The 461373-nt window shown below is 72.2% G+C and carries 412 protein-coding genes, 5 pseudogenes and 1 riboswitch (2 of these 418 cut by a window edge); of the genes and pseudogenes, 236 read left to right on the plus strand and 181 right to left on the minus strand.

The annotated features are described in order from the left end of the window. From OG948_RS30495 to OG948_RS30505, 3 genes are all read left to right on the plus strand, one after another. Positions 1-5, plus strand: partial view of a BadF/BadG/BcrA/BcrD ATPase family protein gene (locus OG948_RS30495; RefSeq protein ID WP_406299523.1) — the 3' portion only. It extends 919 nt beyond the left edge of the window; 5 of the gene's 924 nt are visible here — the last part of the coding sequence; the start codon falls outside the window, past its left edge; its stop codon occupies positions 3-5. A 158-nt stretch (positions 6-163) separates the two neighbouring features. Then, positions 164-1219, plus strand: coding sequence for a sugar phosphate isomerase/epimerase family protein (locus tag OG948_RS30500; RefSeq protein ID WP_406299524.1), 1056 nt, complete (start codon positions 164-166; stop codon positions 1217-1219). Further along, the gene (locus OG948_RS30505) at positions 1216-2391 is read left to right on the plus strand and encodes a sugar phosphate nucleotidyltransferase (RefSeq protein ID WP_406299525.1); all 1176 of its coding nucleotides are present in this window, start codon (positions 1216-1218) and stop codon (positions 2389-2391) included. Before OG948_RS30500 ends, OG948_RS30505 begins: the two co-directional genes overlap by 4 nt. On the opposite strand, the gene OG948_RS30510 is transcribed toward OG948_RS30505, so the two are convergent. The 3 genes from OG948_RS30510 to OG948_RS30520 all read right to left on the minus strand — a co-directional run bounded on the left by OG948_RS30510 (position 2357) and on the right by OG948_RS30520 (position 4989). Next, positions 2357-3250, minus strand: coding sequence for a carbohydrate kinase family protein (locus tag OG948_RS30510; protein ID WP_395865845.1), 894 nt, complete (start codon positions 3248-3250; stop codon positions 2357-2359). The genes OG948_RS30505 and OG948_RS30510 overlap by 35 nt on opposite strands. Then, positions 3243-4433 carry a 3-dehydroquinate synthase gene (aroB, locus tag OG948_RS30515; RefSeq protein WP_406299526.1) on the minus strand — a complete coding sequence of 397 codons (1191 nt, stop codon included), beginning with the start codon at positions 4431-4433 and terminating at the stop codon, positions 3243-3245. The genes OG948_RS30510 and aroB overlap by 8 nt, the downstream gene beginning before the upstream one ends. Before the next feature lie 187 nt (positions 4434-4620). Next, complete coding sequence (locus OG948_RS30520) at positions 4621-4989, minus strand: winged helix-turn-helix transcriptional regulator (protein WP_406299527.1); 369 nt, start codon at positions 4987-4989, stop codon at positions 4621-4623. Between the two features lie 152 nt (positions 4990-5141). On the opposite strand from OG948_RS30520, the gene OG948_RS30525 reads away from it, so the two are divergent. Both OG948_RS30525 and OG948_RS30530 read left to right on the plus strand, forming a co-directional pair. Continuing rightward, positions 5142-5564 carry a YjbQ family protein gene (locus OG948_RS30525; protein ID WP_406299528.1) on the plus strand — a complete coding sequence of 141 codons (423 nt, stop codon included), beginning with the start codon at positions 5142-5144 and terminating at the stop codon, positions 5562-5564. 375 nt (positions 5565-5939) lie between these two features. After that, complete coding sequence (locus OG948_RS30530; protein ID WP_406299529.1) at positions 5940-7343, plus strand: VWA domain-containing protein; 1404 nt, start codon at positions 5940-5942, stop codon at positions 7341-7343. 79 nt (positions 7344-7422) lie between these two features. Here the strand turns inward: OG948_RS30530 and OG948_RS30535 are convergent, their stop codons facing one another. The 4 genes from OG948_RS30535 to OG948_RS30550 form a co-directional block, all read right to left on the minus strand. Beyond that, positions 7423-9174 (minus strand): caspase family protein, encoded by a 1752-nt coding sequence (locus tag OG948_RS30535; protein WP_406299530.1) that lies wholly within the window; start codon positions 9172-9174, stop codon positions 7423-7425. Continuing rightward, entirely contained in the window at positions 9171-9533 is a 363-nt protein-coding gene (locus OG948_RS30540) for a hypothetical protein (RefSeq protein ID WP_406299531.1), read from the minus strand. The genes OG948_RS30535 and OG948_RS30540 overlap by 4 nt, the downstream gene beginning before the upstream one ends. Before the next feature lie 327 nt (positions 9534-9860). Further along, positions 9861-10739, minus strand: a complete 879-nt coding sequence (locus OG948_RS30545; protein WP_406299532.1) for an NAD(P)-dependent oxidoreductase — start codon at positions 10737-10739, stop codon at positions 9861-9863. Beyond that, a complete protein-coding gene (locus OG948_RS30550; RefSeq protein WP_406299533.1) occupies positions 10736-11161 on the minus strand; it encodes a RidA family protein in 426 nt (141 codons plus the stop codon). The genes OG948_RS30545 and OG948_RS30550 overlap by 4 nt, the downstream gene beginning before the upstream one ends. A 108-nt stretch (positions 11162-11269) precedes the next feature. Here OG948_RS30550 and OG948_RS30555 point away from each other — a divergent pair, with 108 nt between their 5' ends. After that, positions 11270-12169, plus strand: a complete 900-nt coding sequence (locus OG948_RS30555) for a LysR family transcriptional regulator (protein ID WP_406299534.1) — start codon at positions 11270-11272, stop codon at positions 12167-12169. Between the two features lie 104 nt (positions 12170-12273). Beyond that, complete coding sequence (locus OG948_RS30560; RefSeq protein ID WP_406299535.1) at positions 12274-14610, plus strand: germacradienol/geosmin synthase; 2337 nt, start codon at positions 12274-12276, stop codon at positions 14608-14610. A 168-nt stretch (positions 14611-14778) separates the two neighbouring features. On the opposite strand, the gene OG948_RS30565 is transcribed toward OG948_RS30560, so the two are convergent. The 4 genes from OG948_RS30565 to OG948_RS30580 are packed head-to-tail and all read right to left on the minus strand — an operon-like array spanning position 14779 to position 18815. Then, on the minus strand, positions 14779-15375 hold the full coding sequence (locus tag OG948_RS30565; RefSeq protein WP_406299536.1) for a GTP-binding protein: 597 nt from the start codon (positions 15373-15375) through the stop codon (positions 14779-14781). Then, a complete protein-coding gene (locus OG948_RS30570; protein WP_406299537.1) occupies positions 15356-15790 on the minus strand; it encodes a DUF742 domain-containing protein in 435 nt (144 codons plus the stop codon). Before OG948_RS30570 ends, OG948_RS30565 begins: the two co-directional genes overlap by 20 nt. Further along, the gene (locus OG948_RS30575) at positions 15787-16242 is read right to left on the minus strand and encodes a roadblock/LC7 domain-containing protein (protein ID WP_406299538.1); all 456 of its coding nucleotides are present in this window, start codon (positions 16240-16242) and stop codon (positions 15787-15789) included. Before OG948_RS30575 ends, OG948_RS30570 begins: the two co-directional genes overlap by 4 nt. After that, a complete protein-coding gene (locus OG948_RS30580; protein ID WP_406299539.1) occupies positions 16239-18815 on the minus strand; it encodes a nitrate- and nitrite sensing domain-containing protein in 2577 nt (858 codons plus the stop codon). The genes OG948_RS30575 and OG948_RS30580 overlap by 4 nt, the downstream gene beginning before the upstream one ends. 209 nt (positions 18816-19024) lie before the next feature. Here OG948_RS30580 and OG948_RS30585 point away from each other — a divergent pair, with 209 nt between their 5' ends. The 5 genes from OG948_RS30585 to OG948_RS30605 all read left to right on the plus strand — a co-directional run bounded on the left by OG948_RS30585 (position 19025) and on the right by OG948_RS30605 (position 23071). Next, entirely contained in the window at positions 19025-20227 is a 1203-nt protein-coding gene (locus OG948_RS30585) for a helix-turn-helix domain-containing protein (protein ID WP_406299540.1), read from the plus strand. Positions 20228-20307: 80 nt separating this feature from the next. Next, positions 20308-20499 carry a hypothetical protein gene (locus OG948_RS30590; protein ID WP_406299541.1) on the plus strand — a complete coding sequence of 64 codons (192 nt, stop codon included), beginning with the start codon at positions 20308-20310 and terminating at the stop codon, positions 20497-20499. Between the two features lie 134 nt (positions 20500-20633). Then, on the plus strand, positions 20634-20996 hold the full coding sequence (locus tag OG948_RS30595) for a DUF2203 domain-containing protein (protein ID WP_395865809.1): 363 nt from the start codon (positions 20634-20636) through the stop codon (positions 20994-20996). A 124-nt stretch (positions 20997-21120) separates the two neighbouring features. Then, on the plus strand, positions 21121-22206 hold the full coding sequence (locus OG948_RS30600) for a WD40/YVTN/BNR-like repeat-containing protein (RefSeq protein ID WP_406299542.1): 1086 nt from the start codon (positions 21121-21123) through the stop codon (positions 22204-22206). 199 nt (positions 22207-22405) lie between these two features. Beyond that, the gene (locus OG948_RS30605) at positions 22406-23071 is read left to right on the plus strand and encodes an HAD family hydrolase (protein WP_406299543.1); all 666 of its coding nucleotides are present in this window, start codon (positions 22406-22408) and stop codon (positions 23069-23071) included. A 64-nt stretch (positions 23072-23135) separates the two neighbouring features. On the opposite strand, the gene OG948_RS30610 is transcribed toward OG948_RS30605, so the two are convergent. The 3 genes from OG948_RS30610 to OG948_RS30620 all read right to left on the minus strand — a co-directional run bounded on the left by OG948_RS30610 (position 23136) and on the right by OG948_RS30620 (position 24733). Next, entirely contained in the window at positions 23136-24128 is a 993-nt protein-coding gene (locus tag OG948_RS30610; RefSeq protein ID WP_406299544.1) for an aldo/keto reductase, read from the minus strand. Positions 24129-24218: 90 nt separating this feature from the next. After that, positions 24219-24461: a hypothetical protein gene (locus OG948_RS30615; protein ID WP_406299545.1), complete on the minus strand. Its 243-nt coding sequence runs from the start codon at positions 24459-24461 to the stop codon at positions 24219-24221. Next, positions 24458-24733, minus strand: coding sequence for a hypothetical protein (locus tag OG948_RS30620; RefSeq protein WP_406299546.1), 276 nt, complete (start codon positions 24731-24733; stop codon positions 24458-24460). The genes OG948_RS30615 and OG948_RS30620 overlap by 4 nt, the downstream gene beginning before the upstream one ends. Before the next feature lie 318 nt (positions 24734-25051). On the opposite strand from OG948_RS30620, the gene OG948_RS30625 reads away from it, so the two are divergent. The 7 genes from OG948_RS30625 (at position 25052) to OG948_RS30655 (ending at position 33799) form a co-directional block, all read left to right on the plus strand. Next, positions 25052-26533 carry an MFS transporter gene (locus tag OG948_RS30625; protein ID WP_406299547.1) on the plus strand — a complete coding sequence of 494 codons (1482 nt, stop codon included), beginning with the start codon at positions 25052-25054 and terminating at the stop codon, positions 26531-26533. Positions 26534-26601: 68 nt separating this feature from the next. Beyond that, positions 26602-28134, plus strand: a complete 1533-nt coding sequence (locus OG948_RS30630) for an FGGY family carbohydrate kinase (RefSeq protein ID WP_406299548.1) — start codon at positions 26602-26604, stop codon at positions 28132-28134. A gap of 234 nt (positions 28135-28368) precedes the next feature. Continuing rightward, positions 28369-30099 carry an FAD-dependent oxidoreductase gene (locus OG948_RS30635; RefSeq protein WP_406299549.1) on the plus strand — a complete coding sequence of 577 codons (1731 nt, stop codon included), beginning with the start codon at positions 28369-28371 and terminating at the stop codon, positions 30097-30099. Next, positions 30096-31637, plus strand: a complete 1542-nt coding sequence (locus OG948_RS30640) for an FAD-binding oxidoreductase (RefSeq protein ID WP_406299550.1) — start codon at positions 30096-30098, stop codon at positions 31635-31637. Before OG948_RS30635 ends, OG948_RS30640 begins: the two co-directional genes overlap by 4 nt. A 28-nt stretch (positions 31638-31665) precedes the next feature. Next, positions 31666-32355 carry a glycerol-3-phosphate responsive antiterminator gene (locus tag OG948_RS30645; RefSeq protein WP_406299551.1) on the plus strand — a complete coding sequence of 230 codons (690 nt, stop codon included), beginning with the start codon at positions 31666-31668 and terminating at the stop codon, positions 32353-32355. Continuing rightward, positions 32352-32672: a putative quinol monooxygenase gene (locus OG948_RS30650; RefSeq protein WP_406299552.1), complete on the plus strand. Its 321-nt coding sequence runs from the start codon at positions 32352-32354 to the stop codon at positions 32670-32672. The genes OG948_RS30645 and OG948_RS30650 overlap by 4 nt, the downstream gene beginning before the upstream one ends. After that, complete coding sequence (locus tag OG948_RS30655; RefSeq protein WP_406299553.1) at positions 32669-33799, plus strand: zinc-binding dehydrogenase; 1131 nt, start codon at positions 32669-32671, stop codon at positions 33797-33799. Before OG948_RS30650 ends, OG948_RS30655 begins: the two co-directional genes overlap by 4 nt. A gap of 564 nt (positions 33800-34363) precedes the next feature. On the opposite strand, the pseudogene OG948_RS30660 reads toward OG948_RS30655, so the two are convergent. Then, a pseudogene (locus OG948_RS30660) lies at positions 34364-34495 on the minus strand (DivIVA domain-containing protein); the annotation flags it as partial. A 454-nt stretch (positions 34496-34949) separates the two neighbouring features. Between OG948_RS30660 and OG948_RS30665 the strand changes: the two are divergent. Both OG948_RS30665 and OG948_RS30670 read left to right on the plus strand, forming a co-directional pair. Beyond that, positions 34950-36125, plus strand: a complete 1176-nt coding sequence (locus tag OG948_RS30665) for a Dyp-type peroxidase (protein WP_406299554.1) — start codon at positions 34950-34952, stop codon at positions 36123-36125. Between the two features lie 165 nt (positions 36126-36290). After that, complete coding sequence (locus OG948_RS30670) at positions 36291-37091, plus strand: family 1 encapsulin nanocompartment shell protein (RefSeq protein WP_406299555.1); 801 nt, start codon at positions 36291-36293, stop codon at positions 37089-37091. Between the two features lie 127 nt (positions 37092-37218). Here OG948_RS30670 and OG948_RS30675 read toward each other — a convergent pair whose 3' ends face one another. Further along, positions 37219-38010, minus strand: coding sequence for a GNAT family N-acetyltransferase (locus tag OG948_RS30675; RefSeq protein WP_406299556.1), 792 nt, complete (start codon positions 38008-38010; stop codon positions 37219-37221). A gap of 238 nt (positions 38011-38248) precedes the next feature. Between OG948_RS30675 and OG948_RS30680 the strand changes: the two genes are divergently transcribed. From OG948_RS30680 to OG948_RS30695, 4 genes are all read left to right on the plus strand, one after another. After that, positions 38249-39043, plus strand: coding sequence for a hypothetical protein (locus OG948_RS30680; protein ID WP_395865778.1), 795 nt, complete (start codon positions 38249-38251; stop codon positions 39041-39043). Then, positions 39040-39681, plus strand: coding sequence for a hypothetical protein (locus OG948_RS30685; protein ID WP_406299557.1), 642 nt, complete (start codon positions 39040-39042; stop codon positions 39679-39681). Before OG948_RS30680 ends, OG948_RS30685 begins: the two co-directional genes overlap by 4 nt. A gap of 498 nt (positions 39682-40179) precedes the next feature. Beyond that, entirely contained in the window at positions 40180-40533 is a 354-nt protein-coding gene (locus OG948_RS30690) for an ATP-binding protein (protein WP_406299558.1), read from the plus strand. A 277-nt stretch (positions 40534-40810) separates the two neighbouring features. Next, a complete protein-coding gene (locus OG948_RS30695; RefSeq protein ID WP_406299559.1) occupies positions 40811-41533 on the plus strand; it encodes a hypothetical protein in 723 nt (240 codons plus the stop codon). Positions 41534-41797: 264 nt separating this feature from the next. Here OG948_RS30695 and OG948_RS30700 read toward each other — a convergent pair whose 3' ends face one another. Next, the gene (locus tag OG948_RS30700; protein ID WP_406300370.1) at positions 41798-42634 is read right to left on the minus strand and encodes an undecaprenyl-diphosphate phosphatase; all 837 of its coding nucleotides are present in this window, start codon (positions 42632-42634) and stop codon (positions 41798-41800) included. 288 nt (positions 42635-42922) lie between these two features. On the opposite strand from OG948_RS30700, the gene OG948_RS30705 reads away from it, so the two are divergent. The 4 genes from OG948_RS30705 (at position 42923) to OG948_RS30720 (ending at position 46329) form a co-directional block, all read left to right on the plus strand. Next, positions 42923-43705, plus strand: coding sequence for an alpha/beta fold hydrolase (locus tag OG948_RS30705; protein WP_406299560.1), 783 nt, complete (start codon positions 42923-42925; stop codon positions 43703-43705). Positions 43706-43881: 176 nt separating this feature from the next. Beyond that, entirely contained in the window at positions 43882-45006 is a 1125-nt protein-coding gene (locus OG948_RS30710; protein ID WP_406299561.1) for a phosphotransferase, read from the plus strand. Between the two features lie 64 nt (positions 45007-45070). Next, positions 45071-45412 carry an STAS domain-containing protein gene (locus tag OG948_RS30715; protein ID WP_395865766.1) on the plus strand — a complete coding sequence of 114 codons (342 nt, stop codon included), beginning with the start codon at positions 45071-45073 and terminating at the stop codon, positions 45410-45412. Next, positions 45409-46329 (plus strand): anti-sigma factor RsbA family regulatory protein, encoded by a 921-nt coding sequence (locus OG948_RS30720; RefSeq protein ID WP_406299562.1) that lies wholly within the window; start codon positions 45409-45411, stop codon positions 46327-46329. The genes OG948_RS30715 and OG948_RS30720 overlap by 4 nt, the downstream gene beginning before the upstream one ends. A gap of 962 nt (positions 46330-47291) precedes the next feature. On the opposite strand, the gene OG948_RS30725 is transcribed toward OG948_RS30720, so the two are convergent. Beyond that, entirely contained in the window at positions 47292-47657 is a 366-nt protein-coding gene (locus OG948_RS30725) for a YrdB family protein (protein WP_406299563.1), read from the minus strand. 1832 nt (positions 47658-49489) lie between these two features. Between OG948_RS30725 and OG948_RS30730 the strand changes: the two genes are divergently transcribed. Together OG948_RS30730 and OG948_RS30735 are read left to right on the plus strand one after the other, a co-directional pair. Continuing rightward, a complete protein-coding gene (locus OG948_RS30730; RefSeq protein WP_406299564.1) occupies positions 49490-50221 on the plus strand; it encodes an alpha/beta hydrolase in 732 nt (243 codons plus the stop codon). Positions 50222-50579: 358 nt separating this feature from the next. Beyond that, on the plus strand, positions 50580-51086 hold the full coding sequence (locus tag OG948_RS30735; RefSeq protein ID WP_406299565.1) for a DinB family protein: 507 nt from the start codon (positions 50580-50582) through the stop codon (positions 51084-51086). A 12-nt stretch (positions 51087-51098) separates the two neighbouring features. On the opposite strand, the pseudogene OG948_RS30740 reads toward OG948_RS30735, so the two are convergent. Further along, positions 51099-51947, minus strand: a pseudogene (locus OG948_RS30740) (IS5 family transposase). Between the two features lie 123 nt (positions 51948-52070). Between OG948_RS30740 and OG948_RS30745 the strand changes: the two are divergent. Then, complete coding sequence (locus OG948_RS30745) at positions 52071-53651, plus strand: IS1182 family transposase (RefSeq protein WP_406300154.1); 1581 nt, start codon at positions 52071-52073, stop codon at positions 53649-53651. 120 nt (positions 53652-53771) lie between these two features. Here the strand turns inward: OG948_RS30745 and OG948_RS30750 are convergent. The 3 genes and pseudogenes from OG948_RS30750 to OG948_RS30760 all read right to left on the minus strand — a co-directional run bounded on the left by OG948_RS30750 (position 53772) and on the right by OG948_RS30760 (position 56280). Further along, positions 53772-54367, minus strand: a pseudogene (locus OG948_RS30750) (hypothetical protein). Between the two features lie 239 nt (positions 54368-54606). Then, entirely contained in the window at positions 54607-55062 is a 456-nt protein-coding gene (locus OG948_RS30755; protein ID WP_406299566.1) for a hypothetical protein, read from the minus strand. Positions 55063-55740: 678 nt separating this feature from the next. Then, positions 55741-56280, minus strand: a complete 540-nt coding sequence (locus tag OG948_RS30760; protein WP_406299567.1) for a hypothetical protein — start codon at positions 56278-56280, stop codon at positions 55741-55743. A 260-nt stretch (positions 56281-56540) separates the two neighbouring features. Here OG948_RS30760 and OG948_RS30765 point away from each other — a divergent pair, with 260 nt between their 5' ends. The 4 genes from OG948_RS30765 (at position 56541) to OG948_RS30780 (ending at position 60323) form a co-directional block, all read left to right on the plus strand. Continuing rightward, positions 56541-57557: a pyridoxal-phosphate dependent enzyme gene (locus tag OG948_RS30765; protein WP_406299568.1), complete on the plus strand. Its 1017-nt coding sequence runs from the start codon at positions 56541-56543 to the stop codon at positions 57555-57557. Between the two features lie 1147 nt (positions 57558-58704). Beyond that, complete coding sequence (locus OG948_RS30770) at positions 58705-59136, plus strand: DUF3995 domain-containing protein (protein WP_406299569.1); 432 nt, start codon at positions 58705-58707, stop codon at positions 59134-59136. Continuing rightward, complete coding sequence (locus OG948_RS30775) at positions 59133-59537, plus strand: VOC family protein (RefSeq protein WP_395865750.1); 405 nt, start codon at positions 59133-59135, stop codon at positions 59535-59537. Before OG948_RS30770 ends, OG948_RS30775 begins: the two co-directional genes overlap by 4 nt. Positions 59538-60182: 645 nt before the next feature. Continuing rightward, positions 60183-60323 (plus strand): hypothetical protein, encoded by a 141-nt coding sequence (locus OG948_RS30780; protein WP_406299570.1) that lies wholly within the window; start codon positions 60183-60185, stop codon positions 60321-60323. A gap of 306 nt (positions 60324-60629) precedes the next feature. On the opposite strand, the gene OG948_RS30785 is transcribed toward OG948_RS30780, so the two are convergent. Then, positions 60630-61397 carry a ZIP family metal transporter gene (locus tag OG948_RS30785; protein ID WP_406300371.1) on the minus strand — a complete coding sequence of 256 codons (768 nt, stop codon included), beginning with the start codon at positions 61395-61397 and terminating at the stop codon, positions 60630-60632. Between the two features lie 633 nt (positions 61398-62030). On the opposite strand from OG948_RS30785, the gene OG948_RS30790 reads away from it, so the two are divergent. The 4 genes from OG948_RS30790 to OG948_RS30805 all read left to right on the plus strand — a co-directional run bounded on the left by OG948_RS30790 (position 62031) and on the right by OG948_RS30805 (position 65875). Further along, complete coding sequence (locus OG948_RS30790; protein ID WP_406299571.1) at positions 62031-62234, plus strand: hypothetical protein; 204 nt, start codon at positions 62031-62033, stop codon at positions 62232-62234. Between the two features lie 328 nt (positions 62235-62562). After that, a complete protein-coding gene (locus OG948_RS30795; RefSeq protein WP_406300372.1) occupies positions 62563-64506 on the plus strand; it encodes a hypothetical protein in 1944 nt (647 codons plus the stop codon). A 72-nt stretch (positions 64507-64578) separates the two neighbouring features. Beyond that, positions 64579-65256, plus strand: coding sequence for a cupin domain-containing protein (locus OG948_RS30800; protein ID WP_406299572.1), 678 nt, complete (start codon positions 64579-64581; stop codon positions 65254-65256). 112 nt (positions 65257-65368) lie between these two features. Next, positions 65369-65875 (plus strand): MarR family winged helix-turn-helix transcriptional regulator, encoded by a 507-nt coding sequence (locus OG948_RS30805; protein WP_406299573.1) that lies wholly within the window; start codon positions 65369-65371, stop codon positions 65873-65875. A 743-nt stretch (positions 65876-66618) separates the two neighbouring features. Here OG948_RS30805 and OG948_RS30810 read toward each other — a convergent pair. The 4 genes from OG948_RS30810 to OG948_RS30825 all read right to left on the minus strand — a co-directional run bounded on the left by OG948_RS30810 (position 66619) and on the right by OG948_RS30825 (position 70514). Beyond that, positions 66619-67398 carry an alpha/beta hydrolase family protein gene (locus OG948_RS30810; RefSeq protein ID WP_406299574.1) on the minus strand — a complete coding sequence of 260 codons (780 nt, stop codon included), beginning with the start codon at positions 67396-67398 and terminating at the stop codon, positions 66619-66621. A gap of 190 nt (positions 67399-67588) precedes the next feature. Next, positions 67589-68557 (minus strand): prolyl aminopeptidase, encoded by a 969-nt coding sequence (gene pip, locus OG948_RS30815; protein WP_406299575.1) that lies wholly within the window; start codon positions 68555-68557, stop codon positions 67589-67591. A gap of 149 nt (positions 68558-68706) precedes the next feature. Further along, positions 68707-70110 (minus strand): WS/DGAT/MGAT family O-acyltransferase, encoded by a 1404-nt coding sequence (locus tag OG948_RS30820; protein WP_406299576.1) that lies wholly within the window; start codon positions 70108-70110, stop codon positions 68707-68709. A gap of 104 nt (positions 70111-70214) precedes the next feature. Beyond that, positions 70215-70514, minus strand: a complete 300-nt coding sequence (locus OG948_RS30825) for a hypothetical protein (protein ID WP_406299577.1) — start codon at positions 70512-70514, stop codon at positions 70215-70217. A 16-nt stretch (positions 70515-70530) separates the two neighbouring features. Between OG948_RS30825 and OG948_RS30830 the strand changes: the two genes are divergently transcribed. The 3 genes from OG948_RS30830 (at position 70531) to OG948_RS30840 (ending at position 75524) form a co-directional block, all read left to right on the plus strand. Continuing rightward, entirely contained in the window at positions 70531-70854 is a 324-nt protein-coding gene (locus OG948_RS30830; RefSeq protein WP_406299578.1) for an excalibur calcium-binding domain-containing protein, read from the plus strand. A 204-nt stretch (positions 70855-71058) separates the two neighbouring features. Continuing rightward, complete coding sequence (locus tag OG948_RS30835; protein WP_406299579.1) at positions 71059-73140, plus strand: restriction endonuclease; 2082 nt, start codon at positions 71059-71061, stop codon at positions 73138-73140. Positions 73141-73295: 155 nt separating this feature from the next. Next, on the plus strand, positions 73296-75524 hold the full coding sequence (locus OG948_RS30840; RefSeq protein WP_406299580.1) for a primosomal protein N': 2229 nt from the start codon (positions 73296-73298) through the stop codon (positions 75522-75524). A 938-nt stretch (positions 75525-76462) separates the two neighbouring features. On the opposite strand, the gene OG948_RS30845 is transcribed toward OG948_RS30840, so the two are convergent. Together OG948_RS30845 and OG948_RS30850 are read right to left on the minus strand one after the other, a co-directional pair. Then, entirely contained in the window at positions 76463-77623 is a 1161-nt protein-coding gene (locus OG948_RS30845) for a hypothetical protein (protein WP_406299581.1), read from the minus strand. Continuing rightward, positions 77620-78228 carry an RNA polymerase sigma factor gene (locus OG948_RS30850; protein WP_406299582.1) on the minus strand — a complete coding sequence of 203 codons (609 nt, stop codon included), beginning with the start codon at positions 78226-78228 and terminating at the stop codon, positions 77620-77622. Before OG948_RS30850 ends, OG948_RS30845 begins: the two co-directional genes overlap by 4 nt. A gap of 339 nt (positions 78229-78567) precedes the next feature. On the opposite strand from OG948_RS30850, the gene def reads away from it, so the two are divergent. The 5 genes from def to OG948_RS30875 all read left to right on the plus strand — a co-directional run bounded on the left by def (position 78568) and on the right by OG948_RS30875 (position 83319). Next, positions 78568-79113, plus strand: a complete 546-nt coding sequence (gene def, locus OG948_RS30855; protein ID WP_395865728.1) for a peptide deformylase — start codon at positions 78568-78570, stop codon at positions 79111-79113. Positions 79114-79119: 6 nt separating this feature from the next. Then, positions 79120-80052, plus strand: coding sequence for a methionyl-tRNA formyltransferase (gene fmt / locus OG948_RS30860; protein ID WP_406299583.1), 933 nt, complete (start codon positions 79120-79122; stop codon positions 80050-80052). Continuing rightward, a complete protein-coding gene (locus OG948_RS30865; protein ID WP_406300373.1) occupies positions 80049-81452 on the plus strand; it encodes an RsmB/NOP family class I SAM-dependent RNA methyltransferase in 1404 nt (467 codons plus the stop codon). The genes fmt and OG948_RS30865 overlap by 4 nt, the downstream gene beginning before the upstream one ends. 290 nt (positions 81453-81742) lie before the next feature. Then, on the plus strand, positions 81743-82444 hold the full coding sequence (locus OG948_RS30870; RefSeq protein WP_406299584.1) for a hypothetical protein: 702 nt from the start codon (positions 81743-81745) through the stop codon (positions 82442-82444). Between the two features lie 101 nt (positions 82445-82545). Next, positions 82546-83319 carry a class I SAM-dependent methyltransferase gene (locus OG948_RS30875; protein WP_406299585.1) on the plus strand — a complete coding sequence of 258 codons (774 nt, stop codon included), beginning with the start codon at positions 82546-82548 and terminating at the stop codon, positions 83317-83319. Positions 83320-83471: 152 nt separating this feature from the next. Here the strand turns inward: OG948_RS30875 and rpe are convergent, their stop codons facing one another. Continuing rightward, positions 83472-84146: a ribulose-phosphate 3-epimerase gene (gene rpe / locus OG948_RS30880; protein WP_406299586.1), complete on the minus strand. Its 675-nt coding sequence runs from the start codon at positions 84144-84146 to the stop codon at positions 83472-83474. A gap of 188 nt (positions 84147-84334) precedes the next feature. Beyond that, positions 84335-84480: riboswitch (FMN riboswitch) on the plus strand. 162 nt (positions 84481-84642) lie between these two features. Between rpe and ribD the strand changes: the two genes are divergently transcribed. The 8 genes from ribD to OG948_RS30920 all read left to right on the plus strand — a co-directional run bounded on the left by ribD (position 84643) and on the right by OG948_RS30920 (position 90843). Beyond that, positions 84643-85719 carry a bifunctional diaminohydroxyphosphoribosylaminopyrimidine deaminase/5-amino-6-(5-phosphoribosylamino)uracil reductase RibD gene (ribD, locus tag OG948_RS30885; RefSeq protein ID WP_406300374.1) on the plus strand — a complete coding sequence of 359 codons (1077 nt, stop codon included), beginning with the start codon at positions 84643-84645 and terminating at the stop codon, positions 85717-85719. 3 nt (positions 85720-85722) lie between these two features. After that, positions 85723-86334: a riboflavin synthase gene (locus OG948_RS30890; RefSeq protein WP_406299587.1), complete on the plus strand. Its 612-nt coding sequence runs from the start codon at positions 85723-85725 to the stop codon at positions 86332-86334. Beyond that, a complete protein-coding gene (locus OG948_RS30895) occupies positions 86331-86993 on the plus strand; it encodes a nicotinamide riboside transporter PnuC (RefSeq protein ID WP_406299588.1) in 663 nt (220 codons plus the stop codon). The genes OG948_RS30890 and OG948_RS30895 overlap by 4 nt, the downstream gene beginning before the upstream one ends. A 29-nt stretch (positions 86994-87022) precedes the next feature. Next, positions 87023-88357, plus strand: a complete 1335-nt coding sequence (locus OG948_RS30900) for a bifunctional 3,4-dihydroxy-2-butanone-4-phosphate synthase/GTP cyclohydrolase II (RefSeq protein ID WP_406300375.1) — start codon at positions 87023-87025, stop codon at positions 88355-88357. Positions 88358-88549: 192 nt separating this feature from the next. After that, complete coding sequence (gene ribH / locus OG948_RS30905; protein ID WP_406299589.1) at positions 88550-89041, plus strand: 6,7-dimethyl-8-ribityllumazine synthase; 492 nt, start codon at positions 88550-88552, stop codon at positions 89039-89041. 56 nt (positions 89042-89097) lie between these two features. Continuing rightward, positions 89098-89361, plus strand: coding sequence for a phosphoribosyl-ATP diphosphatase (locus tag OG948_RS30910; RefSeq protein ID WP_395865716.1), 264 nt, complete (start codon positions 89098-89100; stop codon positions 89359-89361). 83 nt (positions 89362-89444) lie between these two features. Then, positions 89445-90308 carry an ATP phosphoribosyltransferase gene (gene hisG / locus OG948_RS30915; RefSeq protein WP_406299590.1) on the plus strand — a complete coding sequence of 288 codons (864 nt, stop codon included), beginning with the start codon at positions 89445-89447 and terminating at the stop codon, positions 90306-90308. A gap of 70 nt (positions 90309-90378) precedes the next feature. Then, the gene (locus OG948_RS30920) at positions 90379-90843 is read left to right on the plus strand and encodes a PH domain-containing protein (RefSeq protein WP_406299591.1); all 465 of its coding nucleotides are present in this window, start codon (positions 90379-90381) and stop codon (positions 90841-90843) included. 53 nt (positions 90844-90896) lie between these two features. Here the strand turns inward: OG948_RS30920 and OG948_RS30925 are convergent, their stop codons facing one another. Next, a complete protein-coding gene (locus OG948_RS30925) occupies positions 90897-92639 on the minus strand; it encodes a pyruvate dehydrogenase (protein ID WP_406299592.1) in 1743 nt (580 codons plus the stop codon). Between the two features lie 105 nt (positions 92640-92744). After that, a complete protein-coding gene (locus OG948_RS30930) occupies positions 92745-94544 on the minus strand; it encodes an AAA family ATPase (protein ID WP_406300376.1) in 1800 nt (599 codons plus the stop codon). A 682-nt stretch (positions 94545-95226) separates the two neighbouring features. On the opposite strand from OG948_RS30930, the gene OG948_RS30935 reads away from it, so the two are divergent. The 6 genes from OG948_RS30935 (at position 95227) to OG948_RS30960 (ending at position 101915) form a co-directional block, all read left to right on the plus strand. Then, on the plus strand, positions 95227-96402 hold the full coding sequence (locus tag OG948_RS30935) for a PucR family transcriptional regulator (RefSeq protein ID WP_406299593.1): 1176 nt from the start codon (positions 95227-95229) through the stop codon (positions 96400-96402). A 137-nt stretch (positions 96403-96539) separates the two neighbouring features. Further along, positions 96540-97649 (plus strand): CaiB/BaiF CoA transferase family protein, encoded by a 1110-nt coding sequence (locus tag OG948_RS30940; RefSeq protein ID WP_406299594.1) that lies wholly within the window; start codon positions 96540-96542, stop codon positions 97647-97649. A gap of 197 nt (positions 97650-97846) precedes the next feature. Continuing rightward, complete coding sequence (locus OG948_RS30945) at positions 97847-98707, plus strand: DUF3050 domain-containing protein (protein ID WP_406299595.1); 861 nt, start codon at positions 97847-97849, stop codon at positions 98705-98707. Positions 98708-98757: 50 nt separating this feature from the next. Then, the gene (locus OG948_RS30950; RefSeq protein ID WP_406299596.1) at positions 98758-99873 is read left to right on the plus strand and encodes a M24 family metallopeptidase; all 1116 of its coding nucleotides are present in this window, start codon (positions 98758-98760) and stop codon (positions 99871-99873) included. Between the two features lie 215 nt (positions 99874-100088). Then, positions 100089-101237 (plus strand): acyl-CoA dehydrogenase family protein, encoded by a 1149-nt coding sequence (locus OG948_RS30955; protein ID WP_406299597.1) that lies wholly within the window; start codon positions 100089-100091, stop codon positions 101235-101237. 186 nt (positions 101238-101423) lie between these two features. After that, positions 101424-101915: a MarR family winged helix-turn-helix transcriptional regulator gene (locus OG948_RS30960; RefSeq protein ID WP_406299598.1), complete on the plus strand. Its 492-nt coding sequence runs from the start codon at positions 101424-101426 to the stop codon at positions 101913-101915. A 142-nt stretch (positions 101916-102057) separates the two neighbouring features. On the opposite strand, the gene OG948_RS30965 is transcribed toward OG948_RS30960, so the two are convergent. Together OG948_RS30965 and OG948_RS30970 are read right to left on the minus strand one after the other, a co-directional pair. Continuing rightward, the gene (locus OG948_RS30965) at positions 102058-102429 is read right to left on the minus strand and encodes a hypothetical protein (RefSeq protein WP_406299599.1); all 372 of its coding nucleotides are present in this window, start codon (positions 102427-102429) and stop codon (positions 102058-102060) included. A gap of 187 nt (positions 102430-102616) precedes the next feature. Further along, positions 102617-103582, minus strand: coding sequence for a tyrosine-type recombinase/integrase (locus OG948_RS30970; RefSeq protein ID WP_406299600.1), 966 nt, complete (start codon positions 103580-103582; stop codon positions 102617-102619). 151 nt (positions 103583-103733) lie between these two features. Here OG948_RS30970 and OG948_RS30975 point away from each other — a divergent pair, with 151 nt between their 5' ends. Together OG948_RS30975 and OG948_RS30980 are read left to right on the plus strand one after the other, a co-directional pair. Continuing rightward, the gene (locus tag OG948_RS30975) at positions 103734-104174 is read left to right on the plus strand and encodes an Lrp/AsnC family transcriptional regulator (RefSeq protein ID WP_406299601.1); all 441 of its coding nucleotides are present in this window, start codon (positions 103734-103736) and stop codon (positions 104172-104174) included. 199 nt (positions 104175-104373) lie between these two features. After that, positions 104374-105996 (plus strand): amidohydrolase, encoded by a 1623-nt coding sequence (locus OG948_RS30980; protein ID WP_406299602.1) that lies wholly within the window; start codon positions 104374-104376, stop codon positions 105994-105996. Between the two features lie 56 nt (positions 105997-106052). Here OG948_RS30980 and OG948_RS30985 read toward each other — a convergent pair whose 3' ends face one another. Then, on the minus strand, positions 106053-106661 hold the full coding sequence (locus OG948_RS30985) for a YitT family protein (protein ID WP_406300377.1): 609 nt from the start codon (positions 106659-106661) through the stop codon (positions 106053-106055). A gap of 168 nt (positions 106662-106829) precedes the next feature. On the opposite strand from OG948_RS30985, the gene OG948_RS30990 reads away from it, so the two are divergent. The 4 genes and pseudogenes from OG948_RS30990 to OG948_RS31005 all read left to right on the plus strand — a co-directional run bounded on the left by OG948_RS30990 (position 106830) and on the right by OG948_RS31005 (position 112476). Continuing rightward, entirely contained in the window at positions 106830-108317 is a 1488-nt protein-coding gene (locus OG948_RS30990) for a PLP-dependent aminotransferase family protein (protein WP_402232252.1), read from the plus strand. A gap of 835 nt (positions 108318-109152) precedes the next feature. Continuing rightward, positions 109153-110916, plus strand: a complete 1764-nt coding sequence (gene lnt, locus OG948_RS30995) for an apolipoprotein N-acyltransferase (protein WP_406299603.1) — start codon at positions 109153-109155, stop codon at positions 110914-110916. After that, positions 110913-111668, plus strand: a pseudogene (locus tag OG948_RS31000) (polyprenol monophosphomannose synthase); the annotation flags it as partial. The gene lnt and the pseudogene OG948_RS31000, both read left to right, overlap by 4 nt. Positions 111669-111915: 247 nt before the next feature. Continuing rightward, entirely contained in the window at positions 111916-112476 is a 561-nt protein-coding gene (locus tag OG948_RS31005; RefSeq protein WP_406299604.1) for an FxsA family protein, read from the plus strand. 154 nt (positions 112477-112630) lie between these two features. Here the strand turns inward: OG948_RS31005 and OG948_RS31010 are convergent, their stop codons facing one another. The 5 genes from OG948_RS31010 to OG948_RS31030 all read right to left on the minus strand — a co-directional run bounded on the left by OG948_RS31010 (position 112631) and on the right by OG948_RS31030 (position 118323). Next, positions 112631-113005 carry an RNA polymerase-binding protein RbpA gene (locus tag OG948_RS31010; RefSeq protein ID WP_360318572.1) on the minus strand — a complete coding sequence of 125 codons (375 nt, stop codon included), beginning with the start codon at positions 113003-113005 and terminating at the stop codon, positions 112631-112633. 351 nt (positions 113006-113356) lie between these two features. Beyond that, on the minus strand, positions 113357-115876 hold the full coding sequence (locus tag OG948_RS31015) for a SpoIIE family protein phosphatase (protein ID WP_406299605.1): 2520 nt from the start codon (positions 115874-115876) through the stop codon (positions 113357-113359). Positions 115877-116076: 200 nt separating this feature from the next. Further along, positions 116077-117657, minus strand: coding sequence for a hypothetical protein (locus OG948_RS31020; RefSeq protein WP_406299607.1), 1581 nt, complete (start codon positions 117655-117657; stop codon positions 116077-116079). 97 nt (positions 117658-117754) lie between these two features. Next, positions 117755-117949, minus strand: a complete 195-nt coding sequence (locus tag OG948_RS31025; RefSeq protein WP_395865676.1) for a DUF2304 domain-containing protein — start codon at positions 117947-117949, stop codon at positions 117755-117757. A gap of 23 nt (positions 117950-117972) precedes the next feature. Beyond that, the gene (locus tag OG948_RS31030) at positions 117973-118323 is read right to left on the minus strand and encodes a hypothetical protein (protein ID WP_406299608.1); all 351 of its coding nucleotides are present in this window, start codon (positions 118321-118323) and stop codon (positions 117973-117975) included. Between the two features lie 322 nt (positions 118324-118645). Between OG948_RS31030 and OG948_RS31035 the strand changes: the two genes are divergently transcribed. Beyond that, complete coding sequence (locus OG948_RS31035; protein WP_395865673.1) at positions 118646-119104, plus strand: flavodoxin family protein; 459 nt, start codon at positions 118646-118648, stop codon at positions 119102-119104. A gap of 121 nt (positions 119105-119225) precedes the next feature. Here OG948_RS31035 and OG948_RS31040 read toward each other — a convergent pair whose 3' ends face one another. After that, a complete protein-coding gene (locus OG948_RS31040; protein ID WP_406299609.1) occupies positions 119226-120548 on the minus strand; it encodes a hypothetical protein in 1323 nt (440 codons plus the stop codon). A 341-nt stretch (positions 120549-120889) separates the two neighbouring features. Between OG948_RS31040 and OG948_RS31045 the strand changes: the two genes are divergently transcribed. Continuing rightward, on the plus strand, positions 120890-121561 hold the full coding sequence (locus tag OG948_RS31045) for an SDR family oxidoreductase (RefSeq protein ID WP_406299610.1): 672 nt from the start codon (positions 120890-120892) through the stop codon (positions 121559-121561). Here OG948_RS31045 and OG948_RS31050 read toward each other — a convergent pair. After that, a complete protein-coding gene (locus OG948_RS31050; protein WP_406299611.1) occupies positions 121530-122060 on the minus strand; it encodes a GNAT family N-acetyltransferase in 531 nt (176 codons plus the stop codon). The genes OG948_RS31045 and OG948_RS31050 overlap by 32 nt on opposite strands. A 114-nt stretch (positions 122061-122174) precedes the next feature. Between OG948_RS31050 and OG948_RS31055 the strand changes: the two genes are divergently transcribed. Continuing rightward, entirely contained in the window at positions 122175-122579 is a 405-nt protein-coding gene (locus OG948_RS31055) for a PPOX class F420-dependent oxidoreductase (RefSeq protein ID WP_406299612.1), read from the plus strand. A 94-nt stretch (positions 122580-122673) separates the two neighbouring features. On the opposite strand, the gene OG948_RS31060 is transcribed toward OG948_RS31055, so the two are convergent. After that, entirely contained in the window at positions 122674-123150 is a 477-nt protein-coding gene (locus OG948_RS31060) for a GNAT family N-acetyltransferase (protein WP_406299613.1), read from the minus strand. A gap of 206 nt (positions 123151-123356) precedes the next feature. On the opposite strand from OG948_RS31060, the gene OG948_RS31065 reads away from it, so the two are divergent. Further along, entirely contained in the window at positions 123357-124091 is a 735-nt protein-coding gene (locus tag OG948_RS31065; RefSeq protein WP_406299614.1) for a DedA family protein, read from the plus strand. Positions 124092-124109: 18 nt separating this feature from the next. Here the strand turns inward: OG948_RS31065 and OG948_RS31070 are convergent, their stop codons facing one another. Continuing rightward, positions 124110-124343, minus strand: a complete 234-nt coding sequence (locus OG948_RS31070) for a hypothetical protein (protein ID WP_406299615.1) — start codon at positions 124341-124343, stop codon at positions 124110-124112. 263 nt (positions 124344-124606) lie between these two features. Here OG948_RS31070 and OG948_RS31075 point away from each other — a divergent pair, with 263 nt between their 5' ends. Next, positions 124607-125584, plus strand: coding sequence for a helix-turn-helix transcriptional regulator (locus OG948_RS31075; protein WP_406299616.1), 978 nt, complete (start codon positions 124607-124609; stop codon positions 125582-125584). Positions 125585-125620: 36 nt separating this feature from the next. Here the strand turns inward: OG948_RS31075 and OG948_RS31080 are convergent, their stop codons facing one another. Together OG948_RS31080 and OG948_RS31085 are read right to left on the minus strand one after the other, a co-directional pair. Beyond that, entirely contained in the window at positions 125621-126463 is an 843-nt protein-coding gene (locus OG948_RS31080) for an ABC transporter permease (protein ID WP_406299617.1), read from the minus strand. Positions 126464-126479: 16 nt separating this feature from the next. After that, a complete protein-coding gene (locus OG948_RS31085; protein ID WP_406299618.1) occupies positions 126480-127265 on the minus strand; it encodes an ABC transporter ATP-binding protein in 786 nt (261 codons plus the stop codon). 79 nt (positions 127266-127344) lie between these two features. Between OG948_RS31085 and OG948_RS31090 the strand changes: the two genes are divergently transcribed. After that, positions 127345-128091 (plus strand): TetR/AcrR family transcriptional regulator, encoded by a 747-nt coding sequence (locus OG948_RS31090; protein ID WP_406299620.1) that lies wholly within the window; start codon positions 127345-127347, stop codon positions 128089-128091. Between the two features lie 73 nt (positions 128092-128164). After that, entirely contained in the window at positions 128165-129214 is a 1050-nt protein-coding gene (locus tag OG948_RS31095; protein ID WP_406299621.1) for a lactonase family protein, read from the plus strand. Between the two features lie 67 nt (positions 129215-129281). On the opposite strand, the gene OG948_RS31100 is transcribed toward OG948_RS31095, so the two are convergent. After that, positions 129282-129728, minus strand: coding sequence for a MarR family winged helix-turn-helix transcriptional regulator (locus OG948_RS31100; protein ID WP_406299622.1), 447 nt, complete (start codon positions 129726-129728; stop codon positions 129282-129284). Positions 129729-129886: 158 nt separating this feature from the next. Between OG948_RS31100 and OG948_RS31105 the strand changes: the two genes are divergently transcribed. Then, a complete protein-coding gene (locus OG948_RS31105) occupies positions 129887-131158 on the plus strand; it encodes an MFS transporter (RefSeq protein ID WP_406299623.1) in 1272 nt (423 codons plus the stop codon). 77 nt (positions 131159-131235) lie between these two features. Beyond that, positions 131236-132069, plus strand: a complete 834-nt coding sequence (locus OG948_RS31110) for an aldo/keto reductase (RefSeq protein WP_406299624.1) — start codon at positions 131236-131238, stop codon at positions 132067-132069. Positions 132070-132077: 8 nt separating this feature from the next. On the opposite strand, the gene OG948_RS31115 is transcribed toward OG948_RS31110, so the two are convergent. The 4 genes from OG948_RS31115 to OG948_RS31130 all read right to left on the minus strand — a co-directional run bounded on the left by OG948_RS31115 (position 132078) and on the right by OG948_RS31130 (position 134763). Next, positions 132078-132719 carry a uridine kinase gene (locus tag OG948_RS31115; protein ID WP_406299625.1) on the minus strand — a complete coding sequence of 214 codons (642 nt, stop codon included), beginning with the start codon at positions 132717-132719 and terminating at the stop codon, positions 132078-132080. 68 nt (positions 132720-132787) lie between these two features. Beyond that, on the minus strand, positions 132788-133243 hold the full coding sequence (locus OG948_RS31120; protein ID WP_395865639.1) for a nuclear transport factor 2 family protein: 456 nt from the start codon (positions 133241-133243) through the stop codon (positions 132788-132790). 68 nt (positions 133244-133311) lie between these two features. Beyond that, positions 133312-133587 carry a hypothetical protein gene (locus OG948_RS31125; protein ID WP_406299626.1) on the minus strand — a complete coding sequence of 92 codons (276 nt, stop codon included), beginning with the start codon at positions 133585-133587 and terminating at the stop codon, positions 133312-133314. A gap of 123 nt (positions 133588-133710) precedes the next feature. Continuing rightward, positions 133711-134763 (minus strand): hypothetical protein, encoded by a 1053-nt coding sequence (locus OG948_RS31130; protein WP_406299627.1) that lies wholly within the window; start codon positions 134761-134763, stop codon positions 133711-133713. Between the two features lie 136 nt (positions 134764-134899). Between OG948_RS31130 and OG948_RS31135 the strand changes: the two genes are divergently transcribed. The 3 genes from OG948_RS31135 (at position 134900) to OG948_RS31145 (ending at position 137538) form a co-directional block, all read left to right on the plus strand. Then, entirely contained in the window at positions 134900-135508 is a 609-nt protein-coding gene (locus tag OG948_RS31135; RefSeq protein ID WP_020549884.1) for a superoxide dismutase, read from the plus strand. A 134-nt stretch (positions 135509-135642) separates the two neighbouring features. Further along, positions 135643-136290 (plus strand): helix-turn-helix transcriptional regulator, encoded by a 648-nt coding sequence (locus tag OG948_RS31140; RefSeq protein ID WP_395865633.1) that lies wholly within the window; start codon positions 135643-135645, stop codon positions 136288-136290. Positions 136291-136569: 279 nt separating this feature from the next. Further along, entirely contained in the window at positions 136570-137538 is a 969-nt protein-coding gene (locus OG948_RS31145) for an NADP-dependent oxidoreductase (protein ID WP_406299628.1), read from the plus strand. An 18-nt stretch (positions 137539-137556) separates the two neighbouring features. On the opposite strand, the gene OG948_RS31150 is transcribed toward OG948_RS31145, so the two are convergent. Continuing rightward, entirely contained in the window at positions 137557-139095 is a 1539-nt protein-coding gene (locus OG948_RS31150) for a class I adenylate-forming enzyme family protein (protein WP_406299629.1), read from the minus strand. 181 nt (positions 139096-139276) lie between these two features. Here OG948_RS31150 and OG948_RS31155 point away from each other — a divergent pair, with 181 nt between their 5' ends. The 5 genes from OG948_RS31155 to OG948_RS31175 all read left to right on the plus strand — a co-directional run bounded on the left by OG948_RS31155 (position 139277) and on the right by OG948_RS31175 (position 143992). Next, positions 139277-140104 (plus strand): isocitrate lyase/phosphoenolpyruvate mutase family protein, encoded by an 828-nt coding sequence (locus tag OG948_RS31155; RefSeq protein WP_406299630.1) that lies wholly within the window; start codon positions 139277-139279, stop codon positions 140102-140104. A gap of 132 nt (positions 140105-140236) precedes the next feature. Continuing rightward, positions 140237-140638: a pyridoxamine 5'-phosphate oxidase family protein gene (locus OG948_RS31160; RefSeq protein WP_406300378.1), complete on the plus strand. Its 402-nt coding sequence runs from the start codon at positions 140237-140239 to the stop codon at positions 140636-140638. Between the two features lie 101 nt (positions 140639-140739). Continuing rightward, the gene (locus OG948_RS31165; protein ID WP_395865624.1) at positions 140740-141354 is read left to right on the plus strand and encodes a DJ-1/PfpI family protein; all 615 of its coding nucleotides are present in this window, start codon (positions 140740-140742) and stop codon (positions 141352-141354) included. Positions 141355-141542: 188 nt separating this feature from the next. Then, positions 141543-142604: a biotin synthase BioB gene (bioB, locus tag OG948_RS31170; protein ID WP_406299631.1), complete on the plus strand. Its 1062-nt coding sequence runs from the start codon at positions 141543-141545 to the stop codon at positions 142602-142604. A 167-nt stretch (positions 142605-142771) separates the two neighbouring features. Beyond that, complete coding sequence (locus tag OG948_RS31175) at positions 142772-143992, plus strand: adenosylmethionine--8-amino-7-oxononanoate transaminase (RefSeq protein ID WP_406300379.1); 1221 nt, start codon at positions 142772-142774, stop codon at positions 143990-143992. A 122-nt stretch (positions 143993-144114) separates the two neighbouring features. On the opposite strand, the gene OG948_RS31180 is transcribed toward OG948_RS31175, so the two are convergent. Then, positions 144115-145353, minus strand: a complete 1239-nt coding sequence (locus OG948_RS31180; protein WP_406299632.1) for a pyridoxal-phosphate dependent enzyme — start codon at positions 145351-145353, stop codon at positions 144115-144117. A 57-nt stretch (positions 145354-145410) separates the two neighbouring features. Continuing rightward, positions 145411-146118: a FadR/GntR family transcriptional regulator gene (locus tag OG948_RS31185; RefSeq protein WP_406299633.1), complete on the minus strand. Its 708-nt coding sequence runs from the start codon at positions 146116-146118 to the stop codon at positions 145411-145413. A 143-nt stretch (positions 146119-146261) separates the two neighbouring features. On the opposite strand from OG948_RS31185, the gene OG948_RS31190 reads away from it, so the two are divergent. Next, positions 146262-147530, plus strand: a complete 1269-nt coding sequence (locus tag OG948_RS31190) for an MFS transporter (RefSeq protein ID WP_406299634.1) — start codon at positions 146262-146264, stop codon at positions 147528-147530. 78 nt (positions 147531-147608) lie between these two features. On the opposite strand, the gene OG948_RS31195 is transcribed toward OG948_RS31190, so the two are convergent. From OG948_RS31195 to OG948_RS31220, 6 genes are all read right to left on the minus strand, one after another. Next, positions 147609-149504 (minus strand): ABC transporter ATP-binding protein, encoded by a 1896-nt coding sequence (locus OG948_RS31195; protein WP_406299635.1) that lies wholly within the window; start codon positions 149502-149504, stop codon positions 147609-147611. Further along, on the minus strand, positions 149501-151234 hold the full coding sequence (locus OG948_RS31200) for an ABC transporter ATP-binding protein (RefSeq protein WP_406299636.1): 1734 nt from the start codon (positions 151232-151234) through the stop codon (positions 149501-149503). Before OG948_RS31200 ends, OG948_RS31195 begins: the two co-directional genes overlap by 4 nt. A 456-nt stretch (positions 151235-151690) precedes the next feature. Beyond that, entirely contained in the window at positions 151691-151906 is a 216-nt protein-coding gene (locus OG948_RS31205) for a hypothetical protein (RefSeq protein ID WP_406299637.1), read from the minus strand. Between the two features lie 120 nt (positions 151907-152026). Further along, on the minus strand, positions 152027-152947 hold the full coding sequence (locus OG948_RS31210) for a branched-chain amino acid transaminase (protein WP_406299638.1): 921 nt from the start codon (positions 152945-152947) through the stop codon (positions 152027-152029). Positions 152948-153220: 273 nt separating this feature from the next. Beyond that, positions 153221-154603 carry a PLP-dependent aminotransferase family protein gene (locus OG948_RS31215; protein WP_406299639.1) on the minus strand — a complete coding sequence of 461 codons (1383 nt, stop codon included), beginning with the start codon at positions 154601-154603 and terminating at the stop codon, positions 153221-153223. Between the two features lie 81 nt (positions 154604-154684). Next, positions 154685-155425: an SDR family oxidoreductase gene (locus OG948_RS31220; RefSeq protein ID WP_406299640.1), complete on the minus strand. Its 741-nt coding sequence runs from the start codon at positions 155423-155425 to the stop codon at positions 154685-154687. 97 nt (positions 155426-155522) lie between these two features. Here OG948_RS31220 and OG948_RS31225 point away from each other — a divergent pair, with 97 nt between their 5' ends. Continuing rightward, complete coding sequence (locus tag OG948_RS31225; RefSeq protein WP_406299641.1) at positions 155523-156395, plus strand: LysR family transcriptional regulator; 873 nt, start codon at positions 155523-155525, stop codon at positions 156393-156395. 286 nt (positions 156396-156681) lie between these two features. Here the strand turns inward: OG948_RS31225 and OG948_RS31230 are convergent, their stop codons facing one another. Further along, the gene (locus OG948_RS31230; RefSeq protein ID WP_406299642.1) at positions 156682-157554 is read right to left on the minus strand and encodes a PaaX family transcriptional regulator C-terminal domain-containing protein; all 873 of its coding nucleotides are present in this window, start codon (positions 157552-157554) and stop codon (positions 156682-156684) included. A gap of 38 nt (positions 157555-157592) precedes the next feature. Beyond that, entirely contained in the window at positions 157593-158255 is a 663-nt protein-coding gene (locus tag OG948_RS31235; RefSeq protein ID WP_406299643.1) for a GNAT family N-acetyltransferase, read from the minus strand. A gap of 161 nt (positions 158256-158416) precedes the next feature. Here OG948_RS31235 and OG948_RS31240 point away from each other — a divergent pair, with 161 nt between their 5' ends. Then, positions 158417-159457 (plus strand): alpha/beta hydrolase family protein, encoded by a 1041-nt coding sequence (locus OG948_RS31240; protein WP_406299644.1) that lies wholly within the window; start codon positions 158417-158419, stop codon positions 159455-159457. Positions 159458-159470: 13 nt separating this feature from the next. On the opposite strand, the gene OG948_RS31245 is transcribed toward OG948_RS31240, so the two are convergent. Continuing rightward, positions 159471-159893 (minus strand): MarR family winged helix-turn-helix transcriptional regulator, encoded by a 423-nt coding sequence (locus OG948_RS31245; RefSeq protein WP_406299645.1) that lies wholly within the window; start codon positions 159891-159893, stop codon positions 159471-159473. Between the two features lie 255 nt (positions 159894-160148). Here OG948_RS31245 and OG948_RS31250 point away from each other — a divergent pair, with 255 nt between their 5' ends. Continuing rightward, complete coding sequence (locus OG948_RS31250) at positions 160149-161249, plus strand: alkene reductase (RefSeq protein ID WP_406299646.1); 1101 nt, start codon at positions 160149-160151, stop codon at positions 161247-161249. Between the two features lie 11 nt (positions 161250-161260). Here the strand turns inward: OG948_RS31250 and OG948_RS31255 are convergent, their stop codons facing one another. The 3 genes from OG948_RS31255 to OG948_RS31265 form a co-directional block, all read right to left on the minus strand. Next, a complete protein-coding gene (locus tag OG948_RS31255; RefSeq protein ID WP_406299647.1) occupies positions 161261-161698 on the minus strand; it encodes a CBS domain-containing protein in 438 nt (145 codons plus the stop codon). 616 nt (positions 161699-162314) lie between these two features. Beyond that, positions 162315-164096 (minus strand): LCP family protein, encoded by a 1782-nt coding sequence (locus tag OG948_RS31260; RefSeq protein ID WP_406299648.1) that lies wholly within the window; start codon positions 164094-164096, stop codon positions 162315-162317. A gap of 454 nt (positions 164097-164550) precedes the next feature. Beyond that, positions 164551-165243 (minus strand): TetR/AcrR family transcriptional regulator C-terminal domain-containing protein, encoded by a 693-nt coding sequence (locus OG948_RS31265; protein ID WP_406299649.1) that lies wholly within the window; start codon positions 165241-165243, stop codon positions 164551-164553. Between the two features lie 147 nt (positions 165244-165390). Between OG948_RS31265 and OG948_RS31270 the strand changes: the two genes are divergently transcribed. The 3 genes from OG948_RS31270 (at position 165391) to OG948_RS31280 (ending at position 168372) form a co-directional block, all read left to right on the plus strand. After that, positions 165391-165807, plus strand: a complete 417-nt coding sequence (locus OG948_RS31270; RefSeq protein ID WP_406299650.1) for a cupin domain-containing protein — start codon at positions 165391-165393, stop codon at positions 165805-165807. Then, the gene (locus OG948_RS31275) at positions 165804-167252 is read left to right on the plus strand and encodes an MFS transporter (protein ID WP_406299651.1); all 1449 of its coding nucleotides are present in this window, start codon (positions 165804-165806) and stop codon (positions 167250-167252) included. Before OG948_RS31270 ends, OG948_RS31275 begins: the two co-directional genes overlap by 4 nt. Before the next feature lie 436 nt (positions 167253-167688). Continuing rightward, positions 167689-168372, plus strand: coding sequence for a L,D-transpeptidase (locus OG948_RS31280; RefSeq protein ID WP_406299652.1), 684 nt, complete (start codon positions 167689-167691; stop codon positions 168370-168372). A gap of 71 nt (positions 168373-168443) precedes the next feature. Here the strand turns inward: OG948_RS31280 and OG948_RS31285 are convergent, their stop codons facing one another. Together OG948_RS31285 and OG948_RS31290 are read right to left on the minus strand one after the other, a co-directional pair. Beyond that, entirely contained in the window at positions 168444-169292 is an 849-nt protein-coding gene (locus OG948_RS31285) for a helix-turn-helix domain-containing protein (protein WP_406299653.1), read from the minus strand. 167 nt (positions 169293-169459) lie between these two features. Beyond that, positions 169460-170095, minus strand: a complete 636-nt coding sequence (locus tag OG948_RS31290) for a TetR/AcrR family transcriptional regulator (protein ID WP_406299654.1) — start codon at positions 170093-170095, stop codon at positions 169460-169462. Positions 170096-170228: 133 nt separating this feature from the next. Between OG948_RS31290 and murJ the strand changes: the two genes are divergently transcribed. From murJ to OG948_RS31305, 3 genes are all read left to right on the plus strand, one after another. After that, entirely contained in the window at positions 170229-172007 is a 1779-nt protein-coding gene (gene murJ / locus OG948_RS31295) for a murein biosynthesis integral membrane protein MurJ (protein ID WP_406299655.1), read from the plus strand. Between the two features lie 151 nt (positions 172008-172158). After that, on the plus strand, positions 172159-173112 hold the full coding sequence (locus OG948_RS31300) for a helix-turn-helix transcriptional regulator (RefSeq protein WP_406299656.1): 954 nt from the start codon (positions 172159-172161) through the stop codon (positions 173110-173112). A gap of 232 nt (positions 173113-173344) precedes the next feature. Further along, a complete protein-coding gene (locus OG948_RS31305) occupies positions 173345-174895 on the plus strand; it encodes a PucR family transcriptional regulator (RefSeq protein ID WP_406299657.1) in 1551 nt (516 codons plus the stop codon). Positions 174896-175485: 590 nt separating this feature from the next. Here OG948_RS31305 and OG948_RS31310 read toward each other — a convergent pair. Then, positions 175486-175710, minus strand: coding sequence for a hypothetical protein (locus OG948_RS31310; RefSeq protein WP_078974137.1), 225 nt, complete (start codon positions 175708-175710; stop codon positions 175486-175488). 465 nt (positions 175711-176175) lie between these two features. Beyond that, positions 176176-177303, minus strand: a complete 1128-nt coding sequence (locus tag OG948_RS31315) for a uroporphyrinogen-III synthase (protein ID WP_406299658.1) — start codon at positions 177301-177303, stop codon at positions 176176-176178. Between the two features lie 271 nt (positions 177304-177574). Here OG948_RS31315 and nirB point away from each other — a divergent pair, with 271 nt between their 5' ends. Beyond that, positions 177575-180130, plus strand: a complete 2556-nt coding sequence (nirB, locus tag OG948_RS31320; RefSeq protein ID WP_406299659.1) for a nitrite reductase large subunit NirB — start codon at positions 177575-177577, stop codon at positions 180128-180130. Further along, positions 180127-180534: a nitrite reductase small subunit NirD gene (nirD, locus tag OG948_RS31325; RefSeq protein ID WP_406299660.1), complete on the plus strand. Its 408-nt coding sequence runs from the start codon at positions 180127-180129 to the stop codon at positions 180532-180534. The genes nirB and nirD overlap by 4 nt, the downstream gene beginning before the upstream one ends. A gap of 58 nt (positions 180535-180592) precedes the next feature. On the opposite strand, the gene OG948_RS31330 is transcribed toward nirD, so the two are convergent. Beyond that, a complete protein-coding gene (locus OG948_RS31330; RefSeq protein ID WP_406299661.1) occupies positions 180593-182032 on the minus strand; it encodes an FAD-binding oxidoreductase in 1440 nt (479 codons plus the stop codon). A 293-nt stretch (positions 182033-182325) separates the two neighbouring features. Between OG948_RS31330 and OG948_RS31335 the strand changes: the two genes are divergently transcribed. The 3 genes from OG948_RS31335 (at position 182326) to OG948_RS31345 (ending at position 186051) form a co-directional block, all read left to right on the plus strand. Next, positions 182326-183648 (plus strand): nitrate/nitrite transporter, encoded by a 1323-nt coding sequence (locus OG948_RS31335; protein WP_406299662.1) that lies wholly within the window; start codon positions 182326-182328, stop codon positions 183646-183648. Positions 183649-184131: 483 nt separating this feature from the next. Further along, positions 184132-185019 carry a TIGR03854 family LLM class F420-dependent oxidoreductase gene (locus OG948_RS31340; protein ID WP_406299663.1) on the plus strand — a complete coding sequence of 296 codons (888 nt, stop codon included), beginning with the start codon at positions 184132-184134 and terminating at the stop codon, positions 185017-185019. 375 nt (positions 185020-185394) lie between these two features. After that, the gene (locus tag OG948_RS31345) at positions 185395-186051 is read left to right on the plus strand and encodes an ester cyclase (RefSeq protein ID WP_406299664.1); all 657 of its coding nucleotides are present in this window, start codon (positions 185395-185397) and stop codon (positions 186049-186051) included. Positions 186052-186233: 182 nt separating this feature from the next. Here the strand turns inward: OG948_RS31345 and OG948_RS31350 are convergent, their stop codons facing one another. The 3 genes from OG948_RS31350 to OG948_RS31360 all read right to left on the minus strand — a co-directional run bounded on the left by OG948_RS31350 (position 186234) and on the right by OG948_RS31360 (position 188814). Then, on the minus strand, positions 186234-186656 hold the full coding sequence (locus OG948_RS31350) for a hypothetical protein (RefSeq protein ID WP_406299665.1): 423 nt from the start codon (positions 186654-186656) through the stop codon (positions 186234-186236). A gap of 263 nt (positions 186657-186919) precedes the next feature. Beyond that, complete coding sequence (locus OG948_RS31355; RefSeq protein ID WP_406299666.1) at positions 186920-187591, minus strand: response regulator; 672 nt, start codon at positions 187589-187591, stop codon at positions 186920-186922. Then, positions 187591-188814, minus strand: coding sequence for a sensor histidine kinase (locus OG948_RS31360; protein WP_406299667.1), 1224 nt, complete (start codon positions 188812-188814; stop codon positions 187591-187593). The genes OG948_RS31355 and OG948_RS31360 overlap by 1 nt, the downstream gene beginning before the upstream one ends. A 412-nt stretch (positions 188815-189226) precedes the next feature. Here OG948_RS31360 and OG948_RS31365 point away from each other — a divergent pair, with 412 nt between their 5' ends. Next, a complete protein-coding gene (locus OG948_RS31365) occupies positions 189227-189544 on the plus strand; it encodes a type II toxin-antitoxin system PemK/MazF family toxin (RefSeq protein WP_406299668.1) in 318 nt (105 codons plus the stop codon). Positions 189545-189613: 69 nt separating this feature from the next. On the opposite strand, the gene OG948_RS31370 is transcribed toward OG948_RS31365, so the two are convergent. The 4 genes from OG948_RS31370 to OG948_RS31385 form a co-directional block, all read right to left on the minus strand. Then, complete coding sequence (locus tag OG948_RS31370) at positions 189614-191035, minus strand: ATP-binding protein (protein WP_406299669.1); 1422 nt, start codon at positions 191033-191035, stop codon at positions 189614-189616. Next, positions 191032-192741: an FAD-dependent oxidoreductase gene (locus OG948_RS31375; RefSeq protein WP_406299670.1), complete on the minus strand. Its 1710-nt coding sequence runs from the start codon at positions 192739-192741 to the stop codon at positions 191032-191034. The genes OG948_RS31370 and OG948_RS31375 overlap by 4 nt, the downstream gene beginning before the upstream one ends. Positions 192742-192938: 197 nt before the next feature. Further along, positions 192939-193616, minus strand: a complete 678-nt coding sequence (locus tag OG948_RS31380; protein WP_406299671.1) for a response regulator — start codon at positions 193614-193616, stop codon at positions 192939-192941. Positions 193617-193722: 106 nt separating this feature from the next. Then, the gene (locus tag OG948_RS31385) at positions 193723-195228 is read right to left on the minus strand and encodes a sensor histidine kinase (RefSeq protein WP_406299672.1); all 1506 of its coding nucleotides are present in this window, start codon (positions 195226-195228) and stop codon (positions 193723-193725) included. A 96-nt stretch (positions 195229-195324) separates the two neighbouring features. Here OG948_RS31385 and OG948_RS31390 point away from each other — a divergent pair, with 96 nt between their 5' ends. The 3 genes from OG948_RS31390 to OG948_RS31400 all read left to right on the plus strand — a co-directional run bounded on the left by OG948_RS31390 (position 195325) and on the right by OG948_RS31400 (position 197652). Further along, entirely contained in the window at positions 195325-195594 is a 270-nt protein-coding gene (locus tag OG948_RS31390) for a hypothetical protein (RefSeq protein ID WP_406299673.1), read from the plus strand. Positions 195595-195775: 181 nt separating this feature from the next. Further along, positions 195776-196348 (plus strand): ArsR/SmtB family transcription factor, encoded by a 573-nt coding sequence (locus OG948_RS31395; protein WP_406299674.1) that lies wholly within the window; start codon positions 195776-195778, stop codon positions 196346-196348. Continuing rightward, positions 196345-197652, plus strand: coding sequence for an MFS transporter (locus OG948_RS31400; protein WP_406299675.1), 1308 nt, complete (start codon positions 196345-196347; stop codon positions 197650-197652). Before OG948_RS31395 ends, OG948_RS31400 begins: the two co-directional genes overlap by 4 nt. Before the next feature lie 107 nt (positions 197653-197759). On the opposite strand, the gene OG948_RS31405 is transcribed toward OG948_RS31400, so the two are convergent. From OG948_RS31405 to OG948_RS31415, 3 genes are all read right to left on the minus strand, one after another. Further along, positions 197760-198143 (minus strand): hypothetical protein, encoded by a 384-nt coding sequence (locus tag OG948_RS31405; RefSeq protein ID WP_406299676.1) that lies wholly within the window; start codon positions 198141-198143, stop codon positions 197760-197762. A 90-nt stretch (positions 198144-198233) separates the two neighbouring features. Then, positions 198234-199016 (minus strand): phosphotransferase family protein, encoded by a 783-nt coding sequence (locus OG948_RS31410; RefSeq protein WP_406299677.1) that lies wholly within the window; start codon positions 199014-199016, stop codon positions 198234-198236. Positions 199017-199258: 242 nt separating this feature from the next. After that, positions 199259-199549 (minus strand): hypothetical protein, encoded by a 291-nt coding sequence (locus OG948_RS31415; RefSeq protein ID WP_406299678.1) that lies wholly within the window; start codon positions 199547-199549, stop codon positions 199259-199261. 395 nt (positions 199550-199944) lie between these two features. Between OG948_RS31415 and OG948_RS31420 the strand changes: the two genes are divergently transcribed. The 3 genes from OG948_RS31420 (at position 199945) to OG948_RS31430 (ending at position 201556) form a co-directional block, all read left to right on the plus strand. Further along, complete coding sequence (locus tag OG948_RS31420; RefSeq protein ID WP_406299679.1) at positions 199945-200832, plus strand: helix-turn-helix domain-containing protein; 888 nt, start codon at positions 199945-199947, stop codon at positions 200830-200832. A gap of 49 nt (positions 200833-200881) precedes the next feature. Continuing rightward, positions 200882-201037, plus strand: coding sequence for a DUF397 domain-containing protein (locus OG948_RS31425; protein WP_406299680.1), 156 nt, complete (start codon positions 200882-200884; stop codon positions 201035-201037). 192 nt (positions 201038-201229) lie between these two features. Then, entirely contained in the window at positions 201230-201556 is a 327-nt protein-coding gene (locus OG948_RS31430) for a DUF397 domain-containing protein (RefSeq protein ID WP_406299681.1), read from the plus strand. Positions 201557-201627: 71 nt separating this feature from the next. Here OG948_RS31430 and OG948_RS31435 read toward each other — a convergent pair whose 3' ends face one another. Both OG948_RS31435 and OG948_RS31440 read right to left on the minus strand, forming a co-directional pair. Next, complete coding sequence (locus tag OG948_RS31435; protein ID WP_406299682.1) at positions 201628-202122, minus strand: GNAT family N-acetyltransferase; 495 nt, start codon at positions 202120-202122, stop codon at positions 201628-201630. Positions 202123-202140: 18 nt separating this feature from the next. Next, the gene (locus OG948_RS31440) at positions 202141-203037 is read right to left on the minus strand and encodes a helix-turn-helix domain-containing protein (RefSeq protein ID WP_406299683.1); all 897 of its coding nucleotides are present in this window, start codon (positions 203035-203037) and stop codon (positions 202141-202143) included. A gap of 135 nt (positions 203038-203172) precedes the next feature. Here OG948_RS31440 and OG948_RS31445 point away from each other — a divergent pair, with 135 nt between their 5' ends. Beyond that, positions 203173-204390 (plus strand): cytochrome P450, encoded by a 1218-nt coding sequence (locus OG948_RS31445; RefSeq protein WP_406299684.1) that lies wholly within the window; start codon positions 203173-203175, stop codon positions 204388-204390. 84 nt (positions 204391-204474) lie between these two features. On the opposite strand, the gene OG948_RS31450 is transcribed toward OG948_RS31445, so the two are convergent. After that, positions 204475-206433: a hypothetical protein gene (locus OG948_RS31450; RefSeq protein ID WP_406299685.1), complete on the minus strand. Its 1959-nt coding sequence runs from the start codon at positions 206431-206433 to the stop codon at positions 204475-204477. Positions 206434-206513: 80 nt separating this feature from the next. Continuing rightward, positions 206514-207098: a hypothetical protein gene (locus OG948_RS31455; RefSeq protein ID WP_406299686.1), complete on the minus strand. Its 585-nt coding sequence runs from the start codon at positions 207096-207098 to the stop codon at positions 206514-206516. A gap of 225 nt (positions 207099-207323) precedes the next feature. Here OG948_RS31455 and OG948_RS31460 point away from each other — a divergent pair, with 225 nt between their 5' ends. Both OG948_RS31460 and OG948_RS31465 read left to right on the plus strand, forming a co-directional pair. Then, positions 207324-207857: a DUF6817 domain-containing protein gene (locus OG948_RS31460; RefSeq protein ID WP_406299687.1), complete on the plus strand. Its 534-nt coding sequence runs from the start codon at positions 207324-207326 to the stop codon at positions 207855-207857. Positions 207858-207945: 88 nt separating this feature from the next. Beyond that, the gene (locus tag OG948_RS31465) at positions 207946-208353 is read left to right on the plus strand and encodes a VOC family protein (protein WP_406299688.1); all 408 of its coding nucleotides are present in this window, start codon (positions 207946-207948) and stop codon (positions 208351-208353) included. Positions 208354-208410: 57 nt separating this feature from the next. On the opposite strand, the gene OG948_RS31470 is transcribed toward OG948_RS31465, so the two are convergent. Next, positions 208411-208971: a VOC family protein gene (locus tag OG948_RS31470; protein ID WP_406299689.1), complete on the minus strand. Its 561-nt coding sequence runs from the start codon at positions 208969-208971 to the stop codon at positions 208411-208413. A gap of 139 nt (positions 208972-209110) precedes the next feature. Between OG948_RS31470 and OG948_RS31475 the strand changes: the two genes are divergently transcribed. Next, positions 209111-210100, plus strand: coding sequence for a helix-turn-helix domain-containing protein (locus OG948_RS31475; RefSeq protein ID WP_406299690.1), 990 nt, complete (start codon positions 209111-209113; stop codon positions 210098-210100). A 61-nt stretch (positions 210101-210161) separates the two neighbouring features. Here OG948_RS31475 and OG948_RS31480 read toward each other — a convergent pair whose 3' ends face one another. Further along, positions 210162-210788, minus strand: a complete 627-nt coding sequence (locus OG948_RS31480) for a MarR family winged helix-turn-helix transcriptional regulator (RefSeq protein WP_406299691.1) — start codon at positions 210786-210788, stop codon at positions 210162-210164. Between the two features lie 68 nt (positions 210789-210856). Here OG948_RS31480 and OG948_RS31485 point away from each other — a divergent pair, with 68 nt between their 5' ends. From OG948_RS31485 to OG948_RS31495, 3 genes are all read left to right on the plus strand, one after another. Next, complete coding sequence (locus OG948_RS31485; RefSeq protein ID WP_406299692.1) at positions 210857-211576, plus strand: SDR family NAD(P)-dependent oxidoreductase; 720 nt, start codon at positions 210857-210859, stop codon at positions 211574-211576. A 136-nt stretch (positions 211577-211712) separates the two neighbouring features. Further along, complete coding sequence (locus tag OG948_RS31490; RefSeq protein ID WP_406299693.1) at positions 211713-212261, plus strand: TetR/AcrR family transcriptional regulator; 549 nt, start codon at positions 211713-211715, stop codon at positions 212259-212261. Between the two features lie 47 nt (positions 212262-212308). Continuing rightward, positions 212309-212665: a hypothetical protein gene (locus OG948_RS31495; RefSeq protein WP_406299694.1), complete on the plus strand. Its 357-nt coding sequence runs from the start codon at positions 212309-212311 to the stop codon at positions 212663-212665. A gap of 243 nt (positions 212666-212908) precedes the next feature. On the opposite strand, the gene OG948_RS31500 is transcribed toward OG948_RS31495, so the two are convergent. Further along, complete coding sequence (locus OG948_RS31500; RefSeq protein ID WP_406299695.1) at positions 212909-213070, minus strand: hypothetical protein; 162 nt, start codon at positions 213068-213070, stop codon at positions 212909-212911. A gap of 163 nt (positions 213071-213233) precedes the next feature. Beyond that, a complete protein-coding gene (locus tag OG948_RS31505) occupies positions 213234-213395 on the minus strand; it encodes a hypothetical protein (protein WP_406299696.1) in 162 nt (53 codons plus the stop codon). Between the two features lie 341 nt (positions 213396-213736). Between OG948_RS31505 and lxmK the strand changes: the two genes are divergently transcribed. From lxmK to OG948_RS31550, 9 genes are all read left to right on the plus strand, one after another. After that, a complete protein-coding gene (gene lxmK, locus OG948_RS31510; protein ID WP_406299697.1) occupies positions 213737-214867 on the plus strand; it encodes a class V lanthionine synthetase subunit LxmK in 1131 nt (376 codons plus the stop codon). Beyond that, the gene (locus tag OG948_RS31515) at positions 214867-215853 is read left to right on the plus strand and encodes a T3SS effector HopA1 family protein (protein WP_406299698.1); all 987 of its coding nucleotides are present in this window, start codon (positions 214867-214869) and stop codon (positions 215851-215853) included. Before lxmK ends, OG948_RS31515 begins: the two co-directional genes overlap by 1 nt. Next, the gene (locus OG948_RS31520; RefSeq protein ID WP_406299699.1) at positions 215853-216899 is read left to right on the plus strand and encodes an LLM class flavin-dependent oxidoreductase; all 1047 of its coding nucleotides are present in this window, start codon (positions 215853-215855) and stop codon (positions 216897-216899) included. Before OG948_RS31515 ends, OG948_RS31520 begins: the two co-directional genes overlap by 1 nt. Next, entirely contained in the window at positions 216847-218616 is a 1770-nt protein-coding gene (locus OG948_RS31525; protein WP_406299700.1) for an ABC transporter ATP-binding protein, read from the plus strand. The genes OG948_RS31520 and OG948_RS31525 overlap by 53 nt, the downstream gene beginning before the upstream one ends. A gap of 12 nt (positions 218617-218628) precedes the next feature. Continuing rightward, complete coding sequence (locus tag OG948_RS31530) at positions 218629-218838, plus strand: PLDc N-terminal domain-containing protein (RefSeq protein ID WP_406299701.1); 210 nt, start codon at positions 218629-218631, stop codon at positions 218836-218838. Further along, the gene (locus OG948_RS31535) at positions 218831-219799 is read left to right on the plus strand and encodes an ABC transporter ATP-binding protein (RefSeq protein ID WP_406299702.1); all 969 of its coding nucleotides are present in this window, start codon (positions 218831-218833) and stop codon (positions 219797-219799) included. Before OG948_RS31530 ends, OG948_RS31535 begins: the two co-directional genes overlap by 8 nt. Beyond that, positions 219796-220560: a hypothetical protein gene (locus OG948_RS31540; protein ID WP_406299703.1), complete on the plus strand. Its 765-nt coding sequence runs from the start codon at positions 219796-219798 to the stop codon at positions 220558-220560. The genes OG948_RS31535 and OG948_RS31540 overlap by 4 nt, the downstream gene beginning before the upstream one ends. A gap of 59 nt (positions 220561-220619) precedes the next feature. Next, positions 220620-221840: a M16 family metallopeptidase gene (locus tag OG948_RS31545; protein ID WP_406299704.1), complete on the plus strand. Its 1221-nt coding sequence runs from the start codon at positions 220620-220622 to the stop codon at positions 221838-221840. A gap of 116 nt (positions 221841-221956) precedes the next feature. Beyond that, positions 221957-223183 (plus strand): M16 family metallopeptidase, encoded by a 1227-nt coding sequence (locus OG948_RS31550; RefSeq protein WP_406299705.1) that lies wholly within the window; start codon positions 221957-221959, stop codon positions 223181-223183. Here OG948_RS31550 and OG948_RS31555 read toward each other — a convergent pair. Beyond that, complete coding sequence (locus tag OG948_RS31555; protein ID WP_406299706.1) at positions 223135-225543, minus strand: LuxR C-terminal-related transcriptional regulator; 2409 nt, start codon at positions 225541-225543, stop codon at positions 223135-223137. The genes OG948_RS31550 and OG948_RS31555 overlap by 49 nt on opposite strands. An 846-nt stretch (positions 225544-226389) precedes the next feature. On the opposite strand from OG948_RS31555, the gene OG948_RS31560 reads away from it, so the two are divergent. After that, positions 226390-227214 carry an alpha/beta fold hydrolase gene (locus OG948_RS31560; RefSeq protein WP_406299707.1) on the plus strand — a complete coding sequence of 275 codons (825 nt, stop codon included), beginning with the start codon at positions 226390-226392 and terminating at the stop codon, positions 227212-227214. An 87-nt stretch (positions 227215-227301) separates the two neighbouring features. Here OG948_RS31560 and OG948_RS31565 read toward each other — a convergent pair whose 3' ends face one another. The 4 genes from OG948_RS31565 to OG948_RS31580 all read right to left on the minus strand — a co-directional run bounded on the left by OG948_RS31565 (position 227302) and on the right by OG948_RS31580 (position 230956). Then, entirely contained in the window at positions 227302-227436 is a 135-nt protein-coding gene (locus OG948_RS31565; RefSeq protein WP_406299708.1) for a hypothetical protein, read from the minus strand. A gap of 396 nt (positions 227437-227832) precedes the next feature. Then, positions 227833-228594 (minus strand): SDR family NAD(P)-dependent oxidoreductase, encoded by a 762-nt coding sequence (locus OG948_RS31570; protein ID WP_406299709.1) that lies wholly within the window; start codon positions 228592-228594, stop codon positions 227833-227835. Positions 228595-228671: 77 nt separating this feature from the next. Further along, entirely contained in the window at positions 228672-230270 is a 1599-nt protein-coding gene (locus OG948_RS31575) for an MFS transporter (protein ID WP_406299710.1), read from the minus strand. A 101-nt stretch (positions 230271-230371) separates the two neighbouring features. Next, positions 230372-230956, minus strand: coding sequence for a TetR/AcrR family transcriptional regulator (locus OG948_RS31580; protein WP_406299712.1), 585 nt, complete (start codon positions 230954-230956; stop codon positions 230372-230374). 228 nt (positions 230957-231184) lie between these two features. Between OG948_RS31580 and OG948_RS31585 the strand changes: the two genes are divergently transcribed. Beyond that, positions 231185-231544 carry an MmcQ/YjbR family DNA-binding protein gene (locus OG948_RS31585; RefSeq protein WP_406299713.1) on the plus strand — a complete coding sequence of 120 codons (360 nt, stop codon included), beginning with the start codon at positions 231185-231187 and terminating at the stop codon, positions 231542-231544. Between the two features lie 113 nt (positions 231545-231657). On the opposite strand, the gene OG948_RS31590 is transcribed toward OG948_RS31585, so the two are convergent. Next, positions 231658-232686 carry a helix-turn-helix transcriptional regulator gene (locus OG948_RS31590; RefSeq protein ID WP_406299714.1) on the minus strand — a complete coding sequence of 343 codons (1029 nt, stop codon included), beginning with the start codon at positions 232684-232686 and terminating at the stop codon, positions 231658-231660. Between the two features lie 61 nt (positions 232687-232747). On the opposite strand from OG948_RS31590, the gene OG948_RS31595 reads away from it, so the two are divergent. Next, positions 232748-233893, plus strand: coding sequence for a winged helix DNA-binding domain-containing protein (locus OG948_RS31595; RefSeq protein ID WP_406299715.1), 1146 nt, complete (start codon positions 232748-232750; stop codon positions 233891-233893). Here OG948_RS31595 and OG948_RS31600 read toward each other — a convergent pair. Continuing rightward, positions 233856-234935, minus strand: a complete 1080-nt coding sequence (locus tag OG948_RS31600; RefSeq protein WP_406299716.1) for a hypothetical protein — start codon at positions 234933-234935, stop codon at positions 233856-233858. The genes OG948_RS31595 and OG948_RS31600 overlap by 38 nt on opposite strands. 140 nt (positions 234936-235075) lie before the next feature. Between OG948_RS31600 and OG948_RS31605 the strand changes: the two genes are divergently transcribed. Both OG948_RS31605 and OG948_RS31610 read left to right on the plus strand, forming a co-directional pair. Next, entirely contained in the window at positions 235076-235747 is a 672-nt protein-coding gene (locus tag OG948_RS31605) for a helix-turn-helix domain-containing protein (protein WP_406299717.1), read from the plus strand. 5 nt (positions 235748-235752) lie between these two features. Next, positions 235753-236409, plus strand: coding sequence for an enoyl-CoA hydratase-related protein (locus tag OG948_RS31610; RefSeq protein ID WP_402232162.1), 657 nt, complete (start codon positions 235753-235755; stop codon positions 236407-236409). A 42-nt stretch (positions 236410-236451) separates the two neighbouring features. Here OG948_RS31610 and OG948_RS31615 read toward each other — a convergent pair whose 3' ends face one another. Continuing rightward, complete coding sequence (locus tag OG948_RS31615; RefSeq protein ID WP_406299718.1) at positions 236452-237111, minus strand: MBL fold metallo-hydrolase; 660 nt, start codon at positions 237109-237111, stop codon at positions 236452-236454. Positions 237112-237269: 158 nt separating this feature from the next. Between OG948_RS31615 and OG948_RS31620 the strand changes: the two genes are divergently transcribed. Further along, on the plus strand, positions 237270-238157 hold the full coding sequence (locus OG948_RS31620; RefSeq protein ID WP_406299719.1) for a spermidine synthase: 888 nt from the start codon (positions 237270-237272) through the stop codon (positions 238155-238157). A gap of 212 nt (positions 238158-238369) precedes the next feature. Here OG948_RS31620 and OG948_RS31625 read toward each other — a convergent pair whose 3' ends face one another. Together OG948_RS31625 and OG948_RS31630 are read right to left on the minus strand one after the other, a co-directional pair. Next, positions 238370-238765, minus strand: coding sequence for a nuclear transport factor 2 family protein (locus OG948_RS31625; protein WP_406299721.1), 396 nt, complete (start codon positions 238763-238765; stop codon positions 238370-238372). A 115-nt stretch (positions 238766-238880) separates the two neighbouring features. Then, the gene (locus OG948_RS31630; protein WP_406299722.1) at positions 238881-240116 is read right to left on the minus strand and encodes a GlxA family transcriptional regulator; all 1236 of its coding nucleotides are present in this window, start codon (positions 240114-240116) and stop codon (positions 238881-238883) included. A 155-nt stretch (positions 240117-240271) separates the two neighbouring features. On the opposite strand from OG948_RS31630, the gene OG948_RS31635 reads away from it, so the two are divergent. Both OG948_RS31635 and OG948_RS31640 read left to right on the plus strand, forming a co-directional pair. Continuing rightward, the gene (locus tag OG948_RS31635; RefSeq protein ID WP_406299723.1) at positions 240272-241171 is read left to right on the plus strand and encodes an NAD(P)-dependent oxidoreductase; all 900 of its coding nucleotides are present in this window, start codon (positions 240272-240274) and stop codon (positions 241169-241171) included. A 32-nt stretch (positions 241172-241203) separates the two neighbouring features. Then, complete coding sequence (locus tag OG948_RS31640; protein ID WP_406299724.1) at positions 241204-241977, plus strand: hypothetical protein; 774 nt, start codon at positions 241204-241206, stop codon at positions 241975-241977. A gap of 170 nt (positions 241978-242147) precedes the next feature. Here the strand turns inward: OG948_RS31640 and OG948_RS31645 are convergent, their stop codons facing one another. Further along, entirely contained in the window at positions 242148-242858 is a 711-nt protein-coding gene (locus OG948_RS31645; RefSeq protein ID WP_395865476.1) for a lysophospholipid acyltransferase family protein, read from the minus strand. 124 nt (positions 242859-242982) lie between these two features. Next, entirely contained in the window at positions 242983-243654 is a 672-nt protein-coding gene (locus tag OG948_RS31650; RefSeq protein ID WP_406299725.1) for a TetR/AcrR family transcriptional regulator, read from the minus strand. A 316-nt stretch (positions 243655-243970) separates the two neighbouring features. Between OG948_RS31650 and OG948_RS31655 the strand changes: the two genes are divergently transcribed. Both OG948_RS31655 and OG948_RS31660 read left to right on the plus strand, forming a co-directional pair. Further along, on the plus strand, positions 243971-245512 hold the full coding sequence (locus OG948_RS31655) for an APC family permease (RefSeq protein ID WP_406299726.1): 1542 nt from the start codon (positions 243971-243973) through the stop codon (positions 245510-245512). Further along, positions 245509-247266, plus strand: a complete 1758-nt coding sequence (locus tag OG948_RS31660; protein WP_406299727.1) for an amidohydrolase — start codon at positions 245509-245511, stop codon at positions 247264-247266. The genes OG948_RS31655 and OG948_RS31660 overlap by 4 nt, the downstream gene beginning before the upstream one ends. 182 nt (positions 247267-247448) lie before the next feature. On the opposite strand, the gene OG948_RS31665 is transcribed toward OG948_RS31660, so the two are convergent. Beyond that, positions 247449-248360, minus strand: coding sequence for a helix-turn-helix transcriptional regulator (locus OG948_RS31665; RefSeq protein ID WP_406299728.1), 912 nt, complete (start codon positions 248358-248360; stop codon positions 247449-247451). A 229-nt stretch (positions 248361-248589) separates the two neighbouring features. Between OG948_RS31665 and OG948_RS31670 the strand changes: the two genes are divergently transcribed. Then, on the plus strand, positions 248590-249348 hold the full coding sequence (locus tag OG948_RS31670) for a dienelactone hydrolase family protein (protein ID WP_406299729.1): 759 nt from the start codon (positions 248590-248592) through the stop codon (positions 249346-249348). A 162-nt stretch (positions 249349-249510) separates the two neighbouring features. Here the strand turns inward: OG948_RS31670 and OG948_RS31675 are convergent, their stop codons facing one another. After that, entirely contained in the window at positions 249511-250473 is a 963-nt protein-coding gene (locus OG948_RS31675) for a nuclear transport factor 2 family protein (RefSeq protein ID WP_406299730.1), read from the minus strand. Between the two features lie 62 nt (positions 250474-250535). On the opposite strand from OG948_RS31675, the gene OG948_RS31680 reads away from it, so the two are divergent. Then, positions 250536-251558, plus strand: coding sequence for a helix-turn-helix transcriptional regulator (locus OG948_RS31680; RefSeq protein ID WP_406299731.1), 1023 nt, complete (start codon positions 250536-250538; stop codon positions 251556-251558). Positions 251559-252094: 536 nt separating this feature from the next. Here the strand turns inward: OG948_RS31680 and OG948_RS31685 are convergent. The 4 genes from OG948_RS31685 to OG948_RS31700 form a co-directional block, all read right to left on the minus strand. Beyond that, on the minus strand, positions 252095-252607 hold the full coding sequence (locus OG948_RS31685; RefSeq protein ID WP_406299732.1) for a GNAT family N-acetyltransferase: 513 nt from the start codon (positions 252605-252607) through the stop codon (positions 252095-252097). After that, positions 252604-252975: a VOC family protein gene (locus OG948_RS31690; protein WP_406299733.1), complete on the minus strand. Its 372-nt coding sequence runs from the start codon at positions 252973-252975 to the stop codon at positions 252604-252606. The genes OG948_RS31685 and OG948_RS31690 overlap by 4 nt, the downstream gene beginning before the upstream one ends. An 81-nt stretch (positions 252976-253056) precedes the next feature. After that, on the minus strand, positions 253057-253524 hold the full coding sequence (locus OG948_RS31695; protein ID WP_406299734.1) for a MarR family winged helix-turn-helix transcriptional regulator: 468 nt from the start codon (positions 253522-253524) through the stop codon (positions 253057-253059). A 99-nt stretch (positions 253525-253623) separates the two neighbouring features. Continuing rightward, positions 253624-254103 (minus strand): hypothetical protein, encoded by a 480-nt coding sequence (locus OG948_RS31700; RefSeq protein ID WP_406299735.1) that lies wholly within the window; start codon positions 254101-254103, stop codon positions 253624-253626. A 161-nt stretch (positions 254104-254264) separates the two neighbouring features. Between OG948_RS31700 and OG948_RS31705 the strand changes: the two genes are divergently transcribed. The 3 genes and pseudogenes from OG948_RS31705 to OG948_RS31715 all read left to right on the plus strand — a co-directional run bounded on the left by OG948_RS31705 (position 254265) and on the right by OG948_RS31715 (position 256838). Beyond that, on the plus strand, positions 254265-254912 hold the full coding sequence (locus tag OG948_RS31705; RefSeq protein ID WP_406299736.1) for a nitroreductase family protein: 648 nt from the start codon (positions 254265-254267) through the stop codon (positions 254910-254912). 559 nt (positions 254913-255471) lie between these two features. Continuing rightward, positions 255472-256040 (plus strand): annotated as a pseudogene (locus OG948_RS31710) (serine/threonine-protein kinase); the annotation flags it as partial. 117 nt (positions 256041-256157) lie between these two features. Beyond that, complete coding sequence (locus tag OG948_RS31715; RefSeq protein WP_406300407.1) at positions 256158-256838, plus strand: hypothetical protein; 681 nt, start codon at positions 256158-256160, stop codon at positions 256836-256838. Positions 256839-256986: 148 nt separating this feature from the next. Here the strand turns inward: OG948_RS31715 and OG948_RS31720 are convergent, their stop codons facing one another. Further along, the gene (locus OG948_RS31720) at positions 256987-257586 is read right to left on the minus strand and encodes a TetR/AcrR family transcriptional regulator (protein ID WP_406299737.1); all 600 of its coding nucleotides are present in this window, start codon (positions 257584-257586) and stop codon (positions 256987-256989) included. A gap of 198 nt (positions 257587-257784) precedes the next feature. Here OG948_RS31720 and OG948_RS31725 point away from each other — a divergent pair, with 198 nt between their 5' ends. The 6 genes from OG948_RS31725 (at position 257785) to OG948_RS31750 (ending at position 266072) form a co-directional block, all read left to right on the plus strand. Further along, positions 257785-258711, plus strand: a complete 927-nt coding sequence (locus tag OG948_RS31725; protein ID WP_406299738.1) for a zinc-binding dehydrogenase — start codon at positions 257785-257787, stop codon at positions 258709-258711. A 546-nt stretch (positions 258712-259257) separates the two neighbouring features. Next, positions 259258-260019 carry a group II truncated hemoglobin gene (locus tag OG948_RS31730; protein WP_406299739.1) on the plus strand — a complete coding sequence of 254 codons (762 nt, stop codon included), beginning with the start codon at positions 259258-259260 and terminating at the stop codon, positions 260017-260019. A gap of 1133 nt (positions 260020-261152) precedes the next feature. Beyond that, positions 261153-262547 carry an alpha/beta hydrolase gene (locus tag OG948_RS31735; RefSeq protein ID WP_406300380.1) on the plus strand — a complete coding sequence of 465 codons (1395 nt, stop codon included), beginning with the start codon at positions 261153-261155 and terminating at the stop codon, positions 262545-262547. A gap of 144 nt (positions 262548-262691) precedes the next feature. Further along, a complete protein-coding gene (locus tag OG948_RS31740; RefSeq protein ID WP_331773102.1) occupies positions 262692-264362 on the plus strand; it encodes an IS1182 family transposase in 1671 nt (556 codons plus the stop codon). Between the two features lie 208 nt (positions 264363-264570). Continuing rightward, a complete protein-coding gene (locus tag OG948_RS31745; RefSeq protein WP_406299740.1) occupies positions 264571-265398 on the plus strand; it encodes an ATP-binding cassette domain-containing protein in 828 nt (275 codons plus the stop codon). Further along, a complete protein-coding gene (locus tag OG948_RS31750; RefSeq protein WP_406299741.1) occupies positions 265395-266072 on the plus strand; it encodes an ABC transporter in 678 nt (225 codons plus the stop codon). Before OG948_RS31745 ends, OG948_RS31750 begins: the two co-directional genes overlap by 4 nt. A 66-nt stretch (positions 266073-266138) precedes the next feature. On the opposite strand, the gene OG948_RS31755 is transcribed toward OG948_RS31750, so the two are convergent. After that, positions 266139-266795, minus strand: a complete 657-nt coding sequence (locus tag OG948_RS31755) for a pyridoxamine 5'-phosphate oxidase family protein (RefSeq protein WP_406299742.1) — start codon at positions 266793-266795, stop codon at positions 266139-266141. A 258-nt stretch (positions 266796-267053) separates the two neighbouring features. Between OG948_RS31755 and OG948_RS31760 the strand changes: the two genes are divergently transcribed. The 3 genes from OG948_RS31760 (at position 267054) to OG948_RS31770 (ending at position 270875) form a co-directional block, all read left to right on the plus strand. Beyond that, on the plus strand, positions 267054-268361 hold the full coding sequence (locus OG948_RS31760) for an aminotransferase class I/II-fold pyridoxal phosphate-dependent enzyme (RefSeq protein WP_406299743.1): 1308 nt from the start codon (positions 267054-267056) through the stop codon (positions 268359-268361). Positions 268362-268748: 387 nt separating this feature from the next. Next, positions 268749-270041: a sensor histidine kinase gene (locus OG948_RS31765; RefSeq protein WP_406299744.1), complete on the plus strand. Its 1293-nt coding sequence runs from the start codon at positions 268749-268751 to the stop codon at positions 270039-270041. A 189-nt stretch (positions 270042-270230) separates the two neighbouring features. Then, positions 270231-270875 (plus strand): response regulator, encoded by a 645-nt coding sequence (locus OG948_RS31770; protein WP_395865441.1) that lies wholly within the window; start codon positions 270231-270233, stop codon positions 270873-270875. 362 nt (positions 270876-271237) lie between these two features. On the opposite strand, the gene OG948_RS31775 is transcribed toward OG948_RS31770, so the two are convergent. From OG948_RS31775 to OG948_RS31800, 6 genes are all read right to left on the minus strand, one after another. Next, positions 271238-271486, minus strand: coding sequence for a hypothetical protein (locus OG948_RS31775; protein WP_406299745.1), 249 nt, complete (start codon positions 271484-271486; stop codon positions 271238-271240). A 449-nt stretch (positions 271487-271935) separates the two neighbouring features. Beyond that, positions 271936-273492, minus strand: coding sequence for a sensor histidine kinase (locus OG948_RS31780; protein WP_406299746.1), 1557 nt, complete (start codon positions 273490-273492; stop codon positions 271936-271938). Beyond that, complete coding sequence (locus OG948_RS31785) at positions 273489-274238, minus strand: response regulator transcription factor (protein ID WP_406299747.1); 750 nt, start codon at positions 274236-274238, stop codon at positions 273489-273491. The genes OG948_RS31780 and OG948_RS31785 overlap by 4 nt, the downstream gene beginning before the upstream one ends. 216 nt (positions 274239-274454) lie before the next feature. After that, positions 274455-275321, minus strand: a complete 867-nt coding sequence (locus tag OG948_RS31790; protein WP_406299748.1) for a hypothetical protein — start codon at positions 275319-275321, stop codon at positions 274455-274457. A 1309-nt stretch (positions 275322-276630) separates the two neighbouring features. Continuing rightward, positions 276631-280248 carry an AAA family ATPase gene (locus OG948_RS31795; protein ID WP_406299749.1) on the minus strand — a complete coding sequence of 1206 codons (3618 nt, stop codon included), beginning with the start codon at positions 280246-280248 and terminating at the stop codon, positions 276631-276633. 312 nt (positions 280249-280560) lie between these two features. After that, positions 280561-281364, minus strand: a complete 804-nt coding sequence (locus OG948_RS31800) for an enoyl-CoA hydratase (protein WP_406299750.1) — start codon at positions 281362-281364, stop codon at positions 280561-280563. Between the two features lie 264 nt (positions 281365-281628). On the opposite strand from OG948_RS31800, the gene OG948_RS31805 reads away from it, so the two are divergent. Together OG948_RS31805 and lipB are read left to right on the plus strand one after the other, a co-directional pair. Next, positions 281629-282333: a methyltransferase domain-containing protein gene (locus tag OG948_RS31805; protein WP_406299751.1), complete on the plus strand. Its 705-nt coding sequence runs from the start codon at positions 281629-281631 to the stop codon at positions 282331-282333. 13 nt (positions 282334-282346) lie between these two features. Continuing rightward, positions 282347-283018, plus strand: a complete 672-nt coding sequence (gene lipB / locus OG948_RS31810) for a lipoyl(octanoyl) transferase LipB (RefSeq protein WP_406299752.1) — start codon at positions 282347-282349, stop codon at positions 283016-283018. A gap of 457 nt (positions 283019-283475) precedes the next feature. Here the strand turns inward: lipB and OG948_RS31815 are convergent, their stop codons facing one another. The 3 genes from OG948_RS31815 to OG948_RS31825 form a co-directional block, all read right to left on the minus strand. Then, positions 283476-284009 (minus strand): DinB family protein, encoded by a 534-nt coding sequence (locus OG948_RS31815; RefSeq protein ID WP_406299753.1) that lies wholly within the window; start codon positions 284007-284009, stop codon positions 283476-283478. A 179-nt stretch (positions 284010-284188) separates the two neighbouring features. Next, positions 284189-284668 carry a MarR family winged helix-turn-helix transcriptional regulator gene (locus OG948_RS31820; RefSeq protein WP_406299755.1) on the minus strand — a complete coding sequence of 160 codons (480 nt, stop codon included), beginning with the start codon at positions 284666-284668 and terminating at the stop codon, positions 284189-284191. Positions 284669-285022: 354 nt separating this feature from the next. Then, entirely contained in the window at positions 285023-285289 is a 267-nt protein-coding gene (locus OG948_RS31825; protein ID WP_406299757.1) for a hypothetical protein, read from the minus strand. A 340-nt stretch (positions 285290-285629) separates the two neighbouring features. Between OG948_RS31825 and OG948_RS31830 the strand changes: the two genes are divergently transcribed. The 4 genes from OG948_RS31830 (at position 285630) to OG948_RS31845 (ending at position 290673) form a co-directional block, all read left to right on the plus strand. After that, positions 285630-285923 (plus strand): YciI family protein, encoded by a 294-nt coding sequence (locus OG948_RS31830; RefSeq protein WP_395865416.1) that lies wholly within the window; start codon positions 285630-285632, stop codon positions 285921-285923. A 276-nt stretch (positions 285924-286199) separates the two neighbouring features. After that, positions 286200-287894, plus strand: coding sequence for a prenyltransferase/squalene oxidase repeat-containing protein (locus tag OG948_RS31835; protein ID WP_406299758.1), 1695 nt, complete (start codon positions 286200-286202; stop codon positions 287892-287894). Beyond that, entirely contained in the window at positions 287891-288940 is a 1050-nt protein-coding gene (locus OG948_RS31840) for a hypothetical protein (RefSeq protein ID WP_406299759.1), read from the plus strand. Before OG948_RS31835 ends, OG948_RS31840 begins: the two co-directional genes overlap by 4 nt. Positions 288941-289323: 383 nt before the next feature. Next, positions 289324-290673, plus strand: coding sequence for an acyltransferase (locus OG948_RS31845; RefSeq protein ID WP_406299760.1), 1350 nt, complete (start codon positions 289324-289326; stop codon positions 290671-290673). Here the strand turns inward: OG948_RS31845 and OG948_RS31850 are convergent. After that, positions 290610-291152 carry a hypothetical protein gene (locus tag OG948_RS31850; RefSeq protein ID WP_406299761.1) on the minus strand — a complete coding sequence of 181 codons (543 nt, stop codon included), beginning with the start codon at positions 291150-291152 and terminating at the stop codon, positions 290610-290612. The two genes, OG948_RS31845 and OG948_RS31850, sit on opposite strands and share 64 nt — an antisense overlap. A gap of 151 nt (positions 291153-291303) precedes the next feature. Between OG948_RS31850 and OG948_RS31855 the strand changes: the two genes are divergently transcribed. Next, positions 291304-292473, plus strand: a complete 1170-nt coding sequence (locus tag OG948_RS31855) for a winged helix DNA-binding domain-containing protein (RefSeq protein ID WP_406299762.1) — start codon at positions 291304-291306, stop codon at positions 292471-292473. Between the two features lie 44 nt (positions 292474-292517). Here OG948_RS31855 and OG948_RS31860 read toward each other — a convergent pair whose 3' ends face one another. Next, a complete protein-coding gene (locus tag OG948_RS31860) occupies positions 292518-293348 on the minus strand; it encodes a helix-turn-helix transcriptional regulator (protein WP_406299763.1) in 831 nt (276 codons plus the stop codon). A 186-nt stretch (positions 293349-293534) separates the two neighbouring features. Here OG948_RS31860 and OG948_RS31865 point away from each other — a divergent pair, with 186 nt between their 5' ends. The 3 genes from OG948_RS31865 to OG948_RS31875 all read left to right on the plus strand — a co-directional run bounded on the left by OG948_RS31865 (position 293535) and on the right by OG948_RS31875 (position 295561). Further along, positions 293535-294302, plus strand: a complete 768-nt coding sequence (locus OG948_RS31865) for an SDR family oxidoreductase (protein WP_406299764.1) — start codon at positions 293535-293537, stop codon at positions 294300-294302. Positions 294303-294456: 154 nt separating this feature from the next. Continuing rightward, positions 294457-295155: a hypothetical protein gene (locus OG948_RS31870; RefSeq protein ID WP_406299765.1), complete on the plus strand. Its 699-nt coding sequence runs from the start codon at positions 294457-294459 to the stop codon at positions 295153-295155. A gap of 49 nt (positions 295156-295204) precedes the next feature. Next, positions 295205-295561, plus strand: coding sequence for a VOC family protein (locus tag OG948_RS31875; RefSeq protein WP_406299766.1), 357 nt, complete (start codon positions 295205-295207; stop codon positions 295559-295561). A gap of 83 nt (positions 295562-295644) precedes the next feature. Here OG948_RS31875 and OG948_RS31880 read toward each other — a convergent pair whose 3' ends face one another. The 3 genes from OG948_RS31880 to OG948_RS31890 form a co-directional block, all read right to left on the minus strand. Beyond that, positions 295645-296781 carry a methyltransferase domain-containing protein gene (locus OG948_RS31880; protein ID WP_406299767.1) on the minus strand — a complete coding sequence of 379 codons (1137 nt, stop codon included), beginning with the start codon at positions 296779-296781 and terminating at the stop codon, positions 295645-295647. Between the two features lie 180 nt (positions 296782-296961). Then, positions 296962-298317 (minus strand): NAD(P)/FAD-dependent oxidoreductase, encoded by a 1356-nt coding sequence (locus tag OG948_RS31885; protein WP_406299768.1) that lies wholly within the window; start codon positions 298315-298317, stop codon positions 296962-296964. 178 nt (positions 298318-298495) lie between these two features. Then, complete coding sequence (locus tag OG948_RS31890; protein ID WP_406299769.1) at positions 298496-299776, minus strand: MFS transporter; 1281 nt, start codon at positions 299774-299776, stop codon at positions 298496-298498. 469 nt (positions 299777-300245) lie between these two features. Between OG948_RS31890 and OG948_RS31895 the strand changes: the two genes are divergently transcribed. Next, positions 300246-300740 carry a hypothetical protein gene (locus OG948_RS31895; RefSeq protein ID WP_406299770.1) on the plus strand — a complete coding sequence of 165 codons (495 nt, stop codon included), beginning with the start codon at positions 300246-300248 and terminating at the stop codon, positions 300738-300740. Between the two features lie 33 nt (positions 300741-300773). Here the strand turns inward: OG948_RS31895 and OG948_RS31900 are convergent, their stop codons facing one another. Next, positions 300774-301547, minus strand: a complete 774-nt coding sequence (locus OG948_RS31900; protein WP_406299771.1) for an aminotransferase class IV family protein — start codon at positions 301545-301547, stop codon at positions 300774-300776. A gap of 138 nt (positions 301548-301685) precedes the next feature. On the opposite strand from OG948_RS31900, the gene OG948_RS31905 reads away from it, so the two are divergent. Both OG948_RS31905 and OG948_RS31910 read left to right on the plus strand, forming a co-directional pair. Then, on the plus strand, positions 301686-302732 hold the full coding sequence (locus OG948_RS31905) for a phosphotransferase family protein (RefSeq protein ID WP_406299772.1): 1047 nt from the start codon (positions 301686-301688) through the stop codon (positions 302730-302732). A gap of 172 nt (positions 302733-302904) precedes the next feature. Then, a complete protein-coding gene (locus OG948_RS31910; protein WP_406299773.1) occupies positions 302905-303483 on the plus strand; it encodes a dihydrofolate reductase family protein in 579 nt (192 codons plus the stop codon). Between the two features lie 237 nt (positions 303484-303720). Here OG948_RS31910 and OG948_RS31915 read toward each other — a convergent pair whose 3' ends face one another. From OG948_RS31915 to OG948_RS31925, 3 genes are all read right to left on the minus strand, one after another. Further along, positions 303721-304548: a hypothetical protein gene (locus OG948_RS31915; RefSeq protein WP_406299774.1), complete on the minus strand. Its 828-nt coding sequence runs from the start codon at positions 304546-304548 to the stop codon at positions 303721-303723. Between the two features lie 143 nt (positions 304549-304691). Then, positions 304692-305072, minus strand: coding sequence for a hypothetical protein (locus OG948_RS31920; RefSeq protein ID WP_406299775.1), 381 nt, complete (start codon positions 305070-305072; stop codon positions 304692-304694). Positions 305073-305244: 172 nt separating this feature from the next. Continuing rightward, positions 305245-306114, minus strand: coding sequence for a RimK family alpha-L-glutamate ligase (locus OG948_RS31925; RefSeq protein WP_406299776.1), 870 nt, complete (start codon positions 306112-306114; stop codon positions 305245-305247). 215 nt (positions 306115-306329) lie between these two features. Between OG948_RS31925 and OG948_RS31930 the strand changes: the two genes are divergently transcribed. Beyond that, on the plus strand, positions 306330-307127 hold the full coding sequence (locus OG948_RS31930) for a histidine phosphatase family protein (RefSeq protein WP_406299777.1): 798 nt from the start codon (positions 306330-306332) through the stop codon (positions 307125-307127). 311 nt (positions 307128-307438) lie between these two features. On the opposite strand, the gene OG948_RS31935 is transcribed toward OG948_RS31930, so the two are convergent. The 3 genes from OG948_RS31935 to OG948_RS31945 all read right to left on the minus strand — a co-directional run bounded on the left by OG948_RS31935 (position 307439) and on the right by OG948_RS31945 (position 310609). Continuing rightward, on the minus strand, positions 307439-308038 hold the full coding sequence (locus OG948_RS31935) for a hypothetical protein (RefSeq protein WP_406299778.1): 600 nt from the start codon (positions 308036-308038) through the stop codon (positions 307439-307441). 520 nt (positions 308039-308558) lie between these two features. Beyond that, positions 308559-309401, minus strand: a complete 843-nt coding sequence (locus OG948_RS31940; protein WP_406299779.1) for an SDR family NAD(P)-dependent oxidoreductase — start codon at positions 309399-309401, stop codon at positions 308559-308561. Beyond that, positions 309398-310609 (minus strand): LLM class flavin-dependent oxidoreductase, encoded by a 1212-nt coding sequence (locus tag OG948_RS31945; RefSeq protein ID WP_406299780.1) that lies wholly within the window; start codon positions 310607-310609, stop codon positions 309398-309400. Before OG948_RS31945 ends, OG948_RS31940 begins: the two co-directional genes overlap by 4 nt. Before the next feature lie 334 nt (positions 310610-310943). Here OG948_RS31945 and OG948_RS31950 point away from each other — a divergent pair, with 334 nt between their 5' ends. After that, positions 310944-312629 carry an ABC-F family ATP-binding cassette domain-containing protein gene (locus tag OG948_RS31950; RefSeq protein ID WP_406299781.1) on the plus strand — a complete coding sequence of 562 codons (1686 nt, stop codon included), beginning with the start codon at positions 310944-310946 and terminating at the stop codon, positions 312627-312629. 139 nt (positions 312630-312768) lie between these two features. Beyond that, a complete protein-coding gene (locus OG948_RS31955) occupies positions 312769-313281 on the plus strand; it encodes a DUF6228 family protein (RefSeq protein WP_406299782.1) in 513 nt (170 codons plus the stop codon). Between the two features lie 182 nt (positions 313282-313463). Here OG948_RS31955 and OG948_RS31960 read toward each other — a convergent pair whose 3' ends face one another. Both OG948_RS31960 and OG948_RS31965 read right to left on the minus strand, forming a co-directional pair. Then, entirely contained in the window at positions 313464-314456 is a 993-nt protein-coding gene (locus OG948_RS31960) for an asparaginase (RefSeq protein ID WP_406299783.1), read from the minus strand. A 325-nt stretch (positions 314457-314781) separates the two neighbouring features. Then, positions 314782-314991, minus strand: coding sequence for a hypothetical protein (locus OG948_RS31965; protein ID WP_406299784.1), 210 nt, complete (start codon positions 314989-314991; stop codon positions 314782-314784). Between the two features lie 412 nt (positions 314992-315403). On the opposite strand from OG948_RS31965, the gene OG948_RS31970 reads away from it, so the two are divergent. Beyond that, on the plus strand, positions 315404-315919 hold the full coding sequence (locus OG948_RS31970; RefSeq protein ID WP_406299785.1) for an NUDIX hydrolase: 516 nt from the start codon (positions 315404-315406) through the stop codon (positions 315917-315919). Positions 315920-316115: 196 nt separating this feature from the next. Continuing rightward, positions 316116-316913: an exodeoxyribonuclease III gene (locus tag OG948_RS31975; RefSeq protein WP_406299786.1), complete on the plus strand. Its 798-nt coding sequence runs from the start codon at positions 316116-316118 to the stop codon at positions 316911-316913. Here the strand turns inward: OG948_RS31975 and OG948_RS31980 are convergent. Continuing rightward, positions 316901-317863, minus strand: a complete 963-nt coding sequence (locus tag OG948_RS31980; RefSeq protein WP_406299787.1) for a helix-turn-helix transcriptional regulator — start codon at positions 317861-317863, stop codon at positions 316901-316903. The genes OG948_RS31975 and OG948_RS31980 overlap by 13 nt on opposite strands. A gap of 101 nt (positions 317864-317964) precedes the next feature. Here OG948_RS31980 and OG948_RS31985 point away from each other — a divergent pair, with 101 nt between their 5' ends. Next, on the plus strand, positions 317965-319341 hold the full coding sequence (locus tag OG948_RS31985) for an MFS transporter (protein ID WP_406299788.1): 1377 nt from the start codon (positions 317965-317967) through the stop codon (positions 319339-319341). Positions 319342-319348: 7 nt separating this feature from the next. Here the strand turns inward: OG948_RS31985 and OG948_RS31990 are convergent, their stop codons facing one another. Continuing rightward, positions 319349-319717, minus strand: coding sequence for a winged helix-turn-helix transcriptional regulator (locus OG948_RS31990; RefSeq protein WP_406299789.1), 369 nt, complete (start codon positions 319715-319717; stop codon positions 319349-319351). Positions 319718-319812: 95 nt separating this feature from the next. On the opposite strand from OG948_RS31990, the gene OG948_RS31995 reads away from it, so the two are divergent. Continuing rightward, the gene (locus tag OG948_RS31995; RefSeq protein WP_406299790.1) at positions 319813-320448 is read left to right on the plus strand and encodes an NADPH-dependent F420 reductase; all 636 of its coding nucleotides are present in this window, start codon (positions 319813-319815) and stop codon (positions 320446-320448) included. An 83-nt stretch (positions 320449-320531) separates the two neighbouring features. Here OG948_RS31995 and OG948_RS32000 read toward each other — a convergent pair whose 3' ends face one another. Both OG948_RS32000 and OG948_RS32005 read right to left on the minus strand, forming a co-directional pair. Continuing rightward, positions 320532-320930, minus strand: coding sequence for a DUF488 domain-containing protein (locus OG948_RS32000; RefSeq protein ID WP_406299791.1), 399 nt, complete (start codon positions 320928-320930; stop codon positions 320532-320534). 202 nt (positions 320931-321132) lie between these two features. Continuing rightward, the gene (locus OG948_RS32005) at positions 321133-321768 is read right to left on the minus strand and encodes an NAD(P)-dependent oxidoreductase (protein ID WP_406299792.1); all 636 of its coding nucleotides are present in this window, start codon (positions 321766-321768) and stop codon (positions 321133-321135) included. Between the two features lie 158 nt (positions 321769-321926). On the opposite strand from OG948_RS32005, the gene OG948_RS32010 reads away from it, so the two are divergent. Both OG948_RS32010 and OG948_RS32015 read left to right on the plus strand, forming a co-directional pair. Continuing rightward, positions 321927-322616 (plus strand): TetR/AcrR family transcriptional regulator, encoded by a 690-nt coding sequence (locus tag OG948_RS32010; protein WP_406299793.1) that lies wholly within the window; start codon positions 321927-321929, stop codon positions 322614-322616. A 224-nt stretch (positions 322617-322840) separates the two neighbouring features. Further along, complete coding sequence (locus tag OG948_RS32015) at positions 322841-323176, plus strand: VOC family protein (RefSeq protein ID WP_406299794.1); 336 nt, start codon at positions 322841-322843, stop codon at positions 323174-323176. A gap of 91 nt (positions 323177-323267) precedes the next feature. On the opposite strand, the gene OG948_RS32020 is transcribed toward OG948_RS32015, so the two are convergent. Next, complete coding sequence (locus tag OG948_RS32020; protein WP_406299795.1) at positions 323268-323822, minus strand: GNAT family N-acetyltransferase; 555 nt, start codon at positions 323820-323822, stop codon at positions 323268-323270. Between the two features lie 395 nt (positions 323823-324217). Here OG948_RS32020 and OG948_RS32025 point away from each other — a divergent pair, with 395 nt between their 5' ends. From OG948_RS32025 to OG948_RS32035, 3 genes are read left to right on the plus strand one after another with little or no spacing between them, the layout of a single operon-like run. Continuing rightward, positions 324218-324724 (plus strand): methylated-DNA--[protein]-cysteine S-methyltransferase, encoded by a 507-nt coding sequence (locus tag OG948_RS32025; RefSeq protein WP_406299796.1) that lies wholly within the window; start codon positions 324218-324220, stop codon positions 324722-324724. Beyond that, positions 324721-325437: a 2OG-Fe(II) oxygenase gene (locus OG948_RS32030; protein ID WP_406299797.1), complete on the plus strand. Its 717-nt coding sequence runs from the start codon at positions 324721-324723 to the stop codon at positions 325435-325437. The genes OG948_RS32025 and OG948_RS32030 overlap by 4 nt, the downstream gene beginning before the upstream one ends. 4 nt (positions 325438-325441) lie before the next feature. Continuing rightward, entirely contained in the window at positions 325442-326077 is a 636-nt protein-coding gene (locus OG948_RS32035) for a hypothetical protein (protein ID WP_406299798.1), read from the plus strand. Positions 326078-326119: 42 nt separating this feature from the next. Here the strand turns inward: OG948_RS32035 and OG948_RS32040 are convergent, their stop codons facing one another. Together OG948_RS32040 and OG948_RS32045 are read right to left on the minus strand one after the other, a co-directional pair. Then, a complete protein-coding gene (locus OG948_RS32040; RefSeq protein ID WP_406299799.1) occupies positions 326120-326590 on the minus strand; it encodes an N-acetyltransferase in 471 nt (156 codons plus the stop codon). A gap of 322 nt (positions 326591-326912) precedes the next feature. After that, positions 326913-327821, minus strand: a complete 909-nt coding sequence (locus tag OG948_RS32045; protein WP_406299800.1) for a TIGR03620 family F420-dependent LLM class oxidoreductase — start codon at positions 327819-327821, stop codon at positions 326913-326915. Positions 327822-328117: 296 nt separating this feature from the next. Between OG948_RS32045 and OG948_RS32050 the strand changes: the two genes are divergently transcribed. Next, positions 328118-328684 (plus strand): TetR/AcrR family transcriptional regulator, encoded by a 567-nt coding sequence (locus tag OG948_RS32050; protein WP_406299801.1) that lies wholly within the window; start codon positions 328118-328120, stop codon positions 328682-328684. A gap of 118 nt (positions 328685-328802) precedes the next feature. Further along, positions 328803-329396, plus strand: a complete 594-nt coding sequence (locus tag OG948_RS32055; RefSeq protein WP_406299802.1) for an NUDIX domain-containing protein — start codon at positions 328803-328805, stop codon at positions 329394-329396. An 88-nt stretch (positions 329397-329484) separates the two neighbouring features. Here OG948_RS32055 and OG948_RS32060 read toward each other — a convergent pair whose 3' ends face one another. Beyond that, the gene (locus tag OG948_RS32060; protein WP_406299803.1) at positions 329485-330081 is read right to left on the minus strand and encodes a hypothetical protein; all 597 of its coding nucleotides are present in this window, start codon (positions 330079-330081) and stop codon (positions 329485-329487) included. Positions 330082-330323: 242 nt separating this feature from the next. Between OG948_RS32060 and OG948_RS32065 the strand changes: the two genes are divergently transcribed. The 4 genes from OG948_RS32065 (at position 330324) to OG948_RS32080 (ending at position 333562) form a co-directional block, all read left to right on the plus strand. Then, complete coding sequence (locus OG948_RS32065) at positions 330324-330902, plus strand: TetR/AcrR family transcriptional regulator (protein WP_406299804.1); 579 nt, start codon at positions 330324-330326, stop codon at positions 330900-330902. 161 nt (positions 330903-331063) lie between these two features. After that, on the plus strand, positions 331064-332302 hold the full coding sequence (locus OG948_RS32070; RefSeq protein ID WP_395865319.1) for a cytochrome P450: 1239 nt from the start codon (positions 331064-331066) through the stop codon (positions 332300-332302). A gap of 207 nt (positions 332303-332509) precedes the next feature. Continuing rightward, positions 332510-332941: a DUF732 domain-containing protein gene (locus OG948_RS32075; protein ID WP_406299805.1), complete on the plus strand. Its 432-nt coding sequence runs from the start codon at positions 332510-332512 to the stop codon at positions 332939-332941. 171 nt (positions 332942-333112) lie between these two features. Next, positions 333113-333562 (plus strand): RICIN domain-containing protein, encoded by a 450-nt coding sequence (locus OG948_RS32080; RefSeq protein WP_402232084.1) that lies wholly within the window; start codon positions 333113-333115, stop codon positions 333560-333562. A 241-nt stretch (positions 333563-333803) separates the two neighbouring features. Here the strand turns inward: OG948_RS32080 and OG948_RS32085 are convergent, their stop codons facing one another. From OG948_RS32085 to OG948_RS32100, 4 genes are all read right to left on the minus strand, one after another. After that, complete coding sequence (locus OG948_RS32085; protein ID WP_406299806.1) at positions 333804-334301, minus strand: hypothetical protein; 498 nt, start codon at positions 334299-334301, stop codon at positions 333804-333806. A gap of 347 nt (positions 334302-334648) precedes the next feature. Continuing rightward, entirely contained in the window at positions 334649-335872 is a 1224-nt protein-coding gene (locus tag OG948_RS32090) for a beta-ketoacyl-[acyl-carrier-protein] synthase family protein (RefSeq protein WP_406299807.1), read from the minus strand. A gap of 180 nt (positions 335873-336052) precedes the next feature. Beyond that, complete coding sequence (locus OG948_RS32095) at positions 336053-336685, minus strand: response regulator (RefSeq protein ID WP_406300382.1); 633 nt, start codon at positions 336683-336685, stop codon at positions 336053-336055. After that, positions 336682-337869 carry a histidine kinase gene (locus OG948_RS32100; RefSeq protein ID WP_406299808.1) on the minus strand — a complete coding sequence of 396 codons (1188 nt, stop codon included), beginning with the start codon at positions 337867-337869 and terminating at the stop codon, positions 336682-336684. The genes OG948_RS32095 and OG948_RS32100 overlap by 4 nt, the downstream gene beginning before the upstream one ends. A 250-nt stretch (positions 337870-338119) precedes the next feature. On the opposite strand from OG948_RS32100, the gene OG948_RS32105 reads away from it, so the two are divergent. The 3 genes from OG948_RS32105 (at position 338120) to OG948_RS32115 (ending at position 342293) form a co-directional block, all read left to right on the plus strand. Continuing rightward, positions 338120-338845: an ABC transporter ATP-binding protein gene (locus OG948_RS32105; protein ID WP_406300383.1), complete on the plus strand. Its 726-nt coding sequence runs from the start codon at positions 338120-338122 to the stop codon at positions 338843-338845. Next, a complete protein-coding gene (locus OG948_RS32110; protein WP_406299809.1) occupies positions 338842-341280 on the plus strand; it encodes an FtsX-like permease family protein in 2439 nt (812 codons plus the stop codon). The genes OG948_RS32105 and OG948_RS32110 overlap by 4 nt, the downstream gene beginning before the upstream one ends. 173 nt (positions 341281-341453) lie before the next feature. Beyond that, a complete protein-coding gene (locus tag OG948_RS32115) occupies positions 341454-342293 on the plus strand; it encodes an N-acetylmuramoyl-L-alanine amidase (protein WP_406299810.1) in 840 nt (279 codons plus the stop codon). A gap of 59 nt (positions 342294-342352) precedes the next feature. On the opposite strand, the gene OG948_RS32120 is transcribed toward OG948_RS32115, so the two are convergent. The 4 genes from OG948_RS32120 to OG948_RS32135 form a co-directional block, all read right to left on the minus strand. Then, the gene (locus OG948_RS32120; RefSeq protein WP_406299811.1) at positions 342353-342526 is read right to left on the minus strand and encodes a hypothetical protein; all 174 of its coding nucleotides are present in this window, start codon (positions 342524-342526) and stop codon (positions 342353-342355) included. A 136-nt stretch (positions 342527-342662) separates the two neighbouring features. Then, the gene (locus OG948_RS32125; RefSeq protein WP_395865301.1) at positions 342663-343055 is read right to left on the minus strand and encodes a DUF3037 domain-containing protein; all 393 of its coding nucleotides are present in this window, start codon (positions 343053-343055) and stop codon (positions 342663-342665) included. Beyond that, the gene (locus OG948_RS32130; RefSeq protein ID WP_406299812.1) at positions 343055-343888 is read right to left on the minus strand and encodes a HipA family kinase; all 834 of its coding nucleotides are present in this window, start codon (positions 343886-343888) and stop codon (positions 343055-343057) included. The genes OG948_RS32125 and OG948_RS32130 overlap by 1 nt, the downstream gene beginning before the upstream one ends. A 42-nt stretch (positions 343889-343930) precedes the next feature. After that, a complete protein-coding gene (locus OG948_RS32135; RefSeq protein WP_406299813.1) occupies positions 343931-344362 on the minus strand; it encodes a helix-turn-helix domain-containing protein in 432 nt (143 codons plus the stop codon). An 881-nt stretch (positions 344363-345243) separates the two neighbouring features. On the opposite strand from OG948_RS32135, the gene OG948_RS32140 reads away from it, so the two are divergent. From OG948_RS32140 to OG948_RS32150, 3 genes are all read left to right on the plus strand, one after another. Continuing rightward, positions 345244-346047 carry an ATP-grasp domain-containing protein gene (locus OG948_RS32140; RefSeq protein WP_406299814.1) on the plus strand — a complete coding sequence of 268 codons (804 nt, stop codon included), beginning with the start codon at positions 345244-345246 and terminating at the stop codon, positions 346045-346047. A gap of 58 nt (positions 346048-346105) precedes the next feature. Further along, entirely contained in the window at positions 346106-346585 is a 480-nt protein-coding gene (locus OG948_RS32145; RefSeq protein ID WP_406299815.1) for a MarR family winged helix-turn-helix transcriptional regulator, read from the plus strand. A 99-nt stretch (positions 346586-346684) separates the two neighbouring features. Further along, positions 346685-347668, plus strand: coding sequence for an NAD-dependent epimerase/dehydratase family protein (locus OG948_RS32150; RefSeq protein ID WP_406299817.1), 984 nt, complete (start codon positions 346685-346687; stop codon positions 347666-347668). Between the two features lie 37 nt (positions 347669-347705). On the opposite strand, the gene OG948_RS32155 is transcribed toward OG948_RS32150, so the two are convergent. After that, complete coding sequence (locus OG948_RS32155) at positions 347706-348272, minus strand: TetR/AcrR family transcriptional regulator (RefSeq protein ID WP_406299818.1); 567 nt, start codon at positions 348270-348272, stop codon at positions 347706-347708. Between the two features lie 51 nt (positions 348273-348323). Between OG948_RS32155 and OG948_RS32160 the strand changes: the two genes are divergently transcribed. After that, positions 348324-348839: a GNAT family N-acetyltransferase gene (locus OG948_RS32160; protein WP_406299819.1), complete on the plus strand. Its 516-nt coding sequence runs from the start codon at positions 348324-348326 to the stop codon at positions 348837-348839. A 45-nt stretch (positions 348840-348884) separates the two neighbouring features. Here the strand turns inward: OG948_RS32160 and OG948_RS32165 are convergent, their stop codons facing one another. From OG948_RS32165 to OG948_RS32175, 3 genes are all read right to left on the minus strand, one after another. Next, positions 348885-349313, minus strand: coding sequence for an ATP-binding protein (locus OG948_RS32165; RefSeq protein WP_406299821.1), 429 nt, complete (start codon positions 349311-349313; stop codon positions 348885-348887). Between the two features lie 506 nt (positions 349314-349819). Further along, complete coding sequence (locus OG948_RS32170) at positions 349820-350884, minus strand: zinc-binding dehydrogenase (protein WP_406299822.1); 1065 nt, start codon at positions 350882-350884, stop codon at positions 349820-349822. Between the two features lie 46 nt (positions 350885-350930). Beyond that, positions 350931-352100, minus strand: a complete 1170-nt coding sequence (locus OG948_RS32175) for an LLM class flavin-dependent oxidoreductase (protein ID WP_406299823.1) — start codon at positions 352098-352100, stop codon at positions 350931-350933. Between the two features lie 52 nt (positions 352101-352152). On the opposite strand from OG948_RS32175, the gene OG948_RS32180 reads away from it, so the two are divergent. The 3 genes from OG948_RS32180 to OG948_RS32190 all read left to right on the plus strand — a co-directional run bounded on the left by OG948_RS32180 (position 352153) and on the right by OG948_RS32190 (position 354691). Continuing rightward, positions 352153-353037: a PaaX family transcriptional regulator C-terminal domain-containing protein gene (locus OG948_RS32180; RefSeq protein ID WP_406299824.1), complete on the plus strand. Its 885-nt coding sequence runs from the start codon at positions 352153-352155 to the stop codon at positions 353035-353037. A 206-nt stretch (positions 353038-353243) separates the two neighbouring features. Continuing rightward, entirely contained in the window at positions 353244-353630 is a 387-nt protein-coding gene (locus tag OG948_RS32185; RefSeq protein WP_395867061.1) for an ArsR/SmtB family transcription factor, read from the plus strand. Then, on the plus strand, positions 353627-354691 hold the full coding sequence (locus tag OG948_RS32190) for a cation diffusion facilitator family transporter (RefSeq protein ID WP_406299825.1): 1065 nt from the start codon (positions 353627-353629) through the stop codon (positions 354689-354691). The genes OG948_RS32185 and OG948_RS32190 overlap by 4 nt, the downstream gene beginning before the upstream one ends. 92 nt (positions 354692-354783) lie before the next feature. Here the strand turns inward: OG948_RS32190 and OG948_RS32195 are convergent, their stop codons facing one another. The 6 genes from OG948_RS32195 to OG948_RS32220 form a co-directional block, all read right to left on the minus strand. Continuing rightward, on the minus strand, positions 354784-355518 hold the full coding sequence (locus OG948_RS32195) for a type 1 glutamine amidotransferase (protein ID WP_395867445.1): 735 nt from the start codon (positions 355516-355518) through the stop codon (positions 354784-354786). Beyond that, on the minus strand, positions 355518-356807 hold the full coding sequence (locus OG948_RS32200) for a MurT ligase domain-containing protein (RefSeq protein WP_406299826.1): 1290 nt from the start codon (positions 356805-356807) through the stop codon (positions 355518-355520). The genes OG948_RS32195 and OG948_RS32200 overlap by 1 nt, the downstream gene beginning before the upstream one ends. Positions 356808-357038: 231 nt before the next feature. Next, positions 357039-357719, minus strand: a complete 681-nt coding sequence (locus tag OG948_RS32205) for a uracil-DNA glycosylase (RefSeq protein ID WP_395867068.1) — start codon at positions 357717-357719, stop codon at positions 357039-357041. Positions 357720-357930: 211 nt separating this feature from the next. Further along, positions 357931-358272 (minus strand): hypothetical protein, encoded by a 342-nt coding sequence (locus OG948_RS32210; protein WP_406299827.1) that lies wholly within the window; start codon positions 358270-358272, stop codon positions 357931-357933. 348 nt (positions 358273-358620) lie between these two features. Then, positions 358621-360108, minus strand: coding sequence for a phosphatase PAP2 family protein (locus OG948_RS32215; protein WP_406299828.1), 1488 nt, complete (start codon positions 360106-360108; stop codon positions 358621-358623). 61 nt (positions 360109-360169) lie between these two features. Further along, positions 360170-361189: an ADP-ribosylglycohydrolase family protein gene (locus OG948_RS32220; RefSeq protein ID WP_406299829.1), complete on the minus strand. Its 1020-nt coding sequence runs from the start codon at positions 361187-361189 to the stop codon at positions 360170-360172. Positions 361190-361470: 281 nt separating this feature from the next. Here OG948_RS32220 and OG948_RS32225 point away from each other — a divergent pair, with 281 nt between their 5' ends. Beyond that, positions 361471-361866 carry a VOC family protein gene (locus tag OG948_RS32225; protein ID WP_406299830.1) on the plus strand — a complete coding sequence of 132 codons (396 nt, stop codon included), beginning with the start codon at positions 361471-361473 and terminating at the stop codon, positions 361864-361866. 166 nt (positions 361867-362032) lie between these two features. Further along, a complete protein-coding gene (locus OG948_RS32230; RefSeq protein ID WP_406299831.1) occupies positions 362033-363247 on the plus strand; it encodes an acyl-CoA dehydrogenase family protein in 1215 nt (404 codons plus the stop codon). An 88-nt stretch (positions 363248-363335) separates the two neighbouring features. Here OG948_RS32230 and OG948_RS32235 read toward each other — a convergent pair whose 3' ends face one another. From OG948_RS32235 to OG948_RS32245, 3 genes are all read right to left on the minus strand, one after another. Continuing rightward, positions 363336-363584, minus strand: coding sequence for a hypothetical protein (locus OG948_RS32235; RefSeq protein ID WP_406299832.1), 249 nt, complete (start codon positions 363582-363584; stop codon positions 363336-363338). Continuing rightward, entirely contained in the window at positions 363581-363907 is a 327-nt protein-coding gene (locus tag OG948_RS32240) for a DUF6247 family protein (RefSeq protein WP_406299834.1), read from the minus strand. The genes OG948_RS32235 and OG948_RS32240 overlap by 4 nt, the downstream gene beginning before the upstream one ends. Before the next feature lie 129 nt (positions 363908-364036). Continuing rightward, positions 364037-364195 carry a hypothetical protein gene (locus tag OG948_RS32245; RefSeq protein ID WP_406299835.1) on the minus strand — a complete coding sequence of 53 codons (159 nt, stop codon included), beginning with the start codon at positions 364193-364195 and terminating at the stop codon, positions 364037-364039. Positions 364196-364488: 293 nt separating this feature from the next. On the opposite strand from OG948_RS32245, the gene OG948_RS32250 reads away from it, so the two are divergent. The 16 genes from OG948_RS32250 (at position 364489) to OG948_RS32325 (ending at position 383023) form a co-directional block, all read left to right on the plus strand. Next, positions 364489-364710 (plus strand): hypothetical protein, encoded by a 222-nt coding sequence (locus tag OG948_RS32250; RefSeq protein WP_020555717.1) that lies wholly within the window; start codon positions 364489-364491, stop codon positions 364708-364710. Positions 364711-364795: 85 nt separating this feature from the next. Further along, the gene (locus tag OG948_RS32255; RefSeq protein ID WP_406299836.1) at positions 364796-366001 is read left to right on the plus strand and encodes a cation:proton antiporter; all 1206 of its coding nucleotides are present in this window, start codon (positions 364796-364798) and stop codon (positions 365999-366001) included. Positions 366002-366275: 274 nt separating this feature from the next. Next, positions 366276-367619: a salicylate synthase gene (locus OG948_RS32260; protein WP_406299837.1), complete on the plus strand. Its 1344-nt coding sequence runs from the start codon at positions 366276-366278 to the stop codon at positions 367617-367619. Next, positions 367619-368665, plus strand: coding sequence for a ketoacyl-ACP synthase III family protein (locus OG948_RS32265; RefSeq protein WP_406299838.1), 1047 nt, complete (start codon positions 367619-367621; stop codon positions 368663-368665). Before OG948_RS32260 ends, OG948_RS32265 begins: the two co-directional genes overlap by 1 nt. 3 nt (positions 368666-368668) lie before the next feature. Beyond that, entirely contained in the window at positions 368669-370336 is a 1668-nt protein-coding gene (locus tag OG948_RS32270) for a (2,3-dihydroxybenzoyl)adenylate synthase (protein WP_406299839.1), read from the plus strand. 7 nt (positions 370337-370343) lie between these two features. Next, a complete protein-coding gene (locus OG948_RS32275) occupies positions 370344-370691 on the plus strand; it encodes a phosphopantetheine-binding protein (protein ID WP_406299840.1) in 348 nt (115 codons plus the stop codon). Further along, the gene (locus OG948_RS32280; RefSeq protein WP_406299842.1) at positions 370688-372181 is read left to right on the plus strand and encodes an amidohydrolase family protein; all 1494 of its coding nucleotides are present in this window, start codon (positions 370688-370690) and stop codon (positions 372179-372181) included. The genes OG948_RS32275 and OG948_RS32280 overlap by 4 nt, the downstream gene beginning before the upstream one ends. Before the next feature lie 10 nt (positions 372182-372191). Further along, positions 372192-372962 (plus strand): 2,3-dihydro-2,3-dihydroxybenzoate dehydrogenase, encoded by a 771-nt coding sequence (locus tag OG948_RS32285; RefSeq protein ID WP_406299843.1) that lies wholly within the window; start codon positions 372192-372194, stop codon positions 372960-372962. A 47-nt stretch (positions 372963-373009) separates the two neighbouring features. Further along, on the plus strand, positions 373010-373669 hold the full coding sequence (locus OG948_RS32290) for an isochorismatase family protein (protein ID WP_406299844.1): 660 nt from the start codon (positions 373010-373012) through the stop codon (positions 373667-373669). After that, a complete protein-coding gene (locus OG948_RS32295) occupies positions 373666-375591 on the plus strand; it encodes an anthranilate synthase family protein (RefSeq protein ID WP_406299845.1) in 1926 nt (641 codons plus the stop codon). The genes OG948_RS32290 and OG948_RS32295 overlap by 4 nt, the downstream gene beginning before the upstream one ends. Continuing rightward, on the plus strand, positions 375588-375986 hold the full coding sequence (locus tag OG948_RS32300) for a YdeI family protein (protein WP_406299846.1): 399 nt from the start codon (positions 375588-375590) through the stop codon (positions 375984-375986). The genes OG948_RS32295 and OG948_RS32300 overlap by 4 nt, the downstream gene beginning before the upstream one ends. Positions 375987-376338: 352 nt before the next feature. After that, the gene (locus tag OG948_RS32305; RefSeq protein ID WP_406299847.1) at positions 376339-377928 is read left to right on the plus strand and encodes an aldehyde dehydrogenase family protein; all 1590 of its coding nucleotides are present in this window, start codon (positions 376339-376341) and stop codon (positions 377926-377928) included. Then, the gene (locus tag OG948_RS32310) at positions 377925-378431 is read left to right on the plus strand and encodes an SRPBCC family protein (RefSeq protein ID WP_406299848.1); all 507 of its coding nucleotides are present in this window, start codon (positions 377925-377927) and stop codon (positions 378429-378431) included. The genes OG948_RS32305 and OG948_RS32310 overlap by 4 nt, the downstream gene beginning before the upstream one ends. After that, positions 378418-379440 (plus strand): ketoacyl-ACP synthase III family protein, encoded by a 1023-nt coding sequence (locus OG948_RS32315; protein WP_406299849.1) that lies wholly within the window; start codon positions 378418-378420, stop codon positions 379438-379440. Before OG948_RS32310 ends, OG948_RS32315 begins: the two co-directional genes overlap by 14 nt. Before the next feature lie 30 nt (positions 379441-379470). Then, positions 379471-380559: a 3-deoxy-7-phosphoheptulonate synthase gene (locus OG948_RS32320; RefSeq protein WP_406299850.1), complete on the plus strand. Its 1089-nt coding sequence runs from the start codon at positions 379471-379473 to the stop codon at positions 380557-380559. Between the two features lie 121 nt (positions 380560-380680). Beyond that, entirely contained in the window at positions 380681-383023 is a 2343-nt protein-coding gene (locus OG948_RS32325; protein WP_406299851.1) for an amino acid adenylation domain-containing protein, read from the plus strand. 67 nt (positions 383024-383090) lie between these two features. Here the strand turns inward: OG948_RS32325 and OG948_RS32330 are convergent, their stop codons facing one another. After that, positions 383091-383489: a VOC family protein gene (locus OG948_RS32330; protein ID WP_406299852.1), complete on the minus strand. Its 399-nt coding sequence runs from the start codon at positions 383487-383489 to the stop codon at positions 383091-383093. Between the two features lie 77 nt (positions 383490-383566). Next, positions 383567-384625, minus strand: coding sequence for an NADPH:quinone reductase (locus tag OG948_RS32335; protein WP_406299853.1), 1059 nt, complete (start codon positions 384623-384625; stop codon positions 383567-383569). Positions 384626-384815: 190 nt separating this feature from the next. Between OG948_RS32335 and OG948_RS32340 the strand changes: the two genes are divergently transcribed. The 6 genes from OG948_RS32340 to OG948_RS32365 all read left to right on the plus strand — a co-directional run bounded on the left by OG948_RS32340 (position 384816) and on the right by OG948_RS32365 (position 392392). Continuing rightward, the gene (locus OG948_RS32340) at positions 384816-385394 is read left to right on the plus strand and encodes an SRPBCC family protein (protein ID WP_406299854.1); all 579 of its coding nucleotides are present in this window, start codon (positions 384816-384818) and stop codon (positions 385392-385394) included. A 110-nt stretch (positions 385395-385504) separates the two neighbouring features. Beyond that, complete coding sequence (locus tag OG948_RS32345) at positions 385505-387076, plus strand: class I adenylate-forming enzyme family protein (protein WP_406299855.1); 1572 nt, start codon at positions 385505-385507, stop codon at positions 387074-387076. Beyond that, a complete protein-coding gene (locus tag OG948_RS32350) occupies positions 387076-388278 on the plus strand; it encodes an FAD-dependent monooxygenase (protein WP_406299856.1) in 1203 nt (400 codons plus the stop codon). Before OG948_RS32345 ends, OG948_RS32350 begins: the two co-directional genes overlap by 1 nt. Next, positions 388275-390272 carry an FAD/NAD(P)-binding protein gene (locus OG948_RS32355; RefSeq protein WP_406299857.1) on the plus strand — a complete coding sequence of 666 codons (1998 nt, stop codon included), beginning with the start codon at positions 388275-388277 and terminating at the stop codon, positions 390270-390272. Before OG948_RS32350 ends, OG948_RS32355 begins: the two co-directional genes overlap by 4 nt. After that, entirely contained in the window at positions 390269-391756 is a 1488-nt protein-coding gene (locus tag OG948_RS32360) for an adenylosuccinate lyase family protein (protein WP_406299858.1), read from the plus strand. Before OG948_RS32355 ends, OG948_RS32360 begins: the two co-directional genes overlap by 4 nt. A 27-nt stretch (positions 391757-391783) precedes the next feature. Beyond that, on the plus strand, positions 391784-392392 hold the full coding sequence (locus OG948_RS32365; protein WP_406299859.1) for a CGNR zinc finger domain-containing protein: 609 nt from the start codon (positions 391784-391786) through the stop codon (positions 392390-392392). A gap of 103 nt (positions 392393-392495) precedes the next feature. Here the strand turns inward: OG948_RS32365 and OG948_RS32370 are convergent, their stop codons facing one another. Genes OG948_RS32370 through OG948_RS32400 form a run of 7 tightly spaced genes read right to left on the minus strand, consistent with a single transcriptional unit; the run spans position 392496 to position 399359 of the window. Continuing rightward, positions 392496-393641, minus strand: coding sequence for an acyl-CoA dehydrogenase family protein (locus OG948_RS32370; RefSeq protein ID WP_406299860.1), 1146 nt, complete (start codon positions 393639-393641; stop codon positions 392496-392498). A 9-nt stretch (positions 393642-393650) separates the two neighbouring features. After that, positions 393651-395270 (minus strand): AMP-binding protein, encoded by a 1620-nt coding sequence (locus tag OG948_RS32375; RefSeq protein WP_406299861.1) that lies wholly within the window; start codon positions 395268-395270, stop codon positions 393651-393653. Further along, complete coding sequence (locus OG948_RS32380; protein WP_406299862.1) at positions 395270-396262, minus strand: transketolase family protein; 993 nt, start codon at positions 396260-396262, stop codon at positions 395270-395272. Before OG948_RS32380 ends, OG948_RS32375 begins: the two co-directional genes overlap by 1 nt. Then, entirely contained in the window at positions 396259-397164 is a 906-nt protein-coding gene (locus OG948_RS32385; RefSeq protein ID WP_406299863.1) for a transketolase, read from the minus strand. Before OG948_RS32385 ends, OG948_RS32380 begins: the two co-directional genes overlap by 4 nt. 57 nt (positions 397165-397221) lie before the next feature. After that, positions 397222-398247, minus strand: coding sequence for an N-acetyl-gamma-glutamyl-phosphate reductase (argC, locus tag OG948_RS32390; protein ID WP_406299864.1), 1026 nt, complete (start codon positions 398245-398247; stop codon positions 397222-397224). Next, positions 398244-399149, minus strand: a complete 906-nt coding sequence (locus tag OG948_RS32395) for a RimK family alpha-L-glutamate ligase (protein WP_406299866.1) — start codon at positions 399147-399149, stop codon at positions 398244-398246. Before OG948_RS32395 ends, argC begins: the two co-directional genes overlap by 4 nt. Positions 399150-399176: 27 nt before the next feature. Further along, the gene (locus OG948_RS32400; protein WP_395867143.1) at positions 399177-399359 is read right to left on the minus strand and encodes a lysine biosynthesis protein LysW; all 183 of its coding nucleotides are present in this window, start codon (positions 399357-399359) and stop codon (positions 399177-399179) included. A gap of 285 nt (positions 399360-399644) precedes the next feature. On the opposite strand from OG948_RS32400, the gene OG948_RS32405 reads away from it, so the two are divergent. Then, entirely contained in the window at positions 399645-400427 is a 783-nt protein-coding gene (locus tag OG948_RS32405) for an SDR family oxidoreductase (protein WP_406299867.1), read from the plus strand. Between the two features lie 74 nt (positions 400428-400501). On the opposite strand, the gene OG948_RS32410 is transcribed toward OG948_RS32405, so the two are convergent. After that, the gene (locus OG948_RS32410) at positions 400502-401443 is read right to left on the minus strand and encodes a LysR substrate-binding domain-containing protein (protein WP_406299868.1); all 942 of its coding nucleotides are present in this window, start codon (positions 401441-401443) and stop codon (positions 400502-400504) included. A 64-nt stretch (positions 401444-401507) separates the two neighbouring features. On the opposite strand from OG948_RS32410, the gene OG948_RS32415 reads away from it, so the two are divergent. Genes OG948_RS32415 through OG948_RS32455 form a run of 9 tightly spaced genes read left to right on the plus strand, consistent with a single transcriptional unit; the run spans position 401508 to position 410432 of the window. Then, on the plus strand, positions 401508-401927 hold the full coding sequence (locus OG948_RS32415; RefSeq protein ID WP_406299869.1) for a hypothetical protein: 420 nt from the start codon (positions 401508-401510) through the stop codon (positions 401925-401927). A 51-nt stretch (positions 401928-401978) separates the two neighbouring features. Further along, positions 401979-402872: a family 3 encapsulin nanocompartment shell protein gene (locus OG948_RS32420; RefSeq protein ID WP_406299870.1), complete on the plus strand. Its 894-nt coding sequence runs from the start codon at positions 401979-401981 to the stop codon at positions 402870-402872. Positions 402873-402890: 18 nt separating this feature from the next. Then, positions 402891-403883 (plus strand): sulfotransferase, encoded by a 993-nt coding sequence (locus OG948_RS32425; RefSeq protein ID WP_406299871.1) that lies wholly within the window; start codon positions 402891-402893, stop codon positions 403881-403883. 9 nt (positions 403884-403892) lie between these two features. Then, positions 403893-404663, plus strand: coding sequence for an SDR family NAD(P)-dependent oxidoreductase (locus OG948_RS32430; RefSeq protein ID WP_406299872.1), 771 nt, complete (start codon positions 403893-403895; stop codon positions 404661-404663). After that, positions 404663-405859: an MFS transporter gene (locus OG948_RS32435; protein WP_406299873.1), complete on the plus strand. Its 1197-nt coding sequence runs from the start codon at positions 404663-404665 to the stop codon at positions 405857-405859. Before OG948_RS32430 ends, OG948_RS32435 begins: the two co-directional genes overlap by 1 nt. A 58-nt stretch (positions 405860-405917) precedes the next feature. Continuing rightward, positions 405918-407777 (plus strand): M20/M25/M40 family metallo-hydrolase, encoded by a 1860-nt coding sequence (locus tag OG948_RS32440; protein ID WP_406299874.1) that lies wholly within the window; start codon positions 405918-405920, stop codon positions 407775-407777. Further along, positions 407774-408235 carry an adenylyl-sulfate kinase gene (locus OG948_RS32445; RefSeq protein ID WP_406299876.1) on the plus strand — a complete coding sequence of 154 codons (462 nt, stop codon included), beginning with the start codon at positions 407774-407776 and terminating at the stop codon, positions 408233-408235. Before OG948_RS32440 ends, OG948_RS32445 begins: the two co-directional genes overlap by 4 nt. Further along, positions 408232-409176 (plus strand): sulfate adenylyltransferase subunit CysD, encoded by a 945-nt coding sequence (gene cysD / locus OG948_RS32450; RefSeq protein WP_406299877.1) that lies wholly within the window; start codon positions 408232-408234, stop codon positions 409174-409176. Before OG948_RS32445 ends, cysD begins: the two co-directional genes overlap by 4 nt. Further along, entirely contained in the window at positions 409176-410432 is a 1257-nt protein-coding gene (locus OG948_RS32455; protein ID WP_406299878.1) for a sulfate adenylyltransferase subunit 1, read from the plus strand. Before cysD ends, OG948_RS32455 begins: the two co-directional genes overlap by 1 nt. Before the next feature lie 95 nt (positions 410433-410527). Here OG948_RS32455 and OG948_RS32460 read toward each other — a convergent pair whose 3' ends face one another. Then, entirely contained in the window at positions 410528-412081 is a 1554-nt protein-coding gene (locus OG948_RS32460) for an MFS transporter (RefSeq protein WP_406299879.1), read from the minus strand. 359 nt (positions 412082-412440) lie between these two features. Here OG948_RS32460 and OG948_RS32465 point away from each other — a divergent pair, with 359 nt between their 5' ends. From OG948_RS32465 to OG948_RS32475, 3 genes are read left to right on the plus strand one after another with little or no spacing between them, the layout of a single operon-like run. Further along, positions 412441-412608, plus strand: a complete 168-nt coding sequence (locus OG948_RS32465) for a hypothetical protein (protein WP_406299880.1) — start codon at positions 412441-412443, stop codon at positions 412606-412608. Positions 412609-412660: 52 nt separating this feature from the next. Further along, entirely contained in the window at positions 412661-414946 is a 2286-nt protein-coding gene (locus OG948_RS32470) for a TOMM precursor leader peptide-binding protein (RefSeq protein ID WP_406299881.1), read from the plus strand. A 52-nt stretch (positions 414947-414998) separates the two neighbouring features. Further along, complete coding sequence (locus OG948_RS32475; protein WP_406299882.1) at positions 414999-416234, plus strand: sensor histidine kinase; 1236 nt, start codon at positions 414999-415001, stop codon at positions 416232-416234. 25 nt (positions 416235-416259) lie between these two features. Here the strand turns inward: OG948_RS32475 and OG948_RS32480 are convergent, their stop codons facing one another. Together OG948_RS32480 and OG948_RS32485 are read right to left on the minus strand one after the other, a co-directional pair. Continuing rightward, positions 416260-416865 (minus strand): DNA-binding response regulator, encoded by a 606-nt coding sequence (locus OG948_RS32480; RefSeq protein ID WP_395867174.1) that lies wholly within the window; start codon positions 416863-416865, stop codon positions 416260-416262. Between the two features lie 157 nt (positions 416866-417022). Then, positions 417023-418468 carry a hypothetical protein gene (locus tag OG948_RS32485; protein WP_406299883.1) on the minus strand — a complete coding sequence of 482 codons (1446 nt, stop codon included), beginning with the start codon at positions 418466-418468 and terminating at the stop codon, positions 417023-417025. 217 nt (positions 418469-418685) lie between these two features. Here OG948_RS32485 and OG948_RS32490 point away from each other — a divergent pair, with 217 nt between their 5' ends. Continuing rightward, complete coding sequence (locus OG948_RS32490; protein ID WP_406299884.1) at positions 418686-421100, plus strand: ABC transporter; 2415 nt, start codon at positions 418686-418688, stop codon at positions 421098-421100. 118 nt (positions 421101-421218) lie between these two features. On the opposite strand, the gene OG948_RS32495 is transcribed toward OG948_RS32490, so the two are convergent. Beyond that, positions 421219-421659 (minus strand): MarR family winged helix-turn-helix transcriptional regulator, encoded by a 441-nt coding sequence (locus tag OG948_RS32495; protein WP_406299885.1) that lies wholly within the window; start codon positions 421657-421659, stop codon positions 421219-421221. Positions 421660-421709: 50 nt separating this feature from the next. Between OG948_RS32495 and OG948_RS32500 the strand changes: the two genes are divergently transcribed. From OG948_RS32500 to OG948_RS32520, 5 genes are all read left to right on the plus strand, one after another. Continuing rightward, a complete protein-coding gene (locus OG948_RS32500) occupies positions 421710-422849 on the plus strand; it encodes a substrate-binding domain-containing protein (protein ID WP_406299886.1) in 1140 nt (379 codons plus the stop codon). A 54-nt stretch (positions 422850-422903) separates the two neighbouring features. Then, positions 422904-424376, plus strand: a complete 1473-nt coding sequence (locus OG948_RS32505) for an APC family permease (protein ID WP_406299887.1) — start codon at positions 422904-422906, stop codon at positions 424374-424376. Then, on the plus strand, positions 424373-425392 hold the full coding sequence (locus OG948_RS32510; RefSeq protein WP_406299888.1) for an acetamidase/formamidase family protein: 1020 nt from the start codon (positions 424373-424375) through the stop codon (positions 425390-425392). Before OG948_RS32505 ends, OG948_RS32510 begins: the two co-directional genes overlap by 4 nt. Before the next feature lie 351 nt (positions 425393-425743). Next, positions 425744-426778, plus strand: a complete 1035-nt coding sequence (locus OG948_RS32515; RefSeq protein ID WP_406299889.1) for an MsnO8 family LLM class oxidoreductase — start codon at positions 425744-425746, stop codon at positions 426776-426778. A gap of 93 nt (positions 426779-426871) precedes the next feature. After that, positions 426872-427864 (plus strand): hypothetical protein, encoded by a 993-nt coding sequence (locus OG948_RS32520; protein WP_406299890.1) that lies wholly within the window; start codon positions 426872-426874, stop codon positions 427862-427864. A gap of 129 nt (positions 427865-427993) precedes the next feature. Here the strand turns inward: OG948_RS32520 and OG948_RS32525 are convergent, their stop codons facing one another. Together OG948_RS32525 and OG948_RS32530 are read right to left on the minus strand one after the other, a co-directional pair. Next, a complete protein-coding gene (locus OG948_RS32525; RefSeq protein WP_406299891.1) occupies positions 427994-429916 on the minus strand; it encodes a PQQ-binding-like beta-propeller repeat protein in 1923 nt (640 codons plus the stop codon). After that, positions 429913-430227, minus strand: a complete 315-nt coding sequence (locus OG948_RS32530; protein WP_406299892.1) for a hypothetical protein — start codon at positions 430225-430227, stop codon at positions 429913-429915. Before OG948_RS32530 ends, OG948_RS32525 begins: the two co-directional genes overlap by 4 nt. 585 nt (positions 430228-430812) lie before the next feature. Between OG948_RS32530 and OG948_RS32535 the strand changes: the two genes are divergently transcribed. Together OG948_RS32535 and OG948_RS32540 are read left to right on the plus strand one after the other, a co-directional pair. Continuing rightward, complete coding sequence (locus OG948_RS32535) at positions 430813-431550, plus strand: hypothetical protein (protein ID WP_406299893.1); 738 nt, start codon at positions 430813-430815, stop codon at positions 431548-431550. A 950-nt stretch (positions 431551-432500) separates the two neighbouring features. Then, positions 432501-435281, plus strand: coding sequence for an AAA family ATPase (locus OG948_RS32540; RefSeq protein ID WP_406299894.1), 2781 nt, complete (start codon positions 432501-432503; stop codon positions 435279-435281). Positions 435282-435380: 99 nt separating this feature from the next. On the opposite strand, the gene OG948_RS32545 is transcribed toward OG948_RS32540, so the two are convergent. From OG948_RS32545 to OG948_RS32560, 4 genes are all read right to left on the minus strand, one after another. Beyond that, positions 435381-437021, minus strand: a complete 1641-nt coding sequence (locus tag OG948_RS32545) for an ATP-binding protein (protein WP_406299895.1) — start codon at positions 437019-437021, stop codon at positions 435381-435383. Beyond that, complete coding sequence (locus tag OG948_RS32550; protein WP_395867200.1) at positions 437018-437749, minus strand: response regulator transcription factor; 732 nt, start codon at positions 437747-437749, stop codon at positions 437018-437020. Before OG948_RS32550 ends, OG948_RS32545 begins: the two co-directional genes overlap by 4 nt. 75 nt (positions 437750-437824) lie before the next feature. Further along, entirely contained in the window at positions 437825-438670 is an 846-nt protein-coding gene (locus OG948_RS32555) for an ABC transporter permease (RefSeq protein WP_406299896.1), read from the minus strand. Next, positions 438667-439584: an ABC transporter ATP-binding protein gene (locus tag OG948_RS32560; protein ID WP_395867204.1), complete on the minus strand. Its 918-nt coding sequence runs from the start codon at positions 439582-439584 to the stop codon at positions 438667-438669. The genes OG948_RS32555 and OG948_RS32560 overlap by 4 nt, the downstream gene beginning before the upstream one ends. A gap of 501 nt (positions 439585-440085) precedes the next feature. On the opposite strand from OG948_RS32560, the gene OG948_RS32565 reads away from it, so the two are divergent. The 3 genes from OG948_RS32565 to OG948_RS32575 all read left to right on the plus strand — a co-directional run. Then, positions 440086-440901, plus strand: a complete 816-nt coding sequence (locus tag OG948_RS32565) for a hypothetical protein (RefSeq protein ID WP_406299897.1) — start codon at positions 440086-440088, stop codon at positions 440899-440901. A gap of 242 nt (positions 440902-441143) precedes the next feature. Then, complete coding sequence (locus OG948_RS32570; protein WP_406299898.1) at positions 441144-444425, plus strand: non-ribosomal peptide synthetase; 3282 nt, start codon at positions 441144-441146, stop codon at positions 444423-444425. A 210-nt stretch (positions 444426-444635) separates the two neighbouring features. After that, positions 444636-461373: the 5' portion of a type I polyketide synthase gene (locus OG948_RS32575; RefSeq protein WP_406299899.1), read on the plus strand. It continues 2030 nt past the right edge of the window; only the first 16738 of its 18768 coding nucleotides appear in the window; the start codon lies at positions 444636-444638; its stop codon lies off the right edge, out of view.

Raw genomic sequence — 461373 nt, forward strand, 5'->3', positions numbered from 1 at the left:
TCTGATCTGCCGAAGCGCAGCCGAGCGAGGGGGACCGCCGATGCCAGGGACGCCGAACGAGCGGGCACCACGAACCGTGACGGGAACCGCCCGGGGGATCGACCCCGGAACCGCCGCCGGAGTCGCGCCCCAGCGCCGGGGCCGGCCCGCGACGGAGCCCTCCGTGGGGGCGGCGACCGTGCGCGGGAGTGTCGCGGCGGCGGGCGAGAGCGGGTCGCTCGCCGGCCGGCGGGCGTCGGTCGCGGCGGCCCCTTCGGCCGGCGGGGCGCCGATCCGGCTCGGGTTGTGTCTGGCCGCGTTGGCGCCGGTGGGCTTGGCCGGGGCGCTGCGGGTGGCGCGGGAGGCGGGGGTGGCCGTGGTGGATCTGCCCGCCGACAGCGGCTTCGCGCTGGTGGATCCCGGGCGGTGGGCCGATCCCGCACTGCATCGTGAGGTGCGCGCGCGGTGTGCGGAGGTCGGGGTCGAGGTGGGTTGTGTGAGCAACAGCCGGGACACCCAGTTGTTGTTGGGGCCGCACGGGCCGCACACCGACCCGGTGTTCGTCGGGACGGCCGAGGCCAAGCGGGACTACGGGCTGCGCGCCGCGCTGGACACGGTGCGGCTCGCGGCCGGGGTGGGTGCGTCGCAGGTGCGGCTGATGCTGGGGGTGCCCGACCTGGCCCGCTGGTTGTCCTGGTCCGGCAGCGACGTGAGTTGGCAGGACAACGTCGACGCGTGGGCGCTCGCCGCGCGGCCGATCCTGGACCTGGCGGGTGAACTGGGTGTGCGGGTCGTGGTGGAGCCGCACCCCAAGCAGGTCGCGTACGACCCGGCGAGTGCGAGAGCACTGCTCTCGGCGGTGAGCGGTGTTCACCTGTGCCTCGATCCGGCCAACGTGGCCGCGACCGGTCATGATCCGGTGGCCGCCGTACGCGGCTGGGGCGACCGGCTCGCGGCCGTGCACGCGAAGGACCTGCAACGCTGGTCCGGCGCCGAAGCACCGCGCGGCGCCGGTTGGTCGCGCTACGGCCCGGGACCGGCGATCCGCTTCCGCGCGCTCGGCGCCGGCGACCTGCCCTGGCCGGCCATCGTGGCCGCCCTGCTCGACGACGACTACCGGGGAGTGATCTACGTGGAACACGAGGACGCCCTACTGCCCACGGAGCAGGGCATCACGACCTCGCTCGCGCGACTGCGCACCCTGGTACCCACGGGTGTCGCCCCGGGGCGGACCTGGTGACGCTCGAGGGAGTACGCGGCGCGCTGCTCGCGGGCGGCCTGGGCGAGCGGATGGGCCCGCTCACCGCCGACCTGTGCAAACCACTGGTGCCGTACGCCGCGTCCGGCCGGCTGGTCGACTTCAGCGTGGCCAACGCGGTCCGATCCGGCCTGCCCGAACTGGTCCTGCTCTCCCAGCACCGGGAATCCGACCTGGTCCGGCATCTGGTCGCACACTGGGACGAACACCCGGGCACCCGGATGCACTTCGGCCCACACGACGCGTTGGCGCGGAGCGGACCGGGCGCCGTACTGCCCGAGCGTCCGGCCGAGCGCGGCACCGCCGACGCGCTGCTCGCCAACGCGGAGTATCTCTTCGCCCCGGGCGCGACCGATCTTCTGATCCAACACGCGGACCACGTCTACGTGTTCGACTACGCGCCGATGGTCGCCGCACACCGGGCCTCGGGCGCCGACTGCACGATCGGCGTACAGCGGATCGAACGCCGCTATGTGCACCTGTTCGGCATGGTCGAGGCGGATCCCGAGCTCCGTGTGCGAGCGCTGGTCGAGAAGCCCGAACGGCCCACCTCGGACCTGGTGTTCACCGCGTTCTGCGTGTTCCGCATCGACGCGTTGCGCGCGGTGCTGGCGGACCTGGCCGCGCTCGGCGAGGACGGCTGGCAACACGACATCAGTCGCGACGTACTGCCCGCGATGATCGCCGGCGGCCGGCGGGTGACGGCGTACCAGGTGCCGGACTACTGGGCCGACATCGGCACGGTCGACCGGTACCGCACCGAGCAGTTGCGACTGCTCGACCACCCGCACCCGATCGCCTCCCACGCGCTCCCGCGCACGTTGGCCGGTCTGCCGGACGGGTTTCCCAGGTACGTCGACGGGAGTCTGCTGGGAGCCGAGATCCCACCGGGAGCGCGCGTCGAGCGCAGCGTCGTGCACGCCGGCTGCCGGATCGAGCCGGGCGCGACGGTACTGCGCTCGGTGCTGTTGCCGGGCGCCGTGGTCACCGCCGGGAGTACGGTCCGGGAAACGATCGTCACCCCGACCGGGATCGTGACGCCGAACGGTGCCGCCCGTGCGACCGACGCCGGCCCTACCCGGGTGGGCCCACCCCACCCCGACTCGCCTCCCGATCCGGTCAGGAGAGCGCACGATCCAACGCCTCCGCCGTGATGAACGACGTGTGGGTCCCGGCGGTCCGGACCGCGTGCGCACCGGCGTGGGTGCCGGCGGCGGCGCAGCCGGCCCAGTCGCGGCCGGCGAGGTAGGCGTACAGGAACCCGGAGACGTAGCTGTCCCCGGCCCCATTGGTGTCCACCACCTCGTCGGCCCGCATCGCCAGCGCCGGTACGTGCCGCAGCGGCAGGTCGGGCAGGGCCAGGTAGCTGCCGCGACCACCCGCCATCGCGACCACGACCTTGGCCCGCCCCCGGGAGAGCACGTCCCGCGCGGCCTCCTCGACCCGGTCGCCGAGCCGGTGCGTGGAGGTGAACACCAGGTCGGCGCCGTACGCGAAGTCGGCCCGGGAGGGGTCCTTCCCGTCCCAGCCGTGCAGGTCGGTCGAGGTGGACACGCCCGCCTCGATCGCCTCGGCCAGCGCGGGGCGGGACCAGCCGCCGATCGACACGTGCGCGTGCCGGGTGCGGGCGATCGCCGGGCGATACAGGTCGGGGTCGACGACCAGGTCCGCCGGCAGCCGGCCGTCGTGCAGGGACAGCCGTTCGCCGTCCGGGCCGACCAGGTTGACGCTGCGCGGGGTGCCGTGGGCGTCGGTGACGTGTGCGAAGGACAGGCCCTGCTTCGCGTAGTGGTCCAGGACGAAGTCCGCCTCCGGGTCGGCGCCGAGTACGGCCGCGAAGTGTGTGCGCAGGCCCAGCGCCCGACAGCCCAGGGCCACCCCGTTGCCCGTGTGCGCGACGTACTGCCGGATCGGTGGAACCTTGAAGTCGTGTATCGGCAAGGGAAGTTCGGGAACACGGACGATGATGTCCACGCCCACGCCGCCGACCACGAACACATCCAGTTCAGCCATCGCCGCCTCCGCGGGTGTGCGCGTAGCTGACCTCGGCGGCGGGCGAGACCACGAGCGCGGCGTGGATCTCCTTGTCGCTCACGTCGTCGGTGATCACCGTTTCGCCGAGCGCGGTGGGCAACACGAACCGCAGCCGGCCGTCCCGGATCTTGCGGATCTGACCGAGCGCCTCGACGGTGCCGGCGGGATCCAGCCGGGCGGGCAACGCGGCCAGTGTGGTGGGCAGTCGGACCCGATCGAGCAGGCCGGTCACCCGCGCGCACAGGGCCGGGTCGAGCAGCCCGCGCCGTTCGGCGATCCGGGCCGCGCAGGCCATGCCGAACGCGACCGCCTCGCCGTGCAGCACCGGCCCGTAACCGGTCACGGTCTCCACCGCGTGTCCGATGGTGTGCCCGAAGTTCAGTGGCCGACGCAGGTCCCGCTCGTACGGATCGCGGGCGATCAACCGGCACTTGAGCACACTGGAGGCGTGCACGAGGGCGGCGGTGGGCACCGGTTCGGTGGCCAGGATGGCCTCGTGGCGGCGCTCGATCAGCTCGAACAGCTCAGGGGAGGCGATGATCCCGGTCTTGATCGCCTCGGCGAGTCCGGCACGCAGCCCGCGACCGTCCTGGGTGCTCAGGTAGCCGACGTTCGAGACCACCGCCCTGGGCTGGTAGAAGGCCCCGATCAGGTTCTTCGCGGAGGGATGGTCGATGGCGACCTTGCCGCCGAGCGCGGCGTCCACGTGCGCGAGCAGCGTCGTGGGCACGTTGATGTACGGCAGGCCGCGCATGTACGCGCTGGCCACCCATCCGACCGTGTCCATCACCACACCGCCGCCGACCGCGAGCAGGATGTCGCGGCGCGCGAGCGAGGTGCCGGCCAACCAGTCCAGCAGCGTGCTCGCGGTGCGCAGGTTCTTGCTGCTCTCGCCGGCCGGGAACGACGTGCCGACCACGTCCAGTCCGGCGGCGCCCAGGAGTTCGGCCAGCCGGCGCGCGTGCAGCGCGAACACGGTGTCGTCGGTGATCAGTGCGACCCGCCGGCCGTCGATCTCGGCGCACAGCCGGGCGAGCGCGGTGTCCTCGTCGAGGCAGACATGCACCGGATACGTGTCGAGCCGCCGGGCGGACGCCATGATCGGGTCGACCGGGCCGCGTGGCAGCGCGAGCTGTTCGGACACTCGGACGTATTCGGTCATATATTCACACCCCGGTGGCTCAACGAAGACGTCGCAGACAATCCGGATATTCGCTGCCGAAATAATTACGGCGAGTGCTACGAAAAGTCAACAACGCCTCACCCAGAGTGCGTCCGCGCGGTATAGCAGACCACTCCGCGCTATTCCCGGGCATTCGCCAATTCGGGAAACTTCGCCCGGAAACGGCCTACGCGGCGGGCCGGGCGGGGTCCCGGGTTCCGGTCGTCTCGGGCGCGGTCGCCGCGATCTGCTCGACGTTGACCTCTCCCCACACACCCAGCGGCAACAGCGCCTCGTTGAGCGACCGGCCCAGTGGGGTCAGGGAATACACCACCTTCGGCGGGACCTCGCGAAACACCTCGCGATGCACGATGCCGCGGGCCTCCATCTCGCGCAGTTGCTGGATCAGCATCTTCTCGCTGATCCCGGGGACCGCCCGGCGCAGCTCACCGAACCGCCGCTCCTCGACATGCAGCGCCCACAGGATCAACGCCTTCCACTTGCCGCCGATGACATCCATCGCGGCATCGAGCCCGCACTGGTAGCGCCGAGCCATGCGCGTCTCCTCCCGACCGGGCCTCATCGATCCTTACCGACAGGTAGGTACCCCTCCATATTGTCGGTACGCATTCGGCCGAAAGCAAAGCAATCCCCGATCGCCCGTGTCGAGAACACGGAACCGGACGGCGCTTGGGCGAGCATGGCGGGATGAGCGAGGTGACCGTGTCGCGGGTTTTCGAGGTCAGTACCGGGCGGCGGGAGCGGGTGTACGACCTGAGCGCGGTGTGTGCGGGATTTTTGCGGGAGGTGGCCGGTGGGCGGGACGGGTTGTTGAACGTGTTCGTGCCGCACGCGACGGCCGGGGTGGCGGTGTTGGAGACCGGGGCGGGCAGTGACGACGACCTGCTCGCGTTGTTGGCGGACCTGTTGCCGGCCGACGATCGGTGGCGGCATCGGCACGGCAGCCCCGGGCACGGGCGCGATCACGTGTTGCCCGCGCTGATTCCGCCGCACGCGACACTGCCGGTGATCGGCGGCGAACTCGCGTTGGGGACGTGGCAGTCGGTCACGATGGTCGACACCAACCGGGACAACCCGGACCGAACGGTGCGGCTGACCTTCATGGGCTGAGCCGGCGTGGGCGGCTTGCCGAGAGAGCAACTGGCGGAAACCACGCGGCCCGTGCCGCGCGTGTGCGCCACGTGCTGTTCGGCCACGCTCCGTTGGGGCGCAAAGTAGTCGGTTCGGCGTGCCGGTTCGGGGCCGCCGCGCTTGTCCGGTGACGACGTGTCGGCCGCGTGTGCTGCGATGGACCCGCGTTCGTGCTGCTCACGGCGGTGGGAAGGGGCGACGGCGGTTGCGCGGGCCGACGTTCCTTCGGCTGTTCGGGGGGCCGTCGGGTGTCGTACGCGCGGGTCGCCCACAGGTCGGCCGAGCCCATGACTAGCCTTACGTAACCGTCCTGAGCATCGGGACGGCGTCCCTCACACAGGTAAGGATTCGCCGATGGGTTTGAGGAGTCTGCTGCGCAACGTCTTTCGTTCGCGGGCGTCCCGCGAGGCGGCGGAGACACCCGAGACGACGGACGTGACCGCGGCGCCGACCGACCTCCACGACACGCCGACCGAGTCCCCGGTCGACGTGCCGGAGCCGGTCGCGGAATCGGCGCCGAAGGCGCGCCCCGAGCCGGCCGTGAGACCGGAGCCGGCGATCGTCCCCGAACCGCCGGCCGTCCGCGACTCCGCGGTGTCGCCGGAGCCGGAGGCCGTCTCGGAACCGGTGGCCGTTCCGGAGCCGGAGGCCATCCCGGAACCGGTGGTCATCGCGGAATCGGTGGTGGTCTCGGAACCGGTGGTCATTGCGGAACCGGTGGTCGTCTCGGAACCGGTGGTCATTCCGGAGTCCCGGGCGGAGTTCGACACATCCGGGTCCGCGCAGGCGTCGATCGCCGTGCCGGCGCAGTCGATCGCGACGCCCGTCGAGACCGAACCGAGCAAGCCGGAAGCCGAGATCGAGAAGGAGACCGAGCAGGAGCCCGTCGTCACGCCGGCCGTCGAGGCCGAGGTCGAGATCGAGGCGGCCGTGCCGGCGTCGGCCGAGGACCCGGCCGATGTCGAGGTCGCGGCCGAGCCGTTCGTGGTCGCCGAGGCCGCGGCGGTACCGACCACCATCGCCGTGGTGCCGCCCGCCCGCGCCGAGGAGGCCGCTCCCGGCCTCGGCGGTCGTGCGGAGGCCGCCGCGGCGGCCGTGGGCAAGTGCGGTCTCACCGGCCGCAATGTCGCGGTGTACCTCGTTCTGGACCGCTCGGGCTCGATGCGCTCCTACTACAAGGACGGCACCGTGCAGCACCTCGCCGACCAGACGCTCGCGCTGTCCGCGCAGCTCGGCGAGGCCGTTGTGCCGTTGGTGTTCTTCTCCACCGACATCGACGGCGTCGCCGACCTCGATCCCACCAACCACGTGGGACGGATCGAGGAACTGCACGGCTCCTACGGGCACATGGGCCGGACCAACTACCACTGGGCGATCGCCAAGGTGGTCGAGCACTACCGCGCGTCCGGCAGCACCGACCCGGCGCTGGTGATCTTCCAGACCGACGGTGCGCCGACCAGCCGTCCCGCGGCGGCGAAGGCGCTGTGCGATGCGGCCGGACTGCCGATCTTCTGGCAGTTCATCGGCTTCGGCGACCCCGAGGCCAAGGGCTTCGATTTCCTCCGCAAGCTGGACGAACTCTCGGTGCCGGAGCAGCGCGTGGTGGACAACGCGGGCTTCTTCCACGCCGGACAGGACCCGAGGCTGCTCGCGGACGCCGAGCTGTACGACCAACTCCTGCTGGAGTTCCCGGAATGGCTGAACGAGGCGGTCGCGGCGGGCGTCCTGACGGCCGACCCGGTGGACGCGTTGGTGTAGGCGCCGGTGCAGGCGCACTCGCGGGGTCACGCCCGACGGTCGGCCATGGGGTCGACCGTCGGGCGTTTCCGCTGCCGGGTCAGCTCCCGGAGGGGAGTGGGAGCAGCAGGCTGATCACGGCGCGCGTGGCCTGTGCCAGGGCCGCGTCCATGACGTGTACGGGGTCGAACAGTTGCCCTTCGGGATCGCTCGACGTGTAGGTCTCGTGCAGGATGTCGTACGAGAGTCCGAGCAGCGCGTGTTCGGTGAGTTCGGGCAGGCTCGGGGCGCCCGACACGAACCTGGCCAGGTGCAGGGCCGGTGCGGTCGAGGTCCGGGACAGCACCGAATGGGCCGGGCTCCCCTCCTCCGCAAGGTGGTTGCCCATCCGCAGATAGCCGGCCCCGGCCCCGGGCACGATGCCGTGTTCGAACGCGGAGTGCACGATCGCGACACTCTTGCGCAGCAGTTCGATCTGTCGCGACGCGGCCTCCTCGTTCGCCGCGCCGACCCGGATCTGTGCCGTGCTTCCCTCCGAGACCACCTGCCAGGACCGGCCCGGACCGGTCGTCACGGTCACCGTGCCCCCGCGGCCGACCCGATCGATGGCCTCGGCGACGGCGCTCGCGGCCCGGCGCCCGGTGGCGGCGGTCACCAGGCCCTGGATCTGCCGGTCCTCGATCGGCACCGCCGAGGAACGCAACCACGCGCGCGCCACGTCCGTCTGCCGCACCAGGTCCCGGATCAGGGTGAGCGGGTCGACCGTGTCGTGTGCGATCAACTCGCGACAGCGCGTCGCCATGGCGTCGGCCAGGAGTATCGCGGTGACGGTCCCATCGTGGGCGTCCTCGGCGACGCGCTCCAGCAACCGGATGGCCATCCGGGCGCCCGGGTGCAGTCGAGTGTCCAGCCGGGCCAGGATCGACTCGGCGGCTCGCCCCGCCGACCCACGCAGCCAGTCGTCGTTCGCAGCGTTCTTGCCCAAGGGGCCGTAACGACGTGCGAGGACCCGGGCGACGTGGGAGAACCCGGTCGCGAGTTCGTCGACGTCCGCCCGCTGTGATCCGGTGGTCGTCGGGCCGGTGACCTGCGCCGACGGCATCGGCCATGCCGCGTTGCGCAACACGCAGATCCGCGCGGCGGTGTTGCGGTTGCTCTGTTGGGGGAGTTCGCGTCCTCGGGCGGCCAGTCGGCGGTGCAGCGCGAGATACAGCGACTCCATGTCGATCAACTCGGCCGCGTCCTCGACGCCCTCGTTGACGATGTTGATCAACTCACCGGTGAACGCGGTGAATTCCTCGTCCGGTGGGGCCGCCGCCCGGCGGGTCTCGGCGGTCGCGGTGAGCACGCTGGTGCCGGCCACGGCCACCTGCCCGGCCCGATCCTGCCCGCTCATCGCGCCGACCATCGCCCGACCGCTCCAACAGCAGTCCATGATCAGCACCTTGCGCGGCGCGCGGGTGCTCGGATCACGCAACACCCGGCGCACGTCGTCGAAGCGCAACGCGGTGTACATGCGATCCGGGCGGGTGTTCGGCAACGCCAGGTGGAACGAGTCGTCGAGATGGTCCACCAGGCCGTGCCCGGCGAAGTAGACGAGCAGCGTGTCCCGGGCCTCGGCCGCCGCGTGGGAGAGCGCGTCCAGGACCTCGCTCGCCGAAGCCGGTTGGTCGACCACCGTGCAATGGCCCGCGGGCAGGCCCCAGTGTCGCGGGTCGCACAACAGTCGGCTCAGCTCTTGGAGATTGCGAAGCACCGCGGGCAAGTGCTCCAGATGCGCGTACGCGTGCGTCCCGATCAATACCGCGCGCGAGGCCGCCGGATCGGCCAGTTCCGCCACCGGCACCGTCACGCAGGATCCCCGGGCTCCTCCAACGCGCGTACGGCCCGGCCGATGTCCGCCTCGGTGGCGCCGGTCAGCACCACTTCGACCTCGCCGCGCCGGATCACGATGTCGGGACCGCCCGGGCCCGCCATCGGCGCGCGCGAGCGGCGCCAGCCGGCGATCGCCGTCATCAGGCCGCCGAGCGCGATGCCGTTGCTCAGCACGATGTTGACGACGTCGAGGGTGGTGCCCATGGCGCCCGTCGTGTCGTCCTCGGCGTAACTGGTCACGGTGCCGCCGCGGACGTCGGGATCCATCGCCAACCACCGCTGTAATGCGGCGACTTCCGCACCTTCGTCGCCGACTACGCGTACCTGGACGAGCACGTGCCGCCACCCTTCGGGGACCGTCGGGGGCCCGCGGGCGGCGGGCCGACCTGATGCGGGGCCATGATGCCATGTGGCCTTGCGGGCGACGGGGGGAGGAGTTCGTTGCCGTGGGGTGGCCTCATGCGGCGGCGGGGCTGGTTCGCCTCAAGCGCCGGCGGGGCTGAGTGGCCTCAAGCGCCGGCCGGGCTGAGTTGAGTTCGGCTGACCTTGGGCGTTGGTTCGGCTCGGGTGGCCTCAAGCGCCGGCCGGGCTGAGTTGAGTTCGGCTGACCTTGAGCGTTGGCTTGGCTGGGGTGGCCTCAAGCGCCGGCCGGGCTGAGTGGCCTCAAGGGCCGGTCGGGCTGGTGGGTGGGATTGGGAGTTGGGTGGGTTGGGTGCGGCCCAGGGACGCGATGTCGGTGGTTGGGTCGGTGGTGAGGGTTGCCGTGGTGGTGAGTTCTGCTGCTGCGCGGGCTACCGGGAGGGGTGTGGTGGTTGCCTCGGTGGCCAGGAGGAGGTCCTTGGCCAGTGCGGCGAGGGTGAAGTCGGCGTTCGTGTAGGCCGCTTGATCCAGGCGGTCGCGTTTGCGGGCGACCAGGCCGCCGATCGCGCTGTGCGTGAGCACGTCCAGCACGTCCGTGCGGGACAGGCCCAGGTCGGCGCCGAGTCGGATCGCGTCGTGCAGTCCGGCCGCCGCGATGCCCAGGCCGAGGTTGGCGACCAGTTTGAGGGCGGTCGCGGCGCCGACCGGTCCGGCGTGCCGCCGCTCGCCCGAGTGGGACCACGCGTGCAACACCGGCTCGGCCGCCGCGACGTCCTCGGGCCCGCCGCCGGTCAGCACGATCAAGGTGCCCGCGCGGACCGCCGGCACCGAGCCCAGGACGGGCGCCTCCACGTACCGCAATCCGGCCCCGCGAGCCGCCACCGCGAGCCGACGCGACTCGTTCGGGGCCAGCGTCGTCGCGTTGATCACCAGCGTGCCGGGCGCGGCACCGGTGACGATGCCGGCCGGACCGAGCAGCACCGCCTCGGCGGCCGGCCCGTCGAAGACGAACAACACGACGGCGGCCGCGCCCCGCACCGCTTCGGCCGCGCTCGCGGCGGTCTCCGCGCCCGGTACCGTGCGCGGCGTGCGGTTCCACACCGTCACCTCGTGTCCGGCCGCCACCAGCGCCTGTGCGCCCGCCGCGCCCATCCGTCCCAGACCACACGCGGCGATCCTCATGCGGCGGCCTCGTCCGTGTCCGGGACCAGCGCGAACGCCTCGACCTCCAGGAGCAGCTCCGGCAGGAACAGCGCGCCGACCTGGACCGCCGAACTGGCCGGCGGACGGGCCATGTCGATGAACTCGTCGCGGGCCGCGCGAACCGCCGGCAGATGCCCGATGTCGGTGACGAAGTAGGTCAGCTTGATCACGTCGTCGAAGGTCGCGCCCGCCGCCGCCAGGCAGCGGCGCAGGTTCTCGAACACCTGCCGGGCCTGCGCGCCCGGGTCGTCCTTGCCGACGAGATTGCCGTCCTCGTCGAAGGCGACCTGCCCGGAGACCGCGATCAGCCGGCCGGTGCCGGTGACCACGTTGGTGTAGCCGTTGCCCGGCCGCACGCCCTCGGGCGCCGGAATGTGGGTGAGTCGATCCGCAGTCGTCATGCGCTCATCCTCACCCGTGCGCCATCCATCCCGCCAGCGCATCTTTCGCAGGACAGTCATGCGTGCCACGCATGACTCGGGGACGTCGCGGCAGTAGAGTCACCGCGCATGGACCTGCTCGCCCTGCGTTCGTTTCTGGAAGTGTGCCGCCACGGCTCGATCAGCGCCGCCGCGCACACGCTCGGGTACACCCAGTCCGCGCTGTCCCGTCAGGTGGCGGGCCTGGAGGCGCGCCTGGGCACCGTGCTGTTGGAGCGGCACGCCCGCGGGGTGCGCAGTACGCCCGCGGGCGATGTGCTGCGCGAGCACGCGGCGGCGATCCTGGCCCGGGTCGAGCGGGCCGAGGAGGAGGTGCGGGCCACCCGGGACCGGGTCGGCACCCGGGTCCGGGTGGGCGCGGTGCCCACCGCCGCGGTGTCCCTGCTGCCCGACGCGCTTACCGCGTTCACGGCCGAACTGCCGGGCGTACGGGTCACCTTCGCCGAGGACTTCTCCCCCGGACTGATCCCGCGGCTGCTGGACGGCGAGTTCGACGTGGCCGTGGTCACCGACTATCCGCCGGGCCTGCCCGCGCACGCGGGGCTCCGGCTCACCCACGTGCTCGACGACGAACTGCGCGCCGTACTGCCCGCCGGCCACCGCCTGGCCGGGCGTGAGGTGATCGACCTGGCCGAACTCGCGGACGAGACCTGGGTGGAGGACTACGAGGGTGCCGCGGCGGTGCTCACCGGGGCGTGCGCCCGGGCCGGGTTCACGCCGCGGATCGACATCGAGTGCGGTGGGTGGCTGGGCAAACAGGCGTTCGTGGTGGCCGGGTTCGGGGTGATGCTCGCGCCCGGGCTGCTGACTCGGGCGATCCACCCCGAGTTGACCCTGCACCGGCTCGCCGATCCGCCCCGACGCAGCGTGTACGCGGCCCGCCCGCAGCGTCCCGACCCGGCGAGCGCGGACGCGGTGGACCGCTTCGTCGCCGCGCTCGTCCGCGTGGCTGCCAACCAAGATCGTTAAGCCTGTCGGGGCAGGTTTCACCAGATCGAGCGAGAACCGATTCGTCGCCCGTTCCGGGGCGTTCGGGCGACCTAGCGTGTGCCGTGGCGAAAGGGGCGCACCGCATGCCACAACCCTTCGAACTCCCGCAGTTCTACGTGCCGTACCCGGCGCGGCTCAACCCGCACCTGGCGGGCGCGCGTGAGCATTCCAAGGCCTGGGCCCGACGGATGCGGATGATCGAGGGCTCGGACATCTGGGACGAGCACGACTTCGACTCGCACGACTACGCGTTGCTGTGCGCGTACACCCATCCCGACTGCACGGGACCGCAACTCGACCTGGTCACCGACTGGTACGTGTGGGTCTTCTTTTTCGACGACCACTTCCTGGACATCTTCAAACGCACCCACGACACGGCCGGCGCCAAGGCGTACCTCGAACGCCTGCGCGCGTTCATGCCGGTCGATCCCACCACCCCGATCCCGGCCCCGACCAATCAGGTCGAGGAGGGGCTGGCCGACCTGTGGGCGCGCACCGTGCCGAGCATGTCGCAGGACTGGCGGGAGCGGTTCGCCGAGAGCACCCAGGCGCTCCTGGAGGAGTCGCTGTGGGAACTGGCGAACATCAACGAGGGCCGGGTCGCCAACCCCGTCGAGTACATCGAGATGCGGCGCAAGGTCGGCGGCGCGCCGTGGTCGGCCAACCTGGTGGAGTACGCGGCGGGCGCCGAGGTGCCCGCGGTGATCGCCGCCTCGCGCCCGATGCGGGTGCTCAAGGACACCTTCGCCGACGGTGTGCACCTGCGCAACGACCTGTTCTCGTACCAACGCGAGGTGGAGAACGAGGGCGAGAACGCCAACGCCATCCTGGTCTTCGAGAAGTTCCTCGGCTGCACCACGCAGGAGGCCGCCGACGCCGTCAACGAACTGCTCACCTCGCGGCTGCACCAGTTCGAGCACACCACCTTCACCGAACTCCCGCCGCTGTTCGTCGAACACGGCCTGGACCCGCAGTCCTGCATCGACGTGATGGCCTACGTCAAGGGCCTCCAGGACTGGCAGTCGGGCGGGCACGAGTGGCACATGCGCTCCAGCCGATACATGAACGGCGCCGGGGCGACCGGGGATTCGGCCGGTGGTCTCGGAACACCCACGGTGACCGGGGTGTTGGCCGGACCGCAGGGGATGGGCACCTCGGCCGCGCGGATCCTGCCGGGACTGGTCGCCGGACTGAACAGCGGGCTGCGCGGATTCACGCATGTGCCCTTCCAGCCGGTCGAGCCGTACGACATCCCGGACTTCTACCTGCCGTTCGCGCCGCGACTGAACCGGCACCTGGACACCTCCCGGGAGAACGTGGTCGAGTGGGCCGCGCGGATGGGCATCACGGGGGAGGGCATCTGGGACGAGCGGGCCCTGCGCGGATTCGACCTGCCGCTGTGCGCGGCGGGCATCGCGCCGGACGTGTCGCTCGAGCAACTCGACGTGGCCTCGGGGTGGTTGACGTGGGGCACCTACGGGGACGACTACTACCCGATCGTGTTCGGCCGCTCGCTCGACCAGGTCGGCGCGAAGGCCTACACCGAGCGGCTCAAGACGCTGATGCCGGTGGACGGCGAGGCGGCGCCGGTGCCGACGGACGCGCTCGAACGCGCGCTGGCCGACCTGTGGGCGCGCACCGCCGGGCCGATGCCGCCCGCGTCACGGCTCAGGTTCCGGCGCACCATCGAGGAAATGATGGACAGTTGGCTGTGGGAGCTGGCCAACATGGCGCTGAACCGGATCCCGGATCCGGTCGACTACATCGAGATGCGCCGCCGCACGTTCGGCTCCGATCTGACCAAGAGCCTGTCCCGGCTCTCGCACGGCGAGGTGGTGCCGGACCAGGCGTACAGCTCGCGCGCGGTGCAGGCGATGGAGAACTCGGCGGCCGACTTCGGCTGGATGATCAACGACGTGTTCTCCTACCGCAAGGAGATCGAGGTCGAGGGGGAGTTGCACAACCTGCTCCTGGTGGTGCGCGACTTCTTCGGCTGCGACTTCGACCAGGCGCTGGTGATCGTGAACGACCTGATGACCTCCCGGATGCGTGAGTTCGAACGGGTCGTGGCCGTGGAACTCCCGGCGATGTACGAGGACCTGGACCTGGCCCCGGCGGCCCGGGAGGCACTGGACGGGTACGCGGTGGCGCTCGGCGACTGGAACGCGGCGATCCTGAAATGGCATCAGGACTGCCGGCGCTACGCGGATCCCGAGCCGCTGGTGCCGTTTCCGTGGCAGGTGGCCCGGGGCCCGGCAGGTTCGGCGGGCCGCGCAGGTCCGGCAGGTCCGGTGGGCTCGGCGGCGGTCCGCGTGCCGGCCGAGGCGTCGACGCTTCCCCGGGTGCGGTACGGGCCGCGTGGGCTGGGCACCTCGGCCGCCCGCGTGGCCGGCCTGCGGGCGGGCGTCGCGGTGCGGTGACGGGCACGCGAGTGCGGGCGGTCCGCGGGACGCCCGCACTCGCCTGCCGGACGGGCCGCCTTCGGCCCGTCCGGCACACGGAGGTTTCCGACCCCGGCCGGGCCGTTCGCGCGATGCGACGACGCGACGCGACGAGGCACGACGCGAAGCGCGCGGCCGGGCGTACGGCTAGGCGTGTGGCGCGACCAGCGCGAGTGACGAGCCCAGCAGATGGTCGACCAGCGCCAACAACACGTCCCGGCCCGAGGACCGCACCCGCACGTCGCACGGCAGGATCGGGACGTCCGGACCGAGGTCGAGCGCGTCGCGGACCTCCGCGACCGTGTACTCCACGGCCGCGTCGAAGCGGTTGATCGCGACCACGAACGGGATGCCGCGACGCTCGAAGAAGTCGATGCTGCCGAAGCCGGCGTCCAGACGCCGGGTGTCGACCAGCACGATCGCGCCCAGCGTGCCGATCGCCAGGTCGTCCCAGAGCGACCAGAACCGCTCCTGGCCGGGCGCGCCGAACAGGTACAGGACCAGGTCCTCGGACAGCGTGATGCGACCGAAGTCGAGCGCGACCGTGGTGCGCGACTTGGCCTCGACGCCCGCGAGATCGTCCACGCCCACACCGACCTCGGTCATCACCTCCTCGGTGTGCAGCGGCGGCACCTCGCTGACCGTGCCGACCAGGGTGGTCTTGCCGACCCCGAACCCGCCCGCGATCAGGATCTTGACCGCAGCCGCGTCCTCGGGCAGCCGGTCAGAGCCGAAGGAGACCATCACGTACCTTCTTCAACAAAGCGGGATCGGGAGTGCGGGCCAGGGCCAGCGGGGCGCGTACGGTCACCAGGCCGTCGCGCAGCAGGTCGTCGACGAGCACCTTGGTGATGCTCACCGGGAGGTCGATCAGCGCGGCCACCTCGGCGACCGCCTGCGGCTCCCGGCACAGTTCCAGGATGTGCTGATGCTCGGGCTGCCGGCCGCGACCGTCGCGAACCTTGCGACGCCCGCCCGAGGACTGCTCCTCGGCGGACGCGGCCCGGCCTGCCGGCTCGTCCGGCGCGACCGTGGTGACCAGCGTGATCAGAGTCAGGTCCGCGTCGCGCACGGCCTTGGTCCGGCCGCGGGTGAGCGTGTACGGGCGCACCAGCGGACCGGCGTCCTCGTCCCAGGGCTGCTCCCAGCGGGACGTCACGCCCGGCCACCCGCCGGATCGTGGGCCTCGGCGCGTGGCCGGGTGCCGAGGTACTCGCCGACCTTCTTCACCAACATGTTCATCTCGAACGCCACCACCCCTACATCCGCGCTCTGTTCGGACAGTACGGCCAGATGCGCGCCCTTCCCCGCGGCCGTGAGGAAGAGGAACGCGTCGTCCATCTCGACCAGCGTCTGGCGCACCGAACCGCCCGCGAAACCCCGGCCGATGCTGCGTGCCAGGCTCTGCAGTCCGGCTGCGGCGGCGGCCAACTGCTCGGCGTCGTCGCGCGGGATGCTCTCGGACCGGCTCATCAGCAGTCCGTCCTCGGACAGCACGATCGCGTGCCGGGTCTGATGCACGCGCTTGACCAGATCGGTCAACAACCAGTCCAGGCGACTGTCGGTTGCGGTGGTGGCCGTGCCGCCGGCGAGATCGTGCGTGTTCGTCATGACGGTTCCCCAGGGTGCGTGGTGCTTCCGGCGACGGGGTGCGGGCCCGGTGCGGGCTCGGTCCCGGTTCCGGGTTCGGTCTCGATCGCGGACTCGTCGCCGGCCGCGTTCGGTTCGGACGCCTCGCGCGCTCGTTGGCTCGCGAATCGGAACGAGGACAAGGTAGCCGCAGCTTCGCGAGGTGAGGAGGGCTTCGACCCGGTTCGCGGGTCCGGCTCGCTCGCGATGCCCGATTCGCCACGCAACGGCATCGGCAGATTGCGCTGCCGAACCCGGCGCGGCAGCGCGCGGCGGCCGTCGGCGGTGGTCTCCTCGGCGGCCGGGCCGGCCGTCGCAGATGCGGGAGTCGGCTCGGCCTCGGCCGCGGGAGCCGCCGGTACACGCTCCAGTGAGCGGACGACCGGATCGGGGTGCTGCCGAGCGGGCGGGCGCGTCCGGGAGACGTCCTCGTCCTCGGGCTCGTGCACCGATTCGGACGACTCGTCCGATTCTGCCTCGGCCGCCGGCTCGCCCGTGGGCTCGGAGTCCGGCGTCGCCGCGAGCGCGTGCTCGAACGGTCCGGCAGCTCCCGGCTGATCGCCGGGCGTACCCGACTCCCGGGAGATCAATTCCTCGGGCAGGAACACGATCGCCAGCGTGCCGCCGTACGGCGAGGGCCGCAGCGTCACGTCGACCCCGAGCCGGTCGGCGAGTTGCGCGACCACGAACAGGCCCATCCGCACGTCCTCGGCGAGGGCGATCACGTCGAAGCTGACCGGCACCGCCAACTGCCGGTTGGCCGCCGCGTACTCGTCCGCGGACATGCCCAGCCCGCGGTCCTCGATCTCGATCGCCAGACCCTTGGCGACCGACACCGCCCGCACGTGCACGGGCGTGTCCGGCGGCGAGAACATCGCGGCGTTCTCGACGAGTTCGGCCAGCAGGTGGATCACCCCGCCCACGGCCGGACCGGACAGTTGCAGATCGCGGTCGGAGTAGACCTCGACCCGGTGATAGTCCTCCACCTCGCCCACCGCGCCGCGCACCACGTCGACGATCCGCACCGGGCGACTCCAGCGTCGGCCCGGCCGGTTGCCGGTGAGCACCACGAGGTTCTCTTCGTACCGGCGCAGGCGGGTGGCCAGATGGTCGATCGTGAACAACTCGCGCAGCAGTTCCGGATCCTGGTGGCGGCGCTCCATCGCGTCCAGCTCACCGATCTGACGGTTCACCAGGGACTGGGTGCGCAGCGCGGTGTTGACGAACACCTTGGCGAAGCCCTCGCGCTGTCGGGCCAGTTGCACCGCGCCGTCCAACGCGGCCCGCTGCGCGGCGTTGAACGCCGAGGCCACCTGGCCGATCTCGTCCCCGCTCGCCGGCACGTCCGGCGCCTCGACCGCGAGGTCGACCCGCTCGCCGCGCTGCAACCGCTCGATGACCACCGGCAACCGATGCGAGCCCAGTTCGACCGTCGCGTCGCGCAGCCGGGACAACCGCCGGCGCACCGCGCGGGTCACCCGCCAACACAACAGGGCGCCGATCAGCACGAAGCCGAGGCCGATCGCGCTGAGCAGGTACACCTGGTTCCAGGTGTCCTCGGTGGCCTCGTCGCCCGCCTCGAACACCAGGTCCACCCGGGCGAAGTCGAAGGCCGAGTTCGGCAGCGCGAGTTGATCGAACGTCTCGCGCCACTTCGTCAGCTCGGCGGGCAGCGCGATGCCGGACGCGGTGCCGCGCTGGTCCCTGGGGGCGTCCACCGCGGCGATGATCGCGTTCTCCATCGCGGCCAGTTCGCGCCAGGCCGGGCTCTCGGTGAGCGCCATATACAGCGGACGCAGCCGGTCGGGCAGGAACGGCTCGATCTCGTCCTCGAGGGTATGCCGCCGTACCCCCACGTTCTGTACGAAACCGGCGAAGTCCGGCTGGGTCAACCTGCCGCCGGGCTGCGCGAACGAGACCGTCATGTCCTCCTGCGCCATCGCCTCGCCGGCGCGGAACTGGATCACCAGGAACTGGCCCTCGAAGGTGACACCGACATCCGACGTCTCGGCCAACGCCTGCACGATGGAGATCTGGTTGGCCACCTGCTTCGTGTAGTAGCCCAACCAGCGATCCCGGCCGGTCGCGCCGGTCGCGTCCACCTGACGTCGGACGTCGGGGAGTTCGGCCAACTCCGGGGCCACTCGACCGGCCCGGTACATCACATTGCCCGGCGTTTCCGCGCTGTCGCTGTTCGCGAACGCGACGAACGTCCGTACCGCCTCGTCGGTCTTGGCCCGCTGCGCGCGCAGCGCCTCGGTCGTCGCCGGCGACGGCTTGGCCATCCACGCCGCGGTCAGCCGCCGTTCGAGTTGCAGGCCGACCATCGTGTTGTAGGCGGGCGTACCGGCCCGTTCGGCCACCGAGACCTGGTGGTCCAGGCCGCTCGCGTGGTCGGCCAGTCGGTAGGTGGCGATGCCCCACAGGGCGACCATCGCGACCGAGGGCACCACGGTCAGCATGACCAGCAGGGTCCGGATCGACGGCGTACGACGCGACCGCGAGCGACCCGCTCGGGTCCGGCCGGTCCCGGGGACGCGCATCAGTTTTCTCATCGACTCTCCCGCAAGGGCAACCCGGCCCGAAATGCGGTTGCCGCGACCCGGCCGAAGGTACCGGCGGGGCACCCGACAGAATCCACGCAGTCCGCGTGGGGAACTTCCCGCCCGTGCGGCACATACCGCGCACAAAGACGATCACGCGCCGCGCCGAGGCGACACGTGGTCGGGCGCACACTCGGCGATACCCCAAGGAGCGGCCCGGCATGCACACCGTGACCGGCATCGGCCGGCGGATCGCGTACTGGCGGGTACGTCGAGGCCTGACCCAGGCCGAATTCGCGCGTCTGATGGGCCGATCCGTGCGTTGGGTCGAGGACGTCGAGGCGGGCCACCGGCAGGCGGATCCGCGGCTGTCGGTGCTCACCAGGGCCGCGCGGGTGCTGCACATCGGGATCGACCGACTGCTGCCCGAGGAACCGAACCCGGAACAGCACGTCCACGATCCACTGGGCGCGGTGCGGGCCGCGCTGCGCCGGGCGGACATCGCGCCGGCCGCCGGCCCGGAGCCCGTCCGGCGGATCGATCTCGCGATGCCGCGCCGAGAGTTGAGCTACGGGTGGACCGCGTACACGGCCGCGGACTACGGGTGCCTGGATCGGGTGGTGCCGCCGGTCCTGGCGGCGACGGTGCCGATCGCCGGGGCGGTCGGGCCCGACGCGTGCGCGCGGGCCGCCGTCCGGTCCGCCGCGCTCGGCCTGGCCTCCGCAGCCGCCCAGGTGTTCGGCGACGCCGACCTGGCCTGGCGGGCGGCCGATCGGGCGATCACCTCGGCCGGGCACAGCGGCGACGCGGTGGTCCTGGCGCGTGCGGCCCATCGACTGACCGGTGCCATGGCCTGGCACGAAGGCGCGGGCGCCGCCGTCGAGTTCGCGCTCGGGGCGGAGACGGACCTGGCTTCGGCACTGGACCTGCGCGGCCGGGCGGGCCGAGCGGCGCTGCGTACCCTGCGGTTGGGCGCGGCACTGGCCACGGCCCGACTCGGCGATCGCCCGGCCACCCGCGATCTGCTGGAGGGGGCCGAGCGGGCCGATCCCGGCGCGATCCAGGTGCCGCTGTACCGGGTGACCGCACACGTACTGCTGGGCGAGTACGCGCGGGCCGTTGCCGGTCGGTTCACCCCGGACGCGCTGGCCGTCCTGCCGCGCGGTCGTCAGGCCCGGCACCTGATCGACCTCGCCCGCGCGCTCGCCGCGCTAGGCCGGCGCGGTGAGGCGGTCGGCGCGCTCCTGGAGGCGGAGGCCGCCGCGGCCCAGGAGATCCGCTGTCGGCCGCCGAATCGCCGCTTCGTCCAGGAGATCCTGCGGCTGGACTCGCCGGCCGACGGCGACGAGTCCCGGCTGCGGGCGCTGGCCGCCCGATGCGCGGGATATGGGTCGTGGGGCCCGGAACGGGCATGGATCATGTAGAACCCGGTGACACCGTCGGGTCATGTGGGACCCGGCAGCACCGTCGGGTCATGCACGCCGCACATTCCCAGGGAGCCGCCGTGATCACGATTCTCTTCTTCGTCGTCGGGTTGTTCGTGGTCGTGGCCCTGATCGCGGTCGCGGCCGGCAGGCGCGGGCCCACCATGAGTCACGACGGTCTGGACATCGAGCGGGACCTGACCGGTCGGGCCGAATCCTCCGGTGGCGTCCTCGGAGTGCACACCAATCACGGGACCTTTCCCGAGGTGTAGGGGAACGCCGGGTACTTCGGGTGACCCCTCGGCCGGTCGACGTGCGGGCCGGTGCGATGGTGCCAGGGGTGCGTCGGGTGCTGCGTAGTGCGGCCGGGCGGTGGCACGTTCGCCCGACGTGGGAGGCTGTGCTCATGGGTCTGTTCACGGTCGACGAGGCACACGCGGAGTTGGCCCGGCTGATGCCGGTGCTCGACGAGTTGATCACCGTACGGGCGGACGCGGCGGAGCTGACCGCGGCGCTGGAGCGCGGCGGGGCCCGGTCCGAATTGGGCGGACTGCCCGAGCTCAAGGGCATGCAGGCCCGGCTCGACGAACTGATGACACAGATCCAGCAGACCGGCGCGGAGCTCAAGGGCTTCGCGCCGCTCCTCGTGGACTTCCCGGCCGACCTGGACGGCGTACCGGTGTTGCTGTGCTGGCTGGAGGGCGATCGTCGGCTCGGCTGGTACCACCGCGCCGACCTGGGTTTCGCGGGGCGGCGTCCGTTGCCGTAGGGCCGACATTCATTCGGATCCCGCCGGATCCCGCCGGATCCCGCCGGATCGCGTCGAATCGGGTGAATGTCACCTCGGCCGCGTAGCGTTTCCCGTGGAACGGAACGCTGCCTGGAGGTCACCCATGACGAAGTCCGTCCTGCTCGCCATCGGCACCCGCAAGGGCCTGTGGATCGGTCGCTCGCGCGACGACGGGTCCTGGGCGTACACCGGGCCGCACCACCCGATGACCGGCGTCTACTCGGTCGCGATCGACACCCGAGGGGACGCGCCCCGGGTGATGGCGGGCGTCGTCCACGAGCACTTCGGCCCGGTCGTGGTCACCAGCGACGACCTCGGCGCGACCTGGCGCGAACCGGACCTGGGTCGGGTCGGCTTCCCGGCGGACGCGGGCGCCTCGGTCGAGCGGATCTGGCAACTGGTGCCGGGCGCCCGCTCCGAACCCGACGTGCTCTACGCCGGCGTCGAGCCGTCCGCGCTGTTCCGCTCCGAGGACGGCGGGCGTTCCTTCGCACTCGTCCGCGCGCTGTGGGACCACCCGCACCGGCCGCACTGGGAGGCCGGCTTCGGCGGCCAGGCGATCCACACGGTGTTGCCGCACCCCACCGACCCGCGCCGGATCACCGTCGCGATGTCCACCGGCGGGGTGTACGTCACCGAGGACGGCGGCGCGAGTTGGAACCCGTCCAACACCGGCATCCATGTGACGTTCCTGCCCGACGAGTACCCCGAGTACGGGCAGTGTGTACACAAGGTGGCCCGGCACCCGGACCGCCCCGACCGGCTGTTCCTGCAAAACCACCACGGCGTCTACCGCAGCGACGACGCGGGAGCCACGTGGGAGTCGATCGCCGACGGCCTGCCCGCCGACTTCGGCTTCACCATCGTGGTCCACCCGCACCACCCGGACACCGTCTACGTGGTCCCGCTCACCGCCGACGCGATGCGCTTCCCGGTCGACGGCCTGTGCCGCGTCTACCGCAGCGACGACGCGGGCAAGTCCTGGACGGCCCTGGCCGACGGCCTCCCGGACGACTTCTGGACGGCCGTGATGCGCGACGCGATGTGCACCGACGACGCCGAGGACGCGAGCCTGTACTTCGGCTCCCGCAGCGGCGAGATCTACCGGGGCCGGCACGGCGGCGACCGCTGGGAACGCATCGGCCAACACCTCCCCGACGTCCTGTCCCTGCGGGCGGCGGTGATCTGAGGCGGGAGGGCACGGGCGGACCACGGGGGCTCGCACGCCCGGCGCCACGGGCTCGGGACGGGCCGCCGGCGACGGGCGGCGGTCCGTGGCGGCGGGGTCCACACACGTTCACGCGACCGCAACCCGGTGGTGGCACTGTGCTCACGTCGGGCTGAGAGGGTCGTGACGTCCTCGCCTCACGCCATCGAAACGAGTCAGCGTGTCTGTCGATCTGCCTGCCGCCGTGTTGTTCGACATGGACGGGACCCTCGTCGACACCGAGCAGTTGTGGTGGGACGCGGTCGCGGACGTGGCCGGGCGGGTCGGCTACGCGCTGGGGGAGACGGACGCGGCGGACGTGGTCGGGCACGCGATCGGGCACACCGCGACGTACCTGCACACGGTGGTGGCCGAGGCACCGTGTGTGCACGAGCTGACGGACGCGCTGGACGCGGCGTTCACGACCAGGGTCGCGGATCGCATCGAGCCGCTGCCGGGAGTCGTCGCGCTGCTCGACGCCCTGGCCGCCGCCGAGGTGCCGCTGGCGATCGTGTCGGCGTCGCCGCGCCGGGTCGTGGACCTGGTGCGGGACGCGTTGGGGTCGGCCCGGTTCGCGGTGACCGTCGCGGCCGAGGACGTGGCGCTGACCAAGCCCGACCCCGCCCCTTATCTGGCCGCGGCGACCGCGCTCGGGGTCGAGCCGAGCGCGTGCGTCGCGGTCGAGGACACCATGGTCGGCGTCACCTCGGCGGAAGCCGCCGGGTGCGCCGTCCTCGCGGTGTCCTCGACCACTCCGATCACGCCCGCACCGGGTCGCCGAGTGGTCGCGTCCCTGGCCTCGATCGAGGCCGGGGACCTGCACGCGTCCCTGGTGGCGCGGGCGTAGGGCCGCTTCCCGGTCGCGGCCTTCCGAGCGCGGCCTTCCCGATCGCGCTGGCGCCCGACTCGGGTCAGAGTTCGGCGCAGAGCCGGTCGATCTCGGCGATCTCGGCGGCGGTCAGGTCCGGTTGCCCGACGGCGGACAGGTTCTGCTCCAACTGCCGTACGCTGCTTGCCCCGACGATCACCGACACGACCCGCTCGTCGCGCAGGATCCAGGTCAGCGCGAGCTGGGCGAGGGTCTGACCCCGGCCCTGGGCAAGCGTGTTCAGCGCGCGGAGCAGGGTCAGCCGCTCCTCGGTGAGCGCGTCCTTCTTGAGGAAGTGGCCCACCGCCATCCGCGAATCCTCGGGCACACCGTCGAGGTAGCGATCGGTCAACAGGCCCTGGGCCAGCGGTGAATAGGCGATCAGCGCGGTACCGGTCTCGCCGACCGCGTCCAGCACGCCGCGCTCCGGCTCGCGGTCCAGGATCGAGTACGCCGACTGGTTGAGCAGCACGGGCGTGCCGAGGTCGCGCAGGATGTCCACCGCTTGGCGGTGCTCCTGTGGGCCGTAGTTGGAGATGCCGGCGTACAGCGCGCGCCCGGACCGAACGGCCGTGTCCAGCGCGCCCATCGTCTCCTCGAGCGGGGTCTTGGGGTCGTAGCGGTGCGAGTAGAAGACGTCGACATAGTCGAGGCTCATCCGGGCGAGCGACTGGTCCAGACTCGCCAGCAGGTACTTGCGCGACCCACCGTCGCCGTACGGCCCCGGCCACATGTCCCAGCCGGCCTTGGAGGCGATGAACATCTCGTCGCGATAGGGCCGGAAGTCGGCCCGGTAGTGCACCCCGAAGTTCGCCTCGGCCGATCCGTACGGCGGCCCGTAGTTGTTCGCCAGGTCGAAGTGCGTCACGCCGAGGTCGAAGGCCCGGCGCAGTACCGCGCGCTGCACCTCCATGGGCTGGGTGTCCCCGAAGTTGTGCCACAACCCGAGCGACACCGCGGGCAACTCGACCCCACTACGCCCGGCCCGGCGATAACGCATCGATTCGTAACGGTCATCAGCAGCAGAGTGGATCATGCCGACCATCTTCGCCTGCCCGAGCCCCGTTCGGTGCGCGATTTTCACGCCGACATCCGTGGGCACGGTGCGCGTCGGGCGGGTGCCCGCTCACAGGCCACGCACGTGAAGCATGGTGACGACCAGGACGCCGGAGCTGACCTCGTACTCGGTGATCACCCCGGCCAGTACCGCGGTGCGCCGGTCGGGGTTGCCGCGGATCGCGTCACCGTACGTACGAGGCGAGTACGACATGGAGTCGACCGCGCGGTCGAATTCCCGACGCGTCGAGGAGGACAGGGCGTTGTACCCGGCGAGCGCGTTGTCCGTGTACTGGACTCGGTATTTGCTCACATCTCGACCGGTGTGCCGTCGGGGTTGTAGAGGCCGCTGTGGTCGCCGGTCGCCACCCGGGTCGCGATGGCGTCGTCGTGGGCGCGCATCTCGGGGGTCTTGGCCCAGGCGGAGGCGACGGCCGGAAGGTTGTCGATGGCGGCGTGGTCGATGTCGTGGTCGAACGCGGCACGCTCGCTCTCGGGGAGGGCGGCGCGGATGTCCGCGAGGGTGCCGGGCAGCTCGACCACGCGGCCGTTGTGGTGGGCGCGGATGACGGGTCGGTCACTCATGCGTACCAGCGTGGCACGTGGCCGCCCGTGACCGACAGCCGGCGCACACCGGCGGCGTACCCGCCTGGCGATGCGCCCGGCGCACACCGGGCGGCACATGCGATCGGGTTTGTGCCGTACGGCATCAGGAGCGCTCGACGGGTCAGGGATCGGGTTCGTTCGCTTACGGACCCTTGACACCCCCAAATCTCGCTCATAAGGTCCACATCATTCTTTGGCAGGAACAGACGAAGACCACCTGTCGGTGGCTTCGCTGTGCCCTCCTACGCGTTAGCACTCGCGTGTCGCCGACTGGTCCTTTTTTCCGAGGACGGGTTTATGGCACAGCAGCAGAGCGTCAGAGGCGTCAAGGACGTCGTCGCGCTCATCGACCGACTGGGAAGAATCTCCGGTCGGGCCAAGGTCATCTGGTTCCTCGTGTTCGGGGGCCTCTTCCTCGACGCGTACTCCAACGCCGCGCTCGGCGCCGGGCTCGCCCCGATGACGAAGCAGATGGAGCTGAGCAGCACTCAGGTCTCCATCCTCACCGCCACCGCGCCGGCTCTCGCCATCTTGTTCAATCCGATCGGCGGGTGGTTGGCCACCCGGATCGGGCGGGTGCCCCCACTGCTGATGGCCAAGCTGTTCGCGCTGGCCGGCGCGGTGATCGCGGCCAGCGCCGACGACTTCACCGTGGTGTGGATCGGCCGGGTCCTGGTCGGCGTCGCCTACGGGGTCGACTTCGCGGTGGCGATGGCGCTGCTCGCCGAGTACACGCCCAAGTCGCTGCGCGGCCGGCTCAACCTGTGGCAGGGCATCTGGTACATCGCCACCACCGGCAACCTGCTGCTCACCCTGATCTGCTTCAAGTTCGACGTCGGCGCGGACATCTGGCGCTGGTCGGTCGGCTCGGCCGGGGTGATCGCGCTGTCCCTGTTCCTCCTCCAGTGGGCCTTCCTCGTGGAGAGCCCCACCTGGCTGGCCACCAAGGGTCGCCTGGAGGACGCGGTGCGCAACCTGCGCCGGATCTACGGGATCGAGGCCGTCGCCGCGAAGCCGGCCGCCGCGGGAGCCGTGCACGACGACGCGGACGCGGACGAGGTGCCGCCGAACGTGGGCATGAAGCAGGCCGGGATCCTGTTCCGCGGCAAGTACCTGCCGCGCACGCTGCTCTCCTCGGCCATCTCGCTCGGCCAGTCCATGCAGTACTTCGCGGTCGGCTGGTACCTGCCGGTGATCAGCCTGGCGATCTTCGGCAACAGCTTCGAGAAGGCCACGATCGGCTCGATGGTGTTCAACGCCTTCGGCATCGTCGGCGGCATCCTGTCCGCGTGGTTCGCCCGCAAGCTCGGCCTGCGGGTCAGCTCGGCGATCGGCTTCGGCGGCGTGTTCGTGATGCTGGTCGGGATGGGCCTGACCTTCGACCGGGTGCCGACCTGGATCGCGTTCATCCTCCCGGCGATGTTCATCTTCTGTCACTCGGCCGGCCCCGGCGCCAACGGCAAGTCGATCGCCGCGCTGTCCTACCGCAGTGAGGTGCGCACGCTGGGCACCGGCGTCACCGGGATGATCGGCAGCTTCGGCAGCGTGGCGGGGCTGTACCTGTTCCCGCAGATCAAGGACGGCATCGGGCTGGACAAGACGTTCCTGGTCCTGGCGATCGTGCCGCTGCTGGGCCTGCTCACGTGCGTGGCGATCAAGTGGGACCCGACCCGGGCGATCTCGCCCGACGAGGACCCGGACGTGCCGACCCTGACCGGGCAGCCCGGGCATCCGGCGGACCCCGCGAATCCCGCGAATCCCGCGTTGGTCACCCGCTGACGGAGACCTCCCGCGAAAGACTCGCACGCGGAGATCGCAATCGGATATTTCGGACCGAAAGGGCTGTGATGACGAAGACGTTGCACGCTCCCGGACGGCGCCTCGGCATCCTGTCCGTGGACGAGGGCACCACGGGGACCCGGGCCGGAGTCGTGCTGGACTCCGGGACGGTGGGCCACGTGGCGTACCGGCAGATCGCGGTGCGGCATCCCGACGAACACTCGGTCGAACAGGACCCGGTGGAGATCTGGACCGCCACTTTGACCGCCTGCCGCGAGGCGTTGGCCTGGGGGCGGGCGAACGATGTCGAGATCGTCGCACTCGCCCTGTCCACTCAGCGGGCCACCGCGATGTTGTGGGATTCGCGCACCGGCCGGCCGCTGGTGCCGGCCTGTGTGTGGCAGGACCGGCGCTACGCCCGGGACCTGCTCGCCTACGAGGCCGAATGGGACGAGCCGCTGACCGCACGGCTCGGCCGGCCGGTGGGCAGCAGGGCGCCGTTCCTGTGGGCCGCCCGGCAGATCGCCGAAGTTCCCGACGTGGCCGCCGCGTACGCGGCCGGGACGCTGTTGTTCGGCACCGTGGACACCTGGCTGGCCTGGAAGTTCACCGCCGGCGCGGTGCACGCCGTCTCGGCGAGCAACGCCGGTTCGGCCGGCGCCTACCTGCTCCGCGAACATGCCTGGGACCGCGAGTGGATCGAGCAACTGGGCTACCCGCTCGACCTGTTGCCCGACCTATTCGCCGACGACGACCACGGCTACGGTCGCACCGACCCCGAACTCCTGGGCGTCGAGCTGCCGTTGGCCGCCGTCATGGGTGACCAGCACGCCGCGCTGATCGCGCTCGGCGGACTGGCGGCCGGGCAGGGCATGTGCGTGTACGGCACCGGCACGTTCGTGGACGCGGCCACCGGGGACACCCCCGCGCTGCCGATCCCCGGCGTGACCGGAGTGCTGGCCCAACCCGGGTGGCGTCAGGGCGAGAAGACGCACTTCAGCCTGGAGGCGTACTGCTCGACCACCGGGTCCGCGCTGCGCTGGTTGTGCGACGACCTCGGCTTCTTCGCCTCGCCCGCGGAGATCGGCGAACTCGCCGCCCAGGCACGGGAACAGGGTGGATCGAGTCGGCGCGAGTGGTTCGTGCCCGCGCTCGCCGGCATCCGCACCCCGGCGTGGCGGCCCGAGGCGCGGGCCGCGCTCAGCGGCCTGACCCTGGCCACCACCCGGTCCGACGTGGCCCGCGCCGTCCTGGACGGGATCGCGCATTCGGTGTGCGATCTGATCGACGGCGTCGCCGAGACCATGCGCGCGCCGTTCGGGCGACTGCGCGTGGGCGGCGGCGTGGCCGGCAGCGACACGCTGATGCGGATCCAGGCGGACCTCGTCGGCCTGCCGCTGGAGCGCGCCGCGGACTCGGCGACCGCGAGCCTGCGCGGCACCGCCTATCTGGCCGGCGTCCGCGAGGGCCTGTGGTCCTCGCTCGAAGAGGTGGTCGAGGCGCAGCCGCGCGGCCGAATCTTCGAACCCACCACCACCCCCGAGCAACGCGAGGAGCAACGGGCCGCGTGGCGGACCGTGCTCGCGCCGCACCTCGACTGAGGCGCGGGCCCGCGCCACCCACCCGGCCGGCCGTGCGACCACCCGCAGCGCGGTTCGGCCCGAGGCCACCCGCCCGAGGCCACCCGACACCCGGGCGGCCCGACCCCAGGCCGGCCACCCCCCGGCCATCCACCCCAAGCCATCCACCCCCGGCCGGCCGCGAGGCCACCCGCACCACGTACCACCCGGCGGTCCGGTCATCGAACCGTCGGACAGATCCCAGGAGTTGATGTTGTGATCACCTTGCCCGCCCGCAAGCCTCGGCGTGCGCCGGCGGCGGCCACGAGAGGGAAGCCGCTGCTTCTCGACCGCAGCCGGGCCAAGCGTCGACTGGCGGACCACGTGTTCGACGTGCTCGTGATCGGCGGCGGCGTCACCGGCGCCTACGCCGCCCTCGACGCGGCCTCGCGCGGTCTGGACGTGGCCCTGGTGGAGAAGGACGACTTCGCCTCGGGTACCTCCTCCAAGTCGTCCAAGATGGTGCACGGCGGCCTGCGCTACATCGAGCAGGGCAACGTCAACCTGGTCCGGCACTCGCTCCTGGAACGGCACCGCTTTCGCAAGAACGCGCCGCACCTGGTGCACCGGCTGCCGTTCCTGTTCCCGATCCTGGAGAAGGAGGGCGTCTTCGACGCCCGACTGGCCAAGGGCTTCGAGGGTCTGCTGTGGACCTACGACCTGGTCGGCGGCTGGCGGATCGGCAAGCTGCACCAGCGGCTGACCGTCGACGAGGTGCTCGCACACGCCCCCACGCTGCGCGCGGACCACCTCAAGGGTGGCCTGATGTACTTCGACGGGCGCGCCGACGACGCGCGACTGGTGCTCACCATCGTGCGTACCGCCGCCGCGCTCGGCGCCACCGTGCTCAACGGCGCCAAGGTGGACCGGGTGCTGGACGAGCGCGGTCGCGCGGCGGGCGCCCGGATCGAGGTGGACGGCGATCGGTTCGACGTGCGCGCCGCCGCGGTGGTCAACGCGACCGGCGTGTGGAGCGACGCGGTCGACGCGATGGCCGACCCCGGACACGACCCGCGGGTACGGCCCGCCAAGGGCGTACACATCGTGGTGCCGTGGAGCAAGGTCCGGATCGACTGCACGGTCACCGTGCCGATCCCGGGCCGGGCCCGGCGCGCCACCTGCACCCGGTGGGGCGACTCGGTCGTGCTGGGCACCACCGACGAGGACTACCAGGGTTCCGTCGACGACGTGCACTGCACCCGCCCGGAGATGGAGTTCCTGCTCGAGGGCGCGAACACCGCGTTCGAGGGCAAGCTCACCCCGGACGACGTGGTCGGCAGCATCGGCGGCCTGCGTCCGCTGGTGGGCAAGAAGGAGGGCGCCACCCTCGACATGAGCCGCGACCACCACATCGACGTCGGACGCGGCGGCATGGTCACCGTCACCGGCGGCAAGCTCACCACCAGCCGGCACATGGGCGAACTGGTGATCGACAAGGTGATGGAGGTGCTCGGCCGCAAGGGCCGCAGCCGCACCGCCAACCTGCCGCTGATCGGCGGCGCCGGCTACGACGCCGAGGCGGTCGCCGCCTCCGGCGGCCTGGCCGCGCACCTGGGCGAGCGTTACGGCACCGAGGCGCGCTTCGTCTCCGACCTGCTCGCCGAGGACGCCACGCTGGCCGAGCCGGTGGTCGCGGGCATGCCGTACATCCGGGCCGAGGTGGTCTACGCGGCCCGCTCGGAGATGGCCCGTTCGGTGGACGACGTGCTCTCCCGCCGTACCCGCTCGCGCCTGTTCGCGCGCGACGCCTCGGCCGCCGCCGCACCCGAGGTCGGCCGCCTGCTCGGCGCCGAACTGGGCCTGTCCGCCGCGCGGATCGAGCGGCAGGTCGCCGACTACCTCGCGGCCGTCCGGCACGAGAAGGCGGTCCTGCTCGGCGAATCCGAGGGGCCGGCGGCACCCGCAACACCCGCAGCGCTCGACGCACCCCAAGGAGCAGTGAAGTGATCAGCAGGCAGACCATCACCAACCCGTTCAACCGCGGCGACTACATCGTCGGCGCGCCCACGCCGCCCAAATGGGCCCGCAACACCCCGGTCGGCGACGGCGACGCCTCGCTCCAGGGCGCCGTCGTCGAGGTCCCCGAGTCGGTGATCGAGGACCTGCGCGGCGTCGCCAAGGCCGTGTACACCGACCGCGCCGACGTGGTCGCCCGCACCCGCGACTGGTGGGCGGGCACCATGATCGGCGAGACCGACGGCCGCCCGGCCACCCCGGACGCGGTCGTGGTCGAGGTGATCGACGCCGACCAGGTCGCCGCCGTCCTGCGGATCTGCAACGCGGCCGGCATCCCGGTCACCGCCTCCGCCGGCCGCAGCAACGTCACCGGCGCGGCCCTGCCCGTGCACGGCGGCGTCGTGCTCGACCTGTGCGCGCTGAACCGGATCGTGTCGTTCGACGCCGAGTCGCTCGTCGTCGACGTGGAAGCCGGCATGTTCGGCGACCTGTTCGAAAAGGAACTCCAGGAGACCTATGGCGCCACCACCGGCCACTGGCCGTCCGCGTTCGCCGTCTCCACCGTCGGCGGCTGGATCGCCTGCCGCGGCGCCGGCCAACTCTCCACGCGCTACGGCAAGATCGAGGACATGGTCGTCGGCATCGACGTCGTGCACGCCGACGGCACCCGGGCCACCTACGGCGACTACCCGCGCGCCGCCACCGGCCCCGACCTGCGGCAGATCTTCATCGGCTCGGAGGGCACGCTCGGCGTGATCACCTCCGCCCGGATCCGGGTGCACCCGCTGCCCACCTACGCCAAGGCGCTCGCGTTCGGCTTCGAGACCTTCGCCGAGGGCCTGGACGCGTGCCGCAAGATCATGCAGCGCGGCGCCACCCCGGCCGTGCTGCGCCTGTACGACAAGCTGGAGAGCGGGGTGCACTTCGACCACCCCGAGACCAACCTGCTGCTGATCGCGGACGAGGGCGACCCGATCCTGGTCGACGCGATGCTGAAGGTCAGCGAGGAGGTCTGCCTCGCCTACGGCCCCGAACTGGACAGCGACGCGGTGTTCGAGCGCTGGCTCAAGGACCGGATGCTGGTCGGCAAGTCCTCCGACGGCTTCACCCCCGGCCCCGGCTTCGTCGCCGACACGCTGGAGATCGCCGGGTCGTGGACCGCGCTGGCCGAGGTGTACGACGAGGTGGTCGCGGCGATCCAGTCGGTGCCGGGCACGCTGGCCGCGTCCGCGCACCAGTCGCACGCGTACACCGACGGCGCGTGCGTGTACTTCTCGCTGCGCGGCGACGTGGACCGGCCCAGGCGGCGCGAGTGGTACCGCGCGGTGTGGGACGCGGCCAACGAGGTGCTGATCCGCCAGGGCGCGGCGCTGAGCCACCACCACGGCTGCGGCCTGCTGCGCGGCCCCTACCTCCCGGCCGCGCTCGGCGCCGGCTTCGACACGTTCGCCAAGGTCAAGGACACCCTGGACCCGGTCGGAATACTCAATCCTGGCAAACTGGGCCTTCCCGACCGCTTCGACGCGTGAGGCGGACCAGACCCGACGCAGGTAGGTCATGAACGCCAGTCATCGCCCCGCGAGCGGGCCCCGAATGTCCTCCGTGCTGTCCTCCGCCTTCGCCGAGGTCCCGATCATCGCGTCGATCATCGGACCCCAGCGATTGCAGAACTTCCTCGGCGCGCCGGCGAAGGTGTGCATCCTCGCGTCCATCCCGGTCGGGCAATTGCCGAACATCGTGCAACTGCTCGGCAAGGCGGGCAAGACGGTGTTCGTCAACGTGGACAGTTGCCCGGGTCTGGCCCAGGACAAGGGCGCCCTGGAGTTCCTCAAGGCGATGGGCGCGCACGGCATGGTCAGCACCCGGCTCTCGCTGATGGAGAAGGGCCGCCCGCTCGGGCTGCTGACCATGCAGAAGGTGTTCGTCACCGACCGCTCCAACATGCGCCGCAGCACCGACGCGATCGCCCGCGGCGGACCCGACCTGGTCGAGATCATGCCGTCGGTGATCGTGGCCCGGATGACCGCCGAGGCCAAGCGCGCGATGTCGCCGTTCGTCGCCGCCGGCTTCGTGGAGACCGCCGAGGACGCGGCCGCCGCGCTCGCGCTCGGCGCGGTCGCGGTGGCCACGTCCGACCCCCGGTTGTGGGACCTGCGCCGCGACACGCTCGCGGCGCTCGGGTCCGCAGCCCGCTCCAGTGCATCCCAGGCAAGTGCAATCCAGGCAAGTAGGAGAAACACATCGTGAGTTACGTCGTCGTCGCCCGCTACCGCACGAACCCCGACACGTACGAGCGGGTCCTGACGCTGCTCGACGAGATGACCCGGCGCTCGCTGGCCGAGCCGGGTTGCCGCGGCTACCGCGTGCACCAGGGCGTCGAGGACGCGCGGACGATCGTGTTGTACGAGGAGTACGACGCCGAGGCCGACTTCACCGCGCACTGCGCCTCCGAGCACTTCCGCGACATCGTGCTCGGGCAGGTGGTGCCGCTGTTGGAGAGCCGGGACGTGGTCCGGCTCAGCCCCCGGGCCGCCGCGGTGAGCGCCGACGAGGCCGCCCGATGAGGACCAAGGCAGCCGTCCTGCGCGGGATATCGCGGGAGCGCCCGTATCAGGCGAGCCGGCCCGTCGTGATCGAGGAACTCGAACTCGGCGACCCGCGCGAGGGCGAGGTGCTGGTCCGGATCGCCGCCGCGAGCCTGTGCCACTCCGACCTGTCCGTGGTCAACGGCGACCGGGTCCGGCCGCTGCCGATGGCGCTCGGGCACGAGGCGGTCGGCGTGGTCGAGGCGGTCGGGCCCGGCGTGGACCGGGTCGCGACGGGCGAGCACGTCGCACTCGTGTTCGTGCCGAGCTGCGGTCACTGCAAGCGCTGTGACGAGGGCCGGCCGGCGCTGTGCTCGGCCGCCGCGTCGGCGAACGGCTCGGGCGGGTTGCTGCACGGACCCGCGCTGCTGCGGGATGCCGCGGGCGAGGTGGTGCACCACCAGCTCGGGGTGTCCGCGTTCGCCGAATTCGCGGTGGTGGCCCAGGAATCGGTGGTACCGATACCGCGCGACGTGCCGTTCGAGGTGGCCTCGATGTTCGGCTGTGCGGTGCTCACCGGCGCGGGCGCGGTGATCAACACGGCGCAGGTACGTCCCGGCCAGTCGGTCGCGGTGTTCGGCCTCGGCGGGGTCGGGCTGTCCGCGGTGCTCGGCGCGCGGGCGGCCGGCGCGTACCCGATCGTCGCGGTCGACCCGGTGCCGGCCAAGCGCGAACTCGCGCTGCGCCTGGGCGCCTCGCACGCGTACGACCCGGCCGACGCGGTCACCGCGATCCGCGACCTCACCGACGGCGGCCTGGACGTCGCGATCGAGGCGGTCGGCAGCGCGACCGTGGTCGCGGACTGCCTGGCCGCGGTGGACCGCGGCGGCAAGGTGGTCTCGGTCGGCCTGCCCGCGCCCGGCCGCAGGCTGGACGCGGTACCGGCCCTGGCCTTCGCGGGCGAGGGCAAATCGCTGATCGGCTCGTACATGGGCGACGCGGTGCCGCGCCGCGACATCCCGCGCTACCTGGCCCTGTGGCGGGCCGGCCTGATGCCGGTCGAGCACCTGCACACCGGGACGGTGGCGCTGACCGACCTCAACGAGGCGATGGAGGCGCTGGCGAGCGGCGAGGCGATCCGGCAGGTGATCCGGACGGGGGCGTAAGGGTGAGCCGAGCGCCGGTGTCCCCGCCGGGTCCGGTGTCCGGTTGCCGGTGTCGGGTGTCCTCGCTTGGTCCGGTGTCACTGCTCGGTCCGGTGTCACCACCCGATCGGTGTCACCTTCGGTGCGGTGTGCTCAGTCCGGTGTCGCGTCGTCGAGGCGGCGGCGGATCAGCAGGTCGGCGGCTCGATCGCGCCAGGCATCCACCTGGGCGCGGTCGTAGCCGCGCCGGACGATCTCGAAACGGTCGGCGAGGACCTCCTCGGCGGCCAGACGAACGCGGTTCCGGAGCGTCTCGCCGACGCGGTCCACCAGCGCGTCGACCTCGTCCCGGCCGTAGCCGCGCCGGACCAGGTCGAAGCGCTCCCCGGCCGGGCGCAGCGTCACCGCCTTTACGTCGGCCTCGGCCCGCGCCTCGGCGAAGCGGTCGACCGGGCCCGGCGTCCCGACCGCGTCCGCCATCCCGGCCGAGTCGGCCGGCCGGTCCGGGTTCGCCGTGCCGTTCGAACGCCACGGCCCGTCCGGTCCGAGCCCGCCGTCGAAGCCCCAGGCTCCCGCCCGCGCCGCCAACCTGGCCTCGATCTCGTCGAGCGCCGCGTCCACCTCGTCCTCGTCGTAGCCCTCGCGCAGCCGCACCGTGGTGAACTGCTGCTCGCGCACCTGAGTCGGCGTCAGCGGGACCGCGGCCGTGCCGTCCAGGCTGCTGCGCACCAGTGCCAGGAACGCGTCCACGTCGGCGATCGAGTACCCCTCACGCAGCCGTGTCCGAGTGAAGCTCCACTCCATCCGTGCCCCCAAGCACTCGCTGCCCCACTCGCTCGACCTCGTTCGCGAAGGCTACAACCGTGCCGCCGCCGCCACGCGGACGACGAGGGACAAGATCGAATCGGCCGCATCGCCGGCCCAGGGGCAGGTTTGCCGGCCGGGCGATCCGTCGATGGTGCAGTGGGTGGCGGCGAGTGACGGCGAGGCCGGATCCGGCGCGCTCGGCGCGGGTCCGCGGCTGCCGATCCCGGTGGTGTTCGTCGAGCGTGCCGGGTCCCGCCGTGCCGTCGTCGCGCCGCCGTCGTCGTCAGCGCCGACACCACCTGTACCACCTGCATCACCCGCACCACTGTTACCAGCGTCACCATCGGGCGAGGAGCCACGCACCATGACCCAGCCTCGGGAGACCGCGCCGTCGGACCTGCCCCAGCCGCAACCGATCCTGGGCCTGCCGGCCAAGTCGGCGATGTTCATGGTTCTGACCGTCGACGCCGGCGCCGAGGCGGAGGACACCGTCCGCGACTTCCTGGCCGACCTGGCCGGACTACGCCGATCGGTCGGTTTCCGGATTCCGGACGGCGACCTCCAGTGTGTGGTCGGGATCGGCTCGCACGCGTGGGACCGGCTGTTCGAGGGGCCGCGCCCGTCGGAGTTGCACCCGTTCCGGGAGTTGGTGGGCGCCAAGCACCGGGCCGTGTCCACGCCGGGCGACCTGCTCCTGCACCTGCGCGCGCGGACGATGGACCTGTGCTTCGAACTGGCCACCGTGATCATGGACCGGCTGGCCGGCGCGGCGACGGTCGTCGACGAGGTGCACGGGTTCAAGTACTTCGACCAGCGGGACCTGATGGGCTTCGTGGACGGTACGGAAAACCCGGAGGGGCGGGACGCGTTCGCGGCGATCACGATCACCGCCGAGGACGACCCGGACTTCGCCGGCGCCAGTTATGTGATCGTGCAGAAGTACCTGCACGACATGCGCGCGTGGAACGCGCTGCCCGTGGAGGCGCAGGAGAAGGTGATCGGACGGACCAAGCTGTCCGACATCGAACTGCCCGACGCGATCAAGCCGATCGACTCGCACGTCGCGCTGAACACGATCACCGACCCGGACGGCACCGAGCGCGACATCCTGCGCGACAACATGCCCTTCGGGACGGTGGGCAGCGGCGAGTTCGGCACCTACTTCATCGGCTACTCCAGCACGCCGAGCGTCACCGAGCAGATGTTGCGGAACATGTTCATCGGCAAGCCGGTGGGCACCTACGACCGGATCCTGGACTTCTCGACGGCGATCACGGGCGGGCTGTTCTTCGTGCCCACCGCGGATTTCCTGGCGGATCCGCCCGGGCCGCCGGCGCCGGCCGAACCGCGCGCGGCGTCCGCCGGGGCGGAGCAGGTGGATCCGGTGGTGTTGCCCGCGCCGACGCCGGATCCGTCCGCGGAGGTTCCCGCGTCGGTCGGCGCCGCCGACGGTTCACTCGGGATCGGTGGCCTGGGTCTGGGTCTGGGCCTGGGCGTGGACGCGGGCGCGGAGGCCGGGGCCGGGGTGGGTCCCGGCTAGTCGTTTCGTGCGTCCGTTTCATTCATCCCGTCCGTTCCGCTCATTCCGTCTGTTTCGCTCATTCCGTCCGTTTCGCCGCACGTCGTCGCGCGAGCACCGTCGCACCACATCGCATTTCGCCGCACCGAAGTCGCCGCACCGATCCGGAAGCAGGAGCCACACCTCATGAACAATCTCCACCGGGAGCTCGCCCCCATCTCCGACGCCGCGTGGGCGGACCTCGAGGACGAGGCCAGGCGTACGTTCAAGCGGCACGTCGCGGGTCGCCGGGTCGTGGATGTACAGGGGCCGGACGGCAGCGAGGCGGCCGGTGTGGGTACCGGGCACCTGACCGACCTCGCACCGCCGGCCGACGGGGTCCGGGCGCGCAGTCGGGACTTCCGCCCGCTGATCGAACTGCGGGTGCCGTTCACGGTGACGCGCGGTGCGGTGGACGCGGTCGAGCGCGGCGCCAAGGACGCGGACTGGCAGCCGGTCAAGGACGCCGCGCGCAAGATGGCGTTCACCGAGGACCGGCTGATCTTCGAGGGCTACCCGGCCGCGTCGATCGAGGGCATCCGGGCGGCGGCCACCAACGAACCGGTGACGCTGCCGACGGATGTGCGCGAATACCCCGACGCCGTCAGCCGCGCGCTCACCGAACTGCGGCTGGCGGGTGTCAACGGCCGGTATCAACTCGTGTTGGGTTCCGAGGCGTACACGGCGGTCAACGAGGCGGCCGACCACGGCTACCCGATCCGCCAGCACCTGACCCGGATCCTGGGCGGCGAGCCGATCTGGGCGCCCGCGATCGACGGGGCGTTCGTACTGTCCACCCGAGGCGGCGACTACGAGCTGCGATTGGGCCAGGATCTGTCGATCGGCTACCTCTCGCACGACGATGACGACATCCGGCTGTACTTCCAGGAGACGCTGACCTTCCTGATGTACGCGGGTGAGGCGGCGATCGCGTTCGCTCGGCCGTAGGCGAGGGCCTCCGGCCGCCGTCGGCAGGCGAGTCGGCTGATTCGGCTTCGCCGGCGGGGGAGTGGTGTGCGAGGGCGGGGATGCAATCGTCCGGCCGGACCGGTGGTGCGGACCGTTCCCTGTCGGGTCAGGCCGGGACGAGGTCGAGTTGGATCTGGGCTTCCGTGTCGGAGAAGCCGAGCGCGCGGTAGAGGTCGATGGCCAGGTAGGTGGGGTCGGCGACGATGACCAGGTGGTCGGCGGACCAGTGGGTCCGAGCGTGCCGGGCCGCGGTGTGGATCAAGGTGGTGGCCAGGCCCTGGTTGCGGTGGTCCGGGTGGGTGGTGACGGTTTGGTAGCGGGCCAGGCCCCCGCCGTCGGTGAACAGGCCCAGGCCGGCGCGGAGCCGGCCGTCCTCGAAGGCGCCGAACCAGGCCCCGTGGCCGCGGGCCTGGAGATCGCGGAAGCCGGCCAGGCGGCGGGCGGCGAACTCGCGGTACTCGCCGGCGGCGTAGCCGGTATTGCCGGCCTCGCTGAGCGCCAGGGCCTGGGCCCAGTCGTCGTCGGAGTCGGCCATGCGGAACGTCGCGGTGGTGTTGGGGCGCGCGGGCGGGCGGAGCGAGGTCGCGGTCAGGACCGTGCTGCGCTCGACGGACAGGTGCGCGGCGGCCAACTCGGTCGGGTCGCCGGCGGCACCCGCCGTGCCGTCGACGCCGAGTGCGACGTGGGCGGCGTCGGGGAATTCGCGGCGGAAGACGTCGATCCACCCGGCCGCCGTGCCCGGGGCCGGTGGCGCGGCCAGGAGGAGGTAATTGCCCCAGTGGAAGGTGGGATTGGCCGGGGTTCGGACGACCAGGTGGTTGTCCCGTTCCTCGACGCGGCTGCCCTGGAGGGTGAGCAGCATCAGATCGGTGCGGTAGGCGAGGGAGGTCACGTTCATCGGGCCACCACACCACACCGGGCCGCCCGCGGGACGGGGAATTTCCTCCCCGACGCGTTCACCGAGACGCGGTGGGTGACCGTATGTGGGGAGAACGCACGGCATCCGTTCCCAGCGGACGGACGGGCGGGCGCCACGAGCCGAGGCCGGCCGTTCGTGTGCCTTGCGCCAAGGGTGGGGTTCGGTGCCGGATGTGGCAGGCTCGTGGGTCTACGCTCCGCGAATCGAAAGCAGGACCATGTCCGGCACCAACCACATCGCCCAGGCCGATCAAGCAGTGCGCGAGGGGCGGATGGACGCCGCCGTCAAGCTGTACCTGGAAGCCGCCGACGCCGGTGTACCCGAAGCCCGTCGCAAGGCCGGCGAGCTGATGTTCGCGGGCGGCGACGAAACCGCCGAGGCGATTCTGCGCGAGGCGCTGGCGGAGGGCGACGCCGAGGCGGTGGACGCGCTCAGCGAGTTGTTGGAGGTCACCGGCCGACCGGACGCCGCCGTCGACCTGCTGACCGAGCGGCACCGGCTGGGCGAGTCGCGGTGGGCACTGCCGATCGCCAACCTGCTGGCCGACGCGCTGGACGAGCCGGAGGCGGCCGAGCGCTGGTACGTCAGCGCGCTCGAAGCCGGCGACCCCGACGCTCCCAACGACTTCGCCGCCTTCCTCCAGGACTTCGACCGCGCCGCCGAGGCGGAGGCGCTGCTGCGCCCGGCGGCGGAGGGCGGCGACGAGTTCGCGATGGCCAACCTCGGCCGGCTGCTGCTCAACGGCGACGCGGTCGACGACGGCATCGCGTGGCTGACCCGCGCGGTCGAGGCCGGCCAGGAGGACGCGCTGGTCGACCTCGGCGACGCCGAGCTGGACGCGGGCCGGATCGAGGCCGCGCGCGAGCACATCCGGCGCGCGCTCGACGCGGGCATCGAGGGTTCGCGCCTGCTGTACGCGCACCTGCTCGACCGCGAGGGCGCGGACACCGGCGAGGTCGAGGCGGCCTACCGTGCCGCGGTCGAGGCGGGCGACGTGGAGGTCGAGGAATGAGGCGCGCGGCGCTCGCGGTGACGGTGGCCGCGTTGATCGGGGTCGGCGCGTGCGGCCCCGGCGACGACAAGGACGCCAAGGCCGAGCCGTCCGCGACGCCGTCGACCACACACCCGGCCCGACCCGGCGAGATCCGCGACCAGAAGGCACACGTCTCGTACGTGTTGCCACAGGGCTGGTACGCCAAGCCGCCGGACACGGTGGTCGGCCTGTACTCCTCCGTCGCCTCCACGGTCGACCCCAAGACCGTGAACCCCACGGCCAAGCCGACGGCCGACCCGAACAACCCGCTCGGGACGTTCATGGTCGGCGTGGTGGACACCAAGGTGTTCGTGGCCAAGTCGCGCTCGATGCCGGAGATGGCCGAGACCGTGGGCCGGGCCCAGCTCGAACTGATCTACCCGGGCAAGGCCCAGGACACGGTCCGCTCCAGCGAGGCGGCCCGACTCGACGGCCGCAACGCGTGGCTGATGGACATTGAGTGCACTCCCGAGGACAAGAACGTGGCACCGTTCCGGCTGCGGGTCACCGTGATCGACACCGGCACGGTACCGATCTACATGCTGTCCTCGGCACCGAGCAGCGCCGGCGAACGCTTCCGCGAGATCGAGTCGATCGAGCGCTCGGTGCGGTTCTGACGGAGGGCGGAGGGCGGGCGACGGGCGATGGGCGACGGGGCGCGAAAACGCGCGCCCCTGCGCGCCGTTCGGATCGCGTATCGCGCGCCGTTCCGCGCCCGTTCACTCCCCTCGGCGCGCCCGACACGCCGCGGGAATTCGCCGCCGTACGCTCGCCCCCGCTCCCGTCGCGCCGCCGATAGGATGGGTGTGACCTGCGGATTCGGTGAACTGCCGGGCTCGGATGGCTGGTTGGCGTCATACGCGCGGGTTGTCCGGCGCGACTCGCGGGTTTCTTTGCCAAGCGATCCGCCCGGAAGGCGCTCGGATTCGGTAACTTCCAAGTGGTCCACCGATCTTGCCGCGGTTTCTACCAGATCGCGGGCGATCGGCGACCGATAATCGCAGTTCGGGCCCGTTTCCAGGGTGTATTCGATCACGGTGCTCTCAGGAGCCCGACCGACTGGAGGGGGAGACGTGGCCACCACCGTGTCCAGAACGCGCTCGACTGTACGGCTCGTGTCGAAACCACAAACCGTCTCCGCCGCCCGCGCGCATGTGCGGCGCTTCTGCGAGCGGGTCGGGTTCGAGTCCGACGACCCGGTCCGCGTCACCTCCGAACTGGCCTCGAACGCTGTCGAGCACGCCGGGGACTACGGCGACTACGAGGTGTCCGCGTCGTTGCACGGCCGAGTCCTGTGGGTGGAGGTACTCGACTGTCTGCCGTGTTCGCTGCCGTCCCCCGTCGAGGTACTGGAGGACGCCGAGGCCGGCCGCGGCCTGCTCGTGGTCGCCGCGCTCACCCACCGCTTCAAGGTGGAGCTGCGCACGAGCGGACGCAAGGCGGTGTGTGCCGGGTTCGAGGGCGACTGAGCCCGCCCGATACGGTCGGACCCGTACCGGCGCGCAGGCGTACGGCGGTCGGGCGGTCATGCGGTCGGGGGACAGCGCGCGTACGACGCCCTCCGCACACGCGCCCGTGGACCGACGTGTCGTGACGGAGGAGGAGCGGGCTCGGATGGTGTTCGGCAGGCGCAGGGCGCGCACCGAGACGGAACCGGAGACGGGGCCGACGGAAAATGCGCCGGCGACCTCGCCGGCGTCGGAATCGGCGGAGATTCCGGAGTCGGGGCCGGGACCGGGACACGGGTTGCAGTCGGGGCCGGGGCCGGAGTCGAGGCCGGAATCCGCCGAGTCCGGGTCGAACGCGTCGGTCACGCCGGCGGACGAGGCGGACGCCGCCTCGACCTCCGAGGACCCGACCGACTGGCAGCGCGTCACCGCGTTCAGGTACGGCCCGCTCGGCTCGGCGAAGTCCCCTTCCGCCACCCGCACAGCCGGTTCGACCGTCGGCATCCGGATCCTCCGGGGCGGCGGTTCGGACGCCTTCTACACCCCCTGCGCGTTCGCCGGTGACGACCGCCGCTCGCTGTACCTGTCGGACGGCAGCCTGCTCTGCACGGTGGACGCCGCCGAGACGATCGACGACGTACGCCACGATCGGGTCCGGGCCGCCGACGGGGAACTCGTCGGCACCATCCGCCGGATCCCGCCCGCTCGTCGCCTGCTCAAGCACACGTGGCGGATCGACCAACCCGGCCGACCCGAGATCGTCGGCCGCAACCTCTTCGCCACGACCGATCCGCGCAGGCTGGCGGCGCACACGGCGGACACCGCGCTCAGCCTCACCTTCGACACCCTGCTCTCCGGCCCCGACGGCTCCATCGGCCCGGTCCGCCCACGCGTCCTCGCCTGGAAGGCCGCGGGCGACCTGGTCATGACAACGGACGGCCGGCACCAGCCGGTCCGCGTCCTGGCCCCTTGGATCGACCGCCGACTGGCCTTCACCTTCGCCATGCTCGGCGACGAGTGAGCAACGGGCCGGCCGGGCGTGCGGTGAACGCGTGCGGGTGAGTGGCGAGTGGGTGAGTGGGTCACCGGGGCGAGTGGTGAGGCACCGGGACGAGTGGGCGATCGCGCGACGTGCGCTCCTCGTGCGGGAGACGGGATGACGCGAGACGCCCGGGCCCGTCGTGCGTAGTGGTACGCGCGACGGGCCCGGGCGAGTGGGCCGGAGCGGCCGGGCCGGAGCGGGTGGAAGGCAGATGAGGCCGAGCCGGGCAGGGGTGGCGTGGGGCTACTTCGTGGATCCTGCCGTCGGCTCCAACGCGCCGAAGACGACCAGGCCCAGGACGACCAGGCCCAGCAGCACGCGGTAGGCGACGAAGACCGTGAAGCTGTGCGTGCTGATGTACTTCAGGAACCACGCGATCGCCGCGTAGCCGACCACGAAGGCGACCACCGTGGCCAGGATCGTCGGCCCCCACGCCGGCGCCGGCCCCTCGCCGATCTTGAACAACTCCAGCCCACCGGAGGCCAGCACCGCCGGGATGGCCAGCAGGAACGAGTACCGCGCCGCGACCTCGCGCCGGTATCCCATCAGCAGACCCGCCGTGACCGTACCGCCCGAGCGCGAGACGCCGGGAATCAGCGCGAGCGACTGTGCGAAGCCGTAGATCAACGACTCCTTGCCGTTGAGCTTGTCCATCCCTCGGTTGTTCAACGCCATCCGGTCCGCGAACAGCAGGATCAGACCGAACACGATCAGCGTCGTGCCGATCAGCCGCAGGTCGCGGAACGTGGTCTCGATGGTGTCCTGGAACACCAGGCCCAGAACCCCGATCGGCAACGTGCCGACGATGATGTACCAGCCCATGCGCGCGTCGAGTTCGCCGCGCAGGGACGGGGTGTACAGCGATTTCACCCAGGTCCCGACGATGTTGCCGATGTCCTTGCGGAAGTAGATCAGGACGGCGGTCTCCGTCCCGATCTGGGTCACGGCGGTGAACGCCGAGCCCGGGTCCTCCCAGCCGGCGAACGCCGACACGATGCGCAGGTGCGCACTGGAGGAGATCGGCAGGAACTCGGTGAGCCCCTGGACCAAGCCGAGTACAACGGCCTCGAACCAACCGATCACCGGACGACTCCGAGGGACGTAAGAGGGATGCGGATCATGCCGGCAACGGTAGCGGCGGCCCACGGTGCGTCAGGTGGACACCACATGGCCGAAATTGGACGGAACGGTAACGGCCGCGCCGCCGGTACGCATCGGCGGGCGAATCGACCGAGGTGGCGTGGGGTGCGGGTGGTGGGCGATCGGAGCGTCGGGGTCGATTGAGGGTGGTCGCGGGTGGTCGCGGTCGGTCGGTGGCGCGGTCGGGGGCGAATCGGGGGCGTCGTCCCGGATGGCTTCGGTCGGTGTGTGGGGCGTTTGAGAGGGTGGGTCGATGCAGCATCTCGATTTCGGCGGCCGGGCCCCACGCTCGTCGCCCTGCACGGCTCGTTCGGCCGTGGCGCGATCTTCACCCGCATCGCCGCCGAACTCGCGGGCGCGGCCCGAGTCGTCGCACCGGACCAGCGTGGCCACGGCCGACACCCGCACCTCGGTCCGTTCCGGCACGAGGACTTCATCGCGGACGCGGCCGACTTCATCCGTGACCTCGGCGCCGGCCCGGTCGTCCTGTTCGGCCACTCGCTCGGCGGCATCACCGCGTACCGGCTCGCCGCCCGTCACCCGGACCTGGTCCGCGCGCTGATCGTCGAGGACGTCGGCCCCGTGATGCGCCGGCCCGAGATCGAGCAGCCGATCCTGGACGTCCGAGGTTGGCCGCGCGCGGCGCCGACGCGCGCCGAGCTGTCCGAGGCGATCAGGGCCCGGGGCGTACCGGACGCGGGCTACTTCATGCAGAGCGCGGAGCGGGACGGCGACGGGTACCGGCTGCTGTTCGACTGGGAGCAGATGATGGCCGTACAGGAGGGCGCCATCGGCGACTGGTGGTCCGACTGGCTGGGCTCGTCCGTCCCGGCCCTGGTGCTGCGCGGCGGCCACAGCACGCTGCTCCCGGCCGGCCTCGCGCGCGACATGGTCGCCCGGCGGCCGGGCGCGCGACTGGTCGAGTTCCCCGACTCGGGGCACTGGATCCACGACGACGAGCCGGTGGCGGTGGCTCGGGCGGTGGCGGCGTTCCTGGCGGAGCAGGGGTAGGGGGCGTCGGGCCCCGCCTGGCGGGGGCCCGCCAGGCGGGGGAGAGAGGACACGCCGCTTGGCGGGGGAGTGAAGGCCCGCCCCTGGGCCCGCCCGGTGTGTGGGTGGGTGTTGTTGCGGCGGTGCGGGTGGATATGTGGTTGCCCGGGTCGAGTGGGGTCGAAATCCTGATGGGCATGAGCGACGAGAGCGTGGGCGAGTCGGTCGGTACGACGGCGGCGGCCGAGGGGGCGGGGGGAGTGGGCCGGGTGGGCCGGGCCGGCGTTGCGGGTCGGGCCGGTGGTGGGAGCGGGGCCGGCGGTGGGCGTGGGGCAGGCCGGGAGGCCGGGTTGCCGGACGCGGACCGGGTGGGCGCGGCGATCCCGAGCGTTCCTCTCCCTCCCGTCGCCGCCGGCGTCCGCATGTCGTGGGAGGCCGCGCCGGCCGCGCTGCGTGCCGCCGTCGAGGCCCGGCTCGGCGCACCGGTCACCCGCGCCGTCACCCAGCTCGGCGGATTCTCGCCGGGCGTCGCCGCCCGCATCGAACTCGCGGACGGGCGGCGGGCGTTCGTCAAGGCCGTCGGCATCGAGGCGAACCCGGACTCGCCCGATCTGCACCGCATCGAGGCCCGCGTCACCGCCGCGCTCCCGGCCGCCGCCCCCGTACCGAACCTGCTCGCCCTGATCGACCTCGACGACTGGGTCGCGCTGGTGTTCGAGGACATCGACGGCCACACGCCGGTCCAGCCGTGGCGCATCGAGGACCTCGCACGGGTCCTGACCGCCTACTCCGAGTTCACCGCCGGCATGGACCCGTCCCCGATCGAGGTGCCCACGATCGCGGAGGCGTTCGCCACGACGTTCGGCGCCTGGCGGCGGGGTTTCGATCCGGAACCGTTCGGGCCGTGGACCCACGCCAACGTCGACCGGCTCGCCACCCGAGCGGCCGACTGGAAGAGCGCCGCCGAGGGCACCGCGCTTGTACACTGCGACCTGCGCGCGGACAACATCCTGCTCACCCCGGACCGGGTCGTGTTCGTCGACTGGCCGTGGGCCGTGATCGGCGCCGCGTGGTTCGACGTGGTCGTGATGGCACCGAGTGTGATCATGCACAACGGCGATCCGGCCATCGATCTGATCGAGGCGCACCTGGCGGCGCGGCGGGTGGATCCGGACCGCATCACCACCGTGCCGGCCGCCGCCGCGGGATTCTTCGCCGAGAGCAGTCTGCGCCCGGCTCCGCCCGGATTGCCGACGTTGCGGCCGTTCCAGCGGGCGCAGGCGCACGGCGCACTGACGTGGCTGCGGCGACGTATGGGGTGAGCGGTGTCGGATGGCTGATGTTGGGTAGTCGTCGAGGACGGTCGGTCGGACGGGAGGGGCGTGCATGAGCGTCGACTACGCGGATGGGGTGCTCCGAGTGGAGCGAACCTCACCACCGCTCGGCGTGCGCCTGTTCGGCGAGGTCGACCTCGACAACTGCGCGCACGTACGCTCGGCTCTGGTCACGCAGAGCGCGGGCGGTACCGGCGACCTCTACGTGGACGTGTCGTCGCTACGCTTCATCGACGTCGCCGGCATCCGTACGTTGGTCGAGACCGCCCTGCGGATTCAGCCGGGGAGGCGCCTGGTCCTGCATCGCGCCTCCGAGGAACTGTGCGTGCTCGTCCGGCTCGCCGGATGGGACCGGGTCCCCGGCCTGGTATTGGAGAAGGTGACGACCCGATGACGACGGCCACGATGTTCCGGCACGACGCCTTGCTCTACGCGGGCATCGACGAGTTCGTCGAGCGTACCGCCGGCTTCGTCCGGGCCGGCCTGGCCGACGACGAGGCGGTCGGCGTCGCGGTGATCGAACCGCGGGCCGGCGCGCTGCGCGACGAACTCGGCGCCGACGCCGACCGGGTGGCCTGGATCGACATGGAGCGGGTGGGCCGCAACCCGGCCCGGATCATCCCGGTCTGGCAGGACTGGGCCGAACACCACGGCGCACGCGTGTTCCGCGGCATCGGCGAGCCGATCTGGGCGGGCCGCAGCGCCCAGGAGATCGTCGAGTGCCGACACCACGAGGCCCTGCTCAACCTCGCGTTCGACGGCGTGGCATGGCAACTGCTGTGTCCGTACGACGTGTCCGCGCTGGACGCGGAAGTGATCGACGGGGTGGGGCACTCGCACCCGCGCGTGTTGACCGCCGCGGCCGAGCGCGACGGGATGAGCCTCGCCACTGAGGACTACGCCGCGACCCTGCTCGGCCCCGCCCTGCCGGACGCACCCGCGCACGCCGACCGACTGGCGTTCCGCTCCGGCGAACTGGCCGGCGTCCGAGCCCTGGTCCGCCGCACCCTGGCCGACGCGCCGCGCGCACACGTGAACCACGCGATCCTGGCCGTGAGCGAGATCGCGGGCAACAGCATCGTGCACGGCGGCGGCCACGGCACGCTCGCCGTCTGGCTCGAGGACGCCTCCTTCGTCTGCGAGATCCACGACACCGGCCACATCACCGACCCCCTCGCCGGCCGCCACCGCCCCACCCCCGACCAAGACGGCGGCCGAGGCCTGTGGATGGCCAACCAGATCTGCGACTTGGTACAAATCCGCTCGACGGAAAGCGCGGGGACGACGGTGCGGGTGCGCCTGGCACGGTAGGGGGCGGGGTGGGGCGGCCCTGGCCGGGGTGGGGCAGGCGGGGCGAGTGGGCTGGGTGGGGTGGGCGGGGCGAGTGGGGTGGGGCGGCTGCGAGGTCGGGGCCGGCTTCGTGTCGACTTTTCGCCGGCTGACATTGCCTGGCATCTGATCAGTTCTGCGACTTGGTGTCATCCGCTCGACGGAGAGGGCGGGCGACGACGGTGCGGTTGCGACTGGCACGGTAGGGGCGCGGCGGTTCGGGGTGGTGGGGCGAGGGGCCGGCCCCCTGTCGATCTTTTGCCGGCCGCCATTGCCCGAGGCCCGACCAGATCTGTGACCTGGTCGGCACATCCCCTCGGCGAGGATGACAGGGGGGTGGGGCCGGCTCTGGCGATCCCGAACTTCCTGTGCCGGGCGGCGTTCGTTGCTCGGGATCACGTCGACGTGGCGTCAGTGCCGCAGCCGGCCGCCGGGCTCGTTCGGACCGCTCCTCTTGGCGGGTGTACCCCTTGGAATGTGTGAGCAGTTCCTCCGTGACGAGTACCGCCGGAACGTCGCCGGCAGCCCGGACAACAGGACCGCCTCCCCGCGCCGCCCTCCAGACCGCCAGGTCGTACCTCGATGCCACGCCGGCGGTCGATCACCCGGGTCAAACGTGATCCCGGGCCGGGCCGGGCCGACGCCGTCGGGACCACCATCCCGGCTTCGTCGCACGAGAAGGGAACCCGGCGGCCGGCATCGACCCCAGAGCGCCCCGCGCGCCCGGTGGCCCGTCGTCACCAAGTCGGCACCGATCGCCGCCGGGCCGTTGGCCTTCGGTGGTGTGGTGGTTGTGCCATGGCGAAGCTGCGGGCAACCGGCAACGTCCCCCTTGCCGGACAGCCGAAGCGCCGTCGTGAGGCGGGCCGCCGGTGCGTGACGTGACGGTGTGGGGTCCCGGGGGCGGGGCGGGGCGGGGGCAGGGCAAGGACGTGGGTCGAGAGTCAGGCGGAGATTCCCGCACCGCGCTGTGTATGGGCCTTGCTGCGTTGGGCGGCCAGGCCGGTGAGGCGGGCGACGGCGACGCCGATCGCGCCCGGGAGAAGCCCGGCGGCGATGAACGCCACGATCCCGGTCCCCCACCACGCGATCTCGAACAGGATGCGCGGAAGGCCCGTCAACGCGTCCGCATTGTTGGCGGCCGCGAACCGCCCCCACAGAAGCATCATCACTGAGGGAGCCGCCAACCCGACCAGAACCCGGACCGGCCAGCCGGCACCAAGGGTGAATCCCCAGAAGGCAGTGGCCCCCACGACAGCCAGTTCGGCCAAGAACAGCGCCACCATGGCGGTCCAGTAGAGCACGATCACGCGAGCCTCCCCGTCGAAAACGAGAGCACCGCTCTCGTCTGAGAGCATCATTCTGCGTTCACTGCTCCAAGTCAAGAGCACTGCTCTCGTTTGCGTTCACTGCTCTCGCCCGGTGCCCGCCTGAATGAATCGCCCATCACAACGCGCCGAGCCCCCGCGGCGCCGAGATCAGTTGGCGCGAGATCCCCACCCGTCCGATCCACCCCCGGCTGCCCCGGCTGCATCGGCCGCACTGGTCTGACTCCACCTCACCCGTCGGGCCCACCGCGCAGGCCGCACCCGCCCGATTCGCCTCACCCGTCGGCCGGCCTTGCCCGTTTGACCCGCCTCACCTGTCCGACCCGTCCGACCCATGCGATCAGTCGTATCCATCCGACCCGTCCGATCTACCGCACGGCCGTACGCGTCCGGCCTGCTTCGCCGGTCCGACCGGTCGGGTCCAGCCCGCCGGCCGGACCCGCTTGAACCGCCCGATGCGCTTCACGGGTCGTACGCGTCCGGCCTGCTTCGCCGGTCCGACCGGTCAGGTCCAGCCCGCCGGCGCGCCCACCGGACCGTCCGATGCGCCTCGCCGGCCGTTACACGTCCGACTCGCCTTATCGTCCGATCCGCCCGGCGCGCGCTTAACCCTTTGCTCGGCCAAACCTCACCGGGTTGGGGTGCGTCTCATCCCCGTCGGGTCGCCACACCGCACCTGGCACCCCGCGCCGTCCCATATCCGGCTCGCGCCAAGTGGGTGGGGCGGTGGGTTGTGTGCGGTGGGTGCGAGGTGCCCGGGGTGTGGCGTGTGCCGTCTGCGCTCCATTGCCGGTTGCGTTCGGTCTGGATGTGCCGTGGCGTGGTTGCGGTGTCCAATTTCGAGAGCAGTGCTCTTGTTTGGGGCGGTGCTCACGGATGAGAGCAGTGAGCACTTGAGCGTGACTGGCCGCCGCCGCTCGCCTGGGTCCGTACCTCTCCTTCCCCCTGAATCCCTGGCGTCGCATCGAAGCTGCCCCGGCCCCGCCCGATCTGCTCCGCGTGCCCGGCTTGGTTCTGTCTCGCTCGTCTTGGCCTCCCTGGCGCCTGGGCTCGCCCACTTCCAAGCGCGGCTCGGGCAATGGGGCCGAGGCGGTGCGGCTCGCCTCGGCCTGCCCGTTCGGCTTGTCGAGTCGGCCTTTGGCAATGCCGGCCCGATGGCCAACTCTGCTGCCCAAGGCGGAGGTGTGCGATGGAGAGTGGCCGGTTCGCGGGGTGAGCGGTTGGCTTGTCGGTGCAGCTTTGGGTCCGGAGGGGCGCTCCGAAGCGAGATCGGTGCTCTCGTATGCGGCCGGTGCTCTCATTGGTGATCGGTTTTTCGCTCGCCGGCCGGGCGAAGTCGGGCTGGGCTTGCTGCTGAGCGTGCGTGCGTGCGGATCTTGCTTGGGTGGATTTGGGGTGCGGCTGGTGGTGCCGATTCGGTCGCGTGCTCCGAAAGGAGATCGGTGCTCTTGATTGTGAGCGGTGATCGCGATGGTGGGCGGTGTTCGGGAGGCTTGGGGAGGGTGCCGGCCGGTTCGAGGGATGGGGGTTCTGGGGTGGGTGGGTGGGTGGTTGCCGGCTTGAGGTGAGAGAGCGGTGCTCTCGTTTGTGGGCGGTGGTCTTGATGTGGAGCGGTGGTCTTGGAGGGCCGCGAGGCGTGGGTGGTCGTGGGGGCGTTTGGTCGGAGGGTGTGGTGGCTTGGGCGGGCCTCGGAAGGCTTGTGCCGATGGCGGAATCCGCCAGTGGCGGAATCCGATCTTGAGGGGCCGATCGGTGTGCTGATCTTGAGGGAAGCCGTATGAGCGGCGGATTGGGGCCGACGGGGAGGTTCTCAGGTGAAGGTGGTCTACGTACACGGCGCATGCGTCGTGGATGGTGAGTGGTGGTGGCATCGCATGGTGGAGCCGCTTGCGGCGCATTGGCTGGATACGCAGGCGGTCGAACTGACCAGTGCCGGCAGGGATGTGGCCGGGTTGGGAGATCTGCACGACGACGTCGCGGCGACGCGGGCTGTGCTCGAGGGGAGCGATGAGCCGACCATTGTGGTTGCCCACTCGTACGGCGGCATGGTCGTGACCGAGGCTGCGGCCGGTCTGGGCTCGGTGCGGCACCTTGTGTACGTGACCTCGGTGATGCCCGAACCGGGCGAGACCCTGGCGCGCTTCGCCGGGTCGGAGCCGGCGCCTTGGATGGAGGTCGGGAGCGACGGCACGATCTCCGCGCGGCCCGAGACCGCCGCCGAAGTCTTCCTTCAGGGCTGCGACGACGAGGTGATCGTTGCCGAGGCGCTGCGTCGGCTCGTGCCGCAGTCGTTGGCCGCATTCGGCCAGAGTCCGAGCGTGGCCGCGTGGAAGGACGTGCCCTCCACGTACGTGGTCTGTACGGAGGATCGTGGTTCGTCGGCTGCCTGGCAGCGGGAGCGGGCTGCCCGGGCCGACCAGGTGATCGAGATCCCAACGGACCATCACCCGTTCTTGAGCCGCCCCACGTTGTTCGCGGACTTGCTGGCCAGACTGGTTCCCGCCGCCCGCCGCCCGCCGCCCGCCGCGCACGGGGCTCGGCCATGATCGCCTCGAATAACAGGCCTTGGCGACATTCGTCAGAGGCTTGACACTCGACCCGTGGGTCGCCGGCTCCGGGCTGCCGAAAGCCGTAGCGGGCGAGGACGGGCTTTGGGGTGAACTGGCCGCGTTGGTGGTGGGATTGCGGTGTTGGCCGGCCGGCGCCTGTCCTTTGCCATCCGACTTGGTCGTAGACGCGTCACCTGACCTGGGCCGGACCAGGGCCTGTCCGGCGGATCATGCCGGGCGGTTCACCAGCACTGAATCGTTGTAGCGATCCGCCGGACATGGGGCCGGCCGGCGCAGGTTGGGCCCGCCGTTAATACCTCGACATCGGTCGCGGTGATCGGGGACGCTTCGGGCGATGACCAGAATCGACGACACGCCGCCCGCGTGGGACGAGCGCACGCAGCTCACCACATTTCTCGACTACACACGTGCCACCGCCCGCGCCAAGTGCGATGGGGTCTCCGCGGAGAACGCTCGCAAGGCGCTCCTGCCGGGCTCACCGCTGATGACCGTGAGCGGATTGATCAACCACCTCCGCTGGGTCGAGTACCACTGGTTCCGGGTGGTCTTCCTCGGCGAGGAGGACCGGGGCCCCTGGACCGATGAGGACCCCGACCGCGAGATGCGTATCGCCGTCGACTTCCCGCTCGCGCAGTTGCTCGACGAATACGCCGAACAGAGCGCCCGCCACCGCGAACTGGTCGCCGGGAACAGCCTGGACACGCAGGCCAGGGGAGCCGTCCGCGACGGTCTCCATGTCGACCTGCGCTGGATCCTCCTCCACCTCACCGAGGAGACGGCCCGCCACAACGGCCACCTGGACATCCTGCGCGAGATGCTCGACGGCACGACCGGCGACTAGATACGGCGGAGATCATGGGCGGAGCCGGAGCCGGAGCCGGAGCCGGATCGAGGCGACGGTGACGGTGCCGTGGAAGACGTAGCCGCGCTTGTCGAACCTCGTGGCCACGGCCCGGGGGTTCTTCAACGCGTTGATGGTTCGCTCGACTTCGTTCCTTCGTTTGTGGATCGCCTTGTCGAAGCCGGTGGGTCGGCTGCCCCTGGTGCCTCTTCGTCGGCGGTCGGCCCGCTGGTTCTCCGGTTCGGGGATGGTGTGTTTGATCGGGCGTCGTCGCAGGTAGCGGCGGTTGCGGCGGGAGGGGTACGACGCTTGTCCGCGTGGGATGTCTTGTCGCCGCCGAGGTGGTCGGGCCGGGTGCGTGGGTGTCCGCCGCTGAGGCGGGCGATACGGATGCGTTCCATGACCGGGACGAGCTGCGGAGAGTCGCCTCACCGGCCCGGAGTGACAAGCAGGGCCAGGGGGCGGCGTCCGCCCTCACCGGCGAGGTGGATCTTGCAGGTGAGGCCGCCCCGGGAGCGTCCGAGTCCCTCGTCGGGGCGGTGCTGCCGGGGCGTGCGTCCTTATCCCGGCACTCGTGGCGGTTTCCTACGAGCGCCGGCGGCGTGCTGATGGGTTCGGCAGGAGGTCGAGTCGACGCTCACCATCGACCAGTCGATCCGGCCTTCCGCGTCGGCGTCGGCCGGGACGGCCGCGAAGATCCTGTCCCGGGTGCCATCCGCCGGCCAGCGTCCGTGCCGTTCGTACACAGATTCCGTTGACGACCCTGCGGTGGCCGGCCCACCGGCTGCCGCACTGCCCCGACTTCGGCAGATGCGGCTTCAGCCGGGCCCACTCCTCATGCGTCGAGTCTCCCCGCCCCATGCTCATACCGACGACCCGAAGCCACGACGGTCACATGATCCGCCGGACAGGCCCTAGAAGACTCATGAAGATGTTGCGTTCTGGCCCCGCCGCGTCAGCGGCGGGACCAGACTCGTTTTCATGGTGCAGGGGGAATGGTCGGGTGAGTTGATCGGGCCGGACGTGTGGGCGACGTGTCGGGAGCTGATCCCGGCGGGGAGTGTGTTCGCGTTCCTGGCCGAGCATCGCGAGGCGTTGTTTCCGGCGGTGATGTTCGCGGACATGTATCCGTCGGCGAACGGGCGTCCGTCGATGCCGCCGCAGGTCCTGGCGGCGGCGATCACGTTGCAGGCCCTGAACGGGCTCTCGGACTTCGACACCGTGCAGGAACTGCGGTGCGACCTGCGGTGGAAGGCCGCCTGCGGGCTCGGCCTGCACGACATCGCGTTCGACCCGTCGCTGTTGGCGTACTTCCGTCGCCGCCTGGCCCGGTCGGCGCGTCCGGACCGGGTCTTCGACGCGGTCCGCGAGGTCGTGCGGGCCACCGGCGTGTTGAAGGGCAGGCAGCGTCGGGCGGTCGACTCCACCGTCCTGGACGACGCGGTCGCCACCCAGGACACCGTCACCCAACTCGTCTCCGGAGTGCGCGCGGTGATCCGTGAGGTCCCCGACGCCGCGGCCGTCGCGACCGAACACTGCCGCGCCCACGACTACACCGACCCGGGGAAACCCAGGATCGCCTGGAACGACCCGGCCGCCCGAGCCGATCTGGTGGACGCCCTGGTCCGCGACGCGTTCCTGCTGCTGGGGAACCTGCCCGACCGCGAGCACGGCGAACGCGCGGCGAACGCGATCGGCCTGCTCGCGCTCGTGGCGGGGCAGGACGTGGAGCCCGCCGACGGCTCCGACGGCCGCGACGGCAGGTGGCGGATCACCCGGGGCACCGCCCCCGACCGCGTCGTCTCGGTCGTCGACCCGCAGTCCCGACACATCCACAAGACCCGCAGCCGCCACCAGGACGGTTACAAGGCCCACCTGGTCGTGGAACCCGAGACGCTCCTGTTCACCGCGGTGGCACTCACCCCGGGTTCGGGCGCCGAACACCACGAGGCGAACGTCGTCCTCGACCTTCTCGCCGACGAGCCGGACCCGGTCGACCTCCTGGGCGACACCGCCTACTCCACCGGCGACGCCCGCGCGGTCCTGGAGGCCGCCGGGCACCGGTTGTTCCTCAAACCCGCCCCGTTGCGCAGCGCGGTGCCCGGCGGGTTCACCCTCGACGACTTCGCCGTCGACACCACCGCCCACACCGCGACCTGCCCGGCCGGCCACACCGCCGCCCTGGCAGCCCCCGCCGGACAACACCGCCAACGCAAGGCGTTCTTCGGCGACCACTGCACCGACTGCCCGCTCCGAGGCCGGTGCACCAAGGCCGAAGCCGGGCGGACCCTCACCATCCGTCCGCACCACGACCACCTCGCCGCCGCGCGTCGACAGGCCGCCACCGACCTCCATTGGCAGGCCGAGTACCGGCGTTGGCGCCCACCGGTGGAACGCGCGGTCGCCTGGATCGTCGCCCGCGGCAACCGCAGACTCCGCCACCGCGGCACCGCCCCCAACGATCGTTGGCTCCACGTCCGCGCCGCCGCGATCAACCTGCGGACCCTCATCCGCCTCGGCCTCACCCACGACGGCACCACCTGGCGCCTGCCCACCACCGCCTGAGCGGGGCACAGCACCCGAAACGCGACCCGTTCCGCCACTGACGCGACGGAACCGGTCCCAAGATTTTCATCGACCTTCTAGGCGGGACGGCAAGGTGTCCGAACGCGCTCCCGTGGCCGTTCAGTCCTCGCTGTGGAACCGAGGGCGGGTCCTGAGGGTGAGGTCGCTGCTGGTCGCGATTGCCAGGGTGAGACCGGCCGGGGAGAAACCGGCAGCGCGCAGTTCTGAGTACTCGGAGTGGAAGACATGCCACCAGGTGCCGCCCGCCGCTCCGTTGTTCGCTCCGCCGTCGGCGGAGAGGATGATGCGGTCGTGGGGCCAGTCGGGGCTGACGACATCCACCGTCCAACCGTCCTGGGTGGTGCTGTGTAGACCGCCGCCGAAGAGGCCGGCGATGCGGATCTCGGTGCCTGCGACGGGACCGAGTCCCGGGCAGGCGAGGTCCGGGTGTGCGTCGGGGTGTTGGTGGCGGGGTCGGGATCCCGGTCGCGTGCGATCTTTTCGCCGGTGACTGCGTCGAAGAGTCCGTGTCCGTCTTGGGATACGACCATGACGAGGTCGTGTCCGGTGTCCGGATGGACCGCGAAGCCGATGCCGAGCAGGCCGCGGATGGGGGTCCTGCGGTCCAGGACTGGCTGCCAGGGCACCGGCGGCGACATGACGGGGGCAGCAAGGTGGCGATCGCGTAGGTGCTGCTGCTGGTACTTCGTGATCAACCTGTCTCCTCGGCGCGGTTCACGTCGAGGATCTCTCGCACAGCGTGCCGAGTCGACTCGAATTCAGAGGCTGATCTCGGCCGACCTGCGTGTACTGGGTTCGCTGCCAAACGCCTCGATTGGCCGGCACAGCGACTGGCTTCACCGTTGAAGGACAGCGCCGATTCGTTGGTGTTGTGGGGTGGGGTGGCCTTCGGATGTGCTTCTTGGCATTGGTCCTGTGGCTTGGTGTGGTGGGGTCAGTCCAGTTCGGCCATACCTTCGGCTACTCGTCGGATGGTTGCGGCGTCGTCGGGGCGGCCGTTCTCCTCGTAGCGGTCCGCGAGCGCCTTCGCGGCTTCGATGAGGGTGTCGGGGTCGGCGAAGCCCAGTTTCGAGCCGGTTGTCAGGGCCTGGACGGTGACCTCGAGGAGGTCCACGAGTTCCGACGCGGGCAGGCCACCGGCCACGCCCGATGTGTAGGCCGCGTAGCCGAGCATGCCGAATCGGGCCTGCGCGAGACCGTTTTCGGGCTCGTCATCGCGTACTCGGCCCACCTCCGCCATGGCGCCGACCACGCAGCGGAAGGCCATGCCGTGGTTGCCGAAGGTGGTGAATGCCGAGGCGCAGTCGACGAAGGCGTCCGCGGTGGCGAACGGATCGGGCGTCGGAAAGTCTTCGGTGAGCAGGTCGTATGCGGTGTGGGCGCTGACCATCGCGGGACGCTCTTTGCCCGCGTCGGCTCGTTCCCGGGCCCGCCGGGCGATTGCCCGGCCACCGTTCCTGGGGCCGAGTTCGCTCGATCGTCGACGGAAGAGGGGCACGGAGGTTCTCCGGTCTTGTGCGGCGTTGTTTCGGGACGGGTCGGATCGGGGTGAGTCCGGGGCGGGGCGGTTGGGTCGGCTCCCAGCGGAGCCCACGCTCTTGGGACGCATCTACACCGCATCGCGTTCCGGAATCGGGGCCGAATCCGGCTGCCCGCAAGGCATGCCCATGGAGTTGACCCCGACCCCGTTCTCGGGCCCGGCTCGGCCCCGACTCTGGCCCCAACCCGGCTTCGACCCCAGCTCGGGCTCTGGCTCTCGGCCCCGACTGCGGCTCTGGCCCCCGGCCAAGACTCCGGCCCCGGCTCCGGCCCGGCCCCGGCCCCGGCCCCGGGCCCCGAGCCCGGCCACGACCCCGGTTCCGACCCGACCCCGGCTCGGGCTCCGATCTCGGCCTCCACTTCGGGCCCGACCCTGGCTCCGACTACGACTCCGGCCCGGCTCGGGCCTCGACCCCGCCCCTCGGCCCCAGCCTTCGGCCCGGCCCCAGCCCCCGGCTCTGGCGCCGATTTTGGTTCGGTGCGCGCTTTGGGTGGCTGGGGTGGGGCGGGGTGGCGGGGCGTGGGTGGGTTAGGGGGTGGGGGTGGGGGTGGGGGTGTCGGGGCCTTGGGCGCGGACGCGTTCGACGTTTTCGAGGGAGTCGCGGAGGTTGGTGAGCCAGGTGTCGGTGTTGCCTTGGACGAGGCGTACGCACCAGGCCAGGGCGTCGCTGCGGCTGCGGGCGACGCCGGCGGCGACGAGGGTGTCGAGGACTTGGCGTTCGGGTTGGCGGAGGCGGGTCATGACCGGTACGGAGACTGTGGTGTAGAGGGCACGGGTGCCGCCGCATTCGACGCCCCAGGAGACCTTGCGGCCGAAGCGGCGTTCGGCTTCGCGGGCTACGGCGATGCGGTCGTCGCGGGTGCGTTCGCGGAATTCGGCGATTCGGCCGTCGAGGGCGGCGTCGCGTTCGTCGGCGGAGACGTCGTCGGCGAGTTCCGGTTCGGGGATGCGGCCGATGACGGTGATTTCCTCGCGGTCGACGGTCACGTCGACGAGGGCGGTGAAGAGTCCTTCGGGGAGGCGGCCGGTGAACCAGCCTCGTACGGCTTCTTGCTTCGTTGTAATCATGTAATTCAAGTTACGCCGATGTTGGCTGATGGCAAGGAGGTCCGCCCACAGCGGAATTCGGCAGCGGGAGGAGGATGCGGACGACGGGGTGGGGATGGGGAGTTCGGAGCGGGGAGGGACGGTTGGCAGCGTGCCGGGGTTGCCGAGGGATGTTGCCGTGGCACGATCGATGGCTATGGCTATGGCTATGGCTATGGCGCTATGGCTATGACTGCGGCTTGGCTGTGGTGACGTCGTGGTGTGGGTGAGGGGTGATGGTGATGGGTTCGGAGGGTCGGATGGCTCGGCGGGTGTTGCTCGGGACTTGGCCGACGCCGCTCGAACCCGCGCCGAGGTTGGCGAAGGCGCTTGGGCTCGGTGCGGATGATTTGTGGGTCAAGCGGGATGACCTCACCGGTCTGGGTGGTGGTGGCAACAAGGTGCGGAAGCTCGAGTGGACGTGTGGTGCGGCGGTTGCCGCCGGGGCCACGACGTTGGTGACCACGGGGGCGCCGCAGAGCAATCACGCGCGGTTGACGGCGGCGGCGGGTGCTCGGTTGGGGCTTGATGTCGTGCTCGTGTTGGCGGGAACGGGTGGGGCCTCGGCGTCCGGGAACATCGCGCTCGACGGGTTGTTCGGCGCAACGGTCGTGTGGGCGGGCGACGTCGGGCGGGCGGCGCTCGATGCCGTCGCCGGGGAGGTGGCCGCGCGGTTGCGCGAGCGTGGGGGCGATCCGATGGTGCTTCCGTTTGGTGGGTCGAGTGTGCTCGGTGCGCGAGGGTACGCGGAGTGTGGGCGGGAACTCATCGGCCAGGCGCCCGAATTGGATGTCGTCGTGGTGGCGTTGGGTTCCGGCGGCACGATGGCGGGGCTGGTCGACGAGTTGGGTCCCGAACGTGTGCTCGGTGTGCACTGCGGTGCCGTCGACGATCCGGCCGGGACCGTACACGGGTTGCTCGCCGCCCGGGACGAAGCACGTTGTGCGCGGGCTTCGTTGCGGGTGCGGCTGGATCAAGTCGGGGACGGGTACGCGACTTTGACTGAGGCTTCCATGACGGCGCTGACTCTGGCGGCGCGTACGGAGGGCATCGTGCTCGACCCGATCTACACCGGGCGGGCGATGGCCGGGCTGATCGCGGCGGTCAGGGATGGCGAGGTCCGACCCGGCCGGCGCACGATCTTCGTGCATACGGGTGGCCTGCCCGGGTTCTTCGGTCACCCGACGACGCTCGGGAGGGCGATGTCCGGCCTGAAGGCGGGCGATGGTCGGGCGGGGTCGGCCGGATCGGCGGGCTGAGTGGGGCCGGGCCTAGCCGAGTTGGGTCGAGCCGAGCCGAGTCGAGCCGAGCCGAGTCGAGTCGAGCCGAGTCGAGCCGGGTCGGGTCGGGTCGGGTCGAGCCGAGTTGGGTTGGACTTGGCGGGGGTTGGACTGAGCCAGGGGCTTTGGGGATCCGTGGGCTGACGCTTGGTCGGTGCGACCGGCATTCGGGCGATGGGGGAATCGGCGACGCAGGGTGGGATATGTCGACTCCGAAGGCCGTCCCGAGAGGCTGTGCCCCTTGCGTGGGGTCCTGTCGGGTTGATGCGGGTGCGGGAACGGACCTCGCTCCGTTCGGATGGGCCGGAGCGTCGAGGTGGGTGTTGCCCTGACCGGCCGGCTGATGGGCGGCTGACCGTGTGGACCGCCGACACGCCTGCTCCGCAGGGGCCGACGCAAAGTGGGCTACGTCCGGTTCAGGGGGCATGCCGACTGCGCGAGTCCGGCCGCGTCGATGCGGGTGCGGCTGCGGCTGCGGGTTCGATCCAGTTGGGTGGGCCGCAAGTGCGGAGGTGGACGTGTCGACGCCGGTTTCGGAGCGGGGCTTCGCCGGTGCCCGTATCCGCGCTCGCACGGGACGACGGATGGGGGAATTGGCCATGCGGGGCGGGCTGCACCGGCTCCGGATGCCGTCCAAGGGGGCGCGCCGATTGCGCGGGGCTTGCCGGGTTGGTGCGGGTGCGGGTTCGATCCATTCGGGTGGGCCGAAGCGCTGAGGTGGGCGTTGTCCCGATGCGTCGGCCGGCCGCCCAACCGGCCGCCGACCGGGTGGACTGTCGACGTCGGCTCCGGGCGGGCCATACCGGCTCCGAAGGCTGTCCGAGGGGCGCCGAGGTGGGCGCCGCGCCGGCCGGCCGGCGGGTTCGGGTGGATGTGGTGACGTCGGTTTCGGAGTGGGGCTTCGCCGACATTCGTGGTCGGACCCGTGCGTGTGTGCACGTCCGGATTCGTGGTCGTGGGTGGTCCTCGGTGCGCGGCTCGACGCCGGCTCGGCCCGATTCGGGCGTTCGTGTGTCGGTGCGCCGCGTTGGTGCATGGCGGACCGGTCTTGTCGCAGGGATGGTGTCGGGTTCGTTGGCGACCCGGGGCGGGGGACGTGAGGGTGGGGGCAGGTAGCTTGGGGCGCATGACCATCGAGGGCATTGCCGTGCGGATGTCGGTCGGGACTTTGACCGCGATCGCGGGGTTGCATGTTGCGTGGGGGCTGGGGTCGTCGTGGCCGCTGCCCGATCGGGCGTCGCTGGCGGATGCGGTGGTCGGGCAGCCGGGCGTGCCCGGACCGGCGGCTTGCTTCGCGGTCGCGGGTGCGCTGGGTACGGCGGCGCTGTTGGTGGCCGGTCGGCCGAGGAGGAAGCCGGCGGTGGCTCGGCTCGGGGGGTTCGGTGTGGCCGGCGTACTGGGGTTGCGCGGTGTGGTCGGCCTGGTCGGACGGACCGACCTGCTGTCGCCGGGATCGTCGTCGGATCGCTTTCGTCGCCTCGATCGCATGGCGTACTCGCCGCTGTGCCTCGCGCTTGCGGCGGGCTCGGCGGTCTCGGCCGGCGGGGGTGGCCGATGAATCGGCTCGGGCTGGTCGCGGTGGTGGTGCGGGATTACGACGAGGCCATCGCGTTCTATACGCGTGCGCTCGGGTTCGACCTGCGCGAGGACAGTCCGATGGAGGACGGCAAGCGATGGGTCGTGGTCGCGCCGCCCGGTACGGGGCCGAACGAGGCCGCGGTGCTGTTGGCGCGTGCGGTGGACGACGAGCAGCGGTCGCGGGTGGGGGATCAGACCGGCGGGCGGGTCGGGCTGTTCCTGTACACCGACGACTTCACCCGGGAACATGCTCGGATGCTTGCCGCCGGCGTGGTCTTCGAGGAACCGCCGCGACGGGAGAAGTACGGCGTCGTCGCGGTCTTCCGGGACCTGTACGGCAACCGCTGGGACTTGATCGAGCGCACCGGTCCGACACGGTGAACGACGCGCCCCGTGCGGTGCGGTGCGCTGATCGGACGGATGGGCGGACGGACGGATGGATGGGGCACAGGGGCCCGGCTCCGCGTGCGTGGTTGGTGGCCAGTACGGTCGCGTCGTCGGCGCGGCCCGCGTCCAGGCGGAAGCCGACCACACCGAGCACGCGAGGACGGGCTTGGGGGTAACGGTCGCCGACTCTGCCAGAGGTGTCGAAGTGGTGGGCAGCCCCAGAACCGCTCGACCTCACCCTGACCCCGGGTCTGGGCTGGACCCAGCCCGTTTCTCACCGATCATCCGACCGTTGGTCGATTCGAGCCGTTGTTGCCGGACTGGCGTCCCCGGCGCGGAACGAGCGCCAGGATGATCACCGGCAAGTGATCGACGGGTTCGCGGACCGGACCGGAGCCGTAGGCAGAACTCCCAGGCGCGTCGGGTCGTGGAGTGGAGCCCAACGCAGGCCGCGGATGTGGGCGATCGACGACACCCGGGAACGCGCCTCCGCCGCCCTGCTCGCTCAAGCCGACGCCGAAGAGGCTCCGAGTCGACCGCGAAGATTCGTTTCGCGGTCGATGGCCGATTCAGGTCCTGGGCCTGGGTTTCGTCCTCGTGCTCGGCCGGGTCGGCGACGCAGCGGCCTTCCCACACGCGATGGCCGTGCCGTCGGTGGCCCGGCCGGCGATCGTGCTGCTCGACAGATCGTGCTCGTCCCGCGTCCGGTTCGCGCACCGGCGCAGACGCAGGATTCGCGCCGAGATCCCACTGCCCGCCGACCGGATCGCCAACCGCTGATGCCCGGGTGGGAAGGATGACCGGCCATTGGCCTCCGACGAGACCACGGCCATCCACCGAGTGGCCCTCCACCTCGCCGCCGGACCTATTGGTCGCGGGCCGTCGAACGTTACCGCCGAGCCGCCTACGTGACGACGCCAACGGCAGCAGCAACAGCAGCAACAGTAGTAGTAGTAGTAGTAGCAACAACAGCAGCGACAGCAACGACAGCAACGGCGGGCCTGGCGAGCCCGGCTCGCCCCAAGCGGTGCCGGCCAAGCGGGGCAAGGGCAGACCAACGCATTGCGGACCGGCGCATTCAGGTCATCAGTGCTGCGCCAGCGCGATGACCAGCCACAGGAAGGCCACCCCCGCGATTGTGCAGAGCAGGGTCGAGCCCGATGGGTGGGGGCTGTGGGCCTCGGGGAGGATGTCGGCCGTGGCGAGGTAGAGGAGGAAGCCGGCGAAGAAGCCCAGGTAGAGGCCGAGAAGGTGTTCGGGGATCGTGAAGGCGAGGGTGATCGCCGCGCCGGCGACCGGGGCGACGGCGTCCGCGCCGAGCAGGGTCAGGGCTCGGCGGCGGTCGTTGCCGTACATGCGGGTGACGGTGTACGTGTTGAAGCCGTCCGCGAAGTCGTGGGCCACGACCGCGATGGCCACCGTGGTGCCGACGGTCGTACCGGCCTGGAAGGCCGCCCCGATCGCGAAGCCGTCCATCACGCTGTGCCCCACCAACGCGGCGGCGGCGGTCAGGCCGATGCCCTTGGCGGGCCCGTCCGGGTTCGCGGGCGGGCCGTGGTGGTGGGCGTGCGGGGCGTACTCGCCCTCGTGGGCCCGGTGGATGGCCACCGAGCGCTCGATCACGTGCAGGACGAGGAAGCCGAGTACGAACATCAGCAACGCCTGCGGTACGCCGCCGATCCGATCGCCCGCCGCCGAAAGCGCCTCCGGCAGCAGGTCGAACGCGACCACGCCGAGCATCAGCCCGGCGGCCAGGCCCAGTACGAGGTGCCGTCGGTCGCCGATGCGTTGCGCCACCCAGCCGCCGAGCAGGGTCATCAGGAAGGCGCCGGCGGCGATCAGTACGGCGGTCATGGCCGCGCCCGCCCAGGCGCCCAACCTGGATTCGGAGGCTCCACCCGCGTCGGCGTCATCGGTCAATCGTCGTTGAGCGGACGCCCGTACGCGTCCGTGATTGCGCCGTCCGAGTGAGCACGCGTACGTCGTCCGCGCCGCGCGCAGGTCTGCCGCAGGCAGGTAAGTCGGGCTGCATCGAACCGAGTTGACGAGCCGGATCGTTGCCCCGCCCTCTCTTCCATCCGGCCGCCGACCCGGCTGCCTGTCCACCCGGCCGCCCACCCGGTCGCCTGCCGTCCACCCGTCCGTCCGCCCCACCCGCGCGTCCGGACGGCGGCGGATTCACCTCTGGTGCGAAGAACCGCCACCCGAGTACGCACCGTGTTCCCGCAGTCCACGCGCGGCGACAAACGGGCACCGGCAGTGGAATAGAGGGGACCGCCGCCCCGAAATACACGCGCCAATGTGCGGACGACCCCCGTATTCTGGTCACGGCCGCCCGAACGACCCCGCCCGGCAAGCAAGCCGATGGCCCGGTCCCAGGCGAGCCGTACTCCGTGCCACCCCGCCGCCGCGCGACTTCGGCGACCCCAAAGAGCCGCGAGGCGTGTGGGCGACCCATGCCATGTACGCAACGGGGAGAACGGAACGATGAATGTGAATGTAGGCGACAAGGTTCAGGCCAAGTTGGACATCGGCGGCTTCACCAAGCAGACCGTCCCGGCAGGCGCAACGGGAGTGGTCGTGCGTACCACGATGGGCCGTGCGGACGTGTGCTTCACGCTGCGCGGTCTGGCCGGCGGCTTCCGTACGGTCGAGGTATCGGTCGAGCCGGGCAAGCTCGTCAAGGTCTGACCGACCGGCGCTCCATAAAACGCTGAATCCGAACCGAATCCGCGTTCCCCGCCGCGACCCTCGCGGCGGGGAACGCGCATGCCCGACCCGCGCCCATGGACACACCCACCCGCCACGGCTCATCCCCACCCCGCTCCCGCTCCCAGTCCACCGCCATTCCCACGAGCCACCCCCGTTCCCCGTTCCCCTCGTGCCGCCCACGCTGCAAGATGTCGGTGGATATTCCTGCACAGCCCTCGCCGTAGGAGTTGGAGGAATAGTGAGCCGAACCGCGCACCGTCCTCGACGCCGGCTGCCGGCCGCGGCCGTCGTCGTGGCTGCCCTGCTGATGTCGTTCCTGGTGTCACCCGTTGCGCAAGCACACCCGAACCCTCCCGCCGGTGAGCCCGGTTGCGATCCGATCGATCCGGCCGCGTGTCTGCTGCCGTTCCCGAACAACTGGTTCACCCAGGCCGATCGGCGTGCCGACACCGGGCGTCGGGTCGCGTTCAAGGCGGAGATGATGCCGAAGGGCGCGACGCCCGACGCCTGGAACCGCAACGACGGATTCTCGCCCGGCTCGACGCTGATCACCCGGATTCCCGGTGTCGACCTCGCCAGGAGCGGCGCGGCCCCGGTCACCGACGTCGGCGCGTCGCTCGCGCGCAACGCGCCGATCGTCATCCTCGACACCGAGACTGGTGAACGGTGGCCCTACTGGGCGGAACTCGACGCCAACGCCACCGATCCGGCTCGCCAGGCCCTCCTGGTACACCCGGCCAAGAACTTCGTCCCCGGCCATCGCTACGTCGTCGGCCTGCGCAATCTGCGCGGCGCCGACAACCGGGTGATCCCCGCGCCCGACGCGTTCGCCAGGATCGCCGGCCGTACTCTGCCGCGCCGCGATCCGCTGGCGGCGCGCCAGGCGCAGTTGCGTCCCGTGCTGGATCGCCTCGACCGAGCGGATGTGGATCGTCGCGGACTGTACCTGGCCTGGGACTTCACCGTCGCGAGCGAACGCAACCTGACCGCCGGCATGCTTCGGATGCGGGACGACGCGTTCGGACGACTCGGCGATCGGGCACCGGAGTTCGCGGTGACCGGGGTGAAGAACCTGACCGCGGAACAGGATTCGCGGATCGCTCGCGAGGTGACCGGGACGGTCACGGTACCCAGCTATCTGAACCGCCCCGGCGGCCCCACCGGTTCCACGCTCAACCTCGGTCGGGACGGCCTGCCGCGCCAGTTGCCGGGCAACACCCAGCAGGCGCAGTTCCGTTGCGAGATCCCGCGCGGCGCGTTCGACGCGCCGTCGCAGGCATCCCTGTACGGGCACGGTCTGCTCGGCAGCAACAACGAGGTGGGCGGCGGGAATGTCAAGGCGATGGCCGCCGAGCACGGCATCACGTTCTGCGCGACCAAGTGGATCGGCATGGCGGACGAGGATCTGCCCACGGTGGCCCGCGCCCTCGCCGACCTCGGCAGCTTCGGGGCGGTGCCCGACCGTACCCAACAGGGCTTTCTGAACGCGCTGTTCCTGGGCCGCGACATGATCCACGAGCGTGGCTTCACGGCGAACCCGGCCTTTCGTACCGACGACGGCCGGCCGCTGATCGACATCGCGAAGGGTCTGGTCTACGACGGCAACAGCCAGGGCGGCATCCTCGGCGGATCGCTAGTCGCGGTGTCCCAGGACGCCAAGCGCGGGGTGCTGGGGGTGACCGGGATGAACTACAGCGTCCTGCTCAACCGCAGTTCGGACTTCGGGCCGTACGGGCAGATCCTGGACGCCACGCATCCGGACAAGCTGGACCAGCAGGTGGTGCTGTCGCTGTTCCAGATGTTGTGGGACCGAGGCGAGACGAACGGCTACGCGAGCGGCCTGGACCACAGTCCGCTGCCGCGTACGCCGCGCCATCAGGTGCTCATGCAGATCGCCTTCGGTGATCATCAGGTCTCCACGGTGACCGCCGAGATCGAGGCGCGGACGATCGGTGCGCGCATTCACGAGCCGGCCATCGCGCCGGGTCGCAACCCGGACCGGGACCCCTATTGGGGGATCCGGCCGCTGCCGCGCGAGCAGTACCGAGGGTCCGCGCTGGTGGTGTGGGACAGCGGGTCGCCCGCGCCGCCGGTGACCAACACGCCGCCGATCGGGCCGGAGTACGGGCGCGACCCGCACTCGGATCCGCGCAACTCGCCGGTGGCCCGGCGACAGAAGGCGGAGTTCCTGGCCACGGGGCGGGTCGTGGACGTGTGCGGCGGCGCGCCGTGCACGGCGCCTGCGGGATAGCACTCACTCGTGTGAGGGTGTGGGTTCCGGCCGTGTCCGGCGCCGGAACCCACGCCAGCCGAGGGAGTACACATGTCCGTCGCGTCCGAATGGGACCCCGAATCGGGTCCCGAATCCGACGACGCATCCGAATCGGTAGCCGACTCGGTTTCGAGGGCCGAAGCCGAAACCAGGGCTGAAGCCGAGGCCGAGGCCGAGGCCGAAGCCGAAGTCAGGGCCGGAACGGAAGCCGCCGAGACCGCCAACAAGGGCACCGAGCCCGCCAAGGGCACCGAGCCCGACCCCACCCCCCACCGAACCCCCGCCTCCCGTGCGCAACTCGATCCACCGGATCTGGCCCGGGTCATGGAGCTCACGCCGCATCCCGAGGGTGGTTGGTTCCGGGAAACGTGGCGCAGTGGCGTGAGTCTGATCCCGCCCGGCTACTCGGGGCCGCGCGAAACGGCGAGCGGCATCTACTTTCTGCTCTGCCCGGGCGAGGAGTCGGCGTGGCATGTGGTCAGGTCGGCGGAGTTGTGGTTCTGGCATCGCGGCGGGCCGCTCGAACTGCGCCTGGGCGGGGACGGTGAGACGCCGGACGTCGAGCCGACCCGGATCCTGCTGGGCCCGGACGTGGCGGCGGGCGAGCAACCGCAGGTACTGATCCCGCCCGGGGTGTGGCAGGCGGCCAGGCCGGCGGCGGAGCGCGAGGTGCTGGTGTCGTGCGTGGTCTCGCCCGCGTTCTCGTTCGAGGACTTCCGGATGTTGTGAGCGGGGACTTCCGGATGCCGTGACCCGAGAGCGGGTCGCCGATACTACGGTGGCCGCCGGGACCCGGTTCCGTCCCCCGGGCGGGGCCCGGCACGCTGCCAGGGAGTACGACGTGAGTGATGCACAGGCCGACTACGCCGATTCCGTGGTGGCGGCGTGGTCGGCGGTACTGCCGGATGTCGAGGCGTCCTCGGTCGGGTTCGTGGTGCGCCTGCATCAGGCGATGATCGCGATGGAGGAGTTCGACCGGCGCAGCATCGGCACGCTGGATCTGACCGCGCCGGAGTACATGGTGCTGGCGGTATTGGCGACCCGGCCGGATCAGCCGGGGTTGACCCTGCGTGAGCTACAACCGTTGGTGATGTACTCGTCGGGCGGGATGACGCATTGCGTGAACCGGCTCGCGCGCAAGGAACTGGTCGAACGCCGGCCCAATCCCAACGACGGCCGCTCGGTCCTGGTCTGTCTTACCGAGCGCGGGCGCGAATGCGCTCGGGCGGCGATGCGGGCGCGGATCGACGCGCTCGACGGGCTGCTGAAGCCGATCGCGGGTGCGGACCGGGACGTGGTCGACAAGGCGCTGCGGATCCTCGCCTCGACGCTGGGCGCGCAGGGCTAGGCCCTGTCCGGCGGATCCTGGTGGATCAGGCCGCGTCGTCTGGCACCGTGCCTCGGCGTGCCGGGGAAGCACGGTGCCAGGCCGCGCGGACCACCAAGATCCGCCGCGCAGGGCCTGGACAGGTACGGACGGGTGCCCGGGTGCCCGGGTGCCCGAGCGCTCGGCCGTTTGACGTCCGGTGCCCGGGTCCGAGGCGCGAGGCCCGGGGGCGGCCGGCCCGGCGTCGGCTGGTCGTCGCGGTGCCTGGCGTGGAACGTGGCGGACTTGGCGCGGTTGTCACAGTCGCGCATGTCGCGCCGGCGGCGGCTGCCGTGCCGAAACGCGTTTATGTGGAGCCGGAGCCGGAGCCGGAGCCGGAGCCGGGTACAGGTCGGTGCCTCGCCCTCCCAGACCCGGGTGGCATCCGAGCCGCCGAGCAGGCTGACCGCGGAGCGCCCGCGTTCGTGGCCAGGACGGCGGCGAGGTCGCCGGTACGGCGTACCCGGCCGTCGGCGGGCAGGCAGTGCGACCGCCACCGGTGCGCCGGCCGCGAAGCGGTTCGGTGTCGCGCGATTCGGGGTGCTGTCGGCGAATCGCCGATAGCGCGGCGTGGCAGGCACGGTACGGCCGCGCGCCGGACGCGGCACCCACCGCCCCGATACCCGTCCCGGCCCACGCCCCCGGTCTCGCCCCGGGCCCCGCTCCCGCCCCGGCCCACGCCCGAGCACCCGCACCGCCTGCCCCGATCGGCCCGACCGGGCCTGTCAGACGGCGAGTTCCCCGACCGCCCGGGTGACCTCGGGCCAGATCGCCGAGAGCGGGTCGACCGGTTCGAAGTGGCCGATGCCGGGCAACTCGCGCAAGGGCAGGCCCGATGCCGCCGCGAAGGTGTGGCCCAGCGCGATCGGTACCTGTTCGTCGGCGTCGCCGTGCAGCAGGATCAGCCGACGGTCGCCCAGGCCGCCCGCGGCCAACCGCACCGGGTCCACCTGCGCGAGCGTCGCCTCGGAGCGGTCCGCGCCGAGGAACTCCGCCGCCGCGCCGTCGTCCAGATCGAGGGCCAGGGCCGCGTCCAGGTCGAGGACGCCCGCCAGCGAGACCGCGCCCGCGATCGGGGGAGCCGCGGGCAACCATCCGACGCCGCCCGCCGGTACCCGGTCGCGCAGCGCGGCCCAGACCGCCAGGTGCCCGCCCGCCGAGTGTCCCAGCAGGACCACGGGCTGCTCGGACTTCGTACACAGCAGGTCGAGTGCGGCCGCGACGTCCTCGAACGTCCCGGGCCGTCCGCCGCCCGGCTGCCCGGCGCGGCGGTATTCCAGGCTCGCGACCGCGTAGCCCTCGGCCGCCAGCGCGACGCACATCGGGTACGTGTACTTGCGGTCGTACTCGGCCCGCCAATATCCACCGTGCACCACCACCACGAGCGCGTGCGGCTCGGCCGCGGGTTGCCACAGGTCGACGACGTGGTCCGCCGCCGGGCCGTACCGCAGCGTGCGGTCGGGCCCGGCGGCCGGGCGCGTGAGGATGTCACGAGAAGCGCTCATCCGCACATTCTCCCGGGCCCCACGCACGCGTCACGACCCGGCCGGAGCGCGAGCCGGCCGGGCCCTACCTCGCCCTGACCCGAACCCGGCCCCACCCCGCACCCGACCTCCCCCTGATCTCGCCCGCGCCTCGGCTCACGTCACAGCCCATACGTCGGCGCCCACCCCCGCGCGCACCTCGGTGCGCACCTCAGCCCCCATCCCGACTCGCGAAGCGGTCCGTGGCCTCGATCAAGTGGTGCGCGATGCCCGGTTCGAAGGAGGCGTGGCCCGCGTCCGGGACGATCACCAGTTCGGCCTCGGGCCAGGCGCGATGCAGGTCGTACGCGGTGACCGGAGGCGTGCACATGTCGTAGCGGCCCTGCACGATCACGCCCGGGATGTGCCGCAGCCGGTCGGCGTCGCGGATCAGTCGACCCTCCTCCAGGAAGCCGGCGTTGGCGATGTAGTGGCTCTCGATCCGGGCGAAGGCGAGCGCGAACTCCCTTTGCCGGTGCGCGTCGACCAGATCCGGCCGGGGCAGCAGCGCGACCAACGAGCCCTCCCACGCGCTCCACGCGAGGGCCGCCTCCTCGCGGACCTTGGGGTCCGGGTCGTTCAGCCGTCGGTGGAACGCGCCTACCAGGTCGCCGCGTTCGTCCTCCGGGATCGGCGCGAGGAACTCCTGCCAGGCCTCGGGGAACAACATCCCCGCGCTGCCCTGGTAGAACCACGCCAACTCCGCACGCCGCATCGTGAAGATGCCGCGCAGGACGAGCTCGGTGACCCGTTCCGGGTGGGTCTGCGCGTAGGCCAGCGCCAGCGTGCTGCCCCATGAGCCGCCGAACACCAACCATCGCTCCACGCCCATGAGTTCGCGTAGCTTCTCGATGTCGGCGACCAGGTGCCAGGTGGTGTTCGTGCTCAGGTCCGTGTCGAACCGGCTCACATGCGGTGTGCTTAGGCCGCAACCGCGCTGATCGAAGAGCAGGACGTCGTAGCGCGTCGGATCGAACGACCGCACGTGGTCGGGCAGACAGCCGCCGCCGGGCCCGCCGTGCAGGAAGACGGCCGGCTTGGCGCCGGGTGTCCCGTGCCGGCGCCAAGAAATCGACTGGCCGTCACCGACGTCCAACATGCCCTGGTCGTAGGGTTCGACGGCCGGATACATCGTGCGCATGGGGATCCCCCTGGCTCGGTGGTGTGGTCTTCGGGTGGACCACACGAACGGATATCGACGTGACCCAGCACATCACGAGGGTCGCCCGGCCGTCCCGGATCGGCGATCGTCGCCCCGGGACCGAGACCGCCCACACCCTCGTGGCGCGCTCAGCCCGTCCCGTCCGCCGCCGCCACCAACTCCTCGAAACCCGCCCGGATTCCGTCCGCGAGCACCTGGACGTCGGGGACCGCGTCGAAGTCCGCGTTGATGCCGAAGGTCACCTTGTCCAGGTAGGAGAAGATCCCGACGCTGATCCGCATCGTGCTGGCGATCGGCACGTACGGGTACATCTCCGCGAGCGGTCGGCCCAGCATGTACAGCGGTACCCGCGGGCCGGGCACGTTCGTGGTGAGCGTCTGCAGGAAGCGCTGTGGGAAGCGCAGCGCGGTGCGCGAGCCCAGGGCGAGCAGGGTCGGTGCGGCGAAGTTGCCCAGGCCGGTCAGCACGTCCGCGCCGGCCGCCTGTCGACTGCGCTTGAGGTCGTCCATCTGCGCCCGCACGGACGCCAGTCGGGCCACCGGATCGTCCTCGCCGACCGGCAGGTTCACCAGGATCGCGCTGAGTCGATTGTTCAACGTGTTGCGCTCGCGCGGTGAGCGCACCGACACCGGGACCAGCGAACGGACCACCTGATCCGTCGTCAACTCCCCTCGTGCCGCCAGTAGGTCGCGGAATCCTCGGGTGATCGCGGTGAGGATCACGTCGTTGACGGTGCCGCCGAACTCCTTGCGCACCCGCTTGATCTCGGCGATGTCGGAGGCGGCCCAGACCCACCGCCGATGCGGGCCGATCGAGCCGTTGAGCGAGCCCGCCGACGTCTCCAGGAGCCGATGGGCGGTACCGGGCAGGCTGCCGGCCAGAGCCCGCACGATGTCCGCCAACTCCGATCCGCTGCGCATCTCCCGGGCCAGTGCCGGCACCGCGGCGAGGTGTTTGACCGGGGCCGCGACGGCGTCCCGCAGACCGTCCGCGATCAGGTCGAACGTGCTGGGCGCGGGCTCGGGAAGCCACGGGTCCGGGTCGGCCGGCTCGACCGGTTCGGGGTGTTCGCGCCAGTCGAGCAGGATCTGGAGCAGGTCGGTGCCGGCCACGCCGTCGATCAGGCAGTGGTGCACCTTGGAGATGATCGCCCAGCGACCCTCGGCCAGGCCCTCCACGAGCCAGACCTCCCACAGCGGCTTGCTCAGGTCCAGCCGCTGCGCGAACAGCCGACCGGCGAGGTTGCGCACCTGATCCGCGCCGCCCGGCGCGGGAACCGCGGTGTGCCGCACGTGGTAGAGGATCTGGAAGTGGTCGTCGTCCACCCACACCGGTCGCCCGAGGTGCAGGGGCAGCGTGCGCACCCGCTGGCGGTAGCGCGGTACGTCCGGCAGCTTCGAGACGAACAGGCGGATCACGTCGCCGTAGGCCGGAGCCGGCCCCTCGAAGACCAGGACGCATCCCACGTGCATGGGCACGTTCTCGTCCTCGACGAAGTAGAACCCGGCATCCATCGCGCTCAATCGGTCCATCCAGGCACGGTAGGTCGCACCCCGAGGCGAGGTCCAGATTTCTGCCGAAACGTCACGGGCCGTGCGCGATTCGGGGATCGCCGGAGCGGCCGGCCCGCAGGGGACTAGAGTCCGGACGGCACGTATCGAGGGGGGAACTCGCACATGCGCAGATCGGGCGGCCGCCTGCCGAAAAAAACCGCTTCCGTCCTGCTTCCGGGGACCGTCGCGTTGACCTTGACCCTGGCGTTGACCCTGACCGGATGCGACGGGGACGGCGGCGGGAAGTCCGATCGGCCGAAGTCGTCGCCGAGCGGCACCGCGCCGGCGAGCACGCCGCCGGCCACGTCCGCGCCGCCGAGTTCGGCGCCGCCGACCAGCAAGGCGCCCGGTACGACGTCGCCGAAGGCCACGGGACCGCTCACCACGGCTCCGGCGCCGGTGCCCGGCGGCTCGAACGCGACCGCCTCGGGCGGCGGAGCGAGCGGAAGCGGTTCCAACGGGGGTTCCGCGTCGGGCGGTTCCACGGTCGGCGGCTCCTCCGGCACGGGTTCCTCCGGCACCGGCTCGACCGGCACCGGCTCGACCGGCGGCTCCGGTGCGAACGGCAGCACGAGCGACGGCAGCAGCACCGGCGGCGGCGGAGCGGTCTACTACAAGAACTGCACGGTGGTCCGGGCCGCGGGTGCCGCGCCGATCCACCGCGGCGATCCCGGCTACGGCCCGCACCTGGACCGCGACGGGGACGGAGTCGCCTGCGAATGACCCGGCCGCCCGGGCCCGAGCGGCGTGCGGGCCGGCCTGCCGCCCCCGCGTTCCGACAGCCGTTCCGACGGCTCTCCCGACCGGCCCGAACCCACCGACCGTCTTCGCGTCGGTCGGTCCGACACGGCAGGATGTCTTCGAGCGCGGGGGGCGGACGGGTGAGGGTGGAAGGGCGATAGCGTGGCGAGTCGGCGGAGCACCGGCGTGCTGGGGACATGGGCCGAGCTGCAGCGGCAACAACAGCGGCAACGCGAGGCCGAGTTGCGGGCACAACAGCAACAACTGCGGGCCGACGAACGCAATCGGCGCGAGGCGCAGAAGGCCGCCGCACGGGCCGACCGCGAGGCGCAGCGCGCGTATCAGCAGTCGCGCGAGGCCGAAGTGGCCCGACGGACCGCCGAGATCGAGGACCGGGTGGCCGAACTACAGGGCGTGCTCCGGGCTCGTCTGAGCCAACCCGGCTTCCGCATCGACCGGCTGCGGGCCGCCGTGGAGATCCCGCCGTTCCAACCCGGTGAGCTCGCCCGATCGATCCCGATGCCCGACCCGGCGCGTTACCAGCCGGCCGCGCCGTCCGGCCTGGGCAGTTTCGCGCCGGGCGCGCAGTCGCGCTACGAGCAGGACCGCGCGCAGGCGCAGGCGCGGTACGAGTACGACCTGCGCGCGGCGCAGGCGGCCGAGTACCAGCGACAGCAGCGATACAACGACTATCACCGGCAGTTCCAGGAGTGGGCGAACGGGCAGCGTGCGCTCGCCGCGCAGCGCAACGAGCAGGTCGACGACCTGGTGCGGCGGCTCGCGGCGCGTGATCCCGAGGCGATCGAGGACTACTTCGAGGGCGTGTTGCTGGCGTCGCCGGACTGGCCCGAGGGCTTCTCCGACCATGCGACGGTGGCCTTCGACGCCGCCGCGCGCCAACTGGTGGTCGACCACGAACTGCCCACCACCGATGTGGTGCCGGGCATCGCGCGGGTGCGCTATGTGAAGACCGACGACCAGGAGAAGGAGGTCGCGCGCACCGCGACCGACCGGCGCGCGATCCACCGCGACGTGCTCGCGCAGAGCGCGATCCGGATACTGGCCGAGCTGTTCTTCGCCGACCACGAGGGCATCCTCGACTCGGTGGTGCTCAACGGCTTCGTCCAGGCGGTCAATCCGGCCACCGGTCGACACGGGCGCACATACCTGCTCACCGTGACCGCGCAGGCCCGGGAGTTCCGGGAGGTGAGCCTGGATCGGGTGGACGCGCTCGCGTGCCTGGAGGCGATGCGCGGCACGTTGTCCGCGCGCCCGGACCGGCCCACCCCGGTACAGCCGAGCCGGCTCGCGGACAGCGTCGCGTCGGCGCCGACGCCGGCGCCCGCCCCCATCCCCGCGCGGTCCGGCTCCGACGACGAGCCGGACCTGTTCGTGATGGACCCGATCGAGTTCGAGAACCTGATCGCCGAGTTGTTCCAGCGCATGGGCATGCAGGTCGAGACCACCGCGCGCAGCGGCGACCAGGGGGTCGACGTGGTCGCGGTGGACCCGGACCCGATCCGCGGCGGCAAGATCGTGGTGCAGGTCAAGCGCTACCGCAACACCGTCCCGCCGACCGCCGTGCGCGACCTGGCCGGCACCGTGCAACACCACGGCGCGAACAAGGGCCTGCTGGTCACCACGTCCGGATTCGGGCCCGGCAGCCACGAGTTCATCCGGAACAAGCCGCTGGGACTGGTCACCGGACCGGAACTGGTGGGCCTGCTCGCGCAACACGGCCTGCGGGGCCGCCTGGGTCCCGGCGCGGGCGGCGGTCCGACCGCCGCGCCAGGCAGCCGGATCCTGGTCCAGCTCGCGTGGCAGCCGGGCAACACGCCACCGCTGGACCCGTGCGCCTTCGTGTGTCAGCGCGGGCGGGTGCTCAGCGACGAGCACTTCGTCTTCTTCAACAACCCGGCCAGCCCCGACGGCGCGGTCCGGATCGGCGACGGGGTGGCCTTCCTGGTGGACCTGGCCCTGCTGCCCGCCCGGGCCGACCGGCTGGTGCTGGCCGCCGCCGTCGACGAGGAACAGGCCCCCGGCGGCGACCTGGCCGGCCTGCGCGAGGCCAGGCTGACCCGGCTGGACCAAGCCGACGGCCACCGCATCGGCGAGACCTCCGTACCCACCCGCCGCCCGGGGGAGACCGCCATGGTGCTGGGCGCCTTCGTGCGCACCGACGACACCTGGACCTTCTCCCCGACCACCAACGGCTTTCGCAACGGCCTGCTGGGCGTGGCCGAGTCCCACGGCGTCGAGGTGGAGTAGGACCGGAGGCCCCGAGCCGACGACGGGGCAGGCGCCCGGCGCTCGCGGCCCGCGGTACGGGGCGCGGCAGCGGCCCCCCGGCGGTTCGCACACCTGCTCGGAGCCGGCCCGGTACCTGCGCGGGTTCGTCGTACCCGTCTGTCAAGATTCCTGGTGTGGCGACGAACGATCCGGAGGCGGGCGGCAGCGAGGAGGACGAGCAGCTCACGCTCGGGGTCGAGCAGGCGCGGCGCGCGGTCCGGGCCGTGCGGGCGCGCAAGCCCAAGCCCAAGGCGTCCGCCGAGCGCCTGCCGGTGGCGCGGGTCCTGGTGGACAAGGGCCTCGTGCACCTGGACCGCCTGTTCGACTACTCGGTGCCGGCCAGGCTGGCCGAGGTGGCCCAGCCCGGGGTGCGGGTGCGGGTTCGGTTCGGGGCCAAGGTCGTGGACGGGCGGCGGCAGGGCGGTGGGCTGATCGACGGCGTGATCGTCGAGCGGGTCGAGCGCAGCACGTACGGCGGGCCGCTGGCGCCGCTGGCCGGTGTCACCTCGCCCGAGATCGTGCTCGCGCCGCCGATGATCGAGCTGGCCCGCGCGGTCGCGGACCGGTACGCGGGCACCCTCGCCGACGTGGTCCAGATCGCGCTGCCCGCCCGGCACGCGCGCGCCGAGGCGGAGCCGTCGGGGGAGCCCCTGGTCCGCCCCGCCCCGCCGCCCCCCGGGCCGTGGACGCGCTACCCCTCGGGCCCCGCGCACCTGGCCGAGCTCGCGGCGGGCGCCTCGCCGCGCACGGTGTGGACCGCGCTGCCCGGCCCGTACTGGCCCGACGAGATCGCCCGCGCGATGGCGGCGACCCTGGCCGGCGGCCGAGGCGCGCTCGCGGTGGTCCCGGACGCCAAGTCGGTGGACCGGGTGGACGCGGCGCTGACCGCGCTGCTGGGACCGGGCCGGCACGTCGCGCTCACCGCGGGCCTGGGGCCGCAGGAGCGCTACCGGCGCTGGCTGGCGGTCAACCGCGGGACGGTGCGCGCGGTGGTCGGCACCCGGGCGGCGATGTTCGCGCCGGTGGTGGAACTGGGCCTGGCCCTGGTCTGGAACGACGGCGACGACTCGCACGCCGACCTCAACGCGCCCTACCCGCACGTGCGCGAGGTGCTGGCGATGCGCGCCGCGCGCGAGCACGCCGCGTTCACCGTCGGCGGGCACGCCACCACGGTCGAGGCCGCGCAACTGGTGCGCTCCGGCTGGGCCCGGCCGTTGGACGCGGACCGGGCGGCGGTGCGCGCCGCGGCCCCGCTCGTACGCACCGTCGGCAGCGATTGGGACCTGGCCCGGGACGAGGCCGCGCGGGCCGCGCGGCTGCCGAGTCTGGCGTGGGAGGTGGCGCGCAACGCGTTGCGGACCGGGCCGGTCCTGGTCCAGGTCCCGCGCCGGGGCTACCTGGTCCGCACCTCGTGCCAACGGTGCCGCGAACCCGCGCGGTGCGCACACTGCTCGGGGCCGCTCGAACTGCCTTCCGGGGACGGCGTGTTGACCTGCGGCTGGTGTACCCGTCCGGCGCCGGCCTGGCGCTGCCGGGTGTGCGGCGGCGATCGTATCCGGGCCGGGGTGATCGGCGCGCGCCGGACCGCGGAGGAGTTGGGCCGCGCGTTTCCCGCCGTGCCGGTGCGTACCTCGGGCCGGGACGCGATCCTGACCACCGTGCCGGACCTGCCCGCGCTGATCATCGCCACGCCCGGCGCCGAACCGGTCGCGCCGAGCGGCTACGCGGCGGCGTTGCTCCTGGACGGCTGGGCCCTGCTCACCCGGCCCGACCTGCGTGCCGGCGAGGAGGCGCTACGCCGCTGGCTGGACGCGGCGAGCCTGGTCCGGCCGGCGGGGGAGGGCGGCACGCTGGTGGTGGTCGCCGAGTCCACGCTGCGCCCGGTGCAGGCGCTGGTGCGCTGGGACCCGCAGGGGTACGCGCTGGCCGAACTGGTCGAGCGCGCCGAGTTGAACCTGCCGCCGGTGTCGCGGATGGCGTCGGTCACCGGGCCGCCGGCCGGCATCGCCGACTTCCTGGCGGTGCTTCGGCTGCCGGACGCGGTGGACGTCCTGGGCCCGGTCCCGGTCGCCCCGACGGCGCCGCGCACCCCGCCGCCGACGGCGCCCGCCAAGCCCGACCCGCGCGCCGCGCAAACCCGCGCCGAACTCACCCGCGCCCTGTTCGGCGACACCTCGCCGCCCGACCGCCGCCCGGCCGCGCCTCCCGCCGCGCCGCCCCGACACGAACGGGTACTGCTGCGCATCGAACCGGGCCGAGGCTCGGAGTTGGCCCACGCCCTCAAGGCGGCCCAAACGCTGCGCCTGGCCCGAGCCGCCCCCGACCCGGTACACATCAGAATCGACCCACCCGACATCGGCTGAGGGCCACCGCGGTGCCGAGCGGTACGCGGCAGGCGGCAAGCGCCGCGTCATGCCACGCCGGCCCGGCGGCGCGACCGTCGGGCACGCGTCCGGCAACCATCCGTTCCGGAAGCCTTACGCCCGTCGGACGGGTGACGTGCTCGTCGGGGCAGGCGTGTGGGGCGGGTCGTGCCCGCCGGGCGCCCGCAGGCCCGCAGGGTCGGGACTCGACCGGCGTGACGGCGTGACGCGTGCGGCGGGATGCTCTGTGCCGAGCCGGGCGGTATGCGGCGGGCCGCGTGCGCCGGGTCATGCCACGCCGGTCCGGCGGCGCGACCGTCGGGCACGCGTGTGGCAAACCGTTCGTTCCGGAAGCCCTTACGCCCGCCGGGCGCCCGCACGCCTGCGGAGCGGGACTCGACCGGCGTGATTGCGTGACGCGTGCGGCGGGCGATGCGCCGTGCCGAGCCGGGCGGTATGCGGCGGGCCGCATGCGCCGGGTCATATACGCCGGCCCGGCGGCGCGACCGTCGGGCACGCGTGTGGGAGACCATTCGTCCGGAGGCCCTTACGCCTGCCGGGCGGGTGACGTGCTCGTTGGGGCAGGCGTGTGGGGCGGGTCGTGCCCGCCGGGCGCCCGCACGCCCGCAGGGGCGGGACTCGACCGGCGTGACGGCGTGACGCGTGCGGTGGGCGCTGCGCAGCGGGGCCGTACGCGTGCCGGGCCGGGTGAACCCACCGTTGCGATACGCGCGTGCGGCAGGCGATGGGCGTCGGACGCCGCACAGGCGGGGAATCGCGCCCCGCGTCAGGTGCGCTGGGCCCGTCGTGCCAGGACACCGCCCCGCCTGGCCTCGGCCGCCTGGCCTCGGCCGCGTGGCCCCACCCGCTCGGCCGCGAACCGCGCGGTCGACCGGCCGGGTCGACCGGTCGGACCGCCGTCCTTTCTCCGTCGACCCTCACCCCCAGCGGCTTCGGCTCCCGCAGGACTTCGTCATCGGGGCCTGTGCGCAGCGCAGGGATTCCGCGTCGGCCACGCGCTCGTGGAGCAGCGCGCCGGCCGCGTCGTAGGCCCGGATCCGAGCCGGCGCGGCGTCGTTGCCCGGCACGGTCGCGAGCCACACGCCGTTGCGGACCACCGCGCCCACCGCCTTCCCGTCGGGCAGCTCGACCACGACCCGCGCCACCGCGCCGGTCGTACGGCCCCACCACGTCGTCGGGGACAACGCGACCATCGGGAGCGGCTCGGCCGGGCCCAGGGGGAGAGGTCGGGCCGCGGGCGGCACCATGACCTGGGTCCGGCGCACCTCGAACGCCCCCGCGAGGACGCCGTCGGCGGCCGTCGGCGCCGGCAGTTCCGGCGGGGACTTCTCGCCGTGGCACACCACCAGGTCCGGCTTGTCGGCCTTGCCCAGCACGAACGGGCGCAGCCCGCCGGCCGCGTCGTGCTCCCACGCGGTGAAGTACGGCCGGAACGCCGCGTCCGGCTCGCGCACCTTCCACACCTGCCGGTCGGGCGCGGTGGCGATCCCGGTCGGGCGCGGAGTCGATGTGGGCGGTGCGTTCCACCCGGTCGGGGTCCACGACACGGCCGTGGGGGACGACTGCGACGGCGGACCGTATGGGCCCGCCGCGTTTCCCGGCGTGTGCGTGGGCAGATCATCGGCGTCCAAGGGAGTGCCGGGCGGCAAGGTGTGGCCGATGCTCGGCGGGGCGGACCCGGGCGCGCTCGCTCCCGGCGGTGGCAGCGTCGGACCTCCCGGGTCGAATCCGATCGGCGGCGGAGGCGGAACGGCGGCTCGACGGCCGAGCTCCAGACACGAGGTCAGCGTGCGGGTCGCCACGTCCCACGGCACCGGATCGCCGGGCTTCGCCGCGTCCTCGGGCACCCCCCGGGTCGGGTCCTGTCCGGTGACCGGGCCGGCCGGTGCCAGATCCCGCGGGCCCTGCCACGGCTGCGCGGCCAGGATCCCGGCCGCGCACACCGCGAGCACCGCGCCCGCGGCGATGCCCGGCATCAGGGCCCGGGCCCGGGACGTTTCCCCGGTGTCGAGAATCGCGAGCAGTTCGCGCCTGCGTCGCTCGTGCCCCGGCAGTCGGTCCTGGCTGTACGGGCTCATCGTGCCTCCTCGATGCCTCGGTACGTGCCCGCGTGCACGCCCTCTTCGGCCAACAGGCCGCCCAATCGTTTCCGCGCCCGGTGCATCCGCGCCTTGACCGTGCCCAGCGCGACGCCGAGCGCGGTCGCGGCCGCCTGTTGGTCCAAGCCGCCCCAGACGCACAACTCCACGACGTCGCGCTCGTGCCGGGGCAGCCGCGCCACCGAGCGCCGCAACGCCTGCGCCGCGCGTTCCTCGTCGATCCGCCGGGCCACCTCGTCCGCGTGGTCGGGGACATCCGGCGGCAGCGGTACGCGCGCCGCCAGGGTCCGATAGCGCTTGAGCGCGCGCCGCCGGTTCGCGAGCGTGCGATTGGCCGTACCCAGCAGCCACGGCAGCGCGCTGTCCCGGTCGAAGGTCACTTCCGTGCGGCGGCGCCAGGCGGTCAGGAATACCGCCGACGTCAGGTCCTCGGCCTCGCCGCCGTCCCCGATCCGCCGCAGCACATGCCCATACACCGCCCCCGCGTGCCGGTCGAACACCACCGCGAACGCATCGCGATCCCCCGTCCGGACCCGAGACCACAACACGTGGTCCCCGTCCTCCTGCACCTGATCCGTCGTCACACCCCGAGAGTGTCCGCCCCGCACACCGAGGTTGCCTCGGCTCCGAATCCCGCCCCGAAATCCCGCCCTGAATCCCACTCCGGATCCGCGCCGAATCCCGCCCCGCATCCGCTGCCGCACCCCGCCCACCCCCTCCCGACCCGCGCCCGCGAGGCCCCACCCCCGCGCCCCCGCCCCGTGCCGCGGTGTGTGCGCCGGCCGCGGGCCGGGCGCTCAGTAGACTTGCCGCTCTCCGGTTTCGATCGACCGGCGCCACCGCGCGGCCGCACCGCGCCGGAACGCCGCCGCGCGCCGGCGACGTTCGTCACCACGACCGACCACCGATGGGGGAGCACACCCGTGGCAGTCCAGCCGATTCGTCTGTTCGGCGACCCCGTCCTGCGGAGCAAGGCCGACCCGGTCACCGTGTTCGACAAGGAACTGCGACGACTGGTCGCCGACCTCACCGACACGATGCGCGACGCGCCCGGCACCGGCCTGGCCGCACCCCAGATCGGCGTCGCCCTGCGGGTGTTCACCTACCAGGTGGACGGCGAGGTGGGTCACCTGATCAACCCGGACCTGGACCTGTCCGACGACGAACAGGACGGCCCCGAGGGCTGCCTGTCGCTGCCGGGCCTGCGCTACGACACCAAGCGCGCCTACGGCGTGGTTGCCAAGGGCTTCAACATGCACGGCGACCCCGTCACCATCGAAGGCACCCAACTGCTGTCGCGGTGCATCCAGCACGAGACCGACCACCTCGACGGCATCCTGTTCATCGACCGGCTCGACCGCGAGCAGCGCAAGGCCGCACTGCGCGCGCTGCGCGAGGCCCAGTGGGCCGGGCAGGCGCCGCCGCAGGTCAAGTTCTCCCCCCACGGCACCTTCGGGAAGGCCCTCTAAACCCCCATGCGCCTAGTCTTCGCCGGCACCCCCGAGGTCGCCGTACCCGCACTCGAAGCCCTGCTGGAATCCCGGCACGAGGTGGTCGCCGTCGTCACCCGACCCGACGCCCCCGCCGGCCGGGGCCGCAAGCTCGTCGCCAGTCCGGTGGCCGAGCGCGCCGCCCGGGCCGGGATCGAGATCCTGCGCCCGACCAAGCCGCGCGACCCGGAGTTCCTGGCCCGGCTCGCCGAGATCGCCCCCGACTGCTGCCCCGTGGTCGCCTACGGCGCGCTGCTGCCCAAGGCCGCGCTGGAGATCCCCGCGCGGGGCTGGGTCAACCTGCACTTCTCGCTGCTGCCCGCGTGGCGTGGCGCGGCGCCCGTGCAGCACGCGGTGCTCGCGGGCGACGACATCACCGGCGCGTGCACCTTCGAGATCGAACAGGGCCTGGACTCGGGCCCCGTCTACGGCACCGTCACCGACGAGATCCGTCCCACCGACACCAGCGGCGACCTGCTGGAGCGGCTGTCCCGCTCCGGCGCGCGGCTGCTGGTGGCGACCATGGACGGCATCGCCGACGGCAGCCTGGAGGCGCGCCCCCAGCCGCCGCACGGCGTCACCCTCGCGCCCAAGCTGACCGTCGAGGACGCGCGCGTCGACTTCACCGCGCCCGCCCTGCGGGTGGACCGCGTGGTGCGCGGCTGTACGCCCGCCCCCGGCGCCTGGACCATTTTCCGCGGCGAGCGCCTCAAGCTCGCCCCGGTGCGTCTGCGCGGCGGCGACAACGCGCTGGCGCCCGGCGAGATCGCGGTGGAGAAGAAGGTGGTCCGGGTGGGTACCGGCAGCCACGCGATCGAACTCACCCAGGTCCAGCCCCAGGGCAAACGCATGATGGCCGCCACCGACTGGGCCCGGGGCGCACACCCCGAGCCCGGTGAAACCCTCGGCACGAACTGAGCACCGTGACCAACGCCCCCGCCGCACGCCCCTACCGCCGCCCGCGTCCCGACGCCGCGCGCCTGGCCGCCTACGACGTCCTGCACGCGGTCGGCGAACGCGACGCGTACGCCAACCTGGTGCTGCCCGCGCTGCTGCGCGAACGCAGGATCATCCCGCGCGACGCCGCCTTCGCGACCGAACTCGTGCACGGCACGCTGCGCCGCCAGGGCACGTACGACCAGATCGTGGCAGCCTGCACGGACCGGCCGATCAAGGAGATCGACCCGCCGGTGCTGGACGTGCTCGCGCTCGGCGTGCACCAACTGCTGAGCATGCGCACCCCCGTGCACGCCGCCGTCTCGGCGACCGTGGAACTGGCCCGCGCGGTCCTGGGCGACGGCCGCGCCAAGTTCGTCAACGCGATCCTGCGCCGGGTGTCCAAGCAGGACCTGGAGACCTGGCTGCGGCAGATCGCGCCGCCCTACGACGAGGACCCCGAGGGCCACCTCGCGGTCCTGCACTCGCACCCGCGCTGGATCGTGCAGGCGCTGTGGGACGCGCTGGGCGCGCGCGGCAACCCGCACGACCGCGCCGCGATGGAGGCGCTGCTCGCCGCCGACAACATCGCCCCGGTGATCTCGCTGGTCGCCCGCCCGGGCCGGGTCGAACTCGCCGAGCTCTACGAGGCCGGCGCCACCCCCGGCCGCTGGTCCCCGTACGCGGCCACCCTCCCCGAGGGCGACCCGGCCGGGATCAAGGCGATCCGGGACGGCCGGGCCGCGGTGCAGGACGAGGGCAGCCAACTGGTCGCCGTCGCGCTGGCCAACGCCGAGGTCGAGGGTGCCGAGAGCCGCTGGCTGGACCTGTGCGCGGGCCCCGGCGGCAAGGCCGGCCTGCTCGCGGCGATCGCCACCGGGCGCGAGGTGTCGCTGCTGGCGGTCGAGCGCCGACACCACCGCGCCCGGCTGGTGCGCAACGCGATCGGCCACCTGACCCACCATCAGGTGATCACCGCCGACGGCACCCGGCCGGCCTGGCAGCCCGGCGGCTTCGACCGGGTGATCGCCGACGTGCCGTGCAGCGGCCTGGGCGCGCTGCGCCGCCGGCCCGAGTCGCGCTGGCGCCGCAAGCCCGAGGACATCCCCGAACTGGGCGAGCTCCAGCGCGCGTTGCTGCGCAGCGCGGTGGCCGCGGCGCGACCCGGCGGGGCGATCGCGTACGTCACCTGCTCACCGCATCCGGCGGAGACGCGCGTGGTGGTGGACGACATCCTGCGCGCGGGCGAGGCCGAGCTGGTCGACGCCCGGCCGCTGTTCCCGGGTGTGCCGCACCTGGGCACCGGCCCGGACGTACAACTGTGGCCGCACCTGCACGGCACGGACGCGATGTACCTGGCCCTGCTGCGCCGCACGGGCTGAGCACCCGAGGGTCGGCCGGCGCTTCGCATCCGAGGGCCCGGGCCGGCCGGCGCTTCGCCGCGCGGCTCGGGCCGGCCCGAGGCCCGCGCCGCCACCCACGCGGGTGGCTGTTCACCCACACGCGTCGCGCGATCACCCGCACGGACGGGTGACCCGTGGCTGAATTCGGTACAAGCGGGGCATAACGGCGAGGGCGGTCATCACTTTCGGCTCGGCCGCACCGGTCGTCCCTCGGGTCCCAGGAAATCCGAGGGCGGCCGGCAGCCGCCACCGCAGGAGCCGCCGTACCCATGTCCACGCTCGTCCCCAGCACCCCGCGCCCCGGCCTGCTCGCCCGTACCGGGGGAGCGGTCCGCGGCGAGTGGGGCAGGCTCACCGCGGTTCCGGCACGCGAGTTGCGCGCGCACGGCGTGTGGGCGATCCCGCTCACCTGCTGCACGGTGCTGCTGACCCTCGGCTTCTGGCTCGCCTGGCGTACCGCGTGGGGCGGCGACGTGGTGCGCGTCCTCGGCGGCGTGAGCGCGGGCATCCCGCTGCCGCTCGCGCTGCTGCGCACCCCCGTGTCACTGTTCGTCCCGGCGCCGGACCTGCCGGTGTGGGGCGCCTTGGTCCAGGTGCTGATCCTGTTCGGAGTGGCCGAACTCGACCTGGGCGCACGGCGAACCCTGGTGATCGCGTATCTGGCCACCCTGTGCGGCACGCTGACCGCGCGGGTGATGATCGCGCTCGGCCCGGACCATCTGCTGGGCATCGACGCCCGACACGGCGACGTCCTGGACACCGGCCCCTCGGCCGCGGTGGTGGGCCTGGTGGTGTGCATCGCGATGGTGCGCCGCGCGCCGATCCTGCTCGCCGGCGTGTGGATCCTGATGATCGCCGAGGTCGTGGCCAAGCCGAACCTGGCCGGCCGCGAGCACATCGCCGCGATGGCCGGCGTCACCGTGTGCGCCTGCGCCTACCTGGCCTGGCGCCGCCGCCGCGCACCCGCCTGACGCCGGCACGCGGCGCGGGAGACCCTTGAGCGACCCTCCCGTCCCGAAGTATCTTGACATCAAGATACTTGTTTCTTCTTCGCACCATCGGGAGCGCGACCATGCCCATCGACTTCCACAGCGACGCCAACCGCCTCACCTACGCCCGACGCACCCCCGGCACGGAGTGGGCGGACCTGGTACGCGAACTGGTCCGCCCGGCCGGCGCGCGGGTGGTGGACGTGGGCTGCGGCGGCGGGGTGTACACGAGCGCGTGGCTGGACCTGGGCGCGGCGAGCGCGGTCGGGGTGGACTTCTCCGCCGCGATGTTGTCCGGCGCGCGGGAGCGGGCGGGCGAGCGCGTGGGATCGTCCTTCCGGCAGGGCGACGCGTACGCCACCGGACTGCCCGACAACGGCGCCGACATCGTCTTCGCGCGGGCCCTGGTCCATCACCTCGACGACCTCGCCCGCTGCTTTCGCGAGGCCCGTCGACTGCTCGCCCCCGGCGGCACGCTGATCGTGCAGGACCGCACCCTGTCCGACGTCACCCGCCCCGGGACGCCGAACCACCCGCGCGGCTGGTTCTTCGAGCGGTTCCCCGCCCTGCTCGCCGTCGAGGCGGCCCGCCGCCCCACCGCCGAGGCGGTCGAGCGCGCGCTGCGCGAGGCCGGCTTCGACGCGGTGCGCACCAGCGCGCTGACCGAGACCCGCCGCGAGTACGCCGACGCCCGCGAGGTCGCCGCCGACCTGCGCGCCCGCACCGGCCGCTCGATCCTGCACGAGCTCACCGACCCCGAACTCGACGACCTGGCCGCCTACATCCAGGCCCGGCTCCCCGCCTCCACCGCGATCCACGAGAGCGACCACTGGACCCTCTGGTCGACGAAACGCTGAAAGGGCCTCCCGTCTCGGCGAGGACGACGAGAGGCCCAACCTTCACTCTTTGTGACGAAGCCCGCGAGGCCCCGGGTGCCCCATCCCGAGCCCGAATCCCGCGGCCTGTTCACGCAGCGCAACGGGCCGGCGGACGGGCACAGCACATCCGCCTAGTGCGCGCAGCGCCCCGCAGCCCCCGTGGCCAGCGCCCGCAGCCGGTCCACCGCCGCCCCCGGATCGCGCCCGTCGAACACCGCCGACCCCGCCACGAACACGTCCGCGCCGGCCTCCGCGCACATCTCGATCGTCTTCGCGGACACCCCGCCGTCCACCTGCAGCCACATCTGCAGTCCGTGCTTGGCGATCAACTGCCGGGTCCGGCGGATCTTAGGCAGCATGATGTCCAGGAAGCTCTGCCCGCCGAAACCCGGCTCGACCGTCATCACCAGGAGCATGTCCAACTCCGGCAGCAGGTCCTCGTACGGCTCGATCGGCGTGGCCGGGCGCAGCGCCATCGACGCCCGCGCGCCCTTGGCCCGCAGATCCCGGGCGAGCTTGACCGGGGCGGTCGCGGCCTCGACGTGGAAGGTCACGCTGCCCGCGCCGGCCTCCGCGTAGGCGGGCGCCCAGCGGTCCGGGTCCTCGATCATCAGGTGCATGTCGATGGGCGTGTCGGTGGCCTTGATCAGGCTCTCGACCACGGGCAGGCCGATGGTCAGGTTCGGGACGAAGTGGTTGTCCATGACATCCACGTGGAGCCAGTCGGCGTTGCGCACCTGCGCGACCTCGTCGGCGAGGCGGGCGAAGTCGGCGGACAGGATGCTCGGATTGATCTGCACGGTCATGCGCACAGAATCTCATCGCCGCCACAGTGCTTCGGCACCGCCTTCGGCCACCGAGCTGACGACACGTCAGATCATCCACGCCGCAGTCGTGTTCCGGTATACGAACGCACCGTGACGGACGGCACAGGTTGCTCAAGGTCAACGTTGTCGGCCGTCGTGGCACACTTCGAGGTGTACGAAAGTCACGTACGCGCGCTCCGGGGTCGGTGAAAATCCGAACCGGCGGTTACAGTCCGCGACCCGGTCGACGCCCCACACCAGTGGAGCGACGGCCGGCTGAACCGGTGGAATTCCGGTACCGACGGTCAAAGTCCGGATGGGAGGCAGCGCGCGGCGAGCGACTGCGGCGTGTTCGCGTACCCTCGGTGCGCCCTCATCGCCGCACGTCACTGCGTCGTGCCGTCCTGCCCGAAAACACCCCGGTGCCCCGCGTCGAATCGCGAGGAGGCACGAGGTGCAGGGCAACACCACCCCGCCGGTCGACGAGACCGCCGCGATGCGCCGCGCCATCTCGCTGGCGAGCCGCGCCCTGGGACACACCAGCCCCAATCCCGTGGTCGGCTGCGTCGTGCTCGGCGCGGACGGCACCGTGGTCGGCGAGGGCTTCCACACCCGCGCCGGCGCCCCGCACGCCGAGGTCGAGGCACTGCGCGCGGCGGGATCCGCGGCCCGCGGCGGCACCGCCCTGGTCACCCTCGAACCCTGCTCGCACACCGGCCGCACCGGCCCGTGCACCCAGGCCCTGATCGACGCCGGCATCCGCCGGGTGCGCTACGCGGTCGCCGACCCCAACCCGGCCGCGGCCGGCGGCGGCGCGGTGCTGCGCGCGGCGGGCGTCGACGCCGAGGGCGGCCTGCTGGTCGCCGAGGCCGAGGCGGGCAACCGGGCCTGGCTGACCGCGACCCGACTGGGCCGCCCGCACGTCACCTGGAAGTACGCCGCCACCCTGGACGGCCGCAGCGCCGCCGCCGACGGCAGCAGCCGCTGGATCACCGGCGCCGCCGCCCGCGCGGACGTGCACACCCTGCGCGCGAGCGTGGACGCGGTGCTGGCCGGCTCCGGCACCCTGCTCGCCGACGACCCGCACCTGGCCGTCCGCGAGGTCCCCGACGTCCGGCAGCCGCTGCGGGTGATCGTGGACACGCACGCCCGCACCCCGGCGAACGCCCGGGTCCTGGACGACGCGGCGCCCACCCTGATCGCGGTCGGACCCGACGCGGACGCCGCCCACCTGCCCGAGGCCGCCGTACTGCGCGTGCCGCGCGCCGACGCCGGCCTGGACCTGCCCGCGTTGTTGAAGGAGCTGTACGCGCGCGACGTACGCGCCGTGCTGCTCGAAGGCGGTCCGACCCTGGCCGGCGCGTTCGCCGCGGCCGGCCTGATCGACACCGTCGTGGGCTACCTCGCCCCCGCCCTGCTCGGCGCCGGGCCCGCCGCCCTGGGACCGGCCGGAATCGGCACCATCTCCGAGGTGTTGCGACTGGACGTCGACGACGTCGCGCGCCTTGGCACCGACATCCGCATCACCGCCCGCCCCCGGCCGGAATCCGCCGGCCGAACGAAGGAGTCCTGACGCATGTTCACCGGAATCGTTGAGGAACTCGGCGAGATCGTGGCCATCGAGCGGCTGACCGACTCGGCCCGGATCACCATCCGCGGCCCCGTCGTCACCACCGGCGCCCGGCACGGCGACTCGATCGCCGTCAACGGGGTGTGTCTGACCGTCGTGGACGACAAGGTCGACCCGGTCGAGGCCACCTTCACCGCGGACGTGATGCAGGAGACGCTGGACAAGTCGAGCCTGGGCGCGCTCACCACCGGCGCGCGGGTCAACCTGGAGCGCCCGATGGTGCTCGGTGGACGGCTCGGCGGCCACCTCGTGCAGGGCCACGTCGACGGCACCGGCGAGATCCTCGCCCGCACGCCCGGCGAGGAGTGGGAGGTCGTGGAGATCGCGCTGCCCGCGCACCTGGCCCGCTACGTGGTGGACAAGGGCTCGATCACCGTGGACGGCATCAGCCTCACCGTCGTGCGCGCGCACGACGCGAGCTTCACCGTCAGCCTGATCCCGACCACGCTCGCGCTGACCACGCTGGGCGTCAAGACCGTCGGCGACCCGGTCAACCTCGAGGTCGACATCATCGCCAAGTACGTCGAACGGCTGGGCACACACGGGGGGACATCGTGATCGGCTGGCTCAACGACGCCGCGTTCACCGTCGCCGACAAGCCGGTGCCGTGGTCCGACCTGCTCGGTCAGATCGCGTCGCTGGCCACCGTGGGGCTCGCGCTGCGCCGCAACCTGTGGGCGTGGCCGGTGCAGATCCTCGGCGCGGCACTGCTGATCGCCGCCAACACCTCGGTGCACCTGGGCGGCAGCGCGATGCGCAACGTCGTCATCATCATCGCGGCCGGCTACGGCTGGTGGCGCTGGGCCCGCGGCCGGCGCGACACCGGCGAGGTGCAGATCCGCTTCGGCACCGCCCACGAGCGCATCGCGCTCGTCGCGGTGATGGCGGCCGGCACCGTCGGCTTCGCGCTGCTGCTCGAGCGCACGGGCATCTCGTGGGCGCCGTGGCCGGACGCGTACATCTTCGTCGGCTCGGTGGTGGCGATGCTCGCCCAGGCTCGCGGCCTGTTCGAGTTCTGGCTGGTGTGGATCGCCGTGGACATGGTGGGCGTGCCGCTCGCCGTGCAGCACGGCCTGGTGTTCAGCGGACTGGTCTACGGCGTCTTCTTCGTGATGTGCGTCGCCGGACTCGTCGACTGGTGGAACCGCTCCCGGCGGTACCGGGACAACGGGGCGGCCCGTGTGGCAGATCGGCACCTGGAAGGGGCAACGGCGTGAAGACCAGCAGCGAAACCACCGACATCGAGGTGCCGGCGCAGAAGGCGGCGCCGGAAGCCGCAGCGGAGGAACTGGTGCTCGACTCGATCGAGGACGCGATCAAGGCGATGGCCGCCGGCGAGGCGATCGTGGTGGTGGACGACGAGGACCGCGAGAACGAGGGCGACCTGATCTTCGCCGGCGAACTGGCCACGCAGGCGCTGATGGCGTTCATGATCCGCTACTCCTCGGGCGTGGTCTGCGTGCCGATGCGCGGCGCCGACCTGGACCGGCTCAAGCTGCCGCCGATGACCGCCGTCAACGAGGACCGCAAGGGCACCGCGTACTCGGTCTCGGTGGACGCCAAGGACGGCGTGGACACCGGCATCTCGGCGGCCGACCGCACGCACACCGTGCGCCTGTTGGCCGACTCGGACACGGTGGCCGGCGAACTGACCCGGCCCGGCCACATCTTCCCGCTGCGCGCGGTCGAGGGCGGCGTGCTGGTGCGCCCCGGGCACACCGAGGCGGCCGTGGACCTGGCCGAACTGGCCGGCCTGGCGCCCGTGGGCGTGATCTGCGAGGTGGTCAACGACGACGGCACGATGGCCCGGCTGCCGCAGTTGGTCCCGTTCGCCCGCGAGCACGGCCTCAAGATCGTCACCATCGCCGACCTGATCGCCTACCGGCGGCGCACCGAGCGCACCATCGAGCGGGCCGCGGAGACCCGGCTGCCCACCGCGCACGGCACCTTCCAGGCGATCGGCTACCGCAGCACCGCCGACGGCGTCGAGCACATCGCGCTGGTGGCCGGCGACATCGGCGACGGCGAGGACGTGCTGGTGCGGGTGCACTCCGAGTGCCTGACCGGCGACGTGTTCGGCTCGCTGCGCTGCGACTGCGGCCCGCAATTGGAGGCCGCGCTGGAGCGGGTCACCACCGAGGGCCGGGGCGTGGTGTTGTACATGCGCGGCCACGAGGGTCGCGGCATCGGGCTGATCCACAAGCTCCAGGCCTACCAACTCCAGGACGCCGGCCACGACACCGTGGACGCCAACCTGGAACTGGGCCTGCCCGCCGACGCCCGCGACTACGGCACCGGCGCGCAGATCCTGGTCGACCTGGGCGTGCGCTCGATGCGCCTGCTCACCAACAACCCGGCCAAGCGCGCGGGCCTGGAGGGCTACGGCCTGGAGATCACCGGCCGGGTCGCGCTGCCCGTGCACGCCACCGCGGACAACCTGCGCTACCTGCTCACCAAGCGCGACCGGATGGGGCACGACCTGCCCTGGCTGGACCCCTCCGACGAGGCCGCGACCGCGCCCTCGGTCGGCGAGGTCGCCGAGGTCGTCGACGCGAAGGGCCACGCGGTCAGCACCGCCTGACCGACCGCGGCCTCACCCGTATCGGTGACACGCGCGCGGCACCGTCCCCGCCGCGCCGATAGGTTCGACCCGCGCGAACCCGTTCGATCCGCTCCACCGGCGAACCCGTCGCCCCACACCGGGGCGCGACTCGCCGTACTCCACCACCGCAATCAGGCTTCCAGCCGTTCCAGCCGAAGGACACCGACAGACATGAGTGGCGCAGGAGCCCCGAAACTGACCGTCGAGGGCTGCCGTAACCTGCGCGTGGGCGTGGTCGCCGCGCAGTGGCACACCGCCGTGATGGACGGACTCGTGGACGGGGCCCTCAAGGCCCTGAGCGAGCTGGGCATCACCGAACCCACGCTGATCCGCGCCCCCGGCGCGTTCGAGCTGCCCGTGCTCGCCAAGGCGCTGGCCGGACGCGGCCACGACGCGGTGGTCGCGCTGGGCGTGGTGATCCGCGGCGGGACCCCGCATTTCGAGTACGTGTGCTCGGCCGCCACCGACGGCCTGACCCGGGTCGCGCTGGACACCGGCGTTCCCGTCGGCTTCGGGCTGCTCACCTGCGACACCGAGGAGCAGGCCCTGGACCGGGCCGGCGTGCCCGGCTCGCGCGAGGACAAGGGCCGCGAAGCGGTGGAGGCGGCCGTCGCGACCGCGATGGCGTTGCGTACGCTCTCGGAACCGTGGCATTCGGCCTGACCCACGCACCGACGAGTCGTTCGCGCCACGCCACCCACAACCACGCGATGGGCACCATGAAGACGTTTGAACAGCTTTTCGACGAGCTGCGGGCCAAGGCGGCCTCCGGTCAGGAGGGCTCGCGCACGGTCGAGCTCGTCACCGCCGGTGTGCATACGATCGGCAAGAAGGTCGTCGAGGAGGCCGCCGAAGTGTGGATGGCCGCCGAGCACGAGGGCGCCGACCGCACCGCCGAGGAGATCTCCCAGCTCCTGTACCACCTGCAGGTGATGATGGTCGCTCGCGGCATCTCGCTGCAGGACGTATACGCTCACCTGTGACATCCGCCGTCCCCGGCCCGTCGTCCGGGCCGGGGGCGCCGCCGTACCGCAACCTCGTTCGGCACCTCCCGAAGGGTCATTCCATGCTGCGCATCGCCGTCCCCAACAAGGGTTCCCTCTCCGAGCCTGCGTCGGCGATGCTGCATGAGGCGGGCTACCGCCAGCGCAAGCACTCCAAGGAATTGGTGCTGACCGACCCCGACAACAACGTCGAGTTCTTCTTCCTGCGCCCGCGCGACATCGCCATCTACGTCGGCTCCGGCCGGCTCGACGCCGGCATCACCGGGCGCGACCTGCTGATGGACTCGGGCGCCGAGGCCGAGGAGATCCTGCAGCTGGGGCTGGCCCCGGCCACCTTCCGCTACGCCGCGCCCGCCACGCTGGCCCGAGAGCTGGACGGGCAGGGCAAGAAGGGCCTGGCCGGGCTGCGGGTGGCGTCCTCCTACATCGGGATCGTCGAGCGCGACTTCGCCGACAACGGCATCGAGGCCGCCGCGCTGGTCAAGCTGGACGGCGCGGTGGAGACCGCGATCCAACTGGGCGTCGCGGACGTGATCGCCGACGTCGTGGAGACCGGCACCACGCTCGCGCAGGCGGGCCTGGAGGTGTTCGGCGAGCCGATCCTGCGCTCGGAGGCGGTGCTGATCCGCCGGGCCGGCGCGGAGACCTCGGCCGCGCTGGAGCAACTGGTGCGCCGGCTCCAGGGCGTCCTGGTCGCGCGCAGCTACGTGATGATGGACTACGACATCCGGGTCGAGCGGGTGGAGGCGGCGGTCACGCTGACCCCGGGCCTGGAGTCGCCCACGGTCAGCCCGCTGCACAACGAGGGCTGGGTCGCGGTGCGCGCGATGGTCCCGCGCAAGAACGCCCAGCAGATCATGGACGACCTGTGGGAGATCGGCGCCCGCGCGATCCTGGTCACCGGCATCCACGCCTGCCGTCTTTGACACCCGGTCGGTCCGCCCCCGCCGCGCGGGCGGACCGACCACCCTCACCCCACCGGAGAGCCGTTCCGCCATGAGCGCCAGCACCCCCGCCGCCGACCTTCCGCGTACCTGGTACGCGAAGCGCAGTCGTCTCATCACCGCCGTGCTCGGCGTGGTCATCCTGGTCGGGTTGTGCGTGCTGGCGCTGATGTTGCCGGAGAAGGGCGGCTGGGGGTTCGGCTCGCGGATGGGCGTCGCGCTCACCGGCGTGCTCGGCCTGGCCGCGATGCTGATGCTGGGCCGGCCGAAGGTGGTCGCGGCATCGAGCGGGGTGACCGTGGTCAACCTGCTGCGCACCACGCACCTGGAGTGGGCCCAGATCGTCCGGGTCTACCTGCGCCAGGGCGACCCGTGGGCGCAGATCGACATGTCCAACGGCGACACGCTGGCGGTGATGGGCATCCAGACCTCCAACGGCAAGGCCGACGCGATCACCGCGACGCGCGAGCTCCGGGACCTGGTGGACAAGTACGGGACGGCCGCCGAGGCGCGCTAGCCCGACCCGCCGGGCGCGCCCCGCCGCCCTCCGACGCCGGCCCGCCCGCCCGCTCACGGCCTCGGTACGTTGCGCAGGTTCGACCTGGCCATCTGGACCATCCGGCCGACGCCGCCGGCCAGCACCGTGCGCCCGGCGCTCAGGGCGAAGCCCTGGATCTGCTCGGCGGTGATCTTGGGCGGGATGGACAGCGCGTTGGGGTCGGTGACGATGTCCACCAGCGCCGGGCCCTTGTGCGCGAACGCGTCGCGCAGCGCGTCACGGACCTGCCTGGGCTTTTCCACCCGCACCCCGAACGCGCCCGCCGCGCGCGCGATCGCGGCGAAGTCCGGGTTCTTGTTGGTGGTCCCGAACGGCTCGAGCCCGGCGACCATCATCTCCAACTCGACCATCCCCAGCGACGAATTGTTGAACAGCACGATCTTCACCGGCAACGCGGACTGCACCAGGGTCAACAGGTCGCCCATCAGCATCGAGAAGCCGCCGTCCCCGGACATCGACACCACCTGCCGGTCCATGTCCAGGAACTGCGCGCCGATCGCCTGGGGCAGCGCGTTGGCCATCGAGCCGTGCGAGAACGAACCGATGACCCGGCGCCGCCCGTTCGGCGTCAGGTAGCGCGCCGCCCACACGTTGCACATGCCGGTGTCGACGGTGAAGATCGCGTCGTCGGCGGCCTCCTCGTCCAGGATCGAGGCGACGTACTCGGGGTGGATGGGCACGTGCTTCTCCACCTTGCGGGTGTACGCCTTCACCACGCCCTCGAGCGCGTCCGCGTGCTTGCGCAACATCCGGTCCAGGAACCTGCGGTCGGTCCTGGCCCGCACCATCGGGGTCAGCGCGCGCAGCGTCTCGCGTACGTCGCCCCACACCGCCAGGTCCAGCTTCGTGCGCCGGCCCAGGTGCGCGGGGCGTACGTCCACCTGCACGGTGGCCACGTCCTGCGGCAGGAAGGCGTGGTACGGGAAGTCGGTGCCCAGCAGGATCAGCAGGTCCGCCTCGTGCATCGCCTCGTACGCGGCGCCGTAGCCCAGCAGTCCGGACATGCCCACATCGAACGGATTGTCGTACTGGATGTGCTCCTTGCCGCGCAGCGCGTGTCCCACCGGCGCCTTGATCCGGTCGGCGAAGGCCATCACCTCCTCGTGCGCGCCCGCCGTGCCCGCGCCGCAGAACAGGGTGACCCGCCCGGCCTCGTCGATCATCCGGGTCAGTGTGGCCAGGTCCGCGTCCGCCGGGCGCACCGTCGGGAGCGACGTGGGCAGCGCCGGCTGGTAGCCCTTGTCCGGCGCGGGCTTGTCCGCGACATCGCCCGGGAGGGTGACCACCGACACCCCGCCCAGGCCCACCGCGTGCCGGATCGCCGACTGCAGCACCCGCGGCATCTGCTCGGGGGTGCCGATCATCTCGCTGTAGTGGCTGCACTCGACGAACAGTCGTTCGGGATGCGTCTCCTGGAAGAACGCGGTGCCGATCTCGCCGCTGGGGATGTGCGACGCGAGCGCCAGCACCGGGGCGTGCGAGCGATGGGCGTCGAACAGGCCGTTGATCAGGTGCAGGTTGCCCGGTCCGCAACTGCCCGCGCACGCGGCCAGCGTGCCGGTCAGTTGCGCCTCCGCGCCGGCCGCGAACGCGGCCACCTCCTCGTGCCGTACGTGCACCCAGTCGATCGCGGCGTTGCGCCGCACCGCGTCCACGATCGGATTGAGGCTGTCGCCCACCACGCCGTACAACCGGCGCACCCCCGCCTGGGCGAGGATGTCCACGAACTGCTCGGCGACGCTCTGCTTGGCCACGGGAGACCCTTCCGTCCTGCTCGTCCGGCGGCCCGGCGCATGCCGTAGCATCCGCCCGACGGTCGAAAAGCGATGATCGGATAGCCCTACCCGTGCCTCGCCCGGCTATCCCCGGCCGTCGGCCAGATCCCCGTATGCCTGGAAGAGGTCGGACAGGCGCAGCGTGGTCAGCTCGGCCAGGTCCGGACCCTCCGCCAGCTCCACCAGCCGCACGTCCCGGTACATGCAGCACTTCTCGTACAGGGTGCGGACGAAGCGGGCGTTGCCCAGCTCGTCGATCCAGCCCTGTTCGCGTACGTGGCCGGTGATGCTGCGCAGTTCGGCCGCCGCGTCCTCGTCCCACGTGTCGCCGCCGCCGGCCGCCATCACCTCGGCGATCCGGGCCAGATCCTCGGCGCCGTAGGAGGGGAACTCGACCCGGGTGGTGAACCGCGACATCAGGCCCGGGTTCGAGGTGAGCAGCCGGTCCATGCCCTCCGGATAGCCGGCCAGGATGATCACCAGCCGGTCCCGGTCGTCCTCGGCCCGCTTGAGCAGCACCTGGAGCGCCTCGTCGCCGTACGCGTCGCCCTTGGAGTAGCCCACGTTGGTCAGGCCGTACGCCTCGTCCACGAACAGCACGCCGCCCAGCGCCGAGTCGATCAACTCGCCGGTCTTGACCGCGGTCTGGCCCAGGTACTCGCCGACCAGGTCGGAGCGCTGGGCCTCGACCAGGCGGTCGCTCTCCAGCAGGCCCAGCGCGGCGAAGACCCGACCGAGGAGCCGGGCGACGGTGGTCTTGCCGGTGCCGGAGGGGCCGGAGAAGACGAAGTGCCGCTTGGGGGCCTGCGCGGGCAGGCCCTGCGCCTCGCGCAGCCGGGCCATCCGCATCTGCGCGGACAACGCGCGCACCTGGCGTTTGACCGGCTCCAGGCCGACCATCGACTCCAATTCGGCGAGCACCAGCGCGAGTTCCTCGGGGGCGGCGGCCGGTCGCATCGGCGCGGATCGGCCGGCCGCCCGAACGTCCGCGTCCGGCTGCGATTCGGCGTCGGCGCCGTCCGGGATCGGGTCCGGCTCGCGCTCGACCTCGGCGGCGGGCGGCGGCCCGGCCGGCGGGGGAGCGGTCGCGGGTATCGGCGGCAACACGTCCGGGAGCGGGCCCCGGCCGACCACGGGACCGGCCAGGCGCGCGGTCATCCCGCCGTACTCGTCCAGCGGTTCGCCGGCCGCCAGCGAGGACAGCCGCGCGGCGGTGTCCATGAACGAGGGGTCCGCCTGGTGCACGGCGCGGTACAGCGGCAGCGCGGCCGGGGTGCGGCCGGTCTCCTCGTACGCGCGCGCGAGCCAGTAGCGCAGCTCCTTGCGCTGCGGGTGCTCCGAGCGGCAGCGCACCAGGGCGGTGGCGAGCACCTGTTCGGCCTTGGCGTACAGCCCCAGGCGCACCCGGGCCATGCCCGCGAACAGGCCCGCCTCGACGCCGAGCAGCGCGTCGTCGTCCAGGCCGGCGGTGTGTCGCAGCAGTTGTTGCCAGTCCTTGCCCAGATAGGCCCGGCAGGCGAGGAGGAAGCGGGTGGCCGCGTCCTGTTCGGCGGGCGGGCACAGGGCCAACGCCGCGTCCAGTTCGGGCAGATGGCGCCCGTCCAACCAGTGCGAGGCGTGCGCGAGGGCCAGGTCGCGCGGGGTCTCCAGGACCAGTTGCACCCACCAGCCCAGCCAGTACCAGGAGTTGAGCGGGCGGCCGTATTTCGCGCGTTGCTCGCCGAAGCGTTCCCGATGGGTGTGCATGGCCACCACCGCGGCGGCCACCTCCACCTTGAGCGCGTGCAGGCCCAGCCACGCGTCGGCCATGCCCGGGTCGGCCTCGACCGCGGCTCGGAACTGCACCTCCGCCTGGCCGTATTCGCCGGCGACGTAGGCGTCCATGCCGCGCAACCAGGCCAGTTCGGCCGGACTTCCGGTGCGTGCGCCACGATCGGTCTGTCCCACGGTGGACCCCCCTTCCCCCGGCCGGTCCTCTCCGCGTGCCCGTGTCCCCCAGGGGACTTCGAGAGGATGTCGGCCCGCTGCCGATGAATCCCGGTGCGTCCATTCCGCCCGATCGGCGACGCCCCTTAGAGCCTCTCCCGTTCCGCTGCCCGTCACGCCGTCTCGTGCGAGGCGGTCACGGATGGTGTCCGGCTCGCCACGCGTTCGTCCCCGCGCATCGTACCGAGCGAGGCCCGGCAATCCGAGGGGCGAACGGTATTTGGGGTGGTGGGTGCCGTCGTCGGAGGTGTGCCGGTGGTGAGGCGGGAGCCCGCGGATCGGCGGGGTGGGTGCCGATCGACCCGGCGCGGTACGAGGAAGCCTCCGGCCGCGGGGGAACGACCGGAGGCTTCGTCTCGACGCGGGGCCGGCGGGGGTTCCGGCGCTGCCGCTGGACCGCAAGCTATGGCGATCCGGACACAACGGTCAAGGACGCCACGCCGGGAAATCTCCGGACGGAACGTGATCTTCGTGAAACGACCCGATCGGGGATCGCGCGCCCCGCGCACTCCGGGTGTGCACTGCCCGCGCGCTCTCCATGGTGCTGACGGGCTCGTGTTCGTAACGCTACGGTCGGTATATGGGCAACCTCGGGGACGCGGGCGGAACGGCAGCCGGGGGCGAGCCATCGCTTCGTCCCGGTGACAAGAGCGGTGGCGGCAGCGGTCGTGCGGCGGTGGTGGGGGCCGCGCCGCGACGGCTGCCGCCGCGGCGCCGCAAGGCGGTCGGCGGCGGGGCCAGTGCGCCGGAGTCGGGACTGATGCCGAGGGCTCGGGTCGCGGGGGCGTCGACGGCGTGGGACGCGGACGGCGACCGGCGGCCGGTGCCCGCGCAGGCAGGATCCGCCGCGTCCGCCCCCGCCCCCGCCGCGGCTTCCGCCGGGGCCGCCACTCCCGCGAAGGTCGGGCGTCAGGCCGGGCGTCCGCTCGTGGAGACCGCGATCGGCCTGGCGGGCCGGCTGGCGCAGGCCGCCTCGGACGTCAAGTACCGCAGCGACCTGATGCGCGATCTGCTGACCGGGCGCAGCACCGACCTCACCGGCTGGACGGCGCTGCCCAGCGGCCGTCTCCTGGTCGTGGTCGCCGAGCCCGATCCGCCCGCCGCGAGCGGCGACGCGCGGGCGATCCGGGCCGGTCAGGAGGCGCTCGCCCTGGCGTGGTCCACGGTCCTGGGCGCCCGTGCCCCCGAGGCGGCCGTCGCGGCGTACCCGCGCGAGGTGGTGGCCCTGCTCGGCGCGCCCGACGACGGCCAGTCCGCGCGCGTGGTCGCCGAACTCGCCGCCGTGGTGCACGCCGACTGCGGTTCGGTGGTCCGTTCGTTCACCACCGGCATCAGCCGCCCGGCGGAATCGCTGGACGCGCTGCCGGCCGCGTACGAGCAGGCGCGGCGCGCGGTGACGGCGGGACGGCGCATCCACGGACCGGGCGCGGTGGCGGACTTCGATCAACTCGGCGTCTTCCGGCTGCTGAGCCTGATTCCGGACCCGAGCGAGTTGGACCGCTTCGCGCGCGAGGCGTTGCGCTCGCTCGCGCATCCACGCGATCCCGAGGCGGCGGACCTGCGCAACACGTTGCAGGCGCTGCTGGACACGAACCTGAACGTGGCCGAGACCGCCCGCAGGCTCTACGTGCACTACAACACGCTGCGCTATCGGATCACCAAACTCGAGCGCCTGCTCGGGCCGTTCACCCAGGACCCGCACCTGCGGCTGAATCTGATGATCGCGCTCCAGATCGTGCGCATGCAGGGCCGCTGACCCGGCGGGCGGGCGGGTGTGCCCGGCGCGCCGACCCCGGCGCGGGCCCGGCGCAACGGGCCGGCCCGAGCGCGCGACACGGCGCGGGCGGTCTGCTTGACTGTGCCAGGCAATTGGGCGTGGCGTGGGGAGTGGGCATGGGTGCGCTGGATGGCGTCAAGGTGGTCGAGCTGGCCGGGATCGGGCCCGGGCCGTTCGTCGGCATGATGTTGGCGGATGCCGGGGCCGGCGTCATCCGGGTGGATCGGCCCGGTGGCGCGACGATGCCCTCGATGGTGGTCGGGCGCGGCCGGTTGGGCACGCTGGAGGTCGATCTCAAGGATGTCGCCGCGCGGGACTCGGTGTTGCGGCTCGTCGAGGGAGCCGACGTGCTGATCGAGGGCTTTCGCCCCGGCGTCACCGAGCGGCTGGGGCTGGGCCCGGACACCTGCCTGGAGCGCAACCCCGCGCTGGTCTACGCCCGGATGACCGGCTGGGGCCAGCACGGGCCGCTCGCGCCGCGGGCCGGGCACGACATCAACTACATCTCGATCTCCGGGGTGTTGCACTCCTTCGCCCGCGCCGGCGAGCGCCCGGTGCCGCCGCTGAACCTGGTCGGCGACTACGGCGGCGGCGCGATGTTCTGCGCCTTCGGCATCCTGGCCGCGCTGCTGGCGGCGCGTACGACCGGGCAGGGGCAGGTCGTCGACGCGGCCATGACGGACGGCTCGGCGACGCTGAGCGCGTTCATCCACGGGATGCGCGGACTCGGCGGCTGGGCGGGCGAGCCCGGCGGCAACCTGCTCGACACCGGCGCTCCGTTCTACGACGTGTACACCACCGCCGACGGTCGCCACCTCGCCGTCGGCGCGATCGAACCGCAGTTCTACGCCCTGCTGTTGGCCGGTCTCGGGCTCGCCGACGAGGACCTGCCCGAGCAGAACGACCGGGCCGGCTGGCCGCTCCTGCGCGAACGCTTCGCCGCCGTGATCGCCGGCCGTACCCGGGACGAGTGGACCGCGATCTTCGAGCCGACGGACGCGTGCGTGACCCCGGTGCTCACCTGGGACGAGGCCGCCGAGCACCCGCACAACCGGGCCCGGGACACCTTCGTGCGCCCCGACGGCACCCTCCAGCCCGCGCCGGCTCCCCGGTTCTCGGGCACGCCCTCGCTCGTCGGCGACGCCTCCGGCCGCCTGGACGGGGCCCTGCTTCAGACCTGGGGTCTGACCCCGGACGAGGCCGCGAAGCTCGCTCCCGAGGGCTGACCGGAGCAGGACCCGGAGCCACTCGAAGTCCTCCCGAACTCCGCCCGAAGCCGCGGTCGTTCGGCGGACCTCGCGCGCGCGGCGCGCATCATGGCACGCCCGTGCCCCGCGCGCCGGGTATTGCGCGACAAATGTTTCGACGCGTAGCGCTCTCTCTACGATCGGTAGCCGCAGCCGCCGACCACACGCGAGGAACCATGGACCCCACCACGCTCACCGGCAACATCGGCACGATCGACACCACCGTCCCGCACGCGCGCGCGACGAACGCCGACCCCATCGCGAGGCTGCTCGGCGAGACCGCCCCGGTGCGGCAACGCGTGCTCCGGCACACCGTCTACCGCGACCTCACCGACCTCACCGCCATCCGGGTGTTCATGGCGCACCACGTGTTCGCCGTCTGGGACTTCATGTCCCTGCTCAAGAGCCTGCAACGGCACCTGACCTGCGTGGAGATCCCGTGGGTGCCGCGCGGCGACGCGGAGATCCGGCGGATGGTCAACGAGATCGTGCTCGGCGAGGAGAGCGACACCACGTCGCTGGGCCCGCTCAGCCACTTCGAGCTCTACCTCGCCGCGATGGACGGGGCCGGCGCCGACACCCGACCGGCCCGCCGCTTCCTGGGCCTGCTCGCGGACGGGGTCCCGGTGCCCGAGGCGGTCGCCGCGTGCGGCGCGCCCGCCGGGGCCGCCGCGTTCGTCACGCGCACCTGGCAGGTGGTCGAGCACGCGCCGCTGCACTGCGTCGCCGCGTCCTTCGCGCTCGGTCGCGAGGAACTCATCCCGCGCATGTTCGACCACCTCACCGCGCTCGACGACCTGCACGAGGGCCGGCTCGCGGTGTTCGGCGAATACCTGGCCCGGCACATCGAGGTGGACGGCGACGACCACGGCCCGATGGCGCTGCGCCTGCTCGGCCGGTTGTGCGCCGCCACCTCGGACCCGGCCCGCGCGTGGCGCGAGAGCGCGGGCACCGTCACCGTCTCGCTGCGCGCCCGCGCCGACCTGTGGGACGCGGTGCGCGCCGCGATCGACGCGGCCCGTACCGGAACCGGCTGAAACGCCCTCGGCCTTGCCCGGGGCCGTGTGACGTGTCATATGTTGGGCACGTGACCCACGACGCAGCCCCGCACCCCACAGACCGCCTCGGCCGCGCCCAAAAGGCCGCCGCCGACGCGGGACTGGACGCCCTGCTCATCTCGCCCGGCGCCGACCTGCGCTATCTCACCGGCTACGAGGCGCTCCCGCTGGAGCGCCTGACCTGCCTGGTGGTGCCCGTCGGCGCCGAACCCTTCCTCGTCGTACCCGGCCTGGAGAAGCCCGCCGCCCTCGCGTCGCCCGCGGGAGAGCTGGGCATCGACGTGGCCGGCTGGGGCGAGACCGAGGACCCGTACGCGCTGATCGCGGGCCGACTGCCGCGCGGCGTGGCCCGGGTCGGCCTGGACAACCACATGTGGGCGGAGAAGGTGCTCGCCTTCCGCGCCGCTCTGCCCACCGCCGAACAGTCGCTCGCCGGCGACGTGTTGCGCGAACTGCGGATGCGCAAGTCGGCCGCCGAGGTGGCCGCGCTGCGCCGGGCCGGCGCGGCGATCGACCGGGTGCACGCGCGCGTGGGCGACTGGCTCCGGGCGGGCCGCACCGAGCGCGAGGTCGGCGCGGACATCGCCGACGCGATCATCGCCGAGGGCCACGTGCGAGTGGACTTCGTGATCGTCGGCTCCGGCCCCAACGCCGCGAGCCCGCACCACGAACTCTCCGACCGGGTGATCGAGACCGGCGACGTGGTCGTCGTCGACATCGGCGGCACCACCGCCGACGGCTACTGCTCGGACGAGACGCGTACCTACAGCGTCGGCGAACCGCCCGCCGAGTTCCGCCGCTACTACGACGTGCTCGAGCGCGCCCAGGCCGCCCAACTCGCGGCGGTCCGGCCCGGGTTGACCTGCGAGCAGCTCGACGCGGTCGGTCGCGACATCATCACCGAGGCGGGCTACGGCGAGTACTTCATCCACCGCACCGGTCACGGCATCGGCATGGAGAGCCACGAGGACCCGTACATCGTCCAGGGCAACACGTTGCCCCTGGAGCCGGGCATGGCGTTCTCGATCGAGCCCGGCATCTACCTGCCCGGCGCGCACGGCGCGCGCATCGAGGACATCGTGGTCTGCGGCGAGAGCGGCGCCGACCCGATGAACGTGCGTCCGCACGGGTTGGCCGTGCTGTAGGGCCGTTCGTGGTGGCACCGGCCGCGGCCCGCCGCCTTCGAACCCGGATCCGGCCGCGGCCGGCCGGCGTTCGGGGCGCGGGCCGCGTCGGTGTCGGACGCGGGTGGGGGCGGCGCCGTACGATCGTGCGCAACGGCCGGGGGGCGAACCCCACCCGGTCCGCCGCCGGCCACCGCCGGATCCGGCCACCTCCGGACCGCACGGAAGGACGTCCCATGGCCCTCACGCGCACTCTGCCCACCGACGAGTCCCGTGCCCTGCTCGACCTCACCCGGGAGATCACCGCCCGCGAGATCGCCCCTCGGGCCGCCGCCGACGAGGCCGCCGGACGCTTCCCGCGCGAGGTGTTCGCGACCCTGGGCGCCGCCGGGTTGTTGTCACTGCCGTACGCCGAGGAATACGGCGGCGGCGACCAGCCGTACGAGGTCTACCTCCAAGTGCTCGAGGAACTCGCCGCCGGCTGGCTGGCGGTCGGCCTCGGGGTGTCGGTGCACACGCTGGCGTGTCACCCGCTCGCGACCTTCGGCACGCCGGAGCAACGGGCCGCGCACCTGCCCGCGATGTTGTCCGGCGACCTGCTCGGCGCGTACTGCCTGTCCGAGCCGCACTCGGGCTCGGACGCCGCGGCGCTGAACACCAAGGCACTGGCCGCGACCGACGGGTACGTGCTCACCGGGACCAAGGCGTGGATCACGCACGGCGGGGTGGCCGACTTCTACACCGTGCTCGCCCGTACCTCGCCCGACGGCTCGCGCGGGATCAGCGCGTTCCTGGTCGACGCCGACACGCCGGGCCTGTCCGCCGCCGCGCCCGAGCACAAGATGGGGATGCGGTCCTCGCCCACCGCGCAGATCCACCTCGACGGCGCCCGGATCGCGGCCGAACGGCGGATCGGCGCCGAGGGCCAGGGTTTCCCGATCGCGCTGGCCGCGCTCGACTGCGGCCGATTGGGCATCGCCGCGTGTGCCACCGGCGTTGCCCAGGCCGCGTTGGACCTGGCGAGCGACTACGCCAAGAACCGCTCGCAGTTCGGCGGCCCGATCGCCGACAAGCAGGGCATCCGCTTCATGCTCGCCGACATGGCCACCGCGATCGAGGCGGGCCGCGCGCTGTACCTGTCCGCCGCGCGACTGCGCGACGCGGGCCTGCCGTTCGGCCGCCAGGCGGCGATGGCCAAACTCTTCTGCACGGACGCCGCGATGCGGGTGACGGTCGACGCCGTGCAGGTCCTGGGCGGCTACGGGTACACCACCGACTTCCCGGCGGAGCGCTACCTGCGCGAGGCCAAGTGCCTGCAGATCGTCGAGGGCACGAATCAGATCCAACGCATGGTCATCGCCCGGGACTTGCTGCTGAACGGATGATCCGGAGGCGCCGGCCGGCGTGCGGCCCGGGGCCGGGGCGGGTCGGCGCCGGGGAGCGGGCGGGTCGGCACGGGGCGGATTGTGGCCTTTCGGATCGGGCGGCGGGGGTCGGGTACGGTTGCGTGATCCGGGGGATCGCGCTTCGCATCCGAAGCCGCGCGGGTCGAGCACGAGGAGGCGGCGGGCGTGACGACGGAGCGTACCCCGGGGGCCTCGGCCGAGGACGGCCTGAGCACGGACGAGGCGATTCGGGCCATGTTGTTGTTGATGCCGAGGGTGGCGGCCCGGCTCAAGCGCACCCGGATCCCCGAGCGGTTGCAGTCGATGAACCTGGCCCCGCGACATCTGTCGCTGCTGGCCTACCTGCTCTTCGACGGCCCGATGTCGGTCAACCACCTGGCCGCGCGGCTCGAGGTGGCCCCGACCACGGTCAGCCTGATGGTCAGCGACCTCGGCCGACAGGGCGTCCTGGAGCGACACACCGACCCGAGCGACCGGCGCCGGTCGATCGTGGCGATCACCGAGGACCCACAGACCCGGACGGCGATCGAGGGCTGGCTGGCGAACGGCGCCGACGCCTGGCGTCGCGCGTTCGACCCGCTCTCGCCCGAGGACCGGGCGATGTTCGTGCGCACGATGGGCGCGTACGAGGGCGGGGCCGTCGGCGACGGGGAGTGAGCGGCGCGGTCGGCCGGCTTCCCACGCGGTGCGGTCGGCCGGGTCCGCACGCGGTGCGGGAGGCAGGCGGCCCACGTGCGCATGCGGTCGGCTTCGAAGGCCGGTCGAATCGACGCCCGGGCCCGGAGCGGGACCCGGTGGCTCACAACGTGTGCGAGAACGGCTGGGCGCGCCAGTCCAGGCCCGCCGGCAACACCGTGACCGCGGGCCGTGGCAGCGGCTCGGGCGTCGCGGAGCCGGCCCGATCGAGCGAGTCCCCGAACACCGCGCCCGAGCCCGGGCAGGAACGTATCCCGAACGGATCCCGCGCGCTGGGGCACACCGCGTGATCCGGCACCGTCGCCCCGTCGGCGGCCACGTCCACGACCAGCACGACCGCACACTCCGGGCACGCCCGACGCGCGGTCGCGGCGGCGGACGGGTCCCCGTCCGGCTCGAACTCGAACGCGTCGTCGAAGTCCGCGATCGGACCGCGTGCCCCGGTACCCGCGGGCACGTCTACGGCGATACTCATGGGGCTCCCCCTGTCGCCACAGCGCCGCGGTGACGGCGCGCTCCGCCGACGATAGTGCGCCCGACCGGAACGTTGCAGTACTCATCCGAGCCCAATTCGCGCGACGCGCGAAACGGATGGCATCGCCACCGGCCGGGTCGGCGCGCCGTACCGCGCCCGCGCCCCGGTCGGGTCATGCCGAACACGCTCACGCCCGGGCGCCGTCCGCGGCCTCCGGCCCCGGCACGGGCTCGAACTCGACCGCCCGCCGCAACTGCTCCAGCCGATAGGGAATCGGCTCCCATCCCGGCCGCCCGGCCATGTCCACGTTCAACTGCACCACCGTGCGCGTATAGGCGCGGGCGAGCCCGCGCGGCATCAGCGGCATCCCGACCGGCCGGCGTCGGGAGTTCCCGTCCCGATCCGGCACCCCGGCGTGGTTGCCCCGGACCGACACCCACACCGCGGCCACCGACCCCTGTACGTGCCGCACCAGTTCCTCGCGTACGTCCAACCAGCGTGCCAACGCCGCGCGGGTGGGGCCGGAGAGCGGCAACACCTCGGTCACCGCCGGGTTGATCGAGCGCGCCTGCGGGCGCCGCACGATGCGCACCGTGCGCTCGTCGGGCGCCAGGTCGGTCAGCCGCAGCGCGCACAACTCGCCCGCCCGGGCGCCGGTGTCCAGGACGACGCCGATCAGCGCGAACAGCCGGACCCGGCCCGGGTCGGCGCCGGAGCGATCGGCGTGCGCGGTCAGCCAGTCCAGCAGCAACGAGCGCTGCCGGGCGCCCACCGGCGGCTTGAGTTCGGGCATCGCGGGGCGTTCGGGCAAGGCGATCGGCACCGATCCGGCCCGGGCCAGGATCTCCAGACAGTCCATCCGCACCCGAATGCTCGCCGTCGTCGAGACGCCGTCGCCGGCCACCGCGCGGGTGCGCAACCGGCCGCTGCCCGCCAACTCCAGATAACGCCGCATCGGATCGGCGGACAGCAGCGCCGCGAGCGAGGCGCGCGCCTCGGGCGGGAAACCCTCCTGGACCAGCGCTCGGCGCAACTCGCCCACCACCCACCGCAGTTGCCGAGCCCGGGCGGCGGAGGTGTCGGCCCGCGCGGTGACCCGAAGCAGGGCACGGTCGAGCTGATCGAGCGCGGGAGCACGGTCCTGATCGGCCATGGGGGCACTGTAACCACGGCCACCGACGATCAACCCCGATCGCCAACCGACCCGGTGCCCGCGGCGCGCCCCGAGGCCCGCCGGGCCCGCCGAAGGCCTCCGAACCGCCCGCACGGCGCCACGCGAGGTCGCCATGCCATAGGTTCATCGTGTGGAGGACCTCGACCGACAGATCGTCAAACTGCTCCTGCTCGACGGGCGGATGAGCTACACCGACCTGGGCAAGGCCACCGGCCTGTCCACCTCGGCCGCACACCAGCGTGTGCGCCGACTCGAACAACGCGGGGTCATCCGCGGCTACGCCGCCGTGGTCGACACCGAGGCCATCGGGCTGCCGTTGACCGCGTTCATCTCGGTCAAGCCGATCGACCCCAGCGCCCCGGACGACGCTCCCGAGCGCCTGGCGGACCTCGAGGAGTTGGAGGCGTGCCACAGCGTGGCGGGCGACGAGAGCTACATCCTCAAGGTCCGCGTCGCCGCCCCCGGCGACCTGGAGACGCTGCTGGCCCGGATCCGGCTCCAGGCGGGCGTGTCCACCCGTACGACGGTGGTGTTGTCGACGCCCTACGAGGCCCGCGCGCCCCGATTCTGAACGGATTCGCCCGCGCCGAACCCGAATGAACCGCCCGAGTGATCCCAGGCGGACCGCCCGCGCCGATCCGGGAGGACCGCGCGGGGGCGGCCGTCGACGAAGCAGCCCGGACCCGAGTGGGTGTGCGCGGCGCGGGTCACACCTCCGAAGGGGTGACCTCCGGCTCGGGGTTCGATCCGGGCGGGCCACACTGGTGCCCATGACCACGCTCCTCCTGCGCAACGGCGCCGTGCACAGTCCGGCCGATCCCTTCGCGACCGCCATGGTCGTCGAGAACGACACCATCGCCTGGATCGGCGCCGAGGGGGCCGCCGCGGCCCATGTCGACGCCGTCGACGCCGTGCTCGACCTCGCGGGCGCCCTGGTCACCCCCGCGTTCGTGGACGCGCACGTGCACGCCACCGCGACCGGCCTCGCGCTGACCGGCCTGGACCTGACCGGCGCGCCCTCGTTGACGTACGCGCTCTCCGCGCTGGAGGACCACGCCAAGCGGCGCGGCCTGTTCGGAGCCGGCCACGTGCTGCTCGGGCACGGCTGGGACGACAGCGCGTGGCCCGAGGGACGGCCGCCCACTCCGGCCGAGTTGGACCGGGCCACCGGCGGCGCCACCGTCTACCTCTCCCGGATCGACGTGCACTCCGCCGCGTGCTCGCCCGCGTTGCTCGCGCTGGTCCCGGGCGAGCACGGCGACGCGCCCCTGGCGGGCACCGTGCACCACGTCGCGCGGGCCGCCGCCAACGCCGCGCTGACCGCGGCCGATCGGGTCGCCGCGCAGCGGGTCGCGCGGGCCCGGGCGGCGGCGCTGGGCATCGGCACGCTGCACGAGTGCGGCGGGCCGGAGATCGCCGGCGAGGCCGACTTCCGGGCGCTGCTGGCCCTGGCCCGGGACGAGGCCGGCCCGGACGTGGTCGGCTACTGGGGCGCGCTCGCCGCCGACGCCGAGCACGCCCGCACGCTGCGCGCCGACCTGGGCGCGCACGGACTGGGCGGCGACCTGTTCATCGACGGCTCGCTCGGCTCGCACACCGCGTGCCTGCACGCGCCCTACTCCGACGACCCCGGTGCCGGCACCGGCCTGACCCACCTGGCCCCCGAGCAGGTCGCCGAGCACCTCGCCGCGTGCACCGGGGCCGGCATCCAGGCCGGTTTCCACGCGATCGGCGACGCCGCGATCGGCGCGGTCACCGCCGCCGCCCGCGCGCTGATCCAGGGCCCGCACGGCGCGGCCTTCCGCGCGCTGCGGCACCGGGTCGAACACGCCGAACTGCTCGACGCCGAAGCCGTCGCGGCCTTCGCCGAACTGGGCCTGACCGCCTCCGTACAGCCCGCCTTCGACGCCGCGTGGGGCGGCCCGGACGGCATGTACGTTCGCCGCCTGGGCGCCGAACGCGCCGCGCTGATGAACCCGTTGGCCGCGCTGAGCGCCGCCGGCGTGCCGCTCGCGTTCGGGTCGGACGCGCCGGTGACCCCGCTCGACCCGTGGGGCACGGTGCGCGCCGCCGCCTTCCACCGCACCCCGGAGCAACGCATCAGCGTGCGCGCCGCGTTCGCCGCGCACACCCGAGGCGGCCACCGCGCGGTCGGCCGGGACGACGCCGGCGTCCTGGTGCCCGGCGCACCCGCCACCTACGCGGTGTGGGACACCACCGAACTGGTCGTGCAGGCACCGGACAGCCGGCTCTCCGGCTGGTCCACCGACCCGCGCTCGGGCACCCCGGGGCTGCCCGACCTGGCCCCCGACCTGCCGCTGCCGCGCTGCCTGCGGACCGCGGTTCGGGGCACCGCGGTGTACACGGCCGAGGGAGCTCTCGACCAGGCGTGAGCACGATCGCGGACGCCGACCCCGGAGCGGCCCCGGGGTCCGTCCCGGGACCCGCCCTAGGCGGCCGGGGCCGGCTCCGGCGTCCCGTGGTGGGCCGATCCCGCCTCGCCCGCCGCGCCGGGCCCGACCTCGGCCGCGCGCGGTCGCTCCGGGACGGTCAGCAGGGGCAGGAAGACCTGCACCAACGGCCCGATCGCCAGCGCGTACACCACGGTGCCCAGGCCGATCGACCCGCCCAGCACGAAGCCCACCGCCAGCACGGTGACCTCGATGCCGGTCCGGACCAGCCGCACCGAGCGCCCGGTCCGCCGCACCAGCCCGGTCATCAGGCCGTCCCGGGGTCCCGGGCCCAACCGCGCGCCGATGTAGGCGCCGCCGGCCACCGCGTTCAGGACCACCCCGAAGACCACGAAGGCCGCTCGCCAACCCAACGCTTCCGGCGCGGGCAGCCACCGCAGCGACGCGTCCACCGCGATGCCGATCACGAACACGTTGCTCACCGTGCCCAGACCCGGGCGCTGCCGCATCGGCCACCACAGCAGCAGTACCGCGGCGCCGACCACGATCGTCACCACGCCGAAACTCCATCCGGTGCGCTCCGCGAGGCCCTGATGGAACACGTCCCACGGATCCAGGCCCAACTCGGCCCGGATCATCAACGCCATGCTGAACCCGTAGAGCGTGAGCCCCGCATACAACTGGACCAAGCGCCGGACCCACGACCAAGCCACCGTGCACCTCGTTCTTTACCGGACTGCCAAAAAAGAGCCAACGGTGAAAGAATCGTCGACACCGGATCACGGATCCATAGCCAATTCGACAGGAGTGGACTGATGAGCGCGCCTCACCTGACCGTCAGCAGCACCCGCCTCGCCGACCTCCTGCACCCCTGGACCACCACGACCCAGTCCGCGGCGCGCACCGGCCCGGCGTACCGCACGCTGGCCGATCGCATCCGCGCGCTGCTCCTGGACGGTCGGATCCCGCTGACCGCGCGCCTGCCCGCCGAGCGCGGCCTGGCCGACCGACTCGGCATCAGCCGCACCACGGTCGCCGCCGCGTACGAACTCCTGCGCACCGACGGTTACCTGACCAGCCGGCGCGGCTCCGGCAGTTGGACCACCCTGCCCGGCACGCACACCGAGATCCCCACCAAGGGATTGAGCCCGAGCACCACCACCGGCGTGATCGACCTCGGCGTCGCGGCCCTGCCCGGCCCCGGCCGGGCCCTGCACCAGGCGGTCGCCGACGCCACCGACTCGCTGCCCACCTACACCACCGGCCACGGCTACCTGCCCGGCGGCCTGCCGGTCCTGCGCGACACGCTGGCCCAGCGCTACACCCGGCGCGGCGTACCCACCACGCCCGACCAGATCCTGGTCACCCCCGGCGCGCTCGCCGCGGTCACCCTGGTCCTGCGCACGCTGGCCGGCCCCGGCGACCGGGTCGCGGTGGAATCGCCCACGTACGCCAACGTGCTGGACGCCATCCGGCAGGCCGGGAACCGGCTGGTCCCGGTGCCGATGACGGACACCGGGTGGGACCCGGAGACCTGGCGCGACACGCTGCGCACCGCAGCGCCCCGACTGGCCTACCTGATCCCGGACTACCAGAACCCGACCGGCCACCTCGCCGACGCGGGCATCCGACGCACCCTGGTGGACCTGGCGCGCAACACCGGGACCACGCTGATCGTCGACGAGACGTGCTTCGACCTGGCCCTGGACATCGACCCGAGCGACCGGCCGCTGCCGATGGCCGCGTTCGACCGGACCAACAACGTGGTCACCATCGGCTCGACGTCGAAGACCTTCTGGGGCGGGCTGCGGATAGGCTGGATCCGGGCCACCCCGGACCTGGTCCGGCGGATCGCGGCCACCCGCGCGTCCTTCGACGTCGGCGCGCCGGTGCTGGACCAACTGGTCACCCACCACCTGATCACCGACCACGAGGACACCATCCTGGAGAGCCGGCTGCCCGCGCTGCGCACCGCCCGAGGCGCCCTCGCCGACGCGCTCACCGACCGCCTGCCGAACTGGACCTTCGCGATGCCGGTGGGCGGGCTGTCGTTGTGGGTGCGCACCGACGGGACGTCCAGCCTGTCCCTGACCGAGGCGGCGGCGCGCCACGGCGTGCGGATCGCGGCGGGCACCCACTTCGGCACCGACGGCACCTTCGAGCACCACGTGCGACTGCCGTACGCGCACGATCCGGCGACGCTGACCGAGGCCATCCGCCGGCTGGCCACGGCGGTGGGGGAGACCGAGCGCAGCCGACCCGGCGCCTACGCGGGCTTCTCCGGGGCGCCCTGCGTGGCCTGAACCGAGGCGCCGGTGGTGGCCGGATTCACCGATGTGGGTGAACGTACGCCGGGGTCTCGCTCGCGCGTCGGGCCCCGACCCGTGTACAACAACCCGGGAAGCCCGCAACGCGCGACACGCCGACGGCCCCGCCGCCCCGACACCGGCCGGGAACGGGCCGGCACCGGATCGCGATCGGGCCGGCACCGGATCGCGATCGGGGTCGCCACGCACGTGCGCAAGGGGTGCGGAAGCCGCGACGAGACCCATTAGGGGAACGATTGCGCCACCTGGTGGGCGCACACCACCCACACCAGTGGCGCACCACCCCGGGCCCTGACCTGCACCGATACCGCATCCGTGCAGGTCAGTGCGATGTTGACACCGCGCCTGCATCGCCCAGTACGTTCGACCCGGTCCACCGCAGGACGACCGGCAGGAGAACACCCTCCCCGAGCACGCGCACGCCTCCGGGCCACAGGTGGCACAGCCACCGGGCGCCAGGTCCGGAACCGACGTGACACGCGCCCGGGAGGCCGCCCCACGCGGCCACGAACGGCAGAGCGGCACCCGTGCAGCCGCCCCGCCGGACGCGAGCACACCCCGCGCCGGAAGGTGAGACCGCGGCAGAGCCCGGTCGCCCAGTAGACAACGACCACCGCGACCGACAGCCAGCCGGTCCGGGGCCGGCCCGAAGGGCGACCGAGCTCCCGCTGCCCCCACCGCACTGTCGAGAACGATCCGAAACCGCTCACCCACCTCGAACGTTGTAACGTCACTGCATCACCCGACCGGCGCAACTCCGTGCCGAAGGTGGCAGCAGCGATCAGCGACGACCCAGCGAGGGGGCCCCACGGTGCCGCAGCTCGACAGCGCCACAGTGCCCGAGGGCGCCCCGCCCCCGGACTCGGCGCCCGCCCGCAGGCGGCGTTTCCGACGCACCCGGGCCACCGCCGTGAGCATCTACCGCAAGCCCGCCCGGCCGGCCTACGCGCTGATCAGCGGCCTGCTGCTGGCGCTCGCGTTCCCGCCGTACGACATCTGGCCGCTGAGCGTGCTCGCGGTCGCCGTGCTCACCGTCGCGGTGCACGGGCAGCGCACCCGCACCGGCTTCGGCTACGGCCTGCTGTTCGGCCTGCCGTTCATGTTGTGGCTGCTCAAGTGGCTGCGCGTGGTCGGGCCGGACGCGTGGATCGTGCTGTCGGTGGTGCAGGCGCTGTACATCGCCGCGCTGGCCGCCGCGCTCACCCTGATCGGCCGACTGCGGCTGTGGCCGCTGTGGACCGCGTGCCTGTGGGTCGCGGAGGAACTGGTGCGCGACCGCGTCCCGTTCGGCGGCTTCCCCTGGGGTCGACTGGCCTTCGCCAACACCGCGACGCCGTTCACCCCGATCGCCGCGCTCGCCGGCGCACCCGGGGTGACCTTCGCGGTCGCGCTCACCGGCGCCCTGCTCGGCTGGGCCGCGCTGCGCCTGTACGCCCGATACACCGCACCCGCGGACGAGAGTGCCGAGTCGGGCCCCGAGGTCGCGCGAACGCCGCGTGCCGCCGTGCCGCTCGCCCTGGGCGCCATCGGCCTGGCGATCGCCATCCCCGCGAGCGCCTACGCGGTCCCCATCCCCACCAAGGGCGACGCCGCGGGCCCGGACAGCGCGACCATCGCGGTGATCCAGGGCAACGTCCCGCGCACCGGCCTGGACTTCCTCGGCCAGCGGCGCGCGGTCCTGGACAACCACGTCCGCGAGACCCACAGGCTCGCCGCCGACGTGCGCGCGGGCAGGGTCAGGAAGCCCGAACTGGTGATCTGGCCGGAGAACTCCTCGGACCTGAACCCGTTCGAGGAACGCGACGCGTACGCGGCGATCGACGGCGCGGTCAAGGACATCGGCGTCCCGGTGCTCACCGGCGTCCTGGTCGCCGGCCCCGACGCCACACACATCCAGAACCAGGGCATCGTGTGGGACCCGGTCACCGGACCCGGCGCCTCCTACACCAAGCGCCACCCGGTGCCGTTCGGCGAATACATCCCGATGCGCGAACTGCTCACCAAGTTCATCAGCCGGCTCGAACGCGTCCCGCGCGACTTCTACCCCGGCAAGACCGTCGGCGTCATGCAACTGGGCCCGGCCCGGATCGGCGACGTGATCTGCTTCGAGATCGCCTACGACAACGTCACCCGCGAGGCGGTCACGCACGGTGGCCGGGTGCTGGTCGTGCAGACCAACAACGCCACCTACGGCCGCAGCGGCCAGCCCGAGCAGCAACTCGCGATGTCCAGGCTGCGCGCGATCGAGCACGGCCGCGCGGTGCTGATCGCGGCCACCTCCGGGATCAGCGCGATCGTCATGCCGGATGGAAAAGTGGTCGAACGCACCCGCGAATTCACCGCCGACACGCTGGTCATGGACGTGCCGCTGCGCGACGACCGCACGTTGGCCACCCGACTCGGTTCGGCTCCCGAGTGGATCCTGGCTATCGTCGGTCTTCTCGCCTGCGCGTACGGCATCCTCCGCCGTCGGCGCCAGGCCCGGACAGTCAACACCCCCGGCATCCAGCCGACCACAGCCGACGCCGGCGTCGACACCCTCGCCGACGCCAACGCCATCAAGGAGATGATGTGACCGACAGCGAGCAGACCAGCTTCGCCGACCTCGGCAAGGTGCTCGTCATCATCCCCACCTACAACGAATCGGAGAACATCGAGCCGATCGTCTCCCGCCTGCGGGCCGCCGTGCCCGACGTCGACGTGCTGATCGCCGACGACAACAGCCCCGACGGCACCGGCGACATCGCGGACACCCTCGCCGAGCACGACCCGCACGTCCAGGTCATGCACCGGGCCGGCAAGGAGGGTCTGGGCGCCGCCTACATCGCGGGCTTCCGCTGGGGCATCGACCGCGGTTACGACATCCTGGTGGAGATGGACGCCGACGGTTCGCACCAGCCCGAACAACTCCCGCGCCTGCTCGAAGCGGTACGGGACGCGGACCTGGTGCTCGGTTCGCGCTGGGTCCCCGGCGGCGGCGCGGTCAACTGGCCCGGACACCGCAAGCTCATCTCCAGGGGCGGCAGCACCTACTCGCGCCTGATGCTCGGCGTCGACATCCACGACGTCACCGGCGGCTTCCGGGCGTTCCGCAAGGACACCCTGCTCGGCATCGGTCTGGACGAGGTCGCCTCCCAGGGCTACTGCTTCCAGGTGGACCTGGCCTGGCGGGCGATCCGCAAGGGCTACCGCGTCCTGGAGGTGCCGATCACGTTCATCGAACGCGAGCGCGGCAACAGCAAGATGAGCAACTCGATCGTCGCCGAGGCGCTGTGGCGGGTCACCGCGTGGGGCGTCGGCCGACGGGTCGGCAAGTACCCCAACGAGGCCACCCCGGAGGCGGCGGCCGGCATCGAGGGCGGCGCCGAGGGCGCGAGCAAGGTCGACAGCGCGCGCGAGGGCCAGGACGCGCCGGGCGCCGGAGCCACCGACACCGCGGGAGCCAACGAAGCGGTCGATACCGCCGAATCCACGGGATCCGGCGAATCCACCGGATCCGCCGACACCGCCGAGGCCGCCGACACTTCGAGCACTACCGGCACCACCGGTACCACCTCGCCGAGGAAGTGATCGCGTGAGCACCCCGCTGCGCCGAGCGGCCACGCTCCTGCCGTTCGTCGCCCTGCCACTGGCCGAGATCTACGTGATCGGTCTGGTCGGCAGCGAGATCGGCGCGGGCCGGACGTTCCTGCTGATCCTGGCCGGCGTCGCGCTGGGCTCGCTGGTGATCCGCTACGAGGGCCGCCGGGTGCTGACCCGGCTGCGCGAGCTCGGTGAACAGGCTCAGCGCGAGAGCCAGAGCGACCCGACCGTGCTCGCGGCCCAGGGCAAGGAGGCGACCAAGGCCGCCGCCGACGCGGGCGTGGTCATCCTCGGTGGCATCCTGCTGATCATCCCCGGGTTCATCACCGACGCGCTGGGCCTGCTGTGCGTGCTGCCGTTCACCCGGCCGCTGATCCGGCGGCTGATCGGCACGGTGGTGGCCGCGAAGGTGGCCAACAGTCCGAGGTTCTCCGGCGCGGTGCGGGACGCCCGGATCCACCGCCCGGACGGCAAGATCGTGCGCGGCGAGGTGATCGATCCGGACGAGCGCCGCGACGACGACCCGCCGGCGCCGCCGCGCGAACTGCCCTGAGGCCCGGAGCTTCCGCGACATCGAGGGCGGGCGGCGTTCGGAGACAGCACGACGCCCGGGGCGCCACGATCGTGAGATCGTCGGCGCCCCGGGCGTCGGTGCCACCTGTCGACGGGATCCGCACGCGCCCGGAGCGGGCTCGCGCGGTGCTCGCTCAGGCGCTCTTGCGGTTGTTGCGCGGATCGTGGTGGAGATTGATCCCACCCGACCGCAGTACGGCGAGGCGCTCGGCGAGGACCTCTTCCAGCTCTTCCCGGGTACGCCGCTCCATGAGCATGTCCCAGTGCGTACGTGTGGCCTTGTTCTTCTTCTCCTCCGGCGGCGCGCCGTCCACCAACTGCGCGACGGCACCGCAACTGCGGCACTCCCACGTCGAGGGGATCTCCGCCTCGACGGAGAACGGCATCTCGAAGCGGTGCCCCCGGGGGCAGTCGTATTCCACGGTGCGACGCGGCGCCAGATCGATACCGCGATCGGTTTCGTAGCTGGTGGCGCCAAGGCGTGTGCCGCGGAGAGCTCGCTCACTCATGAATCGTGCCTCCTGGCTTGTCAACCCACATCGACAGGTCTTGCTGTCTCGTCCGATTGCAGAACGCGTGACGGGCCCCGAAGATTCCCGACCGAGGGGCCGGAGGGGACGACCGGGGGCCGTGACGGTGAGTAGCTACCCGAAAACGGATGATTCACCACATCAACGGGAGAAAGTGACATAAAACTCGCCTGAACGGCCCGGGATCGTCGAGGGTACGTCTGCCCGGAACGCGCGCCGCCACGCACAGCGAATGCGCGCCGACCCGAGCGGCCGGCGTCGGCCGACCGCGCCCGGTGCGGGTGGTAGGGGTGTGGCGGGTGGTCACGACGGCCGGGGCCGCGGCGGGCGTCAACGATCGCGGATCTCGGCCCAGACGATCTTCCCGGTGTCGGTGGGACGCACGCCCCAGTCGGTGGTCAGGCCGGCCACGATGCACAACCCCCGGTGCCGCTCGTCGTGGCCGGGCGAGGCGATCTCCTTGGGCAGTCGGCCGTCGTGGTCGACCACCTCGACGATCAGCCGGCCCGGGTGGTGTCGGAGCCTGAGCTCCATCGGGGTGCGGGCGTGCTCGGCGGCGTTGGAGACGAGTTCGGTGACCACCGAGCAGGTGGTGTCGCTGTGCTCGGCCAGCTCCCAGCGGCCCAGCGTGGCGCGGACGAAGTCGCGGGCCTCGCGCGCGGAGCGCGGCGTGGGCGGCAGGTCGAGGCCGGCGGTGCGCTCGACGCTGTGCCGGGCACGGACCAGCAGCAGCGCGACGTCGTCGGGTTCCTGGCCGGTGAGCATGGTCTTGGCGAGCAGGTCGGCGACATCGGCGACGTTGTAGGCGCCGCCGGTGGTGCTGTCGATGTGCTTGGTGAGTTCCTGTAGGCGGTCGGTGAGCGAGGCGTCGTGCGATTCGACCAGGCCGTCGGTGTACAGGAGCAGTTGGTCGCCGGTGTCGAAGCCGACCACCGCGTCCTCGAACGCGGTGCCGTCCAGGCCGAGCGGTACGCCCAGGTCGTCCTCCAGGAGTTCCACCTTGCCGTCGGCGCCGATCAGGGCCGGCGGCAGGTGGCCGGCGTTGGACCAGTGGATGGTGGCGTCGCCGGGGTCGTAGACGGCGTACACGCACGTGATGATCTGGTCCTCGCCGCCGAGCCCGGTCACCAGCCGGTTGAGATGCCGCATGACCTGCGCGGGTGGCAGGTCCATCACCGCGTACGCCCGTACCGCGGCCCGGAGTTGGCCCATCACGGCGGCGGCCTGCAGACCTCGGCCCATCACGTCGCCGACCACCAGGGCGATCCGGCCCGCGGACAGCGGGATCACGTCGAACCAGTCGCCGCCCACCTGTTGGCCCTTGGCGCCGGGCAGGTAGCGGAAGGCGATGTTGAGTTCGTCCAGGTCGGGCGGGACCTGCGGGAGCAGGCTGCGCTGGAGTTCGACGGCGGTGTCGCGCACGCTGCGGAACAGCCGGGCGTTCTCGATCGCGGTGGCCGCCTGCGCGGCGATGCCCAGGGCGAGTTGCTCGTCGCGTTCGGTGAACACGTCGGCCCGGGTGTGGCAGAAGGAGAACGCGCCCAGGTCCTCGCCGGTCGCGGTGGTGACCGGGATGGTCAGCAGGCTGCGCACGGGGGGCTGTCCGTCGGCGCTCACCCGGTAGGGCAACAGGTGTGTGGCGGCGGGGTCTTCGGTGAGGTCGCCGCGGCGCACGGTGGCCGGCGAGGCGGTGGTGGTCTGCGGTCGGCTGCGCGCGGCCAGGGAGGGTCGCGGTCGGGGCAGGCGGTCGATCAGCGTGGGGTCGGGGCTGGTGACGGCGTATCGGGTGTCCGCGACGCCGCCGGTGTCGTAGTCGATGTAGCGGAAGATGCCGTGCTCGGCGGCGATCACCGAGGTGGCGGCGTCGGTGGCGGCTTGCACGAGGCGTTCGAGGTTGAGCTCGCGGGTGAGTTTCTGGCCGACGCTGTAGAGCGTCTCGACGATCCGGGTCTCCTGGTCGAGTCGGCGCTGTTTGTGGGCGAGTTGCTCCTGCTGCGAGCGGACCCGGTCGCGGGCGTCCTCGGCGACCAGGGCCTGTTGCGCGGTGGTGCCCTCGTGGGCGGCCAGGAGTTGTTCCAGGGCGTCCAGGCGGGCGGCGGCGACGTGCGTGGTGGGGGTGGGCCGGCCGGGGCCGCCGGCGAACAGGGGCGCGGTGTTGAGCGGGAGCAGGGCCAGGCGGGTGGACACCGCGACGGTGCGGAAGAGTTCGGCGATCCGGGCCGGAACGTGGACGCGGGTGAACATCAGCACGGTGAACAGTTCGCCGTCGGGGAGCTTGCCGGCGTAGCCGACCACGGATTTTATCCCGCTCGCCCGGATGAACTCCTTGTCCGGGACGGCGCTGCTGGTGAGCGCGTCCGGGATGTGGTGGATGTCGTGCCGGTCCCATTCGTTGTCGGTGGGCAGCGGCCCGGCCACGATCTCCTCGGCGGTGACCCCGAGTTGCTCGAGCATGGCGCTGATCATCGGCGCCCGGCGGACCGCCTCGGTGCTGGGGAAGGCGACCACCTGGTGGTGCCGCGAGCGGGTGCGGTCACGCCAGTCCGGGTGGTCGCCGGTGGTGGCCAGCAGGGTCAGGCAGCGCAGGTCGGGGTGCGGCGTGAGGCCGGGCTGCCGGCGCAGCGCGCACTGTTCCAGGTCGGGGGTGAGGTTGCGCCAGGGCATGGTCTGGAACAGGCGGGCGAGGACGAGTTGGGGTTGCCCGGTGAGCGGGTCGCGGAAGGTGGTGCGCAGGTGTCGCACGATCGCGCGGGCGGCGTCCTCGGTGGTGGCCGAATCGGCGGTGACCTGGCGCAGTTCGGAGCTGCACACGACCATGTCGCTGACGGTGAAGTTGGCGAGGTCGAACACTGGGCGTCCACGTCCTCCGTGGGGGTGCGGGCCCCCATCATGGCGCGAGGGTGCGGGCGGAGTGGTGCGTTTTGGGTATTTGGTGGTGACGTGACCACGCGTCGAGGCCCCCCGAGCGCGGCTGCTCGGGGGGCCTTCGCGAGGGTGGACGCGGGGTCGGCACATGGTCGGCGCGGGCCGGCGCGGTGCCGCGCCCGGGTTCAGCCGGTGGGCTCGGGCTCGCGTTCGGGGGCCTTGGCGAGCGAGATCGCGTGCGCGTCGACGGGCAGGGTGTCGGTGTGCCGGGGGAGCAGGGCGAGCAGGCGCTCGCGCTCGGCCTCGGGGGTGTCCTCCTCCAGCGGGTCGGGGGTGTGCGGGATCTGGATGCGTACCACGGGGCCGTTGCCGATCCGGATGTAGCCGCGGCCGGGGGGCATGCTCTCGCCGCCGGAGATGCCGGGGGCGGCGCCCAGGACGGTGTACGTGGTCTCCGGGTCCAGCGGGCCCAGCACGACGCGGGTGTGCGTGTCGGCGATCAGCGCGGGGCGCAGTCGGTCCAGGTGGGTGGGCCGGGCGCTGGTGATCACCCCGACGTGTGCGGCGCGGCCCAGGCGCAGCGGGAGGTCGAGCAGTTCCTGCGGGTCGGTGCTGCCCTGTCCGGCGGCGAGATCGCTGAGTTCGGTGATCTCGTCGAGGATCAGCCACAGCGGTCGGCGCGCGTTGTCCGGTACCGCGGTGCCGTATTGCTTGGCGTGGGTGACGGCGGCGATCCGACGTTCGGTCTCGTGCCGCAGCCAGGTCAGCATCTCCAACGCGCCGTGGTAGCCGGTCTCGATCCGCAGGATGTTGCGCCGACCGGCCAGGCAGGCGTAGTCGCCGGAGCCGCTGCCGTCGATGATCACGATGTCGCCGTCGCGGGCGGCCTGGAGGGCGATGGTGCGCAGCAGGTTGGACTTGCCCGCGCCGGGGGCGGCGACGGCGAGCAGGTGCGGGTCGGTGCTGCGGTGGCCGGTGCGCCAGATGACCGGCGGGAGTTGCCGGATGGTGTCGTCCACGCGGATCGGGACGCGGCGGTTGGTGCTGCCGGCGTCGGTGACGCCGAGCAGGATCTCGCTCGGCGCGGTGATGAAGTGTTGCGCGGGCACGGCCGAGGGCAGCGGGGGCAGTGCGGCGACGGTGAGGTGGTTGTTCTCGGTGTCCCAGTCGTAGAGGTACTCGCGGCCGCGGCCGGTCTTGGCCTGGAGCACACGTTCGATCCGGGCCCGGGCGGTGGGGTCGTCGTCGGTGAAGTAGGGGCTGTAGGTCAGTTCGAGACGGGTGATCCGGTCACCGTCGAGTTCCCAGTGCCGGAAGGCGTTCTGGTACGGGCCGCCGGGGTGGAAGAGGCGGGCCGGGTCGTGGTCGTCGGCGAGGTAGGGCACGAGGCCGTTGTAGACGGCCTGGAGTTTGACGTCGGTGGGGTCGGGGGCGGGCTCGGCGGGCGGTTTGTCCGCGCGGCCGAGCCAGGCGGCGCCGGCCAGGATCAGCAGCAGTGCGATCAGCGGGGCGTAGGGCAGGAAGTAGAGAGCGAGCAGGACACCGGCGACACCGGCGACACCGGCCTTGCGCTTGTCCGCCGACGCGCCTTTCCACCACGTGCGCGCCCAGGCGAGTTGTCGGTTCAGCCCCCGGCTGAGGGTGAACACGGGCGAGAACGTGTCGCGGGTGTGGTGGTGGATGCGCTGGGCGCGCGTGCGGGTGTTGCCGATGCCCTCCTTGGCGCGCTGGGCGATGGTGACGAGGGACTTGGGGCCGGGGGACATGCGGTCTCCGTGAGGGGTTGGTGCGGGTAGGCGGGAGGCCCCGGTTCGGGGGACGAGCCGGGGCCTGGGGCCTTGCTGTGGTGGGGACGGGCGCGGGTCAGAAATTGAGGCCGCTGAGCAGGTTGGCGATGCTGTTGCCGCTCGCGGTGATGTGTGGGGCGATCGAACTGCCGGCCAGATAGAAGCCGAACAGGGCGCAGACGAGGGCATGCGGGATTCTCAGCCCGTCCTTGCGGAAGAAGACGTAGGCGATGACGCCGAGCAACAGGACGCCGGAGATGGACAGAACCATGGGTGCTCCTTCGGGCGGTGCACTCAGTGTGTGAGGTGCGGGGTGAGGATCCCGGTGCGGCCGAGGCCGTACAGGACCAGGACGGTGGCGCCGAGGCGCCCGGGGGTGGACAACGCCCAGAGGGCGGCATGGAGCGCGATCACCAGGGGGAGGGTGGCGATCGCGTACACGGTGTGGAAGGTGCGCGATTGCGGGGTGCCGGCGCGGGTGGCGGGGGCCAGGGTGCGGCGGACGACCGAGACGAGGGTGGGCGACGCGGGGGCGGCCGGGGCGGGGGCTTGGTCGGGGACGGGGGTGGGGCCGGCTTCGGGATTCGGGTCGGTGGGGGACGTGCTGCGGGGGTAGGGCAGCAGTCGTTTGTGGATGAGGCGCATGTGGGTGCTTCTCCCCGAGGTGCCGGCCGGTTGGCCTATCAAGGCAGTACTCAAAGTGCTCTTATCGTTACAAATGGTGCACATCTGTCAAAGCATCAAACGGGTGGAATCGCCACGATTTTCCCGAGGGTCCACTCGCATGGGTGAGGCGATGAACCTGTTTGCCCAGGTGGGATCGCGGGTCGCGGCCCGCGGGCGGCCGATGAGGACGGCGTCGCGGCACGATCGACTTGATATCGATTTCCCGACAAACTCACCCATTGGAGTGGTGGTCGGTGATCGCGTCGTTTCGGCTCCGGCCCGGTTCTGGCAGCGTGAGGCCATGGCCATCCTGCTCGTGGTGCACCACACGCCCTCGCCGACGCTCGCCGAGATGCTGGAGGCGACCCTCGCCGGCGCCCGCGATCCGGAGATCGAGGGCGTCGAGGTCCGGGTCCGGGCCGCGCTGACCTGCTCGCCGGTCGAGGTGCTGGAGGCGGACGGCTACCTGCTCGGCACCCCCGCGAACCTGGGCTACATGTCCGGCGCGTTGAAGCACTTCTTCGACGGCGCCTATTACCCGTGCCTGCACGAGACGGTGCGCCGGCCGTACGGGCTGTACGTGCACGGCGGCAGCGACACCACCGGCGCGGTGCGCTCGGTCGAGTCGGCGGCCGGCGGGTTGCAGTGGAAGCGGGTCCGCCCGCCGGTGGAACTGGCCGGGCCGGTCACCCGCGACGCGCTGGCCGCGTGCACCGAGCTGGGCGCGGTGGTCGCGGCGGAACTGATGGACGCGAACTGACGCGGGTGCGGGTGGGCTCGTGGTGGTCCGGGGGCTCGCGCCGGCCGGCGGGCGAGGCGTGTACGGCCCACGGCCCCGCCCCGGAGCGACGGCCGCTCGGGTCCCCGCACGCCGGGTGGTGTCAGTGCGGGCGGGCCCAGTGCGGCGGGTGGGTCCGGGCGGTCTCCAGGGCGGAGGGGGTGGGGCGCTCGACCGTGTCGGGGACGGCCTCCAGCGGGATGGACAGGGCCCGGGCCCAGGTGCGCCGCCAGCCGAGGCGGCGCTGGGTGCGGGCGGCCTCCCGGCGGGCGCGCGCGGTGGCGCGGCGGGCGATCTCGGCGCGGGCCAGGCCCTGGCTGCGCAGCCACAGCGGGCGCGTGTGCAGAAGCTCCTCGACGTAGGCGGTGGTCCACTTGTTGCTGCGCGGACGCAGGTCCAGGACCAACTCCACGGGCAGCCCGAAGAGTTCGGCGACGGCGTCGTCGGTGAGGTGGTCGATCACCGCCTCGGCGGCGCGACACACCGCCTCGGCGCGCCGCTGCTGGGCGTGCCACTCGCGATCCAGCCAGCGGGTGACCGCGGCGCAGGCGTGTTCGAGTTCGCGGTCCGCGTGCAGTTCCAGCAGCCAGTGCGGCGGGTCGGTGGCCAGTTCGTGCAGCAGGTCGGCGCTGACGTGGTGGTCGATGGAGGGGACGCGGTGCGCGATGTCCTCGGCCGGCACGCCCAGCGTCGCCCACACCCGATGCGGCCGGGCGAGCGAACGCAGCGCGGTGATCGCGCGCGGGGTGGCGGCGGCGAGCAGGTCGGCGATCTCGCCCGGCTTGTAACGGCACTGGGCGCCGATCTCGGCGATGTCGCGCACGCGCGGGTCGCCCATGAACCTGCGCAGCCGCGCGGGCGCGGTGCCGTGCAGCCGGGCCAGCGCGCACGCGAAGGCGATCACGTCGGCCGGGTCGGTCTGCCGGTCGGGGGCCAGGGACGCGAGGTACCGGCGCGCGTTGTGGGCGCGCTCGCGGTTGTGCGCCCGGGTGGCGGCGGCCTTGCTCGCGGCCAGCGAGCGGGCCACCCGCCGGGCCGCCTCGCGCAGTTCGCGGTCGGCGGCGATGTGCGGGTGCAGGGTGTCCACGTCGGCGGTGCGGTAGTAGCGCACCTCCGACTCGCGGCCGTAGCGCAGGACCCGCACCCGGTCGACGACGGGCAGCCCGGCGGCCGGCGCGATCCGGCGGAAGCACTCCCGGCTGATGCCGAGGCGCTGCGCGGCCTCGGTGACGGTCAGCGGCTCTTCGCGGCGCAGCGCGGTGAGGAAGGGGACGGGGTCGGCCGCGGCGCGGGCGACCGCGTCGGCGTCGAAGGTGCCGTCCTGGTGTTGGGCGAGCAGTCCTGTACGGGCGGCGAGGCGGACCTGACGGGGGACGAGCCCCAGCGCCTTGCCGACGCGTGCCGCACCGATGCCTCCTCGGGTCACGACCGGCCCCTTCCGTACGGGTGACACCGAACGGGGCGACGATAGAACGGCTGCGGGTCGCGAGGGAGGGCAAAGGGCGAAATCCGCCCGATCGTGCGGGGAAGCGATAGGACAGGTTACGGCAAATGGGGGACGGTGGGGAGTTCGTCGGGAGTGCGCCGGCGGAGTGTCCCGGGTCGGGCGCCTCGGGCCGACGGTGGCCGGCGCGAGCGTCGGTGCCGGGCGCCTTCGATCGTGTCGGCCGCCGTCGGATCGGTGGTGCGCAGCCGAACAGTGGAACCTGATCGTGTCGCGTGGCCAGGCCGGCGCATGTCCTGGTTCGTGACCCTACGGTCGGATACATGCGTATTGTCATCGCGGGTGGACACGGAAAGATCGCACTTCGGCTGGAGCGGCTGCTCGCCGATCGCGGACACACGGTGGTTGGGTTCATTCGCAACCCCGACCACGCGAACGATCTGGTCGCGGCCGGGGCCGAGCCGGTGGTGTGCGACCTGGAACGGGCGCCGGTCGAGGAGGTGGTCGAGCACCTGGTCGGCGCGGACGCGGTGGTGTTCGCGGCGGGCGCCGGGGCGGCCGGCACCCGCGAGCGCACGATGACGGTCGACTACGGTGGCGCGGTGCTGATGGCCGACGCGGCCGAGGACGCGGGGGTGCGGCGCTACGTGATGGTGTCCTCGATGGGTGCCTCGACCCGCCCGCCCGCCGACACCGACCCGGACTTCGCCCTCTACCTCAAGGCCAAGGGCGAGGCCGACGAGGACCTGCGCTCGCGCGGCGCGCTCGATCTGACCGTGCTGCGCCCGGGGCGGCTCACCGACGACCCCGGCACCGGGCTGATCGCGCTGTCCGAACGCGAGGGGCGGGGCGCGATCCGCCGCGACGACGTGGCGGCCATCGTGGCCGAACTGCTCGACGAGCCCGGCACGATCGGCAAGACCCTGGAGGTGGTCGGCGGCGACGTGCCGGTCGCCGAGGCGGTCAAGTACGCGGCGGCGAAGCCTCGCCCGTGAGGTCCAGCGCCATCAGCACGTCGTCGACATAGCGTCCGCCGAGCAGGAACTCGCCCTCCAGTACGCCCTCGATCCGGTAGCCGCAGGCCAGGTAGAGCGCCCGCGCGGAGGCGTTGCCGCCGAGCACCCGCAGGGTGATCCGCCGGGCCCCGCGCCGGCGCGCCCGGGCCTCGGCGGCGGCGAGCAGCAGTCGGCCGACCCGGCGGCCCTGATGGTCGGGATGCACCGCGAGCCCGTTGACGATCTGCACGTGGCCGGAGGCCGGGCACAGCGTGGAGTGCTCCAGCAGCAGGTAGCCCACGACGAGGTCGCCCTCGTGCGCGACCAGGGTGTCGCGCACGTGCTCGGCGCTGCGGAAGAAGACCTTGTCCGCCGCCCAACGCGGCGCGGGGGTGACGTCGGGGGACCACGTGAGGTGGTCGATCTCGGCAAGACTCGTACCGTCGGCCTCGGTCGCGGGGCGGACCTGGACGCGGGTTTCCTCCGATGTGCGCGACATCCGATCATCGTCCCACCCGGGGCCGGGCGCCGGGCAGATCGGGTCGCGGACGATCTTGACGACCGCTTCGCGTGCGCCGCGTTCGCGCGGCGTGCGCGCCCTAGACTCGTGCGCATGACTTCGCCCCGGGTGCCCGAGGACCTCGATCGTCTCGCGGCCGGCAAGTACGTCCTGTTGACCACGTTCCGCCGGGACGGGCGTGCGGTGGGCACGCCGGTGTGGGTGGTCCGCGACGGCGCCGCGCTCGGGGTGTGGACGGCGCGGGACTCCGGCAAGGTCAAGCGCATCCGCAACGACGGGAAGGTCACCGTCGCGGCGTGCGACGCGCGCGGGAACCCGCGGGGCGGGGCCGTGCCGGGACACGCCTCGCTGCTGGACGCCGCCGGGACCGAGCGGTATCGGGGACTGATTCGGCAAAGGTTCGGGGTGATCGGGCGGTTGACCCTGTTCGGCAGCCGACTGCGGCGCGGGACGGCCGGGACGATCGGCGTCCGGATCGAGTTGGGCGAGCGGGAGTAGGACCGGTGTCCCGCCCCCGGGAGCACCGACCGGGCCGTCGCCGGGCAGTGCCCGCCGGGGTGCTGCTGGTCGACGGTTGCGCGGTTGCGCGGTTCTACGGTCGAAGGGTGAGCTTGAAGCCCACGTGCGAGTCGGTGAAGCCGAGGTTGCGGTAGAAGCGGTGGGCGTTCTCGCGGGTGCCGTTGGAGGTGAGCTGGACCAGCGTCGCGCCGCGTTCGCGGGCACGGTCGATGGTCCAGCGCATCAGGATCGTGCCCAGGCCGCCGCCGCGCTCGCTGCCGGCGATGCGTACCGCCTCCACCAGGGCCCGGGTGGTCCCGCGCTGGGACAGGCCCGGAATGATGGTCAACTGGAGCGTGCCGATCACCGTCCGCGCACCCGTCGCCGGGTCCGGTCGGGTCATCACGACCAGTTCCTGGTTCGGATCGGCCGTCACCCGCTCGAAGGCCGCCAGGTACGGCGTCAGATCCTCCTGCGAGTCCCGCCCCGAGCCGAGGGTGTCGTCGACGAGCAGCCCCACGATGGCCGCGATGTCGTCCCGGCCCGCCGGCCGGATTTCGATGTCGTTCATGACGCCCAACGTAGAGGGAGCCCTCCGCCGGCCATCCGTTCGGTCCCGGGCGCGGCGTCGGGGGCGGTCGGTGACGGATGACTGAGGTCACCCGCGTACGGCCAGGGGAGTAGGCGGGAATTCGGCCGCGCGCAGGATCCGTTGACACCATTGAGGGCGGATGCTTGTCAGGCCACATGGCAAGCGGCCTAACGGGGAGGTTCCACGTGGATGCCGTGCACGAGTGGGTGGAGCGGTTGGGTGATCTACCACCCTCGTACGCCTATGTCGTGATCGCGCTGGTCGCCGTCGTCGAGACCGGTCTGCTGCTGGGCGTCTTCGCGCCCGCCGAACCGGTGCTGCTGCTGGGTGGGCTGCTCACCTCCACCGGCCACTTGGCGCTGGTCCCGGTGTTGATCATCGCGACCGCCGCCGCGCTCGTCGGGGACACCCTCGGTTACCTCTCCGGCAGACATCGCAGCGAACGCATAAGGACCGGACGGCTGGGTCGCCGGGTGGGCGAGCACCGCTGGGAACGGGCCGAGGAGATGTTCACCCGCGGTCGCGGCGCCGGCGGCGTGACCGTGATGCTCGGTCGCTGGGTCGCGTTCGCCCGGACCCTGCTGCCGCGACTCGCCGGCGCGGCGGGCATGCCCTATCGGCGGTTCGCGCCGTGGAACGCGGTCGGGATCCTGGTGTGGGTGCCGGGCTCGATCATGCTGGGCCGGCTCGCGGGCAGCGCGTACCCGTCGGCGGCGAGCGTTCCCGGTTGGATAGGGGCCGCGATCGTCGCGATCGGTATCGTCGCCGGCATCGTCACCTACGTGCGCCGGCGTCGGCGTCGCAAGGCCGAGGAGAACCGTTCCTCGGCGTTCGGGGACCCCGCGGCGGAAGGGCCCGCGGGTTCACGGCGTGATTTCGCCGGCGCGACGGCGGCGGTCCGCGAGGACAGCGCCGCCTGATCCGGGCGCTGCCGGCGGTCAGCCGCGCAGTGCCGCGTCGCCGTGCTTGGACACGTGCTCGTCCAGCGCGGCGAGAGCCCGGGTGACCTCCTCGTGCGAGCCGCCGGCGCGCTGCTCCTTCCAGTACGCGGAGCCGAGCTGCTTGAGCAGCGCGGACGCGTCCCGGCCCACCTGGACCTCCTCGACCTTGTGCTTGCCGGTGTTCATCGTGTCTTCGGCCATCTTCCTGGCCTTGTCGAGGAAGCCGCTCATCGCGCCGTTCTCCGTTCCCGTTCGGGACGGACATCGCTGCCGCCCCGAGGTCGCTGCCGTACCGGGATCACCGTCCGCAACGCGGCACCGTCCCGCCGAGATCATTCGATGATCGATCAACGAATGGTACGGATGCGAAGATCCCGAACGGAAGTACACCGATTCGGCCGGGCATTTCACCCGTTCGGCACTGACGGTGGTCCCCTCCCGTCGCCCCGCGCATACCTGTCGATTCCCGTCAGGTATGCGCGACACTGGCGATCATGCGCGCGAGCCGACTGCTGACCATCCTGTTGACCCTGCAGACCCGGGGCCTGGTCACCGCGACCGAGTTGGCCGAGCAGTTGGAGGTGTCGGTCCGCACCGTCTACCGCGACGTCGAGGCGCTGGGCGCGGCGGGCGTTCCGGTCTACGCCGAACGCGGTCCGGCCGGTGGCTACCGCCTCCTGGAGGGTTTCCGGACCCGGATCAACGGGCTCACCCAGGACGAGGCCGACGCGCTGTTCCTGGCCGGACTGCCCGGGCCCGCGGCCGAGCTGGGGCTGGGCGCGGTGGTCGCGTCCGCGCAGCTCAAGGTGCAGGCGGGACTGCCGGCCGAGCTGCGCGATCGGGTCGGACGCGCGCAACTGCGCTTCCACCTGGACGCGCCCGGCTGGCATCGCGAGGCGGACCGCTCGCCGGAGCTGGCCCGGATCGCGGGCGCGGTGTGGACCGATCGGCGGATCCGGGTGCGCTACCGGCGCTGGGCGGGCGAGGTCACCCGCGACCTGGAGCCGTACGGCCTCGTGCTCAAGGCGGGCGCGTGGTACCTGGTGGCGCGCACCGCAGGCGAGGGCGAGCACCGCGACCGCACCTACCGCGTGGTGCGGATCGAGGAGCTGGACGTGCTCGACGAGGCGTTCGAGCGAGATCCGAGCTTCGACCTGGCGGCCTACTGGCAGACCTGGTCGCAGGACTTCGTCGAACAGTTGCGCCCGATCCTCGCGGACGTGCTGGTGACCGAGGACGCGCGGGCGATGGTGCGGCACCTGTTCGGCGCGCATGTCGCGGACACCGTGGAGGCGAGCGCGGGCGAGCCGCTGCCGGACGGCCGCATCCGGGCCGACTTCCCGATCGAGACGATCGAGGTGGCCGTGCCCGAGCTGCTGCGCCTGGGGCCGGGGATCGAGATCCTGGGCCCTCCGGAGCTGCGCGCGAGAGTGGCCGCCGAAGCACGCGCGACGGCGGCGCGGTACGCGTGAGCGCCCGCGCCGCCGTCGGTGCGGTGGATCGGGGGGCTACGCCCCGTCCCGGCGGAACAGACGTACGCCCAGGGTGACCGAGACGGCGGCCAGCGCGAGTGCGGTCAGCACGCCCGTTCCGACCGTGCCGCCGTAGTCGCCCACGAACGCGGACCGGACCGCCTGCACCTGGTAGCGCAGCGGGTTGGCCCGGGACAGCCCGTCCAGCCAGCCCGGGGCCAGCGACATCGGCAGCAGGATGCCGGACAGCAACATCACCGGCAGGTTCACCGAGTTCACCACCGGCGCGAACTCCTGCGGACTGTCCACCCGCATCGCCAGGGCGTAGGACAGGGACGCGATCGAGGCGGTCATCAGCGCGACGAACCCGAACCCGATCAGCACGCCGACCAGCGGCGCGCGCAGCCCGAACGCCACGCCGACCAGGACCAGCAGCACGGATTGGGCGAGCAACTGCACGATGTCCTTGAGCACGCGCCCGAGCAGCAGCGCGAGTCGGCTCACCGGGGTCACCCGCATGCGCTCCACCACGCCGTGCTGCTTCTCGATCAGGATCCCGAAGCCCGCGAACGCGGCGCTGAACAGCCCGAGCTGCACCAGCAGGCCCGGGACCAGGGTCTGCCACGAGTCGCCGTCGCCGCCGAGCGGGACGTCGCGCAGCAGCGGGCCGAACAGGATCAGGAACAGCAGCGGTTGCACGAGCCCGAAGATCAGGCCGATCCTGCTCGCGACGGTCTGCCGCAGGTAGCGGCCGAAGATCAGGAGCGTGTCGGCCGCGAGGGCGGACCCGGCGGACGGCGCGGGCGGCGCGGCCCGGCCGGTCGGCGTGGTCGGGCCGGCGGGCGCGGAGGAGGTCGACGGTACGGACGGTGTGGTCATGGCTACCTCGGCCGGGTCAGACGGCGATCGGAGTCTCGCTCGGCGCGGGGGTGCGCCGACCGGTGATGGCGATGAACGCGTCCTGGAGCGAGGCGTCCGGGGAACCCGCGTACTCGGTCTTGAGCGCGTGCGCGGTGCCCTGGGCGACGATCCGGCCCCGGTCGACCACCACGAGCCGGTCCGCGAGCGCGTCGGCCTCGTCGAGGTAGTGCGTGGTCAGGAAGATCGTGGTGCCCCACTCGTCGCGGATGCGCCGGACCAGGTTCCACAGGTCGACCCGGCTGCCCGGGTCCAGGCCGGTGGTCGGCTCGTCCAGGAAGAGCACGTCGGGGCGGTGCAGCAGGCCCATCGCCAGGTCGAGCCGGCGCCGCTGGCCGCCGGAGAGCGCCGCGCACGGGCGGTCGAGCAGGTCGAGCAGGTCCAGGTCGGCGGCCAGTTCGGCGGCGCGGGCCCGGGCGTCCGCCTTGTCCAGGCGGTAGAGCCGGGCCTGGGTGGTCAGTTCCTCGCGCACCGACACGGCCGGGTCGACGCCGCCGGACTGGGCGACGTAGCCGATCCGTCGGCGTACGCCCGCCGGGTCGCGCAGGAGGTCGTGGCCGGCCACGACGGCATTGCCGCCGGTGGGCGCGAGCAGCGTGGTCAGCATCCGCAGGGTGGTGGTCTTGCCGGCGCCGTTGGGGCCGAGGAAGCCGAGGATCTCGCCCGCCGGGACGGTCAGGTCGATGCCGCGCACCGCCTCGACGGTGCCGCGCTTGGTGCCGAAGGTCCGGGTGAGCCCGGTGGTGTGGATGACCGGTGTCATGGCACTACCGAAACACAGTCGATCCAATTTTGCAATGACCCCAAAGTTTGAGTGTCCCCATGAAGGCTAGGATGGCGGTATGACGGAGTCGGAACCCGCCGAGGGCCTGCGTGAACGCAAGAAGCGCCGGACCCGCACGCACATCTCGGACGTCGCGACGGGCCTGTTCCTGGAGCGCGGGTTCGACGCGGTGACCATCGCGCAGATCGCCGAACTGGCCGAGGTGTCGGTGAACACCGTCTACAACTACTTCCCGGCCAAGGAGGACCTGTTCTTCGACCGCGAGGCCGAGGTGGTGGACCGACTGGCCCGCATCGTGCGCGAGCGCGCGGCGGGCGAATCGGCCACGCGCGCGGTGCTCGGCGCGCTGCGCCGCGACATCGAGGCGCGCTCGCCGTACGCGGGCCTGGTCGAGGGCTACGAGCGGTTCACCCGGGTCATGCACGAGTCGCCGGCGCTGATGGCCCGGCTGTGGCGGATGCAGCAACTGGGCGCGGACGCGCTCGCGCTGACCCTCGCCGAGGAGGCGGGCGCCGCGTCGGACGACCCGGTGCCGGCGCTGATCGCGGGCCAACTGGCCGGGATCCAGCAGGCGGTCTTCCGCGACATCGGTCGACGGATCGCCGACGGGGGCGGCCCGGAGGCGGCGGTGGAGTACGCGCTGGCGCAACTGGACGCGGTCGAATCGCTGCTCGGCGCCCAGGTGTTGGGCTACGCGGTCCGTGCGGGAGATCCGGCCGGGCCGGGCCCGGCGACGGGGTGTGCCGGCGGCGACGTCGGGGAGGAGCATGACATCGGCGGCGACGGGGCGATCGATCCGCGATGATCTGCGTGGTCGGCGCCGCCGGGCTCGGCCGACGGATGCTCGGCCGTCACAGGCCAGACAACAGGAGAACCGTGTGACCTCACCAATTGCTTCCGACCGACGCGGACCGCTCGTGTACGTGGGTGCGTACACCCCCGACATGGAGGGTCGCGGCACCGGCATCACGGTGTGCCGACAGGACCCGGGGACCGGGCTGCTCGGCACGCCGTCCGCGGTGATCCCCGCGATCTCGCCGTCGTATCTGGCCCGGCATCCCTCGGGTCGCTTCCTGTACGCGGTGAGCGAGCGCGGCGGCGAGGGCGCGGTCGGCGCGTACTCGGTGCAGGACGAACGGCTGGTGCCGTTGGGCGAGGTGTCCACGCTCGGCGCGGGGCCGTGTCACCTCGCGGCCGATCCCACCGGGCGGTTCGTGGTGGTGGCCAACTACGGCGGCGGCAGTGTCACCGTGCACCCGATCGCCGACGACGGCACGCTGGGCGAGGCGGCGACGCACGTACGGCTGACCGGATCCGGGCCGGTGCGCGACCGGCAGGCGTCCTCGCACGCGCACCAGGTGACCTTCGCGGCCGGCGGCGAGTGGCTCGTGGTCTGCGACCTGGGCTCGGACACCGTGTACCACCTGCGCTTCGACGCCGAGGCGGGCACCATCGCCGAGGGCCCGAAGGTGACCCTGCCGCCCGGCACCGGGCCCCGGAACATCGCCTACGGGCCCAACGATCTCGCGTGGCTGGCGGGGGAGTTGAACGCGACGGTCACGCCGCTGCGCAGCGACCCGCGCACGGGCGCGCTCACCGTCGCGGGCAAGCCGTTCGAGCTCTCCGCGGGCGAGGGCGCGCCGTCCGGGATCGTCGCGGCGGCGGACGGGCGCTTCGTGTACGTGGCGAACCGGGGGCCGGACACCGTGTCGGTGCTCGCCGTGGACGGCGCGGAGTCGACCCTGGTCGAGGAGGTGCCCACCGGCGGCGCCTGGCCGCGGGACCTGGCCCTGGTGGGCGACGTGCTCTACGTGGCGAACCAGCGCGGCGACACGGTCACCGGGTTCCGCTGCGACCCGGAGTCGGGACGGCTCACGGCGCTGGGTGTCGCGCTCGAGACCGGGAGCCCGACGAGCGTGCTGGCCTAGCCGCTCACGAAACAATCCCGCGCGCCGGACGGATCGAACTCTCGGCCCGTCCGGCGCGTAGGCCCGGCTACAGGCCCAGGGACTTGACCGCCGCGACCAGGGGGGCCAGGTCGGAGCGCTGTTCGGCGTCCGCGAGGGATTCGCGCAGAGCCTTGTCGTGGGTGGGGCGCGCGGCGCCGAGCAGATCGCAGCCGGTCGTGGTGACCTCGGTGTAGATACCCCGACGGTCGGTGTCGCACAGGTAGCGCGAGAGCAGGCCGCGCTCCTCCAGGCGGGTGACCAGGCGCGTGGTGGCGCTCTGGCTCAGCACCACCGCGTCCGAGAGTTCGTTCATCCGCAGGTGGTAGCCGTCCTGCCGGCTCAACACGTCCAGGACCGAGAACTCGCGCACGCTCAGGTCGTGTTCGGCCTGGAGCGCGCGCTCGATGTGCGCCTCGATCCGATTGTGCAGCGCCGCGAGCGCGCACCAGCCCTGCGCGAGCGGCGGTTCGACGGCCTGCCTTTGTTGTCCCATGCGCTCAGGATACCTCCGAAGCGAAATAGCCCGCGTTTGCATTGATCGGCGTCTGCAAATATTGTCGACGCTTGTAGTCATCGGGACGCGGCGTTCGCGCCCGCCGTCCGCGCCGGCTCGTCCCCACCACTCGCACCACTCCTCGAAAGGGGTACTCCGTGCCTCTCGCACTGCTGGCCCTCGCCATCGGGGCCTTCGGCATCGGGACCACCGAATTCGTCATCCTCGGCCTGTTGCCCGAGGTCGCGGGCACCTTCGACGTCTCGATCACCACCGCCGGGCTCCTGGTCAGCGGCTACGCGGTCGGTGTGCTCGTGGGTGCCCCGCTGATGACCGTCCTGGGCACCCGGGTCTCGCGCAAGCGCATGCTGATCCTGCTGATGGCGCTGTTCGTGCTGGGCAACGCGCTGACCGCGCTGGCCCCCGCGTTCGGCGTGATCATGCTCGGGCGCGTGGTCGCCTCCTTCACCCACGGCGCGTTCTTCGGGATCGGCTCGGTGGTGGCCGCCGACCTGGTCGCACCGGAGAAGAAGGCCGCGGCGATCTCCACCATGTTCGCCGGCCTGACCCTGGCCAACGTGCTCGGCGTGCCGCTGGGCACGCTGATCGGCCAGTCGGTGAGCTGGCGGCTGACCTTCCTGCTGGTCGCCGCGCTCGGCGTACTGGGCGCGGTGGGCATCGCCCGGCTGGTCCCCGAACAGCCCAAGCCCGAGGGCGTGCACCTGCGGCACGAACTCGCGGTGTTCCGCAACGCGCAGGTGCTGCTCGCGATGGGCATGACGGTGCTCGGCTTCGGCGGCGTGTTCGCCGCGCTGACCTACGTCAAGCCGATGATGACCGACGTCGCGGGCTTCTCCGAGGGCGCGGTCACCTGGCTGCTCGCCGTGGTCGGCCTGGGCATGCTGGTCGGCAACTGGGTCGGCGGCCGGCTGGCCGACCGACACCTGATGCCGCTGCTGTACGGCTCGCTGCTCGCGCTCGCGGGCGTGCTGGCGCTGTTCACCGTGACCGCGCACGACCGGACCGCGTCGGTGATCACGCTGTTCCTGATCGGCGCGCTCGGCTTCGCCACCGTGCCGCCGCTGCAGAAGCGGGTGATGGACAACGCCGCCGGCGCGCCGACGCTGGCCGCCGCGGTCAACATCGGCGCGTTCAACCTCGGCAACGCGATCGCCGCGTGGCTGGGCGGCCTGGTGATCGACGCGGGCCACGGCTACGAGTCGGCGAACTGGGTCGGCGCCGGTCTGGCGCTGGGCGCGCTGGCCCTGGCGGTAGTGGCACACGGCCTGGAACGGCGTGCGCCGGCCCGCTCGCGGGTGCCGGCCGCGCACGTCCCCGGTGTGCGGACCGCGCTCAGCGGGCAGAGCGGGCAGGGTGACTCCGTCGTCGCGGATCGAGCGGCCGAGCGGCCCGCTCGACTCCCCGGCTGACGCCGCACCGCGCACGCCTGTCCCCGCAGCCGCCCCCACCCCCGCACCCCGCCCCCTGACGAAGGACGATTCGAACCATGAGCGCCACCCCCGTGCCCGACATCACCCTGAACAACGGCGTCACCATCCCGCAGCTCGGCTTCGGGGTCTTCCAGATCGAGAACGACGAGGCCGGCGCGGCCGTGGCGACCGCCCTGGAGGTGGGCTACCGGAGCATCGACACCGCCGCGGTCTACGGCAACGAGGCGGGTGTCGGGCGGGCCCTGGCCGCCTCCTCGGTGCCGCGCGAGGAGGTGTTCGTGACGACGAAGTTGTGGAACACCGCCCAGGGATACGACTCGGCCCTGGTCGCGTTCGACGAGAGCGTGGGCAAGCTCGGCCTGGACTACGTGGACCTGTACCTGATCCACTGGCCGACCCCGAACCGGGACCGCTACCTGGACACGTGGCGGGCGTTCGAGAAGCTGCTCTCCGACGGCCGGGTGCGCGCGATCGGCGTGTCCAACTTCCAGCCCGACCACCTGACCCGACTGCTCGAACACACCGCCCTGTTGCCCGCGGTCAACCAGGTCGAGCTGCACCCCTACCTCCAGCAGGGCAAGGTGCGCGGCTACGACCGGGCGCACGGGATCGCGACCGAGGCGTGGAGCCCGCTGGGCCAGGGCGGCGACCTGCTCAAGGACCCGGTGATCGCCGAGGTCGCCGGCGCGCACGGCAAGTCGGCCGCCCAGGTGGTGCTGCGCTGGCACCTGCAACTGGGCAACATCGTGATCCCCAAGTCGGTCACGCCCTCGCGGATCCGGGAGAACCTCGAGGTGTTCGACTTCGAGCTGACCGCGGACCAGCTGACCGCGATCAACGCCCTGGACCGGGGCGGGCGGATGGGACCGGACCCGGACACCCTCAACTGAGCCGCGGCTCAGCGGCGTTCCGGCTCCACCAGCGCCGGGTGCGCGGGATGGTCGTAACGCACCAGCAGGTCGGCCTCGGTCGCGGGCGCGATCTCCTCGGCGTAGCGGGCCAGCGCCGGCAGTGTCCACGCCTGCTCGTCGGGAGTGCGCCGGCGCAGCGCGCCCGGGGACAACCACAGGTGCACGCTCAGGTCCAGCGGCAGCCCCTTGCCCAGCAGCAGCGGCCCGTCCAGGAGCAACACCCCGCCCTCGGGCAGCGTGGTGTACGCGGCCCGGGTGGCCCGGTCCCGGGCCGCGTCCCACAGGCTCGGCAGGACCCGACCGGTTCCGCCCGCACCCAGCGGGTCCAGCACCTCCCGGCGCAACCCGGCGTCGTCCAGCCAGCCCCACAGGTAGGACTCCGCGTCGGTGTGCCCGTACTCCAGGCGCACCGACGCGGGGCGCAGGAAGTCGCGCGCCCGCACCCGCAACACCGGCCGGCCGAGCAGCCGCAGCGGGTCGACCAGCGCGTCGGCGAGGACGCCGGGTTCGGCCGCGTCCGCGCCGTCGACGGCCACCCGCGTCCACGGGTGGGCGCCCGCGCGGCGGGTGATCGCGTCGACGAGTTCGTCCACCAGGCCGGCCGGAGTGACCGGTCGCGCGCTCACCATCGGCGGGCCCGCCGCGGCCCGTTCGGTTCGATCATGGTCACATTCTGGGCCGACCCGGGTGCGCGCCCTCAGTCGCCCCGCGGCTCGCGTTCGAGCGTCGCGTCGACGGTGATCCAGTCCGGCGGCATGTACGGGGGCGTCTTCCAGAAGATGTCCAGTCGGACGATCAGGCCCTCGTCGTTCAGTTCGAGGTAGTTCGCGAACCGCATCACCAGCAGGTCGTCCTCGGGGGCCGGGCGGATCGACTCGACCGCCTCGTTGAACGCGTACCGGCCGTCCTCGCTGAGGAAGGTGAACCGGGAGCGCAGTTCGTGCTGCGCCATGCGGCCGGTGACGGTGGAGACGAAGCGCAGGTAGGCCTCCTTGCCCTCACAGGTGTCCTCGGCGTTGTCGCGCATCCCCACGCGCACGAAGTCGTCGGCGAGCGTGGACGCCACCAGGTCCCAGTCGTGCGTGTCCACGCCCTGCCAGAAGTTCTCGACGGTGCGCCTGCGGGCTTCCAGGTCGTGCTGTTTCTCGGTCATGGGCGGACGGTAGTGCGGGTCGTGATCGAGATCCAGAGATATCTGACGGTCCGTCAGTACGAAATGGGCTACCCGACGGGCAGCGCCGGCATCCGCGGCGCCGGTACGTCGGGCATCCGCACGTTCGGCGGCGGGACCTCGATGAAGCCGCCGGAGATGCCCTGGTGCACGCCGGCCACGGCGGGTCGAAGTTCGCCCAGGACGTCGTCCTCGTCGACCTGCCCGAACCGGCTGGTGTCGCTGGTCAGGGTGTCCGCGCGGCCGTCCGCGAGCGCGGGTGCGGCAAACCCGAGCGCGAGCAGGCCGGCGGTCGCGGCGGTGGCGAGGAGTGTGGTCACGCGCATGGGATCTCCGTTGGTCGGTGCCCGTACGCGGTGTGCGTACGGGCACCAGCGAACGGAACCCGGTGCTCCGAGTGGGGGAACCTCACTCGAACGAGGGCGTGTCGCTGGCCGTGGCCCGCCCGGTCACCCGCGCAGCGGCGTCACCAGGCCGGCCGCGAGCACGCCGGCGGACAACGCGCGCGAGTCGCCGGAGCGCGCGTACACGTCCACCGCGGTGTCCACGAGCTTGATCACGTGTTCGTCGCCGTGCGCGTGCGCGAGGTCCATCGCGGCGGCCGGATCGCCGGCCGGCGCGGGCGTCCCGGGCGCGTCCTCGCGGGCCATGTACACCGCGAAGACCGCGCCGGCGGTGGCCCACGCGGCCTGGTACGAGGGGATCCACAACTCGGGCGGCAGCGCGGGCAACACGCGCAGCACCGCACTGGGCGCGGTCACGCCGTGCACGTTCATCACCGCGTCGCCGTGTCCTCGACGCAGGTAGCGCAGGGTGGCCGCGTGCACCGTGTCGGCGAGCAGCGCCCGGGCCTCCTCCGGGGTGCCGGCCGGGCGCACCGACAGGGTCGCGGTCAGCCACTCGTCCCAGCCGGCCAGGAAGGTCAGCCGCCGGCTGATGTGGTCCTTCTCGCCCACCGGCAGCGGCGGTACCGCGTCCAGCGCCTCGAACGGCGTGCGGCCCCCCGCGAGCCGCGGCAGTTCGGGCAGCGCCAGGTTGCTCGACGCGAAGTACGCCATCGCATGCGCGAACTCGGCGAGCCGGACCGGGCTCTCGCCCGCGTCCAGCAGCGCGCGGACCGCGTGTCCGACCCGGATCACACCGTGCGTGGCGCCGCCGGGCAGTCCCGGGAGCAGTCGCGGCCACCACAGCGCGAGCACCTCGCGCCACGGCCGTTCGGCGATCTCGTCGACGAACAGCGCGATCCAGTCCCCGTCGCGGGCGTGGTCGCCCAGCGCCTCGCGCCACGCGTCCTTGGCGATCCGCTCGGTCGGGCGGGTCGGCGGTTCCAGCCGACGGGTGTAAACGTCCAGCCAAGCGGGCACGGCTTCCCACTGGCCCGAGTGCACGAGCGCCTCGACGGCCATCGGTCCGTGATTGGACAACTTGTCGTCGAACTCGGAACCGGTGCGATGCAGACGTTCGAACGCTTCGTCCAAGGTTTCGGCGGCCTGCTGATGCATCGTCGACTCCTTCGGTGTGTTTCGAGTGAATCGGGGCTCCGGTTAGGACAGTTGAGTCTTGCCTAACTTGCCCTGCCTCCGACGAGAAGCATAGGGTCGAGTACGTCACCGCAACCACTGCGCAGGAGGAACTCCCGTGGCCGACACGGTCTACACGCTCCCCGACCTCACCTACGACTACGCCGCCCTGGAGCCGCACATCAGCGGCGCCATCATGGAGCTGCACCACGACAAGCACCACGCCGCGTACGTGACCGGCGCCAACACCGCCCTCGAGCAGATCGCGGAGGCGCGTGACAAGGAGGCCTACGGCACCATCTCCAAGCTGGAGAAGGACCTGGCCTTCCACGTCTCGGGTCACGTGCTGCACAGCCTGTTCTGGACCAACCTCGGCCCGACCGGCAACGGCGAGCCCACCGGTGACCTCGCCGAGCAGATCGGTGTCGACTTCGGCGGCTTCGAGCAGTTCCGCGCGCACATGACGCAGACCGCGATGACCGTGCAGGGCTCGGGCTGGTCCGTCGCCGCGTGGGAGCCGCTCTCGCAGCGCATCGTGGTCACCCAGGTCTACGACCACCAGGGCAACATCCCGCAGGGCACCGTGCCGCTGCTGGCGATCGACGCGTGGGAGCACGCCTTCTACCTCCAGTACAAGAACGTGAAGGCGGACTTCTTCAAGGCCGTGTGGAACGTCTTCAACTGGGACGACGTCGCGACCCGCCTCGCCGCCGCCAAGGGCGCCTGAGGAACGGCGTTCGGTCCAGGGTCGCGCGGGTGTTCCCCGTGCGGCCCTGTCCGACGTCGGCGAGCGTGTCGGCACCGCCGGCACGTGGTGGGAGTACGCACTCGGGGACTCGGGGTGGACGAGAGGGGCGAGCGGTGACCGAGCAGGACGCGTTCGCACTGTTGCCCGAGACCCGGCGCGAGATATTGCGGCGCCTCAAGGGCGCGGGCGAACTGCGCGCGGAGGAATTGGCCGACGCGGTCGGGATGACCGCGAGCGGCATGCGCCAGCAACTGGCCGGACTGGTCGCCGAGGGCTACGTGACGCACCGGCAGGTCCGACTCGGACCGGGCCGGCCCAAGCACGTGTACCGGCTGACCGCGGCCGGTGAGAATCTGTTCCCCCGGCGCTACGGCGACCTGGTGGGAGACCTCCTGGAGACCGCGCAGGCCGAGGAGCCCGGTTTCGTGGACCGGCTGTTCGACCGCCGACGCGAGCGGCGCCTGGACCGGGCCCGGGCCCGGACGACCGCGCCGGAGCTGGCCGACCGGGTGGCCGCGATAGCCGCGATCCTGGACGAGGACGGCTACCTGGCCGCCGCGGAGCCGTTGCCGGACGGCGGCGGATGGCTGATCGTCGAGCAGAACTGCGCGATCTTCGACGTGGCGGTGCGGTGTGGCACCGCGTGCTCCTCGGAACTGGCCTTCCTGCGGGAGGCGTTGCCGGACACCGAGGTGCGGCGGGTCAGCCACATGGTGGCGGGCGCGCCGCATTGCGCGTACGAGATCCGTCCGGTCGAGTAGCGGGCGAGCGCTCGTCGATCGGGGCCGGTGGCCTCTCGATCGGCCTTCGGGTGCGCCTTTCGTTCGGCCCTCGGTCGGACTTCGGTCGCGCTTCTCGGTGGTCCCTCGGTCCGGCCTTCGGGCGCATCTCCTGGTTGTCCCTCGGTTGGCCCGATCCTTGCGGTGATTGGCTGTCCGGCCGGTAGGTGGGCGGTCGTCGGATCGGCACGCTGGGAGCGCGTCGCCGATCGCCGGCGGCCGAGGCGGGCCCGACCCGTCGAGAGGGTGAGGAGCACGGCCATGACCGAGACCACCGACGCGCCGCGGATGCGGGCGATCAGCCAGGACGTCGCCGGTGGGCCGGAGGTGTTGCGGCTGGTCGAGGTGGCTCGGCCGGAGCCGGGGGCGACCGAGGTGCTCGTGCGGGTACAGGCCACGAGCGTGAATCCGGCCGACTGGAAGACCCGCGAGCGGGGTGTGTTCCGGGACGGCACCGAGCCGCCGTTCACCCTCGGCTTCGACGTCGCCGGGGTGGTCGAGGCGGTCGGTGCGGGGGTGACCGTACTCGCCCCGGGCGACGAGGTGTTCGGCATGCCGCGCTTCCCGCACCCGGCCGGCGCGTACGCCGAGTACGTCACCGCGCCCGCCCGGCACTTCGCGCTCCGTCCGGCCGGTCTGGACCCGGTACGGGCCGCCGCGCTGCCGCTCGCGGCGCTGACCGCGTGGCAGGCGCTGGTGGACACCGCGAACCTGCGGTCCGGGCAGCGGGTGCTGATCCACGCGGCGGCCGGCGGCGTCGGGCACCTGGCCGCACAGATCGCCAAGGCGCGCGGCGCGTACGTGCTGGGCACCGCGAGCGCGGCCAAGCACGAGTTCCTGCGCGGGCTGGGCGTGGACGAGCCGATCGACTACACCCGGGTGGACTTCGCCGAGACGGTGCGGGACGTGGACGTGGTGCTGGATCCGATCGGCGGCGCGTACGCGGCGCGTTCGTTGGCGACCCTGCGCACGGGCGGCACGCTGGTCTCGATCGTGCCGCCGGACGACACGTTCCCGGTCGCGCGGGCCCGGGAGGCAGGTGTGCGGGCGGTGTTCATGCTGGTCGAACCGGACCTCGCGGGGCTGCGCGAGATCGCCGCGTTGGTGGCCGCGGGTCGGCTGCGGGTCGAGGTCGCCGCCACGTTGCCGCTGGCCGACGCGGCGAAGGCGCACGAACTCGGCGAGCGAGGGCGCACGGTCGGGAAGATCGTGCTGACGGTCGCCGACTGATCCGCGCGCCGAAGTCGGTCAGCGGCCCGCCGGGGTGTCCTCGGCGAGTCGTGCGCGCAGGGTGGGCTTGCTGACCTTGCCGGTGCCGGTGACCGGGAGGGCGTCGGTGAACACGACGCGACGCGGGATCTTGAAGCCCGCCAGGTGTGCGCGGCACAGGTCGACGAGGGTGTCGGGGTCGATCGAGCGTCCCGACACCGGGACCACGACCGCGACCACGCGCTCGCCCCACCGGGTGTCCGGTTCGCCGACCACCGCGACGTCGCGGACGTCCGGGTGCGCGCGCAGCACCGCCTCCACCTCGCGTGCGCTGACGTTCTCGCCGCCGGTGATGATCACGTCCTTCTTGCGGTCCAGGACGTACAGGTAGCCCTGGGCGTCGAGCCGGCCCAGGTCGCCGGTGCGGAACCAGCCGGCCGCGAACTCGCCGGTGTCCACCTGCCAGTAACCGTCCGCGACCTGCTCGGACCGGACCGAGATCTCGCCGGTGGCGCCGGTCGGCAGCGGCCGACCGGCGTCGTCGACGATCCGGATCTCGACGCCCGGGCCGGGTCGGCCGGCGGCGGCGAACAGCTCGGGTCGGTGGTCGGCGGCGCTCAGGAACACCGCGTTGCCGGAGAGTTCGGTCATGCCGTACCCCTGGCCCAGGGCGCAGCCGAGCAGCCGGTCCATCCGGCGGATCAGCTCGGGGGTGATCGGCGAGGCGCCGTAGCTGATCGCGCGGATCCGCTCGCGCAGCCCGTCGCCGGCGCGGACGTGGTCCAGCAGGGCGTCGATCATGGTCGGCGCCAGCGACAGGTTGGTGACGTCGAACTCGCGGACCACCGATGCCAGTTCGGCCGGGTCCCAGCGGTGCAGGACGACCACCGGGCGGCGCGCGATGTGGTGGGCGGGTACCTGGTAGCCGGCCACGTGGGCGAGCGGGAAGGGGGTCAGCACGACGGTGTCGGACTCGACCGGTCGGCAGGCGAGCGAGCCGCGCATCGCCGCGATCAGGCTGCGGTGGGTGAGCCGCACACCCTTGGGTCGGCCGGTGGTGCCCGAAGTGAACAGCAGCCACGTCAGCGCGGTCTCGTCGCCGGCGGCGGTGAACTCGGCCCCGTGCGTGGCGGTGTCCGCGACGGCTTCGCCCAGTTCCAGGGTCGAGCCCTCGGGCCGGTCCAGCCGGGCGGTCAGGTCGGCGTCGCCGAGCAGCAGTTCCGCGCCCGAACGGGCCAACTGGTCGGCCCACTCACGCGGGTGCAGCCGAGGATTGAGCGGGACCAACACCCGGCCGGCCCATGGGACGCCGTAGTAGGCGGCCACGTACTCGGCCCGATTGTGCGCGAGGATCCCGACCCGGGCACCGGGGGAGGTCCGCCGCGCGACGCGGGCGGCGAGCGCGCGGGAGCGGTCGGCCAACTCGGCGAAGGTCCACACGGTGTGCGCGCCGGCGGGCGCGTGGGTGGTGGGCCCGCCGGATGCGCCGGGCGTGCGGGGGGTGTGCGCGGGGACGATCAGGGCGGTGTGGTCGGGCACCTCCCGAGCCGCGTCGACCAGGATCTCGTGCAGCAGCATCGGGCCTCCCTCGTTCTCGCGGGGACGCTATCGCAGGCGCGGGGCCGGAGCTCGAACGGGTGACCGGGCGATGGGCGCTCCGATCGTGGATGTCGCCCGCCCGGACGTCGGGAATGCGGCAGGATCGGTGGGGTTCGGCCGCGTTCGGCGCGGTCGCCGTCGATTCGGAGGGGCACGCTCGATGAGCACTACGCACCAGGCCGCCAACGCCGATCGCTTCGCGGAATTCCGGGCCCTGCACCAGGCCGAGGCACCGTTGTTGTTGCCCAACGCGTGGGACCACGCCACCGCGGCCGCGCTGGTCGAGCGCGGGTTCGCGGCGATCGGGACGACGAGCCTGGGGGTGGCGATCGCGGCCGGCAAGCCGGACGGGGTCGGCGGGACGCGGGAGGAGACGGTACGGCTCGGGGTGGGCATCGCGCGGCTTCCGGTGCCGGTCAGCGTCGACATCGAGGGCGGCTTCGCCGAGCGCCCGGAGCAGGTCGCGGCGTTGGGCGTCGAGCTGGTGCGGGCCGGGGTGGCCGGCGTCAACATCGAGGACGGGCGGGCCGACGGCTCGCTGACCGATGCGGACCACCAGGTCGCGGTGATCGCCGCACTCAAGGAGGCCGCACCGACGCTGTTCGTCAACGCGCGTACCGACACGTACTGGGCGGGCGGTCCGGGCGCCTCGCTCGACGAGACGACGCGGCGGATCCGGGCGTACCGGGCGGCGGGCGCGGACGGCGTGTTCGTACCCGGGCTCCAGGACGAGGCCGCGATCGAGACCCTGGTGGGCGCCACCGACGCGCCGCTGAACATCCTGTACAGCCCGACCGGTCTGTCCCGGGCCCGGCTCGCGAAGCTGGGGGTTCGGCGGATCAGCACGGGTTCGCTGTTGTTCCGGGTCGCGGTGCAAAGCGCGGTGGATCTGGCCTGGGCGGTCGCGCACGACGAGGAGGCGGCACCCACCGGTGCGCCGACGTACGCGCAGGCGCAGGCGATGTCGGAGGTCTATCGGGCCGACTGAGCGCTCGGCCGGAGCGGGCCTGCCGGTCGCGGGGTGCGTGGGTCGCGGGCGGTGGACGTCATACTGCTGGTCGGCGGGCCGGGAGCGGCCCGGCTCGACCCGGCAGGCCCGATCGTGAAAGACCTGATCTCGATGACGCTGCACGTTCCGCCGTCCACCACCCCGGATTTCCAGGCCTTCTGGCAGGAACGACACCTGTGTCTGCTGGTCACCCACCGTCCCGACGGCACGCCGCACCTGGTTCCGGTCGGCGCCACCTACGACCACGTGTCCGGGATCGCGCGGGTCATCTCGGACGGCGCGAGCAGGAAGGTCCGCAACGTGCTGGCTGCGGGTCCGGGTGCCAGGGTCGCGATCTCCCAGGTGGACGGGAGGCGCTGGTCCACGCTCGAGGGCGGCGCGAGGATCGCCGGTGACGCGGAGGCCGTCGCCGAGGCGGTCCGGCGGTACACCGAGCGCTATCGCGAGCCGCGGGTGAACCCGAATCGTGTGGTGATCGAGATCGCGGTGACGAAGCGGATGGGGACGGTGTAGCGCGCACCGGCTCGGGCGCCGGGCCGTCGGGGCGTAGCCTGCCGGGGAGTGTGGACGTGCCGATGGAGTGTGGACGTACCGATCCGAACGGGGATGCATCGATGATTCAGGTTGCCGTGGTCACCTTCGACGGCTTCAACGAACTGGACAGCTTCGTGGCGGCGGCCATCGTCAACCGCTGCCGCAAGGACGGCCTGACGGCGTACATCACCACGCCCGCCCCGACCGTCACCTCGATGAACGGCGTCGAGATCACCGGGCAACGCCCGCTCGACTTCATCCCGGAAGCCGACGTCGTGCTGATCGGCAGTGGCATCAGGACGCGTGACGTCGTCGCGGACGACGCGCTCCTCGCGGCGCTGCCCCTGGACCCGACGCGTCAGCTCATCGGCTCCCAGTGCTCGGGCGCCCTGGTCCTGGCCCGCCTCGGCCTGCTGACCGACCTGCCCGCCTGTACGGACGCGACCTCCCGCCCGTGGGTCGAGGCGGCCGGAGTCGAGGTCCTGGACGCCCCGTTCCACGCGTCCGGCAACATCGCCACGGCCGGCGGCTGCCTGGCCTCCCAATACCTGGGCGCCTGGGCCATCACCCGCACCCTGGGCGAGTCCCACGCCCGCGCCGCCATCGACTACGTGGCCCCCGTCGGCGAAAAGCAGACCACGGTCGACCACATCTTCACCGTCCTCACCGCAGCCGAACCCCTGACAACCACCTGACGGCCCCCGCGCCCCGAGCGCGGCCAGCCACGCTCCCACCCCCGTGCCTCGCGCGTGGTCGCCCGCGTCCTTCGGGCATACCAGGTATCGGGGGGTGGGGTTTGGGGGAGTCGGGACAAATGCTTGGGGGTGATCTTGTGGGGTCGGGGGATTGGGGTGGGTGCCGGGGGCGGGTGAGGGTGGTGCGTATGGACTTGGATCTCGATGAGTTGACGGCGAAGGCATTGCGGCGGGAAGTACCGTCCCGGGACGAGGCGTTGGCCGTTCTGGGCGGTGCGCACGAGGTACTGGACGTGGTGGCCGCCGGGGCACGCGTGCGGCGGCGCTTCTTCGGCCGGCGGGTGAAGCTGAACACGATCATCAACATGAAGAGCGGGCTGTGCCCGGAGGATTGCTCGTACTGCTCACAACGCCTCGGGTCGGCGGCGGAGATCCTCAAGTACTCGTGGATCACCCCGGAGGAGGCCGCCAAGACGGCCGATCAGGCGGTGCGAGCGGGGGCGAAGCGGGTGTGCCTGGTGGCGAGCGGGCGTGGGCCCGGCAACCGGGACATCACCCGGATCGAGGACACCATCGCCGCGGTGAAGGAGGGCAGCCCGGACGTGGAGATCTGCGTCTGCCTGGGTCTGCTCGCCGACGGCCAGGCCGAACGCCTCGCGGCGGCCGGGGCGCACGCGTACAGCCACAACCTCAACACGAGTGAGGCGCGGTACTCCGACATCTGCTCCACGCACACCTTCACCGATCGCACGGACACCCTCCGACGCGCCGGTACGGCGGGTCTGTCGCCGTGTTCCGGGGCCATCTTCGGGATGGGCGAGTCGGATTCCGACATCGTCGATCTGGCCTTCGCGCTGCGCGAGTCGGATCCGGATTCGGTTCCGGTGAACTTCCTCATCCCGTTCAAGGGCACGCCGCTGGCGGAGAACTGGGAGCTGACCCCCGAGCGTTGCCTGCGCATCCTGGCGTTGTTCCGCTTCTTCTTCCCCGATGTCGAGGTGCGGTTGGCGGGTGGACGCGAGATCCACCTGCGGAGCATGCAACCGCTCGCGCTGCATCTGGCCAACTCGATGTTCCTGGGCGACTACCTGACCAGCGAGGGCCAACCGGGCGCGGACGACCGGCAGATGATCGCCGACGCGGGCTTCGTGATCGAAGGGGCCGACGAGCAGACCCTGCCGGACGCCCGGCACGACCTGGTGGCGATCCGCCGCCGGGGCGCGGGCAGCGACCTTCCGCCGAACGCATGAGGGCCGACAGCGGGGGCGGCCTCGATGCGATGGCGGTCGTCGGCGGGCAGGCCGGGTCGCGGACCGAGCACCCGGACCCGACGCCGAACCGAGTCGGACGGGCGGACCTGACCCCCGGCCAACTGCTCGACCTCGACCGTGAACACGTGTGGCATCCGTACGCCCCGATGCCCGGCACCGGACGCCCGCTGCTCGTCGAGTCGGCCGCGGGAGTTCGCCTGCGGTTGGCCGAACCGGTGGGCGGTGTCAGCGAGTTGGTGGACGGCATGTCGTCGTGGTGGGCGGCCGTGCACGGCTACGCGCACCCGGTGATCGACGCGGCGATCCGCGAGCAGATGGGGCGCATGAGTCACGTCATGTTCGGCGGACTCACCCACGAGCCCGCGATTCGACTGGCGCGCACCCTGGTGGAGATCACCCCGGCGCCGCTGCGGCACGTCTTCCTGGCCGACTCCGGATCCATCTCGGTGGAGGTCGCGATGAAGATGTGCCTCCAGTACTGGCGGGCCCGAGGTCGCGCCGACAAGCGGCGCCTGCTCACGTGGCGCGGCGGGTACCACGGCGACACGTGGCATCCGATGTCGGTGTGCGACCCGGAGGGCGGGATGCACCGGTTGTGGCAGGGGAGGTTGGCCGAGCAGGTGTTCGCCGACGCGCCGCCGAGCGGGTTCGACCCGGCCTACGTCGAGCACCTGGACGCGGTGCTGACTCGTCATCGGGACGAGGTCGCGGCGGTGATCGTCGAGCCGATCGTGCAGAACGCGGGTGGCATGCGCTTCCATCCCCCGGAGTACCTGCGCGCGCTGCGCGACCTGTGCACCGCCCACGACGTGCTGCTGATCTTCGACGAGATCGCCACCGGATTCGGCCGCACCGGCGAGTTGTTCGCCGCCGACCACGCCGGCGTCAGCCCCGATGTGATGTGCCTCGGCAAGGCGTTGACCGGCGGCTACCTGAGCATGGCCGCGACGTTGTGTACGGAGGAGGTGGCGGCCGGCATCGCCGCCGGCGAGTCCCCGGTCCTGGCCCACGGGCCCACCTTCATGGGCAACCCGCTGGCCGCCGCGGCCGCGAACGCCGCGCTGGGCCTGTTGCTCGACCAGGACTGGCGGGCGAACGTCGGCCGCATCGAAGCCGGCCTCGTCGAGGGCCTGGCTCCGGCCCGCGCGCTCCCGAGGGTCGCGGACGTGCGGGTCCTGGGTGCCATCGGCGTCGTCCAACTCGACCATGAGGTCGACATGGCGACGGCCACCCGGGTGGCCGTCGAACACGGCGTCTGGCTCCGGCCGTTCCGCGATCTCGTCTACACGATGCCGCCGTACATCACCTCGGACGCCGACCTGCGACGGATCACCGCCGCCGCCACCGCCGTTGCCGCGGTGGCCTGACCCGATCCCGATCCCGATCCCGAGCGCGTGCGGGGCGCCCACGTCCCAGGCCCCACCGGGTCGCCCCGCACGCGCGACCCACCCCGCGCGGATCGGCCGGTGCCGAGCGCACCTCCGGTCGCCTAGGAGAGCAACCCCGCCGCCCGCAGCCGGCGTTCGACGGCGGGCCAGGTCGGCTCGACCGGATTCGAGCGGTGGGTGCCGGTGTCCAGGTCCTTGAAGCCGCTCGACGTCGCGACGCAGACCACCGGGCCGTCGATCGGGCCGTGCCCGCGCAGGCCCGCGAGGCCGGCCGCGGCGGAGGCCTCCACCCACAGGCCCTGGCGGCTCAACTCCGAACGGGCCGAGGCCAGTTCGGCATCGGTGACGAGCAACGCCCGACCGCCGCTGTCGCGGAGCGCGAGCACGCCCCGGTAGCCGCCGACGGAGCAGTCGATCGCGTAGGCGGTGGTGTGGCCCACCGGGACGTGTGCGGCCGGGGCCCCGACGCGCATCGCCTCGGCCAGCGGCCCGCCCGCCGCCGGCTCGCACGCGAACATCCGCGGGGTGCGGTCGGTCAGGCCCAGACGGCGCAGTTCGGTGAAGCCCTTCCACACGCCGAACAGCAACTCGCCGTAGCCGGTCGGGACGAACACCGCCGCCGGTACCCCGAGTTCGGCGTGGATCTCGTACGCGATGCTCTTGTAACCCTCGGGGCCGAAGGCATGGCCGGTGTGCGTGCCGGTGAGGTTGCTCAGCGGGTGGAAGCCGAGGCGGTCGACGATCTCGCGCATCAGGCCCCACCGCGCCTCGGCCGGCACCGACAACACCGTCGCGCCGTACGCGTTCAGGAACGAATCGACCGCCGCGGGCGCGCCGGTGGACGCCAACACCACGGCCGGCAGTCCGGCCCGGGCCGCGAACGCGGCCGCCGACGCGCCGTGGTTGCCCGAGGAGGACACCACGACGCCGGGCGCGCCGACCGCGACGGCGGCGGAGACCGTACAGCGGTTGATCCGGTCCTTGTGGCTCCAGGTCGGGTTGCGCGACTCGTCCTTGACGTACACCCCGTCGCCGAAATCGATCAGCGGCGTGTCGCCCTCGCCCAGGCCGGGCGCGAGCAGCGGCGGCAACAGCGGCGCCCAGCGCTCCAGTCCGCGCCGGCGGCCCGCCGCCCGCTCGAACAGCTCGGGCTCGACCCGCTCGTACGCGTAGTCGACCTCGACCGGATACGCGATCTCGTCCGTGCTCGTCGCCGGACAACCGGCGATCAGCGGCGGCCACAGCGGGTACGTGATCGCCGGATCCCCCAGCGAGCGCTGCACCGTGGCCAGGGAACCCGCCGCGGCGGGAGGGGTCGACGAGTCTTCGAAGGCGATCATCACCATCGAGCCTACGACCCGGTTCCCGTCGGGCCCACGACCCGGTTCCCGTCGAGCCTACGAGCCGGTTCCCCTCGGCGACCGCACCGCGTGCCAGTCGTGGGTGTCGGTCAGGTTGGCGTCCGCCTGCCGGGCGGCCTCGACCGGGTCGCGCTCGCGCAGCGCCAGCAGCAGGTCCTCGTGGCCGCCCGGATTCGCGCCCTGGTAGTCGGGGTCGGTCCAGGAACCGGCCACCGACTCGCGCACCGGCCCGGACAGGTTCCGGTACAGCTCGGCCAGCAGGGGATTGTGCGCCGCGTCGGCGACACCGAGATGGAACTCCCAGTCGGCGGCCAGCCACGCGTCGAAGTCGCGCTCGTCCCACGCGGCCCGGCGCCGGCGCAGCGCGCCCTCGAGCACGGTCAGGTCGGCTTCCTCGGCACGGATCGCGGCGAGTCGGGCGGCCTGGAGGTCGAGCGCCTGGCGCACCTCCAGGACCAGCCCGATGTCGCTGCCGCCGTACAGCCGCTCGACGGCGCCGGAAAGCTCGCTGACCGCGCGCACGTAGGTGCCGTCGCCCTGGCGCACGTCGAGCAGGCCCGCGTGCGCGAGCGCGCGGACCGCCTCGCGGACCGTGCCCCGGGCCACCTGGAGTCGGGTCATCAACTCCGGCTCGGGCGGGATGCGGCTGCCCACCGGCCAGTCACCGGAGGTGATGCGCTCCCGCAGCCGGGCGATCACCTCGGCGGACAGCGCCGGTCGGCGCACCGATTCGAGGCTGCTCATCGGAGGGGCTCCTGACCTGGGACGTCGAGGCGACCTGCGACGTCGAACCGAACAGGATCAGGATACATCCGATGATCGGACGTCACTCGATGTCGACGCTCCGTCACCTGGACAGGATTCATCAGACGTCTTACCTTTGACCCATGACTTCCACAGCCTCCGTAGCCGCCGGCGCGCCCTTGGCTCCGACCACTGATCCGGCCGGTCGTACGCGTGCCGCGTGGCTGGCCGGCGTGGGCATCGTGCTGATCGCGTTCAACCTGCGGTTGGGCATCAGCAGCGCCGCCGCGCTCCTGGAGGCGCTGCGCGACACGCTCGGCTTCGGCTCGGTGACCGCGTCGCTGCTGCCGACCCTGCCGACGCTGTGCTTCGCCGCCGCCGGGCTGACCGCGGCGCCGCTGGCCCGCCGGTTCGGCACCGAACGAGCCGTCCTGGTGGCGCTGTTCGCGCTGGCCGCCGGGCTGGGCATCCGGGTCGTGCCGAGCACCTGGGCGCTGCTGACCGGAACCGTGCTGGGCATGTCCGGCCTGGCCGTGGGTAACGTGCTGCTGCCCGCGTTGCTGCGCGCGCACTACCCGCACCGCGTGTCGGTGCTGACCGGGGTGTACACCACGGTGATGGCGCTGGGCGCGACGCTGGCCGCCGCGATCGCGGTGCCGGTGGCGGACGGCCTGGACTCGCCGTCGCTGGGGCTCGCGGTGTGGGCGCTGCCGGCTGTGGCCGCGCTTCTGGTGTGGTCGCTGGTCCGGGCGCCGCACGCGCTCACCGCCAAGGCCGGCCCCGCCGCGTACGTGTCGCCGTGGACGATGGCGCGCACCCGGCTGGGCCGACTGGTCACGGCCTACTTCGCGCTCCAGGCGCTGAACTGCTACGCGCTGGTCGGCTGGTTGCCGACGCTGCTCTCCGACGAGGGGATGAGCAGCGGCAAGGCGGGCGCGATGCTCGCGATCACCCAGGGGGCGGGTATCCCGGCGACCTTCACGCTGCTCGCGTTCGTGCGGGCCACCGGGCGGCTGCGGCCGGCGTTCGTGGTGGTGTCGGTGAGCATGCTGATCGGCTTCGTCGGCCTGCTCGTGGCCCCCGTCGCGCTGCCCGTGCTCTGGGCGGCGGCGGTCGGCCTGGGCTTTTGCTCGTTCCCGCTGGTGCTTTCCGTGATCGGCGGCAGCGGCACCGGCGCCGCCGAGACGACCGCGCTGTCCACGCTGGCCCAGTCCCTGGGCTACGCGGTCGCCGCGACAGGCCCGTTCGCGCTGGGCCTGATGCACGGCGCCACCGGCGGCTGGAGGGTGCCGATGGCCGCACTCGTGGTCACCGCCGTCGGCCAACTCCTGGTCGGCCTGGTCCTGTCCGGCAACCGCGGCGCGCACACCGCACCCGAGCCGGCGCAACGTTCCGCCCGATCCGCCGGCTGACCGCGAAACCGCGCACGACGCGCGCGCGGGTGCCCGAGGTACGCGACCTCGGGCACCCGCGCGGTGGGTGCGGCCGATCTAGAGGATCTCCGCCGCCGGCTGGGCGAACTGCGAGGCGTACAGCCGCGCGTACGCCCCCTCGGCCGCCAACAGCGTGTCGTGTGTGCCCTGTTCGACGATCGAGCCGGACTCCATCACCAGGATCACGTCGGCGTCCCGGATCGTGGACAACCGGTGGGCGATCACGAAGCTGGTCCGGCCCCGGCGCAGCGAGTTCATCGCCTTCTGGATCAGCACCTCGGTGCGGGTGTCCACCGAACTGGTCGCCTCGTCCAGCACCAGGATCTGCGGTTCGGTCAGGAACGCCCGTGCGATGGTGAGCAGTTGCTTCTCGCCCGCGCTGAGATTGCCCGCCTCGTCGTCGAGCACGGTGTCGTACCCGTCCGGCAGGGTGCGCACGAAGCGGTCGGCGTGGGTGGCCCGGGCCGCCGCGACCACCTGCTCGCGTGAGACGTCGCCGACGCCGTACGCGATGTTGTCCGCGATCGTGCCGCCGATCAGCCAGGTGTCCTGGAGCACCATGCCGATCGGCGCGCGCAGGTCCTCGCGGGCCATCGTGGCGATGTCCACGCCGTCCACGGTGATTCGACCGCCGGTCACCTCGTAGAACCGCATCAGCAGGTTGACCAGGGTGGTCTTGCCCGCGCCGGTGGGACCGACGATGGCCACCGTCTGGCCCGGGTGCACCTCCAGGTCCAGGTCCTCGATCAGCGGCTTGGCCGGGTCGTACCGGAACGAGACGCCCTCGAAGGCGACGTGCCCGGTCACCTTCTCGATCCGGGCGGGCGGCTCCGGGTCGGGGGACTGCTCCTTGGCGTCGAGCAGCGCGAACACCCGCTCGGCCGAGGCGACGCCGGACTGGAGCAGGTTGGCCATCGAGGCCACCTGCGTGACCGGCCCGTTGAACTCGTACGAGTACTGGATGAACGCCTGGATGTCGCCGAGCGTCATCGCGCCGGAGGACACCCGCAGGCCGCCGATCACCGCGATCAGCACGTAGTTGAGGTTGCCGACGAAGGCCATCGCGGGCTGGATCAGACCGGAGATGAACTGCGCCTTGAAACCGGCCGCGTACAGCGCCTCGTTGTGCTTGTCGAAGACCTCGGCGGATTCCTTCTGCCGACCGAACACCTTCACCAGCGCGTGTCCGGTGTACATCTCCTCGATGTGCGCGTTGAGCTTGCCGGTACTGGACCACTGCTTGACGAACTGCGGTTGTGCGCGCTTGCCGATCAGCATCGTGACCAGGATCGAGGTGGGCACGCTGATCAGCGCGACGAGCGCGAGCAGCGGCGAGATCCAGAACATCATCACCAGCACACCGACGATGGTCAGCACCGAGCGCACGATCTGGCCCATCGCCTGCTGGAGGGTCTGCGCGATGTTGTCGATGTCGTTGGTGGTGCGCGAGAGCACCTCGCCGCGCGGCTGCTTGTCGAAGTAGTTCAGCGGCAACCGGGACAGTTTGGTCTCGGCTTCCTCGCGCAGCCGGTAGGTGGTGCGCTGGACGATCGTCGCGGTCAGCCGGCCCTGCGCGAAGGCGAACAGCACCGAGCCGACCACGACCGCGAAGGTGGCCAGCAGGATGGTCCGCACGTGCCCGAAGTCGATGCCGTCGCCGGCGACGCCGGTGAAGATCGCGTCGGTGGCCTTGCCGAGCAGTCGCGGGGTGAGCACGGAGAGGCCGACGCCCGCTATGCCGCACACGAGCAGGGCGTACAGCCGGGTGCGCTCGGGGGCCATCATGCCCAGCAGGCGGCGACCGGACGCCTTGAAGTGCATCGACTTCTCGGTCGGCGCGCCGCCCATCATCCGTGCGCCCGGTCCGCCGCCGGGCGGCGGACCGGGGCGGCGTTGCGGGACGGCGGCCTCGGTCGAGTCGCCGGATTCGGTGGTCTCCTCGGTGGTGGTCACGCCGCCTCCTCCTCGGTGAGCTGGGACAGCACGATCTCGCGGTAGGTGTCGTTGCCGGCCATCAACTCGCGGTGCGTGCCGGTGCCGACCACGCGGCCCTCGTCGAGCACCACGATCCGGTGCGCGTGTCGGATGGTGGCCACGCGCTGCGCGACGATCACCACGGTGGCCTCGGCGGTCTCCTCGACCAACGCCGCGCGCAACGCCGCGTCGGTGGAGTAGTCCAGTGCGGAGAACGAGTCGTCGAACAGGTAGATCTCCGGCTTGACCACCAACAGCCGGGCGATGGCCAGGCGTTGTCGCTGGCCGCCGGAGACGTTGCCGCCGCCCTGGGCGATCGGCGCGTCCAGCCGCTCGGGCAGCGCCTCGACGAACGCGCGGGCCTGTGCGATCTCCAGGGCCCGCCACAGGTCCTCGTCGGTGGCGTCCGGGTTCCCGTAGCGCAGGTTGGAGGCGATGGTGCCGGAGAACAGGTACGGCTTCTGCGGCACCAGTCCCACCGTGCGGGACAACAGCGCGGGGTCCAACTCGCGGGTGTCCACGCCGCCGACCAGGACCGCGCCGCCGGTCACGTCGAGCAGGCGCGGGATCAGGCTCAGCAGCGTGGTCTTGCCGGCGCCCGTGCTGCCGATCACCGCGGTGGTCTCACCGGGACGGGCGATCAGGTCGATGCCACGCAGTACCGGCTCCTCGGCGCCGGGGTAGCAAAAGCTCACGTCGCGCAGTTCGAGCCGGCCGTGCGCGTGCAGCGCGGTCACCGGCGCCTCGGCCACGGTCAGGCTGGTCTCGGTGTCCAGCACCTCGGTGATCCGGTCCGCGCAGACCGACGCGCGCGGGATCATCATGGTCATGAAGGTGGCCATCATCACCGACATCAGGATCTGCGCGAGGTAGCTGAGGAAGGCGACCAGCGCGCCGATGTCCATCGAGTCGGCGCCGATCCGGTGGCCGCCGATCCACACGATCACGATCGCCGAGGTCTCCCACACCAGCAGGACCGACGGGTACATGAAGGCCATCAGCCGGCCGAGCGAGAGCGAAACGTCGCGGATCTCGGCGTTGGCGTCCGCGTACCTGGCCTGTTCGTGGCCGTCCCGGCCGAACGCGCGGATCACCCGGATCCCGGTGATCTGTTCGCGCATGATCCGGTTCACGTTGTCGATCCGGCCCTGCAGGACGCGGAACAGCGGTGGCATCGCACGCACGATCCAGCCCACGGCCAGGACCAGCGCGGGCACGATGATCAGGAACAACAAGGACATCGGGACGTCCTGGTTGACCGCCATCAGGATGCCGCCGAAGCACATGATCGGCGCGGACACCATCAGGGTCAGCGCGAGCAGGGCCAGCATCTGGACCTGCTGCACGTCGTTGGTGGTGCGGGTGATCAACGACGGCGCGCCGAACTCGCCGACCTCGCGCGCGGAGAAGGTCTGCACCCGGTTGAACACCGCCGCGCGGATGTCGCGGCCCACGCCCATCGCGATCCGCGCGCCGAAGTACACCGCGATCGCCGCGCAGACGATCTGGACCAGGGTCACCCCGATCATCGCGGCGCCGACCCGCAGGATGTAGCCGGTGTCGCCCTTGACCACGCCGTTGTTGATGACGTCGGCGTTGAGGGTGGGCAGATACAGGGTGGCGAGTGTCTGCACGAGTTGCAGCAGCACCACCAGAGCGATCGGTTTGGCGTACGGGCGCAGATGCGCGCGCAGCAGGCGGATCAGCACGAGGTCCTCTTCGGGTCGGAGGAGTACAGCCGACCTGGGGCACGAGCCGTACACGGGCGCGGGGTGGGCCCCGTGCGGGGCGCCGGACCCGGGTGCGGGTCGAGGGCGCGGCGCCGAGGCGGGTTCTGTCCTCGACCGTAGTGCCCATCGAGGGGGTGGTCGATCGGATTGTGCCGACCGTTCGGTCGAGGCCGCGCCGAGTCCGCGGCGGCGGTCGAAGAGGTGTGCATGGTGGTTCTCCCCGAGTGCGATCCAAGGTGGCGAACACGGCCCGTCGGCGGTGGCTCGGGCGGCATGTGAACACCCTAGAACTTCAAGTTGACTTGAGGTCAAGGTCGGCGATCCGGACGTGTCGACGCCCTCGGATCGTCGACGACCCGTTCGGAACCGTACACACCGAAACGGCCCGTCCACCCCGAGGGGTGGACGGGCCGTTTCGGTGCGAGTCGCGAGACGTCAGTGGATCGCGACGAACGAGTCCGTGGAGTGCCACACGGCGAAGTCGCCGCCGTGGTGGCCGCAGCCGTCCGAGAACTTCACGCCGGAGCTGGTGTGGTGACCGACCACGAGGCCGTCGTCGTGGCCGCCCGCCTGAGCGGTGCCGGCACCGGCGAAGGCGAAGAGCGCGGCGCCGGCAACGGCGATCAGCGAGGTACGGAGGCGCATTGTCATCTCCCATGAAGTGTGGGTAAGCGGAACATAAATCCTGATATCCACAAAATCACAGCAATATGGGTAAGTTCGCCCATTAGGGGCGTGTCGTGCGCTCGTTACGACCCGTTCGGCCCGTCGTCACTGGTGCACGAGGGTGAGCCAGTGCGCGTACCGCTCGTCCCTACCGGTGATCGCCGCGGTGTAGGCGTCCTGGATCTTCCGGGTGATCGGCCCGGTGGCCACCTCGCGGTCGTCCAGCGAGGCCACCGCGACCACGCCCGCGGCCGTGCCGCAGACCATGATCTCCTCGGCGGTGTACAGGTCCGAGCGGAGCAGGTTCTCGGTACGGACCGCCAGACCCAGATCCGCGGCCAGGGTGAGCACGGTGTCCTGGGTGATCCCGCGCAACGCGCCGGCGCTCGGCGGCGGGGTGAACAGCACGCCGTCGCGCACCGCGAAGACGTTGGCCGCGCTGCACTCGCTGACGTAGCCGTCCGCGTTGAGCAGCAGCGCCTCGTCGTAGCCCGCCCGCAGCGCCGCGGTCTTGGCCAGCGCCGCGTTGAGGTAGCCGGCGGTGGCCTTGGCCGCGGGCGGCAGCGCGTTGGGGTCGTTGCGCCGCCACGAACTGGTGGCCAGGCGGATGCCGCGCTCGGCCGGCGCGTCGCCGAGGTAGGCGTGCCACTCCCACCCGGCGATGCTCACCTCGACCGCCATCTCGGGCCGGAGGGCCGGACCCATCTCGCCGTAGCCGATGTGCGCGAGATGGCGCAGGTAGCAATCGGAGTGTCCGTTGGCCGCGATCAGTTCCAGCGTCGCGGCGCGCAGCGTGGGCAGGTCGTAGGGCAGTTCGAAGCCCACGATGTGGGCGCTCTCGCGGAACCGCCGCAGGTGGTCGTCGAGCCGGAACACCGCGGGGCCGCGCGGGGTGAGGTGGGCCCGGGTGCCCTCCAGCACGCCGGTGCCGTAGTGCAGTCCGTGACTGAGGACGTGCACCTTCGCGTCCGCCCACGGCACGAGCGTGCCGCCCATCCAGATCCGGTCCGCTTCGGTCAGTGCCATCGCTGCTCCCGCCCTCGTGCGCTCGTGCGTGGTCGCCTTCGGCCGCGGGCGCCGTGCGGCGCCGCCGTCGGGCGTGCTCGACAAGTGGATCACCGAGAGACGCTTCGATGGGCCACTTGATGAGTGGCACATTAGCCCGATCGCTATTGGTCCACTAGTGCCGATCCGCCATCCGGACACGCCCGGGCCGCCCCTCGGCGCGGGCCGGGGGCGCGAGCGGTCGACTTACCGGGCAAGGGAGTTCAACACCGCCCGGAACGGCTTCGGCCCGCTCTAACGGACCCGACGGGCCTCGCGCCAGGCCGTGGTCAGGAGCTCGACGGCCTGGGACAGCACCGGCTCGGGCCACGCGAAGCTCAGGCGGATGTGCTCGGCGGCGGTGTCCGGGTCCGGCGCGAAGACGGCGCCGGGGGAGACCGCGACGCCGTGGCGAAGGGCGCCGGCGACGAATTCCTCGCCGTCCACGCCGGGCAGCCGGGCCCACAGGGACAGGCCGCCGCGTGGCATGGTCCACTCCCACTCGGGCAGGTGCCGGGTGAGTTCGGCGGCGAAGTGGTCCCGACGGGCGGCGAGCGTGTCGGCCCACGCGCGGACCCGCCTCGGCCGGTCGGGGTCGCGCAGCAGGTGGATCGCGAGTTGCTGGTCCAGCGTGGAACAGGCCAGGTCGGTACGCTGCTTGGCCTCGATCAGCAGGGCCCGCACGGAGGTCGGCGCGGCCACCCAGCCCAGCCGCAGACCGCCCCACGTGGTCTTGGACAGCGAGCCCAGGCACACCGTGCGCTCGGGCAGGTGTTCGGCCGCCGAGGCGACCGGTCCGTCGGCGAGATCGGCGAGGGTGCGGTCCTCCACCAGCAGCGTGCCCTCCTCGGCGGCCACCCGGGCGACCGCCTTCGCCCGCCGGGCCGAGACCATTGCCCCGGTCGGGTTGTGCACGGGCAACGAGAACGCGTACGCGGGTCGATGCCGGCGGATCGCCGCCCGCAACTCGTCCGGGTCGAAGCCGTGTCGATCGCCCGGCACCGGGATCGCCTCGGCGCCGAAACGGTACGCCGCGGCGAGCATCCCGGGGTAGGTGGTCGGCTCGACCAGGATTCGGTCGCCGGGCCCGAGCAGCGCGTCGGCGACCAGGTGGATCGCCTGCTGCGCGCCCGAGGTCACCACGATGTCGTCCGCGCCGAACCCGGCGGGCAACGCGTGCGCCGCGACCAGCGCGCGCAGTCGCGGGTCGCCGGCCGGCGCGTACCCGTCCTGCGGTCGGGCGTCGAGCAGGTCCTCCACGCGCAGCGCGGTGTCCGGCAACAGCGCGGCGTCGGGTACGACCGCCTTGGCCAGGTCGACCACGATGGCGCCCTCGCGCAGCCAGCGGGAGAAGGTCGGCCGACCGCCGGGACGCACGTACGAGCCGCTGCCGTGGCGCCGCTCGACCAGGCCGATCCGGTTCAGCGAGAGGTAGGCCGAGGCGACCGTGCCGCGACTGAGACCGAGCGCCTCGGCGAGCGCGCGCTCGGACGGCAGCCGGGTCTCGGCGAGCAGGTCGCCGCCCTCCACCAACTCGCGCAGCGCGTCGAACAGCCGCTCGCCGCGCGAGCGGCGCTCGTTGCGCCGGGGGCGCCCCATGCGCTCGGCGACCACGACCGCGAACTGCTCGACCTCCACGACCACTCCCTCGACCCACGTTCCGTCGGATCCGACGATGGCTCGACGATATGGGGTCGCGCCGGCTCGGCACGCCGCCCGCTACCACGGCAACGGGTGGGTGTCCCGGAAGAAGCCGCCGGTGGGTCCGTTGTCGGGAAGGGTCGCCGCCCAGACGATGCCGGCCGCGCCCGCCGCGACCGGGCGACCGCCCGGGCCGCCCATCTCGGTGGCCACCCAGCCCGGGCAGATCGCGTTGACCAGGACGCGATCCGGGCGCAGTTCGGCCGCGAGCATCCGGGTGAGCGCGTTGAGACCGACCTTGGAGATCGTGTACGCGGGTGTTCCGCCGCCCATGTTGGTCAGCGACGCGGCCTCGCTGCTCACGTTGACCACCCGGGGATGGGCCGAGCGGCGCAGCAGCGGCAGGAACGCCTGCACCGTGCGCCAGGGCCCGTACAGGTTGGTCTCGCCGGCCTCGGCCACCACGTCCAGGTCGGCGTCGGTCGCGCGCTGCCAGGTGTCGTAGGTGATCGCGGCGTTGTTGACCAGCGTGTCCAGGCCGCCGAAGCGCCGCTCGACCTCGGCGGCGGCGCGTCGTACACCGGCCGGATCGCGCACGTCCAGGAGCACCGGATGGGCGTCCAGGCCCGCCGCGCGCAGCTCGCGCGCGGCGGACTCGGCGGCGTCGGCCGACCGGGCGCCGAGCAGCACGGTGTGCCCGAGCACGCCCAACCGACGCGCCACCTCGTGGCCGATGCCACGATTGGCGCCGGTCACCAGCGAGATCGAGCCGACCCGCCGACCCGGGCCGGCGGCGGGTGCATCGGTGGTGCGGGCCATCGGGTTCTCTTCCTTGTCTCTCCGGTGCTTCGGGGTGCGGCCATCGTCGGATGTGCGGCGGCGCCGGGTCCAAGACCGGCTGTGATAACCAATGGCTATGGACACGCACCTGCGAGACCTTCGGTACTTCGTGGCGACCGCCGAGGAGCTCAACTTCACGCGCGCCGCGGAGCGATTGTTCGTGTCGCAGCCCGCGTTGAGCAAACAGATACGCCAGTTGGAGGACGGGCTGCGCACCCGTCTGTTCGACCGGGACCGGCGGGCCGTCACGCTCACCGCGGCCGGTGCGGCGTTGTTGCCCGCGGCGCGCGAGGTGATCCGCTGCTGGGACGAGGCGCAGCGGGTGGTGGGCGACGCGGTCGCGGCCGAGGCGGCGCTGTTGCGGGTGGGGCTGTCCACGAGTGTCGGGCGCGGGTTGTTGCGGCGGGCGCGTGCGGGGTACGCCGTGCGGCGGCCGAATGGGCGGCTGCGGATTCGGCAGATCGACTGGGACGACGCGACGGCGGGGCTGGCCGAGGGGGAGGTGGACGTCGCGCTGGTGTGGTTGCCGCTCCCGAACCCGGACGCGTTCGCGACGCGCGTGGTGGCGACCGAGCCGAGGTGCGTGATGGTGCGCGAGGACCACCCCCTCGCGGGGCGCCCGAGTGTGGAGTTCGCGGAGTTGCTGGACGAGCCGTTCCTGGCCCTGCCTTCTTCGGCGGGGCCGCTGCGGGATTACTGGTTGGCGATCGACCATCGCGGTGGGCGGCCGGTGCGGGTCGGCGCGGAGGTGTGCAACGCGGACGAGACCTTCGCGGCGGTCGAGGAGGGGAGCGGGATCGTGCTGCTTGCCGCCGGGAACGCGGCGATCTATCAGCGGGCGGGGACGGTGGCCATTCCGGTGAATGGGCTTTCGCCGAGTGAACTGGCGGTTGCCTGGCGGGTGGATGATCACCGGGCGACGGTTCGGGACTTCGTCGAGGCGCTTTAGCTTCGCGGCGCGTGGGTTCTTTTTGTCCTCAACGCCGGACGGGCTGGATTTTAGGTGGGCTTGGTAGGTTTGCTGGGGTTTTGGGGTGTCCTCAAGCGCCGGACGGGCTGGAGGGGTTGGGTGGGCCTAATGGATGCGCTGCGGTTTTCGGGTGTCCTCAAACGCCGGACGGGCTGAGTTTGGGTCGGTGTGGTGGGTGTGCTGGGGTTTTGGGGTGGCTTCGAGCGCCGGGCCGGTTGGGTTTTGGGTGGGCGGGTGGGTGGGATGGGCTGCGGTTTTGGGGTGGTTAGAGGAGATGGGGGTTGGGTTCGTATAGGCGGTATAGGCGGCGGGTTGTGTGGGTGTGGTCTCGGGCCGTTACTGCGTTCCAGGCTTGGGAGAGGAGGGTGCGGGCCTGGTGGCCGGGCCAGGGGGTGGGGAGGAGTTCCGGGGGGAGCAGGGGGTCGGGTTCCATTGCTCGGCTGAATTCGACGGTCAACTCGACGCCGATGGTGAGTAGTTCGACGTCGTCGATGTCGGCGCTCGATTCCAGGCGGGCCAGTCTGGGGCGGGTGGTCTCGATCAGGCGCTCGTAGCGCTCGGCCAATTCGGTGAGCGGCCACAGGTGGGCGGCCAGTTCCGTCGGGCGATCGAGCGGGCCGATGCGCAGGTCCCGGCTGGTGAGCAGGGTTACCGCGTCCGATACGCCCAGGCGATGCGCCTCGGCCGAGACCAGGTCGGTCCACTCGTTCGCGGACACGTACAGGCCGCCGTGCAGCGCCGCGCCGCCCAGTCGCAGGATCGCGTCGCGCAGCGCGTCGCGTGCGGATCGGGCGGACTCCGGGATCGCGAACGCGACCAGTCGCCACGTGCCGTCCCACGGTTCCAGGCCGCGATCCTGGCGGAACGCGTAGCGGACGAACTCGACGTTGGGTTCGATGATGCGCAGGGTGTCCTCGGACGCGCTCAGCACCGCCTTGCGGCCACGACCGTGATGGGTGAACCGCCCCTCGGCGACCAGGCGTTTGACGCACAGCCGCACCTGCTGGTCGGTCATCCCGAGCACGCCCGCGACGGTGTACAACTCGCCCGCGTCCACGCTGCCGTCCGGCCGCACCAGCGCGTACACGAGGGTGCGGGTCGGGATCTCGACCGGGTCGACTCCTGGCGTTCCTGGCATGTCCCGAGCATACGAGCGCGCGGGGCGACCCATCGCGCTCACCCGCGCGCGGGCGTCGGGGCGGGCCCGATCTTGCGGATCATGGTGGTCACGGCCCCGAAGCCCAGCAATCCGCGCAGGTAGGGCGTGTGCTCGGTCCTGGTCGCGACGAAGCCGTGTCGTTCGTAGAGCGCGCGGGCCCGCGGGTTCACGTCGATCACGTCGAGCCGGATCCGTCGGCAGCCGAGTTCGCGGGCGAGCACGGCCACCTCGTCCAGCAGCAGGCTGCCGATGCCCGTGCCGCGCTGCGACGGGTCGACGGCGATCCCGTCCATCACCAACTCCGACGACCCGGGCCTGCGTTCGAGCAGGGCCAGGATGGCGACGCGGTGCAGGCCGCCGAGTCGGCCGTACGCGCGCAGCACGTCGCGCGCCGTGCCGCCGGTGAGGCCATGGCCGCCGTGCGTGTAGCCGGCCAGGCCGACCAGTACGCCGTCCCGGGTCGCGGCGATCGCGCGGTCCGCGTGCAGGTGCTCGGCGATGAACGCCGTCCCGGCCCCGGCCGGGCCCAGCGCGGTGCCCAGCTTGCGCCCGAACGCCTCCCAGTACAGCTCGGCCGCCCGCCGGCGCGCGTCGGGCGGCAGGCCGCGGCGGACCAGCAGCGCGCCCGGGTGCCGGTGATCCGAACCGCGTCGATCGTTCGGCTCGCTCGCCTGGTCCATCGCTGCCTCCGGGTGGTGGGTCGTCCTCGGCGTCGTGGTCGATCATGCCGGGCATCCGGGGACAGCATACTTGAAACGTTCGTTTGACAGACGAGCGTTTGTAAATCGATAGTTATTGCGGATGAGGGTGCGATGGGCAGCCGGATGAAGGAGACGAAGACATGAAGCTCGGATCGGTTGTTCGACGCCATCGCGGGCTCGCGATCGGCGCCGCGATCGTCGCGCTGCTCCTGTTGGTCGGCCTGGGTGCGGCGGTGTACGCCGACCGTGCGAACACCTACGACCTCGACGAGGAGCGGATCTCCTTCCGGGACGGCGCGCAACGACTGGACGGTGTGCTGGCCAAGCCCACGCGCGGGCGCGGTCCGTACGGGCTGGTCGTGTTGGTGCACGGCGACGGCCCGAAGAACGCGACCAACGACGGGTTCTACCGGCCGCAGATGGAGGCGTACGCGCGGGCGGGCTACGCGACGTTGTCCTGGACCAAGCCCGGAGTGGACGGCGCGCCGGGCAACTGGCTCGACCAGAGCATGGAGGACCGTGCCCGGGAGACCGAGGCGGCGATCGCGTGGAGTCGCTCCCGGTCGGACGTCGACCACGCGCGGGTGGGTCTGTGGGGTGCCAGTCAGGCGGGCTGGGTGTTGCCGAAGGTGGCCGCGCGCACGCCGGACGTACGGTTCCTGATCGCCGTCTCGCCCGCGATCAACTGGCTGCGTCAGGGCCGCTACAACCTGCTGGCCGAACTGCGCGCCGAGCACGCCTCGGCGGCGCGGATCGAGACCGAGGTGCGGCGCAGCGACGAGACCCGACGGCTGCTCGAGGAGGGGGCGAGCCACGAGCGGTACCGCGCGGCCCTGGGCGACGCCGCGGACATGCCGGCCGACCGGTGGGCGTTCGCGCGCAGGAATTTCGCCGCCGACGCGAGCGCGGACCTGGCCGGGGTGCGGGTGCCGGTGTTGTTGATGCTCGCCGGGCACGACGTGAACGTGGACGTCGCGGAGACCGAGGCGGAGTATCGCCGACTGCTGGGCGGGCGGGCCGAGTTGACGGTCCGGCACTACCCGGGCGCGGCGCACTCCATGGTGGAGAAGGACATCGAGGGCTCGCGGGTCGACACCTGGTTCACGGCGGTCTTCGCGCCGCGCGACCTGTTCGCCGCCGGTTACCTCGGCGACCAGCGACGCTTCCTGGCCGGGCGCTGAGCACCGCTCCGGGTCACCGGGCGACCGGGATCGCGCCCAGGGCCGCCGTCACCTCCGCCAGGTGCGGATCGGCGGCGGCCTTGGCCAGTGCGGCGGTCAGCGCCTCCGCGTAGGTGGCGTCGGCCTGGGCCAGCCGGGTGCGCCCGTCGTCGGTGATCACCGTGTACACGCCTCGGCGGTCCTTGGGACACAGGTCGCGTCGGGTGAGCCCGTCGGTTTCCAGGCGGACCGCGAGGCGGCTGACCGAACTCTGGTTCAGACCGATCGAATCGGCGAGTTCCTGCATGCGCAGCTCGCCGTCGGGCGCGACCGCGAGTCGGGAGAGCGCGCGGTACTCGGACAGGCCGATCCCGTGCCGCCGTTGCAGCGTCCTGCCGAGGTCGTGCTCGACGCGCGCGTGCAGTACGACGACCTGTTCCCAGAGCTTCGCGTCCATGGCCGTCCCCTTTCGCCATTCGGGCGAGTCGCCCGTGCGGGCGGGTCGCCGGTTCGGTGGAGTCCCGGCGGCCGGTCCGGCGGAGCGTACGACCGCTGTTGACAGCAGGTTACATGCAGTGCCAGATTATGCATGCACAAGCAAATAATGTATGAGCATACACATTCCTTGCAGGTCGAGGTCACCGCGCTCGACCGCCGACCCCCGATCCCCGATCCCACCGAAACCGATCGACCCGATGAAACGGATGACGCGTTGACCTCTCCCACCACCACCGCGAACCCGCTGCTGACCCCGCACCGTCGTGGCCTCCTGGACCTGCCCAACCGGATCGCGATGGCACCGATGACCCGGGGTCGCGCCGACGACACCACCGGTGTGCCGAGCGAGCACGCCGCCGCGTACTACACCCAGCGCGCCGGCGCCGGGCTGCTGATCACCGAGGGCATCTCGATCCACCCGCTCGGCAAGTCCGGCCCCGGCATCCCGGGACTGCGCACCGACGAACAGGTCGCACGCCGGCGCGAGATCACCACCGCCGTGCACGACGCGGGCGGCCGGATCTTCGCCCAGTTGTGGCACGTGGGCCGGATGACGCACCCGGTGACCCTGGACGGCACGACGCCGACCGCGCCCTCGGCGGTGCCGATCACCGAGGCGCCGATCTTCACGCGGGACGGCCTGCTGCCGCACGTGACCCCGCGCGCGCTGACCCTCGCCGAGATCGAGGAGGTGGTCGCGGCGTTCGCGCGTGGTGCGCGGCGGGCGATCGAGGCCGGGTTCGACGGGATCGAGATCCACGGCGCCAACGGCTACCTGTTCCAGCAGTTCCTGGCCGAGAACACCAACCTGCGCACCGACCGCTACGGCGGGTCGCGGGAGAACCGGCTGCGCATCGTGCTGGAGGTGGTGGCCGCGGTCACCGCCGAGATCGGCGCGGACCGGGTGGGCCTGCGCGTCTCGCCGGACAACCCGGAGAACCAGATCCGCGAGGCGGACGCGCGCGGGACCTACCGGGCCCTGGTCGACGCGCTCGAACCGCTCGGCCTGGCCTACCTGCACGTGCTGGAGCGTGGCGACTACGCCGCGCTCGCGGATCTGCGCCCGCGCTGGAGCGGCACGCTGATCGCGAACCACAACGGCCCGACGCCGGTCGACCCGGCGACGGCCGAGCGGTTGCCGGCCGCCGAACTGGCCGACGTGGTGGCCTTCGGCCGGCTGTTCATCAGCAATCCGGACCTGCCCGCGCGGATCGCCGAGGGACTGCCGTTGGCCCCGCCGCCGGTGGCGGACGTGTACGGCGGGGGCGCGCGCGGATACGTGGACTACCCGGCGGCCTCGGGCGCGGCCGGTTAGCCGTCCGAGCTTCAGGCAGCTGCGTCCAGCGGGCCGCGCTCGCCGGTGAGCACGGTGCGCAGCGCGTCCGGGGTGAGCAGACCGACGGCGCGACCGGCCGCGTCGGTCACCGCCCACACCCGCATGCCCCGGGCACGCATGGTGGCCAGCGCCTCGCCGGCGGGCATCTCCGGCCGGGCGAACGGGCCGCCGTCGTGCGTGATGTTCCCGATCGGCGTGCGCGCGGTGTACCACGAGCGGTTTTGGTACGGCGCCAGCTGCGCCCGGCGTACGACGCCGAGGCAGCGGCCGTCCTCGGCGTGCAGGATCACGTGGTCGGCGTCGGCCACGCGGATGATGTCGACGGCCTTGTCGACCATGGTGTTCACGTCGATCCCCAGCTCGGCCGGCCGCATGGCCTGCGCGACGGTGAGCGGACCGACGGGGCGATGGTGGGGTATGGCGGTCATCGAGGGCACCTGGTTTCCAGTCGTCCGGATCCGGGGTTCGCACCCGGGTCGCCGGTGGTTCGGGTCATGAGGGACCGCGGCCGGTGGGAACCGGTCGCGGGTCGGACCGTGCGCGCACCGTCTTCGGACGACACGCCCCGGCGGGGCGGCGGAAGTTCGGCGCTGAAGCCACCCGGGACGCGGCCGGCGCGCGACGTCGAACCCGCCGGGAACGGGCCGGGAGGTACCGGCGTGCCGGGGTTCGACGCGGGCGTGACCGCCTGCGGTGGATGGCGACGCGAGAGTCGCGATGGCGCTGTGCGCTCGGTCGGCGGGCGAACCGCGGTCACCGGAAGCCCGGTTCACCAGTCCTGCGGATCCGGCCGCAATGGCCGATGTCCTAGCCCACCGAGGACGGCGTCGGCGCGGAGGCCGACGTACGACGTGTCTTCGGTAGGGCCACCTTACCGTCTTTTTGACGTCTTTCCGACGGGCGGCCGATCCGGCGTCGGGACGATTGTGGGTGAACCGGCTTTATTTACCGCACAGTTCGGGTGCGGTCGCGCCGCCGAGTCGGGTACCGGCACCGGCCGAGGCACCGAAACGCTCGGCCTGGACCGGTGCTCCCCGGCGGTTGCTACCAGGTGTAGATCGGTTTGCCGTTGCGGTCCTTGGCCTCGGTGTAGACCTTCATGCACGCGCCCTCTTCGGAGGCGTTCAGGGCGGAGGAGCCCTTGGGGAGTTCACCGACCGGCGGGGGCGGCGGGGCGGACGGCGGTGCCGAGGGGGTGCTGCTCTTGCCCGTGCCCTTGAAGGTGGCGCCGGAGCCCCAGTCCGCGCCGATCTGCACCGTCACGCGGGTCGCGTTCGGCTGGGGGGACAACGCCGTGGCGGGCAGGCCGAGCGCGTCGGCGACGGCCTGCGCCTGGACCTGGTCCTTGGCCGGGAAGATCACCGCGCTGGTCTGTCGCTTGATCGGGTTCGGGTCCTTCGTGGTGTTCGCGAAGCCCTGTGCGATCAGGCCCTCCGTGACGGCGGTGGGCAGGCTCGTCCTGGTCGTGCCGTTGACCACGGTGATCCGGATCGCGGCCTTGTCCACCGCGGGCGGCGGGGGCGGTTGCGGTGCCGCGGGCGGCGGGGTGGTCTCGGTGCCCGGCGGCGGGCCGTTCTTGTCGAACGCGACGTCCGAGCGGACCATCTTGAACAACGTCTCGGCGGACGCGGCCGGGACCAGGTGCTGATCGGGGGCCTGCGGATCCGCGTCGTGCGGCATCGTGGTCATGGTGATCCGGTTGGTGTTCACCTTGTTCAGCGTGGTCGCCAACGAGGTGAGCTTCTGGATCCCGTTGAGGCCGTCGTCGACGGTCAGCGACCTGGTCGCGGCGTCGGCGACCTTGAACAGCTTGATCGGGTTGGAGATGGTGCTGTTCGACTTGAGCGTGCGCACCATCGAGTTGAGGTACATGTGCTGCGCGTGGGTGCGCCCGACGTCGCTGCCGTCCTCGAAGGCGTGCCGCGTACGCAGCCACTTGAGCGCGTCCTCGCCCTGGATCTTGTGCGTGCCGGCGGTCAGTCGCAGGTGCGAACCGATTACGTGCCGTTCGCCGTTGACGTACTCGACCGCCTCGTCCTGGATGTTCGACTGCACGCACACGTCGACCCCGCCGACCGCGTCGGCCATCGAGACCACGCCGGAGAAGGTGACCATCATGAAGTGATCGATGTGGATCTTGGTGAGCAACTGCCACGTGCCGACCACACAGCCGGGTCCGCCGCGACCGAGGCTCTCGTTGATCGTGGCGTTGATCGGCGCGAACTTCTGCTTGGTCTTCGGGTCGGTGCAGGCCGGAATCGCCACGCGGGTGTCGCGCGGGATGCTGATCACCGACGCGTTGCTGCGGTCCGCCGAGACGTGCAGCAACATCTGCACGTCCGCCCTCGGCGCGCCGCCGTCGCAGGCGCCGCCGAGCTTGCAGTCGATCGGGTCGTTCCGGCCGTCCGAGCCGATCATCAGGATGTTCATCGGGGTGCGGCCGAACTCGTCGGGCGCCTCCTTGGGCACGTCCACGTCGCTGGTGTTGAGCTTGCTGTGCTTGATGTTGGCGTTGAGCTTTTGATAGATCACGTAGCCGGTGATCCCGAGCGCGACCAGCACCAGCGACATCACCAGCGCGGTGATCTTGAGCTTGCGGAAGCGGCGCGGCTTGCCGTGCCCGGTGCGCTTGACCCGGCGGGCGGCCCGACCGGCCGACGTGTCCTCGCCTCGGCGGGCGCGCGGTACGGCGGGCGCGTCGTCGGTGGGCTCGGCGCCGAGTTCCTCGCCGTCCGCCGCGGGAGCGGTCGAGACCGCGTCGGAGGAGGATGGTCGCGACGCGTTCGCGCGCCGACGGCGACCACCGGACTCCGGTGCGGAACTCAAAACGACCCCCGAGAAAGTTGTCGTCGAACCGATGCCGCGTTGCCGCGGACTGGCTCGACACCGTACCGGGCGGCCGGAACGGACCGAACAGGTGCCGGCCGCACGTCGTCGTGACGGCGGCCTCCTCGGAAACGGACGGCTTCGCGCACAGGTTGGTTGCGGCGCGGACGATCGGTCCGGGTATGGCATGGATCACGGCGTGGCGCGCATGCCGCGCGGGGCGGGAAGCGGCCGGGCACGACAAGGACGACGCCGCCCTCGGGGGGAGGGGGCGGCGCCGTCGTTCAGGCGTCGGTGAGCGGGATCACCTCTCGGCGGGGGGCACGCCGCGACTCCAGCCGAACGGTAATTCACGGCGGCAAAGGTTGGGCCCGGGGACACCCGTTCACCGACTGTCCCGTACAACGAGCGAACACCGGCGACCATTCCCGGACATAGCTGGTTGATCTTCCGATCACGTCCCGTTCGGCCCGGAAGGCGGGTTCGGGCGCGGGCCGGCCGGGTGCGCGTCCAGGCCGGCGATCAGCAGGTCGAGACCGGCGTGGAACTCGGTCTCGGGCGTGCTCTCGGCGGCGGCCCCGGCGATCTCGATCAGGTACGGGAAACGATCGGTGGGCAGCGCGCGGGCCCGGTCGGTGATCGCCCGGACGTCCTCGTCCGGCGCGATCGAGAGCGGGCCGGCCAGTTCGGCCTGGGCGAAGCCGGTGACGAAGCCGGTCACGGCGCGGAACGCGTACAGCAGGTCGGCCCCGCGCCGGCCGCTGCGGGCGAGCGCCCGCAGCAACGCCTCGCCGTGCGCCAGTGTGGACCCGTCGGTGATCCGGCGGGTGAGGATGAGCGGGATGACGTCCGGATGGGCGCGTACGGCACGCCAGTTCGCCTCGGCGAGCCGGCGGGTGTCGACCCGCCAGTCGTCGTCCTCGGCGCGCTGCTCGTCGAGAGCCGGTAGCGCGTCCGCCATCACCGCCTCGACGAGCAGCCCCTCCAGGCCCTCGCGGCCGTCCACGTAGTTGTAGATCGTCATCGCCCCGGTGCCCAGCGCCGCGGCCAGGCTGCGCATGGTCAGCGCACCCAGGCCGTGTGCGTCCACCAGGGTCAGGGCCGCCGTGCGCAGTTGTTCGCGGCTGAACTTTCGGGGCGCGGGCACGATGCTCCTCCTTGACTTACGTACAGCGTACGTGTTCGATGGGCGTTGTTCACGTACAGAGTACGTCAACACGGCTCCGGCGGCTCTCGCCGAGCCGGACGGGCGCGCCCGGATGCGCCCGATTCCCTTTTGTGGCAAGGAGCTTCGATGACTCGCATCGATGTGTTCGAGGATGCCCTCCGGTTGGCCGAAGGCGGCCGGATCAGCGCCGGGGAACGCCGGATGAGCGGCGTCGACCGCGCCGACGGCGTCGACCAGGGGTGGCAGTTGGCCGCCTTCCATGTCGAGACCGACGCCGACCTGCACGCCGACCACTGGGAGATGCATCCAGAGTCCGACGAGGTGGTGTGCGTGTGGACGGGCGCGCTGCGGATCGTGCTGCGCGCCGAGGAGGGCGCCGGTGAGGAGCCGCCGGTCACCCTGCGGGCCGGCGGCGCGTTCGTGGTGCCGCGCGGGCGTTGGCATCGACTCGAGATCGAGGAGCCCGCCGATCTGATGTCGATCGCCCGGCGCTCCGGCACCCGCCTGGAGCGGCGGGCCGGGTGGGCGGGGGAGCGGGCATGACCGGGACGATCGAATCGGCGGCCGTTCCGGTCCGGATGCCGCGCGCGACCCGGATGATGCTGGTCGTGGTGCTGACCGTGCAGTTCACCGTCGCGCTGGACATGTCCGTGGTCAACGTGGCCCTGCCGGACATCCGCGACGACCTGGGCTTCGGCGCGGACGGGCTGCCGTGGGTGGTGAACGCGTACGCGCTGAGCTTCGGCGGGCTGCTGATGCTCGGCGGCCGGATCGGTGACCTGGTCGGGCGCCGTCGCACACTCGTCGCGGGCCTGGCCGTGTTCGGCCTGGCCGGCCTGGGCGGCGGCCTGGCCACCACGCCCGGCGCGCTGATCGCCGCCCGCGCGGTGCAGGGGATCGGTGCCGCCGCGCTCGCGCCGGTGGCGTTCGCGCTGATCACGGTGACCTTCCCGGCCGGGCCCGCGCGGTCCAGGGCGCTGGGGTTGTGGGGCGCGACGGCCGCGGCGGGCGGTGCGTTCGGAGTGCTGATCGGCGGGCTGCTCACCGAGTCGGTGGGCTGGCAGGCGGTCATGTTCATCAACGTGCCGATCGTCGCGTTCGCCATGTTCGCCGCACGCGGGCTGCCGGCGGATCGACCCGTGCCCGGCGCCGCGCCCAGGCTCGACCCGGTCGGCGCGCTGCTGGTCACCGCCGGTGCGACCACATTGGTGCTGGGCGTGGTGCGGGCCGAGCGGCAGGGCTGGGGATCGGCCGTGACGATCGGTACGCTCGCCGTCGCCGCGGCCCTGCTGGCGGCCTTCGTCCTGGTCGAACTGCGGGTCGCCGAGCCGCTGTTGCGGATGGGGCTGTTGACCCATCGGCCGGTGCTGGGGGCGAACCTGTTCATGATGCTGCTGTTTTCCGGCCAGTTCGCGGCGTTCTACTTCACGTCGCTGTATCTCCAGCAGGTGCTCGACTACGGACCGGCCGCCGCCGGCGCGGCCTTCGTGCCCTTCTCCGGCGGGATCGTGATCGGCTCGGTGCTCGCCACCCGGACGATGGCCCGGATCGGCCCGGGGCGGCTGCTCGCACTGGGCGCTGTGCTCGCGGCGGTGGGCTTCGGCTGGTTCGGGCTCGCGTTCGACGTCGACGGCAGCTTCCTGCGCTCGATCCTGGGTCCCTCGCTGGTCGCGAGCATCGGTGCGGGGCTGTGCTTCGTGCCGCTGGGCACCGCCGCGACCGCGGGAGTCGCCGCGCACGAGGCCGGGATGGCCGGTGGACTGATCAACAGCTCGCGACAGATCGGCGGTTCGATCGGCCTGGCCGGACTGGTCACGCTGGCCGCGTCGGTGATCGGACCGCACGGCGGCGGGTCCGAGCGCGAACTCGCGCACGGGTACGCGGTCGCGCTGGAGACGGCGGGCGGACTGCTCGTGTTGGCCGCACTGGTCGCGCTGGTCCTGGTGCCGGCGAAACTCGGGGGTGCGCCCGCCGACGAGCGGGGATAGTCGCCGGGGCGGGAACGGAGCCGGGTGCCGGTGGTGTGTCGGTGTCGGCTTCGCTCGGCTCCCGGCCGGGGCCACGAGTGCCCTCGGCGGTCGGCCCCCGTCCCGAGGCCTCTCAAATGGGCGGCGAGCAGCGCTCGTTGCGTCGGTCACGAGCGAACCAGTCGGCGGGATAACGTCCTTGGGGCGAGGTCGGCCGCGCCGCGCGATGCTCGTCGGCGCAGGTCGGCCGCGAACTCGACTGCTCTCCCACGTATATCGCTGCTTTCCACCGGGTAGCGTCGGGTCGTCGTGACCAACCGGTACGGCGACAGGCGTGCGTCGTTGTCGACTCCGCGCCGGACCGACCGAGCGTGGAAGTCTGCATACCCGCCGGCGACCGGCGTACGGGCGTGCCGCACCAGGCCGCGGGCGAGCGTACGACGCGAAGGGAGAGCCGATGAGTGTGTTCACACGTACGTGCCGGCGAGCGGGGGCGGTCGCGGCGGCGACCGCCGTGGCGGTTCCGCTGACCGTCGTCCTGGCCGCGCCCGCGAGCGCCGCCCCCTCCGCGTGTACCGCGCGGACCGGGCCGTATCAAAGCCAGGTGGAGAAGGCGTTGGGGCTCAAGGTGGACGGCCGGCAGTCCACCGCCGACTGCCGCGCCATCCGTACCTATCAGACGCAGAACGGCATCCGCCCGGCGGCCGGCTACGCCGGGCCCGTCACCTACGGCGTGATCAAGCGCAAGGCCGGCGGCGGGGAGGGCGGTTGCCCGACCGACGTCGGTCGGATCGCGTGTGTGGACCTCGGCCGGCAGGTCAGTTGGATCCAGGACGGCGCCAAGCAGGTCTACGGGCCGGTCGCCATCCGCTCCGGGCGGGACGGCTTCGAGACCCGCACCGGTTTGCACAAGGTCTACTACCGCGCGATGAACCATTGGTCGACGCTCTACGACGTGGCGATGCCGTACAGCCAGTTCTTCGACGGCGGCATCGCGTTCCACGCGATCGACGGCTCGGTCACGTCGCCGCCCGGCTCGCACGGCTGCCTCAACATGCGGCCGGCGGACGCGCAGGCGTACTGGGGACTGCTGCACACCGGCGACGAGGTGTACGTGTACGGGAACAAACCCGGTACCTGACGAGCCGGTTCGGGTCGTCGGCCCCGGTCGCCGGTCGGCCGGGCGGGTGTGCCCGGTCCCGGCGGACGCGGTCACACCGCGCGCAACGCGCCCGGGTGCCGGCCGGTGAGGTGGTCCAGGGCCGCGGAGGTGGGCTCGTCGAACGGGAGGTAGACGACCAGGGTCTGGTCGACGTCGGCCAGGTCGAGGATCTCGCGTTCCAGGCGTAGTTCGCCCGCCTCGGGGTGGGCCAGGTGTTCCACGCCCACCCGGCGCGGCAACGTGGCGGGCGCGGCCAACCGCTCGGTGAACGCGGTGCCCGCGGTGACGGCCATGCCGTCGAGGAAGTCCTGCACGTAGGGATCGCCGAACGAGGACGCCAACCGCAGGATCGCGGCGTGCTCGTCGGCTATCCGCTCCCAGTTCGGGTAGGCCGCGCGCGCTCGCGGATCGGTGAACACGTAGCGCGCGAGGTTGGGTTCCTCCTCGTCCAGGATGCCCAACGGACGGGCGAGTCGCTCGTACCCGTTGGTGAAGGCCAGCACGTCGCCGAGCCGATTGACCAGCAGCGCGGGGGCCGGTTCGAGCCGGTCCAGGAGCGCGCGCACCGTGGATCGCACGGTCCGGGCGGGCGGTTCGCCGCCCGTGCACGGGAACATCTCGCCGGTGGCGGCCTTGGCCAACAGGCGCACGTGCACACGCTCGTCCGCGGTCAGCCGCAGCGCGTCGGCCAGCGCCGCCAGCACCTGGCCGGACGGGCGGCGGTCGCGACCCTGCTCCAGCCGCGCGAGGTACTCGGCGCTGACTCCGGCGAGGGTCGCCAACTCCGACCGGCGCAGGCCCGGGGTGCGCCGCCGGGCACCGTCGGGAAGCCCGACGTCGGCGGGCTTGACCGCCTCGCGGCGGTCGCGGAGGTAGGTACCAAGTTCGTTCTCGCTCACGGCCCGCAGTCTATGGCGCGCGCAAGCCCCGATCGTGGCCCCGGTGGTGCCCGTCTCGGAACGGGATTCCTCGGAACGGGCCTCCTCGGTCCGGCCGACCGAACACGGTGGGCCGGGCGCCGGCCGCGTCCCGGTCGGACGATCGGCGGACGCGCGCGGGCCGGTGGTCAGTTCGGGTCCGCCGCCGGCGTGGCCGAGCCGATCAGGGCCGCGGTGGTCGCCGAGGTCAGTCGGTCCAGGTGGTCGTCGGTGAGCGGGGTGCGGGTGATCGCCAGGCGCCAGTAGAGCGGCCCGACGATCAGGTCCAGCGCCAGGTCGACGTCGACGCCCGGCGGGAGTTCGCCGCGTGCGCCCGCGGCCCGCAGTACGGCGGTGCCGATCCGGCGCTGGGTGCCGTGCAGCACGGTGTCCAGCTTGCGGGTGATCTCCGGGTTGCGGGCCGCCTCGGCGAGCAGGTCGGGGATGATCTGCGAGGCCAACGGGTGGCACAACGCGCGGGCGGCCTCGGTGAGCAGCACCCGCAGGTCGCCGCGCAACGATCCGGTGTCCGGCGCGGGCAGGTCCTGTACGGCGACGGCCAGGACCAGGTCGACCACCATGTCCAACTTGGCCGGCCAGCGGCGGTAGACGGCGGTCTTGCCGACGCCCGCACGGCGGGCGACCGCCTCGATCGACATCCGGCCGTAGCCGACCGAGGCGAGTTCCTCGAAGACCGCGCCGCGGATCGCCGAGGTGACGTCCTCGCGCAGGACGGCGGCCCCGGCCGGGGGTCGGCGGGGCGAGGGTTTCGGGTCGGCGGGCATGGGCCGATGGTACTGCGACACGACGATACGGTTGCGTTCTATCGTGCGAATGGCTACCGTCCCGGTAGAGGACCAACGATGTCGTCGGGCGACCACGCCCGGGCGCATTCGGGACACGGGCGGGTGGGGCGCGATGGCGGAGGAGTACCGGGGCGCCGACGCCGAGACACGGCCGCTCGGCGTGATCGCCGACGCGCCTCCCGTCGTGCCTCCCACCCACGGGCCCGCGTCTCCCGCGCTCGCCGGTCGGCACCGCCGGACGCCATCGGCCGCCGCCGGCACGGGCTCCGGCGCCGGCCTGCTCCGGGCCGGACTGGTGATGGCCGCGGGCACCGTACTCTCCCGCGTCACCGGCATGCTCCGCACCGTCCTGATCGTCGCCGCGCTGGGCACCGCGGGAGCCGCCGACGCCTACAACGTGGCCAACACGATCCCGAACATGCTGTTCACGCTGCTCGCCGGCGGCGCGCTGAACGCGGTGTTCGTGCCCCGGATGATCCGCGCGATGCGCGACGAGCGCGAGGGCGAGGCGTACGCGAATCGGCTGCTCACACTGACCGTGCTGGTCCTGGGCGTGGTCACCGTGCTCGCGTGGCTCGCCGCACCGCAGCTCATCCGGCTGACCGGCGGACACCTCGACGGCGCGGACGCCGGGCGTGGCTACGCGTCGGCGGTGACCTTCGCGCGCTACTGCCTGCCGCAGATCTTCTTCTACGGCGTGTTCACCGTGGTCGGCCAGATCCTCAACGCGCGGGGTCGGTTCGGCTCGATGATGTGGACGCCGGTGCTGAACAACGTGGTGGTGATCGCCACCTTCGCGCTGTTCATCTCCTGCACCCACGACGCCGGTCCGCACGGGTTGTCCGCCGCGCAGACCCGGCTGCTCGGGATCGGGACCACGCTGGGCATCGTGGTCCAGGCGGCCTGCCTGTTCCCGTACCTGCGCGCGAGCGGTCTGCGGATCAGGCCCCGGTTCGACTGGCGCGGCAGCGGGCTGCGCCAGGATGCCCGACTGGCCCGCTGGACGCTGCTGTTCGCGCTGGTCAACCAGGTCGGCTACACCGTCGTGGTGAACCTGACGGTGGCCGCCGGCGCCGCCGCGGAGCGGGCCGGGGCGGCGGGCGGCGCCGGGTACACGCCGTACGGCAACGCGCAGACGTTGTGGATCCTGCCGCAGTCGGTGATCACCGTGTCGCTGATGACCGCGCTGTTCCCGCGGATGTGCCGGGCCGTGGCCGAGCACCGTCCCCAGGACCTGCGCGAACAACTCTCGCGCAGCCTGCGGTTGTCCGGCGTGGCGATCGTGCCGGCCGCCTTCGCGCTGTTGTGCTTCGGTCCGCAACTGACCGAACTGATGTTCCGGCACGGCGAGACCGGCAGCGCCGACGTGAGCGTGATGGCCCGGGTGCTGGCCGGCTTCTCGCTCGGCCTGATCCCGTTCTCCGCGCAGTACGTGCTGCTGCGCGGCTTCTACGCGATGGAGGACACCCGTACGCCGTTCCTGGCCGCCGTGTGGATCGCCGCGGTGAACGCGGGCCTGTCCGGCGCGGCCTACCTGCTGCTGCCGGCCCGGTGGGCGGTGGTGGGCATGGCGCTCGCCTACACCCTGGCCTACACGGTCGGCCTCGCGGTGACCGCGCTGCGGCTGCGCCGACGGCTGAGCGGGGCCACCGGGCGGATCACGGCGCGTACGTACGGTCGGCTGATCGCGGCCGGTGCGGTGGCCGGCGGCGCGGGACTCGCGGTCACCAGGCCGCTGGCCGCGGTGGGCGAGGGCGCGGGCCTCGCCGCGCTGCAACTGGCCCTGGGCGGCGCGGTGATGGTCGCCGCGTTCGTCGGGCTGGGCCGGTTGTTGCGGATCCACGAGGTCACGGCGGCGGTGGGCACGCTGCGGACCCGCTTCGGGGGGTGAACGGGCCGCGCCTCGGGGGCTGTGCGGCTCGTGCCTCGCGGGGTGAGCGGCCCGCGCCTCGGGGGAACGGCCTGTGCCTCGCGGGGTGGGCGGCTCGTGCCTCGGGGTGTGCCGGCCGCGGTCGAGCGGGGGAGGGAGCATCCTGGGTGGTGTGAAATCCGATCGGCTGCTCTCCATCCTGTTGCTTTTGCAGACTCGTGGCCGGGTACCGGCGGCCGAGTTGGCCGAGCGGTTGGAGGTGTCGACGCGGACCATCTACCGCGACGTCGAGGCGCTGTCCACGGCCGGTGTGCCGGTCTACGCCGAGCGCGGTCGGCACGGCGGGATCTCGTTGTTGCCCGGGTTCCGGACCGACGTCACCGGGCTGACCTCGGACGAGGCGCGCGCCCTGTTCGTGCTCGCCGAGCAGGGCACGCACGCGGCGCTGGGCCTGGACGGCGCGCTCGGCTCGGCGCTGCGCAAGGTGATGGTCGCGCTGCCCGCGCCCCATCGGCCCGCCGCCGAGGAGATGACCCGCCGGGTGCTGATCGATCCGCAGCGGTGGATGTCCGGGCCGCGTCCGGCGGTGGACGTGGCCGCGTTGCAGGACGCGGTGTTCGCGGACCGGCGGCTGCGGATCCGCTATCGGCGCAGCGGCTCGACCATGCCGCGCACATACACCGTCGACCCCTACGGGCTGGTCGCCAAGGCGGGTACGTGGTATCTGGTCGCGGATCGCGATGGGACGCCCCGGCTGTTCCACACCGATCGGCTCACCGGGTTGACCGTCACCGAGGACCCGGTGCGCCGGCGGCCCGGGGTCGAACTGGCCGAGGTGTGGCACGCGTTGCGCCGAGGCATCGACGAGCAGCCGGTGGCGGTGCGGATCCGGGCCCGGGTGCGGCGGACCCGGGTCGACATGTTCGTCCGGATCGTCGGGGCCTGGCTGACCGGGCCGCCGGCGGATCACGACGACGAGTGGGTGACGGTCGAGTTGGGGTATCCGGCACTGGGCGCGGTGCGCCAACTGCTCCAGTTCGGCACCGACGTGGAGGTGCTGGATCCGCCGCAGGCGCGCACGGCGATGGTCGAGACGGCGGCGGCGATCGTCGGCGCGTACGGGTGAGATCCGCGCGGTCGTCCCGGGCGCGGGTCGGTCCCGGAGGGGCCCGTGTACGCCTCGCGCGCGCTTCGGCCGGCGGGGGTGCGGGCACTTCGGGGCGGCGCCTTTTCGGCGGCGGAGGTGTGGGAAACCGGCGGAAGCGCAGTGTCCGCATCGCTCCGTGTTCATACGATCATCGGAACACGATGAACGAAGGCTTGGGGGCACGGCGGTGCGGGTCGAGGATCTGTTGGGCATGCCCGAGCTGCGATTGGCCCTGTTGGCGGGTACGGAGGGACTCGCTCGCGAGGTGCTTCGGGTGTCGGCCGCCGATCCGGTCGACCCCGGCGGGGGCACGATCGCCGGCGAACTCGTGGTGCTGCGCGCCGACGGATCCGGGGTCGACGGCACGGGACCGGTGCGGGCGCTCGTGGCGGGCGGCGCGGCGGCGGTCGTGGTGTTGCCAAAGGCGCGGGACGGGGTGGATCGGGTCGAACCGGCTCCGGACGAGGTGCCGTACGCGCTGGTCGAGGCCTGTGGGCAGGCCGGCCTCCCGTTGTTCCTGGCCCCGAGCGGGGTCACGGCGGTGCGGATCGCCGAGGTGGTCGCGCACCGGGTCGCGCTCGAACGCGGGCCGACCACGGGACGCCTGTCCGGTCGGCAGCGCCGGCTGATCACGGCGCTGGCCGAGGGGGCGGACACCCAGGACCTGCTGGATCTGCTCGCCCGCGAACTCGGCGCACCCTGCCGGGTGTCGACGCCGGCCGGCCGGGTCCTGGCGAGCGCGACGGGGAGTGGGCCGGCACGGGGGGCGGCCGTGGCGGGCGACGTGGTGGACGCGGTCGAGACGGTGCGCGGCGCGCTCGCGGCGGAGCGGCTGCCGGCCCTCATCGAGGGTGAGACGGTGTTCGCGCTCGGTCGGGGGCCGGCGTTCGCGGGATACCTCGTGTGCGCCGGGGACCGTACCGACGACGAGGCCCTCGCGCAGGCCGCCGACCTGCTGCTGCTCGGCGGCGCCCGGCGCGCGGAGCGGCTCGCCGTGGAGCGCGCGCACGCGTGGGAACTCGTCGACCTGGTCGAGTCGGACGCGGCCCCGGACGCGGTCCGGGCCCGACTGGGCGCGGCGGGGATCGGACCGGACGCGGCGCCGATCGTGTGTTGTGCCGCGTCCGACGGGGCCGACCCGGCGATCGGGCGGCTGGTTGTGGACCTGATCGAGCGAGTGTTCGCGGCGGATCCGGCGACGCGGTGGGTGGTGGCCTGCGGCAAGGCCGAGTCGGTCGTCTTCGCGTCGGCCGGGACCGGGGCCGGCGCGGCGGCCCGGATCGCCGAAGAGTTGGAGCGGGCGGCGCACTGGTGGGAACCGCTGCTCGGGTCCGAGCGGGTCGCGATCGGCATCACCGGGACGTCACCCACGTGGGCGACGGCCTTGGCCGAGGCCAGGGGCGCGCGGGACCTCGCGTGGGCGCGCCCCGGCCGGCTCACGGTGGCCGTAGGACCGGGGATCGACGCGTACCCGGCGCTGTTGGCGGCCGTACCCGGGCCCGTGCGCAGCGCGTTCGCCGATCGGGTCCTGGGCGGCCTGCGGGCGTACGACGCCGAACACGGCACCGACCTGATCGGCACGCTCGCCGCCTTCCTGGCCGCCAACGGGGCCTGGCAGCGCTGCGCGGCGATGCTGGGCGTGCATGTCAGCGCGCTGCACCAGCGGATGGGCCGGGTCCGGGATCTGACCGGCCGGGACCTGTTCTCGGCCCGGGACCGGGTGGATCTGCTACTGGCCCTGGAGAGCGACCCCGGCTGCTGAGACCGACCCCGAGACGAGGGCGACGGCATGGCCGGAATCGGGGTGAGTGCGGCTGCGCGGCGGGGGCCGGGGCGAGCGTCGCGGTGCTGCCGGGATCGGGGCGAGCGCGGCTGCGCGGCGGGGGCGGGCGTGGCGGGGCCGCCGGGGCTGGGGTGAGTGCGGTGGTGCTGCCGGGATCGGGGCGAGTGCGGCCGTACGGCGGGGCGGGGCGGGACGGGCGTCGCGGGACCGCCGGGGCCGGGCGCGTGTGGTGGCGGTGCCGGGATCGGGGACGGGCGTGGCGGTGCTGCCGGGGCGGGGGTGGGCGTGGCTGCACATCTGGGGCGGGGATGGGCGCCGCGGGACCGCCGCGGCCGGGGTGGGCGTGGCTGCACGACCAGGGCCGGGACGGGCGTGGGGACCGCCGGGGCTGGGGTGAGTGCGGTGGCACTGCCGGGATCGGGGCGAGCGCGGCTGCACGGCGGGCCGGGACGGGCGTCGCGGTGTTGCCGGGGACGGGGCACGTGTGGTGGCTCTTCCGGGCCTGGGTGCGGACCCGTGCGGTGGCCCCGTTCGGCTGGGCGCGGGCCCGCGTGGATGCGGCGTCGGGGCTACTTGGCGCCGCTGTCCTGGAGGTCGGCCAGCGACGCGGCCCAGCGGAAGTACTTGTTGCGGCCCAGGTCGCCGATGGTGGTGATCTTCAGCGAGGCCAGGTGCTCCGCGTGCGCGTCGGTGATCCCGGCCAGTCCCGCGACGGGGGCGGCGAGGACTTCGCTCAGGGTCTTGTTCTCGTAGGCCTTGTCGAGCAACTTGTCGAGATCGGCGGTCACGGGCATGGGTGCTCCCTGCGGGATCGAGACGGCTGACATCCGGGTTCGGCACCCATGCTGCGTCGGGCTTGTCATGAATTCCGACATTTGCCGTGCTGCGCGTGTCGCCCGCTTCGGGATGCGTCGACGCTCGACGGTCCGGCGTCGGAGCCGGCGCTCCAGGGGTGCCAGCGCGGCCAGGATCAGCACCGCGCACAGCAGCGGCAGCGGTACCGGATGCGGCAACGGCCAGATGCCACCGGACATTCCGGGTGCGGCCCATGGCGTCATGTCCATGACGCCATCATGGCGCCATAGTTACGCCATGGCAAGCTTGGTTGACTCCATTCGTGATGTCACGCGACCCAGTGGGTCTGGTCGGCGGCGGGGATGCCGGCTGGATTCGAGGTGCGATCGGTGGCACCGCGGATGGCGGTGGATGGCGCATTACCGCATGAACGCGGTGGTGCGTTCGCCGGGTGCGAGGCGTGCTCAGCCGGCGACGCTGAGCCGGTAGCCGCGTTTGGTGACCGTCTTGATCAGGCCCTTGTGCGGGCCCAGCGCGGTCCGCAGGCGGGCCACGGCGGCCTCGACCGCGTGCTCGTCGGCGCCGGCCCCACGCCAGACGCGACGCAGCAACTCCGCGCGGCTCAGCACCCAGCCGGGCTTCTCGGCCAGCGCGCGCAGGACCGCGGCCGGAACCGGGGACAGCGAGATCACGCCGCCGCGCACCAGGACCGCGTTGCCCTGGATGATCAGCCGTTCGGTGCCGGTGTCCAATTCGCGCCGGACCCGTGGGGGCAGCGTCTCGGTGACCGTGCGCACCAGCGAGCCCAGCCGCCCGCGTTCCGGCCAGACCGCGGGCACGCCCTCGTCCAGCAGCGGCTTCGCGCAGATCGAACCGATGCACACCGGCAGCACGTCGCTCCGCAGCGCCGCCAACACCTCCTCACGCCGCCCGAGTTCGCCGGCCGTCTCCAGGAACGCGCCGATCGCCGGCGCGCTGGTGAAGGTCAGCGCGTGCAGATCGCCGCGGATCACCTGCTCGACCAGGCGCCGGACCGCGGCCGGGTCCTCGGGCGGACCCCACCGGTACACCGGCAACTCGATCACCTCGGCGCCACGTTCGCGCAGCGCCGAGGCGAAACCCTCCAGCGGCGCGCCGTGCTCCTGGATCGCGATCCGCCGCCCGCGCAGGTCCCGGGCCAGCAGCCAGTGCAGCAACTCGTCGTTGGCCTCCGAACCCGGCGAGTACATCTCGCGCAGCCCGGACGCGCGGACCGCCCCGGTGGCCTTGGGCCCCCGGCTGATCACCGTCGCCGCCGCGCAGGCTTGCCCCACCGCGTCCGCCCGCCCCCATCCCTCGGCCGCGTTCATCCAACCGCGCCAGCCCAGGCCGGTGGTGGCCACCACATAATCCAGCGGCTCGACCAGACAGCGTTCGGTGGCCCGGCGCAACGCCTGGTCCTCGCGCAACGGGACGATGCTCATCGTCGGAGTGCCCACGACCTTCGCGCCCCGGCGTTCCAGCAGCGCGACGAGTTCGTCGCGACGCCGGGCGGCCGTGACGCCGACCGTGAGCCCGACGAGGGGTTCGGCCGCGCCTGTACGAGTAACCATGTCGTGAGGTTGCCGGGTCGGCGTTACGACGATGTTGCCGGGCGATCACCTCGGGGTAAGGCCTCGAACCGGGATGGTGCCCGATCGTGTCGCATTGCTCACCGTGCCCGCGGGGCCGAGTGAGCCGGCCGTACCGCTCGCGCAACATCGGGGACCAGGCTGCGTAACAGCGGCTCGGGAGGCTTCGGTGACGCGGTCGCCGGCCGGCGCGTCGGGCACGGCGGCCCGCCGACCGTGCCCGCACCCTCGCCCCACCCCGAAGGAGTCCCTCGTGACCGACGCCAAGCAGACGCACGTGGTCCTGGTCGGCCACGGGATGGTCGGGCAGCGCTTCCTGGAGGCGCTCACCACGACCGGATCCGGACCACCGGGACCACGGATCACGGTGCTGGCGGAGGAACCGCGGCGGGCCTACGACCGGGTGCACCTGACCTCGTGGTTCTCCGGGACCAGCGCGGAGGACCTGTCCATGTGCAGTGCGGAGTTCGCCGCCGAGCACGGGATCGACATCCGGCTCGGCGACCCGGTGGAGAGCGTCGACCGCGCCGCGCGCACCGTGACCACCCGGGCCGGCCACACCGTCGACTACGGCACGCTCGTGCTCGCCACCGGGTCGTATCCGTTCGTACCGCCGGTGCCGGGCCACGACACGCCGGGTTGTTTCGTCTACCGCACGATCGAGGACCTGGAGGCGATCAAGGCCGCCGCCGAGACCGCTCGGATCGGTGTGGTGGTCGGCGGCGGACTGCTCGGCCTGGAGGCCGCCGGCGCGCTCGTCGCGATGGGCCTGGACACCCACGTGGTCGAGTTCGCGCCGCGCCTGATGGCGCTGCAGATCGACGAGGGCGGCGGCAAGGTGCTGCGCCGCAAGATCCAGGACCTGGGCGTGACGGTGCACACCGACGCGGGCACCCGGGAGATCCTCGACCAAGACGGCCGGGTCGCCGGCATGGTGCTGTCGGACGGCACCGAACTGGCCGCCGACCTGGTGGTCTTCTCCGCGGGGGTGCGCCCGCGCGACGAACTCGCCCGCGCGGCCGGGCTGGAGATCGGCGAGCGCGGCGGGATCGTGGTGGACGAGTACTGCCGCACCGACGACCCGCACGTGCTGGCCATCGGCGAATGCGCGCGCACGGTGGACGGCCGGGTGTACGGGCTGGTCGCGCCCGGCTACGCGATGGCCGAGGTGGCCGCGCGCGGAATCCTGGACGAGGTGCCCGACCCGACCGTGTGCTTCACCGGCGCCGACCTGTCCACCAGCCTCAAACTGCTCGGCGTGGACGTGGCCGGCTTCGGCGACGCGCACGGCACCGCCGAGGACTGCGTGGAGGTGCTCTACTCCGACGCGCAGGCGGGCGTGTACAAGAAACTGGTGATCGGCGCCGACGGCAGCCTGCTGGGTGGCGTCCTGGTCGGCGACCCGGACGCGTACGGCGTGCTGCGCCCGCTCACCGGCGCCCCGCTGCCGGTGCCGCCCGAGCAACTGCTGATGCCCGCCGCGATCGGCGCGCCGGTGAAGTTCGCGCTGCCGGACACGGCCGTGGTGTGCTCGTGCCACGCGGTCACCAAGGGCAGCATCCGCGCCGCGGTGTGCGCGCCGGACCGGCTCGACCCGGCCGCCGTGCGCCGACACACCAAGGCTGGTACCGGCTGCGGCAGTTGCGTCAAGCTGGTGGGCACGATCGTCACCGAGGAACTGGCCGCCGCCGGCATCGAGACCGCGCGCGGCCTGTGCGAGCACTTCGCCCAGTACACGCGCGCCGAGTTGTACGAGATCGTCCGGGTCAAGGGCATCACCACGTTCGCCCGCCTGATCGACGAACACGGCAGCAGCCGAGGGCCGGACGCGGACGGCTGTGACGTGTGCAAGCCCACCGTCGGCTCGATCCTGGCGAGCCTGTCCGGCGGGCACATCCTGGACGGCGAACAGGCCGCGCTCCAGGACACCAACGACCACTTCCTGGCCAACATCCAGCGCAACGGCTCGTATTCGGTGGTACCGCGCGTCCCGGGCGGCGAGATCACCCCGGACGGCCTGATCACGATCGGCGAGATCGCCCGCGACTTCGGCCTCTACACCAAGATCACCGGCGGCCAGCGGATCGACATGTTCGGCGCCACCGTCGACCAACTCCCGCTCATCTGGCAGCGGTTGGTGGAGGCCGGCTTCGAGTCGGGGCACGCGTACGGCAAGGCGCTGCGCACCGTGAAGTCGTGTGTCGGGCAGACCTGGTGCCGCTACGGCGTGCAGGACTCGGTCGCCCTGGCGATCGAGCTCGAACTGCGCTACCGGGGCCTGCGATCGCCGCACAAGCTCAAGTCCGCGGTGAGCGGGTGCGCTCGCGAATGCGCCGAGGCGCAGAGCAAGGACTTCGGGGTGATCGCCACCTCCGAGGGCTGGAACCTGTACGTCGGCGGCAACGGCGGGATGACCCCGCGGCACGCGGACCTGCTCGCGAGCGACCTGGACCACGACACGTTGATCCGCACCATCGATCGCTTCCTGATGTTCTACATCCGCACCGCCGACCGCTTGGAGCGCACCGCGCCGTGGCTGGAGCGGATCGAGGGCGGGCTGGACCACGTGCGCGCGGTGATCATGGACGACTCGCTGGGGATCTGCGCCGAACTGGACGAGTTGATGGGTCGGCATGTGGCGACCTACGCGGACGAGTGGGCCGCGACGCTGGCCGACCCCGACCGGGTGCGCCGCTTCGTGTCGTTCGCCAACGCGCCCGGCACCCCAGACCCGACCGTGCGGTTCACCGCCGAGCGGGACCAGATCAAGCCCGTGCTGCTCGGGCCCTTGGAGGTACGCGGCCGATGACCGTCACCGAGACCATCACCCAGACCAGCACCGAGACCGGCAGCGCCCGAACGGGCACGCGGACCATGGTGGAGATCGCCGGCGGCACCGGCTGGGTCGCGATCTGCCCGTACGACCGGCTGATCCCGGGCCGAGGCGTCGCGGCGCTGATCGACGGCGAGCAGGTGGCGATCTTCCGGGACCGCACCGGCGCGCTGTACGCGCTCGCCAATCGGGACCCGTTCAGCGGCGCGTACGTGATGTCGCGCGGCATCGTCGGCCGTCGAGGAGAGGTGCCGACCGTGGCGTCGCCGATGTACAAACAGGTCTTCGACCTGCGCACGGGGGAGTGCCTGGACGAGAGCACCGCCCCGGACGGCACCCCCGCGGCGCTGCGCACGTGGCCCGTCCGCGCACACGCGTGAGCGACGGCCGGTGGGACCGCGGCCGGGCATCGGCCGCGATCCCACCGGCGTCGGAGGTTCAGCGTGAGGCGGGGTCCGGGTCGACGCCGCCGAGGTTGTGATTGCCGGCGAACAGGTTGCCCGGGTCGTGCGCCGCCTTGAGTTGGGCCAGGCGCGCCCGGGTCGGCGCGTCGTACACCTCGGCGACCCGGTCCGGGGTGGGCGCGACGCCGTCGCCGTAGACGAAGTTGAGGTTGCGGCCGAGGGACAGCGGCTTCAGGACGGCCCGGACGTCGGCCTGGAGCGCGCGGGCCGCGTCGAGGTCGGCGCCGTCGATCATCGCCACGACCCGGACGATGTAGCGCGCGTCGCGCCCGCCGACCGCGTTGGGCACCGCCGGCTGCCGGGACAGCGCACCGCCGAGGTGGCGCACCTCGTGCATGACCATCATCGGCGCGCTCGGACCGGCGAGTTCGTACACCGCGCGCAACACCTCCGGATCCAGGTCGCGGACCAGGACGTTGTCGCCGAGGTAGGCGTGCGGGTGGGCCGGGTCGTTGTGGATGGTGTGCGACCGGGCGTACGGCAGATCGGCCAGGTCGTCGACCAGGCGCGGTCCGACCGCGCGCAGCGGGGCCACCAGGCGCTCGCCGTCGGCGGCGTCGCCGGTGTACACGATCTTGATGCTCGCGGTGTGTCGCCCGCGCAGCGGCGCCGGCACCTGCTCGATGTCGGGCAGGCCGATGAACGAGATCGACGAGGTGACCTGCTCGGGTACCGTCTCGGTCCAGGCCAGGTAGGCGGCGCCGGCGGCCTCCACCAGGTCGGTGTCGAAGACCAGTGAACCGCCGTAGACCCGGGCCACCGGCATCAGGTCGAACTCGATCGAGGTGACGATGCCGAAGTTGTCCCGGCCGCCGCGCAACGCCCAGAACAGGTCGGCGTCATCGTCGGCGGTGACCCGCCGCAGGGTCGCGTCGGCGGTGACCACCTCGATGGCCCGGACGTGGTCGGCCGCGTAGCCGAACTCGCGGGCCAGCAGCCCCAGTCCGCCACCGAGCGTGTACGCGACCACGCCCACGTGCGGAGCCGAACCGTTGAGCGGGGCCAGGCCGTGCGGCGTGCTCTCGGCGACCACCCGCTCCCAGCGGGCACCGGCCTGGGCCCACGCGGTGCGTGCCGTGGGGTCGACCCGGACCTCGGCCATCCGCCGGGTGGAGATGAGCACGCCGCCGGGGGACGCGTCCGCCGGGGCGTGTCCGGTGGCCCGGACGGAGACCGACAGGCCGTGCGCGTCGGCGAACTCGACCGCGAGCCGGACGTCCTCGGCGTCCGCCGCGCCCACGATCACGTCCGGGCTCGGTCGAAACGCGGTCTGGAACCCGGACCGCTCGTCGTCGTAACCCGGGTCGCCCGGCACGTACACGACCCCCTGGACCCGCGCGCCCAACTCGGCGATCGCGGCGGCCCGGGACGCGTGGTCGTCTTCCGGCTTCCCGGCGGCGTTGTTCGCGGTCATCGGTGTCTCCCATCCTCGGGGACGCCCCGTGTGCGTCCCGTGTCCGCTCTCTCGTCTTCCGTGGGACCCACTCTCGCTCGATAACTTGACATCCACCGTCAAGTTTTCCGATCGGATTCGCGAGGGTCTCGGACCACCCGGCGGGCACCTGACGTCCGATTCCTCACAGCACCCGATCGCCGGATTGAGCGAGATGTAGCCCGACCGACCGGGACGACGCACCGGGCGGAAATCTGGCATTCCTAGCGTGACGAAACATCAGCAAGCACGCCCTCCCGGACAGGCAGGTCCCCGTGACGACAACCGTCAGCGCACCGACCCAGGCCACGCGCCCCCTCGACGACTGGCAGCCCGAGGACGAGATCTTCTGGGAGCAGGCGGGCGCCAGGATCGCCCGACGCAATCTGATCTTCTCGGTGCTCTCCGAGCACATCGGCTTCTCGGTGTGGAGCCTGTGGTCGGTCATCGTGCTCTTCCTCGGCCCGGCGTACGGGTTCGACCCGGCGCAGAAGTTCACCCTGACCGCCGTGCCGACCCTGGTCGGCGCCGCGATGCGGATCCCCTACACCTTCGCCGTGGCCCGCTTCGGCGGCCGGAACTGGACCGTGGTCAGCGCGCTGCTGCTCCTGCTGCCCACGGCGCTGATCGCGATCGTGCTGGAGCCGGGCGTCTCCTACAACACGTTGCTGCTCGTCGCGGCGGTCGCCGGGGTCGGCGGCGGCAACTTCGCCTCGTCGATGGCCAACATCAACGCCTTCTACCCGCAGCGGCTCAAGGGCTGGGCGCTGGGCATCAACGCGGGCGGCGGCAATCTGGGCGTACCGGCCGTGCAACTGGTCGGCCTCGCGGTGCTCGCGACCGCCGGCGCCGCGCATCCTCGGCTGCTGATCGCGGTGTACATCCCGCTGATCGTGATCGCCGCGCTGCTGTCCGCGCGGTACATGGACAACCTCCCCGGGTTGCGCAACGACAAGGGCGCGATGCGCGAGGTCGCCCGGGAGCCGCACACGTGGGTGATGTCGCTGCTGTACATCGGCACGTTCGGGTCGTTCATCGGCTTCGGGTTCGCCTTCGGTCAGGTGCTCCAGGTGCAGTTCCACGCGGAGTTCGCCACGCCGGTCAAGGCCGCCTACCTGACCTTCCTGGGACCGCTGCTCGGTTCGCTGGTTCGCCCGATCGGCGGTCTGCTCGCGGACCGCTGGGGCGGCGCGCGGGTCACCTTCTGGAACTTCGTCGCGATGGCCGGCGCCGCGCTCGTGGTCTACCTGGCGTCGCGGCAGGAGTCGCTCGGCCTGTTCCTGACCGGCTTCGTGTTGCTGTTCGTGTTCAGCGGTGTGGGCAACGGCTCGGCGTACAAGATGATCCCGGCCATCTTCGCGGCCAAACTCGGCCCGGGCCCGGCCGCGCGACGCAAGTCCGGCGCGCTGATGGGCATCGCGGGCGCGATCGGCGCGCTGGGCGGAGTCCTGGTCAACATCGCGTTCCGCGAGTCCTTCCTGAACTCGGGCCGCGGCGACGCCGCCTACCTCGCCTTCCTCGCCTTCTACGGCCTGTGCCTGGTGGTCACCTGGGCGGTCTACCTGCGGCCTTCGGCACGGCGCCTGACCGGGGTGTAACGGCCCCACCCACGCCACCTCCCACACCCGCCCCCAAGCCCCGCTCGGCCCCCGGCATCCGCCCTGGGCCGGGCGGGGCTCTCCCGACCCACTTCCTTGCCCACCCCGACTCATCGGCAGCACGCCTCGGCCAGCCCCCGGCGCGTCAGCGCCCCCGACCCAGCCCACCCCAGTGATCGACGCGCGCAGCGCGGAGAGCGGCGGAGCCGCGAGCCGGCGACGAAGCCGGGCCACCCTCGGCGCGTCAGCGCCCCCGACCCAGCCCACCCCAGTGATCGACGCGCGCAGCGCGGAGAGCGGCGGAGCCGCAAGCTTGGACGGTGTGGCCCGGAGCGAAGCGGAGGGACACGCCGTCCCGAGCGAGGCGCCGCTTTTTCTTGGAGGAGCTTGCGGGGGAAAGAAAAAGCGGCGCCTCGCGAGCCGGCGACGAAGTCGCCCAACAAAAGCGAAGCCGGCGACGAAGTCGCCCAACAGACTGACCCCATGAAACTTCGCATCGGCGTAGGCATGAGCCCGCGCAACCCCGCCGACCCCGCGACGTTCGGCGAACTCGTCCGGCACATGGAGGACATCGGCGTCGACTCGCTCTGGCTGCCCGATCTGATCGGCGGCGACCTGCCCGACCCCCTCGTCGGCATCGGCTACGCGGCCGGTCGTAGCGAGCGGCTCAAGCTCGGCAGCGGCGTCACCGTGCTGCCCGGTCGCAACCCGGTCGCCGTGGCCAAGGAACTCGCCACCCTGGCCGCGCTCGCGCCGGGCCGCATCCTGCCGGTGTTCGGCGTGCAACACGCCACCGCGCGCGAACGGCCGCTCTTCCCGATCCCGGGCCCGCGCGGCGAGGTGATGGACGAGGCGCTCACCGTGGTCCGCCTCCTGCTCGAAAACGACGACGTCTCCTTCGAGGGCAAGTACCACCGGTACGAACACGCCACCGTGCGCCCGCGACCCACCCGACCACTGGACCTGTGGCTCGGCGGCAGCGGCCCGAAGTCGCTGCGCCGGGTGGGTCGGCTCGCCGACGGCTGGCTGGGCGCCGCGCTCACCCCCGACGAGGCCGGCGCGGCTCGGCGCGCGATCGAGGCCGCCGCGGCCGAGGCCGGGCGTACCGTCGACGACGACCACTACGGGATGAGCCTGGTGGTCGCGTTCGACGGCGCGCCGGGCCGCGAGTTCGGGGCCTTGCGGCGGCAACGGCCGGACGTGGACCTCGCCGAGCTGGTGCCCACCGGTTGGGCCGCCGCGCGCGAGCTGATCGGGCGGTACGCCGATGTCGGGGTGAGCAAGTTCGTGGTGCGGCCGGCCGACCCGCCGCTCTCGTGGACCACGTTCCTGAACGAATTCGCCACCGAGCTGTTGCCGCTGGAGACGTGAACGATCTTGCCGCACCCGAGAACTGACGCTCCGTAAGCAAAATATTGCGCACACTCGGGCCTGCCGGAATCGTACGGCCGGCCGGGCGGCCGGGAACCCCGGACCGCCGACCGGCCGTCCTTGCTCCTCGCGCCCACCTGCGCCGCAGCGTCGGTCGACACGTGAACAGTCCCCGTATGCCCGGGAGTCGGTCCTGCCCTCCGATTGGCCGGATTCCGTACGCCGACACCGATCGAATCCGGCCGGCCGGCGCGCGGTGGTCGCCGCGACGGAGGGTTGCGCCCGGTCTGACAGTCAGTCAGGATCGCCCCCGTTCCCCTCCGGACGGCGCGCGCCACCGAGCGCTGCCGCCGGCAACGAAGGATGGAAATACACGTGTCGACTTCCCCCGCGACTCCGCTCTGGCTTCAGGGACGGGACGCCGTCGTTGCCGCCGCGGCACCCGGCGACTGGCGCGAAGAGGCCCCCGACTACCACCTCTCGCACACCGTGATGCCGGGCCAGCGCAGCACACGGCACGCCCCCGACTCGCTGGAGGCGATCGTCGAGAGCATCGTGCAGGTCTTCGAAATGGAGGTCTCGCACAAGAAGGACCCCAAGACCTGGGTCTCCATGGTCACCGAGCGATTCCGCACGAACGTCAACGGTGGCCCGTGGGCGAGCGCGCAGGACATCGTGGACCGGGGCAGCTACAACATCCTGATCGGCGACAGCATCTTCTACTCGCCGGGCGGGGAGAGCTTCGAGTCCTCGCACCACATCTTCCACACCGCGTTCCCCGAGGGCTTCTACTGGGAGGTCCTCGAAGTCCTGTCCCCGCCGCCCGTGGTTGCCTTCAAGTGGCGGCACTGGGGCAGCTACACCGGTGAGTACAAGGGCTTCCGGCCGAGCGGCGAGACCATCGAGATGTTCGGCATGAGCGTGGCCAAGGTCAGCGACGACCTCAAACTCGTCGAGGTCGAGCACTACTACGACCCCAACAGCTTCCTCGCCCAACTCACCGGCGGTTGCCCGGTCGCCCACGGAAGCTGACCCCGCCCGACCCGCCCGACACCGAAGCCGAAGCACATCCCACCGGCGCCCGGGTGCCGAGCCCCCTCCCCAACCCCCGCCCGGCACCCGAGCCCGGTCCCTCGTTCCCTCGCGCCCGGCTCGTCACGCATTCGCGCCCGGACTCGATCGCGCCGCCGACGTCGGTGGGCTCGCCCGACCGGTCACAGGCGTGGGGTGCGCATGCGGGTGAGGCGGCCGCCCTCGGTGGGAGTGGTGTCGTCGGCGCTTACCGTCAGGGAGCGGTAGGCGCCCGGGACGGTGGCCACCCAGAAGCGTTCGGCGAAGATCGTCGCCGGTGCCGGGAGGGTGAACCGGCCGCGCCGGAACTCGACTCGCGGCGGTACGCCGTCGTTCGGCAGCACACCCCACGCGAGCGCCCACGGCGGCTCGCCGCGCCCGGAACGCAGCGCGCCGCGCAGCAGCGTGCGACCCAGCGTGGTCCCGGCCACGGCCACGTCGATCAGCCGGTACCCCGTGTAGACCTCGAGCGCCGGTCGCCCGCGCGACCCCTTGCCCACGCGCATCATGCAGTCGCTCAACCGCAGGTAGAGCTCGGTGCTCGACTGCTGTAGGACATCGCTCATGGCGCGCTCCCCCGTTCGAAGCGCCCGACGGGACAGTCCCTCGGGCCCCACCAGGATTCGCTGTGGGGGCGGTCCGGCGCATCCACTGAACGAACCGTTTCCGCTGCCTCGCGTACTCCCTCTGTAGGACGGAGAAACCTTTCCCGTCTCACCCGAGCGAGCGAGTGACCGGCCCGCGCACCGTCGGCGCGAGCATGCGGGCCGTGCCCGAAACGGTCGGGTGGACTCCGTGGGCGCGCCACCCGCGCCGTTGGTACGAGCCTTCAGGCCGTACCCGGAACCGCCAGCCCGGTCTCGTAGGCGCAGATCACCGCGTGCACCCGATCCCGCAGCCCGAGCTTGCCCAGGATGCTGCTGACGTGCGTCTTCACCGTGTGTTCGCTGACCACCAGCGCCTCGGCGATCTCCGCGTTGGACATGCCCAGGGCCAGGCAGCGCATCGTCTCCCGCTCGCGTGTGGTCAACACCGCGAGCCGCTCGGACGGTTCGGCCGAGGCCTCCGTGCGGGGCAGTCGACGGGTGTAGTCGGCGATCAGCCGCCGGGTCACCGACGGCGCGAGCAACGCCTCGCCGCTCGCCACCATCCGCACCGCGTGTACGAGGTCGTCCCGGCGCACGTCCTTGAGCAGGAAGCCGGCCGCGCCCGCGTACAGCGCGTCGTAGACGTACTCGTCCACGTCGAACGTGGTGAGCATGACGATCCGACACGCGGGTGCCTCGGCGGAGACCGTGCGGGCCGCCTCTATGCCGTCCATCCTGGGCATCCGGATGTCCAGGAGCAGTACGTCCGGGCGGTGCGCGCGAACCGCCTCGATCGCCTCCACGCCGTCGCCCGCCTCGGCCACCACGCTGATGTCGGACTGCGCGTCGAGGATCATCGCGAAGCCGCTGCGCACCAGGCCCTGATCGTCGGCCACCACCACGCGGATCGACATCACGGGGCCCGTACCGCGTCGAGCGGGATCCGCAGCGCGACCTCGAAGCCCGGTCCGGTCACCCGCGGCCCGACCGTCACACTGCCACCGCACGCGCTCGCCCGTTCGCGGATGCCGACCAACCCGTGTCCGCCGCCCGGGCGCGGTCGCCCGCCCCGGCCGTCGTCGGTGATGGTGATCCTCATCGTGTCCTCGCCCCATTCGAGCCGCACCGTCACCGTGGTGGCCTGCGCGTGTCTGACCGTGTTGGTCAGTGCCTCCTGGACGACACGGTACGCGGCGATCTCCGCGTCCGAACGCAGCGGTCGGCGCTCACCGATGCTCTCGTACACCACTCGCAGGTCGGTCCGGCCGACCTCGGCGACCAGGTCGGCGATGTTGGCGACGGTGGGCTGCGGGGCCCGGGCACCGGCCTCGGCGTCCTCCTTGAGCGTGCCCAGGATTCGGCGGAGCTGCACCATCGCGTCGCGCCCCGCGTCGGCGATCGCGTCGAACGCGGCCTCCGCGCGAGCCGGATCGCTGCGCACCACCACCGGGCCGGCCTCGGCCTGCACGGTCATCAGGCTCACCGCGTGCGCCAGGATGTCGTGCATGTCCCGGGCTATCCGGGCCCGTTCCCGCGCGGCGGCGCGGGCCACCTCGGCGTCGGCGCGGCGGATCTCCAGGTCGCGCTCGTGCTCCAACCGCCGGGTGCGCTCCTCGATCCCGGCGATGTACGCGGTGCGGTGCCGGGTGGCCAGGCCGAAGGCGGCGGCCGCGGTCAGCGCCAGGACGTCGAAGGTGGCCTGTTGCGAGGGCTGATGCTTGGCGTACTCGACGGTCAGCGTGATCGGCAGGATCATCGCCGCGACCGTGATCCGCTCCCAGCGCCGGCCGAGCGCGAAGACCGTGTAGATCGCGATCGTCGTGCCGAACTGGAACGCCTGCCCGGGTCGATGGTGCAACGAGGCCGGGACCGCGAACATCGCGACCACGCACGCCACCAGGAACGGCCGCCGGCGCCGCCAGATCAGCGGGATCGCCGTACCGGACAGCAGGAAGAACCCGATCCGATACGGCGAGCGCCAGGCGACCAGGAACGGCAGCGACACCATGAACTGCACCATCAGCGCGATCAGGATGTCCACGAGTTGCGGATCGGTCCGCCGCAGGATGTCCAGCGTGTGTTTGGCCCGGTCACGGACGTGCCGGTCGGCGCCGCGCTCGGCGGGGTGGTCGGACATGCGGCCTACTCCAGGGTGGTGTGTACCGACAGTGTCGCGGGTGATCGTCCATCGCCGCCTCGCTCGCGCGAGGGATACGCGCGGAAGGCGCGAGCGTCTCGCGACGGGCCCGCCGAGTGTTCCCGCGAGGCGCGCCGAGTGTTCCCGCGAGGCCCGCGAGTGTTTCGTCCGGACTCCGACCGGCCCGTCCCGCCGACGCCCGCCCAAGTGCGCCGCGCCCCCGGTGAATCGGGCGAATCGCTCCGCCGGCGGCGAACGCGCACCCCGTTGGCATTTCCGGTGGCGTCCCGTCTGGTACGACTGGTGCCATGGCTACCGGCAACCGCTTCGTCCCCGACCCCGACCGTCCGACGCCGGCAGCGGGTCGCGGCCGGCCGGCCATCGCCGTCTCGGGCCGGACAGGGGCGGAGCCGTGCGGCCACTGAGGCGCGGCCAGGTGTGGACGATCCCCACCGTCGGCCGCGAACGCACCTTCATGATCGTGCAGAACGACCACGTCGCCGCACTGCACCCGGGCGCCGCCCTGTGCGCGCTGGTGGACACCATCGGCGACCGACAGGAGTCGCTGGTCACGGTCCGGATCACCACGCCGGTCAACGGCGTCGTGCTCGCTCCCGACCTGTACACGTCCCGGCATCGCCGGTTCGAACAGGGCACCTATCTCGGCGATGTCGCGCCGGACGAGATGGAGCGGGTCGACGTCGCGCTGCGCGCCGTCCTGGGTTTGTGAGGCCGTCGGTGACGTCGTCGGCGCGACCGACGGCCGGCAGCACCCGGGACGGCGCGCGGCCGGGCCGCGCTACCTGGGCAGCGTGATCCGAAACGTGGTGCGCCCGGGTTCGGAGTCGACGGTGACCGTGCCGTCGTGCCGCTGGACGATGATCCGATAGGAGATGTCCAGGCCCAGGCCGGTGCCCTCGCCGAGTGCCTTCGTGGTGAAGAACGGCTCGAAGATCCGGTCCTGGATGTCGGGCGCGATGCCCGGGCCGCTGTCCTCGATCTCGATCACCACCGACGCCGCGTCCGCGTGGGCCCGCAGGGTCAGCGTGCCCTTGCCGCCCATCGCGTCCGCGGCGTTGTCGATCAGGTTGGTCCACACCTGGTTGAGCTCGGCCGGGTACGCCTGGATCTTCGGCAGGTCCGCGGCGTACTCGCGCTCGACCCGGATGTCGCGCAGCGGGCCGGCCAGCATCGCCACCGTGCTGTCCAGGCCCTTGCGCAGGTCGGTCTCCTGGTACGGCGCCCGGTCCATCTGGGTGTACTGCCCGGCGGCGGCCAGCAGTTCGGTGATCCGGCCCAGCGCGTCGGCGACCTCGTCGAGCAGCGCCTCGCCCTCCAGGTTGGCGGCCAGCCAGGTCAGCCCCGGGCGCGCACTCGGGCCGAGCGCGGCACCCGCGTCCCGCGCCCAGTCCTCGTACAGGCCCACGTTCACGAACGACGGCGCCGTCTCGTACGCGTCCGCGATGTCCAAGTCCTCGAAGACCTCGGCCACTTCGTCGGTCCGGTCGGAGAACTCCAGCGGGCGCAGCCGCGGTGCCTCGCCGGCCCGGTGCGCCAGTACCTCTTCCTGTAGGCGCTCCAGCGCCGCCAGCGCCTCGGCGCTCGCGCCCGTCCGGGCCAACTCGGCGCGGGCCGAGCGCAGTTCGCCCAGTCGGGTGCGCAGGTTCGCGGCTGCCCGCTCGGCCGCCGCGGCCGGGTTGCCCAACTCGTGGGTGAGCCCGGCGGTGAGGGTGCCCAGGGCCACCATGCGCTCGCGCTGCCCGACCGCCGAGCCGTTGCGGCGCGCGCCCAGGAACATGCCCGCGACCAGGTGCGCGGCCATCGGGAACCACTCGGTGAAGGCCTGCGCCAACTCGGCCGCGGGCAGCACGAAGAAGGTCGAGTCGACGTGCGTGCGCGCGGTGTTGCCGTACGCGTGCACGGCCGGCGTCGCGTCGTCGTCGCCGTCCAGCGCGAGCGCGGCGCCGACGTAGGCGCCGCGCATCGACGAGCGGTGCACCTCCAACTCGCCGCCGCGCACCATCCGATTCATGGTGACCTCGCCGGAGAGCAGCACGAAGAAGCACTCGCCCGGGTCGCCCTCGTGGTACAGCGTGGTGTTCGCCGGGAACGCCTTGACCTTGCCGTGCGCGCACAGCCAGTCCAGGTGCTCGTCGGCGAGCTTCTCGAACAGGAAGAGCGTGCGCAGTTCCTCGGGCGGCAACACGTCGCACACACTCATCGCGAGCCCTCCGTCGCCGGGATCCGGGTGTTCAGGGTGTCCAGGTAGCGGTGCACCAGCATCACCGTCATCGCGCCCTCGCCGACCGCCGAGGCGACCCGCTTGACCGAGGCCGCGCGCGAGTCGCCGGCGGCGAACACGCCCGGTACGGCGGTCTCCTGGACGAACGGCGGTCGATTCCAGCCGTCGAGCTCGCCGTCGCAGTCGTCGAGGAGTTCGCCGCCGGTGAGGATGTAGCCGTCCCGGTCGCGGCGCACGCCGCTGCCGTCCAGCCACGCGGTGCGCGGGCTGGCGCCGATGAACACGAACAACCACGACGCGGGCACCGTCTCCTCCTTGCCGGAGTCGCGGTCGCGCAGCGTGAGTTCACGCAGCCGGCCGGTGCCGTGCGCGTGGGTGATCTCGGTGCGCACGCGCACCTCGACGTTGGGGATCTGCGCCAACTGCTCGATCAGGTAGTGCGACATGGACGCCTCCAGGCCCGCGCCGCGCACCAATATGATCACTCGGCGGGCGTAGCGGGCGAAGAACACCGCGGCCTGACCCGCCGAGTTGGCCGCGCCGACGATGTACACGTCCTGGCCGCGGGTGTCCGGGCCGGTGGTCAGCGCGGCGCCGTAGTACACGCCCCGGTCGGTGAGTTCGGCCAATCCGGGCGCCTCCAGGGTGCGGTAGGACACGCCGGTGGCGAGCACGATCGCGTGGCCCCGGGCGACCACGTCGCCCTCGCACGAGATGGTGCGCACCTCGCCCTCCACGCCCAGTTCGGTCACATCGCGCGTACTGACCATCTCGGCGCCGAACTTGAGCGCCTGACGACGCGCCCGGCCGATGAACTGCGAGCCGGAGATGCCGTCCGGGAAGCCGAGGTAGTTCTCGATCCGCGAACTCTGGCCGGCCTGCCCGCCGGTGGCCTGGCGCTCCACCAGCAGCGTGCGCAGCCCCTCGCTGGCCGCGTACACCGCGGCGCCCAGGCCTGCCGGGCCGCCGCCGACGATCACCACGTCGTACAGGTCGCCGGAAGCGGTCACGGACAGGCCGACGTACTCGGCGAGTTCGCCCTTGGACGGGCCCCGCAGCACGGTCGAGTCCGGCGCGATCACCACCGGCACGTCGGCCTCGGTGGTGCCGGTCTCGCGCATCAACCGCCGCGCCTCGGCCTGGGTGACGTCGTACCAGCGGTAGGGCACGCCGTTGTTGGCGAGGAAGTCGCGCAGTTCGAAGGACGGCGCGGAGAAGCGCGCGCCGATCACCGTGGCCCAGCTCTCGTCCGGCACCGGCGCGGTCTCCCACGCGGTGATCAGCGAGTCCAGGACCGGGTACAGGCGTTCCTCCGGTGGATCCCACGGCTTGAGGAGGTAGTGGTCGATGTCCACGTCGTTGATCGCCCGGATCGCCGCGCCGGTGTCCGCGTAGGCGGTCAGCAGCACCCGTTTCGCGCGTGGGTACAGGTGTGCGGCCTGTTCCAGGAACGCCACGCCGTCCATCTGCGGCATGCGCTGGTCGGCGATGAGCACCGCGACCTGCTCGCCCCGCTCGTGCAGTTCAGCCAGCGCCTCCAGGGCCTGTGCGCCGGATTCGGCACGCACGACGCGGTGTCGGTCGCCGTACTGTCGCCGCAGGTCACGGGCCACGGCGCGGGACACGGCCGGATCGTCGTCGACGGTGAGCAATACGGGCTTGTCCACGGATTTCCTCACGGGCATGGGCGGAACACGGAAGGGGGCCACTGCCCGGAACCGGCCTCGACCATGCCCCGGACAGCGCGCCCGCCACGTTATCCTCTCGCCGAAACCCGCAGGTGGAGAGTGTCCGCGCGGGTCCGCCGCGACCGGGTGGGCCAGGCGCCGGGCGCCGCGGTGCGCGAAAGCGGCAACCCCGCGGGTGTCGCCCCGCCCGCCGCTCAGTCGACCATGCCCGCCTCGTAGGCCACGATCGCGGCTTGGACCCGGTTGCGCACCCCCAGGCGGGCCAGGATCGCGCTCACGTGCGTCTTGACCGTGCCCTCGACCAGGTGCAGTCGGCGGCCGATCTCCGCGTTGGCCAGGCCGGCGCCGACCAGCGCCAGGACCTCCCGCTCGCGCGCGGTCAGCAGCGCCACCCGCGCCCCGGCGTCCACCTCGCGCGCGGGCCGGCCCGGGACGATCCCGCTGATCACCCGCTTGGCCACCTTCGGGGACAGGTACGCGCCGCCCTCGGCCGCCGCCCGCACGCCCGCGATCAGTTCGCGGGGATCGCCGGACTTGAGCAGGAACCCGGTGGCGCCGCTGTCCAGCGCGGTCGCGATGTACTCGTCCTCACCGAACGTGGTCAGGATCACCACGGCCGTGTCCGGTACCGCGCGGCGCAGTTCGGCGGTCGCGGCCAGGCCGTCCAGGTTCGGCATCCGGATGTCCATCAGCACCACGTCCGGGCGCCAGCGACGGGCCTGCTCGATCGCCTCGCGGCCGTCGGCGGCCTCGGCCACCACCTCGATCCCGGGGTCGGCGGTCAGCACGAGCCGCACGCCGGTGCGGATCAGCCGCTCGTCCTCGGCGATCAGGACCCGGATGGTGGTCGTGGACTGTTCAGTGGTGCTCAACGCGGTGGCTCCTCGGGTGGGTGCGTGGGTGCGTGGGTGCGTGGGTGGGGTGCGGTGGATTACGTGGGATGGGGTGGGTTGGGCCGGTTCCGGCCGGTTCGTTTCGTCAGCGTGTGTCGTTCCGGTCGCGTCGCTGTTCGAGCGGCACGTCGTCCTTGGTGACCAGCACGCCGCGGACGAAGCACAGGCGGAACAGCCGGCTCGGCAGGAAGTCGCCGTTCGTGTAGTACTCGCACGCGGCGCCGGTCGGGATCGGCGGTTCCCGCTCCGGGCGTTGGTCGCTCTGGTCGTCCGGCAACATCGAGGCCAGTTCGGCGCGGGTCTGGCCGATCCGCATCCGGTCGAAGTCGCCCGGCGACACCGCCTCGCCCTGGGTGGTCAGCGCGTACGCCGATCCGGCGAGCAGCACGCCCGCGCCGGTCCACACCAGCGCCTTGACGAACCGGCGGCGGATGCGCCGGCCCTGTTCCACGTGGCCGGCGGTGTCCGGGCGGGCGGGCGCGGCGTGGTGCGGGAGGTGGGCCAGCACCCGGAACCCGTCCGCGTCCGGCGCCGCGGTCAACGTGCCGCCTAGGAGCCGGGCCCGCTCGCGCATCCCGACCAGGCCGTGGCCGCTGCCGACCGGCGCGGACTCGGCCGGACGCGGGGCGGGGCCGTTGGCGATCTCGACGGTGGTGCGCTCGCGGCCGTGGGTGACCGTGATCCGCACCACCGCGCCCGGCGCGTGTTTGGCCGCGTTGGTCAGCGACTCGCGCACGATCCGGTGCAGCGCGAGATCGACCATCGGCGGCAGCGCGACCGGCTCGGCGGTCGGCTCGACCGTGTGGCGGATCACCATGCCCGAGGCGCGGCAGCGCGCCACGAGGGTGTCCAGGTCCTCGTGCACCGGGTCCACCGGCGCCGGTTCGTCGCTCTCCCGCAACACTCCGATGATCTCGTGCAGCCGCTCGGTCGCCGCGCCCGCGCCCGCCCGCAGTTCGCCGGCCCGCTCGCGCTGCGCGTCGGTGAGCGTCGCGTCGAGTTCGAAGGCCGCGGCGCGCAGCGCGATCAGGCTCAGGTCGTGGCCGAGCGAGTCGTGCATGTCCTGGGCGATCCGGGCCCGTTCGCGCAGCCGGGTGCGCTCCTCGACCAGGTCCCGCTCGCGTTGCAGCCGTGCGGCCTGCTCCCAGCCGCGTCGGTGCAGCGCGACCCACTGATAGCGGTAGCGCCCGATCAGCCAGGGCATCGCCGCCAGGCCCAGCAGTTCGGCGGGCAGCACCGCGAGTTCGGCCGTGCTCGGCGACTCGATCCAGGCCCCGAGCGCGGCCGGCACCAGCACCGAGACCAGCCGCCACGGCAGACCCGGTCCGTCCGCGGAGCGCCGCCCGGCCAGGAACGCGGCGAGGGCCACGGCGGCGTAGCAGCGGGCGTCGTGCTGGGCCAGGAATACGGTCAGCGCGAGCGCGGCGGGTGGATACGTCCGGCTCAACACGGCGCCGCCGACCAGGCAGATCGCGAGCGTCGCGGCGTGCGTGGCGGACAGCGGCAGTGGTGCGTTGACGGTCAGCATGCCGGCGCCGAGCAGGGTCCACAGGGCCAGGTCGGCGGCCCAGGCGGCGGGGGTGGTGCGCATGATTGCGACGGTATCGACCCGCCGGGTCGCGACACCTCCGTCGAAAGTCGTGTGCCATGCCTGCCGGCGCACCCCGAACATGCCTAACGTGGCGCTATGTCCGAGAAACGACGCCGCCCGCACCGCGAGACCGTCCAGGCCCTCGTCGGCGTGGCCGTGATCGTGATCGGCCTGGTGGCGACCCTCGTCCTGCACTTCACCCACGACTCGGACGGGCCGCGGCCGACGCCGGTCCCGGTGCCGATCAGTCCCACGGCGTCCGTGGTGCCGGGGTCGAGCGAGGTGCCCGGAGAGCCCGTGGGGCCGGGGGAGTCGTGTTGCACGCCGCCGCCGGGGCCGGTGGCTCTGGACGACGGCGCGCCCTGAGGTCGGGCGGCTCGGATCGGGTGACCCGCTCGGGCCCGCCCGCTGGGGCGACCGCTCGGGCCCACCGGCTCGGCCCCCACCCGCTGGGCCGATCCGCCGGGACACTTGCAGAGGACCATTTGCAGAGACTTCTTTGCCAAGAGTCCTTTGCAGAGAAGTCTCTGCATATTAGAGTCGGGTCATGCCCAATCCACTTCCGCGGATGGACGCCCGCAGCCTGCGTGGCCTGGCCCACCCGCTACGCATGCGCATCGTCGAACTTCTCAAGCTGGATGGCCCCGCGACCGCCACCCATCTCGCCGCGCGACTCGGCGAGAGCACCGGCACGGTCAGTTGGCACCTGCGCACCCTGGCCGAGCACGGCTTCATCGAGGACGACCCCGACCGCGGCACCAAGCGCGAGCGCTGGTGGCGGGCCGTCTACAACCCGCGCCAGCTCAACACCAGCGACTTCCGGGACGACCCGGAGACGAGCGGCGCGCTGGTGGTCTACGAGGACGAGGCCCTGCGGCAGCAGGCCGAGCGCATGGTGGCCACGTACGCCGACGCCCAGGAGATGGGCCCGGAATGGGTGCGGGCCCGAGCCGTCTCGGACTGGAGCGGCGCGCGCCTGACGGCCGATCAGATGGCCGAGCTCAATGATCGTGTGGTCGCGCTCGTGAGCGAGTACACGCAAGCACCGGAGCAGCCCGGCGCGATCACGGTGGTGCTCCAGTACCAGGCCCTTCCGCGCCGATCCCAGGAATCGACATGAGTGGACTGCTGCGCCGACACCGCGACTTCCGACTGTTGTGGTTCGGTGAGACCACGGGCAAGTTCGGCGCCTCGGTCACCAGCGTCTCGATGCCGCTGATCGCGGTCTCCACGCTGGACGCGAGCACGTTCCAGGTCGGCCTCCTCAGCGCGGCGGCCTGGTTGCCGTGGCTGTTGATCGGGCTGCCGGTGGGCGTGTGGGTGGACCGAATAGCGCGACGTCCGATCATGCTCGGCGCCGCGGTGGCGTCCTGCGCGCTGTTCCTGGCGGTTCCGCTGGTGCACTTCGCGGGGTTGTTGAGTGTCGGCCTGCTGCTGGCGATCACGCTCGCGACCGGGGTGTCCGCGGTGTTCTTTCAGACCGCGTACACCGCCTATCTGCCGAGCCTGCTGGGTCCCGCCGACCAGGCCGAGGGCAACAGCAAGCTGCACGGCAGCGCGTCCGCCGCGCAGATCGCGGGGGTCGGCGCGGGCGGCCTGATCGCGCAGCTCGTGGGCGCGGTCAACGGGATGTTCGTCAACGCGGGCACGTTCCTGACCTCGTTCACGTGTCTGCTGGGCATCCGGCACCGCGAACCGCCGCACGAGCCGGGCGGGGTGGCCGGGGCGGCCGACGCGGGGGCCGACGCGGGGGCCGGACGTTCGCTGGTCCGCGAGATCGGCGAGGGCCTGCGGCTGGTCGCGCACGACCGATGGCTGCGTACGTTCGCGCTGTTCGGCGGGGCGTCCAACCTCGGCCTGGTCGGGCTGCAATCGATCCAGGTGGTGTTCCTGGTCCGGACCGTGGGGGTCAGCCCCGGCGTGGTCGGCGGCCTGATCGCGATCGGTTCGCTCGGGGGCGTCGCGGGGGCGTTCGTCGGGCGCCGGGTCGCGGCACGGATCGGTACCGCGCGGGCCACGATCGTGTTCGAGTTGGGCCTGCCGGTGCTTGTCTTGTTGGTGCCGCTGACCGGTGGGGGCGTACGGCTCGCGCTGTTCGTGGCGGGCAACTTCGCGATGGTGGCCGGCGTCGTGGCGGGCAACGTGATCAAGGCGGGCTTCCAACAGCGCTACTGCCCGCCGCGGTTGCTGGGTCGGATGACGGCGAGCATGCAGTTCGTCAACTACGGCACGATCCCGCTGGGCGCGGTGCTGGCCGGCACCCTGGGCTCGACGATCGGAGTCCGTCCCACGGTCTGGGTGATGGCGGCGGCGATCCCGGCGGCGGCCCTGATCCTGCTCTTCTCGCCGATGGCCCGCCGGCGTGATCTGCCCACGGCCAGGGAGGACGACGTCGACACGCGCGTGGCGCAGCGGGTCGTGTGAGGCCCGGCGCCGGTCCGGAACGCACCGCCGGTCCCGAGTCCCGGGCGGGACTCGGGACCGGCGTGCGTGTCCGTCGTGTCAGCGGCAGCGGTAGGGCGGGGCGGGGATCAGGCTGTCGCCCCCGCGCCACGGGCCGGGCGGGGGCGGCGGTGAGCAGCGGGTCGGGGGTTGGCATCCGGGACTGCGGCGGCGAGGTGTGCTTGTCCGGCTTCGGCGATCCTGCGCCTGCGCTCGGCGACTTCTCGGGGCGTCATCAGGTACGGCGGGACGACCGTCGCCGAGTCCTGCACGGGCGGGCCGTCGTCGGTGGCGGGGGAGGGGGCGGGCGGTACGAAGGTGCGCCACTGGGGGTGGGTCTGCGGCTTCGGGTTGGCGCGACGGCTCGGTCGGGGGCGCGTCGGTGCGGTGGGTCGGGCGGGTTGCCCGTCCGGTTTCGGCGGGGTGCGTCGTCGGCGCAGCCACCCGAAGACGGCAGCGATAAAGTGAGTCACGTCGTCAGCTCCTCTTAAGCTGTCGGCCGATCCCGGGACCGTTCCAGCGGTCGCCGGGGCTTCTTTCATGGGTGGGTCACGATGGGGTCGTCACCGATCGAGCAGTGACATCCAACGCGCCACGTGCTCCGGACTGTCGGCGCATTCGGCGGTTGCCCCGGCCACGTAGGCGCGGATGCCTGCTCGGCTTGCCATCCGCCACGCCGGGAACCGAGTCAGCCACGCGCGTGCTTGCGCCGGGTCGTGTCCGCTGAACAGCAGCCACATGTACAGACCGGCGTACTCCGCCCACGCGGGACCGAGCACGGCGCGGCCCCAATCGACCAGCACGGCTTGCGTGTCGTATCCGGCGTATCGAAGCATCACGTTCGACGGCACAAGGTCGTTGTGAAGCAAGTGGGTGCCGGACAACAACGATCGTTCGTCGCGGTTCAGGTGTTCCGCCCACTGGTCGGCGAGCGTCGGCAGCGCGAGGCCGTGCGGCGGGCGGATCCGTTGAACCGCCCGCAGCGTCGCCGACAGGTATCCGAGGTCCTTGTGGCCGGGGGACAGGTCGGCATTCCCGCCGGCCACATAGCCGAAGAGGAGAAGCGTCCATCCGTCCTCGGAGACACGACCGAGCAACGGCGCGGCGTACCTGGTCACGAGTGGGGCGAGCAGGGTTTCTCGCCGGTACTGCTCGATCGTGGCGGTGTCGTGGTCGGGTGCGGCCTTTGCGAACACCCGTCCGGTGTCGGTGATGAGCGCGCCTGTGAACGGTGCGTCGCTGTGCCAGGTGGTGATGCGCTCGGACTCGAGTACCGGCCCCGTGACCGACTCGACGGAGGACCGCAGCCCCTTGGGCAGTTCGGACCATGTGTAGCGCTTGCTCATCGCGGCCTTTCGGTGGTCACGGGGTCGATGCTGTCCTACTTCTTGGTGCGTACCGCGGTGCAGTGCTTGCACCTGTCGGCGTGGTTGTAGTGCCACCACTCGTGGGCGCCGTTCGGGTCGCCGCCGGTGATCTCGTACTCGTCGTTTGCCATGTGCCCTGCCTTTCGTATCGGTAACGCTCGGATGGTGCGAACCCCGCCCGGTGTCCTTCCCCGAGCACCCGGGCGGGGCGAACATGGGGGTCAATGTGGCGACTTGACCCTGTACAACTCGGAGCCCTTCAGCAGGTACGGCATGCCGGTCGGCGGACACACCATGACCACTTGGTCGTTGTCGAGCCCGGCGGAGTCCTCGGCCCGTTCGACGCATCCGGCGGGATGGGCGTCGTGGCCGAGCCCGGGACGCGGTGCGACCCAGTCGCCGACGGAGTGGCGCAAGGGTTCGGGCCGTTCTCGCGGGGGCAACTCCCGCGCCACGACGATCGGCACGGCTTCCCCGTCCACACCGACCACGAACCCCGCTCCACGACTCACGACGACCGCCCACAAGGTGCACCCCGAACGACCAACCGGGGATACCGAGCACGAACCCGACGGATGATCCACCGCCGAATGGCGTACTGATCCACGCTCAACGTCCGCACCCCACCGGGCGGATGCATCGACTTCGTCATGCCACTCCCTTGCAAGACCACGCGCCCCGACGTCGGGACCACACGCGACCGAGACCGACGCCGGGGCAGTTCAAGGCGCGACGGATCGGCCGCGCGACAGGGCGCGACCGGCTCCCAAGATCACCAGTGTGTGTCGGTGATGTCGCTTTGAGTAGCGTGCACCCGCAAGTGTCAGTTATGCAAGCTTGCTGGAGAAAAGGTTGCACGGATTGGATCATGGTAGGCAGCGCAAGACGGAAGCGAGAGACTGAGCGCATGACAGCGGCAGAGCGCTACATCCCGCGTAGGCCCACGGTGCAAGGACGCAACCTGGGCGCACAGTTGCGGCGGCTCAGGGACGAATCCGGAGTGTCCGCCGACGCGGCGGCAGCGTGTCTCGAATGTTCACGCGCCAAGATCTCCCGGATGGAAACCGGGCACGTTCCCGTACGTACCCGCGACGTCCGGGACTTGCTTGATCTCTACGGCGTGGATGATGAAACCCTGCGCTCTCACCTTGAGGGGCTGGCAAAAGGCAGCACAGCACCCGGTTGGTGGTGGACGTATGACGACACGTTGCCACCGGCCTACGCCGATTATCTGGACTTGGAACGCAAGGCGAGCGAAGTCCACACTTGGCAAACTGTCCTGGTTCCTGGGCTGCTTCAGACTCCGGATTATGCCCGCGCGATCACAGGCGTCAACCCTGCGGCTGCCAAACCCGAGAGTGTCGAAACCTTCGTAAAGGTACGACAGGAACGGCAGGAACGATTTTGGCGTGATCCCAAACCGGGAGAAGAGCCAACGCGTCTTTCTGTGGTTCTCTGGGAGCCGGTCATCATGGCACCGATGGGTGGTAGGGAGACGATGCGAGCGCAGCTCAAAGCCTTGATCACTCGTTCCGAAGATCCACGAGTGAACCTGCAAGTGCTGCCTTTGTCGGTAGGGGCACATGCCGGCGTCAGCGGTTCGTTTGTTACGCTGCACTTTCCTTCGGATCTGGATAGCGATGTAGTGTACTGCGAAAATCTAACCAGCACTCTTTTCATGGAAAAGACAGTAGAAACTGATGGCTATCGCCAAAGTTTCGAACTTCTTTCCTCGGCGGCTGAAGGGCCGGCGGAAACTCGTGCCCGACTGAAGCGCATGCTGGATTCACTGTGATCGAGGGGCGGTAGCGTTCGTGCAGAATGGCCAAATAGGGAAATGGCGAGTGTCCAGCTACAGTGGACCGAACGGCGAATGTGTGGAAGTGGCTCTCTGCTGCAACTCGACAACGGCCGTGCGCGACAGTAAGGACCCGGGTATCGGTCACCTTGTGATCACACCGGCCGCGTGGACAGCTCTTTCGGTCGCTCTGCGCGCCTAGCCGCGCCCCTGACGCCCCGTCATCCCGACCGGCGGATTCCAGGGGTCGTTCCAACACGTGGTTCATTGGGCTGCGAGAGACGCAGGCGCTCGGCTGGGGCTTCCCGGTCGAGCGTTTTGCGTGGGCGGTCGTTGAGTTCGGGGGGCGGCTTCCCGGGATGGACGGTCTTCACGCACTCACGAGCGAGGGCCGATGGTCGGGAGCGCGAGACGTCGAACGGTAGGTCTCGGCGGGAGACGGTTAGGGCCTGGCCGGGGCCGTTGTAGCCGTCTACGATCCTTGCGACTTCATCGCACGCATCGTGAAGGAACTGAGTTGAAGCACACCGACGGGCGCGACGCGACAAGTACGCCGTATGCGTGGCGGAAGAGTACGTACAGTGCCAACCAAGGGGACTGCGTAGAGGTTGCGCCGGGCTTCGCGGGCGTTCCGGTCCGTGACTCGAAGGACCCGAGTGTCGGGTGCCTCGTTGTCGGCGCGTCCTCCTGGGCGGCCCTGACCGCAGCCCTTCGAGCATAGGCACCCCCGGGCGCGGGAAGTTGCTGCGGGCACATGCCTCAGGGCTCAAGCGGTGACGGCCTGGAGCGCAATTACGGACGAAGGCCGGTCGGTTGGGAAGGCGAGATGTCGAACGGTAGGTCTCGGTGGAAGACGGCCATCGGCTGGTCGGGGCCGTTGTAGTCGTCGACGATCTTTGCTTCGAAGCCGAGGCTGCGATGGAAGGCGATCGAGTCGGTGTTCTCGACCGACGTGATCGCCTTCAACTGCCGTGCGCCATGGCGTTCGGCCGCTTCGGCGAACGCCGTATACAGGCGACGTCCGAGACCGCTTCCGCGAGCATCGTCTCGCGTGGCGATCAGGTGCACGTACCCGGTGCCTTCCGGGGTGACGAATCCGAAGATGTAGCCACGGATACCGTCCTCGGCTCGGGCGACCAGGCAGGTCGCACCGAACTCCTGTACCAGTGCGAGTAGATGCAGCGACCGAAGATCGCGTTCGCCCCAATAGCGGGGGTGGTCGGCCAGGACCCGGTGGTAGTCGCCCACCTCGGCCGGTGTGATGCGTATACCCATGATGATGATCATGGCAGTGTCACCGAGCGTTCAACGGCGTGGGCCCGAGTCCGAGGCGTCGACATGCCGGGGGTGGGCCATCGTGGAGAGGTGGGTCGCTGTCGCGCGCAGCTCCGTGATGTAGGTCCGGCGCTCCGTCGGGCCTACGGCATTGCGCAAGGGGCCGATTTGGAGCTCGTGGGTCGGGCGGCCTTGGAGGTCGCGGACGGGGGCGGCCAGGTAGCTCAGGGGGAGGGGTTCGTTCGAGGTCAGGTCGGCGTCCGTGTACGGGTGGGCGCTGATCGAGGCGAGCTGGGTACGGACGCGTTCGCGGAGGGCGGTTCGGCCCGGGTGTTCGTCCAGGAGGCCCACCACCTCCCGCAGGACGGCCAGTAGTTCCGTCGAGTCGGTGCGTGGGCGCCACGCGGCGACGCCGTGGGCCCGGATCGTGTCCAGGGCCGGCGCCAACTCCGGGGCGTGGGCGAGCCACGCGGCCCGTTCGGCGGCCGGCCGCCATGGCATCACCGACGCGCCCGCGGGCGGTCGCAGTGGAAGTCGGGTGCCCACCTCGATCCCCGCCGGCACCCGCCCCGGACCCGGCTCCACCACGAGGAAGACCACGTGGTCCGCGCCGACCAGGGACAACGCCACTCCGCAGCCGACCCGTTCCGCGAGCCCCGCCAACACCTCCGCCGTATCGCCCGGCGGCCGAACCCGCGCGTGTACCGCGTCGGCGACCGCAAGCAGCCCCGGCCCGAGCGTGTAGAGCCGATCGGACCCACGCTGCACCCACCCCGGCGACTCCAGGGCGGCGAGCACGGCGGTCGCGGTGGACCGGTTCAGGTCCAGGCGCGCGGCCACCTCCGACACGCTCAACCCGACCGGCGCGGCGGCGGCGATCAACTCGACGACGGCCACGACCCGATCGGTGGGTGGCGAAGCAACCATGGGGACCTCTTGTCCGGGCTCGACGTCATGCCTAGAGTCAATGAATATACGTCACTTCGGCGACGAATATTCGTCAACCAGTCACCGACGACGGGTGGTTGCGATGCGACGCCGAGGGCTGACCGGGGAGTCCGGATGAGCGATGTGCCCATGGTGCGTGACTTGGACGCGCCCTTCGACATCGAGGGATACGACTTCGCCTTCGACGACATTCCCAACCCGCACGAGTTGATCGCGGCGGCTCGGGCTCGGAAGCCGTACGCGATCGTGCCGTTTCTGGGGACGCGCGCGGTGATGTTTCTGACCCACGATCTGGTGAGTGCGGCGTTCAAGGACGAGGAGTCGTTCCCCGCGTCCGCGATCTACTCCGCGACCACCGAACCCGTGCTCGGGCACACCATCCAGTGCATGCGCGGCGCCGAGCACCGGATCAACCGCAAGGTCGTGGTGCCGGCCTTTCGCCGCAAGATCGTCACCGACCAGGTCGAGGCGATCCTGGAACCGCTCGCGCATGAACTCGTCGACCGCTTCGAAGCGCGTGGAGAGGCCGACCTGGTCACCGAGTTCACGCACGGCTACCCGGTCCAGGTGATCACCCGGCTGCTCGGGCTGCCGGTCGACGACGAGGAACGTTTCCGCCGCTGGGCCGTCGACCTGTTCCACTTCCCGATGGCGCCGGACGCGGCCGAGCGCGCGTCGCGCGAATTCACCGAGTACGTCACGCCGATCGTCGCGCGCCGCCGGATCGACCCGGGCGAAGACCTGCTCTCGACCCTGGCCGGCACCGAGGCCGAGGGCCGCCGGCTCACCGACGAGGAGATCCTGTCCTTCCTGCGGCTGCTCTTCCCGGCCGGCGCCGACACCACCTACCTGGCCCTGGGCAACGCCCTGTACGCACTGCTCACCCACCCCGAGCAGTTGGCCCGGGTACTGGCCGACCCGGACACGGAACCGGAGTGGGCGGTCGAGGAGTCGCTGCGCTGGGAGCCGCCGGTGGGACTGCTGCCCCGGATCTGCCCCGCGCCGGTCCGCGACTGGCAGGGTCTGGGACTGGACATACCGGCGGAGACACCGCTGATCTTCGCGATCACGGCGGCGAATCGGGACCCGGCGCACTACCCGAACCCCGACGTGTTCGACATCGGCCGTCGGGTCCGGCCGACGCTCGCCTTCGGCGACGGTCCGCACGTGTGCCTGGGCACCTGGCTGGCCCTCGCCGAGATCCGGGCCGCGCTCAAGGTGCTGCTGCAACGCCTGCCGACGATGCGACTCGCCGAGCCGACCCGGATCCGCGGCCTGCTCGGCACCGCGCTTCGCGGACCGGAGTCGCTACGGGTGCGCTTCGACCGGTGAGCCGGCGGCGCGGCCTCCGGCGGCTCGCGCCCCCGTGGCACGGCCTCCGGGGCCTCCCGCCCCACGGTTGGCCGGGGGTGTGCGTCACACCCCCGGCCCCCACCCGAAGTCGTCGGGCACGACCTGGCCGACCGGCAGGGGGCTGACTGCGGCGGTGTCCAGCAGGTGCCGCACCGCCGCGCGGGCGATGTCGTCGTCGTGCGGTGTGCCGTCGTTGGACCCGTCGTAGACCAGTCGGCGGGCCGATCCGGCGAACTCGCGCAGCCGAGGAACCAGCGCCTCGGGCACGAGCCGCATCTCCGTGAGCAGCCGTACGGCGCCGGTCTGGGCGGCGGCATGGGGCATGTCCGTCTTGAGCAGCTCGGAGGCGATCAGGGGGACGGTGTCGTCGGTTCGTCCGGTGATGCGCCAGATCGACTCGGCCGCGGCGCCCCGCGCCCAGCCGAGTCCTTCGCCGAGACCGGCCTCCACATTCGGGAGCAAGGACGCGGCCGCAGGGCCGAGTTCGCCGACCCGGCCGTAGACATGCGCCTTGTCGCGGCTCGCCAGTCCACGCCTGAACACGGCGAGCGGGACGTCCGCGTCTCCGGTGGCGCGGAAGTACGCGGTCGCGGCCATGCAGGCGAGGACGATTTCTTCGTCCCCTTCGGCGAGCGCCCGCAACGCGGTGGCGGCCGGCTCGGCGCCCGGCCCCAGCGAGTGCAGCACCTGTACCGCCGCGTGGACGCAGACGCCGCGCCGGATGAGCCCCACGAGCTCGTCGACAAGGCCCTCGGCCACCGCGGGGAAGCGCTTGAGCGCGAGCACCAGCGCGATGTTCTGGTTCGTGGTTCCGGCCGGCCGGCGTCGCGGATCGCGCAGGTGTTCGGCGATTGCCAGTGCCACAGGCTCCGCCCGGTCGCCCAGCGCCTCGACCGCGGCCGTGACGGCAAGGCCGGTCCCGTACGCCTGCGGTGCGTTTCGGATGAGGTGCACGCACCCCTCGACCGCGCCGTCCGCCCGGGCGCGGGCGAGCGCGGTGACCGCCGCGGTCCGGAGCATCGGACGGCCGTCGGCGGCGTACGAGGCGAGCACGTCGAGGTGCGGTGCGGCCAGGGCGGGGACGGCCGCAGCGGCACGCGCGATCCGGTGGACCAGATTGGCGTGCCGCTGCTCGTCGGCCCCCTGGCTCGGCAACTCCTCGAAGTACCAGGGCAGGACGTCCTGCTCCCGGTCGCGCCACGCCTCGTCGACGGCCCAGGCGAGCGACCACTGCGATCCGGCCGCGGCGGATCGCGCCGTCGCGAACAGGGCCGCGTCGGGGTCGTGCACGAGCAGATCGTCGAGCGACTCGTCGTCCTCGGTCCAGCCGCCCTCCGGGTCGGACGTCAGCGCCGCCCGAGCGTCGGCGGTCTGCGCCACGAGGCCCCGGGGGTACGGGACCGGTGTGCCGCGCAGGAGCTCGGTGAGCGCCGCGAGCCGCACCTGCGGAACCGGGTCCTCGGCAAGGCCCCGATTGCGCTCCTCCGCGGCCTCCCGGGACGGGTCGAGCACGGACAGGACCGCGACCACCGCGGCGCGGATGTGGGCGTCGGGTTCGGAGCGCAGGCGCTCGTCGAGCAGCGGCAGGGCGGCGGCCGTACCGTCGGGGCGGCACGCGGCCAGCAGCCGAAGCAACCCGCTGCGGACAGCCGGGTCGGGATCACCGGCCGATCCCAGCAGGTCCGGCAGCAGCGCAATCACCGCACCGCGTCCCGCGCCGACGGCGTCGGCATCGCCGCCGCAGTGCGCACCGCCCCCGGCTATGCACGCGAGCAGGTGGAGCAGGTCGCCCCGATGGCCGGGGCCGTGCCGCGCCAACTCGGCGACGAACGGCACGGCGTACGGGGTCGCCGAGTACACGGTGCCCTGGTGCCACACCGTCCCGAACAGCTCATATACCGCTTCGGAGCGAAGCTCTTCGTCGTCGGACGCCGCGGCGCGCAGGAGCTCGGGCACATCGTCGGCGGGCCCGTACGCGTGACTCAGCGTCGGCCAGTCGACCTCGTCCAACCCGACCAGCACCGCGACCTCCCCGGCCCTACCCAATGAGGGTGTGAGCGTAACGACGGAGGCCGACACCGACGAGCTCGTCCGCCGAGTAGCTACCCCGCCTGCTCGGCCGGGGTCGTCGGGTCGGTCGCCGCGTCGATGCGTGTGACGTTTTGGAGGAGGCCCCAGACGAATTCCAGACGGTAGGTCGCCTCACCCTCGGTGATCAAGCTCCCCCACCGGCTCGGCGCCGACCCCTCCACATGGCGCAGTTGCGGGAACGCGTGGGCGACGTCGCCGATCACGAACTCCCACGGCCGCAGGTCGGCCACCGTCTCGACGGGCGGAATGCCGGCGGGATCGGCTCTGACCAGCCATTCCTGCCAGACCCGCCCGTCGGGGCCGGTGAGTACCTCGAAGCGCGACCACGGCCACAGCGGCAACACCCACCACTGGGCGTCGGCGGTGAGATCCCCGATCCTGCGCTCGGCCCGGCCGGCCGGTTCGCCGAGCGCGGCCCGGTACGCGCGGCCCGAGCCGCCGACCGAGCGGGAGCGCACCATGCGCTGCCACTGCGCGTTGACCTCGCGCATCCGGGTGCGGGTGAACTCCAACTCGCGGACGGCGTCGGCGACCAGGTCGGGTTGGTAATCGCCCATGCGTCGCAACAACACCAGACAGAATTGATCCGGTCCCACGGTGATCTCCGTACTCGTTCGCAGCAGACCTCGACGCTATCCACAAAGCGGACGACCATGCCGTCATTCCCCGCATTGTGATCGCCGGGCCGAACCCGAACACCTCGCAACGTGTATTCCCGAGCCCCTGGGATCTGACGGTCCGTCAGCGCTATCGTGAACCCGAGGTCATCGGGCGGCCACCGAACCATCGGCGCCGACCCATTACATGGCAAGGGGTGGCACATGATCGTCGACTACATCCGCATGCTCGGTGGGGACCGCATCGAACATCCCGGGGGAACCCTGCTCGCCCATCTGAGCAGGGTCGAGGCACTGCTGGAGACCTGGGGCGCCCGCCCCGAACTGCGCAGCGCCGGCCAGTGCCACGCGTTCTACGGCACCGACGGCTTCGCGACCGCGCTGCTCCCACTCGACCGCCGGGCCGAACTCGCCGGCCGGATCGGCGTGGACGCCGAGCGCATCGTGTACTTCTACGCGAGCTGCGACCGGGCCGCCAGCCACGGCACGCTCGTCGACGGCACCTTCCGGGATCGATTCACCGGCCGGACCTACCGGCCCACGGAGGCCGAGCGCCGCGACTTCGCCGAGCTCACCGCGGCCAACGAACTGGATATCGTCAAGATCGACCCGCAGGCCCACGCGCGCTGGGGTGCGGCCCTCCTCGACCTGCTCACCGGCTTCCGCCCGCTGCTCAGCCCCCCCGCGTGGGCCGAGTGCGAACGCGTGCTCGCGAACACGAAGGCCAGCAGCCGGTAGAACCGGCGACCGGATGGTAGTGATGGGGAGCCCGCCGGTCCGGTGTCGGGTCGCCGATCCGACGGGCGAACGGTGTCCAGGGAGAATCATGCGTATCGAACGGCTCGACCATCTCGTGCTGACCGTCGCCGACATCGGCGCCACGATCGACTTCTACGCCGGCGTGCTCGGCATGGAGCCGGTGACGTTCGGCGACGACAGACACGCGCTGCGGTTCGGCGCGGGCAAGATCAACCTGCACCGGGCGGGTGCCGAGTTCGAGCCGAAGGCCCGCGCCGCCACCCCGGGCAGCGCGGACCTGTGCTTCGTCGCCGAACCCCCGCTCACCGCGATCACCGCCGACCTGCTCCGCGCGGGAGTGCCGATCGAGGAGGGGCCGGTGCGGCGGACGGGCGCGCTGGGGCCGATCGACAGCGTGTACGTACGGGATCCGGACGGGAATCTGGTGGAGATCTCGGTGTATCCGGCCGATCAGGAGGCCGGCGGGGTGGTGTGACGCCGGGATCCGGATGCCGAGACCACGTGCGGGGGATCCCGGGCGGCTCGGTGCGGTTCAGCGGCCTTCCGGCGTCGGGCGGTGTTCCACGTACTCGACGATCGTGCCGTCGGGGTGCCGTGCGGTGAGGCCGGCGCCGGTGGGTACGCGGCGCGGCGGTTCGGTGATCTCGGCGCCGGCCGCCGTCAGGCGTTCGAGGTAGGGGGCCAGTTCGGGGACGAGCAGGGTGCCGGTGGTGGACCGGAACCGCTCGACCGTCTCGGCCTCGCCCTCGATCAGCAGGAAGCCGCCGACCGCCGAGAGCGCGATGCCGAACTCCCGGAAGGTGAACCACATGTCGCGCTCGACGCCTTGGAGCTCCTCGTAGAACGCGGTCGCCCGCTCCAGGTCGCCGGGTTCCACGAAGACCCGCAGGAACGCGCGGGGCGTGGCGAGCGTGGACGAGTCGTTGCTGCGGCGCCACATGATGTCGGCGGCGGGGTCGGTTTCGGTGGTCGCTTCGGTCGTCTGTCCGGTTGTTTGTTCGGCAGCCGGTCCGGCAGCCGGTCCGGCAGCCGATCCGGTGGTCGGTCCCGTGGTCGGTCCGGTCGTCGGTCCGGTTGTCGGTTCGGTGGTCATCGGTATCGGGGTCCCTTGGCTGTGTGCCGGGCCGATCGGAGCCGGCGGCGTTCATCGGTACGTCCACCACCCTCGCGGCGTCGCCGCGGCCGGGGCAGGCTCCGGTTCATACGGTGACCAACGGTCATAGGCTGGGCCGATGGCCACCGAGGACGAGCCGGATCGCCGGCGCGAGTTGGGCGGGTTCCTGCGCGCCCATCGCGAACTGCTCACCCCCGAAGCCGTCGGACTGCCCCGATCGCCGCGCCGTCGGACACCGGGTCTGCGCCGCGAGGAGGTCGCCGCGCTGTCCGGGGTCGGAGTGGCGTGGTACACGTGGCTCGAACAGGGCCGGGTGGACACCTCGCGCCAGGTCCTGGAAGCGGTGTCGCGGGCGCTGCGCCTGGACGCCGACGCGCGTCGGCACGTCCTGGAACTCGCCGGTTTCCACGTACCGGCCGGCCCGAGCGCGACCCCGGCCGACGGCCTCCGGGCGATGGTCGAGAGCTGGCCGGCCACCCCGGCGCTGGTGCTGGATCGGGCGCTGGACGTGCTGGCCTGGAACGACGCCTGGCGTGCGACCTGGCCCGACCCGGGCGCGGTGCCGACCGAGCGCCGCAATCTGCTGCTCATGCTGCTGACCGATCCGGCGTACGAGCCGGGGTTCCCCGAGCGGGAGACGGTCGCGCTCGACCTGGTCCGGCACCTGCGCACCCGCCCCGACGACGCGCGCGACCGCGCGGTCACGGCGGACCTGCGCACCGCGCGCCCGGACCTGGCGGCGTGGTGGCACTGCCGCGCGGTGGGCGTGTTCACGGCCCGGACGGTGCGGGTGTGGGGGACGGCGACCCGGGCCGACGGTCGATCGCGGGCGGCGGGTCGCGTACCCGCGTTCCCGCAGGCCGAGCGGTCCGGCGTGGTGGACGGCGGCCGGGCGGGCGAAGGCCGGGATCCGCGAGGTGTGTCGTTGCGGTTCGCGATGTCGCTGCTGATGCCGGCGGAGGCTCCGGAGACCACGGTGCTGGTGTGCACGCCGGCGGACGCGGAGACGATCGCGTACGTGACGGGTGGGTCGACCGAGACGCGACCGGTGGACGCGGTGTCGACGACTCCGGGAGCGCGCGTGGCGGCGACGGGGGCGCGGGGGTAGGCGGATCCACGGCGCCGCGCGTGGGCGGGGCGGGGCGGTGGCGTCCGAGGGCGTGGCCCGGTCAGGCGTGCTCGTCACCCACTTGGCTGAGCCGGTCGTCGCCCAGCCTGTGCTGTACATCGCGGAAGAGGATCGCCAGTAGACCCGCGAGCTGCGTCTGCTGATCGGCGGTGAGCCCGTCGATCAGCTCGGCCTCGCGGGTCAGTACCCGATCCACCGTCGCCTCGACCAACGCGTGCCCCGCCTCGGTCAGTTCGACCTCGACCGACCGGGTTCGACCGGGCCCGGGCCGCCGTACGACCAGCCCCTCGCGCTCGGCGCGGGCGACCCGTTGGGACACGGCGCCCGCCGTGACCAGTGAGCGTCGACCGAGTTCGCGGGTGCCCAACGTGTACGGCGGCCCACTGCGGCGCAGCACGCTGAGCAGGTCCAGCGTCGCGGTGTCCACCCCGGCCCGGGCCAGTACCCGGCGCCGGTCGTCCCCGAGCAACTTGGCCAGGCGCCAGATCGGCGTGACGATCCCGATCGAGGACACCGGAGTCCCGGGCCGCTCCCGCTCCCACGCGGCGGCGATCTCCTCGACGCTGTGTCCGACCCGTTCCTCGCCGTCCCGGAAGCTCGCCGTACTCGCCGACACACCCGCCTCGGTGCCGGCGTCGGGCCGGTCCTCGGGATTCTCGGTTGCCATCGGGCCTCCTTCGGGTGTTACGTTCAGACCTGAATTTAGATCTAAACGAACGACGTGGAGGTCATCCTATGGCACGCAACATCCTCGTCACCGGTGGCGGCACCGGCATCGGGCTCGCGGTCGCTCGGCACTTCGCCGCGCTCGGGGACGCCGTGACGATCACCGGTCGGCGGGCGGAGCCGTTGGCCGTCGCCGCCGAGGAGACCGGCGCCCGGGCGCTGGTGTGCGACCACACCGACCCCGAGGCGCTCACCCGACTGGTGGCCGAACTGCCCGAACGCATCGACGTACTGGTCAACAACGCGGGCGGCAATACCGACTTCGACCACGGCGGGGCCGACGACCTGGCGGCCTTTGCCCGGGCCTTCCGGGCCAACCTGGACGCGAATCTGGTCGGCGCCGCGCTGACCACCCGGGCGGTCGAGGACCGGTTGGCCGCCGGTGGCGCGGTGATCGGCATCGGCTCGATCGCCGCCGACACCGGGTCCGGCTCCTACGGCGCGGCCAAGGCCGGACTGGCCGCCTGGAACGTCGGCTTGGCGGACGCCCTCGGCCCGCGCGACATCACCGCCAACGTGGTGTCCCCCGGCTACATCGCGGACACCGAGTTCTTCCGGGACAACCTCACCGACGAGCGGCGCGGCCGATTGGTCGCCGCGACGTCGGTCCGCCGGGCCGGCTCGCCCGCGGACATCGTGGGCGCCGTCGCGTTCCTCGCCTCGCCCGCCGCCAGGCACGTCACGGGCCAGGTGCTGAACGTCAACGGCGGTGCGTACAAGAGCCGTTGAAGTCGGCGGACTAGGTCGTGGGCGACGGACGACGTGCCGCGCCCGCGATCCGGCCGAGCACCCCGATCGTTCCGGGCGAGCGAATTAAGGAATGTTCGTTCTTGACTGAACGTTCCTCAATGCGTATGGTCGGGATATGGGACGACCACGGGGATTCGACGAGGTCGAAGTGATCCGCTCGGCGGCGCTGCTGTTCGCCGAGCGGACCTATGACGGCACTTCCATCGACACGTTGGTGGCTTGCCTCGGTGTGCATCGCAACAGTCTGTACAAGACGTTCGGCAGCAAGCGCGGGTTGTATCTGGCCGCGCTGCGTCGGTCGGTGGAGCACGACGTGGCGCCGCTGATCGCGCGCGTCGCCGAAGCCGTGGATCCCGTGCAGGCGTTGCGTGCGGCCCTCGCCGCCCCGATCGAAGGGGTCGGCCTGGATCTGCTCCTGCTGGCCGCGATGGAGCGTGCCCCGGTGGACACCGAGGTGGCGCACATCGTGAACGAGGCGTTCGTCGCTTTGGATCGGGCCGCCGCCCATTCGGTGGGTGCCGGCGACCCCGCCGAGTCCGGCATCCTGGCCATGGGGCTCACCTCGGTGATCCTGGGGCTTCGGATGCGGGCCAGGGCCGGTACGACGAGCGCGGATGTCGATCGGGCCGGCGATGCCCTGGCGGAGCGCCTGGAACGGATATGAAACAGCCGACCCAACCCTCGAGCCACTCTCACCCGCAAGGAGCCGGCATGGCGAAAGTCAGTATCGACGGCGGCAGCCTGATCGTGGAGATGGAGGGCCTGGACAAGCTCTGGGCACTCAAGAGCCGACTGACCTTCCCCCTGGGCCACGTTCGCGGTGCGACCGCCGATCCGGGAATCATCAAGGAACGGAAGGGATTCCGCTCGCCCGGCGCACACATTCCGGGCCTGATCACCGCCGGGAGCTACCGGGTGCACGGCGAGCGGATCTTCTGGGACGTGCGTGATGCGGGCAAGGCGGTGGTCATCGAACTGGCCGACGAGCAGTACGCCCGGCTGGTCGTGCAGGTGTCGGACCCGCGGGCGACGGTGGCCCTGATCGAGAGCGCCGTCACGGCGAACTGACGTCCGCGCTACCCGAGTTCGTGGGTGGGCGGGGTGATGTCGCCTCGACGGTCGCGGAACGGGCACTGCCCGGCCCACCCCTGAGGGTCGGACCGGGCAGCGCCGGGTCGGAATACCGGATCACCGGATCACCGGTTCTCATGGGTTCGGCGACACCGGTTCACCGGATCCTCGGCGGGCGCCGGCTCGCGCCCGTCGAGGATGCCGTGCCGCGGGGCCTTGCACCCCTACCGAATCACGGAACTACCAGGTCCAGGACCAGCTGTAGGTGACGCTCAGCGTCACCGACAGGGACAGGGACACCGAGCTGTCCGGGCCGGCGTCCCCGGCGGAGGCGCTCAGGCGCTCCTCGAGGATCGCCTCGGTGGAGGCGTAGTTGGCGTAACCGGCGAACAGATCGCTCATGATGATCACTCCTTGGATCGGGATTTGGATCGGGACGTGTCGCTGCCCGACCGCTGAACTGTGCGAAGCACCCGAATCGCTGCTCGAACCACCCTCGACCGTCCGAACCATCCAGGCTGCCGGGGCCGTTCGAGCTACTTCGATCGCCCGGCGGCGATCGGCGTCAGATGGTCCAGGTGAAGGTGATGCTCCAGGACCACGACGCCGACACCGTGACGGTGATCGACGAGTCCGGGCCGGCGTCCCCGGCGGAGGCGCTCAGGCGCTCCTGGAGGATCGCCTCGGTGGAGGCGTAGTTGGCGTAACCGGCGAACAGATCGCTCATGATGACTTCCTTCGCTCTCGCCCGTTCGGCGGGGTCGCCGACGAACGGCGTTGTCGAACCTGCTGGGTGAACGTGCCGGTGCACGTGCGGACCAAGGCCCGGGCGTCGTACCGCGCGAACCCTCGTCCCGCCCGCCGCGGACTACCGGCGTCCGGGGCAGTTGCCACTGAACCAGTCGAGCGGACTCCGGGACATGACGAGTGTCTGCCGGGAGCGCCCGCGCTCCCGGACGCAGTGGCAGCAACGGCCCGGCAGGTCTCTGCCGGCTGTTGCCGGTTGCCATCGAGATAGCGAATTCCTGTCATCCCGGGGGGTATTGCCGGGTACTTAGAGTGCGGCTCATGAATGCAACCGAGCAGGTAGCCCCTGCGACCCGGAGCAGTGGCCGGGTCATCCAGGCGGCCCCACTGGAGTCCCCGGACGAGTTCGTACGCGCGGTCGCCGCGTTGAGCGGCGCCGAACCCCTCGTCGCGGACATGCAGGGCTATGTGGGTCGCAACGACAACTGGCGGGTGCCCACCGCCGACGCCGGCGATCTCTTCGTGAAGCGGCTGCGCGGCGACCGACGCCAGGTGCAGGCCCGGATGAGCCGCCTGCTGGCCTACCAGGACGTCATCGCCGCCCACCCCCAACGCGAGGCGGCCACACCACGCTTCCACGGAGCCGACCGCGAGCAGTCGCTGTTGGTGTTCGATCACCTGCCCGAGTCGCGTGCCGCCTCGGACCTGCTCGCCGGCGACGAGTTCACCGTCGAACTCGCCCACCGACTCGGTCGGGTCCTCGCCGAGATCCACCGACTACCCAAGATTCCCCTGGACATCGAGGAGATCGTCGAGGGCAAGGCACTGACCGCCTTCTACGCGCTCTCCTCCGACGACTACGCGAACTGCAGCGGCGGGGAGGTGGAGGCGTGGGCGATGCTCCAGCACGACCGGGAACTCGTCCGGGCCCTGGAGCGATTGCGGGACATGACCGCGGACGCGCCCACCGCGGCCACCCACTGCGACATCAGGCTCGACCAGTTCCTGCTGGCCGGCGACGACGTCCACGTGATCGACTGGGAGGAGTTCCGATACTCCGACCCGGCACGTGACGTCGGCGGATTCGTCGGCGAGTTCCTGCACCACTGCGCGGCAAGGATGTTCGCCGAACTCGATGTCGAGGCGGGCCTGTCCCCGGGCGCGGCCCACGACGCCATCCTGGCCCACGGTGAACGTCAACTGGAGAAGATCCAGGGCCACATCGCCCGGTTCTGGGCGGGATACCGGGAACTCGCCGAGATCGACGACGGGCTGGCCGTACGCGCGACCGGATACGCGGGCTGGCACTTCTTCGACCGCCTGCTCGCCGGCGCGGTGCACGGAGCGAAGCTCACCGCGGCGGAACGCGGCATGGCGGGCATCGGTCGCAACGCCCTCACCCACCCCGAACGTTTCGCACCCTCCATCGGACTCGACCGAGGCGTGATCTGATGCCCACCACGTACACCCGACTGCACGCATCCCTGGCACACGCCGTCGACGCCCTGGGCATCGACCCCGAGCAGGGCACCGTCACGGTCGGCGACGAGACCATCTCCTACGACAGCGAACTGCACCTGCGCCGGGATCTCTCCGCCGCGTTGTATCGACACTGGCATTCCGGCTCCGGCAGGCGCACAGAGGCGCGTGACGTACGTCGTGACCATCCCTTCGAGGAACTGCTCCGCGAGGCGACCCCGCACCGCACCAGCAGGACCGAGGCCGTGGTGCGATCGGGCCTCCTGGACGGCCCGCTCGGCCGGCACGTGCTGTTCGACGTGGGCCGGGTGCGGCTGCGGATCCCCGAGGACGAGGGACCTCGCCCGCTACCGGGGATCGGCACCGTCACCGCGCTCGAACTACCGGCCGTACGCCCGGCGTTGTCCCCGGGATTCTTCCTCGTCAACGGCTCGGTGGGCGGACCCGCGGTCGCCGGACACGTCCTTCGGCTCTACCTGCATCTGGACGAGTCCGCGACCGCGCCCACCGTATGGCAGGCAGTACTCACCCACCTGGAGTCGCGGTCGGTGGCCTACCGGGCCAAGATCCTGGCCAAGGCGGCCGGATATCCCCGGCGGGACGCGATCGTGCTCTACCTGGGACCGGACGCGTGGTCCGCGGTCGACGGCGTCGTCGAGGCCGTCCGGCATCTGCCCGGACTGCGCTCCGACTACTCGGTGTTGACCGCGCCGATCACCGGCGGGGTCTCCTATGCCTGGGATCCCCGGGACTCGCGGATCGGCTGGGACCGGATGAGCTTCGGCCAACACCGCACGGCGGCGATCGCCGCCGCGGTCGCCGCGCACGTGTACGCGGGCGCGGATCTGCACACGGCCGTCGCCGACGCGCTGATCGAATCCGGCGCCGAACCGCTCGCGCCGTACCGCAACGGCGACAGTCCCCAGTGGCGTCCCTCGACCGCCGAGGAGGTCGGCTGATGGCACACCGGGTATCCTTCATGTTCCCCCAGCAACCCACCGACCCCGACGCCATCGTGCCGTTCGGCCGACTGGTCCAGGACATCGGGGCAGAGCGGCTGTGGCTGGGCCAGTCGCTGCGCATCGAGTCCCACCCGGCCCTGGCCTACCTCGCGGGCACCGGCTGCCGGATCTCGGTGGGGATGGCGGTCGCCCTGATGGTCTTGCGCCACCCCTACGACGCGGCGCTCCAGGCGCGTTCGCTGGCCCGGCTGATGGGCAAGCCCGTCGCCATCGGCTACGGCGCCGCCTACCCGGCGTACGTGCGCAGCGTCCAGGGCGAGGCCTATACCAAACCCGCCGCCGCGGTGGGGGAGTTCGTGGACGTCGCGCGCAGGTTGGCCAACAACGAGGCCGTGGCGCACGACGGCGACCTGTTCTCCGTACACACCCGGCTGCCGCCGATGGACACGCCGAAGGTGGAGATGGGCACGGGTGTGCTGCGCCCCGCGATGGCCCGCGTCGCGGGCCGCACCAGCGACCTGGCGATGACGTGGCTCACCCCGGTGAACTACATCCGGGACGTGGTGATGCCGGCGGTGGCTCGCGGAGCCGAGGGTGTGCAGGCCCCGCCGCGGATCGTCTCGGTCGTGCACGCCGGCGTCGAGCGCCCCGGACGCAACCCCAACCTGCTCGCGCAGCACGGCAGCATCAGCCACCTCCAGGCCGACCACTACACCGACATGCTCCGCCAGGCCGGTCTGGACGTGCACGCCTCCGACCCGGTCTCCGGCGCGCGGGAGTTGGTCCAGGCCGGCGTCTACGTGTACGGCGACGCGGCGCACATCGCCGCGGAGATCGCCAAGTATCACGCGATCGGTGTGGACGAGGTGGTCGTCAATCCCACGTCGGTGAGCAACATGTACGGCCTGCGGGCCGCCATCGACGACCTCACCGACATCTTCGCCGCACTGGACACACTCGATTCCTCCCCTCGCCAGGAAGGAGACCGGGATGCGCAGCCGCAGTCAGTCGCCGTCGCTGCGGCTGTTGATCGCGTCGGTTGATCGCCGCCGGGCGCGGCTGATCGCCGCCGTTCTGCTGGCGCTGGTGTCGGCGGCGTCGGGGATCGTCGCACCCCTGTTGATCTCGCGACTGATCACCGCGATGAGTCGGCACACCGGGCTGGTGCCGATCGTGCTCGAACTCGCCGCGTGCGTGCTGGCCGGTGCGTTCGCCGGCGGCTGGTCCGCCTATCTGCTCAGCTCCGTCGGCGAACGCGCGGTCGCCGAAATGCGGATCGCACTCGCTCGGCACACCGTGCGGCTGCCGCTGGCGCGGATTCGCCGACTGGGCACCGGTGAGGTGGTGTCGCGGATCGGCGGCGACGCCGCGCAGTTGCGGGCGCTCACCGACACCGGCGTCACCGCCCTGCCGGTCTCGTTCGTCATGGTGGTCGCCTACCTCATCGTGATGGCCATTCTCGACTGGGCGCTGCTGCTCGTTGCCGTCGGCACCTTCGCCGTGGCCTCGATCGCCATCCGCGCCTTCCTGGTGGGCATGCGCAAGGGCGCGCAACAACAGCAGGTGGCGCTGGGCCGACTCGCCCAGACCGCGCAGTCGGTGTTCATGATCGCCTCCACCGTCAAGGCGTTCCGGGCCGAGGACCGCGCCGTGGCGCCGCTGGAACGACAGGCCGACGAGGCCGCCGCCGCGGCGACCCGCTCGGCCCGCTCGCAGGCCGCGATCAGCCCGCTGATGGGGCTCGGTCAGCAGATCGCCATCGTGGGTGTGCTCGCCACCGGCGGGGCCCGGATGACGTCCGGGACGGTGAGTGTCGCCGACTTCGTGGCGTTCCTGATGTACCTGTTCCAGCTGGTGAACCCGCTGATGACGCTCGCGCAGGGCGCCGGGCGCATCCAGGTCGGCAAGGCCGCGCTCGCCCGCCTCGACGAGGTGTTGGGCGCCGAGACCGAACCGCTGGACAGCGGCCGGATCCCCGAGATTCGCCGGGACGCCCCCGCGCTGCGGCTGCTGGACGTGGACGTCGTCCTGTCCGGGAACCGGGTGCTGAAGCAGGTGTCCCTGGAGGTTCCGCGCACCGGCGTGCTGGCGCTGGTGGGCCCCTCGGGAGCAGGCAAGAGTACGGTCCTCAACGTCATCGAGCGCTTCGTCGAACCGGTCGGCGGGCATGTCGAACTCCTGGGCACGGCACTGCGCACGTGGCCGCTCACCGAGGCCCGGCGCCGCATCGCGCTGGTCGAGCAGGCGGGCACGATCCTGCACGCGACCATCCGGGAGAACCTGTGCCTGGGCCGCAACGACCGTCCCTCGGACGAGGAGTTGTTCGCCGCGCTGGGCGCGATCGGCCTGGACGAGGTGGTCCGGGCGATGCCGGCCGGCCTCGAATCCGTGCTCGGTGAGGAAGTCCAGGTCTCCGGCGGGGAGTTGCAACGGCTGGCCATCGCAAGGGCGTTGCTCACCGAGGCGGAGATCCTGCTGATGGACGAGCCGAGCGCGCATCTGGACGGTGGCAACGAGGCACGCCTGGTCGAACTGCTGCAACGCCTGGGCCGCGACCGGGCGGTACTGGTGGTGGCGCACCGCATGTCGACGGTCGCCGCGGCACGCTCGATCGTCGTCATGGACGCGGGACGTGTGGTGGGCGTGGGGGACCACGCGACCCTGTCGGCCACGTGCGCGGCCTACCAGGCGCTGGCCCGGACCTCGGGGGAAGCCGAGGCCGAGGCCGATCCGACACCGTTGTCGACGCAGCCGGCCTGAACGAGGGATGACATGCCCATCGCCGCGATCGCGCCATTGCTCCTCCTCGGAGTCGCATTTGTCGGGTACTGCCTCCACGACCTGGCCCGAGGTGATGGGCCGCGGCACTTGCCCAAGTGGGTGTGGGGCGTCGTCATCCTCTTCTCGATCCCCCTGGGAGGCATCGTGTATCTGCTGTGGGGCCGCTCGCCGTCGGTGCCCGCGGGCGGTGGCGATGCCTGAGTCGCAGGCATTGCGCCGGCCGGGTCCCACGGCCCAGGCACCTCCCGAACTGCGGCCGGCCGTCGTCTTCCACGCTCTGGTCAAGCGTTACCGCGGTGACGTGGGCGTACGCGGGGTCGACCTCGAAATCGCCGGCCGGCAGGTGTTCGCACTGGTGGGGCCCAACGGCGCCGGCAAGACCACCCTGCTGAACCTGCTGTGCGACCTGATCGAGCCCGACGCCGGCACGGTCACCGTGACGGGCCGGCCGGCGCTGTGCCCCGATGCCGCCGAGTTCGAGCCCTGGCTCACCGGCTCCGAGGTGGTGCGGCAGTCGTTCGCACTGGCCCGCCCGGGCGAGCGACTCGACCCGGGTCGGTACGACGAGGTCGTCGACGGCACCGGCGTGCGTGCGTTCGCCCGGCGGCGCTGCGGCGGCTACTCGCGCGGCATGACCCAACGCCTGGGCATCGCCGCCGCCCTGATCCTGGACCCCGATGTCCTGGTGCTGGACGAGCCCACCAGCGCGCTCGACCCGGTCGCCCGCGCCGACATGTTGTCGCTGATCCGCCGGCTCGGGACGCGTCGCACCGTGGTGTTGTCCAGTCACACCCTCGCCGACGTGCAGCGCGTCGCCGACACCATCGCCGTCATGGACGCCGGACGGCTGCTGTTCACCGGCCCGCCCCGGGTCCTGATCGACGAACACCTGCGCCCCGCATGGCGGGTGACCCTCACCCACGACGCCGGGCCGGTGGTCGGGGTGCTGTCCGGGCACGCCGCGGTGCGGGATGTGCGCCGACGCGGGGTCGACGAGTTCGACATCGAGTTCCGCACCGTCGCCAAGGGTGCGGAACTCCTGGTGGGGCTGCTGGCCGAGGTCGGCGCGCGGGTGTCGAGTCTGGTGCCCGTCGACGCCGATCTCGAATCGGCGTTCCTCGCACTGACCGGCCGCGATCGACGGCGGGAGGACGAACGGTGAACGGGTTGTCCCCGTGGCGGGTGGAGGTCCTGCGGATCACCCGCACCCGCCGACTGCTCGCACTGGCGTTCCTGTATCTGTTCCTGGGCGCGAGCGGACCGCTCACGGCCCGGTACGCGCGAGCGATCTTCGCGCGCCTGTCGGACGGTTCGACGGTGACCGTCACGGTCGCCGATCCCGTCCCGGCCGACGGGATCCTGGGCTTCCAGCGGAGCGCGATGCAACTGGGCCTGGTCGCCTGTGTCGTGGTCACGGCCCTGGCCGTCTGCCTGGACGCGCGCCCTCCGCTCTCGGTCTTCTACCGCACCAGGGCCCCGGTGAGTCGCGTGCTCGTGCCACGACTGGCGATCACGCTGCTGACCACCGGCGCGACCTACAGCCTCGGCTTCCTGTTCGCGTGGTACGAGACCTGGGCCCTGCTGGGCGCGCCCGACCCGTCCGCGACCGTGCGGACGTGGGGCCTGGGCCTGGCCTACACGTCCTTCGGCGTCATCCTGGCGTTCATCGCCTCCGCCCGGTTCGGCAGCGCGCTCGGTACGGCGGGTGCGACCATCGCCGCGGTGTTGCTGATGCCGGTCCTGGGCGGGGTACGGGCGCTGTCCCACTGGGTGCCCTCCCGGTTGACCACACTGCCGAGCGATCTGTACGGCAAGCCCGCGCCCGACTCCGCGCTGCCCGCGCTCGCCGTGGCCGCGACCGTCGCCGCGATCGGCGTGCCGCTCGCGCTGCGGCTGACCGCCCGCCGGCGAGGTGTGCGATGACCGCGCCGGCCCGGACGGACCTGCCCTTCGAGGTGTTACGACGTCGCGTCGCTCGGGGCGTGACGGTCGTCGTCCGCCCGGATCCGGGACTGGGGTTCGTCGCCGTGAACGTGTGGCACGGCGTGGGCTCGTTGCACGACCCGCCGGGCAGATCGGGTCTGGCGCACGTCGTCGAGCACATCCTGTTCGGGGCCGCCGGGGACGATGCGGCGGTCACCCACCGGGGCGAATCCGCCAACGCCACCACCGCCTTCGAGCGCACCGTGTACGTGGGCACCGGATCGCCCGACGCGCTGCCGACCCTGCTCGACCAGGCGGTGCGGCGACTGCGACCGCGCACCGAGGAGTTGACCGCCTCGGCGCTGGACCGGCACTGCCGGGTGGTGCTGGAGGAGATCCGTCAGCGTGAGGAATCGGCCGCCTTCGGGTCCGGGGCACGGCGTGGTCTGCGGCTGCTCTTCGGCCCGGACCACGCCTTCGGCCTGCCGCCGATGGGACGGCCGGGGGAGATCGCCGCGATCACGCCCGACGACGTCGAGGAGTTCGTCGAGGACGCCTACGCGAGAGCACCGGTGATCGTGACGATCGTCGGCTCGGTCGAACCGGAGTACGCGCTCGACCTGGCCGGCCGCCGGCTCGCCGGGTTGGCGAGCGAACGCCGCTCGCCGGATCACACCCCCGTGGGGCCCGCCGGTATCGCGGGGCCGCGCCGCGAGGACGTCCGGGAGGGTTCGCCCACCGCCCTGTTGCGGTACACGTTCGCGCTGCCTCCCGAGGGCGAGCGCCTGGCCGTGGCCGCGGAGGTGACCATGGCCGCCCTGGCCGGCTCGGCCTGGTCGCTGCTGGACGCCGAACTCGTCCGCGAGCACCGCGTCGTGGGCGCGGTGGCCCAACACGTGCGCTGCGGGACCGGCTCCTCCATCGGCCTGGTCAAGGTCTCGGTGCCGGCCGGCGTCGACCTGGATCGCCTCGATCAAGACCTCACCGCGCGCTGGACCGCCCCGGCCCGCGAGGGCCTCGACGAGGGCGTGTTGCAGGCGGCTCGCGCACGGCGCGGCAAGGAGTACCTGGCCGTGCTGAGCCGGGCCCGCTCCTGCGCCGAGGAGTTGTGCCACCGGGAGGCGTGGGAGCGCGACGCGACGCGGCCGATGCGGCGACTGCGGGCGATCCACGAGGTGCGGGCCGAAGACGTGGCGCGGATCGCGTCGCGGCATCTGAGCGAACCGGCGCTGGTGGCCTTCCACGCCGAGGACCCCCGGGGGACGTCATGGATCGTGTGAAGGCGGCACATCGTGTGAAGGCGGCACAGGGAAGGCGGCGGATCGCCGGTGGGTCACCGTGGCGGTTTCCGCGCTCGCGCTCGTTCGCTCTCGACAACGGCCTTACGGTGCGGGTGGTGGACGTGCCCGGCCGGCTGGTCGCGACGATCGCCGTGGTGATCCACCTGCCGACGGAGGTCGAGGAGCCGGCCGGCGAGGGAGCCGTGGCCGCGTACACCGCGATGCTGCTCGGCAACGCACCGCACGCCCGGACCGGTTCGGTCGGCGAGGCCGCCAGGATCGGCGCCGCGATCACCACCGGGTGCGATCACCGGGGCCCGAAGGTGATCGCCGACTGCCCGGTGACCGAGGTGCCGCGACTGCTGGACGCGCTGGCCGCCATGCTGATGCGGTTCGAACCGACCCGGGCCTCCTTCGAGGAATGCCGCGGGCGGCTGGCCGCGGAACGCGAGATGGAACCGCACCACCCGGCCGCGCTCGCCAACAAGCTGTTCAGCGAGTCGGTACTGGACCCGACGAACCGGTACGCGCGGCCGGTGGGCGGCACCGCCCGCTCGTGGCAGACCCTGACCAGGGAGACGATCGTGTCGCTGCATCGGCGCCACGTCGGGCCGCAGCGGATGACGATGATCATCGTGGGCGACCTGGCTTCGTCGGACGTGGAGGCCTCGGTCCGGGAGTCCTTCGCGCACTTCCCGCGTGGGGAGTGCGCCGAGGTCGTGGATCGGCCGCCCGCGCCGGGAGGTGGGCCCAAGCTGAGTTGGCGGGCCGGGCAGGGCGGCGAGCAGACCCGGCTGATGCTGGGCTGCTTCGCCATCGACCGTCTGGACCCCCGGTGGCCGTCGGCCCGGGTGGCGGCCGAGTTGTTCGGCGGTGGGCCGGACGCGCTGGTCAACGCCGAACTGCGCGGTCGACTCGGGATCAGCTACGGCATCGACGTGCGCTTCGTTCCCTACTTCCGCGGCGGCCTGTTCGTGATCGCCGGATCGGTGACCGCCGGACACACCGCACAGGCGCTGGCGGCGATCCGAGGCGTGCTGACGCGCACCCTGGAGGAGGGTGTCGACCCGGTGCGCTTCGCCCGGGTTCGCGAGCGCATGGTCGAAGCCGCCGCCGAGACGTACGAGACCACGCTGGCGCTGGCCCAGCAGCACGCGGAGCTGACCTCGTGCGGAATCGAACCGTCCTTCATCGACGGCCATCTCGAGGCGATCCGGACCCTGGAGCCGGCGCGGCTCGACGAGGACTTGCGCACCCTCGTCGATCCGCGCCGACTGCACGTGGCGGTCGTCGGTCAGTTCGACCCCGATGCCTCCGAGGTCGCCGACCTGGAGCGGGCCTGAAGCCGTGCCGGGCCCGGCACGGGGAAGTCCGGGACGGCGCCCGCGCCCGGCGCGCCGGCGACGGCGGGTCGGGGGCGCAGGCTGCCCAGGGTGGCGTCCAGGTCACGGACCCAGTTGGCGACCTGTACCCGTGAGGAGCACTCCAGCTTGCGCATGACCTGCCGCAGGTGGTTGACCGCGGTCCATTCGGAGATCCGCAGGCGGTGACCGATCTGCTTGTTGGTCAGACCGGTGGCGACCAGGGTCGCCACCTCCGATTCGCGCGGGGTCAGTCCGAACTTCTCCCGCAGTTGCGTGGTGTCGATCGTTTCCCCGGGAGGCGTCACGCCCTCCGGCACTTCGTGCGTGTTGTCGGACGCGGACTCGGGCGGCCCGGCCGGCAGGATCCGGCAGAGCAGATCCACCAGGTCGACCGACTCGCCGGCCTGGGACCACCGCTCCAGCGTACGTTCGCCGATGCGTCGGGCCAGCCGATCCGAGAGGTCCGGGAGGATGGCGGCGCCGGTCGGTAGACCGTCGGTCCACGGCCAGTCGGCCCGGCCCAACGCGCCCAGGACCATGGCGAGTTGAGCGCCGCTTCGGCGAAGATCGCGCAGATGGCGATTGTCGACGAGCTTGCCGATGGCGGACAGCACGGCCTCCGGACCCAGGGGGCCCAACTTGACCAGGGCGCGCTCGACGTACGGGCGCGGTCCGCCGGCCCCCTTGGTACCGGCCGCCGCGGCGGCTCGCCACAGCAGGAGGAGGCCGGCGGCGTAGTCGTCGCCGCAGCGGGTGGCCTCGAAGAGTGCGGCTCGGCAGCGGGCTTCGACCCGGGCGAAATCCTGGTCGCGGATCAGGCGACCGAAGTACTCCGGCGCCGATTCGCACAACCGCCCCAGGTCCTTGCGTGCTCGGTCGGCGTCGAAGCAGGCGGACGCCGCCTCGGTCCCCTCCGTGGTTCGGGGATCCTCGGCCACCAGGATGTCGAGCAGCGTCAGATCGGGATCCGCCGAGACCTCGGTCGGGTCCGGTGAGCGGGCCGGGGGCAGTTGCTCGAAGCAGACGGCTGCGGCTTCCTGTTCCCCCGCGACCGCCAGCACGTAGGTCGCCAACTTGTACAACGCGACCCGAGGTTCGGCGGCGGTCGGGGTGTACTCGCGGATGACCCGCAGGACCTGTGGCAGCAGTTCGGTGATCCCATGGGTACGGGCGAGCAGCGGCAGTGCGTCCCACATCAGCGTGACGGCCTGCGCGTGTCGCCCGGTGTGGATCAACTCCTCGACGCTGCACCGCAGATTGCGCCATTCGTGGCGGAACTCGGCCAGCAGGAGCGGTTGTTCCGGAGAGCACAGGTGAGCGGACAGATCCCGGATCCGGGAGGAGAGATGGTCGGCCTGGGCCTGTCGGATGGCCGGGAGGGAGATCTCGGGCTGGATCGCGCACCAGTTCGCCGCCGGCAGCCCGGTCACCCGCAGGTGATGGCGGCGCGAGGGTTCGCCGGCGCCGTCCGTGCCGGGCAGCACGCACTCGAAGACGAGACCGCGCGCGACCAGCGAGCGGGTCAGCCCGCCGATGTCGCACCGGGGGAGGGTCTGCCGCAACATGTGCGCGCTCGCTCCTCCGGTGGCGGTGAACACCGACGCGAGCACGACCATCTCGTCCGTCGACAACGAGGCGTCGACGGGCAAGGGAGGTCGGTCGACCCGGACTTCGGTGTCGTCGAAGAGTTCGCCGAGGCGGTGCCGCGGGCCGTCCTCACGCACCGCAGCGGCCACCGCGGCCAACCCGTGTCGATCGACCAGGTCGGCCAGGGCGGCGATGTCCGACGGTATGCCGAAGGAACTCGCACAGATCCGGGTGACCGCGTCGAGGTCCGCGCGGGTGAGTTCGGCGGCCGGGTTGTGCCGGCGCAGGCAGTGGGCGAAGAAGCGCGCCGCCTCGGTCGTGACGATCCCGTCGGTCGCGGATCCGAGTTCGTCCGCGGGTTCGGCGAGAGGGGCGACGGGCACCGTGATCGTGTTCTCGCACCGACCCGGGTGGGTGATCGCGACGATCACGCGGATCTGCGGGAACGAGCCGTTGAGGTCGAGAAGTGCCCCGCCGTCGGCGGGATCCAGCCTGCCGAAGTCGTCCACGAGCAATACGACACGTGTCGCGGGTTCGGATCGACGTGCCGTGACGCGCGCCTTGTCGGCGAGATATCTGGCCGTCTTGGTATCCGTGACCGGACTCGACACGACGATGGTGTCGTCGACGGTGGCGAGGTACTCGGCCACGTCGGTGAGCAAGGTGGTCTTCCCGATCCCGACCGGGCCGGCGATCGCCAGCGCCCTGGACTCCCCCTCGCTGGCCAGCCAGGATTGCACCGCTTCCAGCACGTTTCTTTTGTGACGGAATTCGAATCGTCCCCCGGTAGAGGCCATGATCGTGCGCCCCACAAGGCACCCCCGTTCGTAGTGTCCACACTCTTCGTACCTTCCGGACCCGGCCCCGCACCCCCGCCGGGATCCGACGTGGAACCGGTGGCCACGGGACGGCCGAATGGTGATCGGGCCCCGCACGCGTCTCCATGGATCGGTATGGGTCCCGCCATGGCCTGGTTTCCACGGTCCGTCATGGGTCCGCACGGCGAGGCGGAGGTGCTCTCGAGAACACGTTCACGATGTGACCCCTTCGGGAGTCGGACGGATGCGACCCGGCGGTCGAGGTGTCCGTACGCGTGCGATGGGTTTCGTGGTCGGTCCGGCGACCGTACTTCACGGGTGCGACGAACGCGTCGGGATGCCGTACCGGTGTGTGCACTGCGGGCCGGTCCCCGTACTCGGCGCAGTGGTTCGGACCAGTGGGTCGACAATGGAGACGCCCGGATGATCGGGCATCGTGATGGGCGCGCGAAGGTCGGGGGCGTCGGCGAGGATTCCCCACCGACCGGTCGACGATCCGGAGGCTGTCGACACTCGCGCGCAATGCAGGGGAGTCCTCGGCCTTGGTCGTCACATTACATCGCCCGATGAAACGAGGGGGCGACGGTGAGTCACACCACGGCAAAGCCTCGGCAGGTTCCGGTGTGGTGGGGAAGCGGCCGGAAGCGGGCCGCGGACGGGGCCGGGTGGGAAGTCGGTTCGCCGGTCGGGACCGGGTGGGAAAGTCGGTTCGCCGGACGGGGCGTCGGTGGCATCCGTAGCGTTGGTCTGTAAGGGGTTCTCGTACGGAAGGCAGATCTGATGGATTCCGGCACCCTGGCCGTTCCCGGAGCCGACCTCTATTACGAGGTGCGCGGCTCCGGGCCGGTCCTCCTGATGATCAACGGCAGCAACGGAGACACCGCCCTGTACGCGGGGCTGGCCGATCGCTTCGCCGACCGACGTACGGTCGTCACCTACGACCGACGCGGCAACTCCCGGAGTCGGCTCACCGGTCCGCCCGAGGAGCAGCGGGTCGAGCTGCGGGTCGAACAGCACACGGACGACGCGTTCCGGCTGCTTCGGGAGCTCACCGCCGAACCGGCGGCGATCTTCGGGAGCAGCACCGGCGCCGCCATCGGGCTCGACCTGCTCGCCCGTCATCCCGAGCGCGTCGAACTGCTGGTCGCCCACGAGCCGCTCGTGCTCGGCATGTTGCCCGAACCGAAACAGTGGCACGCGAGGTTCGACGCCGTGTGCGACCTGTTCGTGACCGGCGGCGCGAGGGCCGCGATGGACGAACTCTGCACGTTGTTAGGGGTGGCCGCCCCGCCCGAGCCCGCGGCGGAGATGCCCGCGTCGATCCGGGAGCTGCTCGAACGGGTCCAGGCCAACGTGGAGTTCAACTTCTCCTGCGAACTGCGTGCGTTCAGCCGCTTCGAACCGGATCTCACCGCTCTGCGCGGCGCACCACTGGTGACGGCTGTTGGAGCGGAGGGAGTCCAGACGCTGCTCTACCGCACCACGGCGCTGCTCGCCGAGCGTCTGGACCTGCCGGTCACCGAGTTCCCGGGCGATCACATGAGTTACGCGATGCGGCCGGAGGAGACCGCCGAAGCCCTGGCACCGATCCTCGAGCGCAAGTAGTAAGTAGGGGCCGGGCTCCGGGCCGCACGACGTCACGGGGCCGGGCCGCCCGTCCTCAGGAAGTCACAGGGCCGGGCCGCTCGGCCCTCACGACGTCACGTCGAGGACCGCCTTGCCGCCGAGCCTGCGGCCGGCGAGCAGTTCGGCGGCTTCGGCGATCCTGGTCCACGGGCCGTGCCAGGAGATCCGCGGGTCGAGGTCGCCGCGCGCAGTTCGGCCCACGCGCCGCCGTCCCCGAGCGTGGTTGGGCGCAGCGTGAATGGACCGAGCAGGGGGCGGGGCCGGGCCTGGCGGAGCATGTGGAGCGGGCGTTCGCGGCGATCCGGCCGAGTCTGGACCTGGTGGTGCCGGCGACGGGCTGACGCGCCGGCGGCTTGCGGGCACGGCTTGTGGCCGGCACGGCGTGGCGTGGCGTCTCGGGCGTACGGTCTCTCGGCCCTGTGGCGCTCTCGGGTCTCTGACGGCCGGAGAGCGGGACATTTTCACGGGCACGGGCACGGTCGCGTGCGGGCGCGCGAGTGCGGGTGCGGGGCGCAAGCGCCGGAGCGTGCCGAAGCCCGGCCGGGTCGGTGGGACGGCGGCCGGGCCGGAGCTCGGAGCGGGCGGGGGCGAGCGGGGTCAGGCCGATGCGCCGCCGTCGAGGACGAGGTCGGTGCCGACCGCGAAGCCGGCCTCGTCGGAGGCCAAGTACAGGACGGCCGCCGCGAATTCGGTCAGCGTGCCGATCCGGCCGGACGGGTTCTCGACCTTCATCCGGTCCGCCCGGCCGGCCTCGGTCTCACCCGAACGCAGCGACATGGTGGTGTCCAGCGGGCCCGGGCTGACCGCGTTGATCCGGATACCGTCACCGATGTGGTCCAGCGCGGCGTTGCGGGTGAGCGCGCTGACGGCGGCCTTGGACGTGACGTACGCGCCGACATTGGCCAGCCGGGAGTGCGCGCCGAGGTTGGACGAGATGTTCACGATCGCCCCGCCGCCGTTGGCCCGCATGTAGCCGATCTCGTGCTTCATCGACAACCACGTGCCGGTCACGTTGATGTCCAGGACGGCCCGGAAGTCCGCCTCGTCGACGTCGCCGAGCGGGCCCTTGCCCAGGATCACGCCGGCGTTGTTGACGGCGACGTCGAGGCCGCCGAACAGCTCGACGGTACGGGCGACGAGCGCGGCCAGGCTCGCCGAGTCGGTGACGTCGGCGGTGACGGCCGCGGCTCGGCCGCCTTCGGCCTCGATCAGGCGAACGGTCTCCGCCAGCGGCGCGGCACCGCGGCCCGCGACCACGACGGCGGCGCCCTCGCGGGCGAAGGCGAGTGCGACCTCCCGGCCGCCACCCGAGCCGGCGCCGGTGACGAGGACGGTCTTGGCGGTGAAACGTGTGGACATGGTGGTTCTCCAGAGTCTTGCGGGTCGGGTGTGTGGTGAGTGGGTCGGGGAGTCGACGGGTGTGGGTGCCCCGCCGGTCAGGTGCGTCGGGGGTCGGGCTCCGGGATGTGGTCGTGGTCGTGGTCCCGGTCGTGGTCCCGGCCGCGGGCCGGGCGGAAGGCCGCGAGGGCCGCGAGGGCCGCCGCGAGGAAGACCGCTCCGGCCGTGCCGAAGGCCCACGCGTAGCCGACGATCACGTCGCCGCGGGTCGCGGCCACCGACATCAGCGCGGCCAGGCCGACGGTGGGTCCCAGTTCCATCGCGGTGTTCAGCACGCCGCCGGCCAGGCCCGCCTGGTGGACGGGTATGTCCCGGGTGGCCAGGACGGCGGTGCCGGCGAAGATCAGGGCGGCGCCGACGGGGAGCAGGACCAGGCCCGGGAGGAGGTCGAGGGCGTAACGGCTGCGGTCGTCCAGGCGGGCGAGCAGGAGCAGGCCCGCGCCGCCGATCAGCAGGCCCAGCACGGTGACGCGGCTCGGGCCGTACCGGGTGATCAGCGGGCCGGCGGCGCGACCGGTCGCGATCAGCGCGAGGGTGAACGGTACGAACGCGCCTGCCGTCGCGAGCGGCGACCAGTCCCGTCCCTGTTGGAGGTAGAGCGAGATCAGGAAGCTGATCAGGCCGGTGCCGGTCGCCGCGAGCAATACCCCGACCAGCCCCAGGATCCGGCGCGGATCACCGACGAAGCCCGGTGGCAGGAGCGGATCGGTCACCCGGCGCTCGACCGTCAGGAACGCGATGAGCAGGTTCACGCCGACGCCGAGCGGGACGAGTACGGCCGCCGACGCCCACGAGTGGTCGCCGGTCACGGTCAGGCCGTACCCGGTGACGGTGATGCCGACCGTGGCCAGGATCGCGCCGATCGGGTCGAGCCCGGGGCGACGGCCGGACGGGGCCGCCGTCCCGTCGGCGGGCTCGCCGTACGTCGGGCGCCCGGCCGGCAGGAGACCCGGCGTCAGGAGCAGACCCAGGACGGCCACGGCGACCGGTACGACGAACATCCAGCGCCAGGACACCCACGTCGTGAGCACGCCCGAGGCGAGGTTGCCGACGGCTGCGCCCAGTACGGACAGGCCGCCCCAGGTCGCCATCGCCCGCCGATACGCGCCCGGTTCGGGGTATACCGCGCGCAGCACCGCCATCGCGGCCGGCGCGGTCAACGCCGCCCCGAGGCCCTGCCCGAAGCGCACCGCGACCAACACCGCGAAGCCCGGCGCGAACGCGGCGACCATGGACGCGAGGCCGAACACGACCAGGCCCGTCGTGAACATCCGGCGCCCGCCGTACCGATCCGCGAGCCGACCGCCGAACAACAGCAGTCCGCTGAACGGCAACCCGTAGGCGGCGCTGACCAGCACCAGATCGGCCGACCCCAGGCCGAACTCCCGGCCGATGTCGGGCAATGGCACACCGATGATGGTGATGGTGAAGATCAGCGTGGCCTGCACGGTGCCGAGCAGGAGGAAGGCGAGGGTGGCGCGCGGAGCCGGGGCCGGGGCGGGGGAGGGGACGGGGGCGGCGGCGAGTGTGCTCGTGTTGCTTTGTGAGCCGAGGCCCGTGGTCGGGCCCGTTCTCGTATCCGTTTCTGTGCCCGTGTCCGTGCCTCTGCTCCCGGCCATTCCGGTCAGGCCTGTCATGCCGGTACCCCCGTTGCCGTCAACTTTTACAGATCGATCGTTCTGGAATCAAGGCGCGCGTGTCCGGTGGTGCGACGAGTGCCGCGCCGTTCGGGGGTCGTTCAGGTGAGCAGGGTGAACGCCTGCTGCGTCGCGTCGCGCAGGCGCAGCGAGTCGGGGCCGGCCTTGCCGACCACGCGCATTCCTTGCAGAAGTACCAGCAGGAATCGGGCGAGGGCCTGCGGATCCCGATCCGGGCCCAGCTCGCCCTGCGCCCTGGCCCGGGTGAGCGCGACGGTCAGATTGGTCTCCATCTGACTCCAGCCGTGCTCGACGATCCGCGCCGCGCGCGGGTCGTGCGCGGCCAGCTCGGCGGCGGTGTTGGTGAGGAAGCAGCCGCGCAGCCGGGTCGGCTCCTCGGACGCCTGCCGGGCGAACCGCTCGACGAGTGCCCGGACGGCCGGCAGCACCGGGCCCGGCTGGGACAACTCCTCGAACAGCTCCGGGTTGCGGCTCTCGCGGTAGCGGTCGAGCGCCGCGAGGTAGAGGTCGTGTTTGTTGCCGAACGTCGCGTAGATGCTCGCTCGGGCGATGCCGAGGCGAGCCACGAGGTCCGCCATCGAGGTCGCCTCGTAGCCACGCTCCCAGAAGAGTTCGAGAGCGGCCTGCAAGGCGGCGTCGGGATCGAATTCCTTGGTCCTGGCCACGAGTGCGACTCTAGGTCATTCGAGAACGAGTGGTCAAGAAAGCATGACTCCCCTTGCGCTCGGCGGGCCGGTGTCGGGTCGGTTGGCTAGGGTGCGAGTCGGTCGTCGGGGCGACCGTCGTGTGCCGTCGGCCCCTGTCGCAAGCACGGCCGACTCGCCCGGACCGGGCGGCAGTCGGCGTCCTCGGCGGCCGGGGGGCCGGAAGTACGGGTTGATGGAGGTAAGGCGATGGCAGCCACCGCGGACGACGTGCGTCGACTGGCGCTCGCGTTGCCCTCGACGACCGAGAAGCTCGCGTGGGGCATGCCCACGTTTCGGGTCGCCGGCAAGATCTTCGTCTGGCTGGGCGAGGACGACGCGTCGATGGGCATGAAGTGCCCGATCGAGGAGCGCGCCGAGCTGATCCAGGCCGAGCCGGACAAGTTCTTCCTGCGTGACGGGCACGACGACACGGGCAACTGGATCCGCGTGCATCTGTCGGCGGTGGACGACGAGGACGAACTGCGCGCGATGGTCGTGGACGCGTGGCGGCTCACCGCGCCCAAGCGACTGGCGGCGGAACACGGTGAGCCGGGCGTCGGCTCCTGAGGCGAGTCGCGGGCTCGGGCGGGTTCCCGTGTCGGGGCCGGAGTCCTTCGGGCCTGCGGCCGTCCTCGGGTGACCGGGCTCCTCGGGCCTCCGGCCGTCCCGGGTTTCGGTGCTCAGCCGGCCGCCGCCCGGGTCCAGCGTCGGCCCAACTCGGCGATCCGGGACACGAGTTCCGGTGGGCTCTCGACCGTGAAGTCGAGGTCGAGGAGGGCGAGGCGGAACGCCAACGTGTCGATCGAGGACGATCCCGTGGTCAACCGGCACGTGTTCGCGTCGATCGTCGCCAGCACACCGTCGGTCGCGCCGATCCGTGCCGCGGCGACCTCCGGGGCGGCCCGCAGGAGCACGCTCGCGCGGTGCGGGTAGGCGCGGGTGGAGATGCCCGCCGACATGTACGCGACGACGTCCTCGTCCGGAAGCGGACGCGGCTCGAACCGCGGGCCGTTCGGCGTGCGCAGCCGGATCCGGTCCACGCGATAGGTACGCCAGTCGTCCCGGTCGAGGTCCCAGGCCAGCAGGTACCAGCGGCGCCCGGTACAGGCGAGCCGGTGCGGCTGGGCGCTGCGCGTACCCTCACGGCCGTCGTGGGTGCGGTAGTCGAAGCGCAGCGTCTCGGCGGACCGGCACGCCGTCGCGATCGTGCTCAGGTCGGCGGGCGCCACCGTCTCGCCGCCCACCGGCAACGTCACGGTGACCGCGTCGAGCGCGCCCACGTCCTGTCGAAGGCCCGTCGGCAGCGCCTGTTCCAGCTTGGCCAGCGCCCGGGCCGAGGTCGCCTCGATCCCGGCGACGGTGCCGCCGACGGCGGTACGCAGGCCGGAGACGATCGCGGCCGCCTCGTCGTGGTCCAGCAGCGGCGGCAACGGGCCGCCCGGGTCGAGTCGGTAGCCGCCGGACGAGCCGGCGGTGCGGACGTGATAACCCGCGTCGCGCAGTCGCCGTACGTCGCGCCGCAGTGTGCGCGGGCTGACGCCGAGGCGGGCCGCGAGGTGGGGGCCGGTCCAGACGGGTGGTTCGGGGTGGCCGGCGGGGTCGGTTCGGTCGGTGCGGTCGGGGTCGTCGGCGCGCTCGTGCGGCTCGGGTCGGGATTGCAGGAGGGACAACAGACGAAGCAGGCGGGTCGTACTCTCCAACGAGTCCATGTCCTCAGGGTGACGTCGAATGAGGCAAGTTTCCGACCGCATTCGCTCCTAGTCTGGGCGCATGGAGATCACCACCCTCAGCACCCGCCGGCTCAACCGTGTGCTGCTCGAACGCCAATTGTTGACCCGGCGGCACGCGCTCTCGGCGGAGGCGGCGATCACGCACCTGGTCGGCATGCAGGCGCAGGCGCCGCACCCGCCGTACATCGGCCTGTGGACCCGGCTCGCCGACTTCCGGCCGACGGAACTGGCCGACCTGCTGACCGAGCGCCGGGTGGTGCGGCTCGGCCTGATGCGCGGCACGGTGCACCTGGTGACCGCCGACGACTGCCTCGCGCTCCGGCCCGTCGTGCAGTCGATCTACGACGCGGACCTGTACCGGAACGCCCTGCACGGCCTCGGCGACTCGACCGTCGACGTTGGCGAACTCGTGGCCGCCGGACGCGAGATGATGGAGAAGCAAGCGCTGACGGCGAAGGGTCTGGGCCTCGCGCTCGGCGAGTTGTTCCCCGGCGAGAACCCGAAGGCCCTCGCGCACGCGCTGCGCAGCCAGGCGCCGCTGGTCCAGGTCCCACCTCGCGCGGTGTGGGGCCGCAGCGGCCAATCCGCCTGCACGACCGCCGAACACTGGCTCGGCCGGCCGCTGTCGACGACATCGACACCCGACGCGACGCTGCTGCGCTACCTGGCCGCCTTCGGCCCGGCCACGGTGGCCGACATGCAGGCCTGGTCCGGCCTCGGTGGGCTGCGCGAGGTGGTCGACCGCCTGCGCCCGAGCCTGGTGGTGTACCGGGACGAGTCCGGCCGTGAACTCTACGACCTCCCCGACGCCCCGCTCCCGCCCGAAGACACCCCGGCCGCGGTCCGGTTCCTCCCCGAGTTCGACAACATCCTGCTCTCCCACGCCAATCGCGCCCGGATCATGTCCGAGGAGGACCGCAAGCGCCTGTTCACCGTCAACGGCATCATCCGCGCGACCTTCCTCGTGGACGGCTTCGTCGCCGGCATGTGGCGCCTCACCCGAGCCGGCAAACCGGTCTCGCCCGGCTCCCCGGCCGCCACGACCAACCCCGCGGGCCCACCCCTCACCCTCGAAATCCAACCCTTCCGCCCCCTCACCCCCACCACCGAGTCCGCCCTCATCGCGGAAGCCACCCACCTGATGACCTTCAGCACCCCCAACAACCACGACATCCGCGTCCGCTGACCCGAACCCCTCCCACCACACCCGAGTCCGACCCGGCGTCGCCCCCCGCAGACGCGCCCGCCACCCGGCTGTCGGGACCCTCTGCGGGTTGTGGGGTGGGGCCGAGGGTGGTGGTCAGGGTGTGGGAGAGGTCGTGGGCGGAGGGTGGGGTGGTGAGGGATCGGGCGGTTCGGGTGAGGAGGTGGGTGATGCGGGGGGATGCGATGGTGGGGTGGGCCGGGAGGATGTGGGAGTGCAGGAGGGTGGCGGCCTCGGGCCAGGTGCGGGTTCGGGCGAGGGCGTGCAGTAGATAGGCGTGGTCGTTGAGGGCGGTGCGGCTGCCGGGGATGCGTCCGGCGGCGGCCTGTTCGAACAGGGGGATCGCGCGGGTCCAGTGGCCGTTGTCGGCGTGGATCATCGCGTGGTGCCAGGTGATCTCGGCCGTGTCGAGCCACCAGGCCCACGCTGGATCGCGGGGGCCGGCGCCTTGCAGGTGTCGGCTGTGGGTCTCGCGGATGAGGTCGAGTGCCTTGGCGTGCTCCCCGTATTGGTTGAGCGCCCGTGCCCGGCGCATCACGAAAAGGGTCCGTACGCCGGGCGGCAGGTCGTCCGCCAGGACGGTCGCGCAGATGCCCAGTGCCTGGTCGGGGCGGCGCAGGTGGATGGCCTGCATGGCGAGTTGGGACAGCGCGAAGTGTTCGGCGGAGCGGTCGCCCGCGCGGCGCGCGGTGTGCACGGCGTCGGTGCTCAGGCGCCGGGACAGGTCCTGGCGGTCGGCGTCGAAGGCCAGCCACCCGGCCACCTGTTGCGCCTCGGCCACGGCGGCCAACCGGTCGCGGGAGGCCGGGCCGATCAGGGTGGCGCGCAGCGCCGATCGGGCCGAGCGCACGGCCGAGTCGAGGATGGCCCCGGCGCCGTGGCGGGTGTCGAGCGTGACGATGTGGGCGTTGTGCTCGCGCAGTTGCCGCGTCTGGTCCAGGTCGCGGGCGCTGTACGGCCGCGGCGGCGGGAGGGCTTCGGCCGGGTCGACATGTGGCGTCGTGGGTAAGGGGGCGTGGGCCACGGGCCGAGTCTCCGTCTTGGTTTCCGTGTCGTGATTGCCGTTCTCCGAGCTTGTCGCCATGAGATCACGGTGTGCTGTCCCGCAGGGCGGTGGGGCGGTGGAGGGCTGTTATGGAGCAGGTGCTCTGTTATTGTTCCGGCATGCCTCGTCCCCGGGTTCACGATCTCGATCTGCTGCTGGACGCGGCCGAGCGATTGGTGGCCGACGTCGGGCCGGAGCGCTTCACCGTGCGGGGGCTCGCGACGGCCTCGGGAGTGTCCAACGGGGCGATCTATCACGCGTTCGGGTCGCTGCCGGTCCTGCTCGGGCGCGTGTGGCTGCGCGCCGCGGGCGACTTCCTGGACCTTCAGGTCGAACTCGTCGACGCGGTGCGCCCGGACGACCCGGACGGCGGCGTCCGGTCCGTGCTGGCCGCGGCGAGCGCGCCGGCGGTGTTCGCCGACCGGCGACCCGAGGCGGCTCGGATGCTCATGGGCGTCCACCGCGATCGGCTGCTCGGCCCCGACCTGCCGCAGGAATCGGCCGAGGCGATGTTCGCGCTGGACAAGCGGGTCCTGGCGCTGCTCACCCGACTGGCGCGGGCGTTGTGGGGGCGGGCCGACGGGCCGAGCGTCGAAGTGGTGACGCTGTGCGTGGTCGACCTGCCGACGGCCGTGTTCCGCCGGGAACTGACCGGGCCGTGCGCCGACGGCCGCCCCCGGATCGGCGCCGACAGCCGCGCACGTTTGGAGGCCGCGGTCCGCGCGGTCCTCACCCTCCCGCCGCCGCTGCCGCCGCATGGCGCGCGGACGACGGGTTCCGGAAAGGAATGACCGACATGCCCGAACTGCGCCACGAGGATCACGTCTTCGTCCTGGACCTCGGCGACGGGGAGAACCGATTCGCGCCGGACTGGGTGAAGACCGTCGACGCCCTGCTCGACACCGTCGTCGAGCACCCCGAACCGGCGGTGCTGGTGACCACGGGACGAGGCAAGTTCTACTCCAACGGCCTCGACCTGGACTGGTTGGCCGAACACGCCGACGAGTTCGGCCCGTACGTCGCCGACGTGGAGGCACTGCTGGCCCGCGTGCTCACGCTGCCCGTGCCCACGATCGCCGCGGTGAACGGCCACGCGTTCGGCGCCGGGGCGATGTTCGCGATCGCCCACGACTTTCGGATCATGCGGGCCGACCGCGGCTACTTCTGCTTCCCCGAGGTCGACATCCGCATCCCCTTCTCGCCCGGCATGGCCGCGCTCGTCCAGGGCAAGACGACCCCCGCCGCGGCGGTCGCCTCGATGACCACCGGCCGACGCTTCGGCGGCGTCGAGGCCCGGGAGATCGGCCTGGTGGACGACACGGCCGAGGAGGCCGCCCTGGTCGCCGCGGCCTCGACCCGCGTACGCCCCCTGGCGGGCAAGGACCGCGCCACACTCGGCGCGATCAAGTCGACCATGTACGCGACGGCGGTCACCGCCCTCACGACCCGCTGACGTCGACGGGAGCGGGGCCGGCGGGCCCCGCCCCGCCCCGCCTCACCCGCTCGTGGCGAGCGTGGTGGTGTAGCCGGGGCGCGGGTGGTGGATGGGGCGGGTGTCGGAGCCGGCCAGTTGGGTCAGGAGGCGTTCGGCCAGGGCCAGGCCGGTGTCGTTGTACAGCCCGTCGTGGATCAGGAACGCCTGCTCCGGCGCCACTTCGCGGATGTAGTCGGCGGCGTCGCCGAGTTTGAGCCAGGGAGCGCCGGCCGGCACGAGCAGGGTGGGGGTGGCCTCCTCCGGAACGGTGAACGCGTCGCCGGGGTGGAAGACGCGGCCGTCGATCAGGAAGCCGACGTTGTCGATGACGGCGATGTCCGGGTGGATCACGGCGTGCTTCTCGCCGTACACGTGCACGGACAGACCCTGCGCGCCGCCGATCTCGAACGTGTCGCCGTGCGTCACGGCGCGCACCCGACCGCCCAGGTCGGGGAACTGGGCGGCGACGGCCGGATTGGTCCAGATCTCCAGGTCCGGGTTCGCCGCGGCGGCGGCCCGGAGCGTGTCGGGGACCACGTGGTCCAGATGCTCGTGGGTGATCAGTACGGCGTCCGCGCCCACCATCGCGTCGGGCTCGCTGAAGGCGCCGGGGTCGATCACGACGGTGGCCGCGTCGGTGGTCAGTCGTACACACGCGTGGCCGAGCTTGGTGAACCGCATGCCTGTTCTCCCGGGGTTGCGCTTGGTGATGGCCGATCGGGTGCCGGGGTGCCGGGGTGCCGGGGCGCCGCCGTCGCCGGCGACGCTCCCCGCGTCTCTTGCCGCTTCCCGGGTCGATCATGCCAAGCCGACCCCGGCGGGCGGCGGGGAGGGCGCCCATGCTGCGAGACAATCGATTCATGTACGACGACCAGCAGGAACCGACCGAGTCCATTCCGGTGGGGCGGGCGACGGATCTCGGTGCGGCGTTGCTGATGCCCGACATCGACCTGCCCCGCGCGTGGTTGCTGACGCTCAACGATTCGCCGCAGTCGTACGTGGATCTCGACCGGCCCGAGCACCTGGAATTCGAGTACACGCGGCGCCTGGGCCATGTGGTGGATCTCGCGGCCGAACCCGGCGAGCCGCTCGACGTGCTGCATCTGGGCGGCGGTGGGCTGACCCTGCCCCGCTACGTCACGGCCACCCGGCCGGGTTCGACGCAGACCGTCGTCGAACTCGACGGGGAGTTGATCGCGCTGGTCCTGGAGCATCTGCCGTTGCCGGCGGGCGCGGCGATAGAGGTATGCACCGGCGACGCCCGGGAGGAGTTGGCGGCACGCCCCGACGACTCGGCCGACCTGGTGATCGCCGACGTGTTCGGCGGGGCGCAGGTGCCCGCGCATCTGACGTCGCGGGAGTTCGCCGCGGAGGTGGCCCGGGTGTTGCGGCCCGGCGGCGCGTACGCGGCCAATATCGCCGACGGCGGCGACCTCGACTTCGCGCGCGCCCAAGTGGCCACCCTGCGCGCGGTGTTCCCTCAGGTGGCGTTGATGGCCGAGCCGGGCGTACTGCGCGGGCGGCGGTTCGGCAACCTCGTCGTGGTGGCGTCCACGGTCGCGCTGCCGGTGAGCCAGTTGGCCCGGCGTACCGCCTGCGACGAAACACCGGCGCGCGTGCTTTCCGGGATCGAGGCCCGGGTGTTCTCCCGGGACGGGGCGGCCGTCACGGACAGGACGGCCATTCCGTCGCCGGCTCCGCCCGGGGGGACGTTCCGGGTCGGGTGAGCCACGGGTCGGTTGGGTCAGGGGTCGGGTGCACCAGAGATCGGGTGGGTCACGGATCGGGTGAGCCACAGGTGGGTGAGCAGGTGGGGTGAGCCACAGGTGGGCGAGACACAGCCGGGTGAGCCACGGGTCGGGGCGGCCCGGAAGTCGGAGCCGGGTCCGGAGGCCGGGTGTCCGGGCCCGGAGCCCGGTGTCCGGCCCCGGGCCGGGTGTCAGGCCCAGAAGTCGGCTGCCGCCGTCATGTCCTCGACGCATTCGTCGAGGTCGGTGATCTTCTCGCCGACGAGGCGGAAGACGATGCCGCCCATCTGGTCGAGGTGCCTGCCCGCTCGCTCGCCGGTGGCCCGGTGTACCGAGACCACATGGCCGCGACCGTCGACGAACAGGTGGCGCAGCTCGACCCGGAAGCTGCCGCCGGTCTCCGTGGCGAGTCGCACGTAGTAGCCCAGTACCGCGTCCACACCCTTGAAGTCGCCCGACAACATGTGGTCGCCGGGGACGTGGTGCGTACAGTCCGTCGTCATCATCGCGCGCAGAGTGCCCAGATCACCCTGTGCGAACGCCTCGTAGCCCCGGCGAACCAGGGCGGCGTGTGGGTGTTCAGCCATGGCGTTTCGCCACCTTCCGCCACAAACATGGATGGATGGCTGACCTCTCCACCCTGTCACTCCGTACGTCGCCGGTCCACCCGCCGGTGGCGGCGCGGCGCGGCTGGGCTGGGCGTCAGGCGGCGGAGTCGGTGCCGATCCGGGTCGGCGCGGGCGAGGGTGTGTTGAAGGCGCGGCGGTAGTCGGCGGGGGAGACGCCGAGCCGGGTGGCGAAGTGGTGGCGGAGGTTGGCGGCGGTGCCCAGGCCGCAACGTTCGCCGATCTGCTCGATGGGGAGGTCGGTGGTCTCCAGCAGGGATTGGGCCCGGGCCAGGCGCTGGGTGAGCAGCCATTGCAGCGGGGTGGTGCCGGTGGCGGCCTGGAGGCGGCGGAAGAAGGTGCGCGGACTCATCCGGGCGCGGCGGGCCAGGTCCTCGACGGTGAGCGGGCGGTCCAGGCGGGTGCCGGCCCAGGCCAGCACGGGGGCCAGGCCCTCGTCGTCGGTGGCGGGTATGGACAGGTCCACGAACTGCGCCTGGCCGCCCGGGCGGTGGGCCTGGACGACCATGCGGCGGGCGAGCAGGTTGGCGATGTGGGCGCCCAGGTCGGCGCGCACGATATGCAGACACAGGTCGAGGCCCGCGGTCATGCCGGCGCTGGTGAGCACGGTGCCGTCGTCGACGTACAGGACGCTGTCGTCGACGGTGACGTTCGGATACCGGCGGGCCAGATGCTCGGTGTGCGCCCAGTGCGCGGTGGCTCGGCGCCCGTCCAGGAGGCCGGCGGCGGCCAGGGCGAACGCGCCCGTGCACAGCGAGACCATCCGCGCGCCGGCGTCGGCCGCGGCGCGCAGGGCGGCCAGGAAATCGGCGGGCAGTTCGAGGTCGTGGTCGACGCACTCCTGCGGCACCGCCGCCACGATCACGGTGTCCGCGCCGGCCAACGCGTCCCATCCGTAGGGGGTTCGGATGCCGAACGCGAAGCCGGACCCGGAGCCGGGGCCCGAGCCGGACCCGGACCCGGACCCGGACCCGGACCCGGACCCGGACCCGGACCCGGACCCGGACCCGGACCCGGACCCGGACCCGGAGCCGGAGCCGGAGCCGGACCCGGACCCGGACCCGGACCCGGGGCCCGAGTGGGCAGTGGCGTCGGGCCCGCCGTCCGGCCCGGGCGCGCCGCCCGTCGGCCGTTCCACGCAGACGCGGAAGTCGTACCAGCGGTCCGTGAGTTCCGGTTGGGGAGTGCCGAACACCGCGCAGGCGATCGCGAGTTCGTACATGTCCCACGGCGGGACGTTGCCGTCGTCGATCACCGCGACGGCCACCGATCCCGGTCCCGTCGCCCGCGTGTTCCCCGCTCGGTCGGTCATGGGTGGACAGCCTAGATCATCGGTGGCGGAAATTTTGCGCCGATAGGCATTCCTGCCACTGTCGGCGCGGTTTCGGCGCTGCGAGGGTTGTCCACGTTCGGCCGGGAGGACGGCCGACGAAGCACGGAACGACGACGCGTGGGCACGGGTGTCCCGTGCCGCGCACAGAGTACGAACGAGGGACGAACATGAACCACGAAGCCGTGACGGTCATCGGTCTGGGATCGATGGGCGCCGCCCTGGCCGAGGCGTTCCGGGCGGCCGGCCATCCCACCACGGTGTGGAACCGTTCCGCCGCGAAGTCCGACGACCTGGTCGCCCGTGGCGCGGTGCGTGCCGACACCGTGGCCGAGGCGATCGCCGCGAGTCCGGTGATCGTGGTCTGCGTGCTGGACTACGACAGCACGCACACCATCCTCAAGGCCGATGAGGCGGCGCTCGCCGGCCGCACCCTGGTCAACCTCAGCTCGGGCTCGCCCGAACAGGCCCGGGAGACCGCCTCGTGGGCGGCCGGACTGGGAGTCGCCTACCTCGACGGCGCGATCATGTCCACGCCGCCCGGGATCGGCTCGCCCGAGGCGATGCTGCTCTACAGCGGCGACCCGGCCGCGTTCGCCCGGCACGCCGCGACCCTGCGCGCGCTCGGCGATCCGGTCGACCTGGGCCCGGACGCCGGCGTCGCGAGCCTGTACGACACCGCGCTGCTCGGCGTGATGTGGGCGACGCTGACGGGTTGGCTGCACGGTTCGGCCGTGGTCGGCGCCGACGGGGTGGGCGCGGCCGAATTCACGCCGATCGCGAACCGTTGGCTGGCCCACGCCGTGACCGGATTCATCGACCTGTACGCCGGACAGGTCGACGCGGGCGCCTACCCCGGCGACGACGCCACGCTCGACGTGCACCTGGCGACGATGGACCACCTCGTCCACGCCGCCCGGGCACGCGGCGTCGACACCGCCCTCCCGGAGCTGTACCGCACGTACACCCGACGCGCGATCGCCGCCGGCCACGGCTCGGACGGCTACGCCCGGCTGGTCGAGGAACTCCGCAAGTGAACCCGGGAGCGGGGGCGGGGACGGGAGTGGGGATGAGAACAGGCGTGGGGACGGGGACGGGGACGGGGACGACCGCGCGAGGCGGCACGACGACGGAGACGGCGGCGACCGCCCACGACTGGCCCGCGTTGGTCACCCGAGCGACCGAGGTCTGCGTCGCGACCCTCGCCCGAGCCGCGGCGGAGACCGGTGGGACCGCGGCCGCGGGCGTCTCCGCCACAGTCGACGACCCCTCGGTCGATCACCCCGCAATCGACCACCCCGCGGCCGTTCACTCCGCAGTCGTCGACCCCGCCTGGGGCCGACCCGCCGACGGCGAGCGATCCTGCCGGCAACTGCTCGACCACCTCGCGTTGGGCTTGGTCGGCTATACGGGCCTGCTGATCGCCCGGCCGACGGACCGCTACATCACGCTGTTCGCGTCGCTCGACCCGGCGGCCCCGATCGACGCGTGTCTGGACGGCCTCGGGATCGCCGGCACCGTACTCGCGTCGACCGTGCGCGACACCCCGCCCGAGGTCCGTGCCTGGCACCCCTGGGGTCACTCGGATCACACCGGTTTCGCCGCGATGGGTGTGGTCGAACTGCTCCTGCACACGTACGACATCACCCGCGCGCTCGGCCAGGCCTGGTCGCCGCCGGACGAACTCGCCGCCCCGGCGCTCGCCCGGCTGTTCCCGGACGCGCCGACGGGGACGGGTGCCGCCCCGGCGGACGTGTTGTCGTGGTGCACGGGTCGGGGCGACCTGCCGGGCCGGCCGCGGGTTCCGGCCGGCGAATGGCAGTGGCAAGGCTCGCTGCGCTGAGGAAGGGCCGCGTTCGCCGAAGCGCGGCCCGGATCGGCAAGGCACGGCACGGCACGGCATGGCACGGTTCGGCGAGGCGAGGTGACGGCCCGGTTCGGCTGGGCGACGGCCGGGATCGCCGGGTCGCAGCCGGGTTCGCCGGGTCGCGGCGTCGGCCGAGGGGCTCGGGCTCAGACCTCCGCCGGCGTCTCGTTGTACACGCCCGCGTAGTCCTGACCCGACAACTTCTGGATCGCTTCCATGATCTCGTCGGTGATCTCGCGCCGCGCCCGGGCCACGTCCGTACGTCCGAAGTGGCGCGAGAAGTCGAGCGGCTCGCCGAAGCGGATGAGCGCGCGCGGCGACAACCTCGGGATGTTCGAGCCGATCGGCTGGACCCGGTCGGTGTCGATGATGCCGACCGGCACCACCGGGCACCGCGCGGCCAGCGTCAGCCACGCGACCCCGGTCCGGCCCCGGTAGAGCCGGCCGTCCCGAGAGCGGGTGCCCTCGGGGTAGATCCCGAACGCGTCGCCGCGTTCGAGCACCGAAAGCGCCGTCTCCAGGGCGGCCTTCGCCGCGCTGTGCGCGCCTCGGGGCACCGGGACGGCGCCGATTCCGGAGAAGAAGGCATTGCTGACCCGGCCCTTGAGCCCGGGGCCGTCGAAGTACTCGGCCTTCGCGAGGAACGACACCTTGCGCGGCATGACCACGGGGATCGCGACGCTGTCAACGAACGACAGGTGGTTGCTGGCGATGATGACCGGGCCGGTCATCGGTACGTTCTCGCGGCCCTCGGTACGCGGGCGGTAGATCGCCTTCGCGGTGGGCGCCACGACGCCATGCATGAACTTGTCGATCAGCACGGATCCCCCGTGGGAGTGGGTGAGGTCTGGAAACACGCGCCACCTTATCGAGTCTGCGGCACCCCCTACGACACACGTACCCACCTGCGTTGTTGACGTAGCGTCAAATGTTCGTCACGGCACCGAACGTGGCGATCGGTGACGCTGTGTCCGACCGCATTCACACCCGTCGGGCGAGCGATTCCAGCAGCAGGTCGAGCACGTCCTCGAAGGGGCTGCCCGCCATCCCCTGGGCCAGGTGCCGACGGACCGTGCCGATGGCCGGATAGTCCGTGCCGGACAGCCTGTTGTACGTCTCCTCCCAGGAGCGGTCGTCGGCCTCGCGCACCTCGGGCGCGAGCGCGGCGTACGACGCCTCCAGGGCCGCGTGCGCGAGCACGGTGTCGATGAACACCCGGTAGTAGCGCACCGCGTCGGCGGGGGAGAAGCCTGCCGAGAGCAGCAGGGTCACGCCGATCTCCACGGCCCGGAACTCGTTGTGCCGCCGGGTCACCCGGGACGCCGCGACGGCGGCCACGCGCGGGTGCCGCAGGTAGCCGTCGCGGACCCGCAGGCCCAGCTCGCGCAGCGAGGCCACCCAGTCCGGGCCCGGCCGATAGCCGGCCAGCGTCTCGCCGATCAGGAAGTCGGCGATCGCGAGCAGCAGGTCGTCGGTGCCGCGGAAGTATCGGTAGATGGCGGTGGGGTCGCACCCGAGCGCGGCACCGAGCTTACGGACTGTCAGCGCCTGCGCACCGTGGTGTCCGATCAGGCGTACTGCACAATCGACAATGACATCCTCGGACAAAACGCTGCCCGACTTGGTCGGTCTGCGCCGGCGACGTTCACCCACCACGCGGTCCGTGCGGCCTGTGCGGTTCACGCGGTTCACGCGGTCCACGCGGTCCACGCGGTCCGCACGGCGCGTGAGGTCCGTGCGATCCACCCCGTCCACTCCGTCTGCTCCGTCCACACGATCCTCCGAAGCTTGTCCGGCGGTGCGGCTGCCGTCCGGCTGCTGTCCGGCCGGCCGCCCCGCCTGCCCGCCAATGTCCCGCAGGCCGGCGTGTTCGCGCCACACCTTATGTCAACACCATTGACGTAATTCTGACGCAGGCTGTTTCATCGGCGTCCACCCCCCGTCCGCTTTAGCCTCCCTTGGAGCGCCGATGTCCACGAACCTGCCCCGGGACGATCAACCGCCCGCGCTGCGCAAGTCGCTCGGTGTCGTCGACGGCATTGCGGTGGCCGCGTCCAGTACGGCGGCCACCACCAGCATCGGCGTCGGTATGGGCAGCCTGGCCGCCACCGTCGGGTTGGCCACGCCGGCGATCATCCTGATCGCCTTCCTGCCGATGCTCGGCATCGCCGGAGCGTACGCCCGACTCAACCGGGTCGAGCCGAACTGCGGCAGCGGCTACGTCTGGGTCGGCAAGTCGATCGGCCCGTGGTCCGGCTTCCTCACCGGCTGGGTCGCCCTCGCCGGGTCGATCATCTTCCTCGCCTACACCAGCGCGATCACCGGCTCGGTGCTGCTCCAATTCGCCAACAAGGCCGGTTGGCACGAGTTCGCGGGGCTGGCCCTGGACCCGAACTCGACCAAGCTCAGTACCGTCCTGGGCCTGATCGTCCTGGTGGTGGTCACCGTGCTCGCGATCACCGGCGTGCGTCAGGCCACCCGGTTGCAGACCTTCCTGCTGGTCTTCGAGTACTCGGTGCTGCTGGTCTTCTGCGTCTGGGCGATCGCCTCCGGCGACCAGCCGTTCTCGTTCTCGTGGTTCAACCCGTTCGAGATCGACTCGGCCTCGGACTTCGCCCAGGGCCTGGTGCTCGCGGTGTTCTTCTTCTGGGGTTGGGACGCGGCGTTCAGCGTCACGGAGGAGACGAAGAACCCCGAGGACTCGGCCCGAGGCGGGCTGATCGCGCTGTTCGTGATGCTCGGCATGTTCCTGCTCGGCGCGATCGCCTTCCAGCGGGTGATGACCGTTCCGGAACTGACCGAGAACGGGCCGCAGGGACTGACCTTCCTGGGCGCGCACCTGGCCGCCGACCCGTGGGCGAGCCTGCCGCTGCTGGCGCTGATCTTCTCCGCGATCGCGTCGTTGCAGTCCGGCGTCATCCCCACCGCGCGCGGCATGCTCGCGATGGGCCGCGACCAGACGCTCGGCAAGGTGTGGACCCGGATCCACCCGACCTTCGGATCGCCCGCGATCGGCACGGTGCTGATCATGGCGATCGCCGCCGGCACCGCCGTACTGGCGATCGGCATTCCCAAGCTCAACGACATGATCCTGGCCGCGGTCAACTCGATCGGCCTGATCGTGGCGTTCTACTACGGCCTGACCGCGATCGCCTGCGCGGTGCGGTTCCGGCCGACGCTGCGCACCGACCGACGCGAGGCGGTGCGCGCCGTGATCATCCCCGGGGTGAGCGGATGCGCGCTGCTGGGCGTCGGCGCGTACCTCGCCTACGACTACCTGACCATGAGCGACAGCTTCGAACTCAGCCCCGACAACGGCTGGTTCATGTTCTCCGTGCCGATGGTGGTGATCCTCACCGGCCTGGGGTTCGCCGCCTACGCCAAGTACGTGCGCAAGTCGGCCTACTTCGAGACCGGTCGGGGCACCGACGGCGACTCGATCGAACTGCCGATGGACCGCTACAACGACGCCGCCGACTTCGACGCCTTCAAGTCCAAGGAAAACGCATGAGCACCACCGACCACATCGTTCACACCTCCACCGGGGCGTCCGCCGCTGTTTCCACCGCGGTGTCCGCTTCTGTCTCGACCGAGGTGTCCACCGCTGTTTCGACCGCGGTGTCCGCTTCCGCGTCCGCCGGTGCGGACGTGGTCTTCACCGGCGGCGCGGTGTACACGGTCGACGCCGGGCGCAGCCGGGCGAGCTCGGTGGCCGTGCGCGACGGGCGGATCGTCGCGGTCGGGCACGACGAGGTGCGCGCGTTGATCGGCGCCCGTACGGAGGTCGTCGACCTCGCGGGGAAGCTGCTGATCCCGGGCTTCCAGGACGCACACGTGCACCCGGTGGGCGGCGGCGTGGAGATGGGTCAGTGCGACCTGTCCGAGCACGAGACGCTCGCCGAATACCGGCAGGCCGTGCGGGCCTACGCCGACGCCCACCCGGACCTGGAGTGGATCACCGGCGGCGGCTGGTCGATGGAGGCGTTCCCGGGCGGCCTGCCGCACCGGTCGATGCTGGATGAACTGGTCCCCGACCGACCGGTGTTCCTGCCCAACCGGGACCACCACGGTGCGTGGGCCAACAGCCTGGCGCTGCGTCTGGCGGGCATCACCCGGGACACCCCGGACCCGGCCGACGGCCGGATCGAGCGCGACGCGGACGGCGAGCCGACCGGGGTGCTCCAGGAGGGCGCGGCGGACCTGGTCGGCCGGCTGCTGCCCGCGCTCACCGCCGAGGACCAGGTGGCCGGCCTGCTCCGGGCCCAGCGGTTGTTGCACTCGCTCGGCGTCACCGCGTGGCAGGACGCGCTGCTCGGCGCGCACGCCAACATCACCGACGCGAGCGCCGCGTACCTGACGGCGGCGGACCGAGGGCAGTTGACCGCGCGCGTGGTCGGCTCGCTGTGGTGGCAGCGGGACCGCGGGATCGAGCAGATCGAGGACCTGCTGGCCCGACGCGAGGCGGGCACGCGCGGGCGGTTGTCGTGTACGACCGTCAAGATCATGCAGGACGGCATCGCGGAGAACTTCACCGCCGCGATGCTCAGCCCGTACCTGACGGCGTGTGGATGCGCGTCCGACAACAGCGGGATCAGCTTCATCGAGCCGCAGGCGCTGCGCCGGTACGTCACGGCGCTGGACGCGCACGACTTCCAGGTGCACTTCCACGCGCTGGGCGACCGCGCGGTCCGCGAGGCGCTGGACGCGGTGGCCGCGATGCGGGCGGCGAACGGGTGGAAGGACACCCGGCCGCATCTGGCCCACCTCCAGGTGGTGCACCCGGCGGACATCGGCCGCTTCCGTGAACTCGGCGCGAGTGCGAACATGCAGCCGCTGTGGGCCGCGCACGAGCCGCAGATGGACACGCTGACCATCCCCTTCCTGGGCGCGGAGCGGGCCGCGTGGCAGTACCCGTTCGGCGAACTGGCGCGCAGCGGTGCGACGTTGGTCGCGGGCAGCGACTGGCCGGTGTCCAGCCCGGATCCGATCCAGGGCATCCACGTCGCGGTGAACCGGCGGATCCACGGGTCGGACTCGCCGGCGTTCTTCCCGGAGCAGCGGCTCGACCTGCACACGGCGCTGGCGGCGTACACGGCGGGCAGCGCGTACGTGAACCACCTGGACGACACCGGAAGCATCGTGGTGGGCAACCATGCGGACCTGGTGGTGCTCGACCGTGATCCGTTCGCGGCGCCGGAGAGTGAGATCGGGGCTACGCGGGTGGTGGAGACGTTTGTGGGGGGTGAGCGGGTTTTCGGGGCGTAGTGGGGTGGTGGCGTAGCGGGGTGGCGGCGTGGCGGCGTGGTGGCGTTGATTGGTCGGGTCGGGTCGGGGGCGGGGCTTGTCACCTACGTGAGTGACGAGCGGCGGGCCTTGTCAGCTACGTGAGTGACAAGGCCGGCGCTGGTGCCGGCGCCACCCCCCCCGGCGCCACCCCCCCGGCGCGGTCAGCGCGCGTCGTCGGCGTTCCGCGCGTCGCGCTCGGACTCGCGGACGAGTTCGGTGATCCGGGCCTGGTGCGGCGGGTCGGCGGTGAAGGTGACGAGTTTCTGCTCCGGGTCGTCGGCGACCCGCAGGACCACGTGGGTCAGGTCGAGGCGGCCCAATCTCGGGTGGTACAGGCGCTTTCGGCCGGATGACAGGTCGCGCACGTCGTGTCGCGACCACCACGCGTCCGCCTCCGGACCGGCGACGCGCAGGCGCCGGACCAGGTCCGCGAAGGCCGGATCACCCGGGTGGCGGTCCGCGGCGGCACGGAAGCGGGCCAGGGCGCCGACGGCCTCGGCCTCCCAGTCGACGAGGCGGGTGCGGGCCTCCGGGGCGACCAGGGTCCACCACACGATGTTGCGTTCCTCGGGCGGCAGGCGCGGCCAGTCGGCCCACAGGGCGCGGGCCGCGCCGTTGGCGGCGAGCACGTCGAAGCGGCGGCCGGTGACGTAGGTCGGGTGCGGGTCGAGGCGGTCGACCAGCGCCGCCACCGCGGGGTCGAGAACCTCGTCGGGCCCGTCGGGCCCGTCGGCGCGGGCGGTTGCGGGTACACCCTCGGCGAGCCGGATCAGGTGGGCGTGCTCGGCCGGTTCGAGCCGCAGCGCGGAGCCGAGCGCGTCCAGGACCTGGCGGGAGGGATGTACGTCGCGGCCCTGTTCGAGGAACGTGTAGTACGTGGTCGAGATCGCGGCGAGGCCCGCGACCTCCTCACGGCGCAGGCCGCCGGTGCGGCGGCGGGTCCCCGGTGGCAGACCGACGTCGGCGGGTCGCAACCGAGCGCGGCGTGAGCGCAGGAAGTCGGCGAACTCGCGGGCGGGGCGGTCGGGAGCGGGGCGATCGGGAGCGGGGTGGCCGTCCGGCGGTGCGGGCATTCTGGGGGTTCCTTGGTGGGGCTTCGGCCGGTGGCGGGGTCGGGTCGGTGGCGAGTCGGGGTCGGTGCCGCCTCGGGGCCTTCTCGACTTCGGGGCCGTCTCGACTTCGGGTCGGTCGCGGTATGGGTCCTGGTGCGGATGGGTCCCGGTGCAGATGGGTCCTGGTACTGCTGTTACCAGTAAAGACGACGCATGGATGCCGGAGTGGAACGGATCTACGGTCGGTGGCATGAGCAAAATCGTCACCGAGTGGATCGAGATCGACGTACCCGGCGCGGCGGCGCCGATGTCGGGGTATCTGGCCCGACCGAGCGGACCCGGACCGCATCCGAACGTGCTCGTGGGCTTCGAGATGTTCGGCGTCACCGGCTATGTGCGGGGTGTCGCCGACACGCTCGCGGGCCTCGGCTTCCGAGCCCTGGTACCGGACTTCTACCATCGAGCGGGCCGCCGGATCGAGTTGCCCGCCGACGCCGACGGGCGGGCTCGCGGGCTCGAACTGGTCGGCGGGCTGACCCGGGACGGCGTGCGTGGCGATGTCACCGCGGCCATCGCGGAGTTGGGCCGACGCTTCGGCGACGACGCGCCGACCGCGATGTTGGGGTTGAGCGCGGGTGGGCACATCGCCTACTACGCGGCGACGCAGGTGCCGTTGGCCGCGCTGGTCGTGTTCTATCCGGGTTGGCTGACCGGCGGCGAGATCGCGTTGGGGCGGCCGGAGCCGACGGTGGAACTGACTCCTCTGTTGGCCCGGCACGACACCTCGGTACTGGTGCTGATCGGCGCGGACGACCACCTCTACACGGCCGACCAGCGGGAGTCGATCGCGGGCCGGCTGGCCGAGTCGGGCGTGCGGCACGAGTTCGTGGTGTACCCGGACACGCCGCACGGCTTCTGCTGCCCGGAGCGCGATACGTACCGTCCGGTGGCCGCGGCGGATGCCTGGTCGCGGGCCACGGCGTTGTTGGGGGAGGCGCTGAAGGGTTAGGGCCCGGCCCGAGGGCGGGGTTTTGTACGGCGATCCCGGCCGGTCGGCGGTGGGGTGCGTGGCGGGGCCTCGGGTGTCGAGCGTCGCGGGGCAGGGCGCGGTGCGAGTGCCGCCGACCGGGTGCGGGCCGTCGGGTTGTCAGGTCGTCGGGTCGTCGGGTCGTCAGGTCGTTGGGGTGTCGGTCGGTCGGTTGCCGATGGTGTGGGCGCGGGCCACGGTGAGGCTGTCCTCGTATACGTGATAGCGGCTGATCAGGCCCGCTTCGACGGTGACGTGGACCGCGCACATGGCCCGGTAGGCCGTTCCGGTGGCCGCCGCGGTGCGGCGGATCTCGGTGAGCAGGACCGCCTCGGGCCCGTCGAGCAGGATCCGCAGGTCGGGTCCGGCGGTGGGGGCGTCGACATCCGCGTCCGCGTCCGTGTCCGCGTGCGTGTCCGGGTCGTGGTCGTCGGTGTGCGCGGCGGCCAGTTCGCGAAAGTGCGCGGCGACGTCGGCTCGGGTCGAGCGCGACCGGATCCACGGCGTCGCCGGGTGGCCCTCGGCCGGCCAGTCGAGCAGCCAATCCACCCGATCGGCGAACAGTTCGGCGATCCGGTCCGGGGCGCCCGCGCCGACCCGGCGGACGAACTCGGCGACCACGGCACCGGTGCCGGGCGTCGGATCGGTCGGCACGGTGAACTGCCGGTCGTGCCGGATTCGGCCGTCCGGGCCGAGCCGGACCACCATGCGCCCGGTCCACGCGACATCGCCGCCGGCCGCCGGGATCATGTACGTCGTGAAGGTGATCGTGCCGTTGTGACCGACCGCGTCCTCGGCCGAGCGAAAGACGAACCCGCCTCCGGCGACCAACTGCTCGTGCGCCTCGGTGACCCGAGCCAGCAGTGCCTCGTGCCCGACGTATCGTCCGGACTCGATGGTCTCGATTCCGTCCGGTGCCCACAGCGCCGCCACGGCGGCCCGGCGGACGGCCGGGTCCGGTTCGTTCCACACGGCCACGTAGCGGTCGACGAACTCGTCGATGTCGATGTCGGGGTGGACGAGGGCCTCGTTCGTGTCGGCGCCGGCGCCGGCGCCGGGCGCGGGGGCGGGGGGCGAGGCGATGTCGGTGGTGTGGGTCGCGTTCATGGTCGGACCGTAGGTGGACTGCACTGACACGTTATGTCAGTGGAGTTCGGCAGAATGCGCGCATGCGGGCGAGTCGGCTGGTCTCCATCCTGTTGTTGTTGCAGACCCGGGGGCGGGTCACGGCTCGGGAGATCGCCGACACCTTGGAGGTCTCGGTGCGCACGATCTACCGGGACATGGAGTCGCTGAGCGCGGCCGGGGTGCCGTTGTACGCGGATCCGGGCCATCGCGGCGGGTACGAACTGCTCGACGGCTTCCGCACCCGGCTGACCGGGCTCACCACCGGCGAGGCCGAGTCGTTGTTCCTCACCGGCCTGCCGACCGCCGCCGCCGACCTGGGTCTGGGGTCGGTGCTGACCGCCGCGCATCTCAAGCTGATGGCGGCGCTCCCGGCCGAACTGCGCGATCGCGCCGGGCGGATCGCCGAGTGCTTCCATCTCGACGCGCCGTCCTGGTACGGCGCCGCCGACCCCACGCCGCACCTGGCCGAGGTCGCGGACGCGGTGTGGAACCGCCGGCGGTTGCGGATCCGCTATCTCCGCTGGGCGGAGCCGAGCGAGACCACGCGGGTGGTCGATCCGTACGGCGTGGTGCTCAAGGCGGGCGCCTGGTACCTGGTCGCCGCACACGCGGAGTCGGCCGAGGGCGGCGGCCCGCACGGTGTCGGGGGATGGGAGGCGATCCGTACGTACCGGGTGTCCCGGATCCTGGACGTCGAGGTGCGATCGGAGTCGTTCGAGCGGCCGGCCGGGTTCGCGTTGGCGGCGCATTGGCAGGACTACCTGGACCGGTTCGACCGCCGCCGGCTCCGCGCGTCGGCGACCGTGCGGATGTCGCCGATCGCCATGGACCGGCTGACGCACCTGATGGAACAGGCCGTGGTGCACGCGGCCCGGGCGAGCGCGACCCGGCCCGACGCGGACGGCTGGGTGGAGGTGGTCGTCCCGATCGAGTCGGTCGAGCAGGCGATCACGGCGCTGCTGCCGTTCGGCGGTGAGGTGGAGGCGCTCGAACCGGCGGAACTGCGGGCCGGGATGCGGGCGGCGGTGGTGGCGTTGGCCCGGGTGTACGGGGACGGCGGGTGAGTGGGGACGGCGGGTGAGTGGGCGGCTGCGGGGGGCGCGTGGGGTCGTGCGGGGTCGTGTTCGGTCACATGGGGTCGGGTGAGGTCGGGTGGGGTCACGTGCGCATGTGGGCGGATGTGTGCGGGGGTTGATGGTGCTCTTTGTGACGATGTATCCGGATAGTCGTCGCCCGCCAAGCGGATGGAGGGCTTCCGGAAATTGCATTCTTTACCGTAGCTATAGGAATCTCTGAGATCGCATGACAGTTCGACGGGCAGAATCAAGCCTTTGCCCGTGGATCATGAGGGCTTTGGACGCGGTGCGCACGTGACCGCGTGATCGACGGGATCGAGGGGATCGACGGCATCGAGGGGTCACCTGATCGCGTGGTTGGACGCCTGGGTGATCAAATGTCCGAGTGACTCTGCGGGGCGCACGTCCGATTCGCCCGCGTCCCGCAGTCGGCCCGATGATCGGGCCGGGCCAGGGCCCGTCCTTCCCGATCCCGCCGCGTCGCGCCCGGCGGGATCGGGGGACGGGCTCGGGTGTGCCCGGCGTCAGCGCGCGGGCGTACGCCCCGGGCTCAACTCGCGGGACCAGGCCACCTCGCGGTCGAGTTGCCCGGTCGCGCGAAACAGGCAGACCTGATGGGTCTCGGCCAGCAACGTCGCGAGTCGGGTTCGGTCGGCCGGCTCGAAACCCAACTTCCGCCAGAACGGTCCCGATCGGCGACTGAACAGCCAGGCCCGACGGGCGCCGGTGTCGGCGGCCCGGTCGAGCGCGTAGCGAGCCAGATCGAGACCCAGGCCCTGCCCCCGAGCGCCCTGATCTACCGCGACGCTGCGGATCAGGGCGTGCTCGCCGGCAGTGGACAACTCGAACCCGGTACTGCCGCGCACGATCCCGGCGGCGTCCCGAAGCAACCACAGGCGCACGGTGGGCGCGTCGAGCCCGCTGAGGGTGAGGTCGGCCCGGACCAGGAAGTCGTGCAGGTCGGGTAGGTCGGCGGAAGTCAGGGGCGCGAGGGCGTCCTCGGTGCGCGCTTCGTCCTCGGTGCGGTTCGTCGTCATCGGCCGAGGAGGCAGAAGGGGTGGCCCGCCGGATCGGCGTACACCCGCCAACCACGAGGGTCGACGCGGAGCAACACGGCGCCGAGTCCGAGGACCTGCTCGTGCGCGTCGTCGAGGTTCGGGACGTCCACGTCGAGGTGGAACTGCTGCGGACGCGCGGCATCGGTCCACTGCGGCGGCCGGTAGTCGGCGACGCGCTGAAACGCCAACACGAGCCCGGCCTCGGTATGAACGGTCGCGAAGTCGGCGCCGACTGCCCATCGCGAATCGGGTCGGTCGACGGCGCCACCGAGAAGCGCCGCGTAGAACCGGGCGAGTTCATGGACGTCCGGGCAGTCCAACACGACGCACTGCAACCTGCCGACCATCGGCGTCCTTCCGGTCCGTCCGGTCCCTGGGTCCTACCGGTCCTCGGTCCTTCGGTCCTCGTCCTCCCGGTACTTGTTGTCCTACTTCGCGAGGAGTTTGCCCAGGAGGGTGGTGAGTTGCCGGCGCTCGGCGGCGGTCAGCGCGGCGAAGCTGCGGTCCAGGAAGTCGGGGATGTCGCGCTCCGCGTCGGTGAGTACGCGGGTGCCGGCGGCCGTGATCGTTACGGCGTACGCGCGGCGGTCGACCGGGTCGCGGTCACGGCGGACCAGCCCGCCCTTTTGCAGCGAGTCGACGATGCCGACCATGACGCTGCGGTCGATGCGCAGTTCCTCGGCCAACGCCTGCTGGGCACTCGGCCCGACGGCGTCGAGCATCTTCAGGACGAGGTGCTGACCTACGCCCACCTCCTGACCGGCGGCATGCGCGTCGGCCGCGCGAGCCATCGCGGCGGCGGCGCGACACAGCGCGATGTCCACGCGCTCCTCGGCGAGCCGCGGGAAGTAGTGGGGTTTGGCCTGGGTGGTGTGCTCGACGGCGGCCTTCTTCATGCCGCAAGGCTATCGCACGCCGAAAGATTGTTTGACGCAAGACGATCTGTAGGCATACGTTTTCCATCAATCATCTGAGCCAAGATCATCTGCGGAAAGTCATTCTTCGCCCAACTCGTCTGCATCCAACTCGTCAGTGTCCAATTCGTCTGTGCCCAACGCATCTGGGTGCGGTGCATCTGCGTCCGAATCGTCTGGGCGCAAAGCATCTGTGTCCGACTCGTCTGCACTCAACTCGTCTGCACCCAACGCACCAGCGCCCGACTCGTGTGCATTCAACTCGTCTGGGCGCAAAGCATCTGCACCCGGTTCTTCTGCGTCCAATCCGCCTGCGCTCAGTGCATTCGCGTCCGACTCGTCTTCGCTCAACTCGTCTGCATCCGACTCGTCTGGATGCAAAGCGTCTGCATCCGATTCGTCTGGGCGTAACGCATCGGTGCTCGACTCGTCCGCGCTCAGTGCATCTGCGCCTGACTCGTCTTGGCTCAACTCGTCTGTTTTCAACGCATCTGCATCTGAATCATCTGGGTGCAAAGCATCTGGATTCGACTTTTCTGCCTCCGACTCGGCTGCACTCAACTCGTCTGCGCCCGACTCGTCTGCGCCCGACTCGTCTGCGCCCGACTCGTCTGCGCCCGACTCGTCTGCGCCCGACTCGTCTGTGTCCGAATCATCTGTGGGCAACTCGTGGGCGAAGTGCCCTCCCGCGCAGGTTGGCTCCCTCTCGAAGGAGTTTGATCATGACCGTTCTTTCTCTCTCGTCCGACGAACTGCTCGGCACTACAAGGGCCGTGCGGTTTCGGTTGGATCTGGGGCGCGAGGTTGATCGGGGGTTGATCGAGGAGTGCGTCGAACTCGCGCTCCAGGCGCCGAACGGTCGCAATCGACAGCGCTGGAGCTTCGTCGTCGTCACGGATCCCGAGCGGCGGCAGGCCGTGGCCGACCTGGTGTGGAAGGGCCTGCGCGAGGTGCCGGGTACGCCGGTGCCGGCGGCGGACGCGGCGCGGGCGTGGGCGAATCCGCGGTCGATGCAGCGGGTGATGGCGGGTGCGGGTTACCTGTTCGACCACCTGCACGAGGTGCCGGTGCACGTGATTCCGTGCATCGCCGGTCGTACGGACGCGGTCGGGGTGCCGGAGCAGGCCCGGACGTGGGGTTCGGTGCTGCCGGCGGTGTGGAGTTTCATGCTTGCGGCGCGGGCCCGGGGGCTCGGTACGACGTGGACCACGCCCGACCTCTTCTACGGCCCCGAGGGCACCCGACTGCTCGGGCTGCCGGCCGACGTGATGCCCGTGGCGCTGATCCCGCTCGCGCACACGATCGGGACGGACTTCAAGCGGGGCCCGCGAGTTCCGAGTTCGGAGGTGCTGCATTGGGACACGTGGTGAGAGGCCCGGCCGCCGGTGGAGCCGCGCGGGCTCGACCCGGCGCCGGTCTTGTGATCCTTGGGATCCGGTCGCGGCGTCTGGCGCGGTGTATCGCAAGCGCACACCCGATGCTCGTGGTTGTTCCGGCCGTATGGGTCCGCAGCTCCGTCTTGCCAGGTGGTGCGGCCCCGGAAAAGCACGGTCTCCAAGTGCTGTTGCGCGTGTGATCCCGAAGTGCGTGATGTCGTCGATCGCCCCGCCGCTACACAGACGTCCGCGCTCGCCGTCCGCGCCGCCGGGGCCGTGAGCCGTAGCCTGGTCGCACGGCACGGCACGGCACGGCACAGGCGTGTCGACGTCGACGGGGGTGACGTGCGGAACGAGGCGAGGCGATCGCGGGCCGGTACGAACTGGTCAGGCGGCTCGGCCGCGGCGGGATGGGCGAGGTGTGGGCCGCGCACGACCGCAATTTGCGTCGTGACGTGGCGGTCAAGCTGCTAGTGCGGCACTAGTCTTCGATGACGGGACGTTCCCGGACCTACCCAAACGCTTCGAACGCGAGGCGGTCGCCGCGGCCCGGATCAACCACCCGAACGTCGTTGCCCTCTACGACCGTGGCACGCACGAGAACGTCCTGTTCCTCGTCATGGAGAAGGTCGACGGTGCCACACTCACCCGAACCATCCAGGAAGCGGCCCCGATCGACGCCGGCCGCGCGCTGACGATCGCCGACGGGATCTGCACGGCACTCGTCGCCGCGCACCGGGCCGGTGTCGTGCACTACGACATCAAGCCGCACAACGTGATGCTCACACCGCACGGCCGGGTAAAGTCGTCGATTTCGGGATCGCCGGGTTCGTCCAGACGGCGTTCTCCCTCGCGGGAACGTCCCAACTGGCTCCCGCCGGCACCGCCGAGTACGGCGCGCCGGAACAACTCCTCACCGAACGCGGCGACGAGCGTTCGGACCTGTATGCGCTCGGCTCGGTGCTCTTCGCCATGCTCACCGGCCGTCCCCCGTTCACCGGTCACAACGGCCTGGCGATCATGCGGCGCAAGCTGGACGAGGACGAGGACGAGGACGAGGACGAGGACGAGGACGAGGACGCGCCGCGGCTCGACACGATCCGCCCGGACCTGCCTCCCGCCCTGACTGCGCTGGTCGCCGCGCTCCTGGATCGCGACCCCGAGCGGCGGCCCGAGTCCGCCCGGCATGTCCGCGAACGCCTGCGGCGGTTGAGCACTCGCCAACCCCAGGTCGATGACGTGTTCGACTACGACGCCACCACGGTCACGAAGCCGCCATCGCGTACAACGACGGTGGCGACGCGCTACAGGCGTGAAGACGACCCGTTGACCATGACCTGGCCGATCCGCGAAATGGTCGGCCCCAAACCGGCGTTGCCCCGCAGAGCCGCGGTACTACTCGGCTTCACGGAAGAACCGGACATGAACGGGTTCGGCTGGGAACTGTACGTGGGCCCGGAACACATCGCGACCACCGACGCCAGGGGCCGCCAGGAGTTCCCCTGGCATGAGATCCATCGCGTCACGATCGTTCCCGTCCAATACGGGCGATCGAGGTTCCACGCCATCCAAATCCGGCTTACGGACGCCGCCAGGCGTCCCCGGACAATACGGCCGGCGGGCTTCGCGCGGCCCACGACGTTCGCGTTCGCCGTCGATCGGGTCGAGGCGCACCCCTGCTGCGTCATCGGGTCAACGACGTACGAGAGATGGGCCGCGCTGACGGACGCCATCACCGGCTATGCCGGTGAACGCTGGCGCATCCCCGGCACGACTTCAACTCCCTCGGGTAAGCGCCTCCGCGCGTCGAAACGCCGCACAAATGCCTCTCCCGGCCGTGCCGGTCGTGGGTGGATGCACGGTGATCCTGTCGTCGAGGTGGCGCGGCACCCGGATCGCGGTCGTGAGATCCCGGAATGAGGTGCTGTTCCCGGCTCGTTCGGAGGTGATGGCGATCGCCGGCGGCCGACTGTTGCGCCGCGAGGTGAACTTTGGTGGTCGTTTCGCCATGGGATGACCGAGAGCGCGGGTGGCGGGATTGCCGATCGGATGATCCGAAGGAAACGCGTTAGCCGGGCCGGTGTGTGTGGGCGGGCGGTTGCAGGAGGGCTGCGGTGAGGGAGCGGACCGATGTGGTGAGGCGGGCCGGGCCGCCGTTGTCGGTGATGTGGCGGACCAGGTCGGCGTCGAACATGCCCAGGAGGGTGTGGGCTACGAAGTCGACGTCCAGGTCGGGGTGGGATTCGGCGAGCAGGCCGGTGATGTGGTCGTGCCAGCGCAGGTAGGTGGGGTCGGCGTACTTGTCCTCGGCGCAGGCGCGTTCATGGGCGGCCAGCAGGACGATGTTGCCGGCGGCGAGTTCGGCGAGGGCGTCGAGGAAGGCCGGCAGGCGTACCTCGGCGGGAGCCTCCGGGCCCAGGGGCGGCGGGCCCGTGACGATCGCCTCGCTGAGCAGGCGGGCGCGTTCCTCCAGTAGCGCGCGGAGCAGACCCGTGCGGTTGCCGAAGCGGCGGAACACCGTGCCCTTGCCGACGCCCGCCGCCGCCGCGACCTTGTCCAGCGATACGTGCTCGAAGCCGTGTCGGGCCAGGAGGTCCTCGACGGCACGCAGGATCGCACGGCGGTTGCGCGTGGCATCGGCGCGTTCGTGGACCGGCTGGGACGACACGGGGCCTCCTTGAACAATCGGACTGATGGTCCGTATATTACCCGAGAGCCATCCGGACTGACGGTCCGTATGGCGAAGCGGCGTGCTGTGCGCGGCCGGTGGCGGTCACCGATCGCCCGGTTGCCCGGTTGCCCGGGTGCCCGGGTGTGTCGGGCTCATCCGGCTCGGCCGCCGGATCGATCAATCGAGGGAGCGGATATGACTGTTCGTGCGCTGGTCGTGGATCCCGAGGCGCCGGCCGGGGTCCGGGCGGCGGAGATACCCGAGCCGGAACCGGGGCCCGGGCAGGTGCTGATCGACGTACGGCACGTGTCGGTCAACCATGGCGATCTGCGTACGGACGTGCGTCCGGCGGGTACGGTGCTCGGCTTCGACGCGGCGGGCGTGGTGGTGCGGGCGGCGGCCGACGGCGGTGGGCCCGAGGTGGGCAGTCGGGTCGTGGCGTGTGTGCCGGGTGCCTGGGCGCGGCGGGTGGCGGTCGACGTCGACGCCCTGGCGGAACTGCCCGACTCGGTGGCCTCGGCGACCGCCGCGGCTCTGCCCGTGGCCGGAGTCACGGCGTTGCGGGTGCTGCGGGAAAGCGGTCCGGTGGCGGGTCGACGTGTCCTGATCACCGGTGCGTCGGGCGGTGTCGGGCGCATGGCGGTGCAACTCGCCGCACGGGCGGGCGCGTACGTGATCGCCTCCGTCGGCGCGCCGGAGCGTGCCGCCGGACTGGTCGACCTCGGCGCGGCCGAGGTCGTCACCGGCCTGGAGGGTGTCGACGAGCCTTTGGACCTGGTGCTCGACAACGTCGGCGGGCCGCAACTGGTTGCCGTGTGGGGGCTGTTGGCGCCCGGAGGCGGTATCCGGAGCATTGGCTGGGCCTCGGGGGAGCCCGCGGTGTTCCCGCCGTATTCGACGTTCGCGCTCGGGGCGACCCGGACGCTGAGTTCGTTCGGCGACGCGAGCAGTCCGGGAGCCGATCTCGCCACGCTGGTCGCGCTGGTGGCCGCCGGGGAACTCGTGGTCGAGGTCGGCCTGCGCGAGCCGTGGGAGCGGGTGGCGCGAGCGTTCGAGGCCCTCGCGAGCCGGCGCGTTGCGGGCAAGGTGGTGCTCGACATCGGGCCGAACGCGACGGAGTGAAACCTCACCGGCCATGCGCGCGCTGGACGGAGTTCGGCCCGCCGGCGAGGGAGCCAGGAACACACCGACTGTCGGCGCGGGCCCGACGGCGCTCGCCGGACCGAGTGCATACCGGCTGCGGCGCGGGCCGGATTGCACTCGCCCGATCGGCTCGGCCGGGCTTTCACACCCGACCGGCCGGGTTCTCGCACCGATGCGGGCAGGCTCGTGCTCCTTGGCCCGGCGGGTTCTTGCCTCCAGCTTGGCCGGGCTCCCGCGCCCGGTCTGCCGGGCTCCCATACTCGCTCGGCCGACCCGTGCCGCCGCTCGGGTGGGGCCTCCACCGGGCCGGGTCTCCATCCCCGCTCGGCCCGACCCCCGTCCCTGCTCGGCCCGACGCCCGATGCCACCCGGAGGGCTTCCTTGGTCGGGCTTCGGTTGTGTTGGGTTGGGGGAGTGGATCGGCTTACGCGGATGGCGAAATCGGCTCGCGTCGATGATCGCCGGGCGGGCGATCATGCCTATGGTTGACGCGATCGAACCAGCGTCTTGCATGGGGGACCGTTCATGATCGTCGAATACATCCGCTACACGATCGCCGAAGCGGACGGCACCGAGTTCGAGGCCGCGTACGCGCGGGCCGCCGAGTCGCTCGCGGCGGCGCCGGAGTGCGTGGACTACGAGTTGAGCCGATGTCAGGAGGAGCCGTCCGCGTACATCCTGCGCATTCGCTGGACGTCGACGGACGCGCATCTGAACGGCTTCCGCAAGGGTGAGCACTTCGCCGCGTTCTTCGCCGCGATCCGCCCGTACGTCACCGCGATCGAGGAGATGCGGCACTACGCGGTGACCGACGTGGTGGGTAAGGGCGGTTCGACTCCATCGCTGTACGAGTGGGCCGGCGGGGCGCCCGCGTTCGAGCGGCTCTTCGGGACGTTCTACGAGCGGGTGGCCAAGGACGAGATCCTCGCTCCGGTGTTCGCGGACATGGACTCCCACCACGCCGAACACGTGGCGTCCTGGCTGGGCGAGGTGTTCGGCGGGCCGTCCCGCTACAGCACCGAGCTGGGCGGGCATCGGCACATGGCCTCGAAGCACCTCGGTCGGGGGATCTCCGAGACGCAGCGGCGCCGATGGGTCGCGCTGCTGCTGGAAACGGCCGACGATGTGGGCCTGCCCGCCGACCCGGAGTTCCGCGGCGTGCTCGCGTACTACCTGGAGTGGGGCACCCGGATGGCGATCATCTACTCCGGCCCCAACCCGCCACCGCTGCCGGAAACCCCGATGCCACGTTGGGACTGGGGCCAGACCCCGCCCTACCTGGGCTGAGCGACACACCGGATCGGGCCCGCGCCGCGGCCCGATCCGGCCTGGCGGCTTCGCCTCGGCCTGGCGGCTTCGCCTCGGCCTGGCGGCTTCGCCTCGGCCTGGCGGCTTCGCCTCGGCCTGGCGGCTTCGCCTCGGCCTGGCGGCTTCGCCTCGGCCTGGCGGCTTCGCCTCGGCCTGGCGGCTTCGCCTCGGCCTGGCGGCTTCGCCTCGGCCTGGCGGCTTCGCCTCGGCCTGGCGGCTTCGCCTCGGCCTGGCGGCTTCGCCTCGGCCTGGCGGCTTCGCCTCGGCCTGGCGGCTTCGCCTCGGCCTGGCGGCTTCGCCTCGGCCTGGCGGCTTCGCCTCGGCCTGGCGGCTTCGCCTCGGCCTGGCGGCTTCGCCTCGGCCTGGCGGCTTCGCCTCGGCCTGGCGGCTTCGCCTCGGCCTGGCGGCTTCGCCTCGGCCTGGTGGCGGTTGCCGCCTCCTTCCGGCCGTCAAGGTGCTCGAGCGTTGCGTTGCCGTCGCGGCCGTTGCGTCACGGTCGCGTTGCCGCCTTGCCTTGGCTGCCTCCTCCCGGCCGGCCGAGGTGCCCGAGTGTCTCGCCAGGGCTGTGCCTCCGCCGGGCCGCCGTCACTTCACCGTCCGCCCGCCCCGCTATCGCCGCATCACCACCCGCGCGCCACGTGCCGCCGCACGCGCCGCGGCGCGTGTTGGGCTGACGTGGTGTCAACTACGCGCGTCGGCTACGGAGTGCGATCATCCGGTTTCCCGCTCGATCGGGTGCAAATGCGATGAACCGGCCTTCGCGTATATCAAACCCAAAATTTTGGTAATGGTTACCACTCCGCTTGGCAAGGATTCACGCTCCGACCCGACCGCCCCCTCGTCGCACCCGTCGTCGGCACGGCAGCATCTCCGGCGTCGATGTCACTCGTGACAGCTCCGTCACATGGAGGAACACCCACGTGAAGAGACACACTCTCGTCGCGTTCGCAGCCGCCACGACGTTGGTGGGCGGGCTTCTGACCCTCGCCCCACCGGCTTTGGCGGACGACTCGCCCGCAACTTCGGCCGAGTCCGCATCCACCCCCATTGCCTGGAAGAACTGCGGCAGCTCGAACTATCCGACGCTGGAATGCGGTTCACTCCAGGTCCCGATGGACCACAGCAATCCCGGCGGCCGACAGATCACCATCGCGGTGTCGCGGATTCCGCACACCGCCGCGAAGTCGCTCGGCCCACTCCTGGTCAACCCCGGCGGTCCCGGCGCCCCCGGCCGAGGTCTGGCCGGCTACGTCGCGAAGAACCTGCGCCCCGAGGTGGCCGCGCAGTTCGACGTGATCGGTTTCGACCCGCGCGGCTCCGGCGCCAGCGAACCGCACCTGGACTGCGTACCGGGCTTCAACAACCCGGTCCGTCCGGACACCGTCCCGGACAACTTCGGGGACGAACTGACCAACATCAAGCGGGTGTACGACTACGCCCAGGCGTGCGGCGCCAAGTACGGCGACTTCCTCAAGCACATGAACACGCCGGCCTCGGCAGCGGACATGGACTCCATCCGCGCCGCCCTCGGGGCCAAGCAGATCAGCTACTTCGGCTATTCGTACGGGACTTACCTCGGCTCGGTCTACGCCAAGCTGTTCCCGAACCGGGTCAAGCGCCTGGTGCTGGACAGCATCGTCGACCCGAGCAAGGACAGCATCTGGTACGGCAGCCAACTCAGCCAGGACGTCGCCTTCAACAGCAACCTGAAGGCGTTCTTCGGCTGGGTCGCCAAGTACGACGCGAACTACCGCCTGGGCACCGACCCCGCCAAGGTGGAGAGCGCCTGGTACACGATGCGCGAGAAGCTGAGCAAGAACCCGGCCGAGGGCGTCGTCGGCGGCTCGGAGCTCGAGGACGCGTTCGCGCAGGGCGGCTACAACGACTCGACCTGGGCCGAACTGGCCGAGGGCTTCTCGGGTTACGTGGTCGACAACGTCACGGGTCCGCTGCGCACGGCGTACGAGGACCTGGCGGCGCCGAGCCCGGCCAACGACAACGTCAACAGTGGCTACCTGGCCACCCAGTGCCGGGACGCGTCCTGGCCCAAGGACTGGGCGACCTGGCACCGTGACGCGGTCAAGACCTACGCCAAGGCGCCGTTCCTGACCTGGAACAACGTCTGGTTCAACGCGGCTTGCGCGTTCTGGCCGACGTCCGGCCTCAAGCCGGTGAACGTCGCCAACGACAAGCTGCCCAAGACGCTGCTGTTCCAGGCGACCAACGACGCCGCGACCCCGTACGAAGGTGGCGTCACGATGCACCGGCTGCTGCGCGACTCGGCCCTGGTGGTCGAGCAGGGCGGCCGCAACCACGGCATCTCGCTCAGCGGCAGCAGTTGCCTGGACAACTATCTGAACGAGTACCTGGTCACCGGCAAGACCCCGAAGGGCAGGGGTCACGGCCCGGCCGACGCGGTCTGCCAAAAGCTCCCCGACCCGGTGCCGAACCCGGCCGGTGCCGACCTGAAGGCCGCCGCGCCCAAGGCGTCCAAGACCGCCATGTAGATCCACGCAAACGCACCACGAGCACGTACGCAGGGCCCGTCGCCTCGGGACGCTGTTGGTTAATTTGGGCCCTGCGCGTGACGTCGGCCCTCAAGACCCGGTTGTGGTCTTGGGGGCCGACGTTGTCGTAGGGGGAGGGTGTCGATGTCGATGCAGCCGCGGGAGCCGGGGGAGATTCCGGCGGAGACGGTACGGGTGGCGCGGGCGGCGTTCCCGAAGGGGAGTCTGGCGATCCGGGTCCGGGACGAGTTGGGGCCGTTGTTCCGGGACGAGGGGTTCGCCGATCTGTTCCCGGGGCGGCGGGGCAGGCCGGCGTGGTCGCCGGGACGTCTGGCGCTGGTGCTGGTGTTGCAGTTCGTGGAGGGGTTGACCGATCGTCAGGCCGCGGAGGCGGTGCGGGCACGGATCGACTTCAAGTACGCGCTGGGGTTGGAGTTGGGCGATCCGGGGTTCGACTTCTCGGTGCTGTCCGAGTTCCGCGACCGGCTGGTGGAGGCGGACGCGGGACGGCGGGTGTTGGACGGTGTTCTGGCCGCGGCGCGGGAGAAGGGCCTGTTGGCCGGCGGCGGGAAGGCGCGCACCGATTCCACGCATGTGCTGTCCGCCGCACGCGAGTTGGGTTTTCTGGAGTTGGTGTCCGAGACGCTGCGCGCGGCGTTGAACGCGGTCGCCGAGGCCGACCCGGAGTGGTTGCGCCCGGTCGCCGAGCCGGACTGGTTCCGGCACTACGCGACCCGGGCGGAGGAGTCCCGCTTCCCCAGGGCCCGCACCCGGCGGGACGAGGTGGGGGCGCGGATCGGCCGGGACGGGACGCGGCTGCTCGCACTCGTGCTCGCCGCGGACGCGCCGGGCGGTCTGCGTGCCCTGGAGGAGGTGGAGACGCTGCGGCGGGTGTGGGTGCAGCACTTCCACCGGGTGGACGGGCAGGTGGTGCGCCGCGGCCCAAAAGACCGGCCGCCGGGCGCGAAGCGCCTGGTCACCCCCTATGACACCGACGCGCGTGGCAGCGTCAAACGCGACACGATGTGGGACGGCTACAAGGTCCACCTCACCGAGACCTGCGATCCGGACGCGGTGCACCTGGTCACGAACGTGGCCACCACCGAGTCCACCGTCCCCGACAGCGTGTTGGCCGACCGGGTCCACGCCGGCCTCGCCGAGCGGGACCTGCTGCCCGACGAGCACTGGGTCGACGCCGGCTACCCCACCGCCGCGCAGATCGTCGCCGCCCGGCGCGACCACGACGTCGCGCTGCTCGGACCGGTCCGAGCCGATACCAACGCCCAGGCGGACGGCCCGTTCCGGCAGGACTCGTTCACCGTCGACTGGGACGACCAGCGAGCCACCTGCCCGAACGGGGCCACCAACACCGAGTGGCACCAGCGCCGTTCGCAGGCCGGACTGCCGGTCGTTCGGATCCGGTTCCCCACCGCCGTCTGCCGGCACTGCCCCGATCTGCGCGCCTGTGTCAACTCGCCGAGCGCCGAGCGCCGCGAGCTCACCCTGCGCCACCGCGACGAACACGAGGTTCTGCGCACCGCCCGCGCCGAACAGCAGACCGACGCGTGGAAGGACCGCTACAAGATCCGCGCCGGCGTCGAGGGCACCATTTCCCAGGGCGCCGCACGCTGCGGCCTGCGCAGATCCCGCTACCGGGGCCTCGCCAAGACAAGCCTCCAACACCAACTCACCGGCGCCGCGATCAACCTCGCCCGCATCGACGCCCACCTCACCCACACACCGCGAGCCCGGACCCGGACCAGCCACTTCGCACGGCTTCGCCCCGCCGAGCCGAAGCTCGACGGGGCGAATTAACCAACAGCGTCCCTCGGCGGCGGGCCCTCGCGCGTGTCCGGGCCCTCGCGCGTGTCGGGGGGCGATGAGCCCGTCCGATGTGCCCTGAGCCCGTCCTGAGCCGTACACGGCGCGGCAGTTCGTACCCGACGCCGGCCGAGGGTGCCGTGTGCGCGATCTCGTCCTGCCGTAAGGTCTGCTGCCGAGGTTCCGGTGAAGGGGGACGGCGGTGCACCTGACGGGTGTCGGCAAGCGATACGCCCTGCGCGGACCATGGGTGCTGCGCGCGGTGGACCTGCACCTGCCGCGCGGCGGCCTGGTCCGGGTCGAAGGCGCCAACGGCAGCGGTAAGTCCACCCTGCTCCGGGTCCTCGCGGGGGTCTGCGAACCGACCACCGGCAGCGTCACCGAACGCGGCTCGGCCGCCTACGTCCCCGAACGATTCCCGCCCGAACTCCCGCTCACCGCCCTGCGCTACCTCACCCACCTGGGCAGACTGCACGGCCTCACCGGCCGGGAGAGCAGGCGGCGCGCCCAGGAGTGGGCCGAACGCCTGGACTTCGCGGACAAGACCCGCGCACCGCTGCGCGGACTGTCCAAGGGCACGTGTCAAAAGGTCGCCGTGGCACAGGCGTTCATGGCCGAACCCGACCTGCTCGTGCTGGACGAGGCGTGGACCGGACTGGACGGCCGCTCGCGGGACGTCCTGGACGGTTGTGTCGTCGAACGGGTCGAGGCCGGCGCCACGGTGGTCTTCGTGGACCACGACCCGCGCCGGCTGGCCGACGAGGTGACCGACACCTATCGGGTCGAGGCGGGCGCGGTCACCCCGGCGATCTCCGCCGTGAACGCGATCCGCGTGGTGATCGACATCGACAGCGGCCACCGCCCCGAACTCGACCGCCTCCCAGGCGATCCCGACCGCGAGGAGACCCGCCCGGGCGTCCTGCGGCTGCACACCACCACGGCGCACTCCGACGCGCTACTACGCCATCTGCTCACCACCGTGCCCGGGGTCGGCGTGCGCTCGGTCCGCCGGGAAGGAGACGGCGCGTGATCTCCGCCGTGGTGCGTTATCAGGCGGCCCTGGTGCTGCGCTCGTACCGGTGGGTGCCGCCGGTGTTGGTCTACGCCGCGGTGATGGCCATCGGCGCGGCCGGCGGTGATCCGCTGCTCGGCTCGTTCGCGTGGGCGGCCGCCGCGATCATGCCGATCGCGGTGTGGCTCACCCGCGTGTCCGTCACGGTCGAGCCCGCCGCGGCCCGGCAGACCGCGTCGGCGGCGGTCGGACCCGGTCGCTCGCATCTGGCGGCGCTGCTGGTCGCGCTGGTCCTGTCGGGCGTGCTCGCCGCGCTGTGCACCGGCGCGCTGGCCGCCTCCACCGATCGCATCGCCGACCACGCGACGCACGGCGTCGATCGCGGCGAGGCGATCGCCGCGGGAGCGGTGGCCCAACTCGTCACCATCCTGGCCGGCGTGGCGATCGGCGCGCTGACCAACCGCCCGCTGTTGCGCCGCCCGGCGTACGCCGTCCCGCTCGCCGCGCTGGCCACCCTGGCGGCCCTGATCGTCCCGGGCAGCCCGGCGGCGCGCGTCCTCGAGGTGGTCACCGACGCGGCCAGGAACGACAGCGTGGACCTCCCGACCACCCAACTGGCCATCGTGGCAGGCGTGTTCGTCGTCGCGGTCGCCGCGGTCTGTCGGTTGGCGGCCCGCGTCGAACACGACTGACCCACCAGGACGACCGAGCCGGAACACCCCTCGGGCACGGTGCCGGTCGTACACACCGGGGCCGGCTCAGGACGCGCCGAGCCACTTGGCGAGGTAGGCCGGAATCTCCTGGTCTCGGTCCGGGCGGATCGGGCCCCGCGTGGTGGTCAGGGGTACCACGCCGGCGTAGGTCGGCAGGTCGAGGTCGTCGGGGTCCTCGGCCAGGCCGTGGTCGCGGATCTTCGCGGCGACCTGGTCCAACTCCAGGCGGAGCACCGCCGTCTGCGCGTTCTCCTTCGGGGAGGGCTGCCGCACGTCGTCGGCGCGGCCCGGGACCAGGTGGTCGATGATCACCCGGTACGCGTGCAGTTGCTCGTCCGGGTCGGCGACGTAGGTCAGCGGGCCGTGCGCGATCACGCAGCGGTAGTCCATCGAGTGGTGCATCGCCGAGCGGGAGAGCACCACCGAGTCCACGTGGGTGACCGAGACCGCCACCGGGAGGCCCTCGGCGCCGCTCGCGCGCGCGGCCAGTGCGAGTTGCCCGCCGCTGGAGGTGTGCAGGTACAGGCGTTCGCCGTCGCGGCCGAAGGCCAGTGGGATGAGCTGGGGGCGACCGCCGAGGGTGAACGAGACGTGGGCCAGGAAGCCGGCGTCCAGGATCGCGTGCACGGCTTCGACGTCGTAGTGCATCCGGTCGCGGTGCCGATACGGGGTGGTGGCGGCGGTGGCGGGGTACTCGGTCATCGCGAAGATCCTTTGTACTAGTTCAAAGAACTTATTGGAGTAGTACGATAGAGGCGAGGTCGGGGAGGCTGTCAACGGCATAATCCGACGACCCGACGACCCGACGACCCGACGACCCGACGACCCGACGACCGACCTGCCGCCTGACTGCCCGCCCTGCCCGCCCTGACTGCCCGCCCTGCCGACCCGACCACCGACGCCCCGACCACCGACCCCGCCGGGCAGCAGGCACCGAACGTGCCCGGATGCAGGAGAGACATGGCCACCACCGGTCGCACCGCCGCCGACATCGCCGCATCCGTCGAGCGCGACCTGCACGCCCGCGAACTCGGCCCCGGCGACGCGCTACCGCCCGTGCGCACACTCGCGGCCGAGTTGGGCGTCAACGCCAACACCGTCGCCGCCGCGTACCGCACGCTGCGCGAACGCGGCATCGTGGAGACGCACGGCCGGGCCGGTACCCGGATCCGAGCCCGACCGGCCACCATCCGGCGCAACGACCTGGGCCCGGCCATGCCGCCCGGCACCCGCGACCTGTCCACCGGCGAACCCGACCCCGACCTGCTGCCGTCGCCGGCGTTCCCGAACCCGGCCGAATGGCGCACGCTCTACCAACACGGTGCCCTGTACGAACCGTTCGCCGACGCCGCCCGCACGGTGCTGCGCGCGGGCGGCGTCGACACCGCGCACCTGGCCGCGACCTCCGGCGCGCTGGACGGCCTGGAACGCGCGCTCGTCGCGCACCTGCGCCCCGGCGACCTCGTCGCGGTCGAGGACCCGACCTGGGCCAACCTGCTCGACCTGCTGGCCGCGCTGAATCTGACACCGCGGCCGATCCCGGTCGACGACGAGGGCCCCGACCCGGCCGCGACCGAGGCCGCGCTGCGGGCGGGCGCCCGCGCGTTCGTGGTCACCACCCGCGCGCAGAACCCCACCGGCGCCTCGGTGTCGGCCGAACGGGCCGCCGCGCTGCGCCCGATCCTGGCCGCCCACCCGCACGTGGTGCTCCTGGAGGACGACCACGGCAACGACATCTCCGGCCTGGACCTGCACACCCTCACCGGCGTCACCACCCATTGGGCGCACATCCGCTCGGCCGCCAAGGCGTACGGACCGGACCTGCGCTGCGCGGTGGTGACCGGCGACGCGGTGACCATCGACCGGATCGGCGGCCGGCAACGGCTGGGCCCCGGCTGGGTCAGCCACATCCTGCAATTCGCGGTCGCCCACGCGTGGACCGACCCGGACGTGGCCGAGTGCATCCACGTCGCGCGCGAGACCTACCGGCTACGCCGTACCCGACTCATCAAGGCCCTGCGCGCACGCGGTGTCGCCGCGACCGGCCGGACCGGCATCAACGTATGGGTCCCGGCCCCGGACGAGACCACCGCCGTCGCCTCCCTGCTCGCGCGTGGCTGGGCGGTCGCGCCCGGCGCGCGCTACCGGATCGGCTCGCCACCCGGCCTGCGGATCACCGTGGCCACCCTCACCGCCGAGGAGACCGAGCGACTGGCGGACGCGGTGGCCGCCGCGATGCGCGTGGGAGCCGCGCGGCAGACGCGGTGATTCGTCCCGGGATCTCGGGCGGGGGTGGGACGGGTCGTGCCTGGTCGTGCCTCGCCGTGCCGCGTCGCGTCGTGTCGGGGAGAGGCGGCGGAGAGGCGGGGGAGAGAGGCGGGGAGGGGTGGGGGAAGGCGGGGAGAGGCGGCCGGGAGGCGGTGGGGAGGGCGGGGAGGGCGGGGAGGGGCGGCGGAAAGGTGGGGCTAGCCGAACCGTGAGGTCGGGGGGTGTCACCCTCGCCCGCACACCCCCGCCGCGTGGAGCATGAACACACTCCACCGATACGGTCTCGACCGGACCGTGACGAATCCGCCGGTACGGCCCAACCGCCGTGACACTCCACCGTCGTGACCAGTCCACCGCCGCGCCCGATTTGCCCCGAGGACGTCCCCCATGCATCCCTTCCTGAAGGCGCCGTTCACGAGACGAACGTGGGCCGAGACCGGCTACGCGATCCTCACCCTCCCGCTCGCGTTGATCGGCTTCGGCGTGACCTTCGTGTTCACGGCCTTCGGTGTCGCGCTGACCATCACGCTGATCGGTCTGCCGATCCTGGCCCTGACGGTGATGGGGGCGCGGGCGTGGGGCGGACTGCACCGTGGGTTGGCGCGCGCCATGCTCGGGGTCGAGACGCCGCCACTGCGCAAGTTCCGGCCCAAGCGCGGCCCGCTCGGACTGCTCGGCTCCTCGCTGGGCAACGCGGAGGGCTGGCGGGCGATCGCGTATCACGTGATCAAGTTCCCGCTGGGCGTCGTCATGGCCATCGTGACCGGAGCGTTCTGGAGCTACGGGCTGATCATGGTGGTCTATCCGCTGCTCGTGGCGGTGTTCGACCCGACCGTCACCGACTCGCACGGCGTCGTGCGCCACTCGGGGATGCAGATGGGCGACGTGTACTTCGACACCTGGCCGCTCAAACTGGCGGCGTCCGCGTCCGGAATCCTGCTCGTCCTGCTCGCGCCGTGGGCCGTACGCGCCGTCGTATACCTGGACCGGCTGCTCATCCCGGCCCTACTCGGGCCGACCAAGTCCGCGCAGCGGGTGGCCGATCTGGAGGAGACCCGGGCGATCGCCGTCGACGACTCGGCCGCGACGCTGCGCCGGATCGAACGCGACCTGCACGACGGCGCGCAGGCCCGGCTCGTCGCGCTCGCGATGAACCTCAGCATGGCCAAGGAGAAGCTGGACGCGGAGGACGTCGAGCGCCCGATGGACGTGGACCGCGCCCGCACCCTCGTGGACAGCGCGCTCGGCAACGCCCGCGAGGCGATCGTGGAACTGCGCGACCTGGCCCGGGGCATCCATCCACCGGTCCTGGACCAGGGCTTGGACGCCGCGCTGGCCACCCTGGCGGCGTGCAGTGCGGTCCCGGTCGAGGTGCACACCGACATCGACGTACGCCCGCCCGCCACGATCGAGACCATCGCGTACTTCTGCGCCGCCGAACTGCTCACCAACGTCGCGCACCACTCGGGCGCGACCTCGGCGGCCGTCGACGTACTCGTCCGGGACGGCCGGTTGCGGCTGTCGGTCACCGACAACGGGCGCGGCGGTGCGAACGCGGGCAAGGGCAGCGGTCTTACCGGTCTGGTCGAGCGGGTGCGCACGGTGGACGGCGTACTGCGCATCGTCAGCCCGTTGGGTGGGCCGACCGAGGTGACGGTGGAACTGCCGATCCGGGGGTGAGGGTCGAGATGCGGGCGCGGTGTGGGCCGGGTACGGGCCGGGGGTAGGGGCAGAGGGGCCTAATCCGAGATGATCTGGCCTAAGATGATCTGGTTCGAGATGGTTGGTCCCGAGAGGATCGATGCTCAGAGGATCAGGCCCGAGACGATTGGGTCCGAGATGCGGTCGGATCATGGGACGATCGAGCCCATGCGCATCGTCATTGCCGAAGACGCCGCGATCCTGCGGGACGGCCTGGTTCAACTGCTTCTCGACCGCGACCACGAGGTCGCGGCCGCCGTCGCGGACGCCGACGCGCTGCGCGCGGCGGTGGCCGAACACAAGCCGGACGTCTGTGTGGTCGACATCCGGATGCCCCCGACGCACACGGACGAGGGTCTGCGCGCCGCGATCGACATCCGCCGGGACTACCCCGGCATCGGAGTGTTGGTCTTCTCGCAGTACATCGAGACCCGGTACGCGGCACAACTGCTCGGCGGCAACGCGGCGGGCGTCGGCTACCTGCTCAAGGAACGCGTGGTGGACACGCGGGACTTCACCGACGCGCTGGAGCGAGTCGCGGCCGGCGGCACCGCGTTGGACCCCGAGGTGGTCACCCAACTGTTCGGCGCGGGACTGCGCAGCGGCGGGTTGAGCACCCTCACCCCGCGCGAGCACGAGGTGCTCGGGCTGATGGCCGAGGGCCGGACGAACGCGGCGATCGCGAAGAAGCTGGTGGTCACCGAGCGGGCGGTGGAGAAGCACGTCGGCAACATCTTCACCAAGCTCGATCTGCCGCCCTCGGACACCGACCACCGGCGGGTGATGGCGGTGTTGCGCTTCCTCGAACTCTGAGACGTGGGAGCGGTCGAGGCGGGTTCGCGGTGCGGCCTTGCGGGGCGGGTTCACGCTGTGGTCGTGGCGCGGCTTCGTGGTGGGGCGGCCGCCGGGTCGGTGCGGGAGCGCGGGTGGTGGCCCGGCTTCACGATGGCTGACCGTGGGCGCGTGAGGCGGGTCCGGTCCGTGGCGAGGCGTGCGGGTACGGCGCTGCCGATTGCGGGTGGGCAGCGGTGGGCCGGTGCTTGGTGTGGCCGGCGCCCGGTGGCCGGTGGGATGTGGGACCGGTGTGGGATGTTCGGATCGCCCCCTCCGTGATCCGTGCGCCCCACACCGGTCCTCGGGGCCGACCACGGCTTCGGCCCCCGGAGCGGCTCGGTTCAGGGTTGCAGTGGCTTCTCGACGTCCACGCACGCGTGCCGGATCGTGTTCCGAGCGCCGACGACAGTCGACGTGAACGGCGATCCCGGTGCGGTCGGTCCGGGAGCGGCCGCCGGGGCGATCGTGCCCAACTCGTGGGTGCCCGGGTCGCTTTCGTCGGCGCCGCACGCGGTCAGCGCGATGATCGCCGACACCACCGCCGCCAGGACGCCCGCCGCCGCTCCGGGCAGCGCGAGTCCGCGACTCACCCGATCGGTCTCTCCGGTCGGGCGGCACGCCACGCCCGGCGCACCGTCGAAGGGCTGCTCCGCCGCCGCCACTCCGGCGACGGATACCCAGGCGTGGCCCGGTCGTTCCCGAGGCGGGTCGCCACCTCCGGCCGGATGTGCCGCTCGTCCGTCGCGCTCCGCCGTCGGATGCGCGCCATGTGACCCGTGCCGCTACGGTCGCCGTCGAATCGAGTCGGCGCCTCGGCCTGCCGCGGGTCCCGCCGCGACAGCCGTGGGCACGGGGCGGGCGCCCGGTGGCCGCCGCCACCGGGCGTTCCCGCATACGCCAGGGGTGCGGCAAGCCGTACCCCCTCGGGCACCGGGTCGGTGAGGTCCGCGCCCCCCATGCGGTCGGACACACGCATGCACGGCCTCCCCCCAAAACGCCGGGCCCGCCCCACCCCGGGCGGGCACGGCGTACCGGGAGGCTAGGGACGATCCTTGTGGGTTTCCTGTGAATGGGCGGCCCGGGAAGGGATTTTCCCGACGGGTCGGGGCGCCGCGCGGGATTTCGGTACGTCGGCGCGCGCCGAGGGCACCGGTGCGGCCCGGGCGGGCGTACTCGGCGATTCCTGGGCCCGGACGCCCAGCCACGCGCGCTCGCGCGCCGCCAGGGGATCCGCGCGCAGCGGCAGCACCACCTCGATCCGAGTGCCGCGCCCGGACGGTGGCACGCCCACGGTGACCCGACCGCCGTGCAGCGCGACCTGTTGGGCCACCAGGGTCAGGCCCAGCCCGGCGCCGGGACTGTTCGGCCCGCGATGGAAGCGCTCGAAGACCACCTCGCGCAACTCCGGCGCGATCCCGGGCCCGTCGTCGTCCACGCACACCACGCCGCAATCCAGCCCGGGCAGCACCTTGACCAGCACCCGATTCGCGCCGTGCACCAGCGCGTTGCCGACCAAGTTGTCCACGAGCAGCCGCAACCCCGCCGCGAGCCCGTACACGACCACCTCGTGCGGCGCCTCGACCCGTACCGCGGCCCGCACTTCGATGCCCGGACGGCGGGCGGGCGCGGCCCGGACCGCCGCGTGCGCCACCTCGGCCAACTCCACCGGGGCGAACGCCGCCGCGTCCACCAGGTCGCCCTGGGCGAGCGCGCGCAGCGCGGTCAGTACCGCCAACACCCGTTCGTGGCCGATCCGCAGGTCCGCGACCACGTCCTCGCGCTCGGTCGAGGCCAGGTCCGGATAGGTGGCCAGCACGTCCAGATCGGTGCGCATCCCGGTGAGCGGGCCGCGCAGTTCGTGGTCGACGGTGGCGGCGAACGAACGTGCGGTCTCCAACGCCTCGCGAGTGCGCGCGGTCTGCGCCGCGTACCGGCCCAGCACGTCGTCGAGTGTGCGGCCGAGTTCGTCCACCTCGACCACGCCGGAGGGTACGTGCACCGCGTCGTGCGCGCCGCCGTCCGGATCCAGCCGGGCGGCCCGGCGGCGCAACACGCGCAGCGACCGGGTGGCCGCGGTACCGGCGACCAGACCGGCCAGTGCGGACAGCGGCACCGCGAACGCCGTCACCACGTACACCCGCCGACGCAACAGCGCCGCCTGCGCGGCCGGTTCGCCCGAAGGCACGAACACGTAGAGCGCGCCGGTCGGCAGCGGCCGGGTCACCATCCGCCACGAACGCCGGCCCGTGTGCACGGTCACCGGGTACGGCGCGTGCGTGGGCAGCATCGTTCCGTCCGGCGGTTGGGGGCCCATCCGCAGTGGTCCGTCCGGGGTGTCCACCCGCACGCCGACGTCCAGGGCCATCCCGAGCATCCGGTACTGCCGCGTGCGGATCGCCTGTTGCCGGTCGTCCAGATCGGTGCGGACCAACGCCCTTGCCGGCGCCGTCAGTCGCTCGGCCCGCTCCTGCAACTGCCGGTCCTGGCGCTGGGTCAGATCGTGCCGGGCCCAACCCACCACGAGCGTGCCCGCGCCGAGTACGAGCAGCGGGACCAGGACGGCGACCGACAGCGCGACCCGCGTGGAGAGCTTCATCCGGGACCACCCGAGATCCGCAGCACGAAGCCGATCCCGCGCACGGTGTGCAGTACGCGGGGGCGCCCGCCCGCCTCCAACTTGCGGCGCAGGTAGCAGACGAAAGTGTCGACCACGTCGGTGCGCACGTCGAAGTCGTAGCCCCAGACCCGGTCCAGCAACTGATCCCGGGTCAACACCAGCCCCGGATTGCGGGCGAACACCTCCAGCAGGGCGAACTCGCGACGGGTCAGATCCAGTCCGACGCCGTGGCAGGTCGCGATGTGCGCGGCCACGTCCACCGCGACCGGGCCGACCCGCAGCAGCGGCTCGCCGGGCCCCACGCTTGGTCGTCGGCGCAGTAACGCCCTTAATCGAAGGTCGAGTTCGCGCAGATCGAAGGGCTTCACCAGGTAGTCGTCGGCGCCGCTCTCCAGGCCCGCGATGCGGTCCGCGGTCTCGTCGCGAGCGGACAACATCAGGACCGGCGTCTCGGTACCTCGTGCGCGCAGCGTGGCGCACACGTCGATGCCGCTGACGCCGGGCATCGCCACGTCCAGGACCACGACCTGCGGGGCCGGGGCGGGTGCGATGGGCGTCATCGGCTCGGCGGGCGCGATCAGTTCGAGGGCGCGGGTGCCGTCGGCGGCGAGGGTGACGTGGTAGCCGGCCAGGCGCAGGCCGCGCTCCAGGGCACGCCGGATTGAGGGATCGTCGTCCACGACCAGCACGTGCGGGGGGCGGTCGGTCTCCGGTTCCGCGGTCACCGGATCGCGGCCTCCGGTTCCGGGGCGGGCGGGCGCGGTATCCGTAACCGGCTCGACTTCCCTGTGGTGCCCATGTCGTCGGCTCGACCCATGTCGTCCCCCGGATGGCTGCTGCCGATGTCGCGAAGTCGCCGACGTGCGTGCGTGTCGCCGTCGGCGTTGTCGGTGCACAACCTATGGCGGGAGGTGGTGTGTTGTACGCGGAATGACGGCTCGTCAGGGGCTGGGTGGGAGCGGGTCGGCGGGGGTGGTGGGCTTGTGGGGGCTACCGTCGGGGTCCGTGTTCGAATCCGTGTCCGTGTCCTCATCCGGGTCCGCGTCTTCTGGGTTCGCCTTCGCGTCCGCCTTCGCCTTCGCCTTCGCGTCCGCGGTCGTGTCCGTGTTTGTGTTTGCATCCGTGTCGAGCGGGTCGCCGGTCGGCAGCTTCGCGGACAGCCAGCGGAACCAGTTCGTGCGGTTGATCGGGATCTGTGGGTTGCGCAGCAGCCACAACACGTGCCCGGCCTGGTCCCGGGTCCAGGGCTCGCCGGAGTCGCACGCCTTCGCCAGCCGGGCGCGCAGGTCATCGCCGTCCACCGCACGGGCGATCCGCGAGTACTCGCGGTCCTTGCACCGGTGCCGGCGATACACCACGAGCTCGACGAGGTCCACCAGGCGGGCCCGGACCTCGTCGTGGTGCCCGGGCACGGCGAGCAGCCGGATCAGCCGCTGCTTGGTGCTCCACACCTTGGCGTGCCGGGTCCACTCGATCGGGTAATGGGCCTCCCACTCCAGATAGATCAGCGCGTACGGCAGTCCGCCCCAATCGGGTACGTCGGCCGGCGCGAGCTGCTCGGTGAGCAGGGCCGCGGCGGGCGTACGCAGCCACGCGGCACGGAAGCGTTGCCAGGCCGCCTCCTCGGCGGAGACCGAGCGCGGCACGCGCAACACGATCGTGTCGTACGCCTCGCGCGCTTCGCGTGTGTCCCGGCTCACCCGCAGATACCGGTCCAGGGCGCGCCGATGCGCGATCTCGTCGTCCGACACGAGCGCGCGCATCCAGCCCAGCCGGGTGTCCCAGTCCTCGATCGCGCCGCGTTCCATCACGCCGACGATCTACCCAGGAGTTCCCCGAACAAGTCCGCCATCCCCCGGCCCACCCACCGAATCCCCCCATCGAAGCCACCCATGGCTGCATGGTGACCATTCGGTGGCTGTATGTAGTCTCACCGCCATCGCGTAGACCCCCGACGAGCCCAGCACGCACGCCACACCCCGCGCTGCGCCAAGGCCTCGCGCCACAGGCACCCCCTGCCTTGCGCGACCGGGCGTTTCGGCCGGATTGGGCACCACCCGGCGAACGCCCGGTCGGCCGTGTGGCCAGGCCGGGTCCCCGCGCGGAGGCGTGGTGGCCAGGCCGGGCCACCACGCCGAGATACGGGCGCTGGATCGCGGCCCGGCCGAGCGCGCCACGCCGACGCCACCGCCGCGCAAGCGTCGCGTGGCCACCCGATGTGGCCCGGGTGTCGGGACGCCCGGGCACTCGATCGACGCGGCCTGTGGTCCGGGAGAGCAGTGGGACGGGGCGCGATGGCGTGTGCAGCCTGGGAGGGATTGTCGGCGATCGCCGATGAGGTGCGCCCTTCGGCGGCCGAGCGCGTCGCGTGATCGCCCCCGCCGTCAGTGGCGGGCGGGATCGGCGCGGGAGGGTGGTTGGCGGGGCGCGACGTGATGATCCCGATGCGGTGTCCGGGTTGCGTGGTTGGCCGGTTCGGGTCGTCGAAATCCCGACGGGATCGGCTCGGGCGGGCGATCGGTGCGGCGCGTGGTTCGGTGCGACTGTCGGCCTGGGGTGGGGCGCGGGTTTCTGGTTGGTCGGGCGGCGTCGGCCGGTGGCGCTGCCGTCCGTGCGTTGCACGGTTGTCCGATGTGGCTGGGGCGTCGTTGGCCGCCGGGGTGGGCGTGGGGGGTGATCGGCGCGGGTGCGTGGGCGCGAGCGTGCGGTTGGGCGTGATGAGCACGTCGTCTCGCCGATCGGGTGCGCTGCTCGGTGGCCGGGTGCGTCGCGTGCTCGTTCCGGTCGGCGGGAATGGACGGACCGGCGCGGTAGGGGAGTCGGCGGGGCGTGATGCCGGTTGCGCTGCCGTGTGGGTTGCGCGGTTGGCCGGTCTGCCGGGGTGTAGCCGGCTGCTGGGATGGGTGTGGATGTGTAGGGCCGGTCGGGCGTGATGCGTTGAGGTCGTTGCCGTGTTCAGCCTGATGGAGGTGTCGGCGATCGCCGGTTGGGTGCGCTCGCCGGTGGCTGGGGGCGTTGCGTGGCCGTTCCGGTCGTCGGGGGCGGGAGCCGGCGCGGGACGGAATCGGCGGGGCGCGATGTGCCGATGCCGTGAGTGGTGCGGTGCTCGGGTGGGGTTCAGGCGGTGCCGGCGGCTAGTTGGGGGGTTCGGGTGATGCGGCCGGTCAGGGCCAGGGTGGGGAGTTGGGGGTGGGTGGGGCGTGGGGGGAGGGCGGCGAGGCCGGAGCGGTTGGGGCCGGCGGTGGCGAGTTCGGCGCGGATGCGTACCTCCATCAGGGCGCCGGCCGGGGCGGCCAGCGCCTTGGCGAGGAGTTCGCAGGCGGCTTCGGTGCGGCCCTCGGCGCGTTCGACGACCGCGAGTGCGTACAGGGCGTAGGCGCCGACCGGGGTGAGGCCCTTGGTGCCGGTCAGGCGCAGGGCCTGCCAGGCGCCGTCGCGGGCTTCGGCGATCCGGCCCTGGGTGGTCGCGGCCATCGAGAGCGCGGCCAGGAACCAGGCGGCCAGCGTGCCCTGTCCCGTGGCGCGGGCCAGGCGCAGACCCTCGGCGGCGTGCGTCTCGGCCTCGACGGCCCGTCCGGACAGCGCGCCGGCGACCGCGAGTGGCATCAGGGCCGCGGCGAGGGCTCCTCGGGCGCCGTGTGTGCGAAGCACCGCGGCCTCGTCGAGCAGGACGTCGTACGCGGCCTGGTCGGTCGCCGCCGCGTGCACCGCCAGCGGGGTGACCTCCCACAGCGCGATGCCCAGGCCGTACAGCCGGGCCCGGGTGGCCGGCGCCACCATCGCGGGCGAGACGCCGTCGGCGCCCAGTGCGGCCACGACGGTGCGCAGCGGGTCGTCGGCGGCCAGGGGGAGAGCGGCCAGGGCGGTGCGGGCCTGGGTGGTACGGGCGCGGTCGCCGGCCTCCCACGCGGCGCCGGTCGCGGCGAGCAGGAGCGCGGCGCGGCCGTGGGCGGCATCCAAGAGCAGTGCTCCCGCTTCGGAGCGGTGCCCTTCCGCGTGCCGTAGGGCGGCGCGGAGGCGGATCGCGGTCCCGGAGGAGTGGGCCGAGGTGCCTTCGTCGGCGACGCCGTCCAGGTCGGCGGCGTCGGCGGTGTCGAGCAGGGTGCGGGCGCGGGTCGGGAAGCCGGCCTCCCACGCGGCGTACGCGGCGGCGACGTAGCGGCGGCGGGCCGCCGGGCGGTCGGCGGTGAGCCGGGCGGCCTGCTCCCAGGTCGCGGCGGCGGCGCCCGCGCCGAGTTCGCGGCGGGTGCGGCCGGCCCCGGCCTCGAGCGCGGCGGCGAGTTCGGCGTCGGGCCCGGTGGCGAGCGCGGCCAGGTGCCACGGTCGCCGGTAGGCGAGAGCACCGCTCGCGGCGTAGACCAGTGCTCCGTGAAGCGAGCGGCGCTCCGCGGAGGTGAGCGAGCGGCGTACCTCCTCGCGAGCCGACGCGTCCCGGAACCGCACCCGGTGTTCGGCGGTGTCGACGAGACCGGCCCGCAACACCGCGAGCCGGGCACCACGACCGATGCCGACCCGGCGTCCGGCGACGGCCAACTGGTCCAGGTCGGCGGCAGGTTCGAGTGCGGCCAACGCGAGCAGCCGGCGAGCGTCCTCCGGCAACGCCGCGAACGGTACGTCCCCACCCGCGACGGCGGCACCCGTACCCGTCCGGCGTTCACCCGACGCGGCGGCGCCCCGCCCGCCGGCTCGACCGGTGGCCCCGGCCGACGCACCGGTCACCGCGCGATCCTCGCCCCGCCCGACGCCCGACGAGTGAGCGGTCCGCTCGGCCTCGCCACGCCGGTCCGCGCCCGTCGCCTCCGCGCCGGGCCCTTCACCCCACAGAACATCCGTCCCGGCGGTCCGCCCATACGCCCTCGCGCGCCGACCTTCCTCGGCCACGGGCTCGGAGGCCACCCGCGCGCCGGCCCGGCTCTCTCGCGCGTCGGCGTTCCGGAAGTCCTCGGCCGCCGGTTGATCCGCGACACCCGACCTGCGGTCACCGAAGTCGCCGGCGTGTTCCGGCCGCTCATCCGACCCGAAGCCTGTGCTGCGTCCGCGAACACCGGCAGCGCCCGATGTCTCGGTCCGCTCGCCGGCACGGTGGAATTCGGTTGCCGAGCCCGTCTCGGAGGCGGCGTGTCGGGGGTCGTCCGCCGCGATGTCGAAGACTCCCGGGCGACCGGTGTCGTCGTGGGCTCCGGCCATCCGGTCCGGGCGAGCCGATGCCGAGGTGGTGGTGCCCCGGGAGCGTCCCGGTCCGACGTCGAAGGCGTCCGCGTGCGCTGATGCGCGCTCAGTGGCCGCCGTTTCGTCAAGGTTGTCGAACTCACGTTCGTCGCACGCATATTCGGGCTTCGTGTGGTCGCCGGCAGCCGGTGTGCATCGCGCGTAGCTCACACCCGCGTCGGCATCGCCGAGACCCGCCCGCGCCGACCACGCGTCACGCTCGGCCGCCGACGCCGGGTACGCCTCGCGGACGAACTCGCCGATGCCTTCGCCGACTCCCACATCTCGCCCGGTCCGCGCCGCCGGCCCGTGCGCGGCGGGCGCGCCGAAGCTCTCGTCGGCCTGGGCCCCGGCCCCCGCGCCTGGCCCGGTTCGTGCCACCGGCTCGTGCGCGGCGGGCGCGCCGAAGCTCACGTCGGTGTGGGCGCTTTCGACGCGCTCGTGCCCGTGCCCGTGCGCGCGGCCCGTCGCGGTGGACGGCGGGTCGGATTCGTGACGGCCCGCCTCGGCCGAGGAGGTGCGGTTTTGGCCCCGGACGGCCTTCGTTGTGCCGGCGTGCGTGGCGGGCGTACCGAAGTCGCCGCCGACGTGGGCGACTCGGGCAGCGTCCTGGGCCGACGTGTCGAACCGGGCGGCCTCCGCCGCGGCCCGGTTCGTGGCGTCGGGCCGGAGGTCGCCATGACGACCCCGCCCGTTCGTGGTCGAGTCGGCGTCGGCCGTGGTGTTCGACGACAGGTCGATGGAGGAACCGGCGGCTTGCGCCGCCGCGCCGTCTTCGAACACGCCCGCCGAGGCCGGCCGCTCGGTCCGGTGCGCCACGGATGCGTCGCCGTGGACCGACACATTCGCCGCCACCACGCTCGCTTCGTCGTCGACCGACGCGACGGCAACAGCCGCAGCCGGAGCCGCAGCCACATCCGCGGGTTCCGCCCCCGCAGCCCCGGCCACCCTGCCCGCGCCGCCCACACCACCCGTGCCCGCCAAGCCCGTTCCGGCCTCCGACGCCGAAGTCCCCCCGTCCGCGGACGCGTCGACGCGTTCCCGTGTCGCGCGCAGGACCGCGATCGGGAGGCCCTCGGCGCGGCCCGCGATGTAGGAGACGACCGCCGCCGAGGCCGCGTCGAGCCAGTGGGCGTCGTCCACGAGGACCAGGACCGGCTGTTCCCGGGCGGCGATCACGACGAGGGAGCAGGCCGCCGCGGCGACCACGCCTCGGTCCGCCGCGCCGGGGGCCAGGCCGAGCGCGATGCGCAGCGCCTGGGCCCGGGTGTGCGGCAGGCGGCCGATCCGGGGGTGCAGCGTCGCGAGCAGTTGGCGCAGCGCCGTGTAGGGGAGCGCACCGCCTCCGCGCGGGCCGGCCGTCCGCAGGACGGTCATGCCCTTCGCCTCCCACACCGCCTCCGCCAGGAGCGTCGTCTTGCCCGCCCCCGCGGCCCCACGCAGCACGACCGCTCCGCCGTCACCGGCGCACGTGCGTTGCAGCAGTGCCGTGACGGCGGCCAGTTCGTCGTTCCTTCCGTGCAGCACGGAAACTCTCCTCGCATCTCGCTCACACCCCCGTGGTGTGGCCGGCGGCCCCGCCGGATCCGGCCGGACCGCCGCACTATGAGCCTGAGCTTGCCCGTTCCCGGTCAACACATGTTCAACATTCACTCAACGTGTGAAGTCCGGACCAAGTAATTACGGACATGTGACACCGACATCGCGTCGACATCACGCCGGCATCCGGCTGAATATCCGTCAGTCTTTCGGTTGAAGCTTCGTGACTCCAACGCTCCAAAGCTCCGAAGGCCGGTAGCCCCGTGGGTCCGTAGGTCCGTGGATCCGTCCGAAAGTCCGTCAGTCCTTGTACTCCGGTCGCCGCTTGTCCTTGCGGGCCCGAATGGCCTCCTCGAAGTTCTCCGTCGTCAGTCGCACATACAACTGGGCGTGCCCCTCGTGGTCCATGTGCGAGTGCATGCTGCCGGCCTCCATGCCGGACCACAGCAACCGTTTGGTCACTTCCACCCCCACTCGACTGAACCCGATGATCCGCTCGGCGAGTTCGTACGCGTTGTCGAGCAACTTCTCGCCCGACACCACGCGCGACACCAGTCCGATCCGCTCGGCCTCGGTCGCGTCCACGTCCCGCCCGGACAACATGATCTCGAATGCCCGAGACGACCCGATCGCCCGGGGGAGCAAATAGCTGATTCCGAGCTCGCTCGCGGTGAGCCCGTTGTTGATGCCGGCGGCCCGGAAGTACGCCGTGTCGGCGGCGATTCGGATGTCGGTGGCGGTGGCGAGGCAGAAGCCGCCGCCGATCGCCGGGCCGTTGATCGCGCCGATCACCGGTTGGTGCATCCGGCGCAGCCCCAGGATCACGTCGTCCAGGATCTCCATCGATCGGCGGGCGATGCTGGTTCGGGTCAGGCCCTTGATGCCGGGGATCCGACCGGAATTCTCCAGATCCGCACCGGAGCAGAATCCACTCCCGGCACCTGTCAATATGACGACACGCGTATCGTTGTCCGCGCTCACGGCTTCCAGAGCCTCGCGAAAGGGGACCATGACGTCGAAGGCCATGGCGTTCATGCGGTCCGGACGATTGAGGGTGATGAGCGTGACATGGGGGCGGGGTTTGTCGACGAGTACGAAGGACATGGGGGCGTCATCCTCGGCATGATTGAGGGGCGAAGGGCTTCGAGTCGCACGGTGTCGGACCGGGCGACCGGGGGACCGAAGAACGCGAATCCGGTCCCGGCACCGAGAATCGGGACGAATCGCCCAATGGTCGGTCGGGCGACCGGCCGCGCGCCGGCCGACGGGGAACGTTCGGTGCCGCGTCGGTGGTTCGGGGCGCGTGCCTGGTCCGCGGCGCGCACTTGGTTCGGGACCCGCACGTGGTTCGGGACACGCAAGCCATTCTTGACCAAGTCAACGAAACCGCTCAAGGTCGCCCCGGAACTCTTCGACGCCTTCGCGGGCGACTACGACCGCTATGCGGGACTGTGCGACCCCCTCGGCGAGTGGCTCGCCGACCTCGAACTGACCGGCGACCGAGCGCTGGACGCGGGGTGCGGCTCCGGCCGCCACGCGCTCGCCCTGGCCGGCTCCTACATCGAGGTGCTGGCCGCGGACGTGAGCGCGCCGCTGATCGAGGTCGCGCGGGTACGACGCCCGCACGAGCGGGTGCGCTACGAGGTCGCCTCGCTCACCGACGTACACGACGCCAAGGGCTTCGACCTGGTGCTGAGCATGGGCACGCTGCACCACCTCCCGGACCTGGGCGCGGCCTTGGCACACCTGAAGTCGCTGGTCCGACCCGGCGGCGAGATCGTGCTGGTCGACAACGTGGCCACCGTGCCCGCCGCGACGCGCCGGCAGTACATCGTGTGCGCCGCCCGTGAACTGGGTCGTGACGTGCGCCGGCTGCGGATCCGGGACGCGTGGTGGCTGTACCGCTTCCGTACCGGCGCGGCGTGGCTGGACCACCTGATGTCCGACCACTATCTGACCCGCGCGCAGTACCGGGCCCGCTACGCCGAGGTCTTCCCGGACGCCGAATTCGTGGACCTGTCCTTCGCCACCGCGATGCGCTGGCGTCGCGCCGACGGCCTGCCGGTCGGGTAGGGGGAGCGGGCGAGTGCGCGAGCAGACCGCGAATCCCGGCGCGCCGGTGCGGGTCGACCTGGGAGCGGTGACGTATCCGGCGGCGCAGGCCGACATGGCGCGGTGGGTCGCCGAGCGGCAACAGGATCTCGCGCCCGACCGGCTGTTCCTGCTCACCCACCCACCGGTGATCACGTACAGCGCGCGCACGCCGCTCGCCGACCTCCCGGATCCGGCGTCGCCGATCCCGCTGGTCGAGGTGGATCGCGGTGGCCACGCGACCTATCACGGGCCGGGTCAACTGATCGGCTACCTGATCGTGAACGTACGGGCGCTCGGCCCCGGCGACCTGGTCCGCCGGGTGGAGGACGGCCTGCTCGCCGCGCTGGACACGCTCGGCTTCCCGGCGATCCGGCGGGAGACCCCCACGGGCGCACCGAGCCTGGTCGGCATCTGGACGCCCGACCACCGCAAGCTCGCGTCCATCGGCATGCGGATACGACGAGGCGTCAGCAGCCACGGCTTCGCGCTCAACATCGACCCCGACCTGAGCGCGTTCACCACCTTCACCGCCTGCGCCCTCCCGGACACGACGATGACCTCACTCGCCGAACTCGCCGCCGAGACCGGCCGCGCGACCCCCACCGAAGCCGTCGTCCGCGACGCGGTGGCGACGGCCCTCACCGAGCAACTCACCCGCCGCTAGACGCCAGTGCCAGTGCCGCGCCCGGCGGATCCTGGTGGGTCCACGCCGCCCGGCACCGTGCCTCGCCGCACCGGAGAAACAGCCCGAATGGAACCGCTATGCGGCTGCTTCTCGGGCACGCCGACGCACGGCATCCCCCCTTCGGGCTCCTCGCTGCGCTCACGACGCGGCCCGATCCACCAGGATCCGCCGGACATGGCCTGGTGCCGCACTGGAGCGCATCGGGTACGTCCGGCAGCGCGTCGCGTCTCCCGGTGAGGTGGGAAGACGTGACAGACAGTGCGTGCGTAGCCGCCACGGTTCTCGGCGCACCGAGGCGCACCCAGGCGCACCAGGCCGTCCGGCCGGCGGGTGGCCTGGTGTGCGCCTCGGATCGTTTCGTGCCCGATCGGGTAGGGCCGGGGCCGCCGTGTCGGCCGGGGTTGTCGGCGGTCGACGGTCGGCGGCCGGAGCGGGGTCAAGCCGCGCGGAGGCCGGTGACGTCCCAGAGGTGGTGGACCGGGTCGTGGATGAAATAGCGCGCGAAGGACTCGACGGTGAAGACCGTGCCGTCGCTGCGGTTGCCGGTACGCGCCCACTGGTCCTCGGTCACCGCCGCGAAGTGGTCGGCGAGTTCGGCGCCCGCCGCCGCGAGGTCGGCGGCGACCCGTACCGGGTCCTGTTCGGCGTAGCGGGACTCGATCGCCGTCGCGTCCTGGTCCCAGTTGGCGAAGTCCGGGGCGTCCTGGGTCAGCATCAGCCGCAGCCGCTCGTCGAACAGGACGAACACGTCGCGCACATGGCACGCGTACTCGGTCGGGGACCAGGTCTCCGGGTTCGGCCGGATGCGCAGCTCATCGCCGCCGGAGACGAGCAACTCGTGCCACGCGGCGGCGTTCGCGCGGGTCATCGCGGGAATCCGGGTATGCGGGACGGCCGGGGTGTCCAGCCCACAGTCGGGACACGCCGTGTCCAGGACCCATGTCCAGCTCTTGGTCTCGGGAGTGATCATGCGCCGAGAATGGCCCACTCGACCCCGCCCCAACAAGGCATTTCCGCTCGAAGCCCCCGACATCGGCTTCCCGGCATCGGGCCCCGACACCGGCGCGCCTCGGACGCCGGGCCCGGGCGCCGGCGCCCCGGATGCCGGCCCCCGAAACCGGGCCCCGAAACCGGGCCCCGACCGCAGGCTCAGTGCTCGGCGGCGGTGGCGTTCGTGATCATGCGTTGCAGGACGCGCACGGTGGTGGCGTAGTCGGTGTCGGAGATGCCGTCGTGGAGGTGAGCGCGAACGGAGGGGGCGATGGCCTTCACCCGCAGCCGGGCCGCTTCGCCCTCGGCGGTGATCCGCAGTCGGCGATCAGGCGTTTCGGCGAGCCAACCCCGGTCGACCAGCGCGGCCGACTCGGGGCCGAGCCGATCCTCGGGGAGCAGGTATTCGCTCATCGCCTCGGTGAGTTCGGCCACGGATCGGGGTTCGCCGTCGACCGAGAGGTCGTCGGTGGAGAGGTGACGCAACAGCCAGAACTGCGGCTGGGTGATGCCGAGCTCCGCCTGCCGGCCGCGAATGTAGGCAATGACCTCGCGGTGCGCGAGACCGGTCCAGTAGCCGACGGGCTGCGTGGCGAGTTCGGCGTCCGTGGCGGTCGTGGTCGTGGCTTCGGTGGTCATCGGAGGCTCCCTTCCGGCCGTTGACGATCATCGTGCTGATCATCCGGTGGTGATCTTCAGGCTAGGCCGCATGGGAGAGGACCGAATCCGTAGAACCACGTGTGTGCTCGCCCGAAGCCGAAGCCGAAGCCGAAGCCGAAGCCGAAGCCGCGACCGCGACCGCGCACTCGACCTCGCTGCCGATCGGGCCGGGTAGGCCCGGCGAGCGGTGGTGGTCGAATCCCGAAATCCCGACCCGCGCTCAGGTCGATAAACCGACTAATGAAACGGACCTCACGAAACCGGCTCCACGAAACCGGCCCAACGAAACGGCTCCACGAAACGGGCCCGGCGCCGCCCGAGCCCGCCGGTCGGCTATCGCTTGTCTTGCTCGGCTTGCGCTCCGGATATCGAGCGCCTTTTGTTCTTCTCCTTCTCGGTGGGCAAAACCTTCTCGGCGACGATCCACACCGCGAAGCCGAGGACGATCAGGGCGATGCTCGCGGCCACCTCGTGCCCGTGCAGAAAGGACTGCCGGGTGAGCAGTGTCCACAGACGGAACCAGCCGAAGAAATGGTGGATCATGCCCCCGACGCCCTGGAGAACCAGGAGCAATCCGAATATGTCGAGGATCTTTCGCATATTCGTCAATCTACAGACAGCAATTGACCTTCGACACGGCCAAGCGGTCATATTCCGCCGACCAAAGTCGAGACCCTCAACCCTCGACCGCTACCTTCGTCGCTCCGATCGGCCAGACCCGCCCCCGAACCCGATCCCCGAGTCCGACGCCCGGACCCAACCCCCCCAGATCCAACCCCCCAGATCCAACCCCCCAGATCCAACGCCAGACCCGCCCCCGCGCCGTGCCAAGACCGATCCCGACCAGTCCCGACCGCCTCGGACCACCCCTGACCAGCCCCGTCGGCCCGGTGACCACAACCCTCCACCCCCGACCCCCGGCACGCCCTACGATCGAGCCATGTTCGTGATCACGCTGACTTACGTGGCCCCCATCGAGGACGTCGACGCACTCATGCCCGGCCACCTCGAATGGCTCGACCGGCACTACGCCGCCGGCACCCTCCTCGCCTCCGGCCGCCGCGTCCCCCGTACCGGCGGGGTGATCCTGGCGCACGCCGGCGACCGGGCCGCGCTGGACGCCGTGCTCGCGGAAGACCCGTTCCGGCGCGAGGGCGTGGCAACGTACGACGTTGTCGAATTCGCACCCACCAGGACCGCTCCCGGACTGGAAGGGTTGCTCCCGACGGTCTGAAGTGCCGTCAATAGCCGTTCATTTCCAGCACATTTGATGGCGATTACTCACCAATTCAGACAACAAACGAGTACAGGCTTCCGCATTCACGCCTTCGGGTGATTTCGTGTTGGGAACAGACCCGGTCCGGGCGATGGGGGTCGCTCACCTGCCGGGGCGTGCATCGCACGCCGGGTACCCCAACCGCAGCACCCATTCCCCGCTCGGCGCCATACCCGGCGACACCGGATACGACGGTACAGCTTGCGACAGGACGTGTGGGGGAGGCGCTGACCGATGCGCGTGCGAGATACCCGGATGCTGCCGTGGCCTGCGGAAATGTTCGCGCCCGAACTGCCCGTGGCGACCGCCCGGCTGCGTCGGCGGGTCGCCGATTCGGTTCGTCCCGACGGAGCCGTCCGCGGCCCGTGCCACAGTCGCGTGCTCGAGTCGGCCCTGCTGTTGCGGCTGCTGGAGCGGGCCGGTCTCGAGGCCGATCACCACCGCCGGGTCGCCGGGTTCCTGGCCGATCGCCTCGACAGTGTCGAACCGCTGGACCGGTTGCTCGCGACGATCGCTTTACGCCACTCCGGCGAGACCGTGGAGCACGCCGCGGGCGACCTGCTCGACCGGTTCCTCCAGCGCGCGCCGGCGTTTCTGAACGCCCGCAAGCGGGTCATGCTGGAGACCGTCCTCGCGCTGCTCGGCCCGCCGCGCCGTGCCGCCCGCCGGCCGTTCGACCCGGACGCGTTCGACACCGGCAACCTGCACCCGTGGGCGCACGTGCAGACCGTCGCGCTCAAGGTCGCGCTCGCCGACCTCACCGGTCACGCCGACGAGATCGATCCGGCCGACCTGCGCCTGCTCCTGGATACCCAGCGGGCGTCGGGAATCTGGGAGGGCAACCTCCTCGTACACCTGTTGGTGCTGCACGCGCTCGCCGACCGGCCGTACCTGGACGGCCTGATCGTCAACGGCGTGGCCAAGGTGCTGGCCCACCAACGCGCCGACGGCGGCGTCCCGTTCGTGACCGACACCGACACGTGGTGCGCGGTCACCGCGGGCGTCGCGTTGGACGCGTCCGGTGCCCCGTACGAGGTCCGTCGGCGGATCGCCGATTACCTCGCGGCCGGCCAACGCGCGGACGGCGGCTGGTCGTACACCGACGCGGCGGCGCTCGCCGACGTGGACGACACGTCGGTGGCGATCGAGTTCCTGCACGCCACCGACCCGGTGCGTTACCGGCGCAGCATCGACTTCGGCTTACGCACGTTATGGTCCTACCAGGCCCCCGACGGCGGGTTCCCCACCTACATCGCGGGCGCGCCGTCCGAGGCGTGCATGACCGCCGCCGCCGTCAACGCGCTCAGTGTGCGTACGCCGCGGCACGTGGAACGCATCACCGCCGCACGCCGGTTCCTGGCCGGTGCCCAGCACCCGGACGGTACGTTCGATCCGGACTGGAGCCGCAGCCGCTACCACGCGATCTTCCGCGCCCTGCTGGCCACCGACGCGTTCGGGCCCGACGCCTACCGGGCCACCGTCAAGCGGGCCCTGACCGCGGTGCGCGAGGGGCAGAACCCGGACGGCGGCTGGGGCCAGCAACCCGGCGACCCCAGCGATGCGATCAGTACCGCGTACGCCCTGATCGCGCTGTGCCGACAGAACGACCCGCGCCCGGTCGCGCGCGGCATCGAACACCTGCTGCGGGCCCAACGCGCCGACGGCGGCATCGAGTCCGTACCGGACATGCTCGGCACCAGACCGTTCCTGTACGTGATCCCGTGCCTGGCCGACCACTTCTCCCTGCTGGCCCTCGGCCATCTCGGCAATCGACTGGCCGTCCGATCGCACCGCCGTCCAAGTGCGCCACCCGGCCCGGGCGCCTCGGCGGCGCACCTCGCACCTCTGCGCGCCCCGGTGTCCGGCACCGCCGGAACGCGTGGGGGCAGGAACCATCCGACGCAGACCGGCGAAAGGAGCCCGGCGTGAGCACTCCCACCGTCGTCGACCTCCCGATCAGCTTCCACCTGCCGAAGCTCGCGAACCTGTTGCCGATGACGTTTCATCCCGAGACCGATCGCCTGATGCGCGAATCCCGCTGGTGGGCGCACCGTCACCTGGGCTTCGCGTACGCCGGCGACGCGGCTCGGATCGACAAGAACGTGGACGGCACGCTGCTGGTCTCGCTGTCCGTTCCGCACGCGGACTACGAACTCGCGTTGACCACGGCCAAGGTGATGAACTACCTGATCGGCATCGAGAACAGCCTGGTCGACAAGGCGGGACTGGGCGGCAGTTCGTTCGCCACCCGCAACGTGTTCGGTCGATTCATGTCCGATCTGCTCGGCTGGGGGGACGGCTCGACCCCCCTGCGCGAGGACTTCTCCTGGCTGCGCGAGCGCATGCCGCCCGCGCGCTGGATCCGCTTCGTGTCCTACATGGAGGACTTCGCCCACGGTTTCACCACCGAACTGGAGAGCTGGCGCGACGCCGGGATATCGGACTACGACACCTACATGGACGACCGCCGGCACAGCCTGGGCGTGCGCTGGCTGTTCGGCTTCGCCGAGGAGGGCGTTCCGGGCGTGGCGCTGTCCCAGGAGGCGTTCCGTACCGCCGACATGGTGGCCATCCACGACACCGCGATCGACGGGTACACGCTGATCAACGACCTGGTCTCGTATCGCAAGGAACTGGTCATGGACGACCGGGTGAACCTGGTCTACTACCTCGGCGAGGCGGAGGGGCTCGACCTCGAAGGCGCGATGAACAAGATCTGCGGATTGATAGACGCCACCGAACGCAAGTTCCTCGACCTGCGCGACCGGATCATGGCCGGCCCGCACGGCGGCGAACCGGGGATGCGGGCGTACCTCGACGAGGTCGGCCACGTCATGACGTCCAACCTGTGGTGGGCCACCGTCAGCAAACGCTACGAACCCGGCGGCTTGGGCTGGGACGGCTCGACGGCCGGCACCATGACCTTCCATCGGGACCGCGCGGTCTTCGTCCCGGACCCGCAATCCGGCACATAGCGGACGGTCGATCCGGCCCGCGACCCGTCTACCGAGCCGATACCCGTCCCGGCTCGCGACCCGACACCCGTCCCGGATCACGCACGACCCACCGCCTCTCCCACCGGCCGGCGCGCCCCCTCGGCGCGCCGGCCGACTTTGCCGGAACCTGACGTAACGTCAATCCTGCTCCGGGACGGCTTTAATCATTCACTCATGAAGCGCGTCCATGCTGCCTACATGGACTTTCCGCGTTGTGGCACCCCGCGTCCTGCGGTTCGATCCGGCTCGACCCCCATACGGACGGTGCGACCGCCCGTCGCCCCCGTCGTCCTCGTCGCACCGCCGAGAAAACGACGGGCCGACGGCGAGGTGGTCGCCGTTTTCGGGGCAGGCGCCCGGTGATGGCACTCTCCTTCGGCACCTACGACAAGCGCACGGCGCACGTGCGCCCGGCTCCCGCGCCGGCGCGCGCGCCCGAGAGCCCGGGGCGCGAGCAGGCACCGGGCCAGACCGATCCGACCCCGTCGTCCCGCACCGGCCCGCGCGCCGCCGCCGGCCGTCGGCCGCACCTGTACCGGGTCGACCTGATGCGCGACATCGCCTTCCTGTGCGTGATCGTCGTGCACGTCATCGGCGTCACGTACCCCTTCCCGGGCGAAGGCCCCGCGTTCACCCAGCTCGTGCTGCACTCGACCCGCGCGGTGTTCTTCTTCGTCAGCACGTTCGTGCTCTTCCACAGCGTCTACGGACGCCCGCCGCGGGTGGGCGCCTTCCTCACCAAGCGGTTCAAGCTGCTCGGCGTCCCGTACCTGCTGTGGTCCACCGCCTACTGGGTGCTGGGCGACCACGAACGGATCCGGCACGACCTGCCCGGCGCGCTGACCGACCTGCGCGGCGGCATCGTCTGGGGCGGATCCTGGTACCACCTGTACTTCCTGCTCGTCTCGCTCCAGATCGCCGTGCTCCTGCCGCTGTTCGTCAAACTGGTCCGCGCCTGCGCGGGACGGCACGTGGTGCTGCTCGCGGTCACCGGCGTGGTGCAACTCGCCGCGCTGGTGGTGCTGTTCCACGAGACGCCGCTGAGCGGGCCGCTGGAGTGGTATCGCGTGCACGGCGGCATGTTGTTGCCCACCTACGGCTTCTTCGTGATGGCCGGCGCGCTGGCCGCGGTGCACCTGGACGCCTTCCACGCGTGGATCCTGGGACACACCCGGACCATTTGCGTCGGCACGCTCGCGATGCTCGCGCTGACCTACGCGTGGTACCGACACACCGTGGCCGCGGGTCGGGACACCGCGACCGCCTCGATCGCCACCCAGCCGGTGAGCCTGCTGTGGGGGCCGTTCGCGGTGCTCGCGCTGTACGCCGTCGCCACCCGCTGGGAGCGGGCCCGAACCCCGTTCCCGGGCCGCTCCGCCGCCGCGCTCGGTGCGCAACTGGCCTTCGGGGTCTACCTCGTGCACCCGATGATCCTGCGGCTGCTGGAACTGAGCGGGTTCGCCGCCGCGTTGCCGTGGTCGCCCGCCGCCGACACCGCCGCGCTGGTCGCCGTGGTCGCGATCGGATCCGCCGGATTCGCCTGGCTGGTCTCGCGGACCCCGCTGAGCCCGTGGCTGATCGGCCGCGAGCGGGCGCGGGGTCGGCGGCCGGCCCACCGGATCCGGCGGTCCGTACCGGCACCCTCGGGTCAGCAGACGGGCAGCAGGTCCTTCGCCGAGCCGGTCGTCTCCAACCAGGCCTCGGGCGCGTAGCCGGTGCCCTGTCCGGTGGTCACCAGCACCCACTGATCGCTCTTGCCGCCGCGCCAGCCGTAGACGTTCGAGCCCTTGGCCCGGCAGGTGGCGGTCAGTTCGGTGCCCGCGCTCACCTCGGCGATGGTCTTGCCCTTGCCCGGCTTCTCGCGTATCTCCAGGCCGATCGCCTGGCGCGCGATGACCGCCAGCTTGACCGTCGAGGTGGGCGAGGGCACCGCGGTGCCACTGCCGCTCGCGGACGGGTTCCCCGATCCGGACGCGTTGGGCAGCGCCGTCGCCGAGGCGGACTTCTTGCCGTTGTCGCTCCCGTCGGAGGAGAGCAGCCACCACGCGAGGATCACTATCGCCCCGATGATCACCGCCCCGATCACCAGCCCGTTCCCGGGTTTCGGGGGGCGCGGACCACCCGGGCTCGCCGCCCGACGGGCGAGCGTCATACGACGCCAATCGAACCGGGACGATCCCCCAGAGGGCATGGTGACTCCTTCACGCAAACGTGCGGTGGTACGGGGCGGAACCCGATACTCGATTCTTCCGTGTATCGACCCCGTCACGGTAAAGCGATCCCGAATCGCCGCGCCGTATGATTCCCGGCCACATGTCGTCTCGGACCCCTATGGTCGGCGCATGACCTCTGCGCTGCCACGGATCACCGACGACGAACGACGAGCGCGTTTGGGTATTCGGCATCGTCTGGCGCCCGGCGCGCGAGCCGCGAGGGCGGAGGACGCGGCCCGCGCCGTGCTCCTGCTGCACGCCACCGACCCCGCGACGGTGTACGTGTCCACCTGCGCGCGCCTGGTCGAGCCGTCGTCGGCCGAGGTGGACCGCGCGCTGTACGAGGACCGGACGCTGGTGCGGATGCCCGGCATGCGGCGCACCGTCTACGTGGTCCCGCGCGAGATCGTGCACGTGGTCCAGCGCTCCAGCACCGACGCGGTCGCGATCACCCAGCGCCGGGTGATGCTCCAGTTCCTGGCGTCCGGCGGTTACGACGAGGCGTGGTTGGACAAGGTCGAGGCCGACACCGTGGCCGCGCTCGCCGGGTTGGGCGAGGCCACCGCGATGCAACTGGGCGAAGTGGTGCCGCTGTTGCGCACCCAGATCCGGGTGGCGGTCGGCAAGCCGTACGAGGCGAACCAAGGGGTGTCCACACGGCTGCTGTTCACGCTCTCCTGCGAGGGCAGGATCGTGCGGGCCAGGCCGCAGGGGTCGTGGTTGTCCAGCCGGTTCCGGTACACCATCGCGCCGCCGCTGCCGGAGATCGGCAAGACCGAGGCCAAGGCCGAACTGGTGCGCGGATGGCTGGCCGCGTTCGGCCCCGGGACGCTGGACGACCTCAAGTGGTGGACCGGATGGACGCTCACGGACACCCGACACGCGCTCGCCGCGGTGCGCGCGACGGAGGTGCGCCTGGACGACGGAAGCGTCGGGTACGTGCTGCCCGGCGACGAGGAGCCGGGCCCGACGCCGGAGCCGTGGGCGGTGATGTTGCCCGCGCTCGACGCCACGCCGATGGGTTGGAAGGAACGGGACTGGTACATCACCCCCGAACTGCGCGAGCGGCTGTTCGACCGGATGGGCAACATCGGCCCGACCGTGTGGTGGAACGGACGCGTCGTCGGCGGGTGGGCCACGCGAGCCGACGGTGAAGTCGTCTGGCGCGCGCTGGTCGACCTCCCGCCGGAGGCGGTCGAGGCGATCGAGGCCGAGGCGGCCCGGCACACGTCGTGGTTGTCCGGGACGTGCGTGACACCGCGCTTCAGGGTCCCCCTGGAACGGGAGTTGAGCGAGTGAGGCGGATCCGCCGGGGCGCGCGGGCCCTAGGGGCCGGGCGGCACTCAGTTCCGGGCGGCCGTCGCGGACAACTCGGCGGGCGCGGTCCGAACCCGCGGGGCCGTGGTGTAGACGACGAGGAGCAGATCCGGATCGCCCGGAAAGGACAACGTTTCGTAGGCGGTGTCCAGCACGCTGCCGTCGGCGGGGCGTAGCCGCTTGGTGCCGTGCGTCTTCTCGGCCACCTGGTGGGCGTCCCACAGCGGCCGAAAGCGCGGGTTGCCGGCGGACAACTCCTCGACGAGCGCGGCCATCCGCGTATCCGGGGAGTGGCGCGCGGCGTCCAGACGCAGGAAGGCGACCGTGTCGGCGGCGACCCGCTCCCAATCCGGGTAGAACCGACCCGCGTCATCGGACAGGAACGCGTGCCGCGCCATGTTGCGCTCGTGCGGTGCCATTGCGCTCAGCCCCATCACCGCGTCGGCGGACGCATTCCAGGCCAGCACGTCCATGCACCGGCCCAGGACGAACGCGGGCGCGTCGATCCGGTCCAGGAGCACCTGTACGCCCGGCCGCGCCGTCGAGGGCGCGACCTGCCGAGCACTCGTCCGGGTCGGCCTGGCCAGATCCCACATGTGCTCGTACTCGGTGGGGTCCAACCGCAGCGCGCGCCCGATCGCGTCCAGGACGGCGTCCGAGACGTGCTGCCCCCGGCCCTGCTCCAGTCGCACGTAGTAGTCGACGCTCACCCCTGCGAGCTGCGCGACCTCCTCGCGCCGCAACCCGGCCACGCGCCGCTTGCGACCGAACACCGGCAGCCCGACATCCTCGGGCCCGACCCGGGCCCGACACGCACGGAGGAAGTCGCCAAGCTGTTCGAAGGACGCGTCACTCATGCCCGGACTCTAGCCGCCGCGGACCGCCCGAAGGTGGTACGGGCAGACCCAGGAAAACGTGAGCTCTGGGTGCCCTCGCCGAACGTGGGCAATGTGGGTGCCGTCGACGGGGTACCCGCCCCGGATCGTCTCCCCGCATCGCTTCCGCGCCTGGTTTTCGCGCACCGTCTCCACAGGAGTCCTCCCATGAGCTACACCGCACTCGCCGGTCGGATCGCCGTCGTCACCGGAGCCGCCAGCGGCATGGGCGCCGAGACCGCGCGCCTGCTCGCCGCCCACGGCGCGCATGTCGCGCTGCTCGCCCGCCGCGAGGATCGGCTCAAGGAACTGGCCGCCGAGATCACCGCCGCCGGCGGCACCGCGCTCGCCGTCGCGGTCGACGTCACCGACCAGGCTTCGGTGGACGCCGGCGCGGCGCGGATCCACGCCGAACTCGGCCGGGTCGACCTGGTCGTCAACTCCGCCGGGGTGATGTTGCCCAACCCGGTCGACGACGGCCGGATCGACGAGTGGACCCGGATGATCGACACCAACGTCACCGGCGCGCTGCGGATCATCCGCGCGTTCACCGCCGACCTGGTGGCCGCCGCGGCCGACGGACGCACCGCCGACCTGGTCGACATCTCCTCGATCGGCGCACACGTGACCTTCCCGAACTACGCCGTGTACGGCGCGACCAAGGCCGCGCTGACCCACCTGTCCGCGTCCCTGCGCAGCGAACTGGGCCCGCGCGACGTCCGGGTCACCAACATCGAGCCGGGCCTGACCGACACCGAGCTGGGCTCGCACATCGACAACGCGGAGCTGGGCGAAGCCGGCCAACTCGGTGCCATGTTCGACACGATCGGCAGCCTCGCCGCGACCGACGTCGCCGACCTGGTGGCGTACGTGGCGACCCGGCCGCGACACGTGAACCTGCGCCAGATGGTGATCCTGCCGACCCGCCAGGCGTGAGCCGGACGGCGTCGACGGGGCCCGCGCACACGGGCGGTGACCCCGGCCCGGCCCGTCGTACGGACGCCGGCGGTCCGGCGTGATGTTGCGCGGGCCGGGGGGTGTTGACTATGACTTGTCAGGCCCGCCCGCCACCCCGTACGAGGAGCCTTCCGTGGCGCTGTTTCGTCGCCAGTCCCGCAACCAGCAGAACGCCGCCTGGGGGCAGGACGTGCGCGGCGTCCTGATGAGCGCGCCGCCGGATCGCATTCGGCAGGACCTGCGGCTGATGATCGCCCGGCCCGGTCCGAACCTGGGCGCGCAGGGCGTGGTGTGGCCGCTGGGCGATCGCGGCGAGATCTTCGCCGTGGCGTGCGTCAAGGGTCCCGACGGCACCGCCGTCACGATCGAGACGCCGATGGTGCAGCACTGGGGGATGGCGGTCGAGGACGTCTGGCTCCAGGCCGCGACGAACCTGCGGATGGAGAGCTTCAGCGGCACGCCGATGGAGATCTCCACCGGCACGACCCTGCACTCGCTGCTCGGCCAGAGCTGGCCCGGCTCCGCGCAGTTGTTCCGGCTCGGCGAGGCGCTCGGCGACCCGCTGCGCGCGGGCGCGCTGGTGGTCCCGCCGATCGACAACGGACTGCTCGCGCTGCCGCTGAACTCGCAGCGCACGCTGGGCATGGCGGGCTTCGTGCTGAAGACCGCACAGGGCCTGACGCGGGATCAGCAGCCGTTGTCCACCGGCATGTTCTGGTGGCACGAGGGCATCCTGGAGGAACTCGAGGTCAATTGGCAGGGGCCCGAGCACGCGTCCCTGACCGGGTCCGCCCGCTTCGGGCAGGTGGTCCGCGCACTGCCGCCCCAGTGAGTGGGGACGCGTCCCGCCCCTCCCTCCCCGTCCACACCGAGGAGTCGTCATGCCCGCCGTGTTCTCCGAACTCGTCGTCGACGCGAACGACGTGCCCGCCATCGCCAAGTTCTGGCGCCGAGTGCTCGGCTGGGACCTCACCGTCGACGGCGAGGACATCGAGCTGAGCGCGCCCGACGGGTCGTTGCCCACGATCCTGTTCCAGCCGGTTCCCGAGGGCAAGACGGTCAAGAACCGGCTGCACATGGACGTCAGCCCGGCGATCGGCTCGGACCAGGAGAGCGAACTGGCCCGGCTGCTCGCACTCGGCGCCAAGCCCGCCGACATCGGCCAGGGCGAGTGCGGTTGGCATGTGCTGACCGACCCCGAGGGCAACGAGTTCTGCCTGTTGCGCACCCCCAGGTAGACCCGGGCGGTCGAGGGCGGTCGAGGGCGGTCGAGGCGCCCGCCCGGCCGTGTTCCGGTGCGGGCAGGCGGGCGGCGTTCGGCTCACATCTCGGTCAGCCGATACCGGTAGTGCTCCCGCTCCACCGTCCACGCCCGGCCGCCCGCGCCCGGCGCGTCCGGGAAGTCGGTGCCCACCGGGACCGCCTCCAGCCGCAGCCGGTCCGCGTTCACCACCGGTGCGCCGGCCACGCCGTAGTACAGGTCCACCGCCGCGTCGCGGTCGCCGTAGACCAGGATGCGGTCCCGCATGAGCACCGCGAGTGCGGGCCGCTCCGGGTCGAACAGGCCCCACGTCAGCCCGTCGCCCGGATGCCCCAGGAACAACACCGAGCGCGGTTCGGCCAACGCGAATCCGGTCAGTCGCACGTCCACCGGACCCAGGACCGGGCCCGCGTCCACCGCGCCGTGGTCGAGCAGATCGCGCAACACGTCCAGCGCGGCCGGCGGCAGATCCTCGCCGATCACCGCGAGATCGCCGGTCAGCGCGTGGGTGCGCCCGGGCCCCGCGTGCGGGCCACGCAACTGGAGGAACCCGCACCGGGAGACCGACACGCTGGTCAGCGTCCCGTCCGCGGCCCGCTCCCACGCGACGGCCAACTCCAGGCCCGGCCGCAGCCACATCGGGGTGACCAGCACCCCGTCCGGCGCGAGCTGCTCCACCCAGGCCGGCGGCAGGTCCGGGACCCCCACCGTGGCCTCGATCCGGTCGAACGGCGCGCGATCCGCGACCCCCTCCCAACCGTCCCCGGCCCGCACGTCCACGTGCACCCCGAGCCCGGCCAGGCGTCGCGCGGCCGCGCCCGCCAGATCGGCGGACACCTCGATGCTGACCACTTCGCCCTCGACCCCGGTCAACCGGGCCAGCAGTGCCGCGTTGTACCCGCTTCCGGTGCCGATCTCCAGCACGCGCATCCCCGGCCGGATCGCGAGCTGTTCGAGCATCAGCGCGACCATCGCCGGCTGGCTGACCGTGCTGTCCGGCAGCCCCCGGTCGTCGGTGGACAACACCACGACCCGGTCCTCGTAGGCGCGCTCCAACGAGGACGCCCCGGGGGTGAACACCTCGCGCGGCACCTGGGACATCGCGTCCGCGACCGCCTCGGTGCGGACGCTCCCGGTCAGGCGCAGCCGCTCCACCAGCGCCATCCGCAGGCGGGCCGCCGCGCGCTCGTCGCTCATGGCCCACGTGTACCCGCCGGGGCGGGATCCGGCACCCCGCACGGCGTCCCGGTCGCCGGTTCGCACCCGCGCGGGCCGTTCGGCGGACCCGCGTCCTCGTCCGGTCGCCGTTCGCCGTTCGCCGTCGGGCAGGTCCGTACGGTGACCGGCGCGTGGTGCGGGCGCGATCCGCGGGGATGCCTACGGGTGTGCGGCGCGCGATCCGGTGCGGGCGGTGACCTCGTTCGGGGAGAGGTAGGCGTCGGTCTTCTCCAGGTTGCCCATCCGGCCGTCCTGATCGGACATGAAACCCAGTCGGACCAGGTCGTCGCCCGCGAACGCGTGCTGGATCCAGTTGGAGAGCACCCGGGTGCGGGCCCGGATCGAGGGCACCGTCATCAGGTGGTAGCCGCGGGTGATCGCCTGCGCGGGCAGACCGCGCATCTCGTAGCCGAGCGGTCGGGCCACCGCCTGGGTGCCGCCGAGGTCGACGACCAGACCGAGGTCCTTGTGCCGGAACGGGCTCATCGGCTGCCCGCGCAGCGACGCGACCACGTTGGCGGCGGCGACCTTGGCCTGCCGGTGCGCGTACTGGGCGGTGGGCGGGCAGATCGCGCCGTCGCCCTTGGCCAGGTCCGGCACGGCCGCGGCGTCGCCGAGCGCGAACACGTCCGGGTGACCGGGCACGGCGAGGTCGGCGGCGACCGCGAGCCGGCCGCGGACCAGTTCGGCGCCCATCGTGCCCATCAGCGGGCTCGCGGTGACCCCCGCCGTCCAGACCAGGGTCCGGCAGGGCAGCTTCTCGCCGGTGGTCAGCGTCACCGAGTCCTCGGTGATCTCCCGCACGCTGATCCCGAGCCGCACGTCCACGCCGCGCTTGGCCAGCATCTGCAGCGTGGCCTTGCCCAGGTTCTCGCCGAGTTCGGGCATCAGACGCGGTGCCACGTCCACGATCATCCAGCGCACCTGCGCCGGGTCCAGGCGGGGGAAGTGCCGGAGCGAGTTGGTGGTGAGCATCTCCAGGCACGCGGCGGTCTCCACGCCCGCGTAGCCGCCGCCGACCACGATGAACTGGCAGCGCGAGGCTCGCTCGGCCGGGTCGGTGCTGGAGTTGGCGATCTCGAGTTGGGCGATCACGTGGTCGCGCAGATAGACCGCCTCGGCCAGGTTCTTCATGCCGTGCCCGTAGGTGGTCAGGCCCGGGATGTCGAAGGTGCGGGTCACGCTGCCCGGTGCCAGGACCAGCTTGTCGTAGTGCTCGTTGGTGATGTCGCCGGAGATCTTGCGCACCACGCACACCTTGGCGGCCAGGTCCACACCGATCGCGCCGCCGGGCAGCACGTGGGTGCGCTTGAACATCCGATGCAGCGGCACCGCCGTGGTGCGCGAGGACAGTACGCCCGCCGCGACCTGCGGCAGCAGCGGCCGGTACACCATGTAGTCCATCGGGCTCACGAGGACGATTTCCGCCTCGCGTGGACCGAGCGAGCGTTCCAGCCTTCGCACCGTTTCGAACCCGGCGAATCCTGCTCCGACGACGACCACCCGCTGCACCATGGTTGCCCCTTCCGGGAAGGCCCGGGCAGGAAACCCGCGACCATTTGGCACATTTTGTCCAAACATATGGGGATCGCTGATCGGCCACGACCCGGGCGGGCCATCCGAGGCGGATGCTCACCGGGGTCGCGGCGGGTCGGGTGCGGCAGGCGCCCGGGCTCGTCCCCGGGCGCCGGTTTCAGGCGGTCGGGCGCCGGGATCGGCCCAGTGCGAAGCCCGCCGCGACGCACAACACCGGCGCGGTCAGGAAGCCCGCGACCAGGTTGAGGCCGCCGTAGCCGGCCAGGCCCAGGACCGAACCGGAGACCGCGCCGCCCGCCGCGCCGGCCAGGTTCATCAGCAGGTCCGAGACGCCCTGCACACCCGGCCGCTCGCCGGCCGGCACCGATTCGCCGAGCAGCGCCGAGCCCGCGACCAGGCAGCACGACCAGCCGAAGCCGAGCAGGATCAGCCCGACCATGGTGCGCCACGTCGAGTGACCGGAGGTACCGGCGACGAACACCGCGAGCAGCAGGACGAGCTGGCCGCCCAGGATCACCGGGATCCGGCCGAACCGGTCGGCGGCCCAGCCGACCACCGGCGACAGCGCGTACATCCCGGCGATGTGCAGGCTGATGGTCAGCCCGACCAGGGTCAGCGCGGTGCCGTGGTCCTTCATGTGTACCGGTGTCATCGCCATCACCGACACCATCACCACGTGCCCGAACGCCACCGTGGCCAGCCCGAGCATCGCGCGCGGCGCCCGGCGGACCACGCCGAGCGCGCCGCGCAGGTTGCCCCGGGGCGGCTGCCGGTCGCCGAGGTCGGCGCGGGCGATCAGCAGCGGATCCGGGCGCAGCGCGACCCACAGGATGGCGCCGGCGCCGCCGAAGGACACGATCGAGAACAGGAACGGCCCGGCCAACTCCGGCAGGCCGACCGCGCGGCCGACCACCGCGCCCGGCTCGTTCAGGTTGGGTCCCAGGACCGCGCCCACGGTGGTCGACCACACCACGATCGACAACGCCTTGGCCCGGCCCGCGTCGTCGGCGAGGTCGGTTGCGGCGTACCGGGACTGGAGGTTGGCCGCGGTGCCGGCGCCGAACACGAGGAGCGCGGCGATCAGCAGCGGGAACCACTCCAGGACCGCCGCCAGGATCACCCCGCCGGCCGCGAGCGCCGCCAGCCCCCACCCCGCGGTCAGCGCGACCCGTCGCCCGTACCGGGACGCGGCCCGCGACATCGGGATCGCGAACACCGCCGCGCCCAGGGTGATCGCGGTGGTCGCGAAGCCCGACCAGCTCTTGGACCCGGACAGATCCTCGGCGAGCAGCCCGCCGACGGTCAACGCGGAACCCATGCCCACCCCGCCGACCACCTGCGCGGCGATCAGCGTGCGCACGGTCCGCCGCTGGAGCCCCGAACGGTCCACCCGCACGGGGTCGACCGACTCGGGTATGGCCGGGTCCAAGGCGGTCATGCCGGATTCACCACCAGATCTGGAACGGATACACGAACCCACAGCGTGCCGGATACCCCCACCCCACCCCAAGCCGGGGCGATCGTGTGCCGATCGCCGGGACGCCGGCGCCGCGGCGGCAGGATCATCGCATCGGAGCGGTCGTCGGGGCGTCTGCGAGGATGCGGGCGATTGCAGCGGGATGATCCAACGTCGTGGGAGCGGACATGTTCGTCGCCGAGGTGGGTGGGGTCGGGGCGCCGGCGAGCGTGGCGGCGGAGTTGATGCGGGGTGGGTGGGCCGAGCGGATCAGTGGGAATCCGGTGGATCGGTGAGGTGCGGTGAGGTGCGGTGAGGTGGGGTGGGGTGACGTGAGTGGGGCGCGACGGATGGGTGAGGGCGTCCCCGGCGCGCGCGGTTGGGGGTGTGCCCGAGTGCGCACCCGGGTATGGGCAGGCGCCGCGCACCGCACGGATCGGTGGACACGCACATGACGCTTGACGAGGACGAGGCCTGGACGTTGTTGCGTGCCCTGGACGATCCGGAGTACCTGACCGTCCCGCCGGACTACGACCCGGTCGCCACGCGCGAGCGCTTCGATCGGCTCGTGGAGCGGCTGGAGACGGACTTCGCGTGCCACTGCGCGGTGGAGGGGGAGGCGCGGGCGGCGAGTCGGCACGGCGCGATCGTGGTGCCCGCGAGCGCGTTGGCGGGGAGCGCGCGGATCACCCTCGTGGTCAGCAACTTCGGCGACCTGGTCGCCACGAGCGTCGGTGCGCCGGACGATCACCCGGTCGGCGCGGCGCCCGCGTACGTGTCGCCGGCGGATGCGGACCGCGTCGCCGCCGCGCTGGACGAACTCGGCTACACGGTGGTTCCGGAGGATCTGCTGCGGTGCACGTACGACGGGGTGAGCCGGCTCGCGGACCACTACACCGTCGAGGATGGGCCGACCTGGTGGATCAGGTTCTTCGACTTTCCGTGACCGGGGCGACCGGGGCGAGCCGGCCGACCGGGCCTACACGAGGTCGCCGGGGATGGCGCGATAGGTGTCGGCCAAGGTGGCCAGGAGCGGGTGGTCGGTCGGCAGCACGTGTGTGCCGATGGCGCTGATCGGGCGCACGCCGATGGCCGTGTTGGTCGCGAACGCGGCCTGGATCGGCGCGAGTTCGTCGATGCGAACGGGCCGGGCCGGAGCGGGCCGGTGGGCCTGGAGCAGGTCGGCGGTGACGCCGCGCAGGCACGGGGCGTCGGGGCGGATCAGGCGGTCGCCGACCACGAAGCCGATGTTCCAGGTGCCGCCTTCCGAGATCCGACCGTCCGGCTCGACGAACAGCGCGTCGTCGTAGCCGGCCAGCATCGCCCGGCGGCGTTGGCGCAGTTGGCCGAACAGGCCCACGTGCTTGACCTCCGGCAGATCGCGTCGATACGCCAGCGGCAGCACCCGCAGCGGCGGCAGCGTCAAGGGCCCGGCCGGCCGGGTGCCGACCAGGATGTGTGGCGTGGCCGGAGCGGTCGGATCGGCCAGGCCGATCGCCGGATCGAACACGGTCACCCGGACCACGAACGCCTTGTCCCGACCGGCGGTGAACCGACGGACCAGGGTCCGTACGCGGTCCGGGTCCAAATCGGCGTCGAACACGATGCGGCAGTCCCGGATCAGGCGGGCCAGATGCAGGTCCAGGCCGCGAACCCGGCCGTTCTCGACCCGCATGGACGTGAAATGCCCGATGTTCGACAGGGCCAGCGCGGCGAGGTCGTCGGGATGCGCGGGTGCGCCGTTGATTTCCACCCGGAGAGTCTGCCGGCCCGCGCGGATCGGGCGGGAATCGGTGGTGCTCGGCGAAGTTCGCGGAGCCGCCCCGGCGGCTCGGTCGGGCGGCGCGACCGTCGGGGCGGTGTGGTGGTGCCTGGGTAGGGTGTCGGATCCATGGGAATCCGACAGGTGCCGATGGGCGACACGTTGCGGGCCGCGCTGGGCCCGCCGAAGAAGGCGAAACTCCTGGACAGCAGCCCGCGTTCGCGGGTGTGGCGGGTGGAACTCGGCGGCGAGCGGGCGATCGTCAAGCAGATCATCGGGGCGGGTGACCACCGCTACGGCGCGTCCGAGCGGTTCGCGCGGGAGGTCGCGGGGCTGCGGCTGGCCGCGCGGGGGCCGGTCGGTCCCGAGGTGCTCGCCGCCGATCCCGACGCGTGCGTCATGGTGCTCGAACATCTCGACGACCTGGGCCGCATCGACGACTGGATGCCCGGGTACGCCGACGCGCTGGCCCGACTGCACGCGCTCACCGGCCCGGCGGACGCCGAGGCGCTGCCCGCGTGGCGCCCGCCGACCGCCGCGGACGCCGAGTCGTTCCTGGCGCTGGCCACGACGCTGGAGGTGGCGATCCCGGTGGGCGTACCGGCCGAGTTGGCCGCGCTGCTCACCCGGCTGGAGCCGGCCGGTCGGTATGCCCTGCTGCACGGCGACCCGTGTCCGGGCAACGATCTACGGACCGCGGACGGGGTGCGGTTCGTCGACTTCGAGCAGGCCGCGCTCGGTGACGGGCTGGTCGAACTCGCCTACTTCCGGATCGGGTTCCCCACCTGCTGGTGTGCGATGTCGGTCACCGGCACGCCGTTGGCCGAGGTGGAGGCGGTGTACGCGTCGACGTGGCGGGCGCGGACCGGACGGGCCATCGACCCGGGGACGGACATCGCCGACGCGTGCGCGGGCTGGTTGATCCGAGGCGACGCGTTGGTCGAACGGGCCCATCGGGATCGGGTCGACCAGTTGGCCCGGGTGCCGGTGGAGGACTTCACGTGGGGTCCGGTCTCGGCACGCGAGCGCCTGGTACACCGCCTCGGTGTGGTCGCCGACACGGCGACCGAGCCGTTGCGCGAGTTTGGTGTGCTGGCGCGGCGGCTGCGCGGGCGATTGGCGGCGGCCTGGCCGGGTCTGCGTCCGTTGCCGGGGGCCGACACGCGGCCGTGGTGACGGGAGGGATGGCGGGGCGCGGGTCGGGCGGGTTTTCCGGGGCGAGACGGATGAGGCGGACGAGGTTCGAGCGAGAGGTTGCAACCACTACATCTGAAGTACTATAACTGTAGTCATCATCGGGTGGCCGAGTCGTTTCGGCCCGCCCGGCATCACTACGGAAAGAGTTCGCATGCGAAAGCTCACGTACTTCGTCGGCGCCTCGCTCGACGGCTTCATCGCCGACAAGGACGGCAACTTCGACTTCTTCCCGGTCGGCGAAGACGTCCTGGCACACCTGGTCTCCGAGTACCCGGAGACGCTCCCGGCGCATGTGGCCCCGCACGTGGGGGTCGCGCCGGACGCCGAGTTCCGGCACTTCGACACGATCGTGATGGGTCGCGCGACGTACGATCCGGCGCTCCGGGAGGGCATCACCAACCCGTACAGCCACCTGCGCACGTACGTCGTCACCACCAGCATCACCGACAGCCCCGACCCCGAGGTGACCCTGATCGCCGGCGACCCGGTCGCCAAGGTCCGCGCGTTGAAGGCCGAGTCGACCGGCAAGGGCATCTGGCTGGCGGGCGGCGGGCGCCTGGCGGGGAGCCTGATGGCCGAGATCGACGAACTGGTGATCAAGACCTACCCGATCCTGATGGGCACCGGGATCCCGATGTTGTCCGGCGGGTTCGAGGTCACCGCGTTCACCCGTACCGGTGGCACGGTGCTCCGGCACGGGGCGTCCGTCGCGACCTACCGAAGGACGTGACGGGGTGGCGGTCGCGATCGCGCGCGGTCGCGGCGTGGCCGGTGAGCGGGCGAGGGGTCTTGTGACGCGGCGGATCGATGTGGTCGATCCGCCGCGTCGCGTCGCGTCGCGTTTCGGGGCGGCGGCCCGTCGACGTTGGGGGTGCCGGATTCGGGGACTGTGGCGCGGAGTTCGGGCATGCGGGATTCGGAGCCGGAGCCGGGTCCGGAGCGGGGTCCGGGTCCGGGGCTTCGGGGTTCAGGCGAGGGGGAGTTCGAAGTCGAGGACGCGGTGTTCGATGCGCAGGCCGGCGAGCGGGAGGGCCTGGCGGACGGCGCCTTCGGTGTCGCCGTCGAATTCGAACACGGCGAGCTCGTGGACGTCCGGGCGCTCGCGGCGGAGCGAGTCGACCAGCTCCGCGACCACGGCCCCGAGGATGTCGGCCGCGACGCCGGGGGCGGTGATCGCCTCGCCCGCGTTGAGGTACGCCCGGCCGTCCGCGATGTCGACGGTGAGTTCGGCGCCCTCGCCGATCAGGCCCACGCGGGGCGGCGGCAGGGCGCGTACGCGGATCGCGGGTAGCCCGCCCGGAGGCCACCAGCCGCGTGGGTCGACCGTCCAGATCCGGGCGATCTCCCCGGTGACCCGGGCCGCGAGCGCGCGGGCCGCGTCGCCCTCCGGCCCGGAGTCGGTACCGCTCCAGTGCAACACCCGGGCGCCGACCGCGCGGGCCTGTTCGGCGGCGCGCCGGTACATCGACACGAACGCGGCGCGTTCCTCGGCGGTCGCGGGAGGATCCCCGGCATAGGACCCCCGGACCAGCCGGCGGGCGAGCCGGTCGGCCCGCTCACCCTGGGCGGCGACGCCGGATTCGCCGTCGCCGTAGATGCTCACCCAGCCGAGCAGTCGGCCGGCGCGGCGCGCGCCGACGGTCCCGATGCGATCACCGGACCCGCCGGCGTCGGGGCCGGTGTCCGCGGGTGCCGGTGCCGGTGCCGGGAGGCCGACCGAGGCGTACACCTCGGTGGCCCGCCGGTCCTCGGCCGCGGGATCGCGGTCCCACTCGACGGAAATGTCGTGCTTCATCGGTCCATCGTCTCCCGGACCGGGGGGCCGTACAGATCGGATACCGCCGTCCGGCCGAGCCGGATCGGGCCCGGGGAAGGGCGAGACCAAGCGGGGGAGGACTCGCGGTGTCGGGCCGCCTGTCGCGCTCGCCGCGTTGTCGGTCAGTCGGCGGTGGGGCGGGCGAGGCGGCGTCGGATGTGGTGGATGCGGCGCTCGGCGGTGGTGCCGTCCTCGATGCCCGTGCGGACGCGGCGTTCGAAGCCGCGGATGAGCGCCTCGGCCAGCGGCTCGTCGGGAGCCTTGCGCCACGACTTGGGGCGCTTCGCGAACAGGCCCTCCTCGACGGCGTCGGCCCCGGTGCCGTCCCGGACGCCGGTGAGCGCGGTGAGGACCAGGTGCTCGCGGCGGCGATTGGCGCTGTGCACCGCGCGCTTGTTCCGACGGATGTTCCGGCGCGAGCTCTTGTCGTTCTCGCCGTAGCCGTTGCGTCGGTCCTTGAGGTAGCTCAGGCGCTTGCGGTCCTGCGGATTCCGGCCGGTCATGACGTCGCTCGCCTTGCGGTGGGATGCGCGGCTGTCACGGTACGGGGCCGGCGTACGCGCGGCGACGCGATTTCCGGCCGCCCGGGTGCGTGCGGGGCCCGACCGGGGGTGGTCGGGCCCGTGCGGCGGGTGCTCGGCCGGCGGTGGGCCGAAGGCCCGGGGGCGGCGCCGGCTACGGGTGCAGCGCGGCGACGATCGTGTCGGCGAAGCGCTCGGCGGCGCCCTCGGAGTAGGCGAGGAACAGCGACGGTTCGGTCAACTCCAGTTCCAGCAGGGTGGGCGTGCCGTCGGCGGCGGGAATCAGGTCGACGCGCGCGTACAACAGTGGGCCGACCGGGATCTCGGTCAGCACCCGGGCCGCGACCGCGAGTTCGGCGGCGGATGGTTCGCGGGCCTCGATCCGCTCGGACCTGTACAGGCCGTCGACCTCTTCGGCGGTGCCGTCGAGCATCGGGCCCTTGCGGACGGCGTGGCTGAAGACGCCGTCGAAGTAGACGAGCGCGGACTCGCCGGCCGTGTCGACGGCCGCCAGGTACGGCTGCACCATCACGGTCCGGCCGGCCGCGAGCAGGCTGGTGGCGTGCCCGGCGGCGAGTGCGCGTTCCTCGGGTACGGCCAGGTCGTAGCGCTCGGTGTCCATGGATCCGGCGCCGATCGCGGGCTTGACCACGTGTACGCCGGACGTGGGCAGGGTGACGGTGGAGTCGGGTTCGAGCCACATCGTCTCGACGACGGGCAGGGCCGCCTTGGTCAGGTCGCGCAGGTAGGTCTTGTCGGTGTTCCAGGCCACCACGACCGCGGGGTTGGCCAGGCGCGGCACGCTCGCGGCCCACTCGACGAACTCCTTGCGGTGCGCCGGGTAGTCCCAGACCGAGCGCAGGATCACCAGGTCGTACGCGGCCCAGTCCACCGTCGGGTCGTTCCACACGGCGGCCTCGGCGCGGATACCGCGGGCGGCCAGCGGTTCGACGAGCAGGCGCTCGTCCGGGTCGAGGTCGGGCAACTCGGCGCAGGTGACGAGGGCGACGCGAGGTTCGATCATGCGGTCAGATTATCCGGACACACGGATGGATGATCACACAAGTCCGGCCGTGTCTCGTGTGATGGGCCGACCGGATGGTCGGTGCGGACCCGGCGCCTCGGTGCGGCCGGGTCGGGAGCCGGCCGGCCGGAGGATGTGGCGGTGTGGCCCGGTGGCGCGTTTCGGGCCGGTCCCGGGGGTGAGAACCATGAGAGGGAACGAAGCTTGGGGGCACCGTGGGCAGCACGTCGGACAACGCGCCCTTCGGGCCGGCCGAGATCGTCGCCGTGCGGCACGGCGAAAGCACCGCCAACGCGGCCATGACCGCGGCCGCTGCCGCCGCCGGCGCGGGCGACGCCCCCGGCGGGTCCTTCCGGGCGGGTCGGGGATCGGAAGAGGACGTGGAGTTCGGCGAATTCGCCGTGGCGATGACCGGTCGCGACGCCGACATCTCGCTCACCGCGCGTGGCGAGGACCAGGCCGCCGCGGTCGGGCGTCGGCTCGCGCTCAAGGGCGAGACCCCGGACGTGGTGCTGGTCTCGCCGTACCGCCGGGCCCGCTCGACGATGCGCATCATCGCCCGCGAGGCCGCCCGGGTGGGCCTGTTGCTGCCCCCACCGCGCCGCGACGAACGGCTGCGCGACCGCGAGATGGGCGTGCTGGAACTGCGGACGGCCGCCGCGATCGAGAAGCTCTACCCGGACGAGGCCGAGCGCCGACGCCGTGTCGGCGACCTGTACTACCGCCCGCCCGGCGGCGAATCGCTCGCCGACGTGGCGCTGCGGCTGCGCACGCTGCTGGCCGACCTGCGGCACGAGGCGCCCGGTGCGCACGTTCTGATCGTCGGCCACGACGCGACCGTGCTGATGCTGCGTTACATCCTGGAGGGCCTCACCGAGACGGACGTCGATCGCCTGGTGCGGACCGATCCCGTGGGCAACGCCTCGATCTCGCGCTGGCGCGTCCGCGACGGGCGTCCGCGCGCGATCCGCTACAACGACACGCGGCATCTGCGCGGTATCGACGTGCACTGAGCGCGGGCGTCGACGGCGGAGCGGGTTCGGGCAACCGGACGGCCGATCTGCGCCGGCACGGCGCGATCCTGATCGATTGCACGGGGGTGAGCGGCGCACGGTTCGTCAGCGCCGCCGCCGTCCCGTCCCGCGCAGTCGTGATCGGCGTGGCGTCGTTCACGATCGCGTCGGCCGGTTGCGGGCTCGCCGCGGACGCGCCGCGACTGGTCGGCTTCCGGGTCGCACAGGGCGCGGCGGCGGCCCTGATGGCTCCTCGGGTACTGGTGCTGATCGGCTCGTTGTACTCCCGGGGTCCCGACGGGCCGCCGGGTTCAGGTCGAGTGGCGCTGCCGGGCCCACGGCAGCCGTTCGCGGAGGCGCTCCATCGGCGGCACGGGATCGATGCACAGGTCGAGGAGAGGCGTATCCGGCGCGAGACGGGCGAAGGCGGCGGCCAGGCCCGCCCGATCCTCGGGGCGGGCCCCCTGCCACATGGTCATGACATGGATGGTGGGAACGCCGGGGACGAGACGCCATCGACGCATCCACGCGGGGAAGGCGTCGCTCTTGTCCCCGCGTGTGACGGCGGCGCCGATCGTGACCAGGCGACTCGACGACGATGGGTTCCACAGGACCACGTACTCGACGTTGCGCCACGGGATTCGTCGTGGTGTTCCATGACGGTGAAGCGGCGGCCGGGCGAACGTGATGCCCTGGATACCGGCCCGAAAAGCCGCGGTTTTGCGCGTTGCGAAATGCGTGGCGGCGACGAGCAGTGGGAGGCCGCCGAAGAAGACCCAGCAGAAGATCGCCAAGGGGAGAGGGGTCCCGGGCAGAAAGGCGACCGCGCAGAATCCGGCGCCGCACGCAAGGGAGATCACCAACTCCTTGATCCATCGGTGGTGCGATTCGAAGGCTCGACGTCCGGTCACGCCCCCGATCCTGCCGGCAGGTCGGGCCGACCGACACGGTGGACGGCTTGCCGGTCGCGACCGGTCGGGGGCGGCGGCCGGCGGTCGGGCACGGGGGAGTGGGCCCGACCGCCGGCGCCTTGATACCCACGGGGTGGGGGGTGCGCCGTCGCGCATCCGGGGGTGTCAGGTCCCCTCCCGTCCCGTTCGGTGCCCTTTGGTTTCCCGTCTCCGGGGCCGGAAAACCGTCTCGGATCGAAGAGGTCGAACCCGGCCGGAGCAGGCTGCCAACCGATCGCGGACACGACCGTTCGGAGGCGATAGCGCCATTACCGATCAGAAACATGACGCATCGTCAGTAACCGGAAGGGGAACCCCCGCGCCCCTTTTCGGCCCTGATCAGCCGCTTGATCACCGATCCGGCGCGCCCGTCGGAACCGACCCGATCGGGCGTAGTCACCGCCACGGCGACCCGCGGCCGAGCCGGTCCCGCGGGCGCCCGGCGCCACCCGCCCCGCCGGCGTCACTCGTCGGCCCGGCGTCATCCGTGCGACAACCGCTCCAGGGCTCCGATCAAGTCCGGATAGCGTCGGGTGCGGGCGCCGCCGTCGACTCCGTACACGCTGCCCGAGACGAAGGACGCCTCGTCGGAGGCGAGGAACAGGACCACGGCGGCGACCTCTTCGGGTTCCGCGAAACGGCCCAGTGGGGCGTTCTCGACGTACTCCTCGACCACGCCCGGGACATGCCACATGCCGGCGGTGGCCCGGGTGCGGATCAGGCCCGGGGCCACGGCGTTGACGCGGATGCCGGCCGGTCCCAGTTCGAGGGCGGCGACCTCGGTCAACGCGACCACGCCGGCCTTGGCCGCGCAGTACGCGCCCATGCCCCGACCGGGCTGGACCGCGTTGAGCGAGGCCAAGGTGACGATCGCGCCGGCCCCGCCGTCCCGGGCGCGCATCGCGCGGCCCGCGTGCTTGACGGTCAGGAACGCGCCGTTCAGGCACAGGTCGACGATGCGGCGCCAGGCCGCGTAGTCGTGGTCGGCCAGTTCCGCCGCCGTACCGCCGCCCGCGTTGGCCACCGCGATGTCCAGGCCGCCGAAGCCGTCCACGGCGACCTGTACCAGCGCGGCCACGTCGTCCTCGACGGTCACGTCGCACAGCCGGGTGGCGCACCGCTGTGGGCCCAACTCCTCGGCGAGCGCCGCGAGTCCGGCCGCGTCGATGTCGCCCGCGACCACGTACGCGCCCTCGGCCGCGAACCGTCGTGCGACGGCCAGTCCGATGCCCGCCGCCGCCCCGGTCACCAGCGCGACCTTGTCGGCGACGCGCCCCACCCCGATGCCCCGACTCGCCGGGGCCTCCTCGACCCGCTCGCTCACGCCGTGCTCCCCTTCGTGTTCTCGTAGTCCTTCAACGCACCGCCGACCGCCTGCGCGGTCCGGTCGCGCCAGGTCTCGGAGAGGCCCACCTGCCAGTCCTGGGACGCGAGCGGGGCGTACGCGGCGCCGGTGAAGTACGGGATCACCTCGCGCGCGATCAACTCGTAGGAGCGCTTCGTCGCCTCGGCGTCCGCGAAGTCCGCGCCCATGAACAGGTAGGTGCCGAAGCCGCCGGACTTCTGCCACAACCGCTCGATCTGACGGATCGCCATCTCGGGCGTGCCGCAGATGAACGACCCGGTGGCGTTGCCGTGTTCGATCCGCTCGGCGAGCGGCGTGGAGGTGTCCAGCGGGATCGGCAGCACCTTGGCCTGGTAGTTCTGGATGCCTTCGAGGCCGTAGGCGACCTCGCGGCGCGCCTGCTCCTCGGTCTCGGCGATGTGCATCATGCCCATCAGCCGCCACTTGGACCGATCCATGCTCTGCCCGTACCGCTGCGCGACCTCGTTCGCGATGCCCCAGTGGGTGCCGAGCGCGTCGAAGCCGCCCTCCTGACTCGCGGCGATCGAGAGCATGCCCGCGCCGAACCGTCCGGCCGTACGCGGACCGGCGGGCGAGAACGTGGCGGCGACCGCCAGCTCGAACGACGGGTGGGTGTACGGCCGCAGTTGCAGCCGGGCGTCGCGCAGCGTGAACCAGTCGCTCTCCCGGGTCACCGGCTCGCGACCGGCCAGCAGTGCGACGATCGCCTCCAGCGACTCTTCCATCATGGCCCGCTGGCGCGCCGTGTCGATGCCCAACATGTGGGCGTCGGAGGCGAGTTGACCGGGGCCGACGCCGAGCATGACCCGGCCCCGGGTGAGGTGGTCGAGCAGCACCATGCGATCCGCGACGTGCAACGGGTGGTGGTACGGCAGCGAGACGACACCCGTGCCGAACCGGATGTGCCGGGTCCGCGCGGCGGCGCTCGCGATGAACAACTCGGGCGAGGCGACGATCTCCCAGCCGCCCGAATGATGCTCGCCGACCCACGCCTCGGCGTAGCCGAGGCGGTCCAGGTGCTCGATCAGGGCCAGGTCCTGTTCCAGCATCAGGGTCGGGTTGCGCCCGGCTTGATGGAAGGGGGCCAGGAACACCCCGAACTCGAGCGGACTGCGTTCGCCCCGGGCGACCTGCCCGGCGATCTGCTGCGGTTCCGTGTGCGCCACCGCGACTCCTTGGATAACCCCGAAACTGATGAGCCGTCACCGTTACAGCTCGCGATGCGCGAATCAAGAGACGCACTATGCGAAAGGATCACCGCCGCGTTCTCGGCCGATCCAGGCTTGCCGTACCCGACGGGTGACGTTTCGTGCGCCTTCGGTGACCGTCGCGTGCCGTCCCGGCGGACCCGGGAGGGCCCGGGAGGGTGAAATGCGTTGGCTCGGGCGGGGTCGAGCGGGTAGGAAGGGATGTCATCCTCGGAGTGACCGTGGGACCCACCACCGAACGCAGCCTCGGACCCACCACCGACGAACGCAGGACGAAGGACGCGCGCACGCCATGGGCTACATCGATGTCAACACCGTCGGCTTCACCCTTCCCGACGGGCGTGTCCTGCTGGACGAGGTCTCCTTCCGGGTCGGCGACGGCACCACCGTCGCGCTGATCGGCGCGAACGGCGCCGGCAAGACCACACTGTTGCGGATCATCACGGGCGAGCTGAAACCGGACACCGGCGCGGTCGCCCGCACCGGCGGGCTCGGCATCATGCCGCAGTTCGTCGGCCGGATCCGGGACGCGTCCACCGTGCGTGACCTGCTCGTCTCGCTCGCCCCGCCGCGGATCCGGGACGCGATGCGCGCGGTCGACGAGGCCGAGCTGGCGCTGATGGAGAACGACGACGAGAAGCACCAGATGCGCTACGCCACCGTGCTGGGCGAGTTCGGCGACGCGGGCGGCTACGACATCGAGCCCGCGTGGGACCAGTGTTGTCAGGCGGCGCTGGGCACCACCTACGACGGCGCCAAGTGGCGCGAGGTGCGTACGCTCTCCGGCGGCGAGCAGAAGCGGCTCGCGCTGGAGGCCCTGCTGCGTGGTCCGGACGAGGTGCTGATCCTCGACGAGCCGGACAACTACCTCGACGTCCCCGGCAAGCGCTGGCTCGAACAGTCCCTGCGCGAGACCCAGAAGTCGGTCCTGCTGGTCTCGCACGACCGCGAACTGCTCGCTCGGGCCGCCGACCGGATCGTCACGATCGAACTCGGCGCGGCGGGCAACACCGTGTGGATCCACGGTGGTTCGTTCGCCACCTACCACGAGGCCCGGCGCGCCCGCTTCGAGCGCTTCGAGGAGTTGGGCCGCCGCTGGGACGAGGAACACGCCAAGCTCAAGGCGTTGGTCCTGATGTACAAGAACAAGGCGGCGTACAACGACGGCCTCGCCTCCCGGTTGCAGGCCGCCCGGACCCGGCTGCGCAAGTTCGAGGAGGCCGGCCCGCCGCAGAACATCCCGCGCGAGCAGGACGTCAAGATGCGGCTGCGCGGCTCCCGGACCGGCAAGCGCGCGGTGATCGCCGAGCGGCTCGAACTCACCGGCCTGATGCAGCCGTTCGACACCGAGGTCTGGTACGGCGACCGGGTCGCGGTGCTCGGCTCGAACGGCTCGGGCAAGTCGCACTTCCTGCGCCTGCTCGCGGCCGGCGGCACCGATCCCGAGGCCGAGCACGAGCCGGTCGGCGACACGGTGATCGCGCCGGTGGCGCACACCGGCCGGGCTCGGCTGGGCGCGCGGGTACGGCCCGGGTGGTTCGCGCAGACGCACGACCACCCCGAGTTCGCGGGCAAGACCCTGGTCGACATCCTGGGCCGGGGCGACGAGCACCGCAGCGGGCTGGGCCGCGAGGGGGCCGCGAAGGTCCTGGACCGGTACGAGCTGGCCTACGGCGCCGAGCAGTCCTTCGACACCCTCTCGGGCGGCCAACAGGCCCGGTTCCAGGTGTTGTTGCTCGAGCTCTCCGGTGCCAACCTGCTGCTGCTCGACGAGCCGACGGACAACCTCGACCTGGTCTCGGCCGAGGCGCTCCAGGACGCCCTGGAGGCCTTCGACGGCACCGTGTTGGCGGTCACCCACGACCGCTGGTTCGCGGCGTCCTTCGACCGCTTCATGGTCTTCGGCCAGGACGGCCGGGTCCGCGAGACGGACGGCCCGATATGGGACGAGGGCCGCGTCGAGCGCGTTCGCGGCTGAGCGGGACACCGGGTGGGCCCGAAGTCCCCGGGTCCACCCGGCCTTCACCCGGCCGCGCGGTGCCGGTCTTCGCGCGGTCGCACGCGAGTACTCGTAACCGGAATGACGCCGACGGGTGCTCTGCCCTACGGTTCGGCGGATGCATCCCCACTTCGACGCGGCGAACGAAGCGAACGAGCCGACCGAATCGTCCGACCCGAACGACGTGATCGTGCGGTGCAACGACGATCCGAGCACCGGGATTCGCCTTCGGGGCGCGGTCAGTCCGGACGACGAGGTCGTCGCGCACTACACCGCGTCGCGGCTCGTGCACTACACGGTCGAGATCAACGCGCCCGGGATGGCCGCCCGGCTGGACCGCGTGGTCGGTTGGACCGGTGAGGCAACCGAGATAGACGGCTTCCTGACCGACCTCGCCCGCGACTTCGGCGGTTGGGACGGTGAGCGCCGCTGGCACACCGACGATCGCGATCTCACCGTCACGGCGGTCTTCCGGTCCGGTGGGCGGATCGCGCTGACCTGGGAGTTGCGGCCGCGGCGAATAGGCGCCTGCGGCTGGGCGGCGTCCGTGACCACCGTGCTGGAGGCGGGGGAGCAGTTGGCGGCGCTGGCGGCGGACGTCCGGCACTTCCTGTCCGCCGCGGGCGGCTGACGGGCGCGATCTGCTCGCGGGCGACCCGGTTCGGCCGGCGGCGTATCGCGTGGGAGAGCCGGTCGGGCGGGCAACCGGACGCGCCGGCCCAGGCGTTGGACCGGTGGGTCGATCCGCGGTCGCCGGCCGGGGTGGGGCCGGCCCGACGTCGCGGACGGTGCGTCCGGGCGGCCCGCCGACACTCAGCCGTGGGCGGCGAACCCCGCGACCACGGCGGCGCGATCCGCGCCCGACGCGAGGAGCAGGCGCAGCAACACCCGGGCCTTGTACGGGTCGAGCAGGCCCGCGTTGATCAGGCCGCGGCGTTGCAGGTCGGTCTCCGAGCCGATCGCACCGTACGTGTGCCGCAACACGGAGCCGGCGCCGGTGCGCGAGGTCAGCACCACGGGGATGCGTTCGGCCAGTGCGCCGAGTACGGGCGCGAGCGAGGCCGGGACGTGGCCGACACCGAACGCGGCGACCACCAGGCCCCGTCGGTCGGCCGGGAGGTCGACGAGCAGCGCGCCGTCGTCGTCGAGGGTGACCGTGTACAGCGCCACCCCGGTCGCGGTGAGCGCGGCGGGTTCCGGGATCGGCAGCGGTTCGTGCCGCGGCGGCGTGCCGAGGATCCGTACGGTGCCCTCGATCACGTGTCCCAGCGGTCCGGTGTCGGGCGAGCGGAACGTGGCGGTACTCGTACTGTGTGTCTTGCGGACCCGGCGCGCGGCGTGGATCTCGTCGCCGAAGACCACCAACGCGCCCAGGCCACGGGCCGATTCGGCGACCGCCACCCGGGCCGAGGCGAGCAGGTTCGCGGGGCCGTCGGGGCCGGCCAGCGTCGGATTGCGCATCGCGCCGGTGAGGACGAACGGCTCCGGGTGCGGCCAGACCAGGTCGACGAGGTAGGCGGTCTCCTCGAGCGTGTCCGTGCCCTGGGTGACCACGACGCCCAGCGCGCCCTCGGCGACGGCGCGCGACGCGGCGGCGACCACGTCGAGAACCTGCGTGAAGGTCAGATTCCCACTGGGCACGGCCTGTACGTCCTGCACGTCGAGCGGCACACCCAGGTCCGTCAGACCGGGCACGGCGGCGGTCAGGCTCGCGCCGTCGAGGCGGGCCACGACGGTGCCGGCGCCCGAGCCGACGGCCCCCGCCATCGCGATCGTGCCGCCGAGGGTGAACAACGCGACGCTCATCGGCCGAGCCTTCCCATTCATGGATTCGGTGGGTCGTTGACGCGGTGGGTCGTGGTTTCGGTGGGTCATTGCCTTCGGTGGTGCGGCGAACGCCGCCAAGGTAGCGGTCCGCCATCGAGCGCGTGATCGCCGGGCGACACATGTCGTCGGGTGCCATGTGTGGTGGGGCCGGCGGACCCGAACGTGCAGCGACCCCGAGGGACAAGGTCCACTCGGGGTCGCCTGGGGTGTTTCGGTGTCGCCTCTTCGCACTGTCGCGGTTCGTGCGGCCGGTCGCTACATCGCCCGGCCGGTTCGGACCGCTTGTCGGGGGTCACCGCCGTCCTCACCGGGCGAGGAGTTGCAGGTTCCGACGCATGCGTACCGACTCGGTCGCGGCAGCGCTCTGCACCGTCGCGTGCTCCAGCCGCCGCTCGGCGCGACGGGCCTTGGCCGCGGCGCGGCGGGTGCGCAGGGCTGCCATGACCATGCGGTCGTTGGCGGCACCGGCGAGAAGCTCCTGCTGACGGCTCTTGTACAGCTCGTACTCGATCACTGTGTCCACCTTCTGTTACTTCGACCCGGTCTTCCCGGCTCGTGGTAACAGCTTCGCGTCCCAGTGGGGGTCCGGGCATGAGGCGGATGCCGCATCTATCCGGGCACCCGGACCCGGTCCCATACCTAAGCCGCGGCCGGCGGACCTAAGGCGAGGCAAGGCGGTCTAAGGTAGGCCAAGACGACCTGGGGCACACCCTAAGGTGCCCTGTTCGTCGGGCTGTTGGGAAGCCCGTGGCGACGCCTTTCGCGGCCGGCGGCGTCGAGCCGATCGTAGAACCCGATCGGGCCTTCGATCCGGACCGGCGGGTGCCATCGCACCTCGCCGGGCGACGGTGGAACGGTCCCGACACGCCGCGCGCCGGCGGCGACCCGACCGGTGTGATCGCCGATCGGCCCGGAAGGATGACCCCATGGCGTCAACCGTGCTCGAATCGCTGACCGTGCCCTGGATCCCGACCACGCACCGGATGGACATCCTGCGCTGCGCCGACCTGCCCGAGGGCTACACCGTGACCACCGCGTTCGTTTTCGCGCTGGACGGCCTCGGGCGCACGCTGCTGACCCGGGTGGCCCGGCCGGGCCGGGGCTGGGAGGTGCCCGGCGGGCACCTGGATCCGGGGGAGACCCCGCAGCGCGCGGCGGCGCGCGAACTCGCGGAGGAGGCGGGGCTGCGACTGAGCGCCGACCGGCTCACCCTGCTCGGCGGCCAGCGGATCACCCTGCTGGCCACGCCGCCGGCCGAATACCGCTATCCGACACGGGCGTTCCAGGCCTTCTACACCGTGCGTCTGCCGGATCCGGGTGCGCCGACCCACCCGGACCCCGACTCCGAGTGCGACGCGGCCGAGTGGGTCGACCCGGCCGAGGTGGCCGTCCGCTGCGCGGGCGCGGCCTGGCTGCCGCTGCACGCCACGCTCTACGGGTGAGACCCCCGCGCCGCGCACACCCTCGACGCCGAGCGCATCGACGCCGACCACGGGAGACCCCCGCGCCGCGGCGGGCACCGGGCCCGACCACTGCGATCACTCCGACCACTTCAACCACTGTGACCCCATCGGCCCCCGGAGCCCCAACCCTCGCCCCCCGGCCTCGCGCCACCCCGAAACGGGCTAATCTGCGTCGATGATCACCGTCTCCACCGCCAACGTGAACGGCCTGCGCGCGGCCGCCGGCAAGGGCTTCACCGCATGGCTGAACGCGACCGAGGCCGACGTCGTGTGCCTCCAGGAGGTTCGGGCCACTCCCGAGCAGCTCAGCGACGAGGTGCGCGACCCCAAGGGGTGGCACGCCTACTACGCGCCGGCGGTGGCCAAGGGGCGGGCCGGGGTGGCCGTGTACAGCAGGGTTGAGCCGTCCGCGGTGCGGATCGGGTTCGGGTCGGCCGAGTTCGACACGGCCGGGCGGTGGATCGAGGTCGACCTGCCCAAGGTGACCGTGGCCAGCCTGTACCTGCCCACCGGCGAGGCGGAGACGCCCAAGCAGGACGAGAAGAACCGGTTCATGGCCGACCTGGTCGCGCACCTCAAGGTGATGCGCGCGACGGCGGCGATCGGCGGACGCGAGTCGCTGGTGTGCGGGGACTGGAACATCGCGCACACCGAGCACGACATCAAGAACTGGAAGGGCAACGTCAAGAAGTCCGGCTTCCTGCCGGAGGAGCGGGCCTGGCTCACCGAGCTGTTCGGCGCGGCCGACTGGCACGACGTGGTACGCCGGATCCACCCCGAAGGCCCCGGGCCGTACTCGTGGTGGTCCTACCGGGGCAAGGCGTTCGACACCGACGCGGGGTGGCGGATCGACTACCACGTGGCGACCCCGGCCCTGGCGAAAGCGGCCACCACCGCCGTCGTCGAGCGCGCGGACACGTACGCCGAGCGCTGGTCGGACCACGCGCCGGTGACCGTCGCCTACGACATCTGAGCCGAAGCACAAGCCGGGACCGGGGTCGGGACCGAAGCAGAGGCCGGGGCCGAGAGCGAGGCCCCGGCCCGCTGCGCTCGTTGCCGCTTCGTCCGGCAGTGCTCGCAGCACCACGGGGCCTCGGGCCGGCTCATCAGGTCGGCCATGCGCTCGCGCGTCAGGTCGTCGACCGGGGTGTACACCATCATCCGGGTCTCCGGCACGGTCGGCAGCAGCCGGGTGGCCGCGAAGTCCAGCCGGCCCACCGCGCTGTGCAGGATCCGCTTCACGTGCCGATTGCCCGAGCCGACCTCGCGACGCGCCCACAGTCGGGCGAACTTCGGGCTCGAACCCGCCAGTCGACGCACGAACGCCTCCCACTCCGGCTCGCCCACGTGCCGCGCGAACGCGGCCTGGAGTTCGGCGACCATCCGCAACTCCTCGAAGTCCTGATCGAGGAACGGATTGCAGCCGTCCGGACAGGTGAACGTGGCCCAGATCACGTTGCGTTCCTCGATCGGCTCCTCGGTCATGCTGGGAAACAGCTTGGCGTACGCCTCGTTCCAGGCCAGCACGTCGTAGCGGGAGTTGTAGACCGCGGCCGGATTGGGGACCAGGCCGTCCAGGATCTCCTGCATCTCCGCCGGCAGCCCCGTCCCGGGCTGCGTCTCGATCTCCCAGGGCACCTGTGCGAGTCGGTACAGGTGGGTGCGCTCGGCCGGGTCGAGCCCCAGCGTGCGGGCGACCGCGTCCAGCACCTGGACACTCGCGTTGATCGGACGGCCCTGTTCCAGCCACGTGTACCAGGTCACCCCCACGCCGGCGAGCAGCGCGACCTCCTCGCGGCGCAGCCCCGGTGTGCGCCGGCGCAGACCGGGCGGCAGGCCGACGTCGGCCGGGGTTCGGCGTTCGCGCCGGCTGCGCAGGAACGCGCCCAGTTCGGTACGTCGGCTCGCGGTGTTGGTGCTCATGCGGCCATCCTCGCCGCTGTCTCGATCCGGTGCCAGGTGCTCCGGGTACCAGGATCGACAGGCTCTCGGCAACAGGATCGTGCCGCCCGCACGCTCCTGGCATGACCACCACAACCGCGGCGCCGGACACGGCGCGACGCGCCCATCCGCTGCTGCTGACGGCACTGCTCACCGCACAGTTCATGGCACTGCTGGACACCTCGGTCGTCAACGTCGCCGGCCCCACGATCCGAACCGACCTGGACACCAGCGGTGCGGGCCTGCAATCGATCGTCTCCGGCTACACCGTCGTCTACGCGATGCTGATCATCACCGGCTCGCGGCTCGGCGGCCGGCTCGGCTTCCGCCGGGTGTTCGGTGCCGGCCTGGCCGTCTTCACCGTCGCGTCGCTGCTGTGCGGCCTGGCCTGGGACGACACCTCGCTGATCGTGGCCCGCGCGATCCAGGGCGGCGGCGCGGCGCTGATGGTGCCTCAGGTGCTCAACCTGATCCAGGCCACCTACGCCGGCGCCGACCGGGCCCGGGCGATGGGTCGGTACGCGGCGACCATCGCCGGCGGCCTGGTGGCCGGGCAGGTGGTGGGCGGACTCCTGGTCAGCGCCGATCTGTTCGGGCTGTCGTGGCGGCCGGTGTTCCTGATCAACATCCCGGTCGGGATCGTGCTGTACGTGCTCGCGAGGCGGGTGCTGCCGCCCGGTGGCATCCCCTCGGCGCGCGGCCTGGACGTCCCGGGCCTGACCCTGCTCGCCCCCGCGTTGCTCGCGCTGGTCGTCCCGTTGGTGATGGGGCACGAGTTGGACTGGCCGACCTGGGGTTGGCTGAGCCTGGGTGGCTGCGTGGTGCTGTTCGCACTGTTCGCGCTCGTCGAACGGCGGGTGCCCGCACCGCTGATCCCGGCCGCGCTGTTGCGGGTGCCGGGCGTGGTGGCGGGCGCGGTCACGCTGTTGCTGGCGATGACGGCGTTCGGTGGGCTGATGTTCTCCACCGCGCTGTACGTGCAGAACGGTCTGGGGTACAGCGCGCTGGAGGCGGGGCTGACCTTCATCCCGTCCTCGGTCGTCTTCGCGACGGTGTCGCTGCGCTGGCAGCGGCTGCCCGCGGCATGGCATCCGCGGCTGCCGATGATCGGGATGCCGATCGGCGCGCTCGGATTCACGGCCACCGCCTGGGCGTTCGGCGACGGACAGTCGTTGCCGGTGCTGCTCGCCACGATGATCCTGGGCAGTTTCGGCCTGGGCGTCGCGTACAGCCCGGTGATGATGCTCGCGCTGCGCCGGGTCCCGTTGCCGCTGGCCTCGGACGCGTCCGGGCTGATGGTGACGATGATCCAGCTCGGTCAGGTGCTCGGGGTGGCCGCGTTCGGCACGCTCTACCTGTCGGTGGGCGGCGACTTCCACCACGCGGGCGAGGTGACCTCGATGGCGATCGCCGCGACGGCGCTGGTGACCGCCGTGCCGGCCGCCCGGTTGCGCACATAGCGGGTGCTCACGCGGTGCGTGCGGCGTCGGCCGCGTCCTGGGCGGCCAGGACGCGGTCGCCGTGTTCGAGGGACCACGCGCCGATGGCCTGGAACGCGACCAGGAGGGACTCGCCCAGGTCGGTCAGCGCGTACTCGACGCGCGGCGGCGCCTCGGCATAGGCATGGCGGGACACCAGACCGTGGTACTCGAGTCGGCGCAGTGTCTCGTTGAGAACCTTCGCGCTGATCCCGCCGATCCGCACGGCCATGGCGCCAGGTCGCATGGGGCCGGCGGCCAGCGCGTAGACGACCACGCTGTTCCAGCGGTTGGTGAGCAGGTCGAAGCCGACGCGGGCGCGGCAGTCGGCGACGTATTCGCCTCTGTGTTCGGTCATGGCTTCATTCTCGCCCCGGCGAGACTTACCGAATGGTGCCTGTCGGCTTCCCTAGCTTCGAGGAGTCGGAGACGACCTCTCGAGCGAACGGGGTAATGGCTGTGCGAATCGGAATTCTGGGTGCGGGCAACATGGCGGTCGCGTTGGGCGGCAAGTGGGCGCGGGCCGGACACGACGTGCTGATCGGCGCGCGGTCGGCGGAACGGGCCGAGGTGTCGGCGAAGTCGATCGGGGCCCGGGCGGGTACGTTCGCCGAGGCCGCCGGGCACGGCGAGGCGGTGTTGTCGGCGGTCGGGCACGCGGCGACCGGCGAGGTGATCCCGCCGTTGGCGGAGTTGCTGGCCGGCAAGGCGCTGCTCGACTGCTCGAACCCGATGGTGCCGGGCCCGAGCGGGCTGGTCCTGACCACCGACGGCGGCCCGTCGGCGGCGCGCACGCTCGCGGACGCGGCACCGGGCGCGCATGTGGTCAAGGCGTTCCACCTGGGCGCGGCCGGGGTGTGGGCGGGCGAGCACGCGAACGGGCTCGGGGTACCGCTGTGCGGCGACGACGCGGACGCGCTCGCCGTGGCGCACACCCTGGTCGCGGACGTGGGCTCGGTACCGCTGGCGGTCGGCGGGCTGGAGCGGGCGGGCTATCTGGAGGCGACCGCGGCGATCGTGATCGGGATGTGGTTCGCCGATCAGGACCCGCGGACGATGTTGCCGGCGGCGGAGCACGCGCACGGGTAGCGGGCGGCCGGCGCGCCGAGGGGCCGCGGTCGCGACCGGCCGGACGGCGGTCGGTGGTCCGTCCGGCCGGTCGACGCGGGCTCCTACCGGTGGTCTTCCCGCCGGTCCTCGCCGAGGTAGGCGACCAGGACCGGGACATGGCTGTGCTCCGGGTCGCGGACGGCGGTGAGCAGCGTGAGTCGGCCGTCGCCCACCCGGGTGAGCAGGGCGGAGCGGGCCGCGCGCGCCGGCGCGGTGTCGAGTTCGTCGCGGTAGCGGGCGCGGAACACGTCCTCGGCCGGCCCGCCGGCGTGCCAGGCCCGGCGCAGCTCGGTGGACGGGGTCAACTCCTTGGGCCAGTCGTCCAGCCGCGCGTCCGCCTTGGCGAGGCCGCGCGGCCACAACCGGTCGACCAGGACGCGCAGCCCGTCGTCGGGTTCGGCGGGTTCGTACACCCGGCGGACGCTGATGGTGGGTCCGTCGGCGGTGCCGCGCCGGCTCATCGTGCCTCCCGTGGGGATCGGTGCCGGCGTGTACCCGGCTCGGGTCGATCTCACCGGGCGCGTCGATCGACGTGATCGCAGGGGGCGTTCACCGCCACCGATCGTGGGTGTCGCCCGCACCGGTCACGCCGCCCGCGCATCCCGCACCGTCACGCCGGGCGCGGCGCGCGCGTGCCACTCGCGCCCGCCTCCGGGCCCGGCCTCAGTACGCGATGCCCACCGGCCGTCGGTAGGTGGCCGGGTCGTCCAGGACCGCGAGCATGCCGTGTGCGAGGTCGGCCCGGGCGATGGTGCCGCCGCGTGGGACGCTGCCGCCGATGTGGGTGCGGTAGGTGCCGGTGCCGGACCCGTTGGTCAGCCTCGGCGGTCGCATCGAGGTCCAGTCGCTCTCGCTGCGGGCCAACTCGCCCTCCATCGCGTCCAGGTCCGCGTACACGTCCTTGAGGATCGCGCGCAGGATCGGGATCAGCGCGCCGCGTACGAACACCGAGTCCTCGGTCGGCGTCGGGCCCACCGGGGCGGCGCTGATGGTCACCAGGCGCCGTACGCCGGTGTCGGCCATCGCGCTCAGGATCGCGGCGGTCGCCGCCGCCGCGATGCCGGCGGCCCTGCGGTTGCGCGGTCCTATCCCGGACAACACCGCGTCGCGGCCCTCGATCGCCTCGCGCAGTTCGGCCGGGTCCGTCACGTCCGCCCATACGACCTCGATGTTCGGGTGTTCGAAGGCGGGTCGGGACGGCGCGCGGACCACGGCGGTGACCTTGTGTCCGGCGGCGACGGCATGGCGCAGGACGTGTTCGCCGGTGCCGCCGGTCGCTCCGAGAACGGTGAGCCTCATGTGTTGCCTCCCGAGGTGGGTGAGTGTTCACTCACCTGTACATGGTGAATACTTGCTCACCCCTGCGTCAAGTCCGGGACCGGACCGCGCCGAACCCCATCGGACCGGCCCGAAATCGCCCGGACCGGACCGCCCACGAAGAACGGACGACCGCCGCGATGCCGCACTCGACCCGCCCCGAACCCCAGCGGCGGGAGCCGCAACCGGCGCCGACCCCCGGGCGCCGGCAGCAGGTCGTACCCACCCGGCAGCGGATCCTGGACGCCGCCGAGCACCTGATGCGCACGCTCGGACTGGCGCGCACCACGACCAAGGAGATCGCCCGCGCCGCCGGTTGTTCGGAGGCCGGGCTGTACAAGCACTTCACCGGCAAGGAGGAACTGTTCGTGGCGGTCCTCCAGGAGCGGCTGCCACCGCTGGGTCCGTTGCTGGCCCAACTGGCCGTCGAGTCGGACGGGCCCGACGGGCCGGACGAGCCCGGCGGGGTGGAGCGGCGGCTGACGGCGATCGCGACTCGGGCCGCGGAGTTCTACGAGCAGAGCATGCCGATCGCCTCGTCGCTGTTCGCCGAACCCGCGCTGCTGCGCCGGCACCGCGAGGCGCTGCGCGGCATCGGCGCCGGTCCGCACGTGCCGCTGCGCCTGCTCGCCGCCTATCTCACGGTCGAGCGCGACCGCGGCCGGATCGCCCCGGACGCCGACCCGGAGGCGGCCGCCGCGATGTTGCTGGGCGCGTGTTACCAACGCGCGTTCCTGCGGCACTTCATGGGCATCGAGGACGGTCCGACGGTGGCCGAGTTCGCCGCGAGCGCGGCCGGGACGCTGATGCGAGGCATCGCGCGACCGTGACCGGCGAACGCGTCGAGTCGGCCCGGTGCCGTGGTGCGTGGTGCGTGCCCGGGTGGTGCGTTGTGGGGTGCGTGCCGGGTGGTGCGTTTGCGGGTGCGGTGGGTCGTGCCCGGTTGCGAGCCGGTGCCGTGGGCACGGTCGGCTGTCGGCGCGGTCTGCGACACTCCGAGCCCCGAAGGGCTCGGCTGCACCGACCTGTCGGTCGCTGCTCGTATCGTGCGTGCATGGAGTTGACACCGCGGATGATCACGATCGACTGCGCCGATCCGCGCAGCCTCGCCGCCTGGTGGGCGAACGCACTGGGAGTGGAGATCGCCGAGGACTTCGGCGAGTTCGTCATCGTCGGCGCCGAGCCGGTGGTCCTGGGCTTTCAGCGGGTGCCCGAGGAGCGGGTCGGCAAGAACAGGGTGCATGTGGACTTCTCGGCACCGGACCGGGCGGACGCGGTCGAGCGGCTGGTGGGCCTGGGCGCGACGGTGGTGGCCGAGCGCGACGCGCCCGGGCTGAAGTGGACCACCATGCAGGACCCCGCGGGCAACGAGTTCTGCGTTTCGGGCTGAGCGAACGCACGGCCGCCGACGCCGGAGGGAGGTCCGACCGGGATCCCCGCGGTGTCGGCGCCACGCTCCGTGCGGCCGGGGCCGGTTCGGGTCAGGTGCGGGTGCGCAGGTAGCGGCCCCTGGCGAGTTCGGTGACCAGGACCGGCTTCTTCCCATGGGCGGGCACCGTGGTGCGGCGTTCCTCGGTCATGCCCAGCTTGGCCATCACCTTCGCGGACGCGGTGTTGTCCACATGGCAGATGGAGATCAGGCGCGGCACGCGGGCGTACTCGAAGGCGAAGCGCAGCACCTCGACGGCGGCCTCGGTGGCGATGCCGTGGCCCCAGTACGGTCGGGCCAGCCGCCACCCGATCTCGACCGCGGGCATCACCTCCGGCAGGAACTCCGGTACGGCCAGGCCCGCCCAGCCCGCGAGCGCGCCGACCGGGCCCGGTTCGGCGGTGCGCAGTTCGATCGCGAACAGGCCGAAGCCGCGTGCCTGCCAGGCCCGTTCGTACTCGACCAGGGCGGCGGCGCTCTGCTCGGGGGTGCGCGGCAGGCCGTCGCCCACGTAGCGCATCACCTCGGGGTCGGCGTTCATCGCGGTGAGCGCGGGCAGGTCGTCGTCGCGCCAGCGGCGGAGCAGGAGTCGGTCCGTCTCGATCATCGGACCATCCTGCCCGAGCGGGACCGGACGCGAACCGGACGGGGGGCGAACCGCGAACGGGACGAGACCGGACCGCGAACCGGACCGCGAACCGGACGGGGGCCGGACGGGGAGCCGGACCACGAAAGGGACGGGGGTGGATCGCGACCGGATCGCCGATCGCTCCGTCGACCCGACCGCACGCAGGCTCGATCGCGGGCGCCATCCGACCGACGACCCGGCCGCCACCCGCTCCGCCCGCACCCCGAATCGGGGCACAACGCGATGTCCGATTCCCGCCGGACGGCGCGCTCGCGATCGCGCACAGTGGGATCCGGAAGCACCTATGACCAGTGCGCAAGGCCGGTCCCCGACCGATGCGCACGGCCATCGCGATCTCGACGAAGGAAGCGACCATGACCGTCCACACCACCCTCGACAGCCCCCTGGGCGAACTGCTGCTGATCGGCGACGAGCGCGCCGACGGCACGCTCGCGCTGTCCTCGCTGTCCGTGCCCGGACAGAAGGGCGGCGCCGCCGTGCCCGCCGACTCGCGCCCCGACGCGGCCCCGTTCGCCGAGGTGGTGCGCCAACTCGGCGCCTACTTCGTGGGCGACCTGCGCGACTTCGACCTACCCCTGGCGCCGCGCGGCTCGGCCTTCCAGGAACGCATCTGGGCCGCGATCGACGAGATCCCGTACGGCACCACGACCACATACGGCGCGATCGCCGAACGGGTGGGCACCTCGCGGGCGGGGGTGCGCGCGGTGGGCACCGCGATCGGGGCCAACCCGCTGCTGCTGATCCGGCCCTGCCACCGGGTGATCGGCGCGGACGGCGCGCTGCGCGGGTACGCGGGCGGCCTGGACCGCAAGGAGTACCTGCTCGACCACGAGGGCGCGCTGCCGGCGCGCCTGCGGTGAGCGCCGTGGACACGCTGTTCGCCGGCACGCCCGCGGCCACCACGGATTTGGCCGCACGGGTGGACGAGCACGGACATGCGCTGACCCACCGGATCCTGGACCCGGACACGTGCCGTGAGATCGCCCAACTGTACGACCGCCCCGAGCTCTTCCGAGCCACCATCGACATGGCCCGGCATCGCTTCGGCGCCGGGCGGTACCGCTACTTCGCCGCGCCCGTGCCCGAGCCGATCGCCGCGCTGCGCGCGTCCTGCTACCCGCACCTGTTGCCGATCGCCCGCGCGTGGGCCGCCCGCCTGGGGCGACCCGCGCCCTGGCCGGACACCCTGGACGAGTGGCTGACGATGTGTCACGCGGCGGGTCAGACCAGGCCGACGCCGATCCTGCTGCGCTACGGACCGGGCGACTGGAACGCGCTGCACCGGGACCTGTACGGCGACCTGGTCTTCCCGCTCCAGGTGGTGATCGGCCTGGACGAGCCCGGCGTCGACTACACCGGCGGCGAATTCCTGATGGCCGAGCAGCGCTTCCGGGCCCAATCGCGCGGCACCGCGATCAGCCTGCCCCGGGGGCACGGGCTGGTCTTCACCACCCGGGACCGGCCGATCCGCTCGGCCCGAGGCTGGTCGGCGGCGCCGATGCGGCACGGCGTCAGCACGGTGCACTCCGGGCTGCGCCGCACCCTGGGCCTCGTCTTCCACGACGCGGCGTGACGTGATGTACACGCTGATCGGGCCGGACGGGCGGCCCTACCGCAGTGCGACGCCGGGCACGCTCGGCGGCACCACGGGCGGGCGGCTGTACGGGCGGCTGGACTGCCGCAGCGCGTTGCGGGCGATCCAGCGCGGCGGCTACGTCGCCGGCCGGGTCTTCTTCGCCGACGAGGCGACCGCGATCAGGGCCGGGTTCCGGCCGTGCGCGGTGTGCCTGCCGGTCGCCTACGCCCGTTGGAAGGGCCGCCCGCCGGCGCCGCACACCGAGGCCGAACTGGCGGACCTGCTCCGCAGGTTGGCCGGTCGGCGGACGCTGGCGATCGGGCACGGCCGGGACCGCGCCTCGACCGCCGCCGCGCACGCGCTCGCGGCGGCCTGGCTCGGGGAGGTGGTCGCGGTGGTCTCCTGGCCCGAACAGGCCGCGTCCTGGCTGCGCCCGGCCCGGCGGTTGACCGCGCACGCACCGGACGCGTGGGTGGTGGCGGGCTCGGCACCGGGGTGGGCCGGCATGCGCGAGCGACTGCTGCGCAACACCGACTGGGACCCGGAACGCACCTACGCCTTCGCGTCGTTGGCGGATGCGATCACGGACCCGGACCGGGACGAGGGTGCCTGGTGGGCGGCGGCCCGGCCGGGGTGACCGACGACCCGCGGGCCCGCCGCGGAGGCCGGCCGGCGCCGGCTACCGCGCGGCGTACCGGATGTGCTCGAACGGCCAGTGTTCCGCCAACCACGCGGAGACCTCGCGGTACAGCGGCGCGTCGAGTTCGGCTCGGTCCGCCCGTACCCAGGAACGCACCGAGGTGACGGCGGGGTCTTCGCGGTCGGGGTAGATGTACACACAGCCGATCACGTCGTAGTCACCGGCGTTGCCACCGTTGTCGAGCACGGTGTACGTGAAGCCGGTGCGCTTGGTGAAGTCGTCGGCGTGCCGGACCAGATCGCGCAGGTTCTCGTCGGCGGTCATGCCGTCGAGCGGCGGCCAGTGTCGGTCCGCGAAGCCGGGCGTGGCCCGGATGTGCTCGATGCTCGACGACCACGCGGTCAGATCGGCCCGGTTGTGCCGGGCGGCCAGCGGTTCCAACCGGAAGGACGGCGTGACCGGGGGCGCGGGGACGACGAACTCGTCGGGGACGAAGGTGCGTTCGGACATGTCGGGAGCTTACGCCGGTAGGCGGGAGCGGTGGGAGTGACGCGCCGGGCGGGTGTGGCGCGAGGTGGGTGTGGGGTCGGCGGCGGGCGGACGCGTCCCGTGTGGAGCGGGGGCGGGAGCCGTGCGGGTGCCTTGGCGGATCCGGTGCGGTGGCGTGGCCGGGCGTCGGGCTCGGAGGTCGGCTTCGGTTTCGGCCGCTGCCGCGTGGCGCCATCCGGCGGCGGGTGCCGGTGTGCGGGCGTCGGCCGCCGGGCGGGAGCCCGGTCGTGCCGTCGCCATCGCCGTCGAGTGGGTGGGGCGCTTCGACCGGGTGGCCGGGGTCCTACGTGAACTCGCGCACGAGTGAGGCCAGTTCGCGCCATTCGGGGAGCGGTATGCGGCCCTGGTCCGGGGTGAGGACCTGGAGGCAGACGTGGTCGGCGCCCGCGTCCAGGTGTTCGCGGATCCGCTCGGCGATCGCGTCGAGATCGCCCAGCGCGCACAGTGCGTCGACCAGGCGGGTGCCCTCGCCGTCGAGTTCGGCCTCGGAGAAGCCCATTCGGCGCAGGTTGTTCACCTGGTGCCGGGCGACCCGGTAGCCGGATGCGAAGCCGCGCGCGACCTCCACGGCCCGGGCCCGGTCCGGGGACAGCACCGTGGTCAGGGACACCGACAGGTACGGGTCCGGGCCCATCGTCTTCCGGGCCAGCGCGGTGTGGTCCACCGTCACCAGATAGGTGTGCGCGCCCCAGGTGCGTGCGCCGGCCAGTGCCAGCATCTTCGGGCCGAGCGCGGCGAGCACCCGGCGGCCGGGGCGTTCGGGCGGGGTGCCGATCAGCACGGCGGCGTCCATCTCGTCCAGGTAGGCGCCGACGCCGGCGACGGCGGGAGCGGTGTTCGCCTTGGGCATGCCCGGTATGTCGGCCTGGTCGGCGGTGCGGTGGCCGCCCAGGCCCAGCACGAAGCGGTCCGGGTAGGCCTCGTTGAGGGTGCGCTCGGTCGCGGCCATCAGGCGCGGGGTGCGCTCGGACATGATCGCGATGCCGGTGGCGACCGGGAGCGTACGGGTCGCGGCGAGCAGGAGTTGGGCGTGCGTGCCGGCCTCGCGGCCGATGCCCTCGCCGACCCACAGGCCGCCGTAGCCGAGTTCCTCGATCTCGGCCGCCGCCTCGCGCACCGCGCCGGCGGGTTGGCCGTCGAACGCGAAGGTCCACAGGCCGAGCCGCCCGAGGGCGGCCTTGTCGTGCGTCATCGGTGGTTCCGTTTCCGTTGGTGGGCGGTCACAGGTCACAGGTCACAGGTACAGGTCATGGGGTGCGGGTCACCGGCCGCCGGTCGTCGACCGCCGAGGCCGCGACGGGTTTCCCGCGTGCGGCATCGGACGGGGCCGGGGACCGGGATGGTGCCGGGGCATGGCCGTGCCCGGGGGCGGGGTTGCCGCGGCACCGGGCACGGGTGTGGCCGGGACATTCCGGAGGCTGCCTCCGGTTTGCTTCGACCACCATATGGAGGCAGGCTCCGTTTGACAACGTCCGAGAGGGAACACCGATGACCCGACCGATGCGTGCCGATGCCCGCCGCAACTACGAGCGCCTGCTCGCCGAAGCCCGGGTGGTGTTCGCCGAACAGGGCATCGACGCGTCGCTGGAGGAGCTCGCCCGCCGGGCCGGGGTCGGCATCGGCACGCTGTACCGGCACTTCCCCTCCCGTGACGCGCTCGTCGAGGCGGTGGTGCGGGACCGCTACGACGGCCTCACCGCGCGGGCTCGGGCGCTGGCCGACACCGCGGCCGCGCGCGACGCGCTGGCCACCTGGCTGCGGCTGCTGATCGAGGGCGCCGGCACGTTCCGGGGGATGAGCGCGACGTTGATGGCAACGCTCGCCGACGAGACCTCCGAGTTGTACGCCTCGTGCCACGCGATGCGCGCGGCCGGCGCCGACCTGCTCGCGCGCGCCCAGACGGCCGGCGAGGTCCGCGCCGACATCGACACCGACGAGCTCTTCACCCTCGCCCACGGCATCGCCTGGGCCCACGAACAGCGCGGCGTCGACGACCCGGAGCGGTTGCCGAAGCTCGTCGACGTGGTCGTCCTCGGCCTCGCCACGCGCCCCTGATCCGGCGTCCTCGATCCGACGCCGTGGGTGACCGGCGTCGCGGGCCCGGACGCGGAACACGTCGCCGGCCGGGACCCTGTCGGCCGGTGCGCCGCGGGCTGGGCCAGACTTCGGTGTCATGGACGAGCATGCGAACGGCCTTTCGGGGAGCGGTGCGGGCGGCCCGGGCGAGGGCCGCGCGGACGATCCGGCGCGGAGCGCGTTGACCGTCGCGGCGGGGGCGTTGTTCTTCGACGACCGGGGCCGCGTGCTGCTCGTCGAGCCGGACTACAAGCCGGGGTTGGAGTTTCCGGGCGGGATCCTGGAGCCGGGGGAATCGCCGTGGGCGGGTTGCGTCCGCGAGGTTCGCGAGGAACTGGGCATCACCCTGGACGGGCCGCCGAACCTGCTCGTGGCGCAGTGGGTGGCGCCGGTGGACGGACACCGTGGCGGGATGCGCTGGTTGTTCGACGGCGGCGTGCTGACTCCGGATCGGCTCGCCGGGATCCGGCTCCAGGCCGACGAGTTGCGGGCCTGGCACCTGCTGACACCGGATCGGGGCGCGGCCGCGATGCCGGCGGGGCGGGCCGCACGACTGCGAGCGGCGCTGCGGGCGCGGGAGAGCGGCCGGGCGATGTACGTCGAGGCCGGGGAGGTCGATGCGGCGGACGTCGGCACGGCGGGCGCCGAGATCGAAGACGTGGACACCGGGGACGTCGAGACCGCGCGCTGACGCGCGCGGCGGGCCGCGGCCGGCGTGCGGGGTGCGGTGTGCGGGGTGCCTGCCGGGGCGCCGGCTCGGCTGATCCGGGCGGCGCCGCTCAGACCTGCGGGGCGGCGTTCGCCACGGCCGCCGTCAGCGCCTCGACGAGCGGGACCGGTGCGGCGTCGGCCGGCGGATACACCACCAGCGTGCCGTCGTCCGCGACGCCGAAGCAGCCGCCGGCGCGACCCTCGCGTGCGGCCCGGTCGGCATCGAGCACGATCGGCGGGCCCTCGCGGAGGATGACGGTCTGCGGTGTCAGGCCGGCGCCGAGCAGGGCCGCGCGCAGCGCCTTGGCCCGACCGGCGTGCGAGACGCGCAGCCAGACCTCCTCGGCCGCCAGGGCGCCCCGCTCCAGGAACGGCCCACCGCGCGCGTCGAGCGAGAACAGATCCAGGACCGGTCGACGCCGGTCGACGACGACGGCGGTCGGGCGGCGGGTCAAGCGCGCCGGGCCCCTCCTCGGCGGGAACGCGACCACCGGCAGCGCCACGGCGTTCCGGTTCGCCAATTCCGCCGCCGTCGCGGCCAGGAGCAGCTCGATGCGTGCGACGGTCCGGAGCCAGTCCTCCGGACGTCCCGCCGCCGCCCCGCCGGCCGCCGTGGCCGCCGACCGCTGCCGCTCCGCCTCGATGACGGCGTCGAAGTCGCTCATGCCGGCAACCTACCGGCGCGCGACGTGCCCCGGTCGGACGCGGCCGTACGGGGCCGATCGGGAGCGATCCCGGGCCGGTCGGGTCGACCTGCCCGACCGTCAGTGCGCCCGGCCCCGTCCCTGGCCGAACGGCAAGCCACTTTCCGTGCGAACAACGGTGCCGAGGTGAAAATTGACGGCCCATCAGCCTTGTCGATTGGCAGAGGTCGACGTATGTTCATGCCCAACAGGAAGGGGGACCCGTGGCGATCCCGGCACCGGAGGACACCTATGACAAGGTGCTCCAGGCGGCAGAGGAACTGTTCGGCGAACAAGGTTTCGCCGGCACCTCGCTGCAGGCCATCGCCGATCGGGTCGGGGTGACCAAGGCCGCCCTGTACTACCACTTCCGCACCAAGGACGAACTGCTCGACGCCCTCCTGCGCCCGGCCCTGAACGACCTGGACCGGGTGTTGGAGGTCGCCGAGAGCAGGCGCGGCAGCACCGCTCGCCAGCGCCTGCTGTTCGAGGGCTACGTGGAGTTCCTGATCCGATACCGCACCCTCGCCGTCATCCTCGATCGGGACGTCGCGATCGGGCGCCACCGCGCCATCAAGCCCCGACTCGCCTCGATCACCGCGCGGGTGCGCGAAGTCCTCGACGACGTCGACGACTCGATCGAGTACCGCGTGTCCACGGCCGTGGTGATGGGCGGCATCTACTCCGCCGTCGCCGCCTTCCCGGAACTGCCCGACGACGAGCTCGGTCGCATCCTGCGCGGTGTGGTCCGCAAGCTCCTGGGCCCACGCCGCAGGGCGTCGGGCCCGGTCGCCGGGGTCTGACCCGCACCACCACACCGCACCACCCAGGCACGACACCCAGCCAGACCACCCGCACAGGCACACCACCTCGCACGCAGCACCGCACCACCGCGCTTCCGGCACCCGTCCCCGGCCGGTTTCCGCGGCGACCTCGCACACCCTCCGGCAACGGGAGTTCCACCATGACGTGTCCGGTCCTCGACCACGGCTTCGACCCCACCGACCCCGACCTGTACACCACGCGCATCCCGCTGGACGAGTTCGCCCAGTTGCGCAAGACGTCCCCGGTCGTGTGGGTCCCGCAGACGCCCGAGGTGTCCAACTTCGGCGACGACGGCTACTGGCTGGTCACCCGGCACGCGGACGTCAAGGAGGTCTCCACCAAGCCGGAGATCTACTCGACGAACAAGAACACGGCGATCATCCGGTTCGCCGAGGGCATGGACATGTCCAACATCGACGCGCAGAAGCTCATCATGATCAACATCGACCCGCCGGAGCACACCCGGCTGCGCAGCATCGTCCAGCGCGGCTTCACGCCCCGGGCGATCAACGCCCTCCAGGCCGCGCTGACCGAGCGGGCCGCGCAGATCGTGGCGGACGCCAAGCTCAAGGGCTCCGGCGACTTCGTCACCGAGGTCGCGTGCGAGCTGCCGTTGCAGGCGATCGCGGAGTTGATCGGCGTACCGCAGGAGGATCGCAAGAAGATCTTCGAGTGGTCGAACAAGATGCTCGGGTACGACGACCCGGAGTACGCGGAGTCCACCGAGGTCGGCGCACAGGCCGCCGCCGAGCTGATGCTGTACTCGATGGGCATGGCCGAGGAGCGCAAGGCGTGCCCGGCGCAGGACATCGTCACCCGCTTGATCACCGCGGAGTCCGACGGCAGCCTGTCCTCGGACGAATTCGGCTTCTTCGTACTGCTGTTGGCGGTCGCGGGCAACGAGACCACGCGCAACGCGATCACGCACGGGATGCTCGCGTTCTTCGACAACCCCGACCAGTGGGAGCTGTACAAGGCGGAGCGCCCGGAGACCACGGCGGACGAGATCGTGCGGTATTCGTCGCCGGTGATGTCCTTCCAGCGCACCGCGACCCAGGACACCGTGCTCGGCGGCCAGGAGATCAAGGCGGGGCAGCGGGTCGGCATCTTCTACAGCTCGGCCAACTACGACGCCGACGTGTTCGAGAACCCGATGAAGTTCGACATCACCCGCAACCCGAACCCGCACCTGGGCTTCGGCGGTGGCGGTCCGCACTTCTGCCTGGGTGCCTCGCTGGCCCGGATGGAGATCAACCTGATGTTCAACGCGATCGCCGACGCGATGCCGGACATCACCAAGGCGGCCGACCCTCGCCGACTTCGCCACGCGTGGATCAACGGCATCAAGGAACTCCAGGTGCACTACACGGGCAAGTAGCCCACCGGATCTCGGCAGGAGCGTCGGTCGACGACCCGCGACTCGGCCGAACGTGACAGGCGCCGTCCGCTACGGGAGCAGCGGGCGGCGCCTTCGCGGCTTTCGGGGCGGGGCTTGGGCGTCGGGGAAGGTCACGACTCGGTGAACGAGGTCCGGGCGGGGGGTTCGGGGGCGTAGCCTCCGCGGCATCCGACCGTGGGGGGTCTCGTGAGCAGTCAGTCGTCGCAGCCGCGCCGACGCATCGGCAACCGCGTTGTCGGGGCATGCGTTGCCATCGTCCTGGTGATCGGCGCCGCCGTGTTCGTGTCGACCCTGGTGCGGGGCAAGGGGGATGGCGACCCGGCGACGCCGGCTGCCGGATCGGGGGCGAACTCCGCCTCGGCCGGCGACAGTCGCTCGCCGAGCGATGCCCGCTTCATCGCCGAACTGGGTCGGGTGGCGCCACAACTGGTGGGCGCCAAGGCCGACTTGAACGTATTGCTGAGCATGGCCAACGTGTCCTGCGGATGGGTCGCGATGGGCAGGGAGCGCGACGAGATCGCGGGCCGCATCATGGGCGTCACCTTCACCCGCGAGGAGGCCGCCGCCATCACGAACGCGGCGATGACGGTGTACTGCCCGGCGGGAGGCCGCAAGTAGGCGGCGGAGGCGGGACGCCACCGGGACGGCGCGGCCGGAGCGGTGTCCGCGACGCGGTCACCCACTCGGATGTCCCGAACGGGGCGGGCCCGGCGGCCGGCGGGCGGAGTGTGGGAGCGGCGTGCGAAGGTGACTGGTTCAAGATCGATGGACCGGGACCAGGGGAGCGACGTGGGCGGCGTTGACGAGGGTGTGTACGTGGTGCGCAACGTGCACAGTGGGCTGGTCCTCGAGGTCGAGGGCGGGCGTACGAACAGCGGGGCCAACGTGTGGCAGGGCGCCGAGGACGGCTCCACCGCGCAGCACTGGCGGATCACCGCCGTACACGCGGGCGGCGCGGTGTACCACCTGGAGCACGTGGTCAGCGGGAAGCGGCTGGATGTGACCGGCGCCTCGGAGGAGAACGGGGCCAACGTGCAACTCTGGCGGGCGAACAACTTCGGCGCGCAGGAGTGGATCCTGGAGCAGCACGCGGACGCGCCGGGGCGGGTCACGCTGATCAACTACGTCAGCGGGCTGCTCCTCGAGGTGGCCGACGACAGTACCGAGCCCGGTGGCAACGTGCGGCAGTGGGAGGACACCGACCGTCCCTCGCAGTGGTGGGCGCTCGAAGCACGCTGAGCCCGCGGCCGGCCGCCCAGGCCCTGTCCGGCGGATCCCGGTGCGTCCGCGCCGTCCGGCACCGCGCCTCGCCGCCTCGGAGAAGCAGCCGAATGCAACCACTGTGCGGCTGCTTCTGGGGCACGCCGAGGCACGGCATCCGCCCTTCGGGCTCCTCGCTGCGCTCACGACGCGGCCCGATCCACCAGGATCCGCCGGACAGGGCCTGGTACCGCCGCGTGCCGCCCCGGCGTCGCCGTGGCTACGCGGCGGCCACCACGTGGGTGCGCGCGAGCGCCGGGGCGGTCGTCCGCGGGCGGGCGCCGGGGCGGGCGAAGACGAACAGCCGCAGCACCACGAACCGGCCGATCCCGGCCAGGCCCGACGCGCCCAGGTAGACGCCCTGCTCGACCAGGACGCCCGCGCCCGGGGCCGCCGCGTGCAGCCCGAGCACCGCGGCGGTGGTGAACAGGTAGGCGACCAGCGCGCTGAGTGCCGACTGCCCGTGCGCGCGCAGCCCGGCGCGCCCGCCGCCGAAGGTGAACCGGCTGTGCAGCTCGGTGGCGGCCACCGTGGAGACCACGGTCACGAACGCGTTGGCGACCGCGATCGGCATCGTGTCGGAGAGCACGACCAGCGCGCCCGAGGAGGCGATCCCGGTGCCGCCGCCGAAGACCACGAACCGCGCGAACGCGGCGATCGAGCCGGACTTCCCGGCCCTGCCGCCGGCTGCGTTACTGGTGTTCCCCGTGGTCTTCATGTCCTTCAGCCTAGAAACGAATGAGGCCAGAGACGTTCCTGATTCACCAGGTGCGCGCGAGGTGCTCGACAAAAACCTGACGGCTTGCCGGAACCCCTCTCCCATATGGCCTTCGGGCACCTCCGCCCGCTGATCCGGGACGGCTGTGACCCCTCCACCCTGGTGCACGAGCGCCCCTCGACGCACCCGGTTTTCCGCCCTCGGCGTGTCCGCACCGAGGGGTTGGCGGCGGCGCCGGGATCGCCGGAGCGGACCCGACCGAAGGCCCGAACACGCGACGACCCCGGTCGGCCCGCGAGGCGGGGGACCGGGGTCGGTGCGGCGCGATGGTGGCGGTGGGGCGGGTCCTAGTTGGCCGCGGTGAAGACCAGGGCCGCGTTGTGGCCGCCGAAGCCGAAGGCGTTGGCGACGGCCACGTTCAGCGGGCCCACCCGGGGCTCCTTGGCGACCACGTCGAGGTCGATGTCGGGATCCTGGGAGTCGAGGTTGATGGTGGCCGGGACGACCCCGTCGCGCAGCGACGCCACCGCGGCGACCGCGGCGATCGCGCCGGCCCCGCCGCACAGGTGGCCGAGCATCGACTTGATCGCGGTGACCGCCGCGTGCGTACCGATCGCCTCGGTGATCGAGGCGGCCTCCAGCGCGTCGCCGCCCGGCGTCGAGGTGGCGTGCGCCTGGATGTGGTCCACGTCCGCGCCGGTGACGCCCGCCTCGGCCATCGCCATCCGCAACGCGCGGACCTGGCCCGGACCGTACCCGGCGGTGATGTGGTTGGCGTCCGAGGTGACCCCCGCGCCGGCCAGGTAGGCGTGCACGAACGCGCCGCGCGCCGCCGCGAAGTCGGCCCGCTCCAGGACCACCAGCGCGGCGCCCTCGCTCATCACGAACCCGTTCCGCCCGGCGTCGAACGGACGCGACGCGGCGGCGGGGTCGCCCTCGTAGGTGGACAGCGCGCGGGCCTGCGCGAAGCCCGCGATCGGCAGCGCGCCTATCGTCGCCTCGGCGCCGCCGGCGACCACCACGTCGGCGCGACCGAGCCGGATCAGGTCCAAGCCGTACGCGATCGCCTCCGAGCCCGACGCGCACGCGCTGACCGGGGTGTACGCGCCCGCCCGGGCACCCAGCTCCATGCTGACCTGCGCGGCCGGCCCGTTGGGCATCAACATCGGCACGGTGTGCGGGGATACCCGGCGCACGCCGGACGCGGCCAGCACGTCGTGCTGCGCGAGCATCGTCATCGCACCGCCCATGCCGGTGCCCACCACCACGGCGAACCGTTCCGGCTCGACCGTCGGCGCGCCCGCGTCCGCCCACGCCTCGCGTGCCGCCACGAGCGCGGCCTGCTGACATCGGTCCAGGCGCCGGGCACGGACCCGGTCGAGCACCGTCTCGGGGCAGACCCGCATCCGTCCGGCGATCCGCACCGGCAGGTCGGCCGCCCACGGATCGGCCAGGGTGTCGATTCCCGACTCGCCCGCGAGGAGAGCCGCCCACGTGGACGGCACGTCCCCGCCCAAAGGCGTGGTCGCACCCATCCCGGTGACCACCACATCGGTCTTGCCGAGCGTCATAGAACGCACCCCAGCTCTGTCGAAGCATTGTGGAAACACGACACGGGCGACCCACTCGCGCTCGCGTGCGGGTCACTTGATCCGCAACGCTGTCAGGGAAAGGCCGGTCCGGGGGTATCGACACCGATAAAGAGGACGTCCTATTACTTGTGGAGACCCGACAACCGACCGGTAACCGGCTCAGCCCCGCAAATACGCCAGAACGGCCAATACCCGTCGATGATCGTCGGCCGCCGGCGGCAGATTCAGCTTGGTCAGGATGCTCGCGATGTGCTTGGACACCGCCGCCTCGCTGACCACCAGGGCCCGGGCCACCGCCGCGTTGGAGCGTCCTTCGGCCATCAGCGCCAGCACCTCGCGCTCGCGCGGCGTCACCTTGGCGAGCGGATCGCGCCGCCGGGCCAACAGTTGGCGGATCACCTCGGGATCGACCACCATGCCGCCGTCGGCGACCCGATCGAGGGCGGCCATGAATTCGGTCACATCGCCGATGCGATCCTTGAGCAGATAGCCCGTACCCACCCCGTCGCGCGCGTCGAGGAGCTCGTCGGCGAACGTTTGTTCGACGTACTGGCTCAGCACCAGCACCGCCAGGTCCGGCCGCAACCGCTGGAGCTCGCGGATCGCCCGCAGGCCCTCGTCGGTGAAGTCCGGCGGCATCCGGACATCGGCGATCACCACGTCCGGCGCGTGCGCGCGCACCGCCGCCACCAGCGAGGGGCCATCGCCCACCGCCGCCGGCACCTGGTGCCCGAACCGCTCCAACAGGCCCACCAGGCCCTCGCGCAGCAATACCGCGTCCTCCGCGATCACCACTCGCAAACGCCGCACGGTATCTCCACTCGCACCAGGGTCGGCCCGCCGATCGGACTCGACAACAACATCCGACCATCCACCGCCGCGACCCGGTCGGCCAGCCCCGTCAGACCCGAACCCGCGGCCGGGTCCGCGCCGCCGCGCCCGTCGTCCGCGACCTCCAGGACCAGCACCTCGTCCTGGATCCGCCCGTGCACCCGGCAGCGCTCGGCGCCGCTGTGCCGGGCCGCGTTCGCGAGCGCCTCGCACACCGCGAAGTACGCGGCCACCTCCACCGAGGCGGGCAGCCGCGTCACCTGTACGTCGGTGTCCACCGGCACCGGCGAGCGCCCCGCGACATCGCGGATCGCGGCGGGCAACCCGCGCTCGGTCAGCACCTGCGGATGCACGCCCCGGATCAACTCGCGCAACTCCGCCAGCGCCTCGCGGGCCATGGTGTGCGCCTCGGCCACCTCCCGGGCCGCCCGCGAGTCGGGCGGCAGGTCCAACGCGGCCAGCCCGAGCTTCATCGTCAACGCCACCAGGCGCTGCTGCGCGCCGTCGTGCAGGTCCCGTTCGATCCGCCGCTGCTCGGCCTCGAACGCGTCCACCAGGCGGGCCCGGGAGCGGCGTACCTCGGTCAACTCGGCGTCCCGCGAGCCCAGTACCGCGATCGCCACCGCCGAGCGCGCCCCCGCCCACGCCGCGATCGGATACGCCGCGACCGGCAGCAGCACCAGCCCCGCGAGTACCCCGCCCACCGACGCCCAGGGCGTCGCGGAGGGCTGCCACGGCGCGCTGAGCAGCACACCGGGAATCCCCACCGCGACGAACAACACCGCCAGATCCACCCACCCCAGGGTGAGCACCGACAACGCCCCCCACCCCAGCTCGCGCCACCCGGCCGGCTCCCGCAACGAGGACCGGGCAGGCCGGGCGTCCGGCGCCACCAGGCGCAACCGGCGCCGCTCGAACGGCCCCGCCAGCGCGACCAGCACCGTGAGCACCAGACCCGCGCAGACCACCGCCGCGACCGGCCCGATCCGATCCCAGGAAGCGGCGATCCCACCCGCCGCGACGCCGCCCGCGACCCCGGGCACCCCGCCCGCCAGCAGGTACCCGATCGAACGCCACGGCCAGGCCGAGGACAGGAAGCCCACGGGGCGCGCGGTCAGCGCCTCCAACACAGTGCGAGGAATCACCGCTCGACCGTAGCCGGCCCCCGGGCCGCTGTCGGTAGTGCCAGGTGGAGTGTTCGAACCAGTGCCCGCACCAATGCGCCGACCCCACCCGGCGCCTTGACTCGACGTCGTGACGAACCGACCCGGCGCCGTGCCGCGCCACATTCCAGACCCCGCCGCACAGCCCGCCGGCGCCCTGCCGGGCGACCGCCCGGATCCCGCCGATCGCACGCCCACCGAACGCCCGTCCCCGGCGCGCGCGGACGCCGTCGTGGTGCGGCTTCGCGACGTCACCCGGGTGTTCCACACCGGCGGACACCCGGTCACCGCGCTCGACGCGATCGACCTGGACATCGCCGCGGGCACGATGACCGCCGTGATGGGCGCCTCCGGTTCCGGCAAGTCCACCCTGCTGCACTGCGCCTCGGGCCTGGACCGGCCCACCTCCGGCCTGGTCACCATCGCCGGCACGATCACCCGCGACCTGGACGAGCGCGCGCTGGCCCACCTGCGCCGCGAGCACATCGGCTTCGTCTTCCAAGCGCTGAACCTGGTCTCCGCGCTCACCGCCGAGCAGAACGTCGCGCTTCCGCTGCGACTGGCCGGGCGCCGGGCCGACCCGGACGCGGTGGCCCGCGCGCTGGCCGCGGTGGGGCTGGCCGATCGGGCCCGCCACCGGCCCGACCGACTCTCCGGTGGTCAGCAGCAGCGCGTGGCGATCGCCCGCGCCCTGATCACCAGGCCCGCGGTCCTGTTCGCGGACGAACCCACCGGGGCGCTGGACAGCACCGCGTCGCGCACCGTACTGGGCCTGCTGCGCTCGCTGGTCGACGAGCACGGGCACAGCGTGGTCATGGTCACCCACGACCCGGCCGCCGCGTCCTGGGCGGACCGGGTCGTGCTCCTCGCCGACGGTCGAGTGGTCGACGAACTCGCGCGGCGCACCGACCCGGAGACGATCGCCGCCCGCGCGGCCGCGGCGGAGGCGCGGGCGTGAACACCCTGGCGACACTGCGCGAACGCGGCACCGCGCTCCTGGGTTCGCTGCTCGCGCTGGTCCTGGGCATCGCGATCCTCACCGCGAGCGCGTTGATCCAACTCACCGGCGGCACACCCGTGCCCGAGCGCTACGCCGGCACACCCGTGCTCCTGCACAGCGCGCACGGCACGGACCGCGACGGCGAGTTCGCCGAACCGGTGCCCTGGTCGCCCGAGCGAACCGGGCAACTCGTGCGCGAACTGGCCGCGATCCCGGGAGTGCGGGAGGTGGTCGCGGATCGGCCCTTCTACGCGCAGGCCGTGTCGGGCGGCCGGCCGGTGGGCGGGCGGGACGGGGACGAGCGCATGGGCCGGGGATGGTCGAGCACGGCGCTCGCGCCGGCTCCGCTGGTCGCCGGACACGCCCCGCGCCGCGCCGACGAGATCGCCGTGGACGCCGAACTGGGGCCGCGCCCGGGCGAGTCGATCACGGTACTGACCGCGCGTGGGCCCGCCGCGTACACCGTCAGCGGCACGGTGCGCGGGCCCGGCTACTACGTCACCGACGAGCGGGCCCGAGAGTTGGCCCCCGGCGTGCGGGTGCTGGGCGTGCGGCTGACCGACGGCGCCGACCCGCGGGCGGTGGCCGCCGCGGCGCGGGCCCTGGCGCGCACCGACGCGCGCGTGCTCACCGGTGCGGACCGGCGCGACCTGGCGCCGGCCTCGGCCCGCCGCACGTCTTGGATCGGCGCCCAGGTGATCATCACGATGGCCGGGCTCGCGGGCTTCGTCACGATCCTGGTGGTCGCGGGCACGTTCGCCTTCGGGGTGAACACGCGACGCCGCGAACTCGCCCTGCTGCGGGTCATCGGCGCCGATCCCGGGCAGGTGCGACGCGCGCTGTACGCCGAGGCGCTCCTGCTGGGCGCGCTCGGTTCGGCCGCCGGCGTGCTGATCGGTGTGCTCGGCGCACCCGCGGCGACCGGGATGCTGGTGGACACCGGCTTCGAACCGGCCGGGTTCGCGATCCGGGTCCGGGCCTGGATCCCGGCCGCGGTGTTCGTGGTGGGAGTGGGCACGGCGCTGGTCGCCGTATGGTCCGCGTCCCGGCGGGCCGCGCGGATCGATCCGCTGGAGGCGCTGCGCGAGGCGGTCGTCGACGAACGGCCGATCGGTAGGGTCCGCCGGATCGCGGGCATCGCGAGCGTGGCCCTGGGCGGCGGTTGCGCGCTCGCGAGCGCGTTCGCGGCGCCGACCGAGATGATCACCTGGGCCTTGGCCACGGCGGTCGCCTCGATCAGCGGCGCGACCCTGCTCGCCCCGGTGTTCGTGGCCCCGCCGGCCCGCGCGCTCACCCGCCCGTTCGCCCGCCGAGTGGGCGCGGTCGCGCTGCTGGTGCGGGAGAGCGCCTGCGCCGCCGTGGGCCGCACCGCCTCCACCGTCGCGCCGGTGCTGGCCACGATCGCCTTCGTGGTGCTGATCACCGGCAACACCCGTACCGGCGCCGAGGCGTTCGCCGACCACGCGAGCGCGACGACGCGGGCGAGCGGCGCGGTGGTCGCGAGTGGTACGCCGGGTCTGTCCGACGCCGCGGTGGCGGGGGTGACCGGCAGCGCGCTGCTCGCGAGCACCGTGTACGCGGGGCCGGCCCGGCTCGCCGTCGACGCGGCCGGCGTCGACCCGGACGCCTTCGTCCGCACACACGACCGACTCGACCTCGTCCGGGGCACACTCGCCGACCTGGTCGGACCCGACACCGTCGCGGTGACCGCCTCGACGCTGGCGGCGCTGGGACAACTCCCGTCCCAAAGCGCGGAGTTCACCTTCGCAGACGGGCGTACGCGGGTGTTGCGGATCGTCGCGGTGCTCGACGACCGCGCGGACTCGCACGGCGTACTGCTCGCCCGGAACACGCTGCGCGCGCACGACCCGGACGCGCTGACCGAGGTGGTCCACCGCACCGACGGGCCGGCGATCGTGCGCGGCGACCCCGCGGCGACCGCGCTGGGCGTCCGGGAGATCGGGGTCGCCGCGTACGCGCGGCGGGCCGATGCCGAAGAGGACCGACTGATCGACGTGTTCACCCTGCTGCTGGTGGCGACGACCGCCGGCTACACCGCTCTGGCCGTCGGCAACACGCTGCTCATGGCCGGCGCCGGCCGGGTCGCCGACTTCCGGGTGTTGCGCCTGTCCGGGGCGACCCGCCGCCAGGTGTTGTGGACGGTCGCGGGGGAGACCACGTTCGTGGTCGTACTGGGCGTGCTGCTCGGCGGCCTGGTCGCGGTGCCGTCGCTGCTCGGGATCCGGGCGGGACTCGCGGGCGCGCTCGGTACGCCGGTGCGCCTGGTGGTGCCGTGGGCGCCGGTGACCTGCGCGATCGTGACCTGCCTGGGGATCGCGCTCGCGGCGAGTGTGCTGCCGGCCCGAAGGGCGATGCGCGGGGTGGCGCCGTGAGAGCGGGCCGAGCCGGGCCGACGGGGTGACTTTCGGCGGATTGCGGGACGGCATTATCACCGACTTCGGTGCGGTTGGCCCGGGTTTGCCGAAGATCATCGAAAATCCGGCGAACCGTCGTGACCATGGGCATTCGCGACTTCGTCCCCCGACCTCGACCCAGGGAGACCGCCATGGCCTGGTACCCCGGAGCCACCAAGCGCGAGCTGGAGCCGGAATCCGACGCGCAACCCGCCATCCGTCCCACCCAGTTCATCCTGCACTCGATCGCCGCGCCGTGGTCGGGGGAGCGCATGTACGAGTACTGGCGCGACTCGACCAACCTCGAATCGCACTTCGGCTGCGCCTACGACGGCGGTCTGTGGCAGTACATCGGCACCGAGACCCGCGCGGACGCCAACGCGTCGGCGAACCGCCGATCCGACGGCACCGGCGCGGTCAGCGTGGAGACCGCGAGCAACCTGGAGCACACCGACCCGTGGACCGACGCCCAGGTGGACAGCCTGATCCGGCTGGGCGTGTGGCTGCACGAGCGGCACGACCTGCCGCTGCGGATCTGCCGCACCTGGGACGATCCGGGCTACGGGTATCACCGACTGTTCGCCAAGTGGTCGATCAGCGGCACCGCGTGCCCCGGCGACGCACGCGTGCGGCAGTTCCACGACCGGGTCTTCCCCGGCATCGTGGCCGGAACGGGCGGAACCCCCGTCCCCGACATCCCCGCCCCGCGACCGGCCGTCGACCTGGCCGAACTGGTCGCCGCGGCACGGTCCGACCCGAGCCGCGAGGGCACCCCGGTCACCTACGTGGGTACCCGGATGGTCGAGAACGCCCTGGTCGCGGAGGGGCTGCTCGCGCGGAACCTGGCCGATGGGCACTACGGGACGGCGACCCTGCGGGCCTACGCGGAGTGGCAGCGCCGGCTCGGCTACAACGGGTCGGACGCCGACGGGATTCCGGGGCGGCGATCATTGACGCGGCTGGGGGCGAAGTACGGCTTCACGGTCGCGTGAGGTGCCCGTCGGGCCCGGGTGCCGCGGGGCACCGGGGCCCGGGGGTGCGGATTCGGGCTTCACTCGTCCCGGTCGGTGGCCACCAGCAGGCCGGTGACGATCGCCATCAGTGACCAGACCAGCCACATCCAGGCGACCGCTTCGTAGAGGGCGCTGTACAAACCCAGGATGGTCAGCAGCACGAGTGTGCAGACCACCATGCCCCGACTTTGTGGACCGTACGTACGGATCATCGTCGCCTCCACCCTCGGAGCCCGGGAACGAACCGGTGCTTGGCACGGTAGCGCAGCAGGTCACGGCACGGACAGAGAACGGCCGTCGGCAACCGCGCGTCGCGTCGGATCGGCGCGCGGTGGCCGGTCGGCCGCGCTACAACACCAGCAGGTCGAAGAGCCGGTCCAGGTCCGCCGCCGGATTCGCGGTCAGGCCGCCGTGTACCGGACCGGGCTGGACGATCGTGCTGCGCGGGGCGGTCAGCCAGCGGAACCGCCGACCCACCGGCTCGGCCCCCGGAGCGCCGGCCGCCTCGCTGCCCGCGCACACCAGCTCCCACGCGGCGAGCACCGCGCGCGCCTGGGTCACGTCGGCGTCCGGGTCCAGGGCGCACAACCTGGACTGCTCCACATGGGTGCGCGCGCCCAGGAAGCCGAACGCCTGGCTGTACAGCGCGACCCCGACGTTCAGACACTCCCCGCGCTCCACGCGCGGCACCAGGCGGATGATCGAGTACTCGAAGAACTGCCGCTGCGCGTTCATCGTCATCACTTGAGCCAATCCGGGCGGTTCGACGACTGCGCCGCGCCCTGCCGCGCGACCACGTCCGGCGCGATCTCCGGCAGCCACGCGCGCGGACCGGCGGCCCGGGCGAGCAGGTGCCCGATGTACGCCTCACGCAGCGCGTCGGGGCTGTCCAGGCCCAGCGCGCGCTCGGCGTCACCGGGATCCAGCCACTCGTCCGGGACCAGGGCCAACACCTCGGTGAGCAACTCGCGGGTGATCCGAGGAGCCAGCTCGGCGTCCGCCTTGACCAGGCCCGGACCGCCGAGGGCGGCCAGCACGTGGTCGGCGGCGTCGAACGGACGCGTCGCGGCCGCCTTGGCGGCCTGCCACGCGTGGTGGAACCACAACGCGGCGCCGTGGTCGATCAGCCACAACCGGCCGTGCCACACGAGCAGGTTCGGATTGCGCCAGGAACGGTCCACGTTCGAGGTCAACGCGTCCAGCCACAACACCCGCGCGGCCAGCTCGGCGTCCGGCTCCCAGGTGGCCGGGGTGAAGTCGGCCGAGCCCGGCAGGAAGTCCATCCCCAGGTTCAGCCCGGCACTCGCCTGGACCAGCTCCTGGACCTCCTGGTCCGGCTCGCCGCGCACGATCACCGGGTCCACCTCGACCCGCACCAGGGCCGGCACCGGCAGCCCGAGCCGGCGGGCGAGCTCGCCCACCACGACCTCGGCGACCAGCACCTTGACGCCCTGTCCGGCGCTGCGAAACTTCACGACGTAGGTGCCCAGATCGTCGGCCTCGACGAGGCCGGGCAGCGAACCGCCCTCACGCATCGGCGTGACGTAACGAATGGCATGGACCAGGGGAAGCATTCCCGAACAATGCCACGCGCCGGCCGGCAAAAAACACTGGCCCTATTTGGGCGACTTCGTCGCCGGCTCGCGAGGCGCCGCTTTTTCTTTCCCCCGCTTCGCTCCTCCAAGAAAAAGCGGCGCCTCGCTCGGGGCTTCGTGTCCCTGCGCTTCGCTCCGGGCCACGAAGCCCACACTTGCGGCTCCGCCGCTCTCCGCGCTTCGCGCGTCGATCACCGGGGTGGGCGCGGGTCGGGGGCGCTGACGCGCCGGCGTGCGGCGGGCACGTGACCGCGCCGGTCGTGGCGTGGGCCCGAGGGCGGCCCCTTGGCCGTCGCCACCGAACTCAACGGCCGCCCACGCAAAACGCTTGACGGGCAGCTCGGGCGGGATGGGGCTGCCGTTCTCGTACCGCGACCATGCCGACGTCGAGTACCCGTGCGCAGCTGCCATGTCGGGAAGGGACCAGCCCTTCCGCTGCCCACGTGAGGACACCAGGGCGCACGATCCCGCCGCGCCGTGCTGTTCACCCTCGAAGCTCGGCGCGGCGACCCCGGACGGGGGTGCTGTCGGCAGGGTCGAACGGGACTGGGCTCAGTTCATGACGACTCGGCACGGCCCCGACTACCCACCCGCGCTGACCGCGCTGGTCGCGCACGCTTGGAAGGACGACGGGGACAAAGTCACGACGGGTCGGTTCCCCGTGGTGGACGTCCGGGACGCATGGGACGTTCGATCAGTGCTCGAAGTCGAAGTTCCGGGCGTGGAGGCGGATTTCGCGAGGGAGGGAGACACACGCACGGCCGTACTTGTCCACCCTGATGGTTCATGGGCGAGAGCATCCGCTCACCGATACGCCGCGCCGACCGTTCACCAGGGCGGACCCCGCCGACTCTGGTCGGCACTGGAGATGTTCCGGCTACGGCTCAATGCCGAGGGAGCGCTACCGCTCTACGGCGCGCACGTCCGGATCACCCCCGATGGTGTCTGCCACCTGAAGCGCGGCGGGTGGACCGGTGTAATCGACTGACCGAAGCCGCCCCGCGTGTTCGCGGACTCCTCGTGGGGCGGTTCTCGAATCAGGTCGGCCGCGAGCTGCCGATACGGCGGTTCTGGCGCTTGGTGATCAATCGTGTCCGCCGACCGGTCAACCTGCGGAGTGGGTCCGCCGGTTCGGCCTCGGTGTGCGGTGCGGGCGGGTAGCCCTTCCAACGGGCGTAGGCGGCCGGCAGGCACACCGCGCACGGCCGGAACCCGGTCTTGATCGCGGTCGCCTCTTCGGCGAAGAAGGCCCGGCCGGCGACGTTCGGCGATCTCTCGGCACGTGTCCGAAAAGCGCTCGACCCGCCACACCCGCGCCCGACAACCTGGGGCGCATGATCTCCGCCGACCGCGTCCTGGTGCTCGCGCCGCGCAGCACCGACACCGACCGCGACCTGGTGAGCGCGGCACACCGTCGCGGCCTGCCCGTTCGCCGACTGCACACCTGGCGCGTCCCCAACAACCTGGTGGGCGTGCGGGCGCATCTCTACGCGGGCCCGCTGTTCGCCGACGCGATGGCGCGCGACCTGGACCTGGGACTGCTGGAGGCGCCCGAGGACTGGCTCGCCGAGCTGCCGCGCGAGCTGACCCGCCGGGAGATCACCGCGACCACGCTCGCGCACGCCCGGACGCTGCGCACGCCGGTGTTCGTCAAGCCGCCCAACGACAAGTCGTTCCCGGCCCGGGTGTACCGGGACGGCACCGAGCTGCCCGGGAGCGACGCGGCGGACCCGGACACCAAGGTCCTGGTCAGCGAGACGATCTCGTTTCGGGCCGAGTTCCGGCTGTTCTGCCTGGACGGGGTCGTGCGCGCGGCGTCGCGCTACGCGGTCGACGGCGACCTGGCCGTCGCGCCGATCGAGGAGTGCGCGCGGGGCGTGGACGCGCTCGCGTTCGGCGCCGACGTGCTGGCCGCGTCGGCGGCGGGGCTGCCGTCGGCGATCGTGGTGGACGTGGGCGTCACGGACCGCGGCTGGGCGGTCGTGGAGGCCAACGCGGCGTGGGCCTCGGGGGGCTACGCGAGCGATGTCGACGCGCTTTTGGACGTGGTGTTGCGAGCCGGTGGGCCGCGTCGGGAACACGAACCGCGCGACACGCCGTTCCTGCGACACGCCCCCGTCGTTCGGCGTCGCACCTGACGGGACAATGGGCGCACCCGGGTCCACCAGGATCCCCGCTCCTCGGGACGTGACACGCGTGAGTTCGCCGGAATCCACCTCGGCGCCGATCGGCGACCTGTTCATGCGCGTGGCCAAGCGCATCCGGGTGCGCGCCGGCCGGGAACTCGCCCCGCTGGGCCTGACCCCGGCCCAGGCGCACGCGATGAAGGTGCTCGCCCATGCCGACGGGCCGCTGCGGATGGCGGACCTGGCCGCTCGGCTGGAGATCGTGCCGCGCTCGGCGACCACCGTCGTGGACGACCTGGCCGCGCGCGAACTGGTCCGCCGCAGCACCTCCGAACTGGACCGGCGCGCGACGCTCGTGGAGCTGACCGAGCGGGGGCGGGCCGAGCTGCGGCGGATCCGGGCGATTCGGCAGGGGGCCGGGGCGGCGGTGTTCGATCGCCTGGGGGAGGCGGATCGGGCCGAGTTGTTGCGGTTGTTGCGGTTGGTGGATCGGGAGTTGGTGGAGCAGGACGCCGCGGGGGAGCCTTGCTCGCGGCGAGGGGCCGGGTGAGCGGTGGGTGGGGTTCGCCGAGGGCGATTCCGCCGAGAGCGATTCCGCCCAGAGCGTGACGTGGTTGTGGGGGCGGGCGGGGGTGGGCAGGGTCGGGGCATGCGACTTTTGATTCTGGGTGGGACCGCGTTCGTGGGTCGGGCCGTCACCGATGCCGCGGTGAATCGGGGCTGGGATGTGACCGTGTTCAATCGCGGTCGGCATGAACTGCCGGATGGTGTGCGCTCGTTGGTGGGAGATCGGACCACCGAGGGCGGGTTGGCGGCGTTGGCCGGCGGCGAGTGGGACTTGGCGGTGGACACCTGGAGTGCCGCGCCGCGGGTGGTTCGCGACTCGGCCGACCTGTTGGCCGATCGTGTCGGTCGGTATGTGTACGTCTCGAGTTGCTCGGTGTACGACCAGCCGACGCCGGCCGGGCTGGGGGAGGAGGCTCCGCTGGTCGAGGGGTCGCCCGACGACGGTGACGTGGCCTATCCGAACGCCAAGCGCGGGGCGGAGATCGCCGTCGAGCGGGCGTTCGGCGATCGGTACGTGCACGCGCGTGCCGGGTTGATCCTGGGGCCGCGGGAGAACATCGGCCGGCTGCCGTGGTGGCTCAACCGGATCGCTCGGGGCGGCCCGGTTGCGGCGCCGGGGCCGCGGGAGGCCGAGCTTCAGTTCATCGATGCCCGTGACCTGGCCGAATGGACCCTGGACGCGGCCGAGGCCGGTCGCAGCGGCGCCTACAACCTGATCAGCCCGACGGGCCACGGCACGATGGGCGAACTGCTCGATCTGTGCGTTCGGGTCACCGGTTCGGACGCGGAACTGCGCTGGATCGATCCCGACACGATTTTGAAGGCGGGTATCGAGCCGTGGCTCGAACTGCCGATCTGGGTTCCGGCCGGTGAGGACTACGACGGCATCCACCGCCGCGACGTGCGCAAGGCGCTGGGCGCCGGACTGCGTGTGCGGCCGGTGGAGGAGACCGTGGCGGACACCTGGACCTGGCTCCGCTCGGTGAACGGCGTCGTGCCGCAACGCTCGGATCGACCGGTGGTGGGGCTGCCGCCGGAGAAGGAGGCCGCGATCCTGGCGGGCTGAGCCGGGCCCGGTCCGTCTCCGCCGGAGCGCGCACCCGTCAGTGCGGGAGGGCGTGGTCCAGGAAGGACGTCCACGCGGTCTGGACTCTTTCGTGGTGTCGCGGGGTGTCCGCGGCGAGGTGATCGAGGAGGAGGCCGCGCAGGACGGCCAGGACCAGGGTCGATGGGACGGGGTGGTCGGCGAGGACGCGGTCGAGCGGGGGGAGCCAGTCGTCCAGGGACTTGCCGGCGAAGTCGGACCAGGGGCCGTCGGGGGCGTCGAAGGAGCGGACGTAGCCGTCGAAGAACAGCCGGAGGGCGCCGCGGCGTTCGGGGACGACGAGCCGGCTCCACAGCAGGTCGAGGGTTTCCCGGGCGGTGCCGGGGTGATCGTCGGCGCGTTCGACCAGGGCGAGTTGTTCGACGCGACCGACGGCGAGGATCTCGCGGATCAGGCCCTCCTTCGAGCCGAAGAGGTAGAGCAGGACGCGCGGGCTGGAGCCGATCGCCTGGGCCAGCGGGCGCAGCGAGAGTTCGGCCAGGCCGTGTTCGGCGACGTAGGCCACGCTCGCGGCGAGCAGGTCGGCGCGGCGGGCGGAGGTGGGGGGTTTCGCGTCTGCGGTCACCCGCCTATCCTCTACTGAAACGACTGTTTCAGTGAAGGGGGTTTCGGGATCATGACCTCGACACCTGACCCGGCGACGGTGACCATTCGTGACGCGACCCGGCCGGGTGATCTCGGGGCGATCGCCGCGTTGCACGGGGTGTTGTACAGCCGTGAGTACGGGATGGACACGACCATGGAGGCGGATGTCGCGGCCGGGATGGCCCGACTCGTGCTGGCCCGGGCGCGGGAGGGCGACGACGGGCCCGGGCGGATGTGGGTCGCGGAGGACGCGCGGCGGGTGCTGGGCGGGATCGGGCTGACCCGCGAGGAGGACGGCTGGACGCGACTGCGCTGGGTGATCCTGGATCCGGCCGCGCGCGGACGCGGTGTGGGTGGAGCGTTGCTGGAGACCGCGCTGGCCGAGGCCCGTCGGCGCGACGCGGTCGGGGTGTACCTGTGGACGATCGCGGGCCTGGGCGCGTCCCGGCATCTGTACGACCGGGCCGGATTCACCCTGACGGAGGAGCATCCGGCCCGCGCCTGGGGGATCGACGCCGTCGAGCAGCGCTTCGATCTGAAGTTGTGATCGATGGTGGTGACGGCGAACACGACCCGCGGGTCCGCGAGCGGTTCAGCGCAGGGGCAGGGTCACCCACACGGTTTTGCCGCCGGTCGTATCCGGCTGGATCCCCGCGTACCCGCCGGCCTCCGCGACCAGGGCCTTGACGATCAGCAGGCCGCGCCCGCTGTCGTCGTCGACCGTCTCCAACAGCGCCTTCGGGCAGAACGGGTGTCGGTCGTGCACCCCCACCTGCACGCCACCCTCGGCGGTGCCGCGCACGGTGACGCCGATGGCGGGGGTCAGCACTCCCGCGTGCCGGACCGCGTTGGTCACCAGCTCGGACACGACCAGGCGCAGCGTGTCCACGAGGTCGCCGTGCGCGGGCATGCCCCACTCGACGGCGATCGCGACCACCTTGCGGCGCGCCGCGGACACCTCCGCCTCGTGCGGCGGTAGATCGAACCGACACACCGGCTGGGCATCGTTGAGCACGGTCATACCGCGCCTCCCGAGCCGGTGGCGGTCACGCGATGGACGGACACGGCACCGTGACGGTGCCCGGTGTGGCTCATGATGTCCCCGATGGCGGGTGTACGGATCTTCCGAGGGAATTCCCTCGGAGCGTACCGATTCCGACGCCCGGCGCGTCCAGTTTGCGGCACTTCCACACCCCGCTCGGCGGGGCGTTCGGGGGCGTGGGCCGGCGAAACGCCCTGGCGGGCGCGCCGCCCGTGCACGGCGCGCGCCAGGGTCGTCCGACCCGGGTCCACTCGTACGCGTGACATCCGTCGAGGCCCGGGCCCGGCGTCCGGCGCCAGGCCCGGTCCGGCGGATCCTGGTGGATCGGGCCGCGTCGTGAGCGCAGCGAGGAGCCCGAAGGGCGGATGCCGTGCGTCGGCGTGCCGGAGAAGCAGCCGCACGGTGGGTTGCATTCGGCTGTTTCTCCGGTGCGGCGAGGCGCGGTGCCAGGCGGCGCGGACGCACCAGGATCCGCCGGCCCGGGCCTAGGCCGTGGCGGGATGTACGCCCGAGCCCCCCAGGTGCGGTCGGACCAGAACCTTGACGTGCTCGTCCGGGCGACCGAGCGTGTCGATCGCGGCGGCCACCCCGGCGAAGCCGACCTGCCCGGTGACCAGCGACGCCGCGTCCACACTGCCCGCGGCGATCCGGGCCAGCGTCCGGGGGTACTCCTCGGGCGGATAGGTCAGGCACATCTTGACCGTGAGGTCCTTGTAGATGCCCACCACCGGCCGGAAGGTGTCCTCGGTCATGCACACCCCGATCAGCAGCACGGTGGCGCCGCGCGGCGCGGCGTAGGTGATCCGGTCGAACATGCCGGCCTTGCCCGAGCACTCGAAGACGGTCAGCGGTTGTCCGGGCTCGGCGATCTCGCGCCACGCGAGGAACGGGTCCCGCTCGGCCGGGTCGACCACGACGTGCGCGCCGAACGCGCGGGCGAGTTCGCGGCGGCGCGGCGAGGGCTCGGAGACCACCACCGGCGCCACGCCGCGCTCGACGAGGCCGGCGATCGCGCCCAGGCCGATCGGACCGGCGCCGATCACGATCGCCGCGCCGCCCCGCTCCGCGCCGGAGCGGGCCACGTTGCCGAAGCCGACCGCGAGCGGCTCGGTCAGCGCGGCGATCTGCGCCGGTACGTGCGAGGGCACCTTGACCAGGGCCGCGGCCTGCATGACCATGCGCTCGCCGAAGCCGCCGGGGAAGGTGTTGGAGTAGCCGATGGTGCGCAACACCCCACCGCCGTCCAGCGCCCACGGCAGACCGACCACCACCTCGCCCTCCTCGAAGCCGGTCACGCCCGGGCCTGGCCGCACCACCCGTGCGGACAACTCGTGGCCCATCACCAGGTCGGCGTTCGGGTCGAAGACGAACGAGGGCGTGTCGGAGTCGATCGAGGCCTGGAGGAACTCGGCGGTGTGCTTGTACGCGGACAGGTCCGAGCCGCAGATCCCGCAGGCCACCGTCTCCACGAGGACCTGCCCCTCGCCGGGTTCGGGGGCCGCGATGTCCTCGACCGTGAACGCGCCGCCGCGCAGTACCGCTGCTCGCATGATGGGTCATCTCCCTGGTGAGTCGACGAACGTGTACCGGGTGGATTCAGGAGGCGGCGGGCGGCGTCATCGCGGCCACGACCGCCTGGCGCAGCGCGCCGATGAAGCGCTCGCTGTTCTCGTTCGCCCAGGCCATCGAGGCCTGCCGGGGCCGGTTGGCGCCGGTGAAGTGCGGCACGACGTACTCGGCGAACAACTCGTAGCTGCGCCGCTTGTCCGCGGGGCGCGCGATCGGCAGGTCGAGCAGGAGCAGCGTGCCGAAGCCGCCGGAGTGCTCGGCCATCGCGGTGATGCGTTCGATCGCCTGCGCGGGTGTGCCGATCATCGCGACGCCGAAGGTCGGGAAGCCCTCGCCGGTCCACTGCGCGACGGCCTGCCGGGCGGTCGCGCCCCAGGGCATGGTCATCCCGGACAGTCCCTGGATGTAGTCGACGAGGTGGTGCACGCCGTACTCGGCCTGCTCGCGCGCGGCCTCGGTGGTCTCCGCGAGGTGCATCGGCACCACCAGCCGCCAGCGCTCGCGGTCGGCGACATGGCCGTGTTCGGCGCAGGTCTTCGCGTACACGTCCCAGTTCGTGGCCAGCGCGGCGAGGCCCGACGGGTCGGCGGCGGCGAGCGAGAGCAGGCCCATGCCGTGGGTGCCGGCCTGTACCGAGCCGGACGGCGAGACGGTGGAGGCGCACACGGTCTCGATGCCGTCGCGGGAGTACGGGGCCAGGTGCAGCCGGGCCTGGTCCAGGGTGAACCAGTCGGTCTTCATGGTCACCGTCTCGCCGCGCAGCAGCGGCACGATCGCGGCCAGCGCCTGGGCCATCATGCTCCGCTGGCGCATCGGGTCGATGCCCATCATGAAGGCGTCCGAGGCCAGTTGGCCGGGGCCGGAGCCGAACATCACCCGCCCGCGCGATTGCAGGTCCAACTGCACGATGCGGTCCGCCAGGACCAACGGGTGGTGGTAGGGCAGCGAGTTGACGCCGGTGCCGAGTCGGATTCGGGTGGTGCGTTCGGCGGCGGCGGCGATGAACACCTCGGGCGAGGCGATCGTCTCGTACCCGGCCGAGTGGTGCTCGCCGATCCACGCCTCCTCGAAGCCGAGCGCGTCCAGGTGCTCGACCAGGTCGAGGTCCCGGCGCAGTTGCAGCGCGGGGTTGCCGTCGATGCCGTGGTAGGGGGCGATGAAGGCGCCGAAGCGGGTCGGGGGAGCGGCTGCGGACACGAGTGGAACCCTTCGTAGAGACGTAGGACACAAGAACATGCTTCAATGAGTTATGTCCTACATGGAGGATGGCGAGGAAACAAGGGGCGCCGGCCGCACGGCGCCGCGCACCCGGCGCACCGCGGACGGCGGGCCCAGTGCGCGCACGTTGTTGTTGACCGTGCTGGGGGAGTACGTGCGCTGGCCCGGGCACGACGGCGTGTGGTCGCCGACGGCGGTGGCCGCGCTCGGCGCGCTCGGTGTGCCGGAGGCGGCGACCCGGCGGGCGATCACCCGGCTGACGCAGGAGGGCTGGCTGTCGGCGCGGGCGCAGGGGCGCTACACCCGGCTGACCCTCGCGCCGTCGTTGTACCGGCTGCTCACCGGGTGGACCGAGCGGTTGTCCCGGGCGACACGCGAGACGCCCTGGTCGGGGCAGTGGCAGCAGTTGCTCCTGCGGCCGCCGGCGGCACTGCGCGAGGCGCGCGCGGTGGTCGAGGAGCAGCTCGCGTTCGAGGGTTTCGGCGATCTGGGCCGGGGGGTGTGGATCGCGGCGGACCCGGGCGGGGTGGACGCGCTGCGGGCGCTGATCGACGAACGCGGCCTGACCGGGCACGCGACCTGGATGACCTCCACCGTGTGCGACGCGGCGCGCGAGCGGGCCCTGGTCGACCAGGCGTGGGACCTGGGCGCGGTGCGGGCGGACCTGGAGGCGTTCGTGAACCGATTCACCGATGCCCGGGCGGGCACCGACGAGGAGGCGTTCGAGCTGCGCACCCGGCTGGTGCACGCGTGGCGGCTGACCTTCGAGCGCGACCCGCGGCTGCCCGCGGCGCTGCTGCCGGCGGACTGGCCGGGGCCGGCCGCGAGCGACCTGTTCGTGGCCACGTGGCGGCGGATCCACGAGCCGGCGCAGCGGTGGTGGGCGCACCTGGATCGGGATCCGCGAACGGGCTGACCTTTCCCCGAACGGGCCTCGTCCCGGCCGGCACCCCACCGGTCGGGACGAGGTCCGTCGTCGTTTTCGTCTCGCTCGGCGGCGCGGTGGGCTTGCGAAGGGATACCCCCACCCCCTACCTTCATCTCATGCTCGTATGAAGAGCTGTTCAGACGTTACGATGTCCGAGTCGATGCGATGGCGGACGTGATCGTGGAGGTGACCCGGTGGCGCAGCCGGTGAACGCGGATCTGGTGGACTCGGTGCGGTCGCGGCTGCCCGACGGCCCCCATCTGGCCGAGACCGCGGACGTGTTCGCGCTGCTGGGCGATCCCGGGCGGCTGACCCTGCTGGTCGCGCTGCTGGAGGGCGAACTGTGCGTACGCGACCTGGCCGCCGCGTGCGGGCAGGGCGAGTCGGCGGTCTCGCACCAGCTTCGGCTGCTGCGCGCGCACCAGGTGGTGACGGTGCGCCGGGAGGGCCGATTGGCCTACTACCGGCTCGCGGACGCCCACGTACGCCTGCTCCTGGACGTGGCGCTGGCGCACATCGGCCACGCCCCCGCCACCGATCACACCGGCTGCGCGAGCGAGATTCCCGGAGGGATTTCATGACCACCCGCGAGCACGACCACGCCCCGGACGCGCCCGGGTCCGCCGCGCCGGCCGGCGAGTCGCACGGTGCCCATGCCGCCCACGACGGCCACGGCCACGACGGCCACGACCACGGGGGATCCGGGCACGCGGGTCACTCGCACGGTGTGGCCCCGGACGCGGACCGGCGCTACCTGACCGCCGCGCTCGTGCTGATCGGCGCGTTCATCGTGGTCGAGGTCACCGTCGGCATCCTGGCGAACTCGCTCGCGCTGATCACCGACGCCGGACACATGGTCACCGACGCGTTCGCGATCGGCCTCGCGCTGGTCGCCATGCGCCTCGCGGCCCGACCCGCGCGCGGGCGCTGGACGTACGGATTCAAGCGCGCCGAGATCCTGTCCGCGCAGATCAACGGCATCACGTTCCTGGTACTCGCGGTGTGGTTCACCTACGAGGCGGTCCGCCGGTTGATCTCGCCGCCCGACGTCGAGGGCTCGCTGGTGATCGTCACCGCCGCGGTCGGCATCGTGATCAACGTGATCGCGGCGTGGCTGATCTCGCGAGCCAACCGCTCCAGCCTCAACATCGAGGGCGCCTACCAGCACATCCTGAACGATCTGTGGGCGTTCATCGCGACGCTGATCTCCGGCATCGTGGTGTTGAGCACCGGCTTCGCCCGGGCCGACGCGATCGCGTCGCTGATCGTCGCGGCGCTGATGCTCAAGTCCGGTATCGCGCTGGTCCGCGAGTCGTGGCGGATCTTCCTGGAGGCGGCCCCCGCCGGCATCGAGCCGGACGCGGTCGGCAGCGACCTGGCCTCGGTCGAGGGCGTCACCGAGGTCCACGACCTGCACATCTGGACCATCACGTCCGGCTTCCCGGCGCTGTCCGCACACGTCCTGGTCGAACCCGGCGACGACTGTCACCGGGTGCGCGACCGGCTCCAGGAACGGCTGCGCGAGCGGTACGCGATCACCCACACCACGCTCCAGGTCGACCACGCCGACCCGGCGGTGCTGGCGATCGGCACGACGCGGGGGCACTGCGAGGACCCGCACGGGGCGGTGCACACGCCCTGACGGGCGAGGCGGACGGCCGAGGGGCCCGGGTACCGATCGGTACCCGGGCCCCTCGGCCGTGTCGTTCTCGTGCTCGGTTCGAGGCGGCCCGCTCAGTTCGAGGCGGCGGCCCGGACCGTGCGCAGGCGCTCGGAGCGCAACTGCTCGTGCCAGTGGTCGCCCAGCGGGGTCAGCGGCACGCCGGTGGCCCAGGTGAGCAGCAGGTCGGCGAGCGCCGGGTTGCGCGACATCACCGGCCCGTGCATGTACGTGCCGATCACCCGACCCGCGTAGGCGCCCTCGGTGCCGTCGCCGGTCCCGTTCCCGTTGCCGTGGGTGACCCTGGCCAGCGGCTTGGCGCCGGGGCCCACGTAGGTGACGCCCTGGTGGTTCTCGAAGCCGGAGAGCACCGGCAGGCCGAGCGCCGGGTCGACCTCGGCCAGCACCTCGCCGACGCAGCGCTTGCCGGGCGCGCCCCGGCCGGAGCGTACGTCCAGCAGACCCAGGCCCGCCTCGGGCTGGTCCAGGTCGTCGATGAACTCGTTGCCGATGATCTGGTATCCGGCGCACACCGCGAGCAGCGCGGCGCCGGCGCCCACGGCGGTGGCCAGGCCCGGGTCGCGGCGCAGCCGCTCGGCGGCCAGGCGCTGCGGCCGGTCCTCGCCGCCGCCGATCAGGTAGATGTCACCGGAGGTGGGCACGGGCTGGTCGGAGCGCACGTCCACGCGCTCGACCTCGATGCCGCGCATCAGCGCGCGCCGCTCCACGATCAGCGCGTTGCCCTGGTCGCCATATGTGCTGAGCAGGTCCGGGTAGATCCAGACCAGGCGCAGCCTGCTCTCACCGATCATGCCTGTGCCGCTTCCTTGATCGTCTTGCGAAGCTGTTGGAACGCCGTGTAGTTGGCGATGACCTCGATCTGGCCGGGCGGCGAGGCGGCGACCGCCTGGGCGAGCGTCTCGAAGACCTGGAACTGCAGGCCCGCGACCTCCAGCCGGACGGCCAGGTCGAGCCGACGCTGGCCGAGCACGAACAGCGGGCGGCCGGCGAGCTGGGTGAAGTCGACGTCCCAGATCCACGAGGTGTCCTTGCCGTCCGCGTCGAGCGCGTTGACGGACAGGATCACCGGGGTGGGCGGCGGGTCGATCAGCGAGAACGTCTCGACCCAGCCGGCCGGGTTCTTCGCGAGCAACAAGCGCAGCTTGCGACCCAGGTAGTCGACCACGTCGTAGCGGCCGGCGACGGCGGTGACGTGCTTCATCCGCTCCAGGGCCGCGTCCACGGGCACCCCGAACAGCGACGCGACGGCCGCGGCGGTGACCGCGTTGGCCCGGTTGGCGCGGCCGGGGAGCTGGAGGTGCAGCGGCCACACCTGCCCGTCCGGGTCGACCATGCGATCCCCGGCCAGCGACCAGGTGGGCGAGGGACGGCGGAAGTCGCACTCCGAGCAGAACCAGTCGTCGCCCGGACGCTGCATCACGCCGCCGCACTGCGGGCAGGACCAGGAGTCCTCCTGCCAGGTCTGCCCGGCGGCGACCCACAACACGTCCTTGCTGGAGGAGGCGGCCCACACGATCAGCGGGTCGTCCGCGTTGGCGACCACGATCGCGTCGCGCCCACGCAGGCCCTCGCGCCACTTCTCGGCGAGCATCCGGGTCTCGGCGGCGCGGTCGAGCTGGTCGCGGGAGAGGTTGAGCAGCGCGATGGCGACCGGGTCGGAGTCGCGGGCGACACCGGCGAGATACTTCTCGTCGACCTCGATCACGCCGTAGCGGGCCTCGTTGCCGGCGCCCGCGAGCGCGGAGGTGATGCCGGCGGGCATGTTCGCGCCCAGCGCGTTGGACACCACGGGACCCGCCGCGCGCATCGCCTCGGCGACGAGGCGGGTGGTGGTGGTCTTGCCGTTGGTCCCGGAGATCAGCACCACCTGCAGGTCCACCGACAACTGCGCGAGCAGGTCCGGAGCGAGTCGCAGCGCGAGCTTGCCGCCGATGACCGAACCGCTGCCCTTGCCGGCGCGTCGCGAGATGGCCGCGGTCACCCGACTCGCGGTGATCGCCAATTTGGAACGCGGCGGCAACGCCTTGGGGGAGCGCTGCGGCGCACCCCCCTGGCCGGGAACGCTATTGCCTGACATCGAAGAAGGTTCCTCCAAGCGACGGCCCCGACCGGCGGTGGCCCATGACCGGTTGTACCGGCCGCCACCCTATAGGCGTGGACGCGCGGGGTGGTTGCCGTGGTTGCGCCCTGTCCGGGTCGCGAGGGTGTGTCCGCCCACACGGTTCGTCGCGTGGGTCGGGGTTTTGCGGCGGGTGGGCATGCGTGATCCGGGCGCGTGGCCCGGAGCGCGCGTGTTGGTGCGTTGGGGTTACGGAAGGCGCCAGTCGATCGGTTGTGCGCCCTGGGCCACCAGCAGGTCGTTGGTACGGGAGAAGGGGCGGGAGCCGAAGAAGCCGCCGGCGGCGGACATCGGGGACGGGTGGGCCGATTCCACCACGGCCGCGCCGGGGCCCAGCAGCGGCCGGGCGTTGCGGGCGTCGCGGCCCCACAGGATGGACACCAGCGGAGTGCCGCGCGCCGCGAGGGACTTGATGGCCTGCTCGGTGACCTCTTCCCAGCCCTTGCCGCGGTGGGCGGCGGGGCGACCGGGGGCGGTGGTCAGTGCGCGGTTGAGCAGCAACACGCCCTGGGAGGCCCACGGGGTCAGGTCGCCGTTGGTCGGCATCGGCAGGTCCAGGTCGCGGTTCATCTCGGTGAAGATGTTGATCAGCGAACCCGGCAACGGCCGTACCTCAGGGGCGACCGCGAAGCTCAGTCCCACCGCGTGTCCGGGGTTGGGATAGGGGTCCTGACCCACGATCAGCACCCGCACATCCGCGAACGGCTGCGTGAACGCCCGCAACACATTCGCGCCCGCGGGCACGTAACGCCGCCCCGCGGCGATCTCTCCTCGCAGGAAGTCGCCCATGGCGGCCACACGGCCCGCCACCGGTTCCAGGGCCTTCGCCCATCCTGCCTCGACAATTTCGCCCAACGGCCGTGCCACCATGGGAGTTGAGCATAGGGCAAACGGGTGACACGCCCTGCCGTACGGACGCTGCGCGGGCACCCCTCGGTACGGGCCGGGTTCGTGCCGCGCCACCGGCCCCGGATCGGCCGGACGTGGTCGGGCCCGGGTGACTCGGTCGGGCGCCCGCGGGGTCGCCGGGCCGGGCGGCCGAGGCGATCCGCCTCGCCGCACCCGGACCGGCAGCCGCGGGCTACTCGATCAAGCCCGTCACGAGGTCCCAGGCATCCTCGGGGTCCGAGCCGGCCAGGGACAGGGCCACCGCCGCCTCGCACGCGGCCAACGCGAAGACCGCGCCCACCCACGTGCGTTCCGCGGGGGTCAGCCGGCGCCACTCGATCGCGCCGCCGGCCCCGTCGACCAGATCCGAGGCCACCACGAGCCAGCCCCACTCGGCACTGCCCCGGCCGGCCGCGAGGGCGCGCAGTACGCCCGTGCCCAGCAGGACATCCCGCGCGCCGAGGCCGCGGCCCAGCAACGACGCCTCCCGGGCCGCGGTGGGCCGCAACCACACCCCACCGCGCGGAGTCACCATGGACACCACCCCGGCGGCGACTCTTCCCGCCGCCAATATCGCCGCCATACGTCCGGCCGACCCGGATATCGCCCCCGAAACCGCCACCACTGCCCCTTATCGACAACAGTTCGCATCCCCCCGGCCCATCGACCGGCGGCCCACACCGTAGCGGTGCCCCGAATCACGGGCCTCGCACCCCCACCACGCACGCGAGCCCCGTTCCGGTTTCCGCTCCGGGCCCCACCCGGCCTGCCGGGACAAGTCGACGGCAAGCCGGGCGAGTTCGGCCGCGGGTACACGGGCGGTGTGGTGAGGCGGTCGGTGCGGGGTGTGCGGCGTGGTGGTGGCGGCGCGGGTGGGGCGAGGTCAGTCGCGGATCGCGCCGTCCGGGCGGTAGACCATCAGGCGGCGGCCCTTGGCGATGCGCAATTGCGAGGCGCCGGGGCGGACCTCGCCGTCGACGGCGAGTTCGGCGCCCTCCTGGATCTCGGAGAGCCGGACCGTGCGGGCCGTGGAGGCCTCGTACACGCGCGAGGTGCCCAGGGTGCCGGACAACACGGCGGCCACCAGGCGGGTGCGGGCCAGCGGGCGGGAGGCGTCCACGATGCGTACGTCGAGCAGGCCGTCGGTGAGGTCGGGGCGGTAGGTGGGCGCGAAGCCCTCCGGGGCGTACTGGCCGTTGCCCAGGAACAGCAGCCACAACGAGCGCGGCCGACCGTTGACACGCATCTTGACCGGTCCCGCGTCCCGGAGCACCCGGACCAGGCCCACCAGCATGGCCGGCCACTTGCCGATCTTGCCCTCCAACTCCTCGCGGAAGCGCACCAGATCGGGATAGACGCCGAGCGAGAAGGTGTTCAGGAAGAGCTCGGGACCCAACTCCTCGCCGTCGTCGGAGAACGGGTGCGAGTGGTCGCGCTGCAACTCGGCGACGTCCACCAGCACCGCCTCGCCCGCCGAGAGCGCCAGCACGGTGTCCTCCAACCGGGTCAGGCCCAGGTCGCCGGCGAAGTGGTTGAGCGTGCCGGCGGGGAAGACCGCGAGCGGCATGCCCCGGTCGAGCGCGATCCGCGCGGCGCAGTTCACACTGCCGTCGCCGCCCGCGACGCCCAACACCCGCGCCTCCCGGGCCGCCTCGCACAGCAGCGCGACCAGGTCGCCGTTCTGGCCGCGCTCGACCACCTTGGCACCGGGCAGGAGTTCGCGCAGGCGCTGGGCGGTGTCGCCCTCGGGGCCCGCCGAGCGGTTGACCACGACCACCAGGCCGTCGCCCTCGCCCAGCGCCGGCACCTTCCCGCGCGGCTGCGGCGCGGACGCGGCCTCCACCGGCCGGGTCGGCCACCAGCGCAGCGTCACCGCGGCCAGACCCGCGCCGAGCGCCGCGCCCGCGAGCACGTCACCCGGGTAGTGCACGCCCGTGTACACCCGGGAGAAGGCCACCGAACCGGCCAGCGCGCCGGCCGCCACGCCCAGCGGACGCGACTCCAACGCGACGCCGGTGGCGAAGGCCGCCGCGGACGCCGCGTGCCCCGAGGGGAACGAGGTCGTCCACGGCTGCCGGCTCAGCCGGCGGGCGATCGGCACCGCGTCGATCACCGGCCGGGGCCGGCGTACCCAGCTCTTGAGGACCACATTGGTCACGGTCGACGCGAGCGCCACCGAACCCAGCCCGCGCAATGCCGCCCGGCGCCCGCTGCGTCCACCGGAAAGCGCCATCCCCGCACCGGTCACCGCCCACAGGCGCGAATGGTTCGCCGCGCGCGACAAGGCGGGCAGCGCCTTGTTCGCCCACGGCACATGATGCGTTGCCACCCACGCGAAGGCCGCCCGGTCGGCGGCATGGATCTTTCCCATGGCGCCATCACTACCCGCAAGCGCTCCCGACCCGCAAGCGCTCGGCACACCGCGACCCATGTCACATCCGGAGGGCCTCGGACACCTCGGACAGTTCGGCCCGATACTCGATGCGGTCGAGCCACTCGGCGGGCCATCCGTCCAGGCCGTGTACGGCGCCGATCATCGCGCCCGCCAGCGCGGCGATCGAGTCCGAGTCGCCGGAGGTGGCCGCGGCCCGGGCGAGCGCCGACCTCGGATCGTCCGGATACAGCGCGACGCACAACACCGCCGTGGCCAGCGACTCCTCCGCGATCCACCCGGCGCCGGTGATTTGGCACGGGTCCGATCGTCGATCGCGCTCCAGCAGGGCGCGCTCCAGCCGGGTCAGCACGCCCAGGCACTCGTCCCAGCCGCGCGCGATGAAGCCCTCCGGGGTGTCCGCGAACGGACCACGCCACAGGTCCTCGCCGAGCCAGTCGGCCCGATAGACCTTGCGCTGCGCCTCGGCGTGCGCGCGCAGGTACCCGGGCAGGTCGCCGATCGAGACCCCGACGCGCAGCGCGTGCACGGCGGTCGCGGTCAGGTCCGAGGCGGCCAGCGCGGTGGGGTGGCCATGGGTGACGGCCGCCTGGAGTTGCGCCGCGCCGCACCGGTCGGCCTCGCCGAGGGCGTCGACCAGGCCCAGCGGGGTGACCCGCATGTTCGCGCCGCAGCCCTTGGAGCCGCGTCGGGTCGCGTCGAGCCAGGTCCGGCCGGCGGCCAGCTCCGCGCACGCGGACATACACGTGTGCCCCGGCGCGCGGGTGTTGTCCGGGGAGTCCCACCAGGCCAGGAAGTGGCGGATCACCAGCGGCGCGAACCGCTCGGCGGTCAACGCGCCGCCGTCCGCTCGCGCGTCGATCAGCGCGTGCGCCACCGCCAGGCCCATCTGGGTGTCGTCGGTGACCAGGGCCGGCGTGCCCTCCAGGTCCATCGGGCCGGGCAGTTCGTACCGTCGCACGATCTGTGCGTACGACAGGAACTCCGTCGGCGCGCCCAAGGCGTCCCCGTACGCCAGGCCGAACATGCTCCCGCGCACGCGCTCCGCGTTCCCCACCATGTGGCACCACCCTTCGTCGACCACCAGCCTGCCGGCCCGACGATCATCGCCCGGATCTTTTTCCGGTTCGGTGCGATGCGGCCGGGGCGAGGCGGTGCCGGGCGCCGGCGCCGGTGGTCGGGTCGCGGGCCGACGTCGCGGGCCGACGCGGCGGGTCGAGACCGTGGGCCGAGACGGTGGGCCGAGGTGGTGCGCCGGGACGGTGCGTCCGGGCGGCCCGCCGGGCGACGGGCCCGTTCGGCGAGGGTTCGGAATCGGCGGTCCGGGGCGAAGCTGAGGGCATGGACGTACTCTCCGGCCGCATCCTGCTGCGCCCCACCGATCTCGAACGCTCGCTGGTCTTCTACCGCGACGTGCTCGGACTCGCGATCGCCCGCGAGTTCGGGACCGGGATCCATCGCGGGACCGTGTTCTTCCTCGGCGGAGGCTTCCTGGAGGTCTCCGGTACCGCGTCCGCGGTCGGGCCGGGGTCGGAGGATCTGCGACTGTGGCTCCAGGTGCGGGATCTGGTCGCCACCCACCGGGAACTCCTGGGCAAGGGCGCCACCGTGCTGCGCGAGCCGCGCCGCGAGGCGTGGGGGTTGGACGAGATGTGGATCGCCGATCCGGACGGCGTGCGGATCTGTGTGGTGCAGGTTCCGGACGAGCATCCGATGCGCTTTCGACCCGGGATCTGACGGGTCGTCCGAAGCGGTGGCGGCAGTCGTCGCGGATCGCCCCGCGAGACGGTCGCGAACCCCGATCGGCCGGTGGTCCCGGGCCTCTTGACGCTCTCGGGTGGCGACGACACACTCAAGCTACCAGCCGGTAACAATTTCGACGATGCCCGGGGGCCCGCCACCCATGACCGCCTTCAACCTCGCCCTGAACGAGGACCAGACCACCATCCGAGACTGGGTGCACACCTTCGCCGCCGACACCATGCGCCCGGCCGCCGCCGAGTGGGACGAGCGCGAGGAGACCCCCTGGCCGATCATCCAGGAAGCCGCCAAGGTCGGACTGTACTCCCTCGACTTCTTCACCACCCAGGCCTTCGATCCCACCGGGCTGAGCATGCCGCTGATCATGGAGGAACTCTTCTGGGGCGACGCCGGGTTGGGCCTGGCGCTGACCGGCACCGCGCTCGCCGCGGCCGGCCTGGTGGCCAACGGCACCCAGGAGCAGATCATCACGTGGGCGTCGGAACTGTTCGGCACCGCCGACGACATCCGGGTCGCCGCGTTCTGCTCCTCCGAGCCCAACGCCGGCTCCGACGTCTCCTCGATGCGCACCCGCGCCGTCCACGACGAGGCCACCGGCGACTGGATCCTCAACGGGGTCAAGACCTGGGCCACCAACGGCGGCATCGCGCACGTGCACGTCGTGGTCGCCACCACCGACCCCGCGCTGGGCTCGCGCGGTCAGGCGAGCTTCGTGATCCCGCCGAACACGCCCGGCCTGTCCCAGGGCCAGAAGTTCAAGAAGCACGGGATCCGCGCGTCGCACACCGCCGAGGTGGTGCTGGACAACGTGCGCGTCCCCGGCGACTGCCTGCTCGGCGGCAAGGAGAAGCTGGACGAGCGGATCGCGCGGGCCAAGGCGGGTACGTCCGGGCGCTCGAACGCGGCGATGGCCACCTTCGAGTCCTCCCGCCCGGCGGTGGCCGCCCAGGCGGTGGGCATCGCGCGTGCCGCCTACGAGGTGGCCCTGGAATACGCGCAGGTCCGCGAGCAGTTCGGCCGGCCGATCATCGACAACCAGGGCGTCGCGTTCACCATCGCCGACATGCGCACCCGGATCGACGCGGCCCGACTGCTCACCTGGCGGGCCTCGTGGATGGCGGCGACGAACCAGCCGTTCACCGCGGCCGAGGGCTCGATGTCCAAGCTGTACGCCGGTGAGACCGCCAAGTGGGTGACCTCCGCCGCGATGCAGATCCTCGGCGGCAACGGATACACCCGTGAGTACCCGGTCGAGCGCATGCACCGGGACAGCGCGATCTACACGATCTTCGAGGGCACCAGCGAGATCCAGCGACTGGTCATCGCGCGGACCTTGGCGGACGTGCCGATTCGCTGACGCGGGGTCACCGGGCGCCGCGAGGCGTCGCGTCACTCGGCCCGAGGTGAGGGTCGGGTGTCGCGACGGTCGCCCGCGAATCGCCGGTTCAGCCGGTCCAGACCACATTCATCACGGTGACCCGGACGCGGCTGTCCTCGATGACGAACGTGATGAAGCCGAAGGAGCCGAACGCGGCCTCGCGCATGGTCTTGAGGCCGCTGTGCATTCGGCTGCCGACCGCCCAGGGGTCGCGCTCCAGGGCACTTTCCAGGGCGTTGAGCGCGCCGATCGCGCTACTGGGCAGGGTTGCCTTCTGGCGGGCGGCGGGCGCGTCGTACACGACCGGGTAGCTCATGCGCGCCTGGTCTCGGCGGCGGGCACGGTCTCCAACTCCTCGCCCGCGTGCAGTCGGGCGGACCGTTCGAGAACGCGTTCGTAGTCGCCGGTGCGGCGGAGGATGAGATGGCGCTGCCAGCCGGCCAGGACATCAGCCAAGGCTGCGAGTTGTCCGGTGCCATGAGCGTGGTCGAGCGCGCCGGCGAACTCGCGCTCGAACTCGGCACGCGCGTCCTCGGGCAACTCGGCGCGGATCTCGGCGGGCGACGGCCAGCGGGCGCCGCCGACGCGGATGACGAGATCGCCGGTGCGGGGCGCGGGAACGGGAAGCTGCTCGTCCATGTACTCAGCGTGCCGGCCCGGCCGGACCGCGCGATAGTCGGCGCATGCGCGTGTGGCACACGCCCCGCGTCATGCGGCGCGTGCCGCGCACGACCCCGGGTGCGACGGTCCGACCGGGTTCGGCCCGGGTCAGCGCATCGGTGCCGGTTGTGGTTCGGGTTCCGGCTCGTCCGGGACCGGTGGCCGGCCCGGGTCCGGCGGCAGCGGCTCGGGGCCGGGTTCCGGCAGCGGGTGCGGGCTGGGCAACGGCGGGACCGGGGGCAACGGGTCCGGCCACGGATCGGTCACGGCAACCTCCTGGCGAGGCGGGGCCCGGACGAGTCCGGACACGTCGCGGCGGCGACGTCACTTCCCGAATACCCCGCCGGCGCCGGACCACCGCCCCCGGTGGTCGTCCGGGGCGCAGACATCCGACGAAACCCCTCCACGACGCCCATGACAAACGAAACCCCCCACGACGCCCACGACAAACCGTGTCGAACCCGGGTCGGTGCCCGAGGAAGCTCGATACCCGGGGAAGAGGGCCGACCACCCCCCGGTTGCACCTAATCTGAAGGCCCTCGTTCGAACAGGAGAACCTCATGGGCGGCCAGGTCCCGATCAGCGAAACCCCCCTCCCGGGCATCGGTACGCAGTACACCCTGTCCACCGTCGCGGGCCGGGCCATCTCCGTGGTCGCCGGCCGGGACGGCGTGCGTCGGATCGCCTTCTACAACGTCGACGACCCCGACGCGTGCGGGCCGGGCGTGCGGCTGACCCGCGCCGAGGCCGTCGCGCTCGCGGAACTGCTCGCCGAGGACTGACCCACCCGCCCGCGGACCCCCCTCACCCCGCGGTTCGAGCCGCAGACCGTCCTGCCCCTTCGAACACCGCGAGCACAACCCACCCATGCACCCGGCAACACTGCTCATCGAACTCGGCGCCATCATCCTGGGCCTGTCCATCCTCGGCCGGGTCGCGACCCGGATGGGGATGTCGCCCATCCCCTTCTATCTGCTCGGCGGTCTGGCCTTCGGCCACGGCGGCGTGCTCGACCTCTCACAGAGCGACAACTTCATCGAGATCGGCGCCGAGATCGGCGTCGTCCTGCTCCTGCTGCTGCTGGGCCTGGAATACACGGCCGGCGAACTGGTCACCAACCTGCGCGCCGCCGCGCCCGCCGGAGCGATCGACGCGCTGCTCAACGCGGTGCCCGGCTTCGTGGCCGGCCTGCTGCTCGGCTGGGGGCCCACCGCCGCGCTCGCCCTGGCCGGCGTCACCTGGATCTCCTCGTCCGGGGTGATCGCGAAGGTCCTCGGCGACCTGGGCCACCTGGGCAACCGGGAGACCCCGGTGGTGCTGTCCGTCCTGGTCATCGAGGATCTCGCGATGGCGCTCTACCTGCCCATCCTCACCGCGCTGCTGGCCGGCGTCGGACTGCTCGGCGGCTCGCTCACCGTGGCCATCGCGCTGGGCACGATCAGCATCGTGCTCTTCCTCGCGCTCCGGCACGGCGGTCGGATCTCCAAGGCGCTCTCCAGCGAGGAGCCGGAGTTCCTGCTGCTCGGCGTGCTCGGCCTGACCCTGTTGGTCGCCGGCATCGCGGACAAGCTGCAAGTGTCCGCCGCCGTCGGCGCCTTCCTGGTCGGCATCGCGATCTCCGGCGACGTCGCCGAACACGCGCAGACCCTGCTCGCGCCGCTGCGCGACCTGTTCGCGGCCGTCTTCTTCGTGTTCTTCGGCCTGTCCACCGACCCCGGCGCGCTGCCGGGCGTACTGCTGCCCGCCGCCGCACTGGCCCTGATCACCGCGCTGACCAAGATCGCCACCGGCTACTGGGCCGCCGCCCGCGCGGGCATCGCCAAACCCGGCCGTTACCGGGCGGGCGGCGCGCTGGTCGCGCGCGGCGAGTTCTCCATCGTGATCGCCGGCCTGGCGGCCACCTCGGGCGTCGAGCCGCGGATGGGACCGTTCGCCGCCGCGTACGTGCTCATCCTGGTGGTCGCCGGCCCCTTCACGGCGCGCTACGCCGAGCCCGTGCTGCGCCGCCTGTTCGGCCCCAAGGCGGTACCGGCCCCGATCGAGGAGGACGACGACGACCTGACCCCGCGGTAGCGGCGGACGGTCGAGCCCCCCGCCCGGTTCGGGCAGTGGCCGCACACCCCGAGTCGGCGTATCCCCAACGGGATGCGCCGACTTCGCGTTTCGAGAAGAACCCCTTATCGCGGGCTTGTGGTTCCCGCCCGGTTACCTCCGTATCGTCGTTGACGGTAACCCCAGGCATCGGTCCGACTCCGGCCCGCCGCGCCCCCGCCGTCGTCCCGCCCGCGGCCGTGCGCGTCGCGGTCGTCGACGCGCGATCCCGACCGCTACGAGAGGACGCCCGCAGATGAGTCCCACCAGGTGGCTGCACTACTTCGAGACGCAGATCCCGCTCGCCGAGGAGCCGCTGCTCGTCGCGGCCCGACTGGCCGGCTCCGGCCTGCACGCGTCCTACGTGGTCTACGAGAACGGCGGCACGTGGTCGTACGCGGGCGGGGTGCGGGCCGAACTCACGCTGGACCGGCACGGTGCCAGGCTGAGCCGAGAGCACGAGCCGGACACCGTGCTGCCCTGGGACGACCGGCCGCTGGACCTGGTGTCCCGACTCCTGGACACCGTGACGGTGCCCGAGTGGCGCGCGTACGGCTGGGCGGCCTTCGAACTGTCCTACGCCAAGGACGGCGACCTCACGCACGTCGGCGACGAGCGACTGCTGCACCTGGTGGTGCCGCGCGCCGAGGTCCGACTGGAGGAGGGGCACGCGCTGTTGCGCGCGGTCGACCAGGAGACGCTGAGCGCCCTGATGGCCACGATCGGCACGCCGGTCGCGGGCTCCGCCGAGCCGGCCCGACCGCTGGACGTGCACGGCCGGGGCGAGTTCGAGTACCGCGAGGCGGTCAAGCTCGCGGTGGACGAGATCAACCACGGCGACCTGCACAAGGTGATCCTCTCCCGGGTGGTCGACGTGGACGAGGACATCGACCTGATCGCGACCTACGTGACCGGCCGGCGGAGCAACAACCCGGCCCGCTCGTTCCTGCTCGACCTCGGCGGCATCGAGGCGATCGGCTTCAGCCCGGAGATCGTGGTCAAGGTGTCCGCGGCGGGCACCGTGGTCAGCCAACCGCTGGCCGGCACCCGCGCGCTGACCCCCGACCTGCTCGTCAACGAGAGCCTGCGCGCCGACCTGCTGGCCTCCGCGAAGGAGGTCTACGAGCACGCGATCTCGGTCAAGACCGGGACCGACGAACTCGAGGACGTGTGTGTGGAGGGCAGTGTGTCGGTGCCCGAGTTCATGACCGTACGCGAGCGCGGCAGTGTGCAGCACCTGGCTTCCCGGGTGTCCGGGCAACTGGCGCCGGGCGCGGGCATCTGGGACGCCTTCGCCGCCGTCTTCCCGGCGGTGACCGCGTCCGGCGTGCCCAAGGACGCCGCGTACACCTCGATCCGCCGACACGAGCCCGGCGCGCGCGGTCTGTACAGCGGCGCGGTGCTCACGGTGGACCACACCGGCGAACTGGACGCGGCCCTGGTGCTGCGCAGCGCCTACCGCAAGGACGGGCACACCTGGCTGCGCGCGGGCGCCGGCATCGTCGGCCACTCGACGCCGGAACGGGAGTTCGAGGAGACCTGCGAGAAGTTGGAGAGCGTGGCGCGCTACCTGGTGCCCGCGCGGGAGGAGGACGCGTGATGAGGTTCCACGAGGACGTATTCGTCGCGGGCGTGGGCTCGTATCGACCCGACGTGGTGAGCACCGCGTTCGCGGTCGGCGCGTCCTGGTACGACCCGGCGGACCGTGAGGCGTCCGGTATGGAGTCGGTGATGGTCGCCGGGGACCTGCCCGGGCCGGACATGGCGGTGCGGGCGGCCGAGGTCGCGGTGCGCCGGTCGGGCCACGATCCGGACGACTTCGGCGCGCTGCTGCACACCGCCACCCACCACCAGGGCCCGGACGGCTGGTCGGCGCCGCACTACGTGCTGCGCAACACGCTGGACCGGCCGATCACGGCGGTCCAGGTGGGGCCGGGTTGTCTGGGTTCGTTGGCCGCGTTGGAGAGCGCCGCGTACCGGCTGCTCGGCAACCCGGACCACGACGCGGTGCTGCTGACCTGCGGAGACAACTTCGGTACCCCGCTGGTGGATCGGTGGCGGGCGTCGAAGTTGTTCCTGCTCGCGGACGGCGGCGCGGCCGCGGTGGTGTCCCGGCGGGCCGGGTTCGCCCGAGTGCTGGCCTTCGGGGCGGTGTCGAATCCGTCGATGGAGGAACTGCACCGAGGCGGCGAGAAGCGCTTCCCGCCCGGCATCACCATCGGCCGCTCGCTCAACTTCGAGGAACGCAGCGCCTATTGGCGCGAGCAGTGGGCCAAGGGTGTGGCACCGCCGATGGGGCACTTCGGTGACGTGGTGGCCGAGACGGTCGAGCGCACGCTGGCCGAGGCCGGCCTGGCGCTGGACAAGGTGGCCCGGATCTGCCACTCCGGCTACACCCGGGGCGCGTTGGAGAGCATCTACCTCGACCCGCTGGGCATCGACGACACGCGCGGCACCTGGGAGCTCACCCGCACGCTCGGGCACGCCGGTGCGGCGGACCCGTTCATCGGCCTCGAACACGTGTGGACCGGCGGCGAGGTGGTCCCCGGCGATCACGTCCTGTTGTTGTGCGCCGGGCCGGGCATGGAGACCGACTGCGCGGTGCTGGAGATCGTCGCCCCGTACGAGCCCGCGAAGGAGGGCTGACCGATGCCGGACGGATGTGTACCGTGGCCGGCCGAGGTCGCCGCACGCTATCGGCGCGAAGGGCTGTGGCTCGGCGTCGACCTCGGCGGCCTGCCCCGGGCCTGGGCCGACGCGCACGGCGATCGCACCGCCCTGGTCGGCGGCGAAGCCAGGCTCTCCTACCGCGACCTGGCCGACCGGATCGACCGGATGGCGGCCGGTTTCCACCGGCGGGGACTGCGTCCCGGCGAGCGGGTCGTGCTCCAGTTGCCCAACGTCGCCGAGTTCGTGATCGTCGCGTTCGCGCTGTTCCGGGTCGGCGCCAAGCCGGTGTTCTCGCTCGCGTCGCACCGTGCCACCGAGATCCGGCACCTGTGCGAGTCGTCCGGGGCGTCGGCATACGTGGTGCCCGATCGTCATCGGGGCTTCGACCACGCCGGTCTCGCGCTTCGCATGCTCGACGAAGTTCCGAGTCTGCGCGCGGTGTTCGTGCACGGCGACCCGCCGGCCGGGGCCGGCGCATCGATGTTCGCACTGGCGAGCGTGGACGCCGATCCGCTCCCGCTGCCCGCGAACGACCCGGCGGATGTGGCCTTCTTCCTGCTTTCCGGCGGAACCACCGCGCTGCCCAAGCTGATTCCGCGTACGCACGACGACTACGCCTACCAGATCCGGACGGCGGCCGAGGTGTGCGAGGTCGGCCCGGACGAGGTGTACCTGGCCGCGCTGCCGGTGGAGTTCAACTTCACCTGGGGCTGCCCCGGTGTGCTCGGCACGCTCGCGGCCGGCGGCACGGTCGTGTTGGCCGAGGACCCCTCCGCCGACGATTGTTTCCGGGCCATCGAGCGCGAGCGGGTCACCCTCACCTCGGTGGTGCCCACCGTGGCCCGGCTGTGGCTGGAGGCGCTGGAGTGGGGAGCGGCGGACCTGTCGAGCCTGCGGCTGATCCAGATCGGCGGCGCCAAGCTGCCGGTGGAACTGGCCGCCCGGATCGAGCCGGGCTTCGGCTGCCGATTGCAGCAGGTGTTCGGGATGGCCGAGGGCCTGCTCGCGATGTCCCGCGCCGGCGACGCCGCCGAGGCGGTCCTGACCACGCAGGGCCGCCCGATCTCGGTGGCCGACGAGGTGCGCGTGGTGGACGAGCGGGACGCCGACGTGCCGCTCGGCGAGGTCGGCGAACTGCTCACCCGCGGCCCGTACACGCTGCGCGGTTACTACCGCGCCGACGAGCACAACAGGCGCGCCTTCACCTCGGACGGCTTCTACCGCACCGGCGACCTGGCCCGACTGACCCCGGCCGGGCACCTGGTGATCGAGGGGCGGCTCAAGGACGTGGTGATCCGCGGCGGCGACAAGATCGCCGCCGGCGAGGTGGAGGGCCACCTGCTGAGCTGCGCCGCGGTCGACGCCGCCGCGGTGGTCCCGGTCGCGGACGAGTTCCTCGGCGAGCGCATCCACGCGTTCGTGATCTGCCGGGGCGAACCGCCGACCCTGGCCGACCTCAAGCGGGCCCTGCACGAGCGCGGGCTGGCCGAGTACAAGCTGCCCGACCGGATGGAACACGTCGACGCCTTCCCGCTGACCGCGCTCGGCAAGGTGGACAAGAAGGTCCTCACGGCCGCGGCGAACGACCCGACACTGAGCCGGAGTTGGGGACCGGCCGCAAGCGTCTCCGAACACCGGGAAGGGTGAACCGGACATGGACGGCACGACCAACACCAGCACTACCGACACCGGCACCACCGACACCAGCGGCACCACCGGTACGACCGGGCCCGCAGGCCCCACTCCCGCCCCGCCGACCTCGGCCGACCTGCGCGCGAGCGTCTCGGCGATGATCGGCACCCCGCCCGGCGAGATCGCCGGCGATGCCAACCTCGTGCTGCTCGGCCTGGGTTCGCTGGAGATGATGCGCCTGGTCACCCGGTGGCGACGACAGGGCCTGGCGGTCGAATTCCGGGACCTGGCCGCCGAACCGACCATCGACGCGTGGACCGAGCGGTTCGCCGCGGCCGGGGCGAAGGGGCAGCCGGAGGCGGACCGATGAGCGCGCTGTTGATCCGCGGCGGCTGCCTGTATCCGGGAGACACCGGCGCACGGGTGATCCCGGACGGTTCGGTCCTGGTCGAGGCCGGGCGGATCGCCGCGGTCGGGACCACCGCCGACGTCGAGGCCGGTCTGACGCCGGCCCTGCGGGTGGGCCTGCGCACGATCGACGCGCGCGGGAAGATGATCCTGCCCGGCTTCGTGAACGCGCACTGGCACGAGATGTTCGCGCTGCGGTTCCCGTTCAAGGGGGCCCTGCGGCCGCCCGCCGATCGGGACGACAAGCCCGCGTTCATGGCCCTGGGCGGCGACATCCGGCAGATCTCGACCGCCTTCGACGTCTTCCACGATCAGCTCGAACTGCTCACTCCGGACGAGGCGTCGGCCATCGCGCGCTACTCGATGTGGACCCAGTTGCGGTCGGGTACGACCACCCTCGGCGACGTCGGCTCGTTCAACCGGCCCCAGGCGCTGATCCGGGCCGCACGGGACCTGGGCATGCGCTGCGTGGTCAGCACGTGGGCGAGCGACGCGGTGTGCGCGGAGGGCGAGACACGGTTTCGTCGCACCCGGGACGCGGACGACGAACTGCGCCGGATCGAGGACGTACTGCGCGAGGTCGCGGCCGATCCCGACGGGCTGGTCCGGGCCTGGCCGACCGCGGTCTACGGCACCAATATGAGCGACGAACTCGGCGCCGGGCTGGCCGAGTTGGTGGACCGCTTCGACGTCCCGTTCGGCACGCACGTGGGTGCGCTGCGCAACGAGTCGGCGGTCATGCTGGCCTACCACGGCAACACCCCGGTCCGCCGGTTCGCCGAACTCGGGTTGTTGTCCGACCGGTTCATGGCGGTGCACTGCGCGTTCGCGGACGAGGACGAGAGCAAGCTGCTGATCGAGGCGAACGCGCACATCAGCCACTCGCCGGCGAAGTACGGGCCGGCGGGGGAGTCCGCGCTGACCGAGACCCGGGCGATGCCCCGGTTCCGGCGCGCCGGTCTGGACGTCTCGCTGTCCACGGACGGCGCCTCGCTGCCGATCGGCGGCATGGCCGAGGCCATGCGGGCCTGCTGGCAGATGTACAACGAGATGTACGCCGATCCCACCGAGGTGTTGCCCACCGACGCGCTGGCGATGGCCACCCGGCTGCCCGCCCGAGGTCTGGACTGGGCCGCGGAGATCGGCAGCATCGAGGCGGGCAAGCAGGCGGACCTGCAACTGATTCCGACCGACGACTGGCGCTACTTGCTCAACCCGCGTCCCCTGGAGGCCTTCCTCGCACTCGGCGGATCCACCGACGTGGACACCGTCGTGGTCGCGGGCCGGGTCCTGGTCGAGGGCGGCCGGGCCACCGGCGTCGACGAGGCAGACCTGGAAGCGGAGTACCTGGCGGCGCTCGGCTCGTTCTCGGTGCGCTGCCTGGGCATCGACCCGGACGTGGTGGCCGCGCTCACCGGACGACCCCGGAAATCCCGACGACAGCGGAAATGAGGTGTGCCCGATGCGGGACACGACGGCCCTGGTCACCGGGGCGGCAGGAGGCATCGGCGGCGCGGTGACGCGCGCGCTGGCCGCCGAGGGGATCGCGGTCGCGGCCCTCGACGCGAACGCCGAGGCGCTCGGCCCGCCGGTCAAGGAACTGGCCGGGGCCGGACACCGCGTGCGCGGATTCGCCGCCGACGTGCGATCGAGCGCGGACGTGGACGCGGTGGTGGCCCGAATCGAGGACGAACTGGGGCCGATCGGCTACCTCGTCAACGCGGCGGGGGTGCTGCGCACCGGCGCCGCGGCCGAACTCTCCGATCAGGACTGGGAGCAGACCTTCGCGGTCAACACGACCGGTGTCTTCCACGTGTGCCGCGCGGTGGCCCGCCGGATGATTCCGCGCGCGAGCGGCGCGATCGTCACGGTGGCCTCCAACGCGGCGGGCACCCCGCGCTGGGACATGGCGGCGTACGCGGCGTCCAAGGCCGCGGCGACCGTCTACACCAAGTCGCTCGGCCTGGAACTGGCCGGGCACGGCATCCGGTGCAACGTGGTCGCCCCGGGCTCCACCGACACGCCGATGCTGACCTCGTTGTGGGCGGACGGCGACGCGCGCGCGGCCTCCATCGAGGGCACCGCGGCCACCTTCCGGGTCGGCATTCCGCTCGGGCGACTCGCCCGACCGCAGGACGTCGCGGACGCGGTGCTGTTCCTGCTCTCCGACCGCGCCGCGCACATCACGCTCCACCAGCTCACGGTCGACGGCGGCGCGGCGCTGGGCAACTGAGCGCGCGCTCCGTCGAGCGTCCCCCACCGCACGAGAACGGAGGCATCATGGCGATCCCGGCGATCGCGTCCTACCCCATGCCGACCGAGGACGAGCTGCCGCGCAACGTCGCGTCCTGGACGATCGATCCCGCGCGCGCGGTGTTGCTGATCCACGATCTGCAGCACTACTTCATGCGGCCCTTCGACGCGGACCGGGCGCCGATGGCCGACCTGATGGACAACGTCGCCGCGCTGCGGGCCCGGTTCGCCGAATGCGGCGCGCCGGTGGCGTACACCGCGCAACCCGGCGGGATGAGCAACGAACAGCGCGGCCTGCTCGCGGACTTCTGGGGCCCGGGGATGACCGCCGAGCCCGGGCAGCGGATGATCCCGGACCGGATCGCGCCGAACGCGGCGGACACCGTGTTCACCAAGTGGCGGCCCAGCGCGTTCTTCCGCACCGGCCTGCTCGACCTGCTGCGAGCCCGGGGCCGGGATCAGTTGGTGATCTGCGGCGTCTACGCGCACGTGGGCATCCTGATGACCGCGCACGAGGCCTTCTCGCACGACATCGAGACCTTCGTGGTGGCCGACGCGGTGGCCGACTTCTCGACGGAGTACCACCGGATGGCGCTGGACTACCTGGCGTCCCGGTGCTCGGTGACGGTGTCCACCCGGGTCGCGTTGGCGATGTCGACGACGACGTCGGGCGGAGCGAAGCGATGACCGGCCCGCCGCCCGGCCCGTCCGTCCTGGATCGCGTCCTGGCGCCGGACCCACCGCCGTTCGCGCTGTTGCACCGGCCGGGCGCGGCCGGGCCCGAGCGGATCGACGTACTGATCGGGCGGATCACCGAGCCGGGCCGGATCGCGGACATCCCGCTGCCGCCGCCCGGCGGTCGCGGCCGGCACGAGACGCTGGCCGTGCTGCCGTATCGGCAGATCGGCGAGCGGGGTTACGACTTTCCCGACGACGGCGCACCACTACTGGCGATGACCGTCCTGGACCAGGACGCGGTGTCCGTCGCGGAGATCCTCGATCGACTGCCGGACGGGCCGATCGAGCTGGGCCGGGGCGGCTTCGACGCCGACGACGAGCAGTACGCGGACACGGTGCGCTCGGTGCTCGCGGAGGAGATCGGGCGCGGCACCGGCGCCAACTTCGTGATCAAGCGCTCGTTCCGGGTGGAGATCGGCAACTGGTCGCCGCATACCGCGTTGGCCTTCTTCCGTCGGTTGCTGGGACGCGACCCGGGCTCCTACTGGACGTTCGTGATCCACACCGCGGGCCGTACGTTCGTGGGCGCCTCGCCGGAGCGGCACATCAGCCTGGACGCGGGCACCGTGGTGATGAATCCGATCAGTGGCACGTATCGGTATCCGGAGGGTGGACCGGACCTGGGCGAGGTGCTGGACTTCCTCGCCGACGAGAAGGAGGCCGGCGAGCTCTACATGGTGCTCGACGAGGAACTCAAGATGATGGGCCGGGTGTGCGACCTCGGTGGTCGGGTGGTGGGACCGCGGTTGAAACGCATGGCGCGGCTGGCCCACACCGAATACCTGATCGAGGGCCGCAGTTCGCTGGACGCGCGGGACATGTTGCGCGAGACGATGTTCGCGCCGACGGTCACCGGCGGCCCGTTGGAGAGCGCGTGCCGGGTGATCGCGCGGCACGAACCGGCCGGGCGCGGCTACTACGCGGGCGTGGTCGCGTTGATCGGGCGGGACGCGCATGGTGGTCGGGCGATGGACTCGGCGATCCTGATCCGTACGGCGGATGTCGATCCGGCGGGCCGGTTGCGGATCGCGGTCGGCGCGACGCTGGTGCGTGATTCGGATCCGGTCTCGGAGGCGGCGGAGACCCGGGCCAAGGCGGCCGGCCTGCTGGAGGCGTTGCGCGGCCCGGTGGGCGGTGCGGTCGGCCGGCCGGCCGGGACCGGCGCTGATCTCGGCGAACATCCGGACGTGCGGCGGGCGTTGGCGGCGCGGAACCTGCCGCTGGCCGGCTTCTGGTTCGCCGGGCCGGGGGAACGAACCCGGCCCGAGCCGAGGTTGGCGGGTCGTACCGTGCTGGTGATCGACGCCGAGGACACCTTCACCTCGATGGGGCGGCACCTGTTGGCCGCGCAAGGGTTGGTGGTGACCGTTCGGCGGTTCGACGAGGACTATCGCCTGGACGAGCACGACCTGGTCATCGTGGGCCCGGGCCCCGGGGACCCTCGGGATCACGCGCATCCCAAGATCGCCCGGATCCGGGAGGTGACCCGCACGCTGCTGGCGGCGGACACGCCGTTCCTGTCGGTGTGTCTGGCCCATCAGGTACTGAGCACGATGCTCGGGCTGGACATCGTGCGCAATCCGCTGCCGAATCAGGGCACCCAACGGACCGTCGACTGCTTCGGGCGGGCCGAACGGGTCGGTTTCTACAACACGTTCGCGGCATTGAGCCCGAGCGATTCGATCCGGTGCGCGGCGCGGGACGGCGCGGTCGAGGTGTTTCGCGACCCGGGCAGTGGCGAGGTGCATGGGCTGCGCGGGCCGGGGTTCGCTTCGGTGCAGTTCCATCCGGCTTCGGTGTTGACCGATCACGGGGCCGAGATTCTGGGTGAGTTGCTGGGTGATCTGGCGGAGGGGAAGGTGCGCACGTGAGCGGCGACGATGGTGAGGAGACCCTGTACTTCGCCTCGGCCGAGGAGTTCGGCGCCTGGATGGAGGCGAACCACGCCGAGTCGGACGGGGTGTGGGTGGCGTTGGCGAAGAAGGGCACGGAGGCGCCGTCGGTGACGCGAGGACAGGCGTTGGACGTGGCGTTGTGTTACGGGTGGATCGACGGCAAGGCGTTCTCCGGCGGTACGCCGGAGGGGTGGTGGGCGCAGCGGTACACCCCGCGGCGGGCGCGGAGCAACTGGTCGAGGATCAATTGCCGGCGGGCGGAGAAGTTGATCGAGCGTGGGCGGATGCGGGGTGCGGGGTTGGCGCGGATCGAGGCTGCGAAGGCGGATGGGCGGTGGGTCGCGGGTTCGCCTGCGGCGGGCTCTGGTTGATGGTGGCCTCAAGCGCCGGCCGGGCTGTTTGGCCTCAAGCGCCGGCCGGGCTGGTTGTGCTCAAGCGCCGCACGGGCTATTTGGCCTCAAACGCCGGCCGGGCTGGTTGGCCTCAAGCGCCGGCCGGGCTGGTTGTGCTCAAGCGCCGCACGGGCTATTTGGCCTCAAACGCCGGCCGGGCTGATTGGCCTCAAGCGCCGGCCGGGCTGGTTGGCCTTGAGGGCCGGTCGGCTGGGGGCTTTGTTGGTTCCCAGGGTGAGAACCAAGTCTTATCGCGGGTGCGTTGTTCCCGGTGTGTTACCTGCGTAGCGTTTTTGCTGGTATCCACATCCTTCGCTTGAAAGGGAGAACCGTGACCACCAGGGTTTATCCCGCCTACATCGGCGGCCGGGACATCGGCGGCGAAGGCGGGGAGTATGTGCACACCGTCACCGCTCGGGCCATCATCGAGGACACCTTTCCCAGTCTGCGGTTGAAGCGTGATCTCGACTTGGGCGTGGTCGATCGGGAGAGTGCCGGGGATCGGCTCGCGGGAGTGTGTGCGGTTGCCGACGAAGGCATGATCGCGGCGGCGCTGGAGGCGGCCGCCGGTGCCGCGCCGGAGTGGGCGCGCACGCCGCTCGCCACCCGGATGGAGATCGGGCGGGCGATCGCGCGGCGGCTGGGCGAGCATCGGGATCCGCTGGTGGAGATCCTGGTCGCCGAGGGGCAGCCCCGTTCGGGGGCCGAGGCGATGATCGACGGGATCCCGCTCACCGGGTGGAGCCCCGAGACGCTCGAATGGTGCGCCGAACAACTGGAGTTCCGTCGTCACGACGGAGAGCGCGAGATGATCCTGCGCCGCGTGGCCGACGGTGTGGTGTGCGTCAACCCGCCGCAGAACGCGGCGACGGTGAACGCGTTGTCGGCGATCACCGCGCTGTTGGCGGGCAATACCGTCGTGGTCCGCGCACCGCGCGGCGTCGCGCTCAGTTGCATGTACGCCATGCGTGAGGTGGTGGCGCCGGTGCTGGAGGCGGCCGGAGCGCCCGCCGGCACGTTGAACGCCTACTGCGGCCCGCCGGCCGTCGACACCTGGCTGGCCAGCGAACACGTGAACGACATCGTCTACTACGGCGGCAGCAAGCAGGGCCTGGCCTTCGAGCGGGACTGCATCGCCGCGGGCAAGAAACCGATCCTCGAACTCGCGGGCAACGACTGCTGCGTGGTGTGGTTCGACGCGGACCTGGACGCCGCGGTGGAGACCATGACCCAGTTCTTCCTGAACTCCGGTCAGATCTGCAACGTGCCCAACCAGGTGATCGCACACCCCGCGATCGCGGACGAGCTGATCGAGCGACTGATCGTGGCGACCGGCAAGATCCACCCCGGCTATCCCGACGAGCCCGGCGTGGTGCTCACCCCCGTGCTCGGTGCCGACTGGTTCTTCGGTTGCCTGACCGAGGCCCTCATGGGCGGCGCGACCCTGGTGCACGGCGGCCGTCGCCTGGAGGTGGACGGCACCCCGTCGGACACCGGCTTCTTCATCGAACCGACGATCGTGCGGGTGGCCGGACTCGGTGACGCCCGCTCGTTGTCGGTGGTCCGGGACGAGACGTTCTTCCCGCTGCTGCCGATCATCGTGCCCGAGCCGGGCGACTCGGACGAGCGACTGTTCGAGGAGATCCTGACGTTCGTCAACAGCAACGCCTACGGCCTGCGGAACTCGTTCTGGTCGACCGGCCCGGAGCAGATCGAGCGGTTCCTGTCCGGTGTCACCAACGGCGGCAACCTGAAGATCAACGACTCGCACGGCAACTTCCTCCCGTTCCTGCCCAACTCGGGCGGCACCGGCCTCACCGGCGGCGCCTTCGGCGAGGCGAGCCATCCCATGTTGCGCACCACGCATCTGCAGGGCGTCAGCATCGTCCGCCCGACGCCCCGACTCGGAGGAACCCGATGACTTCCCGCACCCTCAAGGCCGCGCTGCCGTGCTCGGCGGCGACCGCGATCGAACGGCTCCGCGACGACCGGGTCTTCCCGGACCGGGCCGCCGAGATCGTCTCGGTCCAGGACGCCGGCGACGACCTGCGGCACTGGACGCTCGCCTTCCGCGGCGGTACCGCCCGGTGGACGCAGCGCACCCGGGACGCGAGCGGTGAGCAGCAGCCGTACCGGATCGAGTTCGAACAGGTCGACGGCGACTTCCAACACTTCGGCGGCGCGTGGACGTGCACCGACACCGACGACGGCTGCGAGGCCGTGTTCGAGGTCGGCTACCGCACCAGCGTGCCGCACCTCGCGGGCGCGATCGACTCGGCCGTCGGCCGGGTCCTGGTCCGCGCCGCACACCACATCCTGATCGGCGTCGGCGGTACCGCGCGCATCACCGCCGGTGGGCACCACCTGCGCGACCTGCCGGTCGCCGTGATCCCGGAAGGGAGCCCGAGCCATGCGCTTCGATGACATCTGGATCACCGGCACCGGCGGCACACTCGGCGAGCGGACCCCCGTTTCGGACGCCGTCGCGGCCGGCCACTACGAGGCCGAGGCCGCCGAGAGCACCGGCATGGTCAGCGTCGCCCAGGCCCGGCTCGCGCCGCCGGAGATGGCCGTGATCGCGGGGCGCCAGGCGATCAAGGACGCCCAGGAGTACGGCACCGTGGTCGACCCGGGCAGCCTGTACCTGCACAGCCACGGGCACTTCCAGGGCATCGACATGTGGCCCGCCGCGTGCTGGATCGCCAAGGAGCTGCTGGGTCCGCGCGTCGACGGGATACCCACGACCGTCTCCGCGTGGTCCAACGGTTCGCTGGCCAGCATCGACATCGCGGCGGCGATGCTCGCGTCGCGCCCCGCGCTGCCGTCCGCGCTGATCACGCTGGGGGACCGGTTCGCGCCGCCGACCGATCGCTGGCACACCTCCCCGGGCATCGTGTTCGGCGACGGTGCCGCGGCGGCCGTGCTCGCCCGAGGTGGCGGTCGGCTGCGGTTGGTCTCGCTCGTCTCGGAGACCGACACGGTCCTGGAGGGGCTCTCGCGCGGCGACGAGCCGTTTCGTACCGCGCCTTCCGGGCAGGGCGACATCCGGCACCGCACTCGGCAATTCCTGGCCCGGGGCGAGATCTCCATCCGGGACGTGCAGACACGTTCGGCGGAGCGCACCCGCAGCGTGGTGGCCCGCGCCCTGGCCGACGCGGAACTGGACCAGGAGCAGATCGACTGGTTCGTCACCCCGTTCGTCGGCAGCACGCTCCACCGGGAGAGCTTCGTCCGGCCGCTCGGCATCACCCCCCGCCACGACCTGCACGGACTCGGGCTGACCATAGGCCACCTCGGCGCGGCCGACCAGATCTACGCGCTCGACCACCTGCTCAAGGAAGACCTCTTGGCACCCGGGGCACGGGTGCTCGTGATCGGAACCGGCATGGGCTTCACCTTCTCCGCCGCCGTGTTCGCGGCGGACCGGTCCTGACCCCACGATCGGAAGGAAGGGAACCCTGTCATGAGCCTCAGCCGCAACTCCGACTCCCGCGTGACCGCGGTCGACAGACTCATGTCGCCGACCGCCCTGCGGAAGGAGATACCGATCCCGCCGGAGACCCGCAAGGCCGTGCTGGCGGCCCGCAGGGACGTCAAGCGCATCCTGAACGGGAAGGACGATCGCCTGGTCCTGGTCACCGGTCCGTGCTCGATCCACGACACCGAGGCCGCGCTGGTCTACGCCGAGCGCCTGGCGGAAGTGTCCCGGCGGGTGGCCGACCGACTGCTGATCGTCATGCGCGTGTACGTGGAGAAGCCGCGTACCCGGATGGGCTGGAAGGGGCTGGTCAGCGATCCCGGCCTGGACGGGTCGTTCGACCTGAACACCGGGCTGCGGATGGCGCGCGGGCTGATGGTGCGGATCCTGGAAACCGGGCTGCCGATCGGTTGCGAGTTCCTCGACCCGATGATCGCCCGGTACTTCGCCGACGCGGTCTCGTGGGCCTCGATCGGTGCGCGCACCGTGCAGAGTCAGGTGCACCGCCAGCTCACCAGCGGTTTGGACATGCCGGTCGGGATCAAGAACACGACCGCCGGTCGCACGGGCGACGCGATCGACGCGATCGTCACCGCCTCGAACAGCCACGTGTTCCCGAGCGTCACCGACGACGGGCAGGCGGCGGTGGTGACCACCAGCGGCAACCCCGACTGCCACGTGGTGCTGCGCGGCGGGACCGAAGGCCCCAACTACAGCGCGCCCGACGTGGCCGAGACACTCGATCAGTTGCAGGCCGCGGGACTGCCCGGGCGGCTGGTCATCGACGCGAGTCACGGCAACAGCGGCAAGGACCACGAGGAGCAGACCAACGTGGTCGAGGACGTCGCCGAACGCATCGCCGACGGTGAGTCCGGCGTCGCCGGGATGATGATCGAGAGCTTCCTGGCCTGCGGCCGACAGGACCTGATCCTGGGCCGGACCGACGGCCTCGCCTACGGCCAGAGCGTCACCGACGCGTGCGCGGGCTGGGAGCAGACCACGCACATGGTCGAGTGCCTGGCGGAGGCGGTGACGGCCCGGCGCGCGGCGGATCCGTCGGTGATGGTGGCCTGAGCACACTCGGACCGGCACCCGGCTTCCCGACAGCTCCACCCCCGACACGACACCTCGACCCCCGACACCCCACCCCATCCCCGACACTCCGACACCCGAGAATTCGAGAGGAACGATTCCGGTGGCCACGACCACGAGTTCGGCACTTCCGCTCGCCCGGCACATCGACGGCGATCGCACCGGAGCGGTGCATCGGATCGCCATCGCCGCCCCCGACCGGGCGAAGTCGGATCCGGAGCGGTACGCGTCGGCGGCGCTCGCGGCGCTGATCCACCGATACACCGGCGAGACCGATCTGTTGATCGCGCGCCGTACCGGATCGGGACCGACCGAGACGATCGAGCCGCGGGTGTCCGGCGACGAGACGGCGGCGGAACTGCTCGCCGGCGTCGCCGCCGCGCCGCCCGCACAACCGGCGGCAGGTCGCCCGTGCCACGGCATGGTGGCCGACGCGGCCGCGCGGGACTTCGTCTCCCGCGCCGCGCTGACCCTGTGCGTCGACCAGGGCAGCTACGAACTGCTGCTCTCCCAGGACGAGTTCGATGAGGAGGCAGCCGCCCAGTACGGCCGGCATCTGGCCCGCGTGCTCTGCGCGCTGAGCGCCGACGACGGCGTGCTCGTCCGTGACCTGCCGCTGCTGGGCGACGAGGAGAGGCAGCGCATCCTGGTCGAGTGGAACCGGACCGAACAGGACGTACCCGAGCCGTTCTTCCATGAGATCGTGGCGGACTTCGCGCGCCGAACCCCCGAGGCGATCGCGATCGCGCTGCCCGACAGCACGCTGACCTATCGGGAACTGGACGACCGCGCCAATCGCCTCGCGCACCGCCTGGCCGCGACCGGCGTGCGCCGGCGGGACCGGGTGGGGGTCTGCTTCCCGCGTGGCGCGGAGAGCCTGATCGCCCAACTCGCCTGCTTCAAGCTCGCGGCGGCGGCGATCCTGCTCGACCCGGACTTTCCCGCCGATCGGGTGCGCTTCATGGTCGAGGACGCCTCGGCCGCCGCGGTCGTGACGCTGTCCGCGCACGAGGACAAGGTCTCCGGGCACTGCCCGGTGCTCTCGCTGGACGTCGCCGACTGGCACGCCGAGCCGAGCACCGAGGTGAGCGCGCCGGTGGACGTCGACGACCTGATCCACATCTGCTACACCTCCGGCTCCACCGGCGCGCCGAAGGCGGTTCTGGTCCGGTTCGGGGCGGCGCGCAATCAGATCCACAGCATGTGCGAGATGACCGGGATGGACGCCGACACCCAGGGCACCTGGCTGGCCGCGCCCGGCTACGGCATGGTCGAGGTCGAGTGTTTCCCGGTGCTCGCGGCCGGCGGTACGGTGCACATTCCGGATGTATCGGTGGTGGCATCCCCGAAGTTGCTCCAGGACTGGTACCTGGACAAGCGGATCACCACCACGCTGCTGATGAAGCCGATGGCCGAGCGGCTGTGGAGCCTGGACTGGCCCGCCGACACCCCGTTGGCGAACATCAGGGTCTGCGGCGAGCGGATCCAGTCCTGGCCGCCCGCAGGGCTGCCGTTCCGCCTGATCAACCTGTACGGCTCCGCCGAGGCGACCACCGTCGCCGGCTGCGACATCACCGAGCTGGGCCGCGAGTTGGGGGTGGAGGGACGCGCCCGCCGGCTGCCGCCGATCGGCCGGCCGATTCCCAACGTCAAGATCTACGTGCTGGACGAGAACCTCGCGCCGGTGCCGCCGGGCGTGGTGGGCGAACTGTGCATCGCGGGCCACAGCCTGTCGGCCGGCTACCTGAACCGGCCCGAGGCGACCGCGTTGAAGTGGGTGCCCAACCCGATCGATCCGGACCGGAACCCGGTGCTCTACCGCACCGGCGACATGGCGCGGTACTGGCAGGACGGTGGCATCGAGATCATCGGCCGGGTGGACAACCAACTCAAGGTGCAGGGCAACACCGTGCAACTCGGCGAGATCGAGGTGGTCGCCGCGAGGCAGCCGGGCGTCGCCCAGGTCGCGGTCCTGGCGCATCGGGACACCGACGGGGACGTGCGCCTGACCGCGTACATCGAGCCCAAGGGTGAACCGGCGCCGGCGGTCCCGGACATCCGTCGGGCGCTGCGGGAGAAGCTGCCCGCGTTCATGGTGCCGTCCGCGTATGTCGTGGGCGGGCTGCCGACATCGGTCAACGGCAAGATCGACCGTGCCGCGCTGCCCGAACCGCCGCGCTCGCGGCCGGACCTGGACAGCCCGTACCGGGAGCCGCGCACCGACACCGAGCACTCGCTCGTGCAGTTGTGGACGAAGGTGCTCGAACTGGATGGGATCGGCGTGCGGGACAACTTCTTCGAACTCGGCGGCGATTCGCTGCGCGGGGCTCGGCTGACCGAGCAGGTGCGCGAACTCTTCGACATCGACGTCGAGTTGGGCGATCTGCTGCACGAGCCCACGATCGACCGGATGGCCGGGGTGATCGAGGTGGCCCGCGCGCGTTGACCCCTCGTGCGAGCGGCCGTCGTCCCCGGCGTGGCCGATGGGGACGACGAGCCGTGGTGCGCCGGGCTCAGGCCTTGCCGGTCTCGGCCAGGACGTCCAGGTAGTTCGGGTTGTGCATGATGCCGAGCACGTTTCCGAACGGGTCGATCACCGAGGCACCGACGAATCCCTCGCCGAAGTCGCGGGCGGGCTCGTGCTCCTTCGCGCCCATGGCCAGCAACCGGTTCAGGGCGGCGGGCAGATCCTCGACATGCCAACTGACGACGGCACCGCCGGCCTCGGCCGTGCCGTGCGCACCCAGCTCCGAGACGTAGGCGGCGTCCACCAGACCCAGTTCCTGTCGGAAGTCGCCGACCCGGAACTCGACATACCCGGGGCGTTCGAAGTAGGGTTCGATGCCCAGCAGTTCGGTGTACCAGTGGCGGGCCGCGGCCAAATCCGCCGCCTGGTACCTGACATGGGCCAAACCTCGCAACATTCGTGCTCCCTCGGTGTTCGGCGGAACCGGTCCGACATGGAGATAACGCCGCGGATCGTTAGGGGTCACTCCCCGGCGGGACCGGGCGGCCCGGCGCGCCCGGGGGAGTCGGCGGGACCGGGCGAATCGAGTCGGTGCGCGGCGTCGGTGCGCAGTACCACCCTGGTGCCGTGCAGTTCGTGCCGTTCCATCCGACGATGCACGTCGGCGGCGGCGGACAGCGGCAGGATCTCCATCGCGCGCGGGCGCAACCGGCCGCTGCCGAGCAGGCGGTTGATCGTGCCCGCGGCGGCGGCGAGCTCGTCGACGCCGGCGTGCGAGATCACGAAACCGCGGATCGAGCCGTCCTTCATGTAGAGCTCGCTCGCGGGCAACACCGGTGCGGTGCCCGACCCCGCGCCCGCGAGCAGGACTATCCGGCCGCGTCGGGCGAGGAGGTCGACCGCCGCCGCCAGGTCGTTGCGGCCGGAGGTGTCCAGATACAGGTCCACGCCGTTCGGGGCGGCCTCGGCGAGGTGTCGGGTCAGGTCGGGATCGCGGTAGTCGCAGACGATCTCGGCGCCCAGTTCGCGGCAGTATCGGGCGTCCCGGGCCGAGGCGGTGGCCAGGATCCGGGCGCCCGCCTCGGCGGCCAGTGTGACCAGTGCGCCGCCGACGTTTCCGGCGGCGCCCGCGATCAGCACGGTGTCGCCGGCGCGCAGGCCGCCGTGCGCGAACAGCGCGAGGTGGGCGGTGGCCGCGGGGTGCAGCATTGCCACCGCCGTGTACGGATCCACCCCCGGCGGGAGTCGGTAGAGCCGGTCGGCGGCGACCACCGCCCGCTCGGCCGCCGCGCCCTGCCGGCCGCCGTGGCCCAGGCTGTTGCTCCAGACCGGGTCGCCGACGGCGAAGCCGGGCGCACCCGGGCCGACCCGGGCGACCCGGCCGACCAGATCGCGGCCGATCACGAACGGGAACGCGACGGGAGTGGCGAACCGCCCGGAGCGCACGAAGGTGTCGACCGGATTGACCGTGCCGGCCCACACGTCGACGAGCACGTCGCAGGGGCCGGGGGAGGGGTCGGGCAGCTTGCCGAAACGGATCTCCGACGGCGGGCCGAGCCGTTCGAGGTAGGCAGCGCGCATGTACCGGAGTCTGGCATCGGCCGAGGTGAATTCCCGTGCGTGACCCGCCGGTTCGGGACGCGCGTGGCTTCGCGATTCGAGAAGGACGTCTTATCGCCAGGGCGTGGTCGTCGCGCTGTTACCACCATAACGTGATGAGTGGTAGCAGTGCTTTCGCCCATACCAGCGACACCGAAAGGGGCGCCGGGAGATGACCAACGCACCCAGCTTCGCGGCCTTCGAGGCCGGCGAGCGTGCGCCGCTGTTCCTGTTGGCCGCGCATACGCACATCGCGGCCGACCCGGCCGAGGTCTACGCGGTCGTCAGCGATCTGCCGCGCAGCGCGGAGTGGAGTCCCGAGTGCGTCGGCGGCACCTGGATCCGCGGCGAACCGGGCACGGTGGGCGCGGTGTTCCGCGGCGAGAACCTGCGGGCCGCGGACGTGGTCGGCTGGGCCCCGGTGGTCCGGGGCACGTGGTTCACCGAATCCGAGGTGGTCGCCGCCGAGCCCGGGCGCGGCTTCGGCTGGGCGATGCGGGACTCGGCGGGGGTGCGGCAGGACAGCGTGTGGGGCTACGACATCGAGCCCGCCGCCGGCGGTTGTGTGCTGACCCACCGGTTCCGGATGGGCCGCGCCACCGAGGGGATCCGCGGCATCACCGCGGCGATGGACGAGCGGGAGAAGCTGCGCTTCCTGGCCGAGTGGGGCGCCAAACTCGCCGCGGACCTGCCGGTCACCCTCGAACGCGTCAAGCGGGTCGTCGAGCGCTCCGCCGCCGTCCGGCACTGAACCGCCGCCGGCCCCCCGAACCTCGGCCGACCGGGTCCACCGCCCGCCATCCCACATCCTCCCCGCGCGGTCGTCGGCCCGTCCGAACCCACCGACGAAGGTCTGACCTCATGTTCTTGCAACGCATCGGTAATCGCGGCATCCGACTGGGCACGCTCTTCGAACGCGCGGCGGCCCGACACCCGGCCAACGTCCTGATCCTCGACCACGACCTGGACATCGCCCCCGAGCTGGGCCGGCGCGCGACCATCCCGGAGATCGCCGACCTGATCGACGACTTCGCGGCCCGGCTGCACGCGGCCGGGATCCGACCCGGCGACCGGGTCGTGGTGCACAAATCCGACGGCTTCGACATCACCCTCCTGGCCTGCGCGATCGCTCGCATCGGCGGGGTGCCGGTGCTGCTGTCGCCGATGCTCGACGGTGCGACCGTCGCCGAGTTGGTGCGGCGCACCGACCGGCCGTTCCTGGTCACCGACCGGGCCAAGCTCGACGGGCTGCCGAGCGCGGTCTTCGCCGAGACCGCGCGGGTGCTGCTGAGCGCCGGCACACATCCGGACGCCACCACCCTCGACGCGTTCGCCGGGGCGGCCCGGGTGCCCGCGGTGACCCGGCCCGCCGAGGAGCCGACGCTGATCACCCATACCTCCGGCACCACCGGAGTACCCAAGCTCGCCGTACACACCGGCCGCAGTCTCCAGGCCCGGTACCGGCCGCAGGCCGCGATCGTCGCACCGATCCTGCGGCGCCGGGAAACCATCGCGCTGCACGTCTCGTTCGTGCACTCCCGACTGATCACCGCGCTGGCCATCTCGCTGCTGCGCGGCTTCCCGATCGCCGTGCTGGCCGACTCCGATCCCCGACGCGCCGCCGATCTGTTCGCGCGGCTGCGCCCGGGGGTGCTGGAGGCGCATCCCAACACCTTCATGGAATGGGAGGAGTTGGCCGACGATCCGCGCGAACCGCTGGCCGGCGTCAAGCTGTTCAGTTCCACCTTCGACGCGATCCACCCGCGCACCGTGCACCGGCTGCTGGCCGCCACCCGGCGCCGCGCGCCGCTGTTCGGCCAGTTGTACGGCCAGAGCGAGGTCGGGCCGGCCGTGGTGCGCGCCTTCACCCGGGGCCGGGCCCCGGACGCGGACGGTCGCTGTGTGGGCCGCCCCTTCCCCGGGATGACCGCCGCCCGGGTGGTCGGTCGGGCGGGCCGGCCGCCGTCCGCCGAGCACCCCGGCTTCATCGAGGTCAAGAGCGACGGACGAGTTCTCACCTACCTCGGCGAACAGGACCGCTACGACGCGCAGGTGTCCGCCGACGGCTGGTGGCGGATGGGCGACGTCGGCTACCGGACCAGGTGGGGCTGTATCCACCTGCTGGACCGCGAGGTCGACCTGATCGAGGGCTTCGGCTCGACGCTGGCCGCCGAGGACGCGCTGTTCGACAAGCTGGACGAACTCGCCGAGGTGGTCATCGTGCCCGGCGCCGACGGCACCGCCGTCCCGGTGGTGTGCACCAGGGACGACCGCCCCATCGACCGGGACGCCTGGCGCGCGGCCACCGCCGAACTGCCGGACATGGCCGATCCGGTCCAGCGTCGGATCGAGGACCTGCCGCAGACCGCGACCACCAAGATCAAACGCCTCGAGTTGGCGCGCCGGCTCGAGGACGAGGATCGGGGTGCGTGATGGCCGAGGTCATCGTCGCGGGCGGCGGGATCGGCGGGCTGGCCACGGCTCTCGCGGTGGCCGCCCGCGGACACCACGCGGTCGCGCTCGAACGCGCGGACGAGTTCGCCGAGATCGGCGCCGGCATCCAACTGGCCCCCAACGGACTGCACGCCCTGGACGTCCTGGGCGTGGGCGCGGCGGTGCGCGCGGCCGCGGTGCGGATGGCCGAACTGCGCTTCATGGACGGCGTCACCGGTGCGCACGTGGCGAGCCTGCCGTTGACCGAGCAGTACCGGCGCCGCTTCGCCGGCCCCTACGTCGTCGTGCATCGCGCGGAACTGCACCGGGCGCTGCTCGACGCGTGCCTGGCCGCCGACGCCGTGTCGCTGTACGCCGGCGCGCACGTGGTCGACTACGCCCGGGACGCCACGAGCGCGACGGCCGTGCTCGCGGACGGCACCGGGATCACCGGCGACGTACTGATCGGCGCGGACGGGATCCACTCCGCGATCAGGGCCCGGCTGATCGGCGACGGCGAGCCGCGGATCTCCGGGATCAGCGTGTACCGGGCGGTGATCCCGATGGAACGGGTGCCCGACGCGCTGCGCTTCGACCGGTCGGTGGTGTGGTGGGCCGGGCCCGGCTGCCACTTCGTGCACTATCCGATCGCCGGCGGTCGCTTCCTCAACCTCGCGGCCAGCCGCGCGGACGGCGGCACCGAGGCCGTCGCCGGCGAATGCGTGCACCGGGACCGGGTGCTGGGCGAACTCGCCGCCCTGGGCGGTACGGCACAGCGGCTGTTGGAACTCGGCGCGGACTGGAAGACCTGGATGTTGGTCGACCGCGACCCGGTGTCCCGATGGACCGACGGCCGGGTCGCGCTGCTGGGCGACGCGGCCCACCCGATGCTGCACTACGCGGCGCAGGGCGCGTGTCAGGCCCTGGAGGACGCCGTCGTGCTCGGCGCTCGACTGGCCGGTGCGCGCGCCGACGAACTGCCGCAGCGCCTGGCCGGGTACCGCGACGCGCGGCACGAGCGGACCACCCGGATCACGCTTGCCGCGCGCGACAGCATCCGCCTGTGGCATCCCGCGGGCGCCGCGGCCGAGACCAGGAACGCGCTGCTCGGCGCGATGTCGGCCGATCGACTGCACGACCACGTGGCCTGGATGCACGGGTTCCGGGTCGGCGGGCCGCGCGCCGAGGAGGCGGCGGCATGAGCGTGGCCGGCCCGACCCGGGTCTGCGTCGTGGGCGCGGGGCCGCGCGGGCTCTCCGTCCTGGAGCGCCTGTGCGCCAACGAACGCGCCGCGCCCACCCATCCGGAGGTCACGATCCACGTGGTCGACCCCGCCTCGCCGGGAGCCGGCGCGGTCTGGCGTTCGGAGCAGTCCCAGCACCTGCTGATGAACACCGTCGCGGCGCAGATCACCGTGTACACCGACGCGAGCTCGCGGATCGAGGGGCCGATCGTGCCCGGGCCGAGCCTGTACGCATGGGCGCGGTCGGCGGCGGTCGCGGGCGAAGCGGGCGACCTCGGCGCGGAGATCCTCGCCGAGGCCCGCGCGCTGGGGCCCGACGACTACCCCACGCGCGCGTTCTACGGCCGCTACCTGCACGACGCGTTCGAGCGGGTGGTGGCCCGCGCGCCGGCGCATGTCGCGGTGCGGGTGCACCGCTCGCGCGCGGTGGCGCTGGCGGACACGCACGGCATACCGGGCGGCCCGCAGGGGGTGCGACTGGAGGACGGCACTCGACTGCACGAGTTGGACGCGGTGGTACTGGCCCTGGGCCACCTGCCGGCCCGGCTGTCCGCACGGGAGGCCCGCACCGCGAGCCTGGCCCGGATCCACCACCTGACCTACATCACCCCGGCCAACCCGGCGGACCTGGACCTGGATCGGGTCCGGCCCGGCGAGAACGTGTTGTTGCGCGGCCTGGGGCTCAACTTCTTCGACCACATGGCCCTGTTCAGCAGCGGCAGGGGAGGCCGCTTCGGTCGCGCCGAGGACGGGCGGACGCTGTATCACCCGTCGGGGAACGAACCGGCCCTGTACGCGAGTTCGCGGCGCGGCGTGCCCTACCACGCACGTGGGGAGAACCAGAAGGGCGCGCACGGGCGGTATGTTCCGCGGCTGCTGACCCCAGAGTACGCCGAGGGCCTGCGGCGGCGTGCCCGGGAGGGGCGGCCGGTCGACTTCACCGCAGACCTGTGGCCGCTGATCGTCCGCGAGGTGGAAAGCGTCTACTACGCGGCGCTGTTGCGCCGGCGAGGCCGCCGGGAGGCCGAATGCGCGGCGTTCACCCGGGCGTACCTGGCGGCGGGTTCGGACGAGGAGAGCGCCGACCTGGCCCTCGCGTACGGCATCGAGCGGGCCGCGCACTGGGACTGGTCGGCGATCTCCAGGCCCTACGGCGAGCGGGAGTTCGCGAGCCGGGCGGAGTTCACCGGGTGGCTGGTGGAGTACCTGGAGCGGGACGTCGCGGCGGCCCGCGAGGGGAACGTGGACGGACCGCTCAAGGCCGCGCTGGATGTCCTGCGGGACCTGCGCAACGAGATCCGGCTCGCGGTCGATCACGGCGGCCTGTCCGGCGACTCGCACCGGGACGACCTGGAGGGGTGGTACACGCCGCTCAACGGCTTCCTGTCGATCGGCCCGCCGGCCGCCCGGATCGAGCAGATGATCGCGCTCATCGAGGCCGGCGTGCTGACCCTGACCGGGCCCGGCACCCGAATCTGCCTGGACGTCGCCGAACCGGCGTTCGTGGCCGCCTCCACCATGGTGCCGGGCCCGCCGGTACGCGCCGCGGTGTTGATCGAGGCCCGGCTGCCCGAGCCGGACCTGCGCCGGACCGAGGACCCGCTGTTGCGCCACCTGCTGAACACCGACCAGGCCGCGCCGTACCGGATCCGCGGTGTCGGCGGCGAGGACTACGAGACCGGCGGCCTGGCGGTGACCGAGCGGCCGTACCGGCTGATCGACGGGCGGGACCGGCCGCATCCGCGCCGATTCGCCTACGGCGTGCCGACCGAATCGGTGCACTGGGTCACCGCCGCCGGGATCCGACCCGGCGTGGACTCGGTCACGCTCGCCGACTCGGACGCGATCGCCCGCGCGGTCCTCGCGCTGCCCGCCGCCTCCCGAACGCCGGCGAACGTGCGTCCGATGTTGTCGACCGACCCGGAAATCACCCCGAACGGAGTGATCGTGTGACCGCAGTCCCGCACGTACTCGAGCAACACGTGGGCGCCCGCCCGGACATCGAGCAGGACGCCGGACTGCTGTCCCCGGTCCGGGTCGGGACGCCGGTGGAGGCGGCCGTGTGCGATCGGGCCTGGCTCCAGGCCATGCTCGACGCGGAGGCCGCGCTCGCCCGGGCCCAGGCGCGGCTGGGCACCCTGCCGCGGGTCGCCGCCGAGATCATCACCGCGACGGCCCGGGCCGAGCGCTTCGATCTGCGCGAGGTGGCCCTGGCCGCCCGGGAGAGTGCCAATCCGGTGGTCGCGCTGGTCGCCGCGCTCACCCGGGCGGTGGCCGAGCAAGACCCGGCAGCGGCCGAGTTCGTGCACCGCGGTTCGACCAGCCAGGACATCCTGGACACCGGCGCGATGTTGATCGCCGCGCGGGCCCTGGGCATCGTACGGACCGACCTGACCCGGATCGCCGACGCGCTGGGCGCGCTCGCCGAGCGGTATCGGGACACCGTGCTGGCCGGGCGCACCCTGACCCTGCACGCGGTGCCCACCACCTTCGGCCTCAAGGCGGCGGGCTGGCGACAGTCGGTCCTGGACGCCCGACGACGGATCGACGCGCTGCTCGCGGACGGCCTGCCGGTGTCGCTCGGCGGCGCGGCCGGCACGCTGGCGGCCTATCTCGAATACGCGGCGCTCGACGACTCGGTCCTCGACGGCTCGGCCGAACGGCTCGATCCGGGCGCCTACATCGAGGCGCTGGTCGACGCGTTCGCCGCCGAAACCGGTCTGGGCCGGACGCCGTTGCCGTGGCACGCGCTGCGCACCCCGATGATCGACCTGGCCGCCGTGTTGGCGGGTACCACCGGCGTGCTGGGCAAGATCGCGGTGGATGTGCAGGTGTTGGCGCGGACCGAGGTGGGGGAAGTGGCCGAACCCGACGTGGCGGGCCGGGGCGGATCGTCGGCGATGCCGCACAAGCACAATCCGGTGTTGTCCACGCTGATTCGCAGCGCGGCGCTCCAGGTGCCGGCGATCGCGGCGGCGTTGTCCGGGTGTTCGGTCGCCGAGGACGAGCGCTCGGCGGGCGCGTGGCACGCCGAATGGCTGTTGTTGCGCGAGGGCCTGCGGCTCGCGGGCGGCGCCGCGCACACGGCCGTCGAGCTCGCCGAGGGCCTGGTCGTCCACCCCGAACGCATGCGCGCCAACCTGGAGTCGACCGGCGGCCACATGGTCACCGAGCGGCTCGCGGCGATCCTGACCCCCGCGCTCGGACGGGACCGGGCCAAGGCGCTGTCGGCCGCGGCGTCCGCGAGCGCGGTGCGGACCGGGCGGTCGTTGGCCGAGGTGCTGGCCGGCGAGCCGGAGGTCACGGCGCGGATCTCCGCCGAGCGGCTGGCGGAACTCCTGGACCCGGCCGGGTACACCGGGGGTGCGGGGGTGATGGTCGATCGTGCGCTCGGTTCGCCCGGCCGGGAGCACGGGCGAGCGGGGAACTACCAGTGAAACGGAGACACCGGTAGCATGAATGGCATGCGGTCACAACGCGAAATCCGACAGCCGGGAGACCGGGCCGTCGCACCGGGCGGACTCGCGCTGGTGCAGGCATTCGTGAACAGCGTCAACGTCGAGTTCGGCCCGGACGAGTTCGCCTCGGTCGAGGGCCTGAACCGCTGGCTGGCGCGCAACGGCTTCGCGCCGCCGGCGACCGCGCCGGACGACCTCGACCTCGACCTCGCGCGGACGATCACGCTGCGCGAGGCGCTGCGGGGGCTCCTGCGCGAGAACAACGGCGCGCCGACCGACGAGCGGGCCCGACGGGCCCTCGACCAGGTCGCGCGGGAATGCCCGCTGGTCGTCGGATTCGACGGTGGCGGGCCGGACCCGGTGCTCCGGCCGGCCCGGACGGAACTGCCCGGCGTATGGGCCGCGGTGCTGGCGGCCACCGTCGAGGCGCGGCTCGACGGCACCTGGCGGCGGCTGAAGTCGTGCAACGAACACCGCTGTGAATGGGCCTTCTACGATCGCTCGCGCAACCGGGGCAGCCGTTGGTGCTCGATGGCGGTATGCGGCACGCGGGCCAAGATGGCCACCTACCGGGGGACGCGAGCGACCTCGAACGCCGGTTCGTCCGGGGGATGACCCGGGGCGGGATCGGCGTTCGAGCGCCCGGTCTCTCGTGTCTCATGGTTGCGTCCCCCGCCGCCGGCCGTCTTCGGCCGTGGTCCGGCGGCCTCCCGTCGTCTCACGGCGCGGCGGTGCGGCCCAGGAGTTTGCGGGCCACCACGAGCTTGGTGGCGGCGGCGGTGCCGTCGGCGAGTTGCAGGCCGATCACGTCGCGGAGCCGGCGGGCGATCGGGCCGTCCTCGGTCCAGCCGAGTTGGCCGAAGGTCAGCAGCGCCTGGTGCACGGCGTCCATCGCGGCCTTGGGGGCCCACCACTTGGCCATGTTCGCCGGGATCCGCGGATCCTCGCCGGCGTCCGCCAGCGCCAGCGCCTCGTAGGCGACCAGGCGCGCGGCGTGCAACATCGTCGCGTGCTCGACCAGGGCGAAGGCCACCGACTGGAACCGGCCGATCGGCTGCCCGAACGCCTCGCGCCGCCCGGCGTGCCCGACCGCCTCGTCGAGTGCGGCCTGCCCGACCGCGATCGCCATCAGCGAGATCAGCGCCCGGGAGACACCGAAGCCGCGCATCACCTCGACGAAGCCGCGGCCGGGCGTGCCGACCACGTCCCGCGCACCCACCGGCAACCCGTCCAGGAGCAGCCGGCCTCGGCCACCGGCCCGGCAGCCCAGGTCGTCGAGCTGTTCGCGGGTCACGTGCGCGTCGTCGAGCCGCACGTAGAAGGCGGTGACGCCGTGCGCGCCCGCCTCGCCGGTGCGCGCGAAGACCAGCGCGTGGCCGGCGTACATCGCGGCCATGATCGAGGTCTTCTCGCCGGAAAGCACCCAGCCGTCGGCGGTGGGTTCCGCGCGCATCCCGATGTTCGCCGCGTCGGTGCCGTGCGCGGGCTCGGTCAGCGCGAGGGCCACGATCGTGTCGCCGGAGGCGATCGACGGCAACCACTCGGCGAGTTGCCCGGGCGTACCGTTCGCCGCCAGCACACCGCCCACCAGCGCCGCGTTGAGCACCGGGAAGCACACCGACAGGTCGGCCGCGGCCAGTTCGGCCAGCGCGATGCCCGCGCTCGTCGCGTCCAGTTCTCTCCCGCCGTACTCCCGCGGGATGCGCAGACCGAACAGGCCCTCGGCGCCCATCTCGGCGAGCAGGCCGGGCCGATAGCTGCCGCGCGCGTCGCTCTGCCGGGCGTGCGGGGCGATCCGCGAGTCGGCGAATTTGTGCACGTGCTCCGCGAGTTCGTTCTGATCGGCGGTGAAGGTGAAGTCCATGGCCCCTCCTCAGGCTTGTTGGAATCGGTCGCGCAGGGCGAACTTCTGCACCTTTCCGGACGGCGTCCGGGGCAGCGCGGTCGCGATCTCCACCCGCTCGGGCCAGTAGCGCTTGGCCATGTCCAGGCCGGCGAGGTGGGTCTGCAGGTCGGCGAGCGTCGGCGCGGGCCCCGCCGGGACCACGACCGCACACGCGCGTTCGCCCAGCCGGGCGTCCGGGTAGCCGACGATCGCCACGTCCTTGATCGCGTGGTGGCGCAGCAGCGCGGCCTCCACCTCGACCACCGGGATGTTCTCCGCGCCGCGCATGATCAGGTCCTTGACCCGCCCGGTGATCCGGATGCCGCCGTGTCCGTCGGAACGGGCCAGGTCGCCGGTGTCGAACCAGCCGTCCTCGGTGACCGACGCCGCGTACACCTCGGGGCGGCGGAAGTAGCCCAGACACTGCGCGGCACCGCGCACCTGGAGCAGCCCGGACTCCCCGGCGGCCACGGGCCCGCCGTGGTCGCGGTCGACGACGCGCACCCACATCCCCGGCACCGCGGTGCCGTCGCTCTCGGCGGCGCGCAGGGCGGGCTGCTCGGGACGGGTGATGGTGACACAGCCGTTCTCGGTCATGCCCCACAACGCGTACAACCGGCAGCCCAGGATCTCGCGCGCGTCCTCGACCAGCATCGGCGCGATCGGGGCGCTGCCGGTGGCGAACGTGGTCAGCGCGGACAGGTCCCGGGGAGCGGTGCGCTGCACCTGGATCAGGTCGGAGAGGAAGGTGGGCGCGCCCATGAAGAAGGTGACCCGACGCTCCTCCAGCACGCGCAACATCAGCGCCGGATCCCACGCGTCCACCTGGACGGCGGTCGCGCCGAGCAGCAGGGGCATCACGAAGTTCCAGGTGTAGCCCGCCTGATGGGAGGTCGGCGAGCCCATCGCGGTGACCTCGTCGGGGGTGAGCCCGAGCACGTCGGCCTGCGCCTTGTTCATCGCGTAGAGCGTGTTGTGGCTGTGCACCACGCCCTTGGGCTCGCCGGTGGTGCCCGAGGTGAACATCACCTGCGCGGCGTCGTCGGGGTTCGCCTCCAGATGGTCCAGGGCGGCCAGTTCGCCCGTCGTCGGCTCGCGTTCCACCAGTTCGCGGTCGAAGTCCAGTGCCCCGTCGGCGGTTTCGTCGCCGTCCCCGCCGAGCAGCACGCGCCGGCGCAGGGTGGGCATGGTCCGCGCCACCTCCGCGCTCATCCGGGCATAGGAGAAGCCGCGGAACTCGGCCGCCGCGATGTAGAGCGGGCTCTCGGTCAGGCCGGTCATGAACTCCACCTCGCGCCGGCGCATGACCGGGACGACCGGGCCGGCCACCGCGCCCATCCGCGCGCAGGCCAGGCACAGTGCCACCAACTGCCACGAGTTGGGCAGTTGCAGGGTGACCACATCGCCCGGGCACACGCCCAGACGGACCAGGTTGGCGGCGAACCGGTCGACCCGGTGCGCGAGTTCGGCGTAGGTGAGGGTCACGACGGTGTCGTCCTGGTAGCAGACGAGGGCGTCCTTGTCGGGATGGCGGGCCACCGCGCGCCGCAGGTCGGCCAGGAGGGTCTCCTCGCGCCACCATCCGTTCGCTCGGTACGAACCGGTCATCACAGGTCCTTTCGGGTCGGGTCGACGGCCGAGCGGGCGTACGCGGCGATGGCGCGGGCGGTGATGCCGCCGCGCTCGACCAGATACCGCTGGCCGCCCGCGACCGACACGAACGCGTCCGGCATGGCCACTCGACGCACCCGCACCGGCACGAGTTCGGTCAGCGCCTCGGCGACGGCGGAGCCGAAGCCGGCGGTGCGCCAGTGCTCCTCGACCGTGATCACCGTGCCGCCGGGGCCGACCGCCGCGGCGAGGGCGGCGGTGTCCAGCGGTTTGACCGTGTGCACGTGCAGGACGCCGGCCGAGATGCCCTCGCCGGCCAACTCCTCGGCCGCGGCCAGGGCGGCGAGCACCGGGTACGGGCCGCACGCGGCGATGGTGATGTCGGTGCCGGGGCGGAGCCGCTGTGCCCGGCCCAGTTCCAGGGGTGGCCCGGCGGGAAGGTCGGGGGTGGCGTTGCGGCCCATCCGGAAGTAGACCGGTCCGGGCAGCGCGAGCGCCTGGCGAAAGAGCGTGTCGGTGCCGGCCGCGTCGGCGGGCACCACGACGGTCATGTTCGGCAGGGTGCGCATCACGGCCAGGTCCTCCAGACCGTGATGGGTGGGGCCCAGGTGGCCCGCCGACACGCCGGAGTGGGTCGCCGCGATGCGTACCGGCAGGTTGTTCAGGGCGATGTCGATCTTGACGGCCTCCAGCGCCCGGGACGCGGCGAACGCCGCCATCGTGTTCACCAACGGCATCCGGCCCTCGCGGGCCAGCCCCGCGGCGGCGCCCATCAGGGTGTGTTCGGCGATGCCCAGATTCAGGTAGCGGTCGTGTCCGGTGCCGAAGTCGACGCCGGCGAACAGGCCGGTGTCGCTGTCCAGGCAGACCAGGCGCTCGTCGCCGGGCAGCAGTTCGGCCACGATGTCGCGGTAGACCTCACGCGAGGAGCGGGGCTCGGCCGCCGCGGTCGGTTTCGGAGTCGGTGCGGCGGTGGTGGCGGTGGTCATCGGCTCTCCCCGGGGGTCTGCGTGCGCAACGCCGCGTGGGCGCGCCGCTGTTGCCGCTCGCCCAGTCGGGCGTAATGGCTGCGGGTCTGGCCCTCGACGAACGGGATGCCCTTGCCCTTGACGGTGTGCGCGAGGACGAGGGTGGGTCGGTTTGCGACCGGCGGCGCGGTCAACACCCGGGTGAGCGCGTCCATGTCGTGGCCGTCCACCTCGTGGACGTGCCAGCCGAACGCGCGCCAGCGGTCCGCCAGCGGTTCCAGGCCGCCGACCGACTCGGTCCCACCGGTGATCTGCAGGCCGTTGCGGTCGATGATCGCGGTCAGCCGGTCCAGGCCGTGGTTGCCCGCCACGGCGGCGGCCTCCCACACCGAGCCCTCCTCCAACTCGCCGTCGCCCATCACCACGAAGCAGCGGCGGTCGCCCCCCTCGAGCCGGTGCGCGAGCGCGAAGCCGACGCCCAGGGCCAGGCCGTGCCCCAGCGAACCCGACGGCATCTCCACGCCGGGGATCTCCGGATGCGGGTGGGCCATGAACGGGCTGCCCGGCTGGGCGTACTCGGCGAGCCGCTCCTCGGCGAAGAAGCCGGCCTCGCACAACGTCGCGTACAGTCCGATTCCGCCGTGGCCCTTGCTCAGCAGCAGGATGTCGCGGTCCGGCGCCTGCGGGAAACGGGGGTCGATCCGCAGTACCCGCAGGTACAACGTGGTGAGCACCTCGACCAGCGACATCGAGCCGCCCAGGTGGCCGCCCTCGGGGCCGGCGCACATGTCCACGATGTGTTCGCGGATCCGGCCGGTGGCCTTGCTCGGGTCGGCCGTGGGGCCCGGTTCGCCGGCCGACTGCGGCCGATCGTGCCGGCCCGGCGGGACGGGACCGGGCAGGGTCGCGGGACTGCTGCTCATCGCTGGATCCTTTCGCCTGGGTCGGTGTGGGTGGTGCGCGATATCGCTGATTCCAGATCAATTCGGGTGCAGCCCGGTGAACTCCAGACCGAGCCGCTCGGGCATGTCGAACCGCACGTTCAGGCACTGGACCGCGTTGCCCGCGCCGCCCTTGACCAGGTTGTCCAGGGCCGCGATCACGGTGAGATGGCTCGAACCGCGATCCAGCGCGAAACCGACGTCGCAGAAGTTCGAGCCGGCCAGGATCTTGGCCTCGGGAAAGCGGTGCATGCCGCGCCGGTGGGCGACCACGCGCACGAAGGGTTCCGCGGCGTAGCGGGAGCGGTAGGCGGCGCGGACCCGGCGCTCGTCCGCGCCCGGCACCAGGTGGGCCCGGCCGACGAGTTGCACGCCGCGAATCGCCTCGATCCCGGTCGCGGTCATCCGTACCGGGACTCCGGCGGCCTGCGCGATCTCCGCTTCGTGTCGGTGCCGGGTGGGGGCGAAGACCCTGAGTGCGCCGCTGCGTTCGGCGTGCAGGTTCTCCGGGCCGGCCTTGGCGCCGGAGCCGCTGGAGCCGGTCCGGGCGTCGATGGTGACCTCGCCGCGGATCAGCCCGGCCTCGGCGAGCGGGACCAGCGAGAGGATCCCGGCGGTGGCCATGCAGCCCGGTACGCTGATCCGCCGCGCGGTGCGCAGTCGCCTGCGGTGGAACTCGGGCAGTCCCGGCACGAACGTCTCCAGCAGGTCCGGCGCGGTGTGCGAGACGCCGTAGTAGTCGGCGTACACGTCCTTGTCGTGCAGGCGGAAGTCCCCGGACAGGTCGATCACGGTGTCCGCGAGCTCCAGGAACTCCGGCATCCGGCGCATCGTCTCGCGGTGCGGGGTGGCCAGGAACAAGGCGTCGTAGAAGTCCAGTTGCTCCTCGGAGCAGAAGTCGAGTTCGGTCCGCCCGCGCAGGTTCGGGTGCACGCCGTCGATCCGCCGGCCGCGCAGGGTGCGCGAGGTGGCGGCGGCGAGCTCGACCCCGGGGTGCACGGTGAGCAGCCGCAGCAGCTCGCCGCCGATGTAGCCGGCCGCCCCGACGACCCCGACCCGGATCACGCCCGCACCCCGGCCGCGAGCAGGTCCGCGATGGCGCCGGCCACGTCGAGGTCGCGGCCGTGGGCGCCCTGTAGGCCGGTGAACTCCACCCGGTCGTTGACTTCGAGCACGGTGAGCCGTCCCTCCAGGTCCTCGATCAGATCGACACCGGCCAGTTCGGTGCCGACGGCGGCCGCGGCGGCGATCGCGAGTTCGGCGTGGTCGGCGCTCGGCGGCAGGGGTTCGCTCACCGCGCCGCGCGCCACGTTGGTGCGCCATTCGGTGCTTCGGCGGTACGTACCGCCGAGCGCGCGGCCGGCCACGACCAGGACGCGGATGTCGCGATCGGCCTTGGCGACCTGCTCCTGTACGTAGACCACGTGCGACTGCGGGGAGGGGAGCGCGGCGATGTGTTCGAGTACGGCGCCGGCCATCGCCGGATCGGTGACCCGGGTGACCAGTCGTCCCCAGGAGCCGACGAGCGGTTTGAGCACGGCCGGATAGCCGATCTCCTCGAGCGCGGCCAGGGCCGCGTCGGGCGTGATCGCCAGCGCGGTCCTGGGCGTGGGCAGCCCGTGCCGGAGCAGGGCCGCCGAGGTGTGCCACTTGTCGCCGGCGACGTGGGTGGCGGCGGCGCTGTTGACCACCGTCACGCCCGCCGACTCGAGCGCGCTCGCCGCGTACAGGGCCCGGAAGTGCCCGACCTCGCGGTTGAGGACCAGCCGGGGACCGGTGTACGACGTGCCGCTCGCGACGAACAGCGTGCGGGGATCGAGGTGTTCGAACGCGATCCCGCGTCGGTCGAGGGCGGTCATGATGCTCTTCTCCTCGAACCGCACCCGGGACGCGAGCACGGCGAGGCGCGCGGACGCGGCCGGCGCAGTCGCCGCCGACCGGTTCACCGCTGATCGGATCGAAGTCATCGACCGAATCCCCTCTCCCGGTACCCGCTATTCGCCCCAGTCCTCTTCGACCTCGGGCGCGAGCTCGACCTTCGGCGGCTTCACGGACGCGATCTCCAACTCGCTCCGACAGTCCACGCACTCGATGATCTCGCTCACCCTGGCGTCCTCGTCGAGCGTCACCGTCGTCGCGCATTCGGGACACTCGGGGGCCTGCACTACCTGCTGCATGAGTTCAACCTCCGGCTGTGGTGGTGATATCCGGGCGATCTCGACCCGTCGGCTGGTTGCCACTGAAAACCGTAACGCGATTTCCCGGGTAAATGCCAATGAGGAAATCTGATCGGACCGAAAGCGAACCGTTATGGTCGACCGGTCATAACCGGGAAGGATTTCCGCATAAGCAGCCCTGCTTGTCGACGCCGGTACAACCGGTCGTTTCGCGATTAATATTTCCCGGATGGAATCGTCCTCGGGCGATTCGTCGCCGCAAGAACGACATCGAAAGGCCCGATCATGAATGTTCGACCGCGAGACCGCGTCGCCATGGTCATGGCGTCGAGCGCCGGTGTGGGCCTGGCCGCGGCCAAGGGCCTCGCCGTGCGGGGCGCGCACGTGTCGTTGTGCGACCTGGACCCGCGCCGGCTGGCCCGCGCGCATGTCGAGGTCAACGCGCTGGGGCCGGGCGACGTGCTGAGCATGCCGGTGGACCCCTACGATCCGTGCGCGGTGGCCGAGTGGGTGCGCCGTACCGCCGACAACTTCGGCGGTCTGGACATCGTGGTGACCAACTCCGGCCCGATCACGCCCGGTCCGGTGGACGGCTTCCGGCTGGCCGACTATCGCGCGGCGATCGACGCGAACCTGCTGCCGCACGTGAGCGCGACGCTGGCCGCGCTGCCCATCGTCAAGCGCGGCGGCTGGGGCCGGTTGCTGCTGATCGCACCGGCGAAGGCACGTCGTCCGCACGGGCGCGAGGGCTTGTCCGGCATGGCCCGGATGGGCCTGATCGGCTATCTGCGCGGGTTGGTGGACACCCTGGACGGTACCGGCGTGACGGCCAACGTGCTGGTTCCGGGAGCGGGGCCCGGTGCCGGCCCCCGACTGTGGGGCGATCCCGGGGCGGGTGCCGAGATCGCTCGGGTGGCCGACCGGATCCGCGGTCAAGGCACCCGGGACGGCGCCGAGTTCGGGGCGCTGGCCGCGTATCTGGCGAGCGAGCGGGCCGAGCCCGTCACCGGTCTCGTCTTCGACACGCACGGCGGCGACGTCGGCGCGATGGCCGCATGCCGCGGTTGACCGGCGGTCGGCGGGTCCCGGCGGAGCCGCGCCCGACCCGGGTTCGCGCGCCGGTCGCGGCGCGGGAGGACCGGCTACCGGTGCGCGAGCACCCGGCGGGTCTCGGGGCGGTTCGCGCGGCCCGGGTCCGGGACGGGCGGGGCATCCACGAACGGGTAGCCGAGCAGTGCCCGACGAAAGGCCTTCTCCGCGATGGCCGGCAGGTTCGAGGGGGCCAGACCGGAGGGATAGGCCATCGTCACCGGCAACGGTCCGGGCGGGGCGGGCAGACCGGGGCGGACCGCCTTGGGCAGGTCCCACAACTCGTCCCCGTTGGCCACCAGGCACGCGACCCCCATGCCGGCCTTCGCCGCCGCGCGCAGCCCGACCAACTCGGGGCCCTCGTAGGAGATCCGCCACGGCACGTCGCAGGCGTCCAGCGCGTCCACGATCCGGCCGCGCATGGTGCACGGCTCGGTGAACAGGGTCAGCGGCAGCGCGGCGTTCTCGCCGTGCGCCGGCTGGCCGAACCAGTCCATCCGCAGGTGGCCGAGTCCGCAGCTGGTGGCGGCCGGTTCGTCCGAGCGGGTCTGCAGGAGCAGCGCCAGGTCGAGTTGGCCGGTGCCCACCTGGGTCTCCAACGCCTCGCTCAGGCCGGTGCGCACACTCACCTGCGCCTGCGGCAACCTGCGGGTGACCAGCCGAAGGAACTCCGGTAACGCCTCCGCGAGTTGATTGACGATCCCGATGGAGAGCCGTTCGTGTCCGGCAGCCGGCACGAAACGGTCCACCGCCTCGTCGTTGAGCGCGACGATCCGCCGGGCGTAGCCGAGGAGTTCCTCGCCCTGGGGGCTGAGCCGCAGATTGCGCCCGGTCGAGGTGAAGATCGGACCCTTGATCAGACCGTTGAGCTGCCGGATCTGCTGGCTGACGGCGGGCTGGGTGATGTGCAGAGCCTCCGCGGCCCGGCGGAAACCGCCGAGGTCGACCACGGTCAACAGGGCCCTCAGTCGATTGACTTGCAGGTCGTGATGCATTCTCCACTCACATCCATGAAGGGTCTTGCCACACACCTGACGCTCGGGTGGCGACGGGGCCGAGATGATGCTGTGCGGCAACAAGATCAATAAACCTGAGCAATTCGGCCGCGCCGGCGCCGGCGCCGGCGCCTTCGGCGTCGTATTGCCGGCCGAAACCAGCGTACGGGGCGCCGTCCGGCCGTTCCACAGTACGGTTCACGACTTCGGCATGAGATTTTCACGGCCGAATGCGAATATGCGATCCGGTGGCATGATCCGGCGCCGAGCGGGCAGACGGCGGGCGTCGTGCGCGACGAGCGTACGGGCAAACGGGCATTCGGTGGGCACGGGCGACGCCGAACCGGGCGTTTGCCGGCGCGGCGTCGGCTGCCATTTCGTCGACGATTCGCCCGCCCGGGTGTCCGGAGAAATCACGCGCACTTATCCGGGTCATAAAAACACGCGTTCGACGGCGACCCCCGGCGGTGGAGATCACGCCTAACGTCGATTACTCGGGAAACTTTCCGAGTTCGGATCCAGCCGAGGAGTCGCCATGCAGGGAGCCGCCGCCGGGCCCGCCGTCGAGCAGGGAGTCCGGGTCACGCTCGCCGATCCCGGGCTGCGCACGCGCAGTCCCGGGGAGGAATTCGCCTGGGCGATGGGCGGTGTGCCCGCCGCCGAGGATCGGGTCGTCCCGTTCCGGGCCCATCTGCCCGAGGTCTTCCCGCTGTTCGCGACCCGACCGCGCTACGCGGTGCGGCACCTGCTGAAGACCGCGTCGGTGCCCGACCGTCGGGTGCCGTACGTGCACGAGCCGCCCGCCGAGACCTCCGCCGCGGCGGGCACCTCCTATCGCAGCACACCCGAAGGCGCCTTCGTGCCCCGCCTGGAGCAGGCCGAACTCACCGACCTGACGGTGTCCGTACCGCTCCCGCGCGGGCTGCTCGACGAGCCCGCGCTGCTGGCGTCCTTCGTGGACTACCGCGTGCTGGTCCGGCTGTCCGTGGTGGAGAACGAGTCGCTGCTGCACGGCAGCGCGGACAAGGCGATCCCCGGCCTGCTCACGCTGCCCGAGAGCCGGCACGGCCGGCTCGGCGCGGACCTGGCCGAGGGCCTGACCACCGCCGCCGCCGAGGTCGAGGAGACCGGTGGATCGTGCGACGGCATCGTCGTACACCCCTTCACCTACTGGGAGTTGGTCAAGACCGGCACCCTCGACCTGCTGGCCCGAGCGGGCGTCACCGTCTCCCGGACCCGGATGATCCCGCGCGACCGGGTACTGCTCGGCGACTTCCGCGCCGCCGCGACCCTGCTCGTCCCGGACGTGGCCGCGCTCGCGCTGCGTCGCGGCGCCGGACCCGACGGCGGCGACGCGGTGCAGGCAACCACCAGGGTGGGACTGGCCGTTCACCTTCCGCAGCACTTCCTGCTGCTGACCCGCGACTGAGAAGGGAGTGTGCTCGCGATGGCCGACCGGTCCCCACGCGTGTTGTACATCACCGGCTGGATGCGCAGCGGCAGCACCCTCCTGGGCAACATCCTCAACGAACTTCCCGAAGTCCGGCACGTGGGCGAACTGCACTACCTGTGGCGCAACGGGGTTCTGGGCCGGGGCAGCAACTCGACCTGCGGCTGCGGCACGAGCCTGCGCGCGTGCCCGCTGTGGTCGGGTGTGCTGGAGGACACCGACGGCACCGGGCTCGAGGCGACCGCGCGGCGCACGGTCATGCGGCAACACGCGCTGCTGCGCACCCGGCACGTGCGCACCCGGCTCGCCGAGGCCCGCGGGCAGGTGCCCGCGGCCCCCGGTGTGGACGAACTCCTGGACCGCACCGCGCGGATCCATCGCCGGCTCGTCGACGACGGCGCCGGCCGGCTGATCGTGGACGGCTCGAAGTACCCGGCGGAGGCCGCCGCGCTGCTCGGCCGCCGCGACCTGGACGTGCGCGTCCTGCACATCGTGCGCGACCCCCGGGCCACCGCGCTGTCCTATCGGCGGGCCAAGCAGTACATCGACCCGATGAGCCCGGCCCGCAGCAGCGGCTACTGGAACGCCTTCAACCTGGCGTCCGAACTGGTCGGCGCCACCGCCGTGGGCCGCTACCTGCGGGTGCGCCACGAAGACCTGTGCGCGCGGCCCGCGGACGTGCTCGCCGACGTGCTGCGCTTCGCCGGACTCGACGACGAGCCGCCGGTCGACGCGCGGGGCCGGGTGCACCTGGGCGGCAACCACACCGTCACCGGCAACCCGGACCGGTTGCGTCAGGGCGTCACCGAGATCCGTCCCGACGAGCGCTGGCGGACCGAACTGGCCCCGCGCGATGTGGCCGGCGTCACCGCACTGACCGCGCCTCTGCTGCGCCGCTACGGCTATCCACTGCTGCCCGGGCACGGCGACCGGGCGCACCCGACGAAGGCATCGGCGGAGCCGGTCCCGGCGACCGCCGCGCAACGATAGGAGCCGACCGTGGATCTCGGACTCGATGGCCGCGCCGCGCTCGTCGCCGCGGCCGGCAGCGGGATCGGCCTGGCCGTCGCGCGTGCGCTGGCGGCGGAGGGCGCCGATGTGTCGATCTGCGGACGGGATCCGGACAAGCTGGCCCGCGCCCGGGACGAGATCGACGCGTGCGGCAAGGGCCGGGTGCTGGCCACCTCGATCGATCTGCGCGACGAGGAGGCCGCCGCGGGCTGGGTCCGGCACACCGCCGAGGAGTTCGGTGCCCTGCACATCGTGGTGAGCAACTCCGGCGGCGTGCCGTTCGGCCCGGTGGAGAGCTTCACCGTCGCGCAGTACCGGGAGGCGGTCGACGGCAACCTGCTCCCGCACGTGTCGCTCGCGCTCGCCGCGGCGCCGTACCTGACCGCGGCGGGCTGGGGCCGGATCGTGATGATCACCTCGGAGTCGGTGCGCCAACCGCACCCCGGCAGCGGGCTCTCCTCGGTGGCCCGGCTCGGGGTGCTCGGCTTCGCCAAGGGCCTGGTGCACGCGTTCGGCGCGGCCGGGGTGACCGTGAACGTGCTGGCCCCCGGATTCCACCGGACACCCATTTTGGACGTGCAGTACGGCTCCCGGGTCGAGGAACGGCTCGCCGAAGTGGCCCGGGACATCCCGCTGGGCCGGATCGGCCGGGCCGAGGACCTCGGCGCGCTGGTCTGCTTCCTGGCCGCCGAGCAGGCCGGGTACGTGACCGGTTCGGTCGTGGTGGTGGACGGCGGCAACTCGCGGGGAATCGGCTGATGGCGGCGCTCGCGCACCGGCCCGAGGCGGATGCCGCCGGCACCGACGCCCGCCCGGCGCAGCCCTGGGCGCGTACCTTCGCCGGCGTCCTGGCCGCGCTGTTCACCACGTTCGTCGCGGTCGGCCTGGCGATCACGGTCATCCCGCGACTGGTCACCCGGGAACTGCACGGCTCGCCCTTCCAGGTCGGCGTCGCGTTCACGGTGTCCGGCGTGGTGGCCCTGCTGGTGCGCCCGTACGCCGGGCGGCTGGCCCAACAGCGCGGCTGCCGCCCGGTGATGATGCTCGGCGCCGCGCTGATGGTGCTGGTCGGCGGGCTGTACGCGCTGCCGCCGACCCTGTTCGGCTTGTTGGCGGCCCGGTTCGTGCTCGGTGTGGGGGAGGCCCTGCTGTTCACCGCCGGATCGGTGTGGACGGTGGCCCTGACCCCGGTCGACCGACGCGGCCAGGTGGTCGGGTTCTACGGACTGGCGATGTGGGCGGGCCTGGCGGTGGGGCCGGCGCTGGGCGAAGTGTTGTACCGGACCGGCTCGTACGGCGCGGTCTGGACGGCCGCCGCCGTATTGCCCGCGGTCGCCGTCGCGGTGCTGACCCGGCTGCCCGACAGCGCCCGCCAAGGCGTCGCGGTGTCCGCCCGGTTGTTGCCGCGCGCCGCGATCCTGCCCGGCCTCTCGCTCGGCTTCGGCGCGTTCGGATACGCGGCGGTGGCGAGCTTCGGGGCACTGGCGTTGACGTCCCGCGGGATCGCCAACGGTTCGCTGCTGATCAGCGTGTTCAGCGCGGCGTACGTGGGCGTGCGGGTGGTCGCGGGACGGGTGCCCGATCGGGTCGGCGCGCTGCCGGTGATCGTGGTGTCCGCGTGCGTCGAGGCGATCGGCCTGGTGCTGATCGCGTTCGCCTCGACCCTGTGGGTCGCGGCGGCCGGCGCGCTGATCGCCGGCGGCGGCTTCACCCTGCTGTATCCGGCGCTGGCGATGATCGCGATCGACACCCCGCCGGAATCCGAACGCGGCGCGGTACTGGGCGCCATCTCCTCGTTCTTCGACGTCGCGGTCGGCCTCGCCGGGCTGCTCGGCGGGCTGCTCGCCGAGGTCGGCTACACCGCGACCTTCCTGCTCGCCGCGGTCGCCGCACTGGGCTCGCTGTACACCGGCACCGCCGCGGCCCGGCGCCGGGACCGAGCCCGGGCCTCGTGACCCGATCGACCCCCCGCGCGTGGCCGCACGCGTGTCGACCCACCGAAGGAGTCCTCGCATGTCCGCCGCACCGAGCGAGACCGCCCGCGCGCGCGACGCCGCCCTGTACGTGCTCAAGTTGGGCAGCGCGACGCTCGCGCACGAATCGCTCTTCGACGAGATCCTCGCGCTGCGCCGGCGCGGGGCCCGACTGCTGGTGATCGCCGGCGGCGCGGCCGGCATCACCGAGCACTACGCCCGGATCGCACGCGAGGTGCGGATGTTGACCCTGCGCTCCGGCGACACCGTGCGCTACTGTCCGCCCGCCGAACTGCCGCACCTGCTGGCCGCCTACGAACAGCTCACCCTGCCGCGCGTGGACGACGCGCTGACCCGGCGCGGCCTGTCGGTGTTCGCCGCCCCGGCCCGCACCGCCGGCCTCGTGCGCGCCACCGCCGTCGGACCCCTGCGGGTGGTCGAGGACGGCCGCACCCGGGTGGTCCGCGACCAGCGCGCGGGACGCGTGAGCGGGGTCGACGCGGCGCGTCTGACGGACCTGTTGGCCACCTTCGACGTGGTGTGCCTGTCCCCGCCGGTCGCCGACGCCGACGGCGGCGTGGCGCTGAACGTGGACGCCGACGTGCTGGCCGCCGAGGCGGCCAGGGCCCTGGACGCCGACCACCTGCGCCTGGTCACCGGCACGGCCGGACTGCTGGCCGACCCCGAGGCGGAGGGCGGCACGCTGCGCGACATGTTGCCCGGACAGGGACAGCGCTACGCGCGTGGCCGGATGCGGCACAAGGTCCGGGCCGCGGAGATCGCCCTCGGCGGCACCTGCGACGTGGCGATCACCGGCCCGCACACCCTCGACACCACCCGCGCGACCCGGTTCTGGCGTGCCCCCGCGCCCAGCCCCGACCTCGAACTCCTCTCCCGAGCAGTCGAGTTGTCGTCGGTATCGCACGACGAACGCGAACTCGCCGAGTATCTCGCCGGCTGGTGCGCGGCCCACGAACTCGATGCCGAGATCGACGCGGCCGGCAACCTGGTGGCCACGCGCGGCACCGGCCCGCGCCGGCTGCTGCTGCTCGGCCACCTGGACACCGTGCCGCACCGCTGGCCGGTCCGCTGGGACGGCGACGTGCTCACCGGGCGCGGCTGCGTGGACGCCAAGGCGAGCCTGGTGACCTACCTGCGCACGCTGGCCGAGCTGGAGGTGCCGGACGACGCGCAGGTGCGCGTGATCGGTGCCGTACAGGAGGAGATCACCGGCGCCGGCGCCTTCCACGCCCGCGACCACTACCCCGCCGACGCGGTCGTGATCGGCGAACCCAGCGGCGCGGGCGCGCTCACCATCGGCTACTACGGCCTGGTCAAGCTGCGGCTGAGCATGTCCGAACACACCGAACACACCGCCGGAAAGGGCGCGCGCACGGCCGGCGACCGCATGGTCGAGGGCCTGCGGGCGGTCCGCGCCGCGGTGGAACGACTGAACCCGGACGCGCTCACCGCGGTGCTGGGCATCCGTGCGCTCAACCGCGGCGACGTGCAGCTCGGCGAGGCGACGGTGGACGTGCGCGTGCCGCCGGGCCTGGCCGTGGACGACCTGCTCGCGGCGCTGCGCGCACTGCCCCTGGCGCCGCTCGCGCTGGACGTGGTCCGGGCCACCCCCGGGGTGTCCACCGCGCGCTCCAGCCCGCTGGTGAAGGTCTTCCAACGCGCGTTCCGCGCCGCCGGGACCACGCCGCGATTCCTGCTCAAGAAGGGCAGCAGCGACATGAACACGCTGGCCACCACGTGGCACGACATCCCCATGGTCGCCTACGGTCCGGGAGACTCCAAGCTGGACCACACCCCGCACGAAGAGTTGGACGCGGCGGAGTTCCGCGCGGCCGGCACGATCCTGACCGCCGCGGTCCGAGGATGGTGTGCGTCGTGACCGCGCCCGCGTACTGCACCTGCCGGCCCGGCGCCACCGTCTGGCTCACCGGCCCGCCCGGCGCGGACCGGGACCGGCTCGCCCGGGCCGTGGCCCGATCGTTGCGGCGCGCGCACCGTCGGGTGGAGATCCTGACCGGTGCAGCGCTGCGCCGCGTCGTCGACGCCGACCCGACGGCCTCCCGCGCCGAACGCAGCGGGCACGTGCTGCGGATCGGCCGGGTCGCACACGTACTGGCCCGCAACGGCGCCACCGTGCTGGTGACGGTGCCCGCCCCCGACGCGGCGACCCGGGCCCGGGTGCGGGCCTGGCACCTGGACAGCGGGACCCGCTACCTGGAGGTGCGCGTGGGCGCCGCCGCGGACTCGGCCGGGCCGTCGATCGCGGCGGACCCGGCGCACGGATCCGAGGCCGCGGCGGCGCTGCGCGCGCTGCTCATCGAGGAGGGATCGGCATGACCATCGCGACGAACCGCGCCGATGGCGCAGACGGCACCGACAAGGGGTATCCGTTCGCGCACCTGGAGGCGATGGAGTCCGAGGCGGTGCACATCCTGCGCGAGGTGGCCGGGGAGTTCGAGCGGCCGGTGATCCTGTTCTCCGGCGGCAAGGACTCCATCGTGATGCTGCACCTCGCGCTCAAGGCCTTCGCGCCCGGAGCGCCCCCGTTCGCGCTGCTGCACGTGGACACCGGCCACAACTTTCCCGAGGTGCTGGAGTACCGCGACCGCACGGCGGCCCGACACGGACTGCGCCTGCACGTGGTGTCCGTCCAGGAGTTCATCGACACCGGCGAACTGCGCGAGCGTCCGGACGGCACCCGCAATCCGCTGCAGACCGTTCCGCTGCTCGACGCGATCGAACGGCACGGCTTCGACGCGGTGTTCGGAGGCGGCCGGCGGGACGAGGAGAAGGCCCGCGCCAAGGAGCGGGTGTTCTCGCTGCGCGACGAGTTCGGCGGCTGGGATCCGCGCCGGCAGCGGCCGGAGTTGTGGCAGCTGTACAACGGGCGGCACGCGCCGGGCGAGCACGTGCGGGTCTTCCCGCTCTCCAATTGGACCGAGCTGGACATCTGGCAGTACATCGCCCGGGAGCGGATCGAACTCCCGGCCATCTACTACGCGCACGAGCGGGAGGTCTTCCACCGATCCGGCATGTGGCTGACCCGGGGCGAGTGGGGCGGCCCCGGCGAGGACGAACCGACCGAGTGCCGGCGGGTGCGCTACCGCACGGTCGGCGACATGTCCTGCACCGGCGCGGTGGACTCCGACGCCGACACCGTCGAGAAGGTCATCGACGAGATCACCGCGTCCCGCCTGACCGAGCGGGGCGCCACCCGGGCCGACGACAGGATGTCCGAGGCCGCGATGGAGGACCGCAAGCGAGAGGGCTACTTCTGATGATCGTCGACACACTGCGCTTCGCCACCGCCGGCTCCGTGGACGACGGCAAGTCCACCCTGGTGGGCCGACTCCTGCACGACTCCAAGTCGATCCTGGCCGATCAACTGGAGGCGGTCGAGCAGGCCTCCTTCGACCGGGGGCAGCACACACCCGACCTGGCCCTGCTCACCGACGGCCTGCGGGCCGAGCGTGAGCAGGGCATCACGATCGACGTGGCCTACCGCTACTTCGCCACGCCCCGCCGCCGGTTCATCCTCGCCGACACCCCCGGGCACGTGCAGTACACCCGGAACATGGTCACCGGGGCGTCCACCGCCGAGCTGGCCGTGGTGCTCATCGACGCGCGCAACGGCGTGGTCGAACAGACCCGGCGGCACGCCGCGGTGGCCGCGCTGCTGCGGGTCCGGCACGTGGTGCTCGCGGTCAACAAGATGGACCTGGTGAACTGGTCCGAGACCGTCTTCGCGGGCATCGCGGACGAGTTCACCGCCTACTGCGCCGCGCTCGGGGTGGCCGAGGTCACCGCGATCCCGGTCTCCGCGCTGACCGGGGACAACGTGGTGGAGCCGACCGGGAAGATGCACTGGTACGCCGGGCCGACCCTGCTCGAACACCTGGAGACGGTGCCGGTCACCCGAGACCCGGACGGCGACCCGACGCGCTTCCCGGTCCAGTACGTGATCCGCCCGCAGACCGCCGAACTCCCGGACTACCGGGGCTACGCGGGCCAGATCGCCTCCGGCGTGCTGCGGGTGGGGGACCGGGTCAGCACGCTGCCGTCCGGAGGCACCAGCACCGTCGAGGGCATCGACGCTCTCGGTGAACCGGTGGACACCGCGTGGGCGCCGCAATCGGTGACCGTACGGCTGGCCGACGACCTGGACATCTCCCGCGGCGATCTGCTCGCCCCCGAGGACACCGCGCCCGACCCCACCCGGGACGTCCGCGGGACCCTCTGTCACCTGCACGACCGGCCGCTGGTACCGGGCCAACGGGTGCTGCTGCGGCACACCACCAGGACGGTGCGGGCGATCGTCAAGGAGATCCCCTCGCGGCTGAACCTCGACGACCTCTCGCACCGGCCCGCCCCCGGCGAACTCGTCGCCAACGACATCGGCACGGTCGTGCTGCGCACCGCGGAGCCGATCGCCCTCGACCCGTACGCGCACTCCCGGCGCACGGGCTCGTTCCTGCTGATCGACCCGATCGACGGAACGACGTTGTCCGCGGGGATGGCCGAGACCCCGGCCTGACCAGGGAAAGACACCCGTGCCCACGCTCGGCCGTCCTCGGACGGCGGTGCGTGGGCACGGGTGTCCGTCGACCGCGTCGACCCGGCGCCGGGTGGTCAGCGGGGTGCGCCGATCGCGCCGTTCCGGGACTCCCACTCGGCGGGCGCGTCCTCGGCGCGGCCGTCCGCCGGAGCCGCCGCGGCCTCGGCCTCCAGCGTCGGGTCGACCTCGGGACGCGCCGGCAGCGCGAACATCAACACGAAGATCGCGACCAGGACGACCGCGGCCCACAGCAGCGAGTTCTCGAAGGCGTTCACGAACGCGGGCCCCACCTTCTCGGGCGCGAGACCGTCGTCGATCAGCCGGAAGAAGACCACCGACGTCAGTCCGAGACCCAGCGCGTTGCCCATCTGCAGCGTCGTGTTGATCAGTCCGGACGCCGACCCGGCGTGCTCGCGCGGTACATCGGAGAGCACCGCGTTGGTCAGCGGCGCCACGATCAGCCCCATGCCGACGCCGATCACCAGGAGCGGCAACGCCATCTGCCAGGCCGCGATCCCGGTGCCGTACCGGTCCGCCTCCCACAGGTAGATCAGCATGCCCGCGGCCATCACCAGCGCACCGGCCTGGAGCACCTTGCGTCCGAATCGCGGCACCAGCTTCTGCACCGAGACGCCCGCGGCGGCGGCGACCGCCACCGAGAACGGCAGGCTGGTCAGACCGGCGCGCATCACACTCCAACCCAGTCCGATCTGCATGTACAGCGTCCAGACCAGGAAGAACATGCCGCACACGACACCGAAGCCGAACTCCACCGCGATCCCGGCGCTGAAGCTCTTCACCCGGAACAGCGACAACTCCACCAGCGGCGAGCCGTCCCGACCGGTCTTGGCCCGCTCGTACAGTGCCAGCGCGGCGAACACGAACACCGAGCCGGCCATGGAGAGGTAGCCCCACAGCGGCCAGCCCAACTCGCGGCCCTGGGTGAGCGGGTACAGCAACATCAGCAGGCCCAGCGTGACCAGGCCGACGCCGACCAGGTCCAGATGCAGGGCGCGGGCGGCCTTGGACTCGGTGATGTACTTGCGGCCCAGGATCAGTCCGGCGATGCCCACCGGCACGTTGATCAGGAAGATGGTCCGCCATTCGAGGCCGAACACGTTCCACTCGGTGAGCAGCGCGCCCAGCAGCGGTCCGCAGACCCCGCCCATGCCGACGATGGCGCCGAACAGGCCGAAGACCTTGCCGCGTTCGTGCGCGGGGAAGGTGGCGTGCACGATCGACAGGACCTGCGGGACCATGATCGCGGCCCCGGCGCCCTGCAGGATCCTGGACGCGACCAGCATGTCCGCGTTCACCGCGCAGCCGCTGAGCGCGGAGGCGACGGTGAAGGTGGTGACGCCGATCAGGAAGATCCGCCGGCGCCCGTGGATGTCGCCGAGCCGGCCGCCGGTGATCAGGCCGGCCGCGAACGCGAGCACATAGCCCGCGGTGATCCATTGGATCTGGCTCGTGGAGGCGTCCAGGTCGCGCTGGATGGAGGGCAGTGCGACGTTGACGATCGTGACGTCGAGCAGATCCATGAACGCCGCGGTCATGACGATGGCCAGTGCGATCCAGCGCCGCGAATCCGGCGGGGCCGCTTCCGGGTGAGCGATGGGTGAAGTCATGCTTCCAGGCTAGAAATCGAAGGGGGTGGACAGGGGGTCGCGCGTTAAGGGCTTGCGTTCGTTTCGATCAGCACGATTTATGGCCGAGCCGCGGGATTTCCGGTGAAAGCGCGGCGCCGGCAATCGGCCCGCCGCGGATCGAATACGTGTTCCATCGGTCGGGCCGTGCATTTGTGATATCCGTTGGGTACGTGAGGAGTTCACATCCCGACCGGGAAAAACCCACGGCACGCCGCCGGCGTACTCACGGCGAGCGGAGGAAGACTTCCCCTCGTCATCGACGAACCGCCCGGTCCGGCCCGCCGGCTTCGGACGCACCGGCCCGGTGCGCCGCCCGCACACAGCCCCCGAGGAGCGCCATGAACACCATTACCCTTCCGCCCGCCCGAGTCCACGCGCCCACCGTCCCGGCACTTTCCCCCGACGGCTGCGAGAATCTGGTCGTCGAGAATCTCACCGCACCGCCGGCCGATCGAAACCGGCCGGCCACGTGTATCTGCTGGTCGGACGCGCAGCCCGGCGACTGACCGGGATATCCCGGACCGATCGGCGGACTTCCCCGAGGACCGAAGGGAAATCGTGAACGGCGCGCGACACAATGCCCCCGGCCTTGCCTTCAAACCCCACCTCGAGGTCGAAGTGGTACCCGCCGAAGGCGTGTTCCTGGTGTCCGAGCACGCGGTGACCGCACTACGCGGAACCGGCCTGGTCACCCTCGCACCGCTCCTGGACGGCACCCGCACCCTGGACGCGCTCATCGCCGAGACCGCACCGACCCTGCCCGCCGCGCAGACCCGACACCTGGTCGGCGGCCTGCTCGACGCGGGCCTGCTCACCCACCGGCGACCGGCCGAGGACACCCCCGAAGCCGATCGGGCCTACTGGGAACTCGCGGGCCTGGACGGCGATCTCGCGGCGGACCGGGTACGCACCGGCCCGGTCCGCGTGGTCGGTGTCGGCGCGACCGGCACCGCGACCGCGACCGCGCTGACCGAGGCCCTGGTCGCCTCCGGGCTGCACGTGCCCGACACCTTCGACCGACCCCCGGCGCTGACCGTCGCCGGCTGCGACGACTACCTCGACCCCGCGCTGGCCGACCTGGACGCCGCGCACCGCGCCTCCCGGGTGCCCTGGCTCCTGGTCCGCTGCGGCGGCGAACAGCCCTGGATCGGGCCGCTGTTCCGCCCCGGCGACGCGGACGCCCCGTGCTGGCACTGCCTGGCCGAAGCGCTGCGCCGCAATCGCCCCGCGCACCGCTACCTCGAACAGGCGCTGGGCCGACCGGTCGGCCCGCCCGCGTCCGCCCACCCGGCCGGCCGGCTGCTAGCGCTGCACCTGGCCGGCCTGGAGGCCGCCAAGTGGCTGGCCGGCCGGCCCCGACCCGGCCCCGACACGATCTGGACACTGGACACCCTCACTCTCACCGGCCGGCACCACCGGGTGCGCCGCCGCCCGCAATGCGCCGGCTGCGGCGACCCCGACATCGTCGCCCAGCGGGTGCGGGCCCCGGTTCGTCCCGGCACCCGGATCAAGGCCGACACCGCGTACGGAGACCGGGCCTCGACCCCCGAGGAGATCCTCGAGCGTTACGGCCACCTGGTGGATCCGCTCACCGGAGTCCTGGGCGAGATCACCCGGGACACCCGAGGCCCCGACTTCCTCAACTGCTTCCACGCCGGCCACAACCCGGCCGCCGCGCCCACCGGCCGGACCGCGCTGCACGCGGGGCTGCGCACCCACAGCTCCGGCAAGGGCCCGACCGCGCGCGACGCCCGGGTCGGCGCGCTGTGCGAGGCCGTGGAACGGTTCAGCGGCGACCACCACGGCGACGAACCGGTCGTCCGGGCGGCCTACGTCGACCTCGGCGACAACGCCGTGCACCCCGACCTGGTCCAGCTCTTCCACCCCCGCCAGTTCGCGGACCGCGAACGCTGGAACGCCGAACACGCCCCCGCCCACCACGTCTGCCCGCCGTTCGACGACCACGCGCCGGTGCACTGGACCCCGACCTGGTCGCTGACCGAGGATCGCCCGCGACTGCTGCCCACCTCGCTGCTCTACTACAACGCCCCGCGGGACCCGGGCGGTCGCCACTGCGTCGCCGGCTCCAACGGCTGCGCCGCGGGCGGCTCGCTCGAGGACGCCATCCTCCAGGGCTTCCTGGAACTGGTCGAACGCGACGCCGTCGCGCTGTGGTGGTACAACCGCACCCGGCAGCGCGGGGTCGACCTGGACACGTTCGAGGACCCCTGGATCGCCCGGGTGCGCACCGGCCACGCCGAACTGCACCGGCAGGTGTGGGCCCTCGACCTCACCAGCGACCTGGGCGTGCCGGTGTTCGCCGCGCTGTCGCGGCGGATGGACAAACCCGCGGAGGACATCTCGCTCGGCTTCGGCGCGCACTTCGACCCGGGCACCGCGCTGCGCCGTGCGCTGGCCGAGGTCAACCAGATGTTGCCGCCGGTCGCCCGGGTCGCCGCCGACGGGTCCGGCTACGGGTGCGACGACCCCGTCGCGCTGCACTGGTGGCGCACCGCGACGATCGCCGAACATCCCTACGTCACCCCCGATCCCGGCCCGCCCGCGAGTGCTCCGGGCGACTTCCCGCACCGGCGGCACCGGGATCTGCGCGAGGACGTGCGGACCATCGAGAACCTGGTCGGCGCACACGATCTGGAACTGCTCGTGCTCGACCAGACCCGCCCCGACATCGAGCTGCCCGTGGTGCGGGTGATCGTCCCCGGACTTCGCCCGATCTCGGCCCGGTTCGCCCCGGGGCGGCTGTACGACACGCCGGTGCGGCTGGGCCGGCTCGCCGCCCCGACCCGCTACGCCGACCTCAATCCGATTCCCCTGTTCCTGTAGCCCGTCCCGCTCCTACGCTGCGTTGCACAGCGACCTCGAGCGAGGAGCCTTGATGCCCGCAACTCCCGCGCGCGAACCGGAGATCGGCCCGGGACACAGACCCGCGCCGCACACCGAACTCGCTCCGCGCACGGCCGTGACGATCACCGCGATCGTGATCCTCGGCTTCTTCCTGGTCGCGCTCACCTACGTGCTGCGCGACGAACACGGAGCCGGTGCGCTGGTGTTGTGCCTGGCGCTGATGTTGCTGCTGTTCGCGCTGCAACTGGGCCACTCGTTCCCGTCCCGGGTGCCGATCCTGGCGGGCCGGCGCGAGCGCACACTGGCCGCGCAGGCACTGCTGACCTACCTGCCGTTCACCCTCTTCGGCGCGGCCTGGCTGGGCATGCCCGGGTTCCTGGCCGCGTCGTGTCTGCTCGTGCTCAAGTCCGTCCTCGCGTGGGTGTGCTTCGGCACCGTCGTGGTGTCCACCGGAGTGATCCAATACGCGGTCGGCTACGGCGGCGGTGAACTCGCCTACAACGTCACCGCCACCGCGCTCACCGGGCTGGTCGTCTACGGGCTCAGCCGACTCGCCGAGCTGATGCGCGAAGTCCAGGAGGCCCGGGAGGAGTTGGCCCGCTTCGCGATCACCCGCGAGCGGCTGCGCTTCGCTCGGGACCTGCACGATCTGCTCGGCTCCAGCCTGTCCACCATCACGCTCAAGTGCGAACTCGCCTACCGTCTGGTGCGCCTGCACCCCGCACGGGCCGAGGCCGAGATCGTGGAGATCCTGCATACGTCCCGGCAGGCGCTGGCCGACGTGCGCTCGGTCGCCAGCAGCTACCTGCACATGAGCCTGACCCGCGAGATCACCGCCGCCGAGTCGCTGCTGAGCGCGGTGGGCATCGACACCCGGGTGCGCGCCGCCGCGGGCCTGCCCGCGGGCGGCGCGGACGCGGTGCTGGCCACCGTGCTGCGCGAGGGCATCACCAACGTGCTGCGGCACAGCAAGGCCCGGCACTGCGTGATCGAGACGGTCCTCGACCACGACCGGGTGCGGCTGACCCTGACCAACGACGGCATCGACGCGAGCGAGACGTCGCGGGTCGCCGCCGGCGCGACCGAGGGCGGCAGCGGGCTGCGCAACATGGCCACCCGGGTGCTGGCCCTGGGCGGGACGCTGACCGCGGCCGCCCGCGAGGACGGCTGGTTCGAACTGACCGCGGAACTGCCGGTCGACGCGGAGGCCGATCCCGATCGGAACGCGGGGTGGGACACCGCGGTCGGCGGCTCCCCGGGCCGGTGACCCCCGCGCGGACGGTCGACGCGCGTCACAGCCAGCCGGAGTCGCGCGCGATCCGCACCGCGTCCATGCGATTGCGGGCGTTGAGCTTGGTCACCGTCGTGGTCAGGTAGTTGCGTACCGTCCCGGCGGACAGGAACAGGCCGCGCGCGATCTCCGGCACGTCCACCCCCTCGGCGGCCAGCCGCAACACCTCGGTCTCCCGCGCGCTCAACGGATTCTCCGCCGCCTGGAGGGTGGCCACCGCCAACTGCGGATCGATCACCTGCTCACCGGCGGCCACCGCGCGGATGGCGGCGGCGAGTTGGTCCGGATCGGCGTCCTTGAGCAGGAACCCCGAGGCGTGCGCGGCCAGCGCCCGCCGCAGATTGCCCGGCCGGCCCAGGCTGGTCAGGATCACCGTGCGGCACTCGGGCAACCGCTCGTGCAGCAGCCGGGCCGCCCGAATGCCGTCCAGACCCGGCAGATCGATGTCCAACACGGCGACCTCCGGCCGCACCTCGAGCGCCACCGGCAGGATGAGATCCCCGCAATCGACCTCGGCGACGACCTCGATGTCGGGCTCCAGTTCCAGTAACGACACCAGCGCCCGACGCAGCATGAGCATGTCCTCGGCGAGAAGAACCCTGACCATCGTGTCCCCCCACGGCATCCCAACGGGATGGTCACTGTCATCGACCGTTCCTCGGGAGCACCGGCGGCAGCGCCCCGCCCGCGACACCGACGACCCCACGCCCTCTCACCTGCCCCGACGCGCTCCGATCACGCCGGTCGGAACCGAGCGCCACGGGTCAGATCGCGAACGTGTCGCCGTTCACCCGTACCGACCGGCCGACCCACGGGTCGGTGCGCATCGACGCCAGCACGTCGGCGTCCATCGAGGAGGCCACCGATCGCACGCCGCCCGTGCCCTCGACCACCGCGATCGCCACCGCCGGCTCGCCCTGCTCGAACGCCACCGTGCAGCCCACCACGTCCGCCGGGCCCGCGTAGTCCGCGTCCACCGGCCGGGCCGGCAACTCGGCACTCACGTCCACCGCCCGGAAACCACCCGCGGCGGGGCGGCCCGCCCACAGCGCGCCGGCCTGCTTGGTCACCATCCCCGACACGGCGGTCACCAGCCCGTCCCCGCCCGCGAGCACGTTCGCCGCGACCTCGACGGTGGCCTGGAGCACGTAGTTGTTGAGCGGCCCACCGGCGAAGGCCATCCCGCCCGTGCCGGTCAACGCCCGGCCGGCACGCTCGGTCAGACCCAGCTCGCGCTGCTGGATGCGCACCGCCGCCGGGAAGCAGCTGTACAGGTCCACGTGAGTGCTGTCCCGCACCCCGGAGCCCAGTGCCGCGCCGACCGCCGCGAACCCGGGGGAGCGGTCCAGGTCCGGTCGGGCCACCAGCGGCACCATCGTGTTCGCCTCGGCCGCCACGGTCGGGAACACCCACCGCCCGCGCTCGACCCCGAACCGCCGCGCGGCCTCCGCCGAACACAGCAGCAGCGCGGCGGCCTGGTCGACGTTCATCTGCGAGCAGTGCCACTTGGTGTACGGGTCGGTCAGCCACGCGTTGCGCCCCTCGGGGGACAACAACTCGTCTTCGCGCAGCGCGCGACCGCGCACCGAGTGCCCGCCGTCGGCCGCGACGGCCGAGAAGCCCTGCCACAGCGCGGCGATCTCGCGCGCGTTGTCCGCCGGCGACAACCCGCGCGCCGCGCCGATCGCGGACTCCATCACCGCGTACTGCCGGGCCGGCACGGCCAGATGGCGATCGATCTCGACCCGGGCCAGGATGTCCGCACCCGGCGCCCAGACCGTGTCGGGCACCCCGTCCGCGACCGGATCCGCGAGCTCGACCCCGGCGATCCTCGCCCGCAGCCGCCGGTGGGCCGCCTCGCCGCCCACCACCAGGACCACGTCCGCCCGCCCGGCGGCGATGTCGGCGCAGGCCCGGGTGATCAACGACTGCTGCAACACCCCGAGTTCGGCCAGCGTGCTGTGCGCGTCGAGGATCTTGAACCGGTTCGCCAGCCACCGTCCCGGATCGCCGTGCCGCCACGTCCCGCGCGGGACCAGCACATGCCGCACCGCCCCCAACAGGCCGCCCAGGCCGTCGGCGGCGTCCTCGACGGCCCGGGCCATCAACTCCAGCTCGCCGACCCCGGCGCCCGCCTCGGCCAGGCGCTGATTCGCCACCCCGGCGCCCACCAGCACCGGTGTCCGCGGATCGATCGTCTCCAGCGCCATCGACGCCCCCTCGCAACGCTGCTCCTCGGCACCGGACCACCCGGCGGGCCGACCGTAACGGCGGATCCCGACGATCACCAGAGCCGACGATCACCTTTGCCGCGGCCCCGCGGCCGGGCAGACCCGACCGGCGCGACCGGCGCGACCGGCGCGGTTGCGGACCACCCGCCGGCGGGCATACGACAACCTTCGGCCCGGCACCCCGAGGAGCGGCGCGATGACCGAACACGACCCCTATGTGCGGGTACGCGGCGCGCGTGAGCACAACCTGCGCGACGTGGACGTGGACATCCCGCGCGACACGTTCGTCGTGTTCACCGGGGTCTCCGGCTCCGGGAAGTCCTCGCTCGCGTTCGGCACGCTGTACGCGGAGGCACAACGGCGGTACTTCGAGTCGATCGCGCCGTACGCCCGGCGGCTGATCCAGCAGGTCGGCGCGCCGCACGTGGACGAGATCAGCGGACTGCCGCCGGCCATCGCGCTGCGCCAACAGCGCTCGGCGCCGACCTCGCGCTCGACGGTGGGCACGCTGACGACGCTGTCCAACTCGCTGCGGATGTTGTTCTCCCGGGCCGGCCACTACCCGCCCGACGCGCGGCGGGTGGACTCGGACGCGTTCTCGCCGAACACCGTCGCCGGCGCCTGTCCGAACTGCCACGGCCTGGGCCGGGTGCACGAGGTGAGCGAGGAGTCGCTGGTCCCGGACCCGGGCAGATCGATCCGGGACGGGGCGATCGCCGCGTGGCCGGGCGCCTGGTACGGGAAGAACCTGCGGGACATCCTGGCCACCCTCGGCTACGACGTGGACCGGCCGTGGCGCGAGCTGCCGAAGGTCGAGCGGGACTGGATCCTGTTCACCGACGACCAGCCCGTGGTCACCGTGCGCCCGGTGCGCGACGCGAGCCGGATCCAACGCGACTACCAGGGCACGTACAGCAGCGCGCGGCGGATCGTGCTGAAGACGTTCGCGACCTCCAAGAGCGCGACACAGCGCAGGCGGGTCGAGCGTTTCCTGCGCAGCGGACCGTGCCCGGTGTGCCACGGCCGGCGGCTGCGGCCGGAATCCCTGGCGGTGACCTTCGCGGGCTACGACATCGCCGCGCTGATCGCGCTGCCGCTGGCCGAGGCGGCGAAGGTGTTGGCGGGCGCGCAGGCCGACGGCGAACCGGCCGCGACGATCTGTCCGGACCTGGTGGCGCGGATCGCGGTGCTGGTCGAGCTGGGCCTGGGCTACCTGAGCATGGATCGGGAGACGCCGACGCTCTCCTCGGGCGAACTCCAGCGGTTGCGGCTGGCCACCCAGCTCCGGTCGGGCCTGTTCGGGGTGGTGTACGTGCTGGACGAGCCGTCCGCGGGACTGCACGCGGCGGACACCGAGGCGCTGCTCGTGGTGCTCGACCGGCTGCGCGCGGCCGGCAATTCGTTGTTCGTGGTGGAACACCGGATGACGGTGGCGCGCCGGGCGGGCTGGCTCGTGGACGTCGGACCCGGCGCGGGCGAGGGCGGCGGCCGGATCCTGTACAGCGGCCCGCCGGCCGGGCTGCGCGAGGTGGCCGACTCGGCGACCCGCCGATTCCTGTTCCGGACCGGCCCGGCGGCGACCAGGGAGCCGCTGTCGCCCACCGGGTGGGTGACGCTGACCGGGGTGACCCTGCACAACCTGCGCGATGTGGACGTGCGCTTCCCGCTGGGCGTGTTCACCGTGGTCACCGGGGTGTCCGGCTCGGGCAAGTCCAGCCTGGTCGGCGGGGTGTTGGCGGAGGTGACGGCGGATCACCTGGGCACCCGGCCGGAGGAGGACGAGGACCGGCGGCAGGAGTCGGGCGAGATTCGCGCGGCCGACGGCCTGGACGTGGTCGATCGGCTGGTGCGGGTGGACCAGAGGCCGATCGGGCGCACACCGCGCTCGAACCTGGCCACCTACACCGGCCTGTTCGACACGGTGCGCAAGCTCTTCGCGGACACCGACGCGGCGCGCGAGCGCGGGTGGACCGCGAGTCGGTTCTCGTTCAATGTGGACGGCGGCCGATGCGAGACGTGTTCGGGCGAGGGCTTCGTCGCGGTGGAGCTGCTGTTCCTGCCGGGGACGTACGCGCCGTGTCCGACCTGCCACGGCGCGCGCTACAACCCGCCGACGCTGGAGGTGACGTATCGGGGGCTGAGCGTCGCGGACGTGCTCGGGCTGACGGTGGACGCCGCCGCCGACTTCCTCGCCGAGGTGCCGGCCGCCGCGCGCAGTCTGACCACGTTGCGCGAGGTGGGTCTGGGCTACCTGCGTCTGGGGCAGCCCGCGACCGAGCTCTCCGGCGGCGAGGCGCAGCGGATCAAGTTGGCCAGTGAGCTGCAACGGGCCCGGCGCGGGCACACGCTGTACCTGCTGGACGAGCCGACGGCCGGGCTGCATCCGGCCGATGTCGAGCTTTTGATGCGGCAGTTGCACGGTCTGGTCGCGGCGGGCAACACGGTCGTGGTGGTCGAACACGACCCGGACGTGATCGCCGGCGCGGACTGGATGATCGACCTCGGTCCCGGCGGCGGCGGCAACGGCGGCCGGATCGTGGCGAGCGGGGTGCCGGCCGATGTGGCGGCGAAGGGTGTGGGGGTGACCGCGCGGTTCCTGGCGGCGCACTGACGCGCGGGGCGGCGCCGGGCGGGTGGGGCGAGCCGGGCGACGCCTGGGCCTCGTCGCGCGGTGCGGCCATCGCGCGGCTCGGCCGGGTGGGGCGGCCCCGCGGTTCGGCCCGGCCGGCTCAGTCGGCGTCCGGACCGGCCAGGAACTCGAGGAGGGCGGCCGGATCGTCGCCGGCGCACGCCGCGCGCACGGCCGCCTCGTGTGCCTGGGCCAGCGCGTCCAACCGGGCGAGGCGATCGCGCCCGCGCCGGGACAGGTGCGCGGCGATCCGGCGGCGGTCCACGCCGGACTGGCGCCGGTAGATCCAGCCGTCGTCCACCAGCGCGTCCACGATCCGGGTCAGGCTGGCATGTGGGATCAGCAGGCTCTGTGCCAGGTCGCCCATCAGCCGGCCGTCGCCCTCGCCGAGGGCGCGCAGCACGAGCCACTGGTCGAGGGTGCAGTCCTCCTCGGCCAACACGAGGGTCAGGGAGCGGGTGAGGCGGCGCTGCGCGATGGTCAGCAGCTCGGCCAGGGGAGGTCGGGCGAGGGCTCGTTCGGCGAGTTCGCCGGCGGACATGCGCATCACCCCTTCACCGGGCCGGTTCCAGGAGCATACTTACCTGCCTGATGAGCGTCGACACAGTCTTGATCGAGCCGCTCGACGCGCTGCATTCCGACCGGAATCCCCAGGTGCTTCGAGTGGGCCTGGTGGTGCCCCAGTCCGGGCCGCTCGGGATCATCGGGCCCTCGGCGGTGGACGCGGCGCTGCTCGCGGCGCACGAGATCAACACCTCCTGCGGGGTGCGCGACCGCCCGGTGGAACTGGTCCTGGTGGACGCCGGCGGCCCGCCCGAGAAGGTCGCGGCTCAGGTCGAACTGCTCGGCTCCGCGGGTGCGGTGGACGTCCTGGTCGGCTTCCACACCAGCGACGTGCACCGCGCGATCGAGTCGGTGGTGAGCGGTCGGACCCCGTACGTCTTCACCCCGCCGCACGAGGGCGGCGGTCGGCTGCCCGGGGTGGTGTGCACGGGAGTCGACCCGATGCGCCAACTGCGCGAGTCGATCGGGTGGCTGACCGAGCACCATCGGCTGCGCCGGTGGGCGCTGATCGGCAACGACTACATCTGGCCGCAGGCCATCCACGCGGCCGCCACGCGGTTGATCACGCACGCGCACAGCAGTGTGGTGTACGAGCGACGGGTGGGCTTCGGGGCGGTACGCGCGGGCCTGGACGAGCTGTTGGCCGGGCTGCGGGCCACCCGCGCCGACGCGCTGCTGCTCAGCCTGATCGGCCGCGACCTGGTCGACTTCAACCGGGCACTGCGGCACGCCGGACTGGATCGCATCCTGGTCCGACTGTCCGGGGCGCTGGAGGAGAACGGGCTGTTGGCCTACGGCGGCGACGACACCGGCGCGATGTACGCGGTGATGCAGTCGTTCGCGTCGCAGACCGACGATCGCCGGCTGGGCCTGGCCGAGCGGCACCGGTCCCTGTTCGGCGCGCAGGCGCCGGTGCTGGACGCCTACGCCGAGGGCCTGTACGACGGGCTGCACCTGGTCGCGGCGTTGGCCGCGCGGGACGAACTGGCGCCGGACGGGTTGGCGGCGGCGGTGCGCCGGTTGTTCGACGCCGATCCGGCCGCCGCGGGTGGGGCGTGGGCACGGTCGTCGTTGGGGCCGCCGCGCAGGCAGGTGTACCTGGCCCGGGCGGAAGGGCTGGATTTCGTTGTGCTGCCGCGACGAGAAAGTACTTCCATTTGGAAATAACTGGACCTAGGGTCTCTCCGTGACCCCTCGGGGTCGTCCCGAGGAGAGACCACCATGAGCGAAGTCCCCACGCGCGGATCGACCGGCAGACCCGAGTCGACCGGCAGATCCGAGTCCCCCGGCAGACCCGACCCGACCGGAAGCCCCGCGTCGATCGAGAAGTACGGCTACAAGCAAGAGCTCCGCCGATCCCTGAGTTTCCGCGACCTGCTCGTCTACGGCCTGGTCTTCATGGTCCCGATCGCGCCGTTCGGCATCTTCGGCGGCGTGTTCCAGGGCTCCGGCGGCATGGTCGCGCTCGCGTACGTCATCGGCATGGTCGCGATGATGTTCACCGCGTTGTCCTACGCGCAGATGTCCCAGGCCTTCCCGATGGCCGGATCGGTGTACTCCTACGCCGGCCGGGGCATCGCCGCCCCGGTGGGCTTCCTGGCCGGCTGGATGATCCTGCTCGACTACATCCTGGTGCCCGGCCTGCTCTACCTGATCGCCGCCGTCGCGATGAACTCGCTGGTCACGTCCATCCCGGTGTGGATGTGGGTGGTCGGGTTCGTGCTGCTGAACACGGCGGTGAACTACCTCGGCGTGGAGATGACCGCCAAGGTCAACAAGATCATGTTGATCGGCGAACTGATCATCCTGGTCCTGTTCATCGTGATCGGCGTGGTCGCGCTGATGGACGGCAAGGGCCGCGGCTTCGACTTCACCCCGATCTACAACAGCGACACCTTCTCCTGGAGCCTGGTCTTCGGCGCCGTCTCGATCGCGGCGCTGAGCTTCCTGGGCTTCGACGGCATCTCCATGTTGTCCGAGGAGAACAAGGACTCGGCCAAGGCCATCGGTCGGTCGATGGTCGCCGCGCTGCTGCTGGCCGGGACGTTGTTCATCGCGCAGACCTGGATCGCCTCGCTGCTGGTGCCCGACCCCGGGGCGCTGATCGACAAGGGCGACCCGGACGGCACCGCGTTCTACGACGCGGCCCGGGTCGCGGCGGGCGGCTGGCTGGCCAAGCTCACCGCGGTGGCCACCGCGATCGCGTGGGGCTTCGCCAACTCGCTGGTCGCCCAGGCCGCGACCTCACGCCTGCTGTACGCGATGGCCCGGGACCGGCAACTGCCGTCCTTCCTGGCCAAGGTGCACCCCAAGCACCGGGTCCCGGTCAACGCCACGCTGCTCACCGCCGCGATCTCGCTCGCCCTGGGTCTGTACACCAGCACCCGCGACGACGGCATCACCACGCTGAGCAGCCTGGTCAACATCGGCGCGCTCACCACGTTCCTGGTGCTGCACGTGTCGGTGGTCGTGCACTACCTGATCCGGCACAAGAGCCGGGACTACTGGCGGCACCTGATCGCGCCCTCGCTGGGCTTCGCGATCCTGGCCTACGTCGTCTACAACGCCGACGGCGACGCGAAACGACTGGGCACGATCTGGTTCGCGATCGGTCTCGCCCTGCTCTCCGGTCTGGTCCTGGCGGGCCGCCGGCCGAAAATCTCCGCCATCGACCAGGTCGAGGAACCCGTATGACCCTGCTCGAAGTCGTCTCCCTGCAGCCGACCTACCACCAGTACGCCTACACCTTCGGCGGACGCCGCCCGCTGGTGACCGTCCGCCCCGGCACCATCGTGGAACTGTCCACCGAGGACTGCTTCGGCGGGAACGTCAAGGGCATCGCCGACCTGCCCAGCGCGGTGTGCACCTTCCCCTATCTCAACCCCGTCACCGGACCGATCGCGGTCGAGGGCGCCGAACCCGGGGACACCCTCGCGGTGCACTTCGTGGACATCGCACCCGCGCGCGACTGGGGCGTCTCCACCACGTTCCCGCACTTCGGCGCGCTCACCGCCACGCCCACCACGGCGATGCTGCACGAAGCGCTGGAGGAGCGGGTGTGGGTCTACGACCTGGACGCCGAGGCGGGCATCTGTCGATTCCGGGCTCGGGAGAGCGACTTCGTCGTGGACCTGCCGCTGGATCCGATGCACGGCACGGTCGGGGTGGCGCCCGCCGCGGGCGAGACGCTGATGTCGATCACCCCGGGCGCGCACGGCGGCAACATGGACACCCCCGAGATGCGGGCCGGCACCACCGCGTACTTCGGCGTCAACGTCGCGGGCGGCATGCTCTCGATCGGCGACGGCCACGCCCGCCAGGGCGAGGGCGAACTGTGCGGGACGGCGGTCGAGGCCGCGATGCGCACGGTGATCGTGGTCGACCTGATCAAGGGCGGCGCGCCGGTGTCGCCGCGCCTGGAGAACGACGACCACCTGCTCACCACCGGGTCGGCCCGCCCGCTCGAGGACGCCTTCCGGATCAGCCAACGCGATCTCGTGGGCTGGACGGCGGAGCTGCTCGACCTGGAACTGCTGGACGCCTACCAGCTCGTCAGCCAGGCCGGCCTGGCCCCGGCCGCCAACGTGTGCGACACCAACTACACGATGGTCGGCAAGCTGCCCAAGGCCGTGCTCGGACGACACCGGGCCTACGAGGGCCGGCACGACCACCTGCGGGCGGTGGCGGCCGCCTATCTGGCCGAGCGCTGAGGCCGCGCGGCGGGCCGTGACGACTCCGGTACCGGAGGGGCCACCGGTTGCCGGTGCCCGGCGGCGGACCATCCGCGGGCCGGGCGAGAGGGGGACATCCCCGGGAAGGACGCGTCCGCCGACGCGCATCCCGCAGGGGAGAACTCGGGGATGTCCCTGTGGGTGCTCGGGTGCTCGGGTGCTCGGGGTGCTCGGGGTGCTCGCGTGCCCGAGGGTTCCCGGTGTCGACAGCCCGGATGATGTGCCCGCGTGCCCGCGTGCCCGCGTGCCCGCGTGTTCGTGGCGATGCGACCGGGTGCGATCGATCCGGCGCGGCGGGAATTCCCGGCCCGTGTGCGTGTTGGGACTCGTGTGAACGTGTTGCCGCCGGGTGTCCGGTTCTCCGTGCTCGACAGGTCGCTCACCCTGGAAGGGGAGCACCCCGCGTCGGCGCTGCGGCACGCCGTGGCCTTCGCCCGGGAGGTGGAGCGGCTGGGGTACCACCGCTTCTGGGTCGCGGAGCACCACAGTGTGCCGGGCGTGGCCGGGTCGGCCCCCACCGTGCTGGCCGCCGCGGTGGCCGCGGTCACCGAGCGGATCCGGGTCGGGACCGGCGGGGTGATGTTGCCCAACCACCAACCGCTGGTGGTGGCCGAGCAGTTCGGCGTGCTGGAGTCGCTGTTCCCGGACCGGATCGACCTGGGCGTGGGCCGCTCGGTGGGCTTCACCGACGGGATCCGCGCCGCGCTGGGCCGGGGCAAGGACGCCGCGGAGGATTTCCCGGACCGGCTGGCCGAACTGCTCGGCTACTTCCTGGGCACCCAGGACGCGCACCCCGGGGTGCACGCGCGCCCCGCCGAGGGATTGCGGCCGGCCCCGTTCGTGCTGGCCACCGGCGCGGGCGCGGACCACGCGGCCGCCGCCGGGGTGCCGCTCGTGGTCGCCGCGGCGATCGGCGAGGAGCGCATGCTCGCCGCGATCGAGCACTACCGGGCCGCCTTCCGGCCGTCGGCGTGGTCGACGCGACCCTACGTCGTGGTGGCCGGCACGATCGCGATCGCGGACACCGAGGAGGAGGCGTACGACCTGCTGCTGCCCGAGGCGTGGGCGGCCGCGTACTCGCGCACCAAGGGCACCTTCCCGCCGCTGCTCCCGGCCGAGCGTATCCGGGCGACGGCGATGACCCCGCGCGAGCGGGAACACCTGGACGCCGCGCTCCGGGACCAGATCCACGGCACCGCCGAGACCGTCGCCGGCGAGTTGGCCGGCCTGTTCGCCCGCACGGACGCGGACGAGTTCCTGGTCACCACCAGCTCGCACGACCGGGCCGGTCGGTTGCGATCGGCCCGGCGACTGGCCGAACTGGCGGGCATCGCGCCGCGGATCGGCGCGGCCGCCGCCGGCTGAGCCGGCCGCGCGGACCGACCTCCGCCGGCAGCCGGCGCGCGTTGCTAACGTGGTGCCGCCCGAGCCGGTCGTTCTGCGGGGAGGTTCCGACCGATGGCCCATGCCGGCCACCAAGCACACACGCTTCCACACCCATACCCACCCGGGCACACGCCCGCGCACGCGGCGACCGAGACACCCGCGCAGATCGAGCGGCGCCGGATCGCCAACGTCGCCTCCGTGGTCGTCCCGGGTGTCCTGGCGCACCGGATGTTGCGCCCGGCGCACCGGATCGGCAAGCCGGACGGGCTGATGGGCAACCTCAACCGGGTGCGCGCGTGGCTCGGCCTGATGATCGTGCTGGCCGTGTTCCTGCGCGGGCTGTACCAGGAGCGCACGCACTCCTCGGGCGCGGCCGCCGGCACCACCACCAAGATCCAGGGGGCGCAGGTGGTCGCCGAATTGGCGTCCGCGATGGTCCGCCGGATGGTGCTGTTGCCGCTGTACGGCATCGTCGGCATCGTGCTGATCGGCTGCCTCCTGGTGCTCTGCGCCCGGCCGCACCTGCGCTCGCTGACCCTGCGCCAACTGATCCACCCGGTCCGCACGGTCGGGTTGTTCCTGGTGGTTCCGGGGCTGGGCCTGGCGTTGGCCTGGGGATGCCGCAAGGGCGCGGGGTTGGGGGCGAACACCAACACGCTGCGCACCGACGGCACGATGGTCCAACTGGTGTTGTCCTGGGTGTCCATGGTCGCCGGGATCTGGGTCTTCGGATTCGCTCTGGTGGCCATCTGGCAGGTGGCGCAGCACCTGTTCTCGGCGGCGGACGGCCACCCGATGTTGCCCGCGCTGATGGCGATGTGGCTGGCCTGGACGTTCACCCTGACCGACATGCTGGTCAAGACCGACAACCCGCTGTTCGCGGGATCCAATATCGTGCCGGACAACATCAAGGCCGTGGTCGGCGTGGGCGGTTCGGTGATCATCACCGCGTTGAGCGTCTGGGAGATCCGCCGCCTCGGCCGCTGGAACGGAATCACCTGGCGCAGCGGCCCGTGGGGATCGCGATCGCCGCAGACGCGCGCGACGGCCCAGGGAGTGGCCTGAGTTCGGGTCGGGGCCTCCTTGTCCGGGCCCCGACCGGATCCGCCGAGGCCCTGAGCGCGGGCACCCGATGGACGGGCATCCGGGCTCGGGGCCTCGGTGTTCTCGTGCCGGCTAGTGCCGCGCCCGGCACTAGGACTTGCCGCGGGTGCCGGTGATCAGCCGGTAGCCGAGACCGGCGGTGCTCTCGTCGACCAGGAAGAGCCGGCCGTCGTGTTCGAACGGCTTGGGCATGGCCTCGGCGAGGGAGACGCCCAGCCGCAGCGGGTACTCGGCGAGGACCCGGATGTGGCCGTCCCGCGGGTCGAGGCGGACCAGGCGCGGCGGCTTGCTGCCGCGCGCGTTGACCCACACCCGCAGGGCGCCGTCCGGGTCGACCGTGATCGGCGCGGCCTTGCTGTCCACGCTCAGGCCCACCACCTTGACGGCGGCGGGCAGCGCGGAGATCCAGCGCACCCGACCGGTCTGCCGGTCGACGGCCACGATCTGGTTCGCTCCGGGCGTGTTCGACGCGTGCACGGACCGGCCGTTGTTGCCGGGCACGTAGATCGTGCGGTCGTCGGCGAGCACGCGCGGCGAGGTGTCGCGCTTGTCCTCGCGCGCGTCGCCGCGGGTGTCGTCGACCAGCGGGCCGCCCGCGTCGATCGTGTAGGCGGGCTCGCCGCGTTCGGTCAACACGGTCAGCCGGGCCGGACCGCCCGGCGCGGTCGGCTCGTCGACGATCACGGGGGAGGTGGCGACCACGGGCGAGGTGCCCGCGAGCACCGTGCCCTCCTTGGGCAGCTTGTGCACCCAGGCCGGCTTGCCGGTGAGCGGATCGACCGCCCACACCGCGTCGGTGTTCCCGCACCGGCCGTTGGCCACCAGCGCGGCCCCGCCGCGGAAGCCGGTGACCTGACAACCGACCGCGAAGGTGCGGTCGGCCACCCACAGTTGGGCGCCGTCCCTGATCCGGAACGCGGTGTCGCCGCTGACCGCCACGCCGCGCGAGACGGCCAGGCGTTCCAGGGCCGCGGGGCCCTTGGCGGTGCGCTGTTTGGCCCACACCTCGGTGCCCGACGTGATGTCGATGCCCGCGATCCGGTCGCAGGCGGTGCCGACTCCGTAGACGACGACGGCGATCGGCCCGTCGGTCTCGGCGCCGGCCGCGCACGTCGCGGCGCCGTTCGGGAGCGGCTTCTCCCAGACGGTGGCCCCGCTGTCCACGCGGTACGCGACCACGCGGTTGCGTTCGGAACGCACCACGGTGTCGCCCTGGAACCAGGTGCCCTCCAGTGTGCGTACGTCCGAGCCTGCCGTCGACGCCGGTTTGGGGCCGTCCCGACCCTCCTTCAACGCCCAGGCCACCGCGACGTGTTCGCCGGTGTTGTCGTACTCGTCGCCGTGCAGCACGGCCTGCCGGACCGCGCCGACGCCGGCGAGGGCGAGCACCAGCACGGCCAGGATCGCGGTGCGCAGCAGGACCGGCCGATCGCGCGCGGGCCGGATCCGGTCCGGGGCGAGTGGTGGGCCGAAGACGAAGTGGTGGTCCGAGGGCGCCGGTTGCAGCGGCATCGGCGCGGGGGTCGGCGGGAGGGCCGAGCCCGGTCCGGCCGGGCCGCCGTACCCGGGGGTGTGCGGGTGGGGCCCGGGTTGGGGATGCGGGTCGTGCAGGGGCAGGTTGGGATTGGCCACGAAGCCGCCACCCGAGGCGTTCGGGAACGGCGCGGGGCGGGAGTGCGACGGCGGCTGCGCCTGGGCCGGGATGTGCGGCTGTGGCGACGGTTGTGGCTGCTGTGGCTGCTGTGGCTGCGGTTGCGCGTGGCCGGGACCCGGGCCGGGGCCCGACGGCCGCGGTCGGGCCGGTGACGAGGACGCGGGCGGTGCGAAGGGTGGTGGCGCCTGGCCCGACGACGACGGCGGTGCGAACGGCGGTGCCTGGGCCTGGCCCGGTGGCGCGAAGGGGGGCGGCACGGACTGCCGGGCGTGCGAGCGTCGTTGCTCGTCCCACGGGTTGTGGGCGTCGTCCGGGCCGTTCGGGCTGTCCGGGCCGGGCGGGTACTGCGGGGTGCTCACGCGGTGCCTCCCGACGTGCCGGGTATCACCGGGGCGCCGAGGCCGACGTCGCGCGGGCCCGGCAGGTCCTTGAAGTCGCTCCGGTCCACGTGGCCCACCGACTGGCCCACGTTGTGCAGCCACAACACCAGGAACGTGATCGCGGCGGCCGAGGCCGCGACGATCAGCACGCTCACCACGATCACCAGACCATTGCGCGGCGCGGCCGGCCCGCGGGCCGGCCGAGGCTCCGCGGGCGCGCCCCACGGTTGAGGCGCCGGCCCCGGGCCGGTGGCCCGCGCCGAGCCCTGCGGTGGCAATGAGTGCGTCATGACGATCGCGCCCCCCGTGTTCCTGTCCCGAATTCACCCCGTACCGCGACCACCGCCCGGCACCTCCGACGCGAACGCCGCGTCGATCACCGTACCGACCCCGCTCTCCTCCCGCCGACAATCGCCCCCTCCCCGCCCGCGACACACCACGAAATCCCCCCACCGAGCCCGGGTCGCCCGACCCGGAGCGTCGCGTTCGCGCTTGCGGGTCGTCGTCCGTGTCCGGAGGACCCCGAGGGGACGGGGCGCCGGATGGGCGGGAGCACGAGGCGCCCGGGTGCCCGACGGGTGGGACCACTCGGTGGGGGCGTCGTGGCGGTGAGGCAGGATGTCGGAGCGGCGATCGGCGTCGTGGTCGAAGCGGGGAAGTGGATCGTGTCGTTTCAGCAGCCGGTGGGAGGCGAGCAGCCGCCGCCCGGTGGCGGGCCCTACGGGCCGCCGCCCGGATCGTACGGGGCGCAGCCCCAAGGTCAGCCGTACGGGCAGCCCCAAGGTCAGCCGTACGGTGGGCCCTATGGCCCCCCACCCGGGGCGCTGCAGCCGGGTGCCCACCCCCATGGCGCTCCGCAGCCGCCGGGGCAGCCGATGTACGGACCGCCCGGATACGGCATTCCGCAGCCGCCGGGGCGCCGGGGCCCGAAGGTCGGGGTGATCGTCGCGGCCGTGGTGGGCGTGGTGGCGGTGGGGACCGTCGCCGTGCTGGGTGCCACCGGAGCGTTCTCCTCCGACGACAAGGACCCGGTGGCGAAGCCGACGTCGTCGGTCTCGGCGAGCGATCGGCCGACCACGTCGCCCACTTCGCGGGTGCCGGGGCCGCCGGAGTTGCCGACCCGGCCGCCGGCCACGTCGTCCAAGTCGTCCACGACCAAGCGCACCGTGGACACCCCGGCCCGGGCGGGTGGCCTGGACCGGATGGGCGACGACGCGTATCCGCTGCAGACCTCGATCCGGCGGCAGGCGGTGCCCGGTTCCAAGGTCGCCGCCTACGGTGCGGCCGGGGACACCACGCCGACCGCGCTGGTGATGGTGATGGCCAACCCGTCGCCGTTCATGTCGCCGACGACGGTGATGGACCAGCTCATCGAGGGGATGCAGGAAGGGGCCGAGGAGAAGTCCTCGGACCTCGGCGGTGTCCGCGAGATGGACCCCGGCAACATGGGCGGTGTGCTGCGCTGCACCGAGATCCGATCGGGCGGCAAGGCGCTGCCCACGTGCGTGTGGGTCGACCAGGACACCGTGGGCGTCGTCTACGGGATCAGCGAGAAGTCGTTGGACAGCGCCGCGGCACTGGCCCTGCGGTTGCGTCCCGACCTGGAGAAGTGACCAACGGGTAATTCGTCCGCGGTATCACGGGCCGGCTCGACTCCGAGCCGGCCCGTTTTCGCGCCCGCACCGCGCCATCCACCTGGATCACACGGATTATGCGGGCACAAGCACTACGCCCGTGCTGGTGTGCAATTGCACGGATTGGCGCCCGAGTGGGCACGTCGTGAGCTGCTGTCCGCGATATCGGACCGTTGATTCCGCCGGTGAATTGTCGATACCACAGCCGCTGTCGTCGGGCGGTCGAGCCGGTGCGTGGAGAGTGCCGATGGGTCGAATGTCGGGTGATTCGTCACGCTTCCTCGAGGCGGATATCGGTACGGATTTGCAATCCTTGTCCGGGCGACCCGCAGCGGTACTCGGCAAGCGGAATTCCGCTGCGCGGAATATCCGGTCGGTTGGCGGATCGGTCGCCGGCGAGGGGGTGTGTCGGGTCATCGGCGCGGCCCCCGAAGCGCTCCGATTCCGCCGCTGACCAGCGCGATGGCATCGGATTCGACGCCGCGCACGCGCCCATTTCGGGCGGCGGGTCGTCGGGTGCGGCGTGCGGGCCGGGTGGATGTCGCCGGCGCCGCGTCCGAATAAGGCCCAGGATTGGCCGTAAATCGACGCAGGCCAACCCTGTGGTGGCCGGAATATACGTGCACAGGATCGGTTTCCATGACGAGTCCGGCGGGTTAACCGTTTGCTACGAACGCGCTCAGGAATACTCGTGGGGTCGATCGGATGGCCGCAAAAGCGGGTCTTTCAGTCATCAAGCGCAGACAGCATTTTTTCGCCATGGATCTCCCGTAATCATCTCAATTTCGGGCAGCCCTCCGGTTCCCGCGTGTGGGCGCGTAGAATGAATCCTCACGAACTACTCGGTTCAAGCGACGGCGCGGCACGGGGATGTTTCGCGCGTCCGGAAGTGCGACGAGATTGGTTCTCAGGGGGTCACAGTGAAATTGGTGGAACGAGAAAAGGATTTCTCCCGGCTCAATAACTTAATGATCGGATGCCGTCAGGGGAAAGGAGGCGTCGCAGTAGTCACCGGACCACCCGGAATCGGCAAAACGGCCTTACTCTCGCAATTCACCGGTCGGGTGACGGGATCGGACGTACTGCTCCTGGTGGCCACCGGGTCACCGGTGGAGGCGGACCTTCCCTTCGGACTGCTCAGTCAGCTCTTCCATAGCGCCAAGGTCCCGGACACGATCGGCGAGCACGTACCCCGGTTGATCGAGGAGGCGACGGCCGCCGGGCCGGAGACGCCGATCAGCCTCGGTCACCCCGCCTACGAACTCTTCGAGCTGTTCCTGCGGCTGGCCGAGCTGCAGCCGCTCGTGGTCATGGTCGACGACTTCCAGCACGCCGACCTCGCCTCCCGCAAGCTGCTGTTCTACCTGGCGAATCGGCTCCGGGTGGCCCGGATCCTGATGATCTGCAGCGACCTGAACCTGGGCAAGCGGCTCGACCCCACCTCGTGGGCGGGGTTCGTCGACCGGCCCTTCGGCCACCACGTCCGGGTGCGGGCGCTGTCCCCGGTGGGCGTCGCCAACATCCTGGAGCAGCGGCTGGGCGCGGTCGGCGCGCAGGGCCTGGGGGTGCGCTGTCACGCGCTCAGCGGCGGCAATCCGCGTCTGGTGCACGCCCTGGTCGACGACCTGCCCACCACCCTGCCCGGGGCCGTCCGCCAGGCGGACGGCGTGGTGATGGGAGAATCGTTCCGCGAGGCGGTGTTGGCCTGTCTGCATCACGGCGCGCCGCTGGACGGCGAGGTGGCCCGGGCGATCGCGGTGCTGGGGTCGCCGGCCGCTCCCGCGCTGGTGGGCGAGCTGATCCAGATCGGCTCCGAGGACGCCGCGGGCGCGATGAAGACGCTGCGCGGCGCGGGGCTGCTGGACGGCGAACGGTTCCGGCACCCGGCGATCGAGGCGATCGTGCTGGCCGACCACGACTTCACCCACCGGGCGGACCTGTCCGGGCAGGCCGCGAACCTGCTGCACGAGACCGGGGCGTCGGCGCGACGGATCGCCGAACGGCTGATCGCGGCCGAACCGGTCGGGCAGGGCTGGGCGGTGGCCGCGCTGCGCGAGGCGGCCGAACAGGCGGCGCTGGGCGACGAGATCGACTTCGCCATCGAATGCCTCAACCACGCCCGCAGATGCAGCGTCGACGAGGGGATCCGCGCGACGGTCACCGCGGAGCTGGCCCAGATGGAATGGCGGGTGGACCCGTCGGCCGCGGCTCGCCATCTGACCGCGCTCACCCAGGCGTTGCGGGACGGACACCTGGGGCGGCGGGACGGACTCGCACTGGCCAGGCACCTGTTGTGGCACGGCCGCTCGGAGGAGGCCGCCGAGGTGATCGGCCTGATGTTCGAGCTGTTCCGGGCCACCGACGAGGCCGACCGGCACGCCGCCGCCGGCTACCACGTCGCCCACCAGTCGCTGTTCGTGCTCCATCCGCCCGCGGTGGTCTACGCCGCGGACTCCGGTCTGGGACCGCCGTTGGATCCCGGCCACCCCACGGTGATGAACCCGCAGGTGCAGGCGGTCGAGGTGCTCTCCGCAGTGCTCACCGGGCGCTCGGACGAGAGCACCGTGTACGCCGCCGAGCAGGTGCTGCAGAACTGTCATCTCGGCGATCGCACCGAGGACGCGATGGCCTCCGCGCTGCTCGCGCTGCTGTACTCGGACGAGTTGCCCAAGGCGCGGGTGTGGACCGACCGACTGATCGAGCAGGCCGACCGGCGCACCGCGCCCAACCGGCAGGCGCTGCTGCGGGCGATCAAGGCGAGCGTGGACTTCCGGCTCGGCGACCTGGGGGCCGGCGCCGACACCGCGCTGACCGCGCTGGCCTGCCTGTCCCCACAGAGCTGGGGGATCGGCATCGGCGGACCGCTGGCCTGGCTGGTCCTGGCCGAGACGATGCGCGGCGACCTGGACACGGCCGCCCGCTACCTGGCCCATCCGATCCCGGAGGCGATGTACGAGACCCGGGCCGGGCTGCACTATCTGCACGCCAGAGGCCGACATCACATGGCCGGTGACCGGCCCTCGGCGGCGCTGCGCGACTTCACCGCGTGCGGCGAACTGATGCGGAGCTGGCAGATGGACCTGCCGGCGCTGGTGCCCTGGCGCAGCGAGGCGGCGCTGGCCCATCTGCGGTTGGGGCGGCGCCGGCGGGCCCGGGAGTTGGCCGAGGAACAACTCGCGCTGACCGACACCCGGGGCACTCGTACGCACGGCATCTCGCTGCGGGCACTGGCCGCCACCCTGTCACCGGCGGAACGCCCGAAGGTGTTGACCCGGGCGGGCGATCTGCTCCTGGAGTCCGGTGACCAGCTCGAACTGGCGTACTGTCTGGCCGATCTGGGGGACGCCCACCACGCTCTGGGGGATCCCACCCGGGCCCGGATGGCTCGGCGCCAGGCGACCGGTCTGGCGATGATCTGCGGTGCGGAGCCACTGCTGCGGAGCGCGGGCGGCGGTGAGCCGACCCGGCCGCCGACCTTGTCCGGGCCGGTCCGTACCTTCGCCGAGCCGGTGGACACGGGGTCGCTGAGCACCGCCGAGTGCCGGGTGGGCCGGCTGGCGGTACGCGGCTACACCAACCGGCAGATCGCCGACGAACTGCACATCACCACCGGCACCGTCGAGCAACACCTGACCCGGATCTACCGCAAGCTCAACGTCAAGGGCCGGCCCTTCCTGCCGGTGGCCCTGGAGACCTGCCGAGCCGGCTAGCATCCCGGGCCGTGCCGGGTCGCGGGCCAGGCGACCCGGTACGGAGCGGGCAGGGCGACCGGGTCGGGCGACCCGGCAGGGAGCGGCAGGGCGACCGGGTCAGGTCGCCGGGTCGCCGGTATGTGCGGGCAGGATCAGGCGGAAGGTCGCCCCGGTGCCGGGCACGGTGCGCAGTTCCAGGCGTCCGCCGTGGGCCTGGGTCAGCGACTGGGCGATGGCCAGGCCCAGGCCCGCGCCGGCGCCGGTGCTGCGGCTGCGCGAGCCGTCCACGCGGTAGAAGCGCTCGAACACCCGGTGCGCCTGCTCGTCGGTCAACCCCGGTCCGGTGTCCGCCACCTCGATCAGCACCCCGTCCGCGATCGCGCCCACCCCGATCCGCACCGGGCTGCCCGCCGGGGTGTGGGTGACGGCGTTGCCGATCAGGTTGGTGACCACCTGGCGCAGTCGGCGCTCGTCGCCCATCGTCGGTGCCGGGCTCACCGGGCCGCCGTCCGGTCCGGTCAGCCGGACCGGCCGGGAGGGATCCAGGGCGCGCAGGTCGTGCAGCGCGTCGGCGGCCAGCGAGCGCAGGTCCATCGGCTCCGGACGCAACTGCAGCGCGCCGGGATCGGCGGCGGCGCGCTCGTCGAGCCGGGCGAGCAGCAGCAGGTCCTCGACCAACCGGCCCAGCCGGGTCGACTCGCGCTCGATCCGGTCCATCGTGCGGTCCACGTCCGTGCGTTCGGGCAGCGCGCCCATGCGATACAGCTCGGTCAGACCCTTGATCCCGGTCAACGGGGTGCGCAGTTCGTGACTGGCGTCGGCGACGAACCGGCGCAGCCGGGCCTCCGAGGCGGCGCGCGCGGCCACCGCGGTCTCGATCTGCGCGAGCATGCCGTTGAGCGCCGTGCTGAGCCGGCCGATCTCGGTGTTCGGCGCGGCGGTGTCCGGGACCCGGCGGGCCAGATCGCCGCCCGCGATGGCCGCCGAGGTCTCCTCGATCCGGCGCAGCGGGCGCAGTCCGCCCTTGACCGCGAAGAAGCCGAGCACGGTGAGCAGGGCCAGTGTGGCCGCGGTGATCACCAGGCAGACCAGGCGGACCCGGTCCACGGTGGCCTCGACCTCGTCGAGCGACGCGGCCACCAGCACCCCGGAGCCGGGCGGGCCGGTGGTGCGCGGCAGCACCAGCACCCGCCACGTGGTGTCGCCGCGGCCCGCGAGCTCGAACGGGCGCCCGGCCCGGCGCGCGACGGCCGCGGTGTCCAGCGTGGGCGGCTTGGGGTCCGGGTCGTCGCGATGGGCGCCGGCCCGACCGGTCTGCTCGATGCGGCCGTCCGGTGCGAGGTAGGCCACGTACAGGTCGCCGACCAGGTCCAGCGGCAGGGTCTGGGGTTGGTCGGGGGACTGGCGGAAGGTGATCAGGAACTGCGGGGTGACCCCGGCCATCAGGCGGCCGGTGGTGCGCAGTTGGCTGTCCACCCGGTCCACCAGCGGCGCGCGCAGCGACGCGAGGACCACCGCGTTGCTGATCAACAACCCGATCGCGAGCAGGCACACGGTCAGCAGCAGTACCCGGGCGCGCAACGATCGGCGGCCCAGGACGCGCCGGCCGCGCCGGAGCAGGCCGGCCGCCCGGCGCAGCGGCCCGGCCCGGCCCGGCCCGGTGCTCCCGTCGCCGGCGCCGGGACCGGCCCCGTCCTCGGCGGGCCGCGCGGCGCTCGACCCGGCCCCGGCCGCGGCGCCCGCGTCGGTGACGGTCACGGGCGCGGCCTGCGCAGCACGTACCCGATCCCGCGCACCGTGTGGATCAGCTTCGGCTCCACGTGGTCCACCTTGCGGCGCAGATAGCTGATGTACGACTCGACGATGCCCGCGTCCCCGCCGAAGTCGTAGCGCCACACGTCGTTGAGGATGCGGGACTTCTCCAACGCCTGGTCGACGTGTTCCAACAGGTAGCGCAGCAGCTTGAACTCGGTCGGGGACAGGTCGATCGCCTGCCCGGCGCGGGTGACCAGGCGCGCGTTCACGTCGACCTCCAGGTCGGCGACGATCAGCGTGCCCTCGCCGGCCGTCTCGCCCCGCGCCCGGCGCAGCACGGCCCGGATCCGGGCGATCAACTCGTCGAGTTGGAACGGCTTGGTGACGTAGTCGTCGCCGCCCAGGGAGAGTCCGTTGATCTTGTCCTCGGAGCCGTCCCGCGCGGTGAGGAAGAGCACCGGGACGGCCCCGCCGAACTCCTCGCGCAGTCGCCGAAGCACCTCGAAGCCGTCCATGTCCGGCAACATCACGTCCAGGACCACCAGATCCGGGCGATCGCGCACGGCCATCGCGAGCGCCTCGTCGCCGGTGGCCGCGGAGGCGACCGCGAAACCGGAGAAGCGCAGGCTCGCGGACAGCAGTTCGCGCACCGTGGGTTCGTCCTCCACCACCAGGAGCAGTTCCGGCCCGGGCCGAGCCCGGCCGGGCCCGCCGTGGATCCCGCCTGTCATGCCCAGCCCCCATCGTTCCCGTGCGTGTTCGAGCCAAGTCCCGCCGATCCGGCCGCCCGTGCCATCGGTCGCGCGCTACACGTCGCGGGTGCGGAAGACCGCGAAGGCGATCGCGAGGATCAGCGCGACCCACGCGCAGAGCATCCCGTACCCGGCCCACGGACCGAACATGTCCGGATCCCGGTGCACCGCCATGATCTGACTGCCCGCGTTGGTGGGCCACCACTTCTGCACGTTGCTCTCCCACGACGTGGGCAGCGCGGTGACCAGGGTGGGCACCAGCAGGGTGACCGAGACCAGGACGGCCAGCGCGCCGGCCGTGGCCCGCAGGAGGGTGCCCAGCGCGACGCCGAGCAGGCCGATCGCGGCGAGGTAGAGCCCGCAGCCGAACACCGCGCGCAGCACGCCCGGATCGCCCAGGCTCACGTACGGCGCGTCGCGCGCGTCGAGCACCGGTTGGCCGACGAAGAACGCGGCGAACCCGACGATCTGACCGACCACCAGCGCCACCGCGGCGAACACCGCGGCCTTGGCGCCCAGCAGCCAGGACCGGCGCGGCACCGAGACCATGCTGGTCATGATCATCTTGGTGGCGTACTCGGAGGTGACCACGAGCACGCCCAGCACGCCCACCGCCAACTGGGCGATGATGTAGCTCTTGATGCTGGTCGCCGTCGGGTCGAAGTCGAGCCGGTCGGCCGCGCTCGAATCCTCGTACTGGGCCGCCCCGGCGGCGGTGAACAGCAGTCCCAGCCCCACCCCGAGCGCGATCGTCGCCAGCAGGGTGTACGCGGTCGAGCGCAACGAGCAGATCTTCGACCACTCGGAGAACAACACGTCGGTCAGCCGGTACGCGCGCGCCTTCCCGGCCGGCGACTCGGTCGACTCGACCCGCTCGCGGGTCTCGGTCACGGTGGTCATCGAACCGCTCCTTCGGTCACGTTGTACTCCACGCTGTCCCGGGTCAACTCCATGAACGCCTCCTCCAACGAGGTGCGCTGCGGCGTCAGTTCGGCCAGTGGCACCCCGTCGGCGGCGGCGTGGCGACCGATCTCCAGGCTGTCCATCTCGGACACCACCAGCGCGCCGGTCTCGTCCAGTCGCACCTTCGCGCCGTGCGCGGTCAACACCCGGCCGAACGCGTCCGCGAACGGGGTGCGCACCAGCACGGAGTGGGTGGAACTGCGCTCGATGAACTCCTCCAGGCCGGTGTCGGCGACCAGTCGGCCGCGCCCGATCACGATCAGGTGGTCGGCGGTGAGCGCCATCTCGCTCATCAGGTGACTGGACACCAGCACCGTGCGGCCCTCGTCGGCGAGCCGCTTCATCAGTTGCCGGATCCACCGGATGCCCTCCGGGTCCAGCCCGTTCACCGGCTCGTCGAACATCAGGATGTCGGGATCCCCCAGCAGCGCGGCGGCGATACCCAGACGCTGACTCATCCCGAGCGAGAACTGCCCGACCCGCTTGCCCGCCACCTCCTCCAGGCCGACCCGCTCCAGCACCTCGCCCGCACGCCGCGCCGGCAGGCCGTTGCTGCGCGCCAGGCAGACCAGGTGGCTGCGCGCGGTACGGCTGGGATGCGCCGCCTTGGCGTCCAGCAACGCCCCCACCGCGCGCATCGGTTGCGGCAGATCCACATACTTGCGACCGTTCACCGTGGCCGCGCCCGCGGTCGGGGTGTCCAACCCCAGGATCATCCGCATGGTCGTGGTCTTGCCCGCGCCGTTGGGCCCGAGGAACCCGGTCACCCGACCCGGCCGGACGGTGAAACTCAGGTCGTCGACGGCGACCTTGTCGTCGTAGCGCTTGGTCAGTTGCTTGACCTCGATCATCCGGCGGCCTCCGCGATCCGATGGTGCACCGTGCTGTGGTGCGACCCGTGTGCGCTCATGCCGGTACCGTGCCGGCGCCGAGTGGCCTGTCGCTGAGAGGTTCCTGAGCGTTCGCTGAATCCGGCGGCCGGCCGCGCACGACCTCGGCCGCGCGCCCGGCGAGCCGGACACGACGTTCAGGAAACTCTCAGGAATCTCTCGGGAAGCTGCCGGCAAACCCGCGTTCGGGCCGGTCGCGGGCATCCGCGGGCCAACGCGACGACCGCCACGCACCGTGTTCGATCCACTATCACGAGTTTTCATTTTCATGCAATGGTCAACGTCACGACCCCGATCGACGGCATAGGGGTTGTTCGGGGTACCCCCATGCTCACTCCGGGTGCCCGTCGAACTTCTATGGGTGGTGTCCGTGGAAACCCCTGCATAGCGTCGACCGCAGTGGCAGCGACTGGAAAAGCGCGGCCGGCTCAACCGGCCGGCTCATCCGACTGGGGGATCGCAATGGCGGACCAGGGCTCGTGGAAACTGCTCAACGACCGAGGCGGCGAAGGGGTCATCCTGGCCGCCGACTTCCCGGCCACCGGCCGGCCGGAGGCAGGCTTCGCCGAGTTCGCGCCGCGGATCGCGCCGGGCCTGCAACTGTGGGAGACGGTACCCACCGGCGCCGGCGCGCCCGGCGCGGGTTCGGGCGCCGACCAGGTGGCCCGCTGGGTCGACGGCCTGCCCGGCGGCGACATCCCGGTGGTCGGGGTGTTCGGCTACTGCGCCGGCTCGGTGTACGCGGCGGCGCTGGCCGAGCACGTCACCAAGCGCCAGGAGACCGCGCCCGCGGTGGTGCTCTTCGACCCCGAGGCGGTCTCCGAACTCACCCTGTACTGGCAGTTCCACAAGGTCGTCGGCAACCTCTCCGTGGTGCTCTCGCCGACCGAGGTCGGGGACGCCCAGGAGGCCGGCAAGAAGGCCCGCGAGGAGAACCCGGAACTGGTGCCCTTCGGCGCCGCGTTGGACCGGATCTTCCAGGACGTCGGCCGTACCGCCTTCGCCCGGGCCGGCCTGGACGCCGAGCGCTCCGCCGAACTGGGCGGCACCTTCACCGCGTTCGTCTCCTATCTGACCGCGGCCACCGAGATCGACTACGCCGCGGGCTGGGCCGCCGCCACCGCGATCACCTCGCGCACCGAGACCAACGGCCTGAACCTGGCCCGCAGCAACGGCCGTGAGGACCTGATCGGTCGGGAGATCACCTTCGACATCGACCACGCCGACCTGCTGCGCGACGAGGACGTGGCGCGCACGGTGCTGGGACTGCTCGGCTGAGCCGAGCGCCGGGGCGGACCTCGCCCCGAGGCGGCGGGCCGACCGAGACCCGCCGCAGGGCGGCGCCCGCGAGTCGGGCGCGGCGCACGGGCCGGGTCCACAGCGGGGGAACCGGGTCGGGAAGGGACCGGGTCCACAGCGCGGACCGGGTCGGGAACGGGCCGGGAATCGGCCGACACGAGAGCCGGCCGAGCCGAGCACCGGCGGCGGCGACGCACCAGTGCAACGAGGGGACGTCAGACATGCGTGGGCACTCCGGCGCGCACGACGCGCACACCGCGACTCCGGTCGCGGCAGCCGACAACGACACCGACCCGGCCGCCGACACCGGGCGCACCGACGCGCCCGGCAGTGCCGCGGAGCGGGCCGGGTCCGACCGCCGGAGCGCGGCGGTGCGCAAGGAGGAGGCGCTCTGGCTGCTGGAGAAGATGGTCCCCGGCACGCCGGTGAACAACCTCTCCATCTCGCTGCGGAGCACCGCCGAGTTCGACCCGGAGACGCTCGGCTCGGCGCTGACCGTGCTGCTGCGCCGGTACGAGGTGCTGCGCACCGTCTTCCACGCCGACGACGCGACGCTGACCAAGGAGGTGCGGCCGGCCGCCGCGACCACCGCCCGGATCGACCGGGTCCAGGTCGCGGCCGGTGAACTGGACGCCGCGCTGGCCGAGTTCGCCGGCACCCCGTTCGCACTCGAGGGCGAGTCGCTGGTCCGTGCGGTGGTGTTCACCGACGGCGAGCAGGACGTGCTCTGCCTGACCGCGCACCACCTGGTCTTCGACACCACCTCGGCGATGATCGTGCTCGAGGAACTGGTCGCGGTACACGACGCGTTGGTGGAGACCGGCCGCCCGCCCGAGGAGCTGCGCGCGGTGGTACCCGCGTTCACCGAGGCGCCGCCCGCACCGGCCGGTCTGGCGTACTGGCGCGAACACCTCGCCGGCTTCCGCCCGGCCGGCCTCGAACTGGCCTGCCAGACCCCGGAACCGGCCACCACCACGCTCACCGGCGACCAACTCGTGGTGGACCTGTCGGACGAGGCGACCGCCGTGGTGCGCCGACTCCAGCGCGAACTCAAGGCCCCCGAGGCGGTGGTGCTCCTCGCCGCCTACTACGCGCTGCTCGAGGCGCACGGCGCCGGTCCCGACCTGACCGTCGGCGCACCGGTCAACCTGCGCGGTCCGCGCGATCAGCGTGCCGTCGGCTACCACATCAATGTGCTGCCGCTGCGCGTGCGGGTGGATCCGGCGGAAGGTTTCCGCGCACTGGTGCGCCGCACCCGGGACGTGTTCTTCGCCGGCTTCATGCACACCGGCGTGCCGGTGGACACGATGCTCGAGGACGTCGAGCGGGACGGCTCCGGCTGGCGCAACTCGCTGTTCCGGCACGTGTTCAACTACGTGCCCGGCATGGGCCTGCCCGACCTGGAGATCGGCGGCCGCAAGGCCTCGGTGGCCGTGGTCGAGAACGGCTCCAGCAAGTTCGACCTGGAGTTCTTCCTGATGTCCGCGCCGGAGGGCATCCGGCTGCGCGCCGTGCACTACACCGAGGTTCTGGACCGGGCCCAGGTGCGCGCCATGGCCCGTCGCTACGAGGCGCTGCTGCTGGCGCTGGGCGCCGACCCGGACGCCCCGGACCGGCCGCTGCGCGAGATCCCGATCGGGTATGCCGAGGAGTGCGCGCTGCTCGCCGCCGCCAACGACACCGGCGCCGAGGACGCCGCCGGTGTCCCGGCCGCGGTCGCCGCCCGGGTCGCGGCCGATCCGGCGGCGCCGGCCATCGAGGACGGGACCCGGCGGATCGGCTACGGCGAACTGTGGGCGGGCGCGCGATCCGTGCGCGACCTGCTGCGCGGCGCCGGCGTCGCGTCGGGCGACGTGGTCGCGCTGGCCGCGCCGCGCGGTCCCGAACTGGCCGCCGCCGTGTTCGGCGTCTGGCTGGCCGGAGCCGCCTACCTCCCGCTCGACCCGGACCACCCCGAACATCGCATCGCCTACCAGCTCACCGACTCCCGGGCGCGGGCGGTGCTGGTCGCCGACGGCGTCGCGCTGCCGGAGATCGCCGACCTGACCGTGCTCGCGCTGCCCGCCCTCGACGCCGGAACGGCCGCCGGCCCGGCGTCGGACCTCGACTCGGAACTCGACCCGGACCTGGATCTGGACGTCGACGTCGACCCGGAGTCGTGCGCCTACCTCATCTACACCTCCGGCTCCACCGGCCGGCCCAAGGGCACCCTGCTGAGCCACCGCAACCTGGCCAACCTGGTCGCGCACTTCGCCGCCGAGCAGCACGCGGGCCCCACCGACGTGACGTTGTGGATGACCACGTTCACGTTCGACATCTCCGCGCTGGAACTGTTCGTGCCCCTGGCCACGGGCGGTCGACTCGTGGTCGCCCCGGACTCGGCGCGCACCGACGGCGCGGCGCTGCGCGAGGTGCTGACCACGCACCGGGTCGGCATCGTGCAGGCCACCCCGACCACATGGCGGCTGGTCCTGGCGGACGCCGGCCCGGTCCTGGCCGGCCTGCGGGTGTTGTGCGGCGGCGAACCGCTGCCCGCCGACCTGGCCCGGGAGCTCCTGGCCACCGGCTGCGAGCTGTGGAACGTGTACGGCCCCACCGAGACCACCATCTGGTCCACCTCCGGCCGGATCGGCGCCGAGGACACCGACGGCGGGCCGGTGTCGGTGGGCAGGCCGATCCGCAACACCCGGGTCTTCGTCGCCGCCCCCGACGGCCGGGAACTGCCGGTCGGCGTCCGCGGCGAACTGTGCATCGCGGGCGAGGGGGTGGCCATCGGCTACCACGAGCGCCCGGAACTGGACGCGGACCGCTTCCGCCGGCACCCCGAGTACGGCCGCCACTACCGCACCGGCGACCAGGCCCGGTGGCGCGCCGACGGCACCCTGGAGGTACAGGGTCGACTGGACCGGCAGGTCAAGCTGCGCGGCAACCGGATCGAACTCGGCGAGGTGGAGGCGGTGTTGCGCGCCCACCCCGAGGTCAAGGGCGCCGCCGTGGTGGTCCTCGGCGGCCCCGGTCCGGACGCCACGCTGGCCGCGTTCGTCGAAGCCGCGCCCAGCACCGACCCCTCCGACGGGCTGTGGGAGCACGCCCGCGGCGAACTGCCCGCCTCGGCCGTCCCGCAGGAGTTCTTCGTGGTGGAGAGCTTCCCGACCACCCTGAACGACAAGATCGATTACCCGGCGCTGGTCCGGCTCGCCGCCGAACACCGCAGCGCCCGCGTCGAAGGCGCCGACGGCGCGGAGCCGGACGACGAGTTGACCTCCGCCCTGGTCGCGCTGTGGCGCGAACTCCTGAACCGACCCGACGTCGACGCCGGCACCAACTTCTTCTCGCACGGCGGGCATTCGCTGCTCGGCGCGCAACTGGTCCAGCGGGCCGAGGCGATCACGTCCGGCTCGCTCAAACTCGCCGACCTCTTCGACCACCCGACCCCGACCCGACTCGCCGCGTACATGCGCGCGAGCGAACCACAAGGGGCGTCGCAGGCGCGGGAGGAGTAGCCGCCGGGCCGGCGGCGGGTGGCGGATCGCCACGGGTCGCACGGTATCCGGTCGCCTGGTTCACGCCGCCGCCCGCCGCCCGCCGCCCATCGGCCGTCGTCCGCCGCTCGTGCTCGCTCGCACTCGCCGTTCGGTGAGCGGCCGAGTCCCGCCCCGACACTCCGCTCGACCGTTCGATCCATCCGTTTTCGGTACGGGGGTACCAGCACCATGGCCAGGAAGTCCGCGTCCGTGCAGCCGGCAGACGACTCCATCGCGGTGATCGGCATCTCCTGCCGGCTGCCGAAGGCGCCGGACCCGGCCGCCTTCCGGGCGCTGCTGCGCGCCGGTGGCCACGGCATCACCGAACCCCCCGCCGACCGCTGGGACGCGGACGCGTACTACGACCCCGACCCGAGCGTCCCCGGCCGGATGAACACCCGGTGGGGCGGCTTCATCGACGACGTCGACCGGTTCGACCCGGCGTTCTTCGGGATCAGCCCGCGCGAGGCCCGGTCGATGGACCCGCAGCAGCGACTGGCCCTGGAACTGGGCTGGGAGGCGTTCGAGAACGCCGGCATCGTGCCCGCGAGCCTGGCCGACAGCGCGACCGGGGTCTGGATCGGCGCCAACTACGACGACTACGCGCGACTGGTGCACCAGGCCGGCCCCGAGGCGGTCGACCGGCACACCGTCACCGGCCTGCAGCGCGGCGTGCTCGCCAACCGCCTCTCCTACCTGCTGCATCTGCGCGGACCCAGCATGTCCGTGGACGCGGCCCAGTCGTCCGCACTGGTCGCCGTGCATCTGGCCTGCGAGAGCCTGCGTCGGGGCGAGACCACCCTCGCCGTGGCCGGCGGCGTGAACCTGAACCTGATCCCGGACAGCACCCTGGGCGCCGCCAAGTTCGGCGGCCTGTCGCCCGACGGGCGTTGCCACACCTTCGACGCCCGGGCCAACGGCTACGTGCGCGGCGAGGGCGGCGCGCTGATCGTGCTCAAGCCGCTGGATCTCGCCCGTCGCGACGGCGACCACATCCACTGCGTGATCCGCGGCGGCGCGGTCAACAACGACGGCGGCGGGGCCGGGCTCACCGCCCCCAACCCGCTCGCCCAACAGGACGTGCTGCGCGCCGCCTACCGCGTGGCCGGCGTCGATCCCGCCGACGTCCAGTACGTCGAACTGCACGGCACCGGCACGCGGGTCGGCGACCCGATCGAGGCCGCCGCACTGGGCGCGGTGATCGGCGCGGCCCGCGCCGACCGATCCCGCGGCCCCCTGCTGGTCGGCTCCGCCAAGACCAACGTCGGCCACCTCGAGGGTGCCGCCGGCATCGTCGGCCTGCTCAAGACCGTGCTGTGCCTGGAGCACCGCGAACTGGTGCCCAGCCTCAACTACGAAGTACCCAATCCCGACATCGACTTCGCCGGACTCAACCTCCGGGTCAGCCGGGACACCGGCGCCTGGACCGCACCCGACGGCGAACTGCTCGCCGGGGTCTCCTCGTTCGGCATGGGCGGGACCAACTGCCACCTGGTGCTGTCCTCCGCCCCGGACGCGCCGACCGACTCCGGGACGGCCGGCGCGGAGGACGACGACACCTCGACCACGCTGCCGTGGGTGGTGTCCGGCCGTACCGAACCCGCTCTGATCGAACAGGCCGCCCGACTACGCGACTTCGTGACGGAGCGGCCCGAGTTCACGGTGGCCGAGGTGGGTCGCGCGCTGGCCGGGACCCGGTCCGCCTTCGAGCAGCGCGCCGTGCTGCTCGGCACCGGACGCACCGAACTGCTCGCCGCGCTCACCTCGCTCGCGGCGGCCGACGACCTGCCCGACCCCGGCGTGGTGCGCGGGGTAGGCGGCACCGAGCGTCCGGTCGCGCTGGTGTTTCCGGGTCAGGGGTCGCAGTGGGTCGGTATGGCTGCCGAACTGTTGGAATCCTCACCGGTGTTCGCGGCGCGTGTCGCGGAGTGTGACGCGGCGTTGGCGGAGTTCGTCGACTGGTCGCTGGTCGAGGTGTTGCGGGGTGGTGTGGGGGCGCCGTCGTTGGACCGGGTGGATGTGGTTCAGCCGGTGTTGTTCGCGGTGATGGTGTCGTTGGCGCAGGTGTGGCGGTCGTTCGGGGTGGTGCCGGCGGCGGTGGTGGGTCATTCGCAGGGTGAGATCGCGGCGGCGTGTGTGGCCGGGGGTCTGACGTTGTCGGACGCGGCGCGGGTGGTGGCCTTGCGCAGTCAGGCGATCGCGCGGTCGCTGGCCGGACGGGGCGGCATGGTGTCCGTACCGCTGCCGCTCGCCGACACCGAGGAGCGCCTTTCCGCGTGGACCGGCAGGATCGGCGTCGCGACGGTCAACGGGCCCGCCTCGACGGTGGTTTCCGGTGACCCGGACGCGCTGGAGGAGCTGATCGGCGCGCTGGCCGCGGTCGGCGTCGAGGGTCGGCGGATCCCGGTGGACTACGCGTCGCACTCGGCACACGTGGAGGATCTGCGGGAGGAACTCCTGGAGATCCTGGGTCCGATCGTGCCGCGTTCGTCGGTGATTCCGTTCTACTCGGCGGTGACCGGAGAGCGCCTGGACACGGCGGGTTTGGATGCCGCCTACTGGTTCCGCAATCTGCGCGAGCCGGTGCGGTTCGATCTGGCCACACGGGCGCTGCTCGCGGACGGGATCGGCGCGTTCGTCGAGGCGACCCCGCACCCGGTGCTCACCGTCGGGATGCGTGGCACCGTCGACGAGAGCGGCGCCGACGCGATCACCCTCGGCACGCTGCGCCGCAACGACGGCGGCGCGGACCGCCTGCTGCGCTCGCTGAGCGAGGCATACGTCCAAGGCGTCGCCGTCGACCTCTCGGCCGCCTTCGCGCACACCGACACGCGCCGGGTGCCGCTGCCCACCTACGCCTTCCAGCGCGAGCGCCACTGGCTGGACGTACCGACCGGGCGACGCCCGGCACCGCCGGTCGCCGCGCCCGTCGCGGCACCGATCGACGCGGACGGCGACGAGCGGCGCGAGGCCGAGGCGAATCCGCTCGTACGGCGCCTGGCCGGGCTGGGCGAGGCGGAGCAGACCAGGACGCTGACCGATCTGGTCCTCGGCCACATCGCCGTCGTACTCGGACACGGTTCCGCCGGATCGGTGGACGCGACCCTGTCGTTCAAGGACCTCGGCTTCGACTCGGTGAGCCTGGTCGAACTGCGCGACCGCCTCACCGCCGCCACCGGGCTCGACCTCCCACCCACGCTGCTGTTCAACCACCCGACCGGTGCGGCCACCGGGCAACACCTGCGCACCCTCCTGCTCGGCACCGACCCCGGCGCCGACGAGCCCAGGCCCGACGCGCGCCTCGACCCGGCCGCGAGTGCGGAGCGCGACGCGGACGATCCCATCGTGATCGTGGGGATGAGCTGCCGACTGCCGGGCGGCGTGCGCTCGCCCGCGGACCTGTGGCGACTGGTCGCGGACGGCACCGACGCCGTGTCGGTGTTCCCGACCAACCGGGGTTGGGACCTGGACAACCTCTACGACCAGGACCCGGAGCGGTCCGGCACCAGCTACACCCGCTACGGCGGATTCCTCTACGACGCGCCCGAGTTCGACGCGGCGTTCTTCGGCATCTCGCCGCGCGAGGCGCAGGCCATGGACCCGCAGCAGCGGCTGCTCCTGGAGACCTCCTGGGAGTCGCTGGAACACGCCGGGATCGACCCCGACTCGCTGCGCGGCAGCCGCACCGGCGTCTTCGTCGGCGCGATGGCCCAGGACTACGGCGCCCGCCTGCACGAGGCCGCCGCCGGCCACGAGGGCTATCTGCTCACCGGCAGCACGGTCAGCGTCGCGTCCGGCCGGGTCGCCTACACGCTCGGCCTGGAAGGCCCCGCGATCACCGTGGACACCGCGTGCTCGTCCTCACTGGTCGCGCTGCACTGGGCGGCCCAGGCACTGCGGCGCGGCGAATGCGGCCTGGCCCTGGCCGGCGGCGTGGCGGTGATGTCCTCGCCCGGCATGTTCGTCGAGTTCAGCCGCCAGCGCGGCCTGTCCGCGGACGGTCGGTGCAAGGCGTTCGCGGCGGCGGCGGACGGCACCGGCTGGGCCGAGGGCGCCGGCATCCTGGTGCTGGAACGGCGCTCGGACGCGCTGCGCAACGGACACCGGATCCTGGCCGTGCTGCGCGGCTCGGCGATCAACCAGGACGGTGCCAGCAACGGCCTGACCGCGCCGAACGGCCTCGCCCAGGAACGGGTCATCCGCGCGGCGCTGGCCGACGCGGGCCTGTCCGCGGCGGACGTGGACGCGGTGGAGGCACACGGCACCGGGACGGCGCTGGGCGACCCGATCGAGGCGCACGCGCTGCTGGCCACGTACGGACGTGAGCACGCGGCCGAACAGCCGCTGTGGCTGGGGTCGTTGAAGTCGAACATCGGACACACCCAGGCCGCCGCCGGGGTCGCGGGCGTGATCAAGATGGTGGAGGCGCTGCGCCGCGCCGAACTGCCCCGCACGCTGCACGTCGACGCGCCCTCCCCGCATGTGGACTGGGCCTCGGGCGCGGTATCGCTGTTGACCGAGCAGCGGACGTGGCCCGAGACCGGCGCGCCGCGCCGGGCCGCGGTCTCCTCGTTCGGGATCAGCGGCACCAACGCACACGTGGTCCTGGAACAGGCCTTCCCGAGCCCGAGCCCGGCCCCGAACCGGCCCCCGAGCCCGGCCTCGGGTCGGGCACCGGCGGACCCGTCGGCGCCGCGGCCGGCGCCGACCCCGGTCCCGTGGGTGCTCTCCGCCCGCTCCGCCGCCGCGCTGCTCGCGCAGGCCGAACGGCTGCGCACCTACGTGGCGGCCGATCCGCGGGCGACGCCCGCGCCGATCGGTCGGGCGCTGGTGGACACGCGTGCCGCGATGGAGCACCGCGCGGTGCTGGTCGGCACGGACCGGGACACGCTGCTCGACGGGCTCGCGTCGCTGGCGGCGGGCCGGGGCGTTCGAGCCGAGGCCGCGGTGAGCGGGCGGGCGGTGGCCCTGGTCTTTCCCGGGCAGGGCTCGCAATGGCTGGGCATGGCACGTGAGTTGCTCGACGCTTCCCCGGTGTTCGCGGCGCGGATCGCGGAGTGCGAGGCGGCGTTGGCGGAGTTCGTCGACTGGTCGCTGACCGAGGTGCTGCGCGCCGAGGATCCGCAGGCCGGCGGGCTGGACCGGGTGGATGTGGTCCAGCCGGTGTTGTTCGCGGTCATGGTGTCGCTGGCCGAGCTGTGGCGCTCGTTCGGCGTGGTGCCCTCGGCCGTGGTGGGTCATTCGCAGGGTGAGATCGCGGCGGCGTGCGTATCGGGCGCACTGTCGCTGTCGGACGCGGCCCGGGTGGTCGCGTTGCGCAGCCGGGCGATCGCGGTGTCGCTGGCCGGCCGGGGCGGCATGGTGTCCGTACCCCTGCCGGTCGCGGACGTCGAGGCGCGGTTGCCGCGCTGGTCCGGGCGGGTGAGCGTGGCGACGGTGAACGGCCCCGCGTCGACGGTGGTTTCCGGTGAGCCGGGCGCGCTGGACGAACTCCTGGCCGGGTACGAGGCCGAGGACGTACGGGCCCGGCGGATCCCGGTGGACTACGCGTCGCACTCCGCGCAGGTGGAGGACCTGCGGGAGGAACTCCTGGAGATCCTGGGTCCGATCGTGCCGCGTTCGTCGGTGATTCCGTTCTACTCGGCGGTGACCGGAGAGCGCCTGGACACGGCGGGGTTGGATGCCGCCTACTGGTTCCGCAATCTGCGCGAGCCGGTGCGGTTCGACCTGGCCACACGGGCGCTGCTGGCCGACGGGATCGGCGCGTTCATCGAGTCGAGCCCGCACCCGGTGCTGACGGTGGGCGTACAGGGCACACTCGACGCGGTCGACGCGAGCGCGGTGACCGTGGGCACCCTGCGCCGCGACCACGGCGGCCCGGCGCGCTTCCTCGAGTCGCTGGGCGAGGCGTACGTCCAAGGCGTCGAGGTGGACTGGTCGCCCGCGTTCGAGGGCACCGACGACGCCGACGACGCACCGCCGGTCGACCTGCCGACCTACGCCTTCCAGCGTGAGCACTACTGGCTGGACGCGCCGGACGCCGGATCGGAACGGGAGCAGGATCCGGAGGAGGCCGCGTTCTGGGCCGCCGTGGACGACGAGGACCCGACGGCGCTGCCCGAGATGCCGGCCACGGACGCCGACGACCGGCGCTCGCTGGCGGAGGCACTGCCGATCCTGTCCTCGTGGCGCCGGCAGCGTCGGGAGAGGTCCACCATCGACGGGTGGCGCTACCGGATCGGTTGGCAGCCGATTCCCGAGTCGGCCGCGCCCACCGCGACCGGCACCTGGTTGCTGATCACGTCGGCGGACGCGACCGCCGACGACGACACGATCGCCGCCGCGATCGCCGCGGAACTCACCGCACGCGGCGCCACCGTGCGCACCGTCCCCGCCGCCGGCGGCGCCCCGGACCGCGCGATGCTCGCCGCCGCACTGCGCGCCGCGCGTGACGAGGTCTCCCACGTCGACGGTGTGCTCTGCCTGACCGCCCTGACCGACACGGCAGGCGAGTTCGCGCTGTCGACGCGGACCTCGGCCGTGCTGACGCTGGTCCAGGCACTGGCGGACGCGGACGTACCGGCCAGGCTGTGGACCCTCACCCGAGGTGCGGTCGTGGTCCCCGGCGGACACGACAGCGACGCCGCGCCGACGCCCGGAGCGGCGGCGGTCTGGGGTCTGGGCCGGGTCGCGGCGCTCGAACACCCCCAGCGCTGGGGCGGCTTGATCGACCTGCCCGAGACCCCCGACGAGCGGACCTACCGGGCCCTCGTGGCGGTCCTCGCGGACTCGGACGAGGACCAGGTGGCGCTGCGCTCGTCCGGCGTGTACGGCCGACGCCTGACCCGCGCCCCCCGCGTGGTCGGGCCGACCGCCGAATGGCACACCCGGGGCACCGCGTTGGTGACCGGCGGGACCGGCGCGCTCGGCGCGCACCTCGCCCGCTGGTTGGTGGCGCGCGGCACCGAGCACCTGGTGCTGACCGGCAGGCGGGGCCCGGACACGCCGGGCGCCGCCGACCTGGTCGCCGAACTGACCGCGCTGGGCGCGCGGGTGACCGTCGCCGCCTGCGACACCGCCGACCGGACCGCGCTGGCCGAACTGGTCGAGCGGGTACACAGCGAGCACGGCCCGATCCGCACCGTCGTACACGCCGCCGGCGTCATGCGGTCCACGCCGCTCCTGGACGCCGATCCGGCCGAGACCAAGGCCGTACTGGCCGGGAAGGCGCTCGGCGCCGAGCACCTGGACGCGCTCTTCGCCGGCACCCCCGGCGACGACCTGGACGCCTTCGTGCTGATCTCCTCCAACGCGGGAGTATGGGGCGGCGGCGGGCAGGGCGCCTACGCCGCCGCGAACGCCGAGTTGGACGCGATCGCCGAGCGCCGCCGGGCCCGAGGACTGACCGCCACATCGGTGGCATGGGGCGCGTGGGCCGGCGCCGGGATGTCCGCCGGTGACACCGGCGAGCGATTCGAGCGCCTCGGCGTCACCGCGATGGACCCCGAGGCCGCGCTGACCGTGCTCGGCCAGGCCCTCGCGGACGACGAGACCTTCCTCGCGGTCGCCGACGTGCAGTGGGCCCGGTTCGCCACCACCTTCACCGTGACCAGGCCCAGCCCGCTGATCGGTGACCTGCCCGAGGTCCGGCGAGCCCTGGCCGGAACGGCCGACGACCACACCGCCGAATCCGCGACCACCGCGCTGCCGGCCGGCCTGGCCGGACTGCCCGCGAGCGAACGGCTGCACGCGCTGCGCGAACTCGTCCGCGGCGCGGCCGCCGGAGTCCTGGGCCACGCCTCGGTCGCCGCGATCGAGGCGCACCGCACCTTCAAGGAACTCGGCTTCGACTCGCTCACCGCGGTCGACATCCGCAACCGCCTCAACGCGAGCACGGGCCTGCGCCTGGCCGGCAGCCTGGTCTTCGACTACCCGACCCCGGACGGCCTGGCCCGCTACCTGCTCGACGAACTCTTCGGCACCGCAGCGGATTCCGGGCCCGGGGACACGGCCGGCCCGACCGTACCCGCCGTGCGGGTCGATCCGGACGAGCCGATCGCGATCGTCGGAATGAGCTGCCGCTACCCGGGCGGGGTGACCTCGCCCGAGGAGCTGTGGCAGTTGCTCGCGGAAGGCCGCGAGGGCATCACCGGCTTCCCGGTCGACCGCGGCTGGGACCTGGACGCGCTGTACCACCCCGACCCGGCGCACGCCGGCACCAGCTACACGCGGCAGGGCGGCTTCCTGCACACCGCCGGCGAGTTCGACGCGTCGTTCTTCGGCATCTCGCCGCGCGAGGCGCTCGCGATGGACCCGCAGCAGCGGTTGCTTCTGGAGGCCTCGTGGGAGGCGTTCGAGCACGCCGGGATCGACCCGGCGTCGTTGACGGGCACGCACACCGGTGTCTTCGTCGGCTCCAACGGCCAGGACTACGGCCCGCACCTGCACGAGGCGCCCGAGGGTCTGGAGGGTTACTTCCTGACCGGTAACGCCGCGGCGGTGATCTCCGGCCGGGTGGCCTACGCCCTGGGCCTGGAGGGTCCCGCGGTCACGGTGGACACCGCGTGCTCGTCGTCGCTGGTCGCGCTGCACCTGGCCGGCCAGGCGCTGCGGCGCGGCGAGTGCTCGCTCGCGCTGGCGGGTGGCGTGACGGTGATGGCGAAGCCCGGCGTGTTCCTGGAGTTCAGCCGGCAGCGCGGCCTCTCCCCGGACGGCCGCTGCCGCTCGTTCGCGGCCTCGGCGGACGGCACGGGCTGGGCGGAGGGAGTCGGCCTGCTCGCCCTGGAGCGACTGTCGGACGCGCGCCGCAACGGACATCGCGTGCTCGCGGTGATCCGCGGTACGGCGATCAATCAGGACGGTGCGAGTAATGGTTTGACGGCGCCGAATGGTCCGTCGCAGCAGCGGGTGATTCGGGCTGCGTTGGCGGATGCGGGGTTGTCGGCTGCCGATGTGGATGCGGTGGAGGCGCACGGTACGGGGACGCGGTTGGGTGATCCGATCGAGGCGCAGGCGTTGTTGGCGACGTACGGGCGTGAGCGTGAGGGTGGGCGGCCGCTGTGGTTGGGGTCGTTGAAGTCGAACATCGGTCATGCGCAGGCGGCTGCGGGTGTGGGTGGCGTGATCAAGATGGTCCAGGCGATGCGTCACGGCGTGTTGCCCAGGACGCTGCATGTGGACGAACCCTCGCCACAGGTGGATTGGGCGTCGGGTGCGGTGTCGTTGTTGACGGAGTCGGTGGCGTGGCCGGAGACGGGTGCACCGCGCCGGGCCGGGATCTCCGCCTTCGGCGTGAGTGGCACCAACGCACACGTGATCCTGGAGCGGCCCGAAGCAGAGGAGAGCCCGACGGTCGCCGCAGGTGAGCCGCAGGCCGAGTCGGATTCGGTGCGGGCGGCGCTGCCGACCCCGATTCCGTTGTCCGGGCGCGGTGCCGCGGCGCTGCGTGAACAGGCCGCTCGACTCCGGGCGTTCGTGGTCATGGCGATGAACACCCCGCTGGCCGACCTGGGCCACTCGCTGGCCACCGGGCGCGCCGCGCTCGACGACCGGGCCGTGCTGTTCGTGGACGACCACGCCGAACTCTCGGCGGCGCTGGACGCGTTGGTCGAAGGCCGCGAAGGACCTCGACTGGTGAACGGTACGGCGAGCGCCGAACCGGGGCGGTTGGCGTTCGTGTTCGCGGGTCAGGGTGGTCAGCGGGTCGGGATGGGTCGTGGGTTGTACGAGGTTTTCCCGGTGTTCGCGGCGGCGTTCGACGAGGTGTGTGCGCGGTTGGACGCGGGTTTGGGCGGTTCGTTGCGCGAGGTGGTCTCGGGCGATGTGGATGGTCTGGATGGGACGGGGTTCGCGCAGCCGGCGTTGTTCGCGGTCGAGGTGGCGTTGTTCCGGTTGTTGGAGTCGTGGGGTGTGCGGCCGGATGTGGTGGTCGGGCATTCGGTGGGTGAGATCGCGGCGGTTCACGTTGCGGGCGTGTTGTCGTTGGACGACGCGTGCCGCTTGGTGGTGGCTCGCGGCCGGTTGATGCAGGCGTTGCCGGTTGGTGGTGCGATGGCGGCGGTCGGTGCTGCGGAGGCGGATGTTCTGCCGCTGATCGAGGATCGGGATGACCTCGTCGGGATCGCCGCGATCAATGGTCCGGATGCGGTGGTGGTCTCCGGTGCGGAGGCCGTGGTTTCCGAGATCGTGGCGCATTTCGAGGGGTTGGGTCGTCGGGTGCGGCGGCTGCGGGTCAGTCATGCGTTCCACTCGCCGCTGATGGATCCGATGCTCGACGAGTTCCGCCGCGTGGTCGAAGGATTGTCCTTCGGGACGCGGGAGTTTGCGGCCGTCTCGACGGTCACCGGTGCCGTGGTCGAGGGCGAGTGGAGCGATCCCGAGTATTGGGTCCGGCATGTGCGGCAGCCGGTCCGGTTCCACGACGCCGTGGCCACGTTGGAGGTCCAGGGCGCGCGCGGGTTCGTCGAGCTGGGTCCGGACGGCGCACTGACGGCGTTGGTTCGTGACGGGCTCCGTGAGCCGGAGCGTGCGGTGACCGTACCCGTGCTGCGCAAGGATCGGCCCGAGTCGGACACCGCGATGGTCGCGCTCGCCACGCTGTATGTGAACGGCGCCGCGCCCGACGTTTCATGGGCCGGCTTCCATCCGGGCGCACGCCGGGTGGATCTGCCGACCTACGCGTTCCAGCGGCGCCACTACTGGCTGGACGACCTGCTCGATCGTTCGGCCGATCTCGCGTCGGTCGGAATGGGCGACTCCGGCCACCCCTTGCTGGGGGCGGCGGCGGAACGCGCCGATGGTGGTGGCGTGTTGTTCACGGGCCGGCTGTCGCTGCGCACGCACCCGTGGCTGGCCGACCATGTGGTCGGCGGCGCGATCGTGTTGCCCGGAACGGCGTACGTGGAGCTGGCGGTTCGAGCCGGTGACGAGGTCGGGTGCGGGCTGCTGGAAGAGCTCATGCTGGAAGCGCCGTTGTTGCTCGCCGAACGCGGCGGTGTGGTCGTGCAGCTGTGGGTCGCGGCGGCGGAAGAGCATTCGGGGCGGCGCGCGTTCGCGCTGTACTCCCGCGTCGAGGACGACGGCGACCCGGTGGGCGAATCGACGTGGCAGCGACACGCCACCGGCACGCTCACGCCCGTCGCCGCGGAGCCGGCCGACCATCTGACCGACTGGCCGCCCACGTCCGCCACGCCGGTCGACCCCGCGGAGGTCCGGGCGCGGCTGGTCGAGCGCGGTTACGACTACGGCCCGTCCTTCCAGGGCCTGCGGGCCGTCTGGCGCAGCGGCGACGTGCGCTACGCGGAGGTCGCGCTCCCGGCGGACGTGTCGGTGGACGGATTCGGCCTGCATCCGGCCCTGCTCGACGCGGCCCTGCACCCGCTGGTCCTGGACGTCGACGAGCAGACCCGACTGCCCTTCGTGTGGAACGACGTCGCGCTGCACGCGTCCGGCGCCACGACACTACGTGTCCGGCTCACCCCGACCGACGGGAACGGGCTGGCGGTACTGCTGGCCGACGACGCCGGTCAGCCTGTGTTGTCCGCGTCGTCCCTGGTGCTGCGTCCGGTGACGGAGGTCGCCGCGCCGGCCGGTCGGTCCACGGCGCGAGGTTCGCTGCACACGGTGGACTGGGTTCCGCTCGCGGTCGACGCGCACGGGACGACCTCGGCCGTCACGCGGCATCCGGAGTTGACGAGCGGCGCGGACCTGAGCGCGTTGGACACGGTCGCGGACGTCGTGACGTACCGGGTCGGCCCGGCGGGCACCGCCCAGGACGCGGCGGCCGGTGCGCTGGACGTGGTGCAGACCTGGCTCGCCGACGAGCGCACGGCCGACGCGACGCTGGTCGTGGTGACGTGTGGTGCGGTCGGGGATCCGGTGCAGGGTGCGGTGTGGGGTCTGGTGCGGTCGGCGCAGTCGGAGCATCCGGGTCGGTTCGTGTTGTTGGACGTGGACGCCTCGGACGCCGCCCCGGCGGAACTGGTGACCGCTGTAGTCGCCTCGGGTGAGCCGCAACTGTCGGTATCCGAAGGCACGGTGCGCGCGCCGCGCTTGGCGCGGTTCACGCCGCCTGTGGATGTCACCGGGCCTGATTGGGGTTCGGGGTCGGTGTTGGTGACGGGTGGTACGGGGAGTCTGGGTGGGTTGGTGGCTCGGCATCTGGTGTCTGGGCATGGTGTGCGGGATTTGGTGTTGGTGAGTCGGCGGGGTTCGGCGGCGCCGGGTGTGGAGGGGTTGCGGGCGGGGTTGGTTGCCTCCGGTGCGCGGGTGGAGGTGGTGGCGTGCGATGTCTCGGATCGGGCGTCGGTGGTGGGTTTGTTGGCGGGTCGTTCGGTGTCGGCGGTGGTGCATGCGGCGGGTGTGCTCGATGACGGTGTCGTGGAGTCGTTGTCGGCGGAGCGGGTTGCGGGTGTGGTGGCCGCGAAGGTGGACGGCGCGTTGTTGTTGGACGAGTTGACGCGGGGGCGGGGGTTGTCGGCGTTCGTGTTGTTCTCGTCGGCGGCGGGTGTGTTGGGTTCGGCGGGGCAGGGTGGGTATGCGGCGGCGAACGCGGCGTTGGACGCGCTTGCGGTGCGTCGGCGTGCGGCGGGTCTGCCGGCCACCTCGCTCGCCTGGGGCCTGTGGGCACAGAGCGACGGCATGACCGACGGGCTCGGCGGCGCCGACCTGAGCCGGCTGCACCGCTCGGGCGTGCTCGCGCTGTCCGCCGACGACGGGCTCGCCCTGTTCGACGCCGCCACCGCTACGGACGCGGCCCTGCTCGTCGCGGCCCGGTGGGACACCGCCGCGCTGCGCGCCCAGGCCGTCGACGGCGGCCTGCCGTCCGTCCTGCGCGACCTCGTCCCCGTCGCACCGAGCCGTCGCGTCGCACGAGGCGGTGCCGGCTCGGATCGCTCGGCCGGTTCGTTCCGGGAGCGGCTGGCGGGGCTGTCCGCCGAGGAGCGCGAGCGCGCCGTGTCGACACTGGTGCGCGAGCATGTCGCCACCGTGCTCGGCCACGGAACCGCCGAGTCGGTGGACCCGGAACGGGCTTTCAAGGACCTGGGCTTCGACTCGCTGACCGCCGTCGAACTGCGCAACCGACTCAACACGGCGACGGGGCTGCGCCTCTCGGCCACCCTGATCTTCGACCACCCCACGCCGGCCGCGCTGATCGAACACGTACGGGCCGAACTGCTGGGTACGGGCGAGGCGGAGGCAACGTCCGGTGCCGGGCGGCGCGTCGCACCGACCGTGCCCACCCACGACGAGCCGATCGCGATCGTCGGGATGAGCTGCCGCTATCCGGGCGGCGTCGGCTCGCCCGAGGACCTGTGGCGACTGGTCGCCGCAGGCGCCGAGGGGATCACCGGCTTCCCGGCCGATCGCGGCTGGGACCTGGCCAACCTGTTCGACCCGGATCCGGAACACAAGGGCAAGAGCTACGTTCGCCAGGGCGGTTTCCTGCACGACGCGGGCGACTTCGACCCGGTGTTCTTCGGCATCTCGCCGCGCGAGGCGCTCACCATCGACCCGCAGCAGCGGCTGCTCCTGGAGACGTCCTGGGAGGCGTTCGAGCGGGCCGGCATCGACCCGCGGACGGTACGCGGCAGCCGCACCGGCGTGTTCGCCGGTGTGATGTACGGCGACTACGGCTCCCGCCTGATGAACTCGGCGGGCGACTCGGGCGAATTCGAGGGATACCTCGCCAACGGCAGTGCGGGCAGCGTCGCGTCCGGCCGGGTGGCCTACACGTTCGGCCTGGAGGGTCCTGCCGTCACGGTGGACACCGCGTGCTCGTCGTCGCTGGTCGCGCTGCACCTGGCCGCGCAGGCCCTGCGCAGCGGCGAGTGCTCGTTGGCGCTCGCGGGCGGCGTGACGGTGATGGCCACGCCCAGCGTCTTCGTCGAGTTCAGCCGACAGCGGGGCCTGGCGGCGGACGGCAGGGCGAAGGCGTTCTCGGCGGCGGCCGACGGCACCAGTTGGGGTGAAGGCGTCGGGATGTTGCTGCTGGAGCGACTGTCCGACGCACACCGCAACGGGCACGAGGTGCTGGCCGTCGTCCGGGGCACCGCGACCAATCAGGACGGTGCGAGTAATGGTTTGACGGCGCCGAATGGTCCGTCGCAGCAGCGGGTGATTCGGGCGGCGTTGGCGGATGCGGGGTTGTCGGCTGCCGATGTGGATGCGGTGGAGGCGCACGGTACGGGGACGCGGTTGGGTGATCCGATCGAGGCGCAGGCGTTGTTGGCGACGTACGGGCGTGAGCGTGAGGGTGGGCGGCCGCTGTGGTTGGGGTCGTTGAAGTCGAACATCGGTCATGCGCAGGCGGCTGCGGGTGTGGGTGGCGTGATCAAGATGGTCCAGGCGATGCGTCACGGCGTGTTGCCCAGGACGCTGCATGTGGACGAACCCTCGCCGCACGTGGATTGGGCGTCGGGTGCGGTGTCGTTGTTGACGGAGTCGGTGGCGTGGCCGGAGACGGGTGCACCGCGCCGGGCCGGGATCTCCGCCTTCGGGGTCAGCGGCACCAACGCACACGTCATCGTGGAACAGCCCGAGGTCGGGGACCGGGAACCAGTCGGCGCGGCGTCGGACGCGACGCCCGAGGCTGCGCTCGCCGGGGCGATCCTCACCCCCTGGGTGCTTTCCGCCGCCGATGACGAGGCCCTGCGCGCCACGGCGGCCCGGCTCGGTACGCACGTGGCCGCGAACGCCGAAACGGCCGTCTCCGACGTGGCGTTCACGCTGGCCGACAAACCCCGACTGGACCACCGCGCGGTGGTGTTCGGGACGGACAGGGAGACCCTGCTGCGCGTGACCGAGGCCGTGGCTTCCGGCGCCGAGGCATCGGGAGTCGTGCGCGGTGTCGCGGGCGGCGGATCCGGTCGCCTGGCGTTCGTGTTCGCGGGTCAGGGTGGTCAGCGGGTCGGGATGGGTCGTGGATTGTACGAGGCGTTCCCGGTGTTCGCGGCGGCGTTCGACGAGGTGTGCGATCGGCTCGATGCGGAGCCGGGCGCGGGTTCGTTGCGCGAGGTGATCTCGGGCGATGTGGACGGTCTGGACGGGACGGGGTTCGCGCAGCCGGCGTTGTTCGCGGTCGAGGTGGCGCTGTTCCGGTTGTTGGAGTCGTGGGGTGTGCGGCCCGATGTGCTGGTCGGGCATTCGGTGGGTGAGATCGCGGCTGCGCATGTGGCCGGGGTGCTCTCGCTGGAGGACGCGTGCCGTCTGGTGGTGGCGCGTGGCGGGTTGATGCAGGCGTTGCCGGTCGGTGGTGCGATGGCGGCGGTCGGTGCTGCGGAGGCGGATGTTCTGCCGCTGCTGGAGGGTCGGGCCGATGCCGTCGGGATCGCCGCGATCAATGGTCCGGATTCGGTGGTGGTCTCCGGCGCGGAGGCCGTGGTTTCCGAGATCGTGGCGCATTTCGAGGGGTTGGGTCGTCGGGTGCGCAGGCTGCGGGTCAGTCACGCGTTCCACTCGCCGCTGATGGACCCGATGTTGGACGACTTCCGTCGCGTGGTTCAGGAACTGACTTTCACTGAACCGCAGTTGGCCGTGGTCTCGACCGTCTCGCCGGATGCCGACTGGACGGATCCCGAATACTGGGTGCGCCACGTGCGACAGCCGGTCCGCTTCCACGACGCGATTCGCGCGCTGGAGGACGACGGTGTCGTCTCGTTCGTCGAGGTCGGGCCGGACGGCGCCCTCACCGCGTTGATCCGGGACGGGATTCCGGCCGCCGACGACGAGGTGACCGTGGTTCCGGTGCTGCGCAAGGACCGTCCGGAGCCCGATGCCGCGCTGACCGCGCTGGCCACGCTCCATGTGACGGGCGCCGTCGCCGATATCCGATGGGCCGGGTTCGCCCCCGGGGCCCGGCGCGTGGCGTTGCCCACGTACCCGTTCCAGCGGCAGCGGTACTGGCTCGACCCGGTGATCGATCGGTCCGGGGACGCCGCGTCGATCGGGCTGACCGCCGCCGATCACCCGCTGCTCGGTGCGGCGGTCGAACTGGCCGACTCTGCAGGTGTGTTGTTCACCGGTCGGTTGTCCGTGGACAGCCACCCGTGGCTGCTCGACCACACCGTGCACGGGACCGTGCCGGTACCCGGTACCGCGCTGGTGGAGCTCGCGCTTCGGGCCGGCGACGAGGTCGGGTGCGATCTGATCGAGGAACTGACCATCGAGGCACCGCTCGTGCTGACCGAAGACGACGCGGTCCGGATCCAGCTCGTGGTCGGTGCGCCGGACGAGGTGGGCCGCAGCACGCTGAGCATCCACTCCGGCCGGCAGCGCCCCGGCGGTCCGACGGACGGTTGGACCAGGCACGCCCAGGGCGTGCTGGCCAGGGGTGGGGCGCCGGACGCGGAGGCGTTCGGGCCGATCGGTGGGCAGGGGACGTGGCCGCCGGTGGGCGCCGAGCCGGTGTCGATCGACGGATGCTATGACCGGCTCGCCGCACAAGGGCTCGGCTATGGGCCGGTGTTCCGAGGGCTTCGGGCGATGTGGCGGTACGGTGACGAGTTGTTCGCCGAGGTCGCGCTGCCCGCCGATGTGTCGATCGAGGGCTTCGGGGTGCACCCGGCCCTGTTGGATGCCGCGCTGCACCCGATCGGGCTCGCCGGTGACGGTGCGGGCGCGGTGCGATTGCCGTTCTCGTGGACCGGGGTCGCGCTGTACGCGACCGGGGCCACGACGCTGCGGGTGCGCATCTCGCCGGTGGCCGGCGACGGCTTCGCGGTGACCCTCGCCGACGACTCGGGTCGACCGGTGGGGTCGGTGGCCTCGCTGGTGACCAGGCCGGTCGCCGCCGACGCGCTGCGTGCGGCGCGGGGCGGTCGGGACGGCGCGTTGTATCGGATCGACTGGGAACCCGCGCCGACCGGCCGGACCGCGTCGGCGGTGTCCGCCACGTGGGCGGTTGTCGGCGACGTCCGACACGACGTCG

This window comes from Embleya sp. NBC_00888 (assembly GCF_045207655.1).
Classification (GTDB): domain Bacteria; phylum Actinomycetota; class Actinomycetes; order Streptomycetales; family Streptomycetaceae; genus Embleya.

Coding starts and splice junctions, on each gene's coding strand:
- OG948_RS31595 (WP_406299715.1), top strand. CDS start 232,748: ATGGAGATCACCACCCTCAGCACCCGCCGGCTCAACCGTGTGCTGCTC.
- OG948_RS30875 (WP_406299585.1), top strand. CDS start 82,546: ATGCCCATCGACTTCCACAGCGACGCCAACCGCCTCACCTACGCCCGA.
- OG948_RS31640 (WP_406299724.1), top strand. CDS start 241,204: ATGAGAACAGGCGTGGGGACGGGGACGGGGACGGGGACGACCGCGCGA.
- OG948_RS31905 (WP_406299772.1), top strand. CDS start 301,686: ATGGGAATCCGACAGGTGCCGATGGGCGACACGTTGCGGGCCGCGCTG.
- OG948_RS32130 (WP_406299812.1), bottom strand. CDS start 343,888: ATGCTTCCCCTGGTCCATGCCATTCGTTACGTCACGCCGATGCGTGAG.
- OG948_RS32210 (WP_406299827.1), bottom strand. CDS start 358,272: ATGGTGACTCCGCGCGGTGGGGTGTGGTTGCGGCCCACCGCGGCCCGG.
- OG948_RS31570 (WP_406299709.1), bottom strand. CDS start 228,594: ATGTCCACACGTTTCACCGCCAAGACCGTCCTCGTCACCGGCGCCGGC.
- OG948_RS32085 (WP_406299806.1), bottom strand. CDS start 334,301: ATGAAGACCACGGGGAACACCAGTAACGCAGCCGGCGGCAGGGCCGGG.
- OG948_RS30630 (WP_406299548.1), top strand. CDS start 26,602: ATGACGAAGACGTTGCACGCTCCCGGACGGCGCCTCGGCATCCTGTCC.
- OG948_RS30560 (WP_406299535.1), top strand. CDS start 12,274: ATGCCACAACCCTTCGAACTCCCGCAGTTCTACGTGCCGTACCCGGCG.
- OG948_RS32400 (WP_395867143.1), bottom strand. CDS start 399,359: ATGCAGCAGGTAGTGCAGGCCCCCGAGTGTCCCGAATGCGCGACGACG.
- OG948_RS31880 (WP_406299767.1), bottom strand. CDS start 296,781: ATGAGCGACGAGCGCGCGGCGGCCCGCCTGCGGATGGCGCTGGTGGAG.
- OG948_RS31585 (WP_406299713.1), top strand. CDS start 231,185: ATGGCAGCCACCGCGGACGACGTGCGTCGACTGGCGCTCGCGTTGCCC.
- OG948_RS32235 (WP_406299832.1), bottom strand. CDS start 363,584: ATGAGCTACCCGGTCGTGTACGACGCGCCCGCCGCCCGCCAGAAGGCA.
- OG948_RS31120 (WP_395865639.1), bottom strand. CDS start 133,243: ATGACCGAGAAACAGCACGACCTGGAAGCCCGCAGGCGCACCGTCGAG.
- OG948_RS31670 (WP_406299729.1), top strand. CDS start 248,590: ATGAGCAAAATCGTCACCGAGTGGATCGAGATCGACGTACCCGGCGCG.
- OG948_RS30600 (WP_406299542.1), top strand. CDS start 21,121: ATGACGAAGTCCGTCCTGCTCGCCATCGGCACCCGCAAGGGCCTGTGG.
- OG948_RS32380 (WP_406299862.1), bottom strand. CDS start 396,262: ATGACCACCGCCACCACCGCCGCACCGACTCCGAAACCGACCGCGGCG.
- OG948_RS32570 (WP_406299898.1), top strand. CDS start 441,144: ATGCGTGGGCACTCCGGCGCGCACGACGCGCACACCGCGACTCCGGTC.
- OG948_RS31970 (WP_406299785.1), top strand. CDS start 315,404: ATGGCGTCAACCGTGCTCGAATCGCTGACCGTGCCCTGGATCCCGACC.
- OG948_RS32055 (WP_406299802.1), top strand. CDS start 328,803: ATGGACGAGCATGCGAACGGCCTTTCGGGGAGCGGTGCGGGCGGCCCG.
- OG948_RS31290 (WP_406299654.1), bottom strand. CDS start 170,095: ATGCCCGCCGACCCGAAACCCTCGCCCCGCCGACCCCCGGCCGGGGCC.
- OG948_RS30920 (WP_406299591.1), top strand. CDS start 90,379: ATGAGCGCCAGCACCCCCGCCGCCGACCTTCCGCGTACCTGGTACGCG.
- OG948_RS30955 (WP_406299597.1), top strand. CDS start 100,089: ATGGCCCTCACGCGCACTCTGCCCACCGACGAGTCCCGTGCCCTGCTC.
- OG948_RS31790 (WP_406299748.1), bottom strand. CDS start 275,321: ATGGAACGCGGCGCGATCGAGGACTGGGACACCCGGCTGGGCTGGATG.
- OG948_RS31090 (WP_406299620.1), top strand. CDS start 127,345: ATGACGGAGTCGGAACCCGCCGAGGGCCTGCGTGAACGCAAGAAGCGC.
- OG948_RS31560 (WP_406299707.1), top strand. CDS start 226,390: ATGGATTCCGGCACCCTGGCCGTTCCCGGAGCCGACCTCTATTACGAG.
- OG948_RS31630 (WP_406299722.1), bottom strand. CDS start 240,116: ATGACCGACCGAGCGGGGAACACGCGGGCGACGGGACCGGGATCGGTG.
- OG948_RS31420 (WP_406299679.1), top strand. CDS start 199,945: ATGACAGCGGCAGAGCGCTACATCCCGCGTAGGCCCACGGTGCAAGGA.
- cysD (WP_406299877.1), top strand. CDS start 408,232: ATGACCATCGCGACGAACCGCGCCGATGGCGCAGACGGCACCGACAAG.
- nirD (WP_406299660.1), top strand. CDS start 180,127: ATGACCGTCACCGAGACCATCACCCAGACCAGCACCGAGACCGGCAGC.
- OG948_RS32050 (WP_406299801.1), top strand. CDS start 328,118: ATGACCCGACCGATGCGTGCCGATGCCCGCCGCAACTACGAGCGCCTG.
- OG948_RS31610 (WP_402232162.1), top strand. CDS start 235,753: ATGCCCGAACTGCGCCACGAGGATCACGTCTTCGTCCTGGACCTCGGC.
- OG948_RS32120 (WP_406299811.1), bottom strand. CDS start 342,526: ATGATCCGTACGTACGGTCCACAAAGTCGGGGCATGGTGGTCTGCACA.
- OG948_RS30980 (WP_406299602.1), top strand. CDS start 104,374: ATGACCACGCTCCTCCTGCGCAACGGCGCCGTGCACAGTCCGGCCGAT.
- OG948_RS32220 (WP_406299829.1), bottom strand. CDS start 361,189: ATGGTGGGGAACGCGGAGCGCGTGCGCGGGAGCATGTTCGGCCTGGCG.
- OG948_RS31625 (WP_406299721.1), bottom strand. CDS start 238,765: ATGGCTGAACACCCACACGCCGCCCTGGTTCGCCGGGGCTACGAGGCG.
- OG948_RS31760 (WP_406299743.1), top strand. CDS start 267,054: ATGGCCACCACCGGTCGCACCGCCGCCGACATCGCCGCATCCGTCGAG.
- OG948_RS31220 (WP_406299640.1), bottom strand. CDS start 155,425: ATGGCCCGCACCACCGATGCACCCGCCGCCGGCCCGGGTCGGCGGGTC.
- OG948_RS30910 (WP_395865716.1), top strand. CDS start 89,098: ATGAAGACGTTTGAACAGCTTTTCGACGAGCTGCGGGCCAAGGCGGCC.
- OG948_RS32425 (WP_406299871.1), top strand. CDS start 402,891: ATGGCCGACCGGTCCCCACGCGTGTTGTACATCACCGGCTGGATGCGC.
- OG948_RS32215 (WP_406299828.1), bottom strand. CDS start 360,108: ATGGGAAAGATCCATGCCGCCGACCGGGCGGCCTTCGCGTGGGTGGCA.
- OG948_RS32435 (WP_406299873.1), top strand. CDS start 404,663: ATGGCGGCGCTCGCGCACCGGCCCGAGGCGGATGCCGCCGGCACCGAC.
- OG948_RS30565 (WP_406299536.1), bottom strand. CDS start 15,375: ATGGTCTCCTTCGGCTCTGACCGGCTGCCCGAGGACGCGGCTGCGGTC.
- OG948_RS31070 (WP_406299615.1), bottom strand. CDS start 124,343: ATGAGCGGCTTCCTCGACAAGGCCAGGAAGATGGCCGAAGACACGATG.
- OG948_RS31440 (WP_406299683.1), bottom strand. CDS start 203,037: ATGGTTGCTTCGCCACCCACCGATCGGGTCGTGGCCGTCGTCGAGTTG.
- OG948_RS31705 (WP_406299736.1), top strand. CDS start 254,265: ATGACCGTTCTTTCTCTCTCGTCCGACGAACTGCTCGGCACTACAAGG.
- OG948_RS31605 (WP_406299717.1), top strand. CDS start 235,076: ATGCCTCGTCCCCGGGTTCACGATCTCGATCTGCTGCTGGACGCGGCC.
- OG948_RS31660 (WP_406299727.1), top strand. CDS start 245,509: ATGAGCACCACCGACCACATCGTTCACACCTCCACCGGGGCGTCCGCC.
- OG948_RS32015 (WP_406299794.1), top strand. CDS start 322,841: ATGGAGTTGACACCGCGGATGATCACGATCGACTGCGCCGATCCGCGC.
- OG948_RS31990 (WP_406299789.1), bottom strand. CDS start 319,717: ATGACCGAACACAGAGGCGAATACGTCGCCGACTGCCGCGCCCGCGTC.
- OG948_RS32315 (WP_406299849.1), top strand. CDS start 378,418: ATGCGCTTCGATGACATCTGGATCACCGGCACCGGCGGCACACTCGGC.
- OG948_RS31740 (WP_331773102.1), top strand. CDS start 262,692: ATGTCGATGCAGCCGCGGGAGCCGGGGGAGATTCCGGCGGAGACGGTA.
- OG948_RS31085 (WP_406299618.1), bottom strand. CDS start 127,265: ATGACACCGGTCATCCACACCACCGGGCTCACCCGGACCTTCGGCACC.
- OG948_RS32440 (WP_406299874.1), top strand. CDS start 405,918: ATGTCCGCCGCACCGAGCGAGACCGCCCGCGCGCGCGACGCCGCCCTG.
- OG948_RS32200 (WP_406299826.1), bottom strand. CDS start 356,807: ATGTCAGGCAATAGCGTTCCCGGCCAGGGGGGTGCGCCGCAGCGCTCC.
- OG948_RS32560 (WP_395867204.1), bottom strand. CDS start 439,584: ATGATCGAGGTCAAGCAACTGACCAAGCGCTACGACGACAAGGTCGCC.
- OG948_RS30810 (WP_406299574.1), bottom strand. CDS start 67,398: ATGAGCGCTTCTCGTGACATCCTCACGCGCCCGGCCGCCGGGCCCGAC.
- OG948_RS31395 (WP_406299674.1), top strand. CDS start 195,776: ATGCCCAATCCACTTCCGCGGATGGACGCCCGCAGCCTGCGTGGCCTG.
- OG948_RS31100 (WP_406299622.1), bottom strand. CDS start 129,728: ATGGGACAACAAAGGCAGGCCGTCGAACCGCCGCTCGCGCAGGGCTGG.
- OG948_RS31680 (WP_406299731.1), top strand. CDS start 250,536: ATGCGGGCGAGTCGGCTGGTCTCCATCCTGTTGTTGTTGCAGACCCGG.
- OG948_RS31020 (WP_406299607.1), bottom strand. CDS start 117,657: ATGTCCCCCGGCCCCAAGTCCCTCGTCACCATCGCCCAGCGCGCCAAG.
- OG948_RS32320 (WP_406299850.1), top strand. CDS start 379,471: ATGAGCCTCAGCCGCAACTCCGACTCCCGCGTGACCGCGGTCGACAGA.
- OG948_RS30935 (WP_406299593.1), top strand. CDS start 95,227: ATGGGCAACCTCGGGGACGCGGGCGGAACGGCAGCCGGGGGCGAGCCA.
- OG948_RS31470 (WP_406299689.1), bottom strand. CDS start 208,971: ATGACCACCGAACCGACAACCGGACCGACGACCGGACCGACCACGGGA.
- OG948_RS31025 (WP_395865676.1), bottom strand. CDS start 117,949: ATGGTTCTGTCCATCTCCGGCGTCCTGTTGCTCGGCGTCATCGCCTAC.
- OG948_RS31590 (WP_406299714.1), bottom strand. CDS start 232,686: ATGGACTCGTTGGAGAGTACGACCCGCCTGCTTCGTCTGTTGTCCCTC.
- OG948_RS32415 (WP_406299869.1), top strand. CDS start 401,508: ATGATGCTGTGCGGCAACAAGATCAATAAACCTGAGCAATTCGGCCGC.
- OG948_RS31725 (WP_406299738.1), top strand. CDS start 257,785: ATGACTGTTCGTGCGCTGGTCGTGGATCCCGAGGCGCCGGCCGGGGTC.
- OG948_RS31825 (WP_406299757.1), bottom strand. CDS start 285,289: ATGCGAAAGATCCTCGACATATTCGGATTGCTCCTGGTTCTCCAGGGC.
- OG948_RS31950 (WP_406299781.1), top strand. CDS start 310,944: ATGGGCTACATCGATGTCAACACCGTCGGCTTCACCCTTCCCGACGGG.
- OG948_RS31535 (WP_406299702.1), top strand. CDS start 218,831: ATGCCTGAGTCGCAGGCATTGCGCCGGCCGGGTCCCACGGCCCAGGCA.
- OG948_RS30890 (WP_406299587.1), top strand. CDS start 85,723: ATGTTCACCGGAATCGTTGAGGAACTCGGCGAGATCGTGGCCATCGAG.
- OG948_RS31280 (WP_406299652.1), top strand. CDS start 167,689: ATGAGTGTGTTCACACGTACGTGCCGGCGAGCGGGGGCGGTCGCGGCG.
- OG948_RS30580 (WP_406299539.1), bottom strand. CDS start 18,815: ATGAGAAAACTGATGCGCGTCCCCGGGACCGGCCGGACCCGAGCGGGT.
- OG948_RS32410 (WP_406299868.1), bottom strand. CDS start 401,443: ATGCATCACGACCTGCAAGTCAATCGACTGAGGGCCCTGTTGACCGTG.
- OG948_RS31480 (WP_406299691.1), bottom strand. CDS start 210,788: ATGGCAACCGAGAATCCCGAGGACCGGCCCGACGCCGGCACCGAGGCG.
- OG948_RS32005 (WP_406299792.1), bottom strand. CDS start 321,768: ATGAGGCTCACCGTTCTCGGAGCGACCGGCGGCACCGGCGAACACGTC.
- OG948_RS31815 (WP_406299753.1), bottom strand. CDS start 284,009: ATGATCACTCCCGAGACCAAGAGCTGGACATGGGTCCTGGACACGGCG.
- OG948_RS30530 (WP_406299529.1), top strand. CDS start 5,940: ATGGGTTTGAGGAGTCTGCTGCGCAACGTCTTTCGTTCGCGGGCGTCC.
- OG948_RS31845 (WP_406299760.1), top strand. CDS start 289,324: ATGGCACTCTCCTTCGGCACCTACGACAAGCGCACGGCGCACGTGCGC.
- hisG (WP_406299590.1), top strand. CDS start 89,445: ATGCTGCGCATCGCCGTCCCCAACAAGGGTTCCCTCTCCGAGCCTGCG.
- OG948_RS31165 (WP_395865624.1), top strand. CDS start 140,740: ATGATTCAGGTTGCCGTGGTCACCTTCGACGGCTTCAACGAACTGGAC.
- OG948_RS30685 (WP_406299557.1), top strand. CDS start 39,040: ATGAGGCGCGCGGCGCTCGCGGTGACGGTGGCCGCGTTGATCGGGGTC.
- OG948_RS31230 (WP_406299642.1), bottom strand. CDS start 157,554: ATGCCAGGAACGCCAGGAGTCGACCCGGTCGAGATCCCGACCCGCACC.
- OG948_RS31485 (WP_406299692.1), top strand. CDS start 210,857: ATGGCACGCAACATCCTCGTCACCGGTGGCGGCACCGGCATCGGGCTC.
- OG948_RS32370 (WP_406299860.1), bottom strand. CDS start 393,641: ATGGACTTCACCTTCACCGCCGATCAGAACGAACTCGCGGAGCACGTG.
- OG948_RS31520 (WP_406299699.1), top strand. CDS start 215,853: ATGGCACACCGGGTATCCTTCATGTTCCCCCAGCAACCCACCGACCCC.
- OG948_RS31400 (WP_406299675.1), top strand. CDS start 196,345: ATGAGTGGACTGCTGCGCCGACACCGCGACTTCCGACTGTTGTGGTTC.
- OG948_RS31465 (WP_406299688.1), top strand. CDS start 207,946: ATGCGTATCGAACGGCTCGACCATCTCGTGCTGACCGTCGCCGACATC.
- fmt (WP_406299583.1), top strand. CDS start 79,120: ATGCGCCTAGTCTTCGCCGGCACCCCCGAGGTCGCCGTACCCGCACTC.
- OG948_RS32510 (WP_406299888.1), top strand. CDS start 424,373: ATGACCCTGCTCGAAGTCGTCTCCCTGCAGCCGACCTACCACCAGTAC.
- OG948_RS31245 (WP_406299645.1), bottom strand. CDS start 159,893: ATGGACGCGAAGCTCTGGGAACAGGTCGTCGTACTGCACGCGCGCGTC.
- OG948_RS32365 (WP_406299859.1), top strand. CDS start 391,784: ATGCGGTCACAACGCGAAATCCGACAGCCGGGAGACCGGGCCGTCGCA.
- OG948_RS32480 (WP_395867174.1), bottom strand. CDS start 416,865: ATGGTCAGGGTTCTTCTCGCCGAGGACATGCTCATGCTGCGTCGGGCG.
- OG948_RS32395 (WP_406299866.1), bottom strand. CDS start 399,149: ATGACTTCGATCCGATCAGCGGTGAACCGGTCGGCGGCGACTGCGCCG.
- OG948_RS31255 (WP_406299647.1), bottom strand. CDS start 161,698: ATGACCGCCATACCCCACCATCGCCCCGTCGGTCCGCTCACCGTCGCG.
- pip (WP_406299575.1), bottom strand. CDS start 68,557: ATGCGCACGATGTATCCGGCCGTCGAACCCTACGACCAGGGCATGTTG.
- OG948_RS31955 (WP_406299782.1), top strand. CDS start 312,769: ATGCATCCCCACTTCGACGCGGCGAACGAAGCGAACGAGCCGACCGAA.
- OG948_RS31475 (WP_406299690.1), top strand. CDS start 209,111: ATGGCCACCGAGGACGAGCCGGATCGCCGGCGCGAGTTGGGCGGGTTC.
- OG948_RS31890 (WP_406299769.1), bottom strand. CDS start 299,776: ATGACCGCCTTGGACCCGGCCATACCCGAGTCGGTCGACCCCGTGCGG.
- OG948_RS32490 (WP_406299884.1), top strand. CDS start 418,686: ATGACCGAACACGACCCCTATGTGCGGGTACGCGGCGCGCGTGAGCAC.
- OG948_RS30770 (WP_406299569.1), top strand. CDS start 58,705: ATGACCATCGAGGGCATTGCCGTGCGGATGTCGGTCGGGACTTTGACC.
- OG948_RS31490 (WP_406299693.1), top strand. CDS start 211,713: ATGGGACGACCACGGGGATTCGACGAGGTCGAAGTGATCCGCTCGGCG.
- OG948_RS30720 (WP_406299562.1), top strand. CDS start 45,409: ATGACGACGGCCACGATGTTCCGGCACGACGCCTTGCTCTACGCGGGC.
- OG948_RS30965 (WP_406299599.1), bottom strand. CDS start 102,429: ATGAGTATCGCCGTAGACGTGCCCGCGGGTACCGGGGCACGCGGTCCG.
- OG948_RS31125 (WP_406299626.1), bottom strand. CDS start 133,587: ATGCGCGTGACCACACTCCTCGCCACCGCCGCGACCGCCGGCCTGCTC.
- OG948_RS32550 (WP_395867200.1), bottom strand. CDS start 437,749: ATGACAGGCGGGATCCACGGCGGGCCCGGCCGGGCTCGGCCCGGGCCG.
- OG948_RS30940 (WP_406299594.1), top strand. CDS start 96,540: ATGGGTGCGCTGGATGGCGTCAAGGTGGTCGAGCTGGCCGGGATCGGG.
- OG948_RS31270 (WP_406299650.1), top strand. CDS start 165,391: ATGACTCGCATCGATGTGTTCGAGGATGCCCTCCGGTTGGCCGAAGGC.
- OG948_RS30610 (WP_406299544.1), bottom strand. CDS start 24,128: ATGATCCACTCTGCTGCTGATGACCGTTACGAATCGATGCGTTATCGC.
- OG948_RS30985 (WP_406300377.1), bottom strand. CDS start 106,661: ATGGCGTTGATGATCCGGGCCGAGTTGGGCCTGGATCCGTGGGACGTG.
- OG948_RS30775 (WP_395865750.1), top strand. CDS start 59,133: ATGAATCGGCTCGGGCTGGTCGCGGTGGTGGTGCGGGATTACGACGAG.
- OG948_RS30755 (WP_406299566.1), bottom strand. CDS start 55,062: ATGGTCAGCGCCCACACCGCATACGACCTGCTCACCGAAGACTTTCCG.
- OG948_RS32025 (WP_406299796.1), top strand. CDS start 324,218: ATGACCGTCCACACCACCCTCGACAGCCCCCTGGGCGAACTGCTGCTG.
- OG948_RS30510 (WP_395865845.1), bottom strand. CDS start 3,250: ATGGCTGAACTGGATGTGTTCGTGGTCGGCGGCGTGGGCGTGGACATC.
- bioB (WP_406299631.1), top strand. CDS start 141,543: ATGGACTTGGATCTCGATGAGTTGACGGCGAAGGCATTGCGGCGGGAA.
- ribD (WP_406300374.1), top strand. CDS start 84,643: ATGCGCCGCGCCATCTCGCTGGCGAGCCGCGCCCTGGGACACACCAGC.
- OG948_RS30845 (WP_406299581.1), bottom strand. CDS start 77,623: ATGAGCCCGTACAGCCAGGACCGACTGCCGGGGCACGAGCGACGCAGG.
- OG948_RS31985 (WP_406299788.1), top strand. CDS start 317,965: ATGACCACCACAACCGCGGCGCCGGACACGGCGCGACGCGCCCATCCG.
- OG948_RS32340 (WP_406299854.1), top strand. CDS start 384,816: ATGACCAACGCACCCAGCTTCGCGGCCTTCGAGGCCGGCGAGCGTGCG.
- OG948_RS31375 (WP_406299670.1), bottom strand. CDS start 192,741: ATGCCCGTGAGGAAATCCGTGGACAAGCCCGTATTGCTCACCGTCGAC.
- OG948_RS31330 (WP_406299661.1), bottom strand. CDS start 182,032: ATGACCGCGAACAACGCCGCCGGGAAGCCGGAAGACGACCACGCGTCC.
- OG948_RS30785 (WP_406300371.1), bottom strand. CDS start 61,397: ATGACCGCCGTACTGATCGCCGCCGGCGCCTTCCTGATGACCCTGCTC.
- OG948_RS30790 (WP_406299571.1), top strand. CDS start 62,031: ATGAATGTGAATGTAGGCGACAAGGTTCAGGCCAAGTTGGACATCGGC.
- OG948_RS31960 (WP_406299783.1), bottom strand. CDS start 314,456: ATGAGCGTCGCGTTGTTCACCCTCGGCGGCACGATCGCGATGGCGGGG.
- OG948_RS31315 (WP_406299658.1), bottom strand. CDS start 177,303: ATGGTTACTCGTACAGGCGCGGCCGAACCCCTCGTCGGGCTCACGGTC.
- OG948_RS31690 (WP_406299733.1), bottom strand. CDS start 252,975: ATGGTCGGCAGGTTGCAGTGCGTCGTGTTGGACTGCCCGGACGTCCAT.
- OG948_RS31115 (WP_406299625.1), bottom strand. CDS start 132,719: ATGGTGAGCGCGCGACCGGTCACTCCGGCCGGCCTGGTGGACGAACTC.
- OG948_RS30545 (WP_406299532.1), bottom strand. CDS start 10,739: ATGAGGATCGCCGCGTGTGGTCTGGGACGGATGGGCGCGGCGGGCGCA.
- OG948_RS32265 (WP_406299838.1), top strand. CDS start 367,619: ATGAGGTTCCACGAGGACGTATTCGTCGCGGGCGTGGGCTCGTATCGA.
- OG948_RS32465 (WP_406299880.1), top strand. CDS start 412,441: ATGAACACCATTACCCTTCCGCCCGCCCGAGTCCACGCGCCCACCGTC.
- OG948_RS30550 (WP_406299533.1), bottom strand. CDS start 11,161: ATGACGACTGCGGATCGACTCACCCACATTCCGGCGCCCGAGGGCGTG.
- OG948_RS31780 (WP_406299746.1), bottom strand. CDS start 273,492: ATGAAGCTCTCCACGCGGGTCGCGCTGTCGGTCGCCGTCCTGGTCCCG.
- OG948_RS31390 (WP_406299673.1), top strand. CDS start 195,325: ATGTCCGAGAAACGACGCCGCCCGCACCGCGAGACCGTCCAGGCCCTC.
- OG948_RS31500 (WP_406299695.1), bottom strand. CDS start 213,070: ATGAGCGATCTGTTCGCCGGTTACGCCAACTACGCCTCCACCGAGGCG.
- OG948_RS32495 (WP_406299885.1), bottom strand. CDS start 421,659: ATGTCCGCCGGCGAACTCGCCGAACGAGCCCTCGCCCGACCTCCCCTG.
- OG948_RS32035 (WP_406299798.1), top strand. CDS start 325,442: ATGTACACGCTGATCGGGCCGGACGGGCGGCCCTACCGCAGTGCGACG.
- OG948_RS32090 (WP_406299807.1), bottom strand. CDS start 335,872: ATGACGCTCGGCAAGACCGATGTGGTGGTCACCGGGATGGGTGCGACC.
- OG948_RS32280 (WP_406299842.1), top strand. CDS start 370,688: ATGAGCGCGCTGTTGATCCGCGGCGGCTGCCTGTATCCGGGAGACACC.
- OG948_RS31175 (WP_406300379.1), top strand. CDS start 142,772: ATGCCCGGCACCGGACGCCCGCTGCTCGTCGAGTCGGCCGCGGGAGTT.
- OG948_RS31695 (WP_406299734.1), bottom strand. CDS start 253,524: ATGAAGAAGGCCGCCGTCGAGCACACCACCCAGGCCAAACCCCACTAC.
- OG948_RS31830 (WP_395865416.1), top strand. CDS start 285,630: ATGTTCGTGATCACGCTGACTTACGTGGCCCCCATCGAGGACGTCGAC.
- OG948_RS30520 (WP_406299527.1), bottom strand. CDS start 4,989: ATGGCTCGGCGCTACCAGTGCGGGCTCGATGCCGCGATGGATGTCATC.
- OG948_RS31730 (WP_406299739.1), top strand. CDS start 259,258: ATGATCGTCGAATACATCCGCTACACGATCGCCGAAGCGGACGGCACC.
- OG948_RS30575 (WP_406299538.1), bottom strand. CDS start 16,242: ATGACGAACACGCACGATCTCGCCGGCGGCACGGCCACCACCGCAACC.
- OG948_RS32045 (WP_406299800.1), bottom strand. CDS start 327,821: ATGACGCACGACAAGGCCGCCCTCGGGCGGCTCGGCCTGTGGACCTTC.
- OG948_RS31820 (WP_406299755.1), bottom strand. CDS start 284,668: ATGACCACCGAAGCCACGACCACGACCGCCACGGACGCCGAACTCGCC.
- OG948_RS30710 (WP_406299561.1), top strand. CDS start 43,882: ATGAGCGACGAGAGCGTGGGCGAGTCGGTCGGTACGACGGCGGCGGCC.
- OG948_RS30735 (WP_406299565.1), top strand. CDS start 50,580: ATGACCAGAATCGACGACACGCCGCCCGCGTGGGACGAGCGCACGCAG.
- OG948_RS31800 (WP_406299750.1), bottom strand. CDS start 281,364: ATGTCCTTCGTACTCGTCGACAAACCCCGCCCCCATGTCACGCTCATC.
- OG948_RS31620 (WP_406299719.1), top strand. CDS start 237,270: ATGCTGCGAGACAATCGATTCATGTACGACGACCAGCAGGAACCGACC.
- OG948_RS31305 (WP_406299657.1), top strand. CDS start 173,345: ATGCCCGAGCTGCGATTGGCCCTGTTGGCGGGTACGGAGGGACTCGCT.
- OG948_RS31920 (WP_406299775.1), bottom strand. CDS start 305,072: ATGACCGGCCGGAATCCGCAGGACCGCAAGCGCCTGAGCTACCTCAAG.
- OG948_RS32565 (WP_406299897.1), top strand. CDS start 440,086: ATGGCGGACCAGGGCTCGTGGAAACTGCTCAACGACCGAGGCGGCGAA.
- OG948_RS32060 (WP_406299803.1), bottom strand. CDS start 330,081: ATGAGCGACTTCGACGCCGTCATCGAGGCGGAGCGGCAGCGGTCGGCG.
- OG948_RS31505 (WP_406299696.1), bottom strand. CDS start 213,395: ATGAGCGATCTGTTCGCCGGTTACGCCAACTACGCCTCCACCGAGGCG.
- OG948_RS31655 (WP_406299726.1), top strand. CDS start 243,971: ATGTCCACGAACCTGCCCCGGGACGATCAACCGCCCGCGCTGCGCAAG.
- OG948_RS31160 (WP_406300378.1), top strand. CDS start 140,237: ATGACGCTGCACGTTCCGCCGTCCACCACCCCGGATTTCCAGGCCTTC.
- OG948_RS31310 (WP_078974137.1), bottom strand. CDS start 175,710: ATGCCCGTGACCGCCGATCTCGACAAGTTGCTCGACAAGGCCTACGAG.
- OG948_RS32275 (WP_406299840.1), top strand. CDS start 370,344: ATGGACGGCACGACCAACACCAGCACTACCGACACCGGCACCACCGAC.
- OG948_RS32345 (WP_406299855.1), top strand. CDS start 385,505: ATGTTCTTGCAACGCATCGGTAATCGCGGCATCCGACTGGGCACGCTC.
- OG948_RS30620 (WP_406299546.1), bottom strand. CDS start 24,733: ATGAGTGACCGACCCGTCATCCGCGCCCACCACAACGGCCGCGTGGTC.
- OG948_RS30645 (WP_406299551.1), top strand. CDS start 31,666: ATGAACGCCAGTCATCGCCCCGCGAGCGGGCCCCGAATGTCCTCCGTG.
- OG948_RS31615 (WP_406299718.1), bottom strand. CDS start 237,111: ATGCGGTTCACCAAGCTCGGCCACGCGTGTGTACGACTGACCACCGAC.
- OG948_RS31460 (WP_406299687.1), top strand. CDS start 207,324: ATGATCGTCGACTACATCCGCATGCTCGGTGGGGACCGCATCGAACAT.
- rpe (WP_406299586.1), bottom strand. CDS start 84,146: ATGACCGTGCAGATCAATCCGAGCATCCTGTCCGCCGACTTCGCCCGC.
- OG948_RS30680 (WP_395865778.1), top strand. CDS start 38,249: ATGTCCGGCACCAACCACATCGCCCAGGCCGATCAAGCAGTGCGCGAG.
- OG948_RS32010 (WP_406299793.1), top strand. CDS start 321,927: ATGCCGCACTCGACCCGCCCCGAACCCCAGCGGCGGGAGCCGCAACCG.
- OG948_RS31915 (WP_406299774.1), bottom strand. CDS start 304,548: ATGAAGCACGACATTTCCGTCGAGTGGGACCGCGATCCCGCGGCCGAG.
- OG948_RS32460 (WP_406299879.1), bottom strand. CDS start 412,081: ATGACTTCACCCATCGCTCACCCGGAAGCGGCCCCGCCGGATTCGCGG.
- OG948_RS30970 (WP_406299600.1), bottom strand. CDS start 103,582: ATGGCCGATCAGGACCGTGCTCCCGCGCTCGATCAGCTCGACCGTGCC.
- OG948_RS31235 (WP_406299643.1), bottom strand. CDS start 158,255: ATGGACCAGGCGAGCGAGCCGAACGATCGACGCGGTTCGGATCACCGG.
- OG948_RS32250 (WP_020555717.1), top strand. CDS start 364,489: ATGGGCGGCCAGGTCCCGATCAGCGAAACCCCCCTCCCGGGCATCGGT.
- OG948_RS31525 (WP_406299700.1), top strand. CDS start 216,847: ATGCGCAGCCGCAGTCAGTCGCCGTCGCTGCGGCTGTTGATCGCGTCG.
- OG948_RS31350 (WP_406299665.1), bottom strand. CDS start 186,656: ATGAGCGATGTCCTACAGCAGTCGAGCACCGAGCTCTACCTGCGGTTG.
- OG948_RS30945 (WP_406299595.1), top strand. CDS start 97,847: ATGGACCCCACCACGCTCACCGGCAACATCGGCACGATCGACACCACC.
- OG948_RS32520 (WP_406299890.1), top strand. CDS start 426,872: ATGGCCCATGCCGGCCACCAAGCACACACGCTTCCACACCCATACCCA.
- OG948_RS31050 (WP_406299611.1), bottom strand. CDS start 122,060: ATGTCGCGCACATCGGAGGAAACCCGCGTCCAGGTCCGCCCCGCGACC.
- OG948_RS31755 (WP_406299742.1), bottom strand. CDS start 266,795: ATGACCGAGTACCCCGCCACCGCCGCCACCACCCCGTATCGGCACCGC.
- OG948_RS32260 (WP_406299837.1), top strand. CDS start 366,276: ATGAGTCCCACCAGGTGGCTGCACTACTTCGAGACGCAGATCCCGCTC.
- OG948_RS32420 (WP_406299870.1), top strand. CDS start 401,979: ATGCAGGGAGCCGCCGCCGGGCCCGCCGTCGAGCAGGGAGTCCGGGTC.
- OG948_RS30760 (WP_406299567.1), bottom strand. CDS start 56,280: ATGATTACAACGAAGCAAGAAGCCGTACGAGGCTGGTTCACCGGCCGC.
- OG948_RS31530 (WP_406299701.1), top strand. CDS start 218,629: ATGCCCATCGCCGCGATCGCGCCATTGCTCCTCCTCGGAGTCGCATTT.
- OG948_RS31435 (WP_406299682.1), bottom strand. CDS start 202,122: ATGATCATCATCATGGGTATACGCATCACACCGGCCGAGGTGGGCGAC.
- OG948_RS32290 (WP_406299844.1), top strand. CDS start 373,010: ATGGCGATCCCGGCGATCGCGTCCTACCCCATGCCGACCGAGGACGAG.
- OG948_RS32535 (WP_406299893.1), top strand. CDS start 430,813: ATGTACGGACCGCCCGGATACGGCATTCCGCAGCCGCCGGGGCGCCGG.
- OG948_RS31980 (WP_406299787.1), bottom strand. CDS start 317,863: ATGAGCACCAACACCGCGAGCCGACGTACCGAACTGGGCGCGTTCCTG.
- OG948_RS31675 (WP_406299730.1), bottom strand. CDS start 250,473: ATGAACGCGACCCACACCACCGACATCGCCTCGCCCCCCGCCCCCGCG.
- OG948_RS30585 (WP_406299540.1), top strand. CDS start 19,025: ATGCACACCGTGACCGGCATCGGCCGGCGGATCGCGTACTGGCGGGTA.
- OG948_RS32000 (WP_406299791.1), bottom strand. CDS start 320,930: ATGAGCCGGCGCGGCACCGCCGACGGACCCACCATCAGCGTCCGCCGG.
- OG948_RS31145 (WP_406299628.1), top strand. CDS start 136,570: ATGACCGAGACCACCGACGCGCCGCGGATGCGGGCGATCAGCCAGGAC.
- aroB (WP_406299526.1), bottom strand. CDS start 4,433: ATGACCGAATACGTCCGAGTGTCCGAACAGCTCGCGCTGCCACGCGGC.
- OG948_RS31370 (WP_406299669.1), bottom strand. CDS start 191,035: ATGAGTGTGTGCGACGTGTTGCCGCCCGAGGAACTGCGCACGCTCTTC.
- OG948_RS32310 (WP_406299848.1), top strand. CDS start 377,925: ATGACTTCCCGCACCCTCAAGGCCGCGCTGCCGTGCTCGGCGGCGACC.
- OG948_RS32555 (WP_406299896.1), bottom strand. CDS start 438,670: ATGACCACCGTGACCGAGACCCGCGAGCGGGTCGAGTCGACCGAGTCG.
- OG948_RS30930 (WP_406300376.1), bottom strand. CDS start 94,544: ATGGACGCCTACGTCGCCGGCGAATACGGCCAGGCGGAGGTGCAGTTC.
- OG948_RS32170 (WP_406299822.1), bottom strand. CDS start 350,884: ATGCGAGCAGCGGTACTGCGCGGCGGCGCGTTCACGGTCGAGGACATC.
- OG948_RS31865 (WP_406299764.1), top strand. CDS start 293,535: ATGAGCTACACCGCACTCGCCGGTCGGATCGCCGTCGTCACCGGAGCC.
- OG948_RS32020 (WP_406299795.1), bottom strand. CDS start 323,822: ATGATCGAGACGGACCGACTCCTGCTCCGCCGCTGGCGCGACGACGAC.
- OG948_RS31495 (WP_406299694.1), top strand. CDS start 212,309: ATGGCGAAAGTCAGTATCGACGGCGGCAGCCTGATCGTGGAGATGGAG.
- lxmK (WP_406299697.1), top strand. CDS start 213,737: ATGAATGCAACCGAGCAGGTAGCCCCTGCGACCCGGAGCAGTGGCCGG.
- OG948_RS32255 (WP_406299836.1), top strand. CDS start 364,796: ATGCACCCGGCAACACTGCTCATCGAACTCGGCGCCATCATCCTGGGC.
- OG948_RS31925 (WP_406299776.1), bottom strand. CDS start 306,114: ATGATCGAACCTCGCGTCGCCCTCGTCACCTGCGCCGAGTTGCCCGAC.
- OG948_RS31110 (WP_406299624.1), top strand. CDS start 131,236: ATGAGCGCCACCCCCGTGCCCGACATCACCCTGAACAACGGCGTCACC.
- OG948_RS31240 (WP_406299644.1), top strand. CDS start 158,417: ATGAAGCTCGGATCGGTTGTTCGACGCCATCGCGGGCTCGCGATCGGC.
- OG948_RS32160 (WP_406299819.1), top strand. CDS start 348,324: ATGACCTCGACACCTGACCCGGCGACGGTGACCATTCGTGACGCGACC.
- OG948_RS30990 (WP_402232252.1), top strand. CDS start 106,830: ATGAGCGCGCCTCACCTGACCGTCAGCAGCACCCGCCTCGCCGACCTC.
- OG948_RS31080 (WP_406299617.1), bottom strand. CDS start 126,463: ATGACCACACCGTCCGTACCGTCGACCTCCTCCGCGCCCGCCGGCCCG.
- murJ (WP_406299655.1), top strand. CDS start 170,229: ATGGCGGAGGAGTACCGGGGCGCCGACGCCGAGACACGGCCGCTCGGC.
- OG948_RS30595 (WP_395865809.1), top strand. CDS start 20,634: ATGGGTCTGTTCACGGTCGACGAGGCACACGCGGAGTTGGCCCGGCTG.
- OG948_RS32040 (WP_406299799.1), bottom strand. CDS start 326,590: ATGTCCGAACGCACCTTCGTCCCCGACGAGTTCGTCGTCCCCGCGCCC.
- OG948_RS31765 (WP_406299744.1), top strand. CDS start 268,749: ATGCATCCCTTCCTGAAGGCGCCGTTCACGAGACGAACGTGGGCCGAG.
- OG948_RS32230 (WP_406299831.1), top strand. CDS start 362,033: ATGACCGCCTTCAACCTCGCCCTGAACGAGGACCAGACCACCATCCGA.
- OG948_RS30765 (WP_406299568.1), top strand. CDS start 56,541: ATGGGTTCGGAGGGTCGGATGGCTCGGCGGGTGTTGCTCGGGACTTGG.
- OG948_RS31180 (WP_406299632.1), bottom strand. CDS start 145,353: ATGATCGCCTTCGAAGACTCGTCGACCCCTCCCGCCGCGGCGGGTTCC.
- ribH (WP_406299589.1), top strand. CDS start 88,550: ATGAGTGGCGCAGGAGCCCCGAAACTGACCGTCGAGGGCTGCCGTAAC.
- OG948_RS32350 (WP_406299856.1), top strand. CDS start 387,076: ATGGCCGAGGTCATCGTCGCGGGCGGCGGGATCGGCGGGCTGGCCACG.
- OG948_RS30665 (WP_406299554.1), top strand. CDS start 34,950: ATGACCCAGCCTCGGGAGACCGCGCCGTCGGACCTGCCCCAGCCGCAA.
- OG948_RS32405 (WP_406299867.1), top strand. CDS start 399,645: ATGAATGTTCGACCGCGAGACCGCGTCGCCATGGTCATGGCGTCGAGC.
- OG948_RS31185 (WP_406299633.1), bottom strand. CDS start 146,118: ATGAGCAGCCTCGAATCGGTGCGCCGACCGGCGCTGTCCGCCGAGGTG.
- OG948_RS32475 (WP_406299882.1), top strand. CDS start 414,999: ATGCCCGCAACTCCCGCGCGCGAACCGGAGATCGGCCCGGGACACAGA.
- OG948_RS32225 (WP_406299830.1), top strand. CDS start 361,471: ATGGACGTACTCTCCGGCCGCATCCTGCTGCGCCCCACCGATCTCGAA.
- OG948_RS31205 (WP_406299637.1), bottom strand. CDS start 151,906: ATGACAATGCGCCTCCGTACCTCGCTGATCGCCGTTGCCGGCGCCGCG.
- OG948_RS31060 (WP_406299613.1), bottom strand. CDS start 123,150: ATGAACGACATCGAAATCCGGCCGGCGGGCCGGGACGACATCGCGGCC.
- OG948_RS30670 (WP_406299555.1), top strand. CDS start 36,291: ATGAACAATCTCCACCGGGAGCTCGCCCCCATCTCCGACGCCGCGTGG.
- OG948_RS31685 (WP_406299732.1), bottom strand. CDS start 252,607: ATGACGACGAACCGCACCGAGGACGAAGCGCGCACCGAGGACGCCCTC.
- OG948_RS32385 (WP_406299863.1), bottom strand. CDS start 397,164: ATGAGCAGCAGTCCCGCGACCCTGCCCGGTCCCGTCCCGCCGGGCCGG.
- OG948_RS30780 (WP_406299570.1), top strand. CDS start 60,183: ATGGCCGTGCCGTCGGTGGCCCGGCCGGCGATCGTGCTGCTCGACAGA.
- OG948_RS32190 (WP_406299825.1), top strand. CDS start 353,627: ATGACCACCCGCGAGCACGACCACGCCCCGGACGCGCCCGGGTCCGCC.
- OG948_RS31010 (WP_360318572.1), bottom strand. CDS start 113,005: ATGAGTGAGCGAGCTCTCCGCGGCACACGCCTTGGCGCCACCAGCTAC.
- OG948_RS30625 (WP_406299547.1), top strand. CDS start 25,052: ATGGCACAGCAGCAGAGCGTCAGAGGCGTCAAGGACGTCGTCGCGCTC.
- OG948_RS32165 (WP_406299821.1), bottom strand. CDS start 349,313: ATGACCGTGCTCAACGATGCCCAGCCGGTGTGTCGGTTCGATCTACCG.
- OG948_RS32500 (WP_406299886.1), top strand. CDS start 421,710: ATGAGCGTCGACACAGTCTTGATCGAGCCGCTCGACGCGCTGCATTCC.
- OG948_RS31860 (WP_406299763.1), bottom strand. CDS start 293,348: ATGAGTGACGCGTCCTTCGAACAGCTTGGCGACTTCCTCCGTGCGTGT.
- OG948_RS30675 (WP_406299556.1), bottom strand. CDS start 38,010: ATGAACGTGACCTCCCTCGCCTACCGCACCGATCTGATGCTGCTCACC.
- OG948_RS31575 (WP_406299710.1), bottom strand. CDS start 230,270: ATGACAGGCCTGACCGGAATGGCCGGGAGCAGAGGCACGGACACGGGC.
- OG948_RS31735 (WP_406300380.1), top strand. CDS start 261,153: ATGGACCACAGCAATCCCGGCGGCCGACAGATCACCATCGCGGTGTCG.
- OG948_RS30795 (WP_406300372.1), top strand. CDS start 62,563: ATGTCGTTCCTGGTGTCACCCGTTGCGCAAGCACACCCGAACCCTCCC.
- OG948_RS31225 (WP_406299641.1), top strand. CDS start 155,523: ATGGACACGCACCTGCGAGACCTTCGGTACTTCGTGGCGACCGCCGAG.
- OG948_RS32530 (WP_406299892.1), bottom strand. CDS start 430,227: ATGACGCACTCATTGCCACCGCAGGGCTCGGCGCGGGCCACCGGCCCG.
- OG948_RS32140 (WP_406299814.1), top strand. CDS start 345,244: ATGATCTCCGCCGACCGCGTCCTGGTGCTCGCGCCGCGCAGCACCGAC.
- OG948_RS32180 (WP_406299824.1), top strand. CDS start 352,153: ATGTCCTACATGGAGGATGGCGAGGAAACAAGGGGCGCCGGCCGCACG.
- OG948_RS31995 (WP_406299790.1), top strand. CDS start 319,813: ATGGCTGTGCGAATCGGAATTCTGGGTGCGGGCAACATGGCGGTCGCG.
- OG948_RS31030 (WP_406299608.1), bottom strand. CDS start 118,323: ATGCGCCTCATCCACAAACGACTGCTGCCCTACCCCCGCAGCACGTCC.
- OG948_RS30870 (WP_406299584.1), top strand. CDS start 81,743: ATGTCCACGCTCGTCCCCAGCACCCCGCGCCCCGGCCTGCTCGCCCGT.
- OG948_RS31055 (WP_406299612.1), top strand. CDS start 122,175: ATGACTTCGCCCCGGGTGCCCGAGGACCTCGATCGTCTCGCGGCCGGC.
- OG948_RS32205 (WP_395867068.1), bottom strand. CDS start 357,719: ATGGTGGCACGGCCGTTGGGCGAAATTGTCGAGGCAGGATGGGCGAAG.
- OG948_RS32335 (WP_406299853.1), bottom strand. CDS start 384,625: ATGCGCGCTGCCTACCTCGAACGGCTCGGCCCGCCGTCGGAGATCCGT.
- OG948_RS31210 (WP_406299638.1), bottom strand. CDS start 152,947: ATGGCACTGACCGAAGCGGACCGGATCTGGATGGGCGGCACGCTCGTG.
- OG948_RS31430 (WP_406299681.1), top strand. CDS start 201,230: ATGGTCGGGAGCGCGAGACGTCGAACGGTAGGTCTCGGCGGGAGACGG.
- OG948_RS30655 (WP_406299553.1), top strand. CDS start 32,669: ATGAGGACCAAGGCAGCCGTCCTGCGCGGGATATCGCGGGAGCGCCCG.
- OG948_RS32505 (WP_406299887.1), top strand. CDS start 422,904: ATGAGCGAAGTCCCCACGCGCGGATCGACCGGCAGACCCGAGTCGACC.
- OG948_RS32375 (WP_406299861.1), bottom strand. CDS start 395,270: ATGACCGGTTCGTACCGAGCGAACGGATGGTGGCGCGAGGAGACCCTC.
- OG948_RS31190 (WP_406299634.1), top strand. CDS start 146,262: ATGACTTCCACAGCCTCCGTAGCCGCCGGCGCGCCCTTGGCTCCGACC.
- OG948_RS32485 (WP_406299883.1), bottom strand. CDS start 418,468: ATGGCGCTGGAGACGATCGATCCGCGGACACCGGTGCTGGTGGGCGCC.
- OG948_RS31875 (WP_406299766.1), top strand. CDS start 295,205: ATGCCCGCCGTGTTCTCCGAACTCGTCGTCGACGCGAACGACGTGCCC.
- OG948_RS31850 (WP_406299761.1), bottom strand. CDS start 291,152: ATGCCCTCTGGGGGATCGTCCCGGTTCGATTGGCGTCGTATGACGCTC.
- OG948_RS31035 (WP_395865673.1), top strand. CDS start 118,646: ATGGCCATCCTGCTCGTGGTGCACCACACGCCCTCGCCGACGCTCGCC.
- OG948_RS32115 (WP_406299810.1), top strand. CDS start 341,454: ATGGCCTGGTACCCCGGAGCCACCAAGCGCGAGCTGGAGCCGGAATCC.
- OG948_RS31515 (WP_406299698.1), top strand. CDS start 214,867: ATGCCCACCACGTACACCCGACTGCACGCATCCCTGGCACACGCCGTC.
- OG948_RS31355 (WP_406299666.1), bottom strand. CDS start 187,591: ATGTCGATCCGCGTGGTGGTGGCCGACGATCAGGGCCTGGTGCGCAGC.
- OG948_RS31045 (WP_406299610.1), top strand. CDS start 120,890: ATGCGTATTGTCATCGCGGGTGGACACGGAAAGATCGCACTTCGGCTG.
- OG948_RS30555 (WP_406299534.1), top strand. CDS start 11,270: ATGGACCTGCTCGCCCTGCGTTCGTTTCTGGAAGTGTGCCGCCACGGC.
- OG948_RS31385 (WP_406299672.1), bottom strand. CDS start 195,228: ATGCGCACCACCCCCGCCGCCTGGGCCGCCGACCTGGCCCTGTGGACC.
- OG948_RS32240 (WP_406299834.1), bottom strand. CDS start 363,907: ATGGACGAGCAGCTTCCCGTTCCCGCGCCCCGCACCGGCGATCTCGTC.
- OG948_RS30715 (WP_395865766.1), top strand. CDS start 45,071: ATGAGCGTCGACTACGCGGATGGGGTGCTCCGAGTGGAGCGAACCTCA.
- OG948_RS32455 (WP_406299878.1), top strand. CDS start 409,176: ATGATCGTCGACACACTGCGCTTCGCCACCGCCGGCTCCGTGGACGAC.
- OG948_RS31130 (WP_406299627.1), bottom strand. CDS start 134,763: ATGCATCAGCAGGCCGCCGAAACCTTGGACGAAGCGTTCGAACGTCTG.
- OG948_RS32125 (WP_395865301.1), bottom strand. CDS start 343,055: ATGACGATGAACGCGCAGCGGCAGTTCTTCGAGTACTCGATCATCCGC.
- OG948_RS31665 (WP_406299728.1), bottom strand. CDS start 248,360: ATGCCCGCACCGCCGGACGGCCACCCCGCTCCCGATCGCCCCGCTCCC.
- OG948_RS31885 (WP_406299768.1), bottom strand. CDS start 298,317: ATGGTGCAGCGGGTGGTCGTCGTCGGAGCAGGATTCGCCGGGTTCGAA.
- OG948_RS32070 (WP_395865319.1), top strand. CDS start 331,064: ATGACGTGTCCGGTCCTCGACCACGGCTTCGACCCCACCGACCCCGAC.
- OG948_RS32285 (WP_406299843.1), top strand. CDS start 372,192: ATGCGGGACACGACGGCCCTGGTCACCGGGGCGGCAGGAGGCATCGGC.
- OG948_RS31410 (WP_406299677.1), bottom strand. CDS start 199,016: ATGAGCAAGCGCTACACATGGTCCGAACTGCCCAAGGGGCTGCGGTCC.
- OG948_RS31835 (WP_406299758.1), top strand. CDS start 286,200: ATGCGCGTGCGAGATACCCGGATGCTGCCGTGGCCTGCGGAAATGTTC.
- OG948_RS32150 (WP_406299817.1), top strand. CDS start 346,685: ATGCGACTTTTGATTCTGGGTGGGACCGCGTTCGTGGGTCGGGCCGTC.
- OG948_RS31770 (WP_395865441.1), top strand. CDS start 270,231: ATGCGCATCGTCATTGCCGAAGACGCCGCGATCCTGCGGGACGGCCTG.
- OG948_RS31975 (WP_406299786.1), top strand. CDS start 316,116: ATGATCACCGTCTCCACCGCCAACGTGAACGGCCTGCGCGCGGCCGCC.
- OG948_RS31340 (WP_406299663.1), top strand. CDS start 184,132: ATGAAACTTCGCATCGGCGTAGGCATGAGCCCGCGCAACCCCGCCGAC.
- OG948_RS31445 (WP_406299684.1), top strand. CDS start 203,173: ATGAGCGATGTGCCCATGGTGCGTGACTTGGACGCGCCCTTCGACATC.
- OG948_RS31855 (WP_406299762.1), top strand. CDS start 291,304: ATGACCTCTGCGCTGCCACGGATCACCGACGACGAACGACGAGCGCGT.
- OG948_RS31075 (WP_406299616.1), top strand. CDS start 124,607: ATGCGCGCGAGCCGACTGCTGACCATCCTGTTGACCCTGCAGACCCGG.
- OG948_RS31150 (WP_406299629.1), bottom strand. CDS start 139,095: ATGCTGCTGCACGAGATCCTGGTCGACGCGGCTCGGGAGGTGCCCGAC.
- OG948_RS31275 (WP_406299651.1), top strand. CDS start 165,804: ATGACCGGGACGATCGAATCGGCGGCCGTTCCGGTCCGGATGCCGCGC.
- OG948_RS32355 (WP_406299857.1), top strand. CDS start 388,275: ATGAGCGTGGCCGGCCCGACCCGGGTCTGCGTCGTGGGCGCGGGGCCG.
- OG948_RS32270 (WP_406299839.1), top strand. CDS start 368,669: ATGCCGGACGGATGTGTACCGTGGCCGGCCGAGGTCGCCGCACGCTAT.
- OG948_RS30525 (WP_406299528.1), top strand. CDS start 5,142: ATGAGCGAGGTGACCGTGTCGCGGGTTTTCGAGGTCAGTACCGGGCGG.
- OG948_RS30820 (WP_406299576.1), bottom strand. CDS start 70,110: ATGGACCGATTGAGCGCGATGGATGCCGGGTTCTACTTCGTCGAGGAC.
- OG948_RS31360 (WP_406299667.1), bottom strand. CDS start 188,814: ATGTCCGACCACCCCGCCGAGCGCGGCGCCGACCGGCACGTCCGTGAC.
- OG948_RS32295 (WP_406299845.1), top strand. CDS start 373,666: ATGACCGGCCCGCCGCCCGGCCCGTCCGTCCTGGATCGCGTCCTGGCG.
- OG948_RS31910 (WP_406299773.1), top strand. CDS start 302,905: ATGCGAAAGCTCACGTACTTCGTCGGCGCCTCGCTCGACGGCTTCATC.
- OG948_RS30800 (WP_406299572.1), top strand. CDS start 64,579: ATGTCCGTCGCGTCCGAATGGGACCCCGAATCGGGTCCCGAATCCGAC.
- OG948_RS31895 (WP_406299770.1), top strand. CDS start 300,246: ATGACGCTTGACGAGGACGAGGCCTGGACGTTGTTGCGTGCCCTGGAC.
- OG948_RS31155 (WP_406299630.1), top strand. CDS start 139,277: ATGAGCACTACGCACCAGGCCGCCAACGCCGATCGCTTCGCGGAATTC.